At 56.9% G+C, this 369772-nt stretch carries 345 protein-coding genes, 10 tRNA genes, 1 other RNA gene, 1 riboswitch and 1 other annotated feature (1 of these 358 only partly in view); of the genes, 207 read left to right on the top strand and 149 right to left on the bottom strand.

From position 1 onward, the window contains the following. From MXF20_RS09570 to MXF20_RS09600, 7 genes are all read left to right on the top strand, one after another. Positions 1–238, top strand: partial view of a sulfate ABC transporter substrate-binding protein gene (locus tag MXF20_RS09570; RefSeq protein ID WP_325969033.1) — the final stretch only. It extends 779 nt beyond the left edge of the window; only the last 238 of its 1017 coding nucleotides appear in the window; its start codon lies beyond the left edge, outside the window; its stop codon occupies positions 236–238. Further along, positions 238–1071, top strand: coding sequence for a sulfate/thiosulfate ABC transporter permease CysT (cysT, locus tag MXF20_RS09575; RefSeq protein ID WP_058775689.1), 834 nt, complete (start codon positions 238–240; stop codon positions 1069–1071). The genes MXF20_RS09570 and cysT overlap by 1 nt, the downstream gene beginning before the upstream one ends. Then, positions 1071–1943 carry a sulfate/thiosulfate ABC transporter permease CysW gene (gene cysW / locus MXF20_RS09580; RefSeq protein ID WP_325969034.1) on the top strand — a complete coding sequence of 291 codons (873 nt, stop codon included), beginning with the start codon at positions 1071–1073 and terminating at the stop codon, positions 1941–1943. The genes cysT and cysW overlap by 1 nt, the downstream gene beginning before the upstream one ends. Beyond that, positions 1933–3021: a sulfate/thiosulfate ABC transporter ATP-binding protein CysA gene (gene cysA, locus MXF20_RS09585; RefSeq protein WP_325969035.1), complete on the top strand. Its 1089-nt coding sequence runs from the start codon at positions 1933–1935 to the stop codon at positions 3019–3021. Before cysW ends, cysA begins: the two co-directional genes overlap by 11 nt. A 72-nt stretch (positions 3022–3093) precedes the next feature. Further along, complete coding sequence (cysM, locus tag MXF20_RS09590; protein ID WP_325969036.1) at positions 3094–3978, top strand: cysteine synthase CysM; 885 nt, start codon at positions 3094–3096, stop codon at positions 3976–3978. A 173-nt stretch (positions 3979–4151) separates the two neighbouring features. Beyond that, positions 4152–4832, top strand: coding sequence for a response regulator transcription factor (locus MXF20_RS09595; protein WP_325969037.1), 681 nt, complete (start codon positions 4152–4154; stop codon positions 4830–4832). Beyond that, entirely contained in the window at positions 4829–6190 is a 1362-nt protein-coding gene (locus MXF20_RS09600; RefSeq protein ID WP_325969038.1) for an ATP-binding protein, read from the top strand. The genes MXF20_RS09595 and MXF20_RS09600 overlap by 4 nt, the downstream gene beginning before the upstream one ends. Positions 6191–6435: 245 nt before the next feature. Here MXF20_RS09600 and crr read toward each other — a convergent pair whose 3' ends face one another. From crr to cysZ, 6 genes are all read right to left on the bottom strand, one after another. After that, a complete protein-coding gene (gene crr, locus MXF20_RS09605) occupies positions 6436–6939 on the bottom strand; it encodes a PTS glucose transporter subunit IIA (protein ID WP_010617547.1) in 504 nt (167 codons plus the stop codon). 42 nt (positions 6940–6981) lie between these two features. Continuing rightward, positions 6982–8709 (bottom strand): phosphoenolpyruvate-protein phosphotransferase PtsI, encoded by a 1728-nt coding sequence (ptsI, locus tag MXF20_RS09610; protein ID WP_021508081.1) that lies wholly within the window; start codon positions 8707–8709, stop codon positions 6982–6984. Positions 8710–8868: 159 nt separating this feature from the next. Next, positions 8869–9126: a phosphocarrier protein Hpr gene (gene ptsH / locus MXF20_RS09615; protein WP_007889063.1), complete on the bottom strand. Its 258-nt coding sequence runs from the start codon at positions 9124–9126 to the stop codon at positions 8869–8871. A 176-nt stretch (positions 9127–9302) separates the two neighbouring features. Next, positions 9303–9497 carry a hypothetical protein gene (locus MXF20_RS09620; protein ID WP_021508082.1) on the bottom strand — a complete coding sequence of 65 codons (195 nt, stop codon included), beginning with the start codon at positions 9495–9497 and terminating at the stop codon, positions 9303–9305. A gap of 16 nt (positions 9498–9513) precedes the next feature. Further along, positions 9514–10485: a cysteine synthase A gene (gene cysK, locus MXF20_RS09625; RefSeq protein WP_021508083.1), complete on the bottom strand. Its 972-nt coding sequence runs from the start codon at positions 10483–10485 to the stop codon at positions 9514–9516. A 140-nt stretch (positions 10486–10625) separates the two neighbouring features. After that, positions 10626–11387 carry a sulfate transporter CysZ gene (gene cysZ, locus MXF20_RS09630; RefSeq protein ID WP_325969040.1) on the bottom strand — a complete coding sequence of 254 codons (762 nt, stop codon included), beginning with the start codon at positions 11385–11387 and terminating at the stop codon, positions 10626–10628. A gap of 217 nt (positions 11388–11604) precedes the next feature. Here cysZ and zipA point away from each other — a divergent pair, with 217 nt between their 5' ends. From zipA to MXF20_RS09645, 3 genes are all read left to right on the top strand, one after another. Beyond that, the gene (zipA, locus tag MXF20_RS09635; protein ID WP_325969041.1) at positions 11605–12582 is read left to right on the top strand and encodes a cell division protein ZipA; all 978 of its coding nucleotides are present in this window, start codon (positions 11605–11607) and stop codon (positions 12580–12582) included. 72 nt (positions 12583–12654) lie between these two features. Further along, on the top strand, positions 12655–14673 hold the full coding sequence (ligA, locus tag MXF20_RS09640; RefSeq protein WP_325969042.1) for an NAD-dependent DNA ligase LigA: 2019 nt from the start codon (positions 12655–12657) through the stop codon (positions 14671–14673). 1 nt (position 14674) lies between these two features. After that, on the top strand, positions 14675–14893 hold the full coding sequence (locus MXF20_RS09645) for a DUF3820 family protein (protein ID WP_059011533.1): 219 nt from the start codon (positions 14675–14677) through the stop codon (positions 14891–14893). A gap of 32 nt (positions 14894–14925) precedes the next feature. Here MXF20_RS09645 and MXF20_RS09650 read toward each other — a convergent pair whose 3' ends face one another. Then, positions 14926–15927: a bile acid:sodium symporter family protein gene (locus tag MXF20_RS09650; RefSeq protein WP_325969045.1), complete on the bottom strand. Its 1002-nt coding sequence runs from the start codon at positions 15925–15927 to the stop codon at positions 14926–14928. Positions 15928–16028: 101 nt separating this feature from the next. Between MXF20_RS09650 and MXF20_RS09655 the strand changes: the two genes are divergently transcribed. Further along, positions 16029–16949 (top strand): LysR family transcriptional regulator, encoded by a 921-nt coding sequence (locus MXF20_RS09655; RefSeq protein WP_325969046.1) that lies wholly within the window; start codon positions 16029–16031, stop codon positions 16947–16949. Here MXF20_RS09655 and MXF20_RS09660 read toward each other — a convergent pair. From MXF20_RS09660 to MXF20_RS09685, 6 genes are all read right to left on the bottom strand, one after another. After that, positions 16946–17302 carry a FlxA-like family protein gene (locus tag MXF20_RS09660; protein WP_021508090.1) on the bottom strand — a complete coding sequence of 119 codons (357 nt, stop codon included), beginning with the start codon at positions 17300–17302 and terminating at the stop codon, positions 16946–16948. The genes MXF20_RS09655 and MXF20_RS09660 overlap by 4 nt on opposite strands. A gap of 540 nt (positions 17303–17842) precedes the next feature. Beyond that, positions 17843–17979: non-coding RNA, RtT sRNA (locus MXF20_RS09665), on the bottom strand. Between the two features lie 44 nt (positions 17980–18023). Next, positions 18024–18099: transfer RNA gene (locus tag MXF20_RS09670), tRNA-Lys, on the bottom strand. A 4-nt stretch (positions 18100–18103) separates the two neighbouring features. After that, positions 18104–18179 (bottom strand) — tRNA-Val (locus MXF20_RS09675). Between the two features lie 41 nt (positions 18180–18220). Further along, positions 18221–18296, bottom strand: a tRNA-Val gene (locus MXF20_RS09680). A gap of 41 nt (positions 18297–18337) precedes the next feature. Beyond that, positions 18338–18413, bottom strand: a tRNA-Val gene (locus MXF20_RS09685). 273 nt (positions 18414–18686) lie between these two features. Between MXF20_RS09685 and gltX the strand changes: the two genes are divergently transcribed. Beyond that, positions 18687–20108 (top strand): glutamate--tRNA ligase, encoded by a 1422-nt coding sequence (gene gltX, locus MXF20_RS09690; RefSeq protein WP_325969047.1) that lies wholly within the window; start codon positions 18687–18689, stop codon positions 20106–20108. Between the two features lie 83 nt (positions 20109–20191). On the opposite strand, the gene MXF20_RS09695 is transcribed toward gltX, so the two are convergent. Both MXF20_RS09695 and MXF20_RS09700 read right to left on the bottom strand, forming a co-directional pair. Further along, positions 20192–20545: a YfeC-like transcriptional regulator gene (locus tag MXF20_RS09695; RefSeq protein WP_058758359.1), complete on the bottom strand. Its 354-nt coding sequence runs from the start codon at positions 20543–20545 to the stop codon at positions 20192–20194. A 111-nt stretch (positions 20546–20656) separates the two neighbouring features. Beyond that, a complete protein-coding gene (locus MXF20_RS09700) occupies positions 20657–21445 on the bottom strand; it encodes a formate/nitrite transporter family protein (RefSeq protein WP_021508241.1) in 789 nt (262 codons plus the stop codon). A gap of 361 nt (positions 21446–21806) precedes the next feature. On the opposite strand from MXF20_RS09700, the gene MXF20_RS09705 reads away from it, so the two are divergent. Both MXF20_RS09705 and MXF20_RS09710 read left to right on the top strand, forming a co-directional pair. Beyond that, a tRNA-Ala gene (locus MXF20_RS09705) sits at positions 21807–21882 on the top strand. A gap of 44 nt (positions 21883–21926) precedes the next feature. Further along, positions 21927–22002: transfer RNA gene (locus MXF20_RS09710), tRNA-Ala, on the top strand. A gap of 125 nt (positions 22003–22127) precedes the next feature. On the opposite strand, the gene MXF20_RS09715 is transcribed toward MXF20_RS09710, so the two are convergent. The 5 genes from MXF20_RS09715 to MXF20_RS09735 all read right to left on the bottom strand — a co-directional run bounded on the left by MXF20_RS09715 (position 22128) and on the right by MXF20_RS09735 (position 27778). After that, a complete protein-coding gene (locus MXF20_RS09715) occupies positions 22128–23744 on the bottom strand; it encodes a rhodanese homology domain-containing protein (protein ID WP_325969049.1) in 1617 nt (538 codons plus the stop codon). Further along, on the bottom strand, positions 23737–24327 hold the full coding sequence (locus MXF20_RS09720; RefSeq protein WP_325969051.1) for a cysteine dioxygenase: 591 nt from the start codon (positions 24325–24327) through the stop codon (positions 23737–23739). Before MXF20_RS09720 ends, MXF20_RS09715 begins: the two co-directional genes overlap by 8 nt. Continuing rightward, on the bottom strand, positions 24324–25307 hold the full coding sequence (locus MXF20_RS09725; RefSeq protein WP_325969052.1) for an ABC transporter substrate-binding protein: 984 nt from the start codon (positions 25305–25307) through the stop codon (positions 24324–24326). Before MXF20_RS09725 ends, MXF20_RS09720 begins: the two co-directional genes overlap by 4 nt. After that, positions 25307–26395, bottom strand: a complete 1089-nt coding sequence (locus tag MXF20_RS09730; RefSeq protein ID WP_132464870.1) for an LLM class flavin-dependent oxidoreductase — start codon at positions 26393–26395, stop codon at positions 25307–25309. Before MXF20_RS09730 ends, MXF20_RS09725 begins: the two co-directional genes overlap by 1 nt. A gap of 192 nt (positions 26396–26587) precedes the next feature. Beyond that, complete coding sequence (locus MXF20_RS09735) at positions 26588–27778, bottom strand: NupC/NupG family nucleoside CNT transporter (protein WP_141496629.1); 1191 nt, start codon at positions 27776–27778, stop codon at positions 26588–26590. Positions 27779–28146: 368 nt separating this feature from the next. Between MXF20_RS09735 and MXF20_RS09740 the strand changes: the two genes are divergently transcribed. After that, positions 28147–29388, top strand: coding sequence for an Nramp family divalent metal transporter (locus MXF20_RS09740; RefSeq protein ID WP_325969053.1), 1242 nt, complete (start codon positions 28147–28149; stop codon positions 29386–29388). 47 nt (positions 29389–29435) lie between these two features. On the opposite strand, the gene MXF20_RS09745 is transcribed toward MXF20_RS09740, so the two are convergent. Together MXF20_RS09745 and mgrA are read right to left on the bottom strand one after the other, a co-directional pair. Then, the gene (locus MXF20_RS09745; protein WP_325969054.1) at positions 29436–29783 is read right to left on the bottom strand and encodes a DUF2502 domain-containing protein; all 348 of its coding nucleotides are present in this window, start codon (positions 29781–29783) and stop codon (positions 29436–29438) included. Between the two features lie 157 nt (positions 29784–29940). Continuing rightward, the gene (gene mgrA / locus MXF20_RS09750; protein ID WP_325969055.1) at positions 29941–30930 is read right to left on the bottom strand and encodes an L-glyceraldehyde 3-phosphate reductase; all 990 of its coding nucleotides are present in this window, start codon (positions 30928–30930) and stop codon (positions 29941–29943) included. A 212-nt stretch (positions 30931–31142) separates the two neighbouring features. Here mgrA and MXF20_RS09755 point away from each other — a divergent pair, with 212 nt between their 5' ends. Both MXF20_RS09755 and glk read left to right on the top strand, forming a co-directional pair. Then, the gene (locus tag MXF20_RS09755) at positions 31143–32804 is read left to right on the top strand and encodes an alpha-keto acid decarboxylase family protein (protein ID WP_325969057.1); all 1662 of its coding nucleotides are present in this window, start codon (positions 31143–31145) and stop codon (positions 32802–32804) included. Between the two features lie 154 nt (positions 32805–32958). After that, the gene (gene glk, locus MXF20_RS09760) at positions 32959–33924 is read left to right on the top strand and encodes a glucokinase (RefSeq protein WP_325969058.1); all 966 of its coding nucleotides are present in this window, start codon (positions 32959–32961) and stop codon (positions 33922–33924) included. Between the two features lie 34 nt (positions 33925–33958). Here the strand turns inward: glk and MXF20_RS09765 are convergent, their stop codons facing one another. Together MXF20_RS09765 and MXF20_RS09770 are read right to left on the bottom strand one after the other, a co-directional pair. Further along, complete coding sequence (locus MXF20_RS09765; RefSeq protein WP_325969059.1) at positions 33959–34687, bottom strand: LytTR family DNA-binding domain-containing protein; 729 nt, start codon at positions 34685–34687, stop codon at positions 33959–33961. Next, positions 34684–36375: a sensor histidine kinase gene (locus MXF20_RS09770; protein WP_325969450.1), complete on the bottom strand. Its 1692-nt coding sequence runs from the start codon at positions 36373–36375 to the stop codon at positions 34684–34686. Before MXF20_RS09770 ends, MXF20_RS09765 begins: the two co-directional genes overlap by 4 nt. A gap of 451 nt (positions 36376–36826) precedes the next feature. On the opposite strand from MXF20_RS09770, the gene MXF20_RS09775 reads away from it, so the two are divergent. Continuing rightward, complete coding sequence (locus MXF20_RS09775) at positions 36827–37351, top strand: GNAT family N-acetyltransferase (RefSeq protein WP_325969060.1); 525 nt, start codon at positions 36827–36829, stop codon at positions 37349–37351. A 119-nt stretch (positions 37352–37470) separates the two neighbouring features. Continuing rightward, positions 37471–38706 carry an alanine transaminase gene (alaC, locus tag MXF20_RS09780; RefSeq protein ID WP_058758368.1) on the top strand — a complete coding sequence of 412 codons (1236 nt, stop codon included), beginning with the start codon at positions 37471–37473 and terminating at the stop codon, positions 38704–38706. A 41-nt stretch (positions 38707–38747) separates the two neighbouring features. Here the strand turns inward: alaC and ypdK are convergent, their stop codons facing one another. From ypdK to MXF20_RS09795, 3 genes are all read right to left on the bottom strand, one after another. After that, positions 38748–38819, bottom strand: a complete 72-nt coding sequence (gene ypdK, locus MXF20_RS09785) for a membrane protein YpdK (RefSeq protein ID WP_006120362.1) — start codon at positions 38817–38819, stop codon at positions 38748–38750. Between the two features lie 202 nt (positions 38820–39021). Beyond that, on the bottom strand, positions 39022–40050 hold the full coding sequence (locus MXF20_RS09790; protein ID WP_325969061.1) for an HlyD family secretion protein: 1029 nt from the start codon (positions 40048–40050) through the stop codon (positions 39022–39024). 5 nt (positions 40051–40055) lie between these two features. Further along, positions 40056–41657, bottom strand: coding sequence for an MFS transporter (locus tag MXF20_RS09795; protein WP_325969063.1), 1602 nt, complete (start codon positions 41655–41657; stop codon positions 40056–40058). 148 nt (positions 41658–41805) lie between these two features. On the opposite strand from MXF20_RS09795, the gene MXF20_RS09800 reads away from it, so the two are divergent. The 4 genes from MXF20_RS09800 (at position 41806) to MXF20_RS09815 (ending at position 44400) form a co-directional block, all read left to right on the top strand. Continuing rightward, positions 41806–42591 carry an IclR family transcriptional regulator gene (locus MXF20_RS09800; RefSeq protein WP_325969065.1) on the top strand — a complete coding sequence of 262 codons (786 nt, stop codon included), beginning with the start codon at positions 41806–41808 and terminating at the stop codon, positions 42589–42591. 7 nt (positions 42592–42598) lie between these two features. Further along, entirely contained in the window at positions 42599–43051 is a 453-nt protein-coding gene (locus MXF20_RS09805) for a universal stress protein (RefSeq protein WP_325969066.1), read from the top strand. Between the two features lie 9 nt (positions 43052–43060). Further along, positions 43061–43864, top strand: a complete 804-nt coding sequence (locus MXF20_RS09810) for a hypothetical protein (RefSeq protein WP_325969067.1) — start codon at positions 43061–43063, stop codon at positions 43862–43864. Between the two features lie 254 nt (positions 43865–44118). Further along, the gene (locus tag MXF20_RS09815) at positions 44119–44400 is read left to right on the top strand and encodes a membrane lipoprotein lipid attachment site-containing protein (RefSeq protein WP_325969069.1); all 282 of its coding nucleotides are present in this window, start codon (positions 44119–44121) and stop codon (positions 44398–44400) included. A 73-nt stretch (positions 44401–44473) separates the two neighbouring features. Here MXF20_RS09815 and MXF20_RS09820 read toward each other — a convergent pair whose 3' ends face one another. Together MXF20_RS09820 and MXF20_RS09825 are read right to left on the bottom strand one after the other, a co-directional pair. Continuing rightward, entirely contained in the window at positions 44474–44626 is a 153-nt protein-coding gene (locus tag MXF20_RS09820; RefSeq protein WP_166711810.1) for a hypothetical protein, read from the bottom strand. Between the two features lie 282 nt (positions 44627–44908). Next, positions 44909–46126, bottom strand: coding sequence for an MFS transporter (locus MXF20_RS09825; RefSeq protein WP_325969071.1), 1218 nt, complete (start codon positions 46124–46126; stop codon positions 44909–44911). Positions 46127–46406: 280 nt separating this feature from the next. On the opposite strand from MXF20_RS09825, the gene MXF20_RS09830 reads away from it, so the two are divergent. Beyond that, on the top strand, positions 46407–46646 hold the full coding sequence (locus tag MXF20_RS09830) for a hypothetical protein (RefSeq protein ID WP_325969072.1): 240 nt from the start codon (positions 46407–46409) through the stop codon (positions 46644–46646). 36 nt (positions 46647–46682) lie between these two features. Here MXF20_RS09830 and MXF20_RS09835 read toward each other — a convergent pair whose 3' ends face one another. Next, complete coding sequence (locus MXF20_RS09835) at positions 46683–47582, bottom strand: DMT family transporter (RefSeq protein WP_325969073.1); 900 nt, start codon at positions 47580–47582, stop codon at positions 46683–46685. 181 nt (positions 47583–47763) lie between these two features. Here MXF20_RS09835 and MXF20_RS09840 point away from each other — a divergent pair, with 181 nt between their 5' ends. The 9 genes from MXF20_RS09840 (at position 47764) to umuC (ending at position 59400) form a co-directional block, all read left to right on the top strand. Beyond that, a complete protein-coding gene (locus tag MXF20_RS09840; protein WP_325969074.1) occupies positions 47764–48627 on the top strand; it encodes a helix-turn-helix transcriptional regulator in 864 nt (287 codons plus the stop codon). Between the two features lie 614 nt (positions 48628–49241). Continuing rightward, positions 49242–49739, top strand: coding sequence for a type VI secretion system contractile sheath small subunit (gene tssB / locus MXF20_RS09845; RefSeq protein ID WP_325969076.1), 498 nt, complete (start codon positions 49242–49244; stop codon positions 49737–49739). A gap of 33 nt (positions 49740–49772) precedes the next feature. Continuing rightward, on the top strand, positions 49773–51320 hold the full coding sequence (tssC, locus tag MXF20_RS09850) for a type VI secretion system contractile sheath large subunit (protein WP_325969077.1): 1548 nt from the start codon (positions 49773–49775) through the stop codon (positions 51318–51320). A gap of 17 nt (positions 51321–51337) precedes the next feature. Then, a complete protein-coding gene (tssK, locus tag MXF20_RS09855) occupies positions 51338–52678 on the top strand; it encodes a type VI secretion system baseplate subunit TssK (protein ID WP_325969078.1) in 1341 nt (446 codons plus the stop codon). Next, positions 52675–53364, top strand: coding sequence for a type VI secretion system protein TssL, short form (gene tssL, locus MXF20_RS09860; protein WP_325969079.1), 690 nt, complete (start codon positions 52675–52677; stop codon positions 53362–53364). Before tssK ends, tssL begins: the two co-directional genes overlap by 4 nt. Next, positions 53361–54872: an OmpA family protein gene (locus tag MXF20_RS09865; RefSeq protein WP_325969081.1), complete on the top strand. Its 1512-nt coding sequence runs from the start codon at positions 53361–53363 to the stop codon at positions 54870–54872. Before tssL ends, MXF20_RS09865 begins: the two co-directional genes overlap by 4 nt. After that, positions 54835–56787, top strand: a complete 1953-nt coding sequence (locus tag MXF20_RS09870) for a phage tail tip fiber protein (protein ID WP_325969082.1) — start codon at positions 54835–54837, stop codon at positions 56785–56787. The genes MXF20_RS09865 and MXF20_RS09870 overlap by 38 nt, the downstream gene beginning before the upstream one ends. Positions 56788–57895: 1108 nt before the next feature. Then, on the top strand, positions 57896–58135 hold the full coding sequence (locus MXF20_RS09875) for a hypothetical protein (RefSeq protein ID WP_058771615.1): 240 nt from the start codon (positions 57896–57898) through the stop codon (positions 58133–58135). Further along, a complete protein-coding gene (umuC, locus tag MXF20_RS09880; protein WP_325969083.1) occupies positions 58135–59400 on the top strand; it encodes a translesion error-prone DNA polymerase V subunit UmuC in 1266 nt (421 codons plus the stop codon). Before MXF20_RS09875 ends, umuC begins: the two co-directional genes overlap by 1 nt. Positions 59401–59666: 266 nt before the next feature. Here umuC and MXF20_RS09885 read toward each other — a convergent pair whose 3' ends face one another. From MXF20_RS09885 to MXF20_RS09895, 3 genes are all read right to left on the bottom strand, one after another. Beyond that, the gene (locus tag MXF20_RS09885; protein ID WP_152390608.1) at positions 59667–60836 is read right to left on the bottom strand and encodes a tyrosine-type recombinase/integrase; all 1170 of its coding nucleotides are present in this window, start codon (positions 60834–60836) and stop codon (positions 59667–59669) included. 162 nt (positions 60837–60998) lie between these two features. After that, positions 60999–61073, bottom strand: a tRNA-Arg gene (locus MXF20_RS09890). Between the two features lie 88 nt (positions 61074–61161). Beyond that, positions 61162–62094 (bottom strand): formate/nitrite transporter family protein, encoded by a 933-nt coding sequence (locus tag MXF20_RS09895; protein ID WP_325969085.1) that lies wholly within the window; start codon positions 62092–62094, stop codon positions 61162–61164. A gap of 243 nt (positions 62095–62337) precedes the next feature. Between MXF20_RS09895 and ccmA the strand changes: the two genes are divergently transcribed. From ccmA to mlaA, 10 genes are read left to right on the top strand one after another with little or no spacing between them, the layout of a single operon-like run. Beyond that, entirely contained in the window at positions 62338–62952 is a 615-nt protein-coding gene (gene ccmA / locus MXF20_RS09900; protein ID WP_325969086.1) for a cytochrome c biogenesis heme-transporting ATPase CcmA, read from the top strand. Then, the gene (gene ccmB, locus MXF20_RS09905; RefSeq protein WP_058758454.1) at positions 62952–63611 is read left to right on the top strand and encodes a heme exporter protein CcmB; all 660 of its coding nucleotides are present in this window, start codon (positions 62952–62954) and stop codon (positions 63609–63611) included. The genes ccmA and ccmB overlap by 1 nt, the downstream gene beginning before the upstream one ends. A 58-nt stretch (positions 63612–63669) precedes the next feature. Further along, entirely contained in the window at positions 63670–64410 is a 741-nt protein-coding gene (locus tag MXF20_RS09910) for a heme ABC transporter permease (protein WP_058775840.1), read from the top strand. After that, complete coding sequence (ccmD, locus tag MXF20_RS09915; protein ID WP_325969087.1) at positions 64407–64640, top strand: heme exporter protein CcmD; 234 nt, start codon at positions 64407–64409, stop codon at positions 64638–64640. Before MXF20_RS09910 ends, ccmD begins: the two co-directional genes overlap by 4 nt. Further along, the gene (gene ccmE / locus MXF20_RS09920; protein WP_021509145.1) at positions 64637–65122 is read left to right on the top strand and encodes a cytochrome c maturation protein CcmE; all 486 of its coding nucleotides are present in this window, start codon (positions 64637–64639) and stop codon (positions 65120–65122) included. Before ccmD ends, ccmE begins: the two co-directional genes overlap by 4 nt. After that, positions 65119–67077 (top strand): heme lyase CcmF/NrfE family subunit, encoded by a 1959-nt coding sequence (locus tag MXF20_RS09925; RefSeq protein ID WP_325969089.1) that lies wholly within the window; start codon positions 65119–65121, stop codon positions 67075–67077. The genes ccmE and MXF20_RS09925 overlap by 4 nt, the downstream gene beginning before the upstream one ends. Then, positions 67074–67631, top strand: a complete 558-nt coding sequence (locus MXF20_RS09930) for a DsbE family thiol:disulfide interchange protein (protein WP_058782039.1) — start codon at positions 67074–67076, stop codon at positions 67629–67631. The genes MXF20_RS09925 and MXF20_RS09930 overlap by 4 nt, the downstream gene beginning before the upstream one ends. Beyond that, the gene (locus MXF20_RS09935) at positions 67628–68083 is read left to right on the top strand and encodes a cytochrome c-type biogenesis protein (protein WP_325969091.1); all 456 of its coding nucleotides are present in this window, start codon (positions 67628–67630) and stop codon (positions 68081–68083) included. The genes MXF20_RS09930 and MXF20_RS09935 overlap by 4 nt, the downstream gene beginning before the upstream one ends. Then, positions 68083–69294 (top strand): c-type cytochrome biogenesis protein CcmI, encoded by a 1212-nt coding sequence (gene ccmI, locus MXF20_RS09940; RefSeq protein ID WP_325969092.1) that lies wholly within the window; start codon positions 68083–68085, stop codon positions 69292–69294. The genes MXF20_RS09935 and ccmI overlap by 1 nt, the downstream gene beginning before the upstream one ends. Positions 69295–69329: 35 nt before the next feature. Next, entirely contained in the window at positions 69330–70097 is a 768-nt protein-coding gene (gene mlaA, locus MXF20_RS09945; RefSeq protein ID WP_325969093.1) for a phospholipid-binding lipoprotein MlaA, read from the top strand. A 70-nt stretch (positions 70098–70167) separates the two neighbouring features. Here mlaA and fadL read toward each other — a convergent pair whose 3' ends face one another. Then, positions 70168–71451: a long-chain fatty acid transporter FadL gene (gene fadL, locus MXF20_RS09950; RefSeq protein ID WP_325969095.1), complete on the bottom strand. Its 1284-nt coding sequence runs from the start codon at positions 71449–71451 to the stop codon at positions 70168–70170. 358 nt (positions 71452–71809) lie between these two features. On the opposite strand from fadL, the gene MXF20_RS09955 reads away from it, so the two are divergent. From MXF20_RS09955 to sixA, 4 genes are all read left to right on the top strand, one after another. Then, positions 71810–72106: a YfcZ/YiiS family protein gene (locus tag MXF20_RS09955; protein ID WP_325969097.1), complete on the top strand. Its 297-nt coding sequence runs from the start codon at positions 71810–71812 to the stop codon at positions 72104–72106. Between the two features lie 168 nt (positions 72107–72274). Beyond that, positions 72275–73585: an acetyl-CoA C-acyltransferase FadI gene (fadI, locus tag MXF20_RS09960; protein ID WP_058769880.1), complete on the top strand. Its 1311-nt coding sequence runs from the start codon at positions 72275–72277 to the stop codon at positions 73583–73585. Then, a complete protein-coding gene (gene fadJ / locus MXF20_RS09965; RefSeq protein ID WP_325969098.1) occupies positions 73585–75714 on the top strand; it encodes a fatty acid oxidation complex subunit alpha FadJ in 2130 nt (709 codons plus the stop codon). Before fadI ends, fadJ begins: the two co-directional genes overlap by 1 nt. A gap of 195 nt (positions 75715–75909) precedes the next feature. Beyond that, a complete protein-coding gene (gene sixA / locus MXF20_RS09970) occupies positions 75910–76392 on the top strand; it encodes a phosphohistidine phosphatase SixA (RefSeq protein ID WP_325969099.1) in 483 nt (160 codons plus the stop codon). Positions 76393–76829: 437 nt separating this feature from the next. Here sixA and smrB read toward each other — a convergent pair whose 3' ends face one another. Further along, a complete protein-coding gene (gene smrB, locus MXF20_RS09975; RefSeq protein WP_325969100.1) occupies positions 76830–77378 on the bottom strand; it encodes an endonuclease SmrB in 549 nt (182 codons plus the stop codon). A 153-nt stretch (positions 77379–77531) separates the two neighbouring features. On the opposite strand from smrB, the gene prmB reads away from it, so the two are divergent. The 6 genes from prmB to MXF20_RS10005 all read left to right on the top strand — a co-directional run bounded on the left by prmB (position 77532) and on the right by MXF20_RS10005 (position 82163). Continuing rightward, a complete protein-coding gene (prmB, locus tag MXF20_RS09980) occupies positions 77532–78464 on the top strand; it encodes a 50S ribosomal protein L3 N(5)-glutamine methyltransferase (protein ID WP_325969102.1) in 933 nt (310 codons plus the stop codon). A gap of 46 nt (positions 78465–78510) precedes the next feature. After that, positions 78511–79596, top strand: a complete 1086-nt coding sequence (aroC, locus tag MXF20_RS09985) for a chorismate synthase (RefSeq protein WP_325969104.1) — start codon at positions 78511–78513, stop codon at positions 79594–79596. Positions 79597–79601: 5 nt separating this feature from the next. Beyond that, entirely contained in the window at positions 79602–80429 is an 828-nt protein-coding gene (gene mepA, locus MXF20_RS09990; protein ID WP_418936848.1) for a penicillin-insensitive murein endopeptidase, read from the top strand. A gap of 9 nt (positions 80430–80438) precedes the next feature. Further along, the gene (locus MXF20_RS09995; RefSeq protein WP_325969105.1) at positions 80439–81236 is read left to right on the top strand and encodes a sulfite exporter TauE/SafE family protein; all 798 of its coding nucleotides are present in this window, start codon (positions 80439–80441) and stop codon (positions 81234–81236) included. Positions 81237–81302: 66 nt separating this feature from the next. Next, positions 81303–81848: an elongation factor P hydroxylase gene (locus tag MXF20_RS10000; protein WP_021509161.1), complete on the top strand. Its 546-nt coding sequence runs from the start codon at positions 81303–81305 to the stop codon at positions 81846–81848. Positions 81849–81881: 33 nt separating this feature from the next. Further along, a complete protein-coding gene (locus MXF20_RS10005) occupies positions 81882–82163 on the top strand; it encodes a YfcL family protein (protein ID WP_238561758.1) in 282 nt (93 codons plus the stop codon). Between the two features lie 29 nt (positions 82164–82192). Here MXF20_RS10005 and mnmC read toward each other — a convergent pair whose 3' ends face one another. Then, positions 82193–84205: a bifunctional tRNA (5-methylaminomethyl-2-thiouridine)(34)-methyltransferase MnmD/FAD-dependent 5-carboxymethylaminomethyl-2-thiouridine(34) oxidoreductase MnmC gene (mnmC, locus tag MXF20_RS10010; RefSeq protein WP_325969108.1), complete on the bottom strand. Its 2013-nt coding sequence runs from the start codon at positions 84203–84205 to the stop codon at positions 82193–82195. A gap of 155 nt (positions 84206–84360) precedes the next feature. On the opposite strand from mnmC, the gene fabB reads away from it, so the two are divergent. Next, positions 84361–85581, top strand: a complete 1221-nt coding sequence (gene fabB, locus MXF20_RS10015; protein WP_021509164.1) for a beta-ketoacyl-ACP synthase I — start codon at positions 84361–84363, stop codon at positions 85579–85581. Positions 85582–85643: 62 nt separating this feature from the next. Here fabB and MXF20_RS10020 read toward each other — a convergent pair whose 3' ends face one another. Beyond that, positions 85644–87062, bottom strand: coding sequence for a PLP-dependent aminotransferase family protein (locus tag MXF20_RS10020; RefSeq protein ID WP_325969109.1), 1419 nt, complete (start codon positions 87060–87062; stop codon positions 85644–85646). An 86-nt stretch (positions 87063–87148) separates the two neighbouring features. On the opposite strand from MXF20_RS10020, the gene MXF20_RS10025 reads away from it, so the two are divergent. After that, the gene (locus MXF20_RS10025) at positions 87149–87592 is read left to right on the top strand and encodes a rhodanese-like domain-containing protein (protein WP_325969110.1); all 444 of its coding nucleotides are present in this window, start codon (positions 87149–87151) and stop codon (positions 87590–87592) included. Between the two features lie 14 nt (positions 87593–87606). Here MXF20_RS10025 and flk read toward each other — a convergent pair whose 3' ends face one another. The 4 genes from flk to MXF20_RS10045 form a co-directional block, all read right to left on the bottom strand. After that, complete coding sequence (gene flk / locus MXF20_RS10030; RefSeq protein WP_325969112.1) at positions 87607–88638, bottom strand: flagella biosynthesis regulator Flk; 1032 nt, start codon at positions 88636–88638, stop codon at positions 87607–87609. Between the two features lie 119 nt (positions 88639–88757). Then, complete coding sequence (locus MXF20_RS10035; RefSeq protein ID WP_325969114.1) at positions 88758–90266, bottom strand: tripartite tricarboxylate transporter permease; 1509 nt, start codon at positions 90264–90266, stop codon at positions 88758–88760. A 12-nt stretch (positions 90267–90278) separates the two neighbouring features. Then, complete coding sequence (locus MXF20_RS10040; protein ID WP_325969116.1) at positions 90279–90710, bottom strand: tripartite tricarboxylate transporter TctB family protein; 432 nt, start codon at positions 90708–90710, stop codon at positions 90279–90281. Positions 90711–90721: 11 nt separating this feature from the next. Next, on the bottom strand, positions 90722–91699 hold the full coding sequence (locus MXF20_RS10045) for a Bug family tripartite tricarboxylate transporter substrate binding protein (RefSeq protein WP_058769888.1): 978 nt from the start codon (positions 91697–91699) through the stop codon (positions 90722–90724). Positions 91700–91819: 120 nt separating this feature from the next. On the opposite strand from MXF20_RS10045, the gene tctD reads away from it, so the two are divergent. Further along, positions 91820–92491 (top strand): transcriptional regulator TctD, encoded by a 672-nt coding sequence (gene tctD / locus MXF20_RS10050; protein WP_104093057.1) that lies wholly within the window; start codon positions 91820–91822, stop codon positions 92489–92491. Further along, the gene (locus MXF20_RS10055; RefSeq protein ID WP_325969118.1) at positions 92482–93858 is read left to right on the top strand and encodes a sensor histidine kinase; all 1377 of its coding nucleotides are present in this window, start codon (positions 92482–92484) and stop codon (positions 93856–93858) included. Before tctD ends, MXF20_RS10055 begins: the two co-directional genes overlap by 10 nt. On the opposite strand, the gene MXF20_RS10060 is transcribed toward MXF20_RS10055, so the two are convergent. Then, positions 93845–94750, bottom strand: a complete 906-nt coding sequence (locus MXF20_RS10060) for a DMT family transporter (protein ID WP_325969119.1) — start codon at positions 94748–94750, stop codon at positions 93845–93847. The two genes, MXF20_RS10055 and MXF20_RS10060, sit on opposite strands and share 14 nt — an antisense overlap. A 95-nt stretch (positions 94751–94845) precedes the next feature. Between MXF20_RS10060 and MXF20_RS10065 the strand changes: the two genes are divergently transcribed. From MXF20_RS10065 to hisP, 16 genes are all read left to right on the top strand, one after another. Beyond that, on the top strand, positions 94846–95625 hold the full coding sequence (locus MXF20_RS10065; RefSeq protein WP_325969120.1) for a helix-turn-helix transcriptional regulator: 780 nt from the start codon (positions 94846–94848) through the stop codon (positions 95623–95625). A 57-nt stretch (positions 95626–95682) separates the two neighbouring features. Continuing rightward, positions 95683–96819: a 4-phosphoerythronate dehydrogenase PdxB gene (gene pdxB, locus MXF20_RS10070; protein WP_325969122.1), complete on the top strand. Its 1137-nt coding sequence runs from the start codon at positions 95683–95685 to the stop codon at positions 96817–96819. Positions 96820–96896: 77 nt separating this feature from the next. Continuing rightward, positions 96897–97907, top strand: coding sequence for an aspartate-semialdehyde dehydrogenase (locus MXF20_RS10075; RefSeq protein WP_325969124.1), 1011 nt, complete (start codon positions 96897–96899; stop codon positions 97905–97907). Continuing rightward, positions 97907–98719, top strand: a complete 813-nt coding sequence (gene truA / locus MXF20_RS10080) for a tRNA pseudouridine(38-40) synthase TruA (protein ID WP_325969125.1) — start codon at positions 97907–97909, stop codon at positions 98717–98719. Before MXF20_RS10075 ends, truA begins: the two co-directional genes overlap by 1 nt. 27 nt (positions 98720–98746) lie before the next feature. Next, positions 98747–99409 carry a DedA family protein gene (locus MXF20_RS10085; protein WP_325969127.1) on the top strand — a complete coding sequence of 221 codons (663 nt, stop codon included), beginning with the start codon at positions 98747–98749 and terminating at the stop codon, positions 99407–99409. A 132-nt stretch (positions 99410–99541) separates the two neighbouring features. Next, positions 99542–100450, top strand: a complete 909-nt coding sequence (gene accD, locus MXF20_RS10090) for an acetyl-CoA carboxylase, carboxyltransferase subunit beta (RefSeq protein ID WP_325969129.1) — start codon at positions 99542–99544, stop codon at positions 100448–100450. 72 nt (positions 100451–100522) lie between these two features. Beyond that, positions 100523–101791: a bifunctional tetrahydrofolate synthase/dihydrofolate synthase gene (gene folC / locus MXF20_RS10095; protein ID WP_325969131.1), complete on the top strand. Its 1269-nt coding sequence runs from the start codon at positions 100523–100525 to the stop codon at positions 101789–101791. Beyond that, a complete protein-coding gene (dedD, locus tag MXF20_RS10100) occupies positions 101781–102530 on the top strand; it encodes a cell division protein DedD (RefSeq protein ID WP_325969132.1) in 750 nt (249 codons plus the stop codon). Before folC ends, dedD begins: the two co-directional genes overlap by 11 nt. Positions 102531–102628: 98 nt before the next feature. Further along, positions 102629–102793: a hypothetical protein gene (locus tag MXF20_RS10105; RefSeq protein ID WP_325969133.1), complete on the top strand. Its 165-nt coding sequence runs from the start codon at positions 102629–102631 to the stop codon at positions 102791–102793. Further along, positions 102780–103265 carry a colicin V production protein gene (cvpA, locus tag MXF20_RS10110; RefSeq protein WP_064739347.1) on the top strand — a complete coding sequence of 162 codons (486 nt, stop codon included), beginning with the start codon at positions 102780–102782 and terminating at the stop codon, positions 103263–103265. The genes MXF20_RS10105 and cvpA overlap by 14 nt, the downstream gene beginning before the upstream one ends. A gap of 33 nt (positions 103266–103298) precedes the next feature. Beyond that, entirely contained in the window at positions 103299–104816 is a 1518-nt protein-coding gene (purF, locus tag MXF20_RS10115; RefSeq protein ID WP_325969134.1) for an amidophosphoribosyltransferase, read from the top strand. A 113-nt stretch (positions 104817–104929) separates the two neighbouring features. Beyond that, on the top strand, positions 104930–105499 hold the full coding sequence (locus MXF20_RS10120) for a UbiX family flavin prenyltransferase (protein ID WP_325969135.1): 570 nt from the start codon (positions 104930–104932) through the stop codon (positions 105497–105499). Positions 105500–105773: 274 nt separating this feature from the next. Next, positions 105774–106556, top strand: coding sequence for a lysine/arginine/ornithine ABC transporter substrate-binding protein ArgT (argT, locus tag MXF20_RS10125; RefSeq protein ID WP_325969136.1), 783 nt, complete (start codon positions 105774–105776; stop codon positions 106554–106556). A gap of 194 nt (positions 106557–106750) precedes the next feature. Further along, the gene (locus MXF20_RS10130) at positions 106751–107437 is read left to right on the top strand and encodes a histidine ABC transporter permease HisQ (RefSeq protein ID WP_325969137.1); all 687 of its coding nucleotides are present in this window, start codon (positions 106751–106753) and stop codon (positions 107435–107437) included. Beyond that, positions 107434–108150, top strand: coding sequence for an ABC transporter permease (locus MXF20_RS10135; RefSeq protein WP_325969138.1), 717 nt, complete (start codon positions 107434–107436; stop codon positions 108148–108150). The genes MXF20_RS10130 and MXF20_RS10135 overlap by 4 nt, the downstream gene beginning before the upstream one ends. Before the next feature lie 8 nt (positions 108151–108158). Continuing rightward, positions 108159–108932, top strand: coding sequence for a histidine ABC transporter ATP-binding protein HisP (gene hisP, locus MXF20_RS10140; protein ID WP_325969140.1), 774 nt, complete (start codon positions 108159–108161; stop codon positions 108930–108932). 102 nt (positions 108933–109034) lie between these two features. On the opposite strand, the gene MXF20_RS10145 is transcribed toward hisP, so the two are convergent. Further along, the gene (locus MXF20_RS10145) at positions 109035–109982 is read right to left on the bottom strand and encodes a sugar-binding transcriptional regulator (RefSeq protein WP_325969141.1); all 948 of its coding nucleotides are present in this window, start codon (positions 109980–109982) and stop codon (positions 109035–109037) included. 196 nt (positions 109983–110178) lie between these two features. On the opposite strand from MXF20_RS10145, the gene dalD reads away from it, so the two are divergent. The 3 genes from dalD to MXF20_RS10160 are packed head-to-tail and all read left to right on the top strand — an operon-like array spanning position 110179 to position 114353. After that, on the top strand, positions 110179–111561 hold the full coding sequence (gene dalD, locus MXF20_RS10150; RefSeq protein WP_325969142.1) for a D-arabinitol 4-dehydrogenase: 1383 nt from the start codon (positions 110179–110181) through the stop codon (positions 111559–111561). A gap of 12 nt (positions 111562–111573) precedes the next feature. Beyond that, positions 111574–113043, top strand: coding sequence for a xylulokinase (gene xylB, locus MXF20_RS10155; protein ID WP_325969143.1), 1470 nt, complete (start codon positions 111574–111576; stop codon positions 113041–113043). A gap of 29 nt (positions 113044–113072) precedes the next feature. Further along, entirely contained in the window at positions 113073–114353 is a 1281-nt protein-coding gene (locus MXF20_RS10160; protein WP_325969145.1) for an MFS transporter, read from the top strand. Positions 114354–114403: 50 nt separating this feature from the next. Here MXF20_RS10160 and MXF20_RS10165 read toward each other — a convergent pair whose 3' ends face one another. From MXF20_RS10165 to MXF20_RS10175, 3 genes are read right to left on the bottom strand one after another with little or no spacing between them, the layout of a single operon-like run. Further along, entirely contained in the window at positions 114404–115618 is a 1215-nt protein-coding gene (locus MXF20_RS10165) for a cytochrome c (RefSeq protein WP_325969146.1), read from the bottom strand. After that, positions 115615–117381, bottom strand: a complete 1767-nt coding sequence (locus MXF20_RS10170; RefSeq protein ID WP_325969148.1) for a GMC family oxidoreductase — start codon at positions 117379–117381, stop codon at positions 115615–115617. Before MXF20_RS10170 ends, MXF20_RS10165 begins: the two co-directional genes overlap by 4 nt. Beyond that, the gene (locus tag MXF20_RS10175) at positions 117382–118128 is read right to left on the bottom strand and encodes a gluconate 2-dehydrogenase subunit 3 family protein (protein WP_325969149.1); all 747 of its coding nucleotides are present in this window, start codon (positions 118126–118128) and stop codon (positions 117382–117384) included. Positions 118129–118404: 276 nt separating this feature from the next. On the opposite strand from MXF20_RS10175, the gene MXF20_RS10180 reads away from it, so the two are divergent. Next, on the top strand, positions 118405–119169 hold the full coding sequence (locus MXF20_RS10180) for an SDR family oxidoreductase (protein ID WP_325969150.1): 765 nt from the start codon (positions 118405–118407) through the stop codon (positions 119167–119169). Between the two features lie 60 nt (positions 119170–119229). Here the strand turns inward: MXF20_RS10180 and MXF20_RS10185 are convergent, their stop codons facing one another. Beyond that, the gene (locus tag MXF20_RS10185; RefSeq protein ID WP_325969151.1) at positions 119230–120099 is read right to left on the bottom strand and encodes an MBL fold metallo-hydrolase; all 870 of its coding nucleotides are present in this window, start codon (positions 120097–120099) and stop codon (positions 119230–119232) included. Between the two features lie 168 nt (positions 120100–120267). Between MXF20_RS10185 and MXF20_RS10190 the strand changes: the two genes are divergently transcribed. Continuing rightward, positions 120268–121149, top strand: coding sequence for a LysR substrate-binding domain-containing protein (locus MXF20_RS10190; protein ID WP_325969153.1), 882 nt, complete (start codon positions 120268–120270; stop codon positions 121147–121149). A 20-nt stretch (positions 121150–121169) separates the two neighbouring features. Here the strand turns inward: MXF20_RS10190 and MXF20_RS10195 are convergent, their stop codons facing one another. Beyond that, on the bottom strand, positions 121170–122066 hold the full coding sequence (locus MXF20_RS10195) for a TIGR01777 family oxidoreductase (RefSeq protein ID WP_325969155.1): 897 nt from the start codon (positions 122064–122066) through the stop codon (positions 121170–121172). A 204-nt stretch (positions 122067–122270) separates the two neighbouring features. Here MXF20_RS10195 and yfcF point away from each other — a divergent pair, with 204 nt between their 5' ends. Both yfcF and yfcD read left to right on the top strand, forming a co-directional pair. Next, positions 122271–122912, top strand: a complete 642-nt coding sequence (gene yfcF / locus MXF20_RS10200; protein ID WP_325969156.1) for a glutathione transferase — start codon at positions 122271–122273, stop codon at positions 122910–122912. Positions 122913–123017: 105 nt separating this feature from the next. Then, positions 123018–123563 (top strand): NUDIX hydrolase YfcD, encoded by a 546-nt coding sequence (gene yfcD, locus MXF20_RS10205; RefSeq protein WP_021509200.1) that lies wholly within the window; start codon positions 123018–123020, stop codon positions 123561–123563. A 45-nt stretch (positions 123564–123608) separates the two neighbouring features. Here yfcD and MXF20_RS10210 read toward each other — a convergent pair whose 3' ends face one another. The 3 genes from MXF20_RS10210 to ackA all read right to left on the bottom strand — a co-directional run bounded on the left by MXF20_RS10210 (position 123609) and on the right by ackA (position 128432). Further along, entirely contained in the window at positions 123609–124868 is a 1260-nt protein-coding gene (locus MXF20_RS10210) for a 4-aminobutyrate--2-oxoglutarate transaminase (protein ID WP_325969157.1), read from the bottom strand. 147 nt (positions 124869–125015) lie between these two features. Then, positions 125016–127160: a phosphate acetyltransferase gene (pta, locus tag MXF20_RS10215; RefSeq protein ID WP_176428128.1), complete on the bottom strand. Its 2145-nt coding sequence runs from the start codon at positions 127158–127160 to the stop codon at positions 125016–125018. Positions 127161–127229: 69 nt separating this feature from the next. Then, entirely contained in the window at positions 127230–128432 is a 1203-nt protein-coding gene (ackA, locus tag MXF20_RS10220; protein WP_325969159.1) for an acetate kinase, read from the bottom strand. Positions 128433–128771: 339 nt separating this feature from the next. Between ackA and yfbV the strand changes: the two genes are divergently transcribed. From yfbV to MXF20_RS10235, 3 genes are all read left to right on the top strand, one after another. After that, a complete protein-coding gene (yfbV, locus tag MXF20_RS10225; RefSeq protein ID WP_021509204.1) occupies positions 128772–129224 on the top strand; it encodes a terminus macrodomain insulation protein YfbV in 453 nt (150 codons plus the stop codon). A gap of 150 nt (positions 129225–129374) precedes the next feature. Beyond that, the gene (locus MXF20_RS10230; RefSeq protein WP_021509205.1) at positions 129375–129869 is read left to right on the top strand and encodes a YfbU family protein; all 495 of its coding nucleotides are present in this window, start codon (positions 129375–129377) and stop codon (positions 129867–129869) included. A 14-nt stretch (positions 129870–129883) separates the two neighbouring features. Further along, positions 129884–130543 (top strand): sugar phosphatase, encoded by a 660-nt coding sequence (locus MXF20_RS10235; protein ID WP_325969160.1) that lies wholly within the window; start codon positions 129884–129886, stop codon positions 130541–130543. 25 nt (positions 130544–130568) lie between these two features. Here MXF20_RS10235 and yfbR read toward each other — a convergent pair whose 3' ends face one another. Next, a complete protein-coding gene (gene yfbR, locus MXF20_RS10240) occupies positions 130569–131168 on the bottom strand; it encodes a 5'-deoxynucleotidase (protein WP_021509207.1) in 600 nt (199 codons plus the stop codon). A 69-nt stretch (positions 131169–131237) separates the two neighbouring features. Next, positions 131238–132455, bottom strand: a complete 1218-nt coding sequence (locus MXF20_RS10245; protein WP_325969161.1) for a pyridoxal phosphate-dependent aminotransferase — start codon at positions 132453–132455, stop codon at positions 131238–131240. A 964-nt stretch (positions 132456–133419) separates the two neighbouring features. Between MXF20_RS10245 and lrhA the strand changes: the two genes are divergently transcribed. Further along, positions 133420–134343 (top strand): transcriptional regulator LrhA, encoded by a 924-nt coding sequence (gene lrhA / locus MXF20_RS10250; RefSeq protein WP_021509211.1) that lies wholly within the window; start codon positions 133420–133422, stop codon positions 134341–134343. Positions 134344–134391: 48 nt separating this feature from the next. On the opposite strand, the gene MXF20_RS10255 is transcribed toward lrhA, so the two are convergent. Continuing rightward, entirely contained in the window at positions 134392–134526 is a 135-nt protein-coding gene (locus MXF20_RS10255) for a hypothetical protein (protein WP_325969162.1), read from the bottom strand. A 477-nt stretch (positions 134527–135003) separates the two neighbouring features. Here MXF20_RS10255 and MXF20_RS10260 point away from each other — a divergent pair, with 477 nt between their 5' ends. The 14 genes from MXF20_RS10260 to MXF20_RS10325 all read left to right on the top strand — a co-directional run bounded on the left by MXF20_RS10260 (position 135004) and on the right by MXF20_RS10325 (position 150781). Continuing rightward, complete coding sequence (locus MXF20_RS10260; RefSeq protein WP_021509213.1) at positions 135004–135447, top strand: NADH-quinone oxidoreductase subunit A; 444 nt, start codon at positions 135004–135006, stop codon at positions 135445–135447. A 15-nt stretch (positions 135448–135462) separates the two neighbouring features. Next, positions 135463–136140 (top strand): NuoB/complex I 20 kDa subunit family protein, encoded by a 678-nt coding sequence (locus MXF20_RS10265; RefSeq protein WP_021509214.1) that lies wholly within the window; start codon positions 135463–135465, stop codon positions 136138–136140. Between the two features lie 116 nt (positions 136141–136256). Continuing rightward, positions 136257–138056, top strand: coding sequence for an NADH-quinone oxidoreductase subunit C/D (gene nuoC, locus MXF20_RS10270; protein WP_325969163.1), 1800 nt, complete (start codon positions 136257–136259; stop codon positions 138054–138056). Positions 138057–138058: 2 nt separating this feature from the next. Further along, entirely contained in the window at positions 138059–138574 is a 516-nt protein-coding gene (gene nuoE / locus MXF20_RS10275) for an NADH-quinone oxidoreductase subunit NuoE (protein WP_325969165.1), read from the top strand. 2 nt (positions 138575–138576) lie between these two features. Continuing rightward, positions 138577–139917 (top strand): NADH-quinone oxidoreductase subunit NuoF, encoded by a 1341-nt coding sequence (nuoF, locus tag MXF20_RS10280; protein ID WP_325969452.1) that lies wholly within the window; start codon positions 138577–138579, stop codon positions 139915–139917. Between the two features lie 100 nt (positions 139918–140017). After that, positions 140018–142741 carry an NADH-quinone oxidoreductase subunit NuoG gene (gene nuoG / locus MXF20_RS10285; RefSeq protein ID WP_325969167.1) on the top strand — a complete coding sequence of 908 codons (2724 nt, stop codon included), beginning with the start codon at positions 140018–140020 and terminating at the stop codon, positions 142739–142741. Next, entirely contained in the window at positions 142738–143715 is a 978-nt protein-coding gene (nuoH, locus tag MXF20_RS10290; RefSeq protein ID WP_021509219.1) for an NADH-quinone oxidoreductase subunit NuoH, read from the top strand. Before nuoG ends, nuoH begins: the two co-directional genes overlap by 4 nt. Before the next feature lie 11 nt (positions 143716–143726). Continuing rightward, positions 143727–144269: an NADH-quinone oxidoreductase subunit NuoI gene (gene nuoI, locus MXF20_RS10295; protein ID WP_021509220.1), complete on the top strand. Its 543-nt coding sequence runs from the start codon at positions 143727–143729 to the stop codon at positions 144267–144269. Positions 144270–144279: 10 nt separating this feature from the next. Continuing rightward, positions 144280–144831: an NADH-quinone oxidoreductase subunit J gene (nuoJ, locus tag MXF20_RS10300; protein WP_010616082.1), complete on the top strand. Its 552-nt coding sequence runs from the start codon at positions 144280–144282 to the stop codon at positions 144829–144831. Then, positions 144828–145130 carry an NADH-quinone oxidoreductase subunit NuoK gene (gene nuoK / locus MXF20_RS10305; protein ID WP_013509877.1) on the top strand — a complete coding sequence of 101 codons (303 nt, stop codon included), beginning with the start codon at positions 144828–144830 and terminating at the stop codon, positions 145128–145130. Before nuoJ ends, nuoK begins: the two co-directional genes overlap by 4 nt. Beyond that, the gene (gene nuoL, locus MXF20_RS10310) at positions 145127–146962 is read left to right on the top strand and encodes an NADH-quinone oxidoreductase subunit L (RefSeq protein WP_325969168.1); all 1836 of its coding nucleotides are present in this window, start codon (positions 145127–145129) and stop codon (positions 146960–146962) included. The genes nuoK and nuoL overlap by 4 nt, the downstream gene beginning before the upstream one ends. Positions 146963–147168: 206 nt before the next feature. Then, on the top strand, positions 147169–148689 hold the full coding sequence (nuoM, locus tag MXF20_RS10315; protein ID WP_325969169.1) for an NADH-quinone oxidoreductase subunit M: 1521 nt from the start codon (positions 147169–147171) through the stop codon (positions 148687–148689). A 6-nt stretch (positions 148690–148695) separates the two neighbouring features. Then, the gene (gene nuoN, locus MXF20_RS10320) at positions 148696–150153 is read left to right on the top strand and encodes an NADH-quinone oxidoreductase subunit NuoN (protein ID WP_325969171.1); all 1458 of its coding nucleotides are present in this window, start codon (positions 148696–148698) and stop codon (positions 150151–150153) included. A gap of 175 nt (positions 150154–150328) precedes the next feature. Continuing rightward, on the top strand, positions 150329–150781 hold the full coding sequence (locus MXF20_RS10325) for a GNAT family N-acetyltransferase (protein ID WP_325969173.1): 453 nt from the start codon (positions 150329–150331) through the stop codon (positions 150779–150781). A 28-nt stretch (positions 150782–150809) separates the two neighbouring features. Here the strand turns inward: MXF20_RS10325 and MXF20_RS10330 are convergent, their stop codons facing one another. Continuing rightward, positions 150810–152468, bottom strand: coding sequence for a glucan biosynthesis protein (locus MXF20_RS10330; RefSeq protein ID WP_325969174.1), 1659 nt, complete (start codon positions 152466–152468; stop codon positions 150810–150812). A 288-nt stretch (positions 152469–152756) separates the two neighbouring features. Between MXF20_RS10330 and elaB the strand changes: the two genes are divergently transcribed. Both elaB and MXF20_RS10340 read left to right on the top strand, forming a co-directional pair. After that, the gene (gene elaB, locus MXF20_RS10335) at positions 152757–153065 is read left to right on the top strand and encodes a stress response protein ElaB (protein WP_021509227.1); all 309 of its coding nucleotides are present in this window, start codon (positions 152757–152759) and stop codon (positions 153063–153065) included. Positions 153066–153217: 152 nt separating this feature from the next. After that, a complete protein-coding gene (locus MXF20_RS10340; RefSeq protein WP_325969175.1) occupies positions 153218–154414 on the top strand; it encodes a nicotinamide mononucleotide deamidase-related protein YfaY in 1197 nt (398 codons plus the stop codon). 394 nt (positions 154415–154808) lie between these two features. On the opposite strand, the gene yfaE is transcribed toward MXF20_RS10340, so the two are convergent. The 4 genes from yfaE to ubiG all read right to left on the bottom strand — a co-directional run bounded on the left by yfaE (position 154809) and on the right by ubiG (position 159891). Then, positions 154809–155069 carry a class I ribonucleotide reductase maintenance protein YfaE gene (gene yfaE / locus MXF20_RS10345; protein WP_325969176.1) on the bottom strand — a complete coding sequence of 87 codons (261 nt, stop codon included), beginning with the start codon at positions 155067–155069 and terminating at the stop codon, positions 154809–154811. 2 nt (positions 155070–155071) lie between these two features. After that, positions 155072–156202 carry a class Ia ribonucleoside-diphosphate reductase subunit beta gene (gene nrdB / locus MXF20_RS10350; RefSeq protein WP_021509230.1) on the bottom strand — a complete coding sequence of 377 codons (1131 nt, stop codon included), beginning with the start codon at positions 156200–156202 and terminating at the stop codon, positions 155072–155074. Positions 156203–156276: 74 nt separating this feature from the next. Next, positions 156277–158562: a class 1a ribonucleoside-diphosphate reductase subunit alpha gene (nrdA, locus tag MXF20_RS10355; protein ID WP_325969177.1), complete on the bottom strand. Its 2286-nt coding sequence runs from the start codon at positions 158560–158562 to the stop codon at positions 156277–156279. A gap of 603 nt (positions 158563–159165) precedes the next feature. After that, positions 159166–159891, bottom strand: a complete 726-nt coding sequence (gene ubiG, locus MXF20_RS10360; RefSeq protein ID WP_325969178.1) for a bifunctional 2-polyprenyl-6-hydroxyphenol methylase/3-demethylubiquinol 3-O-methyltransferase UbiG — start codon at positions 159889–159891, stop codon at positions 159166–159168. 176 nt (positions 159892–160067) lie between these two features. On the opposite strand from ubiG, the gene gyrA reads away from it, so the two are divergent. After that, entirely contained in the window at positions 160068–162707 is a 2640-nt protein-coding gene (gene gyrA / locus MXF20_RS10365) for a DNA topoisomerase (ATP-hydrolyzing) subunit A (RefSeq protein ID WP_325969180.1), read from the top strand. A gap of 167 nt (positions 162708–162874) precedes the next feature. Then, the gene (gene rcsC / locus MXF20_RS10370) at positions 162875–165727 is read left to right on the top strand and encodes a two-component system sensor histidine kinase RcsC (protein ID WP_325969181.1); all 2853 of its coding nucleotides are present in this window, start codon (positions 162875–162877) and stop codon (positions 165725–165727) included. A 416-nt stretch (positions 165728–166143) separates the two neighbouring features. Here the strand turns inward: rcsC and rcsB are convergent, their stop codons facing one another. Genes rcsB through MXF20_RS10385 form a run of 3 tightly spaced genes read right to left on the bottom strand, consistent with a single transcriptional unit; the run spans position 166144 to position 170632 of the window. Further along, entirely contained in the window at positions 166144–166794 is a 651-nt protein-coding gene (rcsB, locus tag MXF20_RS10375; protein ID WP_013509853.1) for a response regulator transcription factor RcsB, read from the bottom strand. 1 nt (position 166795) lies between these two features. Next, on the bottom strand, positions 166796–169453 hold the full coding sequence (gene rcsD, locus MXF20_RS10380) for a phosphotransferase RcsD (protein ID WP_325969453.1): 2658 nt from the start codon (positions 169451–169453) through the stop codon (positions 166796–166798). A 24-nt stretch (positions 169454–169477) separates the two neighbouring features. Continuing rightward, the gene (locus MXF20_RS10385; RefSeq protein ID WP_325969183.1) at positions 169478–170632 is read right to left on the bottom strand and encodes an MFS transporter; all 1155 of its coding nucleotides are present in this window, start codon (positions 170630–170632) and stop codon (positions 169478–169480) included. Between the two features lie 891 nt (positions 170633–171523). On the opposite strand from MXF20_RS10385, the gene ompC reads away from it, so the two are divergent. Next, the gene (gene ompC, locus MXF20_RS10390) at positions 171524–172633 is read left to right on the top strand and encodes a porin OmpC (protein ID WP_031280043.1); all 1110 of its coding nucleotides are present in this window, start codon (positions 171524–171526) and stop codon (positions 172631–172633) included. A gap of 22 nt (positions 172634–172655) precedes the next feature. Here ompC and MXF20_RS10395 read toward each other — a convergent pair whose 3' ends face one another. Beyond that, positions 172656–173219, bottom strand: a complete 564-nt coding sequence (locus tag MXF20_RS10395) for a TetR/AcrR family transcriptional regulator (RefSeq protein ID WP_325969184.1) — start codon at positions 173217–173219, stop codon at positions 172656–172658. Between the two features lie 97 nt (positions 173220–173316). Between MXF20_RS10395 and MXF20_RS10400 the strand changes: the two genes are divergently transcribed. Then, the gene (locus MXF20_RS10400) at positions 173317–173772 is read left to right on the top strand and encodes a nuclear transport factor 2 family protein (RefSeq protein WP_325969185.1); all 456 of its coding nucleotides are present in this window, start codon (positions 173317–173319) and stop codon (positions 173770–173772) included. A 1-nt stretch (position 173773) separates the two neighbouring features. On the opposite strand, the gene MXF20_RS10405 is transcribed toward MXF20_RS10400, so the two are convergent. Then, complete coding sequence (locus MXF20_RS10405) at positions 173774–173929, bottom strand: hypothetical protein (RefSeq protein WP_325969186.1); 156 nt, start codon at positions 173927–173929, stop codon at positions 173774–173776. Between the two features lie 401 nt (positions 173930–174330). Between MXF20_RS10405 and apbE the strand changes: the two genes are divergently transcribed. From apbE to MXF20_RS10425, 3 genes are all read left to right on the top strand, one after another. After that, positions 174331–175362, top strand: a complete 1032-nt coding sequence (gene apbE / locus MXF20_RS10415; RefSeq protein WP_325969189.1) for an FAD:protein FMN transferase ApbE — start codon at positions 174331–174333, stop codon at positions 175360–175362. 17 nt (positions 175363–175379) lie between these two features. Further along, positions 175380–176021, top strand: coding sequence for a DNA oxidative demethylase AlkB (gene alkB, locus MXF20_RS10420; RefSeq protein ID WP_325969191.1), 642 nt, complete (start codon positions 175380–175382; stop codon positions 176019–176021). An 87-nt stretch (positions 176022–176108) separates the two neighbouring features. Beyond that, positions 176109–177761: a multidrug ABC transporter permease/ATP-binding protein gene (locus MXF20_RS10425; protein WP_325969192.1), complete on the top strand. Its 1653-nt coding sequence runs from the start codon at positions 176109–176111 to the stop codon at positions 177759–177761. Positions 177762–177914: 153 nt separating this feature from the next. Here MXF20_RS10425 and MXF20_RS10430 read toward each other — a convergent pair whose 3' ends face one another. Together MXF20_RS10430 and MXF20_RS10435 are read right to left on the bottom strand one after the other, a co-directional pair. Beyond that, positions 177915–178640, bottom strand: a complete 726-nt coding sequence (locus MXF20_RS10430; protein WP_325969193.1) for a 4'-phosphopantetheinyl transferase family protein — start codon at positions 178638–178640, stop codon at positions 177915–177917. Between the two features lie 75 nt (positions 178641–178715). Further along, the gene (locus MXF20_RS10435) at positions 178716–178919 is read right to left on the bottom strand and encodes a hypothetical protein (RefSeq protein WP_325969194.1); all 204 of its coding nucleotides are present in this window, start codon (positions 178917–178919) and stop codon (positions 178716–178718) included. A 395-nt stretch (positions 178920–179314) separates the two neighbouring features. Between MXF20_RS10435 and MXF20_RS10440 the strand changes: the two genes are divergently transcribed. Then, entirely contained in the window at positions 179315–179818 is a 504-nt protein-coding gene (locus MXF20_RS10440) for a hypothetical protein (RefSeq protein ID WP_325969196.1), read from the top strand. Here the strand turns inward: MXF20_RS10440 and MXF20_RS10445 are convergent. Next, complete coding sequence (locus MXF20_RS10445; RefSeq protein WP_325969459.1) at positions 179808–179993, bottom strand: hypothetical protein; 186 nt, start codon at positions 179991–179993, stop codon at positions 179808–179810. The two genes, MXF20_RS10440 and MXF20_RS10445, sit on opposite strands and share 11 nt — an antisense overlap. Here MXF20_RS10445 and MXF20_RS10450 point away from each other — a divergent pair. Then, positions 179961–180233: a hypothetical protein gene (locus MXF20_RS10450; RefSeq protein WP_031280046.1), complete on the top strand. Its 273-nt coding sequence runs from the start codon at positions 179961–179963 to the stop codon at positions 180231–180233. The two genes, MXF20_RS10445 and MXF20_RS10450, sit on opposite strands and share 33 nt — an antisense overlap. A gap of 33 nt (positions 180234–180266) precedes the next feature. Here MXF20_RS10450 and MXF20_RS10455 read toward each other — a convergent pair whose 3' ends face one another. From MXF20_RS10455 to MXF20_RS10470, 4 genes are all read right to left on the bottom strand, one after another. After that, entirely contained in the window at positions 180267–180593 is a 327-nt protein-coding gene (locus MXF20_RS10455) for a four-helix bundle copper-binding protein (protein WP_325969199.1), read from the bottom strand. A gap of 161 nt (positions 180594–180754) precedes the next feature. Then, positions 180755–180831 (bottom strand) — tRNA-Pro (locus MXF20_RS10460). 72 nt (positions 180832–180903) lie between these two features. Further along, positions 180904–182655 carry an LPS biosynthesis-modulating metalloenzyme YejM gene (yejM, locus tag MXF20_RS10465; protein WP_325969200.1) on the bottom strand — a complete coding sequence of 584 codons (1752 nt, stop codon included), beginning with the start codon at positions 182653–182655 and terminating at the stop codon, positions 180904–180906. Positions 182656–182678: 23 nt separating this feature from the next. Further along, positions 182679–182906 (bottom strand): YejL family protein, encoded by a 228-nt coding sequence (locus tag MXF20_RS10470; protein WP_021509249.1) that lies wholly within the window; start codon positions 182904–182906, stop codon positions 182679–182681. Between the two features lie 158 nt (positions 182907–183064). Here MXF20_RS10470 and yejK point away from each other — a divergent pair, with 158 nt between their 5' ends. Next, positions 183065–184069, top strand: coding sequence for a nucleoid-associated protein YejK (yejK, locus tag MXF20_RS10475; protein ID WP_325969202.1), 1005 nt, complete (start codon positions 183065–183067; stop codon positions 184067–184069). 64 nt (positions 184070–184133) lie between these two features. Here yejK and rplY read toward each other — a convergent pair whose 3' ends face one another. Further along, complete coding sequence (gene rplY, locus MXF20_RS10480; RefSeq protein WP_058775794.1) at positions 184134–184418, bottom strand: 50S ribosomal protein L25; 285 nt, start codon at positions 184416–184418, stop codon at positions 184134–184136. Positions 184419–184549: 131 nt separating this feature from the next. Then, complete coding sequence (locus MXF20_RS10485) at positions 184550–186304, bottom strand: DEAD/DEAH box helicase (protein WP_325969203.1); 1755 nt, start codon at positions 186302–186304, stop codon at positions 184550–184552. A gap of 225 nt (positions 186305–186529) precedes the next feature. Between MXF20_RS10485 and rsuA the strand changes: the two genes are divergently transcribed. The 3 genes from rsuA (at position 186530) to MXF20_RS10500 (ending at position 189116) form a co-directional block, all read left to right on the top strand. Beyond that, positions 186530–187252, top strand: coding sequence for a 16S rRNA pseudouridine(516) synthase RsuA (gene rsuA, locus MXF20_RS10490; protein WP_325969204.1), 723 nt, complete (start codon positions 186530–186532; stop codon positions 187250–187252). Positions 187253–187264: 12 nt separating this feature from the next. Beyond that, a complete protein-coding gene (locus MXF20_RS10495; protein ID WP_058775792.1) occupies positions 187265–188458 on the top strand; it encodes a Bcr/CflA family multidrug efflux MFS transporter in 1194 nt (397 codons plus the stop codon). 331 nt (positions 188459–188789) lie between these two features. Beyond that, positions 188790–189116, top strand: coding sequence for a hypothetical protein (locus tag MXF20_RS10500; protein ID WP_058775791.1), 327 nt, complete (start codon positions 188790–188792; stop codon positions 189114–189116). Here MXF20_RS10500 and yejF read toward each other — a convergent pair. The 9 genes from yejF to yeiP all read right to left on the bottom strand — a co-directional run bounded on the left by yejF (position 189110) and on the right by yeiP (position 199981). Continuing rightward, the gene (gene yejF, locus MXF20_RS10505) at positions 189110–190699 is read right to left on the bottom strand and encodes a microcin C ABC transporter ATP-binding protein YejF (protein WP_325969205.1); all 1590 of its coding nucleotides are present in this window, start codon (positions 190697–190699) and stop codon (positions 189110–189112) included. The two genes, MXF20_RS10500 and yejF, sit on opposite strands and share 7 nt — an antisense overlap. After that, positions 190700–191722 (bottom strand): microcin C ABC transporter permease, encoded by a 1023-nt coding sequence (locus tag MXF20_RS10510; RefSeq protein ID WP_325969206.1) that lies wholly within the window; start codon positions 191720–191722, stop codon positions 190700–190702. It abuts the gene before it with no gap. Beyond that, a complete protein-coding gene (locus tag MXF20_RS10515) occupies positions 191722–192813 on the bottom strand; it encodes a microcin C ABC transporter permease YejB (protein WP_325969208.1) in 1092 nt (363 codons plus the stop codon). The genes MXF20_RS10510 and MXF20_RS10515 overlap by 1 nt, the downstream gene beginning before the upstream one ends. Positions 192814–192823: 10 nt before the next feature. Then, the gene (locus MXF20_RS10520) at positions 192824–194632 is read right to left on the bottom strand and encodes an extracellular solute-binding protein (protein WP_325969209.1); all 1809 of its coding nucleotides are present in this window, start codon (positions 194630–194632) and stop codon (positions 192824–192826) included. 65 nt (positions 194633–194697) lie between these two features. Next, on the bottom strand, positions 194698–196263 hold the full coding sequence (locus tag MXF20_RS10525; protein ID WP_325969210.1) for a cyclic di-GMP phosphodiesterase: 1566 nt from the start codon (positions 196261–196263) through the stop codon (positions 194698–194700). A gap of 227 nt (positions 196264–196490) precedes the next feature. Continuing rightward, complete coding sequence (gene mepS / locus MXF20_RS10530) at positions 196491–197066, bottom strand: bifunctional murein DD-endopeptidase/murein LD-carboxypeptidase (RefSeq protein WP_031280047.1); 576 nt, start codon at positions 197064–197066, stop codon at positions 196491–196493. Between the two features lie 514 nt (positions 197067–197580). Next, a complete protein-coding gene (locus MXF20_RS10535) occupies positions 197581–198288 on the bottom strand; it encodes a phosphatase PAP2 family protein (protein WP_325969212.1) in 708 nt (235 codons plus the stop codon). A gap of 45 nt (positions 198289–198333) precedes the next feature. After that, entirely contained in the window at positions 198334–199308 is a 975-nt protein-coding gene (locus tag MXF20_RS10540) for a GTP-binding protein (protein ID WP_325969213.1), read from the bottom strand. A gap of 100 nt (positions 199309–199408) precedes the next feature. After that, positions 199409–199981 (bottom strand): elongation factor P-like protein YeiP, encoded by a 573-nt coding sequence (gene yeiP / locus MXF20_RS10545; RefSeq protein WP_031280049.1) that lies wholly within the window; start codon positions 199979–199981, stop codon positions 199409–199411. A gap of 152 nt (positions 199982–200133) precedes the next feature. Between yeiP and MXF20_RS10550 the strand changes: the two genes are divergently transcribed. From MXF20_RS10550 to fruA, 4 genes are all read left to right on the top strand, one after another. Next, on the top strand, positions 200134–200388 hold the full coding sequence (locus MXF20_RS10550) for a YkgJ family cysteine cluster protein (RefSeq protein WP_325969454.1): 255 nt from the start codon (positions 200134–200136) through the stop codon (positions 200386–200388). Positions 200389–200665: 277 nt separating this feature from the next. Further along, a complete protein-coding gene (gene fruB, locus MXF20_RS10555) occupies positions 200666–201796 on the top strand; it encodes a fused PTS fructose transporter subunit IIA/HPr protein (RefSeq protein ID WP_325969214.1) in 1131 nt (376 codons plus the stop codon). Then, positions 201793–202731 (top strand): 1-phosphofructokinase, encoded by a 939-nt coding sequence (gene fruK, locus MXF20_RS10560; protein WP_325969216.1) that lies wholly within the window; start codon positions 201793–201795, stop codon positions 202729–202731. The genes fruB and fruK overlap by 4 nt, the downstream gene beginning before the upstream one ends. Before the next feature lie 16 nt (positions 202732–202747). Then, the gene (gene fruA, locus MXF20_RS10565) at positions 202748–204457 is read left to right on the top strand and encodes a PTS fructose transporter subunit IIBC (protein WP_325969217.1); all 1710 of its coding nucleotides are present in this window, start codon (positions 202748–202750) and stop codon (positions 204455–204457) included. 68 nt (positions 204458–204525) lie between these two features. On the opposite strand, the gene nfo is transcribed toward fruA, so the two are convergent. Further along, positions 204526–205371, bottom strand: a complete 846-nt coding sequence (gene nfo, locus MXF20_RS10570) for a deoxyribonuclease IV (protein ID WP_325969218.1) — start codon at positions 205369–205371, stop codon at positions 204526–204528. A gap of 56 nt (positions 205372–205427) precedes the next feature. Next, positions 205428–206474 (bottom strand): YeiH family putative sulfate export transporter, encoded by a 1047-nt coding sequence (locus MXF20_RS10575; protein ID WP_325969219.1) that lies wholly within the window; start codon positions 206472–206474, stop codon positions 205428–205430. Positions 206475–206580: 106 nt separating this feature from the next. Between MXF20_RS10575 and MXF20_RS10580 the strand changes: the two genes are divergently transcribed. The 5 genes from MXF20_RS10580 (at position 206581) to MXF20_RS10600 (ending at position 212115) form a co-directional block, all read left to right on the top strand. Further along, positions 206581–206958 carry a YkvA family protein gene (locus MXF20_RS10580; RefSeq protein WP_058757253.1) on the top strand — a complete coding sequence of 126 codons (378 nt, stop codon included), beginning with the start codon at positions 206581–206583 and terminating at the stop codon, positions 206956–206958. A 9-nt stretch (positions 206959–206967) separates the two neighbouring features. Further along, positions 206968–207834, top strand: a complete 867-nt coding sequence (gene yieE / locus MXF20_RS10585) for a DNA-binding transcriptional regulator YeiE (protein ID WP_325969221.1) — start codon at positions 206968–206970, stop codon at positions 207832–207834. Positions 207835–207970: 136 nt separating this feature from the next. After that, entirely contained in the window at positions 207971–209437 is a 1467-nt protein-coding gene (locus tag MXF20_RS10590) for an amino acid permease (RefSeq protein WP_325969223.1), read from the top strand. An 810-nt stretch (positions 209438–210247) separates the two neighbouring features. After that, positions 210248–211327, top strand: coding sequence for an iron ABC transporter permease (locus tag MXF20_RS10595; protein ID WP_325969225.1), 1080 nt, complete (start codon positions 210248–210250; stop codon positions 211325–211327). Then, positions 211327–212115 (top strand): ABC transporter ATP-binding protein, encoded by a 789-nt coding sequence (locus tag MXF20_RS10600; RefSeq protein ID WP_325969226.1) that lies wholly within the window; start codon positions 211327–211329, stop codon positions 212113–212115. The genes MXF20_RS10595 and MXF20_RS10600 overlap by 1 nt, the downstream gene beginning before the upstream one ends. Before the next feature lie 48 nt (positions 212116–212163). Here the strand turns inward: MXF20_RS10600 and fghA are convergent, their stop codons facing one another. The 3 genes from fghA to ptrR are packed head-to-tail and all read right to left on the bottom strand — an operon-like array spanning position 212164 to position 215100. Continuing rightward, positions 212164–213006, bottom strand: coding sequence for an S-formylglutathione hydrolase (gene fghA, locus MXF20_RS10605; RefSeq protein WP_325969227.1), 843 nt, complete (start codon positions 213004–213006; stop codon positions 212164–212166). A gap of 12 nt (positions 213007–213018) precedes the next feature. Continuing rightward, entirely contained in the window at positions 213019–214143 is a 1125-nt protein-coding gene (locus MXF20_RS10610) for an S-(hydroxymethyl)glutathione dehydrogenase/class III alcohol dehydrogenase (RefSeq protein ID WP_021509276.1), read from the bottom strand. 45 nt (positions 214144–214188) lie between these two features. Further along, on the bottom strand, positions 214189–215100 hold the full coding sequence (gene ptrR / locus MXF20_RS10615) for a putrescine utilization regulator PtrR (RefSeq protein WP_325969229.1): 912 nt from the start codon (positions 215098–215100) through the stop codon (positions 214189–214191). A 102-nt stretch (positions 215101–215202) separates the two neighbouring features. Here ptrR and MXF20_RS10620 point away from each other — a divergent pair, with 102 nt between their 5' ends. From MXF20_RS10620 to mglC, 7 genes are all read left to right on the top strand, one after another. Then, complete coding sequence (locus MXF20_RS10620; RefSeq protein WP_325969231.1) at positions 215203–216333, top strand: YbfB/YjiJ family MFS transporter; 1131 nt, start codon at positions 215203–215205, stop codon at positions 216331–216333. 124 nt (positions 216334–216457) lie between these two features. Next, positions 216458–217123 (top strand): GTP cyclohydrolase I FolE, encoded by a 666-nt coding sequence (gene folE / locus MXF20_RS10625; RefSeq protein WP_021509279.1) that lies wholly within the window; start codon positions 216458–216460, stop codon positions 217121–217123. Between the two features lie 54 nt (positions 217124–217177). Then, positions 217178–218338 carry a DUF418 domain-containing protein YeiB gene (yeiB, locus tag MXF20_RS10630; protein ID WP_325969232.1) on the top strand — a complete coding sequence of 387 codons (1161 nt, stop codon included), beginning with the start codon at positions 217178–217180 and terminating at the stop codon, positions 218336–218338. Positions 218339–218480: 142 nt separating this feature from the next. Then, positions 218481–219521 (top strand): HTH-type transcriptional regulator GalS, encoded by a 1041-nt coding sequence (gene galS / locus MXF20_RS10635; RefSeq protein WP_325969233.1) that lies wholly within the window; start codon positions 218481–218483, stop codon positions 219519–219521. 307 nt (positions 219522–219828) lie between these two features. Continuing rightward, on the top strand, positions 219829–220824 hold the full coding sequence (gene mglB, locus MXF20_RS10640; RefSeq protein WP_059009180.1) for a galactose/glucose ABC transporter substrate-binding protein MglB: 996 nt from the start codon (positions 219829–219831) through the stop codon (positions 220822–220824). Between the two features lie 71 nt (positions 220825–220895). Further along, positions 220896–222416 (top strand): galactose/methyl galactoside ABC transporter ATP-binding protein MglA, encoded by a 1521-nt coding sequence (mglA, locus tag MXF20_RS10645; protein ID WP_021509283.1) that lies wholly within the window; start codon positions 220896–220898, stop codon positions 222414–222416. Positions 222417–222434: 18 nt separating this feature from the next. Continuing rightward, the gene (gene mglC, locus MXF20_RS10650) at positions 222435–223445 is read left to right on the top strand and encodes a galactose/methyl galactoside ABC transporter permease MglC (protein ID WP_021509284.1); all 1011 of its coding nucleotides are present in this window, start codon (positions 222435–222437) and stop codon (positions 223443–223445) included. 63 nt (positions 223446–223508) lie between these two features. On the opposite strand, the gene sanA is transcribed toward mglC, so the two are convergent. The 5 genes from sanA to MXF20_RS10675 form a co-directional block, all read right to left on the bottom strand. Next, entirely contained in the window at positions 223509–224228 is a 720-nt protein-coding gene (sanA, locus tag MXF20_RS10655; RefSeq protein WP_325969455.1) for an outer membrane permeability protein SanA, read from the bottom strand. 139 nt (positions 224229–224367) lie between these two features. Continuing rightward, positions 224368–226065, bottom strand: coding sequence for an NAD-dependent malic enzyme (locus MXF20_RS10660; RefSeq protein ID WP_058757262.1), 1698 nt, complete (start codon positions 226063–226065; stop codon positions 224368–224370). Positions 226066–226223: 158 nt separating this feature from the next. Further along, on the bottom strand, positions 226224–227120 hold the full coding sequence (gene cdd, locus MXF20_RS10665; RefSeq protein ID WP_325969236.1) for a cytidine deaminase: 897 nt from the start codon (positions 227118–227120) through the stop codon (positions 226224–226226). A 124-nt stretch (positions 227121–227244) separates the two neighbouring features. After that, positions 227245–227937, bottom strand: a complete 693-nt coding sequence (locus MXF20_RS10670) for a CidB/LrgB family autolysis modulator (protein ID WP_222951836.1) — start codon at positions 227935–227937, stop codon at positions 227245–227247. Continuing rightward, positions 227930–228313 (bottom strand): CidA/LrgA family protein, encoded by a 384-nt coding sequence (locus MXF20_RS10675; protein ID WP_325969237.1) that lies wholly within the window; start codon positions 228311–228313, stop codon positions 227930–227932. Before MXF20_RS10675 ends, MXF20_RS10670 begins: the two co-directional genes overlap by 8 nt. A gap of 151 nt (positions 228314–228464) precedes the next feature. Between MXF20_RS10675 and MXF20_RS10680 the strand changes: the two genes are divergently transcribed. Continuing rightward, the gene (locus tag MXF20_RS10680; protein ID WP_325969238.1) at positions 228465–228812 is read left to right on the top strand and encodes an endonuclease domain-containing protein; all 348 of its coding nucleotides are present in this window, start codon (positions 228465–228467) and stop codon (positions 228810–228812) included. A 250-nt stretch (positions 228813–229062) separates the two neighbouring features. Here the strand turns inward: MXF20_RS10680 and metG are convergent, their stop codons facing one another. After that, entirely contained in the window at positions 229063–231096 is a 2034-nt protein-coding gene (gene metG, locus MXF20_RS10685; RefSeq protein WP_325969240.1) for a methionine--tRNA ligase, read from the bottom strand. A 162-nt stretch (positions 231097–231258) separates the two neighbouring features. On the opposite strand from metG, the gene apbC reads away from it, so the two are divergent. Then, on the top strand, positions 231259–232371 hold the full coding sequence (gene apbC, locus MXF20_RS10690) for an iron-sulfur cluster carrier protein ApbC (RefSeq protein WP_325969241.1): 1113 nt from the start codon (positions 231259–231261) through the stop codon (positions 232369–232371). A 3-nt stretch (positions 232372–232374) separates the two neighbouring features. Here apbC and MXF20_RS10695 read toward each other — a convergent pair whose 3' ends face one another. Then, entirely contained in the window at positions 232375–232818 is a 444-nt protein-coding gene (locus tag MXF20_RS10695) for a GNAT family N-acetyltransferase (protein WP_325969242.1), read from the bottom strand. A gap of 312 nt (positions 232819–233130) precedes the next feature. Here MXF20_RS10695 and ahpC point away from each other — a divergent pair, with 312 nt between their 5' ends. From ahpC to MXF20_RS10715, 4 genes are all read left to right on the top strand, one after another. Then, positions 233131–233694: an alkyl hydroperoxide reductase subunit C gene (gene ahpC, locus MXF20_RS10700; protein ID WP_010617942.1), complete on the top strand. Its 564-nt coding sequence runs from the start codon at positions 233131–233133 to the stop codon at positions 233692–233694. 70 nt (positions 233695–233764) lie between these two features. Beyond that, positions 233765–235333, top strand: coding sequence for an alkyl hydroperoxide reductase subunit F (gene ahpF / locus MXF20_RS10705; RefSeq protein ID WP_058769944.1), 1569 nt, complete (start codon positions 233765–233767; stop codon positions 235331–235333). Between the two features lie 130 nt (positions 235334–235463). Next, positions 235464–237764: an ATP-binding protein gene (locus MXF20_RS10710; protein WP_325969243.1), complete on the top strand. Its 2301-nt coding sequence runs from the start codon at positions 235464–235466 to the stop codon at positions 237762–237764. A gap of 155 nt (positions 237765–237919) precedes the next feature. Next, positions 237920–240181, top strand: a complete 2262-nt coding sequence (locus tag MXF20_RS10715; RefSeq protein WP_325969244.1) for an ATP-binding protein — start codon at positions 237920–237922, stop codon at positions 240179–240181. Here MXF20_RS10715 and MXF20_RS10720 read toward each other — a convergent pair. Further along, positions 240150–240851 (bottom strand): response regulator transcription factor, encoded by a 702-nt coding sequence (locus tag MXF20_RS10720; RefSeq protein ID WP_325969245.1) that lies wholly within the window; start codon positions 240849–240851, stop codon positions 240150–240152. The genes MXF20_RS10715 and MXF20_RS10720 overlap by 32 nt on opposite strands. 280 nt (positions 240852–241131) lie before the next feature. On the opposite strand from MXF20_RS10720, the gene MXF20_RS10725 reads away from it, so the two are divergent. The 3 genes from MXF20_RS10725 to MXF20_RS10735 all read left to right on the top strand — a co-directional run bounded on the left by MXF20_RS10725 (position 241132) and on the right by MXF20_RS10735 (position 242573). Then, entirely contained in the window at positions 241132–241437 is a 306-nt protein-coding gene (locus tag MXF20_RS10725; protein WP_325969246.1) for a hypothetical protein, read from the top strand. 153 nt (positions 241438–241590) lie between these two features. Further along, positions 241591–241896: an FKBP-type peptidyl-prolyl cis-trans isomerase gene (locus MXF20_RS10730; RefSeq protein WP_325969248.1), complete on the top strand. Its 306-nt coding sequence runs from the start codon at positions 241591–241593 to the stop codon at positions 241894–241896. A 50-nt stretch (positions 241897–241946) separates the two neighbouring features. Continuing rightward, entirely contained in the window at positions 241947–242573 is a 627-nt protein-coding gene (locus MXF20_RS10735) for a response regulator transcription factor (RefSeq protein WP_325969249.1), read from the top strand. A 92-nt stretch (positions 242574–242665) separates the two neighbouring features. Here the strand turns inward: MXF20_RS10735 and MXF20_RS10740 are convergent, their stop codons facing one another. Then, positions 242666–243694 (bottom strand): hypothetical protein, encoded by a 1029-nt coding sequence (locus MXF20_RS10740; protein ID WP_325969251.1) that lies wholly within the window; start codon positions 243692–243694, stop codon positions 242666–242668. Beyond that, positions 243691–244929 carry a hypothetical protein gene (locus tag MXF20_RS10745; protein WP_325969253.1) on the bottom strand — a complete coding sequence of 413 codons (1239 nt, stop codon included), beginning with the start codon at positions 244927–244929 and terminating at the stop codon, positions 243691–243693. Before MXF20_RS10745 ends, MXF20_RS10740 begins: the two co-directional genes overlap by 4 nt. Positions 244930–245235: 306 nt before the next feature. Here MXF20_RS10745 and MXF20_RS10750 point away from each other — a divergent pair, with 306 nt between their 5' ends. From MXF20_RS10750 to MXF20_RS10765, 4 genes are all read left to right on the top strand, one after another. Next, a complete protein-coding gene (locus MXF20_RS10750) occupies positions 245236–245967 on the top strand; it encodes a hypothetical protein (protein WP_325969255.1) in 732 nt (243 codons plus the stop codon). Between the two features lie 26 nt (positions 245968–245993). Further along, the gene (locus tag MXF20_RS10755) at positions 245994–246491 is read left to right on the top strand and encodes a CS1 type fimbrial major subunit (RefSeq protein ID WP_325969257.1); all 498 of its coding nucleotides are present in this window, start codon (positions 245994–245996) and stop codon (positions 246489–246491) included. 65 nt (positions 246492–246556) lie between these two features. Further along, positions 246557–249007, top strand: a complete 2451-nt coding sequence (locus MXF20_RS10760) for a CS1-pili formation C-terminal domain-containing protein (RefSeq protein WP_325969258.1) — start codon at positions 246557–246559, stop codon at positions 249005–249007. A 55-nt stretch (positions 249008–249062) separates the two neighbouring features. Further along, a complete protein-coding gene (locus MXF20_RS10765) occupies positions 249063–249740 on the top strand; it encodes a response regulator transcription factor (RefSeq protein WP_325969260.1) in 678 nt (225 codons plus the stop codon). A 262-nt stretch (positions 249741–250002) separates the two neighbouring features. Here MXF20_RS10765 and MXF20_RS10770 read toward each other — a convergent pair whose 3' ends face one another. Then, entirely contained in the window at positions 250003–250170 is a 168-nt protein-coding gene (locus MXF20_RS10770) for a hypothetical protein (RefSeq protein WP_325969261.1), read from the bottom strand. A 71-nt stretch (positions 250171–250241) separates the two neighbouring features. Continuing rightward, entirely contained in the window at positions 250242–250439 is a 198-nt protein-coding gene (locus MXF20_RS10775) for a hypothetical protein (protein WP_325969263.1), read from the bottom strand. 321 nt (positions 250440–250760) lie between these two features. After that, a riboswitch (TPP riboswitch) is annotated at positions 250761–250857 on the top strand. A gap of 33 nt (positions 250858–250890) precedes the next feature. On the opposite strand from MXF20_RS10775, the gene thiM reads away from it, so the two are divergent. The 3 genes from thiM to fbaB all read left to right on the top strand — a co-directional run bounded on the left by thiM (position 250891) and on the right by fbaB (position 253672). Next, complete coding sequence (gene thiM, locus MXF20_RS10780) at positions 250891–251676, top strand: hydroxyethylthiazole kinase (protein ID WP_325969264.1); 786 nt, start codon at positions 250891–250893, stop codon at positions 251674–251676. Next, entirely contained in the window at positions 251673–252473 is an 801-nt protein-coding gene (gene thiD, locus MXF20_RS10785) for a bifunctional hydroxymethylpyrimidine kinase/phosphomethylpyrimidine kinase (protein ID WP_325969265.1), read from the top strand. Before thiM ends, thiD begins: the two co-directional genes overlap by 4 nt. Positions 252474–252619: 146 nt before the next feature. Then, the gene (gene fbaB, locus MXF20_RS10790) at positions 252620–253672 is read left to right on the top strand and encodes a class I fructose-bisphosphate aldolase (protein WP_325969266.1); all 1053 of its coding nucleotides are present in this window, start codon (positions 252620–252622) and stop codon (positions 253670–253672) included. A gap of 198 nt (positions 253673–253870) precedes the next feature. Here the strand turns inward: fbaB and MXF20_RS10795 are convergent, their stop codons facing one another. The 5 genes from MXF20_RS10795 to MXF20_RS10815 form a co-directional block, all read right to left on the bottom strand. Further along, positions 253871–254557, bottom strand: coding sequence for a GntR family transcriptional regulator (locus MXF20_RS10795; protein ID WP_325969267.1), 687 nt, complete (start codon positions 254555–254557; stop codon positions 253871–253873). Between the two features lie 78 nt (positions 254558–254635). Next, complete coding sequence (locus MXF20_RS10800; protein ID WP_325969268.1) at positions 254636–256117, bottom strand: mannitol dehydrogenase family protein; 1482 nt, start codon at positions 256115–256117, stop codon at positions 254636–254638. A gap of 51 nt (positions 256118–256168) precedes the next feature. Further along, on the bottom strand, positions 256169–257452 hold the full coding sequence (locus MXF20_RS10805; protein ID WP_021509301.1) for an MFS transporter: 1284 nt from the start codon (positions 257450–257452) through the stop codon (positions 256169–256171). Between the two features lie 151 nt (positions 257453–257603). Continuing rightward, positions 257604–258614 (bottom strand): Zn-dependent oxidoreductase, encoded by a 1011-nt coding sequence (locus MXF20_RS10810; protein ID WP_325969456.1) that lies wholly within the window; start codon positions 258612–258614, stop codon positions 257604–257606. A 296-nt stretch (positions 258615–258910) separates the two neighbouring features. After that, positions 258911–259456, bottom strand: coding sequence for a chorismate mutase (locus tag MXF20_RS10815; RefSeq protein WP_325969269.1), 546 nt, complete (start codon positions 259454–259456; stop codon positions 258911–258913). A 229-nt stretch (positions 259457–259685) separates the two neighbouring features. Here MXF20_RS10815 and MXF20_RS10820 point away from each other — a divergent pair, with 229 nt between their 5' ends. The 3 genes from MXF20_RS10820 to MXF20_RS10830 are packed head-to-tail and all read left to right on the top strand — an operon-like array spanning position 259686 to position 261963. Beyond that, positions 259686–260321, top strand: a complete 636-nt coding sequence (locus MXF20_RS10820; protein ID WP_325969270.1) for a hypothetical protein — start codon at positions 259686–259688, stop codon at positions 260319–260321. 41 nt (positions 260322–260362) lie between these two features. Next, positions 260363–261193, top strand: coding sequence for a cytochrome b/b6 domain-containing protein (locus tag MXF20_RS10825; protein ID WP_325969271.1), 831 nt, complete (start codon positions 260363–260365; stop codon positions 261191–261193). Beyond that, a complete protein-coding gene (locus MXF20_RS10830; protein WP_325969272.1) occupies positions 261190–261963 on the top strand; it encodes a molybdopterin-binding protein in 774 nt (257 codons plus the stop codon). Before MXF20_RS10825 ends, MXF20_RS10830 begins: the two co-directional genes overlap by 4 nt. A 54-nt stretch (positions 261964–262017) precedes the next feature. Here MXF20_RS10830 and MXF20_RS10835 read toward each other — a convergent pair. Further along, positions 262018–262093, bottom strand: a tRNA-Asn gene (locus MXF20_RS10835). A 308-nt stretch (positions 262094–262401) separates the two neighbouring features. Between MXF20_RS10835 and MXF20_RS10840 the strand changes: the two genes are divergently transcribed. Next, positions 262402–263523 (top strand): Gfo/Idh/MocA family oxidoreductase, encoded by a 1122-nt coding sequence (locus tag MXF20_RS10840; RefSeq protein WP_325969273.1) that lies wholly within the window; start codon positions 262402–262404, stop codon positions 263521–263523. Positions 263524–263595: 72 nt separating this feature from the next. Here MXF20_RS10840 and yegS read toward each other — a convergent pair whose 3' ends face one another. From yegS to MXF20_RS10880, 8 genes are all read right to left on the bottom strand, one after another. Beyond that, a complete protein-coding gene (yegS, locus tag MXF20_RS10845) occupies positions 263596–264495 on the bottom strand; it encodes a lipid kinase YegS (RefSeq protein WP_325969275.1) in 900 nt (299 codons plus the stop codon). Positions 264496–264724: 229 nt separating this feature from the next. Then, positions 264725–266095 (bottom strand): tRNA 5-hydroxyuridine modification protein YegQ, encoded by a 1371-nt coding sequence (gene yegQ, locus MXF20_RS10850; RefSeq protein ID WP_325969276.1) that lies wholly within the window; start codon positions 266093–266095, stop codon positions 264725–264727. 140 nt (positions 266096–266235) lie between these two features. Further along, positions 266236–266943: a two-component system response regulator BaeR gene (gene baeR, locus MXF20_RS10855; protein WP_325969277.1), complete on the bottom strand. Its 708-nt coding sequence runs from the start codon at positions 266941–266943 to the stop codon at positions 266236–266238. 9 nt (positions 266944–266952) lie between these two features. Then, complete coding sequence (baeS, locus tag MXF20_RS10860; RefSeq protein WP_325969278.1) at positions 266953–268338, bottom strand: two-component system sensor histidine kinase BaeS; 1386 nt, start codon at positions 268336–268338, stop codon at positions 266953–266955. Further along, the gene (gene mdtD / locus MXF20_RS10865; protein ID WP_325969280.1) at positions 268335–269741 is read right to left on the bottom strand and encodes a multidrug transporter subunit MdtD; all 1407 of its coding nucleotides are present in this window, start codon (positions 269739–269741) and stop codon (positions 268335–268337) included. The genes baeS and mdtD overlap by 4 nt, the downstream gene beginning before the upstream one ends. Positions 269742–269874: 133 nt before the next feature. Next, complete coding sequence (gene mdtC, locus MXF20_RS10870) at positions 269875–272949, bottom strand: multidrug efflux RND transporter permease subunit MdtC (protein ID WP_325969282.1); 3075 nt, start codon at positions 272947–272949, stop codon at positions 269875–269877. After that, positions 272946–276068: an MdtB/MuxB family multidrug efflux RND transporter permease subunit gene (locus tag MXF20_RS10875; protein WP_325969283.1), complete on the bottom strand. Its 3123-nt coding sequence runs from the start codon at positions 276066–276068 to the stop codon at positions 272946–272948. Before MXF20_RS10875 ends, mdtC begins: the two co-directional genes overlap by 4 nt. Next, positions 276068–277297 carry an MdtA/MuxA family multidrug efflux RND transporter periplasmic adaptor subunit gene (locus tag MXF20_RS10880; RefSeq protein WP_325969286.1) on the bottom strand — a complete coding sequence of 410 codons (1230 nt, stop codon included), beginning with the start codon at positions 277295–277297 and terminating at the stop codon, positions 276068–276070. Before MXF20_RS10880 ends, MXF20_RS10875 begins: the two co-directional genes overlap by 1 nt. 240 nt (positions 277298–277537) lie before the next feature. Between MXF20_RS10880 and MXF20_RS10885 the strand changes: the two genes are divergently transcribed. Beyond that, on the top strand, positions 277538–278500 hold the full coding sequence (locus MXF20_RS10885; RefSeq protein WP_325969288.1) for an aldo/keto reductase: 963 nt from the start codon (positions 277538–277540) through the stop codon (positions 278498–278500). 221 nt (positions 278501–278721) lie between these two features. Then, positions 278722–280056, top strand: coding sequence for a carbohydrate porin (locus MXF20_RS10890; protein WP_325969290.1), 1335 nt, complete (start codon positions 278722–278724; stop codon positions 280054–280056). 115 nt (positions 280057–280171) lie between these two features. Here MXF20_RS10890 and yegD read toward each other — a convergent pair whose 3' ends face one another. From yegD to MXF20_RS10905, 3 genes are all read right to left on the bottom strand, one after another. Continuing rightward, on the bottom strand, positions 280172–281524 hold the full coding sequence (gene yegD / locus MXF20_RS10895; RefSeq protein ID WP_325969293.1) for a molecular chaperone: 1353 nt from the start codon (positions 281522–281524) through the stop codon (positions 280172–280174). A gap of 75 nt (positions 281525–281599) precedes the next feature. Next, positions 281600–284164: a diguanylate cyclase gene (locus MXF20_RS10900; protein ID WP_325969294.1), complete on the bottom strand. Its 2565-nt coding sequence runs from the start codon at positions 284162–284164 to the stop codon at positions 281600–281602. 343 nt (positions 284165–284507) lie between these two features. Continuing rightward, the gene (locus tag MXF20_RS10905; protein ID WP_325969297.1) at positions 284508–285119 is read right to left on the bottom strand and encodes a phosphatase PAP2 family protein; all 612 of its coding nucleotides are present in this window, start codon (positions 285117–285119) and stop codon (positions 284508–284510) included. A gap of 229 nt (positions 285120–285348) precedes the next feature. Here MXF20_RS10905 and udk point away from each other — a divergent pair, with 229 nt between their 5' ends. From udk to asmA, 3 genes are all read left to right on the top strand, one after another. Further along, positions 285349–285987, top strand: coding sequence for a uridine kinase (udk, locus tag MXF20_RS10910; protein ID WP_010615887.1), 639 nt, complete (start codon positions 285349–285351; stop codon positions 285985–285987). A 119-nt stretch (positions 285988–286106) separates the two neighbouring features. Beyond that, positions 286107–286688 (top strand): dCTP deaminase, encoded by a 582-nt coding sequence (dcd, locus tag MXF20_RS10915; protein WP_021509321.1) that lies wholly within the window; start codon positions 286107–286109, stop codon positions 286686–286688. A gap of 59 nt (positions 286689–286747) precedes the next feature. Continuing rightward, positions 286748–288547, top strand: a complete 1800-nt coding sequence (asmA, locus tag MXF20_RS10920; RefSeq protein WP_325969300.1) for an outer membrane assembly protein AsmA — start codon at positions 286748–286750, stop codon at positions 288545–288547. Between the two features lie 197 nt (positions 288548–288744). Here asmA and MXF20_RS10925 read toward each other — a convergent pair whose 3' ends face one another. After that, entirely contained in the window at positions 288745–290313 is a 1569-nt protein-coding gene (locus tag MXF20_RS10925; protein ID WP_325969302.1) for a TerC family protein, read from the bottom strand. Between the two features lie 789 nt (positions 290314–291102). Here MXF20_RS10925 and wbaP point away from each other — a divergent pair. From wbaP to MXF20_RS11035, 22 genes are all read left to right on the top strand, one after another. Continuing rightward, on the top strand, positions 291103–292536 hold the full coding sequence (gene wbaP, locus MXF20_RS10930; protein ID WP_325969304.1) for an undecaprenyl-phosphate galactose phosphotransferase WbaP: 1434 nt from the start codon (positions 291103–291105) through the stop codon (positions 292534–292536). Between the two features lie 299 nt (positions 292537–292835). Further along, a complete protein-coding gene (locus tag MXF20_RS10935) occupies positions 292836–293966 on the top strand; it encodes a polysaccharide export protein (RefSeq protein ID WP_325969306.1) in 1131 nt (376 codons plus the stop codon). A 9-nt stretch (positions 293967–293975) separates the two neighbouring features. Further along, complete coding sequence (locus tag MXF20_RS10940; protein ID WP_325969308.1) at positions 293976–294410, top strand: protein tyrosine phosphatase; 435 nt, start codon at positions 293976–293978, stop codon at positions 294408–294410. Positions 294411–294422: 12 nt separating this feature from the next. Continuing rightward, the gene (gene wzc / locus MXF20_RS10945; protein WP_325969310.1) at positions 294423–296600 is read left to right on the top strand and encodes a tyrosine-protein kinase Wzc; all 2178 of its coding nucleotides are present in this window, start codon (positions 294423–294425) and stop codon (positions 296598–296600) included. A 396-nt stretch (positions 296601–296996) separates the two neighbouring features. Further along, positions 296997–297914, top strand: coding sequence for a glycosyltransferase family 2 protein (locus MXF20_RS10950; protein WP_325969312.1), 918 nt, complete (start codon positions 296997–296999; stop codon positions 297912–297914). Between the two features lie 70 nt (positions 297915–297984). After that, complete coding sequence (locus MXF20_RS10955) at positions 297985–298737, top strand: glycosyltransferase family 2 protein (RefSeq protein ID WP_325969314.1); 753 nt, start codon at positions 297985–297987, stop codon at positions 298735–298737. A gap of 155 nt (positions 298738–298892) precedes the next feature. Further along, entirely contained in the window at positions 298893–299927 is a 1035-nt protein-coding gene (locus MXF20_RS10960) for a glycosyltransferase (protein ID WP_325969316.1), read from the top strand. Positions 299928–299996: 69 nt separating this feature from the next. Continuing rightward, the gene (locus MXF20_RS10965; protein WP_325969317.1) at positions 299997–302207 is read left to right on the top strand and encodes a phage tailspike protein; all 2211 of its coding nucleotides are present in this window, start codon (positions 299997–299999) and stop codon (positions 302205–302207) included. 309 nt (positions 302208–302516) lie between these two features. Continuing rightward, positions 302517–303779 carry a colanic acid biosynthesis pyruvyl transferase WcaK gene (gene wcaK / locus MXF20_RS10970; protein WP_058757295.1) on the top strand — a complete coding sequence of 421 codons (1263 nt, stop codon included), beginning with the start codon at positions 302517–302519 and terminating at the stop codon, positions 303777–303779. 3 nt (positions 303780–303782) lie between these two features. After that, a complete protein-coding gene (locus MXF20_RS10975) occupies positions 303783–305006 on the top strand; it encodes a glycosyltransferase (RefSeq protein WP_325969319.1) in 1224 nt (407 codons plus the stop codon). Next, the gene (locus MXF20_RS10980; protein ID WP_325969321.1) at positions 305003–306343 is read left to right on the top strand and encodes an MOP flippase family protein; all 1341 of its coding nucleotides are present in this window, start codon (positions 305003–305005) and stop codon (positions 306341–306343) included. The genes MXF20_RS10975 and MXF20_RS10980 overlap by 4 nt, the downstream gene beginning before the upstream one ends. Before the next feature lie 132 nt (positions 306344–306475). After that, positions 306476–306778, top strand: coding sequence for a hypothetical protein (locus MXF20_RS10985; protein WP_325969324.1), 303 nt, complete (start codon positions 306476–306478; stop codon positions 306776–306778). A gap of 90 nt (positions 306779–306868) precedes the next feature. Further along, positions 306869–307765 (top strand): UTP--glucose-1-phosphate uridylyltransferase GalF, encoded by an 897-nt coding sequence (galF, locus tag MXF20_RS10990; RefSeq protein ID WP_125311249.1) that lies wholly within the window; start codon positions 306869–306871, stop codon positions 307763–307765. A gap of 45 nt (positions 307766–307810) precedes the next feature. Next, a complete protein-coding gene (galE, locus tag MXF20_RS10995) occupies positions 307811–308824 on the top strand; it encodes a UDP-glucose 4-epimerase GalE (protein ID WP_325969328.1) in 1014 nt (337 codons plus the stop codon). Between the two features lie 268 nt (positions 308825–309092). Then, a complete protein-coding gene (locus tag MXF20_RS11000) occupies positions 309093–310220 on the top strand; it encodes a glycosyltransferase family 4 protein (RefSeq protein ID WP_325969330.1) in 1128 nt (375 codons plus the stop codon). A gap of 18 nt (positions 310221–310238) precedes the next feature. Beyond that, a complete protein-coding gene (locus MXF20_RS11005; RefSeq protein WP_325969332.1) occupies positions 310239–311051 on the top strand; it encodes an ABC transporter permease in 813 nt (270 codons plus the stop codon). After that, a complete protein-coding gene (locus MXF20_RS11010) occupies positions 311041–312438 on the top strand; it encodes an ABC transporter ATP-binding protein (RefSeq protein WP_325969333.1) in 1398 nt (465 codons plus the stop codon). Before MXF20_RS11005 ends, MXF20_RS11010 begins: the two co-directional genes overlap by 11 nt. Positions 312439–312442: 4 nt before the next feature. Further along, complete coding sequence (locus MXF20_RS11015; RefSeq protein ID WP_325969334.1) at positions 312443–314347, top strand: hypothetical protein; 1905 nt, start codon at positions 312443–312445, stop codon at positions 314345–314347. A 26-nt stretch (positions 314348–314373) separates the two neighbouring features. Then, positions 314374–315567, top strand: a complete 1194-nt coding sequence (locus tag MXF20_RS11020) for a glycosyltransferase family 4 protein (protein WP_325969335.1) — start codon at positions 314374–314376, stop codon at positions 315565–315567. A 4-nt stretch (positions 315568–315571) separates the two neighbouring features. Continuing rightward, positions 315572–317599, top strand: a complete 2028-nt coding sequence (locus MXF20_RS11025) for a hypothetical protein (RefSeq protein ID WP_325969336.1) — start codon at positions 315572–315574, stop codon at positions 317597–317599. Between the two features lie 115 nt (positions 317600–317714). Beyond that, a complete protein-coding gene (gene gndA, locus MXF20_RS11030) occupies positions 317715–319124 on the top strand; it encodes an NADP-dependent phosphogluconate dehydrogenase (protein ID WP_325969457.1) in 1410 nt (469 codons plus the stop codon). Positions 319125–319422: 298 nt separating this feature from the next. Beyond that, positions 319423–320310, top strand: coding sequence for an acyltransferase family protein (locus MXF20_RS11035; protein WP_325969338.1), 888 nt, complete (start codon positions 319423–319425; stop codon positions 320308–320310). A gap of 46 nt (positions 320311–320356) precedes the next feature. On the opposite strand, the gene MXF20_RS11040 is transcribed toward MXF20_RS11035, so the two are convergent. From MXF20_RS11040 to hisL, 13 genes are all read right to left on the bottom strand, one after another. Beyond that, positions 320357–321283, bottom strand: a complete 927-nt coding sequence (locus MXF20_RS11040; RefSeq protein ID WP_325969339.1) for an acyltransferase — start codon at positions 321281–321283, stop codon at positions 320357–320359. 266 nt (positions 321284–321549) lie between these two features. Beyond that, a complete protein-coding gene (locus MXF20_RS11045) occupies positions 321550–322665 on the bottom strand; it encodes a succinylglutamate desuccinylase/aspartoacylase family protein (RefSeq protein WP_325969340.1) in 1116 nt (371 codons plus the stop codon). 112 nt (positions 322666–322777) lie between these two features. After that, on the bottom strand, positions 322778–323575 hold the full coding sequence (locus MXF20_RS11050) for an ABC transporter substrate-binding protein (protein ID WP_021509348.1): 798 nt from the start codon (positions 323573–323575) through the stop codon (positions 322778–322780). 66 nt (positions 323576–323641) lie between these two features. Further along, positions 323642–324118, bottom strand: a complete 477-nt coding sequence (locus MXF20_RS11055) for a YbaK/prolyl-tRNA synthetase associated domain-containing protein (RefSeq protein ID WP_325969343.1) — start codon at positions 324116–324118, stop codon at positions 323642–323644. A 105-nt stretch (positions 324119–324223) separates the two neighbouring features. After that, positions 324224–324835 (bottom strand): bifunctional phosphoribosyl-AMP cyclohydrolase/phosphoribosyl-ATP diphosphatase HisIE, encoded by a 612-nt coding sequence (hisIE, locus tag MXF20_RS11060; protein ID WP_325969344.1) that lies wholly within the window; start codon positions 324833–324835, stop codon positions 324224–324226. Continuing rightward, positions 324829–325605 (bottom strand): imidazole glycerol phosphate synthase subunit HisF, encoded by a 777-nt coding sequence (gene hisF, locus MXF20_RS11065; protein WP_325969347.1) that lies wholly within the window; start codon positions 325603–325605, stop codon positions 324829–324831. Before hisF ends, hisIE begins: the two co-directional genes overlap by 7 nt. Further along, a complete protein-coding gene (gene hisA, locus MXF20_RS11070; RefSeq protein ID WP_325969350.1) occupies positions 325587–326324 on the bottom strand; it encodes a 1-(5-phosphoribosyl)-5-[(5-phosphoribosylamino)methylideneamino]imidazole-4-carboxamide isomerase in 738 nt (245 codons plus the stop codon). Before hisA ends, hisF begins: the two co-directional genes overlap by 19 nt. Beyond that, a complete protein-coding gene (hisH, locus tag MXF20_RS11075) occupies positions 326324–326914 on the bottom strand; it encodes an imidazole glycerol phosphate synthase subunit HisH (protein WP_010617671.1) in 591 nt (196 codons plus the stop codon). Before hisH ends, hisA begins: the two co-directional genes overlap by 1 nt. Beyond that, entirely contained in the window at positions 326914–327981 is a 1068-nt protein-coding gene (gene hisB / locus MXF20_RS11080; RefSeq protein WP_021509354.1) for a bifunctional histidinol-phosphatase/imidazoleglycerol-phosphate dehydratase HisB, read from the bottom strand. The genes hisH and hisB overlap by 1 nt, the downstream gene beginning before the upstream one ends. After that, on the bottom strand, positions 327978–329054 hold the full coding sequence (gene hisC, locus MXF20_RS11085; RefSeq protein WP_262257640.1) for a histidinol-phosphate transaminase: 1077 nt from the start codon (positions 329052–329054) through the stop codon (positions 327978–327980). The genes hisB and hisC overlap by 4 nt, the downstream gene beginning before the upstream one ends. After that, complete coding sequence (hisD, locus tag MXF20_RS11090; RefSeq protein WP_325969357.1) at positions 329051–330358, bottom strand: histidinol dehydrogenase; 1308 nt, start codon at positions 330356–330358, stop codon at positions 329051–329053. The genes hisC and hisD overlap by 4 nt, the downstream gene beginning before the upstream one ends. 3 nt (positions 330359–330361) lie before the next feature. Next, the gene (gene hisG, locus MXF20_RS11095; protein WP_325969359.1) at positions 330362–331261 is read right to left on the bottom strand and encodes an ATP phosphoribosyltransferase; all 900 of its coding nucleotides are present in this window, start codon (positions 331259–331261) and stop codon (positions 330362–330364) included. 54 nt (positions 331262–331315) lie between these two features. After that, positions 331316–331437: a sequence feature (His leader region), on the bottom strand. After that, on the bottom strand, positions 331413–331460 hold the full coding sequence (gene hisL, locus MXF20_RS11100) for a his operon leader peptide (protein WP_100396937.1): 48 nt from the start codon (positions 331458–331460) through the stop codon (positions 331413–331415). Its footprint overlaps the feature before it by 25 nt. 180 nt (positions 331461–331640) lie before the next feature. On the opposite strand from hisL, the gene MXF20_RS11105 reads away from it, so the two are divergent. Beyond that, the gene (locus MXF20_RS11105) at positions 331641–332468 is read left to right on the top strand and encodes an SDR family oxidoreductase (protein WP_058757317.1); all 828 of its coding nucleotides are present in this window, start codon (positions 331641–331643) and stop codon (positions 332466–332468) included. A gap of 167 nt (positions 332469–332635) precedes the next feature. Here MXF20_RS11105 and MXF20_RS11110 read toward each other — a convergent pair whose 3' ends face one another. From MXF20_RS11110 to puuD, 3 genes are read right to left on the bottom strand one after another with little or no spacing between them, the layout of a single operon-like run. After that, positions 332636–333913 (bottom strand): FAD-binding oxidoreductase, encoded by a 1278-nt coding sequence (locus MXF20_RS11110; protein WP_325969363.1) that lies wholly within the window; start codon positions 333911–333913, stop codon positions 332636–332638. A gap of 24 nt (positions 333914–333937) precedes the next feature. Beyond that, positions 333938–334495, bottom strand: a complete 558-nt coding sequence (gene puuR, locus MXF20_RS11115) for an HTH-type transcriptional regulator PuuR (protein ID WP_325969366.1) — start codon at positions 334493–334495, stop codon at positions 333938–333940. Further along, complete coding sequence (puuD, locus tag MXF20_RS11120) at positions 334492–335256, bottom strand: gamma-glutamyl-gamma-aminobutyrate hydrolase (RefSeq protein WP_021509363.1); 765 nt, start codon at positions 335254–335256, stop codon at positions 334492–334494. Before puuD ends, puuR begins: the two co-directional genes overlap by 4 nt. A gap of 210 nt (positions 335257–335466) precedes the next feature. On the opposite strand from puuD, the gene MXF20_RS11125 reads away from it, so the two are divergent. Both MXF20_RS11125 and MXF20_RS11130 read left to right on the top strand, forming a co-directional pair. Continuing rightward, positions 335467–336882 carry a glutamine synthetase family protein gene (locus tag MXF20_RS11125; protein ID WP_021509364.1) on the top strand — a complete coding sequence of 472 codons (1416 nt, stop codon included), beginning with the start codon at positions 335467–335469 and terminating at the stop codon, positions 336880–336882. A gap of 366 nt (positions 336883–337248) precedes the next feature. Then, positions 337249–338607, top strand: coding sequence for an APC family permease (locus MXF20_RS11130; protein WP_325969368.1), 1359 nt, complete (start codon positions 337249–337251; stop codon positions 338605–338607). A 268-nt stretch (positions 338608–338875) separates the two neighbouring features. Here MXF20_RS11130 and sbcB read toward each other — a convergent pair whose 3' ends face one another. After that, complete coding sequence (gene sbcB / locus MXF20_RS11135; RefSeq protein WP_325969370.1) at positions 338876–340303, bottom strand: exodeoxyribonuclease I; 1428 nt, start codon at positions 340301–340303, stop codon at positions 338876–338878. A gap of 180 nt (positions 340304–340483) precedes the next feature. On the opposite strand from sbcB, the gene MXF20_RS11140 reads away from it, so the two are divergent. Continuing rightward, the gene (locus tag MXF20_RS11140) at positions 340484–341665 is read left to right on the top strand and encodes a tyrosine-type recombinase/integrase (RefSeq protein WP_325969458.1); all 1182 of its coding nucleotides are present in this window, start codon (positions 340484–340486) and stop codon (positions 341663–341665) included. Position 341666: 1 nt separating this feature from the next. After that, positions 341667–342512, top strand: a complete 846-nt coding sequence (locus MXF20_RS11145) for a hypothetical protein (protein ID WP_325969373.1) — start codon at positions 341667–341669, stop codon at positions 342510–342512. Here the strand turns inward: MXF20_RS11145 and MXF20_RS11150 are convergent. The 7 genes from MXF20_RS11150 to MXF20_RS11180 form a co-directional block, all read right to left on the bottom strand. Next, positions 342500–342688, bottom strand: a complete 189-nt coding sequence (locus tag MXF20_RS11150; protein ID WP_325969375.1) for an AlpA family transcriptional regulator — start codon at positions 342686–342688, stop codon at positions 342500–342502. The genes MXF20_RS11145 and MXF20_RS11150 overlap by 13 nt on opposite strands. A 74-nt stretch (positions 342689–342762) precedes the next feature. Beyond that, positions 342763–343938, bottom strand: coding sequence for a phage N-6-adenine-methyltransferase (locus MXF20_RS11155; protein ID WP_325969377.1), 1176 nt, complete (start codon positions 343936–343938; stop codon positions 342763–342765). Continuing rightward, on the bottom strand, positions 343935–344057 hold the full coding sequence (locus tag MXF20_RS11160; protein WP_325969379.1) for a hypothetical protein: 123 nt from the start codon (positions 344055–344057) through the stop codon (positions 343935–343937). Before MXF20_RS11160 ends, MXF20_RS11155 begins: the two co-directional genes overlap by 4 nt. 17 nt (positions 344058–344074) lie before the next feature. Further along, the gene (locus MXF20_RS11165) at positions 344075–344884 is read right to left on the bottom strand and encodes a hypothetical protein (protein WP_325969380.1); all 810 of its coding nucleotides are present in this window, start codon (positions 344882–344884) and stop codon (positions 344075–344077) included. A gap of 42 nt (positions 344885–344926) precedes the next feature. Beyond that, positions 344927–345619, bottom strand: a complete 693-nt coding sequence (locus MXF20_RS11170) for a DUF4145 domain-containing protein (protein ID WP_325969381.1) — start codon at positions 345617–345619, stop codon at positions 344927–344929. A 64-nt stretch (positions 345620–345683) separates the two neighbouring features. Then, entirely contained in the window at positions 345684–345860 is a 177-nt protein-coding gene (locus MXF20_RS11175; RefSeq protein ID WP_325969382.1) for a hypothetical protein, read from the bottom strand. After that, positions 345853–346383, bottom strand: a complete 531-nt coding sequence (locus MXF20_RS11180; RefSeq protein WP_325969383.1) for an HD family hydrolase — start codon at positions 346381–346383, stop codon at positions 345853–345855. Before MXF20_RS11180 ends, MXF20_RS11175 begins: the two co-directional genes overlap by 8 nt. Before the next feature lie 25 nt (positions 346384–346408). Between MXF20_RS11180 and MXF20_RS11185 the strand changes: the two genes are divergently transcribed. After that, the gene (locus tag MXF20_RS11185; protein ID WP_325969385.1) at positions 346409–346981 is read left to right on the top strand and encodes a hypothetical protein; all 573 of its coding nucleotides are present in this window, start codon (positions 346409–346411) and stop codon (positions 346979–346981) included. Positions 346982–346999: 18 nt separating this feature from the next. Here MXF20_RS11185 and MXF20_RS11190 read toward each other — a convergent pair whose 3' ends face one another. The 6 genes from MXF20_RS11190 to MXF20_RS11215 form a co-directional block, all read right to left on the bottom strand. Then, on the bottom strand, positions 347000–347695 hold the full coding sequence (locus MXF20_RS11190) for a hypothetical protein (RefSeq protein ID WP_325969390.1): 696 nt from the start codon (positions 347693–347695) through the stop codon (positions 347000–347002). Continuing rightward, positions 347695–348360: an ATP-binding protein gene (locus MXF20_RS11195; RefSeq protein ID WP_325969391.1), complete on the bottom strand. Its 666-nt coding sequence runs from the start codon at positions 348358–348360 to the stop codon at positions 347695–347697. The genes MXF20_RS11190 and MXF20_RS11195 overlap by 1 nt, the downstream gene beginning before the upstream one ends. 1 nt (position 348361) lies before the next feature. Then, entirely contained in the window at positions 348362–349036 is a 675-nt protein-coding gene (gene exoX, locus MXF20_RS11200) for an exodeoxyribonuclease X (RefSeq protein ID WP_325969393.1), read from the bottom strand. Beyond that, complete coding sequence (locus MXF20_RS11205; protein WP_224481639.1) at positions 349005–349217, bottom strand: hypothetical protein; 213 nt, start codon at positions 349215–349217, stop codon at positions 349005–349007. Before MXF20_RS11205 ends, exoX begins: the two co-directional genes overlap by 32 nt. A gap of 121 nt (positions 349218–349338) precedes the next feature. Next, positions 349339–349743: a hypothetical protein gene (locus MXF20_RS11210; RefSeq protein ID WP_325969398.1), complete on the bottom strand. Its 405-nt coding sequence runs from the start codon at positions 349741–349743 to the stop codon at positions 349339–349341. 893 nt (positions 349744–350636) lie between these two features. Next, positions 350637–351326: a helix-turn-helix transcriptional regulator gene (locus tag MXF20_RS11215; RefSeq protein ID WP_325969399.1), complete on the bottom strand. Its 690-nt coding sequence runs from the start codon at positions 351324–351326 to the stop codon at positions 350637–350639. A 99-nt stretch (positions 351327–351425) separates the two neighbouring features. Between MXF20_RS11215 and MXF20_RS11220 the strand changes: the two genes are divergently transcribed. The 12 genes from MXF20_RS11220 to MXF20_RS11275 all read left to right on the top strand — a co-directional run bounded on the left by MXF20_RS11220 (position 351426) and on the right by MXF20_RS11275 (position 358572). Continuing rightward, positions 351426–351659: a helix-turn-helix domain-containing protein gene (locus MXF20_RS11220; protein WP_390950597.1), complete on the top strand. Its 234-nt coding sequence runs from the start codon at positions 351426–351428 to the stop codon at positions 351657–351659. A 79-nt stretch (positions 351660–351738) separates the two neighbouring features. Further along, positions 351739–352041 (top strand): CII family transcriptional regulator, encoded by a 303-nt coding sequence (locus MXF20_RS11225; protein WP_315313068.1) that lies wholly within the window; start codon positions 351739–351741, stop codon positions 352039–352041. Further along, entirely contained in the window at positions 352034–352219 is a 186-nt protein-coding gene (locus MXF20_RS11230) for a DUF4222 domain-containing protein (RefSeq protein WP_224481643.1), read from the top strand. The genes MXF20_RS11225 and MXF20_RS11230 overlap by 8 nt, the downstream gene beginning before the upstream one ends. Before the next feature lie 209 nt (positions 352220–352428). After that, positions 352429–353478 carry a replication protein gene (locus MXF20_RS11235; protein ID WP_325969404.1) on the top strand — a complete coding sequence of 350 codons (1050 nt, stop codon included), beginning with the start codon at positions 352429–352431 and terminating at the stop codon, positions 353476–353478. Continuing rightward, a complete protein-coding gene (locus tag MXF20_RS11240; protein ID WP_325969406.1) occupies positions 353475–354857 on the top strand; it encodes a replicative DNA helicase in 1383 nt (460 codons plus the stop codon). Before MXF20_RS11235 ends, MXF20_RS11240 begins: the two co-directional genes overlap by 4 nt. A gap of 5 nt (positions 354858–354862) precedes the next feature. Continuing rightward, on the top strand, positions 354863–355213 hold the full coding sequence (locus MXF20_RS11245; RefSeq protein ID WP_418936849.1) for a RusA family crossover junction endodeoxyribonuclease: 351 nt from the start codon (positions 354863–354865) through the stop codon (positions 355211–355213). Positions 355214–355249: 36 nt separating this feature from the next. Beyond that, complete coding sequence (locus tag MXF20_RS11250) at positions 355250–356101, top strand: antitermination protein (RefSeq protein WP_325969411.1); 852 nt, start codon at positions 355250–355252, stop codon at positions 356099–356101. A gap of 516 nt (positions 356102–356617) precedes the next feature. Next, a tRNA-Thr gene (locus MXF20_RS11255) sits at positions 356618–356693 on the top strand. Positions 356694–356947: 254 nt separating this feature from the next. Continuing rightward, entirely contained in the window at positions 356948–357187 is a 240-nt protein-coding gene (locus tag MXF20_RS11260) for a phage holin (RefSeq protein ID WP_325969415.1), read from the top strand. Positions 357188–357189: 2 nt separating this feature from the next. Further along, entirely contained in the window at positions 357190–357729 is a 540-nt protein-coding gene (locus MXF20_RS11265; protein ID WP_325969417.1) for a lysozyme, read from the top strand. Next, on the top strand, positions 357726–358265 hold the full coding sequence (locus MXF20_RS11270) for a hypothetical protein (RefSeq protein ID WP_325969419.1): 540 nt from the start codon (positions 357726–357728) through the stop codon (positions 358263–358265). Before MXF20_RS11265 ends, MXF20_RS11270 begins: the two co-directional genes overlap by 4 nt. A gap of 61 nt (positions 358266–358326) precedes the next feature. Next, positions 358327–358572 (top strand): hypothetical protein, encoded by a 246-nt coding sequence (locus MXF20_RS11275; protein ID WP_325969421.1) that lies wholly within the window; start codon positions 358327–358329, stop codon positions 358570–358572. A gap of 29 nt (positions 358573–358601) precedes the next feature. Here MXF20_RS11275 and MXF20_RS11280 read toward each other — a convergent pair whose 3' ends face one another. Continuing rightward, a complete protein-coding gene (locus MXF20_RS11280; protein ID WP_325969424.1) occupies positions 358602–359033 on the bottom strand; it encodes a hypothetical protein in 432 nt (143 codons plus the stop codon). Between the two features lie 132 nt (positions 359034–359165). On the opposite strand from MXF20_RS11280, the gene MXF20_RS11285 reads away from it, so the two are divergent. Further along, a complete protein-coding gene (locus MXF20_RS11285) occupies positions 359166–360122 on the top strand; it encodes a terminase small subunit (protein ID WP_325969429.1) in 957 nt (318 codons plus the stop codon). Between the two features lie 260 nt (positions 360123–360382). Here the strand turns inward: MXF20_RS11285 and MXF20_RS11290 are convergent, their stop codons facing one another. After that, positions 360383–360586, bottom strand: coding sequence for a HEAT repeat domain-containing protein (locus tag MXF20_RS11290; RefSeq protein ID WP_325969432.1), 204 nt, complete (start codon positions 360584–360586; stop codon positions 360383–360385). A 47-nt stretch (positions 360587–360633) separates the two neighbouring features. Here MXF20_RS11290 and MXF20_RS11295 point away from each other — a divergent pair, with 47 nt between their 5' ends. From MXF20_RS11295 to MXF20_RS11350, 12 genes are all read left to right on the top strand, one after another. After that, on the top strand, positions 360634–362244 hold the full coding sequence (locus MXF20_RS11295; protein WP_325969433.1) for a TerL protein: 1611 nt from the start codon (positions 360634–360636) through the stop codon (positions 362242–362244). A gap of 10 nt (positions 362245–362254) precedes the next feature. Further along, a complete protein-coding gene (locus MXF20_RS11300) occupies positions 362255–363727 on the top strand; it encodes a DUF1073 domain-containing protein (RefSeq protein ID WP_325969434.1) in 1473 nt (490 codons plus the stop codon). Then, a complete protein-coding gene (locus MXF20_RS11305; RefSeq protein ID WP_260640786.1) occupies positions 363684–364433 on the top strand; it encodes a phage minor head protein in 750 nt (249 codons plus the stop codon). Before MXF20_RS11300 ends, MXF20_RS11305 begins: the two co-directional genes overlap by 44 nt. Before the next feature lie 29 nt (positions 364434–364462). Further along, on the top strand, positions 364463–365683 hold the full coding sequence (locus MXF20_RS11310; RefSeq protein WP_325969435.1) for a DUF2213 domain-containing protein: 1221 nt from the start codon (positions 364463–364465) through the stop codon (positions 365681–365683). A 9-nt stretch (positions 365684–365692) separates the two neighbouring features. Beyond that, on the top strand, positions 365693–366190 hold the full coding sequence (locus tag MXF20_RS11315; protein ID WP_325969437.1) for a structural cement protein Gp24: 498 nt from the start codon (positions 365693–365695) through the stop codon (positions 366188–366190). Positions 366191–366199: 9 nt separating this feature from the next. After that, positions 366200–367141 (top strand): DUF2184 domain-containing protein, encoded by a 942-nt coding sequence (locus tag MXF20_RS11320; protein WP_325969440.1) that lies wholly within the window; start codon positions 366200–366202, stop codon positions 367139–367141. Between the two features lie 40 nt (positions 367142–367181). Continuing rightward, positions 367182–367532, top strand: coding sequence for an STY1053 family phage-associated protein (locus MXF20_RS11325; RefSeq protein WP_325969442.1), 351 nt, complete (start codon positions 367182–367184; stop codon positions 367530–367532). Continuing rightward, positions 367519–367926 carry a DUF4054 domain-containing protein gene (locus MXF20_RS11330; protein ID WP_325969443.1) on the top strand — a complete coding sequence of 136 codons (408 nt, stop codon included), beginning with the start codon at positions 367519–367521 and terminating at the stop codon, positions 367924–367926. Before MXF20_RS11325 ends, MXF20_RS11330 begins: the two co-directional genes overlap by 14 nt. Further along, entirely contained in the window at positions 367923–368417 is a 495-nt protein-coding gene (locus MXF20_RS11335; protein WP_325969444.1) for a hypothetical protein, read from the top strand. The genes MXF20_RS11330 and MXF20_RS11335 overlap by 4 nt, the downstream gene beginning before the upstream one ends. Beyond that, positions 368404–368790 carry a head-tail adaptor gene (locus MXF20_RS11340; protein WP_325969445.1) on the top strand — a complete coding sequence of 129 codons (387 nt, stop codon included), beginning with the start codon at positions 368404–368406 and terminating at the stop codon, positions 368788–368790. The genes MXF20_RS11335 and MXF20_RS11340 overlap by 14 nt, the downstream gene beginning before the upstream one ends. Then, the gene (locus tag MXF20_RS11345) at positions 368780–369328 is read left to right on the top strand and encodes an LIC_12616 family protein (RefSeq protein ID WP_325969446.1); all 549 of its coding nucleotides are present in this window, start codon (positions 368780–368782) and stop codon (positions 369326–369328) included. Before MXF20_RS11340 ends, MXF20_RS11345 begins: the two co-directional genes overlap by 11 nt. Positions 369329–369330: 2 nt before the next feature. Further along, positions 369331–369772 (top strand): DUF3383 family protein (locus MXF20_RS11350; protein WP_325969448.1); only part of this gene is annotated, 442 nt, incomplete at its 3' end.

Here is a 369772-nt window from a genome sequence, read left to right on the forward strand (position 1 = left end):
GGCAGAAGCGGCCAAAGCCTATCTTAACTACCTCTACACGCCACAGGCGCAGAAAATCATCACCCACTTTTATTATCGCGTGAATAACCCGCAGCTGATGGCGGAGCACAAAGACCGCTTCCCGCAGACTGCGCTGTTTAATGTTAATGACGCGTTTGGCGGCTGGCCGCAGGTGATGCAAACCCACTTCGCCAGCGGCGGTGAGCTGGATAAATTACTGGCAGCGGGGCGCGGCTGATGTTGGCTTCTGCACAGAAACGCGTTCTGCCCGGCTTTGGTCTCAGCCTCGGCACCAGCCTGCTGTTTACCTGCCTGATTCTGCTGCTGCCGATCAGCGCGCTGCTGATGCAGCTGTCGCAGATGACGCTGGCACAGTACTGGCAGGTGATCAGCAATCCGCAACTGGTGGCGGCGTACAAAGTGACGCTGCTGTCCGCGGGCGTGGCTTCTCTGTTTAACGCGGTGTTTGGCATGCTGATGGCGTGGATCCTGACCCGCTATCGCTTTCCTGGCCGTACGCTGCTGGATGGCCTGATAGACCTGCCGTTTGCGCTGCCGACGGCGGTGGCCGGTCTGACCCTGGCCGGGCTGTTTTCGGTTAACGGCTGGTACGGTCAGTGGCTGGCACATTTTGATATCAAAGTGTCCTACACCTGGCTCGGCATTGCCGTGGCGATGGCGTTCACCAGCATTCCGTTTGTGGTTCGTACCGTGCAGCCGGTGCTGGAAGAGTTAGGTCCGGAGTATGAGGAAGCGGCGGAAACCCTCGGCGCCACGCCGTGGCAGAGCTTCCGGCGCGTGGTACTGCCGGAAGTCGCGCCAGCGCTGCTGGCCGGTACCGCGCTGTCGTTTACCCGCAGCCTGGGTGAATTCGGCGCGGTAATCTTTATCGCCGGTAACATTGCCTGGAAAACTGAAGTGACCTCGCTGATGATTTTTGTGCGCCTGCAGGAGTTTGATTACCCGGCCGCCAGCGCCATCGCCTCGGTGATTCTCGCGGCGTCGCTGCTGCTGCTGTTCGCGATTAATACGTTGCAGAGCCGCTTTGGCCGCCGCCTGGGAGGTCACTGATGGCTGAGATTTCACAGATTAATCATGCCGAGCGCCAGCCGGTGAACTGGGGCAAATGGCTGCTGATCGGCATCGGCGTGCTGGTGTCGGTTCTGCTGCTGGTGGTGCCGATGATCTCCATCTTCTGGGAAGCGCTGGGGCAGGGCATCGGTCAGGCCTTTAGCAACCTGCAGGATGGCGACATGCTGCACGCGATCTGGCTGACGGTGCTGGTGGCGCTGATTACCGTGCCGGTCAACCTGGTGTTCGGCACGCTGCTGGCCTGGCTGGTGACGCGCTTTACTTTTCCCGGTCGCCAGTTGCTGCTGACGCTGTTCGATATCCCGTTTGCCGTGTCGCCAGTGGTGGCCGGTCTGATGTATCTGCTGTTCTGGGGCATTAACGGCCCGGCCGGCGGCTGGCTGGATGCGCACAATATTCAGGTGATGTTCGCCTGGCCGGGCATGGTGCTGGCGACCATTTTCGTCACCTGTCCGTTTGTGGTGCGCGAGCTGGTACCGGTGATGCTGAGTCAGGGCAGCCACGAAGACGAGGCCGCCGTGCTGCTGGGCGCGTCCGGCTGGCAGATGTTCCGTCGCGTGACGCTGCCCAATATCCGCTGGGCGCTGCTGTACGGCGTGGTGCTGACTAACGCGCGCGCCATCGGCGAGTTCGGTGCGGTCTCGGTGGTGTCCGGCTCGATTCGCGGCGAAACCTATACCTTACCTTTACAGGTTGAATTACTGCATCAGGATTACAACACCGTGGGCGCTTTTACCGCCGCCGCGCTGCTGACCCTGATGGCAATTGTGACGCTGTTTCTGAAAAGCGTGGTGCAGTGGCGATTAGAGCATCAGCAGAAGCGCCAACAGGAGGAAAATCATGAGCATTGAGATCAAACAGATTAATAAAGCGTTTGGCCGCACCCCGGTGCTGAACGATATCTCTCTGGATATTCCTTCCGGCAAGATGGTGGCGCTGCTGGGGCCTTCCGGTTCAGGCAAGACCACGCTGCTGCGCATCATCGCCGGGCTGGAGCACCAGAACAGCGGGCAGATTCATTTCCATGGCAAAGACGTTAGCCGCACGCATGCACGCGATCGTCAGGTCGGCTTTGTGTTTCAGCACTATGCGCTGTTTCGCCACATGACGGTGTTCGACAACATCGCCTTTGGTCTGACGGTGCTGCCGCGCCGTGAGCGCCCGAACAGCGCCGAAATCAAACAGCGCGTTACCCGCCTGCTGGAGATGGTGCAGCTGGCCCATCTGGCCAACCGCTATCCGGCCCAGCTTTCTGGTGGACAGAAGCAGCGTGTGGCGCTGGCGCGTGCGCTGGCCGTTGAGCCGCAGATTCTGCTGCTGGACGAACCGTTCGGCGCGCTAGATGCGCAGGTGCGTAAAGAGCTGCGCCGCTGGCTGCGCCAGCTGCATGAAGAGCTGAAATTCACCAGCGTGTTTGTGACCCACGACCAGGAAGAAGCGATGGAAGTGGCGGATAGCGTGGTGGTGATGAGTCAGGGCAACATTGAGCAGGTGGGCGCACCGGATGACGTGTGGCGCGAACCGGCAACCCGCTTCGTACTGGAGTTCCTCGGCGAAGTGAACCGCTTCGACGGCGAAGTGCACGGCTCGCAGTTCCATGTCGGCGCGCATCGCTGGCCGCTGGGCTACACGCCGGCCACGCAGGGCGCGGTCGAGCTGTTCCTGCGTCCATGGGAAGTCGATGTGTCACGCCAGAGCAGTCTTGAGACGCCGCTGCCGGTGCAGGTGCTGGAGATTAGCCCGCGCGGCCACTTCTGGCAGCTGGTGATTCAGCCCGCTGGCTGGCAGAGCGAGCCATTCTCCGTGGTGTTTGCCGGAGAGCAGACGGCACCGATCCGCGGCGAACGTCTGTTTGTCGGTCTGCAACAGGCACGCATCTATCAGGGTAACACGCCGCTGCGCCCGGTTGCCTTTGCCGAAAGCGCCTGATATTTTTGTCACTCCTTCGGGCGGGATTTTCCCGCCCGATTTATTTGCACTCCTTTCGGCTGGAATGACACCGTGACCACTCTGGAAAATACCATCGGCAACACGCCGCTGATTAAATTGCAGCGCCTGACGCCCGACAACGGCAGCGAAATCTGGCTCAAGCTGGAAGGCAATAATCCGGCGGGTTCGGTGAAAGATCGCGCGGCCTGGTCGATGATTCATCAGGCCGAGCTGCGCGGTGAAATCCAGCCCGGCGACAGGCTGATTGAAGCCACCAGCGGCAATACCGGCATTGCGCTGGCGATGATTGCCGCGCTGAAAGGCTACCGTTTACGCCTGCTGATGCCGGAGAACATGAGCCAGGAGCGGCAGGATGCGATGCGCGCCTACGGGGCTGAGCTGGTGCTGGTGACGCGCGAGCAGGGCATGGAAGGGGCGCGCGATCTGGCACAGGCCATGGCGCAACGCGGCGAAGGCAAGGTGCTCGATCAGTTTAATAATCCTGACAACCCGCTCGGCCACTATCTCACCACCGGTCCGGAGATCTGGCAGCAAAGCCACGGCCGTATGACGCATTTTGTCTCCAGCATGGGCACCACCGGCACCATCAGCGGCGTCGGACGCTATCTAAAAGAGTTTGCCCCGTCGGTAAAAGTGGTGGGTCTGCAGCCGCAGGAAGGCAGCAGCATTCCCGGCATCCGGCGCTGGCCGGCTGCCTATCTGCCCGGCATTTATCGTCCGGAGCTGGTGGATGAGGTGATGGATATGGCGCAGCAGGAAGCGGAAGAGACCATGCGCGCGCTGGCGCAGCGTGAAGGCATTTTCTGCGGCGTCAGTTCGGGCGGCGCGGTAGCGGGCGCATTACGCATCGCCAAAGCGCAGCCGGGCAGTGTTGTCGTCGCCATTGTCTGCGATCGCGGCGACCGTTATCTCTCCACCGGTGTTTTTCACCGCTAGTTCAGCCTCGCATTGCGACGATCTGTGCGCCGCCCGACGCGGCGCACGCGCCAGGATTGTCTATAGTCTCCCTGATTAAGCTGTGACGCGACCACTGTAAGGATCGCGTAAAACCGGCTGCTTTCCCGCGCCACTCAGGACAAAATAGCGGCAATTTTGTACGAGAGAAAAAGATGAAAATCCTGCTTGTTGATGACGATGTTGAACTTGGCACCATGCTGAGCCAGTACCTGATTGGCGAAGGTTTTGAAACCCAGCTGGTGCTGACCGGCAGCGCCGGGATTGAAGGGGCGCTGTCCGGCCACTACACCGCGATGATTCTCGACATCATGCTGCCGGATATGAGCGGCATTGATGTGCTGCGCCAGGTGCGCCAGAACAGCCGCCTGCCGGTGATCATGCTGACGGCGAAGGGCGACAATATCGATCGCGTTATCGGCCTGGAGATGGGCGCGGACGACTACGTGCCCAAACCGTGCTATCCGCGCGAGCTGGTGGCGCGTCTGCGCGCGGTGCTGCGTCGCTTCGAAGATCAGGCGCCGGTGCCGGATAAGAAAGAGGTGCTGCGCTGGGGCGAGCTCAGCCTGAATCCGGCCACGCGCATTACGGAGTGGCAGGGCAAAGCCTTTGATCTCACCGCATCGGAATTCAACCTGCTGGATCTGCTGCTGCGCGCGCCGGATCGCGTGGTGTCGAAAGATGAGCTGTCGGAGAAAGGGCTGGGTCGTCCGCGTGAAGCTTACGATCGCAGCGTGGATGTGCACATCAGTAATATTCGCCAGAAGCTGGCTGCGCTGACCGCTGACAGCGTGAATATCGAAACCGTGCGCAGCATTGGCTATCGCATTCGATGAAGCACAGCTACCGTGGCCGCATGTTCTGGAAGATTCTGCTGGGCTTCTGGATTGTGTTTGTGATGATCAGCCAGCTGTTGTGGCTGGGCTTTACCTTGTCGGGTAACCGCCACGAACCGCCGGAGATTGTGGCGGTGCGCCGTATCGTCAACCTGCAAATGGCTTCGGCGGTGTCGGTGCTGGAGCGCGGCGGCCCCAGTTCGCTCGACGATATGATGGCCGACTGGGAGCCGAACGATCGCCAGTTTTTCTCGGTGATTCAGCATGACAGACCGGCCACCACGCCGGATAACGCGCCGCCAGAGAGCTTTAATCAGCCGTTTCATGGGCCGTTTCCGCAGGTGATTGTGCGCTGGGTGAAAGGCGCTGACGGCAAAGAGTACGAGCTGCGTTATGACGTAAAAGGGCTGCGTGAAGACAGTTCGATGGGCGGCGGAGGTCCGCGCCGCATTCTGAATATTCCTGAGCCGATGTTCCTTTTTGCCGGGGCGCTGGGCCTGCTGTTCAGCCTGCTGCTGGCGTGGAACCTGACGCGGCCGATGCGCCAGCTGCGCGAAGGCTTTGCCCGCGTGTCGCGCGGTGATTTGTCGGTGCGGCTTTATCCGGTGATGCGCCGGCGCCATGATGAGCTGTCGATTGTGGCGCAGGATTTTGATGCGATGGTGGAGCGGCTGGATACGCTGGTTAAAGCGCGTGAGGAGCTGCTGCACGATATCTCGCACGAACTGCGCTCTCCGCTGGCGCGGCTGCAGCTAGCCACCGGTCTGGCGCGCCAGACGCCGGAGTCCGTGTTGTCTTCCCTGAATCGTATTGATGAAGAGGCGCGTCGTCTCGATAAGATGATCGGCGAGCTGCTGACGCTGTCGCGCGCTGAGCATGAGAGCATGCCTGGCGAGCAGTATTTTGACCTGACCGGGCTGCTGCACGCGGTGGTCACCGACGTGCGCTATGAAGCGCAGATCCCCGGCGTGGAAGTGGATTTCCTGGTGGATGAGAACGCGGATTATACCGTGCGCGGTAACGCCGAGCTGATCCGCCGTGGCGTGGAGAATGTGCTGCGGAACGCGCTGCGTTTCTCGCATCAGGGGCAGCATATCAGCGTGCGATTGCAGGCGGAGAATCAGTGGCTGGCGATTTGCGTGCGCGATCAGGGCCCGGGCGTGGATGATGAGAAGCTGTCGAGTATCTTCGATCCTTTTGTGCGGGTGAACTCACCGCTGATGGGTAAAGGCTATGGGCTCGGGCTGTCGATCGTACGCAAGGTGATTCTGGCACACCATGGTGAAGTGCAGGCGGTGAACCGTCCGGAAGGCGGACTGGAAGTGACGCTGCGGCTGCCGCGCTGGAAACAGGAATAAAATAATCACGCCAGGCGCAAACGGTCAGGACGACCGGACAGATCGCAAAGACGGCATAAACCGTCCCTGGGCCTCGTCCCGCGCCATCCATGGCGCGGGACGCTTTGCTCCTCTGCCCGGTCGTCCTGCCCTTAAACAGGCACAGTGCGCTTTGCCAGAAGTCATAGCCAGCAAATCATTTATCCACGTATTAAACAAACAAAAACGGCACCCATTGGGTGCCGTTTTCACGCTGTTAACGCGGTTTACTTCCTGATGCGGATCACCGGCGTTTCGCCCACGGTAACCTGACCGGAGAGTTTCACCAGGTCTTTGATCTCATCCATATTCGAGATCACGACCGGGGTCAGCGTGGATTTGGCTTTCTCTTCCAGCAGCGGCAGATCAAACTCGATCACCACATCGCCTTTTTTCACTTTCTGGCCTTCTTCAGCGATGCGTTTGAAGCCTTCGCCTTTCAGTTCTACCGTGTCGATACCGAAGTGCACGAACAGTTCGATGCCATTATCAGACTCGATAGAAAACGCGTGGTTGGTTTCGAAAATCTTGCCGATAGTGCCATCCACCGGTGCAACCATTTTGTTGCCAGTCGGTTTGATGGCGATACCATCACCAACGATTTTCTCTGCGAATACCACATCAGGTACGTCTTCGATGTTCACGATTTCGCCTGACAGAGGCGCAACGATATCGATAGTCCCTGACGCGCTCTCTGATTTATCGCCAAAAAGTTTAGAAAACAAACCCATGATCTTCTCCTAAGCAGTAATTTGGGGCCAGCGTCTCGTGGATCAGCAGAGCGTTTTTTCTTTGATGAACTTGTTGACCAGGTTCATCAAATCTTCCGCTGTGGGTTGAGCCAGAGCCTGCTCTGCCAGTGCCTTAGCATCTTCGAAATTGGTATTACGAATGATCTTCTTGATGCTTGGGATTGAAATGGCACTCATGCTGAATTCGTCCAGCCCCATTCCCAGTAACAGTAGTGTAGCACGTTCATCACCAGCCAGCTCACCACACATGCCGGTCCATTTCCCTTCGGCATGTGATGCGTCGATCACTTGCTTAATGAGGCCCAGTACAGATGGCGTCATTGGGTTATAGAGGTGTGAAATCAAATCATTACCACGATCGACCGCCAGAGTATACTGCGTCAGGTCATTTGTCCCAATACTAAAGAAGTCGACTTCTTTCGCCAGATGGCGGGCAATCACTGCGGAAGCCGGGGTTTCTACCATGATGCCCACTTCAATAGACTCATCAAAGGCTTTACCTTCTTCACGCAGCTGTGCCTTCAGCATCTCCAGTTCCGCCTTCAGGAAACGCACTTCTTCTACCGAGATGATCATCGGGAACATGATGCGCAGTTTGCCGAAGGAAGACGCACGCAGGATAGCGCGCAGCTGGGCATGCAGAATCTCTTTGCGGTCCATGGCGATACGAATCGCACGCCAGCCGAGGAACGGGTTCTCTTCTTTTGGCAGGTTCATGTACGGCAGATCTTTGTCGCCGCCGATGTCCATGGTACGTACGATCACCGCCTGGGAACCCATCGCTTCTGCGACGGCTTTGTAAGCCTGGAACTGCTCTTCTTCGCTTGGCAGTGAATCGCGGTCCATGAACAGGAATTCAGTGCGGTACAGACCTACACCTTCTGCGCCGTTGCGCTCAGCACCGGCGACATCACGCACGGTACCGATGTTGGCGCACACTTCAACCTGGTGGCCATCCAGCGTAATCGCTGGCAGATCTTTCAGTTTCGCCAGCTCGTGCTTCTCAGACAGATACTGCGTCTGAATCGCTTTCAGCTCTTCCTGCACGTCATCGGTCGGATTGACGTAAATCTTGTTGTTCACGCCATCGATGATCAGGAAGTCACCGTTTTTCACGGTAGCGGTCACGTTGCCGGTGCCAACAATCGCAGGCAGCTCCAGCGAACGCGCCATGATCGAGGTGTGCGAAGTCCGGCCACCCAGATCGGTAATAAAGCCCAGCACCTTTTTCAGGTTCAGCTGTGCGGTTTCGGATGGCGTCAGATCTTTCGCCACCAGAATGGATTCGTCAGCAATGGCGCTCAGGTCAACGATATGCAGACCCAGAATGTTCTGCAGCAGACGCTTGCCGATGTCACGTACGTCGGCCGCGCGCTCTTTCAGATATTCGTCGTCGAGCTCTTCCAGCGCTTTCGCCTGGCCTTCAACCACAGAGTGGGCGGCGGCGTCAGCGGTTACGTGATCTTTTTTAATCAGGTCGATGATTTCCTGCTCAAGCTCTTCGTCTTCGAGCAGCATGATGTGACCTTCAAAGATCGCCGCTTTCTCTTCACCGAAGGTTTCACCGGCTTTCACACGGATGGCTTCAAGCTGCCCGGCTGCTTTGCTGCGACCGTCGAGGAAGCGCTGAACTTCCTGCTCAACCTGGTCGTCAGTAATCTTTTTACGGCTGATGACGATCTCGTCTTCCTTCAGCAGCAGTGCTTTGCCGAAAGCGATACCCGGTGATGCTAAAATGCCTGAAATCATAACCCTACCTTTTAATCACGATGGCTCATTGACCCAATGCGTTGCCACTGTCGCGGAGCAGTACTCTAAGGAAGCAATAACGCGGACAGGTTGTCCGCGATCAACATAATTGCACTCAATGGGGCAAAGGAGTCGGTTTAATGGCTTGCCGGAGCGAAATTACTCCAGTTCAGCCATCAGTTTGACCAGATGCTCAACCGCCTGCTGCTCGTCTTCACCTTCCGCAGACAGGGTAACAACTGTACCCTGAGTCAGACCCAGAGTCTGCAGTTTGAACAGGCTTTTCGCGCTGGCAGATTTGCCGTTAGAGGTCACAGTGATTTCAGACTGGAAAGCCTTCGCTTCTTTCACGAACTGAGCTGCAGGACGGGTATGGAGGCCGTTAGGTGCGGTAATGGTAACTTCTTGCTGGAACATTCTATTTCCCCAACTTTATCAGGTTTGGTGTTATGGATCTAAAGTCTAGCCTGGAGCCGTAACTTTAGCCTGTGTAGGTGCGCTGGTATGGCATCACGCTGACCAAAAAATGCGCTTGAATGAAAAGTCATTTTTCGATGACGGATCAAAACTGCTGCAATTCGTCACTCTGCTGATTATGCCGTGATTCGCCGTTTCACCAAATCAGTAAATCGATTCAGCTTGATCCACTTCAAAGGCAGATTAATTTCAGGCACCGAAATAATTGGCTGCTTAAATACCAGAGCCGCATCACTGAAATCAATCTGCCCGGTGGTGAAAGTGAGATCTGCGCCACAAAAAAGCACCCATTTGGGTGCTTTTTTCATCATTTTCAGACTCTGACGCTTACTGCTGCAGCTCCTTTTCAGTGAACAGATCGGCAAACAGCGCCGTACTGAGGTAACGCTCACCGGAAGAGGGCAGAATCACCACAATGTTTTTGTTGGCGAAGGCTTCGTCTTCCTGCAGCTTGAGGGCAGCCGCCACCGCTGCGCCGGACGAGATACCGGCCAGAATGCCTTCTTCTTCCATCAGCTGGCGCGCCGTGCTGATCGCTTCTTCGTTGGTGATAGCCACCACGCGGTCAATCAGTTTCAGATCCAGGTTACCGGGAATGAAACCGGCACCGATACCCTGAATTTTGTGCGGACCCGGTTTGATCTCTTCGCCCGCCAGCGCCTGCGCGATGACCGGGGAATCGGTAGGCTCAACGGCCACGGTGATCAAATCCTGCTTGCCTTTAGTGTTCTTGATGTAGCGGCTCACGCCGGTCAGCGTACCGCCGGTACCCACGCCAGCGATGAATACGTCCACGGCGCCATCGGTGTCTTCCCAGATCTCCGGGCCGGTAGTCTTTTCGTGAATTTCCGGGTTGGCCGGATTGCTGAACTGCTGCAGCAGCACATATTTATCCGGATCGCTGGCAACAATCTCTTCGGCTTTGGCGATCGCGCCTTTCATGCCTTTTGGCCCTTCGGTCAGCACCAGATTGGCACCCAGCGCCTTCAGCAGTTTGCGACGTTCAATCGACATGGTCTCAGGCATGGTCAGCGTCAGCTTGTAGCCGCGCGCCGCAGCGACATAGGCCAGCGCAATCCCGGTGTTACCGCTGGTTGGCTCTACCAGCTCAACGCCCGGTTTCAGAATACCGCGTTTTTCTGCGTCCCAAATCATATTGGCACCGATACGGCATTTTACGCTGAAGCTCGGGTTACGCGACTCGACCTTCGCCAGAATGCGTCCATTACCGATGCGGTTCAGTCGAACCAGCGGCGTATGACCAATTGTCAGAGAGTTGTCTTCATAGATCTTACTCATAGCCCGTCCTTAACTGTATGAAATATTGGGAACCCTCAGAGCATACCTGTTCTGACCTTCGGCGGAAGGAAAGAAATCGTATATCTATATAGCCGTCGACCATAAGCCTGATGCAAAAATGCATAAGGCTTTTTGATGCATTATAGATGACGCGCATGCTGGCTGCGGTAGCGGTCAACCCACATGGCGGTGGCACCGCATACCGCGACCGGCATAATGGCGAGGTTGAGTATCGGGATCATGGTGAACAGGCTGACCAGCGCGCCGAACTGCATATTGGCGGTTTTGTGCTGGCGCAGCGCGGTGCGCATCTGAGGAAAACTCACTTTGTGGTTATCAAACGGATAGTCGCAATATTGCACCGACAGCATCCAGGCGCTAAACAGGAACCACAATACCGGTGCCACCGTCTGGCCAAAGCCGGGGATGAAGTAGAGCAGCAGCAGGCCCAGCGCGCGCGGCAAATAGTAGCCGAGCTTCTGTAACTCACGCTTCATGATGCGCGGAATGTCTTTCATCATGCCGAGCCAGCCGCTGTCTGGCAGCGGTTTTCCGGTCAGACGGCCTTCCAGCTGCTCGGCCAGCAGGCCGCAAAACGGCGCGGCGATCCAGTTGGCGATGGTGGAAAAGAAATAGCTGAATACCAGCACAATCGAAATCACCGACAGCGGCCACAGCAGATAACTCAGCCACTGCAGCCAGTCCGGCACGTGCGACATCAGCCGGGGGATCCACTGGCCGAGGCGCTGAAACAGCCAGACAAACGCGCCGCCCAGCAGCACAATGTTCACCAGCAGTGGGATGATAACGTAGCGGCGGATGCCCGGCAGACGCACCAGTTTCCAGCCCTGCGCAAAATAATGAATACCATTCATGGATGAGACCGAATTCTCAGCGGGCATAGCAAGCCTTTCTCCTTTATGTGGCGGCGCCAACATCATAACCTGGCTTTTTATCGGTGACAGGCGCACTTTGCGCGAAAAAACAGCAAAAAAGCGTGGGTGAGCTATCTTATTTGTCAGAAAATACTGCACAGACTTGCACTTGTGTAGCTGGGCAAATACAGTTAGAGGATAAAGTTTGCCGTGGTGGCAAGGTATTGGAACAACAGAGAATACAATGATGCAGGATTTGCGTCTGATATTAATCGTTGTTGGCGCGATCGCCATAATAGCGCTGCTTCTTCACGGACTGTGGACCAGCCGTAAAGAGCGCTCTTCTGTGTTTCGCGATCGCCCGCACAAACGTCTGAAACAGCGTGAAGAAGCGGATGACGATGATCTGCTGAACAGCGAAGACGATGGCGTCGGCGAAGTACGCGTGCGTCGCCAGCGTGATGCCGAAGACGAGCCGCATTTCGACGCGCCGGTCACCAAACCTGCTGCACCGCGTGCGCCGGAACCGGCACGTCAGCCGTTCCCACGTCATGATACCGCGCTGAGCGGCGACCCGCTGCTGGACGATGAACCTGTACGCCAGCCTGCACCACAACCGCAGGCGCCCGTGGCGCAGCCTGTCCCGCAGCCACAGCCACAACCCATTCAGGCCGATCCGCTGCTGGATAACGAACCGCTGTCCGCCACCCAGCCGGCACCGGAATTTACCGCCGCCGAGCCAGAGACCAGACAACCTGAACCTGCGCCGGTGCAGGAAACTGCGCCGCAGCCCGCTGCGCCAGGCAGTAAAAAAGAAACGGTGCTGGTGCTGCACGTTGCCGCGCACGCCGGTGGTGCACTGAACGGCGAAGCGCTACTGCAGGGCATTCTGCAGGCCGGCTTCCAGTTTGGTGAAATGAACATTTTCCATCGCCATCTCAGCCCGGCAGGCAGCGGTCCGGTGCTGTTCAGCCTGGCGAATATGGTCAAACCGGGTTCGTTCAATCCGGATGAAATGGGCGACTTTACCACGCCGGGCGTCTCAATCTTTATGATGGTGCCGTCGTACGGCGACGCCAACCAGAACTTTAAGCTGATGCTGCAATCCGCGCAGCGTATCGCCGATGATGTCGGTGGCGTAGTGCTGGATGATGAGCGTCGCATGATGACACCGCAAAAGCTGGAAACCTACAAAGCACGCATCCGCGAGGTTATTGGCTAAGCGCTGCCAGCAGCATCACCCTTTAACTAAATGACCCCCGCTTGCCGGGGGTTTTTTATCGGACGAGAGAATATGACATCGGTTCAGGAGCAGATCACCGCGCTGCGCACCACGTTACGCCACCACGAATATCTCTATCACGTGATGGATACGCCGGAAATTCCGGATGCAGAATATGACCGATTGATGCGCGAACTGCGTGAGCTGGAGAGCGCGCATCCCGATTTAATCACCCCGGATTCTCCCACCCAGCGCGTGGGCGCGGCACCGCTTGCCACCTTTGAACAGGTGCGCCATGAAGTGCCGATGCTGTCGCTTGATAACACCTTCGATGAAGCCGGGTTTCTTGCCTTCAATAAGCGCGTGCAGGATCGCCTGAAAAGCACCGACGATCTCACCTACTGCTGCGAGCTGAAGCTGGATGGTCTGGCGGTGAGTCTGCTGTATGAAAACGGCCTGCTGGTGCGTGCCGCCACGCGTGGCGATGGCACCACCGGCGAAAACATCACGGCGAACGTGCGCACCATTCACGCCATTCCGCTGCGCCTGCACGGCGACAATATTCCGGCGCGGGTAGAAGTGCGCGGCGAAGTATTCATGACCGAAAGCGGCTTTGAAAAACTGAACGAGGAAGCGCGACGCACCGGCGGCAAAGTGTTTGCCAACCCGCGCAATGCGGCGGCCGGCTCGCTGCGCCAGCTCGATCCGCGTATCACCGCGAAACGTCCGCTGACCTTCTTCTGCTACGGCTTTGGTCTGCTGGAGGGCGGCGAAATGCCCGCCAGCCACTGGCAGCGTCTGCAACAGTTTAAGGCCTGGGGATTACCGGTCAGCGACCGGATTCGCCTGGTGCACACCGCGGACGAAGCGCTGGCGTTCTATCGCCAGGTTGAGCAGGACCGTCCGTCGCTCGGCTTTGATATTGACGGCGTGGTGATCAAAGTCGACTCGCAGACGCTGCAGGAGCAGCTGGGCTTTGTGGCCCGCGCACCGCGCTGGGCGGTGGCATTCAAGTTCCCGGCGCAGGAGCAGATGACGGTGGTGCGCGACGTCGAGTTTCAGGTGGGACGTACCGGGGCGATTACGCCGGTGGCGCGCCTCGAACCGGTGCAGGTCGCGGGCGTGATAGTCAGTAATGCGACGCTGCACAACGCCGATGAAATCGCCCGGCTTGGGCTGCGCATCGGCGACAAAGTGGTGATTCGCCGCGCCGGTGACGTGATTCCGCAGGTAGTCAACGTAGTGGAGTCCGAGCGTCCGGCGGATGCGCGCGAGATTGTGTTCCCCAGCCACTGTCCGGTGTGCGGCTCTGACGTGGAGCGGGTGGAGGGCGAGGCGGTGACGCGCTGTACCGGTGGGCTGATTTGCGGTGCACAGCGTAAAGAGGCGCTGAAGCACTTTGTCTCACGCCGCGCGATGGACGTGGACGGCATGGGCGATAAAATCATCGACCAGCTGGTGGAAAAAGAGTATGTCACAACCCCGGCCGACCTGTTCCGTCTCACCGCCGGCAAGCTGACCGGACTGGATCGCATGGGGCCGAAATCGGCGCAAAACGTGGTGGACGCGCTGGAAAAAGCCAAACTCACCACGCTGCCGCGCTTCCTCTATGCGCTCGGCATCCGCGAAGTGGGCGAGGCGACTGCGGCCAACCTGGCAAACCACTTTGGCGAGCTGGAAAAGGTCATGAACGCCGATCTCGATGCGCTGATCGCGGTACAGGACGTCGGCAAAGTAGTGGCGGCGCACGTGCGCAACTTCATGGAAGAGGAGAGCAACCGCGAGGTGATCCGCCAGCTGACCGAAGAGGTGGGCGTGCACTGGCCGCCGGTGGTGGTGGTCAAAGCCGAGGAGATCGACAGCCCGTTCGCCGGAAAAACCGTGGTACTGACCGGTTCGCTGTCGCAGATGAACCGTGACGATGCCAAAGCGCAGCTGACGGCGCTGGGGGCGAAGGTCAGCGGCAGCGTATCGAAAAAAACCGATTTGCTGATCGCCGGTGAGGCCGCCGGTTCCAAGCTGGCAAAAGCGCAGGAGCTGGGGATTGCGGTGATCGACGAAGCCGAAATGATTCGCTTACTGGGCGCCTGAGATGGATAAGCAGCAGCTGGTTGAAATTGCCAATACCGCGATGCCGTTTGGCAAATACAAAGGACGGATGCTGATCGATCTGCCGGAAGAGTATCTGCTGTGGTTTGCGCGTAAAAATGAGTTTCCCGCCGGCAAACTGGGTGAGCTGATGCAACTGACGCTGGCGATCAAAATCGAAGGCTTACAGGGCTTGGTTAAACCGTTAAAGCGCAGTGAATAAGTGACAGGCCCGCGATTGCGGGCCTGATATTTTTATGACTTCTGCACTTCAATCTGCTGCTTCGCCAGCTTCTTCTCATTGCCGGCTTTATAGCGCTGGGCAATGAACGAGCACACCATCAGCTGGACCTGATGGAAGATCATCAGCGGCAGGACAATAATCCCCACTGCGCTGGCCGGGAACAGAATGTTGGCCATCGGCACACCGTTTGCCAGGCTCTTTTTCGAGCCGCAAAACAGCACCACAATCTCATCCGCACGGCTAAAGCCAAACAGCCGGGAAGCGCCAAGGTTGATCGCCAGTGCGACAAACAGAATCAGCAGGCTGCCGGCCAGAATCCACAGCAGGGTATCAACGCCGACGCGATGCCAGATGCCGTTAACCACCGCTTCACTGAACGCCGAATAGACCACCAGCAGAATCGAGGTTTGATCGGTTTTACCGATCAGACTGCGATGTTTCTCCACCCAGCCACCAATCCAGCGGCGTGCCAGGTGGCCCAGCACAAAGGGCACCAGCAGCTGCAGCATGATTTTACCAATCTGCTCCAGACCGTTGCCCGGCGCATCACTGTGCACATTCATCACCAGGTTAACCAGCAGCGGCGAAATAAAGACGCCCAGCAGGCTGGATGCGGAGGCAGCACACACCGCCGCGGCAACGTTACCGCCCGCCATGGAGGTGAAAGCAATGGCGGACTGTACGGTTGCCGGCAGGATGCACAGGTAGAGGAAACCCGTGTAAATCTCCGCGCCGACGTTAACCGGATGCCACCACACCAGCAGCAGGCCAAGAATCGGGAAAATCACGAAGGTGCTGCACATAATCCACAGGTGCAAACGCCAGTGGCTGCTGCCGGCGATGATTTTCTCGCGCGACAGTTTGGCACCGTGCATGAAGAACAGCAGGGCGATGGCCGCGGTGGTCAGGTATTCGAAGAAATCGACGAACCCGCCTTTGGCCGGGAAGAAGCTGGCCAGCAGCACGGTAATGATGAGTTTGACCATCATCGGGTCAAGTCGTAAAAAGCCCATTGTTACAATCCGGTTAAATGTAATAAATGATGCTGCTGATTGTGCGGCAGTTGCGTTTAGAAATAAAATTGATTTATTGCATTAATCTATGAGCGCAATCGATGAATTACACCTTACGACAGCTGCGCACCTTTGTGGCGGTGGCGCAGCACGGCAGTTTCAGTCAGGCAGGGCAGGCGATTGGGCTGAGCCAGTCGGCTGTCAGCCACAGTATTAAAGAGCTGGAAGCGGAAATGGGCGTGCGGCTGCTGGATCGTACCACGCGCGAGGTGTTACTGAGCGAAGCCGGGCAGCAACTGGCAACGCGGCTGGAACGACTGCTGGAGGAGCTCAATACCACGCTGCTGGATGTGCGCAGTTATGGCGAGCAGCGCAGCGGCACGGTACGCGTAGCCGCCAGCCAGACGCCATCGGCCCATCTGATGCCGCAATGTCTGGCCAGCAGCCAGCAGCGCTATCCCGACATCCGCGTGATTCTGCACGATCGCGTGCAGCAGTGGGTATTGCAGAGCGTGCGCAATGCGGAGGTCGATTTCGGCATCGTCATCGGTCCGCTGCAGGATGCCGATTTTGATAGCGAAGAGATTCTGCAGGAGCCGTTTTTACTGTTGTGTCATCAGGATGATGCGCTGGCGCAGGTGCAGCAGGCGCAGTGGTCGATGCTGGCTGGTCGCGCTATGGTGCTGCAGGATTACGCGTCGGGCAGCCGTTTGCTGGTCGATGCCGCCTTACAGCGGCTGGCGCTGGACGTGCAGGTGGTGCAGGAGATTGGCCATCCGGCCACGCTCTATCCGATGGTGGAGGCGGGCATTGGCATCAGTATTTTGCCGGCACTGGCGCTGCCGCTGCCGTCCGGTCGCAAACTGACGGTGCGCCGGCTCTATCCGGAAATTAACCGCAGTCTGATGCTGATTAAACGCAAAAACCGTTCACTCACGCCGGCAGCGGAGGCTATCTGGCAGGAAGTGCGTCAGCAGGCGGCGCTGCTGACGCAGGATCGCGCGCTTAATCCGGCGTTTTAAACATAAACGTCAAGTTGGTTGCTGTCGGTTGGGCGGTTGATGCCATCCGCTTTCACTGCAGTAACCTCCTGTTTCTCCTGCTTCTGCTCCGCTTTCTCCTTTTCCTGCTTCTGCAACTGCTGGATTTGCGCCTGCAGCAGCTGAATCTGCGCGTTAATCGTCTCCTGCTTATCCTTTCTTTGCTTCTCGGTCAGGCTTTTGTCCTTCGCAATGTCTTTCAGTTCATCGTTCAGGCTGGCGATTTGTTTGGTCAGGCTGGCGATTTTCGAGGCGCTATCGCTGCTGCCGGATGCGCTTCCGGATCCCGAAGTACTGCTGCTGCCAATATTGGTATTGGTCGAAATGGTGGTCATAACGTTCTCCTTGCAAATGTGCTCTTTGGTTATCGGAACGCAGTCGCTGCGGCTTGATAGTAAGAAGTGTTAAATTTGCGAAAAGGTTTCGCCAGGAATGAGGATGCGGAGTGGGACAGGGCGGGCACGGCCTCAGGCAGAGCGGGTGCTTTCTTCAAGGCTGAAGCGAAAAAGCGCCGTGAGAACGTAAGAGCGGTCAGGTAAGGCAACCGCAAATCGCACACTGTTTGTAGCGGCGCGATTCATCGCGTAATAAATTGCGCCGCTACCAAACGTGCAACCGTGGTTGAATGCAGTTTCAGCTTAACTGGCAGCCCGGGGGGACGTGAAGAAACGAAAAAGCGCCCTGAGGACGTAAGGGCAACCAGGTAGGCAACTGCAAATCGCACACCATTTGTAGCGGCGCGATTCATCGCGCAATAAATTGCGCCGCTACCAAATGTGCAACCGTGGTTGATTCAGTTGCAGCTTAACTGGCAGCCTGGGGGTGGGAGGTGAAGAAACGAAAAAAAGCGCCCAGTGGGCGCTTTTTCCTGAATTTGGTGGGTCGTGCAGGATATGCCTCGGCCCATCCGGGGCCTCGCCCTGCGGGTGATGCTGGCGCATCAGCCTGAATCGCTCCCGGCGATTCAGTCGAACCTGCAGCAGGTTCTCATCCTGCACGTTCAGCATCGGCGCGCAGAAACGAAAAAAGCGCCCTGAGGGCGCTCTTTTCTGAATTTGGTGGGTCGTGCAGGATTCGAACCTGCGACCAATTGATTAAAAGTCAACTGCTCTACCAACTGAGCTAACGACCCGAAGTGGTGGGTGATGACGGGCTCGAACCGCCGACCCCCTCCTTGTAAGGGAGATGCTCTACCAACTGAGCTAATCACCCACTTCGGTACTACTTAACAAGAGTGTCATCTGACTAAGATATGGTGGGTGATGACGGGCTCGAACCGCCGACCCCCTCCTTGTAAGGGAGATGCTCTACCAACTGAGCTAATCACCCATATCTTATCTCTTGTTCACTGCGGGCCATCTCATTAAGAGTGGTGGGTGATGACGGGCTCGAACCGCCGACCCCCTCCTTGTAAGGGAGATGCTCTACCAACTGAGCTAATCACCCCCGCTGTGTGGAGTCGCATTATAGGGATCCTTCGAAGTGAGTCAACGCTTTTTAAAACATAAATGTGCGTTCGCTTTAAATTTAGACATCATGCAGCGCTTTTAGCCAATGTGCTGGTTTTATTAGCAGAAAAACGCACTTCTGCCGGTGCAGCCAGCGTGACAGTGATTGAGGAATCAGCCTCACCTGCTAGAATGTGCGCACTGTTTTTCCGCGTTAACCCGTTTTTTTGTCATCCAGACAATGAAACCTGCGCATTTAAGGCAATGCTGAATGAAAATCAAAACTCGCTTCGCACCCAGCCCGACGGGCTACCTGCACGTCGGTGGTGCGCGTACTGCGCTTTACTCATGGCTTTATGCTCGCCATAACCAGGGCGAATTCGTCCTGCGCATCGAAGATACCGACCTGGAGCGTTCCACGCCGGAAGCGATCGAAGCCATCATGGATGGGATGAACTGGCTGAATCTCGACTGGGATGAGGGCCCGTACTACCAGACCAAACGCTTCGACCGTTACAACGACGTTATCGACGAAATGCTGGAAGCCGGTACTGCTTATAAATGCTATTGCTCGAAAGAGCGTCTGGACGCGCTGCGTGAAGAGCAGATGGAAAAAGGCGAGAAGCCACGTTATGACGGCCGCTGCCGCGACAGCCATGAACATCATGCTGCCGATGAGCCGTGCGTGGTGCGCTTCCGCAACCCGCAGGACGGTTCGGTGATTTTTGACGATCAGATCCGTGGCCCGATTGAATTCAGCAACCAGGAGCTGGATGATCTGATCATCCGCCGCACAGACGGTTCACCGACCTACAACTTCTGCGTGGTGGTCGACGACTGGGACATGGGCATCACCCACGTCATCCGTGGTGAAGACCATATCAACAACACGCCGCGTCAGATCAATATCCTGAAAGCGATTGGGGCGGAAGTGCCGACCTACGCGCACGTATCCATGATCCTCGGCGATGACGGTAAAAAGCTGTCCAAGCGTCACGGCGCGGTGGGCGTCATGCAGTATCGCGACGACGGCTATCTGCCGGAAGCGCTGCTTAATTATCTGGTGCGCCTCGGCTGGTCGCATGGCGATCAGGAGATTTTCAGCGTGCCGGAAATGACCGAACTGTTCACCCTTGATGCGGTGAGCAAATCGGCCAGCGCCTTCAACACCGAGAAACTGCAGTGGCTCAACCATCACTACATTAATACGCTGCCGCCAGAATATGTCGCGACCCAGCTGCAGTGGCACATTGAGCAGCAGAATATCGATACCCGCACCGGACCGGAGCTGGCGAAGCTGGTGACGCTGCTGGGTGAGCGCTGCAAAACGCTGGTCGAAATCGCCGCGTCCTGCCGCTACTTCTATGAAGAGTTTGACGCCTTTGATGCGGACGCAGCGAAAAAGCATCTGCGTCCGGTGGCGCGTCAGCCGCTGGAAGTGGTGCGCGACAAGCTGGCGGCCATCAGCGACAGCGACTGGAATGCGGCAAACGTGCATCACGCCATTCAGGCTGCTGCGGATGAACTTGAGCTCGGCATGGGCAAAGTCGGTATGCCGCTGCGCGTTGCCGTAACCGGCGCCGGTCAGTCGCCTGGGCTGGACGTCACGGTGGAAGCCATCGGCCGCAGCCGCAGCGTGGCGCGTATCGAAAAAGCGCTGGCGTTCATCGCGGAGCGTGAAGCACAGGCCTGATTGCATTGAACAGCGGCCTGTCAGGCTGCTGTGATAAGGCAGGCAACAAAAAAGCCGGAAGCATCTCACTGCTTCCGGCTTTTCTATTCTTCCTGGATTCCCAACCGCTGTAACACGCCCCTGATCCCTTCCCGCAATAACAGCGCCGCCAGTTGTTCCTGTTCGGTGGCCGTCATTTGCTGGACAGAATTTATTAATAACGCAGGTAACGTATTTTGCTGAGCGCCGTAATTCGCCGCCGGTTCGTTTGCATGGCGGGTGGACTGAATAAAGCTTTTTACACGCTCATCAATGTGGATTAATCGCGCCTTACCGCCCTGTACACCGGGCTTGGGCGTGGTCGTCCAGTTTTCACGCTTGATCCATTTATTCACCGTCTGCCGACTGTAGCCCGTTTCCAGCGCGAGCTCTTCGGGAGTGAGCCATTCCTTTTTCACGATGCTGTCCCTGTTAAATACATTAGCTCTACATATTACAACAAAACGTTACGGGGAAAAGTAATCAAGGCAGAAAATGCCTTTTGCTGTGCGACAAAAGGCAAAATCGGTTTACTGCGCTTCGCTGACCGCCGCTTGTGCCGGACGGAAGGCGAGGAAATAGGTGAGGCCAACAAAGATCGCACCGCCCACACCGTTCCCTAAAAACACCGCAACCACGTTCGGTGCAAATTCTGCCCAGCTCATCTGCCCGGCGAAAATTGCGGCAGGCACGATAAACATGTTGGCCACCACGTGCTGGAAACCGATTGCCACGAAGGCCATCACCGGGAACCACATGCCGAAGATTTTGCCGACCATGTCTTTACTGGCGAAGGCCAGCCACACCGCCAGGCACACCAGCCAGTTACAGCCGATGCCAGAGATGAACGCGTGCATGAAATCCGCATTCACTTTGGCATGCGCGATCGCCACGGTTTTCTTCAGATAGTCGCCTTCGGTCATGCCGAGCAGATGGCCAAAGAACCATGCTACCGCAACGCTGCCAATAAAATTGGCGATGGTGACCCAAAACCAGTTACGCAGCACGCTGAAACCGCTAATGCGGCGCGCGAACCAGGCAATGGGCAGGGTCATCATGTTGCCGGTCAGCAGTTCGCCGCCCGCCAGTACGGTCAGAATCAGCCCGACCGGGAATACCGCCGCACCGAGGAAGCCGGCAAACGAGCCCCATTCAGCAGGCAGCTGGTTAATAACGTGCAGATCGAGCAGGAAGCCGGTGGCGATAAACGCGCCAGCCATGAAGCCAAGAATTAATAAGGTGGAAACCGGCAGACGGCTTTTAGCCACGCCGGCCTGAATCGCCAGTTGCGCGATCTCTTTGGGTGTATGCAGCGACATAGTTCACTTTTCTATTATTAAACAAGGAGGACGTGCTGGCCGGTTAGTGAGTGATTACCCTGGATGGCTAACCGGTTAATTAGCGCGCTAAGTTTTACACGCACCATTAACGAAAACAAGCCTGGCGCTAACATCTTTAACCTAAAGTTAACCTCGGCGTAGGGCACCGTTGAGGCGGCGTTAAGATAATGGCTGAGGACAGGGATGACGAGCGCGCGCTGCGCTGAAAAAAAAGCCACGGCGACACAGGGTTGCCGCCTTTTTCAGCGATCGCACGCAGAACGAGAATTTGCCGTTGACACTCAAACAGCGGTCTCATATTATGCCGTCCGTCGAGGTAACTCGGCGGTTTTTTCGGTACGGGGCTATAGCTCAGCTGGGAGAGCGCTTGCATGGCATGCAAGAGGTCAGCGGTTCGATCCCGCTTAGCTCCACCAAACCGCTCCCAACGGTTTGCACTGAAAAAACGATTTCCAGATGTGGGGGTATAGCTCAGCTGGGAGAGCGCTTGCATGGCATGCAAGAGGTCAGCGGTTCGATCCCGCTTATCTCCACCAATTCTCTGTTCGTTCAGAACAAACATATTCACAACCCGATAATAACACTGCCCGTTTGCACAGTGTGACGTTGCATTCGCCGACTGGCTGCGCGCAATGGCGCTGACCTGCAGCGCCTTTCCGTGTTAAACCGTCACGGCCTGTGGCTGCTGTTGCAGCACGCGAAATCCGTGAGTGCCGTCGCGATCCAGTTGCGCCACCAGACCATATTCCCAGTCGAGATAGGCCTGCATCACGTCCGGTTCAATATCGGTGCCTTCGTACGGGCGGCGATAACGATCGATGGGCGGCGAGAGCAGGTGTTGCTCGCCCTGTTCAGTGGGCAGACCGGCGGCGCGCCAGGCTGCATTGCCTCCTGCCAGCACCTGAACCGGTTTGCCGGTCAGCGTGGCAATTTGCTCCACAGCATAGCTGGCCAGCAGGCTGCTGCCGCAGGTCAGCACATAGCGGCCTGCATCGGGCAGTAATGCCTTGCCCTGCTGCTGCAGGGTGGAACGCAGCAGCCAGGCCGCACCGGGAATATGGCTGTTGCGGTAATTGGCGAGCGTGGTGAAATCCAGCACCTGCGTATCGCCAGCAGCCAGCCACTCGGCCAGCTGCGCGGGGGAGACCGATTCCGGCGCAGCAACCGGCGCGACCTGCGGCTGCCAGCTACCGACAGCGCTAAAATCGCTGGCCTGCAACGCGTCAGGCACCGCCACCTGCCAGCCAAGCTGCGCCAGCCAGGAGCCGGCCATATTGGCGCGGACACCATCATCATCCACCAGCACGATACGCGCACCGCGCACGCTGGCGTAGTGATCGGTTTCCTGTACCAGCTGGCCGCCCGCCACGTGACGGCTGCCCGGCAGGTGACCGGCGGCGTACTCTTCGGCATCACGCACATCAAACAGGTAGGTGGTGCGTGCTTCCTGCTGCCAGCGCGTCAGCGTCGCCAGAGAAATGCGTGTCACGCCGGCGCGATCGGCAATGGCGCGGGCCTGGCTCGCGGCCTGACGTTGCGCGGTTTCGCTGGTGTTGCCATAGCGGCGGCTCTGCCCATGCTCCAGCGCATGACCGGCCAGCGTCCAGCCAATGGTGCCGTTGCGCAGCGCGAATACCGGATTACGAACACCGGCATTGATCAGCGACTGCGTGCCAATAATGCTGCGCGTGCGTCCGGCGCAATTCACAATCACCGTGGTGCGCGGTGAGGGGGCTAAATCGCGCACGCGCAGCACCAGTTCGCCGCCCGGTACGCTGGTGGCGCCCGGAATGCTCATGGTGTGATATTCATCGAAGCGTCGCGCATCCAGCACCACCACGTCGGCATTATTGCTAATCAGCGCCTGTACCTCATCGGCGGAGAGCGAAGGCGTGCGGGCATGATGTTCTACCAGTTCACCAAACGCTTTGCTGGGTGAATTGACATCGATAAACAGCTCGCCACCAGCCGCCTGCCAGCCGGCTAAATCATCGGCCAGTAACGTGACCTGCTGATAACCCAGCGCGGCGATACGTTCCGCGGCGGTCTGCGCCAGGCCTTCGCCGTTGTCATACAGCGTAATGGCGGTGTGACGCTGGGGAATGCGGTCCAGCAGCTCCAGCTCCAGCTTTGACAGCGGAATGTTGACCGCAAACAGCGGATGGCCGGTGGCATACAGCGCCTCATCGCGCACGTCAATGATCGCCACTTCCTGTTGCTGGCGCAGCGCTGTCAGCAGTTCCGCCGCCTGGCGAAACGGGAAAACCGGTTTAGTCATGTGAAAGGTCCCAAATGTTAGGTAGATAACGGTTGCTGTAACCGGAAATGAAGCGCTTTGCGTGGCCGTCGGCGGTGTAAACCGCGCGCTCAACCGCGCCGATATTGGCGCCATACACGTGGATACTGACAGAGACGCGATCGTCATATGCGTTGCTGACACGGTGGATATCACCGATCGTCGGCGACACTGCCTCCACGCTGCCGGGTTCCAGCCGCACCGGCGCACTTTCCGCCTGTAAACCGTGCGGGCCCGGCTGCCACGATTGTGAAATCTCGGCGCCGCGCAGCATGCCAATCAGGCCCCAGACGCGGTGATCGTGAATCGGTGTCTGCTGACCCGGCCCCCAGACAAAACTCACCACGGAAAAGCGCTGCTGCGCATCGGCATACAGCAGATATTGCTGATAGTGCTGCGGATGAGGCTGGGTAAACGCCTCATCCAGCCAGTCATCGTGGCGAATCAGTTCGGCCAGCCAGCCGCTGCCCTGCCGCAAAATGGTCGCTTCATCCGGCTGGCTGTTGAGCAGGGTGGCCAGCCGGGCGACGAAGGTGCGCAGGCGATGGTGCTGATAATCACTCATGATTTGTCTCCCGGCGCGTGTCGGGCGATGCGGTTAGCGGCGGCGGACAGGCTGAAGTCAAACGCCTGGCTGACATCAACCTGTTTCGGCAACACCTGGTAACGATGGAAAAAATCGGCGGATTTCTGCAGCGTGGCAATCAGGTGCGTGTCAAACACCAGCGGGCGAATGCGCGCATCGTCAATCCAGCTGCGAGTTATTGCGGTGGGCATATTCAGGGTTTGGCTCAGCACGCCGGCGAATTCCTGCGGATGGTGTTGCGCCCAGATTTGCGCCCTCGCCAGGCGCGCCAGCAGGTCGGCAATTGCTTCCCGCTTGCCGGCGTCCTGCAACGCTTCATTACGGGCCAGCGCGTAGGAGTAACCGGACATAATGCCTTTACCGCCGCCGTCCGGCACGCGCACCGTGCCGTCGATGGCGGTCGAGGTAGCGATATAAGGCTCCCACGGTGCCCAGGCCGCGACCGCACCGGACGTCAGCGCCGCGCGGCCATCCACCGGTCCGAGGAAGCGCAGCGTGACATCCTGCGGCGTCAGGCCAGCGCGCTCCAGCAGACCCAGCAGCAGATAATGTCCCCAGCCGCCGCGGTTGACCGCGATCTGCTTACCTTTCAAATCCTGCAGCCGGTGAATGCCGGCGTCGGGGCGGGTCAGCAGGGCAATGCTGTCCGGGTTATTCTGCCAGGCTCCCACGGCTTTCACCGGCGCGCCTGCCGCATAGACAAACAGAAACGGCAAATCGCCGGTAAAGCCAACGTCGAGCGCTCCGGCATTGAGCGCTTCCTGCACCGGCGCGCCGGAGTCAAAGGCGGTGAGCTTAAGATCGTAAGGCAGATTATTCAGTTCGCCCGAGGCTTTCAGGGCGGCAAAACGATCGCCTTTAACATCGCCGAGGCGCAGCGTGACTTTATCGGCCGCCAGCAGCGGCTGAAGTGACGCGAGGGCCAGCACAACACCGGCAAACAGAGCGACAAGACGCATCAGGCGCTCCTTTTTTCAGTGGCGCTGAGCGCAGCCACTTTTTCACGCGTCAGCGGCAGCAGTTCACGGCCGTATTCCACCGCGTCATTCAGCGGATCAAACCCGCGGATTAACACGCTATGAATGCCGAGGCGATAGTAATCGAGCAGCGCCTCAGAAACCTGATCCGGCGTGCCGACCAGCGCGGTGGAGTTGTAGCCGCCCTGCACCAGTTTTGCTACGCCGGTCCACAGCACTTTGTCGTGGCGATCGCTCTCATGCGCCGCCGCCAGCAGACGCTGCGCACCGACACTCTGCGGCTTCGGCAAACCAAAGGTATAGCCGGTCTCCGCCAGCTGCTTCTCTGCGGTGGCGCGGATGTGTTCGGCGCGCTCCCAGGCTTCTTTTTCGGTATTACCCAGAATAGGCCGGAATGAGATGTTAAACGCAATCTGGCGCCCCTGCGCGGCGGCTGCCGCACGCACGTTACGTACCGTCTCGGCCGCGCCTTTTAACGGTTCGCCCCACAGCGCGAAGACATCGGCATGCCGCGCCGCCACGTCAATCGCTTCCTGTGACGATCCGCCGAAATAGATCGGCAGCTTATGTTGCAGCGGTTTAATGGCAGAGAAAGCCTGTTCGGCCTGGTAAAACCGGCCCTGATGATCGTAAGGCTGTGGCGATTCCAGGCTCTGTTTCAGCACGCTGAGAAATTCGTCGGTGCGGGCATAGCGTTCAGCCTTGCTGAGAAAATCACCGTCGCGGCGCTGTTCGCTGTCGCTGCCGCCGCTAATAATATGCACGGCCAGGCGGCCGTCGGTGAGATGGTCGAGCGAAGCCAGCTTGCGAGCCGCCAGCGTGGGCGCGACAAATCCCGGACGGTGCGCCAGCAGGAATTTAATCTTTTGCGTATGCGCCGCTGCGTGAGCGGTGACCAGGAAGCCATCGGGTTGATCGGACCAGTAGCCGACAAGGATGCGATCGAAACCGGCCGCTTCATGGGCGCGGGCAAAGCGGGCAATGTAGTCTTTATCGAATAACGTGCCGGACGCGGGGATGATTTCTGAGGCAAGCCGGTGGCCAATCATGCCGAGGAACTGAATGCTCATGCGATTCTCCTGAGGTAAGGTCAGAAAGAAAAGCTACGGGCGCAGATGGCAACAACGGAAATTCGATATTGTGCAAAGGGTTTGCGGGAAACGGTGAAGCAGGGCGTGACGCGGTGACAGGCTGACTGGCGCGGGATATAACGCTTAGGTATATAAAAGAAGAGAAGGGCGAGCCGCAGCCCGCCCTTTACATCAGAAGCCCAGCACCAGGCCGGCGATAGCGGCGGAGAGCACGCTCACCAGCGTAGAGCCGTATAGCAGTTTCAGGCCGAAACGTGATACCACGTTACCCTGCTCTTCATGCAGACCTTTGATCGCGCCCGCCACAATCCCGATTGAGGAGAAGTTGGCGAAGGAGACCAGGAACACCGACAGAATGCCTTCCGCATGCGGCGACAGCTGACCGGCGATTTTCTGCAGATCCATCATCGCGACGAATTCGTTAGAAACCAGCTTGGTCGCCATGATGCTGCCCACCTGCAGCGCTTCGCTGGATGGCACGCCCATTACCCAGGCAAACGGATAGAACACATAGCCGAGCACGCCCTGGAAGCTGATGCCGAAGATGGTGTCAAACAGCGCGTTGAGGCCGGAGATCAGCGCGATAAAACCAATCAGCATCGCCGCAACGATAATCGCCACCTTGAAACCGGCCAGGATGTATTCACCCAGCATCTCAAAGAAGCTCTGACCTTTGTGCAGGTCCTGCAGCTGCAGGTCTTCTTCGCTCTCCACGCGGTACGGGTTAATCAGCGACAGCACAATGAAGGTACTGAACATGTTGAGCACCAGCGCGGCTACCACGTATTTTGGCTGCAGCATGGTCATGTAGGCACCGACAATCGACATCGACACCGTCGACATTGCGGTGGCCGCCATGGTGTACATGCGGCGCTGTGACATTTTGCCGAGGATATCCTTATAGGCGATGAAGTTTTCTGACTGTCCCAGAATCAGAGAGCTGACGGCGTTAAAGGATTCCAGTTTACCCATGCCATTGATCTTCGACAGCACGGTACCAATCGCGCGAATCACCCATGGCAGAATACGGAAATGCTGCAAAATACCGATCAGAGCCGAAATGAAGACGATAGGGCACAAAACATTGAGGAAGAAGAAGGCCAGGCCTTTTTCATTCATGTTGCCGAACACGAAGTTGGTGCCTTCTGCAGCATACTTGAGCAGATGATCAAACAGTCCGGCGAAACCTTTAACAAAACCGAGGCCCGCTTCGGAGTTAAGGAAGAACCACGCCAGCAGCACTTCAATCACCAGCAGCTGGACGATATAGCGAATCCGGATACTCTTACGATCGTGACTGACGAGTAACGCCAGCACGGCTACCACCACCAATGCTAAAAGGAAGTGCAAAATATGGGACATATCGGCTCCAAATTTGAGGAGGGTTGTATTTTGCTGCGTATTCTATGTAACGCGTTACTTAAAAACGAGATCAAAACCACATTATAAGTATTCGGTATCGCTTATTTCTCAGATTAGTCTCAGCGCTCACAACCCGTTTACAAATTGCTCACAGAAATATCCACAAAGAGATTGTCTATAATTTGACCCGGGAGTAGAGTGAAACCTGTTGCATAATTTTTAGCAAGCGCTAACTTTACCTAGAGGTATAGCAATGGCTATACTTTATAGCACCATCTATCAATGCGATAACTATAACCAAATTTCACTTGCCTTGAATGCCCCGTAAGCTGGATGGGTCAGACAAGCGTTAGGACAGGGTCAAAACTATGTCAGAAAGTCGCACCGCCGAGCGCGCCGCTCGCGGAGCCAGAAAGATCAAGCTCGCGCTGCTGGGACCGGCCTTCATCGCGGCCATTGGTTATATCGATCCCGGTAACTTTGCCACCAACATTCAGGCAGGGGCCGCGTACGGCTACAAACTGCTGTGGGTGGTGGTATGGGCCAACATCATGGCGATGCTAATCCAGCTGATGTCCGCCAAGCTGGGCATTGCCACCGGGAAAAATCTCGCCGAGCATATTCGCGATCGCTTCCCGCGTCCGGCGGTGTGGTTCTACTGGGTACAGGCGGAAATTATCGCCATGGCCACCGACCTCGCCGAATTCATCGGTGCCGCGCTCGGCTTTAAGCTGCTGCTCGGCATCTCGCTGCTGCAGGGCGCGGTACTGACCGGTATCGCCACGTTCCTGATCCTGATGCTGCAAAGCCGCGGCCAGAAGCCGCTGGAGCTGGTGATTGGCGGGCTGCTGCTGTTTGTTGCTGCCGCCTATATCGTTGAGCTGTTCTTCTCGCAGCCGCGCGTCAGCGATCTGGTGGTGGGCATGGCGCTGCCGAGCCTGCCGACCTCAGACGCGGTGTTCCTCGCGGCCGGCGTGCTGGGTGCGACCATCATGCCGCACGTGATCTATCTGCACTCGGCGCTGACGCAGCACGGTAATAAAGGCAGCAAGGCGGAACGTTACTCTTCCACCAAGCTCGACGTGGCGATTGCCATGACCATCGCCGGTTTCGTTAACCTGGCGATGATGGCCACTGCGGCGGCCGCGTTTCACTTCAGCGGTCACACCAGCATCGTCGATCTCGATCAGGCCTATCTGACGCTGCAGCCACTGCTGGGTCAGGCGGCGGCGATTGTGTTCGGGCTGAGTCTGGTGGCGGCCGGTCTCTCTTCTACCGTGGTCGGTACGCTGGCTGGCCAGGTGGTGATGCAGGGCTTTATCCGCTTCCACATCCCGCTGTGGTTCCGTCGCACCATCACTATGCTGCCGTCCTTTATTGTTATCTGGGCCGGCTGGGATCCAACGCGCATTCTGGTGATGAGCCAGGTGCTGCTGAGCTTCGGTATTGCGCTGGCGCTGATTCCGCTGCTGTCGTTCACCGGGAACCGTGACATCATGGGTGATGAACTGGTGAACTCGCGCCTGATGCAATACGCCGGGCGTCTGATTGTAGTGCTGGTGGTGGCGCTGAATATCTATCTGCTGGTGGGCGAAGCGCTCGGCTGGTAAGCGATCGACTGAAAAAAATCCCGGCTGCAGATGCGCCGGGATTTTTTTTAATGATGATGATGATGGTCGTGGCGGTCATGCCGGTGATCGTGACGCCAGTGTTCGCGGCGTTCGCGTTCATGCCAGCGATGTTCGCGTTCCCGCTCCCACGCCCGGTGGCGTTTCCACTCTTCGTGACGCCACCAGCGACGGTCATTGTACTGATAGCGATCGTGCCACCAGCGCGGTTCGCGCCAGCGACCGCCGTCCCAGTAATAGCCGCGACGGTCGCGATCGCCGAGGTGCAGCGTGACGCCGGGTGCCAGACTGATACTGGCGCTACTGGCTTCCGCTGTGTGCAGTGCCAGAGGGGATAACGTTGCCAGCAAAGCGGCAAACAAAATTGCACGTTTCATACTTTCTCCTCATCGGTCGCATCGAGGCTACCGTGAGGCTAGTGTGCCATATCGGACCAGCTGCGCCTTGAGATTTAGTCTGAAAAAGTGCCAGTGAACGGATGCGCAGCGTTTTGTGCTGATGACAGCGCCCGGAAAAGTCCGGGCGGGTAAGCGGTTACACCAGAATTTGCTCAATGGCGGCGATCTCGTCCGCCGTCAGTTCCGGCTGGCTCAGCATGTCGACGGCATCATCGATCTGCGCGGTTTTACTGGCGCCAATCAGCACCGACGTGACACGCGCATCGCGCAGCACCCAGCGCAGCGCCATTTGTGCCAGCTTCTGCCCGCGCTGCTGCGCCACGGCCTGCAGCTGCTGCACCTTCGCCATCTTCTCTGGCGTCAGCTGGTTTTCGTTAAGGAATTTGCTGCCGCTGGCGATGCGTGAATCCTGCGGAATGCCCTGCAGATAGCGGTCGGTCAGTACGCCACCGGCCAGCGGGGAGAAAGCAATACAGCCAACGCCGTTATCGCCCAGCACGTCCAGCAAACCCTGTTCCGGCGTGCGTTCGAACATTGAATAGCGCGGCTGGTGGATCAGGCAGGGCGTACCGAGATCGCGCAGCATGGCGATGGCGGCGGCAGCTTTATCGGCCGGATAGTTGGAGATCGCCGCGTACAGCGCTTTACCCTGGCGCACCACCTGATCGAGCGCGCGCATGGTCTCTTCCAGCGGCGTTTCCGGGTCCGGGCGATGGTGATAAAAGATATCGACATACTCCAGCCCCATGCGCTTCAGGCTTTGATCGAGGCTGGAAATCAGGTATTTGCGTGAGCCCCAGTCGCCGTACGGACCGTCCCACATGGTGTAACCCGCTTTAGTGGAGATCACCAGCTCGTCGCGCAGGCCGTGAAAATCTTCGCGCAGAATGCGGCCAAAATTGCTCTCCGCTGAGCCGGGCGGCGGCCCGTAGTTATTGGCCAGATCAAAATGGGTGATACCGCGATCGAACGCGTGGCGCAGCAGCGCACGGCTGTTGTCGACGCGCGTGCTGTCGCCAAAGTTGTGCCATAAACCCAGCGAAATTGCCGGCAGCTTCAGGCCACTGCGGCCGCAGCGGCGATACTGCATCTGTTGATAACGCTCGGGATGGGGAAAAGTGCTCATGCAGCGTTCCTGTCTCAGGTGGGAGAAAGTGGCATCAGCATAGCAGTGTATGCGTTTACACTGCGCCGAAACGCGGCAAAGATCGCAACTTACAGAATTTTCTGCCGTCGTAACGAATGCTTGCCAAGGATGACAGCGCAACGATGGTGAAAATCTCGCCAATTCAGCCACATCGCTAATACTCCTGATAATTCCCCTCACAGGAGCTGTCGATGACCACTCTCAACGTTGGTGACTATCTACTGCACCGTTTGCAACAGGCGGGTATCCGCCATCTGTTCGGCGTACCCGGCGACTACAACCTGCAATTTCTCGACAGCGTGATTGACCATCCCGGCATCACCTGGGTCGGCTGCGCCAATGAGCTGAATGCGGCTTACGCCGCCGATGGTTACGGTCGCTGCAACGGTGCGGCCGCGCTGCTGACCACTTTTGGCGTCGGTGAACTCAGCGCAATCAACGGCATTGCCGGCAGCTACGCCGAATACGTGCCGGTGATTCACATTGTCGGCGCTCCCGCCAGCCACGCGCAGCAGCAGGGCGACTGCGTGCATCACTCGCTCGGCGATGGTGATTTTGGTCATTTTCTGCGTATGGCCCAGGAAGTGAGTGCCGCCAGCGCGGTGCTGACCGCGGAAAACGCCGTGGCGGAAATTGATCGGGTCATCGACAGCGCGCTGCAGCAGCATCGTCCGGGCTATCTGCTGCTGGCGGTGGATGTCGCCGCCGCCACGGTGACGCTGCCGTCAGCCAGCACCAGCCCGGCAGTGGCTGAAAACCGCGACGTGGCGCAGGCGTTTGCCGCAGCGGCGGAACGGCTGCTGGCTCCGGCGCGGCGCGTGGCGCTGCTGGCCGATTTCCTCGCGGCCCGCTGGCAACTGCAGGCGCCGCTGGCGGAGCTGCGTGCGCTGCGCGCCATTCCGGCTGCCACGCTTCTGATGGGCAAAGGCGTGCTGGATGAGCAGCAGCCCGGCTTCGTCGGCACCTATGCCGCCGCGGGCAGCAGCGAAACCGTGCGCGCGGCGATTGAAGATACCGATGTCACATTGTGCGTCGGCGTGCGCTTCACCGACACCCTGACCGCCGGATTTACCCAGCAGCTGCCGACCCGGCAGCGGATCGACCTGCAGCCGTTTCACGCCAGCGTCGCCGGAGAAACTTTCGCGCCGCTGACTATGGCGCAGGCGCTGGCGGCGCTGCTGCCGGTTTATCAGCGCCACTGCGCACACTGGGCAACCGGCGAGGCCGACATGCCGGACGATACCCCGCCGGCTGCTGCCGCCATAATCAGTCAGCAGGCTTTCTGGCAGGCGATGCAGCGTTTCCTGCAGCCCGGTGATATTATCCTTGCCGATCAGGGCACGGCGGCGTTTGGTGCCGCCGCGCTGCGTTTACCGCATGATGCGCAGCTGCTGGTACAACCTTTATGGGGTTCTATTGGCTATACTTTACCCGCCACCTTTGGTGCTCAGACCGCGCAGCCCGACCGTCGCGTCATCCTGATCATTGGCGATGGATCGGCGCAGCTGACCATTCAGGAACTGGGATCGATCCAGCGCGACGGCTTAAGCCCGATCATTTTTCTGCTGAATAATGAGGGATACACTGTCGAACGCGCGATCCATGGAGCGGAACAGCGCTATAACGATATCGCGCAGTGGAACTGGACCGCGCTGCCGCAGGCGATGAGCCTGAATTGTGCGGCTCAGAGCTGGCGCATCAGTGAAACGGCGCAGCTTGATGCCGTGATGGCGCTGCTCAGCCAGGCGCGTTGCCTGTCACTGATCGAAGTGGTGATGGAGAAACAGGATCTGCCGCCGCTACTGCGTACCGTGACGGCGGCGCTGCACCAGCGTAATAGCCACAAAGTTTAGGACAGTTGCCTCTGTACAGTTGGGCTGGCGACAGTCAGGCTGTGCGTCGCACTGAATGAACAACGCTCATCGTGCAAGGTGAGCGTTGTTGTTTTATTGGCAGGCTTTTATAGTGTCCTGCACTTGTTTATGACCCAAGCGGAGCAGCAGAAGAATGACAAAATACGCCCTGGTCGGCGATGTGGGCGGCACTAACGCTCGTCTCGCCTTGTGTGAGGTGGATACCGGCGCCATCTCCCAGGCCAAAACATTCTCAACATCAGACTACGACAACCTTGAAGCAGTTATCCGTCACTATCTGGATGAGCAAAAACAGGACATTACCGACGGCTGCATCGCCATCGCCTGTCCGATTACCGGCGACTGGGTGGAAATGACCAACCACGACTGGGCTTTCTCAACGCGTCAGATGAAGGAAAGTCTGGGCTTTGCGACGCTGGAAATCATCAACGATTTCACCGCGGTTTCCATGGCGATTCCGATGCTGACCGCGCAGGATGTTATCCAGTTCGGTGGCAAAACGCCGGTGCAGGATAAGCCGATTGCCATTTACGGTGCCGGCACCGGGCTTGGCGTCAGCCATCTGGTGCACGTTGATAAGCGCTGGGTGAGCCTGCCGGGCGAGGGCGGTCACGTTGACTTCGCGCCAAACAGCGAAGAAGAGGACGCGATTCTCGAAGTGCTGCGCGCCGAACTGGGTCACGTTTCTGCCGAGCGCGTGCTGTCGGGTTCCGGGCTGGTTAACCTGTATCGCGCGATTGTGAAATCCGATCAGCGCGAGCCGGAAAACCTCAAGCCTAAAGATGTGACCGAGCGTGCGCTGCAGGACAGCTGCATTGACTGCCGCCGCGCGCTGACGCTGTTCTGCGTCATCATGGGGCGGTTTGGCGGTAACCTCGCGCTGAACCTGGGGACCTTTGGCGGCGTGTACATCGCCGGTGGCATCGTGCCGCGCTTCCTCGACTTCTTCAAAGCGTCCGGTTTCCGCGCGGCGTTTGAAGACAAAGGTCGCTTCCGCGATTACCTCGTCGATATTCCGGTCTATATGATTACTCACGACCAGCCGGGCCTGCTTGGCGCCGGTGCCCATCTGCGTCAGGCGCTGGGGCGCGTGCTGTAATCACCCGGGCGAACGGTTTTCTGCGCCGTTCGCCCTAAAGATGCATCAACTGGCGAAACGTCTTTACCTTGCTGCGACTCACCGGCACCTGCGCATCCATATCGCGCAGCTTCACCAGATAGGTGTTGTTAAACCACGGTTCGATCTCGCCAATCTTGCTCAGATTGACACAGTACGACCGGTGGCAGCGAAAGAACATCGACTTAGGCAAACGGCTGCAAAACTCACTGATCGCCATCGACATCACATAGGCTTCGCGCCGCGTATAGACAAACGTCAGCTTCTCATGCGCTTCAACGTAGTAGATATCGTTGATATCGGTGACGATAATGCGCTCATCTTTGACTAAATTCACCGTTTGCGGCGCGCTGGCCGCCGGATTGTGCTGCTGCGCCTGCTGCTGCTGCGCGCTGGCCTCCAGTTTGTTCAGCATGGTGATGATGCGCGACTCATGATACGGCTTGAGGATGTAGTCAAACGCCTGCAGTTCGAAGGCCTCAACCGCATGTTCTTTCCATGCGGTGATGAACACTATCAGTGGCTTATGGATAAACTGGTTGATGTTCTGCGCCAGCAACATGCCGTCCAGCGACGGAATGTTGATATCGAGAAAAATCACGTCGACGCGGTGGGTTTGCAGATACTTCAGCACTTCCAGCCCGTCATCAAAGCAGGCTTCGATGCTGATCTGGCTGTGCTGCTGGATCATCCAGCTTAGCTCCTGCTGCGCCAGGAATTCGTCTTCAACAATAATGGCTTTCACGCTGAGGTTTCCGCTAACGGGGTGAGTGGCCCGGACAGCCGCTGACCACTTTTGCTGAGGGTAAAGGCGATTTCCGTGCCGGGCTGATGTCGGGTGATGGTTAAGCCGTGACCGGACAGCAGTTTCACCCGGTGATGCACATTCAGCAGGCCAATTTTATTGCCGGGCATTTCGTTGCGCGCCACCCGGCTGACCACCTCTTCGCTGATGCCGGCCCCGGTATCGCGCACCGCCACGCGCACGCGATCGCCGAGATCTTTCACGCTCAGCGTCACCACGCCTTTGCCCCGGCAGGGCTGAATACCGTGCACAATGGCATTCTCGACCAGCGGCTGAATCAGCAGGCTGGGCAGCGAAAAGTGCAGATCTTCGTCGATGTCATAAATCATCGACAGCTTGTCGCCAAACCGCGCCTGCTCAATGGCGATGTAATCCTTCACCTGCCACAACTCTTTTTTGATATCGATGAGTTCGTCATCGTTGAGTTCCAGGTTGTAACGCAGGTAGCGCGACAGGTTAATCACCAGCTGGCGCGCTGTGTCCGGATTGAGGCGAATCGATGAGGAGATGGCATTCAGCGCATTGAACAGGAAGTGCGGGTTAATTTTGCTTTGCAGCGCGCGCAGTTCGGCTTTGTTGGCCATCTCGCGCAGCTGCTCGGCACGCGAGACTTCCAGCTGCGTTGAGATGATTTGCGACAGGCCGACCGCCATCTCTTTCAGCGAACCGGTAATGCGATGGGCGCGGCGATAGTAGATTTTTAGCGTGCCGGTCACTTCCCCTTTTTCCCAAAGGGGAATCACCAGCATTGAGTGAATATCTTTGGTGCGGTGTGCCTCATCATTATTCTTAATGATGATTTTACCGCTGGCGATGGCCTGCGCGGTGGTCGGACTGATGCCGTCGTCGCCGTTGTGGTAGTTCTGCTCGCCGTAGCCGACATAAGCCAGAATCTGTTTGGTATTGGTGATCGCCACCGCATCGGCATGGATGTCGCTGCGAATGATGGCGCACACTTTGCGCAGCGAGTCGCTATTAACCTGACGAAACAGCGGCAGGGTTTTATTGGCAATCTCCAGCGCCAGCTTGGCCTGACGTGCAGCAATTGCCTCTTTTTCCCCTTCGACGCTCTGCACCAGCAGCACGATCAAACCAATGCTCGATGCGCCGAGAATCATCGGCAGCGCAATTTCCGACACGATGGTTAAACCAAGTGACATCGGTTTCGCCCACACCACGATCAGCAGCATGGTCAGGCTTTCGCACAGCATGCCGCCGACGATGCCGGCGCGCCAGCGCTGCTCTTTGCTGACGAAGCGGTTGATGGCACCGGCAGTGATACCGGCGATGATACTGGTAATCAGACAGGGCACCGAGGTGATGCCGTCGATATCAATCAGGAAGCGGTGCACGCCGGCAATCACGCCGGTTGCAATGCCAACCCACGGCCCGAACAGAATGCCGCCCGCCATCACCGCAATCACCCGGACGTTGAGCAGTGAGCCGTCTACGTTGATACCGGACCAGGTGCTGAACAGCGCAAACAGCGAGAAGATGGCGGTCACCACGGCTTTTTCGCCGATTGAGTGTTCATCTTTTTGCAGCAGCTGACGAAATACGCGGGTGCGGGTCAGGAAGAACAGGCAGATCAGCATCAGCGCGGCACGGTCAAACACCGCCAGCAGCATGTCGAAATGGGAAGGCACGGTGTTCTCCGGAACAGATAAGGTTGCGGACATGATAAAAAATGTGATCGCGATCCGCCAGCGTCCCGGCAAGCTGCAGACGTTTCTCATAGCGGAGATCAATTTTTAAGGTTTGCGCTGCCGGTGCGCATGAATTCCAGCCCTGTAAAATGGGCCGTTGATACACCGCAGGGGCGCCATTTATGGCGACCAGATTGGAAGGTGCGCGCCGTGTAAAATGGCCGCTGACACACCGTAGGGGCGCCATTTATGGCGACCAGATCCGCTCGTAACATCTGACCCTGAAGGAGAGCAAGGCTGATTATCCGCTATGAAACCTGAAAAGAGGAAATCCTGAGTAGCAAAAAGAGGATTGCTGAAAGCGTGCCCCGGTCACTGGTTGTCACGGATGCGGTTTGCTATGTTGCCGTAAGCACAACAGCGGAGCGTGGACATGCAATTACTCACCCCTCGTTTGTCCCTCAGTCGGTTACAGCCGCAAGACTGGCAGATTTTCAAAGCGGTACATGAAGATGCCGCCACCATGACCTGGGTGAGCGAGATCCCCGATGAAAACGACATCCGCCAGCGCTTCAGCGAGCGGCTGGCACCGTGGCAACCGAGCAGTTTTCACATGTTGTGCCTGGTGGCGCGCCTGCGTGACTCCGGCGAAGCGATCGGCCTGTTTGGCTGCAGCGCCGAGTGGCATCCGTATCGTCAGGCCGAAGTCGGTTACATGCTGCGCCACGTCTGTACCGGTCAGGGTTACGGCAGCGAAGCGTTGCAGGCATTGTGCACGTTCCTGCTGCAGGCCGACTTCCACAAACTCAAAGCGCTGGTGATTGAGGGCAACTGGCCGTCGCGACGCATTCTGGAAAAGAACGGTTTCGCACTGGAAGGCACGCTACGCGACAATTACCGGCTCAACGATCGATGGGTAAACGATTGGGTATTCGGTCGGTTAAACGACGCGGGCTGAGAAAATTTCCGCGCCCCCCTCGACAATATTGTTATCAGCGCGTTATGTTCTTGTTTCGGTCACCGCAGTGACCAGCGTCGCTCGGACGGTCCGGGCGCTAACGTAATCCAGAGGACATCATGGCTGATAACAGCACACCCCGTCGTTTCTCGCGTATTGAACGTCTGCCCCCCTATGTATTTAACATCACGGCTGAATTGAAGATGGCTGCGCGCCGGCGCGGCGAAGACATCATCGATTTCTCCATGGGCAACCCGGATGGCGCGACACCGCCGCACATCGTGGAAAAACTCTGTCAGGTGGCACAGCGGGAAGACACGCACGGCTACTCCACATCCAAAGGGATCCCGCGCCTGCGCCGCGCTATCTCGCGCTGGTACGCCGAGCGTTACCAGGTGGATATCGATCCGGAATCCGAAGCCATCGTTACCATCGGCTCGAAAGAGGGGCTGGCGCACCTGATGCTGGCGACGCTCGATCACGGCGACACCGTGCTGGTGCCCAATCCGAGCTACCCGATTCACATCTACGGTGCGGTGATTGCCGGGGCGCAGGTGCGCTCAGTACCGCTGGTAGCGGGCGTCGATTTCTTCAATGAGCTGGAACGCGCCATCCGCGAAAGCTACCCAAAACCGAAGATGATGATCCTCGGCTTTCCGTCCAACCCGACATCGCAGTGCGTGGAGCTGGACTTCTTCGAACGCGTCATCGCGCTGGCGAAACAGTATAACGTGCTGGTGATTCACGATCTGGCCTACGCCGACATCACCTATGATGGCTGGAAAGCGCCGTCGATTATGCAGGTGCCGGGCGCGCGCGACGTGGCGGTGGAATTCTTTACCCTGTCAAAAAGCTACAACATGGCGGGCTGGCGCATCGGCTTTATGGTTGGCAACAAAGAGCTGGTGGCGGCGCTGGCACGCATCAAGAGCTATCACGATTACGGCACCTTCACACCGCTGCAGGTGGCGGCGATTGCGGCACTGGAGGGCGATCAGCAGTGCGTGCGCGATATCGCCGAGCAGTATAAACGCCGGCGCGACGTGCTGGTGAAAGGGCTGCATGAAGCGGGCTGGATGGTCGATCTGCCGAAAGCCTCGATGTATGTCTGGGCGAAAATCCCCGACCATTACGCGCATCTGGGCTCACTGGAATTTGCCAAGCTGCTGCTGCAGGAGGCGAAAGTGTGCGTCTCGCCGGGCATTGGCTTCGGTGACTACGGCGATACCCACGTGCGTTTTGCCCTGATTGAAAACAGCGATCGTATTCGTCAGGCGGTGCGCGGCATTAAAGCGATGTTCCGCGCCGACGGTATTTTGCCGGGAACGGTAAAAGCGGTGGAAGAAGCAGAGTAACTCAAATCGGGGCGACTGAGCGGTCGCCCCGGCTGGCGTCTTTACAGCATCAGCACGAAGGTGCCGACCCAAAGTAAGACGAAGAAAGAAATTCCCATCAAGGCGTATTTCACAAAACAACTCCTCTGAGCGGTTACAATGATGGCGATCCCAAACCAGCGTAACCCGAACAGAATAAGAGAAAGGTGGAGTTCATCATCGCTACACGCTTTCTACTCAGGTCGCTCCGGGCTGCCCCGAAACAGGATCGAGGGCTAATTTACGCGGAATCGATCCGAAAATAAATAGGTCACTTCTGAGAAGTTGCTCACATTTTCATCGGGTCTCAATCTGTGGAATCGCCGACATGCCGACACGTAATTGCGCCAGATCGCGCTGATGCGGATCCAGCACAATTTTCACCGGCAAACGCTGAACCACTTTCGTGTAGTTGCCGGTGGCATTATCGGGCGCAATCGCGGAGAACGTCGCGCCGGTGGCGGGCGCGATACTGTCAACGTGACCGGTAAACGTCTTGCCCGGCAACGCATCAATCTTCACCACTACTTTCTGGCCCGGACGCACGTCCGCCAGCTGAGTTTCCAGATAATTGGCGGTGATGTAGGTCTGCTGCAATGGCACTACCGCCAGCAAACGCGTACCGGCGCTCACCCAGGCTCCCACGCGCACCGAACGCTGCCCCACCATGCCATCCACCGGCGCAATAATACGCGTATAGGAGAGATTCAGCCCGGCCTGGTCGACGCTGGCCTGCGCCGCCGCGACATCGGCTTCCGCCTGACGCAGCGCGGCATCAAGCACCTTCACCTGCTGTTCGGCCGCTGCCAGCGCCGCTGCGCTCTGGCGCACCGTGGCGGCCGCGGAACGCTGGGTTGAGTTGGCTTTCTGCTGGTCGTCAGCGGCAATGGTGCCGCTCTTGTACAGCTGGTTATAGCGCGCCGCGCTCTGTCCGGCATACTGCGCCGACGCCTGACTGGCGGCCAGCGTGGCGCGGGCCTCGGCAATGGTGGACTGCTGCTGGTCGAGCTGCGCCTGCGCGCTCAGCCGTTTGGCCTCGCTGACCTGCAGATTCGCCTGCGCGGTCTCCAGCGCCACGCGATAGTCGCGGTCGTCGAGCGTCGCCAGCACGTCGCCAGCGCGCACGCGCTGGTTATCCTGCACGTTGACGTGGGCGATATAGCCGGACACCTTCGGGGCCACCAGCGTGTAATCGGCATTCACCCAGGCATCATCGGTGCGATGGTCGTTGCTGGTCATGGCTGACCACAGCCAAAACGCTATCGCCAGCAGAACCAGCAGCAGGGCGCTCAGCAGGATTGTTCGTTTCATAGCAAAAGCGTGCATAACAGTTATTCCGGGGTTTTGGTAACGGGTTGAATCAGGGTTTGTGGTGGCCAGACGCGTTTCGCCAGACACAGCGTCAGCACTAACAGCCCGACAGCGAAGGCGATCAGCATCAGATACGCATCGCTCAGGCTCAGCACCATCGCCTGATGCTTAAGCAGGGTGGCGAAGCCGCTGAGATTGGCCGCGCTGCTGGCGCTGCCATCGGCCAACAGCGGCAGGCTGCTGCTGGCCTGCTGGCTATCTGCTGCGGTCATCAGCCAGCTGCGACTGGCCGCCTGATCGACCAGCACGCTGGAGTGAAACTGCTCGCGATGGCTGATAAACCACGCCACCAGCGTGCTGGCAGCGATGCTGGCAAAGCCGCGTACGGTATTGAACATGGCGGAGGCGAACGGTCCTTCCGGCGGTGCGACCACGCTGGTGGCGCTCATCAGCACCGGCAGAATCACCATTGGCTGACCAAACGCCTGCAAAATCTGCATCAGCCAGAAGTTTTGCCGCGCCCAGTCGGTGGTGATCTGCATGCCCAGCAGGCAGGAGATTGCCAGCAGCAGCACGCCGGCGCTCAGCACCCAGCGGCAGTCAACCCAGCGGATATTCAGCAGGCTGGCGACCAGCGGTGCAATCAGCAGCTGCGGCAGACCGATGGTCAACGCCAGCGGCGCGAACTGCAGCGTGCGAAACCCTTCCACCTGGCCGAAATAGGCCGACGGCAGCGCCGAGCCGGACAGTGCCAGAATCAGCACGCCCGCCAGCGCCAGCAAACCGTGCGACAGATTACGGCGGCGCAGCATCTGCAACTTAAACAGCGGCAGCGGGTGAAACCATTCATTAATAAAGAACACAATCAGCAACGCCAGCGCGCTGAATAATAGGGCGACAAACAGCGGCGAGCTGAGCCAGTCGAGACGCTCACCCTGCGTCAGCGCCAGAATCAGCAGCGCCATGCCCGAGCAGCCGCTCAGCATGCCGAACAGGTCGATCTGTTTAAAGCGTTCAGTGCGCAGCGGATCCTGCGGCAGACCCCAGCCGATCAGCAGCATGGCGACCAACATGGCCGGCACCACCTGCCAGAACACGAACGTCCAGCTGACGTCATCGGTCCAGAACGCCGCCAGCGACGCCGCCAGATTCGGGCCAAAGGTGGCGGTGAGGGCGTAAGCGCTCAGGCCATAAAGTTTGATCGGCGGTGGCAGAAAGCGCAGCGCCACCGTCATCAGCAGCGGCGGCAGCGCACCGCCAAACAAACCCTGCACCACGCGCAGCGCGATAAACAGCGGGGCGCTGGGCATGAAGGGCAGCAGCACACCGCACACCATAAAACCGGCCGACACCGCCAGCGCGAAGCGGCGCAGCGAAAAGGTGACGGCGAACCACGGCGCGATCATCATCGCAGCGACTTCCGCCGCCTGATAGGCCGAAATAATCCAGCTGCCGTCATCGTAGCTAATGCCTGTCGCAGCACGAATATCGGCCAGCGCGATATCGGTGACGCGATCGTTTAATCCGGAGGTTAGCGCGGCGATCAGCACCCCCACCAGCCCCAGCGCGAGGCGCAGGGTAAACGGATGCGGTGCCGGTGCCACGACGGGCTGGGCGTTCATGCAAGTGTCTCGTTATTTGTTGATGCAGTGTATTGCGATGTGATACAGCTCGCATCTTACATTCCGATATGGTGTATTGCAATGTGATACAGGGTGTAAAAGTGCGATCGTTCGCGCTAAAGTAGGGCAGGCCAAAAAGGAACGTATCATGGTAGAACTTCCCTCGAGCCGTGAGGATGAAAAAGCGGGTGGCATTCAGGTCATTGCGCGTGCGGCAAAAATTTTAAATGCGCTCGGTGAGCATCCGGGCGGCATGAGCCTCGGTGAAATTGCGCAGGTGGTCGATCTGCCGCGCTCAACGGTGCAGCGCATCGTGGCGGCGCTGGATAGCGCGCAGCTGGTGCGCAGCGGCGGGGCCGGCGGGCTGCGCCTCGGTCCGGCATTGCTGAAGCTGATCTCCAGCGTGCACAGCGACGTGGTGGAAATCGTGCGGCCGTTCCTCGAACAACTCTCGGCAGAGATTAATGAAACGGTATCACTGGCACGGGCCAGCGGGACGCAGCTGGCGATTGTGCATTATGTCGTCGCCACACGTGAACTGCGCGTGGTGCCGCACATCGGGCTTAATCTGCCGCTCTACAGCACGTCCGGTGGACGGGCGCTGCTGGCGCTGGAAAGCGATGAAGATGTGCGGGTGATGGTCGGCGAAGCCTATGCCGAACTGACGGAAATGACGGTAAAAACGCTGCCGCAGTTGCTGACGCTGATTGCCGAGGTGCGCGCCAGTGGCCTGGCCATCGATCGCGGCGAAACCCTTGAAGGCATCTCTACGATGGCGGTGGCGATCGATACGCTGTTCGGGCGCTTCTCGATCTCCCTGCTGGTGCCGACGGCGCGTTTTCAGCGCCAGGAAGCGCATTACCGCGCGGCGCTGTTAAAGTGTAAAGAGGCGCTAATTCGCGAAATTGGCAAAATAACTGCTGCGGAAGGATAACCGACTGATGAAAACCTTGCTGATGGCCATCGATAACTCACCGGTGGCGGAAAAAGTGATCGCTCTGACAATCGAGCAGGCGCTGGCACAACAGGCGCAGGTCACCGTGCTGTGCTGTGTCGATCCGGCTTATTCGTCGTGCAATCAGCCGATTGAGATCGATGCCGGGGAAGATCCGGACGATTTTCTCGTGGCGCAGGATGAACAAAATACGGCTGAACTGGTGGTACGCCATGCGCTGGCGCCGCTGCTGCGCGCCGGTATTGACGCACGCGGGCTGATTCTGGCCGGTGAAGCGGCGGAAACCATTGTGGCGCAGTCTGAGGCGCTGCACGCCAGTATGATTATAATGGGCCGTCGTCACCTGTCGCCGCTCAATCGCCTGCTGAAGGGCTCGGTGAGCGCGGCGGTGATTGAGCGCGCCAGCTGTCCGGTTTTAATTGACGTTCGCAAGGATTAATCTCGCGCCATGTTCTCGCTTTTCCCGCTTACGCTGGCCGCCTTTGCGCTGCTGGCGCTCATCATTATTGTCCTGGTACGCACCACCGCGCTGCGCGTCTGGCAGGGCGTACTGCTGTTTATACTGCCGCTGCTGCTGGCCAACCTGCTGTGGTTTAGCTGGCTGCATCCGCGTCAGGAGCGCGAGGCGCTGGCAGCGCAGGTGGCCGCCCAGCTGAGCGACGCGCCGGGTTATCGCGTGCTGAAAGTGCAGGAGCCGGCGCTGTGGCAACTGCTGAATCGCGAGCTGCAACACAAGCTGGCAGAGGGCGTACCGGCGGAGCAGGCGCTGGGCGATATGCGCGGCTGGCTGATGGATTTGGTCAATCAGCGCATGGCGCGCGCCAGCGATGCGGCGATCATCAACTATATCCGGGTTTCGGTGCAGGAGATGCAGGCGCTGCAGCAGCAGGATACGCAGCGCTGCTTCCGTTTCCTCTATCCGCAGGTCAGCGGTGGCGTCAATCTGCAACAGGTGCTGTCGCCGGAGCTTAATCAGCGTGATGGTGAAGCGCTCGAGGCACTGCTGCAAAACAGCACTGGCGATGAGCTGGCGGTGGACCAGCCGCAGGCGCAGCGCGATCTGCAGCGCGTGGTGGAAAAACTGTATGGCAAGTGGGGCGACAAGCTGCAGCAGCTGAATATGCCGGCGGATACGGCGGTGGATCGCGGCACGATGTGCGCAATGTCGATTGATCTCTACAGCGGGATTCTCGCATTGCCGGACAAACAAGCGGCCAATCTTTTGCGTAAGATGGTCAGCCTTACCGGATAACGGGCGAAAAAAAAGCCCGCTCAGCACGGGCATAAAGGTCACTTTCAGTATGTCTTTTTGTGGGTATCACCTGGTGTGGTGCAGACTTCGTTTTGTCTGAAATCATCTTCTCACTGCTGACGTGATAAGGAAAACCGTTTGGTTTTATCGATTTGATTGGCAAAAGCTTTGCATTAATCGGACATTTCGCGTCTTTTCCTATAGAGACGCGTGGCGTTGCCTTTTACACTGCAACGCCTGATGAGGACACCCTAATGAAAAAAACGCTTATTAGCGCGTTAGCGCTTTTTATGCTGGCCGGTTGTAGTGTCAGCAAACCCGGGGGATTTGAGCGCGTGGATGAAGATGTCCGTTCAAATACCGTACAGTATCGTTACGATCCGCATAAGCTGGATAAAGATGCGCTGGAACTCGATCTGGCGAATTACTGTAATCAGCGCGGCTTTGATAAAGTCGAATCGCTTCCGGCGCAGGACAGTCATTTGCCGGGACTGAAGAAAGTCTGGTATCAATGTAATTACGCGGTGAAAAGCTAAAAAATAAGGGCGGGATAATTTCCCGCCCTTTTTTATTGGTTTTTTTATTATGTGCTGTGTGTGCTTTGCCCAATTACCAGTGACGATAACCGCCATGGCCGTGATGCCATCCGCCGCCATGTCCGTGGCCCCAGCCGGGACCGCGGCCATGATCATGCTCGATAATACATCCGCTCAGCATGGTCATTATGGCGACCACCGACGCGACTTTAATTAACTTTTTCATGGAGAGTCCTCCTCTTTTCCAATGAGGCCAGATTAACCGGGAAAAGTGGAGTGAAGATGCAGCGAATGTAGAGTTATTTCCGTAATTATTACCAGATATGTCAATTAAAAGCTAAAAGTGACAGGGCGGGAAATAAACCAATCGGAATAAGCTGAATAGCGCCTGATAATAACCCGATTACTCTGAAATGCAAGGTGAAATAACAGTCATTCTCAATAAATGGCAAATTATGAAGCCTGCAACCGAAAGCCTGCCGCGCATTCACGCGGCAGGCTTTCGGAATTAATTATGCAGTACCGGCGCAGCCAGGTTTTGACGATTTGGCAGACGGATGCTGAGCGACAGCACCAGCGAGATCACCAGCAGCGTCATAATCAGACTGAAGGTCACGGTGAAGCCGCCGAACACCGAAGACACCAGCGAGCCCAGCACGCTACCGATGCCGAAGCCGAGGTAGATCAGGCCGTAGTTTTTCGTCAGGTTGTTGAGGCCAAAGAAATCGCTGACCAGCGACGGAAAGACGGTGATGGTGCCGCCAAAGCTGAACGCCACGCAGGCCAGCGACAGGAAGAAGGTGGTTTCATTCATGTGGGTGAACAGCAGCAGGCTCATGCCGCTCAGCGAAACCAGCTGTGCCAGCGAAATGACCCGGATGCGCGCCATTTTGTCTGACAGCACGCCGAGAATCAGCCGTCCGCTCAGGTTGGCAATGGCGATCACCGTCACCGCATTAGCCGCCGTTTGCGTGCTGAGGTGCACCAGACCTTCACCAATGTCTTTCGCTACGCCAATCACATACAGACCGCTCATGCAGGCCGTCAGGAACATCAGCGCCAGCATCCAGTACTGCGGCAGACGCACCGACTGCGCCAGCGTAAACTCCTGTGCCGCCTGCTGCTGACGTGAGCCAGCCTGCTGCAGCGGCGCATCGCGCATCATCAGGGCACCGGCAATGATCATCGTCATCGCCAGCACACCCCAAATCACAAAGGTATTTTCCAGCCCCTGACTGCTGAGCAGCGCGCCGCAGATAAATTTAAAGCCGAGGCTGCCGAGGCCGTAAGCGCCGATCGAACAGGCCGAAATCAGCCCTTTGCGCTCCGGGAACCATTTCACGCAGTTCGACAGCGTCATCAGATAGCCCGCGCCATCGGCCAGCCCGACCAGAATACCGGCGCTCAGGTACAGCATCATCAGGTTGTCAGCATGAGCGGTCAGCCAGAAGCCAATCGCCATCAGAATACCGGCGCCGATGGTGACGTTGCGCACGCCAAAGCGCTCCTGCAGCTTGCCGGCCAGCGAGGAGGCAATCGCCAGACCGAGACTCAGCAGGCCAAAGGAAAAGGCTACCTGACTGACCGGCGCATCCAGCTTTTGTGCCAGCTGGCCGTTAAACAGACTCCAGGTGTAAACCGAGCCGAGCGCGAACTGGGTAATGATGGTGCCAACGAGGGTAAGAATACGAATACGCTGATGATTAGGGTTAACGGCTGTTGTCATTTTTCTCTCTCCCATCCGGGAATGCGGAATCTGCAGCGATAATAATCCTCTCGCGTGCGCGGGCGGCGCAGACCGGCGTGAACGGACCGGGAGACGGAATGAAATGCTGCGAAACCGGTATGAATGACATTGCGCATCCGCACAGGCATAACAGTGATGTCACCGTATTGGCATACATTGCTGCGGATGAGCATATGTAACCAGGTGTTTTAAGCGCAGCCAGAACGCGGCAAAGTGCGGGAAATTTGCCAGGCTTAAGATTCATTCAACAGGAGGAAATATGAAAGACCGAGCATATGAATCCGTATCCAGCGGGGATGAGGTTTGCTGCATCATCGGTCAGGCGGTGATCGAGTTAAGCGATGAACAGCAGCCTGTAACCAGGTCCACACTGTCGCTGAAATTACTGGCGATGGCCGACCGCGACAGAGATGATGAACGCGTTCTGCTTTACTGGATCGCCAGAAAAGCCGTTAACCAACCTCACCAGCTCAACATCGGCGTCGGGGGCTGGCGCTAGAGGAGTGACAGAGCGGGCGCAATGCCCGCTCTTGCTTCAGGCCAGACGCAACCGGCGACTCACCGGCCAGCGCACGAACATCACCAGATTGCCCGCCAGAATCATCACCAGCCCCACGATGGCATTGCTGTGCCACTGATAGCCTTCATACAGCGTGGAGAGCGTCAGCGCCACCAGCGGAAACAGCAGCGTGCTGTAAGCCGCCTGACTGGCCCCGATGCGGCCCACCAGCGTGAAATAGGCACCAAAACCCAATACCGATCCAAACAGCGCCAGATAGCTCATCGCTCCCAGCCACTGCAGATTGAGCGCCGGTGCCAGCGCATCGCCCTTGATCAGCGCCAGCAGGGCCATGATCAGCGCACCGTACAGCATGGCGTAGCTGTTAGTGGTGAGCACGTCGCGCTGACGGCGCTGATGGCGAGTGGAAATCATATTGCCAAACGAGAAGCCGAGCGTGCCCAGTGCGCTCAGGCCCACGCCCCACAGCAACTGAGGCGCAACATGGGCTGACTGAATGTCCTGCCAGAACAGTGCGACGATCCCGCCCAGACCCAGCGCGGCGGCGGGCAGCAGGCGGAAAGGCGGGCGCTGGCGGAAAAAGATCCAGCTGTTGAGCGCGTTGTACAGCACCGCCATTGAAAAAATCACCGACTCCAGTCCGGTGCTGATCATCGCCGCCGCATGATAAAAACAGACAAAATTAAAGCCGAATACGCAACTGCCCTGTAACAGACAAAACAGGTGATCACGCGCATCCAGCGTGCGCAGACGTTTCAGCAGCCGGAGAAGCACCAGCATAGTGACCGAGGCAAACAGGAAGCGCCAGAATACCGCCACCAGCACTGGGGTGTCGGCGGCCTGCTGCTGCAGAAAAATCGCAATCCAGGTGGTGCCCCAAATCAGCACCACCGCGAGGTATAACATCAGGTTCATCAGGCACTCTCCAGCGGAATCAGGCTCGCAGTGTGGCGCATACGCACCAGCACGGCTTGCATGGCTTTGCGCAGCACTTGCAAATTCTTGCGCTTTTTCCCGCCTGGTCCGGCATTGACCTGTTTTCTGTCCGGCCAGTTGCGTAAACTGCGGGTATTGTCCCAGATAGCGATGCCAGACCATGCCGGAATATCAGACGTTTACTATGCTACAGCGCCACAAAGCGCAGTTGCGCGACAGCGTAAAGCTGAGCGACGGCATCCGGCTGGCGGCGTGGTTCAACAGTGGCGATCGCGTGACCAATCTCAGCGACCATCACACGCTCAGCCTGTATGTGGCTGACGGTTACGATACCTGGCACAAAACGCCGCACGGCTGGCGCAATGGTGGCGCGCCGGACCGCTTTTGCCTGATGCCGTCTGGCATGGAATCAACCTGGGATCTGCGCGCGGATTTGTCTTTTGTGCATCTTTACTGCACCGATGCGCATTTACGCCATCTCGGTGAACAGATATGGGATCGCAGCCCGGCGCAGCTTAATCTGCATGAGAAAATTTTTGCCGATGATGATCGTATCACCCAGCTGTATCGCCATTTTCTGCTGAGCGCTGACTGGCAGCAGCCGGCCAACCAGATGCTGCTGAGCAGCGCCTCAACACTGCTGATGACCCATCTGCTGCAGCGCTACAGTGAAGTGCAGTGGCAGCTGCCGCAGGTGCGCGGCGGACTGGCGCCGGCGGTATTGCGCCGCGTGCTGGCGCTGATTGATACGCAGCTGGATCAGCCGTTAACGCTGGCGCAGCTGGCGGCAGAGGCGGCGCTCAGCGAATACCATTTTGCGCGCATGTTCCGCAGCAGCACCGGCGAAGCGCCGCATCAGTATGTCATGCGCCGCCGTATGGAAGCCGCGCAGCAGCTGCTGCAATTCAGCGCGCTGCCGCTCACCGAGATTGCCCTGCGCTGCGGTTTTCACTCCTCCAGCCACTTCAGTAACCGTTTCCGCCAGCTGCACGGCATGGCACCTTCGGCATGGCGTCAGCGCTGACGGGGCAGTTGTCGTGAATTTTGCCAGGAATAGATTGCTGAATTAGCCGCGGCGCGATTTATCGCGTCCGTCATTATGCTGTGAACCGCTATCTCGTAAATGATCCCCTCTGGTCGCACCCGAACGTTATTTATACGAAATTTCCCATGTGGGTGGTTATTTATACGATTACGTTGAAATTATGTAGCACGGGACTTAGGTGCGCTCTGTTTTAACTGGGTGCTTTACTGCATCACATTAGCGTCCTGTATAAAAATCCACTCTGTTGCTATCCGCAATTTTTATCTTTTTATGTCATTTTTTTCTTAGTGGCGCGATGGTTTTTGATGAGTTTTTTATTTTGACCTGAATCAACAAATGCACGCTTTATTAATATTAATCCACAACTTTATTTTTTATTGGCATTAATGTGTGGCCTTTAATGTCTTTACCAGTTTTTTTAGCTGGTTTCTGGTGACAATGATTTGCCTCTTTTAGTGTTAATGACTTGTATGTGTCGTTTTTGCAGCTTAAAGGTCTGTTCATTTGGTTTTTTATCGATCATTGCTCTACTGTTACCTCTAAAGTAGTATGGCGCGAAAAATGTGCGCTGAGATAAACAGAGGGATGATGAAATGGCAGATAGTTTCCAGAATGAAGTGCCAAAGGCACGTGTTAACTTAAAACTTGACCTGCATACCGGGGGCGTAAGCAAGAAAACCGAGCTTCCGCTGAAATTACTGGTGGCGGGCGACTTTAGTCATGGTCAGGCGTCCGCACCATTATCAGAGCGAACCAAAGTTAATCTGAACAAAAATAACTTTGACGCAGTGCTTTCCGAATATTCCCCCAAAGTAACGGTTGCCGTTAAAAATACGCTGGCCGATGACGGCAGCGAAGACAGCATCAGTCTGACTTTCCAGAGCATGAAAGATTTCTCGCCGGAACAGGTCTCCCGGCAAATACCTCAGCTGAAAGCCATGCTTTCCATGCGTAATTTACTGCGTGATTTAAAAGCCAACCTGCTGGATAACCAGGCCTTCCGAAAAGAGCTGGAAAAAATTCTGCTCGACCCGGCGTTAAGCGCAGAACTGCGCGCTGAGCTCTCAACCCTGGCACCAAAGCAGCCATAACCATCACGATGATTTAACGGATTAATAAGGAAGATGCTGATGTCTGTAAATAATGAGAATGCGACGGCTGGCGAGAGCGTGGTGCTGGAACGTCCGGCAGCCGGTGGGGTTTATGCCACCCTGTTTGAAAAAATCAATCTCAACCCGGTGTCTGAGCTGAGCGCGCTGGAGATCTGGCAGGACGCGCAGGCGATGTCGGATGCAACTGCGGATGAGCGTTTAACCGCCGGCATGCAGGTGTTTCTGGAGTGCCTGAAAAAATCAGGCTCAAAAGTTGAAAAGCTCGACAAAAACCTGATTGACCATCATATCGCCGCGCTGGATCACCAGATCAGCCGTCAGCTGGATGCGGTCATGCACAGCGAAGAGTTCCAGGCTGTGGAGAGTCTGTGGCGCGGTGTGAAATCCCTTGTCGACAAAACCGATTTCCGCCAGAACGTGAAAGTCGAACTGCTGGATATGTCAAAAGAAGACCTGCGTCAGGACTTTGAAGACAGCCCGGAAATTATCCAGAGCGGCCTGTATAAACACACCTACATTGATGAATATGACACGCCGGGCGGCGAGCCGATTGCCGCACTGATTTCCGCTTACGAGTTTGATGCGTCTGCGCAGGATGTTGCTCTGTTGCGCAATATTTCAAAAGTGTCTGCTGCGGCGCATATGCCGTTTATCGGCTCTGCCGGCCCGCAATTCTTCCTTAAGGATTCAATGGAAGACGTGGCGGCCATTAAAGATATCGGTAACTATTTTGACCGCGCTGAATACATCAAGTGGAAATCTTTCCGCGAGACGGACGATTCGCGCTATATCGGTCTGGTGATGCCGCGCGTACTGGGGCGCCTGCCGTATGGCCCGGACACCGTACCGGTGCGCAGCTTCAACTATGTCGAAGAAGTAAAAGGCCCGGATCACGACAAATACCTGTGGACCAACGCCTCGTTTGCTTTTGCGTCCAACATGGTGCGCAGCTTCATCAATAACGGCTGGTGTGTGCAAATCCGCGGCCCGCAGGCCGGTGGTGCGGTGCAGGATCTGCCGATTCATCTGTACGATCTGGGCACCGGTAATCAGGTGAAGATCCCGAGTGAGGTAATGATCCCGGAAACCCGCGAATTCGAGTTCGCCAATCTCGGTTTCATTCCGCTGTCCTACTACAAAAACCGCGACTACAGCTGCTTCTTCTCAGCCAACTCCACCCAGAAGCCCGCGCTGTATGACACTGCGGATGCCACCGCCAACAGCCGCATTAACGCCCGTCTGCCGTATATCTTCCTGCTGTCGCGTATCGCGCATTATCTGAAGCTGATTCAGCGTGAAAACATCGGCACCACCAAGGATCGGCGTCTGCTGGAACTGGAGCTGAACACCTGGGTGCGCAGTCTGGTGACCGAAATGACCGATCCGGGCGATGAGTTGCAGGCGTCGCACCCGCTGCGTGATGCCAAAGTGGTGGTGGAAGATATCGACGACAACCCGGGCTTCTTCCGCGTCAGGCTGTACGCGATTCCACACTTCCAGGTGGAGGGGATGGACGTCAACCTGTCACTGGTTTCCCAGATGCCGAAGGCGAAATCGTAAGCTAAGGCAGGAAGCCAATGAAAACGGAACAACCGTTATGGGGCCGGGGCGTTATGGTCTCTCCCCAGCACTTCCAGCAACAGGTCGCGTATGCGGCCTGGTCTGCGGAATGTATCGCCCGGCTGGGCCTCTCCCATCCCTGGGGGATGATTGCTGCCACTTTCGAACCTGAACTACTGAAACTGGGGCGTCTGCAGGCCCGTCATCTGCACGTCCGTTTTCCCGATGGCACGCTTATCGACACCGATAACGCCGATAACCTGCCGCCGGTGCTGGCGCTTGAGGGCGAATCACAGGACGTGGTGGTGGTTCTGGCGCTTCCGCTGCTACGGGCAAATGGCGGCAACTGCCTTAAACCCGATGAAGTGGCCGAGCGCCCTGTGCGTTATCGCCAGCGCTGGCGGGATGTCCGCAACACCTTTGGCGACGATACCCGCCAGATTGCGGTGATGCAGCCAGAGCTGACGCTGCGTTTCGCTCATCAGAGCAACAGTGATTACTTAACCTGTCCGGTCGCCCGTCTGCAGCAGGATTCACAGGGAAGCTGGGCACTGGATGAAACCTGGCTGCCGCCACTGCTGGCTCTGCAGGGCAGCCGCTGGCTGGTAACCCAGCTGGAACACTTGATGACGCAACTGCGTGCCCGTCTGGGTCGACTGATGGCCATGCGTCGCGAAAGTAATGAGCGCATGGCCGACTTTGCCGTGGCTGATGTGTCGTTGTTCTGGCTGCTCAATGCCCTGAACAGCGCAGAACCGGTGCTCGGCCAGTTTCAGCGTAATCTGCAAAGTCCACCGGAGCGCCTGTATCCGGAACTGGCGCGGCTTGCGGGCAGCCTGCTGACCTTCTCGCTGGAACACCAGGTGAGTGCTATTCCGGTCTGGCAGCATGAGCAACTCAATAGTGTCTTCCCGCCGCTGTTTGACTTGCTGGGCGACCTGCTGGAAGCCAGCCTGCCGTCGCGGGTGGTGGCGATTGAGCTTGAGCACGATGCCCGGTTGCACGTCTGGCAGGCCCGTCTGCATGACTCCCGTCTGCGCGAAGGGGCGGATTACTACCTTTCCGTACGTTCACCGATGCCGGTGGCACAGTTGCAGGAGCAGTTGCCACGCCAGTGCAAAGTCGGCAGTCCCGATCATGTCAGGAGTATCGTCAATTCCTCACGGGTGGGCGTCCCTCTGACGCCACTGCGTCATGTGCCGGCAGCCATTCCACTGCGTCTGGAAAACCAGTATTTCAGCCTTGATGTCTCCCATCCGCTGGCCAGCGAAATGCTTCAGAGCGGCACCTGTATGTTTTACGTTCCGGGCATGCTCGGCGAGCCTGAACTGGAACTCTTTGCGGTACTGAGAACATGAGTGAGCCTAAACGCAGCACTGCTGCATCCATTGATATTGATGCCCTGCTGCAGGATACCTGGCTGCAGGTCATCAGCCTGCGTCACGGTCCAACGTTTCAGGATGGAGAAGGGCGCACGTTGTGGGAGCGTTGCATTGCTGATGTCGAGCGTGCGCAGCGTGAACTGAAAGCGAGCGGACTCGATGAAGTGAGCTGTCAGCATATTCTCACTGCACAGTGTGCGCTGCTTGATGAGGCGGTCAAAGGGCGTGGTGTGGAGGATGACGCCTGTGTGCAGTGGTATGACATTCCCCTGCAGGGGCACTTCCTCGGCACCATGGATGCCGGTGATACGCTGTGCGATCGCATGCGTGATGTGCTGCGTGACCCGGCGCCTGATCAGGCTGTAATGATCTGCTTTCAGCGGGTGATGATGCTGGGGTTCCTCGGCAGTTTCCGTTCTCTGCACGATCCGGAGCGCCAGAAACTCGTCAACGCACTCAATGAAGATGTCACGCCATTCAGCTATCCACCAACCCATCCGGTTCTGGCGGAAAGTCTTGCCGGACCGGGAATGGGGAGCTTGCTGGCGTCATGGCCCGCGCGTATCGGCCTGAGCGTGGTGCTGGTGGCCGCGCTGTGGTGGGGACTGAGCCAGTGGCTGGATCAGACACTACTGACTTTGCTGCCGGGAGCCGTGAAATGAGTCCTGCACAGCAGCGCGGGCTTGCGCTGTGGGCCGCCCTGCTAAGTGCCGTGGTTTGCCTGAGTTTCCTGCCGGTATCGCGACTGGTTTCGGTGCTCGTTCTGCTTGCGGTGCTGGGGCTTATCCTGGCGTTGTGGATTGTCGCCAGGCGTCGTGCGGAGCATGACGTCGCCCTGCGTCTGCATGACCTCCCGGAAGCCACTTACCGTCAGCCCGTGGTGCTGGTGTGTGGCGATTTGCCGTTAGCCTGGCCCCAGCAGTCACCGGTGCTTACTGTGACACAGGGATGCTGGATCCGCGTGGAGGAACATCAGGATCTGCAACAGGCTGCCCGTCAGATACTGGGGTTGCGTCCTGACTGGGGCCGCCAGCTGTCAGTAATGGTCAGCGTCTGTCCGCAAAAACACGCCGACAGCGAGCGGCTTACCCGCCGTCTGCTGGCCCTGCGCTGGCAAATCAGCCAGCTGCGTAAAGAAACCGGGCATTCTGTGCCGCTGGTTCTGAATGGTCAGGTTGGCAGTGCGATGACAAATGATCTGCTCTGGCAGGCGGCTATCCCGGGGGAAGGGGTGAGGGTCTGGCGTGCGTCTTCAGCGCCGGGCTCAGTCGCTGCATGGGTCACCACCGGTGGCGCGCCTGCGATGCAGCAACAGGTGCTGATGAACAGCCTGATGAGCTGGTTCTGGTTGCACGTTAAAGCGGTCTTCATTGATGAGAGCCCTGATGTTCCGGTCATTGCACCGGTTGCGGTGCTGTGGGGATTGGGACCGATCCTGGCCGGAAGTCTGGCCACATCGGTCTGGACGGCATGGCTGTCCCGTCATACTGCGATGCAACAGGTAGCGGGCTGGCAGCCGGTGGGAACGGACAGTACGGTTATTGCCGCGTTGCCGGATTTTATCCTGCCGCTGCTGCCGGAAGGGCGAGGCCTGACGCCGCGTGGGCAAGCCTTCCGTTATGCGCTCGCGATTTTCACGCTGGCGGCCATGGCTGCACTGCTCAGCAGTGGCTGGAACAATCGCCAGTTGCTGCAGCGTGTCAGCTTCGATATTGCCCGTTATGAACGCATCCCGATGCAGGATTTCGCACCCAAAGCCGACGCTGTTGCTGTCCTGCGTGACGATGCGGCTGGGCTGGATGACCAGGCGCGCAATGGCGTACCGATGCGGATGGGCCTTGGTCTGTATCAGGGCGAGCGTCTGCGAATGCCTGTGCTGGATGCGATCCGTTCGTATGTGCCCCCGCCACCGCCGCCAAAACCGCAGCCGAAACCGGTGCCGAAAATTGTTCGCCTCGACAGCATGTCGCTGTTCGATTCCGGCAAATCCACGCTGAAAGCCGGGTCTACCAAAATGCTGGTGAACTCACTGGTCGGCATCAAAGCGAAGCCGGGCTGGCTGATTGTCGTGTCCGGCCACACCGATAACACCGGTAAACGACTATGCCGGCACCACGATCGGCGGCCGTATTGTGGATGTGGTACCGGAAACGAAAACCATCCGTCTTGACCGGCCCGTATCACTTTCAGGCGAGGGCGTTGCAACGCTTAATCTGATCAGCGAGTCTGGCGAGCCTTTTACTGTCAACGTGCACGAGCGTACTGAACACGACTGTGTGCAGGTGGATGCGTTACCCAGTGGGATGACATCGCTTAGCGTGGCACCCGGAAGCGTGTGGGGGCTTAAACAGCCTGCCCTGCGCAAGCGGCTGTTCCGCTGCGTGGCCATTCGGGAAAGCGAAAACGGGGGATATGCGATAACGGCGCTGCAGCACTGCCCGGAAAAGCAGGCGCGGGTGGATGACGGCAAATCCTTTTCGGCTGCCCCCACCAGCGTGCACGGAATGTTGCCGCCTGCTGTCCGGCATCTTCGCACAAGTGTGGACGTGTCATCCGGCCATATTCAGGCCACAGCGCTGTGGGAAATCCTGCAGACAACCGGCAGCGTGCGCTTTGACGTACGCGTGACGCGCGGCGAGCGCGCCTCAGGCCGTCTGGTTTTCTGCTGTGCAACCGAACGTCCGGAATGTCTGTTCACGCTGCCGGACGCCGGTCGCTACACGTTAACCGTCACCGCGATCGGTGATGCCGGGCAGAAAGGTGAGCCGGCCTCGACCGGCATCACCGTCGCCGTGCCCGAGCCGCCCGTCTCCATCGACGTAACACAAGGCTACTTTCAGGTCACGTTGGTGCCGCACCAGGCGATCTATGACGCCACGCTGCGATATGAATTCTGGTATTCCGCAACCCGACTCGCTGACGCGCAACAGGCCGAATCCCAGGCGCAGTATCTTGGAGAAGGACGCTGCTGGATAAAAGACGGCCTTATGCCGGGCAATGTTCACCATTTCTATATCCGTAGCGTGAACGCGCTGGGCAAATCTGCTTTCACTGAACAGTCCGCCAGTCCGAGCGACAAAGCGGACGATTATCTGGCGTTTTATAAAGGAAAAATCAGCGACACGCATCTTGATCAGAGCCTGCTGAAAACAATGACGCAGCTGTCAGAAGGTGCAGCAAGCATCGGAAAAATCGAGAAAAGCTGGAAAGACACGGAAGGGCGGCTGAACTCGCAATGGTCGGTCAGACTGGAGCAGATGAAAAACGGCCAGTATTGTATGACCGGCTTCGGCATGGGGATCGAGGAAAAACCCGAGGGTATGCAGAGCCAAATCCTGATGGCTGCCGATCGCGTGGCTTTCGTCAATCCGGCAAACGGGAATGCCGTGCCTGCACTGGTCATTGAGCATAACGATATTTACTTCCGGGAAGCACTCATTAAGCATCTGCGTGCTGTCAGTCTGACCAGCGGTGGGTCACCGCCTTCATTCAGCCTGACGCCCGACGGGAAGCTGGCAGCAAAGCAGGCTGATATCAGCGGTACCCTGCGGGCGACCGCAGGCGAGCTTGAGAAGGTTCGTATCAGAGACAGCTGCACCATCGAGGGTGTGCTGGATGCGAAACAGATTACTGGAGATATATATAATGTTCAGTCCGGTGGCGTAACCTTGCCGAAGGGTGTCTTCAGCTGGTCAGACAAAGCGGGAGAACATGTTTTGTTCAAAATTGCTGGCGAGACCTTTGATCGCATCTTTGAATCAAATCTGACGCTGACCGCAGAGTGCATAAAAAACCGGCAGGAGTTTAAGTTGATCGTCCGGCATCATACAAAACCTGCCTTTTATGAAGATCATGTGCTTGCTTACGCTGATACCGGAAATAAAGGTAAATCACCTGGTATGAGTTACAAATTAAATGGCATCCGCCTGCCAGCGATCGGCCGTTCGCGTGTACATGAGATTATTATGGTCATTGGTAATAGTGGGCGTCGTGGAGGTGTTGTCTGTAAGGCCCCGCCCGGCGAGGTACCAAGGTTTACCGCTTACCGGGCCGGCCGGCAATTTGTCACGGGCGCTGAGCGATAATCATCGGCTGTGAACTGGTAACGTACGCTCTTCAGCGCGGGCGGCGCATGCCCCGCGTGCCTGCTGTCGGGCGGCAGGATATCCGCAGCAGGGGAGATGTTGCCGTCTGAAATGCGTGGCGACAGGTAAAAAAAGCCCGAACGGATCGTCGGGCGGCATCAGGTCCGAGCCAGACCTCTCTGGTGTTGGCTTAGTCTCGTTGAGCAGCTTAATCCAGCCATACCTGGCTGAGGAATAAAGGGAATCTACTCTCGAACGCAGCAGCATTGCTGTGTTACACGTTCATCATAATCCATGCATGAAAACTTTCCGTTAAGATTGTGTAATTATAGGATTTAAGTATGGGTGAAAGGCGATAAAGCCAGTCGGCCGCCTGAGTCAGGACGAAAAAAGCCTGCGTTACACAGGCATCAATTCGCTCAAAGGGAAGGGTAATCCAGAATGCCAGACAGGCTGGCTCATTCACACTACAGGGTTGGTACAGAATAGATACATATTAACGATGCGGGCGCAAAAATGAGCACGTTATGGGGCCGCCGCCAGTAAAAGCTGACCGGCGAAAGGCGTTAAAACGGTTTTCCGGATATCAGAAGTAAAAAAAAAGCCCCGGACCCAGCAGGTACCCGGGGGATAGCTAATATTGCCTTAATACGGGTATGACAGAGCATCTGCCTTCACAGATGGTCACAGGCCAATACTAAAACATCATCAGCAAAATTCCAGGCGTTCAGGCAGCCATCCGTTGCTGGTAAGAGGTCTGACGAAAAAGTTTTCAGGTCAGGAGGCCGTGGGAGGTGAGTGTCTGTACGGGAACAGGGCTGGCAGGCGCTGATATGTCGCTGAAACAAGGGGAAAGGGAAATCCTGAATGCCAGTCGTGCTGGCTTCGCCACCATGCAGTGTCTGTAAGGAATAGATAATAATTTATCTTTTGCTCTGGATTAAGCACCTTACGGGTATAAAGGGTGCAGAATCCTGGCCTGCAGGAGAGAAAAAATATCTATGCCCACCAATGGCTTTACAAAAACCCCAACCGCAGCGGCTTGATCAGTTCTACCGATCGATATTACTGTTTATCCATACAGTGTTTATCACGGAGGTAAATGACCATGCCACGCGACTACGAAATCATGATTGCTTTCCGGCAGGCGGTGAAACGCGACGCTGCCGGCCGCTACACCATCAGCACGCTCGACTTCATCAGGGAACTTGACCGGTTGAACTGGCATTACACGCTGCGGGCGGCCAATAAGTGGATCGAGATGCACACCACAACGTTCCGCGACATCACCAAAACCGACGGAGAAGAGCGCCTGTTTCAGGTGTTCAATCCCAATGGCGGTGTGTGATGTTTGCCCTGGTCGATGTGAACTCGTTCTATGCGAGTTGCGAAACAGTATTCAGGCCCGATCTGCGGGGAAAGCCGGTAGTGGTGCTGAGCAACAATGACGGATGTGTCATTGCCCGTTCGGCAGAGGCTAAGGCGCTGCAAATCCCCATGGGCGCGCCATACTTCAAGCTGAAGGATGAATTTCGCCGGCACAAGGTGCAGGTATTCAGCTCTAACTACGCGTTATACGCCGACATGAGCAACCGCGTGATGAGCACGCTGGAGAGCATGGTGCCGGCCGTGGAAATCTACTCGATCGACGAAGCGTTTATGTGCCTGGACGGCATGCAGCGCAACCACCCGCTTGAGGAATTTGGCCGCGCTGTCCGGGCGCGCGTTAAGCAGGAAACGCACCTGACCGTAGGCGTAGGGATAGCGCAGACCAAAACACTCGCCAAACTGGCTAACCATGCCGCCAAGAAGTGGACGAAGACCGGCGGCGTGCTGGACCTGTCGAATATCGACCGTCAGCGCAAGCTTATGGCGCTGGTACCGGTTGAGGATGTCTGGGGCGTTGGCCGGCGCATCAGCAGGAAGCTCAACACCATGGGCATCATGACCGCGAAAGACCTGTCAGAGCAAAGCACCTACACCATCCGCAAACACTTCAACGTTGTGCTGGAGCGAACCGTCAGAGAGCTGCGCGGTGAGCCATGCCTGCAACTGGAAGAGTTCGCGCCAGCCAAACAGCAAATCGTCTGCTCCCGTTCATTCGGCTCCCGGATCACCAAATACGACGACATGCGTGAAGCCATATGCACCTTCGCCGCGCGCGCTGCAGGCAAGCTGCGCGGAGAGCGCCAGTATTGCTCGCAGATAGCCGTGTTCGTCCGGACCAGTCCTCATGCCGTGGGCGAAGTCTTCTATGGCAACCAGTCGACAGGCAAGGTGCTCACGCCGACCAACGACACGCGGGACATCATCCGGGTGGCCATTGAAGCGCTCGATCGCATCTGGCTTGAAGGACACCGCTATATGAAGGCTGGCGTGATGCTGGGCGATTTTTACAGCGAAGGCGTGTCGCAGCTGAATCTGTTTGATGAAAACAAACCACAGGCCAACAGCGAGGCGCTGATGCGCGTGATGGATGGTCTCAACCTGAGCGGGAAGGGGAATCTATGGTTCGCAGGGCAGGGTATACAGAACACATGGGCGATGAAGCGCGAGATGCTTTCGCCGGCCTATACCACAAAAGTTTCCGACCTGCCGGTGGTCCGGTGCTGATCACTTCGCGGCCGTCTGAAACGCTTCACATTCCAACGTGTGATGGCGTGGCGATAATCGACAGGTCGGTTCGGCCAAAAGTGGGTGACACAATCTACTTTGTGGCTTTCGGCATCTGCCAGCCTGGCATGCTGGGACGCAATTACATCGCCTGCGAAGACGGAGAAATGTTTGAGGGGGAGGCGCTGGAAGAGATAACGATCATCGGCGTGCAGACGTGGGGAGTGATATCAGCGCGGGAGGATAACCGGCCGATAATCTGAGTGTTACTCCCTTCCATCCAGCCAGTCAGCCCATCGCTGCATCATTTCATAGCGGTTATTCAGGTATTGCGCGTGGTTATATACCCCGCGCGTACCCTGAGAATTAACGTGAGCAAGCTGCGCCTCTATGGCGTCACTGTTCCAGTGAAGCTCATTCATTACGGTACTGAACTGGTGCCGGAACCCGTGTCCGGTCGTCTGACCCTCATAGCCGAGCCGTCGGATGAGGCCCAGAATGGCGTTTTCACAGATGGGCTTTTTCGGATCGCTTCTGCCCGGGAAACACAGGGTGTGACGTTCAGTGAGCTTCTTCGTCAGTGACATCAGCGCATGCACCTGATCTGACATCGGTACGATATGAATGCGCCGGCTTTTCATGATCTCTGCATCAACAGTGATGAGGCGGCTTTCAAAATCGACATTTTCCCACCTGAGAAACCGCACCTCCTTCGTTCTCAGGGCCGTGTAATGCAGGACAAGCGCCGCATTTTTTACAATGACGCTGCCGGAATAGCTGTCAAGAGCACGGTGAAACGCCTGGATACGATCCATGGTGAGAAAGGGGAAATTCTTTTTCTGGTAGCTCTGCTGCGCTCCGATAAGGTCCGGGGCCGGATTGTAGCGCGCACGGCCGGTTACGATCGCATAGCGGAACACTTCACCGCACCGTCTTCTGGCTTTGCTTGCCCGCTCCAGAGCGCCTCTGTCTTCGTAGCGTCGTATCACTTTCAAAAGCAGCGTTGGCTCGATCTCATCCATCCGGAGATGGCCGATGAGCGGCAGGATGTCGGTTGTGAACATCCCGTACAACTCGTCGGCATACCCCGCTGACCACACCTGAGATTTGTGGGCATACCACTCCCTGAAAATGCCCTCAAAAGTCAGGGTATCCGGCATCGGTTCCTTTTGCTTCAGCGCCTGTTTTTGCCGGGCCGGATCGACGCCGGAAAGCAGGGTCATTTTCGCTTCCGCCTGGCGTGCGCGTGCTTCGGCCAGGGATATGTGTGGCCAGGGACCAAAAACCAGCGTTTTCTCTTTACCGTCAAAGCGGTAGCGGAGCCGCCATACCTTCTTCCCGGTAGGCGGGACAAACAGAAACAGACCGCCTGCGTCGGACAGACGATAGGACTTCTCTCTGGGTTTGGCGGCGTCGATCTGCCTGACCGTCAGCATGTGGGCATAATTCCGGGTCATTTTTAATTGTGCCCACAATATGCCCGCAAAAAAGCGGTGTAGTCAATGCAGTTTGGTTCATTTGTGTTCAGGATGGAAAGGGTTAACGTTATGTTTTTGTGGGGATTTGTTCGGGCGGGTTGAGGCGGGTTCGGGTCGTTATGGTGTCCCCTGCAGGAATCGAACCTGCAACTAGCCCTTAGGAGGGGCTCGTTATATCCATTTAACTAAGGAGACGTGCGGCGCGCAGTATAGCGCACCGTGCAGGGGATTTTAACCGTGGGCCGCCTGTTTGCTCAAAGTGTCAGCAATCAGGCGGTGGCGATCACGCTTTTTCCTGATCTTTCTGCTTTTCCTGCTTCTCTTTACGTTTCTGTTCGGCTCGCGCTTTGGCTTTGGCCGCTTCGCTCATGTCGTTACGGATCTGCGCGTGACTGATCAGGGCAAAAATCAGCGTACCGCCGGTAATATTACCCAGCAGGGTGGGCAGCGCGAACGGCCACAGGAACTCCTGCCATGGCACGGTGCCGGCAAACACCAGATACAGCACCTCAACCGATCCGACCACAATGTGCGCCAGATCGCCCAGCGCCACCAGCCAGGTCATCATCACGATCACCACAATTTTGGCACCGCCGGCGTAGGGGAACATCCATACCATGGTGGCGATAATCCAGCCCGAAATCACCGCGTTGGCAAACATTTCGCCCGGCGTGTGCTCCATCACTTTTTCGCTGATGGCGGTGAAGGCCTGACGCGTAGCGTCATCGAAAATCGGCATATGATTAAACGCCAGCGCGCCCAGCGCGGTACCAATCAAATTGCCGATCAGTACCACGCTCCACAGCCGCAGCAGCAGCATAAAATTGCCGCCGGTGGGTTTATGCATCACCGGCAGTACGGCGGTAACGGTGTTCTCGGTAAACAGCTGCTGGCGCGCCATAATCACGATGACGAAACCAAAGGTGTAGCCGAGATTCTCCAGCAGATAGGCGCCGGGCACGCCCGCGAGGTGCACCTGGAAAATGCCTTTCGCCATCAGCGAGGCACTCATTGACAAACCGGCGGCAATCGCTGACCACAGCAGCGCCATACCGTCGCGCTCCAGCTCCTTTTCCCCATCCTGTCGAATCTCTTCATGGATCGCCGCAGCCCGCGAGGGCAGGGCGTCTTCGTCCACTTCAATATCCGTGCCTTGTTCTTTTTCTTCACTGTCCACGTCATTCTCATGCGTGCTGTTTGATGGCGTTGGCTTCATTTTTTCTCCCGGTGATAATGCCAGTGCGTAATAAGCGTAGACGCTTTTAGCAAGGGCGAAATGTTACAAAGATTCAAATTAAGAGTAACAAGAAGTGAGGTGAGTTGATTTTTTGAGCGATTTCTTGATCTGGTACGCACGAATACCCCGTTTGGGGGAAGTGAGAGGTTGCGCACAGACTTCGGACCCTGCCTTCGTTGTGGTATTATTCCCGCCTCATTTATTGCTGTGAATCTCCCTTCTATGCTCGAAGTGATTAATCTCGCGTGCGTTCGCGATGAGCGAACCCTGTTTCACGGACTGAGCTTCCAGGTGCAGGCGGGCGATGTGGTGCAAATTGAAGGGCCTAACGGCGCGGGCAAGACGTCACTGCTGCGGCTACTGGCCGGCCTCAGCCGGGCAGAGCAGGGCGACGTTTACTGGCAGCAGCAGCCGATCCGCCAGCAGCGCGAAATCTGGCAGCAAAACCTGCTGTATCTCGGCCATCATCCCGGCGTGAAATCGGTGCTGTCGCCGCGGGAGAATCTGCACTTCTGGCACGGCGATCGCAGCGAAGACGCGCTGTATGATGCGCTGGAGCAGGTCAATCTGCTGGGCTATGAAGAGGTGCCGGTGGCCCAGCTTTCTGCTGGTCAGCAGCGGCGCGTGGCGCTGGCGCGACTGTGGCTCAGCCCGGCGTCGGTGTGGATTCTGGATGAGCCGCTGACCGCCATCGACAAACACGGCGTGGAAAAATTAATGGCGCGCTTCGCCGATCATGCCGATAACGGTGGCGCGGTGATCCTGACCACCCATCAGGATCTGCCGGACAGCCATGCGCGGGTGCGCAAAATTCGTCTTAGTTCGGAGTGGGCGTGATGCTTGGTCGGGTGATTCAGCGTGAGTTAAAAATTGCCTTCCGCAGCGGCGCGGAAGTGGTTAATCCGCTGTGGTTTTTTCTGATCGTGATTACGCTGTTTCCACTGGGCATTGGCCCTGAGCCGCAGCAGCTGGCGCGCATCGCGCCCGGTGTCGCCTGGGTGGCGGCGCTGCTGGCATCGCTATTGGCGCTGGAGCGGCTGTTTCGCGATGACTTTCTCGATGGCTCGCTGGAGCAGCTGTTATTACTGCCGACGCCGCTGCCGATTACCGTGCTGGGCAAAGTGATTGCTCACTGGCTGATTACCGGGCTGCCGCTGATTTTACTCTCACCGCTGGCGGCGCTGCTGCTGTCGCTGGATTTTGCCGGCTGGCGGGCGATGGCGCTGACGCTACTGATCGGCACGCCGACCCTGAGTTTTCTCGGTGCGATTGGCACCGGCCTGACCGTCGGGCTGCGGCGCGGCGGTGTGTTGCTGAGTTTGCTGGTGTTGCCGCTGTCGATACCGGTATTGATTTTTGCCAGCGCGGCAATTGATGCCGCCGGTCAGGGATTACCGATCGGCGGTTATCTGGCGATTCTCGGCGCCATGCTGGCGGTCAGCGCCACGCTGTCGCCGTTTGCGACGGCTGCCGCGCTGCGCATCAGTCTGCATTAAGGCGGGCCTCCTGTAGAGAGGCCGTCATCCGAATTCTTTTTTAGTGTGAGCAATGTCAATGTGGAAATGGTTACACCAGTGGGCAAAGCCTGAGCGGCTTTACCAGCTATGCGGTCGCTTGATTCCCTGGTTCGCAGTCCTGGGCGTTGGCGCATTGCTGCTCGGCTGGATTTGGGGATTCGGCTTTGCGCCGGCGGATTATCAGCAGGGCAACAGCTTCCGCATCATGTACATTCACGTGCCGGCGGCAATGTGGTCGATGGGTGTCTATGCCTCGATGGCGATTGCTGCCTTTATTGGCCTGGTGTGGCAGATGAAGATGGCCGATCTGGCCGCCGCCGCGATGGCGCCGATTGGTGCGGTGTTTACCTTTATCGCGCTGGTAACCGGCTCGGCGTGGGGCAAGCCGATGTGGGGCACCTGGTGGATTTGGGACGCGCGTCTGACCTCTGAACTGGTACTGCTGTTCCTCTACATGGGCGTGATTGCGCTCTATCACTCTTTCGACGATCGCCGCACCGCCGGACGCGCGGCCGGCATCCTGATTCTGGTCGGCGTGGTTAATTTGCCGATTATTCACTTCTCCGTGCAGTGGTGGAACACGCTGCATCAGGGCTCGTCGGGCATATTGCAACAGGCGATCGATCCCAGCATGCGCACGCCGCTGCGCTGGTCGATTCTCGGCTATCTGCTGGTGTTTGGTGCGCTCACCCTGATGCGCCTGCGCAACCTGATTCTGTTCACCGAACGTCATCGTCCCTGGGCGATTGACGTGGCGCAGGGAGGACGCAAAGCATGACGCCTGCCTTCGCATCGTGGAGCGCGTTTTTCGCCATGGGTGGCTATGCCTTTTACGTCTGGCTGGCCGTGTGCTTTACGCTGACCCCGCTAATCGGTCTGGTGCTGCATACCGTGCTGTTCCGTCGCCGCCTGCTGGCAGAGATTCGCCAGCGTCAGTCCCGCGAGCGCCGCATCCGCGCGGCAAAAGCCAAACAAGCTGCCAGTGAAGCAGCAGGAGAGTCCGTGTGAATATCCGTCGTCGTAACCGCCTGTACGTGGTGGTGGCGGTGCTGGTGGGGCTGGGCCTCGCCACGTCGCTGGTGATGTACGCGCTGCGTTCCAACATCGACCTGTTCTACACCCCGAGTGAAATTCTCTACGGCAAAGGTGAGGATCACCAGAAGCCGGAGGCCGGTCAGCGCCTGCGCGTCGGCGGCATGGTGATGCCAGGCAGCGTCAAACGCGATCCGAAAACGCTGGCGGTGTCGTTCAAACTGTATGACGCCAACGGCGTGGTCAGCGTCAGCTACGAAGGTATCCTGCCGGATCTGTTCCGCGAAGGGCAGGGCGTGGTGGCGCAGGGCGTGCTGGAAGACGGCAACCTGGTCAACGCCAAAGAGGTGTTGGCGAAGCACGATGAGAAGTACACGCCACCGGAAATTCAGGATGCGATGAAGAAAAATCACAACGGACCGGCAGCGGCCTATCAGCAGGCGGGTACGCAATCATGATGCCGGAAATTGGCAGCTTTCTGCTGTGTCTGGCGCTGGGCTTAGCGCTGTTATTAAGCATTTATCCGCTGTGGGGCGCGGCGCGTCAGGATGGCCGGCTGATGGCGCTGGCGCGTCCGCTCACCTGGGGCATGTTCCTGTGTATCGCCGCCGCGTTCCTCGTGCTGGTGCACGCGTTTGTAGTCAACGATTTTACCGTCGGCTACGTTGCCACCAACTCCAATTCGCTGCTGCCGGTGTATTACCGCATCGCCGCCACCTGGGGCGCGCATGAAGGATCGCTGCTGCTGTGGGTGCTGCTGCTCAGCACCTGGACATTAGCGGTAGCGATTTTCAGCCGCGGCATGCCGCAGGATGCGCTGGCGCGCGTGCTGGCGGTGATGGGAATGATCAACCTCGGCTTCCTGTTGTTCATCATCCTCACCTCGAATCCGTTTACCCGCACGCTGCCGAACTTCCCGATTGATGGGCGCGACCTAAACCCGATGCTGCAGGATATCGGGCTGATCTTCCATCCGCCGCTGCTCTATATGGGCTATGTTGGCTTCTCGGTGGCGTTTGCCTTTGCCATTGCGTCGCTGATGGCGGGCCGGCTGGATACTGCCTGGGCGCGCTGGTCACGTCCGTGGACCACTGCGGCATGGGTATTTCTGACTATTGGTATCGTGCTCGGTTCCGCGTGGGCGTATTACGAACTCGGCTGGGGCGGCTGGTGGTTCTGGGATCCGGTGGAAAATGCGTCCTTTATGCCGTGGCTGGCCGGCACGGCGCTGATGCACTCGCTGGCGGTGACAGAAAAACGCGGCAGCTTTAAGTCGTGGACGGTGCTGCTGGCGATTACCGCATTCTCATTAAGCCTGCTCGGCACCTTCCTGGTGCGTTCCGGCGTGCTGGTGTCGGTGCACTCGTTCGCCTCCGATCCGGCGCGCGGTATGTTTATCCTCGCCTTCCTGGTGATTGTCATCGGCAGTTCGCTGCTGCTGTACGCTCTGAAAGGCGGCCAGGTGCGCAGCCGCGTGCAGAGCGAAGCCTGGTCGCGCGAATCCTTCCTGCTGGGGAACAATGTGCTGCTAATTGCCGCAATGCTGGTGGTGCTGCTCGGTACGCTGCTGCCGCTGGTGCACAAGCAGCTCGGGCTGGGCAGCATTTCGGTTGGCGAGCCGTTCTTCAATACCATGTTCACCTGGCTGATGGCGCCGTTCGCGCTGATGCTCGGCATCGGGCCGCTGGTGCGCTGGCGCCGCGATGAGCCGCAGAAGCTGTGGAAGCGGCTCGGCGTGGGTCTGCTGGTGACGCTGATCCTGTCGATCGTGCTGCCGTGGCTGTTGCAGGATCGCATCGAAGCGATGACGGTGATTGGCCTGCTGATGGCCATCTGGGTGATCCTGCTGACGCTAATGGAGCTGCACGAACGCGCCACCCATCGCCACCGCTTCCTGGCGGGCTTGCGCCACCTGTCGCGCAGCCACTGGGGCATGGTGCTGGGCCATCTTGGCGTGGCGGTAACGGTGGTGGGCATTGCCTTTAGCACCCAATACAGCATTGAGCGCGACGTGCGCATGAAAGCTGGCGACAGCGTGGATATCCAGAACTATCACTTTATTTTCCGCGACGTGCACAACCTGCAGGGCCCGAACTACAGCGGCGGCGTGGCGATCATTGACGTCACACGCAACGGTAAGCCAGAAGCGGTGCTGCATGCGGAGAAACGCTTCTATACCGCCGCACGCACCATGATGACGGAAGCGGCGATCAGCGGCGGCTTCACGCGCGATCTTTACGCGGCGCTGGGCGAAGAGCTGGATGACGGTTCCTGGGCGGTGCGTATTTATTACAAACCTTTTGTGCGCTGGATCTGGTTCGGCGGGGTATTTATGGCGGTGGGCGGCCTGCTGTGCCTGCTCGATCCGCGCTATCGCTCGCGTAAAAAAGCGCAGCGCGAGGAGCTGGCATGAATAAAAAGATCCTGTTTATTCCTTTAGTCCTGTTTCTGCTGCTGGCGGCGGCGCTGCTGTGGCAGCTGACGCGGAACGCCAGCGGTGACGATCCCACGCGCCTTGAATCAGCGCTGATCGGTAAACCGGTGCCGGTGTTTAAACTCGAAGCGCTGGATCAGCCAGGTAAAATCTATAACCAGCAGGTGCTGACCGATGGCAAACCGCTGCTGCTGAACGTCTGGGCCACCTGGTGCCCGACCTGCCGCGCCGAACATCAATATCTCAACACGCTGGCGGAGCAGGGCATTCGCGTGGTTGGTCTCAATTATAAAGACGATCGCAGCAAAGCGGTCACCTGGCTTAACACGCTCGGCAACCCGTATGCGCTGAGCCTGTATGACGGCGATGGCATGCTCGGTCTGGATCTCGGTGTCTACGGCGCGCCGGAGACCTTCCTGATTGATGGCCACGGCATTATCCGTTATCGCCACGCCGGCGACATGAATGACCGGGTGTGGAATGAAGAGGTGAAGCCGCTGTGGCAGAAATACAGCAGGGAGGCCGGCGTATGAAACCGCTGCTTATGCTGCTCGCCGGTCTGCTGCTGAGCACCAGCCTGTGGGCCGCGATCGATACTTATCAGTTCGATTCGGTCCAGCAGGAGGAGCAGTATCGCGAGCTCACCGCATCGCTGCGCTGCCCGAAGTGCCAGAACAACAGCATTGCCGACTCCAACGCGATGATCGCCGCCGACATGCGGCTGAAAGTGTATGAGCTGATGAAGCAGGGCCAGAGTCGCCAGCAGATCATTGATTACATGGTGGCGCGTTACGGTAACTTCGTCACTTATGAACCGCCGGTGACGCCGTCGACGCTGATTCTGTGGGTTGGGCCGGCGCTGTTTGTGGTGCTTGGTGGCCTGATCATTGTGCTGCGCAACCGACGCGGCCACGCGCGCAGCGAGCTGGATGACGATGAACAACAACGCCTTGCGGCGATTCTGAAGCGTGACGGGAAGCCGTAATGACTGGATTCTGGATTACCCTGATTATTTTACTGGCGGCGGCGACGGCGCTGTTTGTCGGTACCGGCTGGCGGCAGCGTCAGGCCAGCAGCGGCGATCGCGATCGCCTCAATACCGATTTTTATCAGCAGCGCCTGCGCGAGCTGGAGCATGATGAAGCCGAGGGCGTGGTCAGTGAACGTCCGGAGATGGTGCGCGAACTGCAGCAAACGCTGCTGACCGACGTGCCGGGCGACGCGGCGGCACGCGCACATCACAGCAGCCGCTGGGTGCTGCTGCCGGGAGCGATCGTCCTGGTGCTGGTGTCAGTGGGCGTTTATCTGAAAACCGGCGGTCTTGCCCAGCTGGCGGGCTGGCAAAGCGTGCAGCAGGAGTATCCGGCGCTGCGTGCCCGGGTGATGGATCCCAATGCGCAGCCGCTGACCATGGAAGAGCTGGCGCGTCTGCAGCTCGGCCTGCGCACTTCGCTGCAAAACGATCCGCAAAACCTTAATGACTGGGCGATGCTGGGCCGCCTCGGCATGGTGCTGAACAACGCCACCGATGCCAGCCAGGCTTTTGAGCACGCTCTGCAGCTGGCGCCGGACAACCTTGAACTGCAGCAGGATTATGCCGAAGTGCTGACGCGCTCCAGCGATCCGCAGGATAACCGCCAGGCCAATGTGCTGCTGAAAGATCTGCTGAAGCGCGATCACAGCAACGTGCGCACCCTTAGTCTGCTGGCGTTCAACGCGTTTGAACAGCAGCAGTATGGCGAAGCAATTGGTGCGTGGCAGATGATGCTGAAGCTGCTGCCGGCCGGCGATCGGCGCATTACTATGATAGAGCGCAGCATTGAACAAGCGAAAACCGACGCGGGACAGCAAAATAGCCAGCTGGCATTGACGGTGAGCTTAACGTCAGAGGCAGAAAAAATGTTACCGCCGGGCGGAGTGTTGTATATTTCTGTGTCTGACGGTGTTTCACCGGTGCCTGTGGCTGTAAAGCGTTTACCGCTCAGCCACTTCCCGCTATCGCTTACGCTGGATGACAGCAACGCCATGATGCCGGATCGCCTGCTTTCGGCGCAGCATCAGGTGCAGGTCAGGGTGCGCGTTTCGCGCGACGGCAGTGCTAATCCGCAGTCCGGCGACTGGTTCGGTTTAAGCAAGGTCACCGCCTGGGATGGTCATCAGCCCATGGCTGTTGAGGTTAATCAGCAGCAGCCCTGAAGCGATACACCTTTTATCCGCACAGGGAGAGAAGAATGAATAATCGCCTGACCGGCCTGGCGCTGGCCAGTTTACTGCTGGTGGGATGTGCCAGTTCCAAACCGGCCGACGAGACGATGCCTGCGCAGCGCAGCGATCCGCTCGAAGGGTTCAACCGCACGATGTTTAACTTCAACTATAACGTGCTGGATCCTTACGTGGTGCGTCCGGTCGCCGTCGCCTGGCGTGATTATGTGCCGGTGCCGGCCCGTACCGGGCTGAGCAACTTCCTCGGCAACCTCGATGAACCGGCCAGCATGGTGAACTCGATTCTGGTCGGCGAGCCGCGTCAGGCGGGCATTCACTTTACCCGTTTCTTCCTGAATAGCGTGCTGGGCCTTGGCGGCTTCATTGACGTCGCCGGCAAAGCCAATCCGCAGCTGGCGCGTGAAGTGCCGCACCACTTTGGCAGTACGCTGGGCCGTTACGGCGTCGGCTACGGTCCGTATGTGGTACTGCCGGGCTACGGCAGCTTTACCGTGCGTCAGGATGGCGGCGACTACGTCGATACGCTTTATCCGGTGCTGAGCTGGCTTACCTGGCCGATGTCGATCGGTAAATGGACGCTGGAAGGCGTAGAAACGCGTGCCCAGCTGCTCGATTCTGACGGCCTGCTGAAACAGCAGCAGGATCCGTACGCCTTTATCCGCAACGCCTATTTCCAGCGTAACGATTTCCTCGCCAGCGGCGGCAAGCTGAAGCCGGAGGAGAACCCGAACGCCAGCGCGATTCAGGATGATTTAAAAGATATCGACTCCCAGTAAACAAAACGGCGACCCTCAGGTCGCCGTTTTTCTTTCTGCAGGCGACCCGCATGGGCCGCTGCACTGATTATCAGAACTTGTAGTTAAAGTTAGCGCCGTACAGCCAGGCCTTACCTTCGGAATTAAAGGTATAAGGACCTTCTTTCACCGTCACGTGCTGACCGTGCATATAGGAAACCCCGACATCCACCGACGCATCCGGCGTGAAGGCGTAAGACGCACCGGCGCTCAGCCACAGGCGATCCTGATCCGGAATCGAGATGGAGCGTTTATCCGCCGGCACCGGGCTGTCATCAAATGCGATACCGGTACGGAACGTCCAGTTGTCGTCGTAGTTGTAGGTGGTACCTAACGCGATACGGTACGCATCACGGTAGCCTTCATCTTTATAGAACAGCGTCTGGCCGTTGCTGCCGGTGGCTTTCAGCTCCTGGAACTGACTCCAGCTGGTATAGGCGAGGCTGTAGTGCACCGCCCACTGTGGCGCGACTTTATGCCAGCCGGACACTTCCCACATTTCCGGCAGGTTGAGCGTCAGCGAACCCGGAATGGTGGCACCGCTGGTACCATACGGCAGACCCAGCGCAATCGCCTGCGGTGTGCCGTTGAAGGCGCGCGGGATATTGCTCTTATAATCGCCGTCGAAGTCGATCTTCACTTTAGAACGATAGGTGAAGCCGAAGCGGTTATTTTTATCCACTTCATACAGGATACCGGCGTTCCAGCCGTAGCCCCATTCGTCACCTTTCAGGTGCGCGACCTGGGTATCGGCCGGCAGACCGGCACGGGCACCGGCTTCACCGGCGTAGCGCTCAATTTTCGCTTTGGCGTACACCGCGTCAAAGCCGACGCCGAAGCTGAAGTTATCATTTAACCGATAAGCGGTGCTGAGGTTGAAGTTGCCGGTCAGCAGATCGGTTTTGCCACCGAAGCCGCCCGCGGTGTAGCCGTTATTAAATTCGGTTGCCAGACCATAGTTTGAGGTCGCCGAGGCGCCAATCCACCACTGATCGTTAATTGGATGCACATAATGGATGTTCGGGATCCACTGGTTTGGCGCAATGTTGCTGGCGTTGAGGCTGTTACCGGTCGGACTGTTGCCGCTGATATCCACTTCCGGATCAATATAGACGGCACCGATGGAGAAAGAAGGGCGGTCCATCAGGGCCATGGTGGCTGGGTTACGGCTGGCGGAAGCGGCGGTATCACCCATGGCGCCTTCACCGGAATACGCGCGGCCCAGGCCGATTGCTGAGAATTCGTTAAGTTGAAAGCCTGCGGCGTAGACGTGAGACGAGACGAGCGCCACTGCAGCTGCCACAGCTGACTTTGCAAACAGGTTCTTATGGTTCATGACCACAACCTCATCTGAATTATTATTAAACGTTGTTACGTCGCGTAACAAAGGACGGCGGATTGTAGGGACTGACGATACAGACACATATCAGACCAGTGCGACGAGTATAGGTCCGACCTGTGTATTTGTTGCAATATTGTTTTTAAAATATTTCCGCTTTGATCGATAAAATCAGATCTGCTTAACAAAATCCTTGCGGTTGTGCTCCAGCATAGCGAGTCAAATTTGTTTTGGATCAAATTTTAGTGTGATATTCGTCACTTAGCCGGCGGAAGATAGCCGCCGCGCGGCATCCGGCGTACACTTTGCGACAGAAAATGATCCGATTGTGTTGATTTAACGTCAGGAGAAAAGCATGACTGATGCCATTCGAAACTGTAGTGCCAACGAAACCGCAGCCTGCTGCTGCGTTGACGTCGGCACCGTGATGGACAATACCGATTGCAGCGCCAGCTGGTCAGGCGTGTTCGCTGACCGTCAGGCGGCTGAAGCAATGCTGGCCGAACTGAGCGCCAAAGCGCGTCAGGTCGAGTCCGATCCGTGTGAGATTCATTCGCGCTTTACCGACGAAGCAGACGGCGTGCGCCTGGATGTCGATTTTATCTTTGCCTGCCAGGCCGAAACCCTGATTTTCCAGCTCGGCTTACGCTAATCCCGCCGCTGCCGACCCGCTTTTTCGGCAGCGTGGCCTCTTTTTCGTGTTACTCCTCGCACTTTTTTTCTTCTGTTATTGGCGACTTAGCAACACCTGGTTAACACTGATGATCAGGTCAGACCTGTTGGGCAATGATGCTCAGGTCGTAAATTACAGGTGAGTGCAATGAGCAAAGCGCAGCCGCTGCTGACGCGTCAGGGCGAACGTATCGCCATTACCCACGGATTACGCACCCCGTTTGCCCGCCAGGCAAGCGACTTTCACGGCATCCCGGCGCTGGAGCTGGGGCGCATGGTGGTCAGCGAATTAATGGCGCGCAGCGAATTGCCGGTGGAGGTGATCGATCAGCTGGTGTTCGGCCAGGTGGTGCAGATGCCGGAAGCCCCCAACATCGCGCGTGAAATCGTGCTGAGCAGCGGACTGAGCGTGCACACCGATGCCTACAGCGTGAGCCGCGCCTGCGCCACCAGCTTTCAGGCGGTGGCTAATGTCGCGGAAAGCCTGATGGCCGGCACCATCGATGCCGGCATTGCCGGCGGTGCCGACTCCTCCTCGGTGCTGCCGATTGGCGTCAGCAAAACGCTGGCGCGCGCGCTGGTCGACCTCAACAAAGCCCGCACCCTGAGCAAAAAATTGCATATCTTACGCCGCCTGCGCCCACGCGATCTGTTGCCGGTGCCGCCGGCGGTGGCGGAATACTCGACCGGTTTACGCATGGGCGACACCGCCGAGCAGATGGCCAAAACGCACGGTATTACGCGTGAGCAGCAGGACGCGCTGGCGCTGCGCTCGCACCAGCGTGCGGCGCAGGCCTGGCAATCCGGCGTGCTGGCGCAGGAAGTGATGCCGGCATTTGTGCCGCCGTGGAAAGCACCGATTGAGCAGGACAACAATATTCGTTTTAACGCCAGCGCGGCGGACTATGCAAAGCTGCGCCCGGCGTTTGACCGTCGCCACGGTTCGGTCACCGCCGCCAACAGCACGCCGCTGACCGACGGCGCGGCCGCACTGATTCTGATGCGCGAAGGGCGGGCGCGCGAGCTGGGCATCACGCCGCTCGGTTACCTGCGCAGCTATGCGTTTGCCGCGATTGATGTCTGGCAGGACATGCTGCTCGGACCGGCCTACGCGTCGCCGCTGGCGCTGGATCGCGCCGGCATCACTCTGGGCGATCTGACACTGATCGACATGCATGAAGCCTTTGCCGCGCAAACGCTGGCTAACCTCAAACTGTTTAACGATGAACGTTTTGCGCGCGAGGTGCTGAAGCGCGATCGCGCGCTGGGCGAAGTCGACGAGACGCGTTTCAACGTGCTGGGCGGATCCATCGCTTACGGCCATCCGTTCGCCGCCACCGGCGCGCGCATGATCACCCAGACGCTGCATGAATTACGGCGGCGCGGCGGCGGCTTAGGACTGGTGACCGCCTGCGCCGCGGGCGGATTAGGCAGCGCGATGGTTCTGGAGGCCGAATAATGAGCGAATCTGCATTCCATTTACAGATACGTCCGGATCACGTTGCGGTGATCACCATTGATGTGCCGGGCGAAAAGATGAACACCCTGAAAGCGGAGTTTGTGTCGCAAATCCGCGCGGTGCTGGCGGAGGCGCGCAGCGATGCGCAGCTGGCGGGCATCGTGCTGATTTCGGGCAAACGGGACAACTTCGTCGCCGGTGCGGACATTAGCATGATCGCCCGTTGTGAAACGGCGCAGCAGGCTGAAGCGCTGGCGCGCCAGGGACAGGAAGTGATGGCGGAGATCGCCGCGTTGCCGTTCCCGGTAGTTGCCGCCATTCATGGAGCCTGTCTTGGCGGCGGGCTGGAGCTGGCGCTGGCCTGCGATGCGCGCATCTGCTCGCTGGATGAGAAAACCCGTCTCGGCCTGCCGGAGGTACAGCTCGGCCTGTTGCCCGGTTCCGGCGGCACCCAGCGGTTACCGCGGCTGATTGGTGTGCAGCAGGCGCTGCCGCTGATCCTCAGCGGCAAACAGCTGCGCGCTAAGCAGGCACTAAAGCTCGGGCTGGTGGATGATGCGGTGCCGCTGGCGATCCTGCTGGATACCGCTGTGGCGCGCGTTCATAAAGGAAAGCGCGCGGCACGCAGCCTGTCACGCCGCGATCGCCTGCTGCAGGGGCCGCTGGCGCGTCCGCTGCTGTTTGCGCTGGCCAAACGCCAGACCGACGGTAAAACCCACGGTAACTATCCGGCCACCGACCGCATTTTGCAGGTGGTGCGCATCGGGCTGGAGCAGGGCAGCACCGCCGGTCACGCTGCCGAAGCGCGCGCGTTTGGCGAACTGGCGATGACGCCGCAGTCGGCCGCGCTGCGCAGCCTGTTTTTTGCGTCCACCGCCCTGAAGAAAGAGCCGATGGCAGACGCGCCGCCGCGCCCGCTGCAGCAGATTGGCGTGCTGGGCGGCGGGCTGATGGGCGGCGGTATCGCCAGCGTCACCGCGCTGAAACCTGGTCTGCCGGTGCGTATCCGCGATATCAACCTTAACGGCGTTAACCACGCGCTGCAGTACAGCTGGGATTTACTGAGCAAAAAGGTGAAACGGCGCCAGCTCAAGCCGGCAGAACGCCAGCAGCAGATGGCGCGCATCAGCGGCGGCACCGATTATCAGGGTTTCCGCCAGCGCGATTTGGTGATCGAAGCGGTGTTTGAGGATCTGGCACTGAAGCAGCAAATGGTGGCAGAGATTGAAGAGCACTGTCAGCCGCACACCATTTTCGCTTCGAACACCTCGTCGCTGCCGATTACGCAGATCGCCGCCGGCGCGCAGCGCCCGGAAAATGTCATCGGCCTGCACTTCTTCAGCCCGGTAGACAAGATGCCGCTGGTCGAGGTGATTCCGCACAGCGGCACGTCGGCGCAGACGCTGGCCACCACCGTTGATCTGGCGCGTCGTCAGGGCAAAACCGCCGTCGTGGTAGCCGATCGTCCCGGCTTTTATGTTAACCGCATTCTCGCGCCCTATATAAATGAAGCCATGCGTTGTCTGCTGGAGGGCGAGCCCATCGAACACATCGATAGCGCACTGGTGAAATTTGGTTTTCCGGTCGGCCCGCTGCAGCTGCTGGATGAAGTCGGTATTGATGTCGGCAGCAAAATCAGCCCGATTCTCGAGCAGGCCTACGGCTCACGCTTCAGCGCGCCGCAGGCGGTGAGCGCTATCCTGGCTGACGATCGTAAAGGGCGCAAAAACCGGAAAGGCTTTTATGATTATCAGCGCACGCGCTGGCCGCGTAAGCGTCGGGCCGATGCCAGCCTGTACCGCCTGCTGCAGCTGCAACCGCAGGCGAAACAGAGCGAACAGCAGATTGCCACGCGCTGCGTGATGCTGATGCTCAACGAAGCGGTACGCTGTCTCGACGAAGCGGTGATCCGCAGCGCCCGCGACGGCGACATTGCGGCGGTGTTTGGCATCGGGTTTCCGCCGTTTCTCGGCGGGCCGTTCCGTTACATCGACCAGCGCGGCGCGGCCGAAATCGTCAATACATTACGCACATTAATGCAGCAATACGGCGAGCGTTTCGCGCCGTGTGAGGCGCTGGTGGCTATGTCAGAAGGGCAAACGAATTTTTACACTTCTGCACAATCGTGAATAGCCGCACGGATTCAGCGGGTTAGAATCGGGGCCGCGCATTGCCTGGCGCGGCACCATTCTGAGATATGCTTATTTAATAAACAACCGGTTGACTATACTCAAGCCATTGGGGTAAAACACAGCGTTCATTCGCAGAATGAAGCGTCTGGTGCTGTGGTACCCGGCGATATCGACAAACAACAGCGGTGCTTTATGCAAGTTTTTATCATGCGTCACGGCGACGCAGCTCTGGAAGCAGCGAGTGATGCGGTTCGTCCTCTCACCCTGTGTGGCTGCGACGAATCACGTCAGATGGCGAGCTGGCTGAATGGTCAGACGCCGGGAATCGACAAGGTGCTGGTAAGCCCTTATCTGCGCGCCGGGCAAACGCTCGCCACGGTACGTGAAGCGCTGAAACTGCCGGAAGGGCAGGACGTGCTGCCAGAGCTGACGCCAGGCGGCGATCCAGGCATGGTTGCCTGTCATTTACAGGCGCTGGCAGTGCAGGGTGCGCATGCGGTGCTGGTGATTTCACATCTGCCGCTGGTGGGTTATCTGGTCTCTGAACTCTGCCCGCAGGAAGCGCCACCGATGTTCGCCACCTCCGCCATTGCCTGCGTAGAGTTTGATGCCGACGCCTGTGAAGGCAAGCTGGCGTGGCAGGTGAGTCCGGCCAAGTTAGCCAAAGCCATGTAATTCCCCTTCATACTTCAGGCTGCAGCTGCGTTGGCTGCGTCAATTCACCCCGGTCACTTACTGATGTAAGCTCCCGGGGATTCATTTCCTTGCCGCCTTGCTGCAACCTGAATTATTTTGGGGAATGATGTGCGTTCAAACCGCAACTGCGTTGGCTGCGTCAATTCACCCCGGTCACTTATCCGCATAAGCTCCCGGGGATTCCCCGTCATACTTCAGGCCGCAGCGGCGTTGGCTGCGTCAATTCACCCCAGTCACTTACTGATGTAAGCTCCTGGGGATTCCCCGTCATACTTCAGGCCGCAGCGGCGTTGGCTGCGTTAATTCACCCCAGTCACTTACTGATGTAAGCTCCTGGGGACTCATTTCCTTGCCGCCTTGCTGCAACCTGAATTATTTTGGGGAATGGTGTGCGCAATATTCCCGAATCCTGCCGGTCAGGGTAATTCCGGCGGTTGCCACTCTTCGACTTCAATCAATACCAGCAGCGCGGCGTCGCCGCCAAACAGCTTGGGTGCCTGATGGAAGGCCATTACGTGCGGATGCTGCGCCAGCCAGAGCGGGGTTTGCTGCTTGAGAATGTGCTTGCCGTGGCCGGTCATCACGCTGGCACAGAAGATATGCTCGCGGCGGCAGGCGGCAATCAGCGCGCCAAGTTCCTGTTTCGCCTGAAGCTGGGTTAACCCGTGCAGATCGAGAAAAATCTCCGGCGTGTAATCGCCACGCCGTAATTTTTTCAGCTCGTAATGGCTGACGTCGGCGCGCACGTAGCGCGTTGGTCCGTCGGTGGAGAGCAGCGGCTGAAACTCGTCGGAGAAATAATGGCTGTTATCGGCCTGCTCAGACAGCAGCCGCTTCAGCGGCACTTCGCGGCTTTTCACTGCCGGTTTGTGCACGATCGTATCCTGTTTCAGCTGGCGCGTGCCGCTCATTAGCTGGCGGAACAGCGCCTGGTCGTCCTGGCTTAGCGGCGTCTTTTTACTCATGTCTCAGTGAATCATCAGAAATGGCGGGAGTCTGGCCGTTACCTTACCGCTAAGCGTTAACAAATGTCAGCTTTTTCACCTCGCTGCGCTGAATTCTGCCCGGCTTCATGGCACACTATCGGCCGATTGATTTTATGGCCTGCGGAGGGCTACGTGGACAAGATTTTCGTCGATGAGGCAGTGAACGAACTGCACACCATTCAGGATATGCTGCGCTGGGCAGTAAGCCGCTTTTCGGCTGCCGGCATCTGGTACGGCCACGGCACGGATAATCCCTGGGACGAAGCGGTCCAACTGGTGCTGCCGACGCTGTGGCTGCCGCTGGATATTCCGGAAGACATGCGCCACGCGCGCCTGACCGCCAGCGAACGTCACCGCATCGTGGAGCGCGTGATCCGTCGCGTTAACGAGCGCATTCCGGTGGCCTATCTCACCAACAAAGCCTGGTTCTGCGGCCACGAATTTTACGTCGATGAGCGCGTGCTGGTGCCGCGTTCGCCGATTGGCGAGCTGATCGAAAACCGCTTTGCCGGCCTGATCGACGGCGCGCCGCGCCATATTCTCGACATGTGCACCGGCAGCGGCTGTATCGCCATCGCCTGTGCGTACGCCTTCCCGGAAGCGGAAGTGGACGCCGTCGATATCTCCACCGACGCGCTGGCCGTGGCCGAACAGAATATTGAAGAGCACGGTCTGCTGCATCACGTCACGCCGATTCGCGCCGACCTGTTCCGTAATCTGCCGCAGGTTAAATATGACCTGATCGTCACCAACCCGCCGTACGTCGATGCCGAAGACATGGACGACCTGCCGAACGAATATCGCCACGAGCCGGAGCTCGGCCTGGCCGCGGGCAGCGACGGCCTGAAGCTGGTGCGCCGCATTCTCGCCTGCGCGCCGGACTACCTCAGCGAGCAGGGCGTGCTGATTTGCGAAGTCGGCAACAGCATGGTGCACATGATGGAACAGTATCCGGACGTGCCCTTTACCTGGCTGGAGTTTGATAACGGCGGTGACGGCGTGTTCATGCTGACGCGCGATCAAATCGTCTCGGCGCAGTCACACTTCTCATTCTATAAAGACTAAAAATCGGGGCGAGCGCTCGCCCGCAACATCGCAACAAGGAACCCCCATGGCCGGAAACAGCATCGGACAACTTTTTCGCGTGACCACCTTTGGCGAGTCGCACGGTATTGCGCTTGGCTGCATTGTTGATGGCGTGCCGCCCGGCATCCCGTTGACTGAAGCCGATATTCAGCACGATCTCGACCGCCGTCGTCCCGGCACTTCGCGCTATACCACTCAGCGTCGCGAACCGGATCAGGTGAAGATTTTGTCCGGCGTGTTTGAAGGTGTCACCACCGGCACCTCCATCGGTCTGCTGATTGAAAACACTGACCAGCGTTCGCAGGATTACAGCGCGATTAAAGATCTGTTCCGTCCCGGCCATGCGGATTACACCTACGAGCAAAAATATGGCCTGCGCGACTATCGCGGCGGCGGCCGTTCCTCGGCCCGCGAAACCGCGATGCGCGTGGCGGCCGGTGCCATTGCTAAAAAGTACCTGCAGCTGAAGCACGGCATTGTGGTACGCGGTTATCTGGCGCAGATTGGCGACATCGCCTGCGAACTGAAAGACTGGAGTATCGTAGAAGATAACCCATTTTTCTGCCCCGATGCCGACAAACTTGACGCGCTGGATGAACTGATGCGCGCGCTGAAAAAAGAGGGCGACTCTATCGGTGCCAAAGTCACGGTGATGGCCGAAAACGTGCCGCCGGGCCTCGGTGAGCCGGTATTTGATCGCCTCGACGCCGACCTGGCGCACGCGCTGATGAGCATCAACGCGGTGAAAGGCGTGGAGATCGGTGATGGTTTCGCGGTAATCAACCAGCGCGGCAGTCAGCACCGTGATGAAATCCGCAGCAACGGTTTTCAGAGCAACCATGCCGGCGGCATTCTCGGCGGGATCAGCAGCGGCCAGACCATCAGCGCCAACCTGGCGATGAAGCCGACCTCCAGCATCACCGTGCCGGGCAACACCATCACCCGCGACGGTACGGAAGTGGAGATGATCACCAAAGGCCGTCACGATCCCTGTGTTGGCATCCGCGCGGTACCGATCGCGGAAGCGATGATGGCGATTGTGCTGATGGATCACCTGCTGCGCCAGCGTGGACAAAACGCTGACGTTAACAGCAGCGTCCCGCGCTGGTAAGCCGCATGATGCGCCGTGTGCTTATCTCCCTTGCCGCGCTGCTGTGCAGTGCGGCCTGCGTGGCTGCCACGCCGTGGCAGCAAATCCACCAGCCGATTGCCGGCAGCCCGCAGTCCATCGGCGGCTTTGCTAACGGCTGTATTGTCGGGGCGCAGCAGCTGCCGCTCAACTCGCCCAATTATCAGGTGATGCGTCAGGATCAGCGTCGTTATTACGGCCATCCGGATCTGATCGCCTTTATCCAGCGCCTTAGCACCCAGGCGCATCAGTTGCAGCTGGGCCAGGTGCTGATTGGTGATATGGGCATGGCCGCCGGCGGACGCTTTAGCAGCGGTCACGCCAGCCATCAGACCGGTCTCGACGTGGATATCTGGCTGCAGCTGCCGCAAAGCCGCTGGACGGCACAGCAGCTGCTGAAGCCGCAGCCGCTCGATCTGGTGGGGCCGGGCGACCGGCAGGTGATCGCGCGTCACTGGCAGCCGCAAATTGACAGCCTGATCAAACTGGCGGCGAAAGATGACGACGTCACGCGCATCTTCGTCAATCCGGCGATTAAAAAGCAGCTTTGTGCTGATGCCGGTAGCGATCGTGCGTGGCTAAACAAAGTGCGGCCGTGGTTTGCTCACCGTGCGCACATGCACGTGCGGCTGCGCTGCCCGCCGGGCAGCCTCGAGTGCGAAGATCAGGCGCCGCCGCCGCCGGGCGATGGCTGCGGCGCAGAGCTGGAAAGCTGGTTCCTGCCGAAGAAACCGGGCAGCACGCCGCCGGTGAAGAAATCGCCGCCGCCGTTGCCGCCTTCCTGCCAGGCGTTACTTGATAAGCATTTACTGTAGGAACCTGAGATGGATCTGTTTGTTGTCAGCCCGGTGGTGCTTGGCGTGCTGTTTCTGGTCGCGGTGCTGGCGGCCTTTATCGACTCCATCGCCGGCGGCGGCGGTCTGCTGACCGTGCCGTCGCTGCTGGCAGCCGGTCTTTCACCGGCGCAGGCGCTGGCGACTAACAAGCTGCAGTCGGTTGGCGGTTCCTTCTCGGCCAGCCTCTATTTTGTGCGGCGCGGCGCGGTGAAGCTGCGCGAGCAGCGGCTGAATATCGCCATGACTTTTCTCGGCGCAATTGGCGGAACGCTGCTGATTCAGCATATTCAGGCTGAGATACTGCGTCAGATTCTGCCGCTGCTGCTGATCAGCATCGGGCTGTGGTTCCTGCTGATGCCGCGTCTCGGCGAGGCCGACCGCGAGCAGCGCCTGCACGGCCTGGCATTTGCGCTGGTGGGTGGTGGCTGCGTCGGCTTTTACGATGGCTTCTTCGGCCCGGGCGCCGGCTCGTTTTATGCGCTGGCCTTCGTCACGCTTTGCGGCTTCAATCTGGCGAAAGCCACCGCCCACGCCAAAATCCTAAATTTCACCTCCAACTTCGCCAGTCTGCTGTTCTTTATGTTTGGCGGAAAGGTGGTGTGGGGCACCGGCGTGATCATGCTGCTGGGGGCGTTTATTGGCGCGCGCCTTGGCGCACGGCTGGTGCTGAGCCGCGGTCAGAAGCTGATCCGCCCGATGGTGGTGACGGTATCTGCCGTCATGAGCGCTAAACTGTTGTGGGACAGCCACGGCAGCGTGATTCTCGCCTGGTTTGCCACACTGTAATCCGCACTCGTCAAAACCGGCCGCCAGTGCGACAATGGCGGCGGTTTGTTTAAAGATTAAAATATTATGAGTAAAGAGCACCATTATCAGCAGCTGGTGGAGATTTTTGACGGCTGCTTTGCTGACGATTTTCAGACGCGTCTAATTAAAGGCGATGACGAACCTATTTATCTTCCAGCGGATGACACCTCGCCGTGGCACCGCGTGGTGTTTGCCCATGGCTTTTATGCCAGCGCGCTGCACGAAATTTCGCACTGGTGCATTGCCGGTGAAGCGCGGCGCAAGCTGGTGGATTTTGGTTACTGGTACTGCCCGGACGGGCGCGATGCGCAGACGCAGGGCCAGTTTGAAGCGGTGGAGATTAAACCGCAGGCGCTGGAGTGGCTGTTCTGTGTAGCAGCCGGCTTTCCCTTCAACGTCAGCTGTGACAATCTCGACGGCGATTGTGAACCGGATCGCATCGCGTTTCAGCGCAAGGTGCATGCGCAGGTAATGCATTATCTGCAGCACGGCATTCCGGCGCGTCCGGCGCGCTTTATTGATGCGTTAGCCAGCTATTATGGTACGCCTGCACTGACGGCGGCACAGTTTCCGTGGCCGGAAGATCTGTGAGCCGCACTCCGATAAATGAAGGATGATGAGAAGATGATCGTAGAATTCGAGTCCCGCATTCTGGCGCTGATTGACGATATGGTCGAACACGCCAGCGACGACGAACTGTTTGCCAGCGGTTATCTGCGTGGCCATCTGACGCTGGCAGTAGCGGAGATTGAGCAGAGCGGCGAACACACGCCAGAAGCGCTGCAGATTCAGGTGGCAAACAGCCTGCAAAACGCCATTGCCGCCGGTGAGTTGTCGCCGCGCGACCAGGCGCTGGTGGTGGGCATGTGGGATAACCTGTTTACCCAGGCGCGTCTCACTGCCTGACTGGCCGGGGCGATCGCTCGCCCCGCGCTTCAGCGTCCTGCCTTTTTCCCTTTCAGCAATTTGCGCACCCAGTAACGGTTGGGATGCAGCGCCGCCAGCGTGCTGCCGTCCAGCGGCTGCGGTTCGCCACTCATTTGTGCCGCCAGCACTTCTGCCGCCAGCGGTGCGCTGCACAGCCCGCGCGAACCCAGCGCGCCAAGCACGAACAGGCCGGGATGCAACGGGGCTTCCGCAATCGGCTCGCCGCGCGCGCGCTGCACCGCTAAATCCGCATACTCACTGAGCGTCGCCGCATAATCCGGCACGCTGCCGCTCATCGGCAGGTGATCGCGCGTGGCGCAGCGCACGCCGCTGCGCGCTTCATCAGCGCTGACGTCAACCTGCGTCGGCCAGCTGACCTGCGGCAGACAGTTAATCAGCCGCTGACGGTTCTCCTGCTGATCGTCGGCGCGAAATTCGGTTGCTGTCTCACCGCGATGGTAGCTGGCACCAATGCAGTGCGTGGCAAAATTCGGGCTGACCGGCGTGAGATAGCCGTCGTAACACAGCACGGTACGCAGCGGGTTCAGCGCCGCGTTGGTCGGCACATGGCTGACCTGACCGGCCACTGCATACACCGGCAAATCGCGGCTCTGCTCAATCGCCTGCAGCGCATGGCCGTTGGCCAGCACCACCTGCTGATGGGTGACCGCAGGCTGGTGGGCGAACTGCAGCGTCCAGCCTGTCTGCTGGCGTGCCAGCTGCGTCACGCGATGCAGCCAGTGCATGCGCAGCCCCTGAGTCTGGGCATACTCCAGCAGGTTGCTGGTAAGCTGCGACGGCGACAGCCAGCCGCCCTGCGGATAGAAAATGCCGCCGCAGTCGAGATCGACACCGGCCAGCTGCTGCGCCTGCTGCGGGCTGACGCCGTGCGCCAGCGCGTGCGGCAGCTCCATGCTCAGCATCTGCGCGATCTTCTCCGCGCTTTTGGCATCCCAGCCGAGCTGGAGCACGCCGCTCCACTGATGTTCGAACATCACCGGCAGCGCATCGTACAGGCGACGGGCAAAGCTGAATGCCGCCGGGAAAAAAGTGGCGAGCGCCGGATCGTGCTGATTGAGCAGCGGATAGAGCGCGCCCTGACGGTTACCCGATGCGCCGAGCGCCGGAGCGGCATCGGCGCAGTACAGCGTAACCTGCCAGCCACGGCGCAGCAGCGCCAGCGCCAGTACTGCGCTGGCCACGCCGCCGCCAATCAGCGCCACTTCGTGGCTGGTGGCCTGCGGACGCGCATACCACGGCTGAGCCGGTTGCTGCCCGGGCGCGCTGTCCAGCACGCCGGTCAGCATTTCACGCTTGTGGCCGAAGCCTTTGCGCTTCGCCACGCTGAACCCGGCCTGCTGTAAGCCCCGCCGCACAAAGCCCGCCGAGGTAAAGGTGGCGAAGGTGCCGCCGGGACGCGCCAGCCGCGCCATGGCGGCGAACAGGGAAGGCGTCCACATCTCCGGGTTTTTCGCCGGCGCAAAGCCATCTAAAAACCACGCGTCAACCTGACCGTTGAGGCTGTCATCAAAAGTATCAATCAGCGCGTTAATATCACCCAGCCACAGATCCAGCGTCACCTCGCCGCCATTGAACAGCAGGCGCTGACAGCCGGGCAGGGCCAGCGGCCACTGCTGCTGTAACTGTCCGGCCCACGGGGCCAGTTCCGGCCAGTGCGCGTGCGCGCTCACCAGATCGGCGTGGGTCAGCGGGTATTTTTCGCAGCTGATAAAGTGCAGGCGGCGCAAGCTGGCTTGCGGATGGGCGGCGCGGAAGCGATCGAACGCCTGCCACAGGGTAAGAAAGTTGAGTCCGGTGCCAAAACCGCTCTCGGCAACGATAAACAGATCGCGCGGATGTGCGGCAAATCGCTGCGGAAGATGGTTACCGTCGAGGAACACATAGCGCGTCTCCTCCAGTCCGTTGTCGTTGGAGAAATAGACGTCGTCGAACGCTCGGGAAACAGGTGTACCCTGATCGTTCCAGTTTAATTGCGCGTGTTCAACCGGGGATAACTTCACGGGAAAGGCTCATTTTTCAGGCAGTGGCGCGATTTTAGCGAGTGGCGTCACATGACGCAAATTTACAAAAGGAAATGGCTGATCGGACTTGTTCGGCGTACAACTGTAAGCTAGAGTGCACGTCAATCCAAAAGAAGTGGAATGAGGACTATTGAATGAAACGTGCAGTGATTACTGGCCTGGGTATCGTTTCCAGTATTGGTAATAACCAGCAGGAAGTGCTGGCTTCCCTGCGTGAAGGCCGTTCCGGAATCACTTTCTCCGAAGAGATGAAAGATGCCGGCATGCGCAGCCATGTATGGGGTAACGTCAAACTGGACACTAACGGGCTCATCGATCGCAAAATCGTGCGTTTCATGAGTGATGCCTCAATCTATGCCTATCTGTCGATGGCAGAAGCAATCAAAGATTCCGGCCTGACGGATGAGCAGTACCAGAACAACCCGCGCGTCGGTCTGATTGCCGGTTCCGGTGGTGGTTCCCCGCGTTATCAGGTGTTCGGTGCGGACGCGATGCGTGGCCCGCGCGGCCTGAAAGGCGTTGGCCCGTACGTCGTGACCAAAGCGATGGCGTCCGGCGTCTCTGCCTGCCTGGCCACGCCGTTCAAAATTCACGGCGTTAACTACTCCATCAGCTCGGCGTGCGCGACTTCAGCACACTGCATCGGTAACGCGGTAGAGCAGATTCAGCTGGGCAAACAGGATGTGGTATTTGCCGGCGGCGGCGAAGAGCTGAGCTGGGAAATGGCCTGTGAGTTCGACGCCATGGGCGCGCTCTCCACCAAATACAACGAAACCCCGGAAAAAGCGTCGCGTACTTACGATGCCAGCCGTGACGGCTTCGTTATCGCTGGCGGCGGCGGTATGGTGGTAGTGGAAGAGCTGGAGCATGCGCTGGCGCGTGGTGCCCACATCTACGCCGAGATCGTCGGCTACGGCGCAACCTCTGACGGCGCTGACATGGTTGCACCGTCAGGTGAAGGCGCGGTGCGTTGCATGAAGATGGCGATGCAGGGTCTGGATACGCCAATCGACTACCTCAACACCCACGGCACTTCCACGCCGGTCGGCGACGTGAAAGAGCTGGGCGCGATTCGCGAAGTGTTTGGCGACAACACGCCATACATCTCTGCGACCAAAGCCATGACCGGTCACTCGCTGGGTGCGGCAGGTGTGCAGGAAGCGATTTACACCCTGCTGATGCTGGAGCACAGCTTCATCGCGCCAAGCATCAACGTGGAACAGCTGGATGACGCAGCCAAAGGCATGAACATCGTGACGCAGCCAACCGAAAAAGCGCTGACCACGGTGATGTCTAACAGCTTCGGCTTCGGTGGCACCAACGCCACGCTGACCCTGCGTAAATATCAGGCGTAACGCTGACGCTGATGCTCAAAGGCCGGTTAATCCGGCCTTTGTTGTTTTTGTCGCTGACGGATTTACCTTGCCAGCAGCGCGACCAGCTTCGCGCAGGCGCGGTCAATTTCGCCGGGCGTCAACGCCGCAAAGCCGAGTATCCAGCCCTGCTGACGCGATGCGCCGGCGTAGAGTGGCGAAAGCGGCGGCAGCAGCAGACCGTCTGTCTGCGCCTGTTGCGTAAGCCGCGCCTCATCTCCCTGTAATAACGCCACCGTTAACTGCAATCCGCCCGCTGCCGGCAGTGGCCGCAGCCACGGCTGCAGGTGCTGTTCCAGCTGCGTCAGTAGCCGATCGCGCCGGCTATGGTAAAGCTGACGCATCAGCCGCAGGTGACTGGCGAAATAGCCTTGCTGGATAAATTCGGCGGTAATCGCCTGCGGCAGCAGGGCGCTGTGGCCGTCCAGTACGCTGCGCGCGCGACCCAGCGCCGTCACCAGCGCCGTGGGCACCACCATCCACGCCAGCCGCAGCGACGGAAACAGGGTTTTGGAAAAGGTACCCAGGGTGATGACCCGACTATCGGCTTCCATGCCTTGTAGCGCCGGGGCCGGGCGGCCGTCATAGTGAAACTCGCTGTCGTAGTCATCCTCGATCAGCCAGCTGTCGTGCTGACGCGCCCACGCCAGCCACTGCAGCCGCCGCGCGAGGCTCATCGGGGTGCCGGTCGGATAGTGGTGGCCGGGCGTCAGATACACCAGCTGTGCCCGACCGCTGAGCGGCAGCGCGCCCTGATCGTCCAGCGGCATGGCGCGGCAGCGGGCACCGGCAGCGAGAAAGGCGTTGCGCGCACCACGGTAACCCGGCTCTTCCAGCCACACTTCATCCTCCGCATCCAGAAACATCAGCGCCAGCAGCTGCAGCGCCTGCTGTGAACTGGTGAGCACGATGACCTGCTCAGCCGTACAGCGCACGCCGCGCGACAGCGCCAGATAATCCGCTATCGCCTGACGCAATGGCGGATAACCAAGTGGATCGCCGTAGCCCATCACCTGACTGCCCAGCGAGCGCTGTACGCTGTGACTCAGCCGCTGCCACTGGCGGTGCGGAAACGCGCGCAGATCCGGTGATCCGGCGGCAAAGGCGAGAGGAAAAGGGGGATCCTGACAGCCACCGGTGGCCAGCACCTGCTCGCCGCGGCGCGAAAAGCGCGGTGCGCGCTGCTGCGTGGCCTTTTCCGCCGGCGGCGGCAGGGCGATGGCGACAAAGGTGCCGCGTCCGCTGTGCCGCTGCAGGTAGCCTTCGCTCTCCAGCTGGCTGTAAGCGGCTTCGACCGTCACGCGCGACAGCGCCAGATCGGCAGCCAGCTGGCGGCTGGACGGCAACTTCTGCCCGAAGTGCAAATGGCCGCTGACAATGGCCTGGCGCAGCGTGGCGCACAGCCGCTGGCGTAAACCGCCCTGCGTCTGATGACGAAACAGCGGCAAAAAGGCGTGATGCATAATGGTCTTATCGTTCAGGCTGAAGTGGTATCAGAGTGCAGACCACTTTGCCGTACACTGCAGGGACATCACAACAGGAGAATGCCATGTCAGCCGTTTTGTTTTATCCGCCCGCCAGCCCGCAGCACAGCGTGGCTTATCTGCAGCACAAACTGAGCTACTACACCGATGCCTGGGATCTGGCGGCGGATTTGGCTCAGGGCGTCACGCAGATTGTGGTGATTGATGCCCGCAGCCGCGAGGCGTATCAGGCCGGACATCTCTGCGGCGCGCTGTCGTTGCCGCATCGCGAAATCGATGCGGCCAGCACCGCGCGGCTCGATCGTCACCGCGTCTACGTGACGTACTGCGACGGCATCGGCTGCAACGGTTCGACCAAAGCGGCGCTAAAGCTGGCTGAACTGGGGTTTCAGGTTAAAGAGTTGATTGGCGGGCTGGATTTCTGGAAGCGCGATGGCCACCCGATGGCGTGGGGCGCGGCGGCAGGCGAGTGGCCCGCCGCGGGACCCGCGGCGGCGTGCGGCTGCTGAGTGCGATGGCTTAACTACAGCAGCAGCCAGAGCAAAAAGAAGAACAGCGTCAGGCCGAGCACCAGCGTCAGCGCCGGGCGCTGTGCCAGTGGACGCGGCAGGATCTCAACAAACGGTGCCCAGATCGGCTGCGGACGCAGCTCGCTGTCGGCCAGCGGCGTTTCGCTGTTGCGCTCGGCGCGGCGGCTGAACAGCAGCATCAGCAGATCCTGGCTTTGTGCCGGCGTCAGCAACGTCTGAGGCATGGCCTGGAAGCGCTGCAGGCTGTAATCCTCCAGCATGCGCTGCTCGTCGTGGCTCAGCGGCTGCTTGAGCGAGCTTTCCAGCAGCTGCAGCGTCGGCGCGCTGTGCTGGCTCAGTGTCTGGCGCACCTGTAAAAACTGCGTCAGCAGCGGGAAGTGGCGTGAGGGAACCGGGTCGCCGCTTTTAAGATTGACCAGTTTCAGCGTGTCGGCCAGCACTTTTACCGGTGATTCACCGGTGGCGGCGGCAAGGCGCGTAACTTGCTGGTTGAGCGCCTGCTGTTCGGCCGGCAACAGGGTACGATCGGTGGTGCGCGTCTGCTGCGGCTGCGGGATTGCCATCTGACCGTTCTGCAGCATGGTCAGCACCTGGCGCAGCTGATCCTGGCTCAGCGCGCTCAATACCGTCTGATTAAACTGCTGACGGATAAAGTCGCTCACCGCCTGGCGATTGTTGCCCTGCGGCAGTTTTTCCAGCAGCTGCTGCAACAGCTGGCGCGTGGCGTGGCTGTTCTGCACCTGGGTCAGACGGCTGTTGAGATGCTGCTCGGCCGCCGGAAAGTGGCGCGACTGCAGCTCGGCGTCATTTTTTACGCCCACTTCATGACGGATGCCAGCCCACAGTTCGGGCGCTTTCAGCGTGCTGAGTGACATGATACGGACGATCAGGCGTTCCAGCGTGGTGCGCTGGGCCGGGGAGAGCGGCTGTTCACCTGCCGCAGCGCCGGGGCGGCCTGCGCCGTTAGCCGGGTTAACAGATGAACGATCGCCCGCGGGCACACCGGGACCGCTGAGAGGTTGCATGGCGGAATCCTTGAAAAACGAGTCAGATCCGGGTGCGCCGGAAAAACGATGGCACATGATAGCAAAAGCCCCCGGGAAATCCACGGGGGCGGCAGGGAGAAAAACAATAAGACACGGATTTATTCTGCGGCGGCCAGCTTCATGCGCTTGCGACGCCAGCGCTTCCACAGCGGCGGCACCACCAGCACGGCGACAGCCAGCACCAGCAGCACTTTACAGATCAGGCTTTCCCACAGAATCGGCAGGTTGCCGTTGCTGATTGACAGCGCGCGGCGCAGGTTCTGCTCCAGCATTTCGCCCAGCACAAAGCCAAGAATCAGCGGCGACATCGGGAAATCCATCTTACGCAGGATATAGCCGAAAATGCCCAGCCCGACCATCAGTAGCAGGTCAAACGTAGTGCTGTGCACCGCATACACGCCCACCGCGGAGATGGCGGCGATCGCCGGCACCAGGAACCACAGCGGAATGGTCAGCATGCGTGCAAAGATGTTAATCATCGGGATGTTCATGATCAGCAGCATCACGTTACCGATCAGCAGCGCGGCGATCAGGCCCCAGACGATGTCCGGCTGTTCGGTAAACATCGCCGGACCGGGCGTGATGTTATACAGCGTCAGCGCACCGACCATCACCGCCGTGGTGCCGGAGCCGGGAATGCCCAGCGTCAGCATCGGGATAAACGATCCGCAGGCTGAGGCGTTGTTCGCCGCCTCCGGCGCTGCCACGCCGCGAATATCCCCTTTGCCAAACTGATCGCTGCCGCTGATCTTTTTCTCGGTCATATAGGCAATGGCGCTGGCGATGGTGGCGCCGGCACCCGGCAGCACGCCGACAAAGAAGCCGATGAACGAGGAGCGCAGCGTTGCGCCGGTGGCCTGCGCCGCCTCTTTCATGTTGAACAGCATGCGGCCGCTGGCGCGCACCATTTTCTGGCCGCTGCTGGTGGATTCCAGCATCAGCAGAATTTCGCTCACCGAGAACAGGCCGATGACCACCACCACAAACTGAATGCCGTCCGAGAGATGTACGCTGTCGAAGGTAAAGCGATAGACGCCGGTGTTGGCATCAACGCCCACCGTCGCCATGCCGAGGCCAATCAGCGCAGCGAGGAACGATTTCAGCGGGTTGTGGCTCATCATGCTGCCGAGACAGGCAATCGCGAACACCATCAGCGCGAAGTACTCTGCCGGACCAAACGCCAGCGACCAGTTGGCGAGGATTGGCGCAAACAGAATGATGCCGATGATGGCGATGGTTGAGCCGATAAATGAGCTGACCGCCGAGATCGACAGCGCCACGCCGGCTTTGCCCTGCTGCGCCATCGGATAGCCATCCAGCGCGGTCATGATCGCGCCGGCATCCCCCGGCACGTTAAGCAGAATCGACGAGATGCGCCCGCCATATTCGCAGCCGATGTACACCGTTGCCAGCAGGATCAGCGCGGATTCCGCCGGTAAGTGCAGCGCAAACGCCAGCGGCATCAGAATTGCGACGCCGTTAATCGGGCCAAGCCCCGGCAGCAGGCCGACGATGGTGCCGATAAAGCAGCCAATCAGGGCGATCATCAGGTTTTCCGGCGTCATGGCGACGGCGAAACCCTGCATCAGAAAAGACCAGGTATCCATAATTGACTCCTGTTAACTGAACCAGCTGCCGACCGGCAGCGTGACGTCCAGCAGACGATCGAAGGCGTAAAACAGCGCCACACCCATTACCACACCGGAGAGGACGGCTGCCCACCAGCGTGCGCCAAACAGCATGCCGATGCCGAAGGTCAGCAGCGTGGTACACAGGGCAAAACCCAGCTTCTCAAACAGCCAGCCGTACACCATCAGCATCACGCACAACACCAGCAGCTTTTTCAGCGTTGCCGCCACCGGCCACTGTACGGCGTCCGGCTTGCGCAGCAGCATCATCACCGCGCAGATCGCCATCAGGCCGAGCAGCAGCAGCGGGAAAGGGCGCGGGCCAACCGGCTCGTAGCTGTACTCACTTTGAATCTGCCAGGCGATAACCATCCCGACGATGCAGAGCACCAGCCACACCGCCGCAAAGATACGATCGCTCATCTGTGCCTCCGTTATTTCGCCAGGCCGAACGATTTCGCCTGTTCACGGTAATCTGCCACCTGTTTCTTGACGTAGGCGTCCAGCTCGCTACCAAACAGGTTGAACTCAAACAGGCCGCGCAGATCGCGCTGCTGCTGAAACTCTTTGGTGGTCACCAGTTTTTTAAACGTCTGTTCCCACCACTGATAATCGGCATCGCTGACTTTGGGGCCGAGGTAATAGCCGCGAATGATCGGCCACTCGACGTTGAAGCCCTGCTCTTTGGCGGTCGGGATGTCAGCCAGTTCGCCCGGCAGACGTTTATCGCTCATTACCGCCAGCACGCGCATCTTGCCACCCTGCAGGTGCGGCACCATTTCACTCATGTCGCCTGATACCACCTGGATGTGGTTGCCGAGCAGCGCGGTAACCGGTTCGCCGCCGCCTTCAAACGCCACATAGCGCATTTTGCGCGGATCGATCCCGGCTTCCCGTGCCAGCAGCGCGGTTTTCATCCAGTCCTGGCTGCCGATCGACGCGCCGGCACCGACCACCACTTTGGTCGGATCCTGTTTCATCGCCTCCAGCAGTTCGCCCAGCGTTTTCCACGGCGCGTCAGCGCGCACGGCGACCATGCCGTAGTCCGTGCCAATCGCCGCCAGCCACTTCACGTCATCCACCGAATAACGGCCAAACTTGCCCTGCGACAGGTTCAGCAGCGACCCGCCGGAGAAGGCCACCAGCGTGCCTGCTTCGGCGGGCCGCTGCGCAATGATCGCGTTGTAAGCCACGGCACCGACGCCGCCCGGCATGTAGGTCACGCGCATCGGCGTGGTGATCTGCCCGGTTTCCTGCAGTGAAACCTGGATCAGTTTACAGGTCAGATCAAAACCGCCGCCGGGTTTGGCCGGGGCGATACATTCGGTCCGCTCGGGTGCCGCAGCCTGTGCCGCAGAAAGAGAAAAAGCCAGCAGGGTCGTGGCGAAGGCGGTGCGCATTGTTTTTTTCATCTGTCGCTCCATTGTTTCTTCCAGAGTGTGATTGCCACCGAACATTCGGGGTTGCTGAATTGTTAAAACAGCAACCTTTCATTTACCTTTCAGCCATCGGCAAAACTAACAGGATGTGATATGCGTCTCTTACTGGTGGAAGATACCGTCGAGCTGGCCAACTGGCTGCAGAAAGCGCTGACGCAAAAAGGCTTCGCCGTGGACTGGGTGGCCGACGGCGTGGCGGCGGATCATGTGTTGCAGAGTGAGGATTATGCGCTGGTGGTACTGGATGTGTCGCTGCCGCGGCTCGATGGTCTGGCGGTGCTGGCGCGCCTGCGCAAGCGCGGGCAACGCGTGCCGGTGCTGCTGCTCACCGCACAGAGCGCGCTGCAACAGCGCGTGCAGGGGCTGAATGCTGGGGCCGATGATTACCTCACCAAGCCGTTTGAGCTGGACGAGCTGGACGCGCGGCTGCGCGCGCTGCTGCGCCGCAGTCAGGGCCAGGCCACGCAGACGCAAAGCCTCGGCCAGCTGGAGCGCGATGCCGAAGGCTATTTCCTGCTGAATCACAAACCGCTGCCGCTGACACCGCGCGAGGCCAGCGTGCTGTCGACGCTGATGCAGCGCCCGGGAAGGCCGGTGTCGCGCCAGCATCTGTACGAGCAGACCTTCACGCTGGCGGATGAGGCCAGCCCGGAGAGCATTGAGCTGTATGTGCATCGGGTGCGTAAAAAGCTGGCGGGCAGCGACGTGGCGATCGTCACACTGCGCGGCCTCGGCTACAGCCTGGAGTGCCAGCCGTGCGACTGATCCACTCGCTGCGCGGTGAACTGCTGGCGTGGCTGGGCGCGCCGCTGCTGCTGCTGTGGGGATTGTCGGTCTACACCCATTATCAGAGCGCGCTGCAGGCGGCGAATCAGGCTTACGATCGCTCGCTGCTGGCCTCGGCGCGCACCGTGGCCGAGCGGCTGGTGGTGCGTCATCAACGGCTGGAAGTGGATGTGCCCTGGGTGGTGCTGGACAGCTTTGAGCGCAACATGAACGATCAGCTGTTCTATCAGGTGATTTCGCCCGAAGGTCGCACGCTGTCCGGCTACCCGGATTTACCGCTGGTGCCGGGCAACGCGCCGCTGTCCGATGTCTATCCGGCGCTGGTGCACTTCTACGATGCGCACTACCGCAAGCAGCCGATTCGCGTAGCCGCGCTGTGGCAGCCGGTGAATGAGGAAGGGGTGCAGGGCATGGCGCTGGTGCTGGTGGCGGAAACGCTCAATTCGCGTCACGCCTTTGCCGACAGTCTGCTGCGCACCGCGCTGATCAGCCAGAGTTTTCTGGTGCTGATCACGCTGCTGCTGGCCGGGCTGCTGCTGCGGAAAGTGCTGCGCCCGCTGCGCCGGCTGTCACGCATGATGCTGCGTCGCGCGCCGGGTGAACTGACTCCGCTGCCGTCGCTGCTGCCGTGGTCAGAACTGCAGCCGCTGATCATCGCCTTCAACCGCCATCTGGAGCGGCTGCGCGGACTGCTGGCGCGGCAGGAACGCTTTAGCGCCGATGTGTCGCACCAGCTGCGCACGCCGCTCACCATTCTGAAAACCCAGGTCGGCGTCGCGCTCAGCAGCGACGATCCGCAGCAGTGGCGCGAAAGCCTGCAGGGCATGCGTCATACGCTGGACGACACCGTCCAGCTCACCGATCGCCTGCTGCAGCTGGCGCAAATCAAGGCGCGCCACGGCGAAGATAAGCCCTTCAGCAAGGTCAATCTCAGCGATATCGTGCAGCAGGCCTGTTTCAGCGGCTATGCGGCGGCGCGGCGTAAACAGATCGATCTGGGCTTTGAAGAGCAGGCGGCGAGCCAGGTGCAGGGCGATGCGCTGCTGCTGGCCGAGCTGTGCGCCAACCTGCTGGATAACGCCATCAAATACACGCCGCACGGCGGCACGGTGACCGCGCGGCTGCGGCAAAAGGTGCTGGAAATTGAAGACAGCGGGCCGGGCATCGCGGCGGATCAGCAGCGCCAGGCGCTGCAGCCGTTTGGCCGGCTCGATCACGCCAGCCAGCCCGGCGCGGGCATTGGACTGGCGCTGGTGCAGGATATCTGCGCCTGGCACGGCGCGCAGCTGCAGCTGGACCGCAGCCCGCAGCTGGGCGGACTGCGGGTGACGGTCAGCTTTCGCTGATCGGCGGGGAGATTGCGCGTGCTTTACGCAGCGGAGTTTTCAGCCGCTGCGCCAGGATCACCCCGATCAGCGTCAGACCGCCGCCAATCCAGTGGTAAGCCTGCAACTGTTCGTGCAGGAACAGCACGGCAATGATGGCGGTAAACACCGGCACCACGTTCATGAAAATGCTGGTGGTGCTGGCGCCGAGGCGCTGCACGCCGAGGATCCACAGGAACGGTGCCACAATCGAGGCAAACAGCCCGGCGAACAGCACCAGCGGAATATTGTCGGCATTCAGCGTTACCTGCGGCGCGTGGCAGAAGCCGGGCAGCAGCAACAGCACGCCAAAGAAGATTTGCACGTAGAGGCTTTGCCACGTCGGCAGCGGAATCGCCCAGCGTTTCGTCAGCACGCCGTACAGCGCGTAGGAGGTTGAGGCTGCCAGCATCATCAGCTCGCCGTTGCCGAGGCGCTGGCTGAGCAGCTGCGCCGGGTTACCCGCGCTCACCAGCCACACCAGCCCGGCAAACGACAGCAGGCCGCCAATCAGAATGCCGCGCGTCGGCGCGAGGCGCAGCACCACCAGGCTGAGCAGAATGGTCAGCAGCGGAATGGTAGCGCCAAGAATCCCCATCATCACCGCCGAGACGCTGTGCGCCGCGTAATAGGCGAGGCTCTGATACAGCACCATGCCGAGCAGGCCCAGCACCAGCAGTCGCCACAGCTGGGTTTTAATGGTATGACGATGACGCCATACGCCCGGCAGGCAGAAGGGCGTGAGCACCAGCAGCGCCAGCAGCCAGCGGTAAAAAGAGATGGCGGCAGGATCGATGCTGCCGGCAGAAAGCTTGCTGACGATGGTGTTGATCGACCAGATCAGCACCGCCACCAGCGGTAACAATAAGTTCATAGTACGGCTCCGGATGTGAATCGCGACTAGCTTACGTTTGACCGGTTTAAAGCAGATAGTTAAAATCGGACAAAATTCGTTAGTGACCGGACAGAATGAATCTTCAGGTTGAATATCAGCCACCGCGCGACGCGCCGCTGCTGCGTTTTTTTCTGCGCTATGAGCAAACCAACGCCAAAACCGAATACCTGCCGCATCAGCACGACTGGGGGCAGGCGATATTCGTCACCAGCCACGTGCTGGAGATGGAAGTCGAGGGCGAGCGGCTGCTGACGCCGGCCGAGATGCCGATCTGGATCCCGCCCGGCCAGCGCCACAGCAGCTACAACCACTGTCAGGCACAGTTTCGCACCTTCAATCTTGCCGCTGATTTATGCGCCGGCATGCCGGAGAAAGCCTGCCTGCTGAGCGTTGACGCCATCGTGCACGCCATCATGAATGATTTTGCCCGCCGCGCGCTGGATCAGCCGCACAGCGACGCCGACTGGCGGCTGTGCGAAGTGCTGATTGATCGGCTGCGTCTCGCACCGGTGAACACCAGCTATCTGCCGATGTCCGACGATAAATTCCTCGCGCCGATTCTGCGCGCGCTGGAAGAGAACCCGGGTGATAACACCACGCTGGCACAATGGGCGAAGCGCGTGTTTACCACCGAGCGTACGCTAGCGCGGCGTTGTCAGCAGCAGCTGCAGATGTCATTCAGCGAGTGGCGCCAGCGTTTACGCTTTTTGCGCGCCATTGCGCTGCTGGAGCAGGGCTGCAGTGTGCAGGGCATCGCCCACGAGCTGGGCTACAGCTCCGCCTCCGCGCTAATCGTGATGTTTCAGCAGCAGGCCGGCACCACGCCGGATCGCTATCGCAGTCGGTTAGGTTAATCCCCGGCTTTGTGCCATGATATGCCCCGTTTATTTCAAGCAGACAGGACCGCCGCCGTGAAAATTCTCGTCGATGAAAATATGCCGTACGCCCGTGAACTGTTCAGCCGCACCGGAGAGGTGGTGGCGGTACCGGGCCGCCCGCTGCCGGCAGGTGAACTGCAGGATGCCAGCGCGCTGATGGTGCGCTCCGTGACCAAAGTGGATGCCGCGCTGCTGGCCGGCACGCCGGTGAAGTTTGTCGGCACCGCCACGGCCGGCACCGATCATATCGATGATGCCTCGCTGGCGGCGGCCGGTATCGGCTTCTCGGCCGCGCCGGGCTGTAACGCAATTGCGGTGGTGGAGTATGTGTTCTCCGCGCTGCTGCTGCTGGCCGAACGCGACGGCTTTGATCTGCGCGATCGCACCGTAGGCATCGTCGGCGTCGGTAACGTGGGCGGACGTCTGGCCAAACGCCTCGCCGCGTGGGGGGTAAAAACCCTGCTGTGCGATCCGCCGCGCGCCGATCGCGGCGATGACGAAGATTTCCACTCGCTCGACGCGCTGGTGGCACAGGCCGATATCCTGACCTTCCACACGCCGCTGTTCAAAGACGGCCGCTATAAAAGCTGGCATCTGGCGGATGCCGCGCTGCTGATGGCGCTGCGCCCCAACACCATCCTGATCAATGCCTGCCGTGGCCCGGTGGTGGATAACGCCGCGCTGCTGGAGGTGCTGAAACTGCGTCACGATCTCCGCGTGGTGCTGGACGTGTGGGAACCGGAGCCGGATCTCAACCTCGATCTGCTGGACAAGGTCGATATCGCCACCGCGCATATCGCCGGTTATACCCTTGAAGGGAAAGCGCGCGGTACCACCCAGGTGTTTGAGGCGTGGAGCGCGTTTATCGGTCAGCCGCAGCAGGTGGCGCTGGACACGCTGCTGCCGCGCCCCGAATTTGACACCATTACGCTGCACGGCAGGCTCGATCAGCCGACGCTGAAACGCCTGGTGCATCTGGTGTATGATGTGCGCCGCGACGATGCGCCGCTGCGCAAAGTGGCCGCGCAGCCGGGCGAATTTGATCGCCTGCGCAAGCAGTATGTCGAGCGCCGCGAGTGGTCTTCGCTGCAGGTGATCTGTGATGAGGCGGAGAGCGCGGCGCTGCTCAATCAGCTTGGCTTCAGCGCCACGCTGCAGGCGAATCACTAATCTCTGATTTTTCTGAATTAATGGGCGATGCATGTCATCGCCTCTCTTTTTTATGTCATTGTCTGGAGTAAACCAACATGTCTGACGGCTGGAATATTGCGCTACTGGGCGCGACAGGCGCAGTAGGGAACGCTGTACTGGAACTGCTGGCGGAACGCCAGTTCCCGGTTGGTGAGTTGTATCTGCTGGCGAGTGAAAACAGCGCCGGTGAAAGCGTACGCTTTGATGGCCGCTCGCTGCGCGTGCAGGACGCCGCAGAATTTGACTGGTCGCAGGCGCAGCTGGCGTTCTTTACCGCCGGCCGTGAGGCGTCGGCGCGTTATGCCGAAGAAGCCGCCAGCCAGGGTTGCCTGGTAATCGACAGCAGCGACCTGTTCGCGCTGGAGCCGGACGTGCCGCTGGTGGTGCCGGATGTCAATCCACAGGTGCTGGCGGATTACCGCAATCGCAACATCATTACCGTGGCCGATGCGCTGGTCAGCCAGCTGTTAAGCGCCATCAAACCGCTGGTGGATACCGCCGGTTTAGGCCGTCTGCAGGTGACCAATCTGGTGTCGGTCTCCAGCCACGGTAAAGCAGCAGTTGATGGACTGGCCGGTGAGAGCGCGCGCCTGCTGAACGGCGTACCGGCTGATGAGCACTATTTTGGCCGCCAGCTGGCGTTCAACCTGCTGCCGCAGCAGGCGGATAACGCAGGCAGCGTGGCGAGCGAGCGCCGTCTGGTCGATCAGGTGCGGAAAGTGCTGCAGGACGAAGGATTACCGATTGCGGTGAGCAGTGTGCAGGCGCCGGTGTTCTACGGCAACGCGCAGATCGTCTATATCGAAAACCTGCGGCCGCTGTCGGCGGAGGAAGCACGTGACGAGCTGGCGCGTGCCGACGATATCAGCCTGAGCGACGACGGCGATTACCCGACGCCGGTCAGCGACGCCTCCGGCAGTGAAGCACTGAGCATCGGCAGCGTGCGCAACGACTACGGCATTCCGGAGCTGCTGCAGTTCTGGTCGGTGGCCGACAACATCCGCTTCGGCGGCGCGCTGATGGCGGTGAAAACCGCAGAGAAGCTGGTGCAGGAGTATCTGTATTAATGCTGGAAGATGTGACCCCATTTAAGCTGGCGCTCGGCATTGAGTATGACGGCAGCCGTTACTACGGCTGGCAGCGCCAGAATGAAGTGCGCAGCGTGCAGGAAAAGCTGGAAAAAGCGCTGGCGAAAGTGGCCAATCACCCGGTGAACGTGTTCTGCGCCGGCCGCACTGATGCGGGCGTGCACGGTACCGGCCAGGTGGTGCATTTTGAGACCACCTCATCACGTGCCGACAGCGCCTGGACGCTGGGCGTGAACGCCAACCTGCCGGACGATATTGCGGTGCGCTGGGTGAAAGCGGTGCCGGACACCTTTCACGCGCGCTTCAGCGCCACCGCGCGCCGTTATCGCTACGTGATTTACAACCAGCGGCTGCGCCCGGCAATTCTCGGCAACGGCATTACCCATTTTTACCATCCGCTGGATGCGGAAAAAATGCACCGCGCCGGACAGGCTTTACTGGGTGAGAACGATTTTACCTCGTTCCGTGCGGTGCAGTGCCAGTCGCGCACGCCGTGGCGCAACGTGATGCATCTCAACGTCACGCGTCAGGGGCCGTACGTGATTGTTGATATCAAAGCCAACGCCTTTGTGCATCACATGGTGCGCAATATCGTCGGCAGTCTGCTGGAGATTGGCTGCGGCAATCAGCCGGAAACATGGATGGCCACGCTGCTGGCGGCGAAAGATCGCACGCTGGCGGCGGCAACCGCGAAAGCCGAAGGGCTGTATCTGGTGGCGGTGGATTATCCTGCTCAGTTTGCGTTACCTCAGCCTGCGCTGGGACCGTTGTTCCTCGCGGATTCATTTTAATCGGAAAGTGTCAGGGAGTTAGCTGTTATGGAGTTTATCCACTTTATCGTCGATTTCATTTTGCACATTGACGTGCATCTGGCCGAGCTGGTGGCGCAGTACGGCGTCTGGATTTACGCCATCCTGTTCCTGATTCTGTTCTGTGAAACCGGGCTGGTGGTTACACCGTTCCTGCCGGGCGACTCGCTGCTGTTCGTTGCCGGTGCGCTGGCGGCGCTGCCGGGCAACGATCTCAACGTGCATCTGATGGTGACGCTGCTGGTAATTGCCGCCATTCTCGGCGACGCGGTTAACTACACCATTGGCCGGCTGTTCGGCGAGAAGCTGTTCAGCAACCCGAACTCGAAAATTTTCCGCCGCAGCTACCTCGACAAAACCCACGCGTTCTACGATCGTCACGGCGGCAAAACCATTATACTTGCGCGCTTTGTGCCAATCGTGCGAACCTTTGCCCCCTTTGTGGCGGGAATGGGACACATGTCTTATCGCCACTTCGCGCTCTTTAACGTAACAGGCGCGCTGCTGTGGGTGCTGCTATTCTCCTATGCCGGTTACCTGTTTGGTGACCTGCCGGTGGTGCAGGAAAACCTTAAGTTGCTGATTGTTGGCATCATCATTGTCTCGGTACTGCCAGGCGTGATTGAAGTGTGGCGTCACCGCCGCCAGGCGCGTCAGCACAAGTCGCAGTAAGCCTGTTACCAGATTTTTATCCACAGCGTGAACGGGTTGTGGTTTAATGAGCGACATTTACGGCCTGCTGAAGGTGATTTCAGCAGTAACGACAAGACTGGACCAGGTCAGCATTAAACAGAAAGGTCATCAATGAGCTGGATTGAACGCATACTGAATAAAAGCACTACCACGCCTTCGCGCAAAGCCAGCATCCCGGAAGGGGTGTGGACCAAATGCGATAGCTGTGGTCAGGTGCTGTACCGCGCCGAGCTGGAGCGCAACCTTGAAGTCTGCCCGAAGTGCGACCACCACATGCGTATGCACGCGCGCGAGCGTCTGCATAGCCTGATGGATGAAGGTTCGATGACAGAGCTGGGTAGCGAGCTGGAACCGAAAGACCTGCTCAAGTTCCGCGACTCGAAGAAATACAAAGATCGTCTGGTTGCGGCACAGAAAGAGACCGGCGAGAAAGATGCGCTGGTGGTAATGAAAGGCCAGCTGCACGGTATGCCGGTGGTGGCCGCCGCGTTTGAGTTCTCCTTTATGGGCGGCTCAATGGGCTCGGTGGTTGGCGCCCGTTTCGTGCGTGCGGTTGAGCAGGCGCTGGAAGACAACTGCCCGCTGATCTGCTTCTCCGCCTCCGGCGGTGCGCGTATGCAGGAAGCGCTGCAGTCGCTGATGCAGATGGCAAAAACCAGCGCGGCGCTGGCAAAAATGCAGGAGCGCGGTCTGCCGTATATTTCGGTGCTGACCGACCCGACCATGGGTGGCGTCTCCGCCAGCTTTGCGATGCTGGGCGATTTGAACGTCGCGGAGCCGAAAGCGCTGATCGGCTTTGCCGGCCCACGCGTCATTGAGCAGACGGTACGTGAAAAGCTGCCGCCGGGCTTCCAGCGCAGTGAGTTCCTGATCGAAAAAGGCGCGATCGACATGATCATCCGTCGTCCGGAAATGCGCTACAAGCTGGCCAGCCTGCTGGCGAAAATGATGAACCTGCCGGCACCGCTGCAGGATGGTGATCGCCCGACTGCGGCTGAGCCGGAGAGCAACGAAGCCTGACAGGCAACCGAAAGGCGCATATCCATGCGCCTTTTTATTCACGCACTACATCGTAAAGAGCTAACAGGGCACATGGACACTCTTCACCTCCCGCAAGCCACGTCGCCTCTGGCCACGTGGCTTCATTATCTTGAGCACCTGCATTCTCAGGCTATCGATCTGGGCCTGGACCGTATTCAGCGCGTCGCCGCCCGCCTCGACCTGCTCAAACCCGCTCCGTTTGTCTTCACCGTCGCCGGCACCAACGGCAAAGGCACCACCTGCCGTACGCTGGAAACCCTGCTGATGGCCGCAGGCTATCGCGTTGGCGTCTACAGCTCGCCGCATCTGGTGCGTTACACCGAACGCGTGCGCGTGCAGGGCGCTGAGCTGGATGAAGCCCGGCACAGCGCCAGCTTTGCCGCCATTGAGGCCGGACGCGGCGATGTCTCGCTGACCTATTTTGAGTTTGGCACGCTGTCCGCGCTTAATCTGTTCCGTGACGCGCAACTCGACGTGGTGATTCTCGAAGTGGGGCTGGGCGGCCGGCTGGATGCGACCAATATTGTCGACGCCGACGTGGCGGTGATCACCAGCATTGCGCTGGATCACACCGACTGGCTGGGGCCGGATCGCGCCAGTATCGGCCGCGAGAAGGCCGGCGTATTCCGCGGCGGTAAACCGGCGGTGGTCGGTGAAGCCGATATGCCCGACACCATTGCCCAGGTGGCTGCAGAGAAGGGCGCGCAGCTGTTACAGATTAACCGCGACTGGCAGTGGCAGCGCCAGGGCGACAGCTGGACGCTGCAGGATGCCCAGGGTGAACTGCGCGATCTGCCGCTGCCGCAGGTGCCGCTCCCTAACGCGGCCACCGCCATTGCGGCGCTGCGCGCTTCCGGCCTGACGGTGAGCGAGGCGCTGATTCGTCAGCATCTGCCGCTGGCGATTCTGCCGGGACGTTTTCAGACGGTCAGCAGCGCGCCGCGCGTGATCCTCGATGTGGCACACAATCCGCATGCGGCTTATTATCTGGCTTCACGTCTCGCTGAGCTGCCGGCACACGGCACGGTGCATGCGGTGGTCGGCATGCTGCACGACAAGGATATCGCCGGGACGCTGGCTGCGCTGGCACCGCAGGTCAACCGCTGGTACTGCGCGCCGCTCGACGGCCCGCGCGGCGCGTCCGCCGATGAACTGATGGCACATCTGCAGGGCGGCAGCGCCTGGCAGAGCGTTGAAGCCGCGTGGCAGGCGGCGCGGCAGCAGGCTCAGCCCGACGATGTGATTCTGGTGTGCGGCTCGTTCCACACCGTGGCGCAGGTAATGCAATCGATGGCAGCGGAGAACGGCAGTGGCAAGTAAGTTTCAGAATCGTTTAGTGGGCACGGTGATTCTGGTGGCGATTGGCGTCATCGTGTTGCCGGGTCTGCTGGACGGTAAGAAAAAGCATTATAAAGAGGAGTTCGCGGCGATTCCGCTGGTGCCAAAACCGGACGATCAGCAGGACAGCGAAATGGTGCCGCCGGTGACGCAGCCGTTACCGTCACAGCCGCCGGAAGGCGCGGGCGCAGCGCAGCAGGCACCTGCCAGCAGCGCAACGCAGAGCAGTGCCGCCAGCGGCAGCACGCAGCCAGCGCAAAACAGCCAGCCCAGCGTGGTGACGCCGCCGCCGGTGCATCAGCAGCAGAAGCCGGTTGAGCAGGTGAAGCCGAAGCCGGTCGAGCAGCCGAAGCCTAAACCGGTGGAGCAGCCGAAACTGAAGCCGGCAGAACAACCAAAAGCGACAGAGCAGCCGAAAGTAACAGAGCAGCCGAAAGCGGCGGAAACGCCGAAGCAGAGCGAGCCGGCCGCGCCTGCAGGACAGGCGTATGTGGTGCAGCTCGGCGCGCTGAAGAACGCCGCCAAAGTGAATGAGATCGTGGCGCAGCTGCGGCTCTCCGGCTATCGTGCCTTTACCGTGCCGTCGACGCCGGTGCAGGGGCAGATCACGCGCATTTACGTCGGGCCGGATGCGTCCAAAGCGAAACTGCAGGGCGCACTCGGCGAGCTGAAAGGCATCTCCGGCCTTGGCGGTGTCGTGAAGCCGTATAGCACACGCTGATCAACTGATAAGCCGCGCCAATAGCAGAAACAGGCGCGGCTTTTGACGTGTTTTTTAGCGAAGCGTTACTGAAAATTTATGGAATATCAGCAGGTTAAATGGCTGACACCCACAAGGGCGAGGAAAGTTTTTTCATCGCCCTTTTTCTCGGGACAGAACCGGAAAACCCTACGCAAACGTTTTCTTTTTCTGTTAGAATGCGCCCCGAACTGGATGCAGGGGTGCAAATGCACTGTACTGGAAGCGTTCATGATCTGGATTGATTACGTCATTATTGCGGTAGTTGGTTTTTCGGCTCTGGTCAGCCTGATTCGCGGGTTTGTCCGGGAAGCCTTATCTCTTGTTACCTGGGGATGCGCGTTTTTTGTCGCCAGTCATTACTACGCCTACCTTGCAGTCTGGTTTACAGGTTTTGACGACGAACTGGTTCGCAACGGCATCGCCATCGCGGTGTTATTCGTTGCCACCCTGATTGTGGGTGCCATCGTGAACTATGTGATCGGCTCGCTGGTTGAGAAAACCGGCTTGTCGGGAACCGACAGGGTGTTGGGGGTCTGTTTCGGGGCGTTGCGTGGCGTGCTGATTGTATCCGCCATGCTCTTCTTCCTTGATACATTCACCGGCTTTTCAAAAAGTCCGGACTGGCAACAGTCTCAACTCATTCCCCAGTTCAGTTACATCATCAGGTGGTTTTTCGATTACCTGAAAAGCACGTCGAGTTTTTTACCCCGGTAACACCGGGAGTGCGGCTAATGAGGAAATGACAACATGTGCGGTATTGTTGGTATCACCGGTTTTATGCCAGTAAACCAGTCGATCTATGACGCGTTAACGGTGCTGCAGCACCGCGGGCAGGATGCCGCCGGCATTTGTACCATCGATGCGCTGAATTGCTTCCGTCTGCGCAAGGCCAATGGCCTGGTCAGCGACGTGTTTGAAGCGCGCCACATGCAGCGTTTGCAGGGAAATATGGGTATCGGCCACGTGCGTTATCCGACTGCCGGCAGCTCCAGCGCCTCTGAAGCGCAGCCTTTCTACGTGAACTCGCCGTACGGCATCACGCTGGCTCACAACGGGAACCTGACCAACGCTCATGAACTGCGTAAGCAGCTGTTCGAAGTCGGTCGCCGTCACGTGAATACCACCTCAGATTCCGAAATCCTGCTCAACATCTTTGCTCAGGAGCTGGATCGCTTTCAGCACTATCCGCTGGAAGCTGACAACATTTTTGCTGCCGTGGCGGCGGTGCATCAGCAGGTGCGCGGCGCGTACGCCGTGGTGGCGATGATTATCGGTCACGGCATGGTCGCGTTCCGCGATCCTAACGGTATCCGTCCGCTGGTGCTGGGCAAGCGTGAAATGGCCGATGGCCGCACCGAATACATGGTCGCGTCGGAAAGCGTGGCGCTGGATACGCTCGGCTTCGAGTTTATCCGTGACGTCGCGCCAGGCGAAGCGGTGTACATCACCGAGCAGGGCCAGCTCTCAACGCGCCAGTGCGCAGAGAACCCGAAAAGCAATCCGTGCCTGTTCGAGTACGTCTACTTTGCGCGTCCGGACTCGTTCCTCGACAAGATCTCGGTCTATAGCGCACGCGTGCGCATGGGCACCAAGCTGGGCGAGAAAATTGCCCGCGAGTGGGAAGATCTTGATATCGACGTGGTGATCCCGATTCCGGAAACCTCGACCGATACCGCGCTGGAGATTGCCCGTATTCTGGATAAGCCGTACCGTCAGGGCTTTGTGAAAAACCGCTACGTCGGCCGTACCTTCATCATGCCGGGCCAGCAGCTGCGCCGCAGTGCGGTGCGCCGTAAGCTCAACGCCAACCGCGCCGAGTTCCGCGATAAAAACGTGCTGCTGGTGGATGACTCGATTGTACGCGGCACCACCTCTGAGCAGATCATCGAGATGGCACGTGAAGCGGGCGCGAAGCGCGTCTATCTGGCGTCGGCGGCACCGGAAATTCGCTTCCCGAACGTGTACGGTATCGATATGCCAAGCGCCACTGAGCTGATTGCGCACGGCCGTGAAGTGGAAGAGATCCGTCAGCTGATTAAAGCCGACGCGCTGATTTTCCAGGATCTGGAAGATTTGATCGACGCGGTGCGCGAAGAGAACCCGGATATCGCCCAGTTCGAATGCTCGGTGTTCAACGGCATCTACGTCACCAAAGATGTCGATCTGCAGTATCTGGAATACCTGCAGTCGCTGCGTAACGACGATGCCAAGGCGATTGCGCGTCAGAACGAAGTAGAGAACCTGGAACTGCATAACGAAGGTTAAGGTCAGTCACAGGCAGACCAGACAGGGCGGGCGCAATCCCGCCCTGTTTGTTTTTGTATTTATGCCGGCAGAGCGGCTATCATTGCCGCACTCTTTTGCAGCAGGGCTGAATTATGAAACGACTCATCATTGGTATTTCCGGCGCCAGCGGCGCGATCTACGGCGTGCGTATGCTACAGGTGCTGCAACCGTTAGCCGAAGTGGAAACCCATCTGGTGATGAGCCCGGCGGCGCGGCAAACCCTGGCGCTGGAGACCGATTACAGCGTGCGTGACGTGCAGGCGCTGGCCGATGTGGTGCACGATGTACGTGATATCGCCGCCAGCATTTCGTCCGGCTCGTTTAAAACCCTGGGGATGGCGATTCTGCCGTGTTCCATGAAGACCCTGTCCGGCATTGTGCACAGCTACAGCGACAGTCTGCTGACGCGCGCCGCTGACGTGGTGCTGAAAGAGCAGCGCCGGCTGGTGCTCTGCGTGCGGGAAACCCCGCTGCATCTCGGCCATCTGCGCATGATGACCACTGCCGCCGAGCTGGGTGCGCTGATCATGCCGCCGGTGCCGGCGTTTTATCATCGCCCGCAGCGCATTGAGGATCTGATCGATCAGACCGTCAATCGCGTGCTCGACCAGTTCGATGTTGAACTGCCGGAAGATTTGTTCACCCGCTGGCATGGCGCATGATGGTGCAGTGACGCACTGAACAGGTGCAAAAGCGCGGGGCCGATCACTGTTCGTGCATCTCGTGCACCAAAAGTTAACAAACTCACTTTTTCTTCCTCACACCGCTGTTATATTTCCCTCACAAACTAAGTGCTTGCGTCCCTGCCGGACGCGGTATTTAGTGCGCCTGCGCACAGTTTCGCCGATTTGCACAACTGGCATGAAACCTGCACAGCATTCAGCGCAAACACATCACGCACCACATAACAATAAGCACTTCACTTGAGGGTTACCTATGAAAAAGCGAGTTCTGGCTCTTTCTCTGATGCTGGCAATGTCCGGCGCTGCGAGCGTGTTCGCGGCGGTACCGCAGTCGCTGCGCATCGGGACCGATCCAACTTACCCGCCGTTTGAGTCCAAGAACGCGCAGGGCCAGCTGGTTGGCTTTGACATCGACCTGGCCAACGAGATCTGTAAGCGTATCAAGACCAAATGTACTTATGTGGAAAGTGATTTCGACGCGCTGATCCCGTCGCTGAAGGCGAAAAAGATCGACGCCATCATCTCTTCTCTCTCGATCACCGAGAAACGTCAGGAAGAGATCGCCTTCTCGGAAAAACTGTACGCGGCGAACGCGCGTTTAGTGGCACCGAAAGGGTCGAAACTGCAGCCGACCATTGAGTCGCTGAAGGGCAAAAACATCGGTCTACTGCAGGGCACCACGCAGGAAACCTACGCCAATGAATACTGGCGTCCGAAGGGCGTGACCGTCACGCCGTACGCTAACCAGGATCTGGTGTATCAGGACCTGAACGCCGGCCGTATTGATGCGGCGTTCCAGGATGAAGTACAGGCGAGCGAAGGCTTCCTGAAGCAGCCGGTCGGGAAAAACTACGCGTTCGCCGGTCCGGCGGTGAAAGATGACAAAATCTTTGGCGTCGGCACCGGTATGGGCCTGCGTAAAGACGATGCCGATCTGAAAGCTGCCATCGACAAAGCCTTCAACGAGATGCGCAAAGACGGTACCTACGACAAGATTGCGAAAAAGTATTTTGATTTCAACGTTTACGGCGATTAAGGCTCCTGTTCCTGAACGGGTAGGCTGAGTCACGGTAACGTGGGTCATAACTATTCACTCCGGGCGCTTACTTATGTAAACTCCCGGAGTTCATACGCTTGCCACCATCCTTCCGTGGTTCACATCCCTGGTCAGGACTGTCCGTGTGTTGTTGGACAGCGTTTGTTTATTTCCCTCACGACAGGATCGAACCCATGTTGTATGGCTATTCTGAAGTAATTCTCAAAGGCACGCTGGTGACCCTTGAGCTGGCGCTCAGCTCGGTGGTACTGGCCGTGGTGCTGGGCCTGATAGGTGCCGGCGCTAAACTCTCCCGCAGTCGCCCGCTGGCGATGATTTTTGAAGGCTACACCACGCTGATTCGTGGCGTGCCTGACCTGGTACTGATGCTGCTGATCTTCTACGGTCTGCAGATTGCCCTCAACGCCGTCACCGATGCGCTCGGCATGGCGCAGTTTGATATCGACCCGATGGTGGCCGGTATTATTACGCTCGGTTTTATCTACGGCGCCTACTTTACCGAAACCTTCCGTGGCGCGTTTCTCGCGGTGCCGAAAGGGCAGATTGAAGCGGCTACCGCCTTCGGCTTTACCGGATCGCAAACCTTCCGTCGCATTCTGTTCCCGGCGATGATGCGCTTTGCGCTGCCCGGCATCGGCAACAACTGGCAGGTGATTCTCAAAGCCACCGCGCTGGTGTCGCTGCTCGGCCTCGAAGACGTGGTGAAAGCCACCCAGCTGGCGGGCAAAAGTACCTGGCAACCGTTCTACTTCGCGATTGTCGCCGGGGTGATTTATCTGGTGTTTACCACGCTGTCCAACGGCGTGCTGTGGTGGCTTGAACGCCGCTACTCGGTAGGGGTGAAAAGGGCAGAGTTATGATCGAGATTATTCAGGAATACTGGAAACAACTGCTCTGGACCGACGGTTACCGTTTTACCGGCGTGGCCATTACGCTGTGGCTGCTGATTCTGTCAGTGGTGATTGGTGGCTGTCTCGCCGTGCTGCTGGCTATCGCGCGCGTTTCGCCTAATCGTTATATCTCCACGCCGGTATGGCTGTTTACCTATGTGTTTCGCGGCACGCCGTTGTATGTGCAGCTGCTGGTGTTCTATTCCGGCATGTACACGCTGGAGGTGGTGAAAGGCTCCGAGCTGCTGAACGCCTTCTTCCGCAGCGGCCTGAACTGTACGCTGCTGGCGTTCACGCTGAACACCTGCGCTTACACCACCGAAATTTTTGCCGGTGCCATTCGCGCCGTACCGCACGGTGAAATCGAAGCCGCGCGCGCTTACGGCTTCTCGCCGTTTAAGCTGTACCGCTGCATTATTTTGCCGTCGGCGCTGCGCACCGCGCTGCCCGCCTACAGCAATGAAGTGATCCTGATGCTGCACTCCACCGCGCTGGCCTTTACCGCCACCGTGCCGGATCTGCTCAAAATCGCGCGCGATATCAACTCGGCTACCTATCAGCCGTTCACCGCGTTTGGCATCGCTGCGGTGCTGTATCTGATTATCTCTTACGTGCTGATTAGCCTGTTCCGCCTCGCGGAGCGCCGCTTCCTCGCGCACGTGAAACCCTCTTCGTCGCACTGAGTATCACTATGGCTGAAAATAAATTAAGCGTTACCGAACTGCATAAGCGTTACGGTGAACATGAAGTTCTGAAAGGCGTGTCACTGCAGGCCAATGCCGGCGATGTGATCAGCATTATTGGCTCGTCCGGTTCCGGGAAAAGTACCTTTTTACGCTGCATTAACTTCCTTGAAAAGCCGAGCGAAGGCACCATCGCAGTCAATAACGAGACCATTAATCTGGTGCGCGACACCGACGGCCAGCTGAAAGTGGCTAACAAGGAGCAGCTGCGTTCGCTGCGCACCCGGCTGACCATGGTGTTCCAGCACTTCAATTTGTGGAGCCACATGACGGTGCTGGATAACGTCACCGAAGCACCGATTCAGGTGCTGGGGCTGAGCAAAGCCGAAGCGCGCGAGCGGGCCATCAAGTACCTCGATAAAGTCGGCATTGATGCGCGCGCACGCGCCAAATACCCGGTGCATCTGTCGGGTGGCCAGCAGCAGCGCGTTTCCATTGCCCGCGCGCTGGCGATGGAGCCAGAAGTGTTGCTGTTTGACGAACCGACCTCGGCGCTCGATCCGGAACTGGTAGGCGAAGTGCTGCGTATCATGCAGAAGCTGGCCGAAGAGGGCAAAACCATGGTGGTAGTGACGCACGAGATGGAGTTCGCCCGTCACGTATCCAACCACGTGATTTTCCTGCATCAGGGCAAGATCGAAGAGCAGGGCGCGCCAGACGAACTGTTCGGCAACCCGAAAAGCCCGCGCCTGCAGCAGTTTTTAAAGGGATCGTTGAAATAGGCTTCTGAACCGTAGCGGCGCAATCTATTGCGCGTTTCCGGCGATGTGGCGGTCTAAACCGCGCGATACATCGCGCCGAGACGAATCACAGAAGTTTTTTTATCAATCACTCAGCAGTTTCAGCGCGGTGTCTTCATCCGTCACCAGCCCGGAGATCCAGCCGCCGTGCAGCGCGGCCTGAATCGCTGCGTATTTGCGCGCGCTGCCGGCAAAGCCGATGATATTGCGCTGCGTCTGGCTCTCCAGCAGCACGCTGGTCAGCAGCTCATCGGTTTCGCCGTACACCCGTTCACCCTGCTGATTGAAAAAATGGCCCAGCATCTCGCCCACCACGCCGCGCGCGTTAAGCGCTGCGACCTGCGCATCGGTGATAAAGCCTTCGGCATTGAGCGGGCAGCCCGGCATCACTTCGCCAATGCCGACAAACGCCACGTTCGCCTGCAGCGCACGCTGGGTGACGCGCTGGTACACCTGATGCTGCACCCACATCGTTTTATCCTGCGGCGTGTCAGCATACAGCGGCGCCGGAATGAAGAAATACTTGCCCTGCATCTTCTCCGCCATTTTCAACGGTACGTCGTAGCGGGTCCCGGAATCGTCGCGTGCAATCGCGCCAATCATCGATACGCACTGATGCTGGGGCCGTTCAACCCACGGCAGTGCATCAATCATCGAGCGCAGCGTTTTACCGGAACCGATGCCAAAAACCTGTGGTGCCTCTTCGTTAATAAACTGCGCCATCACCGCCGCGCCCTCGACGGCCAGCATTTGCTGAATCGCCTCATCATCCAGCCCGGCTGACGGCACCACGCGGCACAGCGTCAGGCCAAATTTCTGCTCGATTTCGCGTGCCAGATGCAGGCAGTGAGTGACCGGATGATCAATCTTCACGCTGACCATGCCCATTTCGCGCGCGCTGGAGACCAGCCGCTGCGCCACCTGCCGCGATAAGCCCAGCGTGCGCGCAATCTCCTGCTGCGTCACGCCCGCCACGTAATACATCCAGGCTGCCCGGGCCGCCAGCTCCTGCTTTTTCTCTTCTCTGCTCATCGCGTTGTTCCGTCAAAAACCGATGCGTCAGTTTATCGCGTCTTGCCCCTGAAGCGTTAACTGAGCAAAAGCCCTAAAAAAGAGCAAAAGTATTAAATGTGATGGATCTCGCAGAACGATCGCCCCGGCGACGACTATGCTACGCCTCATCGGGCAAATGCCCTCCATTGTGGCAAATGTTTATTTCGAGGCGACTATGACGACGAAATCAGTGTGGATGCATATTGGCGCAGGCTCCTTTCACCGCGCACACCAGGCGTGGTATCTGCACCAGCTGCGCCAGCAGGGCGATGACAGCTGGAGCATCGCGCTCGGTAACATCCGTAGCGATGCGGTAGCGCTGCTCGACCAGCTGCAGGCGCAAAACGGCGAGTACGTGCTGGAAACCGTGACGCCGGAGGGCGAACGCGCCTATGAAACCATTACTTCGCTGCGCACCATCCTGCCGTGGGACGCGGATCTCAGCGCGCTGGTGGCGCAGGGGGCCAGCGCTGAGACAAAAGTGATCGGTTTTACCGTGACCGAAGCCGGTTACTACCTGACGCCGGCGCATGAACTCGATCTCAGCCAGGCGGATATTCAGGCCGATCTCCGTGGTGAGGCGCGCACTATTTACGGCGCGCTGACACGCATTCTGCGCCAGCGGATGGCCAGCGGCGATGCGCCGGTCACGCTGCTCAACTGCGACAACCTGCGCCACAACGGCGAACGTTTCTGCCACGGCATGCTGGCGTTTCTCGCCGCGCAGGGCGACCGCGCGCTGGCCAGCTGGGTGCGAGATAACACCACTTCGCCCAACACCATGGTGGATCGCATCACGCCGCGCCCCACGCCGGATGTCGCCGAACGCGTCAAAGCGGCCACCGGCAAAGCCGATGGCGCGGCGGTGATGGCGGAATCGTTCATCCAGTGGGTGATTGAGGATGATTTTATCGCCGGACGCCCGGCGCTGGAAAAAGTGGGCGTGGAACTGGTGGCGTCAGTGCTGCCGTGGGAAGAGGCGAAAATCCGCATTCTCAATGCCACGCACGCGGCGATTGCCTGGGCCGGCACGCTCACCGGCCATGACTACATTGATGACAGCACGCGTCAGCCTGCGATTTATCAGCTGGCGTATGACTACATCACGCAGGACGTGATTCCGTCGCTGTCGCCCAGCCCGCTGGATCTGGCGGATTACCGCGATGTGGTGCTGGCGCGCTTTAGCAATCCCTACATCAAAGATACCAATCAGCGCGTCGGTGCCGACGGGCTATCGAAAATCCCCGGCATGGTGACGCCGACGCTGCGCGAGTGCTATCAGCGCGGCGCAGAACCGACCGCCACCGCCGTGCTGCCGGCGCTGTTCTATCTGTTCCTGCAACGCTGGGCCAGCCAGCAGCTGCCGTATGCGTATCAGGATGGCGTACTGAATGCTGACGCGCTGCGCCAGCAGCTGAGCGGCGAGAATGCGCTGCAGACCTTCCTCAGCGACCGCGCGCTGTTTGCCGAACTGGCCGATGACCGCGCTTTTCATGCGCTGGTGACGCGCAGCGTAGACGCCATCGGGCAGCAATTGCTGCAGCCGGTAACGGTGTAAGGAGCGTACATCATGTATCTCGGCATTGATATTGGCACCTCTGAACTCAAAGCGCTGATCGTTAACCCGCAGGGCGAAATCGTGGCGTCGAATCACGCCACGCTCAGCGTGCAGCGCCCGCATCCGCACTGGGCGGAGCAGGAGCCCGAGCGCTGGTGGCAGGCGTGTGGTCAGGCGATTGCCGGGCTGCGCCAGCAGGCACCGGACGCGTGGGCCGCGATTCGCGCCATCGGTCTCTCCGGTCAGATGCACGGCGCCGTGCTGCTGGATGCCGCCGGTGAGGTGCTGCGGCCATGCATTCTGTGGAACGACACGCGCAGTGCGGCGCAGTGTGAGGCGCTGCGTCAGCAACATCCGCAGATGATGGCGATCGCCGCCAACCTGATCATGCCCGGCTTTACCGCGCCAAAGCTGCGCTGGGTGGCGGAACATGAGCCCGAAATCTTCCGCCGCATCGACAAGGTGCTGCTGCCGAAGGATTACCTGCGCTGGCGTCTGACCGGGCGCTTTGTCAGCGAGCCGTCGGATGCCGCCGGGACGCTGTGGCTGGATGTGGCGCAGCGCGACTGGTCTGACGCACTGCTGGCGATCAGCGGGCTGACGCGCGCGCAGATGCCCGAACTGGTTGAGGGCAGCGCGGTCAGCGCTACGCTGCGCGCCGATCTGGCCAGCGAATGGGGCTTAGCCGCCACGGTGAGAGTGGCCGGCGGTGGCGGCGACAATGCCGCGTCGGCGGTGGGCGTCGGCGCGGTCAATGCGGGTGATGCCTTTATCTCGCTCGGCACCTCTGGCGTGATTTTTGTGGTTAACGATCGGCTGCGCGCCGATCCGCAATCCGGCGTGCACGCCTTCTGCCATGCGCTGCCGGGACGCTGGCATCAGATGAGCGTGATGCTCAGCGCCGCCAGCTGCCTGCGCTGGCTGTGCAATCTGCTGTCGGTCACCGAAAGCCAGCTGATGGACGAAATGGCCCAGCTCAGCGCGGAGCAACTGCGTCAGGCGCCGCTGTTTCTGCCATATCTCTCTGGTGAACGCACGCCGCACAACGATCCGCAGGCGACCGGGGCATTTTTCCATCTGCGTCACGAAACGCCGCGCGCGCTGCTCGGCTACGCGGTAATAGAGGGCGTGGCGTTTGGCCTGGCGGATGGCCTGGCGGTGCTGGGCGATACGCAGCAGCAGATTCAGCAGTGCAGCCTGACCGGCGGCGGCGCGCGCAGCACGCTGTGGGCGCAGCTGATTGCCGATGTGCTGCAGCTGCCGATAGTGACCCATCCGGCCAGCGCCTCCGGTGCGCTGGGTGCGGCACGGCTGGCGTGGCTGGCCGACGGCGGCAGTGAGGCAGACGTGTGCCTGAAGCCGCCGGTGCAGGCGCGCTATCAGCCCGATGCGGCGCGCGGGGCCGTGCTGCAGCAGCGGCTGCGCCTGTTCCGTGAACTCTATGTACAACAACAGCAGGCGCGCGCGTTGCTGCCTGCCTGATCGGATTAGCGAACGGAAGGAAGATTGTCATGCAATCGAACGCATACTGGTTTGGCTTACCGAAAAAGATGTTCTGGGGCTTTCTGGCCATCGCCATTTTTATGGCCGGCGACGGCTTCGAAATGGCGTTCCTGTCGCGCCACATCACTGATATGGGCTTTACCCCCGCTCAGTCGGCGGTAGTGTTTACATTTTACGGTCTGGCCGCCGCGCTGGCGGCGTGGGCTTCCGGCGTGGTGGCGGAACTGATTACGCCGCAGCGCGCCATGATGATTGGCTTTGTGCTGTGGATCGTCATGCATGCGCTGTTTATGTCGCTGGGGCTCGGGCTGCGTAATTATCCGCTGATGGTGCTGTTCTACGGCATTCGCGGGCTGGCCTATCCGCTGTTTATCTACTCGTTCATGATGATGCTGGTGCAGGTGCTGCCGCGTGACAAGCTGGCCGCCGCCACCGGCTGGTTCTGGGCGATGTATTCCGTGGGGATTGGCGTGGTGGGCAGCTATCTGCCGAGCCTGACCATCCCGATGCTGGGCGAAACCGGCACCTTATGGCTGGCGATTGTCTGGGTGGCGTGCGGCGGCGTGCTGGCCTACTTCAGCCTGCGCAACGTGCCGGTAGATCGTTCCCGCGTTAATCTGCCGCTGCGCGATAAGATGACGGAGATGTCGCGTGCCGTGACCATTCTGTTCACCAACCAGCATGTGTTCTATGCCTGCCTGATTCGCATCATCAATACGCTGTCGCTGTTTGGTTTTGCCATCATCATGCCGCTGCTGTTTGTCGATCGGCTCGGCTTTACCATCTCCGAATGGCTGCAGATTTGGGCGGTGTTCTTCTTTGTCACCATCTTTACCAATATTTTCTGGGGCATTACCGGTGAGAAGCTGGGCTGGATCCGCCAGGTGCGCTGGTTCGGCTGTCTCGGTATGGCGATCTCCAGCCTGGCGTTTTACTACCTGCCGCTGTATGCCGGGCATAACTTCTGGGTGGCGCTGATTCCGGCGATCATGCTGGGGATCTTTGTCGCTGCGTTTGTGCCGATGACCGCAGTGTTTCCGACGCTGGAACCGCATCACAAGGGCGCGGCGGTCTCGATTTACAACCTGTCGGCTGGCCTGAGTAACTTTGTGGCCCCGGCGATTGCTTCAGTGCTGCTGCCGTTCTTCGATATCGTCGGGGTGGTGTGGGCTTATACCGCGCTTTACCTGTTCGCCGGCGTGCTGACCTTTATCATCCGCGTGCCGCAGCCGGGGCACACGCGAGAGGCGTCAGCGGTGAAGTCGTCGGTTGCGCAGCAGCGCAGCTGAGTGTCAACCTGTCAGCACCGGCAGCAAGGGCTGCCGGTGCTGACACGGCGCTATTCCAGCTTCTGTTTCACTTTCTTCACGTCGTCAGCGCTCACCGGTGCGGCGGCATTTCCCCAGCTGTTGCGGATATAACTGACCACCGCCGCGATCTCCTCATCACCCAGCGTACCGGCAAAGGCCGGCATCGCCGGTGCTGTGGGGCGGGCATCGGTATCGACACCGCGACTGCCGGCGGCGACCACCCGAATCAGCGAGGTGGCATCCTCCTGATTGAGCAACGGATTGTCCGCCAGCTGCGGGAAGATATTCTTCTCACCGCGGCCGCCCGGGCTGTGGCAGGCTGAACACTTCGCCGCATAAATCTGCGCGCCCAGCTTCATGCGATCGTCCGTCGCGGCAAGTGCGGCGGGCGCTTGCTCATCACGCGATTCCCCGCTTTTCAGGTACACCGCCACCGCCTGCAGATCTTCATCGCGCCAGTGCTGGGTGGAGTGACGCACCGCGTCGGCCATTGGACCGGAAGCGATATCAAAACGGTTCACGCCGGTCCGCAGGTAGCTGACGATATCCTGCTGGCTCCATTTGCCCAGCCCGCTGTGATTGTCAGCGGTGATGTCCGGTGCCATCCAGCCTTCGACCAGTTCGCCGCGCAGAAACGCGCCGTTTTTATCGCCGCCCAGCAGATTTTTCGGCGTGTGGCAGGTGCCGCAGTGGCCCGCGCCCTGCACCAGATACGCACCGCGATTCCACTCAGCGGATTGACTGGCGTCCGGCTGGAACGCGCCACGGTCAAAGTTGATCCAGTTCCACACCATCAGGCTGGTGCGGATGTTGAAAGGAAAGGGCAGCTGATTGGTCTCGACCGGGTGGTGTATCGGCTGCAGCGTCTGCATCCATGCCCACAAATCCTGCAGATCCTTATCCGACATTTTGGTGTACGCGGTGAACGGCATCGCGCCGTACAGCCGCTTGCCGCCGTGGCCGATGCCCTCGGTCATGGCGCGGCGGAAATCTTCATAGCGCCAGTTGCCGATGCCGGTTTCGCGATCCGGCGTGATGTTAGCGCCGACCAGCGTACCAAACGGCGTCTGCAACCTGACGCCACCGGCAAACGGCTGTTGCGGGTCGGCGGTGTGGCAGGCGGTGCAGTCCGCCAGCGTGGCGATATAGCTGCCGCGCGCGTACTGATCGTATTCCGGCTGGGCGTGAGATACAAAGCTGGTGAGCAGCAGCGCGGCAGCGCACAGAGAGAGGCGTGTTTTCATGCGGTAATCATCTCCCCGGGACGTTGCAGGTAGTAGTGACGAATCGCATGCGCCGCTTTGAACGCCAGCGCACCGACGGTGCCGGTCGGGTTATAGCCTGGATTCTGCGGAAAGGCTGACGCGCCTACCACGAACAGGTTAGGCACATCCCACACCTGCAGATGTTTATTGACCGAGCTGGTTGAGGGATCGCTGCCCATGATAAAGCCGCCAACCACGTGCGACGACTGATACGGCACGCTGCTCCAGTGGCCGGTCATCGGTTTGACAATCATCTCGCGTGGGTTCATCGATTTAGCGATTTCCGCCACTTTACCGGTGCAGTACTGCGCCATTTTCAGATCGTTCGCCGCAAAATCGAAGGTGATGCGCAGCAGAGGTCGGCCGTGCGGATCTTTGTAATTGGGATCAAGCGACAGGTAGTTGGTGCGCGTGGTGTAGCTGCTGGCCTCGCAGCCAATCGACATGGTGCTGAGATAGTTGTCTTTCAGTGCGCGCTTCCACTTTGAGCCCCATTTGGGCGTGTTGGGCGGCAGCGGCCGGTAGCCAATCGGCGCCGAGCCAATAGGCGTCACGCGGATGCTGCCACCGCCGAAGAAGCCCAGACCGCTGTGGTCAAAATTATCGTTATTGAATTCATCAATGCCCATGCCCACCGCGCCGGCACCGATAAACGGGTTGAAGTTTTTGTTGTCGAAAAACAGCGTGACGCCGTTGGCGGTCTGATAGGCGTAATTGCGACCGGTGGTGCCTTTGTTGGTGACCGGATCATACGCCTGGCCAATGCCGGACAGCAGCATCAGGCGCACGTTTTCAAAGGTAAAGGCGGCGACGATCACCAGATCGGCTGGCTGTTCCCACTGATCGCCGGAGGAGTCAATATAAGTGACGCCGGTGGCCTGTTTGCCGCTGGCGTCGGTCAGCACTTCCAGCACTTCGCAGTTGGTATACGCGGTAAAGTTCTCTTTGCGCATCAGCGCCGGCAGCACGGTGGTGATGGCGCTGGCTTTCGAGTAGTTGGCGCAGCCGTAGTTGGTGCAGAAGCCGCAGAAGGTGCAGGGGCCCATAGTGACACCATACGGATTGGTGTACGCCTCGGAAACCAGCGAGGAGGGCACGGGAAACGGCTGGTAGCCGAGATTTTTCGCTGCTTCGGCAAACAGCGTCGGACCATAGGGCTGGCGCAGCGGCGGCGTCGGGTAGTCGGCCGACCGTGCACCTTCGAACGGATTGCCGCCCGTGCGTTTCTGTCCCTGAATATTACCGGCGTAACCGGAGGTGCCGGCCACGCGCTCAAATTGCATGTAGTGCGGCTCCATCTCTTCCCAGCTGGTGCCCCAGTCCTGCAGCACCAGCTCATCCGGAATGGCGCTGGCGCCGTAGCGTTCGGTGAGATGGCTTTTCAGGCGAAACTCTTCCGGCTGAAAGCGAAAGGTGATGCCGGCCCAGTGGTTGCCCGCGCCGCCGGTACCGTTGCCCGGATGGAACGAGCCCCAGGTGCGCATCGGCAGGGCGGTTTGCGAGGGATTGTTGCGCATGGTGCAGGTGTTCTGCCGGGTGCGCAGCATCAGCTCTTCGCGCATCACGTAGCGCAGTTCGTCAGTGACGGTGCCAATATTGAAGTCGCGCGCGGTGTCGCGCCACGGGCCGCGCTCAATGCCGATCACGTCCAGGCCTTCGTCGGCCAGTTCATTGGCGATAATCGATCCGGCCCAGCCGAGACCAATCACCACCACATCGGTTTTCGGTAATTTCTTCATCATTTATCCCCGTGCTTTCCATTGCGCAATGCTGATCGGCTCTAAGCCCAGATTTTCGTTGTGGCGCTCAACGTATTCGCGATAGTCATAGCGCGCGCCGGGAAAGCCCAGCATCTTCCACGACACCATGTCTTTGTTGCCGCCGTAGATCGGATCGGCAAAGAAGCCTTCCATGGTGTTGTTCAGCACCTCGAGAAACAGCGACTGCGCATCAAAGCCGCTGAAGTGCACCTTTCCGGCTTCCATGTCTGCCAGCAGCGCGTCCTGCTGCGCTGGCGTCAGATCGACAAAGTTCTTTTGCGAGGTTTGCTGCACGTAGCGGTTGAGCGCCGCCAGCCCCTGGCGATAGCGCTGCTGCGGCACCAGCGGCGACTGGTCGCCCTGCTCGGTGGTGCCCTGCTGAAACGGGCCCTGCATGTAGAGGCGCTCGAAGGTGCCATAAAAGCCGTGCAGCTGGCGGTCGATAAAGACAGCGCAGCCAGCTTCTTTGCCGCCCACGCTCAGCTCGTCTGCCGGGATAATGCGGTCAACCATGGCTTCGACGGTGCGCGCTTCTTCATCGGTGAAGAACAGCCAGCCCTGAGCCTGGAACTGTTCCGGTGGGTTATCGGCGAAGGGCGTCCAGCCGGGTGCGCCCTTGAGGGAGACGGCATCGGCGGCGCGGGTGACGCCGGCGGCGACGCTCAGCGTGGACCAGGTCAGTACCTGGCGTCGTGTGACACCGGGCAGGGTTTTGGCTCGTTTTTTCATTATCGCTTCCAGACAGAGTAAAAAAGACCGCCGGCCCGCGCTACGCCGTGGCGCAACAGGCCAGATTCTTAAGTTTTTGTAAATTTTAGTGGCGAGTGTTAACTGTAGACGGGCTGGATGGCGGCGACCAATAACCGTACAAAAAAGTGCACTATTTGATAATCCGTCGGTTATTTCCTGAACTAAGCGCCACGTTAAATCTGCAGGCTTCGCTTGAACTCAGCGCGCTGGCTGCCAGGCTTAATCGTTTCAACCGCGAAATAACCAGGAGGAAATATGTCGCGCTTTGCAGAGAAAGTGGTGGTGATCACCGGAGCCGGATCCGGCATTGGTGCCGCAGCGGCGCAGCGCTTCGCCAGTGAAGGCGCAAACGTGGTGCTGGTGGGCAGAACCCGTGACAAGCTGGAACAGGTACGGAGCACGCTGAGTGGGGATAATCACCTGGTGGCACCCTGCGACGTTGGCGATGCGGACCAGGTTAAACAGCTGGCAGAGCAGGTGCAGCGTCAGTTTGGGCGCGTGGATGTGCTGGTGAATAATGCCGGCAGTATCGTGCAGGGCAAAATTCACGAAGTGTCGATAGCGGACTGGAAGTCGCTGATGAGCACCGATCTCGACGGCGTGTTTTACTGCACCCACTTCTTCATGCCGGCGCTGCTCAGCAGTAAAGGCAACGTGGTGAATACCTCGTCGGTGTCCGGACTGGGCGGCGACTGGGGCATGAGCGTGTATAACGCCGCTAAGGGCGCGGTGACCAATTTTACCCGCGCGCTGGCCATGGATTACGGTACGGACGGCGTGCGCGTTAACGCCGTTTGCCCTGGCTTTACCTTTACCGATCTCACCGAAGAGATGAAAAACGACGAGGCGCTGCTCGCACGCTTCTATGACCGTATTCCGCTGGGCCGCGCCGGTGAACCGGAAGATATCGCCAGCGCGATTGCTTTCATCGCCAGCGACGACGCGCGTTATATCACCGGCGTTAACCTGCCGGTCGATGGCGGTCTGACGGCGTCAAACGGTCAGCCGAAGCAGGCGTGAGTGATAACAGGCGGAGAGTCAGGTTTTATGTTGCCGCAAATCCGCCTGTTATTTATACTGTCATTCTTCGTTCACTTCACCATTGTGACACACTGACAAATAACTGGCGGTATAACCGCCATCCGCCAGCGCCACGATTCTGGCAAAGCCAGACGCACCAATATGCATGCCGGCAATAACCGTATTTGCCGCTGCGACCTGCTGCAAAATACGCCGGCGCGTCGTTTTGGCCATGACGGGATCAATATCAAAGGCAATGGAAACCTGCGGGCAGGCCAGCTGGATATGTGGGTAATGAACAATATCGCCCCAGATCAGCAGACTGTCGCCGTTTGACTCAATGCTGAACCCACAGTGGCCCGGCGTATGACCGGGTAACGGCAGCGCACGAATTCCCGGGCTGATCTCCTCATCGGTCATCAGCTGCAGCCGCGGGCCATAAGCCTGCAGCGTACGCCGCAACAATGCGCCGTTTAACTGCGCGCGTTCACTCAGCTGGCTGAGCGCCGCGTCATCCTGCCAGAAAGCTGCTTCTGTATGGCTGAGGCAGAGTTGCGCATGGCGAAATACGGGCTGGCCCGCACTGTCCAGTAAACCACCAATATGGTCAGGATGCGCATGGGTTAATAACAGGGTGTCGATGTCGTCCGGCGTTACGCCTGCGCGCTGAAGATGAGCCAGTAATTCGCCGCTGTGCGCATCGCGTTTTCCCATGCCGGTATCCACCAGCATCACGCGTCCCTGACCGCGAATCAGATAACAATACACATGGATTTCACCGGGCTGTGTCATTCCTGCCTCTGATTGCATGCGGGTCGCGTTATCCTGATGAATATCCGTTAATAAATTCAGGTTCGCCTGCATGGTGCCATCGCTGATGGCGCTGACCCGATATTTCCCGATGGTGCGTGAATATATTTTCTGGCTCATGATGATCTCAGTGCGTTAATTATTCGCTCAGGTTAAAAGGGCAATTTCCGCAGCGACTTACTCTCTGCGCGATAATAATCATCTGTCGGTGGCTGTTAACGCGATAATGACGCTAAGATAGCGCACGTGCCTAGCGTCATTTTCGACTGAGTTGAGACCAAAATTGTCATGGACATCAAAATTTTGCGCGCCTTTGCCACCGTCGCTGCGCTGGAGCATATTGGCCAGGCGGCGGAACGGTTACATATTTCGCCGTCACCGCTTAGCCGGCAAATTCAGCAGCTGGAAAGCGAGCTGGGGATGGTGCTGTTTCACCGGGAAAAGAAACGCCTGCGCCTGACGGACGAGGGCCGACGTTTACTCACCGAAGTGACGCCCTTTCTGCAGCATCACGAACGGCTAAAAGAGTATGCGCAGCATCTGCAGGTGGGCGATGCCGGGCGGCTGGATATTGGTTATGTGGAGGCCGCTATTCACTCGCGCCTGCTGCCCGCCGCGCTGGCACGGCTGGCGCCGGGGTCTGGCGTCGATGTCCGGCTGCATGCGTTACGTTCCGCACAGCAAATTGCCCGGTTAGAGGCGGGGGCGATCGATATTGCCATTGTGCATACGCTGCCGCACGACGACGCGGATTTTCTGCATAAGAAGATCGCGACCGAACCGGTGCTGCTGGCGATGCCGAAAGCGAGCGCGCTGAGCGCGCCGGTGCCGGCAGATTTGCATGGCCGCGCATGGATTGCCGACCAGGAAAATCTCAACCCTGCCGCGCGGGTGCGGTTGCTGGCTGCCTGCCAGCGCGCTGGCTTTCAGCCGGATATTCGTTTTGAAGTGAATGGTCCGCTGGCCGCGCTTGCCTGTGTCGAAGCCGGGCTGGGTTTCACGCTGATCCAGCACAGCCTGGCGCGCATCGTACCGGATAACGTTGTGCTGATGCCGCTACCCGATCTGGCGCTGGAGATCGTGCTGTATGCCGTCTGGCGCAGGCAGGATACCCGACCGTTAACGGCGCGTTTTCTCCAGCAGCTTTGCCTCACGCCCGCCGTGGCCTGACTGAAGTCTGAGCGGATTCGCTAACCGGCGACATCCTGCAGCGCTTCCTGCAAGTCGTACCAGCGGAAACCAAAGCCGGACTCCTCCAGCCGCTTCGGCAGCACGTGCTGGCCGCCCAGCACCAGCACTGACGATTCCCCCATCATCAGCTTAATGGCGCTGGCCGGGGTGCGCATAAAGGCCGGACGGTGCATCACGTGGCCCAGCGTGGCGGCGAACTGCTCGTTGCGCACCGCGTAAGGCGCCACCATGTTGAACGGGCCCTGCAACTGATCGTTGTCGATTAGCCACAGGATGGCGTTGACCAGATCGTCCACATGGATCCACGGCAGATACTGTTTGCCGCTGCCAATCGGCCCGCCGACGCCGAGTTTAAACGGCAGCTTCATTTTGCTCAGCGCACCACCTTCGCGCGCCAGCACCACGCCGGTGCGCAGCAGGCACACGCGGGTGCGCTCGCTTTGCGCCTTCAACGCCAGCTGCTCCCAGCGGGCGCACAGCGTATGGGTGAACTCCTCGTGGCCGGGATCGTCCTCGGTCACCACCACATCGCCGGTATCACCGTAAAAGCCGGTGGCCGAGCCGGAAATCAACAGGCGCGGCGGATGGCTGCTGGCGTGGATCAGCGAGACGATCTGCTCAGTGATTTGCCAGCGGCTTTCGCACAGGCGCTGCTTCTGCTGTTCGGTCCAGCGCTTGTCGGCAATCGGCTCACCGGCCAGATTGATCACGCCATCAATGGCATTGAGATCCGACTGCTGATTCAGGCCGGACCACAGCAGCACGCGCGCATCGAGCTTTTCCCGCGCGGCCGCCACGTCGCGCGTCACCACATTCACCTGATGGCCCAGCTGCAGCAGGCGCGGAATCAGATGGCGGCCGATTAAGCCGGTGCCACCGGTAATAAGCAGGTTCATGTTTTGTCTCCCTGTCATTGGTTTTCTGCTCTGAATTGAGCATAGAAGAGAAGTGCAGAGGCGGCGTGACCGCGCTTACGCTTAGCAAGAAAAACGGTCAGTTTGCCGTGGTCCTGCGGCGAAACATCGGACCAGCACGCCATTGCCTTAGCCGGAAAAAATCGGTAAACATGATGCACACCTGACGCTTAGCCGAGGCAGCTGATGAACTATCCCGCCATTACCTTGTGGTCCGATTCCTGTTTTTTTAGCCCGTATGCCATGTCAGTTTATGTTGCGCTTACCGAGAAGGGCATTCCCTTTACGATTAAGCGCGTTGACCTGTCGCGCAATGCGCAGCTGGATGACGAATACCGCGGCCTGTCGCTAACCTGCCGCGTACCCACGTTGCAAATTGATGATGTCAGCCTGAATGAATCCTCGGCCATCGCCGAATACCTCGAAGAACGTTTTCCGGCACCGGAGTTCGAACGCCTCTATCCGCGCGATCGCGAAAAACGAGCACACGCGCGCGAAGTGCAGGCGTGGCTGCGCAGCGATTTGCTGGCGCTGCGCACGGAGCGTCCCACTGAAGTGCTGTTTGCCGGCGAACGCTTTGCGCCGCTCACGCCCGCTGGCGAACAGGCGGCGAGTAAACTGATTGCGGCGGTACAGCGCCTGCTGCCGGACGGCCAACAGAACCTGTTTGGCGAATGGTCGATTGCCGATACCGATCTGGCGGTAATGATTAACCGGCTGGCGCTGCACGGCGATCCGCTGCCGGTGAAGCTGCAGCACTATGCCGAATTCCAGTGGCAGCGCGCCTCGGTGCAGCTGTGGCTGGCCGAGTCGGGTAAAGCACGCTAAAACCTTGCGGCGGCGAAAAGAACACTTTACCTTAGCGCTCATTCTAATAAAGCATCGCAAACAGGCGCGTGCTGGGCACGCCGAAAACAGAGAAAGGGTTACCGGATGGTGGATCAAACGGCAGGTGACGGTATCGAGTGGGTGGATATCGTTAGCGAAGAGAACGAAGTGATTGCGCAGGCCAGCCGTGCGCAGATGCGTGCGCAATGTCTGCGCCATCGCGCTACCTACATCGTGGTGCACGATGGCATGGGCAAAATTCTGGTGCAACGGCGTACCGAGAGCAAAGATTTCATGCCGGGTATGCTGGATGCCACCGCAGGCGGCGTGGTGCAAAGCGGTGAAGATCTGCTGGAATCCGCGCGTCGTGAAGCGGAAGAGGAACTTGGCATCGCTGATGTCCCGTTCGCCGAGCACGGCAAATTCTACTTCGAAGATCAGCACTGCCGCGTGTGGGGTGGGCTGTTCAGCTGCGTGTCACACGGTCCGTTTGCCATGCAGGAAGAGGAAGTGGATGAAGTATTCTGGATGACGCCGGAAGAGATCACCGCCCGCTGTGATGAATTCACCGATGATTCACTGAAAGCGCTGTCGCTGTGGCTGAGCCGCAACAGTGACGCGGTGCGCAGTAAGCAAAGCAGCGAAGCCTGATTCCTGCGCTTCCACAGCAAGGCACCGTAACGGTGCCTTTTGTGTTTAATGCTGGCTGAGAATGCGGGTGAGAATGTTCAGCGCCGTGCTGAACTGCGCGTCGGGAATGGTCAGCGGATAAAGAAAGCGGATCACGTTACCGTGCACGCCGCAGGTTAGCAGAATCAATCCTTCGTCCAGCGCCTGCTGCTGAATTGCTTTGGCGATCTCCGCCGAGGGCCGGCCGCTGGCGTCATGGAACTCCGCCGCCATCATCGAGCCATAGCCGCGCACCTCGGCCAGCGCACGGCAGCCGGCGCCGTTCAACGCTTCCGCCAGCTGCGTACCGAGCCATTGTGCACGCGCGCACAGGTTTTCCTCGCTGATAATATCCAGCACCGCATGTGCGGCGGCAATCGCCGGCGGATGGCCGGCATAAGTGCCGCCCAGACCGCCCGGCTCTGGTGCATCCATCACCGCGGCCCGGCCGCTCACTGCCGACAGCGGAAACCCGCCTGCCAGACTTTTCGCCAGCGTGATGAGATCCGGCTGCACCTCATAATATTCGCTGGCAAACAGCCTGCCGGTGCGCGCAAAGCCGCTTTGTACTTCATCGGCGATCAGCAGAATGCCGTGGCGATCGCACAGCTGACGCAGCGCCGTCACGAACGCTGACGGCGCGACATAAAATCCGCCTTCGCCCTGGACCGGTTCAAAGATGATGGCCGCGACCTGCTGTGGCGCGATGTCGCTGCGGAAAATCGTCTCCAGACTGTCGAGCGCATCCTGCACGCTGACGTTATGCAGCGCATTGGGGTAGCGCGCGTGAAACACCGGGCTGGCAAACGGGCCGAAGCCGGTTTTATAAGGCACGACTTTGCCGGTCAGCGCCATGGTCATGTTGGTGCGACCGTGGAACGCGCCGCTGAAGGCAATAATTCCCGGACGGCCGGTGGCTGCGCGGGCGATTTTCACCGCATTCTCGACCGCCTCGGCACCAGTGGAGAAGAAGGTGGTTTTCACGGCGCCCGCAATCGGCACCAGCGCATTCAGACGCTCCGCAAGGTGAATGTAGTTCTCATACGGCACGATTTGAAACGCGGTATGGGTGAAACAGTCCAGCTGCTGCTGTACCGCCGCCAGCACTCTGGGATGCCGGTGTCCGGTATTGAGCACCGCAATGCCGGCGGCGAAATCAATATATTCGCGCCCCTGCGGATCCCACAGCGTGGCGTTTTCGGCTTTCGCCGCAAAGAAATCACACATCACGCCCACGCCACGCGGCGTGGCCTGTAACCGGCGGCTGTGCACATCACTGTTGCTCATTGCTGACCTCGTAAGTCGCGGGAGAGTGTAATCAGTGTTAGCGCGCAGGCGGGATTTTGCCAGTGCGTTTATACGGGCAGGGTTGAGGCGCAGGATAAAAAAAAGCACGCCCGGACGGGCGTGCTGTTCAACAGGCAGGGAAGGGGATTAGCCTTCAGCCTGCTGTGACTGGATGGCCGTCAGTGCGATGGTATAGACGATATCGTCGACCAGCGCGCCGCGTGACAGGTCGTTAACCGGTTTGCGCATGCCCTGCAGCATCGGCCCGATGGAGATCAGGTCGGCTGAACGCTGCACCGCTTTATATGTGGTGTTACCGGTGTTGAGATCCGGGAAGATAAACACCGTCGCGCGTCCGGCCACCGCCGAGTTCGGCGCTTTAGACTTGGCGACGTCTTCCATGATCGCGGCGTCGTACTGCAGCGGGCCATCGATCACCAGATCCGGACGTTTTTCCTGCGCAATGCGCGTTGCTTCACGCACTTTCTCGACGTCGCTACCGGCACCGGAGTTACCGGTAGAGTAGGAGATCATCGCCACGCGTGGATCGATGCCGAAGGCTTTGGCAGAGTCGGCGGACTGAATCGCGATCTCGGCCAGCTGCTCCGGATTCGGATCCGGGTTGATGGCGCAGTCACCGTATACCAGCACCTGCTCTGGCAGCAGCATGAAGAACACCGAGGAGACCAGCGAGCTGTTCGGCGCGGTTTTGATCAGCTGCAACGGCGGACGAATGGTGTTGGCGGTGGTATGAACTGCGCCCGAGACCAGACCGTCAACTTCGCCGCTTTCCAGCATCATGGTGCCCAGCACCACGTTATCTTCCAGCTGCTCCTGCGCCACCACTTCGGTCATGCCTTTGCTCTTACGCAGCTCAACCAGGCGCGGCACGTAGTTATCACGCACTACCTGCGGATCGACAATTTCGATGCCTTTGCCGAGCTCAACGCCCTGCGCTGCGGCCACGCGCTGAATCTCATCCGGATTACCCAGCAGCACACAGGTGGCGATGCCGCGCTCGGCACAAATCGCCGCCGCTTTAACGGTACGCGGTTCGTCGCCTTCCGGCAGCACGATGCGTTTGCCAGCTTTACGCGCCAGCTCGGTGAGCTGGTAACGGAATGCCGGCGGTGACAGACGGCGGCTGCGTTCGGACGTCGCGGTCAGCGATTCAACCCAGTCGGCATTGATAAAGCCGGCCACGTACTCCTGCACTTTTTCAATGCGCTGCGTGTCGTCAGCCGGCACTTCGAGGTTAAAGCTCTGCAGGCTGAGGGAGGTTTGCCAGGTGTTGGTTTTCACCATGAACACCGGCAGACCGGTCTGGAAGGCGCGTTCGCACAGGCGGGCAATCGGCGCTTCAATCTGATAGCCGCCGGTCAGCAACACCGCACCAATTTCGATGCCGTTCATTGCCGCCAGACAGGCCGCCACTAACACGTCAGGACGGTCGGCGGAGGTCACCAGCAGCGAGCCCGGACGGAAGTGCTCCAGCATATGCGGAATGCTGCGCGCGCAGAAGGTGACGGATTTGACGCGACGGGTGTGGATTTCACCTTCGTTGATGATCTCCGCGTTGAGATGGCGGCACATATCAATGGCGCGCGTCGCGATCAGATCAAAGCTCCACGGCACACAGCCCAGCACCGGCAGCGGGCTGTTGGCGAACAGCTGCTTAGGATCGATGTTGGCGATGCTGGCTTTCGAGGAGTCGTCGAAAATCTCTGACAGATCCGGACGGGTACGGCCCTGCTCATCCACTGGTGCGTTGAGTTTGTTGATGATGACGCCGGTGATGTTTTTGTTTTTGCTGCCGCCGAAGCTGCTCTGCGTCAGTTCGATACGCTCTTTCAGCTGTGCCGGCGAGTCGTTACCCAGCGACATGACGAAGACGATTTCCGCGTTCAGCGTTTTGGCAATTTCATAATTGAGCGCCGAGGCAAACTGATGTTTGCGCGTCGGAACCAGACCTTCGACCAGCACCACTTCCGCATCTTTGGCGTTGGCGTGGTAGTTGGCGATGATCTCTTCCATCAGTACATCCTGCTGGTTGGAACCCAGCAGCGACTCAACGCGGGACATCGGCAGCGGAACCGCAGCCGGAATCGCGGAGTTTTTGCGAATGATGGTGGTGGTCTGGTCCGGCGCATCGCCGCCAGCGCGCGGCTGGGCGATCGGTTTGAATACGCTCAGGCGTACGCCTTTGCGCTCCATGGCACGAATCACGCCAAGGCTGACGCTGGTCAGGCCGACGCTGGTGCCGGTAGGAATAAGCATAATTGTACGTGACACTATAGAAACCTCGCGGTGTTACAGGGTGTCAAAAACAACACCGTCAGCCGAAGCTGACGGTGAGAAACATTACGCGGTGAGGCGCGCGGCGTCCTGGGCGATGACCCACTCTTCATTGGTCGGAATCACCACCGCCGGGCGGGTGCCCTCTTTATTGATAAAGCCGGATTTGCCGAAGCGTGCGGCCAGGTTGCGCTCGTGGTCCACTTCGAAGCCAAGCAGAGCCAGTTTACCCAGCGCCAGCTCACGCACCATCGCGGCGTTTTCACCGATACCGCCGGTGAACACCACCGCATCCAGACGGCCTTCCATCAGCGCGGTGTAGCTGCCGATGTACTTCGCCAGGCGGTGACAGAACACATCCATCGCACGTTTGGCATCGTCTTTGGTGGCGTAGTTATCTTCCACGTAGCGGCAGTCGCTGGTGACTTCGGTCAGGCCGAGCAGGCCGGACTCTTTGGTCAGCAGTTTGTTGATCGCATCGACGCTCATGCCCAGCGTATCGTGCAGGAAGAAGACGATGGCCGGATCGATGTCACCGCTGCGGGTGCCCATTACCAGGCCTTCCAGCGGCGTCAGGCCCATCGAAGTATCCACGCACTGACCGTTACGGATGGCCGCAACAGAACCGCCGTTGCCGAGATGGCAGGTGATGATGTTCAGCTCGCTGACCGGCTTGTTCAGCATTTTGGCGGCTTCCTGCGTCACATAGTAGTGGCTGGTGCCGTGGGCGCCGTAGCGACGCACGCCGTGCTCTTTATACAGATTGTATGGCAGGGCATAGAGATAGGACTCTTCCGGCATAGTCTGATGGAATGCGGTGTCGAAAACGGCGACATTTTTATCCGACAGGTGCGGGAAGTTTTTCATGGCTTCGTCGATACCGATCAGGTGTGCCGGATTGTGCAGCGGCGCGAACGAAGAGGCGTCTTTGATGCCCTGAATCACGGACTCGTCAATCACTACCGATTGCGTCAGCTGCTCGCCGCCGTGAACGATACGATGACCGATTGCAGCGATTTGTGCCGAAAGCTCTGGTTTTTGTGCCAGAATAGTTTTAACGATGAAGTTGAGCGCTTCGCTGTGCGCGGCACCCGCGCCGAGCGGGGCTTCCTGTTTGCTGCCTTCCAGTTTCCACTTGATGCGCGCTTCCGGCAGGTGGAAGCACTCCGCCAGACCGGAAAGGTATTCGTCACCGCTGGCTGGATTGAGAATGGCAAACTTGAGAGAGGAGCTGCCGCAGTTGAGGACCAGTACTAACTTCGTCGACATGGAAGTACCTATTTTGTTAAATAGTGGCTAAAAATAACGCAATCAGACTAACAGCGTAGCCTATGAAAGCTGGTAGATTAATGATTAACATCATGCGCTAGTCAAAAAAGAAACGACACGCAAAAAATTTCGGTAATTTTACGCAGATTTTTTAAATCCACGAAGCGAAACATGGCTCCAGCGCGCTCTTTTATTGAGCTTTAGCTTCCGGTAATGTTGCTAAAACGGCGTCAGAATACCCACTGTGACCCGCAAAGACAAAATCTTTTGAAGGATGTCACGTAAAGTTGTGTAGTTATAAAATTTTTTTAAATATTGCAGTATTAGTTGAGGTCTAACATGGCGAATGACGCAGGCAATCCAGGCTGGTTCGGCTTATTTCAGCGCGGCCAGCACTACATGAAAACCTGGCCCGCCGACAAACGTCTGGCGCCGGTGTTTCCTGAGAACCGTGTGGTCACGGCAACCCGCTTTGCGATTCGCTTTATGCCGCCGCTGGCCATTTTTACCCTGACGTGGCAAATCGCGCTGGGCGGTCAGCTCGGTCCGGCGATTGCCACCGCGCTGTTTGCCTGCAGCCTGCCAATGCAGGGATTGTGGTGGCTGGGCAAGCGCTCGGTTACGCCGCTGCCGCCCACGCTGCTGCACTGGTTCCATGAGGTGCGCGCCAAACTGGAAGAGGCTGGCCAGGCGATTGCGCCGGTAGATGGCAAACCCACTTATCAGGCGCTGGCGGATGTGCTGAAACGCGCCTTTAAGCAGCTCGATCGTACCTTCCTCGACGATCTTTGATCGACAGGCGCATTTCCCTGCCAGAGAAATTGCGCCAGATCCCGGTTCAAATCAAAGAATAGTGATGCGGACATACACGCATCGCTTTCGTTATGTAATCATTTCTGCATTGTTTAAATCTTAAGCGGCTTTACGGCCCGGGAGTAAACCATGGAAATGACCCACGCACAGCGACTGATTCTTTCTAATCAATACCAGATGATGGCGATGCTTGAGCCGGATAACGCCGAGCGCTATCGCCGCTATCAGACCATCATTGAACGCGGCTACGGCCTGCAGCTGCGCGAACTGGACAAAGAGTTCGGCGAGCTGAGCGAAGCAACCTGCCGCACGCTGATCGACATCATGGAGATGCATCATGCGCTGCATGTGTCATGGTCCAATCATAAAGCGCCGTGCAATATCGAAGAACGCCGCCTGGCGTTTCTCGGCTTTGACGCAGCCACCGAAGCGCGTTACCTCGGTTATGTGCGCTTCATGGTTAACGTGGAAGGGCGCTATACCCATTTCGATTCCGGCACCCATGGCTTCAATGCGCAAACTCCAATGTGGGAAAAATACCAACGCATGCTGGCGGTGTGGCACACTTGTCCGCGTCAGTATCACCTCAGCGAGAATGAGATCGCGCAAATCCTCAATGCCTGAATAAGGAGCGACGTGTGAAGTACAGGGGTTTTCTGTTTGATTTAGACGGGACGCTGGTGGATTCCCTGCCGGCCGTGAATCGCGCCTGGTCACGCTGGGGCCAGCGCCACGGATTAGCCGCAGAGCAGGTGCTGGATTACATTCACGGCAAACCGGCCATCAACTCGCTGCGTCACTTTATGGCGGGCCAGCCTGAAGCGGCGATTCAGGCCGAGTTCCGCTGGCTGGAGCAGCTGGAAGCAGAAGACACGGCGGGCGTACAGGCGATTGCCGGCGCGCAGGCGCTGCTGGCGACGTTAAACGCGCTCAGCATTCCCTGGGCGATTGTCACCTCGGGGTCGATCCCGGTGGCGCACGCGCGCCACAAGGCGGGCGGTTTACCGCTGCCGGAAGTCTTCATCACCGCTGAGAACATCAAACTCGGCAAGCCCCATCCTGAACCCTATCTGCTGGGCGCTGAACGGCTCGGACTTTCTGCGACAGAATGCGTGGTGGTGGAAGACGCGCCGGCCGGCATTATCGCCGGGCTGGAAGCGGGCAGCGCGGTGGTGGCGGTCAATCCACCGGCCGATGCGCCACGCCTGAGTGAAGTGGCGCTGCAGGTGAAGAATCTGCAGCCGCTGCACATCAGTCCACAGCCGGACGGCTACTTCAGCGTGACGATCAGCGCCTGAAACAGCCTGCGCTGAGCAGCAAAGGTCAGAGCGGCGTGTCCTGGGAAATTTCATCCAGCGACAGGCTGAAGCTGGGGATGAAGACTTCAACGAAGTAGTCCATCTCCGGCGATCGCCGCTGTGCCAGCGTCTTTTCCAGGCGGGCTTTGGCCAGCAGAAACTCGTTGTTGCCTGCCGACAACTCTTCAAGGCACTTGAGGTAGGCGCACAGCGCATCGGCCTGCTTCACCACCGCCTGTTCGCTTTCGCTGTGCAGGTGCTCATCCAGCAGCGGACGATACGCATCCTGCAACTCGGGCGGCAGCATCTCAATCAGCTTGTGCTGAGCAATCTTTTCGATCTTTTTGTATTCGTGAGCAATCTGCGCGTTGTAATACTTCACTGGCGTGGGCAGATCGCCGGTCAGCACTTCGCTGGCATCGTGATACAGCGCCAGCATGGCGATGCGATCGGCATTCAGGTTACCGTTAAACTTTTTGTTTTTGATGATGGCCAGCGCGTGCGCCACCATCGCCACCTGCAGACTGTGCTCGGAGACGTTTTCCGTGCGCACATTGCGCATCAGCGGCCAGCGGTTGATGAGTTTCAGGCGAGAGAGATGGGCGAAAAAGTGGCTACGGGTCATGAACGGTTCCTGTTGCACGGCGGGGAGCTGTGCGGCTCCCCGAAAGTTAAACAGTATACGCGTCACAGATTACTGGCGATAGCCTTGCAGGAAACGGCCAAACTTGTTAACCGCCATCTCCAGATCGTCGACGCGCGGCAGGGTAACGATGCGCACGTGATCTGGCCACGGCCAGTTGAAAGCGGTGCCCTGGACCAGCAGCACTTTTTCCTGCAGCAGAAAATCCAGCACCATTTTCTGATCATCCATGATGTTGAATTTTTTCGCATCAATGCGCGGGAACATATAGAGCGCGCCCTGCGGCTTGACGCAGCTGACGCCGGGAATGTCGTTGATCAGTTCCCAGGCGCGCTGACGCTGCTCGTACAACCGTCCGCCCGGCGCGATAAACTCGCTGATGCTTTGATAGCCGCCCAGCGCGGTCTGAATCGCGTGCTGCGCCGGCACGTTGGCGCACAGACGCATTGATGCCAGCATCTCCAGACCTTCAATGTAGCCTTTGGCGTGCTTTTTCGGTCCGTTCAGCACCATCCAGCCCTGGCGGAATCCCGCCACGCGGTAAGTTTTGGACAGTCCGTTGAAGGTCACGGTCAGCAGATCCGGCGCCAGTGCGGCAATCGAATGGTGCTGGGCTTCGTCATACAGAATCTTGTCGTAGATCTCGTCGGCGAAGATGATCAGATTATGCTGGCGGGCGATTTCAACAATCTCCAGCAGCAGCTCTTTGCTGTACACCGCACCGGTCGGGTTATTGGGGTTGATAATCACGATTCCGCGGGTGCGCGGCGTGATTTTGCTGCGGATATCATCCAGGTCCGGGAACCAGCCCGCGGATTCGTCACACAGATAGTGCACCGCTTTGCCGCTCGACAGCGAAACCGCCGCCGTCCACAGCGGATAATCTGGCGCGGGCACCAGCATCTCATCGCCGCTGTTCAGCAGCGCCTGCATCGCCTGCACGATCAGTTCCGAGACGCCGTTACCGATATAGATATCTTCTACCGTGACGTCGCGCATCTCGCGTGCCTGGTAGTGTTGCATGATCGCTTTACGGGCTGAATAGAGTCCCTTTGAGTCGCAATAGCCTTGTGCGCTCGGCAGGTTACGAATCACGTCGACCAGGATTTCATCAGGAGCTTCAAAACCAAACGGGGCAGGGTTGCCGATGTTGAGTTTGAGAACTTTGTTGCCTTCTTCTTCGAGACGTTTAGCTTCTTTCAGTACCGGGCCACGGATGTCGTAACAGACATTTTCCAGCTTGCCGGATTTATCAATTTGAAAATTCATCGTTACCGCCTTTATGGGCAGAGTCCTTTTAACCTGCCACTAAAATCAAACCTGCTCAATTTACTCCTCTCACCGTAACAAAAGAAGGGTAGCGCTGGGTTTTGGCGTGATAGCCAGGGTTTGCCGGATTCGCTGGCGCGAAACGCATTTTTAATGATGAAAACTGGTTTAATAATCTATTAAGATGGCTGAATTCAGGATTAAAAACTTGTGCTGGCGCTACCGCCTGTAAACGGCGCAATCCAGCGCCGTGCAGGGCTATTCAGCAATTTTTCATTTAACTCTGGCCTGGAGAATGGTTAGCGACTTGATGAAATAGTTAAAGGAATCTTGTTGGATGCCGAAAAAATGTGCAGAGATAATTAAGCACTATCTGACAGGCGGCGATCGTTGCTGATGTTCGCCGTGCAAAGGGGCCGGAACCAGACCGCGCCAGCAGGGAAAAAAAGCGGACGAAACCGGCTTAAATGGCATTTACGCTGTCACTTTAACGCTTATCATTAAGTTTAAGAAACAGGCGGGTTAAAAAACAGCCAGCAGTGTGGCAGGATGTGCCGGAAATGGCTTTTGGTCAAAAATTACGATGTTTTGAACAAAAACATTTCCATTTATAGCGTAAAAATGATTAAGTATAATTTATTATTTGATGCACTTTATCGCTCGCATCAGCATAACAAGATGTTATTCCTTTTTTGCCCCGCAGGCCCTTTCGGCGGGAAACCAGGCAACTACACAGCTTCCAGCAACGTTCTACTGACGTCTTTGGCCCAGAAGTTGTTCTGTCTTTTACGACGCCGTTGCCCGCTTTGCGGCGACGTGTTCGTCGGCATCCGCCTGACACGATTTTTTCATGAGCGCCTTCACACAGGGCGAACATTAAGCACCATTACCACTTATCTCCCTGATAAGTCTGGTAATACACCAGGGTAGTAGTTTCAAAAAATCTTATAAGTGAAGAAATAACATGACTAATGCAAATCGTCCGATACTGAATCTCGACCTCGATCTGCTGCGTACTTTTGTTGCCGTTGCTGACCTGAATACCTTTGCAGCAGCCGCTGCAGCAGTATGCAGAACGCAATCAGCCGTAAGCCAGCAGATGCAACGTCTGGAACAATTGGTAGGTAAAGAGCTGTTTGCCAGACATGGACGTAACAAATTGCTGACTGAGCATGGCATTCAGTTGCTTGGATATGCCAGGAAGATCCTGCGTTTCAACGATGAAGCCTGCACCTCGTTAATGTACAGCAATATCCAGGGTGTGCTGACAATCGGCGCCTCTGATGATACCTCCGATACCATTCTGCCGTTCCTGCTTAACCGCGTAACGTCGGTGTATCCGAAGCTGGCAATCGATGTCCGCGTGAAGCGCAATCCGTTTATGATGGAGATGCTGAACCAGGGCGAAGTGGATCTGGTGGTGACGACGTCCAGTCCGGGCAACTTTACCTATCAGGTGCTGCGTACCTCGCCAACGCTGTGGTACTGCGCGGCGGATTACATCTTCCAGCGCGGTGAAGCGATTCCACTGGTTCTGCTGGATGAGCCAAGCCCGTACCGTGACATGGCGATCGATCACCTCAACGAAGCAGGCATTCCGTGGCGTATCTCGTACGTGGCTTCCACACTGGCCGCCGTTCGTGCGGCGGTGAAAGCCGGTCTGGGCGTCACCGCACGTCCGGTGGAGATGATGAGCCCGGAGCTGCGCGTAATGGGTGCAGCAGAAGGTCTGCCGGTGCTGCCGGACACGCAATATCTGTTGTGCCGCAATCCGGACAGCGATAACGAGCTGGCACTGGCCATCTTCAACGCGATGCAGTCCACTAACGATCCTTACAACCTGAGCGCGAATCCGGACGGTACGCTGCTGCTGGATGATGAAGAGTAAGGTTGACCATTACGGGTAATCGTTCGCAACCGGCATGCCCGATAATTGTTAAAAGTTAGAGAAAAGAGCCTTAGCCTGATGAAAATCAGCTAAGGCTTTTTTTATCGCTATTACTTTCGCTTTTTTAGCACGATTCGCACCAGATAATTTCACTAACTTCCTGAAAAGTGAAATGTGTTTCATTTTCATCCTGCGCGGAATTTATTTATCATTTCGTGCCAACTTTATCTCCGCCTGTCGCGCTGCCAGCTGCCGTTTTTTCCAGCAAAAAACGTCAATATGTGTTCTGGATCAAAAAAATACCCCCGATAAGGGGGGGGAAATCCGCGCAAGACCTGTCAAACTATGATTGTTAAACGCACGATCCATGCATGTGAATTCCCGCTACACTGAAATTAACCGTACAAACTGAAGCGATTTAGCTGGCGCTCAGGGGTACATATGTTAATAATATGATGCGGGTGTAAATTAATGTTTGGATACTTTTGTCAAAGTTGACAAAAGGTTATAGAAAGGAGTAAAAAACCCCATAAAATTGCTGCTTAATTGATAAAGACAGCAAAGTTTATAAGGTTTTTTATCCTTCCCTTGAATCGATGTGGTGTGTTTGCTGCGACAGTGCAGGATGCCATCGCCACTTTTGATGAGTAAGCAAAGAGTATGTCAACAACCACAGAAGTCATCGCTCATCACTGGGCGTTTATTGTTTTCATTGTTATCGCGTTTGGCCTGTGTGCCTTTATGTTAACCGGTGGCTGGTTGTTAGGTGGACGTGCGCGTGCGCGCCACAAAGACACGCCGTTCGAATCCGGTATTGAATCCGTTGGTGATACCCACATCCGCCTCTCGGCGAAATTCTATCTGGTTGCGATGTTTTTCGTCATTTTCGACGTCGAAGCCCTCTATCTATACGCATGGTCGACCTCCATCCGCGAAAGCGGCTGGGTCGGCTTTGTCGAAGCCGCAATTTTCATTTTGGTGCTCCTGGCAGGCCTGGTTTATCTGGTGCGCATCGGTGCGCTGGATTGGGCGCCTGCGCGTCGTCGCGTAGTCGTCAAATCAAGCCCGGTCAGCCACAGTCACACCAACCCTCATAAGCAGTAAAAGCGAGGCAATAAGATGGACTACACGCTGACACGCGTAGACCCGAACGGGGGCGATAACGACCGTTATCCCCTGCAGAAACAGGAGATTGTTACCGATCCTCTGGAGCAGCACGTTCATCGCAGCGTCTACATGGGCAAGCTCGAACACGCCCTGCATGACATGGTGAACTGGGGTCGTAAAAACTCTCTCTGGCCGTATAACTTCGGCCTTTCCTGTTGCTACGTGGAAATGACCACGTCATTCACCGCCGTGCATGATGTGGCACGTTTCGGTGCGGAAGTGATGCGCGCCTCGCCACGTCAGGCCGACTTTATGGTGATCGCCGGTACGCCGTTTACCAAAATGGCGCCGGTGATTCAGCGTTTGTATGACCAGATGCTGGAGCCAAAATGGGTGATTTCGATGGGTGCCTGCGCTAACTCCGGCGGCATGTATGACATCTATTCGGTGGTGCAGGGCGTGGATAAATTCCTGCCGGTTGACGTATACATCCCGGGTTGCCCGCCACGTCCGGAGGCTTACATGCAGGCGCTGTTGCTGCTGCGTGAGTCGATCGGTAAAGAGCGCCGTCCGCTCTCGTGGGTGGTTGGCGATCAGGGCGTGTATCGCGCCAATATGCAGTCTGAGCGTGAAAGAAAGCGTGGTGAGCGTATTGCCGTCACCAACCTGAGAACCCCAGACGAAGTTTAAGCACCCCGTACACGGATGGAGCCACGGCCGCAGCAGATAATGACAACGTAGTGTGTGCCGCCATCCTGACGCCTTCTTTTGAGTGCCTGATTACAGGCCGGAATGGTGAGTAACGTATGACAGATTTAACCACGCAAGATCTCGCTCAGCCTGCATGGCAAACCCGGGATCACCTGGATGATCCGGTGATCGGCGAGCTGCGTAACCGTTTTGGGCCGGATGCCTTTACCGTTCAGGCCACCCGCACCGGTATTCCGGTCGTCTGGGTGAAGCGTGAACAGCTGCTGGAAATCATTGAATTCCTGCGTAAGCTGCCGAAGCCGTACGTCATGCTGTATGACCTGCACGGTTTCGACGAGCGTTTACGCACCCACCGCGCCGGTCTGCCCGCCGCGGATTTTTCCGTTTTCTATCACCTGCTGTCGATTGAACGCAATCGCGATATCATGCTCAAGGTGGCGCTGTCTGAAAACGATCTGAATGTGCCCACCATCACCAAAATTTTCGCCAACGCCAACTGGTACGAGCGCGAAACCTGGGAGATGTTCGGTATCACCTTCAACGGTCACCCGCACCTGACGCGCATCATGATGCCGCAGACCTGGGAAGGGCACCCGCTGCGTAAAGATTACCCGGCGCGCGCCACCGAGTTCGATCCTTTCACGCTGACTAAGCAGAAAGAAGATCTGGAGATGGAGTCACTGACCTTCAAGCCGGAAGACTGGGGCATGAAGCGTGGCACCACCAATGAGGACTTCATGTTCCTCAACCTCGGCCCGAACCACCCTTCAGCGCACGGTGCGTTCCGCATCATTCTGCAGCTGGATGGTGAAGAGATTGTCGACTGCGTGCCGGACGTGGGCTATCACCACCGTGGTGCGGAGAAGATGGGTGAGCGTCAGTCCTGGCACAGCTACATTCCGTACACCGACCGTATCGAATACCTCGGCGGCTGCGTGAACGAAATGCCCTACGTGCTGGCGGTGGAAAAGCTGGCGGGCATCAGCGTGCCGGATCGCGTCAATGTGATTCGCGTGATGCTGTCTGAGCTGTTCCGTATCAACAGCCACCTGCTGTACATCTCCACCTTTATTCAGGACGTCGGTGCCATGACGCCGGTGTTCTTTGCCTTTACCGACCGTCAGAAAATCTATGACGTGGTGGAAGCGATCACCGGTTTCCGTATGCACCCGGCGTGGTTCCGCATCGGCGGTGTGGCGCACGACCTGCCGAAAGGCTGGGAGCGTCTGCTGCGTGAGTTCCTCGACTGGATGCCGAAGCGTCTGAAAGAGTACGACAAAGCCGCGCTGCGCAACACCGTGCTGATGGGCCGTTCGCAGGGCGTGGCCGCCTATAACATGGACGAAGCGCTGGCGTGGGGCACCACCGGTGCCGGTCTGCGCGCCACCGGTCTGGACTTCGACGTGCGTAAATGGCGTCCTTACTCCGGCTATGAAAACTTCGACTTTGAGGTACCGGTCGGCGCGGGCATCAGCGACGCTTACACCCGCGTGCAGCTGAAGATGGAAGAGATGTGGCAGTCGCTGCGTATCCTGGAGCAGTGCCTGAAAAACATGCCGGAAGGTCCGTTCAAGGCCGATCATCCGCTGACCACGCCGCCACCGAAAGAGCGCACGCTGCAGCACATTGAAACCCTGATCACCCACTTCCTGCAGGTTTCATGGGGCCCGGTAATGCCGGCCAACGAATCGTTCCAGATGATTGAGGCGACCAAAGGGATCAACAGCTACTACCTGACCAGCGATGGCAGCACCATGAGCTACCGCACCCGCGTGCGTACGCCGAGCTTCCCGCATCTGCAGCAGATCCCTTCGGTGATTCGCGGCAGCCTGGTATCCGACCTGATCGTGTACCTCGGTAGTATCGATTTTGTTATGTCAGACGTGGACCGCTAATTATGCACGATCAAAAAATTGCCATTCAAACCATCGACCCGAATGAGGTCTTTGTGCTGAGCGAGGCCGAGCACCACGCTATTGAGCATGAGAAACATCACTACGAAGATGCGCGCGCAGCCTCAATTGAAGCGCTGAAGATCGTGCAGAAGCAGCGCGGCTGGGTGCCGGACGGCGCGATTAACGCGATTGCTGAGGTGCTGGGCATCCCGGCCAGCGACGTAGAAGGTGTGGCAACGTTTTACAGCCAGATTTACCGTACGCCGGTTGGCCGCCATGTGATCCGCTATTGCGACAGCGTAGTGTGCCACATCACCGGTTACCAGGGCATTCAGGCGGCGCTGGAGCAGAACCTGAACATTAAGCCGGGACAAACCACCGCAGATGGCCGCTTTACGCTGCTGCCAACCTGCTGCCTCGGCAACTGTGACAAAGGCCCGACCATGATGGTGGATGAAGACACGCACGTTCATCTGACGCCGGAAGGCATTGCTAACCTGCTGGAGCAGTATCAATGACCATTAAACAGATCATTCGTACTGCGGAAACCCATCCGCTGACCTGGCGTCTGCGCGACGACAAACAGCCGGTGTGGTTTGATGAATACCGCAATAAAAACGGCTACGTTGGCGCCGATAAAGCGCTAAAAGGCATGAGCCAGGACGAGATCGTCGCTGCGGTGAAAGATTCCGGCCTGAAAGGGCGCGGCGGTGCAGGTTTCAGCACCGGCCTGAAGTGGAGTCTGATGCCGAAAGATGAATCCATGAACATCCGTTACCTGCTGTGTAACGCCGATGAGATGGAGCCAGGCACTTATAAAGACCGCCTGCTGATGGAGCAATTGCCGCACCAGCTGGTGGAAGGCATGCTGATCAGTGCGTTTGCGCTGAAAGCCTACCGTGGTTACATCTTCCTGCGCGGTGAATACATCGAAGCCGCGGAAAACCTGCGGCGTGCCATCGCCGAAGCCACTGCCGCGGGCTACCTCGGCAAAAACATTCTCGGTACCGGCTTTGATTTCGAACTGTTCGTTCACACCGGTGCCGGTCGCTACATCTGTGGTGAAGAGACCGCGCTGATCAACTCGCTGGAAGGGCGCCGCGCTAACCCGCGTTCCAAGCCGCCGTTCCCGGCCAGTGCCGGCGTCTGGGGCAAACCGACCTGCGTCAACAACGTTGAAACGCTGTCCAACGTGCCAGCGATCTTCCTGAATGGCGTGGAGTGGTACAAGAACATCTCCAGCAGCGAAGACACCGGCACCAAGATGATGGGCTTCTCCGGCCGGGTGAAAAATCCGGGCGTGTGGGAACTGCCGTTTGGCACCACCGCGCGTGAAATCCTCGAAGATTATGCCGGCGGTATGCGCGATGGCCTGAAGTTCAAAGCCTGGCAGCCAGGCGGGGCCGGTACCGACTTCCTGACCGAGCAGCACCTCGACCTGCCGATGGAGTTTGCCAGCATCGGCAAAGCCGGCAGCCGTCTGGGTACCGCGCTGGCGATGGCGGTCGACCACGAAATCAATATGGTGTCGCTGGTGCGTAACCTGGAAGAGTTCTTTGCGCGTGAGTCGTGCGGCTGGTGTACGCCGTGCCGCGACGGTCTGCCGTGGAGCGTGAAGATCCTGCGTGCGCTGGAGCAGAAAAAAGGCCAGCCGGGAGATATCGAAACCCTGCTGCAGCTGTGCCGCCAGCTCGGCCCAGGCAAAACCTTCTGTGCCCACGCACCGGGTGCCGTCGAGCCATTGCAGAGCGCGATTAAATATTTCCGTGACGAGTTTGAAGCTGGCATTGCGCCGCAGGTGTTTGGCAATACCCGCGCCATTGGCGGGATTCAGCCTAACCTGCTGAAAGCGCGCTGGTAAGCCGCCGTCGTACACGGAATCGCCCGGGCCTGAAGGCTGCGGGCAAGAATTAGATGTTTAACGCTCGTCCGCGGACGAGCCTTACGGAAGCATGTTCACTATGGCTACAATCCATGTAGACGGTAAAGAATATGATGTGAACGGAGCGGACAACCTGCTGCAGGCGTGTCTGTCTCTGGGCCTTGATATTCCTTATTTTTGCTGGCATCCGGCGCTGGGAAGCGTGGGAGCCTGCCGCCAGTGTGCGGTGAAGCAATTCCAGAATGCCGAAGATACCCGTGGTCGCCTCGTCATGTCCTGTATGACGCCTGCGTCTGACGGCACTTTTATCTCCATCGACGATGGCGAAGCGAAAGAGTTTCGTGAAAGCGTGGTGGAGTGGCTGATGACCAACCACCCGCACGACTGTCCGGTGTGCGAAGAGGGCGGTAACTGTCACCTGCAGGATATGACGGTAATGACGGGACACAGCTTCCGTCGCTACCGTTTTACCAAACGTACCCACCAGAATCAGGATCTCGGTCCGTTTATCTCGCATGAGATGAACCGCTGTATCGCCTGTTACCGCTGCGTGCGCTACTACAAAGATTACGCCGATGGCAAAGATCTCGGCGTGTACGGCGCGCATGACAACGTCTACTTTGGCCGTCCGGAAGATGGCACGCTGGAGAGCGAATTCTCCGGTAACCTGGTAGAAATCTGCCCGACCGGCGTGTTCACCGATAAAACCCACTCTGAACGCTATAACCGTAAGTGGGATATGCAGTTTGCGCCGAGCATCTGCCAGCAGTGCAGCGTGGGCTGTAACACCAGCCCGGGCGAGCGCTATGGCGAACTGCGCCGTATCGAAAACCGCTACAACGGCTCGGTGAACCACTACTTCCTGTGCGACCGTGGCCGTTTCGGCTATGGCTACGTGAACCGTAAAGATCGTCCGCGTCATCCGGAGCAGCTGCGCGGCAGCGACCGTATCACACTGAACGCAGAGCAGGCGGTTAATGCCGCGGCGGATATCCTGCGTCAGGCGAAGAAAGTGATCGGGATCGGTTCACCACGCGCCAGTATTGAAAGCAACTTCGCGCTGCGTGAACTGGTGGGCGCGGAAAACTTCTCAACCGGTATGCCGGCTGCTGAGCAGGCGCGGGTTGAGCTGATGCTGAAAGTGCTGCAGCAGGGCGGCATCTACACGCCGTCGCTGCGTGAAATTGAAAGCTATGACGCCGTGCTGGTGCTGGGTGAAGACCTGACTCAGGTCGGTGCCCGCGTGGCACTGTCGGTGCGTCAGGCCGTTAAAGGCAAAGCGCGCGAAATGGCCGCCGCCCAGAAAGTGGCGGACTGGCAGATCGCCGCCATCCTTAACATTGGTCAGCACGCCAAACATCCGCTGTTTGTCACTAACGTTGATGAAACCCGTCTCGACGACATCGCCGCGTGGAGCTATCGCGCACCGGTGGAAGATCAGGCTCGCCTGGGCTTCGCCATCGCCCACGCACTGGATGACAGCGCACCGGCGGTGAGTGATTTTGACAGCAGCCTGAACGGCAAGCTGGACGTGGTGGTGCAGGCGCTGGCCGGCGCGAAAAAACCGCTGATCATTTCCGGCACCCACTCGGGCAGCACGGCAATGATTGAAGCGGCAGCCAACGTGGCCAAAGCGCTGAAAGCGCGCGGTGCCGACGTCGGTATTACCTTCCTCGCCGGTGCGGCCAACAGCTTCGGTCTGGGACTGATGGGCGGCCAGTCGCTGGACAGCGCGCTGGAGCAACTGGATAAAGGCGAAGCGGAAGCGCTGGTGGTACTGGAGAACGATCTCTACCGTCACGCGCCGAAAGCCACCGTTGATGCAGCGCTACACAATACCGCGCACGTGATTGTGGTTGATCATCAACGCACGGCCACGCTGGAGAAAGCCGGTCTGGTGCTCTCCACCGCCAGCTTTGCTGAGAGCGACGGCACCTCGATCAACCATGAAGGTCGCGCCCAGCGCTTCTTCCAGGTTTACGATCCGGCCTATTACGACGAGAGCGTGGTGATGCTGGAGAGCTGGCGCTGGCTGCATTCGCTGCACAGCGCCGTCGAGAGCCGCCAGATTGACTGGACGCAGCTCGATCACGTGATTGATGCCGCGATTGTGGCACTGCCGCAGCTGAAAGGGATCAAAGATGCGGCGCCGGACGCCAGCTTCCGTATCCGTGGTCAGAAACTTGCGCGTTCTCCGCATCGTGCCAGTGGCCGCACCGCCGCGCGCGCCAACATCAGCGTGCATGAACCGCGTCAGCCGCAGGACAAAGACACCATGTTTGCCTTCTCAATGGAAGGTAACAACCAGCCGTCGGCACCGCGTTCGCAGATTCCTTTTGCCTGGGCACCAGGCTGGAACTCACCGCAGGCGTGGAACAAGTTCCAGGCGGAAGTGGGCGGTAAACTGCGTCATGGCGATCCGGGCGTACGTCTGTTTGAAGCCAGCGCAGGCGCACTGGACTGGTTCAGCCAGGTCCCGGAACGCTTCGTGGGTGGCAGCCAGTATCGCGTGGCACCTTACTATCAGCTGTTCGGTAGTGAAGAGATGACTCAGCGTTCGCCAACCTTCCAGAAACGCATGGCGCCAGCCACGCTGGTGATCAACCCGGCAGATGCTGAGAAGCTGGGTGTTAATAACGGTGCGTCCGTGGAGCTGGTTTGCGCCGGTGAAACGCTGCGTCTGCCGGTGCGCTTCTCTGCAGCACTGCAGGCGGGGCAGGTGGGTCTGCCGCTCGGCATGCCGGGCGTACCGCCATTCCTCGCGGGTGCGCAAATTGACAAACTGCAGGAGGCAGCGCAATGAGCTGGCTGACACCGGACGTTATTGACATCATCCTGCAGGTGGTAAAAGCCATTGTGATCCTGCTGGTGGTGGTGGCCTGTGGTGCCTTCATGAGCTTTGCCGAGCGTCGTCTGCTCGGCCTGTGGCAGAACCGTTATGGACCAAACCGCGTAGGCTGGGGCGGCTCGCTGCAGCTGGCGGCGGACATGATCAAAATGTTCTTCAAAGAGGACTGGGTTCCGCCGTTTACCGATCGCTTCATCTTTACCCTGGCACCGGTCATCGCCTTCGTTTCGCTGCTGCTGGCGTTTGCGATTGTGCCGGTTTCGCCGAGCTGGATGGTCACCGACCTGAACATCGGTCTGCTGTTCTTCCTGATGATGGCGGGTCTGGCGGTATACGCCGTACTGTTCGCAGGCTGGTCGAGTAACAACAAATACTCGCTGCTCGGTGCAATGCGTGCCTCCGCGCAGACCCTGAGCTACGAAGTGTTCCTTGGCCTGTCGCTGATGGGCGTGGTGGCGCAGGCGGGTTCCTTTAACCTGAACGCCATCGTTGAGAGCCAGACGCACCTGTGGAACATCATCCCGCAGTTCTTTGGCTTCGTGACCTTCTGTATTGCCGGCGTCGCGGTGTGCCACCGTCATCCGTTTGACCAGCCGGAAGCGGAACAGGAACTGGCCGACGGTTACCACATCGAATATGCCGGGATGAAGTTCGGCCTGTTCTTTGTCGGTGAGTACGTGGCCATTACTACCGTTTCGGCGCTGATCGTCACCCTGTTCTTCGGTGGCTGGCACGGTCCGTTCCTGCCGCCGTTCATCTGGTTCGCCCTGAAAACGGCGTTCTTTATGGTGATGTTTATCCTGATTCGTGCTGCGCTGCCGCGTCCACGCTATGACCAGGTGCTGTCGTTCGGCTGGAAAGTATGTCTGCCGTTGACGTTATTGAACCTGCTGGCCACTGCCGCAGTGATTCTGTACAACGCGCAGTAAGGGGTTTTGAGATGACTTTAAAAGATATTGTCGTTGGCTTCGGCACGACAGTGCGCAGTATCTGGATGATTGGCATGCATGCCTTCGCCAAACGCGAAACCCAGATGTATCCGGAAGAGCCGGTTTATCTGCCGCCGCGCTACCGTGGCCGTATCGTGCTGACGCGCGATCCGGACGGCGAAGAGCGCTGCGTAGCCTGTAACCTGTGCGCCGTTGCCTGCCCGGTCGGCTGCATTTCGCTGCAGAAAGCGGAGATGCAGGATGGCCGCTGGTATCCGGAATTTTTCCGCATCAACTTCTCGCGCTGCATCTTCTGTGGTTTGTGTGAAGAAGCCTGTCCGACCACCGCGATTCAGCTGACGCCGGATTTCGAACTCGGTGAGTTCAAGCGCCAGGATCTGGTGTACGAGAAAGAGGACCTGCTGATTTCCGGTCCGGGCAAATACCCGGAGTACAACTTCTACCGCATGGCAGGTATGGCGATCGACGGTAAAGACAAAGGCGACGCGGAAAACGAAGCCAAACCGATCGACGTCAAAGGCTTATTACCTTAAGGAGCCAGGTATGGAATTTGCGTTTTATCTTTGCGGACTGGTGGCGGTGCTGACGACATTGCGCGTCATCACTCACACCAATCCGGTACATGCGCTGCTGTACCTGATTGTTTCGCTGCTGTCGATTGCCGGCGTGTTCTTCTCCATGGGTGCCTACTTTGCGGGTGCGCTGGAGATCATCGTTTACGCCGGCGCTATCATGGTGCTGTTCGTGTTCGTGGTGATGATGCTTAACCTCGGCAAAACCCAGCAGGATCAGGAGCGTGAATGGCTGAAGCCGTCGCTGTGGATCGGCCCGGGTATTGTCTCGCTGCTGCTGCTGGTGGTGATGATCTACGCCATTATGACCGCGACCGACCAGGGTATTGATGGCACCGTCATCGATGCCAAAGCGGTGGGTATCAGTCTGTTCGGCCCGTATGTTCTGGCGGTTGAGCTGGCGTCAATGCTGCTGCTGGCGGGTCTGGTGGTGGCGTTCCATATCGGACGTGAAGATCGTCAGGGCGAAGTGCTGAGCAACCGCGTGTCAGACGCGGCGGCCAATAAGGAGGAGCACGCATGATCCCGTTACAACACGGCCTGATTCTGGCTGCTGTGCTGTTTGTTCTCGGCCTGACCTCGCTGGTACTGCGCCGCAACCTGCTGTTTATGCTGATTGGTCTGGAGATCATGATCAACGCCGCGGCGCTGGCGCTGGTGGTGGCAGGCAGCTACTGGGGACAAGCCGACGGTCAGGTGATGTATATCCTGGCAATCAGCCTCGCGGCGGCGGAAGCCAGTATTGGTCTGGCGCTGCTGCTCCAGCTCTATCGTCGTCGTCAGACGCTGAACATTGACACAGTGAGCGAGATGCGCGGATGAATCTTCTCTATTTAACCGTATTATTTCCGCTGATTGGCTTCCTGCTATTGGCGTTTTCCCGTGGTCGCTGGTCGGAGAACCTGTCGGCTGCGGTGGGGATGGGTTCAGTAGGCCTTGCGGCGCTGACCACCGTATTTGTTGGCATGGATTTCTTCAGCCAGGGTCAGCAGCCGTTTACCCAGGCGCTGTGGACCTGGATGCACGTCGGTAACTTTGACATCAAAGTGAACCTGGTGCTGGACGGTCTGTCGCTGACCATGCTGTCGGTGGTGACCGGCGTCGGCTTCTTTATCCATATGTTCGCTTCCTGGTACATGCGCGGTGAAGAGGGCTATTCACGCTTCTTCGCTTACACCAACCTGTTCATCGCGAGCATGGTGGTGCTGGTGCTGGCCGATAACCTGATGCTGATGTACCTCGGCTGGGAAGGGGTAGGGCTGTGTTCCTACCTGCTGATTGGCTTCTACTACAGCAATCCGGAAAACGGCAAGGCGGCGATGAAAGCCTTCATCATCACCCGTGTCGGTGACGTGTTGCTCGCCTTTGCGTTGTTCATTCTCTACAACGAGCTGGGTACGCTGAACTTCCGTGAGCTGATGGAGCTGGCCCCGGCGCACTTCGCGGCAGACAACCATATGCTGCAGTGGGCAACGCTGATGCTGCTGGGCGGTGCCGTAGGTAAATCGGCGCAGCTGCCGCTGCAGACGTGGCTGGCCGATGCGATGGCCGGTCCGACGCCGGTCTCCGCGCTGATCCACGCCGCCACCATGGTGACCGCAGGCGTCTATCTGATTGCCCGCACCCACGGTCTGTTCCTGCTGACGCCGGAAGTGCTGCATCTGGTCGGTATCATTGGTGCGATTACCCTGGTGCTGGCGGGCTTCGCCGCGCTGGTGCAGACCGACATCAAACGCGTGCTGGCTTACTCCACCATGAGTCAGATCGGCTACATGTTCCTGGCGCTGGGCGTACAGGCGTGGGACGCCGCAATTTTCCACCTGATGACTCATGCGTTCTTTAAGGCGCTGCTGTTCCTCTCTTCCGGTTCCGTGATTCTGGCCTGTCACCACGAGCAGAACATTTTCAAAATGGGCGGCCTGCGTAAGAGCATTCCGCTGGTGTACGTCTGCTTCCTGGTGGGCGGTGCTGCGCTGGCCGCGCTGCCGCTGATTACCGCCGGCTTCTACAGTAAGGACGAGATTCTGTTCGGTGCGCTGGCAAACGGTCACATCAATCTGATGGTCGCCGGTCTGGTGGGTGCATTCCTTACTTCAATCTACACCTTCCGCATGATCTTCATCGTGTTCCACGGCGAAGAGAAAATTCATGCGCACGCCGGTAAAGGCATTACACATCACCTGCCGCTGATTGTGCTGCTGGTGCTCTCGACCTTCGTTGGCGCGCTGATTACGCCTCCGCTGGCGGGCGTGCTGCCGCAGAACGAGTTTGGTGAAACCGGCAAAGTGGCGCTGGAAATCACCTCGGGCGCCGTGGCGATTGTCGGCATTCTGATTGCCGCCGCGCTGTGGCTGGGCAAACGCCAGCTGGTCACCCGCGTTGCCAACAGCGCACCGGGCCGTTTCTTCGGCACCTGGTGGTTCGCGGCCTGGGGCTTCGACTGGCTGTACGACAAGGTGTTTGTTAAACCGTACCTTGGCATCGCCTGGCTGCTGAAGCGCGATCCGCTCAACTCCCTGATGAACCTGCCAGCGCTGCTGTCGCGCATTGGTAACAAAGGTCTGATCGTGAGCGAGAACGGCTATCTGCGCTGGTATATCGCGTCGATGAGCGTCGGTGCCGTGGTGGTGCTGGCGCTGATGTTGGTGATTTAACGATTGATGAGCGGGGCGCGCGATGGTTTAGCGCCCCACGTAAGAATGTTCAAAATTGTCTGATGCACGGGTGAGATCAACGCTGCCAGTTTAGTGTTCGCCAGCACAGCCACCACAGCGTAGTAATACGTAAGGTGCTGATGCTGACGAGGCGAAACCGGCGCGTCCGATAGCCTGAACGAAGACGAAAATAGGGAATGTACGCCGTGTTATTACCTTGGCTAATAATTATACCCTTTGTTGGGGGCTTGCTGTGCTGGCTGGCTGAGCGCCTCGGCGCGAAGGTGCCACGCTGGATCGCCCTGATCACTATGGGGCTGACGCTGGCGCTGGGCCTGCAGCTGTGGCTGCAGGGAGGCTATTCGCTGACGCAGGCTGCGGGCCTGCCGCAGTGGCAGTCGACTTTCCTGGTGTCGTGGATCCCACGCTTTGGCATCAATTTCCATCTGGCGCTGGATGGCCTGTCACTGCTGATGGTGGTGCTGACCGGCCTGCTGGGTCTGATGGCGGTACTCTGCTCGTGGAATGAAATCGAAAAGTATCAGGGTTTCTTCCACCTCAACCTGATGTGGATTCTCGGCGGCGTAATCGGCGTGTTCCTCGCCATCGACATGTTCCTGTTCTTCTTCTTCTGGGAAATGATGCTGGTGCCGATGTACTTCCTCATCGCGCTCTGGGGTCACAAAGCGTCCGACGGGAAAACCCGTATCAGCGCGGCGACCAAATTCTTCATCTATACCCAGGCGTCAGGTCTGGTGATGCTGATTGCCATTCTGGCGCTGGTGTTCGTGCACTACAATGCGACCGGCGTGTGGACGTTCAGCTATGAAGAACTGCTGAAAACGCCAATGTCACACACCGTTGAGTATCTGCTGATGCTTGGCTTCTTCATCGCCTTTGCGGTGAAAATGCCGGTGGTGCCGCTGCACGGCTGGCTGCCGGATGCCCATAGCCAGGCACCGACCGCCGGTTCGGTAGATCTCGCCGGTATCCTGTTGAAGACGGCGGCCTATGGCCTGCTGCGTTTCAGCCTGCCGCTGTTCCCGAATGCCTCCGCGGAGTTTGCACCGATCGCCATGTGGCTCGGCATCATCGGTATCTTCTACGGCGCGTGGATGGCGTTCTCGCAGACCGATATCAAACGTCTGATCGCCTACAGCTCAATTTCGCACATGGGCTTCGTGCTGATTGCCATCTACACCGGCAGCCAGCTGGCGTTCCAGGGCGCGGTGGTGCAGATGATTGCGCACGGCCTGTCAGCCGCGGCGCTGTTCATTCTGTGTGGCCAGCTGTATGAGCGTCTGCATACCCGTGACATGCGCCAGATGGGCGGCCTGTGGTCGCGCATCAAGTGGATTCCGGGCCTGTCGCTGTTCTTCGCCGTGGCCAACCTCGGTATGCCGGGCACCGGTAACTTTGTCGGTGAATTCATGATTCTGACCGGCAGCTATCAGGTGGTGCCGTTGATCATCGTGATTGCCACGTTCGGCCTGGTATTTGCCTCGGTGTACTCACTGATCATGATGCAGCGCGCTTACTACGGCGAAGCCAAATCAAAAGAGCCGCTGGCTGGAATGTCGCCGCGCGAATTCCTGACCATCGGTGTACTGGTCGTGCTGCTGGTGCTGCTGGGCGTTTATCCTCAGCCAATCCTCGACACGTCCCATGCTGCGATGAGCAATATTCAGCAGTGGTTTACCGCTTCAATTTCAACTACAAGGCCGTAATTCGCCATGACAATAACTCCTCAACAATTGATCGCGTTACTACCGCTGTTAATCGTCGGATTGACGGTGGTGGTTGTGATGCTGTCCATTGCGTGGCGACGCAACCACTTTGTTAATGCCACGCTGACGGTCATCGGTCTGAACCTCGCGCTGCTGTCGCTGTGGTTCGTGGGTCACGTGGGTGCCATGGATGTCACGCCGCTGCTGCGCGTGGATGGCTACTCGATGTTCTACAGCGCGCTGGTGATACTGGCGAGCCTGGCAACCTGCACCTTTGCTTATCCGTGGCTGGCCGGTTTCCCGGACAACAAAGATGAGTTCTATCTGCTGGTGCTGATCGCTGCGCTGGGCGGTATCGTGCTGGCCAGCGCCAACCATCTGGCGGCGCTGTTCATCGGTATTGAACTGCTGTCGCTGCCGCTGTTTGGTTTGATCGGCTACGCGTTCCGCCAGAAGCGCTCGCTGGAAGCGGCGCTGAAGTACATGATTCTGTCGGCTGCGGCGTCCTCGTTCCTGATCTTTGGTATCGCGCTGATCTACGCCGATTCCGGCAGTCTGAGCTTTGTGCAGCTCGGCAAGAGCCTGAATGACAGCATGATTCAGCAGCCGCTGCTGCTGGTCGGGCTGGGCATGATGATCATCGGTCTTGGCTTTAAGCTGTCGCTGGTGCCGTTCCATCTGTGGACGCCAGACGTTTATCAGGGCGCGCCGGCTCCGGTCTCGACCTTCCTCGCGACCGCCAGCAAAATCGCTATCTTTGGTGTCATCATGCGCCTGTTCATGTACGCACCGGTTACGGACAGTGAAGCCGTGCGTACCGTGCTGGGTGTGATTGCCTTCGCATCGATTCTGTTCGGTAACCTGATGGCGATTTCGCAGAGCAACATCAAACGTCTGCTCGGCTATTCCTCCATCGCGCATCTTGGCTATCTGCTGGTGGCGCTGATTGCGGTGAAAACCCATCAGCTGTCGCTGGAAACCGCAGGCGTTTACCTGGCCGGTTACCTGTTCAGCAGCCTCGGTGCCTTCGGTGTGGTCAGCCTGATGTCGAGCCCGTACCGCGGTCCGGATGCCGATACGCTCTACTCGTATCGCGGTCTGTTCTGGCATCGTCCGATTCTCTCCGCAGTAATGACGGTGATGATGCTGTCGCTGGCCGGTATTCCGATGACGCTGGGCTTTATCGGTAAGTTTTACGTGATTGCGTCTGGCGTTAATGCGCATCTGTGGTGGCTGACCGCTGCAGTCGTTGCCGGTAGCGCCATTGGTCTGTATTACTACCTGCGCGTTACGGTGAGTCTGTACCTCAGCCCGCCTGAATTGCACAGCCGCGACACCCCGGGCAACTGGGCGTTCACCGCCGGTGGTGTGGTGGTGCTGATCTCCGCCATCCTCGTGCTGCTGCTCGGTGTTTATCCGCAGCCGCTCATCACGCTGGTGCAGCTGGCTCAGCCGCTGATGTAAACAGCGCGTCATCGACATAATCAGGCCTGCGGGCCTGATTTTTTTTGCCTGCAATTTGAGAGTTTGATCACATTGCACCGCGTGATCCCCTCAGTCAGCTGCAGCCCTCTGCGTTTCGCGCCTGCGCTGTGATAGGCTGGGAAGATCACTTTTTTCGCTCAGACAAGGAAGCACGATGGATATGCAATGGCTTGATTGCCACCACAGTGAACTGACCGCGCAGCAGCTGTACACCGTGCTGGCACTGCGCAATCAGGTGTTTATCGTCGAACAGGCCTGTCCGTATCAGGATATTGATGGCCAGGATTTGACGGCCGATAACCGCCATCTGCTGGGCTTTCTTGATGGCAAGCTACTGGCCTATGCGCGTCTGCTGACGCCGGCGCTGGCTTCCTCGCCGGTGACCATTGGCCGGGTGATTGTGTCGGAAGAGGCGCGCGGCCTGAAACTGGGCTATCGGCTGATGGAGCACGCGCTGAATAGCTGCGAACAGCACTGGCCGCAGCGGGCGGTGTATCTGTCCGCGCAGGCGCATCTGGAAGGCTTTTATGGTCGCCTGGGCTTCCGGGCGGTCACGGAGGTTTATCTCGAAGACAACATTCCGCACGTCGGCATGCAGAAAAACTAACGGCGAGGTGTGCGCCTCGCCGTGCTTGTTAACCCGGCGTCATCTGCCGGTCGTCGGTGTATTTACGCTGATCGGGCGGTGGCGGGAAGTACTGATACAGCCAGGTTTCGCTCAGCGTCTCATCTTTGGTGCGCAGGAACAGGCGCATATCCACCGGTTTGGTTGAGTCGCTGTTCGGATACCAGTCAAACAGGATACGGTAACCTTTCAGCGGTTCGACGTAGAGAATCTCCACCTGTTTGAAGGTGCCAGACGACACGGTGATCACCGGTTCGATACCTTTCGGCGCGGCCGCCTGCAGGTCGCCGCCAATGAAATCGATAGCAAAGCGGCGGCACCACTGGTCCGGGAAGTGTTCGCCCGGTGCCCAGCCTTCCGGGAAGCCACCAATCCCGGTGCGCGTGGCATCAACGCGGGCCAGACCGCTGCGTACCGGCGGCAGCTGGCTCCAGTAGAGTTTGTACTGGAAATTGAACTCGCTGCCAGCTTTGACCGGCTCGGCTGGCTGCCAGAAGCAAACGATGTTATCCAGCGTTTCCCCGGTGGTCGGGATCTCCATCAGATTGATCGCGCCTTTGCCCCATTTACCGATCGGCTCTACCCACAGGCTGGGGCGTTTGTCATACCAGCCAATCACATCCTGATAATCTTTGAAATCATGATTTAGCTGCAGCAGGCCGAAGCCGCGCGGGTTTTCATCCTGATAGGCATTAAATTGCAGGCGCTGCGGGTTATTCAGCGGACGGGCAATCCACTCGCCGCTGCCGCTCCACATCGCCAGGCGATCGGAGTCATGGATCTGCGGATGATAGGTGTTGCACATGCGGCGCTCGTTGGTGCCGCAGCTGAACATACTGGTCATTGGCGCAATACCGAGCTGACGAATCTCGTTGCGCGCAAACAGGTGGTTTTCCACCTCCATCACCACGCGTTTTTCTTCGCAGTGAATGGTGAACTTGTAGGCACCGGTAACGCTGGCACCGTCCAGTAGCGCATACACCACAAAGGTGGTGTCGTCGGCTTTTGGCGTCTCGAACCAGAAGGCGGTGAAGTCGGGAAACTCTTCCTTGCCATTGCTGAAGGTATTCACCGCGACGCCACGAGCCGACAGGCCATACTGATAGGTTTCATCCACCGCGCGGAAGTAGCTGGCGCCGAGGAAAGAGACGATGTCGCGTCGCGCCAGCTCCGGCTTTTTGAAGGCGCGGAAACCAGCAAAGCCGAGGTCGGTTTTGCCGACCAGCTGCTGGGTATCAACGTTGGCGTTGTGATAATTAAACAGTTCCGGGCGGAAGTGGATTTCCCGCGCCTCGCGGCTGGCGGCGTCCACCGAGAACATGCGGATGCGGCGCTTAAAGCCCATGCCAACGTGGAAGAACTGCACATCCAGCTCGCGGTCAGCGATGTTGTTCCACAGCGAGTGGTTAGCGTCGTACTGAATTTCGTTATACGCCTGCGGCGTCAGGTTGGCCAGGGTAGCGGGCAGGGGGCCGGGCGCGCCGCCCCAGGGCTGTTTGGCCAGCGCCGCGGCTTTCTTTTTCAGCACATCGAAATCGAAGCGCACGGCGGTTCCGTCGGCGATGCCATCATCGGCCCAGGCGGACTGCGCAAACAGCGAGGAGAGCCCGGTCATGCCGCTAACGGCAGAGAGGGCCATGGACGCTTTCATAAATTTTCTACGATTCATGCCGGAAATCTTTTCCTTAGCTGCTCGGGTGTATTTAGGCTGTCGCAAGACATTGAGCGTCAGGCTACAGGGGGTTACGACAGTGGCGAAAATAAAAAATTCAGTCCGCTGAAAATTTATCAGATTAATCAAATAAACGAAGCACAATTCCGCGCGCAACGCGCCGGATGACATAACTTTGCGTTCAGCGCGGCAAAAAGCGCAGTCAGCGGATGACGGCGCGGCGCAAAAACGCAATTTATGACTATAGTTAATCGACACCGCATTTAAACATGGAGGATTGTGAACATGTCATCTACCGATCAATTTGAAACCCGTCTTGATGACGATCTGGCGCTGCTGACGGAAACGCTGGAAGAAGTGCTGCGCTCCTCGGGCGATCCGGCGGACCAGAAATATATCGAACTGAAGCAGAAAGCCGAGCAGGCGCTGGAAGACGTGAAGAATCGCGTTAGCCAGGCGTCCGACAGCTATTACTATCGTGCCAAACAGGCAGCGTATCGTGCCGACGATTACGTGCATGAAAAACCGTGGCAGGGCATTGGTATCGGTGCGGCTGCCGGTCTGTTTGTTGGCCTGCTGCTGGCGCGCCGTTAATCCCCGTGGGCGCGATGTCCTTCGCGCCCGATTCCTGCCTTCCCGCTGTTCCTTCCCGCATCGCGATTCACCCGCTATTTCGCACCGGCAGCGATTGTGTTTCGCCTGCGCCCTCCCTACAGTGAAAGCCACAGGGATAAGGAGAAGAGATCGTGATACGTGTCGAAATGCTCTCAACGGGCGATGAAGTGTTACATGGGCAGATTGTCGATACCAACGCCGCGTGGCTGGCGGATGTGCTGTTTCAGCATGGTCTGCCGATGACCAGTCGCAGCACGGTCGGCGATGCGATGAGCTCGCTGGTCGAAGCGCTACAAACCCGCAGTCAGGTTGCCGATGTGCTGATCGTGAACGGTGGTCTTGGGCCGACCAGCGACGATCTCAGCGCCCAGGCGGCGGCCACCGCCAGCGGCAGCGAGCTGGTACTGCAGCAGGCGTGGCTGGAGAAGATGGAAGCCTGGTTTGCCAGCCGGGGCCGGCTCATGGCGGCCAGTAACCGCAAGCAGGCGGAGATTCCGGCCAATGCCGAGTTGATCGATAACCCGGTCGGCACCGCCTGTGGGTTTGCCCTGCAGCTCAATCGCTGCTGGATTTTCTTCACGCCCGGCGTGCCGTCAGAATTCAAGGTGATGGTTGAGGAGCAGATCATTCCGCGTCTTAAGGCGCGTTTTGCGTTGCCCGAACCACCGTTGTGCCTGCGTCTGACGACCTTTGGCCGTGGCGAGAGCGATATCGCCGCCGAGCTGGAACCGCTGCCGCTGCCGGAAGGGGTGGTGATGGGCTACCGCTCGTCGATGCCCATCATTGAGATCAAACTGACCGGCCCGGCCAGCCAGCGTGTGGCGATGGAGCAGGTGTGGCAGCAGGTTAAGTTACTGCTGGCCGAGTGCACCATTTTCGAAGGTTTCGAAGGGCTGCCGGCCGTACTGGCGCGGGAACTGCACGATCGCGGCTTCCGCCTTGCTCTGAGCGAACAATATACAGCCGGTTTGCTGCACTGGCAGCTGGCCGCCGCGCAGGTGCCGCTCAGTGCCGCCGAGCTGCTGCCGGCACGTGAGGAGTCGCTGGAAGCGCAGGTGGCGCGCACGCGTCAGTTAGCTGCGCAGCAGGGCACGGTGCTGGCCTTATCGGTTGGCGATTTACAGGAAGGGGAAGTGTCGATTGCGCTGCATACGCCGGAAGCCAGCTGGGGCCAGCGGGTGAAGTTCACCCATGGGCGGCACAATCTGGAAACCCGGCAGAAAGTGGTGGCGATGATGGCGATGAATATGCTGCGCCGCTGGCTGCACGGCAGTGAAGTCAGTACCGGTCACGGCTGGATTGATGTCCTGGAGACGGTGAAGAGCTAACGCTGTCCAGGCTTGTGATTGCTGATGCCATGGGATCAGCATCGCTTTGTGTTGGGTGCCGCGTCGTGAGAGGCATAGCCGCCTGCCGCACCGGCATAAACCCATCCCTGGGGCCTGCCGCCGCGCCATCCATGGCGCGGAGGCTGCTGCAAGCGGCTATGCCTCCCACGCCCTGCTGGATTCGGTGGTCGCTGTTGTCGGGTGCCTGTTACAGCAGCACCAGAATTGAAAGGGAAGAGGGGGAAGCTGGGCTTAGCCGGACGTCACGCGGCAGGGATGCCGCGTGTCGAGGCCCGCAGGGAGCGGGTTTTGCCGTTCCGGCGTGCTCAGTTCCCCCTCTGACCATGCGGGATCTTAACGCGATAAAAGGGGATTCAGCAGTACCGCCGGCAGGTTACAGCTCGATCTCAATCTCCCCTCTGGCCTTACAGCAGCAGGGCAGAATCTCGCCCTGCTGCACAAACGCCAGTGGGGTTTCCGCATAATCCACTTCGCCTTTCAGCAAACGCATACGGCACGAGCCGCAGTAGCCTTCACGACACTGAAACTCCACGCATAAATTATGCGCTTCCAGCGTCGTCAGCAGATTAGGATGCTCGTCTGCGCACTCCAGCCGGGAGCCGGAGCTGCGCAGAATGACCACGGAACGGCTCATGCTTACAGCTGGAAATCGTTGAAGTCGTCTTCGCCCACTTCGGAGTCGATCTGACCCACCAGATAGGAGCTCACTTCCACTTCCTGCGGTGCGACCTGCACGTTATCCGACACCAGCCACGAGTTAATCCATGGAATCGGGTTGGAACGCGTCTGGAACGGCAGATCAAGGCCCACAGCCTGCATACGGATATTGGTGATGTACTCAATGTACTGGCACAGAATATCTTTGTTCAGACCAATCATGGAGCCGCCGCTGAACAGATATTCCGCCCACTCTTTTTCCTGCTCGGCCGCTTTCTTAAACAGATCGAAGCATTCATCACGACATTCTGCGGCGATCTCTTTCATTTCAGGATCGTCTTCACCGGTACGCATCAGGTTCAGCATATGCTGGGTGCCGGTCAGGTGCAGCGCTTCGTCACGGGCGATTAGACGAATGATCTTGGCGTTACCTTCCATCAGTTCGCGCTCGGCAAAGGCGAATGAGCAGGCAAAGCTGACGTAGAAGCGGATTGCTTCCAGCGCGTTAACGCTCATCAGACAGATATACAGCTGCTTCTTCAGCGCACGCAGGTTCACGGTCACGCTCTTGCCCGCCACCTGATGGGTTCCTTCACCCAGCAGATGCCAGTAATTGGTCATCTCGATCAGATCATCGTAATACTTCGAGATATCCTGCGCGCGCGCCAGAATCTGCTCGTTAGTCACGATGTCATCAAACACCAGCGACGGATCGTTGACGATATTACGGATGATGTGGGTGTACGAGCGCGAGTGGATGGTCTCGGAGAACGCCCAGGTTTCCACCCAGGTTTCCAGCTCGGGAATCGAAATCAGCGGCAGCAGCGCCACGTTCGGACTGCGGCCCTGGATGGAATCCAGCAGCGTCTGATACTTCAGGTTACTGATAAAGATATGCTTCTCATGCTCCGGCAGCGCCTGATAGTCGATGCGATCGCGTGAGACATCAACCTCTTCCGGACGCCAGAAGAAGGAGAGTTGCTTCTCGATCAGCTTTTCAAAGATGTCATATTTCTGCTGGTCGAAACGGGCAACGTTCACTGACTGGCCGAAGAACATCGGCTCTTTCAGCTGGTCATTTTTGTTCTGTGAGAAAGTAGTGTAAGCCATGACTAAGTCCAAAAGTGAAGCGGGCCAGCCGCAGCAGGCCCAGACACGATGAGGCGCCCGCAGGCGCCTTTCGATCAAATTTTACAGGCGCCGCTTTCGCAGCCATCGTCCTGAATGGAAGGGGCCAGATCGTCCTGCGCATCTTCCGCACCGTCACGGGTGTTCTGGTAGTACAGGGTTTTCACGCCAAATTTGTACGCGGTCAGCAGATCTTTCAGCAGCTGTTTCATCGGCACTTTGCCATTGGCGAAACGGCCCGGATCGTAGTTGGTGTTAGACGAAATCGCCTGGTCGATAAACTTCTGCATCACGCCCACCAGCTGCAGATAACCGTCGTTCGATGGCATCTCCCACAGCAGTTCGTACTGATCTTTCAGACGCTCATACTCCGGTACCACCTGGCGCAGAATCCCGTCTTTCGACGCTTTGATACTGATGTGACCGCGCGGCGGCTCAATACCGTTGGTGGCGTTCGAGATCTGCGAAGAGGTCTCAGACGGCATCAGCGCAGACAGTGTGGAGTTACGCAGACCGTGGGTTTTAATCGACTCGCGCAGTCCTTCCCAGTCAAGGTGCAGCGGCTCGTTGCACACGCTGTCGAGATCCTTTTTATAGGTATCGATCGGCAGAATGCCCTGCGAATAGGTGGTCTCTTTAAACCACGGGCAGGCACCTTGCTCTTTTGCCAGCTCGTTCGAGGCTTTCAGCAGCCAGTACTGAATAGCTTCGAAGGTTTTGTGCGTCAGGTTGTTGGCGCTGCCGTCGGAGTAGCGCACGCCGTGCTTCGCCAGGTAATACGCGTAGTTGATCACGCCAATACCCAGGGTACGACGGCCCATTGCGCCGCGTTTTGCCGCCGGAATCGGGTAATCCTGATAGTCGAGCAGGGCATCCAGCGCGCGTACTGCCAGGGTCGCCAGCTCTTCCAGATCGTCCAGGCTCTCAATCGCGCCAAGGTTAAAGGCGGACAGGGTGCACAGCGCGATTTCGCCGCTTTCGTCGTTAACGTCTTCCAGCGGTTTGGTCGGCAGCGCGATCTCCAGGCACAGGTTAGACTGGCGCACTGGCGCAATTGCCGGATCGAACGGGCTGTGGGTGTTGCAGTGGTCAACGTTCTGCACGTAGATACGGCCGGTTGAGGCACGTTCCTGCATCATCAGCGAGAACAGATCGACGGCTTTCACGCGCTGCTTGCGGATGCTGTCGTCTTTTTCGTATTTGGTGTACAGACGCTCAAACTCGTCCTGATCGGCGAAGAAGGCGTCGTACAGGCCAGGTACGTCGGAGGGGCTGAACAGAGTGATGTCTTCACCTTTCAGCAGGCGGGTGTACATCAGCTTATTGATCTGCACGCCGTAGTCCATGTGACGTACGCGGTTGCCTTCGACGCCGCGGTTGTTTTTCAGTACCAGCAGGCTTTCCACTTCCAGATGCCACATCGGGTAGAACAGCGTTGCCGCACCACCGCGCACGCCGCCCTGTGAGCAGGATTTTACCGCCGTCTGGAAGTGCTTATAGAACGGGATACAGCCGGTGTGGAACGCTTCACCGCCGCGAATCGGGCTGCCAAGCGCACGGATGCGACCGGCGTTGATGCCGATACCGGCACGCTGCGACACGTATTTCACGATGGCGCTGGAGGTGGCGTTGATGGAATCCAGGCTGTCGCCGCACTCGATCAGTACGCAGGAGCTGAACTGACGGGTTGGGGTGCGCACGCCGGACATGATGGGCGTCGGCAGTGAGATCTTAAACGTCGAGATCGCATCGTAGAAACGCTTGATGTACGTCATGCGGGTATCGCGCGGATAGCCGGAGAACAGGCAGGCAGCGACCAGAATATACAGGAACTGTGCGCTCTCGTAGATTTCACCGCTGACGCGGTTCTGCACCAGATATTTGCCTTCCAGTTGCTTCACCGCGGCGTAAGAGAAGTTCATGTCGCGCCAGTGGTCAATAAAGCCGTCCATCTGTTCGAACTCTTCGGTGCTGTAATCTTCCAGCAGATGGCGGTCGTATTTGCCCATCTCGACCATTTTCACTACCTGATCGTACAGCTTCGGCGGCTCGAACTGGCCGTACGCTTTTTTACGCAGGTGGAAGATAGCCAGACGCGCAGCCAGGTACTGGTAATCAGGCGCGTCACGGGAGATCAAATCGGCGGCAGCTTTAATGATGGTCTCGTGAATGTCCGAGGTTTTAATGCCATCGTAAAACTGGATGTGCGAACGCAACTCAACCTGCGAGACCGAGACGTTGTTCAGCCCTTCGGCTGCCCAGTCCAGTACCCGGTGAATCTTATCGAGATCAATGCGCTCCTGACGGCCATCGCGTTTCGTAACGAGCAGACTTTGGTTCATGTCGCGTGTTTACCTGTCCATGAAATACAAAATTATCCCCCGTCTATTCACAGGCGGCTCATTGTGAGTAAGCCTGTGGATAAACACTATATATAGGGGGTGCGGAAAGTTTGAACAACAATATGGTGAGTATTCTAGTCAGCAATCAGATCATCACAAGAGTTGATTTTCACAAAATTTTACGCCCTGGGGGGTGGCGAAAATCCTGGATCCCCATGCCACAAGGCCTGCACCTGGTGTCAACGGAAAACAGGTTTTTTTTCAATTTTTGATCGAGCGCGTGTTTATTGCTCAACCGCCGCGATTCAGGAAATTTCCCAGGCAAAAAAAGCCCGCAGCGCTCCGCCAGCAGCGCACTTATCTGCCATTGCTTATGAATTTTTTATGACCTTTTCACCTTACAAAAAGCGCATCGCAGCGTCTAAAAGGAAATTGATCTGGATAGGGCCAGCGAGTGATAAACCTGGCGCGACCGGGAGTGAAAGAAGGATTGCTGATTTGCCGTTCGGTTAAGCAAACCGCAGGTTACACAATCCGTAGCAGCGCGAGTGATCGCGCTACTACGAACGCGCTGCATACGGGCATGCAGGCGAAATGCGTGCTTTACGCCTGACGGTGGGTATGCACCATGTAATTGACGTCCACGCCGCGGCCGAGGCGGAACTGGTTGGTCAGCGGATTGTAGTGCAGGCCAATCATGTTGCGTTCACGCAGGGCAGTCTCATCCACCCAGTTCAGCAGCTCGGCAGGACGAATAAATTTCTTCACGTCATGGGTACCGCGCGGCACCATGCGCAGCACGTATTCGGCACCGAACACCGCCAGCAGCCAGGCTTTCGGGTTACGGTTAATGGTAGAGAAGAACACTTCGCCGCCCGGCTTCACCAGCTGGGCGCAGGCCAGCACCACGGAACGCGGATCGGGTACGTGCTCCAGCATCTCCATACAGGTCACCACGTCATACTGACCGGCGTGGCTGGCCGCATGCGCTTCGACGGTCTGCTGCACATAGTTGATGCTTACGCCGCTCTCCAGCGCGTGCAGACGCGCCACTTCCAGCGGCTCGGCGCCCATGTCCAGACCAGTGACCTCAGCGCCTTCGCGCGCCATGCTCTCGGCGAGAATGCCGCCGCCGCAGCCGACATCCAGCACTTTCTTACCGAACAGTCCATGACTGTGCTGCGCAATCCAGCCAAGACGCAGGGGATTGATGCGGTGTAACGGCTTAAATTCACCCTCTAAATCCCACCAGCGCGATGCGACCGCCTCAAACTTGGCAATTTCGGCGTGGTCGACGTTCTGGCGGCTTTCCTGCGGTTGTTCATTCATTGAATCATGACTCCTGACAAAATATGCCACCAGTATAAACGCATAAACCCTGCGAGGCATCTCTCAGCGCAAAGGAAAAGCGCCACAAAACCCTGCTTTACGTTCACCGCACGCAAGCGATGTGATATACTTTCGCACCTTTAAAATCCGGGATTATGTAGAGGGATAGCGGCTCCATGAGCGACCTTGCGAGAGAAATTACACCGGTCAATATCGAAGAAGAGTTGAAAAACTCCTACCTCGATTACGCCATGTCGGTCATCGTTGGCCGAGCCTTACCCGATGTACGTGATGGCCTGAAGCCGGTGCATCGCCGTGTGCTTTACGCCATGAGCGAACTGGGTAACGACTGGAATAAACCCTATAAAAAATCTGCCCGTGTGGTCGGTGACGTTATCGGTAAATATCACCCACACGGTGACTCTGCGGTATACGAAAGTATCGTGCGTATGGCCCAGCCGTTCTCCCTGCGCTACATGCTGGTCGACGGTCAGGGTAACTTTGGTTCGGTCGACGGCGACTCCGCCGCAGCGATGCGTTATACCGAAGTGCGCATGGCAAAGATCTCCTCTGAACTGCTGGCTGACCTGGAAAAAGAGACGGTCGACTTTGTGCCGAACTATGACGGCACCGAGCAGATCCCTGAAGTCCTGCCGACCAAAATTCCTAACCTGCTGATCAACGGCTCCTCCGGTATTGCCGTGGGCATGGCGACCAACATTCCGCCTCACAACCTGACGGAAGTGATCAACGGCTGCCTGGCGTTCATCGAAGATGAAAACATCAGCGTAGAAGGGCTGATGGAGCACATTACCGGGCCGGACTTCCCGACCGCCGCCTTCATTAACGGCCGCCGCGGTATTGAAGAAGCCTATCGCACCGGGCGCGGTAAGATTTATATCCGCGCGCGCGGCGAGATCGAAACCGACGCCAAAACCGGTCGCGAAACCATCATCGTCAATGAAATCCCGTATCAGGTGAACAAAGCGCGTCTGATCGAGAAAATTGCCGAGCTGGTCAAAGAGAAACGCGTTGAAGGCATCAGCGGCCTGCGCGACGAATCTGACAAAGACGGCATGCGCATCGTGATCGAAGTGAAGCGCGATGCGGTCGGCGAAGTGGTGCTCAATAACCTCTATTCGCTGACGCAGCTGCAGGTCTCATTCGGCATCAACATGGTTGCCCTGCATCAGGGTCAGCCGAAGATCATGACGCTGAAGGAGATCATCGAAGCCTTCGTTCGCCACCGCCGTGAAGTGGTGACGCGTCGTACCATCTTCGAACTGCGCAAAGCGCGCGATCGTGCGCACATTCTTGAAGGTCTGGCGATTGCGCTGGCCAACATCGATCCGATTATCGAGCTGATTCGTCGGGCTCCGACGCCAGCCGAAGCGAAAAGCGGCCTGCTGGCGCAGTCGTGGGATCTCGGTAACGTGTCAGCCATGCTGGAACGTGCCGGTGACGACGCCGCGCGTCCGGAGTGGCTGGAACCCGAGTTCGGTATCCGCGACGGTCGCTACTACCTGACCGAGCAGCAGGCACAGGCGATTCTCGATCTGCGTCTGCAGAAACTGACCGGCCTTGAGCACGAAAAACTGCTCGACGAGTACAAAGAGCTGCTGGACCAGATCGCCGAACTGATTCACATCCTGCAGAGCGCTGAACGTCTGATGGAAGTGATCCGTGAAGAGCTGGTCGCAATGCGCGATCAGTTTGGCGATGCGCGCCGTACGGAAATCACCGCCAACAGCGCCGACATCAACATCGAAGACCTGATCAATCAGGAAGATGTGGTGGTCACCCTGTCGCATCAGGGTTACGTCAAATACCAGCCGCTGACGGACTATGAAGCCCAGCGTCGCGGCGGTAAAGGCAAATCGGCGGCGCGAATCAAAGAAGAAGACTTTATCGATCGTCTGCTGGTGGCCAACACCCACGACACCATTCTGTGCTTCTCCAGCCGTGGCCGTCTCTACTGGATGAAGGTCTATCAGCTGCCGGAAGCCAGCCGTGGCGCGCGCGGTCGTCCTATCGTCAACCTGCTGCCGCTGGAAGCCAACGAGCGTATCACGGCGATTCTGCCGGTGCGCGAGTACACCGAAGGCTTCAACATCTTCATGGCAACCGCTGACGGTACCGTGAAGAAAACCGCGCTGCAGGAATTCAGCCGTCCGCGCAGTGCCGGCATTATTGCCATCAACCTGCGTGAAGACGATGAGCTGATTGGCGTGGCGCTGACCAACGGTAACGACGAAGCGATGCTGTTCTCTGCCGCCGGTAAAGTGGTGCGCTTTGCGGAAAGCGCAGTGCGCGCCATGGGCCGTTCGGCTTCGGGCGTACGTGGCATCAGGCTGGCCGAAGGCGACAAAGTGGTGTCGCTGATTGTGCCACGCGAAGAGGGTGCGATTCTTACCGTGACGCAGAACGGCTACGGTAAACGTACCGCCAACAGTGAGTATCCGACCAAATCGCGCGCCACGCAGGGCGTGATCTCGATTAAAGTCACCGAACGTAACGGGCCGGTGGTCGGCGCGGTACAGGTGGTGGATAGCGATCAGATCATGATGATCACCGATGCCGGGACGCTGGTGCGTACCCGCGTGTCGGAAGTCAGCGTGGTGGGCCGTAATACGCAGGGCGTGATCCTGATTCGCACCGCGGAAGATGAAAACGTGGTCGGCCTGCAGCGCGTTGCTGAACCGGTGGAAGAGGAAGAACTCGACGCCATCGACGGTAGCGTAGCAGAAGGCGAAGAGGATATTGCACCGGAAGTCGATACGGAAGACGACGCACCGGAAGCAGACGACGAAGAGTAACGCTTCGACGTATCCAATACGCGGCAGGTCAGGGCAACTGACCTGCCGTTTTTTTTATCTGACTTTCACTCCCAAAGTCGCGTGCCAACTGGCTTTTTCACAGCGATGAAGCTAGTGTATGAGAACTTTTCACCGTCCCGATAACCCTTGCCGCCAGTGAGTCTCTTTTGAAATATCTCGTCTCCTTTCGCACCACGCTTCGCATCTCGCGCTATCTGTTTCGTGCGCTGGCACTGCTGCTCTGGTCGCTGGGCGCACTGTTGACCACGTTTTACATCATCAATGTGCTGCATGAGAAAGAGAACGCGGTGCGCCAGGAGTTTGCCACCAATTATGGTCAGGCCGAGTGGTACGTGCGCCACTCAGCGGATGTGATGCGCGAGCTCAAGTACATCACCGAGAATCGCCTGAGCAGCAGCGTTAACGGGCTGGATATGCTCAACGGCCTGCCCGGTAATAAAGGCACGCTGCCGCAGTTTACGCCGCTGTTTTCCGACGGCGACTGCACCTCAATGAGTAATACCTGGCGTAACTCGCTCGATTCACTGAGCTATTTCATCAATTACTGGAAAAGCAATTTTGCCTCGGCCTATGAACTCAATCGGGTGTTCTTCATTGGCGGCGAAAATCAGTGCCTGGCAGACTTCACCATCGGTAACAACAATCCGGTCGATCGCGAACGCAGCCTGAAGGCGCTGCGTGAAAACGTGCTGCACTACCGCAGCGGCAACGAAGAAGAGCGGCGCAATCCGATGTACTGGATCACCAACAGCAGTCAGCCAGGTATCGGCAACTTCTACATGGTGGTGCCGGTCTACGTCGCCAACAAACTGCAGGCGCTGCTCGGTGTGGAGCAGAACATCCGCCTGGATGAGTTTATCCAGCCGGGAGGCCTGCCGCTGGTCGCCACCATCACCGATGAGAATTACCGCCCGCTGATCAGCTCGCGACGCGGCGGGCCCGGCTATTCGCTGGACGATCTGCCGGACAGCAGCACCTGGTTTGGTTATCTCGACGGCTATCGTCAGCTGGTGCTGAAAAAGCCGCTGCCGCCGTCCAGCCTCAATGTGGTATGGTCGTTGTCGACCGATGTGCTGATGGATCAGCTCAAGCTGATGCTGATCAACGCGCTGCTGCTCAACATCCTCAGCGCCATCGTGCTGTTCACGCTGGCGTGGGTGTTTGAACGCCGCATGTTCCTGCCGGCGGAAGATAATGCTCATCGGCTGGAGGAGCACGAGCAGTTCAACCGCAAGATTGTCGCATCAGCGCCGGTCGGCATCTGTATTTTGCGCACCAGCGACGGCACCAACATTCTCAGCAATGAACTGGCGCATAACTATCTGACGCTGCTGACGCAGGAAGATCGCCAGCGGCTGAATGAAATCATTGGCGGCCAGCAGGTCAACTTTGTCGACATGCTGACCGGCAGCAACACCAACCTGCAAATCAGCTTTGTTCATTCGCGCTACCGCAATGAGAACGTGGCGATTTGCGTGCTGGTCGACGTTTCGGCGCGCGTGCGCATGGAGCAGTCGCTGCAGGAGATGGCGCACGCCGCCGAGCAGGCCAGCCAGTCGAAGTCGATGTTCCTTGCCACCGTCAGCCACGAACTGCGTACGCCGCTGTACGGTATCATCGGTAACCTCGATCTGCTGCAGACCAAATCGCTGCCGAAAGGCGTGGATTCGCTGGTCACGGCGATGAACAACTCGTCCAGCCTGCTGCTGAAAATCATCAGCGATATTCTCGACTTCTCGAAGATCGAGTCCGAGCAGCTGAAGATTGAGCCGCGTCCGTTCTCGCCGCGCGAGGTGGTCAACCATATTGCCAGCAACTATCTGTCGCTGGTGGTGCGCAAGCGCCTGACGCTGTATGTGTTCATTGAGAACGATGTGCCGCTGGCGCTGGATGGCGATCCGCTGCGCCTGCAGCAGGTGATCTCCAACCTGCTGAATAACGCCATCAAGTTCACCCATACCGGCTGCATTATCCTGCACGCCTATGTCAAAGAGGGCTATCTGGCGTTTCGCGTGCGCGACACCGGCGTGGGTATCCCGGCGAAGGAGATAACGCGCCTGTTCGACCCGTTCTTCCAGGTCGGCTCCGGCGTGCAGCGTAACTTCCAGGGCACCGGGCTGGGACTGGCGATTTGTGAAAAGCTCATCAACATGATGGATGGCGACATCGAAGTCGATTCTGAACCGGGCATGGGCAGCCAGTTTATCGTGCGCATCCCGATTTATGCCGGGCAGCAGCCCGCGCCGCCGCTGCTGGATGGCCTGCAGGAGAAAGCCATCTGGCTGGATCTGCGTAACGATTATCTGGCGGCATTCCTGCTGCGTCTGCTGCAGCAGCAGGGCATCCAGGCCGCGCATTATCAGGGACGGGCTGCACCGGACGATGTGATCATCTGCGATCACCACGAGGTGCCAGCGCAGACGGTGCGTGCGCGCATTCGCATCTGCGGAGAACACATTGATATGCCGCAGGAAACCGCGGCTGGCCAGTGGGTGCACAGCAGCGCGACGCTGCACGATCTGCCGCTGCTACTGGGGCGGATTTACCGCATCGCCATCGACAGCGAAACCGCGACCACGCTGGAGCTGCCGGTACCGCAGGCGGCATCCAGCTATGAAGACATCATGGTGCTGATTGTCGATGATCATCCTATCAACCGCATGCTGCTGTCCGAACAGCTCGGCACGCTGGGCTATCAGACCAAAACGGCGCAGGACGGGGTTGATGCGCTTAATGTGCTCAGCCGCAACCACATCGACATCGTGCTCAGCGACGTCAACATGCCTAACATGGACGGCTACCGTCTGACGCAGCGCCTGCGCCAGCTGGGGCACGCTTTCCCGGTGATTGGGGTGACTGCTAACGCACTGGCGGAAGAGAAACAGCGCTGTATGGACGCCGGCATGGATAACTGCCTGTCAAAACCGGTGACGCTGGATGTGCTGAAAACCACGCTGGCGCTGTATGCAGAGAGGGTGCGCAAGGCGCGTGAATCCTGAAGTCGGGCATGACCCTTTGATATTCGTCGCGGTAGCGTTTTGCCTGGTCAGAGAAGAGGTTGAGCACGCCGGATCGGCAACGGCCGCATCCATGCGTGCCTCGGCACGCGGCATCCCTGCCGCGTGACGTCCGGCTTAGCTCAACCTCTCCCCTTCCTCTCAGCAAATGTGCTGCTGAATCAGGTACTATCCTGTCAGTCCGCGCCTGGCATCTTACAGCGATGAAAAGAGTCTGAGGGGAGGGGGACGTATTGCCGCTTGCAGCAGCCTCCGCGGCAGCAGGCTCCATGGATGGGTTTATGCCGGTGCGGCAAGCGGCAATACGTTCCCCGAGCTTACTGAATGACAAAGCGATGACGTTGTGTGCGGAGGGCAGGGCAGGGAAAAGAGGCGCACCCGATGTGCGCCTTTTGGCTTTACTCTTTGTCGACCTGAGTGGCGCTGACGGAAGAGAGGTAGTTCAGCAGCGCGATATCGTTATCCACGCCCAGCTTCATCATCGCTGATTTCTTCTGGCTACTGATGGTTTTGATACTGCGGTTCAGCTTCTTGGCGATCTCGGTGACGAGGAAACCTTCCGCGAACAGACGCAGCACTTCGCTCTCTTTCGGTGACAGACGTTTGTCGCCGTAGCCGCCGGCGCTGATTTTCTCCAGCAGTTTGGCCACGCTTTCCGGCGTGTACTTTTTGCCTTTCTGCAGGGCTGCCAGCGCTTTCGGCAGGTCGGTTGGTGCACCCTGCTTCAGCACGATGCCTTCGATATCCAGATCCAGCACCGCACTCAGGATCGCCGGGTTATTGTTCATGGTCAGAACAATAATGGAGAGATCCGGATAGTGACGCTTGATGTACTTGATCAGCGTGATGCCGTCGCCGTACTTTTCGCCTGGCATTGACAGGTCAGTAATCAGGACGTTGGCATCCAGTTTGGACAAGCTATTAATCAGTGCTGTTGAGTCTTCAAACTCACCTACCACATTCACCCATTCGATCTGTTCCAGAGACTTACGGATACCGAACAGAACGATTGGATGGTCATCGGCAATAATTACATTCAGGTTATTCATCTTATTGGTTACCTTGCTGCAGCAGTTGGTTGACGTACGCGTCAATTTCACTGGTGGTATTTTTAATGGTTAAATCGTCGCACAGTTTTATGTGCTGTTCTAACTCTTCACAAAGCTGTTTACCCGGCAGTAAATTGAGCATGGCAAACACGCCTTTCAGGCGATGCGCTGTCTGAGCAAGCGAGGGATAGTCCTTCTCCGCCGACTCAGTATACAGTCTCTTCACATCTGGCGGTACTGTCTCCATAAACAGCTGGAAATAGCCGCCGCTCAGCAGCGGCGTGGCAGCCTCATCGTCGTCGCTCTCCTCTATCGAATCGTGAGCCAGTTGCTTCTCAATCAGGGCCAGCAGCGCATCAAGCAGCGCATTGCTGAGATTGAAATTGACCCGGAATTGCTGGTCGTTGAGGGCGTGATGCCCCATTTCGTCACCGGCCAGTAACAGCGCCCAGCCGTGCAGGCGCGCCGGATCGTCGGTCACCAGCACATCATGCTCCTGACCGGACAGGCGTTCGTCCGAGGTCAGGCAATTTGCCCCCCAGTTCTCAAGGTGGCGGCAGACAATTTTGTGTACGTCCTCAACCGCGATATCCACCAGCGCCGTCACGCCTTCCAGCAGCTTCTCTTCCTGCTCGCTCTGCTGCTCCAGCGCCAGTGGCAGCTGAATATTGTAGCGCGTGCCGATATCTGGTTTGGCGATGATCTCCAGCTGGCCGCCCATCTGCTTACACAGCTGCTTACACAGGAAAAACGCCATGCCGGAAGCCTGACCGTAGCGATCCTGGGTGGTTTCACCGAGATAAGGGAAATCAACGTTGGCCAGCTCGTCGCCGGTCAGGCCCGAGCCGGTATCCACCAGCTGGAACAGCACGCTGTTGGCTTTGCTGTCGCTGGCTTTGATATCAAGGGAAATCTTGCCCCACTGCGTGGTGGTGAGCGCGTAGTGCATCAGCGTGGTCAGCACTTTACGCAGCGCGCGGCGATCGCCAAAACGCATCTCATCGTTCGCCAGCTGGTTGTTGACCACCAGTGTCAGCCCTTTGCGCCGCAGCAGCGGCAGGCTTTCCAGCGCAATCTCATCCAGCAGATCCTGCAGATTAAACACGCCGGCGTCCGGCGACCAGTCGTGGGCTTCCAGCCGGTTGAGTAGCACGATGTCATCCACCAGCCGCGCCAGGCCCTGACTCTCATCCAGCAGATCCAGCACGCTCTCGTCGTCATTGTGCTGGCTGAGCTGCACCAGCTGCGTCACCATGCTCTGCAGCGGACGATTCAGCGCATGGCCAAGATTCTGCATCAGCTGCTGGCGCATCTGGTGGTTACGGTCCAGCACCTGCTGTGCTTTTTGCAGCTTCTTATTCACCAGCAGCTCGCGATCCTGATCGCGCATCATAAACAGCTGAGTGTGCGGCGAGAGCATGCTGCGCGCGTGGCGAATCTCATACACCTCGTTGTTAATGGTGGCCTGCAGCACGCCCTGATGCTGATCGGACATATTGATGATTTTCTGCAGGTTGAGGTGCGGCAGCAGATGCTCGGCAATCTTGTTGCTCAGCAGCGTGCGGTTGGTGCCAAAGTCATACACCAGCAGCCCGACCGGCAGGCTGGCGACAATCTCTTCATTCAGCATGCGCAGCGAATCAAGTTCGGCGCTCTGGTTCTCATTCGGTCGCAGCGACTGCTGACGCAGCAGCGTAATGCCGGCAATCGACAGCAGGAACAGCGCCAGATTGATCAGCAGCGGCCACAGCAGGTTGTGCAGGGTATCCATCGCCAGCCTGGCCAGCGGGACGCGATAAACCAGCTGCAAAGAGGTGCTGGGCAGCGTGGCGGCGATCTCGAGATTGGGGTTCACCAGCGCCACTGCGGTGCTTTCGCTGCTGGCATCATCGCCGGTGGCACTGCCGGGCTGGCTGGCATCCTGGCGCAGCTGGAAGTTCTCCAGCGGCATATTGCGCGGGATCAGATCGTTGACCGGCAGATCAAACGCCACCACCGTGGCTAAATGACCCGGCTGGTTGAAGGTGGTGCGCAGGGTGAAGTAGTGATCGTTCTGCCAGGCAAAGTGGCGCAGCGGTGAGAAGCTTTCACGCTCGTCGAGCGCATTGGCCTGCTGCAGCATTTCGGCGCGGCGGCTGTCCACCAGCGTATTGATCGCGCTCTCTTTGTAGCGCGTCGCCATATCCTTTAGCGGCAGGGTCGAGATCATGATCAGGCTGTTGTCCTGACCATTGAGAAAGTACATCGACCACGCCGGATTTTCAGCGCCCCACAGCGTGTCGAGATAGTTGGACATGCGCAGGGTCATATCCAGCGTGCTGCTGTCGTGCGAGCCAAAAATCAGCGCTTCCGTCTTGCGGCGGGTTTTTTCCAGGTAGTAGACGTCCGGGCGCAGACGCGTCTCCTGCAGGCTGCTGTTCGGCGCAGAGCCGGCAGCGCTGGTGGCGAGATTTTCGTAAATCTGCCAGGTGGCAAAACGATAGGCATCGATGCGTTTCTGCATGGCACGCGCCAGGTCAGTCATGGCATAGCGCTTTTCCATGATCCATGCATTGACGCTGTTATGCACCATGGCGCCCAGCGCGAGGAACAGCACCAGGTTAAACACCACGAAAAAGCGCGTTACGTTGCCGGAGGTCAGGGGAAATTTATAAGGCAGCATAAGTGTCTCAGGATCCTGCAGTTAACGCGCAACCAGCCGGGCGCTGGCAGCAACCGCCAGCAGCAACAGGGCGATAAGTAAAAACGCGCCGCTCAGGCTGAGCCACTGGGAAATAAAGCCGATTAAAGCCGGACCTGAAAGAATACCTGCATAGCCGAGGGTTGTCATGGCGGAAATCGCCCGATTGGCCGGCATATCGCGTTGATTACCGGCGGCATTAAACAGCATCGGCACGGTGTTGGCCAGGCCAAAGCCTACCAGCAAAAAGGCCAGCAGCGCCGCCTGCGGCCACGGCAGCAACACCGCTAATGTCATACCCGCGGCGGCGGCCAGTGCACCGGTCAGCATCACCGGATAACGCCCGAAGCGCTGAATCACTTTATCGCCGGTCAGACGACCAATGGTCATGGCGATGGAGAAGATGGCGTAACCCAGACCGGCGTGCGCCACGCTCATGTCCGGGCTTTGCAGCAGCAGCAGGGCGCTCCAGTCGAGCACGGCCCCTTCCGCGAGGAACAGAATAAAGCACAGGCAGCCGAGGAAAGCGACCCAGCCGCGCGGGATCACCAGCCAGGGTTGATCGGGCTGATGCAGGCGCTCCGTCATCAGCGTCGGCAGGCTGCACAGTAATAGCAGGACGATCAGCAGCATGATAACGCTCACCGCCTGCAGCGGTGTTAAACCGACACCCAGTAGCAGGCTGACCGCGCCGGCACCAAGAATACCGCCGAGGCTGAAGAAGCCGTGAAAGCCTGACATCATCGGCTTCGCTGCTGCTTTTTCAACCTCCACCGCCTGCACGTTCATGGCCACGTCCAGCATGCCAAGTCCGGCGCCGAACACCATCAGCGTGGCGGCCATCAGCCACATCACATCCAGCGTCGCCAGCAGCGGCAGTACGGCCAGTATCACCAGCGTGGAGCACAGCATAACGCGGCGACAGCCAAAGCGTGCCACCAGCGCACCGGTTACCGGCATGGCCGCCAGTGACCCAATGCCCAGACACAGCAGCAGGCCGCCCAGCGACGCGCCCGTCAGCTGTAAACGCTGGCTGGCAAAAGGCACCAGCGGTGCCCAGGCAGACATGCTTAAACCGGCGATGAGAAAAACAATGCGTGTTCCCAGATTGACACGCTGATGCAATTTGTTGGGCTGTGCGGCGTCCAGTGCTGTCATAGAGGTGTCGTTGTCATAAGTCGTTCGAGCGACGAAGTTTAGCATTAAAGCTGGCGTGTCACCGCGCTATGAACGCAGAAAGCAGGACGATAACGCCGCCAGAAAACAGCATATTACCGATCTTTTACCGCAGGCTGTGCTTTTCCAGACATTTCCTGGCCGTTTTTACGCTGCTGAAGCGGGCTGAAATGAGCGGAATCGGCCGCAATTTGGCTTAAGATGGTAAAGGAATCGATTTCACGCTGGGCGATAACTTACTGAATAGTAGTAAAGAATATTTTTCGGGCGGTGCGGCAAGCGCATCGGCTATATTCCTGTTCAACTTTATTACGGCCGGAAATTAACATTGCTCAGTAACGGCTAAGAGATAAACAAATGGTGCGAAAAGCGGCAAATAATGGCGGGGTGAAGCGTGCTTAATTTAACCCAGCTAAGCAGGTTTACATAAATTGACAAGGACGGTGAGAAATAGCGGGCAAAAAAATGCCGGACAATCATGTCCGGCGGGAATTAGGGTAAATCTCTCATTCGGGGTGAATGAAGGTAATAATGAAATAAATGATGATAGCGGGAGTAATTGTATGCGCTGAGCGGTGTGAAGTTTTATCATTCAGTGCGGCAGCTTATATCATTTTATCTGTCTGTTTTTAAATGAATAAAATACGGTTTATCAATTAGTGCGATATTTTTTGACGAAGCGTGCTGATTATTAGTTCCGCAAAACTTACATTTAGAAATAAGTTTTAAATACAATGAAACACTTTCGGAAATTTAGTATCATTTTCGTGATAGATTATTGCTCTCCATAAAATAACAATGGCTTGCCGGCTGAATTTTTAAGCGTTCAGTTTGCAGTGGCACATATAAAGGCACATTACAGAGGGTAATAAAATGAAACGTCGCGTTCTCTCCCTGATGATTCCTGCATTGCTGGTTGCAGGATCAGCAAGCGCAGCTGAAATTTATAACAAAGATGGCAACAAATTAGACCTCTACGGCAAAGTAGACGGCCTGCACTATTTCTCGGACAACGATGGCCAGGACGGTGACCAGTCTTACCTGCGTTTTGGTTTTAAAGGTGAAACTCAGGTGACCGACCAACTGACCGGTTACGGTCAGTGGGAGTACCAGGCTGCGCTGAACACCGCAGAATCGCAGGGCACCGCTAACAGCTACACCCGTGTCGGCTTCGCCGGTCTGAAATTCGGTGATGCGGGCTCGTTCGACTACGGCCGTAACTACGGCGTACTGTATGACATCGGCGCCTGGACTGACGTGCTGCCCGAGTTTGGTGGCGACACCTACGGCGCGGACAACTTCATGTTCCAGCGCAGCAACGGTCTGGCGACCTACCGCAACAGCAACTTCTTCGGTCTGGTGGATGGCTGGAACTTTGCCGTTCAGTATCAGGGCAAAAACGACAACCCAACCGAATCCTCTTCCGGTCGTGATGTCCTGGGTGAGAACGGCGACGGCTGGGGCCTGAGCACCACCTACGATCTGGGCTCCGGCTTCGGTCTGGGTGCGGCGATGTTCCAGTCTGACCGTACCAACAATCAGAACGGCAACGCGCCAGGCATTCTCGGTCGCGGTGATAAAGCCGAAGCTTACACCGGCGGTCTGAAATATGACGCTAACAACGTGTATCTGGCGGCGATGTACACCCGTTCGTACAACGCAACCCGCTTTGGTGCGGTGGATTCCGCTGCGTACGGCTACGCCAACAAAGCGGACAACTGGGAACTGGTGGCACAGTATCAGTTTGACTTCGGTCTGCGTCCGTCTCTGGCCTTCGTTTCCTCACGCGGCAGCGATATCGAAGGTTACGGCAGCCAGAACCTGAAAAAATATGTCGACGTGGGTGCGACCTATTACTTCAACAAAAACATGTCGACCTATGTTGATTACCAGATCAACCTGCTGGACGACAACAACTTCACCGATGCGGCCGGTATCAACACCGACGACATCGTGGCGCTGGGCCTGGTTTACCAGTTCTAAGCCGGAGAGCGTGGCCTGCGGGTCACGCTCTGCTTGCCAGCAGCGCGTTAAGCGCTGCCTGCAGCGTGGCCGTCACCTGCTGCGCCGTTTCCCCCATTTGAACCTGCACGATGGCACCGTCCACCAGCAACACGATCTGGCCGGTTATCGCCTGCTGCGCCGCACTCAGTCGTTCGGCTATCGCGGCCGCCATCTCGCGCTTATGCTGGCGAATCAGTGCGCTCGCTTCCGGCAGGGTATCAGCCAGTTCTGCCGCGCTATTGATAAACGCACAGCCGCGGAAATCCTCCTCCTGAAACCAGCTCAGTAACGCCGCCGGCAGCGCCTCATTGATGGCGGGCTGCTGCGCCAGCGCGCTGCGAAAGCCGTGCATCCAGCGCTGATGACGTTGCTGCAGAAACGCCAGAATCAAGTCATTTTTGGCCGGGAAGTGGCGGTAGAAGGTCACTTTAGTCACGCCAGCGGCGGCAATCACTTTATCGATGCCGGTTGCACGAATGCCTTGCGCATAAAACAGCTGTTGTGCGCTGAGCAGGATACGGTCACGCGCGCTGGCGCTGGCATCAAACAGCAGAGGTGCGATCATAAGAAAAAATTCCTGTTTTCGGGGGTAGACAGAATTGTCTACATACGGCAGGATGAATCAAGTAGACAGACCTGTCTACATCATCAGGAGATAAAAAATGCTCATCCCCCCGTTTGATCATCAAAGTGCCTTAGAAAAAGTGCGTATGGCAGAAGATGCCTGGAACAGCTGCGATGCGCAGCGCGTGTCGCAGGTTTACAGTGAAGATACCCGCTGGCGCAATCGCAGCGAATTTGTTAACGGCCGTGCGGAGGTCGTGACCTTTCTGCAGCGCAAATGGGTTCGCGAGCTGGATTATCGTTTGATCAAAGAGTTGTGGGCGTGGCACCAGGATAAGCTGGCGGTGCGTTTTGCCTATGAGTGGCATGATGACAGCGGCAACTGGTTCCGCAGCTACGGCAACGAAAACTGGCACTTTGGTGCCGATGGCCTGATGATTCAGCGCTTCGCCTGTATCAACGACTTGCCGATTAGCGCTGAAGCGCGGCTGTTTCACTGGCCCGCCGGCAGACGCCCGGACGATCATCCGGGCCTGAGCGAGCTGGGTCTGTAATTTACTGCGCGTTACGCCAGCGTCTGGCCTTAGCCGCCTGCTGCGGAGGTGTTGTCGCAGGCGGCAGGCTGCCCTCCAGCGCCACGCCCGCCAGCGTGAAGGCGGAAAAGCTTAGCCAGCGCTGCCATTTGTCATTTTGTCCCGTTGCCTTGCTCATAGTGCACCTCGCTGATGTTCAACCTGACATCAACACTGCACAATTCATGCCATGCCACCGCTCTCAGCGCCACGCGCCTGTTAGCCGCTTTGTTACACTGCGCCAGCGCTGAAGCGGTGCAGGCTGCGCGACGCTGGTGCAATAGCTTAACGCCGGCGCGACGGATAGTGCTGAATCAGGCGATGGCGGTAGTGCTGCCAGCAACGAAAGCTACCGTAAAAAAACAAACCGGCGGTGATGGCAATAATCATATAAATCATCTGTCGCTCCTGTAAGGATTCTCGTGCAGGAACGCAGTATGCTGTGCCAGCCTGTGTTGAACTTCAAGCAGCTTTAGACGGTTTTACAAGCGAGTTATGCTTTGTAATAGGCTGTAGTAATGAGTTACAGACGAGGATTTGATGAATTTTCAGAACATTCTGCTGACCGGCATGGTAGCACTGCTGCTCGGCGGGTGCGAGCAAAAACCGGCGCAGCAGGCGCTGGTGCTGGAAGGCAAAACCATGGGTACCGTGTGGCGGGTGAGCCTGGCGGGCGTTGATGCCCAGCGCAAAGCGGCGCTGCAGCAGGCAATTCAGCAGCAGCTCGACCGCGACGATGGCGAGCTCTCCACCTGGAAAAACGACTCGGTGCTGTCGCGCTTTAATCAGTACCAGGGCGCAGATCCCCAGCCGATCAGTGCCGATATGGCCGATATCGTTACCCGCGCGCTGCGCATCGGTCAGCTGACCGGCGGCGCGATGGACATTACCGTCGGCCCGCTGGTGAATCTGTGGGGCTTTGGCCCGACGCAGCAGCCGGCGCACACACCATCGGATGCCGCTATTGCCGCTGCTAAAGCGCAGACCGGCCTGCAGCACCTGCGGGTGATTGAAACCGTGAACGGCCAGTGGCTGCAGAAAGATCTGCCCGGCCTGTATGTGGATCTCTCCACCATGGGCGAAGGTTACGCCACCGATCACCTGGCGCGGCTGATGGAGCAGCAGGGCATCACCAACTATCTGGTGTCGGTGGGCGGCGCGGTGCTGAGTCGCGGCCTTAACGCCAGCCAGCAGCCGTGGCGGGTCGCGATCCAGAAACCGACCGATCGCGAAAACGCCGTCGAGGCACGTGTCGATCTGCAGGGGCACGGCATCAGCACCTCCGGCAGCTATCGCAACTATTATGAACTGGATGGCAAACGCATCTCGCACGTGATCGACCCGGCCAGCGGCCGACCGATTGATCACCGGCTGGTCTCCGCCACGGTGATTGCCACCACCGCGCTGGAAGCTGACGGCTGGGACACCGGGCTGATGGTGCTCGGCACCGAGCGTGCCAAAGCGCTGGCGCTGAAACAGCATCTGGCGGTGTATCTGATTACGAAGCAGGGCGACAGCTTCAGCCACTGGATGTCGCCACAGTTCAAATCGTTTCTTATCGATCAGCCCTGAGCTGGCAGGAGGTAACTGTGCTGGATCTATTTAGTGAGGACGCGCCATGGCAGGAACCGCTGGCCGAGGGCGCGGTGATCCTGCCTCGTCGCGCGCGCGATCAGGCCGATGCGCTATTGGCGGCGATTCATGACGTAGCGGCGCTCAACCCGTTTGCCCACCGCATCACGCCGGGCGGCCATCGCATGTCGGTCGCCATGACCAACTGCGGTGATTTTGGCTGGTCCACCGATTCGCGCGGTTATCAGTACACGGAACAGGACGTCAGCAGCGGTCGCAAATGGCCGCCGATGCCTGCGCTGTTTCGCACGCTGGCGCAGCAGACCGCGCAGGAAGCCGGTTTTGCCGGGTTCAATCCGGACGCCTGCCTGATTAACCGCTACGAGCCGGGTGCCAAACTGACGCTGCATCAGGATAAAGATGAGAAGGACTTACGCCAGCCGATTGTCTCGGTGTCGCTGGGCCTGCCGGCGGTATTCCAGTTTGGCGGCTTCGAGCGCGGCGATGCGACGCAGCGCGTGCTGCTGGAACACGGTGATATCGTGGTGTGGGGCGGTCCGTCGCGCCTGCGCTATCACGGCATTTTGCCGCTTAAAGCGGGCATTCATCCGCAGGCTGGCGCGTTCCGGTACAACCTGACATTCCGCCGCGCCCAGTAACCGTAAAACGGATGAGAATTATTCTTGCCTTCACCTGAGGCGTCATTAAACTGCAGGTTGCCTGGTTGACCTCTGGATAATTATTGCATGGCATTGCTTCAGGTTGTTTTTCGCCAGTACCGCTGGCCGTTTATTGGCGTGATTGTGCTTACGCTGCTCAGTGCCGCATTGGGTATCGGCCTGATCGCCTACATCAACAATGAGCTGATCGTAGCGGTTAATACCTCGCTCACCGTGCTGCCGGGCTTTCTCGCCCAGCTGTTTCTGCTGATGGCGGTGACGCTGGCGTCGCAGCTGGCGCTCACTCAGCTCGGTCATCACTTTGTCTGGCGGCTGCGTGGTGAGTTTATCAAGCGTATTCTGGATACCCGGGTCGAGCGCATCGAGCAGATTGGTAATGCCCAGCTGCTGGCCGGCCTGACCAGCGACGTGCGCGCCATCACCATCGCGTTTGTGCGTCTGCCGGAGCTGATTCAGGGCATCATTATTACGCTGGGTTCTGCCCTCTATCTGGCGTGGCTGTCGCCAAAAATGCTGCTGATCACCTCGCTGTGGCTGGTGATAACGCTGGTTGGTGGCTGGCTGCTGGTGTCGCGCGTTTATCAGCACATGGCGAAGCTGCGCGAAATTGAGGACGATCTCTACCGCGATTTCCAGACCATCATTGAAGGGCGCAAAGAGCTACAGCTTAACCGCGAGCGCGCCCGGCTGATTTACGACACCGTATATCAGGAAAATGCCACGGATTATCGTCGTCACATTGTACGCGCCGATACCTTCCATCTCAGCGCGGTGAACTGGTCGAACATTATGATGCTCGGCGCGATTGGTATTGTGTTCTTCATGGCCAACGGTCTCGGCTGGGCCAATACCGCTGTCGCCGCGACCTATTCGCTGACGCTGCTGTTCCTGCGCACGCCGCTGCTGGCCGCAGTTGGCGCGCTGCCGACGCTGCTCAGCGCACAGGTGGCATTGCGGAAAATCAATACCTTCGATCTGGCCCCCTACAGCGCCGGTTTCAACGCGCTGCCGACAGTGAGCGACTGGCAGACGCTGGAGCTGCGCGACGTCTGTTTCCACTACGGCGAGCACGGTTTTGCCGTCGGGCCGATCAACCTGACGCTGCGCCGCGGCGAACTGGTGTTTCTGATTGGCGGTAACGGCAGCGGTAAATCCACGCTGGCGATGCTGCTGACCGGCTTGTATCAGCCGCATTCAGGCCGCCTGCTGCTGGACGGGAAAGAGGTGGACTGGCATAACCTTGATGCTTATCGCCAGCACTTCTCGGCGGTGTTCACTGACGTGCACCTGTTTGACCGTTTGATTCGGCGCGGCGGTGAACCGGCTAATCCGGCGCTGGTGCAGCAGTGGCTGGAGCGGCTGAAAATGCAGGACAAGCTGAAGCTGGAAGGCAACCGGGTGCTCAACCTGCAGCTGTCGAAAGGGCAGAGCAAGCGCCTTGCTCTGCTGCTGGCGGCGGCAGAGGAGCGCGATATCCTGTTGCTCGATGAGTGGGCGGCCGATCAGGACCCGCACTTCCGCCGCATTTTCTACCGCGAGCTGCTGCCGTGGCTACAGGCGTCCGGCAAAACCGTGTTCGCCATCAGCCATGACGATCACTACTTTATCCATGCCGATCGGCTGCTGGAAATGCGCGATGGGCAGTTAAGCGAGCTGACCGGCCGCGAGCGCGACATGGCTACGCTGGATGCCGTCAAACGCACCGATACCGGCCATTAACGGCTGGCGGCAAAGCTTAGCAAAAAGCCTTATTGGGCAAGACGTTGTCAGCGAAGTAAAGTGCTTGGCAGCAGAGATCCTCGTCTCTGCCTCGCTGGAACACTTCTGTCGTCTTGTGTTGTCACCGGCCCGGGCTCATTCCGCGCCGGTTTTTTATTGTGTACCGGCCGGGTGCGTAAGCAGCGTGACCACGCGCGTTGGCTGCAGCCAGAAGCGTGCGTCCAGCACGGTGCTGCGATTAAAAGCCGCACTGAAATCCTGCCGCAGCTGCAGCCTGGCACGCTGCTGCGGCAGATCGAGCGCGATCAACGCAGCCTGATGAAACGCCATCGGCTGATGCAGCTGCGGCCATAGCGCCTTGTACAGACTCTCTTTTAACGAAAACAGCAGCGTTGCCGCCTGCGCAAAGGGCAGCGGCTGGCCCTCAAGCAGCGCACGCTCCTGCGCGTTCATCAACAGTTCCGCCGTTTCCTGCGCGGTTTCCTCTGCCATCACCTGCTCGACATCAATGCCGACGCACAGATTGGCGCGCGTCGCGGCTACCACCACGCAATCATGGCTGTGCGATAGCGAAGCACGGATGCCTGCCGGCCAGCACGGTGAGCGGTCCGGTGCGTTGTGCAGCACGAAATCACTGATGCCCAGCTGCGCCAGATGCTGCCGCACCAGCCAGCGGCTGGCGAGATATTCAATTTTGCGTTTACTGGCCGCCTGCTGCAGCGCGAACGGCAGCGGCAGTTGCCACTGTGGATATAAACCGGCGTGCCACTGTTGCCGATCAAAGCGGCACCACGCCAGCGACGGTGAAGCGGAAGTGTGGCCTGCGGCGGTGATAAAACCGCCAGCAGGCAGCAGCAGGGGCGTTTCGGCTGAGAACATAACGAGTAACGGCTGAGGGAAAAGCGTGTTTTACCAGTCAGCCGCGGGCAGAGCAAGCCGAAAGGCCGCTGCAGATTAGCGATTTGGCGGGATAGCGAAGTTCTTCATTTGCACCACAAAGTGGTGATGACCTTTGGTGATGCGCGCGCCGCGATCGCACCAGTGGCTGGCCAGGCGGAAGAAATCATCGCTGCCAATATCATACGCCAGCTCGACTTTGCTGATGCCTGAGTGCAGGAGTTCTTCCGCATCCTGCAGGTTTTTTGCTTTGATGACCATAACGAGATTCCATCAAATAAACGGGAGCTTTAGGGTAGGGGAAATCTGTGACATTTTTGTTTCACTTTAATGAATTGCTGTCACAAAACAGTAAAAACGTGATCCCGGTCGGCTTTGCTGACTTCAGTTAAGTACCTGATTCGCTGCGTGAATGAAGTGTGATACGAGATTATGCTGCCGGATTTTGCACCCTGAACAGTAAGGTCAGGGTCTGTCGCAGTGGTGACGAATAGCCGCGTCTGGCGCGGTAATGACGCCGTCATTTTCCATCTCTATCCTTCCGTTGATGGCTGTATTTTGAAGCCCGTCACACACCCATCGCCGCTTCGTTTAACTGAGGTGAAGCGTGGGCGTAACATGCTGGTGGCTGACGAAAGAGGCTAAGGAGCGAAACGATGCAAAAACTGGCTGGCATAATGTTACTGGGTTGCATGAGCGTGGGCGCTGCACAGGCAGCAGATCTCAGCTTCCAGAATGCGCAGGGCAATATTGAAGTGGTGCCCGGCAAACCTACCTTTGTACATAAACTGCACTACCGCAAGCTCTACGACGAAAAGCCGTTCCCGGATGCGGTGATTTATTACTACAGCAACGGGGTGTATAAAATCCTGTCGCAGGGTGAAAACCACTATGGTCTCTATGTGATGCAGGGCAGCGTTGAGGACCAGAGTTATACCATCCGCTATATTTCAACGCCGTCAAAAGACTGGGGCAATAAAACCGCCTTCCACCAGCTCACCTTTGTGAATGGCGCGCAGGCAAAGGTGTTTATTCAAAACGCGATTACCGATACCGGTGAGCAGATTGCCCAGCAAAACGGCGAGTTTTTGCTGCAGGATCACGATCCCGCGCACGCGGCGGCAGACAGCTGGGACGATGATTTAAAAATCAAACGCTGACGGTTTCGCCCTTCATCTGTGCCGCGATCGTCGCGCGTCTGGTGGCGGCACCCGATAGGTTATCCACAGCAAAGATTTTTCCTATCCCAGCGAGAATTGTTTCCGGCTGGCAACGCAGCGGAAACTCGATAATTATCAGGGCATGACTAAATATCGTGTAAGAGTGGGTTTTCACAACCCCTCAGCCCTGACCTTCAGGCAGTTGGATGAAATACTGGAACCGCAACGCTTCTGGCGCAGTGACACGCGCAGCGGTACGTTTCGCTACTTCATGGAGTATGAATATGAGTCGGACGTGCGCGATATCTGCGAAGTGTGCGAGCTGGCTTATTCGCAGGCGTGCAAGGTAAAGAAATGCCCGCTGATTCTGGTACAGCCCTGCGAGGCAGAGGTTTCACTCAGCGTTAACGATTGAGACTCGCCGCAGCGAATCTCAATCCTGCTGGCATCATGCCGCCATTTTACGGCACTCTTCTGCACAGCGCTGACAGGCCTGAGCGCATTGCTGGCAGTGCTGGTGTTGATGCTGCTGGCACGCCTGCGCGCACTGCTGGCAGATGTCGGCGCAGAACTGACAGAGATGCTGCACCGATTCACTGTTTAGTGCCATAAACTGCGCCGTGAGGCGACAGGTATTGGCGCACTGCATATCCAGCCTGATGCACTCGCGCATCATCTCCACATTTTCCTCATCCAGACAGGATGTTGCGCAGTGGTCGCACGCGGCTGCGCACAGATAACAGGCCTCCACGCAGCGTTTATATTCATCAAGCATGTTTCCTCCTTGCATCGGTGATTAACCGTTTAAGCCTGGAAAGAATTGGGCATTATGCAATGAAGGAAAGCGTTAGGATTTATTACCGCGCTGTGCTTAACACCGCGATTTTACAGCAGAAAATAAAAAAGCAGCCATAAAGGCTGCTTTCTTTGGGATTTTGGTCGGCACGAGAGGATTTGAACCTCCGACCCCTGACACCCCATGACAGTGCGCTACCAGGCTGCGCTACGTGCCGAACGTGGAGGGTTATACTACTGGTTCCGTTGGCGATTGCAATATGCCGGCAGGTTAACTGCCTCATAATTAATCAGTTTGCCGTGAACCGTTTCTCTTCCGTCAGCACCTGCAACAGCAGCGCCAGCTGAGGTTTATGATCTTTCAGCTCCTTGCCTTGCGCATCGTAAGCCCGGTAGTTGCCATTGTTGCTGAGCACCAGCGTCACCGTTGGCGTGGTCACCACCAGTTTGCCATCTTCACTGCTGGCAACCCAGTTATGGCTGCGCTGTGCGGCAAACAGATCTTCACCCTGTGAATAGTTCACCGGATTGGTGCGCACGTGCAGCAGGCGCTGCATCAGCGTGGTCATCACATCCTGTTGATCGGTCAGGCGATCGATGGTCTGCGCCGGCGTGTTCGGCCAGTGAACAACCAGCGGCACCTGCAGCGTCGCGCGGTTGCCTGGATTATCGCTGCCGTCAAAGGTGATCGCGCGCTGCGCGGTGATTACCACCACGGTGTTCTTCAGCACATCTTTCTGCTGCAGGGTGTGCAGCACCGCCGCGATTTGCTCGTCCACGCCCGGCGCCTGGCGCAGGTAGCTGCGCTGACGCGCTTTGGTGCTGTCGCCGGTCACCGTCATGCCGTTAAGGGCAATCCATGAGAACCACGGGGCGCCATCGCTTTTCTGGCCGTTGAGCCAGTTTTGCCACTGCGTCACCGTGGTGCTGTCAGGCTGACTGTCGGCTTGCGGCAGGCTGTAATCAGCCAGCAGCGCCTGACGGTACAGCGGCTGGCTAAAGCCATCGGAAGAGAACAGGCCGAACTGATAGCCCTGGCTGGTCAGCGCGCTGAGCAGGGCAGAAGGCATGCGCGCCGCCAGCACGCCATCCATATAGCTGGAGGAGATACCATAGAACAGGCCGAACAGCCCTTTCTCCGGCTGCAATCCAGCACTGTAATGCTGGGTAAAGCGCACGTTCTCACTGGCGAACTGACTGAGCGACGGCAGCGCTTTATCCACCGTGGCATTGTTCAGGCCGTCCAGCGTCAGAATCAGCAGGTTGTGGCGCGTCCCACCATCGCGGAACGTAATGTCGCTAAGCGGATACTGCACCGACAGCGCTTCCGGATCGCCCTGTTGCACCAGGCGGCGCTGATACTCCTGCGCATCCAGCAGGCCGTGGCGCTCGAGAAAGCGTCGTGCGGTCATCGGATAGGAGAGCGGCAGGTTGGCGCGCTGCATGGTAATCGGCCGGTAGAAGTTGGCATCCGCCCAGATATACAGCAGATGGCTGGCAAAGAAGGCGCTGATAAACAGCGCGGCCAGCGGCTTGCCAAACGAGCGCCGGTTCAGGCTGCGCAGCTTCTGCCAGCTCCAGGTGGCAAACAGCATCTCAACGAGGAAAATCAGCGGTACGCTGATAAACATCAGCTGCCAGTCGCGCGCCATCTCGCTTTGATCGGGGTTGACCACCAGTTCCCACACCACCGGATTGAGGTGCAGATGGAAACGGTTGAACACCGCGCTGTCGACCATAATCAGCGTCAGCCCGGCCGTGGCGACCACAGCGGAGAGCACGCGCAGCAGCCGCTGCGACATGGCGACAAAGGTCAGCGGGAAGATAATCAGCAGATAGGCAGCAAACACGATAAAGCTGAAATGACCAATCCAGCTGGTAAACGCATAAATGCGGCCGGCGAGGGAAGAGGGCCAGTCGGCGACCAACAGGTAGCGGCTGCCTAACACAAGCGCAAACAGAATATTAAACAGGGCAAACCAGTGCCCCCAGCTGATCATCTGGGAGACTTTTTCACGGTAGCGCTGCCGGTTGGTTACCATATTTATGAGGTCAGATCTGCAATTTAGTGGGCATTGTCATCGCGCACGGAAGACTGCAGCGCTTCCGCAAACGAGCGGGCAAGGCTGCGGCGCTGGGCCGGTGCGATGTCGGTGTTGATCAAATTGGTCACCATGTTCCCCAACACCATCAGGGAAAGATCGGTTGGCGCTTTGTCTTTTTCAAGAACCTGCGCCAGCTGCGCGAGAAGCTGTTCAACGCGCGCGTCGCTGTAACGGGATGATTGTGGCATATCGTCGACTAATCAAGTATGAAAACGCGGTATATTACCGTAACAACGCAGTTTTTTCCGCAATTTTATCGCAAGCAGAACGATCAGTTTGTGCGCGCAGTTGAAAGCGGCGGCGGGCGGTGTTTGAATACGCGCCTGAGCTAAAAGGAGAGTCTACCATGAGTCTGGATATCGACCAGATTGCCCTGCATCAGTTAGTCAAACGTGATGAAAACCAGCTGGAACTGGTGCTGCGCGACACCCTGCTGCCTGCCACGCAGGCGGTGGAAGATATGGCAGAAGAGTTACACCGCGTTTACAGCGCCAAAAACAAGGCTTACGGCCTGTTTAATGAAGACAGCGAGCTGGCGGAAGCGCTGCGCAACTGCCGCAAAGGGCAGGATGACTTCCTGGCGTTCAGCCGTGCGGCCACCGGGCGTCTGCGCGACGAGCTGAGCAAGTACCCGTTCGCCGAAGGCGGCGTGGTGCTGTTTCTGCACTATCGCTATCTGGCGGTGGAGTATCTGCTGGTGGCGGTGCTGAACAGCCAGTCGAGCATGCGCGTTAACGAGCAGCTCGACATCAGCAGCACGCACTATCTGGACATCAACCACGCCGATATCGTGGCGCGTATCGATCTCACCGAATGGGAAACCAGCCCGGAATCCACGCGCTATCTGACCTTCCTGCGCGGACGCGTCGGCCGCAAGGTGGCGGATTTCTTCATGGATTTCCTCGGCGCCAGCGTCGGACTGGACACCAAAGCGCAGAATCGCGGACTGCTGCAGGCAGTGGATGATTACTGCGCTGAGTCGAGCCTGGATAAAAATGAGCGCCAGAACTATCGCCAACAGGTTTACAGCTACTGCAATGAACAGCTGCAGGCGGGCGAGGAGATTGCGCTGGAAGATCTCTCCAGTGAGCTGCCGCCGCTGGGTGAAAAAACCTTTCAGGCGTTTACCCAGGAACAGGGTTATGAGCTGGAGGAGCATTTCCCGGCCGACCGCAGCACGCTGCGTCAGCTGACGAAATTTGCCGGCAGCGGCGGTGGCTTAACGCTTAACTTTGACGCCATGCTGCTGGGCGAGCGCATTTTCTGGGATCCGGCCACGGATACGCTGACCATCAAAGGCACGCCGCCCAACCTGCGCGATCAGCTGCAGCGTCGTACCGGCGGTCAGTGAACGCCCGATTAGCGCCATAAAAAAACGCCGCAGATGCGGCGTTTTTTCGTCAACCCGTTAGCGATTAAGCGCGAACGAAGTCGATGTGGTGCAGTTTTGGCTTGAACGGGTGACGCTGAACAGCCTGAACTTTAACTTTGGTTTCTTTACCGTCAACAACCAGAGTCAGCACGTCGCTGTAGAACTCAGGCTTAGCCTGCATGTTCATCACAGAGTCGTGATCCAGTTCGATAGAAACCGCAGCGTCTTTACCGCCATAAATGATGGCCGGGAATTTGTTCGCTGCGCGCAGGCGGCGGCTCGCACCCTTACCCTGCTCTTTACGTACTTCTGCATTAATAGTGAACATCTTAATATCTCTTCAATAGTTCCTGCTACAGGCGACCCAGCAACAGGACGGTTATTCAACACGCTTTTACGGATGCAAAAGCGGGCGGCATTATAGCCGGATTGCCACAGCGGGGCAAATGATTCCGCCGCTTAGCGCAGCTCATTGGCGCGGCGATAACGGCCCTGATAATCAAACATTTTTTCCCGCACCTGCCAGAAGTGGCCTTTGGCGCGCGCCACCACAAAGTCGGGATGGCGCAGCAGCGGCTGCAGCGCCACCACATCGGCGGCGGTCTGCCAGCCAAGCTCCACGCCGGGCGCTCGCTGATGCGGTCGCATAAACAGCTGCTCAAAAGCGGTGCGCTGCGCCGGGGTGCGCAGGCGAAAACGCTCGCTGACGTCGGTGCCATCCTCATCGTAATAGGTGGCTTTCAGCCATTCGCCTTTATCATCACGTCCGTGCGCCAGCGTCATGCCGCTGCAGCGCAGCACGCGTGCATCCTTCAGCTTCAGCGCCGCTTTCAGCATATCATCCGGGTCGACCAGCACCTTGTCGCACTGCTGACAGCGGCGCGCGGCGATGTCGTTTTCTGCACCGCAGTCCGGGCAGCTTTTAAAGCGGAAGCGATAGTCGCACTGCGCGCGGTTGCCCTCGTCATCGTCGAGCACGCCCTGACAGCGGCGGCCAAAGTGCTCAATGACGTGGCCATCGTCGGTCGCCTTGCCCCAGAAGGTGTTAGCAAAACCGCAGGCCGGACAAAACACCTGTACCGGCTGGTTATCGCTGGCACCTTTCGGTGCACCGACTTCGGGCGTAAAGAGATCGTGCGGATTGCCGGCGTAATCAAGGATCAGACAGTCGGTTTTGCCCGGTGCCAGCCGTAAGCCGCGACCGACAATTTGCTGATACAGGCTGACCGATTCGGTCGGGCGCAGAATGGCGATCAAATCGACGTGCGGCGCGTCAAAGCCGGTGGTCAGCACCGCCACGTTAACCAGAAACTTAAGCTGCTGCGCTTTGAACTGCTGAATCAGCCGGTCACGCTCTTTGACCGGGGTTTCCGCCGACACCAGCGCGCTGTTTTCCGGCAGCAGGCTGAGAATTTCCCGCGCGTGTTCAACGGTTGCGGCAAACACCATCACGCCGCGGCGCGTCTCAGCGAACTCGATGATCTGTCGCATGATCTGTGGCGTGACGCGCTGCTGCTGTTTCAGTTCACGGTTGAGATCGGCCTCGCTGAACAGGCCATTATTCTGCGGGATCAGCCGGCTGAAATCGTACTGCACTACCGGCATGTCCAGCCGCTCTGGCGGCACCAGAAAGCCATGTTTGATCATGTAGCGCAGCGGTAATTCGTAGATGCAGTCACGGAATAGCGCGTTATCATCGCCGCGCACCATACCGTGATAGTGGTACTGGTAGATCCAGCCTTTGCCCAGGCGGAATGGCGTGGCAGTCAGTCCCAGCAGACGCAGCTGCGGATTGTGCTGACGCAGATGGGCGAACAGCTGCTGATACTGGCTCTGCTCGTTGTCGCTGATGCGATGGCACTCATCGACGATCACCAGCGAAAAGGCGCTGTCAAAGCTGGCCAGATTGCGCGCCACCGATTGCACGCTGCCGAAGACTACTTTACCGTCGCTCTGCTTGCGCTGCAGGCCCGCAGCGAAGATGTCCGCCTGCAGGCCATAGGCCTGATATTTACTGTGGTTCTGCTCCACCAGCTCTTTGACGTGAGCCAGCACCAGCACGCGGCCGCGCGCCAGCCGCGCCAGCTCGGCGATCACCAGGCTTTTACCGGCGCCGGTTGGCAGCACGATTACCGCTGGCGTAGCGTGGCGGCGAAAGTGGGCAACGGTGGCATCAACGGCTTCTTGCTGATAGGGGCGCAGGGTAAACGACATCGGCACAGGCTTTTTTCTGGAACGGACGCGCATTATGCCATGAAAGTGGCTGAAACGCAGGATCGGCACTATTAGCAGGCGAAGGTTCAGGCTATACTGCCCACACTTTTTCAACGGTTAACCCTGCTCTCAATTATGCCGTGGCCGCCGCGCCGCGATGTGAATGATTTACCGGGCAAACGCCGTTTCAGTTCCCCTCCGCAGTAACAGGCAAAAAGCGAATTCATGCGACTCGACAAATTCATATCTCAGCAACTGGAAGTTAGCCGTGCCATCGCCGGCCGTGAAATCCGTGGCAGAAAAATCACCATCAATGGCGAAGTGGTGCGCGACACCGCGTATAAAGTGCTGCCGGACGATGCCGTGGAGTACGACGGCAATCCGCTGACGGTGCAGCAGGGCCCGCGCTATTTCATGCTGAATAAGCCGCAGGGCTATGTCTGCTCCACCGACGACCCGGATCATCCCACCATTCTCTATTTCATCGAGGAGCCGGCTGCGTTCAAACTGCACGCGGCAGGGCGGCTGGATATTGATACCACCGGGCTGGTGCTGCTGACTGATGATGGTCAGTGGTCGCATCGCATTACCTCTCCGCGTCATCACCTCGAGAAAACCTACCTGGTGGAACTGGAGCAGCCGCTTGACACGGGGCTGATCGAAAAATTTGCCGCCGGCATTCAGCTGCACAACGAGAAAGATCTGACTAAACCGGCGCAGCTGGAAATCCTCGATGAGAAAGCCGCACGCCTGACCCTCAGCGAAGGGCGCTATCACCAGGTGAAACGCATGTTTGCGGCGATGGGCAACCACGTCAGGGCGCTGCATCGCGAAAGCATCGGCGAGATTGTGCTGGATGACGATCTCGGCGAAGGCGAATACCGTGAACTGACCGAGGCGGAAATCAACAGCATCGGCCTGCCGGACGAACTGAAACAGCGCAAATAGCGGGAGACAGCGGTGCGTAAGGAAAAAAATTCACCGGTGGGATTAGTGGTGATTCTGGGATTGCTGGCGATGCTGATGCCGCTCTCCATTGACATGTATCTGCCGGCGATGCCGCAAATCGCCCGTGAGTTCGCGGTGTCGGCCGGCAGCGTGCAGATGACGCTGAATCTCTACATACTCGGCTTCGCCATTGGTCAGCTGGTGTATGGCCCGCTGGCGGACAGCTATGGACGTAAACCGGTGATCGTGCTCGGCACGCTGATTTTTGCCTGCGCGGCGGCAGCCTGTGCGCTGTCGCAATCTATCGACCAGCTGATTCTGATGCGTTTCCTGCACGGGCTGTCCGCCGCTGCCGCCAGCGTGGTGATTAACGCCCTGATGCGCGACAGTTATTCGAAAGAGGATTTCTCGCGCATGATGTCGTTTGTCATGCTGATCACCACCATTGCGCCGCTGCTGGCACCGATCATCGGCGGCTGGCTGCTGCTGCTGTGGAACTGGCACGCCATCTTCTGGACGCTGGCGCTGGCGGCGCTGATCACCACCGTGCTGGTGGTGACGCAGATCCGCGAAACGCTTAAGCCCGAGCAGCGGCAGCGTTTTCACCTGCGCACCACGCTGAGCAATTTTGTTGCACTGGTCCGTCACAAACGCGCCTTCAGCTACATGCTGGCAAGCGGTTTCTCGTTCGCCGGGCTGTTTACGTTTCTGAACGCCGGGCCGTTTGTTTACATTGAGGTCAACCATGTGTCGCCGCAGAATTTCGGCTATTACTTTGGCCTCAACGTGGTGTTCCTGTTTGTCATGACGCTGATTAACAGCCGCGCGGTGCGCCGTTTTGGGCCGCTGGCGATGTTCCGTCTCGGCCTGCTGATCCAGTTCGCCATGGGCATCTGGCTGCTGATTGTCAGCGCGCTCAACCTCGGTTTCTTGCCGCTGGTGTTTGGCGTGGCGATGTTCATTGGCTGCGTATCCACCGTTTCATCCAATGCGATGGCGGTGATCCTCGACGAATTTCCGCACATGGCTGGCACCGCGTCGTCGCTGGCCGGCACGTTACGCTTTGGCGTCGGTGCGCTGGTTGGCGCGCTACTGTCGCTGGTCAGCATCAACAGTGCCTGGCCGATGGTCGCTACCATCGCGCTGTGCGCCACCGTCTCCATTGTGCTGTTCAGCTACGCCGCCCGTCCGCGTCACGCAGCATAACTCTGGCGGGTACCCGCAGTTGCCCGCTGTTCATTCCTCTCCCTGATTTCTCTCTCCGCGCTATCGTCCCGCCTAATGTTTCCATATTGTGAAAATTAATTGATAAAAAAGTAACGACATTGCGTCTAAAATGATTGTTAAGCGCCGCGTAACACGGTAAACATAGGCATAAATGCGAGGGCGCTCGCAAATAATAATGTTGCTACACACTTTGTGCCTGAAACGAGAAGGCCATCCTTGACGTCGATATGCTGAGCTTGCCGGGTGGGGATTCACTGCGATGAAGCCGTCCGTTGTGAATAACGTTACTGTCTCTGGGAACCGAAACACTATGCTGCAACTCTCGGTTGTGCATCGTTTACCACAACTTTACCGCTGGTCGCTGGAACATGCTGGCGCCATTGAACGCCAGGAAGCCGCGAGCGGCGTACCTGATGAGGATCTGGTCGCGCTGCGCCTGCTAAGCCATGACGGCCATCCGGCGCTGGAGATCCTGCAGCAGCTTAAGGAAACGCTGGCGCAGATCCAGGTCGAGTGCAAAATTGCCGAATGTGAAGGGCAGCCGTGTTTGCTGATTCAGCGTGGCGACGAGAGCGCCACTAACTGCTGCCTGAAAAATCAGGGCGTGGCGATTGCTGAAACCTTTGACGGTCACTGAGATAAGGTTTCGCCCTGCGCGGAGGCCAGCAGCTGACGCGTATACGCCGTGGCCGGTGCGTTAAACAGCGCTGCGCATTCACCCTGTTCCACCACTTCTCCCTGGCGCAGTACCACCAGCTGATGACACAGCGCGCGCACCACTTGTAAATCGTGACTGATAAACAGATACGCCAGCTGATGCTGCTGCTGTAAACGGCGCAGCAGAGTGAGAATCTGTTTTTGCACCGATCGGTCCAGCGACGAAGTCGGTTCATCCAGCACCATCAGCTGCGGCTCAAGGATCAGCGCGCGGGCAATGGCAATACGCTGACGCTGCCCGCCAGAAAACTCCGCCGGATAGCGGCTGCGGCTCGCGGCATCCAGCCCGACTTCCTCCATCACCGCAATCACTTTGGCTTCCTGTTCGGCGGCGCTCAGCTGCGGCCGGTGCACCGCCAGCCCTTCGGCGATCACCTGCTGCACCGTCATGCGTGGATTGAGTGACGAGTTGGGATCCTGAAACACCACCTGAATGCGCTGGCGCAGCGGCAGTAGCTGCTTCGCGCTCAGCTGATGCAGCGGCTGGCCGTCGAACCAGATCTCGCCGCGCGCAGCAATCAGGCGCAGCAGCGCCAGGCCGGTGGTGCTTTTGCCTGACCCGGATTCGCCGACTAACCCGAGGCTTTCGCCGCGCCGCAGGGTAAAACTGAGATTGTGTAGCGCGGTTTTTTCCGCCACGGTGCGCTTCAGCAGTCCACGGCGAATCGGGAAACCCACCTGCAAATTATTCACCTGCAACAGCGGCGGCGCGTCGTTCAGCGGCACCGGTGCGCCGTCCGGCTCGGCGGCCAGCAGCTCACGGGTATAAGGCTGCTGTGGCTGGCGAAACAGTGCGTCACAGCGGTTGTGTTCCACCTCGCGCCCGTTGCGCATCACCGTCACGCTGTGGGCCAGCTGACGCACAATGTTCAGGTTGTGGGTAATGAACAGCATGCCCATGTTCAGTTCGCGCTGCAGTTCGCGCAGCAGCTGTAAAATCTGTGCCTGCACCGTGACGTCCAGCGCCGTAGTAGGCTCATCGGCAATCAGCAGTTTGGGCTGGGTCAGCAAGGCCATGGCGATCATCACGCGCTGGCGCTCGCCGCCGGACAGCTGGTGCGGAAAATCCTGCAGGCGCGTCGCGGCCTGGCGAATGCCTACGCGATCGAGGCAGCTGAGAATCTCAGCGCGCGCCGCTTCACGCCGCATGCCACGGTGCAGCGACAGCACTTCATACAGCTGCTTCTCCACGCTGTGCAGCGGATTGAGTGACACCATCGGCTCCTGAAAAATCATCGCCATCTGGTTGCCGCGCAGCCCGCGCATTTCACGCTCGCTGGCCTGCAGCACATCACGCCCGTCAAACAGGATCTCGCCCTGCGGATAGCTCACCGGCGGCTGCGGCAGCAGGCGCATAATCGACAGCGCCGTCACGCTCTTGCCAGAGCCGGATTCGCCGACCAGCGCCAGCGTTTCGCCGGCGTCGATGCGCAGCGAGATATCTTCCACCACGCGGCGCTGCTGAAACGCCACCGCCAGATGATTTACCGTTAACAAACTCATTTAGCGCCCCCGGCTCGGATCAAAGGCATCGCGCACTGCTTCACCAATAAAAATCAGCAGCGACAGCAGCAGGGCGAGGGCGAAGAAGCCGGACAGCCCAAGCCACGGTGCCTGTAGGTTGTTTTTGCCCTGCAGCAACAGTTCGCCCAGCGACGGCGAACCCACCGGCAGGCCGAAGCCAAGGAAATCCAGTGAGGTCAGCGTGGTGATTGAACCGCACAGGATAAACGGCAGAAAGGTGAGCGTGGCGACCATGGCGTTAGGCAACATGTGGCGCAGCATGATGCGGCTGTCGCTGACGCCGAGCGCGCGTGCGGCGCGGATATAGTCAAAGTTACGCGTGCGCAGGAATTCGGCGCGCACCACGCTGACCAGGCTCATCCAGCCAAAGATCACCGTCAGCAGTAACAGCCACCAGAAGTTGGGCTGAATCACGCTGGAGAGCAGAATCAGCATGAACAGCGTCGGCATGCCGGACCATACCTCGATCAATCGCTGGCCGATGAGGTCAACGCGGCCGCCAAAGTAGCCCTGCAGGGCACCCACCACAATGCCAATCACGCTGGAGAACAGCGTCAGCAGCAAACCGAACAGCAGCGAGATGCGCGTGCCGTACAGCAGACGCGCCAGTACATCGCCGCCGTTAGCATCGGTACCCAGCCAGTTTTGCGCCGACGGCGGGGAAGGGAAGGGCACCTCGGTGGCAAAGTTAATGGTGCTGTCGCTGAAGCGGATCGGCGCCCACAACGCCCAGCCCTGCTGGTCAATGCGCTGCTTCAGCCACGGATCCTGATAATCCGCCGGGGTGGCAAACTGGCCGCCATAATCGCTCTCGCTGTAGTTAAACAGCAGCGGCGCATACCAGCGCTGCTGGTAGTGCACCAGCAGCGGTTTGTCATTGGCTAACAGTTCCGCGCCCAGCGACAGCACAAAAATGATCAGAAACAGCCACAGCGACCAGTAACCGCGACGGTTGTGGCGAAAGCGCTGCCAGCGCTGCTGGTTAACGGGAGATAAACGCATCAGCGGCCCTCAAAATCAATGCGTGGATCGACCAGCGTATAGGTCAAATCGCTGAGAATGTTCATCAGCAGGCCAATCAGCGTAAAGATATACAGCGTGCCGAACATCACCGGATAGTCGCGCTGAATGGTGGCATCATAGCCGAGCAGCCCCATGCCGTTGAGTGAGAACATCACCTCAATCAGCACCGAGCTGGTGAAAAACATGCTGATAAAGGTGGCGGGAAAGCCGGCGATCACCAGCAGCATGGCGTTACGAAACACGTGGCCATAGAGGATGCGCTTTTCATCCAGCCCTTTGGCGCGCGCGGTGACCACGTACTGTTTGCGTACCTCATCAAGGAACGAATTTTTCGTTAGCATGGTCAGGGTGGCGAAGCCGCCAATCACCGTGGCCAGCACCGGCAGCGTGATATGCCACAGGTAATCGCTGATTTTGCCGTACCACGGCAGCGTATCAAACTGCGGCGAAGTGAGACCGCGCAGCGGGAACCAGTCGAAATAGCTGCCGCCGGCAAACAGCACAATCAGCATGATGGCAAACAAAAACGCCGGAATTGAGTAGCCGATGATAATAAAGATGCTGCTCCAGATATCAAACGCGCTGCCGTTGCGCACCGCTTTTTTGATGCCCAGCGGAATCGACACCAGATAGATGATCAGCGTGCTCCACAACCCGAGGCTGATCGATACTGGCAGGCTCTCTTTGATCAGCTGCAGCACCGAGGCGTTACGGAACAGGCTGTCGCCAAAGTCAAAACGCAGGTAATTCCACAGCATTTCGCCATAGCGCTGCAGCAGTGGCTTATCGAAGCCGTAGCGATGGGTTATTTCTGCTACCACTTCCGGATCCAGCCCGCGCGCGCCGCGATACTGGCTGTCGCCGGGATTGTCGCGCACCAGCGCACCGCGCGCACCGCTGTCACTGCCGCCGCCGCCAGGCAGGCCGGTGCTGTGACCAAACTGGATATTGGCCAGCGCCTGATCGACCGGGCCGCCCGGTGCAATCTGCACAATAAAAAAATTCAGGGTGATGATGGCCCACAGCGTGGGAATAATCAGCAACAGCCTGCGCAGGAAATAAGCACCCAAACCGCTCTCCTCAGCGTCGATCGGCCGGCAAACGACCGGCTTTGTTCACATCGTACCACCAGTTTTCCAGCCCGGTGGCAAACGCCGGTTTAATCTGCGGATGAGAAAACTTGTCCCACCAGGCCAGGCGTTGTTCGGCGTTATACCACATCGGAATCATGTAGGCATTCCACAGCAGCAGGCGATCCAGCGCCTGGCCGAGCGGCAATAGCGCTTTCTCATCACCCTGATGGGCGACGATTTGCTGCACGAAATGGTCGACCAGCGGATCCTTTACCCGCGCGGTGTTCCACGAAGAGCTGATGTAATCCGACTGCCAGACATATTGCAGGCTGGTGGAGGGCCACGGCATCGCCTGATAAAGCGAAGGAATCATGTCGTAATCGCCTTCGCGCAGCCGGCGCAGATATTGCGAACTGTCCACCTGACGCAGCGTCATCGTAATGCCAAGCCGTGCCAGGCTGTGCTGGAACGGCAGCGCCCAGTCGTTCTGAGATCCGCTGCGCAGCAACAGTTCAAACTGAAACGGCTGACCGGTTTTCACGTTCACCAGCTGCTGATTTTTGATCTGCCAGCCGGCCTGCTTCAGTAGCCCCATCGCCCGCAGCAAATTGTTGCGGTCAAAGCCGCTACCGTCAGAGTGCGGCGGCGCGTAAGCGTTGTTAAACACCTCGGCAGGCAGCTGCGCCTTGTAGGGTGCGAGCAGGACCAGCTGATCGGCGTCCGGATAGCCTCTGGCGGCGTAAGCGGTGTTCTGGAAATAGCTGTCGGTGCGCTTGTAAGCGCCGTAGAACAGCGCTTTATTCATCCACTCAAAATCAAACGCCAGCGTCAGCGCCTCGCGCACCCGGCGATCGGCAAACAAGGCTTTCTCGTTATTGAACGCCAGCCAGCGCGTGTCGGTTGAGACGTCATTCGGCGTGGTGGCTTTCACAATGGCGTGGCTGGTGAAGTTGCGCCCGCGATATTGTGTGGCCCATTTCTTCGCCGAACTCTCCTCACGCAGATCATAGGCGCCGGCCTTAAAGGCTTCAAATGCCACGTTGTCGTCGAGGTAATAGTCGTAGCGCAGGGTGTCAAAATTAAAGCGACCGCGGTTCACCGGCAGATCGGCCGCCCAGTAGTTCTTCACCCGGCTATATTGAATGAACTGACCGGATTTGTATGAGGTGACGCGGTAAGGCCCGCTGGCGAGCGGCGGATAGCCAATCGGCTCATTGAATTTTTTGTTCTGCCAGAATTTTTCCGGCAGCACCGGCAACGTCATCCAGCTCAGCACCAGATCTTTATCCGGCTTCGGCATGTCAATGCGCACCGTTAGCCGGTTCAGCGCTTTCACCTGTACGCCGCGAAACGCCACGCGAAACTGTGGCACGCCTTCGGTCATGAATTTGCCGAAGGTGAAGGCGACATCCTGTGCGGTGATCGGCGTACCGTCCTGAAACTGCGCGTGCGGATTAATCGACACTTCCATCCAGTGGTAATCACTGGGATAGCGTGCTGATTCGGCGATCAGCGGATAGTAGCTGCCGGGCTCATCGTCGGAGGTGGTAAACAGGCCGTCATACAGCGTCTCAGTACCGGCACCGGGATTGCCGCGCGACGCATAGCGGTTGAAGTTGTCGTAAGTGCCGACCACGGCGAGGGTGATCTTGCCGCCTTTCGGTGCCGCCGGATTGGCGTAATCATAATGGCTGAAGTTGACCGCGTATTTCGGTTCGCCCAGCTTAGCAAAGGCGTAGCTTTCGTGGATGGTGTCTGCGTGCACTGGCGCGATAGCGCTGCACATCAATAATGCTGTGGCAAGACGAAGCAGCATAAGCGGGGCGCTCTCCTGTGGTATTCCGCACTCTGGGGTAGCAGTTGCATGGGCTAAGCGTGACGTTAACCCAAACCGGCCTGGCTTTGATAGTAGCTGATCAGCTTTTCCGGTCGTAGCGGACGACTGAACAGATAGCCCTGCAGATGCGTGACGCCACGATTAATCAGCCAGGCGGCCTGGTCGCCGGTCTCCACCCCTTCCGCCACGGTTTTCAGGTTGAGTTTCTTCGCCAGCAGCAGCACGGTATCCAGCACGGGCGAGGTGACGGTTTCGGTGCCGATGCTCTGCACAAAGCCGCGATCGATTTTCAGATAGTCGAACGGGTACTTTTCCAGATAGATCAGCGCGCTATGGCCGGTGCCGAAGTCATCGATGGCAATCTTAAAATTGTGGTCATGCAGCCAGGCGAAGATCTCGCCGGCGTTCTTCTCTCGCACCATGGTGCGCTCGGTAATTTCAAACACATAGCTGAAATGATCGGCAGGCATGGTAGCCAGCCACGCCTGCACGTCGCGGCGGAAACTGGCCGATGCCAGATGCTGCGGCGACATATTCAGGCTGAGACGCGTGCCGCGCGGCAGTTGCTGACAGAGAAAACGTGCGTCGCGCGCCACCAGCGTGAACAGATGCTGAGTCAGCGGAATAATCAGGTTTTGCGCTTCGGCATGGCTGATAAACACATCGGGCGGAATCATGCCTTCAACCGGGTGAGTCCAGCGCAGCAGCGCTTCAACGCCATAGGGTTTGCCGTCGTGCGCGGTTACCAGCGGCTGATATTCCACGTGGAACTGACCGCGCCGGATGCCGAGCTGGATTTCTCGTCCCGGACGCCGGTGCAGCGTCAGTAACAGCCAGCTCACGGCGGCAACCAGCAGCGCCAGCAGCAGGCCGGTCAGCAGTGCCAGCGTGTAGTCACGTGAGGCCAGCGTGCTGCCGTACAGCACAAAGCGCATGCTGCGGTCATTGAGCGACAGTTCGGTGAGAGCAGGCGGCAAATCGCGGCTGCGCACCACCTGCGCGCTGCCACTCAGCAGCGCGCTGTCGCCGACCACCAGCGCCATGCGCGTGATTTCAGGATGCCACGAGGCCAGCAGCTGGTAGGGCGTCAGGCTGAGGTTCATGGTGGCGAGGATACCGGTTTCGGTCGCGCCAGGATTTTTCAGCCACAGCGCCAGCGCCGGTTTGACTGGCTGCAGCGGCGTACCGGGCAGCAGACGCACGTCGCGATCGCGCTCAAGTTCAGAATCGGGTGAAATGGCGCTGGCGGCCAGCAGGAATGATCCGGTGGCCGACGAGCAGTAAGCGTTGCCGTCGCGTACCAGCAGAATGGCGCGAATATTACCGGCAAAGGCGGCGCGGGAGGTCAGATCGCGGCTGACGCTGTTACAGTTGAGTTGCGTATATTGCTGCAGTGGATAAAGCGTATCCACCAGGCTGGCCATCACCTGTTGCAGCTCGTCGCGGCTGTGTATCAGCAGCTGCTGGTGTTGCTGGACGCGCTTTTGCCAGGTCAGCGTGAGCAGGACGGTGACAAACAAGACAAAAAACGCGATCCCGATTAGCACGCTACTCCAGACGATACGTCGTGAGTAGCTGGCATGACGATTTAACGTCCCCGACAGTGGCATGGCGTTGCTTCCCCTGATCTTGCCATTTTTATTATAAAATCGCATACAACTGTGCTGGTAGAAGGCAACGAGAATATAACGAGGCCGCGCGAAAAGTCTCGTTATATTTTTGATTCGCAATTACTTTTTCAGCCATGGATTTGGCTCAGGCAACCGCAGACGAAAAAAAACGCTGCCGGGGCAGCGTTCATGAATTCTCTGGCTGAGAACATCACAGAAGGAACGGGTCAGCTGGGGTTTTTGGCCAGTACCCGACGCGCTTCGCGGTAGCGATTTTTCCAGTAACTGTCGTTGAGGCTGGAAATCATCACGCCACTGCTGGTTGACGCGTGAACAAAATTGTCATTGCCAAGGTAAATGCCGACGTGGCGACCGGTAGAACCGGCGCGGAACAGCACTAAATCACCTGGACGCAGTTTACTGCGTGAAATCTCTTTACCACTGTCCTGCTGTTCTGATGTAGAACGCGGCAGCTCTAAACCAAACTGTTCGCGAAAGGTGCGCTGAACAAAAGCAGAACAGTCAATGCCGCGTTTGGTGTCGCCGCCTAAGCGATAACGCACACCTTTCCAGTCACTGTACTGCTCCATGATGCGGGACTTAACGTCCACGTTCTGCACCATTTGTTCAAATTCGTCCTGAGACGCCTGAAGTAAAAAACCATTCTGGTTGTTAACTTCATGATTCTCGTTATTCGCGTTCTGACCGTTATGGGTACTGCTACATGCCGATAAGAGGGTTGCTAATGCTACTGCGGGAATAATCCGCCTGAGGTATCTCAGAATTGGTTGAGACTTGACCATTGTACGTGTTTTCCTTCGATGTCCTTACGACAGAATGTCGCCAGCCAGATGACAAAACGGGTTGAGATTAATAAGTGCGACCCTCTAAGACAATTCCTTAATTACTAAAATGTGTTAATGCACACATTTTTGTTGTTCAGGATACCGAATTTTATGCTGCACACTTGTAATCGGAGTTGAGGTTAACCGATTACAGACCGCGTGGCGAGTGCTTTTATATAAATTCTTATAGGTTTTTTTGATGTGAAATCAATCTGTAACACAACGGTTACTTTATCAACAACTGGCAGCGATTTAAGCGTCAATTAACGGCAGGAACAGCGGCTAATTCTGGCGCTAAGGGAGATTTTAAGAGGGTTCTGGCTGGACAGGCCAGGAATAACGCCATTGTCAGCACAATTGACGCATAGGTTTTTCTTTTATCAGAAAACGCTTAGCGGGCTAATAATTTATTTAAGGATTAAATAAGCGCGGGCGATCTGACAAACCGCGAATAATCGCCCGCGTTAAACAATTACGCCTGGGGTTTATATTTTCCCGGCAGCGAACGATACAGCCAGTTCACCAGTTTGTCGCTGGCCGGGGTTAATAACCACCAGCTCAGTCCCACCAGCACCACCGACAGCGAACCGACCGCGATATCGGTAAACCAGTGCGCACCCGCCATCACGCGCGGCAGGGAAAAGACCACCACAATCAGCAGGCCCATCAGGAAGGCGCGGAAGCCGAAATAGCGCCACATAAAGCAGGCGAAGATAATCAGCATCATGCCGTGATCGCCGGGGAAGCTGTCTCTGGACGCATCTTTTGCCGGAATTCCGGTCAGTTCGCTAACGCGATGCACGTTATCAAAGAACAGCGTCGGGCTGGAATGCTTAACCGGCAGCAGGTGGCCCAGCTGGTTAAGGATTACTGCCGTCAGCAGCATGGTAATACCAATCGCCAGCATACGGCGCCGGCCCTGCGGCGTTTCGCGGCGCCAGAACCACAGATACAGCAGGCCCATCGCCAGCAGCGACACCGCATCGAAACCGCGGAAATTGGTGATCGCCACCAGCAGCGCAAAGCCGTGATGATCGACCATCTGGTCGTTAAAGCCAAAAAAGATGCTTTTGTCGACAGCAAACCAGAACCCGTGCTCTGGCGGCAGATACCACGACATAAATAGCATCACACCCAGCGCGTTCAGCAGCAGGATGGTGATCAAACGAGTAGTGCGCATAAAAGTAACTCAAAAGGAAAAAAATAACGGGCAAACCTACCGCAGCTAATTTAAACGAATCTTCAACAGGGCAGTCTGCAATGCGTTCCAGTCGGCGGCCTGATGGTGGATTAATTCAATCCGACTGTCCGGCGGCGTGACCGGGCGCGTTTCAATAAACAGGTCTTCGCCCTGACGGTTAATGCTGACCAGACCGTCAGCGGTACGCAGCACACCTTTAACGCGATCGACCGGCGCAAGCCGCGCCCACTCTAAGGCCGGAATGGTATCGAAAACCGTCTGCCCATCGAAAATCCAGCCACAGGAAGCATAGCCCTGACCTTCATTTAACGCACGGCGCCAGCGCGCTTCGCCTTCCAGTTTCAGCGCCGCCAGCCCCTGCGGGCGTGACGGATGATGATGGTGCGCCGCATCGGGTACCGCACGATCCGCCAATGCCGGCTGGCTCAGCAACGCGGGATCAATGTTGCCCCAGCTGGCTTCGATCAGCTGACGGTCGCCTAAATGCTGCTGCTGCCAGCTCGCCAGCCGCTGACGATCCTCCGCGCTCCACGTGTCGCTTTTGTTGGCGATGATGATGTCGGCGGCGATCAGCTGGTCGCGAAAGTTTTCATTCTCCGTGACGCGCGCATCGGCTAACTGACGCGGGTCGAGCAGCGTCAGCGTGGCGTCCAGGCTGATCCACGGCTGATAGACCGCCGCGCGCAGCATATTCAGTAACTGTTTGGGATGGCCCAGGCCGGTAGGTTCGATGATCAGGCGGTCCGGCCTGGTCTGCTTCAGCAGCATATTCAGCCCGACCTGCAGCGGCAGGCCGTTGACACAGCACATGCAGCCGCCGGGGATCTCTTTCAGCGTGGCGCCGCGATCGGCGAGCAGCGCGCCGTCGATGCCAATCTCGCCAAATTCGTTGACCAGAATGGCCCAGTTCTCACTGGCCGGTTTGTGCGCCAGCAGATGTAACAGGGTGGTGGTTTTACCGCTACCGAGAAAGCCGGTAATCAGGTTCACGCGCGTCATGATTTACTCCGTTAAAAATCGCCGCGCCGGACAACCGCATCCGGCGCGCAGGCGGTTGTTATACTATAACAATCAACCGCCGCCGGAGAAAATCGTGCGCTTAATCGGCGCGTCCCATATAACGACGCTCGGCAATGTGGATACGGATGCGATCGCCGTTGCTCAGGTATTCCGGCACCTGAATCGACAGGCCGGTGCTCATGCCCGCCGGTTTGGTGCGCGCGCTGGCCGATGCCCCTTTGATGCCGGGTGAGGTATCAACGATCTCCATGTCTACCGTCTGCGGCAGTTCCAGCGCCAGCACCTGACCATCCATGGTGAGCACCTGGATACCGGGAATGCCGCCTTCCGGAATAAACAGCAGCTCTTCTTCAATCTGATCTTTTTTGAAGCTGTACGGCGTGTAATCTTCGTCATCCATAAACACGTATTCGTCGCCGTCGATATACGAGAAGGTCACCGCGCGGCGGCTGAGCTGGATGGCATCAATAATGTCATCACCCTTGAAGCGCTCTTCAACTTTCAGGCCGGTGCGCACATCGGTGAAACGCATCTTATACAGCGTGGCGGCACCGCGCGCGCTCGGACTCTGGACATCGATATCCTTCACCAGCAACAGTTTACCGTTCCAGGTAACGGCCATACCTTTTTTGATTTCGTTTGCCTTTGGCATAATGCTTGACTCGCTATAACCAGATTGATGCGCGCCAACTTACTCGCGCGCTGAAAAACAGGCAAGTAAGGCCGGTGAAAATTGTTGGCGGCGCATAGAATTCCGCCGTGCACACTGCTATTGTCGGCCGCTAATCTTTGCAGGAGCGCATGATGTTGTGTCGAGACCAGTGCGGTGCCTGTTGCACAGCCCCTTCCATTTCTTCCCCGATCCCCGGTATGCCTGACGGCAAACCGGCCAATACCCGCTGCGTTCAGCTTGATGAACAGCAGCGCTGCAAAATTTTTGGCTCGCCGCTGCGCCCGACGGTGTGTGCCGGTTTACAGCCCAGCGCTGAGATGTGCGGCAACAGCCGCGCCGACGCCATGATCTACCTGCTGCAGCTGGAAGCGGATACCGCGCCCTGAGCCTGAGCTGACGCGAGCTGAAGATCGTGCGCCTTTCACTGACGGCGTTACAGCAACGCGTCAGCTTTGCCCCTGTGAAAAATCCTAAATCCACGGTGAAGTGTGCGGAGCATCAAAAATCTGCTACGCCGATTGCGCATTTTCTTGCCTGTAATCGGGTGCTGTACCATATTCCCTGAAACGTTTCAGCGTTGTCCTCCCGGCTAAGTCCGTGTCGTACAGCGTATTTTTTCGCCATCAGGCTGAAACGATTCACTTTCAGCAAGCGAGGAGAAATATGTTCCAGCTCGAAGTTCAGGCCATTCACACCGGCGCCAGCGCGTCCGATAAAGAACAGGCCATCCGTCAGGTTGCCGCTGCGCTTACCGCAGCCGGAAATGTAGCGGAAGGCTACGTCGACGGCATGCTGGCGCGCGAACAGCAAACCACCACTTTTCTCGGCAACGGCATCGCCATTCCGCACGGCACCACCGATACCCGCGATCTGGTGCTGAAAACCGGCGTGCAGGTTTATCAGTTCCCGCAGGGCGTGGACTGGGGCGATGGCCAGACGGCGTACGTCGCCATCGGCATTGCCGCTAAATCTGACGAGCACCTCGCGCTGCTGCGCCAGCTGACCCACGTATTAAGCGATGACAGCATCGCTGAGCAGCTGAAATCCGCCTCTGCTGAAGAGCTGCGCGCGCTGCTGATGGGTGAAAAACAGGCCGCTGAATTCCAGTTTGATACCTCGCTGATCGCCACCGACGTGGCTGCCAGCGATCTGATGACGCTGCAGGCGCTGAACGCCGGGCGTCTGCAGGCGGCCGGTGCCGTTGACGCCAGCTTTGTCGCGGACGTCGTCTCGCACGCGCCGCTCAGCCTCGGTCAGGGCATCTGGCTGAGCGACAGCTCGCACGGCAACCTCAACAGCGCGGTGGCGGTGAGCCGCAGCGCGACGCCGCTGGCGCATCAGGGCGAACCGGTAGCGCTGCTGCTGACGGTCGCCGCCACCGATCAGCGTCCGCTTGAGGTGCTGGGTTACCTCAGCAATCTGCTGCTGAACAATCAGGCTGAACGCCTGCTGAAGGCGGATGCAGCGGGCATTCTCGCGCTGCTGACCAGCGAAGTGGATGAAGCCGCGGACGTGTTAACCGCAGAATTTACCATTCGCAACGAGCACGGCCTGCATGCGCGTCCGGGCACCGCGCTGGTGAGCGTGATCAAACAGTTCAACAGCGATATCACCGTGACCAATCTCGACGGCAGCGGTAAGCCGGCTAACGGGCGCAGCCTGATGAAGGTGGTCGCGCTGGGCGTGAAGAAAGGCCATCGTCTGCGTTTCACCGCCAGCGGTGACGATGCGCAGCAGGCGCTGCACGCCATCGAAGAAGCCATTAACAGCGGTCTGGGCGAGGGGGCAGCATGAGTCGTCGCGTTGCCACTATCACCCTGAACCCGGCGTACGATCTGGTCGGCTACACGCCGGAGATCGAGCGCGGCGAGGTTAATCTGGTCAAAACCACCGGGCTGCACGCTGCGGGTAAAGGCATCAATGTCGCCAAAGTGCTGAAAGATCTCGGCATCGACGTCACCGTCGGCGGCTTCCTCGGCAAAGAGAATCAGGACGGCTTTCAGCAGCTGTTCAGCGAACTCGGCATCGCTAACCGTTTTCAGGTGGTGCAGGGCCGTACCCGCATTAACGTCAAGCTGACGGAAAAAGACGGCGACGTCACCGATCTCAACTTCTCGGGCTTTGACGTCACCGCGCAGGACTGGGATCGCTTCACCGCCGACTCGCTGACCTGGCTGGGTCAGTTCGATATGGTGTGCGTGAGCGGCAGTCTGCCAGCGGGCGTTGCGCCGGACGCGTTCACCAAATGGATGAGCGATCTGCGCACCCAATGTCCGTGCATCATTTTTGACAGCAGCCGTGAAGCGCTGGTGGCCGGTCTGAAAGCGGCACCGTGGCTGGTCAAACCGAATCGCCGCGAACTGGAAATTTGGGCTGGTCGCAAGCTGCCGACGCTGCAGGACGTGATTGACGCCGCGCACCAGCTGCGCGAGCAGGGCATTGCCCATGTGGTGATTTCCCTTGGTGCGGAAGGCGCGCTGTGGGTCAATGCCTCTGGCGAATGGATCGCCAAACCGCCTGCGTGTGAAGTGGTCAGCACCGTGGGCGCCGGAGATTCGATGGTTGGCGGCCTGATTTACGGCCTGCTGATGCGGGAATCCAGTGAACACACGCTGCGTCTGGCGACGGCGGTGGCGGCCATGGCCGTCAGCCAGAGCAACGTCGGCGTGACCGATCGTACCCAGTTGGCCGCGATGATGGCGCGCGTCGACTTACAACCCGTTAACTAACAGCAGGAGAGCGATAATGAAAACGCTGCTGATAAAAGATTCTTCACTCGGCCTGGCATCAGGCCATTTAGCCTCGGAACGTCTGCAGGCGGCAGCAGGGCAGGCGGGACTGACGCTGGTTGACAGCGCCGCGGACGCCGAACTGGTGCTGGTGATTGGCCAGCAGGTCACCGACAACGCGCAGCTGGCCGGCAAGTCGGTCGCACTAGTGGACGTGCAGCAGGCGCTGCGCGATCCGCAGGCGGCACTGGCGCTGGCTAAAGATGCGGCGCAACCGTGGCAGCCGGCTGTGGCAACCCCGGCGGCAATCCCTGCGGCAGGCGCACCGGCGCAGAGCACCGGTCAGAAACGTATTGTGGCCGTTACCGCCTGTCCGACCGGCGTGGCGCACACCTTCATGGCTGCCGAAGCGATTGAGGCGGAAGCCAGCAAGCGCGGCTGGTGGGTGAAAGTGGAAACCCGCGGTTCAGTTGGTGCCGGCAATCCGATCACGCCAGAAGAAGTGGCTGCGGCCGATCTGGTGATTGTCGCGGCGGATATCGACGTCGACCTGGCGAAATTTGCCGGCAAGCCGATGTACCGCACCTCCACCAGTCTGGCGCTGAAGAAAACTGCGCAGGAGCTGGATAAAGCACAGGCGGAAGCCAAAGTCTGGCAGCCTTCCGGCAACCAGGCCGCAGCCAGCCAGAGCGACAGCAAAGAGAAAGCCGGTGCCTATCGGCATCTGCTGACCGGCGTATCTTATATGCTGCCGATGGTGGTGGCGGGCGGTCTGAGCATTGCGCTGTCATTCGCCTTTGGTATTACCGCATTTAAAGAGCAGGGCACGTTAGCCGCGGCGCTGATGCAGATCGGTGGCGGCAGCGCCTTTGCGCTGATGGTGCCGGTGCTGGCGGGCTTTATCGCCTTTTCGATTGCCGATCGTCCGGGCCTGACGCCAGGGCTGATTGGCGGCATGATCGCCACCAGCATCAACGCCGGTTTCCTTGGCGGCATCATCGCCGGTTTCATCGCCGGTTACGCCGCGAAACTGCTGAGCAGCAAAGTGAAGCTGCCGCAAAGTATGGAAGCGCTGAAGCCGATTCTGATCATTCCGCTGGTGGCCAGTCTGATTACCGGCCTGCTGATGATTTACGTGGTAGGCAAACCGGTTGCCGGCATCATGAGCGGTCTGACCAACTGGCTGGCGAACATGGGCACCGCGAACGCGGTCCTGCTGGGCGCGATTCTGGGCGGCATGATGTGTACCGACATGGGCGGTCCGGTGAACAAAGTGGCTTACGCGTTTGGTGTCGGTCTGCTGAGTTCACAAACCTACGCGCCGATGGCTGCCATTATGGCCGCCGGGATGGTGCCACCGCTGGCGATGGGGCTGGCAACGCTGGTAGCGCGTCGTAAGTTTAATAAAGGTCAGCAGGAGGGTGGTAAAGCGGCGCTGGTGCTGGGCCTGTGCTTTATCTCCGAAGGTGCCATTCCGTTTGCGGCGCGTGACCCGATGCGTGTACTGCCATGCTGTATCGTGGGTGGCGCAGTGACCGGCGCTATCTCCATGGCGATGGGGGCCAAACTGATGGCGCCGCACGGCGGGCTGTTCGTGCTGCTGATTCCAGGCGCTATCACACCGGTGCTGGGTTATCTGCTGGCGATTGTGATTGGTACGCTGATCGCCGGTCTGGGCTATGCAATTCTGAAACGTCCGGAAGAAGAACTGGCAAAAGCCGCGTAACGGCAGCCAGTGACAACAAAGGGAGCCGCGGCTCCCTTTTTTATTGGCACAGGCTCCGGTTAAACCCGTTACGCCTGCTGCTCTGCCTTCAGCCAGGCAATTTCATCCTTCCAGATATCCGGATTGATGGTTTCCAGAATCAGCGGAATACCGTCGAAACGCGCATCCTTCATCAGCCAGCTAAACGCGGTCTTGCCAATGTTGCCCTCGCCGAGGCTGTGGTGGCGATCCACGCGGCTGCCGAGCGTGCTTTTGGCATCATTGAGATGCATACCGCGCAGATACTGGAAACCGACCACGCGTTCAAACTCGGCAAAGGTGGCTTCACAGGCGGCTTCGCTGCATAAATCATATCCGCCAGCGAAGGCGTGGCAGGTATCAATGCACACGCCGACACGCGATTTGTCTTCCACATGGTCGATGATCGCGGCGAGATGCTCAAAGCGGAAGCCGAGGTTACTGCCCTGGCCGGCGGTATTCTCAATCACCGCTATCACGTTGTGGGTTTTATCCAGCGCAATGTTGATCGACTCGGCGATGCGCTTCAGGCAGGCGTCTTCATCAATCTGCTGCAGGTGGCTGCCGGGATGGAAGTTGAGCAGCGTCAGGCCAAGCTGCTCGGCGCGCTGCATCTCATCAATAAACGCCTCGCGCGATTTTTCCAGCGCGTCCATCACCGGGTGGCCGAGGTTAATCAGATAGCTGTCGTGCGGCAGGATCTGCGCAGCGCTAAAGTTGTATTGATCGCAGGCGGTTTTAAAAGCATCGATCACCTGCGCAGAGAGCGGTGCGGCTTTCCACTGGCGCTGATTTTTGGTGAACAGCGCAAAGGCTGTGGCTTCGATTTCATGGGCCCGGATCACTGCCTGGTCTACGCCGCCGGATGCGCTAACGTGTGCGCCGATATATTTCATGCCGCTCTCCTGAATGGGCGATTGCTGATGCAAAACGCCCATGATAGCGGATGCGCTTACGCCATGAAATGTTGCACCAGCACATTCAGTGCGCCGCCGCCGAGAATCAGCCAGATAAACATCAGCAGCCCGAGCAGCAGCGGTTTGACGCCCGCCTGCTTCAGCGCGCTGAAACGGGTGGTTAAGCCCAGCGCCGCCATCGCCATTGCCAGCAGCAGGTTCGCCAGCTGATTCAGTCCCGCCACCACCGGCGGTGGCAGCAGATGCAGGGAGTTAACCAGCGCCACCACAATAAACAGCAGGGCAAACCATGGAAAGCTGATCGGCTGCTGTGCCTGACGATGCTGGCTGCGCTGGCGCTGCAGCCAGCTGCCGAGGATCAGCAGAAACGGTGCCAGCATCATCACCCGCAGCATCTTGGCGATCACCGCCGTGTTCTCCGTTTCCGCACCCATCGCATGGCCGGCCGCCACCACCTGCGCCACTTCGTGCAGCGTCGAGCCGGTGAAAATGCCGAAGTGTTGTGCGCTGACCTGCGGCACCAGCGTCCAGAGAAACGGATACAGCACAATGCCGACGGTGCCAAACAGCACCACGGTGGCCACCGCGACCGCCACTTTCGACGGCGCGGCTTTAATTACCGGTTCACTTGCCAGCACCGCTGCCGCGCCGCAAATGCTGCTGCCGGCACCAATCAGCCATACGGTTTCGCGATCCATTTTCAGCAAGCGGATGCCGATCAGGCAGGTGATCAGAAAGGTTGAGCTCAGCACCAGTACATCAATCAGCACGCCGCTGACGCCGACATCGGCGATCTGCTGCACGGTGATGCGGAAACCGTAAAGAATGATGCCGAGGCGCAGCAGGCGCTGTTTCGCCAGCAGCACACCGCTATCGCACTGGCTGGCCACCCGGGGATACAGGCTATTGCCCAGCACAATGCCGACGATGATGGCCAGCGTCAGCGCACCGAATCCCGCGCCTGCCAGCCATGGCTGACTGGCCAGCCACGCGGCAACGGCGGCGATGGCGGCGGTCAGCAGCAGCCCGGGCAGCCAGCGGTGAACATGAAAAGGGGTTTTGTTAACGCTTAGTTCAGCCATAATACGCTTCTCCTCAGTGAGGCTTTAGCGTGCGCCTGGCTGGCTTAAAAGTGAAATTGATAATATATTTATAATCAACCGGAATAAGTGATAAGGAAGGGCAACAATGTTCATGCGCCTGCGCCGCTGGGCGAAGCTCATCAAACGGGACGTGCTAACGCTGTGGTTTGCCTGTCGCGATCCGCGTACGCCGTGGTGGTTTAAGCTGCTGGCCTTCGGCATTGTTGCCTATGCGCTCAGCCCCATCGATCTGATTCCGGACTTCATCCCGATTATTGGCCTGCTGGATGACGCGATTATCATCCCGCTCGGCGTGATGATCCTGCTGCGTCTGCTGCCGCGCGACGTGCGCATCAGCAGCGCCGAACGCGCCGAGGTGCAGCGCGCGCGCGGCAAGAAAATTGTTAGCTGGAGCGGCCTGATTCTGATGCTGCTGATCTGGCTGGCGGTGGTGATTTATCTGGTGAAGCGTTACGCCATGTAAGGAGCACGCATGCACATTACGCTGCGTCAGATTGAAGTGTTTACCGAGGTGCTGAAAAGCGGCTCCACCACTCAGGCCTCGCAGGTGCTGGCGCTGTCGCAGTCGGCGGTCAGCGCGGCGCTGTCCGATCTCGAGAGTCAGCTTGGCGTGCAGCTGTTTGACCGCGTCGGCAAACGGCTGGTGCTCAATGAACACGGCCGGCTGCTCTATCCGCGCGCCGTCGGGCTGCTGGAGCAGGCGATTGAGATCGAACAGCTGTTTAAAGAGGACAACGGGGCTATACGCCTGTTTGCCAGCAGCACCATTGGTAACTATCTGCTGCCGGGGATGATTGCCGCCTATCGCCGCGACTTTCCCACGCTGCCGCTGGAACTCAGCGTCGGCAACAGCCAGGACGCCATCAATGCGGTGGCCGATTTTCGCGTCGACATCGGCCTGATTGAAGGGCCGTGCCATGAACCGGATATCATCAGCGAACCGTGGCTGGAGGATGAACTGGTGGTGTTCGCCGCGCCGGATGCGCCGCTGTTGCAACAGCCGGTGACGCTGGAAACGCTGGCCGCAGCGCCGTGGATCCTGCGTGAGCGCGGTTCCGGTACGCGTGAGATTGTCGATTACCTGCTGCTGTCGCACCTGCCGCAGTTTCAGCTGGGGATGGAGTTAGGTAACTCGGAGGCGATTAAACACGCGGTGCGCCACGGCATGGGCATCAGCTGCTTATCGCGCCGGGTGATTGCCGATCTGCTGGAAGCCGGCACGCTGACGGAAGTGCCGGTCCCGCTGCCGCGCCTGACGCGCACCCTGTATCGCATCCATCACCGGCAGAAACATCTGTCGAAAGCGCTGAGCCGCTTCCTCGCCTACTGCCGGGAATAGACGCCACCGGCATTACGCTGTGGCTAATAATTCCCGGCCGATTATGAAGGTAACTAATAACCCGTGGTGAATGCTATACAGTGCAGGCTTTGCTGCTACAATCGCGCCTTATTTTTATCCAGCATAGCGTTTACACATGCATAATGACTCAAAAACAACACAACAACCTGGGCTGCGCCGTGAATTAAAAGCGCGCCATATCACCATGATCGCCATTGGCGGTTCCATCGGCACCGGCCTGTTTGTCGCCTCGGGTGCCACTATCTCTCAGGCGGGTCCTGGCGGTGCGTTGCTCTCTTACGCGCTGATCGGCCTGATGGTTTACTTCCTGATGACCAGCCTCGGCGAACTGGCGGCGTTTATGCCGGTCTCCGGTTCCTTTGCCACCTACGGTGCCAAATATGTCGAAGAGGGCTTTGGCTTCGCGCTGGGCTGGAACTACTGGTACAACTGGGCGGTGACCATCGCCGTTGACCTCGTCGCCTCACAGCTGGTGATGAACTACTGGTTCCCGGACACGCCGGGCTGGATCTGGAGCGCGCTGTTCCTCGGCCTGATGTTCCTGCTTAACTACATTTCGGTCAAAGGCTTTGGCGAGGCCGAATATTGGTTCTCGCTGATCAAAGTCACCACGGTGATCATCTTTATCGTGGTTGGCGTGCTGATGATTACCGGCATCCTGCGCGGCGCGGAGAATGCTGGCTGGCACAACTGGACGGTGGGCGATGCGCCGTTTGCCGGTGGGTTTGCCGCGATGATTGGCGTGGCGATGATTGTCGGCTTCTCCTTCCAGGGCACCGAACTGATCGGCATTGCCGCCGGTGAATCTGAAGATCCGGCGAAAAATATTCCGCGCGCGGTACGCCAGGTGTTCTGGCGCATTCTGTTGTTTTACGTGTTCGCGATCCTGATCATCAGCCTGATTCTGCCGTATACCGATCCGCAGCTGCTGCATAATGATGTCACCGATATCAGCGTCAGCCCGTTCACGCTGGTGTTCCAGAATGCCGGTCTGCTGTCCGCGGCGGCGGTGATGAATGCGGTGATCCTGACGGCGGTACTGTCGGCGGGTAACTCCGGCATGTACGCTTCAACGCGCATGCTGTTTAACCTGGCGCAGGAAGGCAAAGCGCCGCGCATTTTTGCGAAGCTGTCGAAAGGCGGCGTCCCGCGCAATGCCCTGCTGGCGACTACGGTGGTGGCAGCGCTGTGCTTCCTGACCTCGAAATTCGGCAACCAGGAAGTGTACCTGTGGCTGCTGAATACCTCAGGCATGACCGGTTTCATCGCCTGGCTCGGCATTGCTATCAGCCATTATCGTTTCCGCCGCGGCTACGTGGCGCAGGGGCTGGATCTGGCCGATCTGCCTTATCGCTCCGGCTTCTTCCCGCTGGGGCCGATTTTTGCGTTCGTGCTGTGTCTGATCATTACGCTGGGGCAGAACTATCAGGCGTTCCTCGCCGATCGTATTGACTGGTACGGCGTTGCCGCAACCTATATCGGCCTTCCGCTGTTCCTGGTGATCTGGCTGGGTTACAAGCTGACGCGCGGCACCCGTGTCGTAAAATACGGCGAGATGGAATTCCCTTCCTTTAAGCAGTAATGCATTACAACGCAGCCTGGACGCGTTTTTGCGCGATGAATCGCGCCGCTACAAATCGGTGCAACCCTCTGTAGCGGCGCAATTTATTGCGCTGGCAAACAAGTAGCAATACATGACAACGCGGCCCCGGCCGCGTTTTTGCGCGATGAATCGCGCCGCTACAAATCGGTGCAACCCCCCCCTGTAGCGGCGCAATTTATTGCGCTGGCAAACAAGCAGTAATGCATAACAACGCGGCCCCGGACGTTTTTTGCGCGATGAATCGCGCCGCTACAAATCGGTGCAATCCCCTGTAGCGGCGCAATTTATTGCGCTGGCAAACAAGTAGTAATGCATAACAACGCGGCCCCGGCCGCGTTTTTGCGCGATGAATCGCGCCGCTACAAATCGGTGCAACCCTCTGTAGCAGCAAAACTTATTGCGCTGGCAAACAAGCAGTAATGCATAACAACGCGGCCCCGGACGTTTTTTGCGCGATGAATCGCGCCGCTACAAATCGGTGCAACCCTCTGTAGCAGCGCAATTTATTGCGCTGGCAAACAAGCAGCAATACATGACAACGCAGCCCGGACGTTTTTTTGCGCGATGAATCGCGCCGCTACAAATCGGTGCAACCCTCTGTAGCGGCGCCATTTATTGCGCTGGCAAACAAGCAGTAATGCATGACAACGCGGCCCCGGCCGCGTTTTTTTTGCCATTTGTTAAGCGATGCAAACCAGTCGGGCTTTGTTACAGAGATAGCATTGATAATTATTATCACCTGCTCTATTGTGGCAGCCGTTATAATGGCGACAGGAAACAGGTAGAACAATGCGTAGTACGGACTCCGCGCTGGTGGCGGAACATGGCACCGAAGCCGAGACCCTGATCCGTTATCGTCAGGTTTTGCGTCAGCGACTGCTGCTGATTGGCGTGCTGGTGCTGGCGATCCTCGCGTCAGTTATCCTCGATTTTACCCTTGGCCCGGCTGGCCTGACTCTCGATACGCTGTGGCAAACGCTGCTCCATCCCGCAGCGGTGGACGCCGGTACGCGCGTGATCGTCTGGGACATCCGTCTGCCGTATGCGCTGATGGCGGTAGTGGTCGGCTTCTCACTCGGCCTCGCCGGTGCTGAAATGCAGACCATCCTCAATAACCCGCTGGCCAGCCCGTTCACGCTGGGCGTCTCGTCGGCAGCGGCGTTTGGTGCCGCGCTGGCGATCATTCTCGGTATCGGTATTCCCGGCGTGCCGGATCAGTGGCTGATCTCCGCCAATGCCTTTGTCTTCGCCTTGTTTGCCGCGCTGATGCTGGATGGCATCACGCGCTGGAGCAAAGTCTCAACCTCCGGCGTGGTGCTGTTTGGCATCGCGCTGGTGTTCACCTTTAACGCCCTGGTTTCGATGATGCAGTTCATCGCCAGCGAAGATACGCTGCAGGGCCTGGTGTTCTGGACCATGGGCAGTCTGGCGCGTGCCTCGTGGGAAAAACTGGGCGTGCTGAGCGCCGCCTTTGCCATTCTGCTGCCGTTCTCAATGCTCAGCAGCTGGAAACTCACGGCGCTGCGCCTCGGTGAAGATCGTGCGGTGAGTTTCGGCATTGACGTGCGGCGGCTGCGGCTGGCGACGCTGCTGCGCATCAGCATCCTTTCGGCGCTGGCGGTGGCATTCGTCGGCCCTATCGGTTTTATCGGTCTGGTGGCACCGCACATCGCGCGCATCATGTTTGGTGAAGATCATCGCTACTATCTGCCAGCCAGTGCGCTGATCGGCGCGCTGGTGCTGTCACTGGCGTCGGTAGCCTCGAAAAACCTCATTCCCGGCGTCATCATTCCGGTCGGCATCGTCACCTCGCTGGTCGGCGTGCCGTTCTTTCTCAGCATTATTCTGCGACATCGGGGGACAGTGTGATGGAGCAGGGCTTACGCGTCAGCCACTTTTACGCCGGTTACCCGAAGCGTAACGTCATTGACGATCTCAATGTCACGCAACTGCCGCGCGGCAAAATTACTGTGCTGCTGGGGCCTAACGGCTGCGGCAAATCGACGCTGCTGCGCGCGCTTGCTGGTCTGAGCAAAGGGCAGGGCGAGCTGTGGCTCAACGGCGAAGAGCTGATGAGCCAGCCGTTTGCCCGGCGCGCGCAGCGCGTGGTGTATCTGCCACAGACGTTGCCAGCCGGTGTGCATCTGCACGTGCTGGAGTCGATCATCGTGGCGCAGCGTGCCTCCGGCGGATTACACAGCGCAGCCAGTGAAGCGGAGATCATGCATTTGCTGGAGCAGCTGGGCATCGCCCATCTGGCGATGCGCTACCTCGATCAGCTGTCCGGCGGCCAGAAGCAACTGGTCGGGCTGGCGCAGTCGCTGATTCGCCGTCCGGAACTGTTGCTGCTGGATGAACCGCTCAGCGCGCTGGATTTGAATTATCAGTTCCACGTGATGGATTTGGTGCGGCGCGAAACCCGGCTGCGCAACATGGTGACGGTGGTGGTGGTGCATGATATCAACATCGCGCTGCGTCATGCCGATCACGCGCTGATGCTGAAACAGGGACAGCTGCTGGCCGACGGAGCGCCGTCGCAGGTGATTACGCCGGAAACGCTGGCGCAGGTGTATGGCGTGCGTGGCCGCATTGAGCACTGCTCACAGGGCACACCGCAGGTGATGATCGATGGGCTGGTGGCTGAGTCGCTGGCCTGATCGTCAACATGTTCTGCCCCCCGGCATCCGGGGGGCAGAACCGTGCACTTACGCCAGCAAATGCTGCGCGTGGAACCGCAGATGGTCCTCAACGAAGCTGGCGATAAAGAAGTAGCTGTGGTCATAACCCGGCTGGATACGCAGCTCCAGCGGGAAATTCTGCTCATGCGCCACCGCTTCCAGTCGCTCCGGACGTAGTTGATCGGCAAGGAACTGATCGCTATCGCCCTGATCGATCAGCACCGGCAGGCGATGTTCGGCGTTCTGCATCAGCAGGCAGCTATCCCACTCGCGCCACGTCTGGCGATCGTCGCCCAGATAGGCCGCAAACGCTTTCTGTCCCCACGGCACTTCGGTCGGATTGACGATTGGCGCAAACGCGGACGCCGACGCAAAGCGCCCGCCAAGGCGCAGCGCCAGCACCAGCGCGCCGTGGCCGCCCATCGAATGCCCCATAACCGACTGACGATCGCTCAGCTTGAAGTTATCCGCCACCAGCGCCGGCAGCTCCTCGCTGAGATAATCGAACATGCGATAATGCGCCGCCCACGGTTGCTGGGTGGCGTTGAGATAAAACCCGGCGCCCTGGCCCAGATCGTATCCGCTGTCATTGGCCACTGCATCGCCGCGCGGACTGGTGTCCGGCATGATCAGCACCAGACCGAGTTCGGCCGCCACGCGCTGCGCACCGGCTTTGGTGGTGAAGTTCTCATCGTTGCAGGTCAGCCCGGCGAGAAACCACACCACCGGCGGTGGCGCGTCGTCGCGCGGTGGCGGCAGAAAAATGCTGAACGTCATCGGGCAGTTGAGCACGGCGGACTGATGTCGCCAGCGCTGCTGCCAGCCGCCAAAGATGCGGTGTTCTTCCAGCAGTTCCAGAGTGGATGCCATATCGCCTCCTGCTTACTTGTTAAAATGCACCACGGAACGGATCGATTTGCCTTCATGCATCAGCTCAAATGCCTCGTTGATCTCTTCCAGCGGCATGGTGTGGGTGATGAAATCATTCAGCGCAAACTTACCGTCGAGGTAATCCTGCACGATGCCCGGCAACTGAGTGCGTCCTTTCACGCCGCCAAACGCCGACCCGCGCCATACGCGTCCGGTGACCAGCTGGAACGGCCGGGTAGAAATTTCTTCGCCGGCACCGGCGACGCCGATAATTACCGATTCGCCCCAGCCTTTATGGCAGCACTCCAGCGCTGAACGCATCACGTTGACGTTACCGATACACTCAAAGGAGAAGTCCACGCCGCCGTCGGTCATCTCGACGATCACCTCCTGAATTGGCTTAGCAAAATCTTTCGGATTGACCAGATCGGTCGCGCCCAGTTTGCGCGCCAGGTCAAACTTGCTGGTGTTGATATCAATACCGATGATGCGACCGGCCTTCGCCATTTTCGCCCCAATGATCGCCGACAGGCCAATACCGCCGAGGCCGAAAATCGCCACGGTGTCGCCTTCTTTCACTTTGGCGGTATTCATCACTGCGCCCATGCCGGTGGTCACGCCGCAGCCGAGCAGGCACACTTCTTCCAGCGGCGCTTCTTTGCTGATTTTCGCCAGGGAGATTTCCGGCACCACGGTGTACTCAGAGAAGGTCGAGGTGCCCATGTAATGGAAGATTGGCTTGCCGTCTTTAAAGAAGCGGGTGGTGCCGTCGGGCATCAGTCCTTTGCCCTGCGTGGTGCGGATTGCCTGACACAGGTTGGTTTTGCCGGAGAGACAGAATTTACACTTGCCGCACTCTGGCGTGTACAGCGGGATCACGTGATCGCCGACCGCCACGCTGGTAACGCCTTCGCCCACCGCTTCAACCACGCCGCCGCCTTCATGACCGAGGATCGCCGGGAACACGCCTTCCGGATCTTTACCTGACAGGGTGTAAGCATCGGTATGGCAGACGCCGGTGGCAACGATGCGCACCAGCACTTCCCCTTTCTGTGGTGGCATCAGATCCACTTCTTCAATCTTCAGCGGTTCGCCAGCAGCCCAGGCCACGGCCGCGCGGGTTTTAATCATGTTCATGCAATCCCTCTTCCTGTGATGTCGTGATTGGATAAAAAATAACGCTCACTCAGCGGCCTGCAGCGGATGCAGCAGTTCATCGTTGAGCGGGCGGTCATCAAACATTTCAATAATCAGATACTTCAGCGCCTCAACGTTGGGCGTAAAGGCGTCGCGGCGCCACATCAGCCAGGTAGCCGTGTCGCGCCAGGTCGGCGGCAGGCTGTGCTGCTGCACGCGGGCGCGGGCCGGCATCTGCGCCAGCACCGAGGCCGGAATCATCGCCACGCCGCCGCCGCCCGCCACGCAGGCGACCATGGCGTGATAAGACTGAATCTCCATAACGCTGTGCGGCGCGCTCTGGCTGTCGCGATACCAGGATTCCAGCCGGGTGCGGTACGAGCAACTGTTGCCAAAGGCAAACAGCGTATCGCCTTGCGTATCGCGCGCGCTGTGAATCGGCGCGTGTTCAAGGCTGGTGATCAGCACCATCTCTTCACGAAAGGCGATGCAGCCATTGAGGTCGTCATGACTGGCAGGGCCGTCCACCAGCGCCGCCGCCAGCGTGCCGGCGCGCACTTTATCGATGATATCGCCTGAAGTGCCGGTCACCAGCGACAGCGCGACGTTGGGGAAGCGCTGATGGTAGGCGGCCAGCAGTGCCGGCAGGCGGGTGGCGGCGGTGCTCTCCATCGAGCCGAAGGCGAAGTTACCACCGGGTTCACCGGCGCGCGCCATGTTCAGCGCCTCGTCGCTCAACGCCAGAATACGCTGCGCATAATTGAGGAAATTGTGGCCCATCGGCGACAAACGAATGCGCTGCTTCTCACGAATAAACAGATCGACGCCGATTTCTTCTTCCAGCTGTCGCAGTCGCGTGGTGAGATTAGACGGCACGCGATGCAGCATTTCGGCGGCGCGCGCCAGTGAGCCGGTTTCGGCCACGGAACAGAACATGCGGAGCTGTACTAAATCCATATTCTCTTCTCGTAAACAACTTGGTTAATATTATTCACTTTTCGTGAGTCTAAACGTCATGCATGCTGCTGACAAGTGTTAATCCAATCGGCTGGAGTCAGAATGGCGTGGCGAGTCGCGCTTAGCGCGTTTTTAAGTTTAGTGGTTGCAATGGGGATTGGGCGATTTGCGTTTACCCCGCAGGTGCCGCTGATGATTCACGACGGTCAGCTGACGCTCGCCAGCGCCAGCCTGGTCGCGGCGCTGAACTATCTCGGTTATCTGGCCGGATCGTTTGACGCGATGCGCGCGCAGCGGCGCGTGGAGTGGCGGCTGCAGCTGGGCGTCTGGGGCGCTGTTGCGCTGACGCTGCTGTCTGCCTGTATCAGCGGGCCGTGGCTGCACGCGGTGGTGCGTTTCCTGATTGGCGTCGCCAGCGGCTGGGCGATGGTGCTGGTGGCGGCCTGGAGCAATGAGCAACTGCTGCATCACGGCCGGCCAGGCTTGTCGGCAGCGGTGTTTGCCGGTCCCGGCACCGGCATCTTCATCAGCGGTATGCTGGCGGTACTGCTGCACGCCAGCGGCGTCAGCGCTGCGTTTGCCTGGGCGGCGTACGGTGTGCTGGCGCTAGTGCTGATTGCCGCGATTGCGCGTTTCCTGCCGCGCAGCGGACAGCTGCATCGTCCGCAACAGGCCGCCGAGCCGCTGCTGCTGACGCGTGACCTGAAGCGTTTGATCCTCTGTTACAGCCTCGCTGGTTTTGGCTATATTCTGCCCGCCACTTTCCTGTCGCAAATGGCGGCGGCGCGCTTCCCCGACAGCGCCTTTGCCCAGTTTGTCTGGCCGGTGTTTGGCGGCGCGGCGGTGATCGGCATCGTGCTGGGGATCATGACGCGCCACTGGGGCAGCAGCCATCGGCGGCTGGCGCTGGTGCTGTGGGCGCAGGCGTTGGGCGTGATCGCGGCCATCGTGCTGCCGGGCATCAACGGTCTGCTGCTGGCGGCGCTGTTGATTGGCGGCGGCTTTCTCTGCGTGGTACAGCTGTCGCTGCAGTACAGCCGGGAGCTGGCACCGCATCATGCGCGCTATCTCGCCGGCCTGCTGACCACCGGTTATGCCATCGGACAGCTTGGTGGGCCGCTGCTGTCATGGCTTTCCAGCCTGCTGTGGCACCGGCTCGATCCGGCGCTGTGGGTCGCTGGCGGCGGTTTGCTGCTGGCGGGAGCGCTGGTGATACGGCGATCGCCCACCTGAAACGCTTTCATTTCCAATCGGATTGATTGCTGGATTAAGCGCGCGTTGTGTTTCACAATACGCGCTCAGAATTTCCCCCGCAGGCGCAGACCTGCGGGCGCATCACCTGCCGGAGAAGAGTACGATGAGCACCTTAAGTCAGGAAGCCGCCCTGGTTCACGAAGCACTGCTGGCGCGTGGCCTGGAAACGCCATTACGCGCCCCGGTGCGCGACATGGACGACGCGTCGCGCAAGCGCGAGATCGCCGGCCACATGACCCAGATTATGCAGCTGCTGAATCTGGACCTGGAAGACGACAGCCTGATGGAGACGCCGCACCGCATCGCCAAGATGTACGTCGACGAAATCTTTTCAGGTCTGGATTACGCCAATTTCCCGAAAATCACCGTCATCGAAAATAAGATGAAGGTGGATGAAATGGTCACCGTGCGTGATATCACCCTGACCAGCACCTGTGAACACCACTTCGTGATCATCGACGGCAAAGCCACCGTGGCCTATATCCCTAAAGACAAGGTGATTGGCCTGTCGAAGATCAACCGTATCGTGCAGTTTTTCGCCCAGCGTCCGCAGGTGCAGGAGCGTTTAACCCAGCAGGTGCTGGTGGCGCTGCAAACTCTGCTGGGCACCAATAACGTGGCGGTGTCGATCGATGCGGTGCACTACTGCGTGAAAGCGCGCGGCGTCAAAGACGCGACCAGCGCCACCACCACCACTTCACTCGGCGGCTTGTTCAAATCGAGCCAGAACACGCGTCAGGAATTTCTGCGCGCGGTACGCCACAGCTAAGTAGCGCGGGCGGCGTCGTTGTCGCCCGTGTTTCTCTCACCGTCAGGGCACTCGATGCAACGCTATCTCGCGCTGGATTTCATTCGTGGTTGCGCCATTCTCGGCATTTTGCTGCTGAACATTGTCGGCTTTGGTTTGCCCTCGGCGGCCTACCTTAATCCGGCCTGGCAGGGTGAGGTTTCCGCGTCCGATGCCTGGACCTGGGCCATTCTGGATGGTCTGGCGCAGCTGAAATTCCTGACGCTGTTTGCGCTGCTGTTTGGCGCCGGACTGGCGCTGCAGGTGCCGCGTGGCAGCCGCTGGATCTCCACCCGCTTAACGCTGCTGGTGTTTATTGGTTTCCTCCACGCCGTGTTCCTGTGGGAAGGCGATATCCTGCTGGACTACGGCCTGATTGGGCTGATTGTCTGGCGCATGCTGCGTGACGTGCCGTCCGATCGCGCGCTGTTTCATACCGGCGTGCTGCTCTATCTGGTGGGCTGCGCCGTGCTGCTGGTGTTTGGCGTCATCTCCAGTCCGCAGCCGACGCGTTCGTGGCTGCCGGGCGCGGCAGATCTGGAATACGAGAGCTACTGGAAACTGGTTGGCGGCTGGGAAGCGGTGCAGAATCGCCTTGAACAACTGTCGTCCGGCCTGATGGCACTGGCTTCGCAGTATGGCTGGCAGCTGGCCGGGCTGATGCTGATCGGTGCCGCGCTGATGCGCAGCGGCTGGCTGAGCGGCCAGTTCAGTCTGCAGCACTACCGACGCGCAGCAGCGCTGTTGCTCACCATCGGCTGGCTGATTGCTATCCCCGGCGTGCTGGCGCAGTGGCTGCTGCAGTGGGAATTCCGCTGGAGCGGCTTTTTCCTGCAGGTGCCGCGCGATCTCGCCAGTCCGTTTATCAGCCTTGGCTACGCTGCGCTCTGTCTCGGTTACTGGCCGGCCATCGCCACCACGCGCGTCAGTTACGCCATTCAGTGCGTCGGCCGCATGGCGCTGAGCAACTATCTGCTGCAGACGCTAATCTGCACCACGCTGTTCTACCGCTTCGATCTGTTCCTCAAATTTGACCGCCTGCAGCTACTGGCCTTTGTGCCGGCTATCTGGCTGGTCAACATCCTGTTCTCCGTACTGTGGCTGCGCGTCTTCCCGCAGGGGCCGATGGAGTGGATCTGGCGCCGGCTGACGCAGCTTGCCGCCGGGAAAGCCCGTAACGCCTCACCGGGCAGATAATGATGTTCATCACAAAGGTTGCATAATTGTATGTAACCGTTTTCATCCGTGTGACGTAATTCACGCAGCGGTGGCCGATGCCCTGACAAAATAGCGCCGTTACGCGCCAGTCGCGCATTTTCCTCCTCTGTGGAACAGCTGCATGATAACGATTCGTGATGTCGCCCGTCAGGCCGGGGTTTCCGTTGCCACCGTGTCGCGGGTGCTCAATAACAGCAGTGCAGTCACCTCTGATACCCGCGACGCCGTGCTGCAGGCGGTTGAATCGCTCGGCTACCGGCCTAACGCTAACGCGCAGGCGCTGGCGACGCAGGTGAGCGATACCATCGGCGTGGTGGTTATGGATGTTTCCGATCCCTTCTTTGGTGCGCTGGTTAAAGCGGTGGATACCGTGGCGCAGCGCATGCACAAGCATGTGCTCATCAGTAATTCCTGGCATCAGGAAGAGAAAGAGCGTCACGCCATTGAGGTGCTGATCCGCCAGCGCTGCAACGCGCTGGTGGTGCACGCGAAAACGCTTACAGACGCGGAACTGGCGCAGTTTATGGACCAGGTTCCGGGTATGGTATTGATTAATCGTACGATTCCGGGGTACGAGCACCGCTGCGTTTGTCTCGATAATGTTACCGGTGCGCAGGTTGCAACGCGCATGTTGTTACAGCAGGGCCATCAGCGCATTGGTTATCTTAGCTCCAGCCATCCGATTGAGGACGTGGCGCAGCGTCGTGACGGCTGGCTGCAGGCGCTGGCAGAGCAGGGCATCCGGCCGCCGGAAGGCTGGATTGCCCACGCCGAGCCGGATATGCAGGGCGGTGAAGCGGCGATGGTCGAGCTGCTGGGACGCAACCAGCACCTCACCGCCGTGTTCTCCTATAACGACGGCATGGCCGCCGGTGCGCTGACCGCGCTGAAAGATAACGGTATTCAGGTGCCGCAGCATTTTTCCGTCATCGGCTTCGATGACATCCCCATTTCCCGTTACACCGACCCGCAACTGACCACGGTGCGCTATCCTATTGTTTCTATGGCGAAACTGGCCACTGAACTGGCGTTACAGGGGGCGGCGGGCACGCTCGATCCGCACGCGTCGCACTGCTTCATGCCCACGCTGGTGCGGCGTCATTCCGTGGCCCAGCGGCAAATTGTGGAGTCGGTCACTAATTCAGGCGATAGCGCCGTGTAACCGTTTCCAATCTGTGATTGTATTCACAGTTAATTAACATGGCGCTCACTATGATGGCAGCGTCTTACCGGACTGAAACATTATGTAACGCCGGGCTTTCCTTCCCCGGTCTGGTTTCAGTAGCCGATTGAAATGGTTCACAACACTCTTCAGGAAGCGTTTACGTACAGGGAAGTCAGGATAGCGATGGTGGTCCGGCTTGGTAGCAGCGCCTGCCCCATAAAAATAGCGTTTCAACCGACTGCGCTGTCTGCCCGCAGGCAACACGGCGCGATGAAATACCCTGCATAAAAAAACCGGAGATACCATGAATAAGAAGGTTTTCACGCTCACAGCACTGGTTGCCAGCATGATGTTTGGTGCAACTGCGCACGCCGCCGATACCCGCATTGGCGTGACAATTTATAAATATGACGACAACTTCATGTCGATGGTGCGCAAGGACATCGAAAAAGAGGCGAAAGCCGTTGGCGGCATTCAGCTGCTGATGAACGACTCGCAGAACGACCAATCCAAACAGAACGACCAGATTGACGTGCTGATGGCGAAAGGCGTGAAAGCGCTGGCGATCAACCTGGTGGACCCGGCTGCTGCGGCAGTGGTGATCGACAAAGCGCGTGCTAATGACGTGCCGGTAGTATTCTTCAACAAAGAGCCTAACGCGAAAGTGCTGGCCAGCTACGACAAAGCTTACTACGTCGGTACCGACTCTAAAGAGTCCGGCATCAAGCAGGGTGAACTGATTGAGAAACACTGGAAAGCGACGCCAGCCTGGGATCTGAACAAAGACGGTCAGATTCAGTTCGTGCTGCTGAAAGGTGAACCGGGCCATCCGGACGCCGAAGCGCGTACCAAATACGTCATCGAAACCCTGAATAAAGACGGCATCAAAACCCAGCAGCTGGCAATGGATACCGCAATGTGGGATACCGCGCAGGCGAAAGACAAAGTTGACGCCTGGCTGTCTGGCCCGAACGCCAACAAAATTGAAGTGATCATCGCAAACAACGATGCGATGGCGATGGGTGCGGTTGAAGCGCTGAAGGCGCACAACAAAACCAGCATTCCGGTATTTGGCGTTGATGCCCTGCCAGAAGCGCTGGCACTGGTGAAATCCGGTGCGATGGCCGGTACCGTGCTGAACGATGCGGAAAACCAGGCGAAAGCCACGCTGGACATTGCTAATAACCTCGCCAATGGCAAAGAGCCAACTGCGGGTACTAACTTCAAGATGGACGGCAAAGTGGTCCGCGTACCGTACGTACCGGTTGATAAAGAAAACCTGTCGCAGTTTGTGAAGTAATTCGTCCCGGGCGCGGCTTTTCTGCCGCGCCTTATTGCATCTGACCAACGCTTTTTTTAGCCAGGTAAATTATGGCCAGTGAGAATCCGACCACACAGCGTGAATATCTGCTGGAGATGACGAATGTCTCGAAATCATTTCCAGGGGTGAAAGCCTTAGATAATGTGAATTTAAAAGTGCGGCCGCACTCCGTCCATGCCTTAATGGGTGAAAACGGCGCCGGAAAATCCACTTTATTAAAATGCCTGTTTGGGATTTATAAAAAGGATACGGGGAGCATCCTGTTTCAGGGTGAGGAAATAGATTATAAATCATCGAAAGAAGCGCTGGAAAATGGCGTATCGATGGTGCATCAGGAATTAAACCTGGTGCTGCAGCGCAACGTGATGGATAACATGTGGCTGGGGCGCTATCCGCGCAAAGGTCCGTTTGTCGATCAGGATAAAATGTATCGCGACACCAAAGCGATCTTTGATGAATTAGATATTGATATCGATCCGCGCGACAAAGTGGCGACGCTCTCTGTATCGCAAATGCAGATGATCGAAATTGCCAAGGCATTCTCCTATGACGCCAAAATCGTCATCATGGATGAACCAACGTCTTCGCTGACCGAAAAAGAAGTGAACCACCTGTTTACCATTATCCGTAAGCTGAAAGATCGCGGCTGCGGTATTGTTTATATCTCGCATAAAATGGAAGAGATTTTCCAGCTGTGCGATGAGATCACCATTCTGCGTGACGGCCAGTGGATTGCCACCCAGCCGTTGGAAGGGCTGGACATGGACAAGATCATCGCCATGATGGTCGGCCGTTCACTGAACCAGCGTTTCCCGGACAAAACTAACGTGCCGGGTGAAGTGATTCTGGAGGTGCGCAACCTGACCTCGCTGCGTCAGCCTTCGATCCGTGACATCTCCTTTGATTTGCATAAAGGCGAGATTCTGGGGATTGCCGGCCTGGTGGGCGCCAAGCGTACCGACATTGTGGAAACCTTATTTGGTATCCGCGAGAAGTCGGGCGGCACCATTAAACTGCACGGTAAAGCGATTAATAACCACAGCGCCAACGAAGCCATCAACCATGGTTTTGCACTGGTTACCGAAGAGCGGCGTTCAACCGGGATTTATGCCTACCTGGATATTGGCTTTAACTCGCTTATTTCCAATATCAAAAAATATAAATCCAGTATGGGGCTGCTGGATAATAAACGCATGAAAAGCGATACCCAATGGGTCATTGATGCCATGCGGGTGAAAACGCCCGGACATCATACGCAAATTGGATCGCTTTCCGGCGGTAACCAGCAAAAAGTGATTATTGGCCGCTGGTTATTGACGCAGCCGGAAATACTGATGCTTGATGAACCGACGCGCGGGATTGACGTTGGCGCCAAATTTGAAATCTATCAGCTAATTTCAGAGCTGGCGAAAAAAGAAAAGGGCATCATTATTATCTCTTCTGAAATGCCAGAGCTGCTGGGCATTACCGACCGTATTTTGGTGATGAGTAATGGCCAGGTAGCGGGCATTGTCGATACTAAAACGACCTCGCAGAATGAAATCCTGCGTTTAGCGTCATTACACCTTTAATGAAGCAAGGGCTTTAACATGAAAGCGACTACTAAAAAGAATGCGCTAACCTGGTTAAAAGAGGGCGGCATTTATGTTGTCCTGTTGGTACTGCTGGCGATTATTATTTTCCAGGATCCGACTTTTTTAAGCCTGATGAACCTGAGTAACATCCTGACTCAGTCATCAGTCCGAATCATTATCGCCCTCGGCGTAGCCGGTCTGATCGTGACCCAGGGCACCGACCTGTCGGCAGGGCGCCAGGTGGGTCTGGCGGCGGTGGTGGCAGCAACGCTGCTGCAGTCGATGGATAACGCCAACAAGGTGTTCCCGCATCTGGAAACCGTGCCGATTCCGCTGGTGATTCTGACCGTGTGCATCATTGGTGGCGTGATTGGCCTGGTCAACGGCGTGATCATTGCTTACCTGAAGGTGACGCCATTCATCACCACGCTGGGCACCATGATCATCGTGTACGGCATCAACTCGCTGTATTACGACTTCGTGGGCGCTTCACCGATCGCCGGTTTTGACGCTGGCTTCTCGAAGTTTGCTCAGGGCTTCCTGCGCTTTGGCGACTTCAAGCTGTCGTTCATCACTTTCTACGCGATTATCGCCATCGTGTTCGTCTGGATTCTGTGGAACAAAACCCGCTTCGGCAAAAACATTTTTGCCATCGGTGGTAACCCGGAAGCGGCGAAAGTTTCTGGCGTTAACGTTCCGCTTAACCTGATCCTGGTGTATGCGCTGTCCGGCGTGTTCTATGCCTTCGGCGGGATGCTGGAAGCGGGCCGTATCGGCAGTGCCACCAACAACCTCGGCTTTATGTATGAGCTGGATGCGATTGCGGCCTGCGTGGTGGGTGGCGTGTCTTTCGCCGGCGGGGTGGGTACCGTTGCGGGTGTGGTGACCGGTGTGATCATCTTCACCGTGATCAACTACGGCCTGACCTATATCGGCGTGAACCCGTACTGGCAGTACATCATCAAGGGCGGCATCATTATCTTCGCTGTGGCGCTTGATTCACTGAAGTACGCACGCAAGAAATAGCAGAGAACAAGGTCAACCATCAGGGCTGCGGCAACGCGGCCCTTTTTATTTGTTTCGCTTCTGCTATTTCCGCAGCTTCTCTTCCAGCTCAAGCAGCTGTTCCGGTGTTACCGCCGGGTAGCTCTGCGCATCTTCCGGCACTTCATGCACCGCCGGAATCGGCACCAGCGGGCCAAGGAAACGCGGCTCCCGCTTCATCAGATAAAGATCCGCCAGCGCACCGAGGCGCGCACCCACTTCACGGAACCGCACCGACAGCATGTTCTTCGGTGACGGCACCGCGTAGCACTGCGCCTGAATGCCAAGATGCTGGGCAATATACAGCGCGCGTTCACAGTGGAAGCGCTGGGTAATAATAATGAAGTCGTTGGTATCGAAGACTTTGCGCGTGCGCACAATCGAATCCAGCGTGCGGAAGCCGGCATAATCCAGCACGATGTCCGCCGGATCGACGCCGGCTTTGATCAAATCACGCCGCATGGTCATCGGCTCGTTATAACTTTGCAGCGCGTTATCGCCGCTCAGCAGCAGATAATTCACCTTGCCGCTGTTGTAGGCGTTGAGTGCGCCCTGAATACGATACAGGTAATACTGATTGATAACGCCGGTGCGGTAATATTTCGCAGTGCCCAGTACCACGCCAACCTGACGATGCGGTAGCGAGGCGACATCTTCATAAATAAACGGCGCGGTTTTCCAGCTGATCCAGCGATCGAGGCCGAGCGCGGTCGCCATCACCAGTAAGATGATGATAAACAGAGCAAAGAAAACGCGTTTAAGTATGCGCACGGGCACTCGGTTGACGAAAATTCAGATGGGTCAAGGCTACTTGAGGCGGCACGGCTAAGCAAGTTCGCGCCGGTCGGCTGGCGTTTTTTTAAGCGCTGCCGCACCTGAAGCGTGCGGCAGCGTCGGTCTGCAATTAAATCGAGGTACGGCGATAGTGACGATACTGCGGCAGCCAGAAGTTGTTGTTGATGGCTTTCGACAGTACGTCCTCGGAGGTGACCACCGCCACGCCCGCCAGCTGCGCCGCTTTGCCCACTTCCATGGCGATCACTTTGGAGACGCCCTGGATGTCTTTAATCTCTGGCAGCACCGGACCTTCACCGTCATTAACCAGCGGTGAGCAGTCAGCCAGCGCGCGGCTGGCGGTCATCAGCATCGAATCCGTTACGCGGGTCGCGCCGGCAGCGATCACGCCGAGACCGATTCCCGGGAAAATATAGGAGTTGTTGCACTGGGCAATCGGGTAGGTTTTGCCTTTCCAGGTGACCGGTGCAAATGGGCTGCCGGTGGCGACCAGCGCGTCACCGTCGGTCCAGGCGATGATATCTGCCGGCGTTGCTTCCACACGCGAGGTCGGGTTCGAGAGCGGCATCACGATCGGGCGTTTGCAGTGCTTGTGCATCTCGCGAATGATCTCTTCGGTGAACAGTCCCGGCTGGCCGGAAACGCCGATCAGGATATCCGGCTGGGCATTGCGCACCACGTCGAGCAGTGAAATCGAATCGCTGGTAACGTCCCAGTCTTTCAGATTGTCGCTCTTCTGCACCAGCTTGCTCTGGAAATCGAGCAGGTTAGGCAATTTGTCAGTGAGCAGGCCGAAACGGTCTACCATCATCACGCGCGCGCGCGCTTCGTCATCGCTCAGGCCTTCGGATTTCATCTGTGCGACGATCTGCTCGGCGATACCGCAGCCGGCGGAACCGGCACCGAGGAACACCACTTTCTGCTCGCACAGACGGCTGCCTGCGGCGCGGCTGGCGGCGATCAGCGTGCCCACCGTGACAGCGGCCGTGCCCTGAATATCATCATTGAAGCAGCAGATCTCATCGCGGTAACGCTCCAGCAGAGGCATAGCGTTTTTCTGCGCGAAATCTTCAAACTGCAGCAGCACGTTTGGCCAGCGGCGCTTCACCGCCTGAATGAATTCATCAACGAAGGCTTCGTACTCTTCGCCAGTGATGCGCGGATGGCGCCAGCCCATGTAGAGCGGATCGTTCAGCAGTTGCTGATTATTGGTGCCGACATCCAGCACCACCGGCAGGGTGTAGGCCGGGCTGATGCCACCGCACGCGGTGTACAGCGACAGCTTACCGATAGGAATGCCCATGCCGCCGATGCCCAGGTCGCCGAGGCCGAGAATACGCTCGCCGTCGGTGACCACGATCACCTTCACATTCTGCTTGGTGGCGTTTTGCAGCATGTCTTCAATGCGGTCGCGGTTGTTATAAGAGATAAACACCCCGCGCGCGCGACGGTAAATTTCAGAGAAGTGCTCGCACGCCGCGCCAACCGTTGGGGTGTAGATGATCGGCATCATCTCTTCCAGGTGGTTGTCCAGCAGGCGATAGAATAGCGTTTCGTTGGTGTCCTGGATGTTGCGCAGGTAGACGTGCTTGTCGTTATTGTTTTTGAAGTCCAGGAACTGACGCCAGGCGCGCTCGGCCTGCTCTTCGATGGTTTCTACGGCGTCTGGCAGCAGGCCATTGAGGTTAAATTCGTTACGTTCTTCCAGCGAGAAGGCGCTGCCTTTGTTCAACAGCGGAAATTCCAGCAGGATCGGACCCGCGTAAGGAATATACAGCGGACGTTTACTTTCGTACTCGAGTTCCATGCAGTGTTTGCTCCGGTTGCAGTGTTTTCTGACGTGTCGCCAGCAAGAAGGTAACGCCAGACCCGTTCATTGTGAAGTTCTGGCGCCCGATCCTATGAAAATTCCTGCAGATGTACAGCTTTTGTTAATAGAAGGTCACAAAAGCGGTAAAAGGATCACTAAACTGTTGGTTTCGAAACTAAAGTAACTGAGAAATTGCTGCAGCCGAGCGCGGCGAGGGTAGTGCGCGTGGCATCGACCTGGCTCAGCGTGGCGTCGGCGCATTCGGCCAGCACCGCCTGCTGAATCTCTTCCAGTGCTTCGTTGTGCATATTCAGCAGAATCAGCGCGGCCTGTAATGGCGGCAGGCTCGGATTGAAGGCGGCATTTTCGGCATAGCGCCCGGTATAAATCTGGCCGCTGCGGCTCTGCAGCGCCACGCCGCTGTAACTCTGGCTGTAAGGTGCATGGCTGCGGCGGGCGGCATCAATCGCGGCCTGCTGCAGCGCATCGCCCTGTGGCAGGAAACCGTGGTCGACCGGCGTCAGCAGCCGTTCGCTGATATTGAGATCTGCCGGGCCAAAGGCGTCCGGTAGATAGTCGGCCAGCGTGCTGACCGCGCGGCCCGGCAGGCTGATGCGAATTGCCGTGCCGCTATTTAGCTCGTTCATAAACTGACGACAGTGGCCGCACGGCGTGTAATTGACGGTAATGGTTGCCAGCTGCGCTTCGCCACGCAGCCAGGCATGCGTAATGGCGCTCTGCTCGGCGTGGACCGTTTGCTGCAGCGGCGCATGTAAGAACTCCATATTGGCACCGAAGTACCAGTGGCCACTGATGCCGCGCGCGATGGCACCGACGTTAAAGTGCGAAACCGGTGCCACGGCACAGCAGGCGGCAATCGGCAGCAGCGCGAGCGCCAGCGCATCATCATCCAGACCGGTTGCCTGCTGCAATTGAACCACTTCCTGCGGTCGCAGCACGCCGTGAAAATCAGCGGCGTCCAGCAGCGGCTGAAGCGCGTTCTGCAGCGTGGCGGGCAGGGCAGAGAAAGCAGAAGTGAATCGTGCATGCATGATGTTATGGCCTCATTAACTCGTCAGCGGCGAAGCGCCGCCTCAGGGGTTATATGTGATCCATGTCGCTATGACAATGTAAGCTGATTGGCTTGTTTCAACTTTGCGAGATCTCTCGCAAGTTTTAGCCCAGTAAATGCATCAGCAAAGGAAAAATGAAGGGTGCCAGCAGCGAGGTGATAATGCCGCAGATCACCAGCGCCAGCGAACTGAAGGCGCCTTCCTGATAGTCGATCTCCGCCGCCCGCGCGGTACCGAGCGCATGCGATGCGTTGCCAATCGCCAGCCCGCGCGAGGACTTGCTACGCACTTTAAACAGGTTCAGCAGCATGTGACCAAACACTGCGCCCAGCACGCCGGCAATCAACACGCAAATGGCGCTGATGGCGGGAATACCGTGCAGCGAACCCGATACCGCCATAGCGATGGGCGTGGTCACCGATTTTGGCAGGATGGTGGCCGCGATTTCCGGCGTGGCGCCCATCCACAGCGCGATCGCCGTGCCTGACACCATGGCGGTAATGCTGCCGATAAAACAGACGCTGATGATGGTTTTCCAGCGCGCGCGAATCTGATGCATCTGCTCATACAGCGGCAGCGCCAGCGCCACGACCGCGGGCTGCAGCAGCTGATTCAGCAGTGCGCTGCCGGCAAAATAGCGCGCGTAGGGCAGGTGCGTCAGCAGCAGCAGCGGAATAATGATCGCCATCGCCACCAGCAGCGGATTGACGATGGAGAGGTTGATTCTGGCGGCCAGCCGGCGCGCCAGCAGATACGCCACCACGGTAAGCGGCAGTGACCACCAGGCATCACTCATGGCCGGACTCCTTCGGACGCTGCAGGCGTTCGGCGCTCAGGCCGACAATCAGCAACACCAGCAGAGTGCTGACCATGCAGGAAACCACAATCGGACCAAACTGTGCGCTGAGGATATCGGTGTAGCCCATCACGCCAACGCTGATCGGCACAAACAGCAGCGCCATATAGCGGATTAAGAGCTGGCAGCCGGGTTTCACCCACGCCACCGGAATAATCTGCAGCGCCAGCAGGGCAAACAGCAGCAGCATGCCGAGAATACTGCCGGGAAGGGTAAACGGCAGCAGGGTGGCAAGGCCGTTGCCGGCGTACAGCGCGGCATAGACGATGGCAAAGGCGCGCAGATAGCGCCAGCAGGCAGATAGCACGGTGGGCATGTCAGGCTCCTGAATTCGTGGCGCTTCATCATACGCATTAAGCGCATAGCGTGCTAGCGATCACACTGGAATGCAGATTCAGGAATTCAGCCCCGGTGCTTTGCCGCAGCGCAATACGGCGTAAGCTGTCGGGCAGAGCGAAGGAGCAGCGATGAATAATAGCGTGCGACCGCAGCGTACGCTGCGCAAGGCGATGCCGGAAGCCGAGCAAAGACTATGGCGTTATTTACGCAACCGGAATGTGTGTGGCGCGAAATTTCGCCGCCAGCATCCAGTGGGCGGTTACATCGTCGATTTTGCCTGTGTAGCGCGATTGCTGATCGTGGAACTGGATGGCGGACAGCACAATACGCCTGAAGCTCAGGCTTACGATGCCCGACGCACGGCGTATTTACAGCGCTGCGGCTGGCGCGTAATTCGCTTCTGGAATCACCAGGTGTTTAATGAATTTGAGGCGGTGCTGGCGGAGATTTATCGCTGTCTGATGTCAGCGCGGTAAGGCGCGGTGCGGTTTTGCCCTCACCCCAGCCCTCTCCCGCAAGCGGGAGAGGGGGTATTATTGTGCGGGGTTTTGCTATGTGCAGGTTTGATACATGGGTAACAACGTGCGCTGTTCGGTCCCTTTTAATGCGGGAGAGGAAGAGATCAAGCGAGGTTGCTGGCCTGGCTCTGCCCCAAATCCCGCACTCAGCGGTTCCCTCTCCCGTAAGCGGGAGAGGGTTAGGGTGAGGGCCAGCGCGCACTAACCCTTACTTCACCGGCATGCCAGGCTGCGCACCGCTATCCACGGACAGCACAAACAGGTCTTTGCCGCCAGGGCCGGCAGACAGCACCATGCCTTCGGACACGCCGAAACGCATTTTGCGCGGCGCCAGGTTGGCGACGATGATGGTCATCTTGCCCACCAGCACCGACGGATCCGGATAGGCGGCGCGAATGCCGGAGAAAATCTGGCGCTTCTCGCCGCCCAGATCCAGCTGCAGACGCAGCAGCTTATCGGAGCCTTCTACCAGCTCAGCCTGCTCGATCAGCGCCACGCGCATGTCGACTTTGGCGAAGTCGTCAATGGTGATGGTCTCGCCAATCGGTGCATCGGCCAGCGGACCGCTTGCCGCTGGCGTGTTCGCCGCCGCCGCGTCCTCTTTCGAAGCCGCAACCAGCGCCTCCACTTTGGCCATCTCGATACGGCCATACAGCGCTTTAAACGGCGCTACGCTGTGGTTGAGCAGCGGTTGTGCGATGCCATCCCAGCTCAGCTCGCTTTGCAGGAAGGCTTCGGTACGCTCGCTCAGCGATGGCAGCACCGGCTTCAGCCAGGTCATCAGCACGCGGAACAGGTTGATGCCCATCGAGCAAATCGCCTGCAGGTCGGCATCACGGCCTTCCTGTTTCGCCACCACCCACGGTGCCTGCTCGTCGACATAGCGGTTGGCCAGGTCGGCCAGCGCCATGATCTCGCGGATCGCCCGGTTGTATTCGCGGCTGGCCCATGCTTCACCGATCTTCTCTGACGCATCAACAAAGGTCTGATACAGCGCCGGATCCGCCAGTTCGCCTGCCAGCTGGCCGTTGAAGCGTTTGGTGATAAAACCGGCGTTACGCGAGGCGAGGTTCACCACTTTATTGACGATGTCAGCGTTCACGCGCTGGACAAAATCTTCCAGATTCAGGTCGATGTCGTCGATGCGCGAAGAGAGCTTGGCCGCATAGTAGTAGCGCAGGCTGTCAGCATCGAGATGCTGCAGCCAGGTGCTGGCTTTAATAAAGGTGCCGCGCGATTTCGACATCTTGGCACCGTTTACCGTGACATACCCGTGTACGAACAGGTTGGTTGGCTTACGGAAATCGCTGCCTTCCAGCATTGCAGGCCAGAACAGGCTGTGGAAATAGACGATGTCTTTGCCGATGAAGTGATACAGCTCGGTGCTGGAATCTTTTTTCCAGAACTCGTCGAAATCGATGTCGCCGCGCTTGTCGCACAGGTTTTTAAACGATCCCATGTAGCCGATTGGCGCATCCAGCCAGACGTAGAAGTATTTGCCCGGCGCATCAGGAATCTCAAAGCCGAAGTACGGCGCATCGCGTGAGATGTCCCACTGTTGCAGACCCGCTTCAAACCACTCCTGCATCTTGTTCGCCACCTGCTCCTGCAGCGCACCGGAGCGCGTCCAGGCCTGCAGCATTTCGCTGAATGATGGCAGATCGAAGAAGAAGTGCTCAGAATCGCGCATCACCGGCGTCGCGCCTGACACCACCGATTTAGGCTCAATCAGCTCGGTCGGGCTGTAGGTCGCGCCGCACACTTCGCAGTTATCGCCATACTGATCGGGGGATTTACATTTCGGACAGGTGCCTTTGACGAAGCGGTCAGGCAGGAACATGCCTTTTTCCGGATCGTACAGCTGCGAAATGGTGCGGTTTTTGATGAAACCGTTCTCTTTCAGACGGGTATAAATCAGCCCAGCCAGCTGGCGGTTTTCGTCGCCGTGCGTGGAGTGGTAATTGTCATAGCTGATGTTGAAACCCGCGAAATCGGTCTCATGCTCCTGCTTCATTTCTGCAATCATCTGCTCCGGCGCGATACCCAGCTGCTGGGCTTTCAGCATGATCGGCGTGCCGTGCGCGTCGTCCGCACAGATGAAGAACACCTGATTGCCACGCATTCGCTGGTAACGGACCCACACGTCAGCCTGAATGTGTTCAAGCATGTGACCAAGGTGGATAGAGCCGTTTGCGTACGGCAGGGCGCACGTTACCAGTAGTTTTTTAGCGACTTGAGTCATAATTTGCGTAGCATTCCGTGAATAAAAAATCGGGCTTAGATGTTAACCGAAGCACCCTCTGGCGTAAACACAGCAGCTCGGCCACGTCACTTTTAACGCCTATCTGATATGATTGTTGACACACCGCCATCGTCTGGCGTCATGACTAAATTAGGAGTTGGGATGACCGCACAATCCCGGGACCATCATTCACCCGAAGCGTTGCGCGCCGTGGTTATCGGCGTGCTGAGTGATTTTGAGCATCCGACGCTGCACCACAATCTGACTACCCTCAAAGCACTGCGCCATGTGGCGCTGCTCGACGACAAGCTGCATATCGAACTGGTGATGCCATTTGCCTGGGCCAGCGCGTTTGAGGCGCTGAAAGCCCAGACCAGCGCGGAACTGCTGCGCCTGACCAACACGCGCGCCATCGACTGGCGGCTGCGTCATGACATCGCCACCCTGAAACGCGTGAAAAATCAGCCTGGCGTTAACGGCGTGAAAAACATCGTCGCCGTCAGCTCCGGCAAAGGCGGCGTCGGCAAATCCAGCACCGCCGTGAATATGGCGCTGGCGCTGGTGGCCGAAGGCGCGCGCGTCGGGATTCTTGATGCGGATATTTACGGCCCGTCGATCCCGGACATGCTCGGTACCGAAAAGCAGCGGCCTACCTCGCCGGACGGCACGCACATGGCACCGATTATGGCGCACGGCCTGGCGACCAACTCCATCGGTTACCTGGTGACTGACGATAACGCCATGGTGTGGCGCGGACCGATGGCCAGCAAGGCGCTGATGCAGCTGCTGAACGAAACGCTGTGGCCGGATCTCGATTACCTGATTCTGGACATGCCGCCGGGCACCGGTGACATTCAGCTGACGCTGGCGCAAAACGTGCCGGTGACCGGCGCGCTGGTGGTGACCACGCCTCAGGACATTGCGCTGATTGACGCGCGTAAGGGCATGGTGATGTTCGAAAAAGTCAGCGTGCCGGTGCTGGGCGTGGTGGAAAACATGAGCATGCACATCTGCAGCGAATGCGGCCATCACGAACCAATCTTTGGTACCGGCGGAGCACAGAAGCTGGCTGAGGATTATCACACCCGCCTGCTGGCTCAGCTGCCGCTGCACATTAATCTGCGCGAAGATCTCGACGACGGTGAACCGACCGTTATTCGCCGTCCGGAGAGTGAATTCACCGCGCTGTATCGTGAACTTGCGGGCCGGGTTGCCGCCCAGCTTTACTGGCAGGGTGAGGTGATTCCGGGCGACATCGCCTTCCGCGCGGTTTAAGCCTTAACGGCCGCTGGTGCGCGACGCCAGCGGCAGGTGCATCAGCACATATTGCCCCTGTTCGCTCTCGCCCAGCGCTTCGCGCTGCCAGCCGTGCTGCTGATAAAACGCCAGCGCCGCTTCGTTTTGTAGCAGACACTTCAGCGCGCCGGTGGAGGTAAAACGCTGCTGCGCCGCGTTCAGCAACGCACTGCCGACGCCCTGGCCCTGAAAGGCCGGATCGACGTACAGGCTGTGCAAAAAATTATCGTTGTCCATCACGCCGGCAAACCCGGCGCGGTGGCCGGCCAGCTCCGCCACCAGTACCGTTTCACCGTGAATGATCGCGTCAAAATCTTCCAGCTGCCAGTCATCTCCGGCCAGCCATGTCCAGTTGTGGCGCCGCGCCGCCAGAAACAGCGTGCGCAGGAAAGGGCGGTCGGCTTCCTCAAATAAACGAATTTTCACTTCCAGACTCCATGACGAGTACGCGGCCACGTTTTGTCGCGGCGTGTTTAATCGCGCCGCTACGCTGTGGTGCACGCAGTAAAATCGTGCAGCAAAGATGTTTGAATGTTTATAAAAAATAGCAGTTGCTGCGCGCAAAGATAAAGCCTGTTAACTCTGCGCCTTTTCTGTGTAGAATGCCGCGGCAAGCCGCATGAAATCTGGGGTCGGCGCTTTGATAGCTTTTGGTTATCTGATTGATAACGTCTGCGTATTAGAAGTTGGCCCGAAAATTATGTAGCCTGCATCACATCTTTTTAACGGAGGTCACCCATGTCTATCATCAACACCAAAATCAAACCGTTCAAAAACGCTGCGTTCAAAAACGGCGAATTCATCGATGTAACCGAGAAAGACGTTGAAGGTAAATGGAGTGTTTTCTTCTTCTACCCGGCTGACTTCACCTTTGTATGCCCGACTGAACTGGGTGACGTGGCAGACCACTACGAAGAGTTCCAGAAACTGGGCGTAGACATCTACTCCGTTTCTACTGACACGCACTTTACCCACAAAGCCTGGCACGGTTCTTCAGACACCATCGCGAAAATCCAGTACGCGATGATCGGCGACCCGACCGGTGCTCTGACCCGTAACTTCGAAATCATGCGTGAAGCAGAAGGTCTGGCTGACCGCGGTACCTTCATCGTTGACCCGGAAGGCATCATCCAGGCGATCGAAATCACTGCAGAAGGTATTGGCCGTGACGCGTCTGACCTGCTGCGTAAAGTGAAAGCAGCGCAGTACGTGGCGTCTCACCCAGGTGAAGTTTGCCCGGCTAAATGGAAAGAAGGCGACGCAACGCTGGCTCCATCACTGGACCTGGTTGGCAAAATCTAAGTCACCAACGCCCTTTGATCTTTCTTCCATCGGGTGCTGCGGCACCCGATTTTCTTCACAGGAACTCACTATGCTCGACACCAATTTAAAAACCCAGCTCAAGGCTTACCTTGAGAAACTAACGAAACCGGTTGAGTTGATTGCCACACTGGACGATGGCGCAAAATCCGCAGAGATCCGTACTCTGCTGACCGATATCGCGAGTCTGTCTGATAAAGTCAGCTTCCGTGAAGAGAACGATCAACCGGTACGTAAACCCTCATTCCTGATTACTAACCCAGGCAGCCACAGCGGTCCGCGCTTTGCCGGTTCGCCGATGGGCCACGAATTTACCTCACTGGTGCTGGCACTGCTGCAGACCGGTGGGCATCCGTCGAAAGAGGCGCAGAGCCTGCTGGATCAGGTTGTTGCGCTGGACAGCGACCTGCATTTCGAAACCTATTACTCTCTGTCGTGCCACAACTGTCCGGACGTGGTTCAGGCGCTGAACCTGATGGCGGTGCTCAACCCGCGCATCCGTCACACCGCCATTGACGGTGGCATGTTCCAGAATGAAATCACCGAGCGCAACGTGATGGGCGTGCCGGCGGTTTACCTCAACGGCAAAGAGTTCGGTCAGGGTCGCATGAGCCTGGCAGAAATCGTCGGTAAGGTTGACACCAACGCGGACAAACGTGCGGCTGAAGAGCTGAACAAACGTGATGCGTATGAAGTGCTGATCGTCGGCAGCGGCCCGGCGGGCGCTGCGGCGGCCATCTACTCGGCGCGTAAAGGTATTCGCACCGGCCTGATGGGCGAGCGCTTTGGCGGCCAGGTACTGGACACCGTTGACATTGAAAACTACATCTCCGTGCCAAAAACCGAAGGAGCCAAGCTCGCCGGTTCCCTGCGTGCGCACGTTGATGACTATGACGTTGATGTGATTGACACTCAGAGCGCCATCAAGCTGATTCCGGCAGCGAAAGAAGGCGGCCTGCACGCCATCGAAACCGCGTCCGGCGCGGTGCTGAAATCACGCAGCATCATCATTGCTACCGGCGCACGCTGGCGCAACATGGGCGTTCCGGGCGAAGAGCAGTATCGCACCAAAGGTGTGACCTACTGCCCGCACTGTGACGGCCCGCTGTTTAAAGGCAAACGCACGGCGGTGATCGGCGGCGGTAACTCCGGTGTTGAAGCGGCCATCGACCTGGCCGGTATCGTTGAGCACGTTACGCTGCTGGAATTCGCCAGCGAAATGCGCGCCGATAAAGTGCTGCAGGATAAACTGCGCAGCCTGAAAAACGTGGATGTAATCCTGAACGCGCAGACCACCGAAGTGAAAGGCGACGGCAGCAAAGTTACCGGTCTGACCTACATCGACCGAAATAACCAGACCAGCCACGAACTGGCGCTGAGCGGTATCTTCGTACAGATTGGTCTGCTGCCCAACACCAACTGGCTGGAAGGCGCAGTCGAGCGCAACCGCATGGGCGAGATCCTGATCGACGCCAAAGGTGAAACCAGCCTGAAAGGCGTATTCGCCGCCGGCGACTGCACCACCGTGCCGTACAAGCAGATCATCATTGCCAGCGGGGAAGGGGCCAAAGCGTCACTGAGCGCGTTTGATTACCTGATCCGCACCAAACCGGCTGAATAAGTTTTGCGATAGCCACGCAAGCGCCCCGCAACCTGTGTTGCGGGGCTTTTTTTTTGCTCACATTTTGCTTTGCCTGACTAAAATTGTCTGATTAAGTGAGACGCTGTTCATTCATTAACAAGGAAAGCGAATGCGCTATGTGCGGCTACTGCTGATGATGGTACTGGCAAGCGTGATGCTACCCAGCCTGGCGCAACAGCGCTTTTCCCCGGCGGAGCAGGCGTGGATTACTGCCCATCCACGTGTTTATTACACCGTAAACAGTCAGTGGCCACAGGAATCGGTGCGTGACGGCAAGCATACAGGGTTGAGTCGTGAAGTGCTGGACGAAGTGTCGCGGCGCACCGGTATCACCTTTGTTTATGTGCCACCGGGGTCAAACCAACCCCATCCACCGATGATGAACAGCGCCGTTATTGGCAATTTGCTAAGCGATGAGCAGCGCCAGCGCTGGTTACTGACTTTCCCATGGATTAACACCATGCCGATCATTGTCGCCACCAAAGATCAGGTGCAGTTGCGCACGCTCAGTCAGATGCAAGGCAAGCGTATTGCGGTGGCCGCAGACAGTGAATTCGCACCGTGGATACGGCGCAATTATCCGGCCATTCAGGTGGTGGTGAAAGCCGATGTGCGCAGCGCGTTGCAATCGGTGGAAGAGGGTGAAAATGTCGCGGCCATTGCTTCGGGCATGGTGGTGTTGCCGATTTTACAGCGGCATTACATCAATCAGCTCGGCATTGTGGCGCAAATTCCGGAGATGGTGAGCGGCGTCAATATGGGCGTCGATCCCGCTTACCCGCAACTGCGCGATATTCTTAACAGCGTGATGGCCAACATCAGCGCGCGCGATGCCGAACGTCTGTTCGCACACTGGGTCAGTGTTGTCGATATTGGCACCCCCACGCTGCTGTTTGTGCTGTGGCAATACCGTTATCCATTGATGGTAATTGGTGTTCTGCTGGTATTATTGCTGGCGGCGATGCGCTTTGCCTGGGTATCACGCCGACGCGCGATTCGCAGCGAACGGCACAAGAGTCAGTTTCTCGCCATCATGAGTCACGAAGTGCGGACGCCGATGAATGCCATTATCGCCGCGCTGGAATTGCTGCAGCAGAGCACCGGTAGCGCTAAACGTCAGCAGTATATTGACCTTGCCTACTCCTCTTCACAGGATTTGCTGGAGCTGCTCAATAGCGTGCTCGATCATGAAAAAATCAATCAAAACCGCCTTGCGCTAAATCCTGAACCGGTAGCGATTGGCCCCTTGCTGGAAGCCGTCATTGATAGCCAGCGTCCGGCAGCGCAGCGCAAAAGTTTAACGTTGAGCTTTGAGGATGTACGCAGCGACACGCATCAGTGGGCACTGATTGATGCACATCGCCTGCGGCAGATCGTCAATAACCTGATCTCTAATGCCATCAAATTCACCGAGCGCGGCGGCGTTATGTTACGCATTGACGATCGCAACGGGCGGCTGTCTATCCTGGTTCAGGACAGCGGTGTGGGAATTGCGCCAGCGCTACAAAACAAGCTGATGCAAGCGTGGCAGCAAGGCGAACATCAGGCAGGCGGCAGTGGCCTGGGTTTATATATTTGTCGCTCCCTTGTCACGCAAATGCAGGGGACGATGCAACTCAGCAGTGAAGCGGGACAGGGCACGCAGGTCATGATCTCCCTGCCATTGCAGCGGGTGCCAAAGGGTAATGAACAGGAAAATCCGCATCGACTGACATTGCCTGATTTCGCCCAGCATTGTTCGATACTGGTCGTCGAGGATCACATGGCAAACCGACAACTGCTGGCCGAGCAACTTACACGGCTGGCCTGCCATTTCGAACTGGCAGAAGACGGAGAAAAGGCCCTGCAACTGTTCGAAGAAGAAAACTATTACGATATCATCTTGCTGGATTGTGGTCTGCCTGGCATGGATGGTTACACGGTTGCCCGGCAGATCCGTCAGCTGGAACAACAGCAACAACGTGACCGGACGGTGATTATCGCCATTTCGGCACTCCAGTCCGCCAGCCATTTTGCCCACTGTCGGGAAAGTGGCATGGATGGCGTGTTATCCAAACCGATTCGCCTGCGAGAGCTGGCCGCTGAGCTGAAAAAATGGTGTCAGCCAGCCGGAATCACCACGTCGGATGATGCGCCAGCGACGGAGATAGCAGACGATATCTGGCAATCATTGCAGCAGGATGTGCAGGCATTTGCTGCCGCCACCGCGCAGCAGCAAACGCGCTACATGGTGCATCACATCCATCGTATCAAAGGTGTCGCGCTGATGTATCAACTGCATGCGCTGGCTGAATTTGCAGCAACGCTGGAAGCCAGTTTACGCGCGGATCTGCCTGCCGAACAATGGCAGGCAGCGCAGTGGCAACAGCAGCTAATAACGCTTACCTCCCCGCCTAATCCTTGTAAATAATAAGGTTTTGAGAGTGCTCTCGTAGTTGCATAGTGATGTTTTTTTGTTCAATCATCCACTGATGTATCCGGCCGCGCATCCGGTGTGGCCGCAGGATTGAGAGAACAGGTATGCGGGGCAGACTGATAAAATTCCTTATCGTTGTGGCGGTTAGCGTGCTGAGCATTCATGTTCAGGCTATGTCGCTGTTCAGCGATGAAGAACATGCCTGGATAGCGCAGCATCCGGAAATTAATTACAGCGTGCAGCAGGATTGGCCGCTGGATTTTCTTGATCGGGATAAACATTTTGGTTTGAGCCGCGCCTATCTCGATCACATTGAAAGCATGACCGGGTTACGCTTCGTACTGGCGTCGCAAGCCGCGCCCGCCCAGCTGATAACCAACCTGGCACCCTCGCTGATGACGGATTCCTGGCGTGCGCAGTGGTTGTTTAGCCAGCGCTGGATTACCACCAACGCGCTGGTGGTGACACGTCATGAGGCCAGCAGCATTCGCACGCTGGAACAGTTGCACGGAAAACGCGTCGCGGTACGTGCCAATAGCGATTATGAACACTGGCTGCGCCAGCATGCTCCGCAAATCCAGTTACAGCCGTATCCCGATATGTCATCGTTACTGCACAGTGTGCTTGACGGTGAAGCGGAGGCGGCGATCGGACCTGATTTGCTGATGCGTCCGCTGCTGTATCGCAGCTTTGGCAATAAACTGGTGGTCGCCGGACAACTTCCGTCGCTGGTGGCGGGGTTGCACATGGCCGTCACGCCGGAATTACCCCTATTAAAAACCATTATCGACAAGGCGCTGGCTGCCATGCCCGCCAGCCGCACCGATGCGCTGTTTAGCCAGTGGCTGGGCGATCTTAAAATTGGTCAGCTCACTGCCGGGATGATTTTCGCGTTATATCCGCTGGAGCTCACGCTGATTGCCGTGCTGTTAGGCATGATGATTTGGGCGTTATGGCGCGCGCTGTGGCATCGTCGCCGTGCTATAGCCAGCGAAGCTAATATGAGTCAGTTCCTCGCCATGATGAGTCACGAAATTCGTACGCCGATGAACGCCATGATAGCCGCGCTGGAACTTTTGCGTATGCCGTGCGAGCCCGCGCAGCGCAAAGAATATATTGCCCTGGCACACAGCTCTTCCCGGCATTTGCTGGGATTACTCAATGATATCCTTGACCACAGTAAGTTGTCTCATCGTCAGCTTAAGCTGGAAAAACAGTGTTTCTCACTGGCGCAATTAGTCGATGATTTAGTTGCCGTGCAGCGTCCGGTGGCTGCTGAAAAAGAGCTGGTGCTGATTGTCTCACTGGATAGCATACTGGAGTCGCAGTGGGTCGTCGCCGACGCCTGGCGTTTACGCCAGGTCATCAATAACCTGTTGGCCAATGCGATCAAATTTACCGAGCACGGCGCGATTTCGCTGGAAATCAAGCGCCAGCCTTTTGCCGAAACCGAAGGATTATGTATCACCGTGAGTGATACCGGCATTGGTATCCCGCTGGATGCACAACGCACCTTGTTTGATGCCTGGACGCAGGCAGACAATGCTGCTACCCGGCGTTACAGCGGTAGCGGTCTGGGATTATATATCTGCCGTGAATTGGTTAGTTTAGCCGGTGGTCGCCTGAGCTGCTGCAGCCAGCCAGGCGAGGGCGCGACCTTCCAGGTTGAATTACCGGTAATTTTCTGCGAAGCCCCGGAAAAAAGGGCGTCTGAGCCCTCGACGCTGCAACGCTTTGTGACTGGCACCAGTATTCTGATTGTGGAAGATCATCCGGCAAACCAGGCGATGCTGGCGGCACAGCTGGCTGCCCTCAACTGCCATTACGATATCGCCGCCGATGGTGCGCAGGCGCTGGCGCTGCTGAGGGATGAAAATTATTACGATGTGATCCTGCTCGACTGCAACTTGCCTGATATTGATGGTTATGAGGTCGCACGGCGGGTGCGCGCTTTTGAAAGTGAACAGGGGCAGAAAAGCACACCGATTGTGGCAATTTCAGCACTCAACGGCGCAGAGCATCAGCAGCTATGTTCGGACAGCGGCATGCAGGCCTGGCTGACAAAACCGCTACTGCTGCCGTGTTTGTCGGCGATGCTGGCACGCTGGTGCCGGGTGGAAAGCACGCTGGCACCCGTTGAAGTGGAGAGGGGGCCAGACAGCGATGCCCATTCGCTATTGTTGCAGGACATCGCGGGGTTTGCGACAGCGCTGGCGCAGCAGGATGCGCGCTTGATGCTGCATTACGTTCATCGTTTACATGGCGCGGCGCGCGTCTGTCAACTGCCAGCTTTAGCCGGGTGTGCTGCGGCACTGGAGCAACAACTGCGCGCTGCCAATATTCCCAGCGCGCAACAGGGACAAGAATGGATTGAGAAATTCAGGCGCTGTCTTTCAGCAGCTCATCCTTAATGATAAACAGCTCGTGGTCGGCTTTCAGCCCCAGCTTGCGCAATGCGCTCTGCTTTTGTCCACTCACGGTTTTCAGGCTGCGGGAAAATTTATCAGCAATTTCGGTGACGGTCATACCGGTAAGGAAACAGCGAATCACTTCCTGTTCTTTTGGTGACAGGCTTTTTAATGACAGAGCGGTTTGCACATTCTCTTCGCTGAGATTGCCACTCAGCAGCGTCTCGCCGCTATGCTGCTGTTCCGCCAGGCGTTGCGTCATTTCTGGTTCGAGATAAATGCGACCTTCACTCAATTCCAGTATCGCCTTCTGCAGCTCTTCAGAAGGGCGATTTTTACCTATAAAGCCCTTCGCGCCGCCACGCAGTGCCAGTGCTACGGTTGCCGGATTGTAATGCGCTGACACCACCAAAATAGCGATATTGCTATGGTGGCGCATGATCAGCTTAATCAGATTCAGCCCATCGATATCGGCGGGTGATAGCGAGTAATCGACGACCACCACATCAACGGGCGTGGTTTTGAGATGTTTGAGGAATTGGTCGCTGTTGGTAAAACTCCCGGTGATGGTGAAATCCGCGTTCTCCTTCAATACATCGCTCAATCCACGCAATACCAAAAAGTGATCGTCCAGCAGGGCAATAGAGATTTTTTTCCGGTTATAAACCTTCATCGCAAACCACTCTTATTAATCAATCAGGCATGAGAATCAGTGTACGTTAATTCAAAATCAACGTGCAGCTTTCTCTACATCGGGCACTCAGCGGGCACGCAGAATTCTACTGCCCGCAAGCGTGTTAGTGCAGCAAAACTCGTGTTTCGCCAGCTATTTGAGAGTGCTCTCGTGTTTTCATTCTCTCATCATACTTAAGATAATTAGCGAAACAAAGATGGATCATTTAAGCCTACAGCTCCTTTGTTTCTACTTCCACATAATAACCGGAATGAAATTGATGATGTCGTTATCTGCCATAGGCAGACGGCTCGCGCTCGCCTGGAGTCTGGCGTTACTGGTGAGCTGTGCCTCACCCATCCCTAAGCCACTCACTGCTGCGTCAGAGGAAAAGGCGTATGTTCCGGCCACGCTGGCACGGTGTCAAAGCGAGGTCGCGGCGCTGCAACATGTTGTTGCTCCGGTTAACACACTGCCCGTTTTGCCCAGCGAATTCCTGCAGCAAATTCAGCAAACACAGTGCGATGCCGGACAAGGTGACAGGCAGGCGCAACGCCACGCCATGCACTGGCGCAATGTCATTTAGCGGGTGCCCGGCAGGCGGGTGAAGGGGTAAAAGCCCGGCGCTCGTGCTCAGCAGGGATGTAGGCATAGCGCCGGATCGGCCGAGGGTGTTTGCCGGCATTAAAGATGCCTTTGATCAGCGGATCATACTCGGGGAGGAAGAGCTGACAGTAGGATGGACAGGCTGATTACCGGCAGGCTGGCAGTTGGTGCGTTATTAGATTACAGCGGTGAGAACAATGAATTTCAGCGAGTAAAAGTCGATACGCTATTACCCACAGTCAGCAAAATTATCAGTCAGCAAAAAGTGGGCAGTGAGCTGGAAATTATACACCCTGCTGAGCGGGCATTTGGTGATGAAGGCGTTGGGACATTAATTCCACCAGGCACAACACTGATTTTCATTATAAAGCTGGCAGGGGTATCTGATATGAAGGTCAGATCCTGTGCTGTTCCAGAGCGATTTTCTCACCTTTATTAATTAAATTTGTAAGTTTGTCAGCGACAGAATGAGCAGAGAGGTAAATTAAGATGAATAAGAGTGTCATGATTCTCGATGACCATCCGCTATTTTCGGCTGGGCTGAAAGCGGTAATTAATCAGGATCCAAAGTTAAATGTGGTCGATGTGTGCCGGACCAGCGTTGAGTTATTCTTTGCGTTGAGTATTGGCTCTGCCGATATTTTATTGCTCGACTGCTCACGTCCGCTGGGCGAAACAAATGTTCGCACCTTAGTCGAGCGCTTGCATCAACAGCAGCCGCATAGCGCCCTGATGCTAATGGGCGATAACGAGCTACATCGCCAAGTCGCTGAGCGGTGCTCGTCAATGATTGCCGGTTACTTCTGCAAAACGTTACCACCGGAAAGTTTTATTCTGGGTTTGCATCGCATACGCAGAAGGCGGGATGGTGAGTCAATTGACGTTCCTGAAAAAAAAGGCCTGCCGGAGTCAGAGATCACCCGCTTACCATCACGTCTTTCGGCGAAGGAAAAAACCGTGCTGGAATATTTGCATGCGGGACTGAGCGTAACGCAAACGGCAGCGCGTGTGAATCGCAGTGTGAAAACCATTAGCACTCAGAAGCGCACGGCCATGCGCAAATTAGGTCTTAAGCAAGAGCGTGATATTTTCCAGCTCAATATGCATGAATTATAATTGTGACAGAGTGAGTGCCCTCATACTTACGTTAATAGCGTGACCTGAGTAAGGTTTGAATACCAGAAAGGGATGCGCTGGATGATGGCACTTTACTCACTCATCAGTAACTGAACACCGCCAGATTGATACGCTTTTAACTCCTGCTCCGCAAAAGATATGCCCGCGATTTGAACAAACTTATTTTCTCGCTGGTGCTGTAATAGTCGTTTCTGCACATCTTCTTGCTCACTAAGTTGCTGCATCTGATAACGCACGCCGTCACACAGCAGGTATAACCGCTGAAGATGTCTGCAATCTGCTTCACCATTCAGGACAAAACAGACCCCATGCTGTTTTAATTCATGCATATTTTCCAGTAACTGCTCAGTCAACCTGCCGTCACTGATTTCATCGATATATAAATAGAGTCGTACGGGTGGCCGGGTGAAAGAAAACAGCTGCAACAGGAGGGCGGGTAAATCCTGCTGATCCAGCCAGGACAAACTGACGCTCAGGGATAGCGGCGCGATGAGATGCATTTTCTGTTGTACCATCTCCTGTAACAGGCGGAAATTTCCGAGCATTTCCAGGCGGCTGTTGCTTAAATGCCGGGTTGTAATCAGGGTATTTTTACAGGCAGGTTCACACGCCAGCACCTGCTGCTGCCTCGCGCAGCGCCAGTAGCGATAATGCGTGATCAGCGGTGCGGGATTGAGTAAACACAGTAAGAGTTGTGACGATATTCTCTGCTGTTTTAATTGCGGTTGCAACGCCATCACAATCCATTCGCGCAGCACGTCGGGTAACATGTCAGGCTGAAAGCGTATCGCGCTTTCCAGAGTGATAGCAGAGAGTTTTTGGCACACTAAAAGCGAGCTTCTGCTGATTTGCCGTGGTGCGGCGGCCATAACGTAGCGAAGATTTTTTAGCGTCTTTGAGAGTAGCTCATTGCTGGCGGCGCCAGCAAGATCATCGGTGCTGACAATGCCACCGCGCAAGCCGTCTTCATGCCACGCATGCTGCGCCGCGCGACAGCAAGAACAACATGCTATATCGATATGCATTGATGGGCGGATCAAGAGTAACAACGGTTGATGGTTACTCGCGCATGAGGCGTCGAGTGACTCTCTGTTCATCATTTACGCCCTCCTGCAGCATCCGGAGAGAAAGGCAGGTCGGCGTCAAACACCAGCGTGGCGGATCCTTTCCATGTCGAACCTAAGTGTTTTGCCATCTTCAAACTCTCTATTTCATTCACGCTAAAATTGACTTGCCCAATTGCGCCATTCACGTAACTGTCCGGTACCAGTATGAGCCCTGGCGTTGTGGGAGTCGTAATGGGTATCGCAATGCGGGTCACGGGCTCCTTCGATTTCCGTTCATGCATCCCGGGCATGCTGAAATCAATATCAACGGCCACGGTTTCATCTCCCCCTTCTCGTTTAAGGGCGCAGCTTTTTAACTGCTCATGAGTACAATACGCCGTAATGCTGACAGGAGAAGATGCCGTCATATTGACCTGGCCAGTGCCCTCCAGGCGGAATTGTGCGTTATTACTTGCCGACCAGGAACGCCAGCCACCCGGCGGCGATAATTCGACGCTATTACTGCCCTGAATGGATACTTTAAAATCATGCTGGATTTCGGCAGAAATATTCACCTGAAGCGTATCATCACTATAGGTTCCCTCACCAAAATCAATATCCATCCCCTTACCAACGGTATAACCATAACCGCCTTTAAAACTGCCATTGGGCATGGTTAAAGGACTTAAGCTTTTCATTTCATAACCAACCGAAATTCGCTCTATTTTAACGTCATTGTAATCTATGTTTTTCACGGTTTTATAACATGTTGATATTTCTGCCGGATGTAGCCATGCAAATTCATAATTTTGCGAGGTCATGTAAGCCGTTGTGCCGGTACAGCCGCCTTCTGGTGCGCGCCCGGCCAGATTAAAGTCAGAACTGTTAAAACTGTTCCTTGTCCTGGCGTAGCGTTGTGCTAGCAGCACGATGCGAAATTGCACGACAATACTTTTGCCGGTCTCGTGATCCGTGAGCATGACATATTGCCATCTGGAGTTCGCTTTTTGATAAGTATGGTCACGATTATCAGGGCTTGAATGACTCAATGTTTTATTTTCTACGCTTAAATCAGTCATGATTGAAAAGGTGCCAGCCGGGCAGGCTGTTGGATATGTCTTACAAAAACCACTGTGCACTGTCGTATCGGTAAATGAATTTTTGTCAGGCTCTGCTGCTGAGGGTTTAAATTCGGCGCTTATTTCCACCGTGGCGGCTTGTGAAGTCATGATAAAAAAAATCAACACCAGCGAGTTAAGCACCCAGATTAAACGATGTTTTATGTGCATAGAGATGTCCGCAATGAATAGGCCAGTTGAGTGTGATTATCCTCTCCTGAATCGACGCGACGACACTACAGGAGCACTCTCAATCACTCTTATGTCATGAGACCTGAACAATTAAGTCATACCTGATAAATTTTCATGGGGTTCTGTTAACTGATTGATATAAAAGACTTGATTGATCATGTTTGAAAACCAAGAGTGCTCTCATAGTTCTTAATGGTCAAACCAGGCGATATTTGTCCCCGTTGAATCAGTGCTGCCTGACAGGGATAACGGTTTTCTGGCGGTGCTCATCACTTAAGGATAATCATGTTAAAAACGTTATTAGCGACAGCGCTGGCTGCCAGTAGTTTTGCCGCCTGTGCTATCCCTCAAATATCGGTGGGTCAGATGTATGATTTCATCGAAGGCGATAAAAGTACTTATTTAAAGCGTATAAGTAATAATGGTGACAATACTGCATTTATTAAAACCGAAGTGAGTGAAGTGAGCTGGGATGCCAGCGGCAGGAAAACTGAAAAGCGCATCGATGCAAATGCCGCCTCCAGCGCTAATATTGATGGTTTAATCGTGACGCCCGCCAGAATGATCGTTCCGGCAAAAGGTATGCAGCCATCCAGGCTATTGGTTACTGGCAATCGAGATAAAGAGCGTTACTATCGCGTTCGCTATATTCCGGTAATGCCTAAAGACCAATACGAATTCGGTCAAACTAAAAAAGAATTCGAGCAGTATAATAATAAGCTTAACGTGGGGATCAATATTCTCACCGGGTATGGCACAATGACTATTGTCAGGCCTAAAAACGTTATATTCAACACCGTAATTAATGATAACGGTGGTGATATCACCATCGTTAATAATGGTAATAGCAGTATCATATTGGATGGTCTCAGGCAATGCGCGAACAACAAGTGTGCGGAGAGCAGTTCATCCATTGTGTTACCTGGGAAAAAAATACAACTCAGGAAAATCGCAAAAAAAAGCTGGCAATTTACCTTGCTGGAAGGAAACAAAAAATCCCCGAAATCCTTTGGGTAATTCTTAAATCTTAACGAGGCTATAAAATGAAATTTGCTACCAAAACCTTATTCGCTGTGTTGCTGGCCACCAGTACGGCGGTGATGGCGGATGACTCTACCAGTCTGACTTTTGACCTCAAGGCGGATATTCCGACTGAACGTTACTACGTTCAGTTCGAAAACCCAGCCTTTGGCACCACAGAGCAGGTCATGAACTGGGATGCTCGCAGCCAGACACTCGAGCAGCTGCGAACCAATCTGGTTGCGATGAACAATGTGGATTCAGTTAAAGCTTACCTGGATGGCGCTGCCGTGCTGGTGCACACCACGGATCCCACTCAGGAGATCCCGCTGACCGTGTCGATCGCTGGTCAGTCGCTCCCAGCGACCCAGGCCGCAGCCGTCACCATCGTTGATGACGTAACGAAGACGGAGCAGATTTTACCGCTGGTAGTGAGTCAAACGACGCCAGCTACAATCCCGGACGCAGGCGAATACAAAGGCACCGTAAAAATGATGTTTGATTTCGATTTAACGGTTTAACGGTTACCCACTGTTTTCGACAGGATAAGGACGCGCTAGCGTCCTTTTTTTAAGCGGACAAACTCATGACGTTACCTTCAATTAATCGCCTCGCTGCCGCCATTGCGTTAACGCTAATGTCAATGCCGGCCATGGCGGTGCCTATGGAAGATTTGGTTTCTCAGGCGGAAAATCTGCCTGACGATTTCACCACCCATTTCTTTAATGCACCGTTGATGACGCGAGTGGAACTTGATGGTCAATACCTCGGTGACGCCATGATTTTGTTATCACGCAGTAAAACGGTGCAGCTAATTAATTTTGTCCAGTCACAGGAGAGTAAACTGCCTCCTGCCACGCGCAGTCGCTGGGCACAGATGTTGAGCAAGCCTGCACCTTTAGGTCATTGTGACCAGCAATGTCCGCAGGGACTGGTGGGCCTCCATTACAATCTGGTCAATACCACTCTGTCCATCGCCACCACTGACGGCCATGGCCAGAAAGTTAAACCGCAACATATCGCCCTGCCGGAAGGTGGCAGCAGCGGATTGATTCTGCGCAATCAGCTCAATCTGGTTGGTGGAGAACAGCAACCGTGGTCAGGCTCACAAAACCTGAATCTGGAAACCAGCCTCGGTAACCTGACCGGCGTCGCAGCGAGTCAGTTAAGCCGCAGCGACATCGAAAACAGCCGCACCGATGCACGTGTCAGTGCGCTCTACGTACAACGTGAATTGCCGGGCACAGCCGTCCGTGCAGGACTATTCGCCCCTGATAGCCACGGCATTCTGCGCCAGCCCAATCTGCCGGGCGGCAACAGTGTGCAAACGGTAGCCGGTGCGATGCTGGCAACGTCAGATACATTGCTCATCCGTTCGGCGCAGCCCAGCCTCTATCCGGTGATGGTGACGGCTAACCGTGATTCCATCGCTGAGATTTATCGCGATGGCGTGCTGATCAACAGCCAGCCGGTTGCGCCAGGCTTGCAATCGCTGGATACGACTATTTTGCCGGGCGGGATTTATGATGTTGAAGTTCGCCTGGTTGAAGCGGGACGGGAAATCAGTCGCGTGGAAGAAACCATCTATAAGCCGGCGAACTGGAACAATCCGCAACAGCGCTGGCAATATTCGATGTATACCGGTGTTGAGCAGCAACTGGGGAATACCCGCAATAAATCCAGTCAGAGTGAGCCTGCAGCCGGGGCCAGCGTTAACTTTATGGCACATCCCAAAGTGATCCTCGGCGCCGCGGTGCAGCATGCGACGCAGGGCAATCAGTATGGCTTTTCTGCCGATGTGCAGGCTGCTGACAGGGTACAATTTTACGGCAGCGTAGGCAGCAGTGATGCGTGGGGCTCACGCTACGACACGCAATTAAACTGGACGTTACGCCCGCAAACCAGCCTGATGCTGAGCCATGGTCAGAGCTGGTATCAACAGAGTCGCAGCCACTACTCCGCCAGCAGGCAGAAAAACAGCAGTGCCACGCTGAATCATCGTCTTGGTAATGGTGACGCGCTTTCGCTGCGCACAACCCATAATAGTCGCGAAAGCGGTTTTGGCGCGGATGCCACGTGGCGCACGCGCATGACAGTCAAAGAGACGCCGATTACCCTGAGCCTTAATGCGTTTGATCGTCCTTATGCGCAGCGTGGCCTGCAGCGCAACCGCGGTGCTAATCTCAACCTGTCATTCTCGCTGGGCGCAAGTCAACGTAGCGTGAGCGCCAGCCTGGGCAGCCGTAATGATAATAAGGGTGGGCGCGATCTGTTCGCTTCAGCCAGCGTGAATCAGACGCTGGAAAATAGCGCGTTTAACAGTGTCAGTGCGGGCGTAACGGGGGATAAATACGGGCTGAGCAGTAATCTCTTCACCAGCTTTGAAGACCGCTACGCCAGCGGTACCGCCTATGCCAACTACTCATCACAGGGGAAAGCCATCAATGGCGGCCTCAACATGAGCAATACGCTGGCCGTTGGTGGAGGCCAGGTTTCGCTCAGCCATAGCCCGCAGGCCTACAGCAGTAAAACGGGCATTATTGTGGATGTCGAAAGCGACGATCCCGGCGTGCGCCTGAAAACGTGGGATAGCCAGGGTGGTGGTGGCACGCTGAAAGCCGGGCGTAATTTTATTCCTGCCAGCGCTTATAAATCGGGACAGCTGCAAATCGATTTTGAAGGGACGGATGCGCCACCGTTAAAAATCTGGCCGGCGGAGTTGCCCTATCATCTGAATCAGGGCGGTGTCGCCCACAGTAAAGTCCGTGTCATGAAAACGGTGACGGTGATTGGGCGCGTGGTGGATCGTACAGGACAGCCGATCGCCGGTGCCAGGCTGGTGAATCATGCCGGGCAGGGGATTTCTGAAAGCGATGGCTTCTTTGTTACCGACATGCATGAGCATACACCGGAGTTGGTGATTCATGACCGTGACAAAAAACTGTGTACGGTCAAACTCAATCCGCAACAGCATAAACGTGAGAATGACACTCTGATGATTGGCGACCTGAGCTGTCAGAACAACACCCTGGGATAATTTTCACACTCACCCTCAGGCCTGTTCTGCCTGAGTTTTTGCCGAGGAATGATAAATGAGTATGAGCGCGGTGCATGCCGTTCGCATTGCCATTATTGATGATCACCCTATGACGCTCCATGGCATGTGCGCCCTGATTGATAAAGCGCAGGACTGTCACGTTGTTGGGCGTTTCAGCCATAGCCGTGCGTTGCTGGCTGAACTCCAGGTCACAGAGGTGGACGTATTAATTATGGATTATGTGCTGGCCGCTGACGACATCGACGGCAACAGCCTGCTACGGACTCTGCAGCGGCAATTTCCCGATCTGCCAGTGCTGGTGGTATCAGAGCTCTATAACAGCGCCGCAGCCTTATTGACATTGAACAGCGGTGCGAAGGGTTTTAGTGGCAAAAATATGGCGCCAGGTGAATTGATTGAGGCGGTCAGAATTGTCGCCAGTGGGCAGATTTATCTGCTACCGGAAATGGCGCTACAGCTAACCCAATTGCTCAATGGCGATATTACGCTATCGTTGCAACCGCTCCGCACCAATAGCCCGCAACAGACATCAGACCTTTCGGTCTTATCGCCTAAAGAGCAGGAAGTTGTGCGGTGTTTATTGCAGGGCATGAGCGTGACGCAGATAGCAAAAAAATCTCATCGCAGCATTAAAACCATCAGTGGTCAGAAGCAAACGGCACTGCGTAAATTAGGTTTAAAAAGTGACGAAGAGCTCATGAGAAAATTCTAGCGTAGAGCGAAGTTCACCAGTCTGATAATAAGTATTCATGCTAGTGGCGCCTTGTCTGATTGATGAAAAACCCTGATTTCTCTTAATGATTAACAGTGTTTCGTGATGCCTCGAAGTTTACGGCTTTTGAAAGCGCTCTGGTCGCGCTAATAAAATCATGAGGTGTTGTTTTTAAACTGCGTGATCTGACGGTAAAAGCGATAGAAAAAGCTGCCTGCCCGCCTACACGGGTTTATCCCGCTGCTTACATAACTGACCTGCATTAAAGTGGGAAAGCGATGGTAAAGCGTTGGGAAACTGGCGCTAATAGCAGTTCATATCCAGCAACTTCATCGTAACGCACAAGCCATACCGCCACTAACACCAGAGGTACTGTTACTTCACGCTTAACTGTATTGCCGGAACAGGCTTTAGCGGTAACATCACCCATTCTGTTCACTTAACCGTTTTATGGCGATAAGCAGGGCATTAATAAATGCAGAGACGTTAGTGGCTTACCTATTAGCCAAGCCAGCGCTTCGCTTCGGCATCGCTGATATCGCGGTAATAGATTTTATGTAGCGTTACGCCGCAGCGCCGGCACTGTGCTTCAACATAGGTAGAAAGTTGGGTGCGGCCGGCGGGAGAACGGGCGCCTTTACGGCAAATATCAATGATGTGCCAGTGGTGAGCGTGTGGAATAAAGCTAAATAAATTCATTGTTGATTCCGGATTTGGGCGTGAGTAGGCAAGTCCGGAAGGGGATTAAGCCTTGTCTGTTAAATGTTTGGCTTGATATTTATCAAGCTGATGCAGGTTTATACACATTAACTGGTTTATTAGCTGAAATGGCGGGTGATTCTTCAGGATGGATGTTTTCGTTATTTTTTCGTAATTGACCTATGCCGTTTTTAATTATTTCTATCGTTGAAAGAGAGCATATTGATTTTGATGTGGATCAATGTGCCGTTGTGCTGCCGTTCAGGCGCAGGATTTACAAGCCTGCTGACAGCGACTATTCTGTCGTCGGCACATTTGACGTGCCATGACTCGGGGTGCCCTTCTTTGTGAAGGCTGAGAAATACCCGTAATACCTGATCTGGATAATGCCAGCGTAGGGAAGTCAGATGCCTGACCGCATTCGCCTTCCTGATTGCCGGTTGGGAGCCTTATGACACAGCCTGACCCTCTTTCCCCGGCGCAACTCGCGCACTCTCTGCAACTGCTGCGGCAGCAGGCACCGCTGGTGCACTGTATGACCAACGACGTGGTGCAAACTTTTACCGCCAACGTGCTGCTGGCGCTGCAGGCTTCACCCGCGATGGTGATTGATGGCGATGAAGCGGCGCAGTTTGCCGGTTTCGCCGATGCGCTGCTGATCAACGTCGGTACCTTAACCCGCGAGCGCCGCGATGCGATGCTGGCGGCGGTACAGGCCGCTAACCAGGCCGGCACACCGTGGACGCTCGATCCGGTGGCGGTAGGCGCGCTAACCCTGCGCACGGAATTCTGTCAGCAGCTGCTGAGCCTGCAACCGGCGGCCATTCGCGGTAATGCTTCAGAAATTCTCGCTTTAGCCCAGCAGGCCACGGGCGGACGCGGCGTGGATAGCGTGCATCAGGCCGATGCCGCACTGAGTGCCGCGCAGCAGCTGGCGCAACGCTGCACCACTATCGTTGCGGTAACCGGCGAAGTTGATTACGTCACCGATGGCCGCCAGACGCTGGCGATTGCCGGCGGCAGCCCGCTGATGACGCGTGTGGTCGGCACCGGTTGTGCGTTGTCGGCGGTAGTCGCGGCGTGCAGCAACCTGCCGGGCGAGCGCCTCCAGCACGTGGCAGCGGCGTGCCGCCTGATGTCGCTGGCCGGAGAACAGGCCGCGCGGAGCGTGGCAGGGCCGGGCAGCTTCGTCGCCGCCTTTGTGGATGCGCTGTGGACGCTGGAGGTGGCAGCATGAAACGCATCAACGCATTGACCATTGCCGGCACCGATCCCAGCGGCGGCGCGGGTATCCAGGCCGATCTGAAAGCCTTTTCCGCGCTCGGCGCGTACGGTACCAGCGTGATTACCGCGCTGGTGGCACAGAACACCCGCGGCGTGCAGTCGGTGTATCGCATCGAACCGGCATTTGTTGCAGCGCAGCTCGACTCGGTGCTGGACGACGTGCGCATTGACGCCGCGAAAATCGGCATGCTGGCAGAGACGGCGATTGTCGAGGTGGTGGCAGAGAAGCTGAAACGCGCCAGCCTGCCGTTTGTGGTGCTGGATACGGTGATGATTGCCAAAAGCGGCGATGCGCTGCTGTCGCCTGATGCGGTAGACAGCATTCGTGAACGGCTGTTGCCGCAGGTATCACTGATCACGCCCAACCTGCCGGAAGCCGCGGCGCTGCTGGGCTGCAGCATGGCGCAGGACGAGGCGACGATGCTGGAGCAGGGCGATGCGCTGCTGGAACTGGGCTGCGAAGCGGTGCTGATGAAGGGCGGTCATCTCAGCGATGCAGAGAGCCCGGACTGGCTGATCACCCGCGCCGGCCGCCAGCGCTTTACCGCACCGCGCGTTAACACCCGTCATACGCACGGCACCGGCTGCACGCTGTCGGCGGCGCTGGCGGCATTGCGACCCCGCCATGCGGACTGGGCGGGCACCGTAGCGGAGGCCAAGGCCTGGCTGCAGCAGGCGCTGCTGCACGCCGATTCGCTGGAGGTCGGCCACGGCATTGGGCCGGTGCATCATTTCCATCAGTGGTGGTAGGGCGTAACGCCAGATTGCCGTTTTTTCACTGCGTATCCGTCTGAAAAATGGAGTCAGCAATTTGCCAGCCTGGCGCGTTTCGGTCCAGGCTGTGGGGGCAATTCGGCAGGTGCCGGTTGCTATCCAGCCATTTTTCAGGAGCGAACATGACGGACATCGTACAGTTACTGGGTAAAGAAGCGGATGCGCTTCTTCAACATCGCTGCATGACCATTCCAGCGGACAGCCTCTATTTGCCGGGCGCGGATTATGTCGATCGCGTGATGATTGATAACAATCGTTCTCCTGCGGTACTGCGCAATATGCAGACGCTCTACAACACCGGCCGTCTGGCGGGTACCGGCTATCTGTCGATTCTGCCGGTGGATCAGGGCGTGGAGCACTCTGCGGGCGCCTCGTTCGCCGCCAATCCGGCCTATTTCGACCCTAAGCATATCGTCGAGCTGGCGATTGAAGCTGGCTGTAACTGTGTGGCGTCAACCTATGGCGTGCTGGCATCGGTGTCACGTCGCTACGCGCACCGCATCCCGTTTATGGTCAAGCTAAACCATAACGAAACGCTGAGCTATCCCACGCAGTATGACCAGACGCTGTACGCCAGCGTCGAACAGGCGTTCAACATGGGGGCAATTGCGGTCGGTGCCACGATCTATTTCGGTTCCGAACAGTCACGGCGGCAGATCGAGGAGATCGCGGCGGCCTTCGAGCGTGCGCACGAGCTGGGCATGGTGACGGTGCTGTGGGCTTATCTGCGCAACAACGATTTCAAGAAGGATGGGGTGGATTATCACGCCAGCGCCGATTTAACCGGTCAGGCTAACCATCTGGCGGCCACCATTGGTGCCGACATTGTGAAGCAGAAAATGGCGGAGAATAACGGCGGTTATAACGCGGTGAAGTTTGGCCACACCGATGAGCGCGTGTACAGCAAGCTGACCAGTGAGAATCCGATCGATCTGGTGCGCTACCAGCTGGCCAACTGCTACATGGGTCGTGCCGGGCTGATTAACTCCGGCGGTGCTTCAGCCGGTGCGACCGATGTGGCGGAGTCGGTGCGTACGGCGGTGATCAATAAACGCGCCGGCGGCATGGGGCTGATTCTGGGGCGCAAGGCGTTTAAGAAGTCGCTGAAAGAGGGCGTGGCGCTGATTAATGCGGTGCAGGATGTGTATCTGGCGAAAGATGTGACGATTGCCTGAGGGTGTGAGGTGCGTTTTTCCCCTCACCCTAACCCTCTCCCGCTGGCGGGAGAGGGGACTGTGATGTGCGGTTTTTTAATGCGTTAATTCTCTGACAGCTACTGGAACAGCTCCCTCTCCCGGTGGGAGAGGGCCGGGGTGAGGGCATCACACCGCATCGTATCAAACCGCACCGCACCGCAAGCTCACCGAACAACACTACGGCCCTTCAAACCATTCGCTGTTGCGCTCGGCAATCGGCGTAATGGTCAGAATCATCTCCTGCAGATGACGCCGCATCGCCTTCTCAGCCGCATCGGCATCCTTCGCTTTCAGCGCGGCAAAAATCTCTTCATGCTGCTGAATCAGGCTCTCCGGCGGCGACACTTCGCTCAGCGTCAGAAAGCGCACGCGGTCCATCGTTGCCTTAATGTTCTCCACCGTCTCCCACGCCAGCAGGCAGTCAATCCCTTCGGCAATCAAACGGTGAAACTCATCGTCGAGCGCCAGAAACGCCTGGCTGTCGTGGCGCTCCGCTGCCAGACGCTGCAGCTGCAGGTTATGTTCCAGCGCCATCAGTCCGGTGGCGCCGATCTCCAGCGCGGCGCGGCGAACCACGGCGATCTCCACCGCTTCACGGATGAAACGGCCGTCGGCCACGCGCTGGGCGGAGATTTTACGCACGAAGGTGCCGCGTTGTGGCAGGACCTGCACCAGGCCGGCTTCCGCCAGCTTGATAAAGGCTTCCCGCACCGGCTGCCGCGACACGTTAAAGCGCGCCGACACTTCTTTCTCCGACAGCAGCGAGCCCGGATGGATCACGCAGGTCACGATATCCTTCCGCAGATAGCGATAAATCTGCTGATTTACCGGTTCGCTGGTGGTTATGGTATAGGCAATCGACATGCAGCAATATCCGTATTACGGCTGGCCGCCGCCAGCCCGATGAGAAAGCGTCAGTCTAATCAGCACGCTGCGTCTGCGCTACACATTTGTGCTGGCGGCGTAGCCTTCTGTGACCAGCGCCTGCACCGTGGCGCGCGCGCCGTGTAGCCGCAGCTGCTGGTACAGCTCAGTGAGCCGCGTAACGAAGGCGGATTGATAACGTAAATCATCGCCGAACACCGCCTGCAGGCGCAGTAAGGCCTCAACGCGCTGCGGGCCATCCTCGCTATTGGCAACAATACTGGCCAGCTGCGCGCTGAGCGGATCGCGAATCTCAATCGCCGCACCCTGCTCATCAACGCCGCTGATATAGCGCATCCAGCCCGCCACGCCCAGCAGCAGATAATCACAGGCCGTTCCGTTGCGCAGATGCCAGCGCACGCTATCCAGCAGGCGCTGCGGCAGCTTCTGCGTACCGTCGGTGGCGATTTGATAAGTGCGATGTTTAATCGCCCGGTTTTCGTAACGGGCGATCAGCGCGTCGGCATAGGCCACCAAATCGACATCCTGCGTGCGCAGCGTGGGTGCCTGATCCTGCAGCATCAGCGCGCGCGCCGCCTGACGAAAATGGGCGTCGGCCATGCAATCACTGATGTGTTGATAACCGGCCAGGTAACCGAGATAAGCCAGGAACGAGTGGCTGCCGTTGAGCATGCGCAGCTTCATCTCTTCGTACGGCAGCACATCACGCACCAGCTCCGCACCGGCCTGTTCCCACGCCGGGCGGCCGCTGACGAAGTTATCTTCAATCACCCACTGGAAAAAAGGTTCGGCTTCCACCGCCACCGGATCGCGACTGCCCAGCCGCGCTTCCAGCGTGGCGAAAGCCTCATCGGTCATCGCCGGCACGATGCGATCCACCATGGTGGAGGGAAAGGTGAGGTGGGTCTGAATGTAATCCGCCAGCGCCGGGCTGCGGTGTTGCGCCAGTTGGGTAATCACGGTGCGCGTCACCTGGCCGTTCTCCGGCATGTTGTCACACGACATCACGCTAAACGGCGGCAGATGGCGCTGGCGACGGCGTTCAATCGCCGCCAGGATCACGCCGGGCAGCGAGCGCGGCGCGTCAGGATGCGCCACATCGTGCACGATGTCCGGATGCGCCAGATTGAGCTGGCCACTCGACGGCAGTGAACAGTAGCCTTTTTCCGTGACCGTCATCGACACGATAGCGATTTCCGGCTGGCTCATCGCTTCAATCACCGCCTCAATGCCGTCACTTTTCGCGTGCAGCGCCTCGGTAATCACGCCAACGATGCGCGTGTGCAGGCTGTCGTCGGCCATTTCGGTCACGCTGTACAGCAAATCCTGCTGGCGCAGGGCGGCGATCAGCGCACCGCTGTTGAGATTCACTTCGCAGTAGCCCCAGTCGCTGCCGTGCTGCGCCAGTTGGTCCGTGGCCAGCGCCTGATGCGCGCGGTGAAAGGCACCAAAACCGATGTGCACCATGCGGGTTTTCAGCTGGCTGGGGTCGTAACCGGGGCGCTGCACGTCAGCGGGAAGGCGATCGGGTTGTAACATGCATAATCCTTTGGCAAACGGGGCGCGCGGCGCCCCATCACAGTTATTCGATTAAACGGAAACCGGTTTGTCGCTGGCTTTTGGGCTGCGAATCACAAACAGTACCAGCAGCGCGCCAAGCGCCGCCACCACGCCCGCCAGTACAAAGGCGCTGTCAAACTTGCCAGTATGCTGCACGATGAAACCGGTGACGATCGGGCCGATAATGCCGGACAGGCTGCCAATCAGGTGGATAAAGCCGCTGATGCTGCCGACGCGGCTCTTGTGCACCACATCCTGAATAATCGCCCAGTAAATGGCACCGGTGATGTAGAGGAAGAAGATGGAGATCGACATCATGATCACCGCCGAATTGACCTCTTTGATGGTGCCCGCCAGCGCCACGCAGATTGCTGCCGCCAGCAGCGACACTACCAGCACAATCTTGCGTGATAGCAGCAGCTTGCCGGTAATATTAAAGATCTTATCGGATATCCAGCCGCCCAGCGCCAGGCCAATAAAGCCGACGATCCACGGAATCATGGTGGTGATGCTCATGGCTTTGATATCCAGCCCGTGCGCCTGCACCAGATAAGCCGGGAACCAGCTCAGGAAGAAGAACAAAATGTAGTTGTAGCAGAAGAAGGCGAACGCGGTGACGAGAATAATCGGCTGGCGCAGATAGTAGCCCATGCCGTGTGCTTTGCCGTCTGCGTCGATGATATCTGCCGGCTCTTCCGCTTTCAGTTTCTCCACCAGCGCGCGTTCCTGCGCTGAGACACGCTTGCTGCGCGCCGGATTATCGGCGGCGAAGAAGAACCACAGCGCCATCCATACCAGGCCAATCAGGCAGATCACCACAAACGCCGGACGCCAGCCGAAGGAGAGCGCCAGATAGCCGACAATCGGCCCGGCGACCGCGCCGCCGAGCGGGGAACCGGCACTCAGCAGGCCCATGGCGGTGGCGGCCTGCTTTTTCGGGAACCAGCCGTTGATGGCTTTGTTGGCCGAGGCGCAAATCGGACCTTCCGCCATGCCGAACAGCACACGCAGAATCATCATCGACCAGAAACCGGTCGCCAGCGCGGTCATGCCGCAGAACAGCGACCACATGCCGACGGCGGTGCCGAGCACGATGGTCGGACCGAATTTGTCGGTGGCCAGGCCGCCAATGAAGTTGAACAGCGCATAGCCGAAGAAGAAGCTGCCGAAAATCAGGCCGAACTGTTCGGCATTGATCATCAGGTCTTTTTCCACCAGCGGCACGGTGAGCGACAGGGCAATACGATCGAGGTAGTTGATCATATAAACCAGGAACAGCAGCAGTACGAGGGTCCAGCGTAGATTCTTCAGCATAGAAACTCCGTTTCCCTGTTCTTTTTCAGACTGCATCGTCACGGACAGATTACCTTGATGACCGCAGCGCTGTGCCTGATTTATGCAGGGGATTATTGTATTGGCCGGCGGGTACGCACCGGCATCAGGGACATCTGGTGTGGCGCGTCACTCAATCCATTTGCAGGATCACTTTGCAGCAGGTACGCGGGTCTTGTTCAAATAGCGTCATGGCGCGCTCGATCTGCGCCAGCGGGAAATAATGGGTGACCAGTTTCTCCGGCTGGATCAGCCCCTGTTCCAGCCACGCAATCACCTGCGGGAAGCGGTTGCTGTTCAGGCGCGAGGTAAACAGCGACAGTTCTTTGCTGGTCAACGCCTGCTGCGTCAGGCTGCACGGCTCAGCAGAGAACCCGAGCAGGCCGATGCGCGCCGCCGGTGAGGCCAGCGCGGCCGCTTCAGCGAGGATTGCCGGATGGCAGGCGGCGTCGATGATCAGCGTTGGCTGTACGCCTTCCAGCTGCGCCGCCAGCGGGATCTCACTGTTGTTAAACAGGCGATCGGCCCCGTTTTGCTGCGCCAGCACCAGCCGCTCCGGCAGGCGGTCCACCACCAGCACCTGCTGCACGCCGTACACGCCTTTCAGCACCTGAATCGCCGTCAGCCCCATCGGACCGGCACCGTAAATCAGTGCCACATCCTGTGGCTGCGGCTGGAGAAACGCAGTGATGTTAGCGGCAATGGTGAAGGGCTCGACCAGGCTGGCGAGTTGATCGGGAATGCTCGCCGGCAGGCGATGGGCATTTTTGGCTGGCGCGACGGCATATTCGCTGAAGCCGCCGTCGCGATGGACGCCAATCACCTGCAGCGACTGACAGACATTAGGACGACCCACGGAGCAGGGATAGCAGTGACCGCAGCTGACCACCGGATCGACCGCCACGCGCTCGCCCAGCCTGCTGGCATCGACATCGTTTCCGACCGCGTCAATCACGCCAAAGAACTCATGACCGATCACGCGCGGATAGCGGGCGAACGGATTGTGACCGTGCCAGATGTGCACATCAGAGCCGCAGATGCTGGCGAATTTCACTTTTACCCGCACTTCATCAGCGGCGGGCTGCGGCAGCGCGCGCTCGGCCAGCACCAGCTCACCCGGTTGTTCAATCACCACACTTTTCATCATTCACTCCTGGCTGGCGGCCTGAACAGCGCGGCACACCGGCGATAACGGGACAGTAATGACGAAAAAATACGCGCAATAATACTACCATACAAGTTAGCGTTGCAGAGTTGTGAACAGAATCACACAGCGGATCGATGGGCTGCAGAGGGGGATTGAGAATGGTGTTGCGGTGCGCATCAATGCGCACCTGAAAATTCATTAACCGGTTTGCCGGCTCGCCATGTATCGCAACCGGAAAAAACGCAGCAAAATGAAAGGCCTGCTGCGCTCGACGGCATCCTTACCGCGCAACCTCACTGCCGCCGTAACGTTACCGCGCTGAGCGTGCGCCACAATAACTCTTTATCCTGCGGCGACACGTTGCGCTGCTGAATCTCGCGCATAAATACCGCCTTCTGCGGTGCCTGCAGCGTCGCGCCCTGTTTCAACTGCGCGGCAAGCTGCGTCAGAATCGCGTCGCTGTAATGACCAATGCTTTTGCGCACTTCATCCAGCGGACGCGGCTGCCAGTGCGGCTCCGGCGTCGCCAGCCAGTCGGCGCGATAGCGATACTGCACCGCTTTCGCCACATCCATCTGCGCCTGAATAAACGGCTGCACCGTGGCATCGTCCAGGCCCAGCTGGCGTGCTTCTTCAAGGGCTTTGTCCAGCACCTTGCGTTCCTGACTCAAATCTTCAATCGGCTGATGATGCTGTGCTTTATAACCGGCCACATCCTTCATGTAAGACAAACGTGTGTTGATAAGCTGGCCCGGCGATGCACTGCTGAGTTCTGCCGCCGCGGCGGAACAGCTGCAAATCAGCAGCGCTAACGTGGCCGATCGTAACTGCATTTCCATACTGATGCTCCCAATGTTCAACCCAGGCGCTGGATCTGCGCGAGGCTCAGGCTAAGACAAAATAATGACATGACAAAGTACAGGGTGAAAATTATCTTGTTTTTTAATCTACCAACTAGTAGGTTTGTTTTCCAGCACCTTTTGCTGCAAGGTCATTGCGCTTCAGGTCGGACGATTTCTGACGCATCGCTGCTTTTACGGCGGCGCTTAATCTCAAGAGGAACAATCTATGACGGTGTTATCACATTACAAACGCCTTTCACTGCTGGTTGCCGGTGCACTGCTGGCCGGCGCCACGCTGTCGCCCGCAATGGCAGCAGAGATGGCAGGGCAAAAAGTGCAGGTACGTGGCGTTGTTGAGTCGGTAAACGGGCAGCAGCTCACTATCAAGTCACGCGAAGGATCGGAGGTCAGCGTTGCCATGAAGCCAGGCGCGATGGTATCGGCGGTGGCGAAGGCCAGCATCAGCGACATTAAAAAGGGGGATTACGTGGGCATTGCCTCGCTGCCGAAAGCGGGCGGCGGAGATGGCGCGCTCGAAGTGCTGATTTTCCCGGCACAGCTAAAGGGCGCAGGTGAGGGCAACTTCAGCTGGGATCTGAAACCCGGCAGCTCAATGACCAACGCTACGGTCGCCAACAGCGTCACCTCGGTGGATAACAGTGAGGTGACGGTGAGCTATCACGGCCATCAGAAGAAGATTGCGATTCCGGCCGGCACGCCGGTGGTGACGCTGGCTGCGGCGACGCCGGATGACCTGAAACCCGGTACTACGGTGTTCGTCCCGGCAGAAAAAGGTGCCGACGGTAAGCTCACCGCAGGCAATGTCATTGTCGGCAAAAACGGCGTAGTGCCGCCTATGTAATCCGGCTCCAGCCAGGCGCGTCCTGGCTGGTAAGGGGCTCGATGATGCAACAGCCTTCACCTTCCCGCAGTAAAACGCTGATCCGCCGGCACTCGCTGGTGGTACGCGTGACGCACTGGATCAACGCACTCTGTTTTGCCGTGCTGCTGATGAGCGGACTGCAAATTTATAACGCCCATCCGCGTCTGTATGTCGGCCTGTATGGCGCGGACCATGAGCAGCCGGTGTTTGAAATCGGCAATCGCCAGCAGCAGGGATTTGTGCGGATCGGCGCGCTGCAGCTGAATACTACCGGCGTGCTCGGCGTGTCAAAGCTGGAGGGCACGCTGACGGCGCGCGCGTTCCCCGGCTGGCTGACGCTGCCGTCATGGCAGGATCTGGGTGCCGGCCGCCACTGGCACTTCTTCTTTGCCTGGCTGCTGGTGCTTAACGGATTGATTTATCTGCTGCACGGCTTCTGGCGCCGGCATTTTCGCCGCGATCTGTTGCCCGATCGTCAGCAGCTGGGCGCGCGTCATTTGTGGCAGGAGATGTGCGACCACGCCCGGCTGCGCTTCGCCCGCGGTGAAGCGGCGCGGCGCTATAACGCGCTGCAGAAACTCAGCTATCTGCTGGTGATCTTCATACTGCTGCCGCTGATGCTGCTGAGTGGATTAACCCTGTCGCCAGCGCTGGATGCGGCGCTGCCGTTTTTACCCGACCTGTTTGGCGGCCGTCCGACGGCGCGCACGCTGCATTTTGTCACCGCTACGCTGCTGGTGCTGTTTGTGCTGGTGCATGTGGTGATGGTGCTGGTGTCAGGCGTGTTCAATAACCTGCGTTCGATGATCACCGGCCGTTACGCGATCGACAAAGAGGATACCCCATCATGAAAATCGAGCTGTCGCGTCGCCGCCTGCTGCTGGGCGCGCTGTCCGGCGCCGGCGCGGCGCTGCTGAGCGGTTGCGATCAACTGACGCAAAACGACACGGTCAGCGGCTGGCTCAATCAGACCGAACGGCTGACGCGCGCCAGCCAGCGCCTGCTGGGCGGCCAGCGGCTGGCACCGGAGTTTAGCGAGGCCGATATTTCGCCGCTGTTCCGCGCCAACGGCACGCAAATGCCCGACTCCGACGAATATGCGCGTTTGCTGGCGAACGGGTTTACCGACTGGCGGCTGCGCGTTACCGGGCTGGTGCAGCAGCCGCTGAGTCTGTCGCTCAGCGATCTGCAGCGTTTTCCCAGCCGCACGCAAATCACCCGTCACGACTGCGTGGAGGGCTGGAGCGCGATTGGCAAATGGCAGGGCGTACCGCTCGGACTGGTGCTGGATGCGGCGCGCCTGCGGCCAGGTGCCCGCTACGTAGTGTTCCTGTGTGCCGACGAGCTGGAGCGGACGCTGGACGGCAGCGGGCGCTACTACGAAAGTATCGATCTGCAGGATGCGTGGCATCCGCAAACGCTGCTGGCCTACCGTATGAACGATCAGCCGCTGCCGGTGGCGCACGGCGCGCCGCTGCGTCTCAGGGTCGAGCGCCAGCTCGGTTACAAGCACGCCAAGTATCTGATGGAAATTAAAGTGGTGGATTCGTTTGCCCAGCTGTGGGGCGGACGCGGCGGCTACTGGGAAGATCGCGGCTACGAATGGTATGGCGGGATCTGAAGGTCAGAACGCCAAAAAGCAAAAAGCCTGCTATAAAAGCAGGCTTTTTTAATCTGGCTCCTCTGACTGGACTCGAACCAGTGACATACGGATTAACAGTCCGCCGTTCTACCGACTGAACTACAGAGGAATCGTTTGGAACGGGGCGCATATTATCGGGCAGGCTGTGGCTTGTCAAAGCTCTTTTTCACAATTTTTTCTGACTGCTGAATAAAGCGTCAATTGCCCTGCCTGATGAGGTGCAATGGCGCGAAATGGCGTCAGCACTGCGCCTGATTGTGAGAGACATCACCAATGCTATGCAAAATTACATTCTGATTTGTCGCTTCTGTCAGATACCTCGCATGCATGATCACAGATATTTCATTTCGCCGTTGTCGCCGTCAAAAACGAAACATATATTCCGGCAAACCTTCTCTCGTCAACCGCAGGTGCAGCATGAACAAAGTCAGAATCGGTATGATTGGCAGTGGATATATTGGTCGTTGTCACGCGATTGCCTACGCGCAGGCGCCCACGGTGTTCGCCCTGAAGGGCGAGATTGTGCGCGAGATGCTGGCGGAAGTGAACCCGGCGCTGGCGCAGCAGCAGGCAGCGACGTTTGGCTTTGCCCGTTCGACCGGCGACTGGCGCGAGCTGGTGCGCGATCCGCACATCGACGTGGTCGATATCTGCGCGCCCAACTTCCTGCACAAAGAGATGGCGCTGGAGGCGATTCGTCACGGCAAGCACGTCTATTCTGAAAAACCGCTGTCGCTCTCGGTGGCCGATGCCGAACAGATGGTGCAGGCGGCAGAGCAGGCGGGAGTGAAAACCCTGGTGGGCTTCAACTACATGAAAAACCCCACCAGCCAGCTGGCACACGAGATTATCGCGCGCGGTGAGATCGGCGAGGTGGTGCACTTTTACGGCACCCATAACGAAGATTATCTGGCGCGCCCGGAGACGCCGCTCGACTGGCATTGCCAGAAAGCGCTGGCCGGTCTCGGCGCGCTGGGCGATCTGGCGGCGCATATCGTTAACATGGCGCACTATCTGGTCGGTGATATTGAGGAAGTGAGCGGCGACATGATGACGGTCATTAAGCAGCGTCCGGATCCCAAAGCGCCGTCACGCCTGCTGCCGGTGGAAAATGAAGATCAGGCCAGCGCGCTGCTGCGCTTTAAGAATGGCGCGCACGGCGTGATTGAAACCTCGCGCATCGCCTGCGGCAGCAAGATGGGGCTGACTTATGTGGTGACCGGCACCAAAGGCACGCTGCGCTACACGCAGGAGCGCATGGCCGAGCTGGAACTTTACCTGCACGACGATCCGGCCGGTCGCCAGGGCTTTAAAACTATTCTCACCGGTCCGGCGCATCCGGACTACGCCAGCTTCTGCGTCTCGGCCGGCCACGGCATCGGCTTTAACGACCAGAAAACGGTCGAGATTCGCGATCTGATCAACGGCATCGCCGCTGGCGATCGTATGTGGCCGGATTTTGCCGAAGGGCTGCAGGTGCAGAAAGTGCTGGAAGCGGTGGCGATCTCCGCAGAGGAGCGCCGCTGGATGAAGGTTTAATCCCGGCAGATCGTTACCCGTGTAGCGGCGCAATTTATTGCGCGATAAATCGCGCCGCTACGATAGGGTGCGTTACGCCAGCAACGAACACTGCGGCGGCAGGCGGCAGCTCAACGCGCCGGGCTGTACCTCAATCTCAAACTCGCTGCCGGACAGCGGTTCGCCGTCGAGGTTAAAGGTCATCTCATGCGGCGAACGGATAGTCAGCGACGTCAGCTGTGCCGCGACAATGTTCGGGTTCTCGTCGTCACGCGTCAGCGAGTGCAGCAGCGTCGGCAGCAGCTCCTGGGCGGTCACAATGCTGAGATTGAGTTGCCCGTCGTTGATCAACGCTTCCGGACACAACCGCTGCCCGCCACCGGCCTGACGGCCATTCCCGATGCCAATCACCAGCGCGTCGCCCTGCCAGTGAAAGCCCGGTCCGCTGATTTCGCAACTGTCTGGCTTCAGCGCATCAACGCGCATCAGGCCATGAATAAAGTAGGAAACACCGCCCAGCGCCGATTTCAATTTCTCCGGCGTTTCCGTGGTGATGCGTGTGCCAAAGCCGCCGGTCGCCATGTTAATGAAGTAACGGTCACCGTTGACGCGCGCCAGATCGATGGCCGTGGCTTTGCCCAGCACCGCCAGCCGCAGCGCGGGTTCCATCTCTTCAGGAATACCGGCGCTGGTGGCGAAATCATTGGCGGTGCCAAGCGGTAAAATCCCCAGCACCGGGCGCTGGGCTGGCGGCAGGGCGGCCAGCGCGGTGGCAATCTCGTTGATGGTACCGTCGCCGCCGCCGGCCACCACGGTTTCCGCCTGCAGCTGCAGCGCTTCCTGCACGTAGCGATCGCCATCGCCTTTTTCCCAGGTCACGCGCACCGCCAGGTTAAAGCCTTCGTCGCGCAGGGTATTCACGGCGGCACGCAACGCTTCATTGCCTGCGCCTTTTCCATTCAGAATCAGCAAAGTGAGGGGTTTATTTTGCATTATCGCTTCCCTGATGAGTAAGACAGAGCTGTGGTTATAGCATAGCTGCGGCGGGAACTTTATCGGCGAACGATGAAAAAAAGAAAACCCGCACGGGGGAGCCGGGCGGGTGAATGAGGTGGTTCCTGGTACTACCTGCTGTTTGTTGTTACTCGTTAGCAGCAGGCGCGATTCTAAAGCGCGGCGAAGCGGCGGTCTGTGATCCTGTTCTAACTTCGCCGTTTTCTTTTCATTTAGTGCGATTCTTACCGTGCGGATCACAGGTGTTGTTACCGTCGGTAAAATTACGCAGCAGCAGCGCATAAGCCAGTTCGACCTCCTCCGGTACGCTGATCCACACGCGATGGCCGTCGCCTGGTGCGACCTCAACCGCGGCGCCCTTGTCATTCTGCATCGCCTGCAGCGTGCCGTTGAGATTGCCGTCTGGCGTCATGATTTCGACGCTATCGCCGAGCATGAACTTGTTCTTCACCGCCACCTGCGCCCACGCGCCACGCCGCTCGCCGGTGAATTCCCCGACAAACTGCTGACGCTCCGAGACGGAAAAGCCCTGTTCATAGTTTTGATAGCTATCGTGGGTGTGGCGACGCAGAAAACCTTCGGTATAGCCGCGATGCGCCAGCCCTTCCAGCGTCTCCAGCAGCGCCGGATCGAAGGGTTTGCCGGCGGCCGCGTCGTCGATGGCGCGACGATACACCTGGGCGGTGCGTGCGCAGTAATAGAACGACTTGGTGCGCCCCTCGATTTTCAGCGAATGCACGCCCATCTGGCTGAGACGTTCGACGTGCGCCACCGCGCGCAGATCTTTTGAGTTCATGATGTAAGTGCCGTGTTCATCTTCGAACGCGCTCATCACTTCGCCCGGCTTCATTTTCTCTTCCAGCAGGAACACGCGGTCGGTGGGCTCACCGATGCCGAGCGTCGCCGGCTGCACCGCAACCGGCTGATGGACGCCAACAATGTTGCCGACCTCATCCTGCTGGCCTTCGGCCACATTGTATTCCCAGCGGCAGGCGTTAGTGCAGGTGCCCTGATTGGGATCGCGCTTATTCAGATAACCGGAGAGCAGGCAGCGGCCGGAATAGGCCATGCACAGCGCGCCGTGAACAAAGATTTCGATCTCCATCTCCGGCACCTGCTGGCGAATTTCGGCGATCTCCTCCAGCGACAGTTCGCGCGATAGGATCACACGCGTCAGCCCCATCTGCTGCCAGAACTTCACCGTCGCCCAGTTGACCGCGTTAGCCTGCACCGACAGGTGAATCGGCATCTGTGGGAAGGCTTCGCGCACCAGCATAATCAGGCCGGGATCGGACATGATCAGCGCATCCGGCTGCATTTCGATAACCGGCGTCAGATCGCGGATAAAGGTTTTCAGCTTGGCGTTGTGCGGGGCAATGTTCACCACCACGTAAAACTTCTTGCCGAGCGCGTGCGCCTCGCTGATGCCTCTGGCGAGGTTTTCGTGGGTAAATTCGTTGTTGCGCACGCGCAGGCTGTAGCGCGGCTGGCCGGCATACACCGCATCGGCACCATAGGCAAAGGCATAACGCATATTTTTCAGCGTGCCTGCCGGCGAGAGCAGTTCGGGTTTAAACATGGGGATTTTCTCACTGATGTCAGGTCAGCATGCCAGAGTAGGTGGCACGTGCAGCGGCCGCGTCAGGCGGCCCTGCAAAAGGTGGGGAATTGTAGGCAGGGCGACACCCGATGTAAATTGACCTGGATCAATCTAAGCGGTTACAGCAGGCGGCAGACATCCGCTTCCCAGCGATAACCCATGCCGTACACCGCGCGAATAAACGGTTGTTCGGCATCAAGGTTCTCCAGCTTACGCCGCAGGTTTTTGATATGGCTGTCGATGGTACGATCGGTCACTACACGATAGTCGTCGTACAGTTGGTTCAGCAGCTGCTCGCGCGAGAACACTTTGCCAGGCTCCAGCGCCAGCGTTTTCAGCAGGCGGAACTCGGCGGGCGTCAGCTCCAGCGGCTGTTCACGCCAGCTGGCCTGGAAGCGGCCTTCGTCGACCACTAATGGTGAGGCTTGCTGCGCTTCCTCTGGCGAACGCTTCACCCGGCGCAGAATGGTTTTTACCCGTGCCACCACTTCGCGCGGACTAAACGGCTTGCAGATATAGTCGTCAGCGCCAATCTCCAGCCCGAGCAGGCGATCGATCTCTTCCGTGCGTGCGGTCACCATGATAATCGGCAGCTCGGAGAAGCGGCGGATTTCGCGGCACAGCGTCAGGCCGTCACGGCCTGGCAGCATCAAATCCAGCAGCATCAGGTCCGGCGGCGTGTGCTGCACGTAATCCAGCACCGCATTGCCGTCGGCGAGATGGTGGGTGCGGTAGTTTGACGCCTGCAGATAATCGATCATCAGCTGCGCCAGTTTGGGTTCATCTTCTACAACAAGAATCAGGGGATCGCTATTTTCCGTGCTCATAAGGGGCGTCTAGTGAGGAACATACGGCAAGTTTAGCGTGATTTTCAGACCACCTAAATCAGAGTCGGCCGCATTAATGCTGCCGCCATGTGCCTCAACAATATTTTTGCAGATCGCCAGACCGAGCCCCGAGCCGCCGCTGGCGCGGTTGCGCGAGCTCTCGGCGCGGAAGAAACGCTCAAACAGCTGCGCCTGCTGCTGGCGCTCAACGCCCGGCGCGCTGTCGGCAAACTGCAGCTGCCACTGCTCGCCGCTCAGCTGCATGCTGACCTGCACCGTACCGCCGGCATCGGTATAGCGCAGACTGTTCTCCAGCAGATTGGTGAACAGCTGCATCAGCCGGTCCGGATCGGCAAAGCTGCTGGCCTGTGCCGGCAGCAGCAGGTTCAGCGTCAACGCGCGGCTGCGGTAGCGCTCGCCAAAATTGCCGGCCACCACTTCCAGCAGGCTGACCACATCCACCGGCTGCATGCGATAGGCGAGGGCTCCGGCGTCGGACAGCGACAGCTGGTGCAGATCGTCCACCAGCTGGGTCAGCAGCGCGACCTCGCTCTGTAGCGATGTAATGGCTTCCGGCGTCAGCTTGCGCACGCCATCCTGCATCGCCTCCAGCTCGCCGCGCAAAATTGCCAGCGGCGTGCGCAGCTCATGGGAAATATCGGCCATAAAGGCGCGGCGGTTGCTCTCGTTTTTCTCCAGCGAGTGCGCCAGCTGGTTGAAGTCGCGCGCCAGCTGACCAATCTCATCGCTGCTGCCGACTTCAACCCGGGTAGTAAATTTGCCCGCCGCCAGCTGATGGGTACCGTCCACCAGCCGTTTCAAAGGAGCCAGCAGACCGCGCGCCAGCAGCCAGGTGACCAGCGCCGCCAGCAGCGTGGTGAGGCCGACGATCAGCCAGCTGGTCTGGCGCTGCTGATGGTCAAAATTAATATCGGTGCTGCGCGTCAGCCGCTCGGCGGGCGAGGCAATCACCCAGCCAACGATCTTGCCGTTGCTGGTGGTGATATTGCGGCGCGAACCTTCCGGCGGCACCGGCGAGCGTGGGCCTGACAATATTTTGTACTGCTGGTCGATAATCCAGAACTGGGTGCGCCAGCCGTGCGGCGGCAGCTGAGTGCCGCTGCCGGGATTCTGCTCCAGCGAGCGCAGAATGGTGAAGATCAGCCGATCGTTCTTACGCAAAAAATCCCAGTTACCGTGCTGTTCGTATTGATCGGCCAGCGCATCGCTCAGCAGCGTCAGGCGCTGCTCGTTGCCCTTTTTGATGTAATCAACGAAGCCATGTTCAAAGCTGAGGCGCACGCCCCAGTGCATGGTGATGATTACCAGCATGCAGGTGGAAAAAATCGCCATAAACAGTTTGGCGCTGATGCCGAGTTTTACCGGCTGCTTCATCCTTTTCTCCTGCCTCTCAGGTCCACGTTTTTACTCACATCGGCGGGCACGCGCCAGAACACCAGCGCCGGCAGCGCAATCACCAGCGCCATGCACAAATAGGTGTACATAAAGGTTTGATGGGTCGCGGCGCTGTCGCTCACCGCGCCGTGGCCGAAAGCGCCGAGCAGCAGACCGGCGACGGTGACGCCGATACTCATCGACAGCTGCATAATCATCGACAGCAGGCTGTTGCCACTGGAGGCCAGCTCGTCCGGCAACTCTTTCAGCGTCAGGGTATTCATGGACGAAAAGCGGATGGCATTGACCATGCCCTGCAACAACAGCACCACGGGCAGCAGCCAGATCCAGCCGAGCAGCGCCACGATGGGGAACAGCAGCACCACTAGCGCCAGCGCCAGCGTGCCGCCCACCAGCGCGTTACGGTAGCCAAACAGGTTCACGATGCGCACCACCACGCGTTTGATGCCCATGTTGCCCAGTACCATCGGGATCATCATCAGCCCGGCGTGGAACGGGCTAAAGCCGAGACCGACCTGCAGAAAAATCGGCGTCATAAACGGCAGCATGCCGCTGCCGATGCGGCCGGTGAAGCTGCCGAGCAGGCCGATGGCGTAAATACGGTTATCAAACAGCTTCAGGCTAAACAGTGCGTTATCGTTGTTGCGGCCGTGCATCAGGTAGAACAGCAGGGAAAACACCCCCAGCAAAATCAGCAGACACAACAACAGCGGCGAGCCGCCGGCGCTGCGCTGGCCGTCGAGCGCCAGCGTCAGCGTAGCCATGCCCACCGCCAGCAGCACAAAACCGAGAAAATCAAAGCGTCGCGTCTGCATGGTGTAGTTCGGCATCAGCAGCAGCGTGGCGATGGCACCGATGATGCCGACCGGAATGTTGATCAGGAAGATCCAGTGCCAGCTGGCGTATTCCACCAGAATGCCGCCCAGCGCCGGGCCGAGCAGCGGGCCTATCTGGCCGGGCAGGGTGACAAAGGTCATGGCCGACATGTACTGTTCGCGCGGTACGATCTTCATCACCGTCAGGCGGCCGACCGGCACCATCATCGCACCGCCGATGCCCTGAACCACGCGCGCCATCACCAGCTGGTCGAGTGAGGTGGCGAAGGCGCACAGCAGCGAGCCCAGGCTGAACAGCACGATGGCGCAGAAAAAGATGTTGCGCACGCCAAAGCGGTCGGCCAGCCAGCCGCTGAGCGGCAGCGTAATCGCCACGGTGAGCACGTAGGCGACAATCACCGAGTGCATATGCAGCGGGCTGACATTGAGATCGTGGGCCATCGCCGGAATCGCGGTGTTCACGATGGTGGTATCCAGCGTCTGCATAAAAAAGCCGAAGGCCACAATCCACAGTTGCCAGCGGACAGTGGCGGTTTGTGCGTTCATGGTCATCCCGTGTTAACAGTTTCATCCGCCGCAGGTCGCGTAGCGGCGAGATTTATCGCGCGTTTCAACATCGCCGGTGATGCTGAGGGTGCGCGCAATGAATTGCGCCGCTACGGTTAGTGCAGGTATGACGTTATGGCTCCGTTATTAACCGCGGCTGCTTTTTCCGTCGGCGCAGTTTATCCATCATCAGATACACCACTGGCGTCGTGTACAGCGTCAGCAGCTGGCTCATCACCAGCCCACCGGCAATGGTGATGCCCAGCGGCTGGCGCAGCTCCGCACCGTCACCGCTGGTCAGCACCAGCGGCAGCGCACCAAACAGCGCCGCCAGCGTGGTCATCAGAATCGGGCGGAAACGCAGCTGGCATGCCTGGAAAATGGCGTCGCGCGCCGACAGGTTGCCGTTGCGTTCCGCCTCCAGCGCGAAATCCACCATCATGATGGCATTCTTTTTCACGATGCCGATCAGAAGCAGAATGCCGATCAGCGCAATCAGGCTGAACGGCGTATTAAACAGCTGCAGCGCCAGCAGCGCGCCAACGCCCGCCGAGGGCAGGGTAGAGAGAATCGTCAGAGGATGCACGTAGCTCTCATACAGAATACCGAGCACGATATACACCGCGGCGATCGCTGCCAGCATCAGCCACAGCTGGTTCGACTGCGAATCCTGAAACACCTGCGCGGTGCCGGCAAAGCTGCCGCGCACGCTGGACGGCACGCCAATCGCCGTGATGGTGCGGTCAATCGCCTCCGACGCCTGCGACAGCGATACCCCTTCCGGCAGGTTAAACGAGATGGTCGAGGCCGCCGACAGGCCCTGATGGTTGACCGACAGCGGCGCGTTAGCCGGCTGCCATTTGGCAAACCAGCTAAGCGGAATCGCTTTGCCATCGCTGTTGATCACGAACATCTGATCCAGCGCGCTGACATCCTGGGTATAGCGCGGATCCACCTCCATCACCACTTTGTACTGATTCAGCGGCTGGTAGATGGTAGAGATTTGCCGCTGGCCGAAGGCGTTATTCAGCAGCGCATTGGCCGCCGACACGTCGATGCCGAGGCGCGCCATGCTTTCGCGATCGTAAGTCAGCGCCATCTCGCTGCCGTTGTCCTGCTGATCCGAGTTGACATCGGCCAGCTCTGGCAGAGCGGCAAACGCCTGGCGGATTTTCGGCTCCCACTCTCGTAAATCGGCGAGGTTATCCGACAGCAAACTGTATTGATAGCTGGCGTTGGATTCGCGGCCGCCGACGCGAATATCCTGCACCGCATTGAGATACAGGTTGGCACCCGGTTCTTTCGCCAGCTTGACGCGCAGGCGGGCGATCACCTCCTGCGCGCTTTCGCTGCGTTCTGACAGCGGCTTGAGTGACACAAACATCGAGCCGCTGTTGGTGCGCGAACCGCCGGTGAAGCCGGTGACGTTATCCACCGCCGGGTCGGCCTTGATGATGTTCATGAAATCCTGCAGCTTGCCGCGCATCGCCTGGAACGAAATGCTCTGGTCGGCCGAAATAAAGCCGTTGAGACGGCCGGTGTCCTGCTCAGGCATAAAGGTTTTCGGGATGGTGATAAACAGCCAGATGGTCAGCCCGACGGTGCCGAGCAACAGCAACAGCACCCAGATCGCGTGGTTCAGCACCCAGCCGAGCGAGCGCGCATAGCCCTGCTGCACCGCCAGCAGCACGCGGCCAAAACCGCGCGTGCGCGGCTGGCTGCGCTTCGCCTGCGGTTTCAGCAGATAGGCGCACATCATCGGCGTCAGGGTGATGGAGATAAACAGCGAGATGAGAATCGCCACCGACAGCGTGATGGCAAACTCCGAGAAGAAGCGGCCAATAATGCCGCCAATCATCAGCAGCGGCAGGAACACCGCAATCAGCGACAGGCTCATCGACAGCACGGTAAAACCGACTTCCCGCACCCCGGTGAGTGCTGCCTGCAGCGGCTTCATACCGGCTTCGACGTGGCGCGCGATGTTTTCCAGCACCACAATGGCGTCATCCACCACAAACCCGGTGGCGATGGTCAGCGCCATCAGCGACAGGTTATTCAGGCTGAAGCCGCACAGGTACATGGCGGCGAAGGTACCAATCAGCGACACCGGTACCGCCGCCGCCGGAATTAGCGTGGCGCGGCCGTCGCGCAGGAAGAAAAACACCACCAGAATCACCAGCGCTACGGCGATCACCAGCGACTGCTCCACTTCATGCAGTGAGGCGCGGATAGTGGGCGAACGGTCCTGAGCGATTTGCAGATCGATGGCCGCCGGGATCACTTCATGCAGCTCCGGCATTTCCGCCCGGATGCGGTCGACGGTATCAATGATGTTGGCGTCCGGCGACTTGCGCACCACCAGCAGCACCGCCGGTTTGCCGTTGGTCATCCCGGCGTTGCGCACGTCCTGTACCGAATCCTGCACGTTCGCCACGTCGCTCAGCCGCACCGCCGCGCCGTTGTTGTAATGCACCACCAGCGGCTGGTAGACGCTGGCGGTTTGCAGCTCATCGTTGGTCCGTACCTGCCAGCGCTGCTGGGTACCGTCAATGGCGCCCTGCGGACGGCGCTGGTTGGCGTTGCTGATGGCGGTGCGCACCGCATCCAGCGACACGCCCTGATTAAACAGCGCCTGCGGGTTGAGGTCGACGCGCACCGCCGGCAGCGAACTGCCGCCCACCGTGACATCGCCGACGCCATCAATCTGCGACAGTTTCTGCGCCAGCTGCGTCGACGCGTAATCATACAGCTGACCGGGATTATAAATGTCCGAGGTCATGGTGAGGATCATGATTGGCGCATCGGACGGGTTGGCTTTGCGGTAAGTGGGACGATTGGGCATGCCGGTCGGCAGCAGGCTCTGGGCGGCATTGATCGCCGCCTGCACGTCGCGCGCCGCGCCGTTGATGTCGCGGTCGAAATCAAACACCAGAATGATGCGCGTGCTGCCCAGCGAGCTGGTGGAGGTCATTTCACTGACGCCGGCAATGCGCCCCAGCGAGCGCTCCAGCGGCGTGGCGACCGAGGCCGCCATGGTTTCCGGCGACGCACCGGGCAGCGAGGCCGAGATCAGAATCACCGGGAAATCCAGCTGCGGCAGCGGCGCTACCGGCAGCAGACGGAAGCCAAGGATGCCCGCCAGCGCAATCGCCAGCGTCAGCAGCGTGGTGGCAACCGGCCGATGGATAAACAGGGCGAAAAACTTCACGACTGCGCCTCCGTGCCTTTCAGGCGCCGGCGCGTGGCATGGGCAAGGCGATCAAACAGCAGATAGATCACCGGGGTGGTAAACAGCGTCAGCACCTGGCTCAGCACCAGGCCACCGACCATGGCGATGCCGAGCGGACGGCGCAGCTCCGCGCCGACGCCGGTGCTGAGCATCAGCGGCAGCGCGCCAAGCAGCGCCGCCAGCGTGGTCATCAGAATCGGCCGGAAGCGCAGCAGGCAGGCCTGATAGATCGCCTCACGCGGTGCCATGCCCTGTTCACGCTCGGCGGCCAGCGCGAAGTCGATCATCATGATGGCGTTCTTCTTGACGATACCGATCAGCAAAATGATGCCGATGATGGCGATAATATCCAGCTCGTTGCCGCTCAGCATCAGCGCCAGCAGCGCACCAACGCCGGCGGTAGGCAGCGTCGACAGAATGGTAATCGGGTGGATGAAGCTCTCATACAGCACGCCGAGCACGATATACATCGCCACAACTGCGGCGACGATCAGCCAGATGGTGCTGGTCAGCGCCGCTTCAAACGCCAGCGTGCTGCCCTGGAACTGCGTCATCATCTCGGCCGGCATACCGACCTGATCTTCCGCCGTGGTGATCGCCTGCAGCGCATCGCCAAGCGAGTAGCCGTGCGCCACGTCAAATGAGAAGGTGGCCGACGGGAACTGATCGAGATGATTGATGCTCAGCGCAGCGTGGCGCTCTTCGACTTGCGCGATGGCGCTGAGCGGCACGCTGCCGCCGTCGCTGCTGTTCAGGCGAATCGCGTCGAGGCTGGCGAGACCGGGGGTTTGCGTGTTGTCCTGCTCCAGCACCACGCGATACTGATTGGCCTGGGTGTAAATCGTTGAGATCAGACGCTGGCCAAAGGCGTTGTACAGCGCGTTATCAATGTCGGCCATGCTGATGCCGAGTCGGCTGGCGCTGTCGCGATCGACGCGAACGTAAGCTTCCAGCCCCTGATCCTGCCAGTCGCTGCTGACGTTGCGCAGCTGCGGCAAGGTGTTGAGCTGCGCCAGCAGTTTCGGCACCCAGCTGCCCAGCGACTCCAGCGAACCCGACTGCAGGGTAAACTGGTATGGCGTGCGGCTCGCCTGGGTATCAATGGTCAGATCCTGCACCGGCTGCAGCCACAGCGATACGCCGGGCAGGCGATCGATCGCCTGCTGCAGCCGCTGCTGCACCGCCGGAATACGGTCGTCACGCTGATCCAGTGGTTTCAGGTTGATTTGCAGCCGCGCGCTGTTGAGCGCCGCGTTGGTGCCATCCACCCCAACGAACGAGGTCAGGCTCTGCACCGCCGGGTCTTTCATAATGATCGACGCCACATCGCGGGTGCGCTGCGCCATGCTGGCGTAAGAAACCGACTGCCGTGCCTGCAGCGTGCCCTGAATGATGCCGTTGTCCTGCTGCGGGAAGAAGCCTTTCGGAATCACTACCCACAGCAGCACCGTCAGCAGCAGCGTGCCAAGCGCCACCGACAGCGTCAGCCACGGATGGCGCAGCACGCGCGTCAGCCAGCGGCCATAGCCGGCAATCACCTTATCGAACATCGCCTCGCTGGCGCGCGAGAAACGGTTCTGCTTACGCAGCGATTCGGCGCTCAGCATGCGCGCGCACATCATTGGCGTCAGCGTCAGCGAGACCACCGCTGAGATTAAAATCGCCACCGCCAGCGTCACAGCGAACTCGCGGAACAAACGGCCAATCACGTCACCCATAAACAGCAGCGGAATCAGCACCGCGATCAGCGAGAAGGTGAGGGAGATAATGGTGAAGCCAATTTCACCGGCCCCTTTCAGCGCGGCGATCATCGGCTTTTCGCCTTTTTCGATGTAGCGCGAGATGTTCTCAATCACCACGATGGCATCATCGACCACAAAACCGGTAGCGATGGTCAGCGCCATCAGCGTCAGGTTATTAATCGAGAAGCCGAGGAAATACATGGCGGCAAAGGTGCCGACCAGCGACAGCGGCACGGCCACCGCCGGAATAATGGTGGCCGGCACATTGCGCAGAAACAGATAGATGATCATCACCACCAGTGCGATAGCCAGCATCAGCTCATGCTGGGTATCCGCTACCGAGGCGCGGATGTTGGTGGTGCGATCGGTGAGCAGTTTGACGTCAACCGACTTCGGCAGCTGAGCGGTCAGCGACGGCAGCAGCGCGCGGATGCTGTCAGCGGTAGCGATGATATTGGCACCCGGCTGGCGCTGCACGTTCAGCACAATCGCCGGCTGACGGTTGGCCCAGGCGCCCAGCCAGCTGTTCTCTGCGCCCTGTTCAACTGTGGCGACATCGCCCAGCCGCACCGGCGCGCCGTTGCTGTAGCTGACGATCAGCTTGCGGTAATCCTCCGCAGAGGTCATCTGGTCATTGGCCGACAGCGTGATAGAGCGCGTCGGGCCGTCGAGGCTGCCTTTCGCCGAGTTAACGTTGGCGTTGCTGATGGCGGTGCGCACCGTCTCGCTGGTCAGGCCGAGCGCCGCCAGCGCCTGAGCGTTCATCTTCACCCGCACCGCCGGACGCTGGCCGCCGGAGAGCGTGACCAGACCGACGCCGGAGACCTGGGAAATTTTCTGCGCCACCCGCGTCTCCACCATGTCCTGCACCTGCGTCAGCGGCATGCTGGTGGTGGTAACGGCCAGCGTCATGATTGGCGGATCGGCCGGATTCACTTTGCTGTATACCGGCGGATTCGGCAGATCGTTAGGCAGCAGGTTAGTGGCAGAGTTGATTGCCGCCTGCACTTCCTGTTCGGCAACGTCGAGCGCCAGCGTCAGCTGAAACTGCAGCGTAATCACCGAGGCACCGCCGGAGCTTTGCGACGCCATCTGCTTCAGGCCGGACATCTGCCCGAACTGGCGCTCCAGCGGTGCGGTAATCGACGAGGTCACCACATCCGGGCTGGCGCCAGGATAGAGCGTGACGACCTGAATGGTCGGGTAATCCACTTCCGGCAGCGCGGAAACCGGCAGGAAGCGATAGCCCAGCACGCCGGCCAGCAAAATCGCGATCATCAGCAGCGTGGTGGCCACCGGGCGCAGAATAAACTGGCGTGACGGGCCGCCGCTGGCGTCGGGAGGCATCACCTGCATTATTGACGTTCTCCGCGAGCCGGTTGCGCCGCGCGCGTGCTGTGCGTGGCGGTACTCTGTGCGGCGACAATTTCCACCGTCGCGCCTTCGGTCAGGCGGTCGAGACCGTCAGTAACCACGCGCTGACCGGCCTGCAGCCCGGCATCAATCACCACTTTCTGGCTATCCTGCAGCCCGGCGGTGACGCGTTTCTTGCTCACTTTGTTGTCGCTGTTCACCACCCAGACAAAGTGGCCGTCGTTGCTCATTTGCAGCGCGGCGGTCGGGATCACTACCGCGTTCTGCAGCGTATCCACCTTCAGCCGGGCGTTGACAAACTGGTTGGGAAACAGCGCGTCGTCCTGATTGCTGAAGCGCGCCTTGAGTTTGATGGTGCCGGTGGTGACGTCAATCTGGTTATCAATGCTCAGCAGCGCACCCGTAGTCAGCAGGGTTTTATTGCTGCGATCCCAGGCTTCCACCGGCAGCGGCTGGCCGCTTTTCTGGGCTTTCAGAATCTGGCTGATGTTGTTCTCGGCGATGCTGAACACCACGTCAATCGGGTGCGTCTGGGTGATCACCACCAGACCATTGGTATCGCCGGCGGTAATGTAGTTGCCGACATCCACCTGCTTCAGGCCGACGCGTCCGGCAATCGGCGCAGTGATGCGGCTGTAGGTCAGATTGAGCTGCGCGCTGGCCACATTGCCTTCGTCGGCTTTGATGGTGCCAAGCGTTTCGCTGACCAGCGAGCGCTGGGTATCCAGCTCCTGCTGCGATACCAGCGAGGTTTTTGCCAGCTTTTCGTAACGGCTGAGGTCGCGGCGCGCGTTAGCCAGCGTGGCCTGATCTTTGGCCAGCTGGCCCTGCGCCTGGGTGAGCGCTACCTGCCATGGGCGCGGATCGATTTCTGCCAGCAGCGCGCCAGCCTCCACCTGCTGGCCTTCCGTGAAGTGCAGCGCCATCAGCTGACCATCGACCCGACTGCGTACCGTGACGGTATTGGCCGCCGTGACGGTACCGAGTCCGCTGAGGTAGTAGGGCACACTTTCAGTGGTCGCCGTCGCGGCCTGCACCGGTGCCAGCGGACGGCGTCCGCTACTGCTATCGCCGCCGCGTGCGTGATGCGGCTGGCCCTTAGTCTGCGTTGTCTGTTCCGGTTCAGCCGGATGCTGCCACCAGTAATAAGCGCCCGCCAGCGCAGCCAGCACCACCACGCTAATCAGGCCTGTTTTTAATCGTTTGTTCATTGCTCTGTGTGCTCTCCGGCGGTTTCGTTTTCCACAAATGCGCGCGCAAACGGACCGCGGCGCAAACGAAATGATTGTAGTCGCCCGTGCCGGGCAAAAATTGAAGGAATTAAGAATATCGCCCCGGGCGCGCTAAGTATTCATATTCAGTAAATATTTTGGCAGCAATACGCACAAGCGTGACTTTTTCCTTTGCTAAGCTGAATGACAGACCTGTCTCGTTTCACTAAGGAGGATTACATGCGTCAACATCAAACCCGCCAGCTGGGCGACAGCGGCATTAGCGTGCCGCTGCTGACGTTTGGCGGCAACGTTTTTGGCTGGACCGTCGACGAGAAAACCTCGTTTTCCCTGCTCGACGCGCTGGTTGAGAAGGGCCTGTTCTTCATTGATACCGCAGACGTTTACTCGCGCTGGGCACCGGGCAACGCCGGCGGCGAATCAGAAACCATTATCGGTAAGTGGCTGAAAAAAAGCGGCAAGCGCGACAGTATTGTGCTCGCCACCAAAGTGGGCATGGAGCTGACGCCGGAGAAAACCGGGCTGAAACCGGCCTACATTCGTCAGGCCGTGGAAGACTCGCTGCGTCGCCTGCAGACCGATGTCATCGATCTTTATCAGGCGCACCGCGATGACGACAGCACGCCGCTGGTGGAGACGTTAAAAGCCTTCGACTCGCTGATCAAAGAGGGCAAAGTGCGGGCAATCGGTGCCTCCAACTACAGCGCGCAGCGCCTGCAGGAAGCGCTGGATATCAGTAAACAGGAAGGGCTGGCGCGCTATGAAACCCTGCAGCCGGAGTACAACCTGTACGATCGTCAGGCGTATGAAAGCGGACTGGAACAGGTGGCGGTGAAAAATGGTCTCGGCGTGATTAACTACTATTCGCTGGCCAGCGGTTTCCTGAGCGGGAAATACAAAAAGCCGGAAGATGCCAGCAAAAGCGCGCGCGGTCAGGGCATTGTGGAGAAATACCTCAACGATCGCGGTAAGCGCATCATTGAAGCGCTGGAAGATGTCGCGGCCTCGCACGACGCTTCTGCCACGCAGGTCGCGCTGGCGTGGCAGATTGCGCGGCCGAGCATCACTGCCCCGATTGTCAGTGCCACCTCGCTGCAGCAGCTGGATGAACTGGTGAAAGCCACCCAACTGGAGCTCAGCAAGCAGGAAATTGAAGAGCTGGCCAGCGCCAGCAAGCCGTAACGCGAAGCGGGGCGCTGCGGCGTCCCGCCCGTGAATAATTTTTTCGCCACGCAAAAAATGCCTTTTTTACCGGAAACATTTCCATTCATCGATCGCTGTCACAATTGCGTTAAGTCACTGTCACCTTTGCACTCACTGCGCACAGATTTGCAAAAATTGACATAACCTCAGCACTATCCTCTGCCCGTTCCTCTCCGGAAACTCACAGAAGAATAATCATCATGAACAGAAAAAAAGCAGTGCAGCATATGCCTCGCCTGGCAGCGGGCACCCTGATGTTTGCCATGTTGAGTGCGTCGGCGGTGGCAGCCGATGCGTTCAGCTATGACTCACCTTATATGTTTGGCGACTGGGGCGGCAACCGAACGCAGCTGGAAAACGACGGTGTGAAGTTTGACGTCAACTACACCATGGAGAGCGCTTCCAACCTTGGCGGCGGTGCCGATACCAACACCTCGATGCGCTACAGCGATCAGTGGGCGTTTGGCCTGAACCTTGACCTGCAAAAACTGCTCGACTGGCAGGATGCGCAGTTCCAGATGACCATCACCGACCGTAACGGCCGCAACATTTCCGACCAGGTGGCAGACCGTCGCACCGGCATGCTGTCGTCGGTGCAGGAAGTGTACGGGCGTGGCCAGACCTGGCGCCTGACGCAGTTCTGGCTCAGCAAAGGGCTGTTTGATAACACCGTTAACCTGAAAGCCGGTCGCGTTACCGTCGGTGAAGATTTCGATAACTTCGACAGCAAGTTCCAGAACCTCGCGTTCGGCAGTGGCCAGGCCGGTAACTGGCGCGGCGACCGCTGGTTTAACTGGCCGGTTTCCCAGTGGGGCGGCCGTGTGAAGGTTAACTTCACGCCGGAAGTGTTCTTCCAGGTGGGCTTCTACAACCAGAACAGCGCCAACTACGATCGCGGTGACGGTTTCCGTCTGGATACCAGCAACTCCGAAGGCAACCTGGTGCCGGTGGAACTGGGCTGGAAACCGACCTTCGGTCCGGCCAATCTGCCGGGTAACTACCGCATTGGTTATTACTATTCGTCGGCCAACGGCGATAACTACGGCAGCTGGCGCGATGGCGCTTACCAGAGCCAGGATCACGCCTACGGCGGCTATGTGCTATTACAGCAGCAGCTGACCGCGCAGGGCGGCGATGCCAGCCGTGGTCTTGGTGTGACGGTGCAGGCGGTGATGAACGACCACAAAACCTCCAAAACCGACAACTATCAGTCGATCAGCTTTACCTGGAAAGGGCCGTTTGATGCGCGTCCGCAGGATGAGATTGGCGTCGGCGCGGCGCGTATTCACGTCAACAGCGCGTATACCCGTTCGCTGCGTCAGCAGAATGACGCCAACGGCGAAACTGATTTCGACAGCCCAACTTACCTGCCGATTCAGGACGGTGCCGAGTACAACTACGAGGTTTATTACAACGCGCAGCTGACCAAATGGCTGCAGCTGCGTCCAAACCTGCAATACGTGGTAGCGCCGGGTGCGGTGAGCGAAGTGAAAGATGCGTTTGTCGGCGGCATCAGCGCCAACATCAATTTCTAATCTGGCAGAATGTGTGACTTTTCCCTCTCCCTTTGGGAGAGGGCAGGGTGAGGGGAAAATCGCACGGAGCTGTCTGGCCCTCACCCTAACCCTCTCCCGCAAGCGGGAGAGGGAATTATCTGAACATCACTTCTGCCCAGCGCGCCAGGCCGGCGGTGACTGAGCCGAAATCATCGCCGCTGGCAATAGGCGTGTCGGGCAGTGCCTGCTGCAGCGCGGCGCGCAAGATCGGCGAACGGGCGCTGCCGCCGGTGAGGTAAATCACTTCCGGACGGGTGTCACAACTGGCCAGCGCCAGCTGCACCTGCTCCAGAATGCGCGCCAGCGGCTGGTTAATCGCTTCTTCCAGCTGCGCGGCGCTGATCTCCGTCTGCAGCGTCTGCGCGATAAACGCCAGCGAAGCCGCAGTCTCGCGCTGATCGGAGAGCGCAATCTTGCTCTCTTCCGCCGCGCGCACCAGCCGATAGCTCAGCTTTTGCTGCCATACCTTCAGCAGATGCGCGACTTTATCGCCCTGTTCGGCATCACGCACCAGATCGCGCAGCAGCTTGCCGCTGGCGGCCGAGTAGAAGTCGCTTTGTGCCGGCACATCGTTAATCGCCACCGCGTTCCACCACGGCAGAGCGGGCAGGGCGGTGCCCTTCAGCGTGTTACCGCCCAGACCGAGCAGCGGCATCAGCGTTTTGAACGCCAGCATGATATCGAGATCGTTACCGCCGACGCGGCAGCCGCTGTGGCCAAGCAGGCTGGCACGGCGATCGGACTGGTTACGCCACTGCGGTCCCATCAGCAGCATGGAGCAGTCGGTGGTCCCGCCGCCGATATCCACCACCAGCACGCGTGTCTCGTGCTGCAGCGTGGCTTCAAACTCCAGACCGGCGGCAACCGGCTCGAACTGAAACTCAACGTCGCGGAATCCGGCACGCTGTGCGGCGCGCAGCAGAATGCCCTGCGCCTGCTGGTTGGCGTCATCGCCGCCCAGGCCCTGGAAGTTGATCGGCCGGCCAATCACCGCCTGGTCAATCGGTTGATCGAGCTGGCTTTCACCCTGCTGGCGAATGTGCAGCATCATGGCGCACACCAGATCTTCAAAGAAAGCGATCTGCTGCGGTTTCAGGCCGCTGGCACCAAGGAACGACTTCGGCGATTTGACGAACCACACCTCTTCCGGATCGACCATGTATTGCTGCAGCGCGGTCAGACCAAACTGCACGCTGCTGGGCGTCACCTCAATATCTTCTTCGCGGTTGTAGCGCAGCGCGCGCTGCAGCAGCGCAGTGCTTTCGCTGTCGGGCGTGGGAACCTGATGATGGCGATGCAGCCATTCACTGATGGCTTCGCGCGTCGGGGCGCAAATCATGGAGGGAAGCAGGCGCTGACCGTTCTCCAGTGTCAGCAACCGCGGCGTGCCGTTATCACTTACCGCGATGGAACAGTTAGCCGTGCCGTAATCGAATCCGATAAACATGTTATCCCCCATGCCAGAAAAAAGGGGGCGACTTTAGCGCAGCAGAGGCGGGCTGGCAATGGGCAGCGCGGCAGATTATCCCTGAACCTCCTGGTAAACCTGATACTGGCCGCGTCCGGCATGTTTGGCGCTGTAACAGGCAACGTCGGCCTGCGACATCACCACATTGCTAATGCAGTTATGCTGATCGATTTGCGTGATACCGGCGCTGGCGCCGACGTGATACGGCCGCTCCTGCCAGATAAAGGTGAAATCATGCACTGCGCTGACAATGCGCTGCACCACTTCGCGTGCCTGGTCGACGTTACTGTGCGGCAGCAGTACGCCAAATTCGTCGCCGCCCAGGCGCGCCAGCACATCGCTGTGGCGCAGATACTGCTGCATCAGATCCGCCAGCGCACGCAGCAGGGCATCGCCCGCGGCATGTCCGGCGCTATCGTTGACCGCTTTAAACTTATCGAGATCGATGAACACCAGTACGTGTTCGCTGTGATGCACGGCGGCGTCATTGACCAGCCGTTTCAGCTGCTGTTCAAAGCTGTGACGGTTTGGCAGGCGCGTCAGCATATCGTGTGAGGCGCTGTAACTGAGCCGCTTCATCATGCGACGAGATTCGCTGACGTCATGAATCACCATCACGGTGCCAATGTCGCTGCCGGTCAGGGTTTTCAGCGGCGTGATGCTGTAGTGAATCTCGACCTGCGCACCGTCCGGGGCGTGCAATACCAGCTCTTCTTCGAGGTCCGGCGTGGTTTTGCTGGCGGGCAGGCTGCACAGCAACAGATTCTCCACGCGCGGCCCCTGCGCGCCACGGGTAATCGTCAGCAGCTCGCTCAGCGGTACGCCAGCCGCTTTCTCCTGCGGCCAGCCGCTCAGCGCCTCGGCCACCGGATTCATAAAGGTTACGCGCATCGCATCGTCCGTGCAGATCACCGCTTCGCCGATCGAGTCGAGGGTGATGGCCATACGCTCTTTTTCCTGGAACAGCGCTTCATTCAGCGCGCGCAGCGAAGTGATGTCCTGGCAAATGCCGAGCATGCGTTCAATCTGCCCATCCTGACTGATGATGCTATTGGCCTCGGAGCGGACGTAGCGCACGCCCTGCGGCAGATTGATGCGGTACTCCAGCTGGAAGGCGCTGCGACGCTCAATCGCCTGCTGAATGGTCAGCGCCGCCGCTTCACGCTCCTCAGCATCCACCAGATGCAGCCACAGGTCGTAGCTCGGCACCCGGTGCGACTCCAGCGCGAATAACTCGTACATACGCTTGTCCCATAACATCTCGCCGTTCAGCAGATTCCACTCCCACACGCCGATGCCGCCCGCTTCATTGGCCAGCGTGATGCGCTCCATCAGCCGCTGATTGACCTGCTCGCTCTGCTTCAGTTCGGAGATATCCACAATCTGCGCGATAAAGTAGAGCGGTTGCAGCTGCGCATCGCGCACCATCGAGACGGTCAGGCGCGCCCAGACGATCTCGCCATCTTTGCGGAAATAGCGCTTCTCCATGGTGTAGGTCATGATCTCACCGCTAAGCAGGCGCTCCAGCTGCTGTAAATCGCTGTTGAGATCGTCCGGATGGGTGATCTGCTGAAAAGTGAGCGTTTTCAGCTCTTCCGCCGCGAAACCCAGCGTCCGGCACAGTGACTGGTTGACCTGCTGCCAGCCGCCTTCCGGTGATACCAGCGCCATGCCGATGGCGGAATATTCCATGGCGTTGCGGAAGCGGGTTTCGCTTTCGCTGATGTGGTGTTTTTCACGCTGAAAGGCGTCCATCACCAGCGCCATAACGTGGCTCGGCAGTAGCACCAGCAAAAACGGCAGCCAGGTGCTGATCTGGCCGAGCAGCAGATCGTTGCGTGCCAGGTTAACCCAGTCGAGCGCCAGCAGCAGCGAGATAAAGCTGGCGTTAAGGAAAAACAGCAGGAAGGCTTCGAATTTCGGCAGGCGCACCGCGCACCAGAACAGAATCACCACGATAAAGGTAAACGGCCATGGCAGAAAGCGCAGCGCCAGATAGCTGGCCAGCAGCGTGGCGATCAGCGTCAGCAGCGTTTCCAGCTGGCGTTCCGGGGTGATTAGCTGGCGCAGCGGCTTGTTAGGCCACAGCAGCAGCACCGGACCGAAGGCCAGCACGCCAATCACTTCCGAGATCACCCAGGTGGAGAAAAAGGGCAGCGAGGCGCGGCTGCCGACGTGCAGCATCCATAGCGCCACGACGCCGCCCAGCAGCGGCGCGATCAGGCCCGCAGCCAGCGCAAAGCGTATCCAGTCGGCCAGCGAGTTAAGCGGCGCTTTGCGGTCCAGCAACGCGCGCAGCAGAAGCCCGCCGACGATGGCCTGCACCATATTGAGAATGGCGAATTTGACATTGCTCAGGGCTGGGCCGATCACCAGCAGATTGGCCAGCGCCGTGCCGAGCACACAGCTGGCCAGCAGCAGCGGCACCTGACGCGATGGCGCACGAAATACCACGATGGTCATTAATGCCGTGGAATACCAGAGCGGGGAGATGCGGCCGCTGACGACAATCAGTTCCAGGCAGAACAGCGTCAGTAAAAAAGCCAGCGCGCCAAGCAGCAGGGCGCTGAGCCATTTTTTTTGCGGAGTATCCTGCGAGGTTACCATCTCAAGAGTCATGCACGAATCCAGCAGCGCGCATTGATTACTCGATGAAAAATGCGCCAGTCAATCTCTTACTGCATGCTAGCACATCTGTCAGATATCTTTGTGCGGAAATGTTTTTTTGCGGCCTGCATCCAGGTGCGCATGCATGCGCACCCTACAAAACCGGTGAAATCTGCTGGCAGGATCGCGCCTGCTGGATCTGCGGTGATTCAGGTAAGGACACGACAAATTGCACAATTTTGTAGCGGCGCGATTTATCGCGCAATAAATTGCGCCGCTACCGTATGTGCAATCATTTGTGAAACGTATTCAAAACGTCATCGACAGACATTACACCCTTTACCGCGCAACACACTCAGCGAAACAAATCGGCGCGGGTGAAGGGTTTTTCCAGACCGGCAAGGTCAGCGGAAAAACGCTCAAGGAACTGCTGGGTGGTGGCAACGCGGCCGTGGCCCATCAGCAGCAGCGGAATCAGAAACGCGACCGCCACTTGCACCACGCTAAAGCCCTTCAGCGCGGTGCGACGCTGGCTCAGCAGGAACGCGCTGCTCAGGGTAAAGCCCAGCATCAGTCCGGCCAGCACTTCACTCACCGAGTGCGCATGGATCACCAGGCGCGATAATCCCACCATCAGCGGAATCAGATAACCGATACCGATGGTCACCGCGCGCCAGAAGGTCGGCCAGCGGCCGGAGATCAGCCACATCATCACCGGCCACAGCGTCGCTGACATGGCGCTATGGCCGCTGAAACCGGTAAAGTTGTAGCGCGCGCTGCCAATGCCGAAGCCGAGAAACATAATCTTCGAGATGCTGACCAGCAGGCCGGCAAGGCCAAACGCCAGCAGCCAGTACCAGACGGTGCGACGATTGTCGCTTTTCCACGGCAGCACCAGTGCGATGATCACCGCGGTGGGGATCAGCAACATACTGTCGCCGAAATAGGTCAGGGTTCTCCAGCTCATACTTTTCCTTGCAACGACTATCGGGCGCCCGCCAGTCACACGGCGGGCAGATGAACAGTGTATCGATTAAGCGGCTGGCTGCAAAACGGGATAGTCTGAAAAGGCGGCGCGCCGCTTTTCTCTGGCATCAAACCGGTGAAATCCTTATAATTGCCGCCACCAAACCCTCTCAATCGGCCTGTTTTTGTGCAGACAGAAACCGGCTCCAGTTATCAGGTCTTAAAAAAGTATGACTGACAAGTCTCATCAGTGCGTGATCGTTGGCATTGCAGGTGCATCCGCATCCGGAAAAAGTCTTATCGCCAGCACGCTCTATCGTGAAATCCGTGACCAGGTCGGTGACGAGCATATCGGTGTGATCCCCGAAGATGCCTACTATAAAGATCAAAGCCACCTCACCATGGAAGAGAGGGTGAAAACCAACTACGACCATCCGAGCGCGATGGATCACGATCTGCTGCTGCAGCATCTGCGCGCGCTGAAGGCTGGCGAAGATATCGACCTGCCGGTCTACAGCTACGTTGAGCACACCCGTACCGACGAGTGCATTCACCTGAAGCCAAAAAAGGTGATCATTCTGGAAGGGATTCTGCTGCTGACCGATGCGCGACTGCGCCAGGAGCTCAACTTCTCGATCTTCGTCGACACGCCGCTGGATATCTGTCTGATGCGCCGTATGAAGCGAGACGTCAACGAGCGCGGCCGCTCGATGGATTCGGTGATGAGCCAGTATCAAAAGACCGTGCGCCCGATGTTCCTGCAGTTCATTGAGCCTTCCAAACAGTATGCCGACATCATTGTGCCGCGCGGTGGTAAAAACCGTATCGCCATTGATATCCTCAAGGCCAAAATTAACCAGTATCTTTGACGACGTCCGCCCGGTTCAGCCGGACCGGAGCGGGAAACCGTGCGTCCGGATGGACGTGACGCGAGCGGTTTGTCACAACCTGACCACCTTTCGCTACACTTAATCATGGAGTTGCTGCGATGAGATTATGCGATCGCGATATTGAAAGCTGGCTGGACAGCGGCAAGCTGGCCATTGATCCGCGCCCGCCGGTAGAGCGGATTAACGGTGCCACCGTGGACGTGCGCCTCGGTAATCAGTTCCGCACTTTTAGCGGCCACACCGCACCGTTTATTGATTTGAGTGGTCCAAAACACGAAGTGAGCGCGGCGCTGGATCGCGTGATGAGCGATGAGATCGTGCTACCGGAAGGCGAAGCGTTCTTTCTGCATCCGGGCGAACTGGCGCTGGCGGTAACGCTGGAATCCGTCACCATTCCCGATGATCTGGTCGGCTGGCTGGATGGCCGCTCGTCGCTGGCACGTCTCGGCCTGATGGTGCACGTGACCGCGCACCGCATCGATCCAGGCTGGCAGGGCCGCATCGTGCTGGAGTTCTACAATTCGGGCAAGCTGCCACTGGCGCTGCGTCCCGGCATGCTGATTGGTGCGCTAAGCTTTGAACCGCTGTCCGGACCGGCAGCGCGTCCTTACAATCGCCGCGAAGACGCCAAATATCGCGGGCAGCAGGGCGCCGACGCCAGCCGTATTGATAAAGACTAACGTTTCTCCTGGAGTGATTTCGCGGCAGCAGCCTGAAATCTGACGGTGATGAGGATGCAATGAGAAGACTGATAACCACGCTGGCCATCCTGTTAGTGGTGGTCGTAGCGGGCATGACGGCACTGGTGTTGCTGGTCAATCCCAACGACTTTCGTACCTATATGGTACAGCAGGTAAAACAGCGCAGTGGTTATCAGCTTGAAGTGAGCGGCGACCTGCGCTGGCACGTCTGGCCGCAGCTCAGCATTCTGGCCGGCCGCATGAGCCTGACCGCGCCTGGCGCCAGCCAGCCGATGGTGACCGCCGATAATATGCGTCTCGACGTTAATCTGTGGCCGCTGCTGTCGCATCAGCTCAGCGTCAGCCAGGTGATGCTGAAGAACGCGATTATTCGCGCCACGCCGGACAGCGCGGTGCAGAAACCGCAGGGCGCACCGATTGAGCCGGGCGACAGCGAACCGGCTATTGCCGCCAGCAACGGCTGGACCTTTAACATCAGCAAACTGCGTATCGCCGACAGCCTGCTTATCTGGCAGCAGCCGGGCGGTGACGAGTACAACTTCCGCGATCTCAACCTCAATCTGAATCAGGACGACAATCGGCAGGCCAGCGTGGAGCTGGCGACCCGCGTGTCGCGCAACCAGCGTAATCTCAGCCTTAACCTGAAAGGGCAGATGGATGTCGCGCACTATCCGCACCGCATCAGCGGCCAGCTCGACGAGCTGGATTACACGCTGGACGGCGCCAACCTGCCGCCGCAGGGCATCAAAGGTACGCTGAGCGGGCAGGCGCAGTGGGACGGCGACCAGCAGCAGTTTGCGCTGAGTAAGCTGCAGTTAACCGCCAATGACAGCACCCTTGACGGCAGCGCGCAGGGCCGGCTGGCTCTGCCGCAGCAACTCAGTCTCGCGCTGCATGCGACCTCGCTCAATCTGGATAACCTGATGGCCAGCGCGCCCGCCAGCGATAACAGCACCACGCAGCAGGCTAACGTGATGCGCACGCCGGTGATTGCCGCGCCGCGCACGCACGATAATGCGGACTCGCCGCTCAACCGCATGGACCTGCAGTTGTCGCTCGACGCCGACAGCAGTGTGTGGCGCGGCCTGACCCTGACCAATCTGCAAATTGATGCCCGCAACCAGCAGGGGCTGCTGACGCTCAACAAGCTGCAGGGCAAATTTGGTGACGGCCACTTTTCCATTCCCGGCTCGGTGGATATCCGCCAGCCGGTCACCCAGGTGGCGTTTCAGCCGGAGCTGAGCAGCATTGCCATCGCGCCGCTGCTTAAAGCGCTGGAACTGCCGGCCTCGCTGCAGGGCACGGTCTCGCTCAAGGGCGAAATCAGCGGTGCCGGCCTGAGCGTGGCGGAGGCGAAACAGAACTGGCAGGGCAATGCAGAACTGGAAGCCACCAATCTGCAGCTGGCGCAGCTCAATCTGCAGCAGATGGTGCGGCGTGCCGTGGCGCGCGTCAGTAACCGCGTCAGCAACGACCAGCCGGACGATCAGGGCATTGAGCAGTTAAGCGGCCGTATCAGCCTGAAGCAGGGTAACGTCACGCTGCCGGACCTGCAGGGCGGCAGCAGCCGGCTGGCGCTGCAAATGCACGGCAACGTGGATGTGGTGAAGCAGCAGCTGGATGTCACCATTAATATGATTCTGCGCGGCTGGCAGGGCGACGACCGGCTGGCGAAAGTACTCAACGGTCAGCCGATTCCGCTGCGCATGTACGGTAACTGGAACAACCTGCAGTATTCGCTGCCGGTAGATGATGTGGTGCGCCAGCAGTGGCAGAGCGAAGCCAAAACGCGCCTCAATCAGTGGCTGGATAGCCAGAAATCTGCGCCGCGGCAATAAAAGGACCAGGGCGACGTTATCGGGGTGTTCATAGCGCGATGATTCGCGTCGCTGCCGGGCGTTGCACTGACGGGTAGCGGCGCAATTTATTGCGCAATCTACAACGCTGCGGCGGTCGGGCATGCGCGATGAATCGCGCCGCTACAAATCGTAACACTGGCGGCCGCACACGCAGGATAAATACACCCGCGCGCCGGTTAAATAAACGGGGCGGGCGCGACCGGCACAATCTCTACCTTCTGTACCCGGTGGTTTTCCACCTGTAGGGTGCGCAGCAGATAATCGCCGACGCGCAACTCCTCACCTTCGGCCGGCACGTGCTGCAGGCTATCCATCAGCAATCCTGCCAGCGTGTGGTAATTGCGCCTGTCATCGAGCGGCAGCGCCACGTACAGCGCTAAATCTTCCAGCGGCATATGGCCGTTGGCGATCCAGCCGCCATGCTCTGCGGCCTGAATATCGTAACGGGCATCAATCTCTTCCCCTTCATTGGGCAGATTACCGGCGATGGTTTCCATTACGTCGCTCAGCGTCACCACGCCTTCCACCGAACCAAACTCATCCACCACAAAGGCAAAGTGGGTGCGCGCATGGCGAAACTGTTCCAGCGCCTGCAGTAGGGTGAGGCGCTCGGGAAACACCAGTGGCTGACGAATCAGCGCGCGTAAATCCAGCGAGTTACTGTGCAGCGACTGATGCAGCAGATCGATGACGTGCACCACGCCGAGCGGATCGCGTCCCTGTTCGGTAATCAGAATGCGCGTGTGCTGATTGCGGTCGAGTTTATCCATGATGGACTGCGGGTCTTCGCTCAGGTCAATGTGCTCCACGTCATGGCGCGAGGTCATGATGCTGCTGATCTGCCGCTGGCCAAGGCCCAGCACGCGCATGATCATGCGCCGCTCCTGGCGATTGAACAGCGCGCCGCCGTCGTTATCGCTCAGCAGCGATGCGGTATCGGCATCCAGTTCGGCGCGCTGCGCTTCCCCGCGCAGAATGCGCAACACCGCTTCGGCAGTACGCTGGCGCAGCGGGCGGTCGGCGGACAGAAAGCGGCGGCGATTAAACAGCGCCAGCTGGTTAAAGATCTCAATCACGATCGAGAAGCCGATGGCCGCGTACAGATAGCCTTTTGGAATGACGAAGCCAAAGCCTTCTGCCACCAGGCTAAAGCCGATCATCAGCAAAAAGCTCAGGCAGAGAATCACGATGGTAGGATGACCGTTAACGAAGCGCGTCAGGGGCTTGCTGGCCAGTAACATCAGCAGAATAGCGATGGTGACGGCGATCATCATCACCGGCAGGTCATTGACCATGCCAACAGCGGTAATCACCGCATCCAGCGAGAAGATGGCGTCCAGCACCACAATTTGCGCCACCACCGGCCAGAATTTAGCACCGCTGTTATTTTGACCCGAATCCTCGTCGCTGCCCTCCAGCCGGGCGTTCAGTTCGGTGGTAGCTTTAAACAACAGGAAGATACCGCCGCCCAGCAGCAGCAGGTCGCGCGCGCTAAAGCTGTGCTGCCAGAGGGTAAACAGCGGCTGGGTCAGCGTGACCAGCCACGACAGCGAAGCCAGCAGCGCCAGTCGCGACACCAGCGCCAGCAGCAGACCGAACACCCGCGCGCGGTCGCGCAGCGTCGGCGGCAGCTTCTCTACCAGAATGGCAATGAAAACCAGGTTATCAATACCTAACACCAGCTCAAGAACGATTAGCGTGACTAATCCTGCCCAGAGCGACGGATCGATGATCCACTCCCACATACTTTCATCACCATAATGTCTAAAAATGAGCTTAGTCTGATGATAGTTAATCGTCAGACAGGGTACAAATACGCCCCTGCCGCGCGGATGTCGCGGATTGGATGCGTATTAGGATTAATCTCACCCCGCTGGAGAGTGTGATAAGCGGAAAGTATGGATAAACATCCTGCGTGGATGATCGTCACTATTTATTCTTATCCACTGGCAAAAGCGTACATTTTTAATGCGACAAGTCTGAAGGCGGGTATCGAATTATTCTGAATTTTGGCGTGAATTTGCCTGGCAGGGCTGGCATCAATACTTATGGCTGGTAGTCTTTTTCCTAAAATAGTGCAGGGAAGACGGGGCCTACTTGTAAACAAGCCAGTAATAACTAGTATAGCAACGTGTTAGTAAATGTCTGCGCCAATGTTGTTAATAGCGCGCTGTTTAGCTTCTTAATGTTGTGAATTGTGATCGTGCACGGGTTAGGGCGGGTATTTCCCGGCGTGGCCGCAAAGCGCGGACAGAAAATAGGGTGTTGTAAGCGGTATTGGCAGCGACAGCCAAGGGCGGTAGCGTGCCTGACGTGCTTTTCACAGGTTAAGAATTGTCTGGCCTTGCGGCAAAGGGAAGTCAGACTAATCTGTTGGTATTTATCACAATTTTCTTGCTTTACTGGAAAGAGAATTGGCCTAAATGCCGGGGAGTTCGCCGCAGTTTGTCTCGCTGGGTTAGTTAATGTATCGCTCATTAATTACACAGGCTAAGGCGTTAGGGATTAAGGGAAATAAAATAAAAGAGTCAAATATGCGCGATAACGAATTTACATATAAAAGTCTTCTGACAAAATTTTTACTGGCGTGCTCGGATTTAATTTGTTTCAACGCGGCGTTGTTTATTGCACTCGCGCTGATTAATTCGTTCACCGATTCTCCACTGGCAGATATTTCTGAAAAAGATCTGAATTTAAAAATCGCCACCCATGTCTGTCTGTCACTAATTTGTACAGGCTGGTTCTGGGTTCGCCTGCGGCATTATACCTATCGCAAACCCTTCTGGTTCGAGCTGAAAGAGGTCTTTCGTACCATTCTTATTTTCTCTGTCATCGATTTGTCAATTTCAGCATTGTCACAGTGGCAGATGTCCCGCTTTGTCTGGGTGTTAACGTGGATTTTAGCGCTGGTGCTGATTCCCGTGGCGCGTGCTATTTCCAAACGCGTGCTGAATCACTTCGGCATGTGGAAAAAGCAAACCATCATTATCGGTAGCAACCGCAACGCGCAGGAAGCCTGGCAGGCACTGCAGAGCGAAGAGGTGATGGGTTTTGATGTGATCGCCTTCTTCGACGTGGACGGCAGCTGCCCGCAGGCCAGCATCTCTGGTGTGCCGGTGCTGCACAACGAGGAAGAATTGTGGCAGCTGACTAACAGCGAAACCCAGTTCATCGTCGCGGTGGAGTTTGAGCAAAGTCAGCACCGCGATCGCTGGCTGAAAATGCTGGCGATGCATAACTGCCGCTCGGTCTCGGTGATTCCCACGCTGCGCGGTGTGCCGCTGTACGGCACCGACATGGCGTACATCTTCAGCCATGAAGTGATGATTCTGCGCGTAAACAACAACCTGGCGAAACGCACCTCGCGCTTCCTCAAGCGGGCGTTCGATATCGTCGGCGCGCTGAGCATCATCGTCGCGCTGTCGCCGGCGCTGCTGGTGCTCGGCTTCATGGTTGGACGCGATGGTGGACCGCCAATTTACGGTCATGAACGCGTCGGGCTTAACGGTCGCAAATTTAAGTGCCTGAAGTTCCGCTCAATGGTGATTAACTCCAAAGAGGTGCTGGAAGAGGTGCTGCGCACTGACCCGGTGGCGCGCGCCGAATGGGACAAAGATTTCAAACTGAAGAACGATCCACGCATTACCAAAGTCGGTCATTTCATCCGTAAAACCAGCCTGGATGAACTGCCGCAGCTGTGGAACGTGGTGCGCGGTGACATGAGCCTCGTTGGCCCGCGCCCGGTGATTGAAGATGAACTCTGCCGTTATGCCGGTGATGTTGATTATTACCTGATGGCAAAGCCAGGCATGACGGGATTGTGGCAGGTCAGCGGTCGTAACGACGTTGACTATGAGACGCGTGTCTATTTCGATTCGTGGTATGTCAAAAACTGGTCGCTGTGGAACGACATCGCGATTCTGTTTAAGACGGTCGGCGTGGTACTCAAGCGCGACGGCGCTTATTGATAGACAGCAAGGGCAGGGGACGAAATAACGTTCCCGCCTGATAACTGCCGGTGCTGGGAGTGTCTGTTACTGATAACTGCCATTATCGAGCCCGAACAGAGCGGGTTATTAAGCCGCTTAACGATAACCCACTTTAATTGATGTCGTCCGCCGTCGGGGTGACAACATAAACCAGGGAGCGAATGATAATGAACCTCAGTTTCAGTGTTTAATTCCTTGCCTTTATTTTTGTTAGACGCTTACACAGCGGCGTTTTCGCCTCTATCAATCATTAACTGATAGCGAAGAACCAGATGATAATGAAAACTAAATTGATACCGTTACTGGTATCCGCGACTTTCCTCTCCGGGTGCACCATTGAACCAGGTTCGCACCTCACCACTAGTGGAAAAGATGTCATTGAGCAACAGGATAGCAACTTTGACATCGATAAATACGTTAACGTCTTCCCTCTGACGCCGCGTCTGGTTGAACAGATGCGTCCGAAGCCGCTGGTAGCCCAGGCTAACCCGCTGCTGCAGAACGAGATTCAGGGCTATCAGTACCGCGTCGGCATCGGCGACGTACTGAACGTCACCGTGTGGGATCACCCTGAGCTGACCACGCCAGCCGGTCAGTACCGTAGCGCCAGCGACACCGGTAACTGGGTGCAGGCCGACGGCACTATTTTCTATCCGTACATCGGTAAAGTGCGCGTAGCAGGCCGTACCGTGACGGAAATCCGCAGTGAAATCGCGCGTCGTCTGGCGCAGTTCATTGAAAGCCCGCAGGTGGATGTCAACGTGGCCGCATTCCGTTCGCAGAAAGCCTACGTGACCGGTTCGGTTACCACCTCCGGCCAGCAGCCGATCACCAACGTGCCGCTCACCGTGCTGGATGCGGTGAACGCCGCCGGTGGTCTTGCCGCCGACGCCGACTGGCGCAACGTGGTGCTGACGCACAACGGTCGCGAGCAGCGCATTTCGCTGCAGGCGCTGATGCAAAACGGTGACCTGAGCCAGAACCATCTGCTCTATCCGGGCGATATTCTTTACGTACCGCGTAACGATGATCTGAAGATCTTCGTGATGGGCGAAGTGAAACAGCAGACCACGCTGAAGATGGACCGCAGCGGCATGACGCTGGCCGAAGCGCTGGGCAACGCACAGGGCATGGATCAAACCACCTCTGATGCCACCGGCGTGTTCGTGATTCGTCCGATTCGCGGTGCTAACCGCACCAAGATCGCCAACATCTATCAGCTGAACACCAAAGATGCGGCGTCCATGGTGATGGGCACCGAATTCCAACTGGAGCCGTACGACATTGTCTACGTCACCGCAACACCAATCACCCGCTGGAACCGCGTGATTTCCGGGCTGCTGCCAACCATCGTAGGTATCGACGATGCAAGCTCCGCAGCGCTGCGTTTCCGCAACTGGTCGAACTAAGGTTTTACCATGATTAAGTCAGTGTTAGTCGTCTGCGTCGGCAACATTTGCCGCTCCCCTACCGGGGAGCGTCTGTTCAAACGCGCACTGCCGCACACCCGTATCGCTTCTGCCGGTCTGGGCGCCCTCAAGGGCCATCCGGCGGATAAGACCGCCAGCGCCGTCGCCGCTGAACACGGCGTCTCGCTGGATGGTCACGAGGCTCAGCAGTTAACGGCCAGCATGTGCCGTGACTATGACCTGATTCTGGTGATGGAGAAGCGCCACGTTGAGCAGGTGAATCGCATCGATCCGGCTGCGCGGGGGAAGACCATGCTGCTGGGCCACTGGCTTAACCAACAGGAAATTGCGGATCCGTACAAAAAAAGCCGTGAGGCCTTTGAAGAGGTTTACGGGTTACTGGAAAACGCTACCCAGAAATGGGTTAACGTACTAAGCCGATAGTTGGGAATATCCATGAATATCAAAAACAAGGTTATGACCGCGCCAAAAGAAGATTCGAATGGATGGGATCTGGCGCATCTTGTGGGACAGCTGATCGATCATCGCTGGATCATCGTGGCGGTCACCGCTTTCTTTATGCTGATGGCAACGCTCTACACACTGTTTGCAACGCCGATCTATAGCGCGGACGCTATGGTGCAGGTGGAGCAGAAAAACACCGCATCGGTGCTGAACGAATTACAGGATGTGATTCCGACGACGCCAGCTTCCGACACCGAGATTCAGATTATCGAATCGCGCATGGTGATTGGTAAAACCGTTAACGACCTCGGTCTGGACACGGTGATTCAGCAGAATTACTTCCCGGTAATCGGTAAAGGTCTGTCGCGCCTGATGGGCAACAAGCCGGCGCAGATCGCCATTTCACGCCTGGAAATTCCGCGCAGCATCGACAAGCGCACCGTGGAACTGGAAGTGACCGGTCCGCAGACCTACACCGTGAGCAAAGACGGCGACGAGCTGTTCAAAGGCCGCGTGGGTCAGCTGGAGCAGCACGGCGACGTCACCATGCTGGTGAGCGGCATTGAAGCGGACGAAGGCACCAGCTTCAGCGTCACCAAGCTGAGCGACCTGCAGGCGATCAAAACCGTGCTGGGCGCGCTGACCGTCGCCGACAAAGGTAAAACCACCGGCGTGCTGGGCCTTGAGTTCCAGGATGAAGACCAGGAGCAGGCGAGCCGCGTACTGAACCAGATCGTCAACAACTATCTGCTGCAGAACGTCGAGCGCAAGTCAGAGCAGGCGGAAAAGAGCCTCGAATTCCTGCGCACTCAGCTGCCTAATGTCCGTGCCAAGCTGGACGATGCGGAAGACAAGCTGAACACCTTCCGTCGTCAGAACGAGTCGGTGGACATGTCGCTGGAAGCCAAATCGGCGCTTGACTCTTCCGTTAGCGTGCAGAGCCAGCTGAATGAGCTGACGTTCCGTGAAGCCGAAGTGTCACAGCTGTTCACCAAAGACCACCCGACTTACCGCGCGCTGCTGGAAAAACGCAAAACGCTGGAAGCGGAACAGGCGCAGCTGAACAAGAAAATCTCGGCCATGCCGCAGACCCAACAGGAAATTCTGCGTCTGACGCGTGACGTGCAGGCCGGCCAGGAAATCTACATGCAGCTGCTGAACCGTCAGCAGGAACTGGGCATCAGCAAGGCCAGCACCGTGGGTGATGTGCGCATCATCGACAGTGCCGAAACCAGCACCAGCCCGGTGGCACCGAAGAAACTGCTGATTATTGTGGCGGGCCTGATTGTCGGTCTGATCCTGTCGGTCGGTCTGGTGCTGCTGAAAGCGCTGTTCCACCACGGTATCGACAACCCGGAGCAGCTGGAAGAGCTGGGCATGAACGTTTACGCCAGCGTGCCCCTGTCCGAATGGCAGCGTAAGAAAGACACCGAAGCACTGGCGCGTCGCGGCAGCAAAGAGAAGCCGGATCCGCACAATACGCTGCTGGCGCTGGGCAATCCGACGGACCTTTCCATCGAAGCGATTCGTAGCCTGCGTACCAGCCTGCACTTCGCCATGATGGAAGCGAAAAACAACATCCTGATGATCACCGGCGCCAGCCCGGGTATTGGTAAAACCTTTATCTGTGCCAACCTGGCAACGCTGGTGTCTAAAGCGGGTCAGCGCGTGCTGTTCATCGATGGCGATATGCGTCGCGGCTATACCCACGAACTGCTGGGTGCGGACAACAAGACCGGCCTGTCCAACGTGCTGTCGGGCAAGAGCGAGTTCTCGCCGGCGATGATTCAGAAGGGCGTGTACGGTTTTGATTTCCTGCCACGCGGTCAGGTGCCGCCGAACCCATCTGAGCTGCTGATGCATCGTCGCATGCAGGAGCTGCTGGACTGGGCGAGCAAGAACTATGACCTGGTGCTGATCGATACGCCGCCGATTCTGGCCGTCACCGACGCGTCCATCATCGGTAAGCTGGCCGGAACCTCGCTGATGGTGGCACGTTTCGAAACCAACACCACCAAAGAGCTGGATGTCAGCTACAAGCGCTTCGCGCAGAACGGTATCGAGATTAAAGGCGTCATCCTCAACGCCGTGGTACGTAAAGCGTCGAATGCCTACGGTTATGGCTACGACTATTACAACTACGAGTACGGCAAAGAGAGCAAAAGCTAAGCAACATCGGGGGCGGATTTTCCGCCCCTTTTTATGGCGCGTCTCTGGCTAAGCGCCATGCATTGCGCCGCTGCAAAACATGCGGATACACCGCAGAGAATTGTAGCGGCGCGATTTATCGCGCAATAAATTGCGCCGCTACGGAAGGTGCGGTGATTAACCGCAGAAAACTGCGGCGGTAAAATTTATACCGCGAACATAATAACGATTTTTTTCGGTGCGTTTTGCACCACCCAACATACACACAGCACAATCTTAGGTATTTCCGTGACGGTACGAAAAGTCTTATTGAAAAAGAATACTAACGGCATGATTTTTCAGAACAAAGCCGATTCCTTTCTACAGGCCGCTCGCGTTACCGTTGAATCTGGAACAGCTGTTTAAGAGGTGCTGGCAATGCAGGACATCCGCTTCTCAATTGTAATTCCCGCTTATAACGCGTCGAAATCGATTGTCACGACGCTGGATTGCGTCAAAGCGCAAACCTATCGCAACTTTGAAGTCATCATCGTGGATGACAAATCCGCCGATGCCACCGAACTGGCGCAGGTGGTGCGCGGCGAGCGCTATCAGGATCTGGACATCAAACTGGAGCTGTCTGAGGTCAAACTCAACGGCGCCGGTGCGCGCAACAAAGGTATTGAACTGGCGCAGGGCGATTTCATCAGCTTCCTCGACGCCGACGACGAGTGGCACGCGGACAAACTGCTGGAGGTGTGCGACACCATCCGCAAACTGGAAGCGCAGGGCAAATCACGCTATGTCATCTTCAGCCAGGTCAATATTCATCAGGACGGCAGCTTCCTTAAAGTGATGCCGATGCAGCCGCCGGGGAAAAACGAGACCGTGGCGGAGTATCTGTTTGGCTGTTACGGCTTTATCCAGACCAGTACCATCGTGCTGAAACGCGAAGATGCTGCAAGAATCCAGTTTGATGCGCGCTATATTCGCCATCAGGATTATGACTTCTGCATCCGCGCCGACCGCATGGGTTACGAATTTGTGATGATCGCCAAACCCCTGGCGACCTACCATCTGGTGACCAAATTTGGTTCCAAACACAAAGGCGAGTCGGTGAAATACTCCTTCTTCTGGCTCGACACCATGAAGCCGCACCTGACGGCGCGCGATATCCATACCTACAAAGCGTTTAAGTTGCCGCTGCGCTACAAAATGGATGGCAATTCGCTGCTGGCCAGCGTCAGTTTTGCGCGCTACTTCTTCCTCACCAACCGTGATAACCGCGCCTACTTCATCAATCGCCTGGTCGATAAGCTGAAGTCGCGCTTCACGGGCAGGCGCGCGGTTTCCTGATCGATTTATCACTTTCACTTGCTCCCGCAGCGGGAGCATTTTTTCGGTTCCTGACACTCCGGGTATACAAATGACAAATCATGTTGGCACCATCGGTATCGTGATGCCGATGTATAACGCGCGCAAAACCGTTTTGCGTGCGGTTGAGTCGATCGTTAATCAGACCTACAGCGACTGGCATCTTTACCTGGTCAATGATAAATCCACCGATGACTCGCTCGCCTTTGTGCGCGAGCACTGCCAGGACGCGCGCATCACCATTCTCAGCAACGAGGTCAACCTAGGCGCGGCGGAAACGCGTAACGTCGGCCTGCGCGCGGCTAAAGAGGAGATCATTGCGTTTCTCGACAGCGATGACGAATGGCACGCGGAGAAACTGGCCGAGCAGGCTGCGGCGCTGGCCGCCGGTGACGACTTCGTGATCACCCATTATCACTACAAAACCAAAACCGCCGATCACGACATCAACTATCACAAACCTTATCTGCAACAGGAAAACTTCGTGAAGAAGCAGTATCGCGTCTGCTTCTCCTCGGTGTGTTTCCGCCGTCCGCCACAGGGCATCTTCTTCCAGCGTAAAGGCCATGAAGACTTCCTGTTCCTCTACGAGTTGTTCCTTCGCTACAAACAAGCCCGGGTGATCCAGAAGACGCTGGTCAACTACTACGAGCTGGGGGATTCGCTGTCGCGTAACAAAAATAAAGCGGCGAAATGGCACCTCGAATTATTAAGAATTATCTATAAAAACAATCCTTTAAAAATCTATTACTATTACGGCTGGTATATGGTGAATGGGGTTCTTTTCACCCTTAAACATCGCTAAGACCCTGTGTCCTTCGCGCTGCCGCTACGTTGGCAGCGCACGTCCATCCCGGTCACTTACTTGAGTAAGCTCCCGGGACTGAACGCACTTGCCGCCTTGCGGCAACGCAAATGACTTGGGTCTGGATTTGAGAAATTTGAGGTGAAAAGTATCAGATGAAAAAGATTGTTTTGGTTATTAAGGATGCCTACTCCTACGCAGGCACAGAGAACATCTGCAACTTCATGTCGGAGTGCATGGGTGAAGAGCATGCGGTCACCATTTACTCGCTGGAAGGCCACGGCAAGACGTTTTATCCGTTTGAGCGGGTGAAAGAAATTGTCAGCTTTGAAGGCCACAGCAACCCGATTAAAAGTGCCGTGGCGCGCATCCATCAGGAAGGCTTCGACAGCGTATTCCTCATCAGCATGGGGCGCCTAAGCGTGATGTTTGCCTTCTGGAACCTGATGGCCATGAAGAAAAAAACCTTCAAAGCCTATGCCTGCGAGCACATCGCCATCAACTCTTTTAGCAAGCCGATCAAGCTGCTGAAGTGGCTGCTGCTGCGCTACTACGATCAGGTGATTGTACTCACCGACAAAGACCATCAGGTCTTCAGCCGCTGGCATATTCCCAGCCAGCAAATCCCTAATCCGGTGGTGTACAAATCCTGGCAGCGCGAGACGCGCAGCCGTCAGGCGCTGGCGGTCGGGCGTCTCGATAACCAGAAGGGCTTCGACCTGCTGCTGGATATCTGGGCTGACTTCAGCAAAAAACACCCGGAGTGGAAGCTGGTGATCGCCGGTGACGGCGAACTGCGCCAGCAGCTGCACAATCAGGCCGCGGCGCTGGGCATCACCGACAGCGTTAACTTTGTCGGCAAAGTCAGCAATATCAATGATTACTACCGTGACAGCGACATGGCGCTGATGACCTCGCGTTATGAAGGGCTGCCGCTGGTGCTGCTGGAAGCCAAATCCTGGTCGCTGCCGGTGGTGGCGTATGACTGTCCGACCGGACCGCAGGAGATCATCAACCACGGTGAAGATGGCTTCCTGGTGCCGATGAACGACAAAGCCACCTTCCTGGCGCGCATGGAGCAGCTGGCCAGCGACGATCGCCTGTTCTATGCCATGAGCGAAAAGACCAAAGAAACGGCGCTGAAGTTTGACGGTAACCAGATCAAACAGAGCTGGCTGGCGCTGGTATAACCACTTTTATCGTGCCTCGGGGATACCTTTTCGGCCGCCATGCGGCCCCATGACCACGGGATTGTTAGCATGAAAAGAAGAGAAGTCTTGCAAACTGCAGCCTCCTCCATTGTTGCCGCGCTGTCGGTGAGCGCGTTTTCCAGTTATGCCGCCAAAAGTGGTCAGCCAGCGCTGAAAGCGGTGGATGCGTCCAGCGTGCCGCCGGGCGATGTGCCGATTCTGACGCCGGAAAATGTCTACACCATGCCGCCGCAGTTCTGGCAGAACTTTGAGGGCAAACTGTGGATCGGCGCGGCGGGCAAAGATGCCAGCCAGGCCGGCAACCAGATTCCGGTATATCTGCGCGATGCCAGCGGCAAGATTTCCCAGGTGAGCCAGCCGATTGCGCTCAACAAGGGCAACTTTGCGCAGTTTATCCACGATAATGCGGCGTTAATCGCCAATCCTGCGCATTCGATGGTGGTCGAAGACAACCAGGGCAATACACTGTTTTCCATCAGCGATGTGTCGCGCCCGAACGCCAGCAACTTCAGCCAGCGCCTGGCGCAGCCGAATGGCTATCAGCTGATCGGCGAAATCCCGTCGGTAGAAGAGCTGCGTAAAACCCGGCCGCTGTTTGCCGGGGCGAAAATCAAACTGAAAAGCTGGCACGAAGGGCTGGAAGTGGGCGGCGGCGAATTCGTCGGCGTGTACGGTGAAGGCGCAGATGATGGCGGCGTGATCTTCAGCGGCAACGGCTTCTACTGGCGTCGCGTAGTAGAAGATTTCAACCGTCTGACGCTGTTTGACTTCGGCGCCATCGCCGACGGCAAAACCGATACGGCGCCGGCCATCAAAGCCATGTATCAGTGGTCGCTGAACGCTAACCAGCAGATCTGCGTGCAGTTCCCGGCGGGCACCTTCTTCGTCACCGGCTGTGACTTTGGCGATCAGCAGCAGCGCTTCTTCCGCATTTCCGGTGCGATGGTTAACTTCGGCTATTTCCCGGCGACCACGCTGGTATCTGACGGCCGTTCCGAATTCCTGTTCCAGGTGAACGCGCGCTGGACCGAAATCTCCAACCTGATCTTCAACGGTCAGAACGACAAGCGGCCGAACAAACAGGGGCTGTTCCGCAACACCTGTCCGGGCGGACAATTCTTCCGCGGTGCCTGCCTGCGCTTTAACCGCGTCGGCGGCACCTCCATCAGCCTGCTGGATACGCTGGACTGCAAAATCGACCAGTGGTACGCCGACACCTGTACCGGTGACGTGATCAAAGCCAGCTGGTCCGGGCAGAAGCAGGGTGCGTGGGACCACAGCACGGCGATTGAGCTGTCGAACTTCAACGCCCAGCGCTGCACCGGCGGCATGGTGCTCAACCTGCCGCGCTGCAGCCAGTCGATCATTCACAATGGCTGGATTGAGCACAGCGAGCACCCCGGCGATATCTCAAACGGCCAGTGGATCATTGATGCGCTAAGCCTCGAAGATTGCAAAAACCCGCTGAACGCGCGCAATTCGCGCCTCAACATGCGCCAGACCAATCTGCAGTCTGGCAGCTGGATCGATAACTCGCTGGAAGGCGAGCGCTGGCTGAATATCTGGGAGATGGGCTCAACGCGCGTGGAGTCTTACGGCGTGGCCATCGACGGCAGCCTGAAATACAACTACATCACGTCGCGTTTCCGTCTCGCCAATAACACCAATCAGGCCACCTGGTTCGAGCTGGGGAATTTTTATTCGCCAACCGTGGGTGACAGCTGGGAGATCGAGCTGTTTGGTCAGTCGCAGTTCAGCAACGGCAGCGACAAGCAGCCGCTGCTCGACGTGATGGGCGGTAAACAGACCGGCGGTCGCGCGGTGATTCATCTGCAGCGCAAAACCAGCAAGGCGGAAGCCAGCTGGTCTGCGGAGGGCAGTTCACCGGTGCTGGAGGTACGCGTCGATGCGCGCAGCGATACCGATAGCAAAGTGTTCGTCAAACTGGCGGGCTGGACGCCGACGGCGGTGGTGCTGATTAAGAGCACCGCCAAAGACCGGTTCCTCACCGGCCGCTGCGCGCGCGTTGACGCCACCATGACGCAGGGCAGTCCGACCAGCGGCAGCCAGCCGGCCCCGCAGCGGTTTAGCCTGCACAACGGTAAAGCCGGCATCGGTGGCAACGAGCAGGGCGATTTGCTGCTGGCGTCGCGCGCCCTGAAGCCCGAACAGGTGGATACGAGTCAGCCAAAGGGGTTTGTTTCAGTGGTGATCAACGGCGAGCAGGTGGCGCTGCCGTATTTTGCGCTGAAGTCATGAGGATTTAACGCAGGGAACGGTGCAATTTATCGCGGAGGCCACAACGGCATCGAGCCAGGACGGGCAAAGCGCAATAAATTGCGCCGCTACGGTTGGTGCAGAGGAGATTTCTGCGCTGACCCTTTGCACAGTCTGTAGCGGCGCGATTTATCGCGCATGTCACATCTGTCGCAGGTATCAATTACGTCACAACAGGCAGTCGTTAATTTCGGGCCGCTGGCCCATTAGCAGTTTTTTCTTACAGAGTTCACTTAGCCAGTATGGAACTGGCAGCTTGTAAAAAATTACAAAAATTTATCTGGAGTTTTTATGAAGATTTTATTGGTGGGTAACCATACCTGTGGAAATCGTGGGGATGGCGCGATTTTACGTGGACTGATTGATTCATTGCAGGCCGCGCGTGGGGATCTGGATATCGATGTCATCAGCCGCTATCCAACCAGCTCCGGATATTTACTGCAGCAGCACATCCAGCAGGATTCGCTGTTTCTGCACAACAGTAAGGCGCCAAAAGGGCTGGTCAGCAGCCTGAAGCGCAAAGTCGCCAACCGTCTGATGCCGGACATCATGATGGCGCACCTCGGCAAAGGCGGCGTATACAAATCCTTTTCGGTGCCGCCGCATCTGGCGGAGTTCACCCGCAGCCTGGCGAAATATGACGCCATCATTCAGGTCGGCGGCTCGTTCTTTGTCGATCTTTACGGCGTCACCCAGTTCGATCACGCGCTGTGTGCGCTGATGGCGAAGAAGCCGCTGCACATGATCGGTCACTCGGTGGGCCCGTTTGAAAACCCGCGCGTTAACGCGCTGGCAAACTTTGTTTTTGACCGCGTCGACAGCCTGGTGCTGCGCGAAGAGGTCAGCCTCGATCGTCTGAAGCAGGATGGCGTGACCACCAGCCGGGTGAAGAAGGGCGTGGACACCGCGTTCCTGGTGCAGGCGCGCGAGGTGGAAAATCCGAGCCACAACCTGCTGCACTGGCAGAACATCATCCAGTCGCGCAAAACCATCGCCATTACCGTGCGTGAGCTGGCACCGTTCGACAAGCGTCTTGGCGTGACGCAGAAAGAGTACGAAGCCGCGTTTGGCCGCGTAATCAACGCCATGATCGCCGAAGGCTATCAGGTGGTGGCGTTCTCCACCTGTACCGGCATCGACAGCTATGCCAAAGATGACCGTATGGTGGCGCTGACGCTGCGCGACCACGTTGAGCAGCCGGAGCACTACCATGTGATCATGGACGAGTTCAACGATCTGGAGCTCGGCATCCTGCTCAGCCACTGCCATCTCACCATCGGCACGCGCCTGCACTCGGCAATCATCTCCATGAATTTTGGCACGCCGGCCGTGGCCATCAACTACGAGCACAAATCGCTCGGCGTGATGAACCAGCTGGGTCTGCCGCAGATGGCCACCGACGTGCAGAGCCTGATGGACGGCTCGCTGATCGACAAAGTGCAGACGGTGCTGGCGGATTACGACAACGTGAAGCAAAAAGTGAATACCGCGGTGGCGCAGGAGCGTGAAATCGGCAACCGCATCACCGAAGAAATTCTCAACGTCCTGGGGTAAGTGATGAAGCTAACCTTTTTCACCATGCGTTTTCCGGTTGCCTCTGAGACGTTTGTCCTCAATCAGGTGACGCATTTCATTGATGCCGGCTATGACGTCGAGATCATCTCGGTGTTTCCGGGCGACATGATCAACCGTCATGCCGCGTTCGATGAGTACAATCTGGCGGCGAAAACCCACTATCTGCTGCCGGAAGAGAAGGTATCAAACCTCGACAAACTGACCCAGCGCATCGGGCTGATGCTGCCGAAAATCGCCAAACCGGCGCTGCTGAAGTCGCTTAACGTTGGTCGCTACGGCGCGCAGGCGAAAAAACTGCTGCTGCCGGCCATCGTCGCAAACGCCCGGCAGACTTTTACCGCCGATGTGTTCCTGGTGCACTTTGGCTACGCCGGTGCGCTGGCGAATAAACTGCGCGAGCTGGGCGTGCTGAAGGGCAAACAGGCAACAGTGTTCCACGGTGCGGACATCTCGCGTCGTCACATCCTCGAAGAGCACAAGCTGGATTATGTCAACCTGTTCCGACAGAGCGAACTGATGCTGCCGATCAGCCATCTGTGGGAGAACAAGCTGATTGAGATGGGCTGCCCGCGCGAGAAAGTGCACGTCACGCGCATGGGCATCGAGCCGGAGAAGTTTAACTTCCAGCCGCGTGACGCATTCCACAAACCGCTGCGCATCGTTTCGGTGGCGCGTCTGACCGAGAAAAAAGGGCTGGACGTGGCGGTGAAAGCCAGTGAAATCCTGCGTGATAACGGTGGCCAGTTCCAGTTCACCATCATCGGTAACGGCGAGCAGGACGGCATGATGCGCGAGCACATCGCGCGTGCCGGTCTGGAAGACGTGGTCACCATGCCGGGCTTCAAGCCGCAGGAGGAGATTCGTCAGGCGCTGAGCGAGGCCGATATCTTCCTGCTGCCGTCGAAAACCGCCGCCGATGGCGATATGGAAGGCATTCCGGTGGCGCTGATGGAAGCGATGGCGGTCGGCCTGCCGGTGGTGTCCACCTATCACAGTGGCATCCCGGAGCTGATTCAGAATAACGTCAGCGGCTGGCTGGTGTCAGAGAATGACGCTAACGAGCTGGCGGACACGCTGCTGCGCCTGTCGCGCGGTGACGTTGACGTTGCACCGGTGGTCGCCGCGGCACGCCATAAAGTGGAAACCGAGTTCAATCAGCACATCGCTTACGGTGAGCTGGCGAAAATTCTGGAGCGCATGGTGTGAGTGGATTAAAAAAACAGGCGATGTGGCTGTTTGGCAGCACCTGCTTTGCCGCGCTGCTGCAGGTACTGCAACTGGCGGTGCTGGCACGCAAGCTGGAAGCGCATGAGCTGGGTTTGCTGGCGATCATCAACGCCATTCTGGCGGTGGCTACCGTGCTGCAGGACATGGGCATGAGCAGCTACATCGTGCATCGTCAGGAGATCACGCGTCGTGAGCAGAGCACCATCTACTGGGTCAACGTCTCGCTGAGTTTCTGCACCGGTTTAATCATGCTGGCCATCGCCTGGCCGGTGGCGTGGTTCTACCATCTGCCGGAGCTGACGGCGCTGATTATGCTCACCAGCCTCAACTTCCTCGTGCTCGGTCACCTGTCGCAGTATCAGGCGCACTATGTGAAAACCAAACGCATGGTGACGCTGGCGAAGATTGAGATGGGCACCAAGCTGTTTGCCTTCCTGTGTACGGTGGCGATGCTCTACTTCACCTCCCTGACGGTAGCGGCGGCGATTCTCGGGCTGTTCATCAACGCCTTCACACGTATTCTCTGCATGATCTACTTTGGTGAGAAGTCGTGGCGGCCAACCTGGGAGTTCGACGGCAAAACCTTTGTCAGCGCGGTGCGTTACGGTATTTATCAGCTGGGTTCGCAAACCATCAACCAGCTGCGTACTCAGGCCGATGCGCTGATCGTCGGTAAAGTGATGGGCGCCGAGATGCTGGGGATTTACTCGCTGGCGAAAGAGCTGATTCTGCAGCCGCTGAAGCTGGTGTCGCCGGTGATTAACCGCCTGGCGCTGCCGCGCTTTGCCGAGAAGCAGCACGATCCCGAGCAGCTGAAAAAACTGTTCCTCAAGGGCACCTTCGTCATCATGCTGTTCAGCAGCGCGATGTACCTGGCGATTGGCGTGCTTTCACCGGTGATTGTGCGTGTGCTGTATGGCGCTTCACACGAGCAGGTGTATCACCTGATTCCGCTGATGCTGCTGTTCGGCATGCTGCGCCCGATGGGCGGCCTGACCGGCGCGATTTCTCAGGCGAACGGACGCACCAATGTCGAGTTCTACTGGAATATCGTCGCCAGCCTGGTGGTGGTGGTAGTGCTGGCCACTACGTGGATCTGGCCGAACGTGATTTACGTGGCGCTGACGCTGTCGATTTCACAGGTGCTGATCTCCGCCTTCGCGCATCCGTTCTTCATCAAACCGGTGATTGGCATCCGCTTCATGCCGTATGCGCGCCAGTGGGTGTCGGTGTCGGTGGTGTTTGTCGGGCTGATGCTGCTGGTGAATCATTTCAACCTATTTGTCAGACCCGAGTGGTTTGCGGGCTGGCTGTAAGCGGTGATGACGGGAGTGGTCGTTAGCAATGACAACACGTTTGTCAGTTAAGCTCTGAAACCGTTCAGCAACCGTTGCACTTTTGGTAGCGGCGCAATTTATTGCGCGATAAATCGCGCCGCTACGAATTTTATGCGATTTGTGTTTGCTGTTACTGAACGGCATTACGCCATTTTGCGACCAAACTCTGACGCCACCGGTCAAAACAACATCCTTAATCGCCGCCAGCCTTTTCCGCCGCGTCTTACATCTGCGCCCTCAATGATGTTCCCGCAACACCGCTCTAAACGCTCAATAATTACTGGCCTCACCGCTCATCGCCTTGCACTCAGCCTTCCGCTGTTTTTCAGCCATTTAGCCGCTTTTTTTCCCGGCCTGATCACCGGGCGGCAGATGGACTTTTTGACGATTTTTTATGTGTTGACAGAGAGTTAGTGCCGGATTTTCAGATAAAGATTATACTTGCTCAACCGGCCGATCCTGCATAATCGACCCCACGTATTCACTTCATGAAATGGAATAAATATGACCAAGCTTAAAGCAGTAATCCCGGTTGCGGGTCTCGGTATGCATATGCTCCCTGCGACTAAAGCCATTCCGAAAGAGATGCTGCCTATCGTCGATAAACCCATGATTCAGTACATTGTCGACGAATGCGTGGCGGCGGGCATCAAGGAGATTGTGCTGGTCACCCATGCTTCCAAAAATGCAGTGGAAAACCACTTCGATACGACTTACGAGCTGGAAGCGCTGCTTGAAGCGCGCGTAAAACGTCAGCTGCTGAGCGAAGTGCAGTCAATCTGTCCGCCGGGCGTGACCATCATGAACGTGCGTCAGGCGAACCCGCTGGGTCTTGGCCACTCCGTACTGTGTGCCCGTCCGATGATTGGCGACAACCCATTCGTGGTGGTACTGCCAGACGTGCTGCTGGATGACTCTACCGCTGACCACCTGCGTTACAACCTTGCCGCGATGGTGGCACGCTTTGAAGAGACCGGCCGCAGCCAGGTTCTGGCGAAACACATGCCGGGCGAAGATCTGTCGGAATATGGTGTGCTGACCACCGAGCAGCCGCTGGAAAACCCAGGCGACATGAGCACCATCACTAACTTCGTGGAAAAACCCGAGCATCCGTCAGAGCTGAACTCAGACCTGACCGCCGTGGGCCGTTACGTGCTTTCCGCGGATATCTGGGATGAACTGGAGCGCACCGAACCAGGCGCATGGGGCCGCATCCAGCTGACCGATGCCATCGCTTCCCTGAGCCAGAAAAAACCGGTTGATGCCCAGCTGCTGACCGGCACCAGCTTCGACTGCGGCCGTAAGCTCGGCTACATGCAGGCGTTCGTTTCTTACGGTCTGCGTAACAATACCCAGGGCCGTGACTTCCGCGAAGCGATCCAAAAAATTCTGGCAAAATAATCCCTTTCCCCGCCGCGCAGGTTGCGCGGTTTTAAAGGAGTACACATGGCTATTTTGGTAACGGGCGGAGCAGGGTACATCGGCTCCCATACGGTGCTGGCGCTGTTAGCGCGCGGCGACGACGTTGTAGTCCTGGATAACCTTTGCAATGCCTCGCGCGAAGCAATCAATCGCGTTGAGAAGCTGGCCGGTAAGAAAGCGGTATTCGTTGAAGGCGACATCCGCGACCGCGCCTGCCTGCGCGATTTGTTTGCCAGCAATGACATCTCGGCCGTGATTCACTTCGCCGCGCTGAAAGCGGTGGGCGAATCCACGCGCATGCCGCTGGAATACTACGAGAACAATGTCGCCGGGACCGTGGTGCTGCTGGAAGAGATGCGCGCCGCCGGCCTGTGGAACTTTATCTTCAGCTCATCCGCCACCGTGTATGGCGCTGACGCACCGGTTCCATACGTCGAAACGACGCCGATTGGTGGCACCACCAGTCCGTACGGTACCTCCAAGCTGATGATTGAGTTGGTGATGCGCGACTTCGCCAAAGCCGAGCCGAACTTCAAAGCCATCGCGCTGCGCTACTTCAACCCGGTCGGCGCGCACGAATCCGGTGAGATTGGCGAAGACCCAAGCGGTATTCCCAACAACCTGCTGCCGTACATTGCGCAGGTGGCGATTGGTCGTCTGGACAAACTGGGCGTGTTTGGCGATGACTACGACACACCAGACGGCACCTGCCAGCGCGACTACATTCACGTCGTTGACCTGGCGGAAGGGCACCTGAAAGCGCTGGATCACCTGCCAAAAGTTGAAGGCTACAAAGCTTACAACCTCGGCGGCGGCAAAGGCTTCTCTGTGCTGGAGATGATCAAGGCGTTTGAACAGGCGTCCGGTAAACAGATTCCGTTCGAGTTCAAACCACGCCGCGACGGCGATCTGCCAGCGTTCTGGGCGGATGCCAGCCTGGCCAACAAAGAGCTCGACTGGCGCGTCACGCGCGGTATCGATGCGATGATGCGCGATACGTGGAACTGGCAGTCGAAGAACCCGAATGGCTTTGAGTAAAAATTCAACGCTAAATCATAAGCCTGTCAATGGACAGGCTTTTTTGCTTTTAAAAAACGAGCAATAGAAACAATCATCCGATGCTCTTCTTTCACATACATTTGTTAGGTGCTAGGATTTCGTGAAAATTGCACTAACAATTAGGTTCGAAAGTACATAATTTAAGCATTACATCGGGTACACATGCTTACAGTGGGGATAAATGAGCATTTTGGTTGCTAGAGCCAAGGGCGGTAGCGTGTTCATTAAGTAAAAAATTGAGGGTTTAATGAGGATAATTTTCTTTGTTAACACTGCATGGTATTTCAATCTTCATTGGATTGAGCGTGTTAATAAATTACTTGATGATGGGTACGAGGTACATCTTGTCACAAGTTTAAATGATGAGCGAATCCGAAAAATAATTGAACAACAAGGGGTTAAATGTTGGCATTTAGATATTGATAGGTTTTCTTTGAATTTAATATCTAATTTGAAAGTGCTTTATGGTTTCTATATTCTCTTAAATAAAATAAAACCAGATCTCATACATACTATAACTATTAAGCCTAATATCATTGGAGGAATAATTGCACGACTTAAAGGAATACCCCAAATAATAAGTATTGTAGGATTAGGTAGAGCATTCCAAAAAGATGATAAACTAAAGAAAATTGGTGCATTCTTATATAAAGCCATACTTTATAAAAACGATAGAGTAAGGATGATATTTGAACACAACGCGGACAAACTTTTTTTTAAAACATTTTCCTCGATAAAAGATAGCGATCTTTATGTTATCAACGGTGCAGGTGTAAATACCGACAAGTTTTTTTATAAGCCAGAAATAGTTGGGCAAAGAACAAAAATACTTTTTGCTAGCAGATTACTAAAGTCAAAAGGGCTGGAAATTGTTGTAGAAAGCATTAGAAATTTGAAAAAAAATGGAATCAATGTTGAATTGATGGTAGCAGGTATTGTTGATAATGATGACCCTGATCACATTCCGTTGGATCAGCTTTACAATTGGCAGAATGAAAATTTAATTCAGTGGCTAGGCACGCGAGATGATATCGAAATTTTATTGCAGGAATGCAATATAATGATTCTGCCGACAAAGTACGCTGAAGGTATACCAAGAATAATTCTCGAGGCATGCTCCGTTGGAAGAGCGTGTATAGTTGGTAATATGCCTGGATGCCAAAGTATTATAACCAATGGAGTAAATGGGATAATTTTAGAATCTCATAATGCTAACGATTTATGTAATGAAATAAAGTTTTTACATGAAAACCCTGAAATAAGGAAAGAGTTTGGGATCAACTCAGCAAAAAAAATAAGAGAGTTTTTTTCGACTGAAATAGTGGTTAACGAAACATTGAAAGTTTATCAAAGTGTGATTATTGATAAGAAATAAAATTAAATAGGTAAAAAAATGCTACTTTCTAGTAAAAACATGCTGGCTAGCTTTCTAAAAAATAGAGGGCTCATTTGGCAAATGACTAAACGTGAAGTAACAGGTAGGTACAAGGGTTCGTTTCTTGGATTGGCTTGGTCATTATTTAATCCGCTAATGATGCTAACGGTGTATACCTTTGTTTTTTCGGTTGTATTTAAAACAAGATGGGGAGGAGATCCAGATGCTGGAAAAGCTGATTTTGCGATAGTACTGTTTACAGGTTTAATAGTTTTCAACCTGTTTTCTGAGTGTATCGGTCGTGCTCCAAGCTTAATTACTTCCAATGTAAATTATGTGAAGAAAGTTGTTTTTCCATTGGAAATATTGTCGTATGTTAATTTCTTTGCTGCTTTATTTCATTCATTAGTTAGTTTTGTCGTTTTATTGATAGCTATTATTGTTTTCAAGCATCAGGTACATCTTACAATATTACTACTACCACTTATTGTCCTTCCACTAATGCTTGCGATCTTGGGAGTAAGTTGGTTTCTTTCCGCATTAGGGGTTTTTGTAAGGGATGTTGCCCAGACAATCAGTATAATAGTAAGTGTATTGATGTTTATGTCACCTGTATTTTATCCAGTTGCGGCATTACCTCTTTCTTTTCAGAAAATAATTTTACTTAATCCTTTAGCTTTTATGATTGAGGAAGCGCGCAAAGTAGTATTCTGGGGTGTTGAACCAAACTGGACTATGCTGGGTGTAAATCTCATTATAGGGTTATGTATATGTGTTCTCGGATTTGCATTTTTTCAGAAAGTAAGAAAAGGGTTTGCTGATGTCTTATAATGATAAAGTAATTTGTGTTGAAAATATCAGTAAATGCTACCAAATCTATAATAACCCTCGTGATAGACTTAAGCAGTTCATCATACCAAAATTAGAAGGGATTCTTAAAAAAGATAAAACCCAGTTCTATAATGAATTTTGGGCTTTGCAAAATATTAATTTTGAAATTAAAAAGGGTGAAGCTGCTGGTATCATTGGACGAAATGGCTCTGGAAAAAGCACCCTCCTACAGATTATAACTGGCACATTAACACCAACGAGTGGAATGGTAACAACCAGTGGGCGTATTGCTGCTTTGTTAGAGTTAGGCTCTGGTTTTAACCCAGAATTTACAGGCAGAGAGAATATATACCTGAATGGGGCTGTACTTGGATTAACAAAAACAGAAATTGATAATAAATTTGATGCAATAGCCGGATTTGCAGATATTGGATCCCATCTCGAACAACCTGTTAAGACCTATTCAAGCGGTATGATGGTTAGGCTAGCGTTCGCCGTTCAAGTACAACTTGAACCGGATATTTTAATTGTTGATGAGGCACTTGCTGTAGGAGATGCTTTATTTCAAAAACGTTGTTTCAGACAAATTGAAAAGTTGACGAGTGATGGAGTAACTCTACTTTTCGTTTCACATGATCAAGAATCCGTACGTACATTGACGAATAAATCTATATTGCTCGATCGTGGTAAGCAGATAATGACAGGCTTGTCATCTGAAGTTCTTTTAGAATACCGTAGGCTGTTGCATGATGAAGAAAATAAGTTTTACGCTAATCTGACCGATGAAATAAGTTCAAGAACAAGAGCAGATCTCAAAGATGACTTGGCTGAAAAGGAAAAATACGAGCAGAGCGATATTGTAGATAATGAAGAAATAAAAGAAACACTGCGTTCAGACAAACTTTCTTTTGGTGAAGGTGAGGCTACTATAGATGGAGTTGAGTTATTTAACGAAGAAAATGAAAAAGTAAACGTTTTCAATCCAGGTGAAAAGATTAAGATAAGAGTTCATTTCACTGTTCACAAAGAAACAGATAAACTCAATGTTGGTGTGAGAATCAGAAATAAAGAAGGCGTAAAAATTTATTCATGGGGGACTCTGAATCAAGACATGTATAAACGAAGCAAAAATATAGAAAATGATATTTTTTGGGCTAAGAAATTCTATCGTGGTGATAAACATTTTGTGGATTTAGAGTTTGAATGCACGCTGGGAAGTAATTTATATGAGATACAGGCATCCGTTTCTCATGAGGAAACTCCTGACTACTTTTCACAAAAAATATTACACTGGCGCGATGAAGCTGCGTTTTTCCATGTGCATGTCTTACGTGATATTTACTTCTTCGGTGGCCTGACAGATTTAAAAATGACAGCCAAGTGGTGACTAAATGATAAATGCGTTAGCTATTGAAAAATCATTTGGAGTTGGTAATTATATTTTGGTGGATTGTACAGTCGAACTCAGAAACCAGCTTTTGTTAGCTGGATATAAAGTACTGCCTATCTGTAATCAGCAGCTAAAAAATATTTGCGATATAGAAGACGAATATGACTTCATTATAATAAATGTTGAAAAGTCCTTTCATGATTTAGATTGTAATGATTTAAGACAATTTATTAAGAAAAATCAATCAATTAAGAAAGTAGGATTTTATAAGACGGAGGAAGATTTTGAGAAAAAACACTTTGATGATGTAATAAGTGTTTTTAAGGAAAACTTTTTTAGTTTAGATGAATTTGGCAATGCTGAGTCAGAAGTTTCAGGTTTAATTTTCTTAAAAAAAGAGTGCGGTAAAAATAATAAAACTCCAGCGCATACATTGAAAAATAAATTGGGTTTTGAGTTAATTAAATATATTAGAGCTAATGAAAACATTTGTATCATTGGAAATGATGCTGGTTGCTTAGCCGGATTTCTAATAGAAAATTCCGAGGTCGGAAGCGTCAAAAATTTTCCTAATGTAAATAATTACATTACGAGAATAGAGAAAGGTATTAAGGAAAAATTTATTAAATGTAAGAAAAAGGATGACTATTTCGATTGTATTATAGTTATAGATGAATTATTCCAAATTTCTGACTTTTCTTCACTATACTACTTAGGGAAGAATCTATGCCCGGGTGGAAGAATTATATTCAAATCAGATTCATTCTGCATCGATGAATTGGACGAATATTTCGAAATAGAAGCGACATATCATCTCGAAGAGGTCCCTAATTTTTTCGAGAAGTTTGGTGGTGAGAAGCATATTGGGAAATTGAATAATTATTATGTAGTAATGAAAAGCCCATTAAAAGATATTGATTTATTCAAATTCAAAGAAAAAACATATCTTTATAGTTCGCCTCCACGTCATCTATTATCTTTTGAGAATGATTATTGTAACCCTTGGCTAGTAAAAGCAATGGTTGAGTTTCCAACTCGAAATAAAAATAAATATGCATTAGAGCGATACGCAAAAAAAGTAATTAATTCTTACAGGAAAGACTCTCCCGATTATGGTTCTGCATTAGCAATAATTGGATACCAAAGAATAGCATCTGGCGACAGTGATACAGTTTTGTCCTTAATAGAGGGCTATATTACTGAAGTGGAAAAATTATTAAACAAAACCCCTCATCAAATAAGGTGGTTAATATCACTCTCTGTTCTGGCGGGGGAGTTATTAAAAATCCAAAATAAAAGGCAGAAAGCTCTTGAAATGTATTGCAAGGCTATTTCCTATGATTACACCGAGTTCAGTCCAACTATTGGAACGAAGGTTTTACAAGCTTATTATAACATTGCGATTATAAACTATTGTAACAAAGAAGTTAAGTTATCTCAGAAAGCCCTTAATAAAGGATTAGAAATTAGCATTAATCTTTTAAATGTTGAAGAAACAGAGCTTATTGGTGATAAGAATTCGCCCCTTGTTTTCACAATCTTTATTTATCATGATATTTTAGATTGGACAATTAAACTGTTCAATCTAAAAAACCATTTAGGTAAAAAGAATAAGTTGTTACCTAAACTTAATGGATCAACATGGTCTGGCATGCTGAAGGAGCGCATGGATGCAATAAATAATATGGATGGGATGATCAAATCCAGAGATGCTGTGATTATTAGTCAGGGAGAGATGTTAAACGAAAGATGGAATGCCATAAATGAGATGAAAAAAGAAATCGAAGCGCAGAGGTTATTGATTGAAGAAAGATGGAATGCAATGCAGGAAATGGAACAGATGATTATTGAAAGGGATAATGAAATTTTAAATCTCAAGAGCCTTTTAGCATTGCAAAAAAGTTAAGTTTATCATTTAGGTTGAAGATAATTATGTCAATTATATCATGGTTTATCCCAAGTTTAATTAAAGGTTCAGGCGGTCACAGAACTATTCTACAGCATGCGCATTTTTTAGAAAGTAAAGGCCATAATTGTTATATTTATCTTGAAGATGAACATGGTATAGGAAACGCATCGGATAAAATCAATTCTCTATTTAATCTGAACTTTAGTAATGTTTTTTATGGATGGAAAAATGCTATCCCTTGCGATGTCGCCATTGCTACGGTTTGGTATTCATCTGCATTTGTTGCTGCACTTCCTTTCAGCTGTAAAAAAGTCTATTTCGTGCAGGATTATGAGGCTTGGTTCAATCCTATGGGCGATGCTTATATAATGGCTGAAAACTCTTATCAATATGGTTTAACACCGATAACTATTGGCCGTTGGTTAAGGCACACACTTAAAACAAAGTTCGACGTCAACGGTTATCATTTTGAGTTTGGCGCTAATTTGGAGGTTTATCGCAAACTGCCAAACATAAAGAAAGAAAATTCCATTTGTTTCATTTATCAACCTGACAAACCTCGTAGATGTGCAAAGCTTGGACTTGAGGCATTAGGTATAGTGAAACATCGATATCCTGATGTGAAAATATATTTATATGGTTCAGATGAGAAAGATAATGTTTGGTTCGAACATGAAAACCTCGGGTTAATAGATTTAGAAAAATGTAATGAACTTTATAATAAGTGTAAGGTTGGGCTATGCTTGAGTTCATCCAATCCGTCAAGAATTCCATTTGAAATGATGGCTTCAGGATTGCCAGTAGTTGAATTATGGCGTGATAATAATTTATATGATCTGCCGAGTGATGCAGTGTCATTAGCTAAGCAAACACCAGAGAGTCTCGCAAAAGCAATTATTCGAATTCTAAAAGATGATGAACTGTGTGGAAAAATGTCTCGGTCTGGTTTGGAGTTCATGTCGCAAAGAGATTTGAATATAGAAACAACCCAATTCTACAATGCGATTAATAATATATTAGTGAATGGAGAATATAAAGAGTCGCAAATGTGTAGGATTTTTAAAGGCGAAATTGTTGAAGAAGAATTTACTCCTGAGGCAAGTCTTGCGGCTTTGCATATATCTTCGCCGTCTCGTCTTAAAAGAATTGCTATGATGCTCCCAATTAGTTTTAGAGAGCCTTTGAGAAAGATTTATAGAATCATTAAAGGTATGTAATTAAATGTCCTTGAAAATTAAAACTGTTGATGTATGGGATACATTACTCAGAAGAAAATGCCATCCTGACGTTGTTAAGATGGCTTCTGCCAGATATCTGTATCTCAAATATTACGATCTTCATAAACAATCTGATTTAAACCAGCTTTTTTTAAAACGCGTAGAAATTGAGAGGCAGATAGGTAAAGATAATGTTGAAAAGGGATTTGACGATGAATACCTTTTTGAAGACGTTGTGTTCCAATGGTGTAATTCTCTATTAGTAGACTGCTCATCACAAAAAATTAGTGCTATTAGAGATGAACTATGTGAATATGAATTTAATTTAGAGCTTGCTTTAACAGAACCAGATTCTGATATCGCGTCGTTACTTGAAAATAATCCATCCGATAAGACGTTATTTTTATCTGATTTTTACATGTCCAACGATAGATTAAAAGAATTAATTAAGAAAAATGGACTTAGTAATTCGGTTTCGGACGGTTATTCTTCTGCAGATATAAAATTAAATAAACGGTCTGGACACCTGTTTGACTATATAAAAAAGAAATATCAACTTAATGGCGATGACTGGTTGCACATAGGTGACAATGAGTGGTCTGATAAAGATCAGCCTGAAAAACGTGGCATTAAAACGATCCACTTTATGCCTGCAAAAGCGCACCAAATAAGACTGAATCATGAGTTGCAATTTCATGATAGAAATGCTCTTTACGAGAGAACCCTTTTAAATATAGAGATGGAATTAAACAAGTTACAAAAAGATAACTCTGATGATGTATTTAAGCTTGGTATTAAATGTTCACCGTTTATCGTAGGCTATGTACTATTTGTTCTAGAAAAGGCAATTGAAAATAAATGTGATAAAGTATTCTTCTTTACAAGAGAAGGCGAGTTTTTCATAAAAGCGTTTAAAATAATCATTGCTAAATTACAATCTGATCTACCGGATATAAGATTCCCCGAATACGAACTCTTAGAGGTCAGCCGTTTAGCGACGTTTTCAGCATCTGTTAAAGATGTCAACATCAATGAAATGATGAGGGTGTGGAACCTTTATAGTTCACAATCGATGGACGCTCTTTTTAAAACTCTTGATATCGAAACTGATTTACTTAAGGATATCTTAGTTAAGCATTCGATTACACCAGAGGAAATCATTCGTTACCCTTGGCAGGATGATAGAGTGCAAGGTCTATTTAAAAATAATGATTTTGTAAAAATATTATCTAATCATTGCTTGAATAAAAGAAATCAGTTGATTTCATATTTATCCTCTAAAGGGTTAAACAATGAGAAGCAAAATGTTTGTGTTGTAGATGTTGGTTGGAGAGGCACCATCCAGGATAATATTGCACTGATATTACCTCAAGTTAACTTGCATGGTATATATTTAGGACTGGCTAAGTTCTTGAATGAACAACCAATAAATAGCAAAAAATATTCATATGGCCCAGACCTGAACGTTTCAAATGAATTGCCTCATTTCCTTGATTCTGTTGCACCAATCGAGATGATAACAAATTCTCCTTCAGGCAGTGTTATTGGTTATAAAGAAATAAATGGTTCAACTGAAGCGATCAGGAAAATAGATCACGATGAAAATAGAGCTTGGGAAGATTTCACCGAGGGTTTTCAGCGCGGTATTCTTTCTGCTTTAGATTTTTGGAAAGAAGAAGTTGCAATGCATGTTATTACTAGTAAAGAACTAAGGCCTCTAGCAATGAAGATATGGGGCGATCTTATTACTGGTACAAGTGATAAACTAAATGATACATTTAGTAACCTTACGCATAATGAAACCTTTGGCCTCGGTGGGTATGTTAATAAGAAACACGCCCCTTCACTTTATGATATTGCGCGCGCATTTTTTAATTGGAATAAAAGGCGTGAGCTGATTGATTTTATTGTTGCAAATCAATGGAGCGATGGAGTTAGAAAAAGAAAGGATTTGTCTTTTTTAAATCGAACCGCTCTTGCCTTGATTATTGATTTAGCAATGATATACAAACGGCATTTTATGCGTAGATAACATCGGATGATTTTTAGAAGATGTTTTTTTGTGCTTTGAAATGTCCTTTTTATTGAGCTTTAGTGACCTTAGTGTTAAAAAAGGTATATCAGTTTCTACTAGACAGGAGTATGTAATGTCCAAGCAACAGATCGGCGTTGTAGGTATGGCAGTAATGGGCCGTAACTTGGCTCTCAACATTGAGAGCCGCGGTTACACTGTTTCTATCTTCAACCGTTCACGTGAAAAGACTGATGAAGTTATCGCTGAAAATCAGGGCAAAAAACTTGCTCCTTATTACTCTGTAGAGGAGTTTGTCGAGTCGTTAGAAAAACCTCGCCGCATCCTTCTGATGGTACAGGCAGGCGAAGCGACAGACAAAACCATCGCTTCACTGACGCCACACCTCGATAAGGGCGACATCCTGATTGATGGCGGTAACACCTTCTATAAAGACACTATCCGTCGTAATAAAGAACTGTCTGATCAGGGCTTCAACTTCATCGGTACCGGTGTCTCTGGCGGCGAAGAGGGCGCACTGAAAGGCCCATCGATCATGCCCGGCGGTCAGAAAGAAGCGTATGAACTGGTAGCGCCAATTCTGGATAAAATTGCTGCGCGTGCAGAAGACGGTGAAGCCTGCGTTACTTACATCGGTCCGGACGGTGCTGGTCACTATGTGAAGATGGTGCACAACGGTATCGAGTATGGCGATATGCAGCTGATTGCAGAAGCATACGCGTTACTGAAAGGCGCACTCGGTCTGAACAATGAAGAGCTGGCTAAAACCTTCACTGACTGGAACAACGGTGAGCTGAGCAGCTACCTGATCGACATCACCAAAGACATCTTCACTAAGAAAGATGAAGACGGTAAATACCTGGTTGATGTGATTCTGGATGAGGCAGCCAACAAAGGTACCGGTAAATGGACCAGCCAGAGCTCCCTGGATCTTGGCGAGCCACTTTCTCTGATCACTGAGTCAGTATTTGCTCGTTACCTCTCTTCCCTCAAGTCACAGCGTGTTGCAGCTTCTAAAGTGCTGAGCGGCCCTCAGGCGCAAGCCTTCACCGGTGACAAAGCTGAATTCATTGAGAAAGTGCGCCGTGCGTTGTATCTGGGTAAGATCGTTTCTTATGCTCAGGGCTTCTCTCAGCTGCGTGCTGCCTCAGAAGAGAACAACTGGGATCTGCATTACGGTGAAATCGCGAAGATCTTCCGTGCTGGCTGCATCATTCGTGCACAGTTCCTGCAAAAAATTACCGATGCTTATGCGACTGATGCTGACATCGCTAACCTGCTGCTGGATCCCTACTTCAAAAACATCGCTGATGAATATCAGCAGGCGCTGCGTGATGTTGTTTCTTATGCCATCCAGAACGGTATTCCAACGCCAACCTTCTCAGCGGCAATTGCATACTACGATAGCTATCGCTCAGAAGTGCTGCCTGCTAACCTAATTCAGGCGCAGCGCGACTATTTTGGTGCGCATACTTATAAGCGTATCGATAAAGACGGTGTTTTCCATACAGAATGGCTTGATTAATTTCTACCGTTAACAAAAAGCCCGTAAGTTTAACTTGCGGGCTTTTTTTCTTTACTAAATCAATTTATTGCTTTAATGTTTCTAAACTTATAACTTTATTAAGACCACTCCATGAAGCATAGTAAACATCGGATTGAAGCTTTAGATGGGTTGAGGTTTTTTGCTTTCATTATGGTAATGGCATACCATTATCTTTTCATTGCTCCATTACAAGGATTTATACCTCATGATTATGTTATAATACCATTCTCATTTGGGGATTTTGGCGTTGATTTGTTTTTTTTTAATTAGCGGGTTTGTGATTACTCTCTCTTCCGAAAACAGAAGTGCCAAACAATTTTTTATTGCTCGATTTAATCGGATTGTGCCTCTTTTTATTTTATGTGCTTTTGTAATCTATTTTTTTAGCATCTCTCTGCCCATGGTCGATCCCAAAGAGAGATTAATTTCTCTGGCATATAGCTTGACTTTTTTTCCACATCTTTTCGGTCAGCAATATTTTAGTTCAGTATACTGGACAATTGCGTTAGAGGTTACGTTTTATATCTGGGTGGCTTTACTAATGTCCATGAAGCTGTGGGATCATCATAGAATGATGGTTTGCGCAATCTGGATAGTATTATCTTATTTAAACGTTTTTCTTTTAAAGAATGATCTTTTATCAACTTTATTAATTACACAATATAGCGGTCATTTTGTTATAGGTATTGTTCTTTTTGAACTCAGAACTTCAAAATTAAGACCTGTTCATTCATTATTGATTCTTGCATCATCTGTTCTGGTGTATAACAGTATGATCAGGCACCAGTTATGGATTGATAGCTTTAAAATTCATGTCGACCATGCGTCACTGTTGTTTATGACATTTTTTTTGATTACTACTGTTTGGTTGTCTTCTCATGTTGAAAGCCTAGGTAAGTTCTACAGCATTGTGAAATTTCTCGGAGCAATGACTTATCCTTTATACCTGGTACACGCAGACCTTGGTTTTTGGTCTCATGCAATATTTGAACGGAAATTGTGGAATGATTATCCAATTTTAAAAGAATATGTGAATTATCATTTCATGATAATTATAGCATGTACACTTTCTTTCATTATAGCTGCCATTTTAGTTGGATTTGTCGATCCGTTTATTCAGAAGGTGTTAAAAAAGATTTGGTATCCTCCAGTTAAAAAGTCGTAGGAATGAGTGAAATATTAAGCTTGTAACGCCCTGTATGGGCGTTATCTTATTTTTTGTTCTTACTAATAAAATAAAGCTCAACGTATTTATACGTAACGTGTGCTAAAGTTAGCATTAATATGATGTAAGCAATCATAAACCAGATGTTACTGATTTGATGGTTTGTGATTTTTGATACATACTCTAATAGCGTTGCTACAGCAATCATTGAGGGAATGTGGCATAGATAAATACTATAAGAACGGTCACCTATCCAATTCAATAACTTTACTAAAATATTTTCATTAAACTTGATGCTATAAACAAAGATATAAAAAATTAAGCCGCCGGCTAACCCTATTGATAATGAAACATACTGTGTTTTTGAGTAAACAGGAGTTGTTATCAGTGCAATAAACGATAGGGTGCATAATAGAATAGCTAATTTCATATTAAATTTTACTATTCTTTTCTCTATGAAAAAGATTGTCGCACCCAGGAAAAAAGGAATGGGTCTAATCCACCATGCATAGGCCTGATTTTGAGGTTCAGCTGCGGGAATAAATATAGAACCTATGCATATTAATAAAAAAATAGCAATCAAAAACCGTTGCCTGCTGACTAGTGGGATAACCAGCAAAGCAAGAATTATATAAAGTTGCCATTCAAGTGATAATGACCAAGTGACTCCACCTGATGCATTTGAGCATAAGTAGCCATTTTTAACACAATGATAAAGATAGAAATTAGATACTGCAGCCAAAGATGCTACGAATGTTTTTAACTCGCTCAACGCATTTGTAAAAAAACGATCGGCAGAGACAAAGCAAATTAAGATCGTCAGTATACCCCATAGCAATAACACAGGATACAATCTGAACATTCTTTTCACTATAAATCGCTTGAATATAATAATAAATTTCTCATTATGACGACTTTCCTTTAATAATGATTTGCACATAAGATATCCGGATATTGCTAAAAAAATATCCACTCCAGGCCAAAATTGTACATATTTAAAAAATTGATAAATACCATCCTTCTGTAGGCATCCTTATTTTATAGTGCTGGAGTACAACCATTATTATTGCTATTGCTCTCAATACCTGTATGTTGAGGTTCTTTTGTTCTATTTTTGAACTAACATTTTTATCCAAAAAATTACGCATCTATTATTATCAGCCTATTATTGTCTGAGGATCATCGCCCAAAAGTGTTTTGCTTTGATATTCAAATTCACGTAAGCATATTTTCAATATATTACACCACCAGCAACTCCCCCTTACGTCCCGCATTTTCCCCCGCCAGCCTCACCACCAGCATTCCGGCCGTAACAAACTTGGTCAGATTCCGTGCATACAGCACGCCGCCAAACTCAGCCACAAGCGGTGTCACGTAGTCATTGATCGGGTCGACAACCTCCGCCACTACTTCGCCCGCTTTAATCCACTCGCCTAACTTCCTGCGGTTCAGCAGCAGTCCGGAGTGAGGTGCGTGGATGTACTCACAGCCCGCCAGTTGGGTTGGTGCATGGATCAGGGCAGGGGAGTCTCCGGTTTCTCCGGCAATATACCCCCCTTCAGTCAGCGCATTGATAATCGCATCCGCATCCTTCTCCGCCAGTTCCGGCGACACATCGGCTACGCCGCGCAGTTCCAGCGTCACCGGCAGCAGGCCGCGCGGCATCGGGTAGTCTTTGCCAAAACGCTCAGCCAGCGTCAGCCAGGGTTCGCAGCAGGCTTCATCAAAAGGCTCTCCGCCGGAGATCTGCGCCAGCAACTGCACTTCACTGCCCAGCCAGCGCGCCAGCGGCTCAATCTCCGGCCAGGCATGCGGTGTGGTGTAAAGATGCGGCAAGGCATCCCAGTCGCAGTGCAGGTCAATCATCAGGTCGGCCTGGCTGGCCATGCGCATCAGGGTGAAGCGCTGGGCTTCCAGTTCGCTTTTGGCGATGCGGTCACGGTAGTGACGATCGATGGCGTCGCGAATCAGTCGTTTGTTTTCATATTCACTCTGTGTCAGCGAGCCCGCCAGTTCTGCCGCCAGTGTATCGCCCAGCGCCGGGAAGCGACGGTTAAAATCCTGACCAGAAAGAGTATGAAAACGTCCGAGGTGAGTGCCGTGCCAGTGCTGACCCAGCGCCAGCGGATTCGCGACCGGCACCAAAGTGACTTTGGCTTTCAGCTTGCCCGCCGACTCCAGCGCCAGCAGCTTCTGCTTGAGATACCACGCCACTGCCATGCCCGGCAGCTCATCGCCGTGCAGCGCCGCCTGAATATACACCCGCTGCTGTGAGTCGGTGCCGAAGTGGAAGCTGACAATTTCCCGCTGGGTGCCCAGCGTCGCGCTTAACAAAGGATGATGTTGTTGTTGCATAACGCAGTCGATGTCCTGTGTCTGGGGCACGCTTGTGGCCGCGCCGCATGAAATTGATGAAGGGAATTATAGTTCTGCTGGAAAAAGGGCGGCAAATGCGCCGCCCCTTCGATCACTGCTTAATAGAGATATCCGTCGCAAAATATTTCTTCTGCAAGGTATCAAAGGTACCGTTCTTTTTGATCTCCGCGAAGGCGTTGTCCAGCGCGGTTTTTAATTCGGTGTCGCCTTTGCGCAGGCCGATGGCGGTGCCAGGGCCGATAATCGGATCCTGCACAATCGGGCCAGCCAGTTCGAAATCTTTGCCCTGCGGATGTTTCAGGAAGCCGTTCGCGGCCTGTGCGGCATCGGTGAACACCACGTCAAGACGTCCGGAAATCAGGTCGCTCTCCACCTGTGCCTGATCGCCATACGGCACCACGTTCACGCCGTGCGGCTGCCATTTTGCCAGCGCGTAGCGCTCCTGCACGGTGCCCTGTTCCACGCCCACGGTTTTGCCTTTCAGCGATTCTGCGGTGGGCAGCAGGCCGGAGCCTTTACGTGCAATCAGCTGGGTGTGGGTGTCATACAGCGGCACGGTGAAGTCGATCTGCTTCAGACGCTCTTCGGTGATGCCCATATCCGACAGGATGGCGTCAAACTTACGCGCCTTCAGCGCCGGGATCATGCCGTCGAACTGGCTCTCGACCCAGACGCATTTGGCCTGCATCTGCGCGCACAGCGCATTGCCGAGGTCGATGTCAAACCCGACCAGCTTGCCCTGCGGCGTTTTGGATTCAAAAGGGGGATAGGTAGGATCAACGGCGAATCGCACCTGATCGATTTTTGCCTGAGCGCCGAACGCGCAGCCTGCCAGCACAGCCAGTGCCAGCGTCTGGCGCAGACGGGCGGTAAAACGGGAACTTGCCATAGTTGCGGTCTTCTTTTGTCGTGATGATAAGTTATCGAGAGTACCGCTCAGCGTGGTGTATGGCAATTAGAGTATTATTTTCATCACGTTACCATTGTGCAGTGCGCGGTAATCCTCCACCTGCAGTACCACTGACTTCTTCAGCAGTCCGGCGTTAAAGGCAATTTCGTCGTAGCGCTCGAACAGCAGCGGGTCGACCACCAGCTGTAAATCCGCGTGAAAACTAAACGGCGGAATCGCGCCGAATACACAGCCGGTCAGCGCATCCACTTCGGCCGGCGAGGCCAGCGAGGCGCGACGGCCACCCACGGCGGCTGCCACTTTACTCAGGTCGGCCTGCTGGTCGGCTGGCAGCACCGCCAGCACATGCTGTTTGATGCCGTTGCCCTTGACGTGACACACCAGCGCTTTGGCACCTTGTCCCACTTCCGTGCCACGAATCGCGGCCACGGCTTCACACTTTCCGGTCGCTTCATGCTCCATAAGTCGGTAGCGGGCGTTGTGCTGATCGAGCAGGGCGAGCAGTTTTTCATGGGTGGTCATGGGGGATTCCATTCTGATGAAGCACAATTGATCGCATTCTTTTGAGAGGCATGCTGCTCAAAATCGAGCCAGAAAGCCCGTTTTGAGCAGCATGGCGCACACTTATTACTTATGGCGTGCGCGCAGGTTGTTGATGATGGTGCTGAGGTCCAGCTCCTGATCCTGCAGCAGCACCAGCAGATGGTACAGCAGGTCGGAGGCTTCGTTGGTCAGTTCGTGGCGATCATTAACCGTGGCGGCCAGCGCGGTCTCAACACCTTCTTCGCCCACCTTCTGTGCGATGCGCTTGGTACCGCTGGCGTACAGCTTCGCCGTATAGGAGCTGGCAGGATCGGCGCTTTTACGCGAGGCCAGCAGCTGCTCCAGCTGATACAGGAACGTCCAGTCCGGTGCGGCAGGCGAAAAGCAGCTCGAAGTACCGAGATGGCAGGTGGGGCCAATCGGATTGGCCAGCACCAGCAGCGTGTCGCTATCGCAATCCGGCGTGATGCTGACCACCTGGAGGAAGTGGCCCGAGGTTTCGCCTTTGGTCCATAAACGGTTTTTGGTACGGGAGAAGAAGGTGACGTTGCCGTCGGCCAGCGTCTTGTGCAGCGCGTCCTCGTTCATGTAACCGTGCATCAGCACTTCGCCGGAGACGTTGTGCTGGACGATGACGGGCATCATGCCCGCGGTTTTGGCCCAGTCCAGTCTGGCCAGTTGTTCTGCAGTTAACACGCGCGAATCTCCACACCGTTGTCGATCAGGAAGTTTTTCAACTCGCCGATATTGATAATTTGTTTGTGAAACACCGAAGCCGCCAGCGCGCCGTCGACGTTTGCCTGCTCAAAGGCTTCGAGGAAGTGCGCCATGGTTCCTGCGCCGCCGGAAGCGATCAGCGGCACCTTACACACATCACGCACCTTCTTCAGCTGCACCAGGTCATAGCCGTTACGCACGCCGTCCTGGTTCATCATATTCAGTACGATCTCGCCAGCGCCCAGCTTCTGCACTTCCTGAACCCAGTCCAGCGTTTCCCACTGGGTAACGCGGGTGCGCGCTTCGTCGCCGGTATACTGATTGACGTGATACTTGCCGCTGGCTTCATCAAACCAGGTATCGATGCCGACCACGATGCACTGCACGCCGAAGCGGTCCGCCAGCCGGGTAATCAGCGTCGGATCGGCCAGCGCCGGCGAGTTGATGGAGATCTTATCTGCGCCAAACTGCAGAATGCGCGCCGCATCTTCCGGGGTTTTGATGCCACCGGCGACGCAGAACGGAATGTCGATCACTTCCGCCACACGCGATACCCAGCTTTTATCCACCACGCGGCCGTCGGAAGAGGCGGTGATATCGTAAAACACCAGTTCGTCAGCGCCTTCCCGGGCATAGCGCTGCGCCAGCGGGACGATGTCACCAATGATTTCGTGGTTGCGGAACTGCACGCCTTTCACTACTTGCCCGTCACGCACGTCCAGACAGGGGATTATCCGTTTTGCCAGCATGCAATTGCCTCCGCTACCGTAAATTTATCTTCCAGCAGGGCGCGACCAACAATCACGCCCTGTGCACCGCTGCCGCGCAGGGCAGCGATATCGTCCAGTGAACCGATGCCGCCGGAAGACTGGAACGCGATGTCCGGAAACGCCTGCGACACTTCCTGATACAGCGCCACGTTGGAACCGCTCAGCGTGCCGTCACGCGAAATATCAGTGCACAGCACATGTTTCAGGCCTACCGGCTGATACCAGCCAATCACCTCTTCCAGCGTCACGCCTGCCGCTTCCTGCCAGCCGCTGATCGCCACTTCTTTGCGATTGCTGGCGTCAATGCGCACGTCGAGCGCCAGCACAATGGCGTCGGCACCGAATTCGCTGAACCAGCTTTTTACGTCTTCCGGCTGCTTCACTGCGGTGGAGCCAACCACCACGCGCGTGGCGCCGGCTGCCAGCAGCGCGGCCACATCATCACGGTTGCGGATACCGCCGCCAACCTGCACCGGTACGCTGACGCCGCGTAAAAGCGTGGTCAGCAGCGGGATCTGGCGCTTTGCCGGATCTTTCGCCCCGGTCAAATCCACCAGATGTAACACTTCCGCGCCCTGGCGTTCATAATCCTGCAGGCGCGGCAGGGGATCGCTGCCGTAATCGCGCTGCTGGCCGTAGTCGCCCTGATGCAGGCGCACCACTTTGCCGTCGATCAAATCTAATGCGGGGATAATCATCACATCTCCAGGAAGTTTTTCAGCAGCTGCGCGCCGGCTTTACCCGAGCGCTCCGGGTGGAACTGCACGCCGAAGAAGTTATCTTTCTGCAGGGCGGCGGTGAACGGCAGACCATAGTCGCACTGGGCGATAGTGGCGGCATTCACCGGCATGGCGTAGCTGTGCACAAAGTAGAAGTAGCTGCCGTCCGGAATGTTACGGAACAGGTGATTGCCGGCCTGCGCGGTGATCTGGTTCCAGCCCATGTGCGGCAGCGGTAAACCCTGGGTATCCATCAGCGATACCGGCTCGTCAACGATGCCCAGCGTGCTGACGCCGCCGTTCTCATCGCTGCCGCGTCCGAGCAGCTGCATGCCGAGACAGATGCCGAGCACCGGCTGGGTGCAGGCTTTCACCAGCTCGATCAGCTCGCGCTCCTGCAGCTGATCCATCGCCGCCCGCGCGGTACCGACGCCGGGCAGAAACAGTTTGTCGGCACGCAGTACCACGTCCGGATCGCGGCTCACTGCGGGCGTGTAGCCGAGGCGTTCAATCGCCCACTTAACCGAAGAGAGGTTGGCGCAGCCGGTATCAAGAATCACCACGTTCATTACAGCACTCCTTTCGAGCTCGGCAGGGTGTTGCCCTCAACGCGAATCGCCTGACGCAGCGTGCGACCAAAGGCTTTGAACAGGCTTTCCACACGGTGATGATCGTTGCGGCCTTTGGTTTTCAGGTGCAGCGTGCTCATCATGGCGTACGACAGCGAGCGGAAGAAGTGCTCGACCATTTCGGTGCTCAGGTCGCCAACGCGCTGGTAGCTGAACTCGGCTTTGTATTCGAGGTGCGGACGGCCGGAGATATCCAGCGCGCAGCGCGCCAGGCACTCATCCATTGGCAGCACGAAGCCGAAGCGGCCGATGCCGCGCTTGTCGCCCAGCGCCTTCAGCAGCGCTTCGCCCAGCGCCAGGCCGGTATCTTCTACCGTGTGGTGATCGTCGATATACAGGTCGCCTTTTACCTCAATGTTCATGCGGAAGCCGCCGTGCACGGCGATCTGATCCAGCATGTGATCGAAGAAGCCGACGCCAGTGTTGATTTTGCTGCCGCCTTCGCGATCCAGCCACACTTCCACTTTGATCTGCGTCTCTTTGGTGTTGCGGTTCACCAGCGCGTGACGATCGCGTTTGGTCAGGCGCGCCTGAATCGCGTCCCAGTCTTCGCCTTCCGCGCCGTAGCGCAGGCCCTGAATGCCCATGTTCTGCGCCAGCTGGATGTCGGTCAGGCGGTCACCAATCACATAGCTGTTGGCGGTATCCAGCGCGCCGTCAGCCAGCCAGGCTTCGACCATTTTGGTCTTTGGCTTGCGGCAGTCGCAGTTCTCTTCCGGCAGGTGCGGGCAGATCAGGATGTCACTGAAGTTCACGCCCTGTGAGCGCAGGATCTGCATCATCAGGTTGTGCGGGCCGTCAAAATCGGCCTGCGGGAAGCGCTCAGTGCCCAGACCGTCCTGGTTAGTGATCATCACCAGTTGATAACCCGCCTCCTGCAGCGCCAGCAGGGCCGGGATGGCGTTCTTCTCAAACGCCAGCTTCTCCATACGGTCCACCTGAAAATCCGTCGGCGGCTCAGAGATGAGGGTGCCATCGCGGTCGATAAAAAGGATCTTCTGACTCATGCTTGCTCCACAGATAAGGCTTGCAGCGCGGCGATCAGGCGCTCGCACTCTTCACGGGTGCCGATGGAGATGCGCAGACATCCCGCCAGGCCAGGGTTTTTGTTTTGGTCGCGCAGAATAATGCCCTGATCCCACAGCGTTTTAAACACTTTTGGCGAGTCAGTGAAGCGCGCCAGAATGTAGTTGGTCTCGCTCGGGAAAACCTGCTGCACTACGCTCAGCTGCGGCAGCTGTTCGCACAGCCAGGCGCGGTTGTCGTTAAGCTGCTGCGCGTGCTGACGCATCAGCGCGATGCCTTGCTCGCTCAGCGCCTGCGCCGCCACGTCGGCCACCGGCGTCGCCAGCGGGTAAGGTGCAATCACTTTCAGCAGCAGATCGATCACCGGCTTGTTGGCCAGCGTAAAGCCGCAGCGCAGGCCAGCCAGCGCAAAGGCTTTCGACAGCGTGCGCAGAATCACCAGGTGCGGGAATTCCTGCAGCCAGCTGGCCAGCGTCGCTTGCGGGCAGAACTCGATGTAAGCTTCGTCGGCGACCACCAGCGCTTTGCCGGCGGTCATCGCCAGCAGCTGGCGGATGTCATCCTGATCAATCAGATTGCCGGTCGGGTTGTTCGGGCTGCACATGTACACCACTTTCACGCCGTCCAGCTGGTCCGCGATGGCGGGCAGGTTGAGCTGCCAGTTGTCCAGTGCCGGCACGGTGCGGTACTCAATACCGATGGTTTCGGCGCTGACGCTGTACATGCCGTAGGTCGGCGGGCAGAACAGAATGGCGTCTTTGCCCGGCTCGCAGAAGGCGCGCATCAGCAGCTCAATCCCTTCATCCGCGCCGCGGCTCACCAGCACCTGCTCCGGCTGAACGCCGGCATAGGCGGCATAGCGCGAAATGACTAATTTTGGCTGGCACTCCGGATAGCGGTTCAGCGTCTGCTGCGACAGCTCAAACGGCACCGGCAGCGGAAACTCGTTTGCGTTCAGCCACACGTCACCGTTGCCACCGAGGCGACGAGCAGACTGATACGGCGTCAGCGCGCGCACGTTGGCGCGGGCTAAATCTTCAACGTTGTTGCTCATGCTTGCTCCTTCAGGGCGGCGACGCGCAGGGTCACGGCATTTTTGTGCGCGTCCAGCTGTTCCGCGGCGGCGAGGGTTTCAATGGTGGCGGCGAGGTTGAGGAAGCCCTGCGGCGTCAGCTCCTGGACCGTCATGCGTTTCTGAAAATCGGCCAGCCCAAGGCTGGAGCAGGTCGCGGTGTAGCCATAGGTCGGCAGCACGTGATTGGTGCCGGAGGCATAATCACCGGCCGATTCCGGCGACCAGTCGCCGAGGAACACCGAACCGGCGCTGGTGATCTCCTCAACCAGCGCGCGCGGCTGGCGCGTCTGAATAATCAGGTGCTCCGGGCCGTACTGATTGGAGATTTCCACGCACTGCGCCAGATCCTGCGCCACAATCAGGCGGCTGCTCTCCAGCGCCTGACGCGCGGTGGCGGCGCGCGGCAGCTGCGCCAGCTGTTGTTCAACCGCCAGCGCCACGGCGTCAGCCAGCTGCCGCGAAGGCGTCAGCAGGATCACCTGGGAATCCGGACCGTGCTCGGCCTGCGACAGCAAATCGGAGGCGACAAACGCTGGCGTCGCGCCTTCGTCCGCAATTACCAGCACTTCAGACGGACCGGCAGGCATGTCGATCGCCGCGCCGTCGAGACGCTGGCTGACCTGGCGTTTCGCTTCGGTCACGTACGCGTTACCCGGGCCAAAAATCTTGTCCACTTTCGGCACAGATTCCGTACCGAAGGCGAGGGCGGCAATTGCCTGCGCACCGCCGACCTGAAACACTTCCTGCACGCCGCACAGCTGCGCCGCGTACAGAATTTCATCGGCAATCGGCGGCGGCGAGCACAGCACCACGCGGCCGCAGCCGGCAATGCGCGCCGGCGTTGCCAGCATCAGCACGGTGGAGAACAGCGGCGCGGAGCCGCCAGGAATATACAGGCCGACCGACTTCACCGGACGGGTGATCTGCTGGCAGCGCACGCCTGGCTGGGTTTCCACATCCACCGGCGGCAGAATCTGCGCGTTGTGGAAGGTTTCGATATTCGCCATGGCGTCTGCCATCGCCTGCTTTAAGCTGTCGCTCAGCCGCTCGCCGGCCGCCTGCATCTCAGCGGCGGACACGCGCAGATTCTCCACCTCGGCTTTGTCGAAGCGCGCGCTGAACGCCCGCAGCGCCGCGTCGCCCTGCTGTTTCACCTGCACCAGCACGTCCTGCACGGTGGCGCTGATGCTGGCCGATGCCGAGATTGCCGGACGCTGTAGCAGCGCCTGCTGCTGTTCGGCACTGCACGCCTGCCAGTCGATAGGTTGCATGATTGCGCTCATCGGTTACTCCAGCATTTTTTCAATTGGCAGCACGAGGATTGAACTGGCACCCAGCGCCTTCAGTTTTTCCATGGTTTCCCAGAACAGCGTTTCGCTGCTCACCATGTGCATCGCCACGCGGCTCACTTCGCCGGCCAGCGGCAGCACGGTAGGGCGCTCGGCACCTGGCAGCAGGGCGATAACTTCTTCCAGCCGCTCGCTCGGTGCGTGCAGCATGATGTATTTGGATTCACGCGCTTTAATCACGCCCTGAATACGCGTCATCAGCGTGTCCACCAGCTGCTGTTTCGCCGCCGGCAGCTCGCCATCGCGCTGAATCAGCACCGCTTTGGAGCGGTAGATCACTTCAACTTCACGCAGGCCGTTGGCTTCCAGCGTGGCGCCGGTGGACACCAGGTCGCAAATGGCATCGGCCAGACCGGCGCGCGGTGCCACTTCGACGGAGCCGTTCAGCAGGCAGGATTTAAAGGCGATGCCTTGTTTATCGAGGTATTTCTTCAGCAGGTGCGGGTAAGAGGTGGCGATACGGGCATTATTCAGGCATTGCGGACCGGTGTACTCGTCATCGACCGGCATTGCCAGTGACAGGCGGCAACCGCCGAAATCGAGGCGGCGCAGCGTAAAGTAGCGCGGGTCTTCGCCCTGCGCGCGGCGTGTCAGCAGCTCCTCTTCCAGCACGTTTTCACCAACGATACCGAGGTCGACCACGCCATCCATCACCAGACCAGGGATATCGTCATCGCGCACGCGCAGGATGTCGATCGGCATGTTCTCCGCAAACGCAATCAGACGCTGCTGCTGAAGGTTAATTTTAATACCGCAGCGTGCCAGCAGTTCGCGTGATTCATCACTCAAACGGCCAGATTTCTGCATAGCTATGCGTAAACGGGTGTTATCTAACATGGTTCCTGTCCTCTTATTCAATCCTGTCTGAAGCGTATCGGGTTGCGTTCGCCCATAAAAAAACCCCCGGAAGATGATCTTCCGGGGGCTCTCTTTGCGCTCGCACCACTGGAAGATCCTAAACGTCTTCCAGCACACATCGCCTGAAAGACTAGTCAGGGTGATGGTGATGATGGTGGTTGAACTGAACGCGTGTCATAAAAAATTCCGTTGCTGAATGAGTATTCATTTGCGCGCTGATTAACCTAACGAAGATGGCGGCGCTTGGCAACCCTTTTTTAACGTCAGTTTTCGCAACCTTCGGCAACAGTTTGCGCTGGTCTGGCTGACGCGCTGGCACTAAGATGGGATGTCTTAGCGCGGGAGAGCAGGAGTCGATATGAAAAAGGTCGCGATTGTAGGTCTGGGATGGCTGGGAATGCCGCTGGCGATGGCGCTGTCAGCGCGCGGCTGGCAGGTGACCGGCAGCAAAACTTCACCGGACGGCGTCGATGCGGCGCGCCGCTGCGGTATTGATGCGTTTCAGCTGGTGCTGTCACCGGAGCTGGAGTGTGAAGCGGACGATTTGGCCGCGCTGATGGCGGTGGATGCGCTGGTGGTGACGCTGCCCGCCAGCCGCACCGTGCAGGGCGGCGAAGATTACATGCAGGCGGTGCAGAACGTGGTGGATACCGCGCTGGCGAATAAAGTGCCGCGCATCATCTTTACCAGCTCGACCTCGGTATACGGCAGCGGCGACGGCGTGAGAAAAGAGAGCAGTGCGCTGCAGCCGGAGACGGTAGCGGGCAAAACGCTGGTGGAGCTGGAAAACTGGCTGCATGACCTGCCGGGCACCAGCGTGGATATCGTGCGTCTCGCCGGACTGGTCGGCCCGAACCGCCATCCGGGACGTTTCCTCGCCGGCAAAACCAACCTGGAAAACGGCGCGCATGCGGTGAACCTGGTGCATCTTGATGATGTGGTCGACGCCATTGTGCTGCTGCTGCAAACGCCGAAGGGCGGGCACGTCTACAACCTGTGCGCCCCGAAACATCCATCACGCGACAGCTTTTACCCGAGCGTGTCAAAGCAGTTAGGCCTGGTGCCACCGACGTTTGTTGCCGAGCCGGTGCGCGCCAGCGGCAAGGTGATTGACGGTTCGAAGATTTGTCACGAGCTGGGGTTTGAATATAGCTACGATGACCCGATGAAGATGCCGCTGGAGTAGGTGCGGTGCGGGGTTGCCCTCACCCTAACCCTCTCCCGCCCGCGGGAGAGGGAACCGCCCGAGCGCGCATCCTTAGCACTGTTCCCGACTTAAATAAACGCACTGTCCTTTCCTTCTCCCTCTCCCCGTGGGAGAGGGCCGGGGTGAGGGCAGCAAACCGCACCCACCTAAACCCCTAACCGATCCCTTAACGCATACCAGGCCGCGCCCATCGCCGTCAGTGGCACTTTAAAGCGTCTTCCGCCGGGAAACGGCAGGTGCGGCAGCTTCGCAAATGCATCAAACCGTTCTGCATGGCCGCGCAGCACTTCGGCAATCAGCTTGCCGGAGAGGTGCGTGCAGGTCACGCCATGTCCGCTATCGCCCTGCATAAAGAACACATTCTTCTCCAGCTGACCAAACTGCGGCATGCGCGACAGCGTCAGCAGGAAATTACCGCTCCAGCGATGGCTGATCTTCACGTCGCGCAACTGCGGAAAGGTGCGCAGCAGCTTGGGCCGAATCAGTGCTTCGATGTCTTCCGGCTCGCGCGCGCCGTACACCACGCCGCCGCCGTACAGCAGGCGGTTGTCGGCGGTCAGGCGAAAGTAATCCAGCAGGTAATTACAATCTTCTACGCAGTGATTATTAGGCATCAGCCCCAGCGCCTGATCGCGGCTCAGCGGCTCGGTGGTGACGATCTGCGAGCCGCACGGCATGCTTTTGCGTCCCAGTCGCGGTTCCAGCTGCGACGGCAGATAGGCGTTGCCGGCAAAAATCACAAAGGTAGCGCTGACCTCGCCCTGTGCGGTTTTGACCCGGTTGGGTGCGCCGTAGGTCACTGCCAGCGCCGCCGACTGCTCATATATACGGCCGCCATGCCGGCGAATCGCCTCGGCTTCACCTAACGCCAGATTGAGCGGATGCAGATGACCGCCGCGCCGGTCCAGCAGGCCGCCGACGTAGCGGTCGGTGGCGACTTCACGGCGGATACCGCGCTCGTCCAGCAGCTCCAGATCGGTGTTGCCGTAGCGCGCCCAGCTGGCCTGCTGGCTGCGCAGATGCCCCATCTGGCGCTGATTGAGCGCAGCAAAAATGCCGCCGGGGCGATAGTCGCAGGCGATGGCGTAACGATCGATGCGGTCGCGGATAATCTCCGCGCCTTCAAACATCATGCTGCCCAGCATTTGCGCGGTCTGTTTGCCGTAGCGCTGCTCGATCACATCGACATCGCGACTGTAGGAATTCACCACCTGGCCACCGTTGCGGCCGCTGGCGCCGAAGCCGACGCGGGCCGCTTCCAGCAGCACCACATCGTAACCGGCTTCGGTGAGAAACAGCGCGGACGATAGCCCGGTAAACCCGCCGCCGATGATGCAAACGTCACACTGAATGCTCTCCTGCAGCTGCGGCCACGGCGCGTGCGCATTGGCGGTCGCGGCGTAATAACTTTGCACGTGGTGCATCAAAACCTCCTGTAGCGCGTGAACTCAGAAATTGGCGGGCGTATGCGCGCTGACAATGCGACACGGCTGATCTGACGTATTGGTAAAACTGTGCGGCAAACCGGTATCAATCACGTAGCTTTCGCCGCGGTTAAGGTGATAACTCTGACCGTTCACCACCAGGGTGATTTCCCCCTCCAGCACCGTGCCGGTCTCTTCCCCCGGATGGCGCAGCTTTTCACCGGTGCTGGCCCCCGGCTCGTAGCGCTCCAGCAGCATGGCCAGCGCGCGCTTCGCCGCACCGTTATCAATCAGCTGTAAAGAAACACCGAGACTGCCGATCTCGATGCAATCATCCGGGCGTACGATAATGCGCGGTGTGGTATTAACTTTCGGCTCTGAAAAGAATTCCGAAAGCGACAGCCCATATACTTTGAGTAGTTTTTGTAATGTGCTGACCGCCGGACTGACTTTATCCTGCTCAATGGTGCTGATAGCGCTGTGTGTTAAACCTGACAACTCAGCGACGCGACGCTGAGACAATCCCAACTCCTGCCGGATTTGCGATAAGCGTCGTCCGGGCGCCAGAGTGGCATCATTCATGGCTGCTTTTCCTTGTGATAACGTGCTGCGGCGTGGATAAAGGCCTCGAATAAACGGCGCGAGACCGGATCGCGATCGGATTGCCACTCAGGATGCCATTGCACCGCCAGCGCAAACGGATGCTGGCGCAGGCTGACGGCTTCGATCAGGCCATCCGGCGCGCGGGCTTCAATGCGTAACTGCGGACCCGGCTCGCGGATGCCCTGGCCGTGCAGCGAATTGACCGCGAAGGCGGCAGCGCTGCCGAGCAGCTGGCTCAGCAGGCCATCGGGTTCGGGCTGCACCAGATGCGCCGGCGCGTACTGCTGTTCCAGCGGCTGGCTGTCATCTTCGCGGTGCTCCTGAAACAGATGGGTCTGATGTAGCTGGCGATGCAGCGCGCCGCCGTTGGCGACCACCAGCTCCTGCAAACCGCGGCAGATGCCCAGCATCGGCATCTTTTTCCCGCTGGCGTGGGTGATCAGCGCAAAGGATAAACGGTCCCGCGACGGATCGGCATGCGCCTCGTGACCCTCTTCACCATAATGCCAGGGTTCAATATTGCTCGGGCTGCCGGTGAGCAAAATACCGTCCAGCAGCGTCATACTGTTTTCTAATAGCTGCGGCGCGTGCATCAGCTGATGCGGTAACGGCAGCGGCACGCCACCGGCCAGCACCACGGCGTCGAGGTATTTGTTATGCACGGTCTGCCCAACGTGGTTGCCGATGGGGTTCTGGCACATCACTACGCCAATCAAAGGCTTGTCAAAAATAATGCCCATTACGTCTCCACGCTGCTGTTCAATATTTTCGCCGTTTTGCGCGCTAAGTAGAAAAAGTGTGCAATATATTGTCAATCTAGCAACCGTCTGGTTGTTCTTCAAACAGAATTGTTACATTTGCACACCATTTGCGTTAGAGCTATGTTAGAGGTGTGGCTGTTATTTTGAGCATGTGCAAACCATCTTAAACGGTATAGGGCGGGTGGGAAGATGACGAACCTCGTGGAAGTAGAAGACTTCACGCGACACAGTGAAGAAAAACGAACCAGCGCGTTCCAGCTGGAGGTGAAAACCTGGCTGGAACGCCATCCGGAAACGCAGTATGTCGATATTCTGTTAAACGATCTCAACGGGGTATTTCGCGGTAAACGCATTCCCGTCTCCGCGTTAGCTAAGCTGGAAAAAGGGTGTTACTTTCCTGCCTCGGTTTTCGCCATGGACATTCTCGGCAACACCGTCGAGGAAGCCGGCCTCGGACAGGCGCTCGGCGAACCCGACAACCTCTGCATACCGGTCCCCGGGACCTTAATTCCTTCCGCCTCTGACCCGCAACGCATCGCCCAGCTGCTGCTGACCATGTGCGACCAAGATGGCACTCCCTTTGACGTTGAACCCCGGAACGTGCTGAATCGGCTGTGGCAACAGCTGCGCAATCGCGGACTGTTTCCGGTGGTAGCGGTAGAGCTGGAGTTCTATCTGGTGGACAAAAAACGCGATGCCGAAGGCTATATTCAGCCGCCGTGTGCGCCGGGTAGCGAAGAGCGCAACATGCAGAGTCAGGTGTATTCGCTGGATAATCTCGACCATTTTGCCGACGTACTGCGCGATATCGACGCGCTGGCGAAACTGCAGAATATCCCAGCCGACGGCGCGCTGGCGGAAGCCTCACCGGGCCAGTTCGAAATCAACCTGCACCATACGCGTGATATCCTCAAAGCCTGCGATGACGCCATTCTGCTAAAACGGCTGGTGCGTCAGGTGGCGGAGAATCACGGCATGACCGCCACGTTTATGGCCAAGCCGTATGAGGAGTATGCGGGCAGCGGCATGCACGTACACATCAGTATGCTGGATGCGGCCGACCACAACGCCTTTGCGCTGGATGATGGCAGCGATTCGCCGCTGCTGAAGCGGGCGCTGGCCGGCATGATCGATCTGATGCCGGCATCAATGGCGCTACTGGCACCCAACGTCAACGCGTTTCGCCGCTTTCTGCCGGAGGCGTTTGTGCCGCTGCAGGCGTCATGGGGGCACAACAATCGCACAGTAGCGCTGCGCATTCCCTGCGGCGATGTAGAAAACCATCGCGTTGAGTACCGTGTGGCGGGTGCCGATGCCAATCCGTATCTGGTGGTGTCAGCAATTATTGCCGGTATCTTGCACGGTCTGGATAATCAGCTACCCTTACCGCATCCGGTGAAGGGCAATGGCCACGAGGCGGAAGGGCTGGAGCTGCCGATTCGCCAGAGCGATGCGCTGTACGAGTTTGAAAACAGCTATCCGCTGCAAAAGCTGCTCGGCGAGCGTTTCAGCGGCGTGTGGCACAGCTGCAAACAGTATGAACTGCGCGAGTTTGAACGGCTGATCACCGCCACGGAAATTGACTGGATGCTGAAGAACGCCTGACCGACAGAAGAATTGATCCAACGTCTTGTGTCGATGGCCTAAGTTGGGGCAAAATACGCGCCCTGCAAAAGACAAAACATAACCGACGCTTATTACGTCGGTTATTTTTTTGCATGGTGCTTTCACTACATGAACGAGGCCGGACACGCATCCGGATAGATAGACACTGAAACACGCTTGTGCGTGAGATTTGAGGAACAAAGATGGGACTGTTTACAATTGCACCAGCGCAGGCTGGTTCTCGCTTCCGTGATGATTATGGCGCGGCGACAATCGCAAACACTAATATCACTTCTCACTGCAGCACGTTGCGCAGTATCCCTGTGGTACAACTGAACTCAGTTGTTGCTGTAGGGGGCCTGAACAATGTCGCTTAATACCTCTGCCGCACCACAGCGTGCACATCTGAAAAAATCTCTGACTCTGATCCCGGTCGTCATGATGGGCCTGGCGTATATGCAGCCAATGACCCTGTTTGATACCTTTGGCATCGTGTCAGGCCTCACCGACGGTCACGTCGCCACCGCTTATGCTTTCGCGCTGATCGCGATACTGTTTACTGCCGTGAGCTACGGCAAGCTGGTACGCCGCTTCCCATCTGCGGGCTCCGCTTACACCTATGCTCAGAAGGCTATCAGTCCGCACGTTGGCTTTATGGTGGGCTGGTCATCACTGCTGGACTATCTGTTCATGCCGATGATCAACATCCTGCTGGCGAAAAGTTATTTTGAGTCGCTGGTGCCGGGTATTCCGTCGTGGATTTTCGTGGTGCTGCTGGTGGCCTTCATGACCATCTCCAACCTGCGTGGTATCAAAACCGTAGCCAACTTCAACAGCGTCATTGTGGTGCTGCAGGTGGTGGTGATGGCGGCGATCACCGGTATGGTGGTGTATGGTGTGGCACACGGTATTGGCGCCGGTACGCTGACCAGTACCAAGCCGTTCTGGTCTGAAAATGCGCAGGTGGTGCCGATGATTACCGGTGCGACCATTCTGTGCTTCTCGTTCCTTGGCTTTGACGGTATCAGTTCGCTGTCGGAAGAGACCAAAGATGCCGAGCGCACCATTCCGCGTGCGATTTTCCTCACCGCGCTGATTGGTGGGGTGATCTTTATTGGCGTCTCTTACTTCCTGCAGCTGTACTTCCCGGACATCTCACGTTTCCAGAATCCGGACTCATCACAGCCGGAAATCATGCTGTTCGTGGCGGGTAAAGCGCTGCAGATCGGCATTCTGATTTTCTCCGTGGTGACGGTGCTGGCCAGCGGCATGGCGGCGCACGCTGGCGTTTCGCGTCTGATGTACGTGATGGGCCGTGATGGCGTGTTCCCGCAGCGTTTCTTTGGCTTCGTGCATCCGAAATACCGCACGCCGTCGCTGAACGTGCTGCTGGTTGGTGCCGTCGCGCTGCTGGCGATCAACTTCGACCTGGTTACTGCGACCGCGCTGATCAACTTCGGTGCGCTGGTGGCGTTCACCTTTGTCAACCTGTCGGTGATTGCCCAGTTCTGGATCCGTGAAAAGCGTAATAAGACGCTGAAAGATCACCTCAACTATCTGGTGCTGCCTATCATGGGTGCGCTGACGGTGGGTGCACTGTGGATTAACCTGGAAGAGACCTCGATGGTGCTCGGCCTGGTGTGGGCGGCGATTGGTATTATTTACCTGGCGTTTGTGACCCGCACGTTCCGCAATCCGGTGCCGCAGTTTAGCGAAGAGGTGTAAGGCTTTTCCCTCACCCTAACCCTCTCCCGCCCGCGGGAGAGGGAACCGCCCGAGCGTGTGTCAGGTATCATCCCAGTAGCTGTACCAGAACGCACTATACCTCTCCCTCTCCCGTAGGAGAGTGCCGGGGTGAAGGCACCAGAACGCACCATACCGCTCCCTCTCCCCGTGGGAGAGGGCCGGGGTGAGGGCACCAGAACGCACTATACCTCTCCCTCTCCCCGTGGGAGAGGGCCGGGGTGAGGGCATCAACCCGCACGAAACCCTGCTACGACACCAACTCCTGCGCATACAAATACAGCGCCTTCAGCTGCGCCATCTTCTCTGCATCATCCTCATGCAAACTGGCCAGCGACTCCAGCTCCAGCAAAAACGCCTGCACCCGCTCCGCATTAAGCTGCTCGCGGCGGTGCTGCAGCCAGCGCTGCTGCTCTTTATCATCCAGCGTGCCGGGGAAGTTGCGGGCGCGATAGCGGAACAGCAGCTTCGCGATACGCTTATCCTCAAAGGTCAAATCCAGCGCCGGCAGGTTCTGCGGCGGCGTCTGGCGCAGGATGTTCATGCCGGCGCGATCGGCGTCGCTGAAGAAGCCGTCATACAGCTGCGCGTCAACGTCATCCGACGGCGTAAACGGTTCCGCTTCGGCAAACAGCGTCACCACGTTTTCCCGCACTTCAGCATGCTGGCGCAGCAGTGCCAGATTCGCCAGGCAGTGCTGACGATCAATCCCCAGCCGTTCGGCATCTTCCGGGCGCAACGTGTTGGCCGGGGCCAGCACCGGGCACTTATTAATGTGCACCAGCTTAATTGGCACCGCCGGCAAATCGCCCAGATCGCTGTGCCGCGTATACAGCCGCTCGCGCAGCTCGTCCGGCGATAGCGTCAGCAGCGGCGTCATGTCGCCGGCCAGATCGGCCACGATCAGCGCGTTTTTGTTATCCGGATGCCACGCCAGCGGCACAATCCAGCTGGTGTTGCCGCGTGCTGCGCCGAACATGCCGGAAACGTGCACCAGTGGCTTCATCTGCGGAATATCAATCAGCGTCATCAGTTTCTGCTTGTTGCGATGGGTAAACAGAAACTCAAACAGCTTCGGCTGCTTCTCCTGCACCAGCTTTGCCATCGCCAGCGTGGCGTACACATCGGACATCGCATCGTGCGCCTGTTCGTGCGCCACGCCGTTGGCCTGAGTGAGATGCTCCAGCTTAAAGCTCGGGAAACCGTCGTCGTTCTCCGGCCAGACGATGCCTTCCGGGCGCAGCGCATAGCAGGCGCGCATCACGTCGAGCAGATCCCAGCGCGAATTGCCGTTCTGCCAGCTCCAGCCATACGGGTCGATGAAATTGCGATAGAAGATATTGCGTGTCACTTCGTCATCGAAGCGCACATTGTTGTAACCGATCACGCAGGTCTGCGGTTCGCTGAACAGGGCGTGAATGCGCTGAGCAAACTCAACTTCCGGCACGCCGCGCGCGTTCGCCACCTGCGGCGTGATACCGGTGATCATTACCGCTTCCGGCTGCGGCAGGTAATCGTCCGCGAGCTGGCAGTAAAACACCTGCGGTTCGCCCACGGCGTTAAAGGCTTTGTCGGTACGCAGGCCTGCAAATTGCGCCGGACGATCCAGCGACGGGCTTTTGCCGAAGGTTTCATAATCGTGGAAGAGGAAGGTAGGTTGTTCGGGATCGTTCTTCAAAGTTTATTTCCGTTCATTATTGTTCATTAACCCACTGAAACAGAAGCATTAACCTTTAATCTTCCGCCTTTAAACTACTGTATATGTTCACAGTTGTCCATTGATGTTCAAGTTTGTCCATGTAATATTGCGTACCATGTTTGTACCAAATCACTTTTTTACTGCGTACCAAATATTATTATGGCCTTGAGCGACACTAAACTACGTTCCATACATGGTAAACCATATTCGGGTGTGTCTGAAGTTTCGGATGCAGACGGCTTAAGCGCGCGCATTTCTCCCAAAGGGGTCATCCTTTTTCAATTCAGGTACCGATGGGCAGGAAAACCACAACGCCTTAGTCTTGGCCGATATCCGGCAATGTCATTGAAAGATGCTCGTATGCTGGTGGGCGAACTGCGACTGTTATATGACGGCGGCAAGGATCCGCGTTCTCACTTCGAAACTGTGACTGGTGACAGCCAGATGACCGTTGGCGAATGTCTCCGGTACTGGAAAGAGCAGTATGTTGAAGTGAACCTTCGTCCAAAGACTCAGGAGCTTTATCAATCGACCGTGCTAAAGCACCTAACTGGCGCTTTTCCCGGCAGGGCGATCGGTGACATCACCGTAAAGCAGTGGGTGGACTTTTTCGCAAAGGAAGAAAGGGAGAACCCGCGTCGCGCCCGCCAGTTGCTTTCTCAGGCGCGAACAGCAATTGGATGGTGTATCCGCCGACAGGTTATCGACAGCGCATCAATCATGCGAATCGCACCGCGAGATGTTGGCGTTCGTGCTGAAACCGGTAGTCGTGTGCTGACTTATACGGAGCTTGCTCAAATCTGGATAGCGATCGAGAGAAGCAGGGCGGCAACTTCGAATAAGCTGCTGCATCAGATGTTGATGCTTTGGGGCGCCAGGGTGTCGGAGTTGCGATTATCGGAACGGAAGGAATTTGATCTGCCTGAGGGAGTTTGGACGGTACCGAAGGAACACAGCAAAATGAACAACGTTATCCGGCGGCCTATCTTTGAACAGATAAAGCCGCTGCTTGAAAAGGCGATGGAAACGTATGATCAGATTCTGTTCCCCGGGGCGGACACGCGCGAGCCAATAACCATTTCTGCAGCTAACCGCTACATACTGAGGATCCGTGAAGGTCTGGACCTCGGTTACTGGCGCGCACATGATTTCCGCCGCACGCTGGTGACGAGATTGTCAGAGGAAGGAGTCGCGCCCCATGTTACTGAGAGGATGCTTGGGCATGAGTTGGGTGGGGTGATGGCTGTGTACAACAAGCATGACTGGATAGAAGATCAGCGTAAAGCTTACGAAATTCATGCCGATAAGTTATTTTGGCACATAAAAAAAAGCAAGGAGTGACATGAAAAAGGAATTGTTTTTGGCTGTTATTTTATTAATTGTTATTTCGGGTTCAGGTTATTCTTCGGAGAATATGGTTTGTTATACACCTAAAAAAACCATACCTGTAAAAAGTCAAACAAAAAAGAAAGATATCGCAAATGATATAAAGATAAATGACGACACAGATGAAAATAACAATTTAAATACTCAGGTGACTCAATTGATTGTCCAGCCCTTTCCCGGGAGTTGTGAAAAGAATAATGAAGCCAATAAAAAAGACGTTGAATCTACGAGTGACTTTTTTAAATTTATATTAGATTTGATTGTTAAGCTTATATCCAACCTTGCTTGGCCGATAGTGGTATTTGTTGTTTTACTAAAATTTAGAGATGAGATTTCACAACTAATTAAGAGGGTTAGAAAATTCTCCGTGGGAGGAAGTGAAGTTGAGATGAGTGACCTGCCTGATGTAGTAGATAACAACCAAATTGAAAATATAAGTCCAGATCAGCAAGTAAAAGCAAACCTTGATCCAAGAGGCAGTATCATCTCTGCGTGGTTAAACCTAGATGCTCAGCTTTATAAATTGTATCAACACTACAATTTAGATAAAGGCATCAGCATGAGTTCTTCAGTAAGGAGAAGTCGCGTCACTCCTGGCAGAATGTTGAATGATTTAATTAATGTGGGGGCCTTATCTCCAAATGAATATCCACTAATTAAGGATCTTCTTGCCATAAGAAATCGTGTTGCTCATGAAATTGACTTCGATGTATCTGAAGAGGATGTTGTAAAATACATTAGCTTGGCAAATGATTTGGAAGTTGCATTAAAAGTCAGGGCTGAAAGTGGCTATCGATATTGATTTATTCCCCCATTGATGATCCATGCTTCCACGGCGCTGAGCAAATAAGCTTTCGGATGGGTGCGTACCGGCTTTGGAAAGTTGTAGCACTCACAGTACTTCCACATGGTGGTGCGGGAAGTGATCTGCAATTTCTCCATCACCTCTTTTTCTTTGATAAGCGTTACTTCTGCCATGAATTACTCCTTCATAGTGTTGGAATATGACAACAAATTGGTTTATTCGGGTGGTATGTGACTGTATGGCAACATCAAGTGAATGAGGCGGTTTGGTTTTCAGTAACTGTGAGTGCAGTTCGGACTGTTGCCCGTAAAACCCTGATGTTGCCCAAGGCGGTGTGTTCAAACTGCTCTATGGTGTGGATGAAATCTGGCATGCTGATCTGGTATTTAGCGCGGCACTCATCCGCGACTTTGCCCAGTCGTTCCAGCAGTTCTTCGTGGCTATCAATATCGAAGCTGGCTTTAACCCACTCAGTCAGAATAATTGCATCTGCCTGCGCCTCAATAATCCTCACTGCTTTATCTACTGTCTCTTTGGGCACTGCAGTAAATTGAGGATCATTGATGCTGTCAGCAGCCCAAGTGTGTGCAAACTTTGACTGGCTGAAGGTGAAAGATGGAAGATCACCAAATGCCGCCGCTGCGCATGCCCACACTTCAAATCCACTCTCAGAGATGATCCGCTCTTTGGTCAGCGGCACTTCTGTTTCACAGATTTCCTGTTTTTCTGGTTCAGGCCCATCATCATCCTCTTGATCTGTTTCTGCTGTCGCAGTGATAAGCCTGCGTGCTGCGCGCTCTATCTGCTTCATAAAAGCGGCACCGCGTGCTTCCAAATCGTCGCGGTTGATGTAATCGAACGCTGGTCCGCGCCATTTCTTATCGAATACCGCGATCGCCGCGCCGAATCCGGCGGATGATTCAGCTGGCTGACCATCGGCTGGCCGGTACCAGGTTGGCAGGTCGAAACTGATGCGCCCGCGCACAAAGGCAATGTGATCCGCATCTTCCGGCCACCACACCTCACTAGTGGCCGCTTTTATGAGGAAGACGTAACGCCCACCCAGCTCGCGCATCGCCATTGTGTGAGCCATGATGTGACGCATCCCGGTGATGTAAACGTCATCGTGCATGCTGGCCCGGCTGTATGGCGGGTTTGCGTACGCTACGCCGTTAAGTTCCGCCAGGCGTTCTGACCAGTTCTGCGTCAGGGCATTATCTTCGGCGCTGTAATAGGCCTCGGTTTTGTTATTGTCGCGATCCGCAAACAGGTCGAGTACGAAAGGCCCATAAAGCGAATTGATGCCCCACCATAGACGGTCTGGCGAACGCCACTGATCACCAATCTGGTTCAGTTTGTGGGTAGGCTGGGAACGCAGCGCCTCAAGCGCCGCGCAATAAAGGTTGAGCTTAACCTCTGTCATTTAAGATATGCCTCAACGATTAGGGCTGCGATCAGCAGCGTGATCCAAAAGCCAGCAATGGCGGTGACTTCATAAAACGTCTGGTGGCGCGCGTAGTGCGCGCGGATGCGATTTTTCATGGCGTTAGTTGGGAGCCTTAAAAGTCGAAGCTGGCCTGCAGAGGCTCGCTGGATTTTTTCATTAGCCATTCGCTTACTGTTGGTGGATAAACGGTTTCGATAGCAGCGCGCATCACAGCTGTGCGCTCAAGCTTGTCAGTGACTTCTGGGAATCGTTTTTCAGTAAGAGGTACATTTACCGCTACGTTGGTTGAATCGGCGCTGGCGAATGGGTACATGCTTAAAACCCTGACATCAAGCATGCGCAGCCCATGCAATTTCACATCCATTTCCCGGGTGATATAGATTTCCCGGAATACCTCATCCATTCGTTTTTCCCATGGTTTTGTACGAATCATACGGTGAGGTCCACAACATCCGATCGCCACTCGCGGGAAAAGTGTTGCTAGCCTGATGAGGCGTTCAATGCTCTCGTCGGAATGCCAAACCGGAACGGCTTTTTCCATAAGCCAAGGGGGAACGCGCTTTATTAGCGCATCGTTTTCCGTTTCACTGCCCTCAATGACATCCGGTATCAAAAACCAACTGATTCGGCTAAACCAGCCACCAACAAAATCGTAATACTGGTTCCATACCGCATCCCAATCGACAACCTTCCTTGTCTTTTTTGCTTTGCTCCAGCGTGAAAATGCGCCGTTGTCGAGCCAGATTTGGCAGGGAATGTTCGCTATTTTTTTCATCTGCTCTGGCCGGGCAAATGAAACCAGGGAACATCCATCGCGGTAAAGTGCTTTGATTAACCAGTCAGTTGGCGTTTGCTTATCGCCCCAGATTGGGCCGCCGTGCCAGTGAACTGACATTTTGACCTCATATAAAGAAACCGCCATTTTTGGCGGTTTCTTAATGGATGGTTTGATGTAAGACAATAATTATTGTTGAGTAAAATGTTTTTTTGCCAAAGGAGAGTGGATGTATAATTGCTTCATTAGTAATTCAATAATTTCAAGAGAAACATATAGCTGTTCTTTACTAGGTTTGAACGATTCATGTGCTGACTTATTATATATCTTTCTTAAGGAGTGAAGTATTGCTTTGCTATCATTGCTTATTTTTCCGTTATTAAAAAGATTATCTATTTTCTTCTCAAGATTATCACCTGCGATATTTTCTTCCCTACAAATGGTCTCAATTAACCCGCGAATACCTATCCCAGCAATGGTAGGGCTTCCATTATTTATTGCATTGATAGTTTCGGAATAGAGATCTTGTAATGCTGAGGGAAGTTCATATGATTTATCAAAGACAACAAGTTGTTTTCTTTTGGGATAAAAATCATATGTGATAATTGGGTCAACACCACCAGAATGGTAATCGACTGCTTCGCTATCCCACGAAGAGAATCTCACAGAGGGAGACATGCAGCCTTGACATTGAATAATTTCAATGCGAGTGCTGGCATCCATGCTGTTATCATATTCGTCATCTGTATAATAACTTACAGAAAAAACTGCATTAGTCAAAACTTTGTGGTTAGTTTCTGAATTGCATTGATGACATTCAATTGACTGCATTATATTGTCGAGAATTTTTAATTTTGGTTCATCCCAGACGGTTCTTGACATAAACACCTCTTCTAATCATAGATAAATTTATTTAAACCCCTCATGTAAATTAAATATATACCTACTAAAGCAAGTCATCAATGCTATTAATATCATAAAATATTCTTGCTGCGCAGCGGCTGAAATGACCGTAATAATCGCCCTCGTCAAACTTGATTAGGGTGCCGCTGGCGCGCCGGTGGTGCATCCACATTAAAGCGCAGGAATCGACCGGAACGCCGCGGGCGCGGTTTTTAATCATGATTACCCCCGTTGAGATCGTAAAAACGCTGCAGAAAGAGAACGCGCGACTGCCGCGGATTAAGCGGAGAAAGAAGAAACGCCGCTGGCTCTACACCTTCGAGAACCGGCCATGGTGTGCCGTCATCTAAATCGAGGTCGCGGCGTTCGGTGGCCAGCATAATCAGGTCAGCCTCTTTCACCTCAGCGCTCATGTGCGCTGGCAGGCCAAACTTACCGGCGATCGTTTTTTCAACCGAACCGATGCGCTCGCGATAATCTGGCAGCAGCTGTTTCAGCGGTGCGAAAATGTCGTTGCAGTAAGCCTCAGCCGCGTCGTGCAGCAACGCCTCCAGCGCGAACTCAGGCGGTACCAGATAACTGACGTGAACCGAGTGCTGCGCCACGCTGTAAAAGTCCTGAACGTGGCCAGTGAAGCGGCACAGGTTAGACAGGGCGCAGGCGATATCTTCAATACAGATGGCATCAGCTGACAGGTTGTTGAAGTCGAAGCGCATTCCTGATTGTGTAATAATCCAACACATTATCTGTCCTCAATAAGGGAATAAAATGGGTGAACGCTTTCTTGAATGGTTACGCTGGGCAGTGCAGCAAGTAGGAGATGGTTATTTCGGTTTTTCTGAAAGGGTCTATTGCTATGAGCTTTATCACCTTATAAGAGTGAGGATGCATATTTACGAAAGACAAAATGGGCCGTTGAGAGAAATTTTCCTTCATTCTGAACTTGTTAAAAGAATAATTACTCGGGAGCAAGCTGACTTCTATGAAGTGCGTCCATTAGGTGAGCAAAGGATTCCTGATTTCATATTCCACACTCCCAATAATTTTAATAACCAAGTAGCCACAATGGAAGTCAAAGTGGCTACACTATACGCTGCTGATTTATATGACGATCTTCGAAAGCTCACTGATATGGCAGAGCGTTATCAATATCAGCTGGCTATTTTTCATTGTATTAATAATCCGAGAGAAAGATTGTTAAGTTTATTAAGTGAGATTGAAGATGAATGGGCTAATCTGAATCCCGGAATAATCATTTTATTACGTGAGAACTATTATTCTCGTGTTCAACAGACAACCTTGGGTGCAATGATTGATGAAATTATTCAGGGCCGAAATTAACCCTGAATATTACCACTTTTAGAAGGGTATATCATCGTCGAAATCCGGCTGCGGTTGCTGCTGCATACCACGGCCGCCGGCATTTTGCGCCAGCCGCGAGGTATTGCCTGTGCCACCAGTCTGCGGGCCTCCCAACATTGATCGCGGCTGATTTGCCTGTGTATGTGCCATGCCACTGTGGGTATGCGGCTGGCGTTCATCCCGATCTGAAAGCGTAGTCAGCAGCTTATCTACCGCTTCAGCGGGTAGATTCTCCATCGCCTCTTTGTAGGTCTTGCGGGTCTTTGTGCCAAAGGCCTGGCGAATCTCAAATTTATAGCCATCACCGCCATCGCCTTTGGTGTAGAGCACCTTCTGCAGGACAAACCCGATAGGCTTACCGTCAAGCTCGCGGCAATGCATTTCCGGACCGCTCTCGCCCTGAACCTCAGTAGCAAACAGCTGTTTGGTGTTGGTGAGGCCCATGATGGCGTTGATCATCGCAGTGCCCCCCTTTAGCGGGGCGCCATCACGGCCAATGTATGAAATGCGCAGGTAATTAATGGCGCCCACGTCCGCATCCATTGAGAGCTCAATCGACTGCGACTGCGAATCGCGGCCATTGGTAAACAGCGCGGTGCGGATGTTGCCCGTATACGCGCCGGTTTCAGTGGCGCCACCCGGACCAGAGGTTTTTGCTGAGTCCGGATCGAAGATGAAGATAGGGTTTTGCATTATGCGGTAGCTCCGTCATTGAGTTCGTAATAGTCCCGGATCGCCGCGTCGACGGCGTTCAGGTCGTTGTCGATCTGAAATTGCTCAAAGAGACCGATCGGCGATTTAACCGGGTCAGTGCCATCAGACTGCGTGGTGAAGTAGTAGCGACCATCCGTCACGCCGGTGCGCAGGGCAATGCTGAACATGCCCTCAACTGTGATTTTCTCGTCCAGCATCTTGCCAATGGTTTTCATCTTGATGCGGCCGGCGGGCGTTTCTTCGGTATGCGCGAGGAAATAAACAATCAGGTCATCTTCGGCTGCCTGCGCCGCGCGGATCACATCCCATGCGCCGCCGCCAATTTCAGTGAACTTCTCGAACGATTTTTCACTGCGGCGCCGCATGAACTGGTTGCCCATCACGTATTGGAAATCGTCGACCACGACAAACTTTTTACCGGCGCGCCGCGCATGGCTGATGATCAGCAAAATATCGCCAGGCACATCGGTGAAGAAAACATTCCCGGTTTTCGCGGCAAAATCGCGTGGCTTCCAGCCGCTGGATTTGAAGGGCAGACGCTTATTTTCCGGGTTGATCAGGAAGCCATGATCGGGATTTAGATGCATCAGGCTGGCCGATTTGCCTGAACCTGAGTCACCCAAAATTAGGACCGGGATACCCATATCAGCCTCCTTGCTGCAGATGATGTTGCATAGTGAATGTCTGGTCTTCATCCAGTTCCATATTTCCCAGCGCCCAGCGTAGATAGCCGGGATCTTTGGCGGCTATCTCTTCGAACGTTTTGCCCTTGTGCTTACCGAAACGCATAGCATGCAGCAGGGAAGGGCGCGCGGAGATGTCGCGCATCTGGGCGATCGTAAAACGTGCTTCACGGTTCAGGCGCAGCAGCAGCGCAGCCGTGACATAACAGTCATAAAGCGCGCGGTGCGCGTGTAGTTGTTCCGGCACTTCGACATCAAGCATGAAGTGATAGCGCAGGTACTGGTTCGAATGGCTTTCCAGCTCTGTATAGAGCTTCCGCGCCAGCTTGAGCGTGCAGATCCAGGGGCCCGTGATTTGCGGCAGCTTGGGGCGGTCAAACGCGGCATTGTGCGCGACATAAACAGATGCGCCCAGATAGCGGCCAATCACGTTATCAATCGGCAGCGCGTCGGCGACCATTGCATCGGTGATGTGGTGTACTGCCATCGCAGCGGTAGTGATTGGCTCAGGCGGCTTAACGAAGTCGCTCATCGGGTTACACAGCGTGCCATCGACAATATCGATGCTGGCAATCTCACACACGGCGCCTTCAAAGCTGGTGGTTTCAGTGTCGATCACGCGAATAACTGCAGACATTCAGGGCTCCTGTTCGGGCGTCGGCGTTCGCATCGCGCTGCGCAAGCTGGTTTGCCAGCTGCTGCAGGTCCGCCGGGGTTAAGTGGTTTTGTTCGCATATGGCGAGGACGGTGCTCATCGCGAGATTGCGCATTGCTTCGCTGATAGCGAAATCGGTCGGGATAATGGTTTCTACATCCATCCGGCGCACATCCCTGCAACGACAAGCGCGGCTACAATGACCGGTACCAGCCAGTGGCGGCGGCGCGGGTGAAAATCGGCGCCAGTCAGGCGGTGGCGAAACTGCAGGCGTTCAATGGGGCTCATGAATAGTTTCTCCGTTTAACTCCCAGGCGGCTCGCCGGGACGCGAATTGATTGCTGATAGCGGTGTGCGCACTGGCTGTCTGCGCAGAAAATTTTGTTTTCGGTGCGGTTCCAGAACTGGATTAAGCGAAGGGCTGTATCACCGGGGCGCCGGAAGCGGCCGCAGTAATCGCACAGCTCTGAATCGATGAATTCGGTACCGGACTGCAAAACTACCCACTCGCTGAACCGCCGGTGCTGGCCATCCTCATCAATGAAGTTGATGAATGTGTCATCGACGCCTTTGTAATCCGCCTCAATGCTGCAGCCGTTGAAAATCACGCTCTGGTTACCGATACGGATCGGCGTTCCGATGGGCAGTTCGCCGAGGCGCTGCCGCGTCAGTTTGGGGATGATGTGCATGGGATTTCCTCGGTTAGCTGATCCGCAGTCAAAAAAATGCCCCCGAGGCGGGGGCTAAAGACTACACACAGCATTTAGTGGGTGTGGCGCCAGGCGCTGATCTTCTGGTTGTCTCTGTTGACTGCAATTCACCACAACGGTCAGAGCACTCTGAACTTCAACCAGGCGACCCCTCAAGGCTTTACTCTCCGGGTTTTCAGCCCCGCTTGGCGAAAGTGCTCTTACCTGTTGTGTGCCGGGATGATGCCCGGCTTATCCACCGCCTTTACTTTTAAGCCCAACATGTAGCTGCGGTACTCCGGGCTTGCCCTGGTCAGGCGCTAATCCTGCTGAGACGGGGCCAATGCTGCGCAAAACTCGTCAAAACTTAATACCTCATCGCCTTCACTCAGGCTTTCGAAGTAGGCTTCATATGCTTCATCCATCATCAATTTCCTCTTTCGCTGAAATGGTCAGTTCGTTTTGATGCTGCGCCCGAAGCGTGCTATCAGCCTAAGTCCCGGCGGAGCCGTCCGGCTATGACTGCCTCACTGCCTATGGGCGCAGCTCAAAAGAAACTGAATCACCACACTGTCCGCCGCATGCCTGGGATGCCTTAGCCCCGTAGAGCCAGGGGATGCCAGGGTGCTGAGTTCGGGCCTCTCGGCCGCCAGCGCGGTGATATCTGGTTCGATTGTTAAAGAGCGTCAGCGCTCAGCGTTGGTCTGCGTCGTGCTGTGAGGTGAATATATTGCGTCACACGCATATGCGTCAAGCGCATATTTTAGGGTGGGAGATTTCATCAGGTTGGTTTTTATTTAACCTTTTGAATCGAAGAGAATTAAAATTTGTGATTTTTTTGCGATAGGCACAAAAAAGCCCGCATAAGCGGGCTGAACGGTTGAGCGGATGGTTTAACCGTGACGGCGGAACTGCTGCGATTGACTCAGCATAACGCGTCCAGATACATGGAGCATTTCGGCTTCTTCAGGGTTGATGGTCCATTCACGATATTTAGTGTTGTCAGAGATGACGAGCAGGTCGGCTTTCACTTTTTGCAAGCGCTTAACATAAGTATCCCCATTAAAATCAAATACATATATACCATCCCCATCAAAGTAATTGACGCGTTGGTCTACAAATATCAGATCTCCGGGTTCGATTGTCCCCTGCATGCTATCGCCGCGAACGTTGATGAGCTTAACCATTTCCTGAGGTGCGGAGCCGAATATCAGCTTCGCTTGTTCGGGATCATATTCAATAGATCTAATGACTTCCACCACATCCCTAGATGGTGAACCATTTCCGGCGCTGGCGGATATTTCAAGCACATCAACCCTATATACATCATCCCTCCTCGCATTAGTTAGCGAAACAACACTGTATGAATCCACAGTATCATTTACATCATTGGATGAAAATAGGTCGGAAGTTGGCACCTGAAGCGCAGCGGCAATTTTTTTTAGTTGCGCATCACTGTAACCCTGTTTACCGCGCTCTAAGCGCGACAGGTTCCCCACATCGCTGTCCGCCAGCAATGCCAGTTCATTAAGGGTCATTTTTTTCGCCTTGCGGATTTGGCGAATTTTTTCTCCAACGTTCATTGGTCCATTTGAAACCATTTATGCGTCACTCGCAAAGCGTGTTGCGCAAATTATGCGGATGCAATAATATGCGTACAGCGCATTAAATGAGGGCGTAATATGCAAAATATGCGAACACCGCTGCGAAGAATGCGTGAAGCGAATGGGCTCACCATCAGTGAGGTCGCGCTGGCTGTACAGATCGATGTCGGAAACCTGAGTCGCATTGAACGCGGCATCCAGGTCACCTCTATCGAAACCGCCGAAAAAATATCTCGTTACTTCCAGGGGAAGATCAGCGAGATGCAGATTCTTTATCCGCAGCGGTACATCCAGCAAACCAAAACTGAGTGAAGGGCATTCATTCCACTGCGAATGCTCCAGCAGTGCTGGAGCGCCTGTTCAATAAAAAGTCGATAAAGGAAAAATATCAATGGATTCAAACACAACGTCACGCAACAAAGCGCGTGATATCGAAAGCGAGATTGTCAGCCGCATCGCCGCTCAGGGGGTGACGGCAGTTGCGAAGAAACTCGGGGTTGATAAATCCCAGGTGAGCCGCTGGCAAAGCCGCGGCGGTCTGGTCGAGAAGGCCAGCTGCTTACTGGCGGCCATAGGCTATGAGCAGCCGGCCGGAATGGTGATCTTCAAAGGGGATGAGACTGGGCAGCTGGCGCAATGCCTGATTGGCATGCTGGACCATCTCCGCACACAGGGCGGGGAAACGGGTGAATGAAAGATTCGTTCAGACCAGTAAAAAGTACCGCGATCGTCGCGGCATCGTTGTTCACGTCCTCGGTTACGACAGACAGGAACGGCGTGTGCTGTTCAGGCGCCCGGATTATCCGCACGAGTGCTGCGTACCGAAGTGGTATTTCGAGAGGTATTTCAGGGAGTTTGAAGGGGAAGGCTGAACAGCGGGAACTGATCAGCCTGATACAGCGTTGCTTTGGGAAAGCGAGGTCAATTATGCGACAGAAACGCCGTAAACCGCAAGCAGAAACCACTGTACATAAAGACATGGTGCGCAATCAGCTTGTGCGCCAGTACGCGCCCGGCGTCGGGCCGCGCCTTCGTGATGCACTTGAGCATGCTAAGCAGCTGCAGCGCGAGGGTGATGGCCATGAGTAATACCGCCGAGATCATCAATTTCAACGCTCACAAAGAGCGTGAGGAGCAGCGCGTGGCCGATACCGATGATGGGTATTCCAGGCTGGCCAACATGCTGCTGGAAGAATATGCCGGTGCCGATTTAACGAAGCGCCAGTTTAAAGTGCTGCTGGCTGTTCTGCGGCTAACCTATGGATGGAATAAAAAAATGGACCGCATCAGCGATTCGCAGATCGCCAGTATCGCCAAACTCCCCGTTAAGCGCTGCAACGAAGCCAAGCTGCAACTGGTTTCAATGAAAATTCTGATCCAGCAGGGTCGCCAGTTTGGGCCCAATAAAAACGTCTCTGAATGGCGTATCCCTCAAAATGAGGGAGAATCCCCCAAATCAGGGGATAAAAAACCCCTCAATTTAGGGGAGCGTTATCCCTCAAAACAGGGGGACACCAAAGACATTATTCCAAAGACAGTAAATACAGATCCCCCTAAATCCCCTAGGGGGGAGTTTTCGGAAGAAGTTTTATCACAGGCAAAACAGGTCTTGGAGTATTACAACCAGGTAACAGGCTCTGCCTGCCGCTCTGCAGAAGCCTTTGCCGTTTTACTTACACAACGCAGTGCACGTGATGCCTACACCGTCGCGGACCTGCAGCTGGTGATCCGCTGGGTAGCCCAGACGTGGAAGCGCCGCAACGATACCGTGGCCAAGCCGGCCAACATCTGCCGGGTGAACCGCTTCGATGGTTACCTGGCCGACGCGACTGTCTGGAGCCAGAACGCCGTTGATATCGACTGCGCTGCTGTGGTCGATGCGTGGAATGAAATCACGGCAGGCCGTCTGGCCGCTGCAGAACTTGACCGCGATCGTGAAAACGCTATCCGTGCGCTGGTGGGCCACATGACGAAAAAGGACGTTGAGGCGTTCCGCAAATATTTCAGCGCGTTCATGGCTGATGCGCGAGATTTCCACTTTGGCGGCCCGGATGGTACCGGCTGGCGCGCCAGCTTCGATTACCTGATGCAGCCAAGAACACTGCGCGCGGTACGGGAGGGCACACTGTGATTGATTTGTATGTCGAAGCCAGTGTGTGTGGCGCATTGCTGATTGGCGGCCTGACTCCTGATGCACAGGACGTACTCAGCACCGTTCATCCTGAGGCGTTTTCGCACCCGTTTTATCAGCGGCTTTACCGGGAGATTCGACGTCATGCGAGCCATCACAAGATGATCGACTCGCTGCTGGTGGCTGAATCCATGGGTGATGAGCCTGGAACGTTTGCTGATGTGATGGAAGCTGCCAAATCAACGCCTACGGCGCGCAACATCAAGGGTTACGCTAAAAAACTCAATGAAATGTACTGCATCCGCAGTTTTACGCGGCTGATGGAAGAGAACTACGACAGCATTACCCGGGCGGTAAACAGCGAGCGCGCGCTGGAAAGCATCCAGGAGTTTACGCGGCAGTTGTCCGTAATCAACCGGCCGGCCGATGAAGTAGTACCGCAACGGATCGGCGAGCTGCTCGATGGTTATATGGACGTTCTTGAGAAGCGCGTCAGTGACGGGGACGAATCCTACACAGTGAAAACCGGCATTGAACCTCTCGATGACATTACCGGTGGCCTGAATGAAACCGACCTGATCATCATCGCGGCGCGGCCAGGTATGGGGAAAACCGAGCTGGCACTGAAGATTTCCGAAGCGGTGGCAAATCGTTCTGTGACACTCGGTAGCGAGCAGGTTAAGCGCGGCGTGCTGATCTTCAGCATGGAAATGCAGGGGCAGCAGATTGTCGAGCGCCAGCTGGCCAACGCCTCAAGTGTATCCGTTTCGATGCTGCGCAAAGCGAACCACCTCAACGACGAGGACTGGGGCCGCATCTCCATGGGCATTCAGCGCCTGGCAAACCTCGATGTCTGGGTGGTGGACGCGACGAACCTCACCATCGAACAGATCCGCGCTGTGGCCACGCGCCATAAAAATCGCTATCCCGGCACTTCGCTCATCATGGCTGACTATCTGCAGCTCATCGAAAAGCCGATCGCAGAGCGTAACGATCTGGCCGTTGGCGCAGTTTCGCGCGGTCTGAAGGTGATGGCCATGGAGCTGAAAACGCCTGTTGTCTGTCTGAGCCAGCTGTCGCGCGACGTAGAGAAGAGACCGAATAAGCGCCCGGTTAATGCGGATCTGCGCGACAGCGGAAGCATAGAGCAGGATGCGGACGGCATCTGGTTCATCTATCGCGACGGTGTATACAACCCTGACAGCCCGGCATCAGACATCGCGGAGATCATCGTCGGTAAAAACCGCCATGGGCCGCAGGGTGTTGCCTACCAGAAATTTTACAACGGCCATTTCAAGGACATCGACCAGATGGAAGCCGCTCAGCTTGCACACGAACGCCCGGCGCGCGGCGAGGCCACTAAGAGGAGAGACTTTTGAACCAGATGTATGACATCACGCCGCTGGGCAAGCCCCGGCAGACGAATCGCGATCGGTGGGCGCAGCGTCCGGCGGTTATGCGTTACCGCGCATTTAAAGACGAGGTGCGTCTCCGCGGTGTAATGCTGCCGGAAAGCGGCTGCCGGATCACGTTTGTTATTCCCATGCCCGACAGCTGGAGCAAGAAGAAGCGGGCAGAGCACGTCGGGCGGCCGCACCAGCAAAAACCTGACGTCGATAACCTGCATAAGGCGCTGATGGATGCCGTGTTTGAAGATGACAGCGCGGTGTGGGATGCGCGGATCACCAAAATATGGGGAGAGAGGGGGCAGATACGCATTGAGAGCATTGCCTGAACGGGAACCACAACTGATTACGACAGGAGAATCACCATGAACCTCGAAAACTCCATTAAATTTTTTGCGCCTAAGTCGCCTCAGTTAAGCGATTCTCCACGGGCTACGGCCAGTGACAGCCACACCATTACGGATGTGATGGCATCCTTTGGTCTCACTGAAGCGCAGGCACGCTTCGGTTTTGAGCTGTTTCTGTCAAAGCACGGCGTAACGAGTAGTGACCGCGCCGTGGAGATGCTTACTGATTTTGGCGTTAAAGAGTCGGCGCGCTACCGGGCGATCACCGAACTCGCTGAAGAGACTAAACGTGGACTGGTGCAATTGCTCGCAACGTTCGCGTACCAGGATTATTCGCGCAGTGCTGCCAGCACGCGTACCTGCCCCTGCTGCAATGGCACCGGCTTCAGGGAGGCGGAAGTGTTCAGCACTAAGGCGCACACGCCTTTTGTTGCCAGGGAGGTGATGAGAACCTCAATCCGCTGGGGCGTGAAAGATGTCATTCCGTCCAGCTATGAGGTTAAACGCGATGTGCGAGAGGTTGTCCGGGCGCTTTGTTCATCCTGCGGAGGGAAAGGAGTGATCAGCAACGCCTGCCGCTGCCACGGCAAAGGCCTGGTGCTCGATAAAGAGCAGAGCAATCTGCAGGGCGTGCCTGTGATGAAAACCTGCCCGAAGTGTACAGGGCGGGGCTATGCGCGGCTGCCGTCTGAGGTGGTGCGCCGCGCGGTAGGATTTGCCGTCATGACTGTCAGTGAGCCGACCTGGCGCCGCAGCTTTAAACCGTTCTATGAGCTGTTGGTTATCCAGTGCCACCGGGAAGAATCGCATGCTGATCAGATGCTACAGCGCGTCACCAGCAACCGCGGCGTAAACACTTTTTCAGGTTAAGATAAATCCGATGTATTGACGCCGTGACGAAAATGGCCCAATATCTCGCCAATGATGGGATTTCTGTGTGCTGTTCATCAGCAGAGAAATCGGTCAGTTGCAAAAAAATGAGAATAATTAAAAGCGCCCGCGGCCTCACCAGCCTGCGGGCGTTTTTGTATTCTTGACATCAGGAAAGTGATTTTGTAAAAAAATAGTCGCCTGACGTGATCAGTTCATTGGTCCAATCATTCCTCTCATGTCAGGCCGGAAGCCCCGTCACTATGATGGGGCTTTTTGTTTATTCGTGATTCAGATAGAACTTTATTCGAGCTCTTGCTTAAGAATATTCCTATTATTTATAATAGGCTTAATGCGGTGAATCCCCCTATGCGGAGGGGTGGAATCCGGATAAGCCTAAGGCTTGATATGTCGCACGGGATGGACTTTTTCGGGTTTGCTATCTCACCGGGAGGCACCCGGCACCGCAGATAAAGATTTACCAGGCGCTGCATTGGCAGCGCCTTTTTTATACTCGCCAGTTTAGCTCAGATGGCAGAGCGCATGATTTGTAATCAGGATGTCGTGGGTTCGAAACCTGCAACCGGCACCATATTCTAAACCTAGCCTTCGAGCTGGGTTTTTTCGTTTTCGCCCCTGCTAATCGACGTGACTTTATGAATTCCCCTGTGTGGCAGCGGGCGACTTTTCTGCATAAAAAAATTCGCACTCAGGTGGATATTTTCTGCTGCTACCCAACGGCGCAAGGCGGGGCTTCTCTCTCGACAAGATGAAGCTTAACCGGGCTTGTCCTGTTCAATATTTAGACAATTCCTATTTGGACAAGTCCCCTATGGTGGGGTGGATATGAAAATTATGCCTGACAAAATTGCTTCCGCAGTGAGCTACTGCGTATCTGGAACACTTGTTTGTGGAGGCAGTGTGTCGCAATGGATACATGACCTCGACTGGAACAAGATTGCAGTAATCAGCGGTATCGTAATCGGTATCGCTACGTTCTTCACAAACGTCTACTTCCAACGCCGGCAGACCAGAGCTATTGAGAAGGCGGCTTATGAAGGCAGGACTGTTGTTCGCGGAGAATAGCCATGGCGATATCACCGCAGGCAAAGAGCCGCCTCAGTAAAGCCGTAATCGCTCTCATCCTATCAGGTGCCGGGGCATCGACAATTCTCGATCAGTTCCTGGATGAAAAGGAAGGTAACAGACTTCAGGCTTATCAGGATGGATCGGGAATATGGACCATCTGTCGCGGTGTAACGTCGGTGAATGGTGTTCGCGTTTTGCCTGGCATGCAAATGACCGCTGAGCAGTGCGAAAGGGTTAACCGCATAGAGCAGGAAAAGGCCATTGCGTGGGTTAAAAGCAATGTCCGCGTCCCGCTTACGCAGCCGCAGATTGCCGGCATCGCTTCCTTTTGCCCTTACAACATTGGGCCAGGCAAATGCTTCCCATCAACTTTTTACCGAAAGCTTAACGCCGGTGACCGTAAAGGCGCATGTGCAGCGATTAAGAGCTGGATATTTGACGGGGGCAGAGACTGCCGTATTCGTTCGAACGGGTGTTATGGCCAGATAGTGCGTCGGGACCAGGAATCAGAGCTGACCTGCTGGGGATTGGATGAATGATATTAAGTCGCATCAAATGGGATGCAGTTGCCATCGCAGTTCTTCTGCTGGTGGTCATAGCGCTCTGCGTCACGGTAAAGCTGCAGTCATCCTCGAAAGCGCTTTTGTTGCAGCAAAATGCCCAGCTTACGCAGGAAGGCGCCACCCAAAGCGCAGTAATCGCCACCCAGTCATTCCAGTTCAACCGGTTTAACACTATTGCCTCAGCAGCGCAGCAAAGCGCAACAAGCAGCCAGGCCGATTCAGAGGAGAGGGAAATTGAATACCGAAAAATCCTTGTCACTGAAAAAACCTGTGATCTGCCTGTTCCTGCTGCTATCGCTGGCCGGCTGCTCGACTACGCGAACCGTTTACGTGCCAGTGCAATGCGTAAAGATACCAGAGACGTTAACCAGCCCAGTGATACCACCACTGCCGCCGGCGCGCTGACTTACTGCCAGGCCGTTCTCTGGATCGACCCGTTGCTGACCACTATAGAGAGCGCAAACGGCAAGTTAGCCGCCATCAGGCAAATCGAACTGGAACGGCAAAAATGACCAAATTCCTGACCTGGCTGAAAAGCCTGTTTATCCATCCCAAAGAAGAGAGAGCAACCAAATGTCTGAGCCATTAACTGACGCCAGCACCGGCACAGGAACCACCGTACAGCAGACTGAAACCGCACTGCCGGCTACCCTCCATCAGCCCTCGGCAGCACCGGCTGAACCAGCTACCCCTGCAGCAGAAGTGAAAGAGGGCGTTCACGACTTCGAAGCAGCACTTTATTTTGTAGAGAGCGGTGTACTTCAGTTGGGTGCATCGGCGAAAGACGAGCTGAAGGCACTGGCGAAGAAATACCTGTAAAAAAAGGCGCATGGATGCGCCCTGAGTTTTTAATAAAAAAGCTTATTGTCGTAGGCTGCTTTTGTTATGCGCTCAAAAATTTTAAAGGCGAGGTTACCCTCGTTGTAATTCAATACCTCCCCAGAGTCGATATCACCAACAAAGATGATCCCATCATCATCAATCAGCATGGTGAGAACGTCTTGGGTTTCATCGTTTTGATCGTGTTTAAACGTCCACTTTAGGAACATTTTTGTATCGCGGAATACAAAGCGGTAGGTGCCTTTAAGGGTGATAGCTAACTCTGCATAGGTGATGACCTGCTCATTTTCATCACCTGAGAATTTTAAAATTTTCCTCAATAATCCCCTTTGCTCATAGTCTTCAGCCATTTCTTTGATGGTGGCCGTGTAAGCTCTGGCTAGAGATGGGGCATTTATCTCAAGAGCATTGCTGATTATGTGCATATTGAAAGCGGTCATATTCAATCCTTTTAAATTTCGGAAAAAATGGGGAAATTCAAAAAAACACCAAAGGCGGATTGAGTATTGAGCATATAAAAGCCGCTATGCAACCCCTTATTTCGTTACTCACTTCTGGCACTAGGAGTAAACATGGCAAAACCGGACTGGGGGAGCCTCCAACAACGGTTCCTGTCCGAGCATGCCAAAACCGGTATATCCCCCAAAGACTGGTGCGAAGCGCAGGAACTGAATTACTCATCTGCGCGCCGGTACATTAAAAAGCCGTCTGCGCAGCAATCTGCGCGTGAACCACTGCGCAAAAGTGCGCCTGCGCAGCGCATGTTTAGCGCAAATGCGCAGGCAGAAGCGCACGAAATTGATTTGCGCAGCTATGACCTGAACGATATGCAGATCCGGTTCGTTGAGGAGTATCTCATCGACCTGAACCGGACAGCAGCATATAAGCGCGCTGGCTATAAGGGGGAGGGCAATACAGCATACGTCAACGCCTCCCGGCTGCTAAGAAATGCTAAGGTCGCCGCTGCTGTGCGTGATGCGATGGATGCCCGCGCACGGCGCACGCAGATCACTCAGGACGCAGTGTTGCAATGGTGGTGGGACATAGCGACCGCCGATGCTACACAGTTGACCGAGCTGCACCGCTACTGTTGCCGTTACTGCTGGGGCTTCGGCCACAACTATCAGTGGCGGGATATGGTCGAGTTCGAAGAGAAGCGCATGGAGGCGATCGAGAAAAAGCAGCGGCCACCGGTGGACACCGGCGGTTATGGCTATGATGCGCTTGTCGACCCAAACCCTGAATGCCCTCGCTGTAATGGTCTTGGACTGAGCCGCCCGGTTTTTCATGACACACGTGATGCGTCTGGCGCTGCGCGCCGGCTGTTCGCCGGTATCAAAGAGGGTAAATTCGGGCTTGAAATCATCACCCGTGATCAGGATGAGGCGCTTAAGATGGTCGCCCAACATCTCGGAATGCTGAAGAGCAAAACCGAAATAAGCGGGCCTGAGGGTGGCCCAATTCAGACCGAGCAGGTTTCGCTGTCATCAGAGGAGGCGGCGGAGCTTTACCGCAAGATGATGGGGTAACTGGTGAAAACAGCGATTTCGTCATGTTTTAGGGCTATGCATTTTCGAGCCTGTTTTATGCACCGTTTATGCAGTCCGTTTTCAGCTTTTCCCTAATGAATTCATCATGAAATACGCCTTTGGCAGCTAACTGCGCGTGAGTGCTGTTTCGCCAGTGCGGGTAACACCCCTTATGTTAAATAGGGGGGGGGAAATTAATTGAGATCTGTAGATTATTGCGTTGAGGATTAAAAGCTGGCTCGGAAGCCAGCTTACTTAAATCATTTTTTACCTATGCGGGCTAAAGCTATAGCTGCTGCTGATCTTACTTCGGCTGAGCTATCATCGGACAATTGAAGGAGTCTGTCAGTTATTTCATCTGTTTTATAACCACTTTCACCAAAAGCAGTTGCGGCAGCGGCCCTAACCTGAGCAGAACTATCATAGGTCATTTGCATTAACCTGTTCTCAATTCTTTTTTCCATTTTACCTCTCCAGATGTTTGAGCCTATTAGTTATATCAGGATTATTTATGCCAATCCCATTCCCATTCAATTTCAAGAACCCTGACTATAAGCAGGTGTTTGAATGGCGGATGGAACGGCTACAGCGTATCCGCGCTAACCCTGAAGTGCTGCCGGCGCTGCGAACGTTTTACCGTGACGATCCGGCCCAGTTCATCATTGACTGGGGCATCACCACCGACCCGCGAAACCTCGATTTCGGGCTGCCCGTGTCCATCCCGTTCCTGCTGTTCCCAAAACAGGTGGAGTGGATCCACTGGATAATGGACCGGCGCGGCAACCATGAAAACGGCATCACCGAGAAAAGCCGCGAGATGGGGCTGAGCTGGACATCAATCGGCCTGGCCTGTGCGATGTGCCTTTTCAACAAAGAAATGGTGATCGGCTTCGGCTCCCGCAAAGAGGAGTATGTCGACAGCACCGGCGACCCGAAAGCGCTGTTCTGGAAAGCGCGTAAATTCGTGGAGATGCTCCCGGTGGAGTTTCGCGGCGACTGGAACGCAAAGAAACACGCTCCATACATGCGCGTTGAGTTTCCGACAACCGGCGCTGTTCTGAAGGGTGAGGCTGGCGACAACATCGGGCGCGGTGACCGTACCACACTTTATTTCGTGGATGAGGCAGCGTTCCTGCAGCGTCCCATGCTGATTGAGGCATCGCTGTCGCAGACGACCCGCTGCCGTATCGACCTATCGTCGGTCAACGGTATGGCGAACCCATTTGCGCAAAAGCGCCACGGTGGCCGCATCCCGGTGTTCACATTCCACTGGCGCAGCGACCCGCGAAAGGATGATGAGTGGTACCGCAAAGAGTGCGAGAAGATTGATAACCCCGTTGTCGTGGCGCAGGAACTCGACCTCAACTATGCCGCATCGGCTGAGGGCGTGCTGATCCCGAACGATTGGATTCAGGCTGCTATCGATGCACACGTAAAACTTGGCATTGAGCCAACCGGTAAACGCCTGGGTGCGATGGACGTTGCCGACGAAGGCCGCGACAAAAACGCCTTTTCTACTCGCCATGGTTTCCTGCTGGAGAACGTCCGCGAGTGGTCTGGTGTGGGCAGTGACATTTACGGATCGGTAGAGAAGGTGTTCGGCTACTGTGAAGAGGACCGCCTCGAGGAGTTCCGTTTTGATGAAGATGGCCTCGGCGCCGGTGTTCGCGGCGACGCGCGCGCCATCAACGAACTGCGGAAGGCAGCCCGGCGGCCAATGATTCTGGCAACGCCGTTTCGCGGCAGCGGCGCGGTATTCGATCCGGATGATGAAGCGGTGCGCGGTGACAATGGCCAGGCGGCGCGCCTGAATAAGGATTTCTTCGCTAACGCCAAAGCACAGAGCTGGTGGTACCTGCGCAAGCTGTTCCAGAACACCTACCGCGCCGTAGTTGAGGGCATGGCTTTCAACCCGGACGAAATCATCTCGATCAGCAGCAAAATGGCGAATAAGGACAAGCTCGTGATCGAGCTGTCACAGCCGACCTATTCAATCAACGGAGTGGGCAAAATCATCGTGGATAAGCAGCCGGACGGCACGAAGTCTCCGAACCTGGCTGACTCCGTGATGATTAGCTACGCGCCAATGAACACCGATCTGGACATCTGGATGCGCCTGTAACGAGGAAACGATGGCACGAAAAAATAGTGGTGGCGCCGCGCGAACTCCTCAGGCGACCGCAGACAGCTACGACAACTTTATGGCGCGCGTTGGTATGCAGCAGCCGAACCAGCATGCGGCATCGACTTACCGCGCCAACTTCACCAGCCGCAACCGGCTGCAGATTGAATGGGCATATCGCTCATCGGCGATCATCGGCTCCGCGGTTGATGCCGTGGCCGACGATATGACCCGCAAGGGCGTGCGCATAACATCGGAAATCGACCCGAAAGCGCGCGGCGTCATTGAGTCATTGTTCGACGAGCTGGAGATCTGGGATCGCCTCAACGACACGATTAAGTGGTCTCGCCTGTATGGCGGTGCTGTTGGCTTCATCATGATAGAGGGGCAGGCGCCGTTTACCCCACTGCGGCTTGAGACCATCGGCGAAGGTAAATTCAAGGGCATTCTGCCGCTCGATCGCTGGATGATTAACCCAAACCTGCAGCGCCGTATTAAAGAAATGGGGCCGAACCTGGGCAAGCCCGAGCGTTACGATGTGGTGACAACGGCCAGCGGGATTCCCGCGTGGAGTATTCACCACAGCCGCCTGATCCGCTTCGATGGTGTCACGCTGCCGTATCAGCAGGCGCAGACAGAAAACGAGTGGGGCATGTCGGTGATTGAGCGCATCTGGGACCGCCTGACAGCGTTCGACAGCGCCACGATGGGCGCCGCGCAGCTGGTATACAAAGCGCACCTGCGAACCTATAAGGTGAAGAAGTTGCGCGAGCTGATCGCTCTCGGTGGCCCGGCATATGAAGCGCTGCTGAAAAACATGGACATGATTCGCCTTTTCCAGAGCAATGAAGGCCTGACGCTCATGGACGGCGAGGATGTTTTTGAAACCCACCAGTATTCATTCGCCGGCCTGGACGACGTGATAAGCCAGTTCGCCGAGCAGATCAGCGGCGCGACCGGCATTCCGCTGGTGCGCCTGTTCGGTCAGTCCCCGAAAGGTTTCTCGACCGGAGATGCGGATCTGGCCAACTACTATGATGGCATCGGCACCCAGCAGGAGCGCCGGCTGCGGCAGCCGCTTCGCAAACTGTTTGACGTGATGTACCGATCGGAGCTTGGCCAGCCGTTGCCGGACGATTTCACGTTCGAGTTTAACCCGTTGTGGCAGATGTCGGACGTTGACCGCTCCACGGTTGCGGTGAACACCGTTAACGCTATCAGCACCGCTTTCAACGATGGGCTGATGACGCGTAAAGCGGCGATGACCGACCTGCGTGAGGCCTCTGACGTCACCGGCATTGGCGCATCAATTACCGATGAGGATATCAACGATGCCGAAGATGAAGCGCCGCCAGGCATCGGAGAGATTGACGACCCGGAACCGGTCAAAGCAGGCGGAGATCCGGTATCAAACGAGCCTACGCAAGATAGCGCGAGCCGTGGGCGATATAGTCGATGGCCGATACGATGGTTCAAACGATAGCGTTCTGGAAATCATGGATGCGCTGGAGCGATACAGCGACATCATTGATGGCTGGGCCCACCGCGTAGCGACTGATTTTGCGCTGGAGGTGGCCCGGCAGAACGATAAAGAATGGCGGCAGCACAGCCAGTACATCAGCGCTGAACTGCGCCACATCGTTATGAACACGCCGGTTGGCCAGGTGATGCAGAGCATCGTCGCCGAACAGGTGAAGTACATAAAATCGCTTCCTCTCGAGGCAGCCGACCGCATCTACGACATCCAGAACAAAGCCATTGAGGCAGTCGTCGCTGGTGGCCGCGCTGAACCGTTCGCTAAAGAGATAGCAGCATCAGGTGATGTTGCAGCTTCCCGCGCGCGGCTGATTGCCCGGACCGAGATCGGGCGTGCGTCTACTGCGCTTACGCAGGCGCGCTCACTGGCGCTGGGCTCGACTGGCTACATCTGGCGCACCGCTGAGGATGGTGATGTACGCCATTCGCACGCTGAGATGGAAGGTAAGTTCGTCAGCTGGGACAAGCCGCCAACGCTGGATGGGTTAACTGGCCACGCCGGCGCGCTGCCGAATTGCCGCTGTTATTGCGAAGTTGTCATTCCTCATGCCAACGTGGTTCGGTTGCCAACTGGCGACCGCGTGCACCGCGTCATTACCGTGGATGGCAAGCCAGTCAGGGTTGCCGCCATCAAAATCAAACGAGCTGCTTAGGCAGCTTTTTTTACGCCTGCAGGTAATCGATGAAATACCTATTCAACACCCGCCTGGGCGAAACGCGGTACCGGCTCGGCGATGGCTCGCTTCTATGCAAAGACGTGCCGATCGCCCGCATCGGTTCGCAGCTGTATAGCGCGCTTGACCTGCCAAAGCTTACACCGGATGCGGACGGCGAAATCGTTGTCGAACGCACCGCGGACGAAGTGTTTAGCGCTGAGACCCTCGCATCGTTTGAAGGGATGACCGTCACCATCCTTCACCCTGAGGATGATGCCGGCAACATCATGTTTGTCGACCCGGAAAACTGGCGGGAACTGGCAGTCGGTCACGTTCAAAACGTCCGGCGCGGTACTGGCCAGCAATCTGACCTGATGATCGCCGACCTCATTATCAAAGACGATGAGGCGATCGCATATATCGAAAACGGGCTGCGCGAAGTTTCGTGCGGCTACGACGCCGAGTACGAGCAAACCGCCATCGGCAGGGCAAAGCAGTACCAGATTACCGGAAACCATGTGGCTCTCGTCCCAAATGGCAGGGCCGGATCACGTTGCGCAATTGGAGACAGAAACACGATGGCAACTAACAAAAATAACCTGCTGACCCGCATCAAACGCGCGTGGAAAACAGGTGACACCGACACCATGAATGAGCTGCTCGAGTCGTCCCAGACGGGCGATGAAGGCGGTGATTTGCCGCAGGGCGTCAATCTGAACATCAACCTGGCGCCGCAGCACCCTATGCCGGATAAAGATCCGGAAATGGGTGGCCTCAAGACCGGTGATAACGAAGAGCAGATCCCGGCCTGGGCTCAGGCCATTCTGTCGCGCCTCGATAAGCTTGAGGGTAAAACCACCGACAGCGATGATCAGCAGGATAAAAAAGAGCCGACCGGCGACGCCGACGGCGAAGACAAGGAAGAAGAATCGACCCCTACCGGCGATTCGGCTTACCGCGCTGAACTCATCATGCCGGGTATCGACCTCTCGCAGAAGATGAAGCCCACCGCGTTTAAACGCCACGTTCTGGCCTCAGCTGATCAGGCGCTGGTGCGCCAGATTGTCGGTGACGCTGCAATCAAACAGCTGCCCAAAACGCATATTGAAATGGCGTTTACCGCTGTTTCTGAACTGGCGAAAGGCCGCAATACTCAGGCCAGCCGCACCATCGATGCTGCCAGCAAAACCGGTAGCTCTAACGCTGACCTCAACGAGCAAAATAAAGCCTTCTGGTCTAAACGCTAAGGAAAATCCATGAGCAACTCAATTCTTTACCGGATGCCAGTTGGCATCGCCGGTGCTATCTCGCGCCCTCAGGATCTGACCGTGGAGCCGGTGATCATTAACGCTGCCAACGCGTTCACTGCTTATGGCCTGGCGGGCAAGTTTGTAAATGGTCTGTTTGTGCCGCTGGCTGATGGTGATACAGCTGCGGTGATTCAGGGCATTTACGTGCGTCCGTACCCAACCACTCCAACCCCGGATCTGGTCCGCCAGGTTGGCGCAGACAAAAATTTCCCGGGCGATGCGCTCAAACGCGGCTACATGACCGTGAGCGTCGGTTCTGATGCTACTGGCATCACCAAAGGCGCGCCGGTGTATGTCGTGGTGAGCGTCGACTCGACCATTGATGTGCCGCTGGGTGGTTTTTACGCCACCGAAGTGAGTGGCAAAACGGTTGTGCTGCCGAACGCGCAGTTCACCGGTGCGGGCGATGCCGACGGCAACGCTGAAATTTCCTACAAGATTTAAGGATCGAAAATGCAGACTTTTGACCAACGCACCGTTGATTCAACAGGTGCTTTCCTGGTTGGCGAGCTCGAGCGTCTCGACCAGACGCTGAACGCGCCGCTGGTAAGCTACACCTGGACCCGCGACATTCAGCTGCGCGAAGACGTGTCGATCGCCGATGACATTTCCAGCTGGACAAATACCAGCTTCGCCGCCGCCGGCTCCGGTGCTAACCCGAACGGTAAAAACTGGGTGGGCAAGGATTCTACGGCGATCGCAGGCGTGAACGTCAACATCGATAAAGATGGTAATCCGCTGAACCTATGGGGGATGGAACTGGGCTGGACCATTATTGAGCTGCAGGCAGCTCAGCAGGTTGGCCGGCCTATCGACACCCAGAAGTATGAAGGCATGCAGCTGAAATGGCAGATGGACAACGATGAGCAGGTTTACATCGGTGACAGCGCGCTGAATCTGAAAGGCCTTCTGAACCTGACCGGTGTCGCGCTAAATAACGCGCCGAAGACCTGGTCGGCATCCACCAATGATGAAATTCTGGACAGCGTCAACTCGATTCTGACCGATGCGTGGAAAGCCTCGGCCTATTCGGTGGTTCCTACTGAACTTCGTGTACCACCAGAGCAGTATGCGCTGCTGGCGAGCCGGAAAGTCTCTGAAGCGGGCAACATGTCGCTGCTGACCTATCTGTCTACCAACACCATTGCGTTCCACAACAACGGCATGCCGCTGGAGATCAAAGCCATCAAATGGCTGAAAGGTCGCGGTGTCGGCGGAAAAGACCGCATGATTGCCTACACCAACGATAAAAAGTACGTCCGTTATCCGCTGGTGGCGCTGCGCAGTATCCCGATCCAGTATCGCGGCCTGTATCAGCTGGTGACTTACTACGGCAAGCTCGGTGCTATTGAGCCGATTTACCGTGAAACCATTGCCTACATTGACGGCATTTAACCTTCACAAAGCCCCGTAAGGGGCTTAGCAGGAGCCTGAAATGGCAAAGAAAACACAGGTAGAAATTCTGGTACACACGCCGTTTACCTTTACCAGCGATAAAGGGGAAAAAACGCCATTCCCGGCCGGGCGCCATACCGTTGACAAAGACGTCGCAGAGCATTGGTTTGTAGTGGCGCACTCTGACCAGACCGGCAGCGCGACAACGAGCGGCAGCGATGACGAGCTGCTGGCGCAGATCGAGAGCCTGAAAACTCAGTTGGCGGACCAGGTCAAACTGAACGGCGATCAGGCCGAATCAATTGCCGCCAAAGATAAAGCATTGGAAGTGTTAACAGCAGAGCTGGAAACGCTGAAAGCCGCTGGAGCTGGAGCCGATGTCAAAAAATGAGTCGCTTCCCTCAATAACTGATTTTCGCACCGCCTTCCCGCAGTTCGCTGACGCCACCAAATATCCCGATCCTCAAGTCGAATTTCGCCTGAACCTGGCTGACATAATGTTGAGCGAGAAGGTCACCGGCAAAAAGATGTTCCCGTATTTAGTCGAGCTTTTCGTGGCGCACTACATGGCGCTATGGCTGGCTGACAGCAATGCGGCAGCGGTCGGTGGTGCTGGTGGCTCAACCAACGGTGTGCAGGCGTCGAAATCGGTGGATAAGGTCAGCGTGAGCTATGACACCGGCGCCACGCTTAATCCGGATGCCGGTTTCTGGAACAACACGCGCTACGGCGCTGAGTTCTGGCAACTCATCATCATGTTTGGTGCCGGAGGTCGTCAGCTGTGAAATCAGGTCTCACCATTCGCAGCGATAACGCTGCAGCTGTTCTGGCCTCACTTAAAGCCATCGCGGACAAAGATGTGCTGGTGGGGATCCCCGAGGACAGAAGCGAGCGTGATGATGTTCCGTTCGGTAATGCCGGTATCGGCTACATCAACGAAAACGGCTCTCCCGCGCAGAACATCCCCGCGCGCCCGCACCTCGTTCCCGGTGTGCGGTCAGTTCAGGATCAAACGGTTCCGCACCTCCGCGCTGCTGCTCAGGCAGCGATGAGCGGTAATGCCGCTGCTGCTGATCTGGAACTGAACCGCGCCGGCGCGCTGGCGGCGAATGGTGTGAAGCGGTACATGACCATCACAGCATTTACGGCCCTCGCTGAACGCACCATTGATGCACGCATTGCCAGGGGGCGAACCGGTGACAAGCCGCTGATTGACACCGGCCAGTACCGGCGCGCCATTACTTATGTCGTGAGGAACAAAAATGCCAACTCTTGATGTTAGCGATGTGCTTCTCTCGCCTGAATTCCTCGACACCGAACTCTGGTACCGCCGGAGCATTCAGTCAGTCGATAGCGACGGCTTTCCCGTTAACGATGAAACGCGCCAGCAGTTCGGCGGCGTTGTTACGGTAGACCGCTCACTTGAGGCAAAACGCATGGAATCGGGGCAGGTAATCGCGGGTGCAATCCTGGTAATCACACAAACGCGGCTGATTAGCGGGAAAACTGCGCTTGACGCTGACATCGTAGAATACGCCGGCGCGGATTATCGCGTGACGTTTGTTGATCCTTATCCCCGATATGGTGCGGGCTTTGTTCAGGCTCACTGTGAACTGCAGCCATTCGATGGTGGCGCTAATGAGCAATGACAGCACGCAACCTGGTTATCTGACGCCTCTTAGCGCACCGCAGGCTTACGACGAAACGCTCGAGCGCGTCCTCAGTCGATGGGTGAAAGCTCTGTCTGGTTTACCGGACAGTATGGTCCGTCCTCGCTGGACGCCGGTACAGGCAGCAATCCCCGCGCAAAACGTTGACTGGTGCGGATTCGGCATCATCGGCTTTACCACTGATGCCTCGCCAGCGTTTGTACTGCAAACCGATGACGATACCGAGATGTGGCGCCATGAGATCGTGGAATGTATGGCCTCATTTTATGGTCCGTCAGGCCAGCAAATCGCCGCGCTGTTTCGCGACGGTATGCAGTTACCGCAGAACAATGACGAGCTGAACAGGTTCGAACTCTCCTTTTTCGATGTGAGCCAGGTGACGCCTTTCCCTGAATTAATCAATAACCAGTGGGTGCGCCGCTACGACGTAACCGTCCGTTTGCGCCGCAAAGTGATCCGCAAGTACGGCATCAAATCCATCCTCGACGGCAACGTCAGCATCTCAACCGGAGAATAATCATGGCGAAAGGTTTGCCATTAAGTCGTGTCACAAACGTGACGATGACTCTCTCTGCTCGTGCAGCACAAGGCCGAAACTTCGGCTCTATGCTGATTCTGGGCACTTCAACAGTCATTCCGATCAGTGAACGCATGCGCGCCTATTCAAGCGCTGATGACATCGGGGATGATTTTGGCATCGACAGCGAAGAGTATCGGGCTGCGGTCATCTGGTTTTCACAGTCTCCGCAGCCTACAATGATTTACGTTGGTCGCTGGGCTAAAACGCTTACCAGTTCAGAATCGGGCAGCACTGAAAGCCTGCTGCAGGCCGTTAATGCCATTATGGACTTTAACAGCTGGTATGGTCTGCACCTGGCTGTAGATGAGGCCGATTACCCGACAGACGCTGAACTGATTAATGTGGCCGCTGCGATTGAAGCATCGACGGTATCCCGAATCT

This window comes from Pantoea dispersa (genome assembly GCF_035783935.1).
Classification (GTDB): Bacteria; Pseudomonadota; Gammaproteobacteria; order Enterobacterales; family Enterobacteriaceae; genus Pantoea; species Pantoea dispersa_C.

Excerpts from the sequence above, each read along its gene's own strand:
- cysT (WP_058775689.1), top strand. The coding sequence starts at position 238 with ATGTTGGCTTCTGCACAGAAACGCGTTCTGCCCGGCTTTGGTCTCAGC.
- cysW (WP_325969034.1), top strand. The coding sequence starts at position 1,071 with ATGGCTGAGATTTCACAGATTAATCATGCCGAGCGCCAGCCGGTGAAC.
- cysA (WP_325969035.1), top strand. The coding sequence starts at position 1,933 with ATGAGCATTGAGATCAAACAGATTAATAAAGCGTTTGGCCGCACCCCG.
- MXF20_RS09595 (WP_325969037.1), top strand. The coding sequence starts at position 4,152 with ATGAAAATCCTGCTTGTTGATGACGATGTTGAACTTGGCACCATGCTG.
- MXF20_RS09600 (WP_325969038.1), top strand. The coding sequence starts at position 4,829 with ATGAAGCACAGCTACCGTGGCCGCATGTTCTGGAAGATTCTGCTGGGC.
- crr (WP_010617547.1), bottom strand. The coding sequence starts at position 6,939 with ATGGGTTTGTTTTCTAAACTTTTTGGCGATAAATCAGAGAGCGCGTCA.
- ptsI (WP_021508081.1), bottom strand. The coding sequence starts at position 8,709 with ATGATTTCAGGCATTTTAGCATCACCGGGTATCGCTTTCGGCAAAGCA.
- ptsH (WP_007889063.1), bottom strand. The coding sequence starts at position 9,126 with ATGTTCCAGCAAGAAGTTACCATTACCGCACCTAACGGCCTCCATACC.
- MXF20_RS09620 (WP_021508082.1), bottom strand. The coding sequence starts at position 9,497 with ATGATGAAAAAAGCACCCAAATGGGTGCTTTTTTGTGGCGCAGATCTC.
- cysK (WP_021508083.1), bottom strand. The coding sequence starts at position 10,485 with ATGAGTAAGATCTATGAAGACAACTCTCTGACAATTGGTCATACGCCG.
- cysZ (WP_325969040.1), bottom strand. The coding sequence starts at position 11,387 with ATGCCCGCTGAGAATTCGGTCTCATCCATGAATGGTATTCATTATTTT.
- zipA (WP_325969041.1), top strand. The coding sequence starts at position 11,605 with ATGATGCAGGATTTGCGTCTGATATTAATCGTTGTTGGCGCGATCGCC.
- ligA (WP_325969042.1), top strand. The coding sequence starts at position 12,655 with ATGACATCGGTTCAGGAGCAGATCACCGCGCTGCGCACCACGTTACGC.
- MXF20_RS09645 (WP_059011533.1), top strand. The coding sequence starts at position 14,675 with ATGGATAAGCAGCAGCTGGTTGAAATTGCCAATACCGCGATGCCGTTT.
- MXF20_RS09650 (WP_325969045.1), bottom strand. The coding sequence starts at position 15,927 with ATGGGCTTTTTACGACTTGACCCGATGATGGTCAAACTCATCATTACC.
- MXF20_RS09655 (WP_325969046.1), top strand. The coding sequence starts at position 16,029 with ATGAATTACACCTTACGACAGCTGCGCACCTTTGTGGCGGTGGCGCAG.
- MXF20_RS09660 (WP_021508090.1), bottom strand. The coding sequence starts at position 17,302 with ATGACCACCATTTCGACCAATACCAATATTGGCAGCAGCAGTACTTCG.
- gltX (WP_325969047.1), top strand. The coding sequence starts at position 18,687 with ATGAAAATCAAAACTCGCTTCGCACCCAGCCCGACGGGCTACCTGCAC.
- MXF20_RS09700 (WP_021508241.1), bottom strand. The coding sequence starts at position 21,445 with ATGTCGCTGCATACACCCAAAGAGATCGCGCAACTGGCGATTCAGGCC.
- MXF20_RS09715 (WP_325969049.1), bottom strand. The coding sequence starts at position 23,744 with ATGACTAAACCGGTTTTCCCGTTTCGCCAGGCGGCGGAACTGCTGACA.
- MXF20_RS09720 (WP_325969051.1), bottom strand. The coding sequence starts at position 24,327 with ATGAGTGATTATCAGCACCATCGCCTGCGCACCTTCGTCGCCCGGCTG.
- MXF20_RS09725 (WP_325969052.1), bottom strand. The coding sequence starts at position 25,307 with ATGCGTCTTGTCGCTCTGTTTGCCGGTGTTGTGCTGGCCCTCGCGTCA.
- MXF20_RS09730 (WP_132464870.1), bottom strand. The coding sequence starts at position 26,395 with ATGAGCATTCAGTTCCTCGGCATGATTGGCCACCGGCTTGCCTCAGAA.
- MXF20_RS09735 (WP_141496629.1), bottom strand. The coding sequence starts at position 27,778 with ATGTCCCATATTTTGCACTTCCTTTTAGCATTGGTGGTGGTAGCCGTG.
- MXF20_RS09740 (WP_325969053.1), top strand. The coding sequence starts at position 28,147 with ATGTCAGAAAGTCGCACCGCCGAGCGCGCCGCTCGCGGAGCCAGAAAG.
- MXF20_RS09745 (WP_325969054.1), bottom strand. The coding sequence starts at position 29,783 with ATGAAACGTGCAATTTTGTTTGCCGCTTTGCTGGCAACGTTATCCCCT.
- mgrA (WP_325969055.1), bottom strand. The coding sequence starts at position 30,930 with ATGAGCACTTTTCCCCATCCCGAGCGTTATCAACAGATGCAGTATCGC.
- MXF20_RS09755 (WP_325969057.1), top strand. The coding sequence starts at position 31,143 with ATGACCACTCTCAACGTTGGTGACTATCTACTGCACCGTTTGCAACAG.
- glk (WP_325969058.1), top strand. The coding sequence starts at position 32,959 with ATGACAAAATACGCCCTGGTCGGCGATGTGGGCGGCACTAACGCTCGT.
- MXF20_RS09770 (WP_325969450.1), bottom strand. The coding sequence starts at position 36,375 with ATGCTGCTGGCGGTGTTTGACCGTGCCGCGCTGATGCTGATCTGCCTG.
- MXF20_RS09775 (WP_325969060.1), top strand. The coding sequence starts at position 36,827 with ATGCAATTACTCACCCCTCGTTTGTCCCTCAGTCGGTTACAGCCGCAA.
- alaC (WP_058758368.1), top strand. The coding sequence starts at position 37,471 with ATGGCTGATAACAGCACACCCCGTCGTTTCTCGCGTATTGAACGTCTG.
- MXF20_RS09790 (WP_325969061.1), bottom strand. The coding sequence starts at position 40,050 with ATGCACGCTTTTGCTATGAAACGAACAATCCTGCTGAGCGCCCTGCTG.
- MXF20_RS09795 (WP_325969063.1), bottom strand. The coding sequence starts at position 41,657 with ATGAACGCCCAGCCCGTCGTGGCACCGGCACCGCATCCGTTTACCCTG.
- MXF20_RS09800 (WP_325969065.1), top strand. The coding sequence starts at position 41,806 with ATGGTAGAACTTCCCTCGAGCCGTGAGGATGAAAAAGCGGGTGGCATT.
- MXF20_RS09805 (WP_325969066.1), top strand. The coding sequence starts at position 42,599 with ATGAAAACCTTGCTGATGGCCATCGATAACTCACCGGTGGCGGAAAAA.
- MXF20_RS09810 (WP_325969067.1), top strand. The coding sequence starts at position 43,061 with ATGTTCTCGCTTTTCCCGCTTACGCTGGCCGCCTTTGCGCTGCTGGCG.
- MXF20_RS09815 (WP_325969069.1), top strand. The coding sequence starts at position 44,119 with ATGAAAAAAACGCTTATTAGCGCGTTAGCGCTTTTTATGCTGGCCGGT.
- MXF20_RS09820 (WP_166711810.1), bottom strand. The coding sequence starts at position 44,626 with ATGAAAAAGTTAATTAAAGTCGCGTCGGTGGTCGCCATAATGACCATG.
- MXF20_RS09825 (WP_325969071.1), bottom strand. The coding sequence starts at position 46,126 with ATGACAACAGCCGTTAACCCTAATCATCAGCGTATTCGTATTCTTACC.
- MXF20_RS09830 (WP_325969072.1), top strand. The coding sequence starts at position 46,407 with ATGAAAGACCGAGCATATGAATCCGTATCCAGCGGGGATGAGGTTTGC.
- MXF20_RS09835 (WP_325969073.1), bottom strand. The coding sequence starts at position 47,582 with ATGAACCTGATGTTATACCTCGCGGTGGTGCTGATTTGGGGCACCACC.
- MXF20_RS09840 (WP_325969074.1), top strand. The coding sequence starts at position 47,764 with ATGCCGGAATATCAGACGTTTACTATGCTACAGCGCCACAAAGCGCAG.
- tssB (WP_325969076.1), top strand. The coding sequence starts at position 49,242 with ATGGCAGATAGTTTCCAGAATGAAGTGCCAAAGGCACGTGTTAACTTA.
- tssC (WP_325969077.1), top strand. The coding sequence starts at position 49,773 with ATGCTGATGTCTGTAAATAATGAGAATGCGACGGCTGGCGAGAGCGTG.
- tssK (WP_325969078.1), top strand. The coding sequence starts at position 51,338 with ATGAAAACGGAACAACCGTTATGGGGCCGGGGCGTTATGGTCTCTCCC.
- tssL (WP_325969079.1), top strand. The coding sequence starts at position 52,675 with ATGAGTGAGCCTAAACGCAGCACTGCTGCATCCATTGATATTGATGCC.
- MXF20_RS09865 (WP_325969081.1), top strand. The coding sequence starts at position 53,361 with ATGAGTCCTGCACAGCAGCGCGGGCTTGCGCTGTGGGCCGCCCTGCTA.
- MXF20_RS09875 (WP_058771615.1), top strand. The coding sequence starts at position 57,896 with ATGCCACGCGACTACGAAATCATGATTGCTTTCCGGCAGGCGGTGAAA.
- umuC (WP_325969083.1), top strand. The coding sequence starts at position 58,135 with ATGTTTGCCCTGGTCGATGTGAACTCGTTCTATGCGAGTTGCGAAACA.
- MXF20_RS09885 (WP_152390608.1), bottom strand. The coding sequence starts at position 60,836 with ATGCTGACGGTCAGGCAGATCGACGCCGCCAAACCCAGAGAGAAGTCC.
- MXF20_RS09895 (WP_325969085.1), bottom strand. The coding sequence starts at position 62,094 with ATGAAGCCAACGCCATCAAACAGCACGCATGAGAATGACGTGGACAGT.
- ccmA (WP_325969086.1), top strand. The coding sequence starts at position 62,338 with ATGCTCGAAGTGATTAATCTCGCGTGCGTTCGCGATGAGCGAACCCTG.
- ccmB (WP_058758454.1), top strand. The coding sequence starts at position 62,952 with ATGCTTGGTCGGGTGATTCAGCGTGAGTTAAAAATTGCCTTCCGCAGC.
- MXF20_RS09910 (WP_058775840.1), top strand. The coding sequence starts at position 63,670 with ATGTGGAAATGGTTACACCAGTGGGCAAAGCCTGAGCGGCTTTACCAG.
- ccmD (WP_325969087.1), top strand. The coding sequence starts at position 64,407 with ATGACGCCTGCCTTCGCATCGTGGAGCGCGTTTTTCGCCATGGGTGGC.
- MXF20_RS09925 (WP_325969089.1), top strand. The coding sequence starts at position 65,119 with ATGATGCCGGAAATTGGCAGCTTTCTGCTGTGTCTGGCGCTGGGCTTA.
- MXF20_RS09930 (WP_058782039.1), top strand. The coding sequence starts at position 67,074 with ATGAATAAAAAGATCCTGTTTATTCCTTTAGTCCTGTTTCTGCTGCTG.
- MXF20_RS09935 (WP_325969091.1), top strand. The coding sequence starts at position 67,628 with ATGAAACCGCTGCTTATGCTGCTCGCCGGTCTGCTGCTGAGCACCAGC.
- ccmI (WP_325969092.1), top strand. The coding sequence starts at position 68,083 with ATGACTGGATTCTGGATTACCCTGATTATTTTACTGGCGGCGGCGACG.
- mlaA (WP_325969093.1), top strand. The coding sequence starts at position 69,330 with ATGAATAATCGCCTGACCGGCCTGGCGCTGGCCAGTTTACTGCTGGTG.
- fadL (WP_325969095.1), bottom strand. The coding sequence starts at position 71,451 with ATGAACCATAAGAACCTGTTTGCAAAGTCAGCTGTGGCAGCTGCAGTG.
- MXF20_RS09955 (WP_325969097.1), top strand. The coding sequence starts at position 71,810 with ATGACTGATGCCATTCGAAACTGTAGTGCCAACGAAACCGCAGCCTGC.
- fadI (WP_058769880.1), top strand. The coding sequence starts at position 72,275 with ATGAGCAAAGCGCAGCCGCTGCTGACGCGTCAGGGCGAACGTATCGCC.
- fadJ (WP_325969098.1), top strand. The coding sequence starts at position 73,585 with ATGAGCGAATCTGCATTCCATTTACAGATACGTCCGGATCACGTTGCG.
- sixA (WP_325969099.1), top strand. The coding sequence starts at position 75,910 with ATGCAAGTTTTTATCATGCGTCACGGCGACGCAGCTCTGGAAGCAGCG.
- smrB (WP_325969100.1), bottom strand. The coding sequence starts at position 77,378 with ATGAGTAAAAAGACGCCGCTAAGCCAGGACGACCAGGCGCTGTTCCGC.
- aroC (WP_325969104.1), top strand. The coding sequence starts at position 78,511 with ATGGCCGGAAACAGCATCGGACAACTTTTTCGCGTGACCACCTTTGGC.
- mepA (WP_418936848.1), top strand. The coding sequence starts at position 79,602 with ATGATGCGCCGTGTGCTTATCTCCCTTGCCGCGCTGCTGTGCAGTGCG.
- MXF20_RS09995 (WP_325969105.1), top strand. The coding sequence starts at position 80,439 with ATGGATCTGTTTGTTGTCAGCCCGGTGGTGCTTGGCGTGCTGTTTCTG.
- MXF20_RS10000 (WP_021509161.1), top strand. The coding sequence starts at position 81,303 with ATGAGTAAAGAGCACCATTATCAGCAGCTGGTGGAGATTTTTGACGGC.
- MXF20_RS10005 (WP_238561758.1), top strand. The coding sequence starts at position 81,882 with ATGATCGTAGAATTCGAGTCCCGCATTCTGGCGCTGATTGACGATATG.
- fabB (WP_021509164.1), top strand. The coding sequence starts at position 84,361 with ATGAAACGTGCAGTGATTACTGGCCTGGGTATCGTTTCCAGTATTGGT.
- MXF20_RS10020 (WP_325969109.1), bottom strand. The coding sequence starts at position 87,062 with ATGCATCACGCCTTTTTGCCGCTGTTTCGTCATCAGACGCAGGGCGGT.
- MXF20_RS10025 (WP_325969110.1), top strand. The coding sequence starts at position 87,149 with ATGTCAGCCGTTTTGTTTTATCCGCCCGCCAGCCCGCAGCACAGCGTG.
- flk (WP_325969112.1), bottom strand. The coding sequence starts at position 88,638 with ATGCAACCTCTCAGCGGTCCCGGTGTGCCCGCGGGCGATCGTTCATCT.
- MXF20_RS10035 (WP_325969114.1), bottom strand. The coding sequence starts at position 90,266 with ATGGATACCTGGTCTTTTCTGATGCAGGGTTTCGCCGTCGCCATGACG.
- MXF20_RS10040 (WP_325969116.1), bottom strand. The coding sequence starts at position 90,710 with ATGAGCGATCGTATCTTTGCGGCGGTGTGGCTGGTGCTCTGCATCGTC.
- MXF20_RS10045 (WP_058769888.1), bottom strand. The coding sequence starts at position 91,699 with ATGAAAAAAACAATGCGCACCGCCTTCGCCACGACCCTGCTGGCTTTT.
- tctD (WP_104093057.1), top strand. The coding sequence starts at position 91,820 with ATGCGTCTCTTACTGGTGGAAGATACCGTCGAGCTGGCCAACTGGCTG.
- MXF20_RS10060 (WP_325969119.1), bottom strand. The coding sequence starts at position 94,750 with ATGAACTTATTGTTACCGCTGGTGGCGGTGCTGATCTGGTCGATCAAC.
- MXF20_RS10065 (WP_325969120.1), top strand. The coding sequence starts at position 94,846 with ATGAATCTTCAGGTTGAATATCAGCCACCGCGCGACGCGCCGCTGCTG.
- MXF20_RS10075 (WP_325969124.1), top strand. The coding sequence starts at position 96,897 with ATGTCTGACGGCTGGAATATTGCGCTACTGGGCGCGACAGGCGCAGTA.
- truA (WP_325969125.1), top strand. The coding sequence starts at position 97,907 with ATGCTGGAAGATGTGACCCCATTTAAGCTGGCGCTCGGCATTGAGTAT.
- MXF20_RS10085 (WP_325969127.1), top strand. The coding sequence starts at position 98,747 with ATGGAGTTTATCCACTTTATCGTCGATTTCATTTTGCACATTGACGTG.
- accD (WP_325969129.1), top strand. The coding sequence starts at position 99,542 with ATGAGCTGGATTGAACGCATACTGAATAAAAGCACTACCACGCCTTCG.
- folC (WP_325969131.1), top strand. The coding sequence starts at position 100,523 with ATGGACACTCTTCACCTCCCGCAAGCCACGTCGCCTCTGGCCACGTGG.
- MXF20_RS10105 (WP_325969133.1), top strand. The coding sequence starts at position 102,629 with ATGGCTGACACCCACAAGGGCGAGGAAAGTTTTTTCATCGCCCTTTTT.
- cvpA (WP_064739347.1), top strand. The coding sequence starts at position 102,780 with ATGATCTGGATTGATTACGTCATTATTGCGGTAGTTGGTTTTTCGGCT.
- purF (WP_325969134.1), top strand. The coding sequence starts at position 103,299 with ATGTGCGGTATTGTTGGTATCACCGGTTTTATGCCAGTAAACCAGTCG.
- MXF20_RS10120 (WP_325969135.1), top strand. The coding sequence starts at position 104,930 with ATGAAACGACTCATCATTGGTATTTCCGGCGCCAGCGGCGCGATCTAC.
- argT (WP_325969136.1), top strand. The coding sequence starts at position 105,774 with ATGAAAAAGCGAGTTCTGGCTCTTTCTCTGATGCTGGCAATGTCCGGC.
- MXF20_RS10130 (WP_325969137.1), top strand. The coding sequence starts at position 106,751 with ATGTTGTATGGCTATTCTGAAGTAATTCTCAAAGGCACGCTGGTGACC.
- MXF20_RS10135 (WP_325969138.1), top strand. The coding sequence starts at position 107,434 with ATGATCGAGATTATTCAGGAATACTGGAAACAACTGCTCTGGACCGAC.
- hisP (WP_325969140.1), top strand. The coding sequence starts at position 108,159 with ATGGCTGAAAATAAATTAAGCGTTACCGAACTGCATAAGCGTTACGGT.
- MXF20_RS10145 (WP_325969141.1), bottom strand. The coding sequence starts at position 109,982 with ATGAGCAGAGAAGAGAAAAAGCAGGAGCTGGCGGCCCGGGCAGCCTGG.
- dalD (WP_325969142.1), top strand. The coding sequence starts at position 110,179 with ATGACGACGAAATCAGTGTGGATGCATATTGGCGCAGGCTCCTTTCAC.
- xylB (WP_325969143.1), top strand. The coding sequence starts at position 111,574 with ATGTATCTCGGCATTGATATTGGCACCTCTGAACTCAAAGCGCTGATC.
- MXF20_RS10160 (WP_325969145.1), top strand. The coding sequence starts at position 113,073 with ATGCAATCGAACGCATACTGGTTTGGCTTACCGAAAAAGATGTTCTGG.
- MXF20_RS10165 (WP_325969146.1), bottom strand. The coding sequence starts at position 115,618 with ATGAAAACACGCCTCTCTCTGTGCGCTGCCGCGCTGCTGCTCACCAGC.
- MXF20_RS10170 (WP_325969148.1), bottom strand. The coding sequence starts at position 117,381 with ATGATGAAGAAATTACCGAAAACCGATGTGGTGGTGATTGGTCTCGGC.
- MXF20_RS10175 (WP_325969149.1), bottom strand. The coding sequence starts at position 118,128 with ATGAAAAAACGAGCCAAAACCCTGCCCGGTGTCACACGACGCCAGGTA.
- MXF20_RS10180 (WP_325969150.1), top strand. The coding sequence starts at position 118,405 with ATGTCGCGCTTTGCAGAGAAAGTGGTGGTGATCACCGGAGCCGGATCC.
- MXF20_RS10185 (WP_325969151.1), bottom strand. The coding sequence starts at position 120,099 with ATGAGCCAGAAAATATATTCACGCACCATCGGGAAATATCGGGTCAGC.
- MXF20_RS10190 (WP_325969153.1), top strand. The coding sequence starts at position 120,268 with ATGGACATCAAAATTTTGCGCGCCTTTGCCACCGTCGCTGCGCTGGAG.
- MXF20_RS10195 (WP_325969155.1), bottom strand. The coding sequence starts at position 122,066 with ATGAACCTGCTTATTACCGGTGGCACCGGCTTAATCGGCCGCCATCTG.
- yfcF (WP_325969156.1), top strand. The coding sequence starts at position 122,271 with ATGAACTATCCCGCCATTACCTTGTGGTCCGATTCCTGTTTTTTTAGC.
- yfcD (WP_021509200.1), top strand. The coding sequence starts at position 123,018 with ATGGTGGATCAAACGGCAGGTGACGGTATCGAGTGGGTGGATATCGTT.
- MXF20_RS10210 (WP_325969157.1), bottom strand. The coding sequence starts at position 124,868 with ATGAGCAACAGTGATGTGCACAGCCGCCGGTTACAGGCCACGCCGCGT.
- ackA (WP_325969159.1), bottom strand. The coding sequence starts at position 128,432 with ATGTCGACGAAGTTAGTACTGGTCCTCAACTGCGGCAGCTCCTCTCTC.
- yfbV (WP_021509204.1), top strand. The coding sequence starts at position 128,772 with ATGGCGAATGACGCAGGCAATCCAGGCTGGTTCGGCTTATTTCAGCGC.
- MXF20_RS10230 (WP_021509205.1), top strand. The coding sequence starts at position 129,375 with ATGGAAATGACCCACGCACAGCGACTGATTCTTTCTAATCAATACCAG.
- yfbR (WP_021509207.1), bottom strand. The coding sequence starts at position 131,168 with ATGACCCGTAGCCACTTTTTCGCCCATCTCTCTCGCCTGAAACTCATC.
- MXF20_RS10245 (WP_325969161.1), bottom strand. The coding sequence starts at position 132,455 with ATGAATTTTCAAATTGATAAATCCGGCAAGCTGGAAAATGTCTGTTAC.
- lrhA (WP_021509211.1), top strand. The coding sequence starts at position 133,420 with ATGACTAATGCAAATCGTCCGATACTGAATCTCGACCTCGATCTGCTG.
- MXF20_RS10255 (WP_325969162.1), bottom strand. The coding sequence starts at position 134,526 with ATGAAACACATTTCACTTTTCAGGAAGTTAGTGAAATTATCTGGTGCG.
- MXF20_RS10260 (WP_021509213.1), top strand. The coding sequence starts at position 135,004 with ATGTCAACAACCACAGAAGTCATCGCTCATCACTGGGCGTTTATTGTT.
- MXF20_RS10265 (WP_021509214.1), top strand. The coding sequence starts at position 135,463 with ATGGACTACACGCTGACACGCGTAGACCCGAACGGGGGCGATAACGAC.
- nuoC (WP_325969163.1), top strand. The coding sequence starts at position 136,257 with ATGACAGATTTAACCACGCAAGATCTCGCTCAGCCTGCATGGCAAACC.
- nuoE (WP_325969165.1), top strand. The coding sequence starts at position 138,059 with ATGCACGATCAAAAAATTGCCATTCAAACCATCGACCCGAATGAGGTC.
- nuoG (WP_325969167.1), top strand. The coding sequence starts at position 140,018 with ATGGCTACAATCCATGTAGACGGTAAAGAATATGATGTGAACGGAGCG.
- nuoH (WP_021509219.1), top strand. The coding sequence starts at position 142,738 with ATGAGCTGGCTGACACCGGACGTTATTGACATCATCCTGCAGGTGGTA.
- nuoI (WP_021509220.1), top strand. The coding sequence starts at position 143,727 with ATGACTTTAAAAGATATTGTCGTTGGCTTCGGCACGACAGTGCGCAGT.
- nuoJ (WP_010616082.1), top strand. The coding sequence starts at position 144,280 with ATGGAATTTGCGTTTTATCTTTGCGGACTGGTGGCGGTGCTGACGACA.
- nuoK (WP_013509877.1), top strand. The coding sequence starts at position 144,828 with ATGATCCCGTTACAACACGGCCTGATTCTGGCTGCTGTGCTGTTTGTT.
- nuoL (WP_325969168.1), top strand. The coding sequence starts at position 145,127 with ATGAATCTTCTCTATTTAACCGTATTATTTCCGCTGATTGGCTTCCTG.
- nuoN (WP_325969171.1), top strand. The coding sequence starts at position 148,696 with ATGACAATAACTCCTCAACAATTGATCGCGTTACTACCGCTGTTAATC.
- MXF20_RS10325 (WP_325969173.1), top strand. The coding sequence starts at position 150,329 with ATGGATATGCAATGGCTTGATTGCCACCACAGTGAACTGACCGCGCAG.
- MXF20_RS10330 (WP_325969174.1), bottom strand. The coding sequence starts at position 152,468 with ATGAATCGTAGAAAATTTATGAAAGCGTCCATGGCCCTCTCTGCCGTT.
- elaB (WP_021509227.1), top strand. The coding sequence starts at position 152,757 with ATGTCATCTACCGATCAATTTGAAACCCGTCTTGATGACGATCTGGCG.
- yfaE (WP_325969176.1), bottom strand. The coding sequence starts at position 155,069 with ATGAGCCGTTCCGTGGTCATTCTGCGCAGCTCCGGCTCCCGGCTGGAG.
- nrdB (WP_021509230.1), bottom strand. The coding sequence starts at position 156,202 with ATGGCTTACACTACTTTCTCACAGAACAAAAATGACCAGCTGAAAGAG.
- nrdA (WP_325969177.1), bottom strand. The coding sequence starts at position 158,562 with ATGAACCAAAGTCTGCTCGTTACGAAACGCGATGGCCGTCAGGAGCGC.
- ubiG (WP_325969178.1), bottom strand. The coding sequence starts at position 159,891 with ATGAATGAACAACCGCAGGAAAGCCGCCAGAACGTCGACCACGCCGAA.
- gyrA (WP_325969180.1), top strand. The coding sequence starts at position 160,068 with ATGAGCGACCTTGCGAGAGAAATTACACCGGTCAATATCGAAGAAGAG.
- rcsB (WP_013509853.1), bottom strand. The coding sequence starts at position 166,794 with ATGAATAACCTGAATGTAATTATTGCCGATGACCATCCAATCGTTCTG.
- MXF20_RS10385 (WP_325969183.1), bottom strand. The coding sequence starts at position 170,632 with ATGACAGCACTGGACGCCGCACAGCCCAACAAATTGCATCAGCGTGTC.
- ompC (WP_031280043.1), top strand. The coding sequence starts at position 171,524 with ATGAAACGTCGCGTTCTCTCCCTGATGATTCCTGCATTGCTGGTTGCA.
- MXF20_RS10395 (WP_325969184.1), bottom strand. The coding sequence starts at position 173,219 with ATGATCGCACCTCTGCTGTTTGATGCCAGCGCCAGCGCGCGTGACCGT.
- MXF20_RS10400 (WP_325969185.1), top strand. The coding sequence starts at position 173,317 with ATGCTCATCCCCCCGTTTGATCATCAAAGTGCCTTAGAAAAAGTGCGT.
- MXF20_RS10405 (WP_325969186.1), bottom strand. The coding sequence starts at position 173,929 with ATGAGCAAGGCAACGGGACAAAATGACAAATGGCAGCGCTGGCTAAGC.
- apbE (WP_325969189.1), top strand. The coding sequence starts at position 174,331 with ATGAATTTTCAGAACATTCTGCTGACCGGCATGGTAGCACTGCTGCTC.
- MXF20_RS10425 (WP_325969192.1), top strand. The coding sequence starts at position 176,109 with ATGGCATTGCTTCAGGTTGTTTTTCGCCAGTACCGCTGGCCGTTTATT.
- MXF20_RS10430 (WP_325969193.1), bottom strand. The coding sequence starts at position 178,640 with ATGTTCTCAGCCGAAACGCCCCTGCTGCTGCCTGCTGGCGGTTTTATC.
- MXF20_RS10435 (WP_325969194.1), bottom strand. The coding sequence starts at position 178,919 with ATGGTCATCAAAGCAAAAAACCTGCAGGATGCGGAAGAACTCCTGCAC.
- MXF20_RS10440 (WP_325969196.1), top strand. The coding sequence starts at position 179,315 with ATGCAAAAACTGGCTGGCATAATGTTACTGGGTTGCATGAGCGTGGGC.
- MXF20_RS10450 (WP_031280046.1), top strand. The coding sequence starts at position 179,961 with ATGACTAAATATCGTGTAAGAGTGGGTTTTCACAACCCCTCAGCCCTG.
- MXF20_RS10455 (WP_325969199.1), bottom strand. The coding sequence starts at position 180,593 with ATGCTTGATGAATATAAACGCTGCGTGGAGGCCTGTTATCTGTGCGCA.
- yejM (WP_325969200.1), bottom strand. The coding sequence starts at position 182,655 with ATGGTAACCAACCGGCAGCGCTACCGTGAAAAAGTCTCCCAGATGATC.
- MXF20_RS10470 (WP_021509249.1), bottom strand. The coding sequence starts at position 182,906 with ATGCCACAATCATCCCGTTACAGCGACGCGCGCGTTGAACAGCTTCTC.
- yejK (WP_325969202.1), top strand. The coding sequence starts at position 183,065 with ATGAGTCTGGATATCGACCAGATTGCCCTGCATCAGTTAGTCAAACGT.
- rplY (WP_058775794.1), bottom strand. The coding sequence starts at position 184,418 with ATGTTCACTATTAATGCAGAAGTACGTAAAGAGCAGGGTAAGGGTGCG.
- MXF20_RS10485 (WP_325969203.1), bottom strand. The coding sequence starts at position 186,304 with ATGTCGTTTACCCTGCGCCCCTATCAGCAAGAAGCCGTTGATGCCACC.
- rsuA (WP_325969204.1), top strand. The coding sequence starts at position 186,530 with ATGCGACTCGACAAATTCATATCTCAGCAACTGGAAGTTAGCCGTGCC.
- MXF20_RS10500 (WP_058775791.1), top strand. The coding sequence starts at position 188,790 with ATGCTGCAACTCTCGGTTGTGCATCGTTTACCACAACTTTACCGCTGG.
- yejF (WP_325969205.1), bottom strand. The coding sequence starts at position 190,699 with ATGAGTTTGTTAACGGTAAATCATCTGGCGGTGGCGTTTCAGCAGCGC.
- MXF20_RS10510 (WP_325969206.1), bottom strand. The coding sequence starts at position 191,722 with ATGCGTTTATCTCCCGTTAACCAGCAGCGCTGGCAGCGCTTTCGCCAC.
- MXF20_RS10520 (WP_325969209.1), bottom strand. The coding sequence starts at position 194,632 with ATGCTGCTTCGTCTTGCCACAGCATTATTGATGTGCAGCGCTATCGCG.
- MXF20_RS10525 (WP_325969210.1), bottom strand. The coding sequence starts at position 196,263 with ATGCCACTGTCGGGGACGTTAAATCGTCATGCCAGCTACTCACGACGT.
- mepS (WP_031280047.1), bottom strand. The coding sequence starts at position 197,066 with ATGGTCAAGTCTCAACCAATTCTGAGATACCTCAGGCGGATTATTCCC.
- MXF20_RS10535 (WP_325969212.1), bottom strand. The coding sequence starts at position 198,288 with ATGCGCACTACTCGTTTGATCACCATCCTGCTGCTGAACGCGCTGGGT.
- MXF20_RS10540 (WP_325969213.1), bottom strand. The coding sequence starts at position 199,308 with ATGACGCGCGTGAACCTGATTACCGGCTTTCTCGGTAGCGGTAAAACC.
- yeiP (WP_031280049.1), bottom strand. The coding sequence starts at position 199,981 with ATGCCAAAGGCAAACGAAATCAAAAAAGGTATGGCCGTTACCTGGAAC.
- MXF20_RS10550 (WP_325969454.1), top strand. The coding sequence starts at position 200,134 with ATGTTGTGTCGAGACCAGTGCGGTGCCTGTTGCACAGCCCCTTCCATT.
- fruB (WP_325969214.1), top strand. The coding sequence starts at position 200,666 with ATGTTCCAGCTCGAAGTTCAGGCCATTCACACCGGCGCCAGCGCGTCC.
- fruK (WP_325969216.1), top strand. The coding sequence starts at position 201,793 with ATGAGTCGTCGCGTTGCCACTATCACCCTGAACCCGGCGTACGATCTG.
- fruA (WP_325969217.1), top strand. The coding sequence starts at position 202,748 with ATGAAAACGCTGCTGATAAAAGATTCTTCACTCGGCCTGGCATCAGGC.
- nfo (WP_325969218.1), bottom strand. The coding sequence starts at position 205,371 with ATGAAATATATCGGCGCACACGTTAGCGCATCCGGCGGCGTAGACCAG.
- MXF20_RS10575 (WP_325969219.1), bottom strand. The coding sequence starts at position 206,474 with ATGGCTGAACTAAGCGTTAACAAAACCCCTTTTCATGTTCACCGCTGG.
- MXF20_RS10580 (WP_058757253.1), top strand. The coding sequence starts at position 206,581 with ATGTTCATGCGCCTGCGCCGCTGGGCGAAGCTCATCAAACGGGACGTG.
- yieE (WP_325969221.1), top strand. The coding sequence starts at position 206,968 with ATGCACATTACGCTGCGTCAGATTGAAGTGTTTACCGAGGTGCTGAAA.
- MXF20_RS10590 (WP_325969223.1), top strand. The coding sequence starts at position 207,971 with ATGCATAATGACTCAAAAACAACACAACAACCTGGGCTGCGCCGTGAA.
- MXF20_RS10595 (WP_325969225.1), top strand. The coding sequence starts at position 210,248 with ATGCGTAGTACGGACTCCGCGCTGGTGGCGGAACATGGCACCGAAGCC.
- MXF20_RS10600 (WP_325969226.1), top strand. The coding sequence starts at position 211,327 with ATGGAGCAGGGCTTACGCGTCAGCCACTTTTACGCCGGTTACCCGAAG.
- fghA (WP_325969227.1), bottom strand. The coding sequence starts at position 213,006 with ATGGCATCCACTCTGGAACTGCTGGAAGAACACCGCATCTTTGGCGGC.
- MXF20_RS10610 (WP_021509276.1), bottom strand. The coding sequence starts at position 214,143 with ATGAACATGATTAAAACCCGCGCGGCCGTGGCCTGGGCTGCTGGCGAA.
- ptrR (WP_325969229.1), bottom strand. The coding sequence starts at position 215,100 with ATGGATTTAGTACAGCTCCGCATGTTCTGTTCCGTGGCCGAAACCGGC.
- MXF20_RS10620 (WP_325969231.1), top strand. The coding sequence starts at position 215,203 with ATGGCGTGGCGAGTCGCGCTTAGCGCGTTTTTAAGTTTAGTGGTTGCA.
- folE (WP_021509279.1), top strand. The coding sequence starts at position 216,458 with ATGAGCACCTTAAGTCAGGAAGCCGCCCTGGTTCACGAAGCACTGCTG.
- yeiB (WP_325969232.1), top strand. The coding sequence starts at position 217,178 with ATGCAACGCTATCTCGCGCTGGATTTCATTCGTGGTTGCGCCATTCTC.
- galS (WP_325969233.1), top strand. The coding sequence starts at position 218,481 with ATGATAACGATTCGTGATGTCGCCCGTCAGGCCGGGGTTTCCGTTGCC.
- mglB (WP_059009180.1), top strand. The coding sequence starts at position 219,829 with ATGAATAAGAAGGTTTTCACGCTCACAGCACTGGTTGCCAGCATGATG.
- mglA (WP_021509283.1), top strand. The coding sequence starts at position 220,896 with ATGGCCAGTGAGAATCCGACCACACAGCGTGAATATCTGCTGGAGATG.
- mglC (WP_021509284.1), top strand. The coding sequence starts at position 222,435 with ATGAAAGCGACTACTAAAAAGAATGCGCTAACCTGGTTAAAAGAGGGC.
- MXF20_RS10660 (WP_058757262.1), bottom strand. The coding sequence starts at position 226,065 with ATGGAACTCGAGTACGAAAGTAAACGTCCGCTGTATATTCCTTACGCG.
- cdd (WP_325969236.1), bottom strand. The coding sequence starts at position 227,120 with ATGCATGCACGATTCACTTCTGCTTTCTCTGCCCTGCCCGCCACGCTG.
- MXF20_RS10670 (WP_222951836.1), bottom strand. The coding sequence starts at position 227,937 with ATGAGTGATGCCTGGTGGTCACTGCCGCTTACCGTGGTGGCGTATCTG.
- MXF20_RS10675 (WP_325969237.1), bottom strand. The coding sequence starts at position 228,313 with ATGCCCACCGTGCTATCTGCCTGCTGGCGCTATCTGCGCGCCTTTGCC.
- MXF20_RS10680 (WP_325969238.1), top strand. The coding sequence starts at position 228,465 with ATGAATAATAGCGTGCGACCGCAGCGTACGCTGCGCAAGGCGATGCCG.
- metG (WP_325969240.1), bottom strand. The coding sequence starts at position 231,096 with ATGACTCAAGTCGCTAAAAAACTACTGGTAACGTGCGCCCTGCCGTAC.
- apbC (WP_325969241.1), top strand. The coding sequence starts at position 231,259 with ATGACCGCACAATCCCGGGACCATCATTCACCCGAAGCGTTGCGCGCC.
- ahpC (WP_010617942.1), top strand. The coding sequence starts at position 233,131 with ATGTCTATCATCAACACCAAAATCAAACCGTTCAAAAACGCTGCGTTC.
- ahpF (WP_058769944.1), top strand. The coding sequence starts at position 233,765 with ATGCTCGACACCAATTTAAAAACCCAGCTCAAGGCTTACCTTGAGAAA.
- MXF20_RS10710 (WP_325969243.1), top strand. The coding sequence starts at position 235,464 with ATGCGCTATGTGCGGCTACTGCTGATGATGGTACTGGCAAGCGTGATG.
- MXF20_RS10720 (WP_325969245.1), bottom strand. The coding sequence starts at position 240,851 with ATGAAGGTTTATAACCGGAAAAAAATCTCTATTGCCCTGCTGGACGAT.
- MXF20_RS10725 (WP_325969246.1), top strand. The coding sequence starts at position 241,132 with ATGATGTCGTTATCTGCCATAGGCAGACGGCTCGCGCTCGCCTGGAGT.
- MXF20_RS10730 (WP_325969248.1), top strand. The coding sequence starts at position 241,591 with ATGGACAGGCTGATTACCGGCAGGCTGGCAGTTGGTGCGTTATTAGAT.
- MXF20_RS10735 (WP_325969249.1), top strand. The coding sequence starts at position 241,947 with ATGAATAAGAGTGTCATGATTCTCGATGACCATCCGCTATTTTCGGCT.
- MXF20_RS10740 (WP_325969251.1), bottom strand. The coding sequence starts at position 243,694 with ATGATGAACAGAGAGTCACTCGACGCCTCATGCGCGAGTAACCATCAA.
- MXF20_RS10745 (WP_325969253.1), bottom strand. The coding sequence starts at position 244,929 with ATGCACATAAAACATCGTTTAATCTGGGTGCTTAACTCGCTGGTGTTG.
- MXF20_RS10750 (WP_325969255.1), top strand. The coding sequence starts at position 245,236 with ATGTTAAAAACGTTATTAGCGACAGCGCTGGCTGCCAGTAGTTTTGCC.
- MXF20_RS10755 (WP_325969257.1), top strand. The coding sequence starts at position 245,994 with ATGAAATTTGCTACCAAAACCTTATTCGCTGTGTTGCTGGCCACCAGT.
- MXF20_RS10760 (WP_325969258.1), top strand. The coding sequence starts at position 246,557 with ATGACGTTACCTTCAATTAATCGCCTCGCTGCCGCCATTGCGTTAACG.
- MXF20_RS10765 (WP_325969260.1), top strand. The coding sequence starts at position 249,063 with ATGAGTATGAGCGCGGTGCATGCCGTTCGCATTGCCATTATTGATGAT.
- MXF20_RS10770 (WP_325969261.1), bottom strand. The coding sequence starts at position 250,170 with ATGGGTGATGTTACCGCTAAAGCCTGTTCCGGCAATACAGTTAAGCGT.
- MXF20_RS10775 (WP_325969263.1), bottom strand. The coding sequence starts at position 250,439 with ATGAATTTATTTAGCTTTATTCCACACGCTCACCACTGGCACATCATT.
- thiM (WP_325969264.1), top strand. The coding sequence starts at position 250,891 with ATGACACAGCCTGACCCTCTTTCCCCGGCGCAACTCGCGCACTCTCTG.
- thiD (WP_325969265.1), top strand. The coding sequence starts at position 251,673 with ATGAAACGCATCAACGCATTGACCATTGCCGGCACCGATCCCAGCGGC.
- fbaB (WP_325969266.1), top strand. The coding sequence starts at position 252,620 with ATGACGGACATCGTACAGTTACTGGGTAAAGAAGCGGATGCGCTTCTT.
- MXF20_RS10795 (WP_325969267.1), bottom strand. The coding sequence starts at position 254,557 with ATGTCGATTGCCTATACCATAACCACCAGCGAACCGGTAAATCAGCAG.
- MXF20_RS10800 (WP_325969268.1), bottom strand. The coding sequence starts at position 256,117 with ATGTTACAACCCGATCGCCTTCCCGCTGACGTGCAGCGCCCCGGTTAC.
- MXF20_RS10805 (WP_021509301.1), bottom strand. The coding sequence starts at position 257,452 with ATGCTGAAGAATCTACGCTGGACCCTCGTACTGCTGCTGTTCCTGGTT.
- MXF20_RS10810 (WP_325969456.1), bottom strand. The coding sequence starts at position 258,614 with ATGAAAAGTGTGGTGATTGAACAACCGGGTGAGCTGGTGCTGGCCGAG.
- MXF20_RS10815 (WP_325969269.1), bottom strand. The coding sequence starts at position 259,456 with ATGGAAATGCAGTTACGATCGGCCACGTTAGCGCTGCTGATTTGCAGC.
- MXF20_RS10820 (WP_325969270.1), top strand. The coding sequence starts at position 259,686 with ATGACGGTGTTATCACATTACAAACGCCTTTCACTGCTGGTTGCCGGT.
- MXF20_RS10825 (WP_325969271.1), top strand. The coding sequence starts at position 260,363 with ATGATGCAACAGCCTTCACCTTCCCGCAGTAAAACGCTGATCCGCCGG.
- MXF20_RS10830 (WP_325969272.1), top strand. The coding sequence starts at position 261,190 with ATGAAAATCGAGCTGTCGCGTCGCCGCCTGCTGCTGGGCGCGCTGTCC.
- MXF20_RS10840 (WP_325969273.1), top strand. The coding sequence starts at position 262,402 with ATGAACAAAGTCAGAATCGGTATGATTGGCAGTGGATATATTGGTCGT.
- yegS (WP_325969275.1), bottom strand. The coding sequence starts at position 264,495 with ATGCAAAATAAACCCCTCACTTTGCTGATTCTGAATGGAAAAGGCGCA.
- yegQ (WP_325969276.1), bottom strand. The coding sequence starts at position 266,095 with ATGTTTAAACCCGAACTGCTCTCGCCGGCAGGCACGCTGAAAAATATG.
- baeR (WP_325969277.1), bottom strand. The coding sequence starts at position 266,943 with ATGAGCACGGAAAATAGCGATCCCCTGATTCTTGTTGTAGAAGATGAA.
- baeS (WP_325969278.1), bottom strand. The coding sequence starts at position 268,338 with ATGAAGCAGCCGGTAAAACTCGGCATCAGCGCCAAACTGTTTATGGCG.
- mdtD (WP_325969280.1), bottom strand. The coding sequence starts at position 269,741 with ATGAACGCACAAACCGCCACTGTCCGCTGGCAACTGTGGATTGTGGCC.
- MXF20_RS10875 (WP_325969283.1), bottom strand. The coding sequence starts at position 276,068 with ATGCAGGTGATGCCTCCCGACGCCAGCGGCGGCCCGTCACGCCAGTTT.
- MXF20_RS10880 (WP_325969286.1), bottom strand. The coding sequence starts at position 277,297 with ATGAACAAACGATTAAAAACAGGCCTGATTAGCGTGGTGGTGCTGGCT.
- MXF20_RS10885 (WP_325969288.1), top strand. The coding sequence starts at position 277,538 with ATGCGTCAACATCAAACCCGCCAGCTGGGCGACAGCGGCATTAGCGTG.
- MXF20_RS10890 (WP_325969290.1), top strand. The coding sequence starts at position 278,722 with ATGAACAGAAAAAAAGCAGTGCAGCATATGCCTCGCCTGGCAGCGGGC.
- yegD (WP_325969293.1), bottom strand. The coding sequence starts at position 281,524 with ATGTTTATCGGATTCGATTACGGCACGGCTAACTGTTCCATCGCGGTA.
- MXF20_RS10900 (WP_325969294.1), bottom strand. The coding sequence starts at position 284,164 with ATGACTCTTGAGATGGTAACCTCGCAGGATACTCCGCAAAAAAAATGG.
- MXF20_RS10905 (WP_325969297.1), bottom strand. The coding sequence starts at position 285,119 with ATGAGCTGGAGAACCCTGACCTATTTCGGCGACAGTATGTTGCTGATC.
- udk (WP_010615887.1), top strand. The coding sequence starts at position 285,349 with ATGACTGACAAGTCTCATCAGTGCGTGATCGTTGGCATTGCAGGTGCA.
- dcd (WP_021509321.1), top strand. The coding sequence starts at position 286,107 with ATGAGATTATGCGATCGCGATATTGAAAGCTGGCTGGACAGCGGCAAG.
- asmA (WP_325969300.1), top strand. The coding sequence starts at position 286,748 with ATGAGAAGACTGATAACCACGCTGGCCATCCTGTTAGTGGTGGTCGTA.
- MXF20_RS10925 (WP_325969302.1), bottom strand. The coding sequence starts at position 290,313 with ATGTGGGAGTGGATCATCGATCCGTCGCTCTGGGCAGGATTAGTCACG.
- wbaP (WP_325969304.1), top strand. The coding sequence starts at position 291,103 with ATGCGCGATAACGAATTTACATATAAAAGTCTTCTGACAAAATTTTTA.
- MXF20_RS10935 (WP_325969306.1), top strand. The coding sequence starts at position 292,836 with ATGAAAACTAAATTGATACCGTTACTGGTATCCGCGACTTTCCTCTCC.
- MXF20_RS10940 (WP_325969308.1), top strand. The coding sequence starts at position 293,976 with ATGATTAAGTCAGTGTTAGTCGTCTGCGTCGGCAACATTTGCCGCTCC.
- wzc (WP_325969310.1), top strand. The coding sequence starts at position 294,423 with ATGAATATCAAAAACAAGGTTATGACCGCGCCAAAAGAAGATTCGAAT.
- MXF20_RS10950 (WP_325969312.1), top strand. The coding sequence starts at position 296,997 with ATGCAGGACATCCGCTTCTCAATTGTAATTCCCGCTTATAACGCGTCG.
- MXF20_RS10955 (WP_325969314.1), top strand. The coding sequence starts at position 297,985 with ATGACAAATCATGTTGGCACCATCGGTATCGTGATGCCGATGTATAAC.
- MXF20_RS10960 (WP_325969316.1), top strand. The coding sequence starts at position 298,893 with ATGAAAAAGATTGTTTTGGTTATTAAGGATGCCTACTCCTACGCAGGC.
- MXF20_RS10965 (WP_325969317.1), top strand. The coding sequence starts at position 299,997 with ATGAAAAGAAGAGAAGTCTTGCAAACTGCAGCCTCCTCCATTGTTGCC.
- wcaK (WP_058757295.1), top strand. The coding sequence starts at position 302,517 with ATGAAGATTTTATTGGTGGGTAACCATACCTGTGGAAATCGTGGGGAT.
- MXF20_RS10975 (WP_325969319.1), top strand. The coding sequence starts at position 303,783 with ATGAAGCTAACCTTTTTCACCATGCGTTTTCCGGTTGCCTCTGAGACG.
- MXF20_RS10985 (WP_325969324.1), top strand. The coding sequence starts at position 306,476 with ATGCGATTTGTGTTTGCTGTTACTGAACGGCATTACGCCATTTTGCGA.
- galF (WP_125311249.1), top strand. The coding sequence starts at position 306,869 with ATGACCAAGCTTAAAGCAGTAATCCCGGTTGCGGGTCTCGGTATGCAT.
- galE (WP_325969328.1), top strand. The coding sequence starts at position 307,811 with ATGGCTATTTTGGTAACGGGCGGAGCAGGGTACATCGGCTCCCATACG.
- MXF20_RS11000 (WP_325969330.1), top strand. The coding sequence starts at position 309,093 with ATGAGGATAATTTTCTTTGTTAACACTGCATGGTATTTCAATCTTCAT.
- MXF20_RS11005 (WP_325969332.1), top strand. The coding sequence starts at position 310,239 with ATGCTACTTTCTAGTAAAAACATGCTGGCTAGCTTTCTAAAAAATAGA.
- MXF20_RS11010 (WP_325969333.1), top strand. The coding sequence starts at position 311,041 with ATGTCTTATAATGATAAAGTAATTTGTGTTGAAAATATCAGTAAATGC.
- MXF20_RS11015 (WP_325969334.1), top strand. The coding sequence starts at position 312,443 with ATGATAAATGCGTTAGCTATTGAAAAATCATTTGGAGTTGGTAATTAT.
- MXF20_RS11020 (WP_325969335.1), top strand. The coding sequence starts at position 314,374 with ATGTCAATTATATCATGGTTTATCCCAAGTTTAATTAAAGGTTCAGGC.
- MXF20_RS11025 (WP_325969336.1), top strand. The coding sequence starts at position 315,572 with ATGTCCTTGAAAATTAAAACTGTTGATGTATGGGATACATTACTCAGA.
- gndA (WP_325969457.1), top strand. The coding sequence starts at position 317,715 with ATGTCCAAGCAACAGATCGGCGTTGTAGGTATGGCAGTAATGGGCCGT.
- MXF20_RS11045 (WP_325969340.1), bottom strand. The coding sequence starts at position 322,665 with ATGCAACAACAACATCATCCTTTGTTAAGCGCGACGCTGGGCACCCAG.
- MXF20_RS11050 (WP_021509348.1), bottom strand. The coding sequence starts at position 323,575 with ATGGCAAGTTCCCGTTTTACCGCCCGTCTGCGCCAGACGCTGGCACTG.
- MXF20_RS11055 (WP_325969343.1), bottom strand. The coding sequence starts at position 324,118 with ATGACCACCCATGAAAAACTGCTCGCCCTGCTCGATCAGCACAACGCC.
- hisF (WP_325969347.1), bottom strand. The coding sequence starts at position 325,605 with ATGCTGGCAAAACGGATAATCCCCTGTCTGGACGTGCGTGACGGGCAA.
- hisA (WP_325969350.1), bottom strand. The coding sequence starts at position 326,324 with ATGATTATCCCCGCATTAGATTTGATCGACGGCAAAGTGGTGCGCCTG.
- hisH (WP_010617671.1), bottom strand. The coding sequence starts at position 326,914 with ATGAACGTGGTGATTCTTGATACCGGCTGCGCCAACCTCTCTTCGGTT.
- hisB (WP_021509354.1), bottom strand. The coding sequence starts at position 327,981 with ATGAGTCAGAAGATCCTTTTTATCGACCGCGATGGCACCCTCATCTCT.
- hisC (WP_262257640.1), bottom strand. The coding sequence starts at position 329,054 with ATGAGCAACAACGTTGAAGATTTAGCCCGCGCCAACGTGCGCGCGCTG.
- hisD (WP_325969357.1), bottom strand. The coding sequence starts at position 330,358 with ATGAGCGCAATCATGCAACCTATCGACTGGCAGGCGTGCAGTGCCGAA.
- hisG (WP_325969359.1), bottom strand. The coding sequence starts at position 331,261 with ATGTTAGATAACACCCGTTTACGCATAGCTATGCAGAAATCTGGCCGT.
- MXF20_RS11105 (WP_058757317.1), top strand. The coding sequence starts at position 331,641 with ATGAAAAAGGTCGCGATTGTAGGTCTGGGATGGCTGGGAATGCCGCTG.
- MXF20_RS11110 (WP_325969363.1), bottom strand. The coding sequence starts at position 333,913 with ATGCACCACGTGCAAAGTTATTACGCCGCGACCGCCAATGCGCACGCG.
- puuR (WP_325969366.1), bottom strand. The coding sequence starts at position 334,495 with ATGAATGATGCCACTCTGGCGCCCGGACGACGCTTATCGCAAATCCGG.
- puuD (WP_021509363.1), bottom strand. The coding sequence starts at position 335,256 with ATGGGCATTATTTTTGACAAGCCTTTGATTGGCGTAGTGATGTGCCAG.
- MXF20_RS11125 (WP_021509364.1), top strand. The coding sequence starts at position 335,467 with ATGACGAACCTCGTGGAAGTAGAAGACTTCACGCGACACAGTGAAGAA.
- MXF20_RS11130 (WP_325969368.1), top strand. The coding sequence starts at position 337,249 with ATGTCGCTTAATACCTCTGCCGCACCACAGCGTGCACATCTGAAAAAA.
- MXF20_RS11140 (WP_325969458.1), top strand. The coding sequence starts at position 340,484 with ATGGCCTTGAGCGACACTAAACTACGTTCCATACATGGTAAACCATAT.
- MXF20_RS11145 (WP_325969373.1), top strand. The coding sequence starts at position 341,667 with ATGAAAAAGGAATTGTTTTTGGCTGTTATTTTATTAATTGTTATTTCG.
- MXF20_RS11150 (WP_325969375.1), bottom strand. The coding sequence starts at position 342,688 with ATGGCAGAAGTAACGCTTATCAAAGAAAAAGAGGTGATGGAGAAATTG.
- MXF20_RS11155 (WP_325969377.1), bottom strand. The coding sequence starts at position 343,938 with ATGACAGAGGTTAAGCTCAACCTTTATTGCGCGGCGCTTGAGGCGCTG.
- MXF20_RS11160 (WP_325969379.1), bottom strand. The coding sequence starts at position 344,057 with ATGAAAAATCGCATCCGCGCGCACTACGCGCGCCACCAGACGTTTTAT.
- MXF20_RS11165 (WP_325969380.1), bottom strand. The coding sequence starts at position 344,884 with ATGGCGGTTTCTTTATATGAGGTCAAAATGTCAGTTCACTGGCACGGC.
- MXF20_RS11170 (WP_325969381.1), bottom strand. The coding sequence starts at position 345,619 with ATGTCAAGAACCGTCTGGGATGAACCAAAATTAAAAATTCTCGACAAT.
- MXF20_RS11175 (WP_325969382.1), bottom strand. The coding sequence starts at position 345,860 with ATGATTAAAAACCGCGCCCGCGGCGTTCCGGTCGATTCCTGCGCTTTA.
- MXF20_RS11180 (WP_325969383.1), bottom strand. The coding sequence starts at position 346,383 with ATGTGTTGGATTATTACACAATCAGGAATGCGCTTCGACTTCAACAAC.
- MXF20_RS11185 (WP_325969385.1), top strand. The coding sequence starts at position 346,409 with ATGGGTGAACGCTTTCTTGAATGGTTACGCTGGGCAGTGCAGCAAGTA.
- MXF20_RS11190 (WP_325969390.1), bottom strand. The coding sequence starts at position 347,695 with ATGCAAAACCCTATCTTCATCTTCGATCCGGACTCAGCAAAAACCTCT.
- MXF20_RS11195 (WP_325969391.1), bottom strand. The coding sequence starts at position 348,360 with ATGGGTATCCCGGTCCTAATTTTGGGTGACTCAGGTTCAGGCAAATCG.
- exoX (WP_325969393.1), bottom strand. The coding sequence starts at position 349,036 with ATGTCTGCAGTTATTCGCGTGATCGACACTGAAACCACCAGCTTTGAA.
- MXF20_RS11205 (WP_224481639.1), bottom strand. The coding sequence starts at position 349,217 with ATGGATGTAGAAACCATTATCCCGACCGATTTCGCTATCAGCGAAGCA.
- MXF20_RS11210 (WP_325969398.1), bottom strand. The coding sequence starts at position 349,743 with ATGCACATCATCCCCAAACTGACGCGGCAGCGCCTCGGCGAACTGCCC.
- MXF20_RS11215 (WP_325969399.1), bottom strand. The coding sequence starts at position 351,326 with ATGAACGTTGGAGAAAAAATTCGCCAAATCCGCAAGGCGAAAAAAATG.
- MXF20_RS11220 (WP_390950597.1), top strand. The coding sequence starts at position 351,426 with ATGCAAAATATGCGAACACCGCTGCGAAGAATGCGTGAAGCGAATGGG.
- MXF20_RS11225 (WP_315313068.1), top strand. The coding sequence starts at position 351,739 with ATGGATTCAAACACAACGTCACGCAACAAAGCGCGTGATATCGAAAGC.
- MXF20_RS11235 (WP_325969404.1), top strand. The coding sequence starts at position 352,429 with ATGAGTAATACCGCCGAGATCATCAATTTCAACGCTCACAAAGAGCGT.
- MXF20_RS11245 (WP_418936849.1), top strand. The coding sequence starts at position 354,863 with ATGTATGACATCACGCCGCTGGGCAAGCCCCGGCAGACGAATCGCGAT.
- MXF20_RS11250 (WP_325969411.1), top strand. The coding sequence starts at position 355,250 with ATGAACCTCGAAAACTCCATTAAATTTTTTGCGCCTAAGTCGCCTCAG.
- MXF20_RS11260 (WP_325969415.1), top strand. The coding sequence starts at position 356,948 with ATGAAAATTATGCCTGACAAAATTGCTTCCGCAGTGAGCTACTGCGTA.
- MXF20_RS11265 (WP_325969417.1), top strand. The coding sequence starts at position 357,190 with ATGGCGATATCACCGCAGGCAAAGAGCCGCCTCAGTAAAGCCGTAATC.
- MXF20_RS11270 (WP_325969419.1), top strand. The coding sequence starts at position 357,726 with ATGATATTAAGTCGCATCAAATGGGATGCAGTTGCCATCGCAGTTCTT.
- MXF20_RS11275 (WP_325969421.1), top strand. The coding sequence starts at position 358,327 with ATGTCTGAGCCATTAACTGACGCCAGCACCGGCACAGGAACCACCGTA.
- MXF20_RS11280 (WP_325969424.1), bottom strand. The coding sequence starts at position 359,033 with ATGACCGCTTTCAATATGCACATAATCAGCAATGCTCTTGAGATAAAT.
- MXF20_RS11285 (WP_325969429.1), top strand. The coding sequence starts at position 359,166 with ATGGCAAAACCGGACTGGGGGAGCCTCCAACAACGGTTCCTGTCCGAG.
- MXF20_RS11290 (WP_325969432.1), bottom strand. The coding sequence starts at position 360,586 with ATGGAAAAAAGAATTGAGAACAGGTTAATGCAAATGACCTATGATAGT.
- MXF20_RS11295 (WP_325969433.1), top strand. The coding sequence starts at position 360,634 with ATGCCAATCCCATTCCCATTCAATTTCAAGAACCCTGACTATAAGCAG.
- MXF20_RS11300 (WP_325969434.1), top strand. The coding sequence starts at position 362,255 with ATGGCACGAAAAAATAGTGGTGGCGCCGCGCGAACTCCTCAGGCGACC.
- MXF20_RS11310 (WP_325969435.1), top strand. The coding sequence starts at position 364,463 with ATGAAATACCTATTCAACACCCGCCTGGGCGAAACGCGGTACCGGCTC.
- MXF20_RS11315 (WP_325969437.1), top strand. The coding sequence starts at position 365,693 with ATGAGCAACTCAATTCTTTACCGGATGCCAGTTGGCATCGCCGGTGCT.
- MXF20_RS11320 (WP_325969440.1), top strand. The coding sequence starts at position 366,200 with ATGCAGACTTTTGACCAACGCACCGTTGATTCAACAGGTGCTTTCCTG.
- MXF20_RS11325 (WP_325969442.1), top strand. The coding sequence starts at position 367,182 with ATGGCAAAGAAAACACAGGTAGAAATTCTGGTACACACGCCGTTTACC.
- MXF20_RS11330 (WP_325969443.1), top strand. The coding sequence starts at position 367,519 with ATGTCAAAAAATGAGTCGCTTCCCTCAATAACTGATTTTCGCACCGCC.
- MXF20_RS11340 (WP_325969445.1), top strand. The coding sequence starts at position 368,404 with ATGCCAACTCTTGATGTTAGCGATGTGCTTCTCTCGCCTGAATTCCTC.
- MXF20_RS11345 (WP_325969446.1), top strand. The coding sequence starts at position 368,780 with ATGAGCAATGACAGCACGCAACCTGGTTATCTGACGCCTCTTAGCGCA.